This is a genomic window from Nocardiopsis sp. iso_238, from assembly GCF_056173325.1.
The window spans coordinates 1,486,805-1,948,177 of sequence record NZ_CM149668.1 but is presented as its reverse complement, the minus strand read 5'-3'; the positions used below and the strand labels follow the sequence as shown (position 1 = coordinate 1,948,177).

The following is a 461,373-nucleotide window of genomic DNA, read 5'->3' as shown; positions in this document are numbered from 1 at the left end:
CCGCATGGCGGTGGTCTTCGCCCAGCTGCGCACGCCGGACGCCGACGGCGGCCTGGTCGAACACGGCGTGCACGCGGTGATGGTGCCCATCCGGGACGACGAGGGAGCGCCGCTGCCCGGCGTGACCGTCGAGGACTGCGGACCCAAGGCAGGGCTGAACGGGGTCGACAACGGCCGCCTGTGGTTCGACGGTGTGCGGGTGCCCCGCACCAACCTGCTCAACCGCTACGGCGACGTGGCCGCCGACGGCACCTACTCCAGTCCCATCGAGAACCCCAACCGCCGGTTCTTCACCATGCTGGGCACCCTGATCCGGGGCCGCATCAGCGTGGCCGGGGGCGCGGGCACCGCCACCAAGGCCTCGCTGGCCATCGCGGTCCGCTACGCCGACACCCGTCGCCAGTTCACCCGCCCCGCCACGGACACCCGGCCGGAGCGGGAGGTGCGCATCCTCGACTACCTCGCCCACCAGCGCAAGCTCCTGCCCGCGCTGGCCCGCACCTACGGCCTGCACTTCGCCCAGGAGGAGCTGGTCACGCGCCTGCACGAGCTGTCCAGGTCCAGTGAGCGCGACGAGCACGCCCAGCGGGAGCTGGAGTCGCGCGCGGCGGGGCTCAAGGCGGTCGCCACGTGGCACGCCACCGAGACCATCCAGACCTGCCGCGAGGCGTGCGGCGGCTCCGGGTACCTCGCGGAGAACCGCATCCCGCAGCTCAAGGCGGACTCGGACATCTTCACCACGTTCGAGGGCGACAACACCGTCCTGTTGCAGCAGCTCACCAAGGCCCTGCTCACGAACTTCAAGGACTCCTTCGGCGACCTCGACCAGCTGGGTCTGGCCCGGTTCATGGCGGGGAAGGTGTTCGAGACCGTCATCGAGCGCACCGCCGCGATCCCGCTCATCGACCGGCTGGTCGCCGCGTCGCCGGGCCGGGACGAGGCGGGCCTGTACAACCGGGGCTGGCATCTGGAGCTGATGGAGGACCGCGAGAAGCACATCATCGAGGGCCTGGCGGGGCGGCTGCGGCGCTCCAAGAAGGACGGCAGCGACGCCTTCGACGTGTTCAACCAGGCCCAGGACCACGTGCTCGCGGCCGGTCGGGCGCACATGGACCGGGTGGTGCTGGAGGCGTTCGTGGCGGGCATCGACCGCTGCGGCGACCAGTCCACCGCCAAGCTGCTCAACCGCCTCTGCGACCTGTACGTGCTGTCGGTGATCGAGGAGGACCGCGCCTGGTTCCTGGAGCACGAACGCCTCTCGACCGCGCGGACCAAGGCGGTCACGGCCGCGGTGAACGACCTCTGTCGGGGGCTGCGCCCCTACGCCGTGCAGCTGGTGGACGCCTTCGGGCTGCGTGACGAGTGGCTGGGCGCGCCGATCGCCCTGGGCGCCGAGCACCGGCGCCAGGACGAGCAGCTGGCCGCCGACCAGCGGGCCTGACCAGGTCCGCCACGCCCTCACCCCGTAGGCTGGTCCGCGTTGACCACAGTCGGGGTGAGGGGTAGGGATGTCGGCCATCCGCTTGCTGGTGCTCGGGGCGGTCCGGCTCCACGGGCGGGCGCACGGCTACCAGGTCCGCAACGACCTGGAGTCCTGGGGCGCCCACGAGTGGTCCAACGCCAAACCGGGGTCGGTCTACCACGCGCTCAAGCAGATGGCCCGGCAGGGCCTGCTGGTGGCGCACGAGGTGGCGCCCTCCACCGCGGGGGGCCCGCCCCGGGTCGAGTACGAGGTCACCGGACGCGGCACCGAGGAGTACCTCTCGCTGCTGCGCGCCGCGCTGTCGGCGCACGACACCGGGCCGGACGTGCTCTCCGCCGGTCTCGGCTTCGCCGTGGACCTGCCCCGGAGCGAGGTACTCGCCCTGCTGCGGCGCCGGTTGGCGGGGCTGGAGGGGTGGCGCTCCGAGGTGGTCCGCCACTACGACCCCGTGCGGGGCCCGGAGCCGGTGGGGCACATCGGGGAGATCATGGACCTGTGGGTGCACACCTCGGACTCCCAGGCCGCCTGGACCCGCGGCCTGGTCTCCCGGATCGAGGGCGGCGCGTACACCTTCGCGGACGAGGAGGGCACGCCCTTCGAGGGCGTCCTGGCCCCCGACACCGGGAGCTGAGCCCCGCGCTCAGGCGCCGGGGCCCTCGCCGTCACGCCACTCCTCCAGGCGGATCGCGTGGTCCAGTTCCCGCTCGACCCGCTGACGCTCCTCCTCGGTGAGCTCCACCGCCTCCAGCTCGGTCCGCCAGACCCGGGCCTGTTCCGGGTCGTCCAGGGCCAGGGACAGCTCGACCAGGGTGGCGTGCGCCAGGGCCCGGTCCAGCGCGGAGGAGGTCTCCGCGTGCCTGCGCAGGGCCGACTTGAGGTGCCGGTACGCCGCGAGGTCGTCGTTCTTGAACTCCCGGAAGTTGCGCGCCTGGTCGAGGGCCCTGGCGATGCCCTCCAGCTCCGGAGAGCCCCCGTAGTCCAGGCCCTCGGGCTCGTCGCGCTGGATGAAGATGAGGCTGTTCCCGGACGGGTCCATCAGGGTGAAGCGGCTGGCTCCGGGCCGGAAGCGGGTGACGCGGGGCAGGCCCCGGGAGAGGACCCTGCCGTGGGCCGCGCGCATGGCGGCGGTGATGGCCTCGTGATAGGGCGCCACGGCGTCGACCATCACCAGCGCGCCGCCGGTGTGCTCCTGGGCGGGGTCGAGCCCCTTGGGCGCGCCACTGTAGTGGAGCTCGAAGCCGCTCCAGGAGAACGCCAGGTAGACGTAGGGCCTGAACTGCTTCCAGGTGACCTCGAAGCCGAGCGACTCGAAGAAGTCGAGCGTGGCCCGGGGGTCGTGGGTGTGCAGCCCCGGCACGGTGGTCTCGTTGGGACGCATCGTCTCTGTCATGCCCCCAGACTACTAGTCAAAGTTGACTAGACGCCCGTGGAATCCTCCCACCCCTTCCCCGGGCGCCGCGACTGGACTAACATGAACCACTCTCATGTTAGGTGGGTCACACCGTGCGCACACCCCCGGCGCCGCCTCCCCCGGCCCTCGCCGAACCCACACGTGACGTCCGCGCCCTGTGGGTGGCCGGGATCAGCCTCGCCAACCTCGGCATGTGGATGGCCTTCTTCGGCCCCCTCCAGGTCCTGCTCCCCGAGCAGATCGGCCGGATCAGCCCCGCCGACAAGGAGACCGTCCTGGCCTGGGTCACCGGTGTCGGAGCGACCATGGCCATGGTCGCCACCCCGCTGGCCGGAGCCCTGTCCGACCGCACCACCGGCCCCCTCGGCCGACGTCGGCCCTGGGTCCTGGCCGGGGCCCTGCTCGGCGCGGCCGGACTGGTCGTCCTCGGCACCCAGGAGAGCGTCGTGGGCGTCCTGCTGGGCTGGTCGTTCGTGCAGACCGCCCTGTCCTGCCTGAACGCCACGCTGCTCGCCGCCGTCCCGGACCACGTCCCCCGCAGCCAGCGCGGCGCGGTCTCGGGCTGGATCGGCGTCCCGCAGTCGGCCGGCGTCGTGGCGGCGGTCGTGCTGGTCACCGTGGTCGTCACCGAGGTGGCCCCCGGGTACACGCTCATCGGCGTCCTCACCCTCGCGTGCGCCCTGCCCTTCGCGCTCCTGTCCCCCGACCCTCCCCTCCCCCGGGAGCACCGACCGCCCTGGCGCGACCTCGCCCGGAGCCTGTGGGTGTCGCCCCGGAGGCACCCGGACTTCGCCTGGGCCTTCCTCACCCGGTTCCTCATCGGCACCGGCAACGCGATGTTCGTCCTCTACCTGCTCTACTTCCTGCGCGACGCCGTCGGGTACGAGGACCTGTTCCCCGGCTCCTCCGCCTCGGACGGGCTGCTCACGCTGATCCTCGTCTACACGGCGGCGGTCGTGGCCACCACCGTGGTCGCGGGAGCGGTCTCCGACCGGATCGGGAGACGGCGCGGCATGGTCGCCCTCGCCGGGGTGATGATGGGTCTGCCCGCCTTCGGGCTGGCGTTCACGCCCACCTGGACGGCGGTGGTGGTCTGCGCCGTGGTCCTGGGAGTGGGGTTCGGTGTCTTCCTGTCCGTGGACGGCGCGCTGGTCACCGAGGTGCTCCCGGCCGCCGAGGGGCGCGCCAAGGACCTGGGCATCGTCAACGTCGCCAGCACGGGACCGCAGGTGATCGCCCCCGCCCTGGCCGGTCCGATCGTCGTCCACCTGGGCGGCTACCCGGTGCTCTACACGATCTGCGGGCTCGTCTCCCTGCTGGGCGCGGCGACCGTCTGGGGGATCAGGGGCGTGCGCTGAATCCGCGACCTCCCGCCTCTGGCGCCACCGCCCCACCAGGGGTGACCATGGGGGCATGGACGAGAGCAAGACCTGGGACTGGCTGGTCAGGGAGCTCACCGAGGGCACGGAGACGACCGTCCAGCCCGGCGGGCTCGGCGCACCGGTCACCTACCGCGCCGCCAGCCGGGCCGAGGTCCTGCCCGGGGAGCGCGGGATCCGGATCACCTGCTTCCAGGGCCGCGAACTGGAGGAGCCGATGCTCCTGCACCTGGACCCGCCCACCCTGGCCGCACGGCTGCGGGACCTGGTCGAGGACGCGGTGGCGGCGTTCGGCACCCGGCGCGACGAGGGACTGGCCGAGGCCTTCGCCCTGCTCATGCTCCACCTCCAGGAGACGGTGGACACCGCCCGGCCCGGTGAGGTCCACCTGGTACCGGCCCGGGGCGGCTTCGACTCCCTGCGCGAACCGCCGGTCAGTCGCTGACGGCGTCCAGGGTGCCGCTGTCGGCGCGGGTGTGCGAGGGGGTCTCCTCACCGCGCTGGCGCGCCGGTTCCCACCACCACCAGTGCGTCTCCGGCACCCAGGCGGGGACCTCCTCGACGGTCGCGGGGCTGGCGTCGGCCGCCACCGCCTCCAGTGCGTCGTCGATACGCGGGAGCGCGTCGAGGTCGATGGGCCGCAGGAAGCTCTCCAGCGGCACGAACGCGTCACCGAGGATCTGGATCATGGAGCGGCGCCAGCAGGCCGGACGGTACCCCTCGTGCCGACCGTTCTCGGCGGCGGTCTGGCTGCGCACCACGTACAGGCTGAGCCGGATCGGGTTGTTTCCGCTCACGAGGAGCTCGGAGAGGGCGGCGTTGAAGCCCTGCCCGGCCGGGGAGCCGCGTTCGGCCTCGGTCGTGGCCTGGTAGAGGTCGAAGAGCCGCGCGAACGCGGTGTCCATGAGGGCGTCGCGGTCCCTGCCGCGCGCGGCGCTCTCCGTGAACGCGTCCACCGCCCGTCTGGCCAGGCCGGGAAGGTCCCTGCCCGCATCCGCACCCACCGGTCCACCGCCCTGTCCGCAGAACTGTTGTGAGGAACTGTCGGGGTCGGTCCCCCGACCAACGACTTCGATCATAATCGCCCGCCACGCCGGGCGGCTAGGCGGTCACCCGACGAACCTACCGCCCCGCCTCCAGGGCCCGGTCGAGCATGGCGGCCCACTGGCGGACGACACGGCGCCGACGGGGGCCGTCGTCGGTGAGGAGGTTGGCCAGACCCAGCCCCCGGGCGAGGTCCAGGGTGGCCTGGACCGCCTCCCGGGTCCCGGGCACGGACTCGTCGGCGCCCAGCAGCTCCACGACCGCGCGGTGCACCTGCCGCCCCACCTGCTCCTCCAGCGGGATGACGCGTGCGCGCAGCGCGGGGTCGCTGGCGGCCCCGGCCCACAGTTGGAGGGCGGCGTTGAAGCCGTTGCCGCTGAAGGCGTCCACCACCATCTGGACGACGGCCTCGGTGCGGCCCGGACCCTCCGGGACCGCCTCGACGCGGCGGCGCAGTTCGGCACCGCGACCGTCCACCATGTGCCGCAGCGCGGCGAGCAGCAGGTCCTCGCGGGTGGGGAAGTGGTGCTGGGCGGCGCCCCGGGACACCCCCGCGCGGTGCGCGACGGCGCCCACGGTGGCCCCGGCCACGCCGCGTTCGGCCAGGCACTCCACGGCCGCGCCGAGCAGCCGGGCCCGCGTGGCCCGGCTGCGTTCCTGTCTCGGCTCCCGATCGGATGCCGTACCCACCGCGCGCCCCTTCTCTCCGTGTCAGTACGACTTGGGCAGCCCGAGGGACTGCTGGGCCACGTAGTTGAGGACCATCTCCCGGCTCACCGGGGCGATCCGCGCCAGCCTGGCGGCGGCGATCGCCGACCCCAGGCCGTACCCGCTGGCCAGACCGTTGCCGCCGAGGGTCTGCACGGCCTGGTCCACCGACCGTACGCACGCCTCGGCGGCGGCGTACTTGGCCATGTTGGCGGCCTCACCGGCACCCGCGTCGTCGCCGGAATCGTAGCGGAGCGCCGCGTGCTGGGTCATCAGGCGGGCCTGCTCCATCTCGATCTTCACCTGCGCCAGCGGGTGGGCCAGGCCCTGGTGGGTGCCGATGGGACGGTCGCGCCACACGGTCCGCTCCTTGGCGTAGGCGACGGCCTTGTCGAGGGCGTGGCGGGCGCTCCCCGTGGCCAGGGAGGCGGCCATGATGCGTTCGGGGTTGAGCCCGGCGAAGAGCTGGAGGAGCCCGGCCTCGGGGTCGCCGACCAGGGCGTCGGCGGGCAGTCGAACGTCGTCCAGGAAGAGCTGGAACTGGTGGTCGGGGCTGACCAGGTCCATCTCGATGCGCTGGGCCGTGAACCCGGGGGTTCCGGTGGGGACGACGAACAGGGCGGCCGAGAGGCGTCCGGTGTCCTCGTCCTGGACGCGCCCGACCACGAGGACGGCGTCGGCGACGTCCACCCCGGAGATGAAGGTCTTCTGACCGTTGAGCACCCAGCCGTCACCGTCGCGGCGCGCGGTGGTGGTGATGCGGTGCGAGTTGGATCCGGCGTCGGGTTCGGTGATGGCGAAGGCCATGATGGACGCGCCGCTGGCCAGCCCGGGCAGCCAGCGGTCGCGCTGTTCGGGGGTGCCGAAGCGGGACAGGACGGTGCCGCAGATCGCTGGGGAGACCACCATCATCAGGGTGGGGCAGCCCGCCGCGCTGAACTCCTCCAGGACGGCGGCGAGGTCACCGATGCCGCCGCCCCCGCCCCCGTGCTCCTCGGGGATGTTCACGCCCAGGTAGCCGAGCCCGCCCGCCTCCTTCCACAGTTCGGTGAGGTAGGCGCCCTCCCTGGCCCTGGCCCGGTAGTACTCGGACCCGTACTTGGCGGCGAGGTCCGAGACGGCGGCCCGGAGCTCGACGCGTTCGGGCGGTTCGTTGAAGGTCATGGCACCAGTCACTGATCAGGCCCTTCGTTGTCGGTGTGGTCGAGGACGGCCAGTGGGGCCCCGGCCGGGACCCGGTCCCCCGCGCCGACGGGCAGTTCCCGCACGGTCCCGGCGGCGGGGGCGGTGACGCGGTGCTCCATCTTCATCGCCTCCATACGCAGCAGGGTCTGCCCCTCCCGGACCCGGTCCCCCACCGTGACGTCCACGGCGGTGACGGTGCCGGGCAGGGGCGCGGGCAGCGCGCCGGGGTCGACGGTGGGTTCGGGTTCGGGGAGCGGGTCGACGGGGGTGAGGGTGACCGCGCCCAGGGCGGACTCGACGTACACGTCCGTGCGGCCGGGGCGGGGTCCGTACACGTCGAAGGCGCGCCGCAGCCCGTCCACCTCCAGCACCACGTGCGCGGCCGTGGCCGAGAGCACCCGGACCCCCTCCCGTTCGGGCAGGTGGGCGCCGCGCACCGAGCGGAAGGAGGAGGTGGTCCCGCGTCCGTCGGGTGTGGTGTGGCGCCGCAGGTGCGGAGCCGAGGGCAGGTTGCGCCACCCGGCCGGGACGCCCGGCGGCAGGACGCCGCTCCCCCGGGTGGCCTCGACCGAGGCCAGGGACGCGGCGAGCGCGGCCAGATCCTCGGTGTCGGGGTCAGCGAGGGGGCGGGCGAGCTCGATCAGGCGGTCGCCGGTCAGTAGGCCGGTGTGGAGCCGTTCGGGCCGCCGCTCGGCCTCCGTGAGGTCCGGGTGGCGCAGGGCGCGGACGAGCAGGTCCCGGTTGGTTCCCACCCCGTGCACGCGTGCTTGGGCGAGGGCGGCGGACAGGCGGCGCAGGGCGTCGCGGCGGTCGCGGCCGTAGGCGATGACCTTGGCGAGCATGGGGTCGAAGTCGGTGCCGACGGTGTCACCCGCCTCCACCCCGTGGTCGAGGCGCACCCCGGGTGTGGTGAGCGGCGCGAAGGAGACGTCGGCGGCGGGGACGTCGAAGGCGTGCAGCGTGCCGGTGCGGGGCCGCCAGCCGTCGCGGGGGTCCTCGGCGTACAGGCGGGCCTCCACGGCGTGGCCGCGCGGAGCGGGCGGCCCGGTGTCGGGCAGCGGCTCGCCCTCCGCGATCCGCAGCTGCCACTCCACCAGGTCGAGCCCGGTGACGCACTCGGTGACGGGGTGCTCCACCTGGAGGCGGGTGTTCATCTCCAGGAAGACTGGTTCCCCCAGGCCCCCGTCCGCCACCGGGACCAGGAACTCGGCCGTTCCGGCCCCCGTGTAGCCGATGGCGGCGGCGAGGTCGCGGGCGGCCCGGTGCAGTCGCTGGCGGGTCTCCTCCGGCAGCCCGGGCGCGGGCGCCTCCTCCAGGACCTTCTGGTGGCGGCGCTGCGCCGAGCAGTCGCGCTCGCCCAGCGCCCAGACCGTGCCGTGGCGGTCCGCGAGGATCTGCACCTCCACGTGGCGGCCGCGTTCCACGTAGGGCTCGCAGAATACCGTGGGGTCACCGAAGGCGGAGGCGGCCTCGGAGCGGGCGGTCTCGGCCTCGACCGCGAGGGAGTCGAGGTCGCGGACCACGCGCATGCCGCGTCCGCCGCCCCCGGACACCGCCTTGACCAGGACGGGGAGGTGTTCGGCGCGGACGTCGGCGGGGTCGAGGGCGTCCGCGACCGGTACCCCGGCGTCACGGGCCACCTTCTTGGCGAGGGTCTTGGAGCCCATCTGCTCGACCGCCTCGGCGGAGGGCCCGACCCAGGTCAGCCCGGCGTCGACGACGGCGCGCGTGAAGGCGGCGTTCTCGGAGAGGAAGCCGTAACCGGGGTGGACGGCGTCGGCCCCGGCGGAGCGGGCGGCGGCCACGAGTGCGTCGGGGTCGAGATAGGCGTCGACGGGGCCGCGCCCCTCGGGGACGGGCAGGCGCACGGCGGTGTCGGCCTCCCGCACGTGCGCGGCGTCCTCCTCGCCGGGGGCGTGCACGGCGACGGTGGCCACGCCGAGGGTCCGGCAGGTGCGGATGATCCGGCGGGCGATCTCGCCCCGGTTGGCGATGAGCAGGGTGCTGATGGGACGGGTGGGGGTCATGGTCCTTCCCCTTCTCACATTCGGAAGACACCGAAGCGGTCGGTGCCGCGTACCGGTGCGTTGCTGGCGAAGGACAGGCACAGCCCGAGGACGGTGCGGGTGTCGCGGGGGTCGATGACGCCGTCGTCGTAGACCCGGCCGGACAGGAAGGTCGGCAGGGACTCGGCCTCGATCTGGTGCTCGATCAGCTCCCGCATGGCGGCGTCCTGGTCGTCGTCGTAGGGCTGCCCCTTCTTGGCGGCGGAGGCGCGCGAGACGATCGAGACGACCTCCGCCAGCTGTTTGGGCCCCATGACGGCGGAGCGCGCGCTGGGCCAGGAGAAGAGGAAGCGGGGGTCGTAGGCGCGCCCGCACATGCCGTAGTGGCCGGCGCCGTAGGAGGCGCCGATGAGCACGGAGAAGTGCGGGACGGTGCTGTTGGAGACGGCGTTGATCATCATCGAGCCGTGCTTGATGATCCCGCCCTGCTCGTACTCCGCGCCGACCATGTAGCCGGTGGTGTTGTGCAGGAACACCAGCGGGGTGTGGGAGCGGTTGGCGAGCTGGATGAACTGGGTGGCCTTCTGCGCCTCGGCGCTGAACAGCACGCCGTTGTCGTTGGCCAGGAGGCCGACCGGGTACCCGTGCAGGGTGGCCCAGCCGGTGACCAGGCCCGGCCCGTAGGACGGTTTGAACTCGTCGAACTCCGAGCCGTCCACCACGCGCGCGATGACCTCGCGCGGGTCCACCGGGACCTTGAGGTCGGGCGGCATGATCCCCAGGAGCTCCTCGGCGGGCAGGAGGGGTTCGCGGACCTCCCTGGCGGGGGCGGGTCCGGTCTTGGTGTGGTTGAGGCGGGCCACGATGCGGCGGCCGAGACGGATCGCGTCGTGCTCGTCCTCGGCCAGGTGGTCGGCGAGGCCGGAGACCTCGGCGTGCATGCGCGCGCCGCCCAGCGACTCGTCGTCGCTCTCCTCACCGGTGGCCGCCTTGACCAGGGGCGGGCCGCCGAGGAAGACCTTGGAGCGGTCCCGGACCATGACCACGTGGTCGCTCATGCCGGGAACGTAGGCGCCGCCCGCGGTGGAGTTGCCGAAGACCAGGGCGATGGTGGGGATCCCGGCGGCGGACAGCTGGGTGAGGTGGCGGAAGGTGCCGCCGCCGGGGATGAAGATCTCCTTCTGCGTGGGCAGGTCCGCGCCGCCCGACTCCACGAGGCTGATCATGGGCATCCGGTTGCGTTCCGCGATCTCCCCGGCGCGCTGGGACTTGCGCAGGGTCCAGGGGTTGCTGGAGCCGCCGCGCACGGTGGGGTCGTTGGCGACGACCACGCACTCGACGCCCGAGACGACTCCCACCCCGGTGACCACGCTGGCGCCCACGTGGAAGTCGCTCCCCCAGGCGGCCAGCGGGGACAGTTCGAGGAAGGGGCTGCCCTCGTCGAGGAGGAGTTCGATCCGTTCCCGGGCCAGCAGCCCGCCTCGGGCCCGGTGTCGCTCCACGTAGCGTTCACCGCCTCCGGCCAGGGCCTTGGCGTGTTCGGTGTCGAGCTCGGCCAGCTTGGCGAGCATGGTGTCTCTGGCCTCGGCGTAGGCCGGGCTCCGGGTGTCGAGTCCGGAGGTCAGGACGCTCAAGGGCCCTCCTCGGGTCGCGGGGTCTCGGGCAACGGGATCTCGGGGAGCAGGGACTCGGGGACGGGGAGGCGGCGGGCGCGCAGCCACTCACCGAGCCCCTTGGCCTGGGGATCCAGCCCTTCGCGGCGGGCGGAGCCGGTCGCGAGGATCCCCTCGATCCAGAAGTTGGCGGCCCGCAGTCCGGGCAGCAGGTGGCGGGTGACCCGGAGGTCGGCGGTCTCGGGGAGGAGCTCGCGCAGGGTGTCGGCGGTGAGGGTGTGGGCCAGCCAGCGCCAGCCCTCGTCCGAGGTGGCCCACACGCCCACGTTGGCGTCGGCGCCCTTGTCACCGCTGCGCGCGCCCAGCACCAGGCCCAGGGGGACGAGTCGGGTCGGTCCGTCGGGCGGGGGCGCGGGGAGCGGGGGTTCGGGGACCTCCGTGAGCGCCCTGGTGTGCCCGGGGTGCGGAACGTGCTCGCGTTCCCCGTCCGGGGTGATGACGGTGTGCTCGACCTCGGCGGCGGGGACCAGCGCGTGGGTGACGGTGACCCCGTCGGGGCGGGCGTCGCGGGGCGGCGCGGTCATGTGGAACCCGGCGTAGCTGGCGAGGGCCAGCTCCACGGCGGCGGCGCCGAAGCGGCGTCCGATGACGGCGGGGTCGTGGTCCCGGGCGACCACGCGCAGCCGGGCGGTGGCGTCGTCCTGGGTGTCCCCGTGGGGGTCGCGGGCCGGGACGAACTCGAACCGGAGGTCGGCGGGCCCCCGTCGGGCCAGGGCGGCGCGCAGCTGGCGTTCGGCCCGGGCCGCCTTGTCCCGGGCGTCCAGGCCGGTGACGAGGAACTCGACCTCGTTGCGGAAGCCGCTGATCCCGGTGAGGCCGACCTTGAGGTCGGGCGGCGGGGCCTCCCCGGTGACCCCGCTGATCCGTACCCGGTCCTCGGCCTCCTGGTCGAGCCGGACGGTGTCCAGGCGGGTGGTGACGTCGGGGCCGGGGTAGCGGGCGCCCCGGATCTCGTAGACGAGCTGCGCGGTGACGGTGCCCACGGTGACCGCGCCGCCGGAACCGGGGTGCTTGGTGATCACCGAGGTGCCGTCGGCGGAGACCTCCGCGATCGGGAACCCGGGGTGGTCCAGGTCGCGTCCGGCGAGCTCGCCCGGCAGGGCGTAGTTCCCGCCGGTGGCCTGGGCGCCGCACTCGATGACGTGCCCGGCGGCGGTCGCCCCGGCGAGGGCGTCGACGTCGTCCCGGGTCCAGCCGAAGTGGGAGATGGCGGGGCCCACGGTCAGGGAGGCGTCGGTGACGCGACCGGTGACGACGATGTCGGCCCCCGCGTCCAGGCACCGGGCGATCCCGAAGGCGCCCAGGTAGGCGTTGGCGGTGAGGGGGGTGCCGAGGTGGAGTTCCTCGGCCCGGTACAGCAGGTCGTCCCCGGTGACGCAGGCGATCCGGGGCTCGAAGCCGAGGCTGTCCGCGAGTTCGGTGAGGCGGTCGGCCAGGCCCCGGGGGTTGAGGCCGCCCGCGTTGGTGACCACGCGGACCCGGCGTTCCATGACGGTGGCCAGGCACTCGCGCATCTGCCGCAGGAAGGTGCGGGCGTAGCCCCGGCTCGGGTCGGCCAGCTGGTCGCGGCCGAGGATGGCCATCGTGAGTTCGGCCAGGTAGTCACCGGTGAGCACGTCGACGGGGCCTTCGGTGAGCATCTCGTGGACGGCGGCGAGGCGGTCACCGTAGAAGCCCGAGGCGTTCCCGATCCACAGAGAGGGGGCTGCTGTAGCGGTCATGGGAACGAGGGTGACACCGGACACAGAAAAGAACAAGCACCCGTGATTGTTTTTCCCCTGAAGGGCACTCCCGGGCGAAATGGCCGGAACCGGCCGCAGTCAACCGGTTGCGGCGCCACGTATCGGGGCGGACGCGGGGTATTTTGGCGCGCGTGAGTACCTCCTCAGAAGACACCGCGTCCCCCGCATCCCCCGACGAGACCTCGGAGTCCACCGAGACGCCCGAGCCCGGCCCCACCCCCGAGGCCCCCGCGTCCTCGGTGTCCTCACCCGCCTCCGAGGCGTTCCTCGAAGGCAAGCCCGCCCCGCGCCGCGCCCCCCTGTTCGGCCCCGGGACCCTCAGCGTGACCGGCCTCCTCCTGCTGGCCACCACCCTGCTGTCCACCCAACTGATCGGGATCTTCAACACGCAGACCCTGATCGGCGCGGAGGGCTCCCTCAGCCCGGCGGTCCAGGGCGAACTCACCGGCGCCGGACTGTTCTCCGCGCTGGCCGTCCTGTGCTCGGCCGCCGCCCTGTTCCGCTCGGGCCCCGAGACCAGCCCGTGGGTCCGCGGCCTCTCAGCCGCCACCGTGCTGGTGGGGCTCCTGTTCGTCGTGCTGACCGTGCTGTCGTACGTGCTGCTGAGCGCCCCGACCCCCGGCGCCTGACCGGAAATTGGCGGTATCCCTGGCCTGAGCAGGTGATTCTTAGGTCCCGCTTATCCGGATACGCGGGTACGTTGGCCGCGTGAGTACCGCACCGGAAGACAACAAGCCCGAGAACACCACGAGCACCGGCGGGGGCTCGCCGCAGCCGAAGTTCGAGCCGGGATACCCCGCCGAGGCCCCCGGCACGGCGGAGGCCGCCGACACCGACACCGCGGAGGGCGGACCCACCGAGGAGGAGGTCGGCCACGACCACGAGTTCGAGGTCACCGAGACCGAGCCCCGCCCCGGCGGCGCCTTCTCCAGCGAGACCCTGAGCATCGTGGGCCTGGCCCTGCTCGCCGTCACCATCTTCTCCGGCCAGCTGCTGGAGCTCCTCACCAGCATGATCATGCTCGGCGGCCAGCCCATCGAGGGCGGTCAGATCCGCTCGATCGAGGCCCAGCTGTGGATGGGCGGCGCGGTGGCACTGCTCACCGTGCTCGCCTCCACCCTGGCCCTGGCCCTGCTCAACCGGGGAACCAGCCTGTGGGCGCGCTGGTCCGCCACGGCGACGACGGTGGTCGGTTTCCTGTTCGTCCTCGTCGCCGCCGCCGCGTTCCTGCTGGTGCCGGACGCCGCCCCGCAGCAGATGATGCCGACCATGCCGAACTAGGGCGTCAGGAGACCCGGTCGATGACCAGTGGGTTCGGCTTCCGCTCGGCCGCGCCGCCGATGTCGAGGGCGCCCTCCAGCGCCTGGGCGGCGCGGTCGAAGCGTTCGGGCTCGTCCGCGTGCAGGGTGAACAGCGGTTCGCCCGCCGTGACCTCCTCGCCCGGCTTGGCGTGCAGGGTGACCCCCGCGCCGAAGGAGACCGCGTCCTCCTTGCGGGCCCGGCCCGCTCCCAGACGCCACGCGGCCAGACCCACCTGGTAGGCGTCCAACCGCGTGACCACACCGCTGGCCGGAGCCAGGACGGTGCGGCGCTCGGCCGCCACGGGCAGCGGCGCGTCCGGGTCGCCGCCCTGGGCGCGCACCAGCGCCTTCCAGGACTCCAGCGCGCTGCCGTCGCGCAGCGCCTCGGCGGGGTCCTTCACCCCGTCCTCCCCGGGCGTCAGCCCCGCCGCGACGAGCATCTCGCGGGCCAGCGCCACGGTGAGCTCCACGACGTCGGCGGGGCCGCCGCCGGAGAGCACCTCCACCGACTCCGCGACCTCCAGGGCGTTGCCGACCTGGCGGCCCAGGGGCGTGGCCATGTCGGTGAGCAGGGCGACCGTGCGGACACCGTGGTCGTTGCCGATGTCCACCATGGTGCGGGCCAGTTCGCGGGCGGAGTCGGCGTCCTTCATGAACGCCCCCGAACCCACCTTGACGTCCAGCACCAGCGCGGCGGTGCCCTCGGCGAGCTTCTTGCTCATGATGGAGGCGGCGATCAGCGGGATGGACTCCACGGTGCCGGTGACGTCGCGCAGGGCGTACAGCCTGCGGTCGGCGGGTGCCAGTCCGCTCCCGGCCGCGCAGATCACACCGCCGGTGTCGGTGATGACCCTCCGCATCTCCTCGGTGGAGAGCGACGCCCGCCACCCGGGGATGGACTCCAGCTTGTCGAGGGTGCCGCCGGTGTGCCCGAGCCCGCGCCCGGACAGCTGCGGCACGGCCGCTCCGCAGGCCGCCACGGTGGGGGTGAGCGGGAGGGTGATCTTGTCGCCCACGCCTCCGGTGGAGTGCTTGTCCGTGGTGGGCCGGGCCAGGTCGGTGAAGTCCAGCCGGTCGCCGGAGGAGAGCATCGCCTCGGTCCAGCGGCTCACCTCCGCGCGGTCCATGCCGCGCAGGAAGATCGCCATCGCCAGCGCCGCCATCTGCTCCTCGGCCACCTCGCCACGGGTGTAGGCCCCGATCACCCAGTCGATCTGCTCCGGGGAGAGGCGTCCCCCGTCTCGCTTGGCGCGGATGATCTCGATGACGTCCATGTCATGTTCCTTCCGTCGTGAAGAGGTGGTGCGAAAAGACGACTCCCCGGCCGCCGTGGGTCGGCGGCCGGGGAGACGACCGGTGTTCCTCCGCCCGTCAGGCGAGGTTGTGCGGTCCGAAGGCCTGGGGCAGCACGCGTTCCATGGGCAGGATGCCCTCGGGCGTGTCCACCAGCAGGTCCGGCCCGCCGTGTTCGTAGAGGAGCTGGCGGCAGCGCCCGCACGGCATCAGGGTCCGGCCCTGGCCGTCCACACAGGCGAAGGCGGTCAGCCGACCGCCGCCGGAGGCGTGCAGGGCGCTGACGAGTCCGCACTCGGCGCACAGGCCCACACCGTAGGAGGCGTTCTCCACGTTGCAGCCGCTCACCACCCGGCCGTCGTCGACCAGTGCCGCCGCGCCCACCGGGTAGTTCGAGTAGGGCGCGTAGGCGTGCCCCATGGCCTCCCGGGCGGCCTCCCGGAGGGCCTCCCAGTCCACGTCCTGTGCGGTCATGACCTGCTCGCCCTCCACTGTTTTCCGATCCCGGCGGGTGCGCGCAGCCGTTGCGAGGCCAGCGAGAGCACCAGCAGCGTGGCGATGTGCGGGCTGTAGGTCGCCAGCTCACGCGGCAGCGAGTCGGTGCTGAAGTACCAGAAGAGCAGGACGATCGCGGCGAGGAAACCCGCCACGGCGATGCCCTTGCGGTCCTTGCGCACCTGCCACACGGCCACCACGAGCAGGACCACGGCCAGGAGCAGCAGCAGCGCGTGGATGGCCGCGCCGCCGCCGCGCAGCTGGAGCGCGTCCGTGTAGCCGAACAGGGTCGCGCCCATGGCCAGGCCGCCCGGGCGCCAGTTGCCGAAGATCATCGCGGCCAGACCGATGTAGCCCCGGCCGCCGGTCTGCCCCTCCTGGTAGATCTGGGAGGCGACGATCGCCAGGAACACGCCGCCCATACCGGCCAGACCACCGGAGATGATCACGGCCACGTACTTGAGCGTGTACACGGGCACACCGAGGGACTCGGCGGCGTCGGGGTTCTCACCGACCGAGCGCAGCCGCAGGCCGAAGGTGGTCTTCCACAGCACCAGGTAGCTGATCGGGACCAGCAGGATGGCGATGAGGGTCAGCGCCGACATCCGGGTGGTGAGGCCGATGACCAGCGCGGCCAGGTCGCTGACCAGGAAGATGCCGCTCTGGGCCACCGGGGCGAGCGCCTCCGGTAGCCACGGCAGGTTCAGGGTCGGGAACGACGGGGCCGACGGGGACTGGGCCGCGCCGGCGCCGGGGATGTCGGAGTAGACCAGGATCGACAGGTAGCGCATGGCGCCCAGGGCGAGGATGTTGATCGCCACACCGGACACGATGTGGTCCACCGCGAAGGTCACGGTGGCCACCGCGTGGACCAGGCCGCCGAGCATGCCGCCCAGGGTCCCGGCCAGCAGGCCGATCCAGGGGTCGTTGAAGCTCCACGCGAAGTAGGCGCCGAACCACGTCCCGAAGATCATCATGCCTTCGAGGCCGATGTTGATGATGCCCGCGCGCTCGGCCCACAGACCGCCGAGGGCGGCCAGACCGATCGGGACCGCGAAGGTCAGCGTGGTGCGGACGGTGCCCGCGTCGGTCAGCATGTCCTGGCCGGTGATGACCCGCAGGCCCGCCAGGGACACGAAGACCGCCATCAGCAGGGTGAGGCCGCGCCAGCGCGACCACCCCCGGGGCCGGGACGCCTTGGTCACCGGCTCCATCACGTTGAGTTCCTGGCTCACTGTGCCTCCCCGCCGCGCTTGTCGTCGGTGCCGTCGGTGACGGGACCGTCGGAGGCGCCGCCGTCGGACACGGCCGCGGGCTCCGGGGTGGACTCGGTCGTACGGCCGAGCTGCCTGCCGATCTGCTGCTGCTGGTAGCGGCGGCCCCAGCGGTGCACGACCTCGTAGACCACGACGACCGTGAGGACGATGGTGGCCTGCGCGATGACGGCGATCTCCTGGGGGATGCCGTCGAAGGGCAGGATGCCCGCCGCCTGGGTGAGGAAGGCCCAGAACAGGGAGGCGAAGACGATGCCCACGGGGTGGTTGCGGCCCAGCAGCGCGATCGCGATGCCGATGAAGCCGATCCCCGTCGGGAAGTCGAGGGCGTAGTAGTGGGAGTTGCCCAGCAGCTGCGGCAGACCCACCAGACCGGCGACCATGCCCGAGAAGAGCATGGACAGGAAGACCATCTTCTTCACGTTCACGCCGCTGGCCTCGGCCGCCGACTGCGACTGGCCGGTGGCCCGCAGCTCGAAGCCGAACCGCGTGCGGTTGAGCATGATCCAGTACCCGATGCCCACCGCGACGGACAGCAGGATCAGACCGTAGATCTCCCGGTCCGACCCGAGGAAGGTCGCCGGGATGCCGGGGACCCAGCCGGACTCGGGGATGGGCGGGGTGCCGATGTTGTTGGTGCTGATCTCGACCGCGAGGCGGCCCTCGCTCAGCAGGTAGGCGGTGATGCCGGTGGCGATCGCGTTGAGCATGATCGTGGAGATCACCTCGGACACGCCGCGGGCCACCTTGAGGTAGCCGGCGATGCCCGCCCACACGCCGCCGACCACCACGGCGGTGAGGATGACGACGAACTGGCTGAGCACCGGCGGCAGCACCAGGTAGCCGCCGACGGCGGCGGCCAACAGCGCGGCGAGCCGGTACTGGCCGTCCACGCCGATGTTGAACAGCTTCATCTTGAAGCCGATCGCCACGGCCACGGCGGCCAGGTAGTAGGTGGTGCTGTCGTTGATGATCTGCACCAGGCTGTTGGGCCGGGTGCCGTACTCCAGCATCCGCTCGAAGGTGGGCAGCGGCGCGATGCCGCTGAAGTACAGGACGGCGGCGGTGACGCCGATCGCGATCACGCCCGCCGTCAGGACGGCGGCGAAGGACAGCGCCATCATCGCGGAGAGGCGGTGGAAGAGCGCGAACGCGAGCAACGAGCCGACCACCGCGCCCAGCGCGGCGGCCACGGGCTCGATCAGCGAGAGGTCGAGCATCCACGCGGCGACCAGGCCGCCCACGACCGACAGCACCAGGGCCATCGGGACGACGAGGATCTTGTGGAGGGGCGTGCCCTCCTCCTTGGTGCCGTCGGAGCCCGCCCGTCCCCGGTCGGGGGTCATCGGGGCCAGGGCGGCCACGAGACCGAAGGCGAGGACGACGCCGACGATGAGCGCGGCCCACCACAGCAGGAACAGGTCCAGGACGACGGTGGCCAGTCCGCCCAGGACGACCGCGAGGAGGATCACGATCGGTGCCGCGACGGTACGGCGTCCGGTGTCACTCATGCGCCGCCCTCGCTCTCGTTACGGTGGGCGCCCTCAGCACCGCTGTCACCTTCTGTGTGCGCGTCGGCGCCGCCCAGTCCGGCGCCGGTCATGGCGGAGCCGAGCTGTTCGGGCGTGACGCTGGTCGGGTCCGCCTCCGCGACCAGGCGGCCGCGCAGGATGACGTGGAGTGTGTCGGACATGCCGATGAGCTCGTCGAGGTCCGCGGAGATCAGCAGCACGGCCAGCCCGGCGGCGCGGGCCTCGCGCAGCTGCTCCCAGATGGCCGACTGCGCACCCACGTCCACGCCCCGGGTGGGGTGGGCGGCGACCAGGAAGCGCGGGTTCCCGCTCATCTCCCGGCCGATGATGAACTTCTGCTGGTTGCCCCCGGACAGCGCGTCCGCGATGACGTCGATGTTGGGGGTGCGCACGTCGTACTCGGAGACGATGCGCTCGGAGTCGGCGCGGGCGCCGGGCCGGTTGATCCAGGCGCCGTTGACGCTGGGCTCCCGGGTCTGGTGGCCGAGGACGCGGTTCTCCCAGAGCGGGGACTCCAGCAGGATGCCGTGCCGGTGGCGGTCCTCGGGGATGTAGCCCACCCCGGCCTCGCGGATGCGCAGCGTGGACCAGTGGGTGATGTCGTTCTCTTCGAGGGTGATGGTGCCGGAGGTGGCCCGGCGCATCCCCATGATGGCCTCGATGAGCTCGGACTGGCCGTTGCCCTCGACCCCGGCGATGCCGACGATCTCGCCCTCGCGGATGTCGAGGGTGACGTCGTCGACGACGGGGCGGCCCTCGGACGAGAGCATGGTGACCCCGGCCAGGGAGAGCACGACCTTGTCGGTGACGGTGGACTCGCGCAGCTCGGGCACGGGCAGTTCGCCGCCGACCATGAGGGTGGCCAGCTCGCGGGCCGTGGTCGTGCGCGGGTCGGCGGTGGCCACCGTGGTGCCGCGGCGGATGACGGTGATGTCGTCCGCGACCGACAGGACCTCGTCGAGCTTGTGCGAGATGAAGATGACCGTGAGGCCCTCGCGCTTGAGCACGCGCAGGTTGTCGAACAGCTCGTCGACCTCCTGCGGCACCAGCACGGCGGTGGGCTCGTCCAGGATGATCGTCTGGGCGCCCCGGTAGAGCACCTTGAGGATCTCCACGCGCTGGCGGTCACCGACGCCCAGGTCCTCCATGAGGCGGTCGGGGTCGACGCCGAGCCCGTACTGGGCGGACAGCTCCTGGATGCGGGCCCGCGCCTTCCGGCCGATGCCGTGCCTGCGCTCGGCGCCCAGGACCACGTTCTCCAGGACGGTGAGGTTGTCGGCCAGCATGAAGTGCTGGTGGACCATGCCGATGCCGTGCCTGATGGCGTCGGAGGGCGAGTGGAAGCGCACCTCCTGGCCACGGATGTGGATGGTGCCCTCGTCCGGCCGGTGCATGCCGTACAGGGTCTTCATCAGCGTGGACTTGCCCGCCCCGTTCTCGCCGACGATGGCGTGCACGGTACCGGGAGCCACGGTGATGTCGATGTCGTGGTTGGCCACGACGCCGGGAAAACGTTTGGTGATCCCGCGCAGCTCAACGGCGGCGGGTTCGTTCGACCCGCCGCCCGATGGCGTGCTGCTCATCAGACTCCTCTGTGGGAATGTGCGGCGGGGCGCGGACGGGCCTGGGATCGGCCACGGCCGGGACGCCTTCGTCGCGGTGCGGCTACCGGGCGGAGCCGAAGGGGTGTGGCCCCTCCGGCTCCGTGTTCGTTCGGGTCACGGAGCGGGCCCGGTGCCCGCTCCGTGGAGTGTCCCAGGGCCGTTACGGCTGGCTGGGAACCTCGATCTCACCGTCGATGATCTGCTGCTTGAGCTCGTCGAGCTCGTCCTTGATGGGCTCGATGGCCTCTTCGTTGGTCAGCGTGTAGTCCACGCCGCCCTCGCTGAGGTCGAAGCGCTTGATCCCGGCCTCGACCTCGCCCTCGGAGGCGGTGCGGATGAGCTCGAAGACCGAGAGGTCGACCTGCTTGATGGCGGAGGTCAGGACGTACGGCTTCTGCTCCTCCTCGGCGTTCTCGTACTGGTCGCTGTCGACGCCGATGAAGGTGAAGTCGTTGTCGACGGCGGACTGGAGGATGCCGTTGCCCGAGGCTCCGGCGGCGTGGTAGATGACGTCCGCGCCGCGGTCGTACTGGGCCTGGGCGGCCTCACGGCCCTGGGCGGGGTCGTTGAACCCGGCGAAGTCCGGCGGCTGGCTGAGGTAGTTGATCTCCACCTCGATGTCCTCGTTGACGTGCTGGACGCCCGCGACGTAGCCCGCCTCGAACTTGCGGATCAGCGGGGTCTCGACACCGCCGACGAAGCCGACGTGGTCCTCTTCGGTGGTCAGCGCGGCGGCCGCACCGGCGAGGAAGGAGGCCTGCTCCTCGGCGAAGACGAGGCTGGTGACGTTGTCGATGCCCTCGATCTCGGAGTCGACGATCGCGAAGTCGACCTCGGGGTACTGGGGGGCCACGGCCTGGACGGAGGCGTCGTAGGCGAAGCCCACGGCGATGATGACGTCGTAGCCCTCCTCCGCCATGGTCGCCAGGCGCTCCTCCTTGGCGGACTCGGCCTCGCCGTCGGCGGGCTCGAAGTCGTTGGTCTCCACGCCGAGCTCCTCGGCAGCCTGCTCCAGGCCCCGGTAGGCGGAGTCGTTGAAGGAGCGGTCACCGCGACCGCCGACGTCGTAGGCCAGGCCGACCTTGAGGTCGGAGGAGACCTCTCCGTCGCCGCCGCCGTCGCCGCTGGCACCGTCGTCGGCCGCGTTGTCGCACGCGGTGAGTGCGAGCACGCCCGCGGCGGCGACCGCCGCGAACTTGGCTGCGTTGCTGCGCTTCACTAGAAAGTCTCCCCTTCGCCCTCTCAGCGGACCGCATTCCGCGCGGGACCGACCTGAGTTCTGCAGCCGGACGATATCCGCTGGCCGAATGTACATCTAACCAACGGACGGAGTTGTTATGAAGGCGAGAGCAGAGTGAAACGGGTCCTTACCGGGAAGTTACCAAGAGCACACCGGATCGGGGCAACCAGCGGCCTAATCTCCGTTTTTGACCTCCCGTTCCCCCGAGGAATCCGGCGGTGCGACCGCGCGTGTCGTGACCTTCACCTGTGGTCACACCGCCCCGTCCGGGCCCCGTGCGACCCCAGCCGGTCTAGACCGGACTGACCCACTGGCGCACGGCGGACTCAGTCCTCCAGGAACCCCACCGCCGCCTGCTTGAAGACCCGCGAGGAGACGGCGTTGGCGTGGTCGCGCCCGGGGATCTCCGCGAACGATCCGCCGCAACGCTCCGCGAGCCCGGCGGCGCCCTCCGCGACGGTGTCCCGGGCCCCGGAGACCAGCAGCATCGGGACCCCGACGGGACGGGGTTCCTCCTGGAAGGGGCGGGCGGCCTGGCCCCGGACACAGGCGGCGAGCGCCTCGGCGTCGTTGCCCGGAAGCGCGGCGACGGTCCGGTACACGTGGTCGAAGGGGGTGTCCCCCGCACCCGGGTCGGCGGTGTCCACGCCCGCCAGCGCGTCGCCCGGACCGAACCCGCCCAGCACCGCCCGCCGCACCCGCTCGGGCGCGCTGAGCGCGAGCTCCCAGGCGAGCCTGGAGCCCATGGAGTAGCCGACGACGTCGACGCGTTCCAGGCCCAGGTCGTCGAGCAGACCGAGGAGGTCGTTGACGAAGTGTTCGGGCAGGTAGAGCCCGCTGTCGGTGGGCTTGTCGCTGGCCCCGTGGCCGCGCAGGTCCGGGCCGATCACCCGTCGGCCCGCGGCGTCGAGCGCGCGCGGCCATCCGGCGGCGCCCCAATTCATCTCGAAGTTGGTGCCGAAACCGTGCAGCAGAAGCACCGGGAGGTGGTCGCCGGGGGTCTGCGGGAGCAAATCCGCATAACGCATTGTCACGTCTCCGACGAGATTCGCGTTCATGAATCTTTTCCGTTCTCGATCCGGGGTGGGATTTGTTGGAGGCGAACGGGGGCCCATTCAGATGTTCCTATAAACAGAATGATCGGAATGATCGGTCTGTTCGTGTCGACATCCGAACGGGCCCCCGCCGGAACGGCCTCAGTTCGTCGGCGGCCTGAGCCGGACCCGGCGCTGCGGTTTGGCGTCCTCCGAGGGAACCCGTCCCACGATCCCGGCCTGCGGCGCCTTTTCCTCGACCTCCACCGCGAAGGTCACCAGGGCCTCCCCGACCGGGACCACCTGTTCCTCCTCCGCGTGCAGTTCCACCACGCGCCCGGCCTTGGGCGAGGGGATGACCACGGCGGACTTGGTGGTCTCCACCTCGACCAGCGGGTCGTTGCGGCCGATCGTGTCCCCGACCGCGACCTGCCACTCCAGGACGGTCGCCTCGACCAGGCCCTCGCCCAGGTCGGGGAGGGTGAAGGTGATGTTCTCTTCTGCCATGGGGGCTAGTACTCCAGGGTTCGCTGGACCGCGAGCAGGACGCGGTCGATCGTCGGCAGGTACTGGGCCTCCAGCGGCCCGGCCGGGTAGGGCACGTCGAATCCGGTGACGCGCTGGACCGGGGCCGCCAGTTCACGGAAGCAGTTCTCGGTGACGAGCGCGGCCACCTCCGCACCGAGCCCGGCGGTGAGCGGGGCCTCGTGGACGACCACGGCGCGCTTGGTGCGGGCCACCGAGGCGGCCAGACCGGCGGCGTCGATCGGCTTGAGCCAGCGCAGGTCGAGGACCTCCAGGTCCACTCCGTCCTCGGCGGCGAGCTCGGCCACCTGGAGGCAGCGGTGCACCATAGCGCCCCAGGCGATGAGGGTGGCGTGGCTTCCCGGGCGCACGATCCGGCTGGTGCCGATGGGGTCGGTGGGCTCGCTCAGCCGGACCGGGCGGCGGTCCCAGTAGCGGGCCTTGGGCTCCATGAACACGACCGGGTCGTCGGAGCGCACGGACTGGAGCAGCAGGCTGTAGGCCTCGGCGGGGTCGGAGGGGGCCACGACCTTCAGCCCGGGGGTGTGCGCGAAGAGCGCCTCCAGGCTCTCGCCGTGGTGCTCGGGGGCCTGGATGCCGCCGAAGGACGGCAGGCGCAGGGTGATCGGCATGGGGGCGGCGCCACGGGTGCGGTAGTTCATGCGCGCCACCTGGTTGACGATCTGGTCGACGGCCGGATACGCGAAGCCGTCGAACTGGAGCTCGGGGACCGGCCGCCAGCCGTTCATCGCCAGGCCGACCGCCATGCCCATGATGGCCGACTCCGCCAGCGGAGTGTCGAAGACGCGCTGGTCACCGAACTCCTTCTGGAGGCCGTCCGTGACTCGGAAGACGCCGCCGAGGGCTCCGACGTCCTCACCGAAGACGAGGACCTCCGGGTCCTCCTCCAGCAGGACGCGCAGGGCCCGGTTGATGGCCTGTTGCATGGACAGCTCGACCGTCCGGGCCTCGACCGGCGTGTCGGCCTGTTCGATCAGCTCGGTCACAGCTCGACCTCTTCCTGCCAGGTGCGGTGCTGCCGGGCCAGCTCCTCGGTGGTCTCCCGGAAGACGTGCGTGAACAGCTCGGAACCGTCGGGCTCGGGGGCCTCCGCGACCCCGTCGCGGATCTCCTCGGCGCGTGTGGCGGCCTCGGCGTCCACGGTGGCGAGGTGGGCCCCGTCGGCGTGTCCGGCCTCGATCATCGCGGCGCGCAGCAGGTCGAGGGGGTCGCGTCCGCGCCAGCGCTCGGCCTCCGCCTGGTCCCGGTAGCGGCCGGGGTCGTCGGAGGTGGAGTGGGGTTCGACGCGGTAGGTGAGCGCCTCGATGACCGTGGGGCCGCCGCCCGTGCGGGCGCGCTCGACCGCTTCGGCGGTGGCGGAGTACACGGCGCCGACGTCGTTGCCGTCGACGAGGACACCGGCCATGCCGTAGCCCTCGGCGCGCGCCGCGACGGAGCCGCCCGCGACCTGGCGTTCGTTGGGCACCGACAGGGCCCACTGGTTGTTCTGGCAGAGGAAGACGACGGGGGCGGTGAACACGCCCGCGAAGTTCATGGACTCGTGCACGTCGCCCTCGGAGCTGGCGCCGTCGCCGAAGTAGGCCATGGCGACGCCGTCGCCGCCCCGGAGCCGTTCACCGACCGCCCAACCCACGGCGTGCGGGACGGGACCGCCGACCACCGCGTTGACGGCGCCGAAGCGGGACTCCATGACGTCGTGGAGGCCGCCGTGCCACAGGGCGCGGTGGGTGGCCATGTAACCGACCATCTCGACCCCGTAGGCGAGGGCGGAGGCCATCTCGCGGTAGGTGGGGAAGACGAAGTCGCGGGTGGGGTCCAGCGCGCTGGCGCTGCCCACCTGCGCGGCCTCCTGTCCCCGGACGGAGACGTAGGCGGGGAAGACGCCCTGGCGCTGGAGCGCGATCGCCTCGGTGTCCAGGTCACGCGCCGTACGCATGGCGCGGTACAGCTCGCGGGTGAGTTCGGGTCGCAGGTGCTCCACGGTGATGGCGCCCTGGCCCGTGGGCTCTGGGGTTGGCATGTCGAGCGGCTCCCAACGTGGCCCCGCTCGCGTGGTGGCGCGACCCGGGCTCGGGGTGGTCACGGTCTGCCTTTGATTCTCCGGACAACTGGACAGTTTCGCTAGATACGACCGTACAGTCGATACGATCGCGAACGTGGGACCATGTTTCGTTCGTAGATGTCCAGGATTCACCCCCTCGAACAGGGGAAAACGACACGCAGTGCCAAACATCACGAATCACCATCAACACCACCATCCTCCCGGCCCAGCCGAGGGACTCCCGGAAGCCGCGCACAGGAGTCGTCGTATGCCCGGACAGTCACGACAAATATGCGGAGAATGGGTGCCAAGACAAGATTTTCTGGCGGATTATGGCGGTTCGGGTGTAGTTACTGCTCAGTCAGGGAAACCCCCGACCTACTCCGTGCGTCAACCATGAGTACAGTCGGAACTTCTCCGCCACTCCCCCGTTTGGCGGATCCCACCAGAGGTCCGTGCGCACGAATCCCCCGAAACCCCCCACCCCGACCCGAGCACCACGGAACGCGCGTCCGTCATCTCTCCGACCGGCTTTTCCCAGCTTCCTGTCAATGACGACAGCACGGAGCAGAGCCCTGCGACAAGAGCACACGAGGAGCACGCACATGGCCATGGGCGAACAGCACAGGAACGGCCGGCGGCCGGACACGACCGACCAGACCATTCTGAGCGCGCTCGCCAAGGACGCCCGGACCGGCATCACCGAGATCGCCGCGCTGGCCAACGTCTCCCGAGCCACGGCATACAACCGGATCAAGCGCCTCACCGACGAAGGGGTCATCCGCGGCTACTCCGTGGTGACCGACCACTCCAAGATGGGGCTCGGTGTCACCGCGCTGGTGCTCATCTCCGGCAGCCAGCCCGACTGGCGGGCCAACCGGGAGATCCTCTCGTCCTACCCAGAGATCGAGTACTGCTGGTACGTGGTGGGGTCGGCGGACATCGTGCTGCTGGTCCGCGTCGCCAACACCAACCAGCTGCGCGACCTGATCCTGAGCCGCCTCCAGTCCCTCCCCGGTGTGACGTCCACCCAGACGCTCACCGTCATCGACGAGGTCGTACACCGACCGGTCGTGGAGCCTTCCGAGGGGGGCGAGTGACCCCGCCCCTCCCCCGGATCATCCCCTGACCACCACGGCGACCGCGGCCATCAGCTCGGACAGCAGTTCCGAGCCGCGCGCGCGGCTGGCAGCGACGTCGCCGTCGACCCCCGACACCACCTCGGCGTAGGCCTTCAGTTTGGGTTCGGTGCCCGAGGGACGCAGCGTCACCCGCCCCCGCGTCCCGCCGAGCTCGAAGCGCACGGCGTCCGTCGGCGGCAGACCCTCGTGCCCGTCGGCGAAGTCCACGACCCCCGACACCCTCAGGGGGCCGAACGCGGCGGGCGGTTCGGCGCGCAACCGCCGCATCGCCGCGGTGATCTCCGAGAGGTCCCGTACCCGGACCGACAGCTGGTCGCTCAGGTGCAGGCCGTACCTCCGGGCCTGGTCGTCGAGGAGGTCCACCAGCGTGCGGCCCCGGCTCTTCGCCTCGGCCGCCAGCGCCAGCGCCACGAGCGCCGCGCTCACCCCGTCCTTGTCGGCCACCGGTCGGCCGTCGTCCCCGCCCACGCAGTAGCCCAGCGCCTCCTCGTAGGAGAACACCCTGCGCTGGCCGGGCGCGCCCGCGCGCGCCAGCCACTTGAACCCGGTCAGCGTCTCCTCGTAGTGCACGCCCCGGTCCCGGGCGATCGCGCCGAGCAGGCTGGAGGAGACGATCGAGGTGGCCACCACCCGGTCGGCCCCGACGGTGTGGTCGAGCACGTACTCGGAGAGCAGACCGCCCACCTCGTTCCCCGTGAGGAGGCCGTAGCCGGGGACCGCCAGGGCCAGCCGGTCGGCGTCGGGGTCGTTGGCCACCACCAGGTCCGCCCCGTGGGCCTCCCCCGCCGCCAGGGCCAGGTCCATCGCGCCCGGTTCCTCCGGGTTGGGGAAGGCGACCGTCGGGAAGTCGGGATCCGGCTCGAACTGCTCGGAGACCACCACGGGCGGGGCGAACCCGGCCCTGCCCACCGCCTCCACCAGTACCCGGCCGCCCACACCGTGCAGGGGCGTGTAGACCACCGAGAGCTCCCGGGGGCCGTCCGGGACCAGCGCGGTCACCGCGTCCAGGTACTCCGACACGGCGTCGTCGCCCAGCACCTCCCAGTCCTCGCCCAACGGCAGCGCGCCGACCGGCCCGACCGCGTCGATGGCGGCGGAGATCTCGGTGTCCACCGGGGAGACGATCTGGCTGCCCGCGTCGTCACCGGACCCGCCCACGTACACCTTGTACCCGTTGTCCTGCGGCGGGTTGTGGCTGGCGGTCACCACGATCCCGGCGTCCGCGCCCAGCCGCCGCAGCGTGTACGCCAGCACGGGCGTGGGCAGCGGGCCGGGCAGCAGGGTCACCCTGTGCCCGGCCCCGGTGAGGACCGCGGCGCTGTCCCGCGCGAAGTCGGCCGACCGGTGCCGTGCGTCGTGACCGATCACCACGTGTCCGGGCGCCGCCCCGAGCCAGGCCGCGATCCCCGCGGCCGCGCGCATGACCACCACGCGGTTCATCCGGTTGGGCCCGGCCCCCAGCGCACCGCGCAGCCCGGCCGTGCCGAACTCCAGCCGCGCCGCGAACCGGTCGGTGAGGTCGGCCAGGGCCTCCCCGTCACCGACCTCGACCCGGGCCAGCAGCGCGCCCAGTTCCCCCCGTGTCTCGGGGTCGGGGTCCTGGTCGAGCCAGTCCCTGGCCTGGACGAGGAGGGCGGAGTCGGTCATGGGGATCTCCTGTCTGGGTGGTGGGGCAACCGGCTGGGGCACGGGCCGAGAGGCGTTCTAGAACCTCTTGACGATGTCCGCGAGCAGGCGGCCCACGGTGGCGGCGGAGTCGCGTCCGGTGGCGAGGACGTCCTCGTGGTCGAGGTTGGCCCCCTCCAGCCCGGCCGCGATGTTGGTGACCAGGGACATCCCCAGTACGCGGGCCCCGGCCTCGCGGGCGGCGATGGCCTCCAGGACCGTGGACATGCCGACCAGGTCGGCTCCCATGGCGCGGAGCATGCGGATCTCGGCGGGGGTCTCGAAGTGCGGGCCGGGCATGGCCGCGTACACGCCCTCGGGCAGGTCGGGGTCGACCTCGCGGGCGACGGCGCGCAGCTCGGCGGTGTAGGTCTCCGTGAGGTCCACGAAGGTCGCGCCGGTCAGCGGGGAGCGCGCGGTCATGTTCAGGTGGTCCGCGATGAGCACCGGCGAACCCACGGCGTAGTCGGGGTTGATGCCGCCCGCCGCGTTGGTGAGCACGATGGTCGTGGCACCCGCCGCGACGGCGGTGCGGACGTTGTGCACGACCGCGTCCGTGCCGTGGCCCTCGTACAGGTGGGTGCGGCCGAGGAAGGCGAGGGTGTTGCGGTCGCCGTCCACGATGCTGCGGAGCGTCCCGCTGTGGCCCTCCACCGCCGGGGGAAGGAAGCCGGGCAGTTCGGAGGTGGCGAACTCGTGCTTGGAGTCACCGAGCAGGTCGGCGGCGGGCGCCCACCCGGACCCCATCACCAGGGCCACGTCGTAGCTGTCCACACCGGTGCGCGAACGCAGCTCGGTTGCGGCCTCCTCGGCGGCGGCCTGGGGTGTGCGAGTCACTGGGGTTTCTCCGTTCGTCGGTACCGCTGGTGCGGTTCGGGGTGGGTTCCGGTCTCCAGGGGTCGCGACATCACTTCCTGGGGGCCCGCGCCTCCGGGGACGACCGTGCCGGTGAAGTCGAAGCCCGAGGCCTTGTAGACGCGCTGCGCCGTCTGGTTGGCCTGGTTCACGCAGAGCACGATCTCCTCCGCGTGCGGCGCGACCTCGCGGGCGAGCGCGTCGAGCAGGGGCGCGGAGCACGAGGCCCGGCCGACGCCCCGGCCCTGCCATTGTGGCGTGACGTAGTAGGCGCGCAGCAGCACCGCGCGTTCCGGCGCGTCGACCAGCGCCGACTGCAGGATCCGGTCCAGGACCCCGAACCCGGCGCAGGCGTCCCGGGCCCGGTCGGGGCCGGTGATCGGCCCCTCCAGGGCGACGATCGCGTACGGGAAGCGTTCGGGGTCGCCGTCCGCGTCCGGCAGGGTCCGCGCGGGCAGCCCGGTGAAGCGCAGCTGCTCGGGTGGCAGGTCGTGCCCGAGCGCGGCCTCCCGGAGCAGGGCGGCCTCGGCCGTTCCCGTGTCCAGCCGCACCAGGCGGATCTGGGAGGCGTCCCAGCGCCCCGCCGCCCTCCTGCGCGAACCCCGCCAGCGCGTCATCGGTGTTCCGGCAGCTGCGGCACGGGGTGGGAGCCGGTCTCCACCGGTCGGGTGAACACGCTCTGCATGCCGTGTTCCCCGGCGTCGTGGCGGCGGCCGTTGGGGACGAACCCGGCCGAGCGGTAGGTGCGCTCGCCCATGTCGTTGCCGTCGTTGACGCACAGCGCGATCCGGGTGGCCCCGGGCGCGATCGCCGCCACCAGGAGGTCGAGCAGCGGCGCGGAGCAGGCGGCGCGGCCGATCCCCTTGCCCTGGTGTTCGAGGGGGACGTAGAAGGCGCGCAGCTGCACGGCGTGCTCCGGGTCGTCGACGAGGTCGCGGAGCTGGCCGACCCGGTCGATGACGCCGAAGCCGACGCAGGCGTCCAGGACGGCGCTCCGGTCGGTCAGGGGTCCGTCGTTGAGGACGATCGCGAACGGGTGCCGCGCGGGGTCGTCGTCGGCGCGGGGCAGGGTGTGCACCGCCTCGTCGATGAACCGGCGCTGTTCGGGGGCGACCCGTTGGCGGGGCAGGACCTCGCGCAGCAGGGCCACCTCGGGGGTGGTGCGGTCCAGGCGCACCAGGCGCAGCCCGGGGACGCGCACCGGTTCGGGCGTGTGCGACTCGCTGGTTCGGGGTTCGGCCTGCTCGGGGGTGTTCGCTGACACCGTTCCTCCACTCGGCTGTCGGACCGTGCCCGCCCCCGGAAGGTGGGGGCGGGCCGGACCGTCAGTCTTACACCCCGACCGGATGCCAGACCGTCTTGGTCTCCAGGAAAGGGGTCAGCCGGGAGGTCCCGGGGTCGGCGCCGAGCCAGGCGTCCTCCCCGCCGTCGGCCTCCGGGCCGGGGCGCAGCACCCGGGTGAGGGTGGTCGCCGCCGACCTCTCGAACTCCACGGCGTGTTCCCCCGCCCCGGCGAGGTCCAGGGCGTTGACGTCGGCGTGCGCGGCCAGGTGCGGGCCGATCTCGCCCGCGGCGCCGGTGAGCAGGTTGACCACTCCGCCGGGCAGGTCGGAGGTGGCCAGCACCTCGGCCAGCTCGACGGCGGCCAGCGGCGCGGCCTCGGAGGTGACCACCACGGCGGTGTTGCCGGTGGCGATCACCGGGGCGACCACCGAGATCAGGCCGAGCAGCGGGGCGTCCTGGGGCGCGAACACCGCGACCACGCCGGTGGGTTCGGGCGCGGAGTGGTTGTAGAAGGGGCCGGAGACGGGGTTGGCCCCGCCGAGCACCTGGGCGAACTTGTCGGTCCAGCCCGCGTAGTAGACCCAGCGGTCCACGGCGGCGGACACGGTGCGGTCCGCCTGGTCCGGGGTCACTCCCCCGGCCTCCACGAGGCGTGCCGCGAACTGTTCACGGCGCCCCTCCAGGACCTCCGCGACCCGGTACAGGATCTGGCCCCGGTTGTAGGCGGTGCGCCCGGACCAGCCGCCGAAGGCCTTGCGGGCCGCGACGACGGCGTCGCGCGCGTCCTTGCGGGAGGCCTTGGCGGCGTTGGCGAGGTGGGTGCCGTCGGCTGAGGTCACGGGGTAACTCCTGCCGGACTCCGAGCGGGGGAAGGCCCCGCCCACGTAGAGCTTGTAGGTCTTGCGGACCGCGAGCCGCGCCGGGACGGGGGTCTCCGCCTCGGTGCCCCTGCTCTTCTTCTTGCTGCCGCGCCGCTCAGCCAAGGTAGGCCTCCAAACCGTGGCGGCCGCCCTCGCGGCCGTATCCCGACTCCTTGTAGCCGCCGAAGGGGCTGGTCGGGTCGAACTTGTTGAACGTGTTGGACCAGATCACACCGGCGCGCAGGCGCTCGGCGGTCCAGAGCATGCGCGAGCCCTTCTCGGTCCACACTCCGGCGGACAGGCCGTAGGGGGTGTTGTTGGCCTTGGCCACGGCCTCCTCCGGGGTGCGGAAGGTCAGGACCGACAGCACCGGGCCGAAGATCTCCTCGCGGGCCACCCGGTGCGCCTGGGTGACGCCGGTGAGCACCGTGGGAGCGAACCAGTAACCGCGCTCGGGCAGGTCGCAGGCGGGGGACCAGCGCTCGACGTTCTCCTCGTCGGCGGTGGCGGTGAGCTCGCGGACCCGCTCCAGCTGGGCGGCGGAGTTGACGGCCCCGATGTCGGTGTTCTTGTCCAGGGGGTCGCCCAGCCGCAGCTTGGCGATCCGCTCCTTGAGCCGGGGCAGGAACTCCTCGGCGACGGACTCCTGGAGGAGCAGGCGCGAACCCGCGCAGCACACGTGGCCCTGGTTGAAGAAGATGCCGGTGACCACGCCCTCGACGGCCTGGTCGATGGCCGCGTCGTCGTAGACGATGTTGGCGCCCTTGCCGCCCAGTTCCAGGGTGACGCGCTTGTCGGTCCCGGCCACGGCGCGGGCGATCTGGCGGCCGACCTCGGTGGACCCGGTGAAGGCGACCTTGTCGGTGCCCGGGTGCTCGACCAAGGCCCGGCCGGTGTCACCGGCGCCGGTCAGGATGTTGACCACGCCGGGCGGCAGGTCCGCCTCCTGGCAGATCTCCGCGAAGACCAGCGCGCTGAGCGGCGTGGTCTCGGCGGGCTTGAGCACCACGGTGTTACCGGTGGCCAGGGCCGGGGCGACCTTCCACGCGAGCATGAGCAGCGGGAAGTTCCACGGGATGACCTGGGCGGCCACGCCGAGGGGCCGGGGGTCGGGGCCCAGACCGGCGTGGGCGAGCTTGTCGGCCCAGCCCGCGTAGTAGAAGAAGTGCGCGGCGACCAGCGGCAGGTCGACGTCGCGGGTCTCCTTGACGGGCTTGCCGTTGTCCATCGTCTCCAGGACGGCCAGTTCGCGCGAGCGCTCCTGGATGATCCGGGCGATGCGGAACAGGTACTTGCCGCGTTCGGCGCCGCTCATGCGGCCCCACACGGTGTCGTGGGCGCGGCGGGCGGCGGCGACGGCGCGGTCGACGTCGGCCTCCCCGGCCACGGCCACCCGGGCGAGCTCCTCCTCGTCGGCCGGGTTGAGCGTGGTGAGGTACTCACCGCTCAGGGCCGGGGTGAACTCGCCGTCGACGAACAGGTCGTAGGTCTCGCGCAGGCTGACGACGGAGCGGGACTCCGGTGCGGGCGCGTACTCGAAGATCACGGCTCAGTCCTGCGTGTAGTAGTCGGGGCCCGGGTAGGTGCCGGTGGCCAGCCTGGTGCGCTGCATGAGCAGGTCGTTCAGGAGGCTGGAGGCGCCGATGCGGAACAGGTCGGGGGTCAGCCACTCCGGCCCGGCGGTCTCGTTGACCAGGACCAGGTTGCGGAGGGCGTCCTTGGTGGTGCGGATGCCGCCCGCGGGCTTGACGCCGACACGGCGGCCGGTGGCGGCGTGGTGGTCGCGCACGGCCTCCAGCATGACCAGGGTGACCGGGAGGGTGGCGGCCGGTGACACCTTGCCGGTGGAGGTCTTGACGAAGTCCCCTCCCGCGCGCATGGCCAGGTGGGAGGCCCGGCGGACGTTGTCGTAGGTGACCAGCTCGCCGGTCTCCAGGATGACCTTCAGGTGGGCGTCGCCGCAGGCCTCCTTGACCGCGACGATCTCCTCGTGCACCTTCAGGTAGTCGCCGGAGAGGAAGGCCCCGCGGTCGATGACCATGTCGATCTCGCTGGCGCCGTCCGCGACCGCGCGCCGGGTGTCGGCCAGTTTGACGTCCATGGGGGCGCGTCCGGCGGGGAAGGCGGTGGCGACGGAGGCCACGCCGATCCCGGTGCCGCGCAGCGCCTCCACGGCGACGGCGACCATGTCGGGGTAGACGCAGACCGCGCCCACGTGCGGCACGGTGCGGTCGGTCGGGTCGGGGAGTGCGGCCTTGGCGCACAGGGCCCGGACCTTGCCGGGTGTGTCGGCGCCCTCCAGGGTGGTCAGGTCGACCATGGAGACGGCCAGGTCGATGGCCTGGGCCTTGGCGGTGGTCTTGATCGACCGGGTGGACAGGTCCTGGGCGCGGGCTCGGGCGCCGACCTCGTCGACCCCCGGGAGGCCGTGCAGGTAGGCCCGGAGCGCTCGGTTGGTCATCGCCTCGGGCACGGATGCGGTGTGGGGCACGGGCACCTACAGCTCGTCGGTTCAGGTGGGGCCGTCCGCTGCTGCCTGCGCGAACGGCGTGTCCTCTCGACGCGGGGTGGGTGTCCCCCGCCGTCAGGCAGTCACCATAACCCTGGGCCGGTCCGGCGTCAGTCCCCGGCGGGTGCGCGCCCCGAAGGTTGGAGAAGACTCCAAGGGAACACGGTCTTCGAGCTCGTCCATTCCTCCAATCCTGGGCGGGGAAAGCCCGAAAAACGAGGTTTCGGCCGGGCGGGACGGAGCACCCGGACCAGCTGCGGTCTAGACCGGACCACTCCCCTGGGTGGGGCGCGAACGACCCGATCCGGGGCGCGCTCGGAGGGCCCGGCCCGGGTCCTCGCCTAGTCTGGAGGCATGGCGGAGTTCCGGATCAGCAGTGACGACAGGCAGGTCGACCTGCGCAGAATGGCCACGGCGCTGGCCGAGTCGCAGGGGTGGGCGCGCGAGGACGTGAGCATCTGGGACAACCGCCGGGGCGAGGTGATCGTGACCATCGACGACTCCCTGCTGCGCAAGCCCGAGGCCGACCCCCTGCACCGGCCCCGGCACACCCCGCACGCGGTGCACGACGCCTGTGAGCTGCTGCGCCGTGAGGACGCCTCCCTGCGCGGCGTGGACTTCGCCGCCCTCAGGAACGAGAGCGCCCGGTTCTTCTCGGCCGGGTGGACCCTGGCCGACCTCCAGCACGCCCTGGCCCACCGTCCCGACGGGGTCGAGTGGGAGAGCGGCCCGGACTTCCGGGGCGCCCCCTGGTTCGCGCACCGGCTGTCGGCGTGGAAGACCCCGGACGGTGACATCCGGCCCTCGCAGTCGCAGGAGTCGGCGCAGCTGCGGGTGATCAGCCGAGCCGGGCTGCCCATGGACATCGGCCTGCCCGAGGACACCGAGCTGTCGGCGCGCCCCGTGGCGAGCCCGGCGGTGGCGCGTTCGGCCGCCGACGACGCCCGCCGCCTGATCCGGCAGAACACGCGCACCACCACCGACACCCTGGCGCACCAGGACCGAACCTCCGCGCACATCACCAGGCCCGAGGACCGGACCTGAGCGGGGGCGCCGCTCCGCGCCCCACGTCTCAGCCCCCGCCGGGCCCCCGCCCCCCGAGGTCGCCCCGGTCGGACCGGCCGCCCTCCACGAAGCCGACCGCGGCGTCCGCGAAGGAGCCGAGACCGGTCTCCAGCGGCCCGCGGCCCACGGACCAGCGCCACAGGCTCGCGAAGACCAGCGAGCCGAGGACGAACAGTTCCAGGTACCAGGGGCCGCCGGCGGAGTCCTCCGGGTGCAGGGCCACGATGACCGCGAGGACCAGGATGTGCCCCGAGTAGACGGTCAGGGGCATCCGGCCCACCGAGGTCAGCGGGTACAGCAGGCGGGGCAGGAGCTCCGCGAGCACCATGCACACGACCAGCACGACCAGGGCCTGACCCACCGCTTCGAGGATCTCGAAGGTGGTCCCGGTGTGCGGGGTGTTCACCGCCAGCCACCACCAGGAGTCGGTGGGCACCTGGCCGCTGATGCTGTGGGCGTGGTCGGTCGTGGCGTACCGCAGGTCCTCCGCGTACGCGGGGTCCAGTGAGCTCAGCGGCCGACCTTCGAGGAAGGGGTTCTCCGCCACCGTCAGCCGGTCCAGGCCACCCAACGGGTACAGCAGGAACCAGGAGCCCAGGTAGCCCGAGGCCGCCGCGACGGCGCCGCCGACCGCCATCCGGACCCGCACCACGGAGGAGGTGAGGTCGGTGCGGCCCACCGCCATGCCCGCGATCACGAACACCATGAAGGTGATCGCCGGGTAGTAGCCGGTCAGGAGGAACTCGGTGAACGAGCTGACCGCACTGGTACGGATCCCTCCCGGGAAGTACTCCTGGCGGAGCAGGAAGGACACGACCGGCCCCAGCAGCGCCAGGGTGCCCGCCGCCGCCCACAGCAGGGTCGCGCGCGCCCGCAGCAGCGGCAGGGCCAGCACGAAGAACCCGGCGTAGTAGGTGAGGATGATCGCCACCGGCACGGCGAAGGCGTCCAGGACGAACCCGAGCAGCCCGATCAGCAGGGCGCGGGCCAGGATGCGGACGACCGCCCGGCGCAGGGAGTCGCCCTCGACGGGTCTGGTGCGCCCGGTCATGAGGGCCAGCGAGACCCCGGCGAGGAAGGCGAAGAGCGCGGAGGAGTTGCCGCGCACGAGGCTGTGCAGCTCCCACCCCTGTTCCTCCGGCAGCAGGCCGAAGGAGACGACCCCGAGGTGGACGGCGAACATCCCGAAGACCGCGAGCGCCCGCGCGGCGTCGATGCCGTCGATGCGGCGCCGGTCCGGGGAGGGCGTGCTGGCGGACGGGAAGCGGTCGGATCGGTTCTGTGGCACGTTGTCAGGCTACGCCCGGCTCTGTCCGGCGGCGAGCGAAGGCCACTCCTGGCCACGGGCCCGGTCCGGGCCCGGGGACGTGTTCCTCCGGGCCCGGACCTGGGCGGCGCCGACTGCGCCCACGGGGTTCAGTCGCCGACCAGCTCACTGAAGTGGTCCAGCGCCTCCGGGTTGGCCAACGAGTCGCGGCTGGCCACCTTCGCGGGGTCCTCGCCCATGAGGATGCGCTTGACCGGGACCTCCAGCACCTTGCCGGACAGGGTGCGCGGCACCGACGCGATCACGCGGACCCGGTCGGGCACGTGCCGGGGCGAGCAGTCCGTGCGGATGCGGCGGGCGATCTCCTTGGGCAGGTCGCCCTCCAGGTCCGCGCCCTCGCGCAGCACCGTGAACAGTTCGATGCGGGAGGATCCGTCCTGGTGGGGGACGTCCACGACCAGGGCGTCCACCACGTCGTCCAGGGCCAGGACGGCGCGGTAGATCTCGCTGGTGCCCATCCGGACGCCGCCCCGGTTGATGGTGGAGTCCGAGCGGCCGTAGATGACCGCGGTGCCCCGGTCGGTGATCTCGATCCAGTCCCCGTGCCGCCAGATGCCCGGGTAGACGGAGAAGTAGCTGTCCCTGAGCCGTTCGCCGTCGGTGTCGCCCCACAGGAACACGGGCATGGACGGGGCGGGCTCGGTGACCACGAGTTCACCGACCTCACCGATCAGTTCGTTGCCGTCCGGGTCCCAGGAGGCCACGGCCATGCCCAGCCCGCGCGACTGGATCTCGCCCTCGTACACGGGCAGGGTGGGGGTCCCGCCCACCAGGCAGCTGCAGACGTCGGTGCCGCCACTGGTGGAGAAGAGCCACAGGTCGTCACCGAACTCGTCGTACACCCAGGTGAACGCCTCGGGGCTGAGCGGGGAGCCGGTGGAGCCGATCGCCTTGAGGGCGGACAGGTCGCGGCCCCGCGTGGGGTGCACGCCCTCCTTCATGCAGGAGGAGAGGTAGCCCGCGCTGGTGCCGAAGACCGTGACCCCGGCCTCGGCGGCCAGGTCCCACAGGGAGCCCAGGTCGGGAGGGGGCGGCGTGCCGGTCCCGGCCCGGCCGCCCCCGGGATCCGCCGGAGGCCGACCGTGGGCCGGACTGCCGTCGTACAGGACGATGGAGGCCCTGGTCAGCAGCACGCTGACCAGGAAGTTCCACATCATCCAGCCGGTGGTGGTGAACCAGAGGACGCGGTCGTGCTCCTGGGCGTCCAGGTGCAGGTTCAGGTTCTTGAGCTGTTCGAGGAGGATGCCGCCGTGCCCCTGGACGATCGCCTTGGGCAGACCGGTGGTCCCCGAGGAGTACAGCACCCACAGGGGGTGGTCGAACGGGACCGGAGTGAAGGTGAGTTCGGCGCCCGCGCCGCTCTCGGTGAGCCGGTCCCACGGCAGCGTGCCGTCGAGGGTGGCCCCGGGGCTCAGGTAGTCGAGGAGGACGGCGTGCTCCACCGTGGGGAGCGCGGCGCGCAGCTCCTCCACGACCGGGCGCCGGTCGAAGTCCTTGCCCGCGTACCGGTAGCCGTCGACGGCGAGCAGGACCTTGGGTTCGATCTGGGCGAAGCGGTCGATCACGCTGCGCACGCCGAAGTCGGGCGAACAGGAGGACCAGATCGCGCCGAGGGAGGCCACGGCGTAGAACGCGGCGGCGGTCTCGGGCAGGTTGGGCAGGTAGGCGGCGACCCGGTCGCCCTCCCCCACCCCAAGCTCACGGAGTCCGGCGGCGATCGCGGCGGTGCGTTCGCGCAGCTCGCCCCAGGTCCAGGTGTCCAGCGCGCGGAGCTCGGTGGCGTGCCGGACGGCGGTCTCGCCGGGGTCGCGGCCCTCGAAGACGTGCTCGGCGTAGTTGAGCGTGGCGCCGGGGAACCACCGGGCGCCCGGCATGGTGCGCTCGGCCAGGACCCGCTCGTACGGGGTGGCGGAGTGGACCCCGAAGTACTCCCAGACCGACGCCCAGAACCCGTCGACGTCGGTGACCGACCACCGCCACAGGGCGTCGTAGTCGAAGTCCGAGGCGGCGGTGGAGCCGCCGTCACCGAAGGCCTTGACCCCCTGCTCGCGCTCGGCCCACCGGGCGAACGCGACGATGTTGGAGGACTCGATCCGGTCCTCACCGGGCTCCCAGAGCACACGGGGCACGCTGCTCTCCGTCATTGCAGGCCTTCCCAATCGCGTCGCTGTGTGTTGCTGTGAGACACATCTAACAGCACACCATCATCGGCGTCACGGGGCGGCCCGGCCTAACGGGGGGCCGGGGCGGCGGGGAAGTCCGCAGGTCACCGACGGGTCGTCCGGGTGTGGTCCGCCCACCCCCGGAGCGGGTTCACCGGGTGGGCGGGCCACATCGACCGTGTCCGGGGGCGGGGGTCAGCCGAGCTGGCGGACGGCGGCGACCGCGTCCGTCGGGGTGTCCACGACGAACGCCCCGGTGGCTTCCAGGCGCTCACGCGCCATCAGTCCGCTGGCGACCAGGACGGGCTGGGCCCCGGCCTCACGGGCGGCACGGGCGTCGTCGTCGATGTCCCCGATGAGCACGACGCGCGCCGGGTCCAGGCCCTGCTGCTCCAGGTGGTGGACGAGGTGTTCGGCCTTGGAGTCGTGCTCGGTGTCGAACCTGCGTCCGTCGACCCGCGTGAAGTGGGCGTTCAGACCGCGTTCGGTGATGAGCGGCACCAGGTGCTCGTGGGTGGCCATGGACAGCAGGGACTGGGTCCGGCCGGTCCCGGCCCACTGGTGGAGGACGTCGGGGACGCCCGCGGCCAGCTCACAGGTGTGCAGGTACTCCAGGTAGCTGCTGTCGTAGGTCTTCTCGACGCGCTCCCACTCGCTCGCGGAGAGGCTCCGGCCGAGGAGTTCCTCGTAGCAGGGGATGAGGGGGCGGCGGAAGACGGTACGCCAGTGGTCCAGCTCGACCGGCTCACGGCCGAACTGGGCGCACACCGCGTTCACGGCGGCGAGGTTGGCGTGGTTGTCGTCCAGGAGGGTGCCGTTCCAGTCCCAGACGATGTGGTGGGTGTTCGGTTTCGCGGTAGTCATCTCAGCCATTGGGAGCACTGTACGACGCCGCGCCCCGTTCCCGGTATGCGTTCTCCGCCACCTCGCCGCCGTCCGCCCTGGCCGGGGCGGGTGTCAGCGCTGTGGCGGGCCGCCGTATCCGGTCCACTGCTGGGGGCCGGGGCGGGGGCCCGGCGGGAGCCCCGGGGGAGGGCCGGGCCGGGGGCCGGGATAGGGACCGTAGGGGCCGGGCTGGGCCCCCGGATGCGGTCCCGGGTAGGGGCCGGGGTGCGGTCCGGGATAGGGGCCGGGGTGGGAACCGGGAGGGGGACCCGCCCCCGGGCCACCGCGTCGGGCCTCGCGCTCGGCCCTGCGGTCCGCCCGCACACGGCGCCCCTTGCGTACGGCCCAGACCCCGAGCAGGAGCATCAGGGGGAACACGACGATGATGAGCACGGGCAGCAGGATCGCCAGCACCGCGGCGAGGAAGCTGGTGACGTCCTCCAGCACGGAGACGACCGGGGCGCCGATGCCGAACGTGAGGGTGTTGACCACCAGACGGGACAGCGCCTTGGCCACGTGGAAGAACAGCGCGACGAGGACGCCGACGATCACCGCCCCCCAGCCGACGCCGCCCGCGACCGTCGACATGCCCGAGGCCTCACCGGAGATCTCGGTGATCTCGGAGAGCTGTACCGCCGAGGCCCCGGCACCGAAGGTGATCCCGCCCGAGGTGGGGCGGACCGCCGTCTGGAGCATGTCGTTGATGCTGTCGAGGGCGGGCACCTTGTCGGCCACGAACTCGACGACGAGCAGCACTCCGAGGATGACCAGGGTGACGGGGTGCGCCAGCCAGGCCCAGGCGGGGGTGAGCGGGATGAAATCGGTGTAGCGGGCCAGTAAGCCGAGGACCAGGAGGGGGACGTAGGCGTTCAGACCCGCCGCGGAGGCGAGGCCGAGGCCGGTCAGTGAAGCGAACATGGGGGCGTTCCTTCGAGCGTGCCGGGCAGGGAGGAGGCCGGGCCGGCACGGGGTCCGGCTCCGATCACTTGTACAGACGCGCTCGGGGGGTGGTTGGTTTTCGTTCAGGCCCGACTACTGTCGGTAGTTCTCGACCTCGGAGACCGGGCGGACACGGGCCTCGTCCGGGTCTTGGCCGTGCTCGCTGCGGGCCCGGCGCTGGCGGAGGAGGTCCCAGCACTGGTCGAGTGCCTCCTCGACTTCCTTCATCCGGCGGCGCTCCTGCGGTTCGAGCCCTCCCTGCGCGGACCGGAGCGTGTGCTCCTCGTCCATCAGGCCCCGGATGGTGGTCATGATGTCCTGCTCGGCGCTCTCGCTCATACCGTCATGGTCAGCGCGGCCCGGGACCGGGGCAAGGGCCCCGGTCCCGGATTGCCCAGGTCAGACCGAACGTTTACGCGAGGCCACGAAGGCGGCGACCGCGGCGCCGATCGCGGCCAGGCCACCGATGGGGAGCGCCGCGACGCTGGCACCGGTCACCGGCAGCGTGGGCCGGTCGTAGGAGGGCGGCTCCGGGTCGTAGCCGGGGTAGCCGGGATGGGTGGGCGACTCGCTCGGGCTCGGCGTCTCCGTCGGAGACGGGGTCGGGGACCCGGTCGGGCTGGGTGTGGGTGTGGGCGACGGTGACTCCGTCGGGGACGGGGACGGCGTCGGGCGAGGCGACTCGGTCGGACCCGGCGTGGGCGACGGCGTGGGGCTCGGGCTGGGCGACCCGGTCGGACTCGGCGTGGGGCTCGGGCTGGGCGACTCCGTGGGGCTCGGTGTGGGAGACGGCGTCGGGCTGGGAGTCGGCGTGGGCGACGGCGTCGGTGAGGGGCTCGGGCTCGGGGACCCGGTGGGTGACGGCGTGGGACTGGGCGTGGGGCTGGGGCTCGGGCTGGGCGACCCGGTGGGCGACGGTGTGGGGCTCGGCGACTCCGTCGGACTCGGCGTCGGGCTGGGCGTCGGGCTGGGCGACTCGGTCGGACTCGGCGTGGGACTGGGACTGGGACTGGGGCTCGGGGACTCGGTGGGAGTGGGGGTCGGAGTCGGCGTGGGCGTCGGGGACGGGGGCGCGGTCTCGTTGCAGTCGGTCCGGACGTCACCCAGAGTCATGTCGAAGAGCATCACCGGGTCGCCCACCGGGTTGCCGTCGGCGTCCTGCCCCTGGACGACCGCCGTGTAGTCGGTGCGGGCGTGTCCGACGTAGGGGTCCTCGATCTCGTACACGTGCGTGATGGTGACGGTGACGTGTGCGTTGGTGATCCCGTCCCCGTAGGAGCCGGGGAAGTCGAGTTCGGTCACTGCGGTGCCGGAGGCGTTGGGCGCGGGGGCGTTGACGAGACGTCCCAGGAACATGGGCGCGGTGGTCGAGTCCTGGATGATGATCCCGGCGGGCGGCGCGCACTGCACACGGTTGTTCCAGGTGGAGACGGTGAAGATGCGGTGGTTGCCGTTGGGCTGGAGCGGACCCTGGTTGACCAGCGAGGCCGCTCCGCCCGCGGTCGGCGGGGGGACGTCCAGGTTGGTGAAGGCCCCGTTGGTGTTCGCCAGGGCCGACTCGGGGTCGCTCTGCACGTTCACGGACGCCGTGCCGGTGGCGGAGGTCAGGTTGTCGGAGATGTTGGAGCCGGGGCCGGTGCTGATGTCCCACTGCTGGCTGCCGTTGCCGCTCACCTCCAGCTCGTTGAGGGTCCCGGAGACCGCTCCGCCGCCGTAGACACCGGGGTCCAGGGTGAGCCGCCCCCAGACGGAGGACGCGTAGGGTGTGGCTGGCTGGGCGGCCGCGTCACGGGCGCTGAAGGTCGCTCCGGCGGCGACGACCCCTGAGGCGAGCAGGACCGAGGCGACCATGGCCACACCGGTCCGCCGTAGGGATGAGGCACGTACCGCCGCAATCTGTGCAACCACCGATGACTCCGAAACTCTTTGAGGTCAATTAATTACTCAACGTGATGATAGAGCGCGGCGCCAGGCCACCCCGGCAGGCGGGTTTCCCACTCGCGGCAAGGTCCCGTCAACCAGGGCAAAACCGTGCCGGGCCCGCCAACGGCGGGGCGACCGACCCCGGCCGTCTGGGAAACTTCTCGTACGGCCTGGTTGGTGACAAATGGTTCGCCGGTCGACGGCCGGACGGGCGGAATAGACCGCGAAGCTCCCCGCTTGAATACCTTGAGGGGGTATTGTTATGGCAGCTGAGCAGGAACAACACGGAGACGGTGGCATGGCGGCGAACCACGGTTACAGCAACGACAAGCAGAGCCACATCAACCGGCTCCGCCGTATCGAGGGTCAGATCCGGGGTCTCCAGCGGATGGTCGAGGACGACCAGTACTGCATCGACATCCTCACCCAGACCTCCGCCGTCAACAAGGCGCTGCGCTCCTTCGCCCTGTCCATGCTGGACGAGCACCTGAAGCACTGCGTGGCGCACGCCGTGGCCAACGGCGGCGACGAGGCCGAGGAGAAGGTCCGCGAGGCCTCCGACGCGATCGCCCGCCTGGTCCGTTCCTGACCGGCGGCCCCACCGCGACCGGACCCGGCCCACCGGCCGCCCGCGCGCCGCACCAGGGCTAACGTACCGGTATGTCCCCCGAACATCCCCCTGAACACCCTCCCGGTCGAACCCTCGGGGGAGGTTCCGCCGACCCCCGGGCCACTGAGGAGAACGGGCACGCCCGCGCGCTGGAACGCCGTCTGGCGCTGCCGGTCCTGTTCTGCGCGGTGGTCTCCGTCCCGGCGGTCTTCCTCGGCATGTGGGGCGAGGGCCGGTGGGCCGAGTTCGGGAACCGGCTCAACTGGCTGGCCGGGCTGGTCCTGTGGGCGGAGTGGATCCTGCTCATCGCGCTGGCCGAGAACCGACTCGGCTGGTTGCGCACCCACAGGTGGAGCACGTTCGTGGCGGCGGTGACGCTGCCCGCCGTGGTCTTCGCGCTCGGGCCGGCCCAGGTCCTGCGCCTGGTGCGCACCGCCGGAACCCTGCGCCTGCTCCGTGTCACCCGGATCATCGAGGCCGGCGGCGTCCTGCGCCGCCGGATGGGACTGACCGGGACGCGCGGAACGGTGGTGGCCGCGGCCACCACCGCCCTGTCCGCCGTGTTCGTCGCCGCGGTCCTGGCCGATCCGACCTCGACCAGCCGCCGGTACGCGGAGTCACTGCTGTCCGACGCGGGCCCCTGGCCGATCGCCCTGGCGGTCGTTGTCCTCGCGGGCGCCACCGCGCTCGTGGTCGTCCGCCGCCGACGCGGGACCCGCCTCCCCTCCCCCGCCGACGGCGGCGGCCGGAGCGGCGCCGATCAGTCCTCGCCGTAGCGCTCCCGCTCGTTGTCGAGCAGGCGGGCGCCCTCGGAACGCGAGGAGCCCTCGTCCAGGTAGTCGACGGCCTCGTTGGCCACGAACGACGACGGGCGTCCGTCGTCCGCGAACCCCATCCGGGACACCTCGCTGCCGAGGAAGGCGCGGATGCCCCAGTTGGCGACGATCCGGGCCCGCGCGGTCCCGGACGGGACCGAGGCCACGTGGTAGCCGCGCGTGGCTGCCAGGGCGGGCAGACCGCTCAGGTCGAACTGCATGATCCTGGCCAGCGCGTCGCGTCCGCTCAGGTCCACGACCAGCCCCATGTCCCGGTGGCGGAACTCCTTCAGCGGCCTGCCGAGCACCGAGTTGACCACGTTCTCGGCGACCGTGGTGGCCTGCCTGCTGGCGTACTGGGCGGTGGGCGGGCAGTAGGCGCTGTCGGTGTGCGAGAGGTTGGGCACCGCGGCGGCGTCACCGATCGCGAACACGTCGGGCAGCCCGGGCACCGCCAGGTCGGTTCCGACCTCCAGCCGCCCGGCCTGGGTCGGTTTGCCGAGGGTCTCCATCAGCGGGCTGGGCGTGATCCCCGCCGTCCAGATGAGGGTGCGGCACGGCAGGGCGCGGCCGTCGGTGAGCACCACCTTGTCGGCGGTCACCTCCCGGACGCTGACCTTCATCTTGACCTCGATGCCGAGGCCTCGGAGCAGGTCGACGGCCTTGCGGCCGAGCCGGTCCCCGAGCTGGGGCAGGACCTTCGGCGCGATGTCGACAAGGTGCCAGCGGATGACCGAGCGGAGCTCGGGGTAGCGCTGGGCCGCCTCCTGGCAGAGCCGCATGAGCGACGCCGCGGTCTCCACACCGGTGTAGCCGCCGCCGACCACGACGAACCGGCAGCGCTCCTCCCGTTCGACCGGGTCGCGTGAGTCGTTGGCCAGTTCCAGCTGGGAGAGGACGTGGTCGCGCAGCAGCACCGCCTCGGCCAGGGTCTTCGCGCCGTAGGCGTGCTCGGTCAGGCCGGGGATGTCGAACTCCCTGGTCATGGAGCCCGGGGCGAGGACGAGCCGGTCGTAGCGGCAGGGCGCGAGTTCGCCGGTGGGCCGCCGCACGACCACCGTGCGGTCACGGGTGTCCACCCCGACGGCGTGGCCGGGGACGAGCCGGGTCTGCTTGGTGAGCCGGTGCACCGACATGACGACCGACTGCGGGGTGAGCAGCCCCGAGGCCACCTGTGGCAGCAGCGGACTGTAGAGCATGTAGTCGTGCGGAGCCACGAGGGCGATGTCCGCCGCTCCCGTGGGGATGCGTCGTTCCAGGTGACGGATGGTGTGGAAACCACCGAAACCCGATCCGACCACCACGATTCGAGGCCGAGACATAGGTACACCGCTCCTTCTTCGGGTCGGGGGCGGGACGCCTGCGCGTCTGTGGGCCGTCGATCGCGGGCGTACCCACTTCACCGCTGCCGAATGTACGGGGACGGTGATCGATTGCCCTCGCTCCCACACGAGTCGTTCCGGGGTCTTTGTCCGCCATTGGCACTTCCCCGGAAAGGCATACGCGGACTTCACGGGGGCAAGACCCACCTTTGGCGTTCTGACCCTGAGACTAGGTGACTATGTGTGGTCGTGCACTTACGGAACGTGCTGACCCGTGTCGCAGAGAGGGGCAAGGAACGCGTATGCGTGCCTTCACCAGGATCACCACCGCAGCGGTACTGGCCGGGGGACTGACCGTCGTCGGCGTCGGAGCGGCCCAGGCCGACCCGAAGGACGAGGTCGCCCAGCCCGCGGGGGAGGTCGCCCAGCCCGTGGAGGAGGTCGCTCAGCCGGCCGAGGAGGCCGCCCAGCCCGCTGGCGAGGCCGCCCAGCCCGTGGAGGAGGCCGCCGGTTCCGCCGACAGCCTCTCCCCTGCGGCGGAGGCGCTGCTCGCGGACCCCGCGGTCCAGGAGCTCCTGGCCGACGAGGAGGCCGTCGCGCTGCTCAGCGACGCCGACTCCCTGAAGACGATCCAGGCGCTCATGGAGCTGGAGGACCCGGCGGCCGCCCTGCAGGCGCTGGAGCTCCCGGCCGCGACCGACAACCTTCCCGTCAGCGCGGAGGAGGCCCCGGTCGCCACCGACGAGGTCACCGGCCAGCTCCCGGCGGAGGCCCCGGGCACCGCTGACGTCACCCAGCCGGTGGAGGACGCCGTGGGCGGCGTCGCCCTCCCGTAGGGACGGACGCGGCGCGAAGGGGGCGGGTGGTCGTGGCCACCCGCCCCCTTCGCCGTACGCCCCGGCGGTCAGCCGCCGTTGACCCCCTCGGCCACACGGGCACCGATCCCGGGGTCGATGTCCCTCCAGTACTTCAGGGCGCGCTGGAGGACGGCCTCGTCGTTGACCGCGCTCACGTGGCCGACGATGTTGGAGACCAGACGGTCCCGGGCGGCGTCGTCCATGACGTCGCGGATCAGTGCGCGCGGCTGGGAGACGTCGTCGTCCTCGCGCAGCCGGTAGGCCTCCCGGACCATCTCGGAGGCCTCCACCTTCCACCCGGCCTCCTCCACTCCCTGCTGGCGCTCCGCGTCGGGCCCGCCGTAGGAGTTCGGGTGGTAGACCTGCCCGGTGTCGGGGGCGTAGTGGCGCATCGCCCCGTCCTTGCCGTAGGAGCGCACCGGCGCGTGCGGCCGGTTGGGCGGGAGCTCGTCGTAGTTGACCCCGATCCGGTAGCGGTGGGTGTCGGGGTAGGAGAACATGCGGCCCAGCAGCATCTTGTCCGGGGAGGCGCCGGTGCCGGGCACCATGTTGGACGGCTCGAAGGCGGCCTGCTCGATGTGGATGAAGTGGTTGTCCGGGTTGCGGTCCAGGGTCATCCGCCCGACCTCGATCAGCGGGTAGTCGCCCTTGGGCCACACCTTGGTGAGGTCGAAGGGGTTGTACCGGTAGTCCGCCGCCTCGTCGATCGGCATGATCTGCATGCTCAGCGTCCACGAGGGGTGGTCACCGCGCTCGATCGCCTCGAACAGGTCGCGGCGGTGGTGGTCGGCGTCCTCACCCGCCATGCGGTCCGACTCCTCCTGCGTGAGGAAGTCGTTGCCCTGGTCGGTGCGGAAGTGGTACTTGACCCAGAAGCGCTGCCCCTTGGCGTTGATCCACTGGTAGGTGTGCGAGCTGAACCCGTCCATGTTGCGCCAGGTCCGCGGGACGCCCCGGTCGCCCATGAGCCAGGTGACCTGGTGCGAGGTCTCCGGGGACAGCGACCAGAAGTCCCACTGCATGGTGTTGTCGCGCAGGCCGGTGCGCGGGTCGCGCTTCTGGGACCGGATGAAGTCCTGGAACTTCTGGGGGTCGCGGACGAAGAAGACCGGCGTGTTGTTGCCGACCATGTCGAAGTTGCCCTCGCGGGTGTAGAACTTCAACGCGAACCCGCGCGGGTCGCGCCAGGTGTCCGGGCTGCCCATCTCCCCGGCCACCGTGGAGAAGCGGGCGAGCATCGGGGTCCGGCGACCGGGCTGGAAGAGGTCGGCGCAGGTGTACTGGCTGACGTCGTTGGTCACCTGGAAGGTGCCGTAGGCACCGCTGCCCTTGGCGTGCACGACCCGCTCCGGCACCCGCTCGCGGTTGAAGTGCGCCATCTTCTCGACAAGGTAGGCGTCGTGGAGGACGATGGGGCCGTCACTGCCCACACTCAGTGAGTGCTCGTCGCTGGGCGCGGGGATTCCCGCGTTGGTTGTGGTGCGCTCGGACTCCGGTCGCTTGTCGACCATGAACGATCTCCCCTTGTGGAAGTAGACGCGCGCGTCCCGGATGTCGGGTCCGGGAGACTCGTGCGCGGGTCTACCCGAGGGCAGGTCAAGACATGTGCCGCGGAGACTCAACTCACCCTTGGGGCGGGGTCCTCGGCGAGCAGCGCGGCGGAGCCCATCCGCAGGAGCAGCGCGGACATCGCGCCCCGGGAGAGCGGGCCCCGGCTGTGCGGGGTCGAGTTGAGCAGCCCGAACGCGGCGTGCACCGAGGCCCGCAGGTCGGCGCGCGGGGACGCGGGGCGCAGCTCGGAGAGGACGGCCACCCACTCCTCCACGTAGCCCCTCTGGAGACGGCGGACCCGGCGGCGGTCGTCGTCGGTGAGGTTGACCAGCTCGCGGTCGTGCACGGTGATGAGGTCCGGCTCCCCCAGGGAGAACTCGATGTGGCCGCGCAGCAGGGCCTCCAGGGCCTCCTCGGGGCCGTCCGCCCCGGTGACGAGTTCGCGCCCGCGCCGGGCGAGGCGCTCGCTGATGTCCACGAGGACCTCCCCGAGCAGCGCCTCCTTGCCCGGGAAGTGCCGGTAGAGCGCGGGCCCGGTGGTGCCGACGGCGCGCCCGAGGTCGTCGATGGTCACGCCCCGGTAGCCGTGCGCGGCGAAGAGCCGGGCCGCCGCGCCCAGGATCGCCGTTCTCCGCTCGCCCGTGGGCCGCTGCCCCTGGGTTCCCGTCGCCATCCGACCACCTCTCGCCGCCCGTCCGCGTGGCCCGTTCCACCCGGACCCTGGACACCCATGTTAGTAGTTACTAACATCACTCCTGTTAGTGAGCATTAACATCCCTCCACGAGAGGACACCATGAGCAGGGCACCTGTGCTCGGTTCGGCGGTCGACACCGCCGGTCCCGCGTTCGCCGCCAACGACGCCGCGAACCGCGCGCTCGCGCTGGAGCTGCGGGGGCGGATCGCGACCGCGGCCCTCGGCGGCCCCGAGAAGACCAGGGCGCGCCACGTCGAGCGCGGCAAACTCCTCCCCCGCGACCGCGTCGACCTCCTCCTGGACCCCGGCTCCCCGTTCCTGGAGATCGCCCCGCTGGCCGCCTACGGCCTCTACGGCAGGGACGGCCAGGACGCCCCCGGGGCCGGGATGATCGCCGGGATCGGCCGCGTGGCCGGGCGCGCCACCGTGGTGGTGGCCAACGACGCCACCGTCAAGGGCGGCAGCTACTACCCGATGACGGTCAAGAAGCACCTGCGCGCCCAGGAGGTGGCGCTGCACAACCGCCTCCCCTGCGTGTACCTGGCCGACTCCGGCGGGGCCTTCCTGCCCATGCAGGACGACGTCTTCCCCGACCGCGAGCACTTCGGCCGCATCTTCTACAACCAGGCCACCATGTCCCGGGCGGGCATCCCGCAGATCGCGGCGGTGCTGGGCTCGTGCACGGCGGGCGGCGCCTACGTCCCGGCGATGAGCGACGAGGCGGTGATCGTCCGCGAGCAGGGCACGATCTTCCTCGGCGGCCCACCCCTGGTGAAGGCGGCCACGGGCGAGGTCGTCACCGCCGAGGAGCTGGGCGGCGGCGACCTGCACTCGCGGGTCTCCGGGGTCACCGACCACCTCGCGGACGACGACGCCGACGCCCTCACCAAGGTGCGGCGGATCGTCGACACCCTCGGCCCGCTGGACCCCCCGGCCTGGGAGACGCGCGCCCCGCGCCCGCCCGCGCTCGACCCCGGCGAGCTCTACGGGGTGGTCCCCGCCGACACCCGCACCCCCTACGACGTGCGCGAGGTCATCGGCCGCGTCGTGGACGGCAGCGAGTTCACCGAGTTCAAGTCCGAGTACGGCACCACCCTGGTCACCGGGTTCGCGCACGTCAACGGCCACCCCGTGGGGATCGTCGCCAACAACGGCATCCTGTTCGCGGAGTCCGCCCTCAAGGGCGCGCACTTCATCGAGCTGTGCGACCGCCGCTCCATCCCACTGGTCTTCCTCCAGAACATCTCCGGGTTCATGGTCGGCCGCGACTACGAGGCGGGGGGCATCGCCAAGCACGGCGCGAAGATGGTCACCGCCGTGGCCTGCGCCCGCGTCCCCAAGTTCACCGTGGTCATCGGCGGGTCCTTCGGCGCGGGCAACTACTCGATGTGCGGCCGCGCCTACTCGCCCCGCTTCCTGTGGATGTGGCCCAACGCCCGCATCTCGGTGATGGGCGGGGAACAGGCCGCCTCGGTGCTGTCCACCGTGCGCCGCGACCAGATGGCGGCGCGCGGCGAGGAGTGGTCGGCCGAGGACGAGGAGGCCTTCAAGGCGCCCGTCCGCGACCAGTACGAGGAGCAGGGCAGCCCGTACTACTCCACCGCCCGCCTGTGGGACGACGGGGTCATCGACCCCGCCGACACCCGCGACGTGCTCGCCATGGCCCTGTCCGCCGCCCGCCACGCGCCCCTGGAGCCGGTCGGCTACGGCGTCTTCCGGATGTGAGGAACCCTTGACCACCACACCACACACCACCGCGCCGGGCGGGGGCGCCGCGCGCGTCCTGGTCGCCAACCGGGGCGAGATCGCGCTGCGCGTCATCCGCACCCTGCGCCGCATGGGCGTCAGCCCGGCCGCCGTGTACACCGACGCCGACACCGGGGCGCCGCACACCCTCGCCGCCGACGTGGCGCTGCGGGTGGACCACTACCTCGACGCCGACGGGATCGTCGCCCTGGCGCTGGAGTGCGGGGCCACCGGGGTGCACCCCGGGTACGGGTTCCTGTCCGAGAACGCCGGGTTCGCCCGCGCCTGCGTGGACGCCGGGCTGGTCTTCGTGGGCCCGCCCGCCTCCGCGATCGAGGCCATGGGAGACAAGATCCGCGCCAAGGACACCGTGGCCGCCGCGGGTGTGCCGGTACTCGGCGGGTTCACCGAGAAGCCCGGCCAGCCCATGGACGACGGCGACCTGCTGCGCGCCGCCGAGGAGACCGGCTACCCGCTGCTGATCAAGCCCTCCGCCGGGGGCGGCGGCAAGGGCATGCGGGAGGTGCGCTCCGCCGACACCCTGGTCGCGGACGCCGCGGCCGCCCGCCGTGAGGCAACGGCCTCCTTCAGAGACGCGACCCTGCTCGTGGAGAAGCTGGTCCAGCGGCCGCGCCACATCGAGGTGCAGGTCCTGGCCGACGGCCACGGCAACGTCCTGCACCTGGGTGAGCGCGAGTGCAGCCTCCAGCGCCGCCACCAGAAGGTGGTGGAGGAGGCCCCCTCCCCGCTGCTCACCGACGAGCAGCGCTCCGCCATGGGCGAGGCCGCCGTGGCGGCCGCCCGTTCCTGCGGGTACGTGGGCGCGGGCACGGTGGAGTTCATCGCGGAGACCGGCCCCGACGGGGAGCTGTCCTACTCCTTCCTGGAGATGAACACGCGCCTCCAGGTGGAGCACCCGGTCACCGAGGAGGTCGTGGCCGTGCGCGGCGAACGCGGCGTCGACCTGGTGGAGCTCCAGATGCGCGTGGCCTACGGGGAGGCGCTGCCCTTCACCCAGGAGGACGTCTCCTGGGTCGGGCACGCCGTCGAGGCCCGCGTCTACGCCGAGGACGCCGACCGGGGCTTCCTGCCCTCGGGCGGGCCGATCCTCCTCCTGGAGGAGCCCTCCGGCCCCCACGTGCGCGTGGACTCGGGGATCGCCCAGGGCGGGGCGGTGACCTCGGACTTCGACCCCATGCTGGCCAAGGTCATCACCTGGGGCGCGGACCGGGGCGAGGCGCTGCGGCGGATGGACGCGGCCCTGGCCGCCCACACGCTCCTCGGTTGCGTGACCAACACCGCCTACCTGCGGCGGCTGTTGCGCCACCCCCGCGTCGCCGCCGGTGACCTGAGCACCGACCTCATCGCCACCGACCCCCCGGAGAGCGCCCCCGACCGGCTCCCCGCCGTGTACACGGCGGCCGCCCTGGACCACCAGCTGGACCTGGAGGGCCCGCCGGGCCCCGACCGGTTCGCCGTGCCGGACGGCTGGCGGATGGGCGGCCCGGCCTGGACGCCGTGGCGTCTGCGCGCGCCCGGGCACGACGCCACCGTGGTGCGGGTCCGGCGCGACGGCGCCGCCGGGCACTACCTGGTCCAGCTCGGGGACGGGTCCCCCGTCGCGCTGCGCGCCCACCGCTCGGCGGACGGGACCCGGCTCACCGTCACCGACTCCACCGGGACCGTCACCTACGCCCGCGCCGACGACCCGGGCACCGACCACCGCTGGCTGGGGGTCGGCGGCGCCGCGTGGAGCCTGCACGAGGAGCCCGTGGCCGCCGCCCTGCGCGAGGACGACGCCGCCGCCGACGGGACGGTGCGCAGCCCCATGCCGGGCACGGTGCTCGACGTCCCGGTCGCGGTGGGCCAGGAGGTCACCGCCGGGACCACCCTCGCCGTGGTCGAGGCGATGAAGATGGAGCACTCCGTGCCCTCACCCGTAGACGGGACCGTCGCCTCCGTGGCGGTCCGTCCCGGGGTGTCGGTGCCCATGGACGCCGTCCTGGTCACCGTCGAACCCCTCTCCGCGTCGGCCGAGGACCCGGCCGACGCTCCGACCACCCCCGAGGAGCAGCGATGAACCGCCACGAACTCTCGACCGAGCACGCCGACCTCCGGGCCGCCGTGGAGACCTTCGCCCAGACCGAGGTCGCACCGGTGATCGGTGACTTCTACGAGCGGGGCGCCTTCCCGTACGACATCGTCGCCAAGATGGGCCAGATGGGCCTGTTCGGGCTGCCGTTCCCCGAGGAGCACGGCGGCATGGGCGGTGACTACTTCGCCCTGTGCCTGGCTCTGGAGGAGCTGGCCCGGGTGGACTCCTCCGTGGCCATCACCCTGGAGGCCGGGGTGTCGCTGGGCGCGATGCCGATCCACCGCTTCGGCACCGAGGAGCAGAAGAAGACCTACCTGCCCAGGCTCACCTCGGGCGAGGCCCTGGGCGCCTTCGGACTGACCGAACCGGACGGCGGCTCCGACGCCGGGGCGACCAGGACCACGGCCCGTCTGGAGGACGGCGAGTGGGTGATCAACGGGACCAAGTCGTTCATCACCAACTCGGGTACGGACATCACGGCCCTGGTCACGGTGACCGCCGTGACCGGCAGGCGCGAGGACGGGCGGCCGGAGATCTCGTCGATCCTCGTGCCCAGCGGCACCCCCGGTTTCTCCGTGGGCCAGAAGTACTCGAAGGTCGGCTGGAACGCCTCGGACACCAACGAGCTGGTCTTCGAGGACTGCCGGGTGCCCGAGGCCAACCTGGTCGGTGAGCGCGGCCGGGGCTACGCCCAGTTCCTGCGCATCCTGGACGAGGGCCGTATCGCCATCGCGGCGCTCTCGGTGGGCCTGGCGCAGGGCTGTGTGGACGAGAGCGTGCGCTACGCCCACCAGCGGCAGGCCTTCGGCAACAGCATCGGCCGGTACCAGGCGATCCAGTTCAAGATCGCGGAGATGGAGGCCCGCGCGTACGGCGCCCGCCTGGCCTACTACGACGCGGCCTCACGGATGCTCGCCGGTGAGCCCTTCAAGAAGGAGGCGGCCATCGCGAAGCTGATCGCCTCGAACGCGGCGATGGACAACGCCCGCGACGCCACGCAGGTCTTCGGCGGCTACGGCTTCATGAACGACTACGCCGTGGGCCGTTTCTACCGGGACGCCAAGATCCTGGAGATCGGTGAGGGCACCAGCGAGGTGCAGAAGATGCTCATCGCCCGCGAACTCGGCCTGCCCGCGTAGCCGCCCCGATCCGCGGCCCCGGGGACAACGGCGTCCCCGGGGCCGTGTTCCCGTGTCCCGGGGCCGAACCTTTCGAGGTTCCGGCGCGTCAACCGTGCTGGAGCCCCTTCGTGTGTGACCACCCCGTCACTGGGAGAATGGGGCCCGCCATCGGACCCCCTACCCCCGAGGTTTCGACACCGTGCCACCCCCTCCCTCCGTCGGCTCCCTGTCCTCCGGGCCGCCCCAGCTGACCCCGACCGACGGTCCCGGGCGAACCGGCGCTCCCGGGCGGGAGGAGCGGGATGGGTAGGCCCGGGGACGCGGCCGTGCGGCCCCTGAGCGCCCACGACCCCGGGCGGCTGGGCCCGCACCGCCTGGTGGGACGGTTGGGCTCCGGGGGGATGGGCACCGTCTACCTGGCACGTCCCCTCTTCGGCTCCCCCGTCGCGGTCAAGGCCGTGCACCCCGAACTGGCGGACGAACCCGAGTTCCGGTCCCGGTTCGCCAGGGAGGTCGACACCCTGAGCCGGGTCCGCAGCCCGTTCGTCCCCGCCTTCGCGGGCGCCGATCCACGGGCCGAGGTCCCCTGGCTGGCCACCGCGTACGTGGACGGGCCCACACTCAGGGAGCAGGTGGAGCGGCGCGGCCCCCTGCGCGGAGGCACCCTGACCGGGCTCGCCGCCGGGATGGCCTCCGCCCTGGCCGACATCCACGCCGCCGGGGTCGTCCACCGCGACCTCAAACCGAGCAACGTCATCCTCTCCCCCGACGGTCCGAGGGTCCTGGACTTCGGTATCGCCCGCACCCTGGACGGCACCGCCCACCCCGGGTTCGCCGGCGTGATGGGCACCCCGGGCTGGATCGCCCCCGAACGCCTCCGGGGCGCGCCCGCCACGACCGCCTCGGACGTGTTCGCCTGGGGACAGCTGACCGCCTACGCGGCGACCGGACGCAACCCCTTCGGGCCCGGGAGCCCCGAGGCCGTCGTGCGGCGGGTGATGCGCGGTGAGGCCGACCTGGACGGCGTGCCCCCGGAACTGCTGCCGCTGGTGCACGCGTCCGTGAGCCCCCTGCCGGGGTACCGGCCGACACCGCACGAGATCCTGGGTGTCCTGGGCGACGGCCGCGGGGTACCGGACGCCGGGGGCGTGGCCACCCGCATCATGCGCGACGAGTGGTCCTCCCCCGGCCCCGTGGTCGCCGGGGCGCCGCGACACCGCCGAGTCCTGCGTCGGGGGGCGGCCGTCCTGGCGGTGGCCGCGCTCGTCACCGCGGGGGCGGTCGTGGGCGCGCGGCACGGCGGAGCGCAGCCCGACCGGATCGGGATGGCCGGGGCGGGCGGCGCCGGGGACGCGACGCCCGGGATCGGTGGCTGGCCCCCTCCCGAGGCGACCGACGCGGCGACCAACGCCGGAAGCCGCAGCGCGGTGGAGCCCCGGAGCGGAGCCCCGGGCGAGGACGACGACCGGGCCGGGTTCACCCTGGACGCACCCGGCGACGGTGGTACCACGGTCCTGGTCTCGCCTCCCGAGCGTTCCCCGTCCGGCACCCTGGTCTTCCAGGGCGCGTTCGTCGTCGGCCCGGAGGACGGGGAGGCGCACGGGTTCTCCGAGGAGCAGTTCAGCGTCCTCACCGAGGACGGGGAGTACTCCCCCGGCCGCTTCCCCACCGAGGGGGCCGACGACACCGGTGTCCGCTTCTCCGTGGCGTTCGAGGACGCCCCGGACACCGGTCTCCTCGTCGTCCGCGGGCACGGTTACGTCAGGGACGTGGCCGGAGCTCCGCCGGTCGGGGTCTGCTACAGCGTGACGGACGCGGAGTTCTCCGTCGACTACTCACGGTGCACGTGAGTTCCACGGCGGGCCGTCCCCCGAACGCGGTTGTCCCGGGGGCCCGCTGGCCGGTTCCGGACAGGCCCCCGACCGCGCCGCCGCGCGGGGTCGCGGGTCCGTCCGAGGTCGAGGCGCACACTCAGGGCCTGCGGAGCCGCACCCCGACACCCGCCCCGGCAGCGGTTCCGCGCGTTCGGGAACAGTTCACCGCCCTGGCCCCGGGGTCCCGCCGCCGGCGGCGCCGGGAGGGCGGGGAAGCGATGGTCACGGAGCGTGCGCGGACCCGAGCAGACGGGAGTACCGGCCCAAGGGGTGACAAGGGCCCTCCATCGGCACAGAATGGAGCCACACGGCCGGTGCGGGCCCCTTGAACCTCGGGCTCGCGGAGACCCGGCCCGCCACGGCGGGCCCGCCACGGGTCCCCCGGCCCCTCATCTTTTCCCCACCGGAGGAGACACCGGATGGAAGGCGCACTGTCCCTGATCGCCCTGGTCGCCGTCGTGGTGTCGGCCGGGGCCATCACGGTGGCCGCGCACTTTCGCAAGGAACGTGTCACCGAGCTCCAGGGGTGGGCCCGCGAGCACGGCTGGCACTACACCGAGCACCACCCGCGCCCCCTGGAGGAGGCGACCCTCCCGGCCGCCCTGCACGGCCGCGACCCGCGCGTGCGGCACGTGCTCACCGGACGGCGCGGCACCCACCTGGTCACCATGTTCGAGCTCACCCACGCCGAGCCGAACGCGCGGCGAGGCGCGGGGAGCCCCCGGCGCACCCACCGTGTCGTGGCCGTGCACACTCCGGGCCCGGGCGCGGACCTGGAGATCCGGCGGCGCGACCTGGCCCGCACCGTGTCCCTCGACGCCAGCGGCGGGCCGGAGGAGGTCCGCCGGGCGTTCGCGGAGGCCTTCCACACCGTCGGCTCCGACGACCGCTTCAGGGAGGCGGTCCTGGACCACGACACCGTCTCCTGGCTGCTCTCGGACTGCCGGTCCCGCTCCTTCCCGGTGCGCTTCACCGGCGGCCACGCCCTCACCTGGGCGACCCTGCGCCTGGACCCCGACCGCGCCCTCGCCGCGGCGGACTACCTGATCGAACTGGTCAGCGGAGTCCCCGCCCGGGCCTGGGCACACGACACCGCCGGTTCCTGATCGGTGCCGCCGGTCACCGCCGTGACCGTGTGCGCCGCCCCCGAGAGTGCGTCGCTGTCGGAAGGGGCCGATAAAATCCGGCGTACCCCAACGCACAAGGAGCAGTACCCCATGAGCGACCCCAACGCCACGCACCGCATCTCGCGCGCGGACCTGTTCCGTGACGACGAGGAGGAGGCCACTCCGGACCCCAACGCCACCGCGAAGATCTCCCGTGAGGACCTCTTCAAGGACGAGCAGAAGGACTCGAAGAGCCCGCGTGAGCGCGGCTGACCGGTCCCGCCCCGCCACGACGGAGCGCCCGCCCCCACACGGGGGACGGGCGCCCCTCTCGTCCTCGGGGGCGCGCACGCCCCGCGAAACGGCCCCTACGGGCGGCGCTCGCGGACGGCGGCGACGATCTCGGCCACCGCCTCGTCCACGGGCACACCGTTGTTCTGGGAACCGTCGCGGTAGCGGAAGGAGACCGCTTCCTTGCTGATGTCCTCGTCACCGGCCAGCAGCATGAAGGGGACCTTCTGCTTCTGGGCGTTGCGGATCTTCTTCTGCATCCGGTCGTCGCTGGCGTCGACCTCGACCCGGATCCCCTCCGCGCGCAGCTTGGCGGCGACCTCCTGGAGGTAGGGGACGTGCTCGTCCGCGATGGGGATGCCCACCGCCTGCACCGGGGCCAGCCAGGCCGGGAACGCTCCGGCGTAGTGCTCCAGCAGGACGGCGAAGAACCGCTCGATGGAGCCGAACAGGGCGCGGTGGATCATCACCGGACGCTGACGGGAGCCGTCGGCGGCGGTGTACTCCAGGTCGAAGCGCTCGGGCAGGTTGAAGTCCAGCTGGATGGTGGACATCTGCCAGGTGCGGCCGATGGCGTCCCTGGCCTGCACGGAGATCTTCGGGCCGTAGAAGGCGGCGCCGCCCGGGTCCAGGACCAGTTCGAGCCCCTGCTTCTCGGCGGCCTGGCGCAGGGTGTCGGTGGCCTCCTCCCAGCTGGCGTCGTCACCGACGTACTTCTCCGGGTCCTTGGTGGACAGCTCCAGGTAGAAGTCCTCCAGGCCGTAGTCACGCAGGAGCTCCAGCACGAAGGTGAGCAGCGAGTCGAGCTCGTCGGCCATCTGCTCGCGGGTGCAGTAGATGTGCGCGTCGTCCTGGGTGAAGCCCCGGGCGCGGGTCAGGCCGTGCACCACGCCGGACTTCTCGTACCGGTACACGGTGCCGAACTCGAACATGCGCAGCGGCAGCTCACGGTAGGAGCGCCCGCGCGCGTCGAAGATCAGGTTGTGCATCGGGCAGTTCATCGGCTTCAGGTAGTAGTCCTGACCGCCGTCGAGCTGCATGGGGGGGTACATGCCCTCCGCGTACCAGTCCAGGTGCCCCGACTTCTCGAACAGGGCGCTCTTGGTGGCGTGCGGCGAGTAGACGAACTCGTACCCGCTCTCCTCGTGGCGCTTGCGCGAGTAGTCCTCCATCACCCGGCGGATGATGCCGCCCCGGGGGTGGAAGACGGCCAGGCCGGAGCCGATCTCGTCCGGGATGGAGAAGAGGTCGAGCTCGGAGCCGAGCTTGCGGTGGTCGCGCTTCTCGGCCTCCTCCAGGAAGGCCAGGTACTCCTTGAGCCGGTCCTTGGTCTCCCAGGCGGTGCCGTAGACGCGCTGGAGCTGCGGGTTGGTCTCCTTGCCGCGCCAGTAGGCGGCGGCGGTGCGCATCAGCTTGAAGGCCGGGATCACCTTGGTGGTGGGGATGTGCGGCCCGCGGCACAGGTCCTTCCAGCACAGCTCGCCGGTGCGCGGGTGGACGTTGTCGTAGATGGTGAGCTCACCGGCGCCGACCTCGGCGGAGGCGCCCTCGGCGGCCTCGGCGGCGCCGCCCTTGAGGCCGATCAGCTCCAGCTTGTAGGGCTCGGTGGCCAGCTCGGCGCGGGCGTCGTCGTCGGAGACGGCGCGACGGTCGAAGCGCTGCCCCTGCTTGATGATCTGCTGCATCTTCTTCTCGATGCTCTTGAGATCGGCGGGGGTGAAGGGCTCGGCTACGTCGAAGTCGTAGTAGAAGCCGTTCTCGACGGGCGGGCCGATGCCCAGCTTGGCCTCGGGGAAGAGCTCCTGGACGGCCTGGGCGAGGACGTGCGCGGTGGAGTGGCGCAGGATCGCCCGCCCCTCCTCGGAGTCGATGGCGATCGGCTCGACGGCGTCGCCGTCGGAGAGCTCCCAGGCCAGGTCGCGGGGCTCCCCGTTGACCAGGGCGGCGATCACGGTCCTGCCGTCCGCCTCCAGCGCCTGGCCCGCGGTGGTCGTGGCCGCCACCGCACGCGGGGTTCCGGCGAGGGTGATGTGCAGCTCAGACGCGGCGGACACGGTGACTCCTAGGGATTTACGTCGATGTCGTGGACGCGAACCGGCCCGCGTGGGTACGGGGCCAGGTGTTTCGCACCCCCGATGCTATCGGCTCCGGGATGGGGGTGCTTCTGGTTGTCCACAGGCGGGCCGGGCCGATCCGTCGGGGCCGCCGGAACGAACACCACAGGGCGGAACAGTCGCGATTCGGTCGTGGAATTCGGCCGCCCCAACGGTCGCGGGCGAAGAGGTGACACGACCGCCGACCCGCGCTCTGACGAGGACGAACCCACGCACATCGGAAGGTTCTGTCATGGATCATCACGTTTTCAGGGGTTTCCCCACAGGCGTCGGAGGAACCATTGATCCGACCCGCGAGATCGGTGACAATCAGCAGACATCCGATCACGACGACCCAGTCCGACCCGAAAGCACCAGTCGCATCGACCGAATACTGTGAGCGCATGTCACCGAGCCCACCGAGCGGGCCACCGGCCCCGGAGACATCCCCCACTCGCCATGCCCGAGTACGACGGTGGAGGCGTCTGCGCGCACGGCTCCGCCTGTTCCGCAGACGCATGCACACCCACCCGGCCCTGCACCTGCCGTGGCGCCTCCTGGTCGGGACCGTGGGCACCGTCGTCATCCTGGCCGGGGTCGCCATGCTGGTCGTCCCCGGGCCCGGGATCGCCTCGATCCTCCTCGGACTCCTGATCCTCAGCACCGAGTTCCGCTGGGCGCACCGGCTGCTGAGGCCCGCGCGCGTGTGGGCCCGCCGGGGTGAGAAGTGGGCGCTGAGGACCAAGGAGCAGCTCCTCGAGCGCCACCGCGAGCGCAGGGCGGCCAGGGCCGCGCGCCGTGGGCGCGCCGCTCCCCCGGACTGACCCGAATGGGTGCGGACCTTTCCGGGACCGCACCACCTCCGAAACCCGTACGGGGACGCATACGCGCACGTTGCCCGAGCTTGACCCGACCAAAACAAAAAAAGAGGGGCCCGGTTCGTGCGATACGAACCGGGTCCCTCTGCACTGTGGGCGATACTGGACTCGAACCAGTGACCTCATCGGTGTGAACGATGCGCTCTAGCCAACTGAGCTAATCGCCCCTGTGTGCTGCCCTGTCGGGCCTCGTCGGCCTGACAAGAAAAACTCTAGCGCATCTCCGGGAGTGTTCGACGCACGCAAACCCGCCCAGCGGGCACAAAGTCGCGTGATCGAGGTCACATATGCTGGTCAACGGGTTCCCACGAGGCTCCCCCATCAGCCATGATCCCCGCAACGAGTAGGAGTTCCCGCCCCCGTGGCCCCTCCCGTCACGACCGCGGATCGACCTCCGCGTGACACGGGCCACTCATCATGGGGAAATCTTTGGTTTCCCCTGGTCATTACAGTGACGAAGGATCGTGGTGCCGCCAGGCGGCGCGCTGGCCCCGCTGGGCGGGCAGCGAGATCTCCGGTCCCACCGACCAAGAAAGTTTCCGTACTCACGTCATAGTCCGCGGACAGCCGCGTAGGAGCGAGTGAGGCGGCAACCGGCCCGCGCCCCAGGACTCTGGGCCGGACGAGAAAAGGTTTGGCGAACATGAACAGTAGCGACACCACTGCCACCGCCGAGCTGGGCCTGCGACTCGTGGTCCCGGAGCGCACCGCGGTTCCCCTGGTCGCGCGACTCGACTACAGCGCTGACGACCCGTACGCGATCCGCGTCGCGTTCCACACCGGCGAGGACAACCCCGTCGAGTGGATCTTCGCGCGCGAGCTCCTCACCGTGGGCATCGTCCGCCCCGTGGGTGAGGGCGACGTCCGCGTGTGGCCCTCCAAGGACGAGAGCGGCGACCGCTCGGTCAGCATCGCGCTGTCCTCGCCCTTCGGCCAGGCCGAGTTCGACACCCAGGTCTCACCGCTGGCGGAGTTCCTCCACCGCACCTACGAGATCGTCCCGGCGGGCCAGGAGGGCCAGTTCGTGGACCTCGACGAGGAGATCCAGCAGCACCTCCACTCCTAGGGCACGCCCGGGAGGATTCGGAACGAAGGGAGGACGGCGCCGGGGCGCCGTCCTCCTTCTCATGCCGTCACGGGTCGATGTCGGCCGCGGAGCGCTCCGCGAACACGGCCATCGCCTTCCTGGTGACCGGGCCCGGCTCCGCCGACACCCGCCGCCCGTCGATGTCGAGGATCGCCTGGACGTCACGTCCGGTGGAGGTCAGGAAGGCCTCGGTGATCTCGGGGAGCCGCTCCATGGGGACGTCCTCCTCGTCACCGCCGAACCACTCCAGGACCAGTTCGCGGGTGATGCCCGCCAGCGGACCGGCCGACAGCGGCGGGGTGACCAGCCTGTCGTCGAGCACCACGAAGACGTTGCTGCCGGTGCCCTCGCAGAGGTTGCCCGCGATGTTGCGGAAGACCGCCTCGCTCGCACCCCGTTCCCGCGCGTACGCGAGCGCGCGCACGTTGTCCGCGTAGGACGTGGTCTTCAGCCCGGCGAGAGCACCGAACTCGTTGCGCGGCCAGGGGGCCAGGGCCACCTTCGTCGAGGGGGCGATCCCGGGGAAGGGACCCAGCGCCACGATGGCGGTCTGTTCACCCTCGCCCCGGTCCGACCCCAGCGGCCCGGCCCCGTCCGTGACGGTGATGCGCACCCGCGCGTCGGTCATCTCGGGGTTGGCGGCCACCGCCTGGGCGACGCCGTCGGCGATCAGCTCCAGGTCCGGCTCGTCCATGCCCAGCCCCTGAGCGGAGCGGGCGAGCCGCTTCAGGTGACGGGTGAGCGCGAACGGCCTTCCGTTCTGCGCGCGCACCGTCTCGAAGACGCCGTCCCCGACGGTGATCCCGTGGTCGGCCACGGGGATCCGCGCGTCCTTCTCCTCCAGCACGGCGCCACGACCGTGACCGGCGCCCGCGATCCACACCCTCATACCAACCCCCACGTTCTCTGGGCCCCTGGTCGGGCCGGTGACACCCCGAATCCTGCCACTTCCGGGCCCCGTCCCGCCGGGGTGACGCCCTACCCGCCAGGGGGAGGCCTGGCAAGGCCTCTGTCCGGCACCGGCCGCCGGTCCGGTGGTTCAACGGGTTTTCACACGGTGTCCACGCAGGTCAGAGCCTCCGATCGCGGGCGGTGGACCACCCGGAAACGATGGCTTGTGCCGGACAGATAAGTTACGAATGACTATCATCTGGGCAACGCTTATGCGGGACCGGTGGCAGCGTCCTCCCCTGCCGGTACACGCGTGCCCCTCGCCCACGACCGCACCAGACACAGCGAAGAGAGACATGACCCCACCGAGCACCGCCCGCGGCGAACTCAGCTGGCTGCTGGACGACCTCCTCACCCGCGCCTCGGGCACCCAACACGCCATCGTCCTGTCCACGGACGGGCTCCTCATGGCCACCTCCAGCGGGCTCGACCGGCCCGCCGCCGAGCACCTCTCGGCGATCGCGTCCGGGCTGCACAGCCTCGCGGGGGGAGCCAGCAAGCAGTTCTCCGCCGGGAACATCCGTCAGAGCATCATCGAGATGGACCGGGCCTTCCTCTTCGTGGCCGCCGCGGGCGAGGGCGCCTGCATGGCCCTGATGTCGGACGCCGACAGCGACGTGGGCCTCATCGCCTACGAGATGAACAAGGTGATCGAGCGGGTCGGCCAGTACCTGTCCGCCCCTCCGCGACCCGACATGCCGTCCTCCCCCGCACACGTGGAGAAGTAGCTCCTGCCGCCGAGGCGGGCCGGTCCGGCCTGCCACGGCAGGGCGCGGAAGCCCCTGGGGGAACCGATTTCGCACTTCCCCGAATCTTCCGCTAGAGTTCTTAACGCAGCGAGGGACGCGGCACCGGGAAGCCCCGGAGGCCCGCCGACACACTCGCCGCGCGGACGTGGCTCAGCTGGTAGAGCATCACCTTGCCAAGGTGAGGGTCGCGGGTTCGAATCCCGTCGTCCGCTCGAGACGATTCGCCTTGCGCCTCCCCAGGTGGCACAATCGGATCGGGTTCGGGGCAACACCCCGGGCACACGCGGACGTGGCTCAGCTGGTAGAGCATCACCTTGCCAAGGTGAGGGTCGCGGGTTCGAATCCCGTCGTCCGCTCGGAGTAAGGCACGCATGGGTGCCACGCGGCTCCCCCGTGCTTGCAAGCCGGAGTGGCCGAGTGGTTGAGGCAAGGGACTGCAAATCCCTGCACACGGGTTCGATTCCCGTCTCCGGCTCCACGCGCACCACATTTCCATAAGGGCGATTAGCTCAGTTGGCTAGAGCACTACCTCGACACGGTAGGGGTCACAGGTTCGAGTCCTGTATCGCCCACAAGTAGCACCGCAGGTCAGAGAGTTATCTGACTGTAGCGGCGAAGATGATTATCCCACATTGGGAGATATCTGGGAGATCATCTTCGAAGCGGGTTCCTCCGGGAGCCCGCTTTCGCTGTTTCCACGGTAGTGCTCTTCGAGGATCGACGCCATAGAGAACAGCCGATCCCGTTCCCCGCAAGTGAGAGCGTCCTTGAGAATAGGAATTACTAGCCTATGAGTAAGGTTCTTCTACGAAGCGGAACGACTGATTCTCATATCCCGTTGGGTCTGTAGAGAAGTAGGAACAACGCGGCAAGCCCCGGCTCACAAGAAGCGAATGCTCCTACCCAGCCCAGTGGCTGATCGGGGCCGCCCCAGTAGGGGGAAGCGGTGGGTGACCTCGGCGGCCCCCAATCCGGTTCCGCACCCTGAAGAAGTCGCGGGCGACCCCGGAACCACTGAGAATGTAGTAGATTTCCGAGGCCGCATGACTGTGCTTGTGCAACGAGCCTCGAGGGCAGAGGCGGCACGTCCCCGCAGTCAGTTCGTTGGTTGGGGTCCCGTCGCCGATCAGGGTCGTGAACTCAAGCGTCCCGCGCTCGTCTGACCATCGCTCAGTCGTTCCCTCCGTGCCGCGACGTACTACAGGTCAAATGGACATAGGGGGACTCCCTGATCGATTCCGGGTACATGACGGTGGCGGTGGAGCGCCACCCGGTCGAGAAGGTGCTGTCGCTGTTCTATCACCGCCACCGGGCCGAGCCCCGCGTCAGTCTGGAGGACTTCGCGGCACAGAGCGCCGCGGGATGGCCACCGACGGCGCGGATGATCCGGTCGGCGAACTCCTCTTGGCCGGGGCGGCTTCCCATGACAGGCTGAGCATCGCCTGCGCGACCGGCTCGCCACAGAAGGGCCTTTCTACTCGGGCAAGCACTGCCACCACGGATTGAACGTCCAGGTGGTGGATGCTCCGGTACCAGGGGAAGCGGTGGTGGATGTGGCGGTCTCCGGTCCCGTTCCGCACTGGGGAGAAGTCGGGGCCTGAGAAGGTCGTCCGCGTCCTGGCCTTGGCGGGAACTCCGGCCATCGGGGTGCTGGCCTACGTGCCGATGGGGTTGTGAGGTGCCGGGGTCTGGCCCGCAAGCGCTGGGCTGTTCTGGCTTCTGACGAGGCGTAGCACCTGAAAACCAAGCGGGGTTCCGATCTTGATGAGGTCGGGGCCCGACATTGTGTGCTCATTTCAGCAGTGAGACCCGATCGGCGAGCGTGCCCGCGTGCGAGTTCCCGCCCAGGTCGTCCACGAGGGCGCGCAGACGGCGGTGTGTGGTGGCGCGCAGCGCCCCGGCAGGGACCGTGTCTAGCACGCTCTCTCCCAGGGTCACCGCGTCCTGGGAGTGCCGCTGGGCCGCCTGGGTGCGGGCGTGCACGGTCACTGCGGCGGCCCAACCCGGAGACCCGGAGTGTTTGAGGGCGGCCGAGGTGTTCGCGTGGCGCGCGGCCTGATCGGGGTCGTGATCGAGTAGGGCTTCGGCCAGGTGCAGCTCGAACTCGGCCCGGTCGAAACCGAACCGGCCGGGCTCGTCCTCGGCACGATCCATGTCGCGTCGGGCCTGTGCGATGTGGGCGATCAGAGAGTCGGTGTCGCCCAGCGCCGCCAGCGGGCGCAGGCGACACCACGCGGTGATCTGTGCGGATCGCAGCGGGGTGTGCGCGTGATGGGCGGCCCGCTCAGCCAGCTCAAGGGCCTCCACCGGTCGGTGATTGGCCATGGTGACCATGGACTGTGCGCCCAGCGTCCAGCCGCTCAGATGGGGATCGCCCACCTGCTCTCCGATGCGGGTTGCAGTGCCCAGGTGGATAAGCGCGCCCGCGGAGTCGTGGGTGTGATGGGCGAGGTTGCCCAGCAGGGCGGACATCCACCCCAGCACCCGGCGGTTGTCGGGGCCGGAGTAGCCCATCAGCAGGGAGCGGCAGCGCGCTACCTCAGCGGCCAGTACCCGAGGTGGGAAGTCGCTGTACCTCTGGGTGTAGAACTCCAGGGCCCGCTCGGCGAGATCTCCCCCTGTGTCGGCGCCGTGCAGGTCGATGCTGTCGGCGACGGCGGTGAGCTCTGGGTACTCGGGGGGCATGTGGGGCTCCTGTCGCGGCTGCGGTATGGGGTGACCGTACCAACCGTGGCTGCCTGCGGGCAGGGGAACACCCAGCCGTGTCGGAGGCACGCCGTACACGCGGGCCAAGGCGTAGACGTACTCCGGGCCGGGGCGGGCCTGTCCGTGTTCCCACCGGCACAGCATGGCGGTGGTCAGGCCTGGGGGTGCCAGGCCGTCGGAGCGGTAGACCTCGCCGATGGCTTCGACGACGTGGCGTCGGGACCAGCCGTAGGCGAGCCGCCAAGCTTCCAGCGGCGTGATGGGCAGGGTGCGAGTGATCTGGTCGGTGATGGCAGGGACCGGGGCGCCGTGGCGCTGTTGGTCGGCTCGGATACGGGAGGCCTCGCGGGCGAGCTGGGCGCGGATGGAGCGGCTGACCTTCACGTCGCTCTCCTGGGGGTCGGGCCAAGGACCATACCCGCGCCAGGAACGTCACAAGATTGCCTTCGGGGTCAATGTGTGCTCACCACGGCCGCATTGATCCTCTCCGGAGGGGCGGCGTTTGCTCGGATCACAGCCCGGCACCACCCCGCCGGGAGAAACGGAAGAGGTGACCGATGACCGTCATCGTGGACACGCCAAGCCCCACCACCATCCGTGACCCACACTCCTTCGTCAGCCCTGAGGTGTGGGAGCGTCAGATCCTTCTGCTCACCCGTGACCACCCCTGGGACATCGTGATGGCCGAACGCTGTTTCGGTCAGGCCGTGGCGTATCTGATCACCGCCATGGAGAAGTGGGGGCAGCGCCTGGAGATCGGGTGCGGCCCGCTCGTGGACATCGCGGTGCACGGCTTCATCCTGGACACGGTGAACTACCGCGACTTCTGCGCCGTCCACTTCGACGGCCGGTTCTTGGAGCACGTGCCCGAGATCGCGTTCAAGTACGACGGGTCCGTGGAGCGCACCGCCCGCATCATCGAGGCCAACGGGTTCGCCGTGGACTGGCCCTTGTGGGACCGGGACGCAGCCAAGTGCACGCCCTGTCACCCGGGGAGCAGCTGCCACTGACTCTGGCATCCGTCCAGCATGAGGAGGCCGGCACCATCACGGTGTCGGCCGCTTCGTCTGTTCCTCTGCCGCCACCCCCGTGACGTGGCTACCGTGGGTCGCATCCGCGCTTCCGACCCACGAGGACCACTCATGGCCAACGAGACCTCCACGGTGCCCGAGTACTGGGACCGCTACGCCAGCGGCGTTACCGCCGAAGCCGACTTGGACTCCGCGTTCGGGTGGACCCAGTGGGACGGGCACGGTCCGGGCCCTGAGCTGCTCGGGGATGCGGGCTCGGCGCTGGAGCTGGGGTGTGGCCGCGGGGTCGAGGTCGCCGCTCTGGCTCGGGGAGGGGTTAAGGCGGAGGGGGTCGACGTCTCACCCGTTCAGGTGGAACAGGCGCGCGAGCGGTGGGAGCCCTTCGGGGCCCGCTTCCACCAGGGCGACGTCATCGAGTTTCTGGGAGCGGCCGAGCAGCGCTGGGAGGCGATCTACTCGGTGTGGGGAGCGGTGTGGTTCACGGACCCGCACGTTCTCTTGCCGCTGGTGCGGGAACGGCTTGAGTCAGGTGGGCGGTTGGTGTTCTCCCACGCTGAACCGGTTCCTGGTTCGTCGGGGCCGCAGGGGATGTACGGGGGCGGGTTCCGGGGGCGGCGGGTGTGGTTGCACCAGTGGGCTGCCACGCCGGAGAAGTGGGAGGGGATGTTGCGCTCAGCGGGGTTCGATCGCCCGCGGGTGTGGGTCGAGGCTTCTCCGGAGGCCGACCATGTGGGCACACTCATCGGGGTAGCGCATCGGAGCTAGCTCTGGCCTGTGGGGTGCTCACTGCCGAGGCGGGGTGGGAGTCGAACTCGATTCCGAGTCGGTTACCCGCCGGGTGGGTTCTCAAAGCGTGGTGGCTGATCCTGGCCAACTTTGACGGCGGTCGGTGCGGGAGGGGCTACGGTGCGGCCTGGGATCCCACAGCCCCGGCTCGCTACAGAGCAGGGCGGCTCGGCTCGATCCCAGGAGACGCGTTGACCATCACCGAACCCTCCCCCGCTCCCGCGACCGGCAAGAACGCTCGGATGCAGGAGTCGTTCCCGCGACGGTGGCCGCAGGAGCAGTGGCTGAAAGCGATGGCCGACGCAGCCCACAACTGGGCGAACCAGGCCAGCCGCAACAGCGGGTGAGCCAGTTTCAGCCAACCCGGTGCGGGAAAAATATCGGCGGGCTACTCCGTGGTGGGCTTCTGGTCCGATGGACCTTCGCCTCCCGAACTCAGGCGAGCCCGCGGAGACTGCTCCTGTCCGTCTCTCACCAGGCTTCACGCAAGCGGATGAAGGTGGCCTCGCCGGTCAGGGCCGATCCGCAACGGAGGATGCTCTTCTGTGGATGCGATCGAGGAGGCGGTTCGGTGGTTCGAGAGCTACCTGTGCCGCTCCCACGAAGGTGTGGGGCGCCCTGGAGCTGTGTGCCCGTTCATGACCCCTGCCCTGCGTGCGAACTGCGTGCGAACACGGGTGCTCGAAGACTGCGCGGACCGTGAGGGGCTCCTCCAGGCCGTCGACACCATGGCGCACGCCCTGTACAGCGGGAACTGGCCCAGCTCCAACCACACTCTGCACGCGGTCGTTGGACTGCTGCCCAACCTCGCGCCCTCCGACCACGAGTTGCTCGACCACATCCAAGACGAGCTCAAGACGTCATTGGCAGAGCAGGGATTGATGCTCGGCCAGTTCCACCACAACTGTGACCAGGGCGCGGTACGCAACCCCATCTTCCCCGTCTCCCGGTCCCCGATACCCATGCTCGCCCTGCGCCACATGGCTCTGCACGACATCCTCTTCCTTCACCAGGACCCTCGTCAGTTCGACGCCTACGACCAACGATTCGGGAGCTACTACCAGCCCGGGCGCACGGTGGACCCCCTCTTCTCGCAGCTGTACGACAAGGCGCGCCCCTAGCCAGCTGCGGCTCCCGGGTCAGGTCCCCACGGCTCTCAATCTCCGGGCGAGGTCGCGGGCGCAGGGCCGCTCCCCCGGAGAGGCCGTCAGGACCGGTCTCAGGACCTGCTGCAACCCCGGCCAGGGGGTCCGCGTCGTGAGCGGGACGCGGCCGGTAGCGATCCGAGCGCGGAGCTGGTCGGAGGTCATGTGCTCAGGCGCGATTCCCGCCGCCTGATAGTCCAGGGGCCACTCGCCAGTGACGCAGGTCCACAGGGTGGCGGCCAGGGTGTAGACGTCCGCCGCCATCCCTTCGGCCAGTGGCAGGTCCCCTACGCCGCGCTCGGCCGTCTCCGGTGGCGCGAGGTGGTCGATGCCCACGCCCGTGGTGGGAGGGGGCCGCGTGCCCTCACACCAGCTCCATGCCAGGTCGATGAGTCGAACCCCCTGGGCGGTGTGGATGCCGTGCTCCGGTTGCAGATCGGCGTGGACCCAGCCGCGTTCATGGAAGGCGGTCGCGAGCGCCTCGCACAGTTCCACCGCCGCCTGCAGCCCTTCCGACTTCCCGGACCTGTTCTGGCGCACGGATGCGAAGGCCTCCCAGGTCGATGGGCCCTCACACCACCGTGTCACCAGCCAGGCGCTGCCCCTTCCCCGACCGGATGCGATCAGGTGGTCAGGCTCCGCCAGGGCCCGCAACGCGGCACTCTCCCTGGACACCGCCGCCGATCCTTCTCCAGTGCCGATCTTGACCGCGGCCCTGCCTCGGGGGCCACTCGCCCGCCACACGACGGCCCCTCGGCGCCGGGTCACCTCCTCCAGGTCAAAGCCGGACCCACAGACGTTCTCGGCCACCGTCACAACATCGGCATGCTCATCTGGGAGTGGTCCCATTCGTGATCGCTCCTTAGGTCCGGACCGTTCACCTGTCCTCCAGGTGTCGAACACGGGAACGCCGGACTGGCCCCGCGTCCGCGAAGTATGTATCCGTCCACACGGATGTCCGAAACCGCCTGCGGACGAGCTCTCAGGGCTGGCACAGCGCGTCGATTCGTGAGGCTTTCGAGCGCAATGCGCTCCCAGGAGTCCCATTCTCGCTGCTCAGCGTGTTTCTGGAGAAAGGGGTGGGGGATGTCGGAGCCCATAAAAATCATGACCAGCTCCAAGGAGACCGATGCGCCGCATCATCGCCGCTTTCGCACTGACCGCCGCCGCCCTGGCGACAGCCGCTGCTCCGGCGGCGGCCCAGAACGGGAGCGTGACTCGTGCCCAGTGCGAAGCGGGGGGAGGCTATGTCGCGCCCTTGCAGATCCCCTCGGTCTTCATCGGAACCTGTGTGGCAGGCTCCCAAGCCGGTATGCCTGTGGCCATGGACGGCTTCAACTAGCCGTTCCGGGTGGCTGCCAGAGTTCGCATCCGCTCCGGCGGGCCCGGGCCCGCCGGAGCAGTTCCTGTCCAGACGGACGACACCACCTACGATAGCCACCCTAAGTGTTGTCATGATTACTTTATGTTCTGGTCGTGGAGGGGTGGATCGAGAGCACAACCCGCCCCTCTCCAAACTGTCGACGCTTTCCAAGGAGACCGATGCGCCGCATCATCGCCGCTTTCGCCCTGACCGTCGCTGCCCTGGGGATCACGGCCGCACCTGCCGCCGCCGACTCCTGCGATGACCTCACGCCGGGCACGCCCCCCTGGTACGCGTGCGTCATCCGGTAGTCCCGACACAGCCCCCGCCTGCCTCTCAGTGAAGGCAGGCGGGGGCGTCGAGCCGAAAGCACCCGAGATCCTCATGTAGCCGTGGACCGCCGGGGGCTTCTTCAGGCGCCTATACCAGAGGCTCTGGCCGCGAACAGTCCACGGTTCCCGGCGAAGGGTGGGTTCAGGCGTCACCGGCTGCCGAGGATCTGGCGCAGGGCGCTCGAACCCACTCTTCCGATGCCGGGTTTTCGGTGGAGACCACCGCGAATGTCCTCGATGAACTGATCGGCCTCGTGACTGTGGCCGGCATCTTCGCCTTCCTTGGTCATGTCCGCGTCCGTTTGCTCCTCACACGTGTCCGACCCCCCAGTCGCAGTCGCCCTCGTCCCCGTCCCGGTCGTCCACGTGTCCGTCTGCGTGAAAGTCACAGGTAGCCTCCGATCCCGGTGGGCAGGAGTCTTGAACTCCAACGCTGTCGTCCCCGTCCCGGGGGCCCCTCGACCTCAGCGGGCCCTTCTTCGTCGCCCGCACCCCCTGAGCCACTGTCATCGGCAGGCGATCCTGTCTCCTTGACGCGCAGCTCCTGCGTGCCGGAGATGACCGTGGAGCCCTCGGCGCAGGCCACCCGCCCCAACACGGTAGACGCCTACACCTGGTCGCGCTGGAGACGCCGGGGAAGCGCGCCTGCCGCCCTTATACCGGGTGGAAGTTAGTGAACAACTCAGCAGACTAGAAGTCAGTCATAAGCCACCCCCTTCAGAAAATGACAAAAAAATCGGACTAACCAATTTCGGACACCCAGCTAAGAGTTATCGGATCCAATGGGAATTTTTGACCAGATGAAAGCGGTCGAGTACAGTCAGCGTCGTCGAATGAAGCAAGACCCAAGCTTCTTCGATTGAACCTTCGCATACACGAATCCAATCTGGACAAATTGCACATTTGGCCATAACGAAGATATTGAGCAGTATGGTTGTTGCGCCGAATCTGAACTCTCTTTAGCTTGAGTGCGGTTTCAACGACTTCGAGGATGTGCAACATGGACATCTCTAGCTTCAATCCCGCCGAGGGGGAAAACGGCACAGCTGTTCGGTTGTCGCTGACTGGAATGTCAGATGACGCCAACACGGACAACACCGCCGTCCAGCTGAGCGGTAGTTCCACGTCGAATTCAGTGACGTCGCCGTCGAACCTGGAGGCAACGGTGCTATCGACGTCACCATTGCCGATAACTCCCAGAGCGGTGATTTCACCGTGGTCATCCATAGCTCCACAGGCCTTGTTCCCGCTCATAGCACGAGTGAGTTCACCGTCTCGGCCCAGCCGGGCAAGCCGGAGATCACTGGGATGACCTCCCGTTCCCTCACGGCGGGGCAACCGCTCACCCTCATGGGCCACGGGCTGGATCAGATCCAGTCGGTATACATCGGAACGGTCAACATCACGAACATCCAGCATTCAGGCACCGAGACGATCCGCCTCACCGTCTCGCAGATGGTGCAGCCCGGCCAGTCGCAGAAGTAGGCGCGTCAACTGCCCGACGTTGCTCACTGTTCTTCCATCTACCGTCACCGCGAAAGGTACCCCGGCATGAACGAAGACCTCCAGGACATCCAGGATGCATGGGCATCTTTGAAGCCGTGGCTGAAGAACGAACTCTCCGGCCAAGCCACGGGGCAGTCCGTGGGTAACACGACCCATGACCCGGGCCAGACCTCGACCTGCGCGCTCATGGGTTCGGGCTGGCTCTGTGACGGCGACGCGTCGATGAGCCTGCACGATCTCAAGATCACCGCTTTGGAAGGCATCGAGTATTCGGACGCGGGCAAGAACCCCTTCCCCGCGGACGCTTACCATCTTCCGTTCACCTACAGCAAGATCCAGATCGAGGGCAGGTACACCTTCAATCAACCCTGCGCCTATTACGACATGGGTAAATTGATCACTTCTGGACCCTACGACGACAAGGGCAGCGTGACCCAAACCATTACCGATGGCGAACTCCACTGGGAAGTCAAGTACTCGTCAACCGAAGACCTGTCCATTATTAGCGCAAGGTCCGACAAAGCCCCGGACATTGACATCAAACCAGACTCCGGGGGAATGCCCGAGTGGCTGACCGATGTCTTGAATTTTCTCTCCGGGGACGCTGAAGTGAGCCGTATGCGCAGTTCGATGGAGGACCTCTTCACTACGGCGGAGTTCAGCAAGACCATGGTCAATCTACTCAACGACGAGTTGAAGAAACTCACCTAATTCTGACGGTGTAACCAGCAGGAGTTCCCTCGATCAGATCCGGAATGAGCGTCTGGTCGTGGGATTCCGCCTCTCGGTGGAATGGCGACCGCAACTGCCAGCCAAATCGCTACGGCTCCCCCGTTGTTCATCAGACCCAACGATCACAATCTACGACTGTGAGCGGGAAGAACAGCTCCTTGGAGGGCGGTGGCTGTCGCCCATACTCGTGCAGCCGCTCCAAGCCCCTCCCGAGGCAGTCAGTTGTTCCCACTTCGCGTCCAGGAGAACCTGATGGCCGTCAATCAGCAACAGCTCCCCAACCCCTTGCAGCTGGGACAGACCCTGTACGAGGTACTCGACGCCAGCGTCGTCGCCACCCCGCACAAGGCGACCGCGGCCCGCTACCAGCGAGCGGTCTTCACCTCGACCGGCGGCTCCGCGGCCGAATCCCTCGACATCGCAGCCCAGGACCAGATCCGCGACGTCAAAGCAGACCTGGACATGACCACCGGGACGCGGAACGTCTACGTGCTCACCGGGGACTCTCTCCAGGTCCTGGGTAGCGACGCCGGCACGGCCACGTCGAAGTCTTGGCCCTTGGCCTCCGACGCCGCCCTGCGCGTCATCGGACTGGACCCCACCTGGACCGACAAGCCCCACGTTCAGCTCCTGGGATCCGACAGCCAGGGCATCTTCCTGCGCTCGCTCGACTGCACCTCGGGAGAACTCGCTCCACCCCTTCGGTTGAGCGGCCCGGAGGGGACCCCGGTCGACGCTCTACTGGTGCGCCGTCAACTGGACGTGCACGTGGTCCTGTGCACGGTGAACAGCGGTCAGGTCAGTCTCTACGACCTCGGCCCCACGGTGCTCGGACCAACCCCGACCGCGCCGTCCTCGGTCTCGGCGCTGACGCTCGGAACCGCTCCCAGCGCCGACGTCGTCTCGCTGTCAGCGGCATCTTTGAGCGCGCTCTCGACGGACCAGCACGTGGCGGTGGCCTTCCCCGACACAGACCAGGCCCTGCACATCGAAGTCGCCGGATGGGACCAGTCCACTCTGACGACCGTGTCCAGTGCGACCCCCGATCTCGGCTTCGCCACCCCGGAGACCGATCCGCACTTTCGCATCACCGCAGGCGACGTCATCGCTACCGGGACCGACCAGCTCGTGGTCGGTTACACCGCCGAGTACAAGGGGAGCAGGGGGTGTGCCGCGTTGTTGCTGTTCGAGCTCGACACACCGACCGACGGCGCACCCAGCCTGAAGCAGCTCAGCGAGTACGCCGTCGCCAACACCGATGGCGACGGTAATCCGCAACCCCTGTCCACCATCGACCTGCATTTGGCTGCCGGCCTGTTCGGTGAGGTCCTGCCCTCGGACCGCACGGACGTCTCCGCAGGGACATCAGAGGGCGTACTCGGGGTCTTGGTCACCGGGGCCGCCTCCACCGCGGGACAGCTGTTCCGCGGCGAGGCCTCCCTCGTGGGAGGGCTGGTGCCCGTGGACCCGAACAACAAAACGTTTCCCCCATTGGGCGATAAGCCCGGCACCTTGCAGAACTCGGCAGTCCTGATGACCATCAGCGCGCACGCGACCGGTTTCTTCTGTGTCCCCAGTGATGTCACCGGTAACAGCGTCATCCTCGGTCCACCCACCCTCAGCCAGACGTCCGGAAAGGGTCAGCTCCTCGCGGTGATTCAGGCCCCCCCGTTCGAGGCCGCCGTAGCCGAGACCAAACCACAGCTGACCTTCGGTGAGAGTTCCGAGACGATCACTGGGTGCTCCGTCTCCTCCAGTAAAACGTGGACGTTCACTGACGACACCGGTGGCTCCATCGGAGTGGGTCCGCTGTCGCTGCAACGCAACGTCAGCAGCTCCTACGGCTCCAGCTTCGACAAGGTCAAGGAAAGTTCCACCACCACACTGGTCCACGCGATGTCACAGATCACCTTGAACGACCTCATGGTGCTGTACTCCATGGAGTACGACGTGTGGACCTACCCGGTCTACCGCAAGGCTCGCCAGAGCGGGCCGGACGGCACCATGGCGGTCATCTTCCCAACGACGCCCAACCCGGTCCAGACAATCACTCCGGCCAGCACAGCGGACCTGGGGTACGTACCCCGGTCTCAGAGCGGTGTTCTGCTGAGCTATGTCGATGTGCCGCGTGAGGGTTACGACCAGGACCGACTGCTGTTCGACCTGAACAGCGTTCCGGTCACCGACGACTCAGGTAGCACAGTCACCTACGACCAGACCGAGATGACCGGCAAAACCACCAACAAGTCATTCACAGTCCATAACTCGACCACGGACAGTGAACACTTCTCTTACAGCACCAGCCTGTTGAGCTACATCCCTCTCAATTTCGGACTCGACCTCAGCCAGGGGCAGAGCTACTCCAAGAGTGACGTGCACACCACCAGCCTGGCGCACACCACCAGCCTGAGTCTCTCCGTTTCCACGGGGAGCGTGAACGATATCGGCCACACCTACCAGGTGACGCCCTACATCTACTATCACAAGACCATGGGGTGCCTCATGGTCAGCTATGACGTCACCATGGACGGCAAGGGCTGGGCGGACTACTACAAGGTTCCGCAGGTCCTCCTGCAGCCCCTGGAACCGAACGCCCAGGACCCCGTGCTCGCGGCGTTCAGCCGCTCGCTGTCCTTCACCAGCCGTACCGACGGCACCGTCGAGGTCAGCGCGGAGATCTTCAACAACGGGCTGAGCGAAGTCCAGAACGTCGTCTGCGAGTTCTACAAAGGTGTACCCAAGACAGAGGGCGGAAAGCTCACACCTACCGGGACAATGCTTGACAGCAAGACGCTGGGGACTCTGCCAGGAGCTAAACGCGACACCGCGATCTCAAACTTGGATCTAGAGGACAACGACGAGGTCACAGTCAAGGTGTATGTTGACGCGCTACCTACGAGTGAGAAGGTGTATTGGGGGATTTACCCGCCTTCCGCCTATAGGGGCTGGAAAACGCAGTACGCAGCTTTGACGCCCTAGGAACGCGACTCTTCGCAGGAGCTCCAGCCTTCGCCATCGGGCTTGTCTCTAAGAAGTCGGCCTGGTGGACAGCCCGGGCCCGCAGCTCCACGAGCGGCTGGTACTCGCATGGACCTTGACCGCCTGACCAGGACAGTAAAGTTTTGGCCCGGCGCGAACGCGACCACCTGACCACCACCGACTCACCGGCCCATCTGGCCGCTACCACCGGGCCATGGCCACGCGCAGGAGATGGTGGACCATCTGATCGAGCACATCGACGCGTGTGCCCCCACCACCGCGGTGGGGGCACACACCGGGGAAATGCTGAACGACGTGCTCGACTAGGAGCTCAGACTCACGTCCGCGCCGGAGACCTCAACCAGTCCTCGACGAAGGACGGGTAGGAGGTGGCCACCGAGCCCCATCCGGAGATCGTGGTCTGCCCGCTGGTGCGGGCCACGGCGGCGACGGCGGCCGCCATCGCGATCCGGTGGTCACCGGCGCTGTCCACCAGAGCAGGAACGAACTCTTTGTCGCCCCGGCCGTGGATGACCATGCCGTCAGGGCGCTCCTCGGCCCGCGCACCGAACGCCTGGAGCATTGCCACCGTCGATGTCACCCGGTCCGATTCCTTGACACGCAGCTCCCCGGCACCGGAGATGACCGAGATGCCCTCGGCCCCGGCCGCCGCGACGGCCAGCACGGGGATCTCGTCCACGATCCCCGGCACGTCCGCGCCGGTGATCTCCTTCCGAGGCATGACCGCGGCCGCGTGACCGCTGTACCGTTGGCGGGTGGCGACGCGATCCTCGCGGGACCGCCAACCGGAGCCGGATTCGCCGTTGAGGGCTTCCTCGGGCCGGGAGGCACGACCAGGGCGGCCATCAAGGGCATCGGCCGCCCGCACGGTACGTGGCGGGCGATGAGGTACCGGCGTGAGAAGAGGCGGATTTTCCATGAGCTCCAGAGGACGGACCCCACCACCCCGAGGACACAGCCGGGAGGCGCTGGTCGCCAGCGCGTCTGAGCTCTTCGCCCGCAAGCCCTACAACGACGTCTACATCAGCGACATCGCCAAGGAGGCGGGGGTCGCGCACGGACTCCTCTCGTACCACTTCAAGGGAAAACGCGGCCTGTACCTCGCGGTACTGGAGAAGGTGCTGGACGACATCGTGGAACTGCACCAACCACGCGCTGACGAGAAGACACGGGAACAGCGCGTTCGAGGACTGTACCGGCGGCAGATCGAGTACCGGCGCGACCACTTCCACACCGTGCTCGCCATGATGCGGGCGGGCGCCAATGATCCTGAGGTAGAAGCGTTGTACGAGCGCGGCCGCCGTGCCGCGTCCGATTTCACCCGTGACGTCCTGAGCCTGGAAGGCGAACCGCCGCCCCTGCTGCGCGTCGCGGTTCAGGGACTGGCCGGGCTGCTGGACGAGGCGACGCTCAACTGGCTCACCCATGGCTGCGACCTCGAGGTCGCGGAACTCGAACAGCTCGTCTACACCGCCACGGTGGCCGTACTGAGGTCCGTGCAGACGGTCTCCCCGGGCATCGCTCCCATCGTCGAGGAACTCAGCGTCACCGCCTGAGGACGTGCCGTTCGCGCGATGAGGAGCGAGAGACAGGCGTCGGGACGTGATCCAGTGCACAGGATCCTCCCGGCGCCGATATTGACTTGAATTCAAGTCAAGCTCAGTATGGGGGTGGCACCACCACTCGTCCCCGAGAGCGCCCCCTTCTCTCCCCCCACCACCGACCTCGCCGCACCGACGCCGCGCGGCATCCCCCGAGTCGGATTCGTTCCGCGACAACTCCAAGGTGCGGCCCGCGACGACCCACCCCCGCAGGACCATGGCGACCGCTGGTGGTCTGGAGGGTTCCGAAGCGCGGCGCCTCAGAGCCGACGACGACTGACTATGGAGTGGACTCATGACGCACCCCCCTCAGAACTCCGCCATCCCCGGCCGTGTGGTCAACCTGGACCAGGCACGTGAGAGGCACGGCGACCGGGCCGACCGCATGCTGCGACTCCTCGCGGTGGGCGACCCGCTGGCGGACGCCGTCATCCTCGAACTCGACGCGCTCGGCAAAGAGGGACGCGAGACGCTCAACGCCGGTCTCGCCGACGGTCTGGCGAGCCTGACCGAGTGCCCGCCCGCCATCACCGCGCTGCTGCGGCAACTGGAAACCCTGCCTGCCTGCCTGGTTGGACCCCGACATACTCCCGCGCGGCGACGTCTCCGCGCTGTCGATCCCGGGGCTGTGGTTCAAACTGTCGGCGATCACCTCCGCCCTGGTACACACCTACTCCTCCCCCGCCATCGCCAAGCTGCTGACCCAGACCGGGAGACTGACTTCGATGGCTCCCCGGCGGCTGGTCGAGACCAGCATGTGGGCGGGACAGGCCACCATGCCCGGCGGGCTCCTGCGCGGCGCGCCCGGATACCAGGCCACCGCGCAGGTCCGGCTGCTGCACGCGCGGATGCGGTCCGGCGCCCTCAAGCGCGGGTGGGACACGGCCGAGTGGGCCCTTCCGATCAACCAGGTGGACGTCGCCCGCACGTGGCTGGACTTCACCCTGTCGAGCTTCGGCGCCATGGCCGCGCTCGGCATCGAGCTGACCGTGACCGAGCAGAACACCCTCTACCAGTACTGGCACTACATCGGGTACCTGTTGGGACTCGATGACGAGAGCTTCTACCTGGACGTCACCGACCACGACAGCGCCCGGGAACTGGCGCACCTTCTCGACCTGACCATCGGCGCGCCGGACGAGAACTCGCGTGCCCTGACCGCCGCCATGATCGAGGCCCAGGTAGGAGCCCTGGCCGCCGCACCCAGGCCCCTCATGTCGCGCGCCGAGCTGACCGACCTCGTCCACGGGATCCTCCGGCGCACCTTCGGCGACGAACTCGCCGAACAGCTCGGCATCCCCGAGTCGGCGGCGTCCCCGTTCCTCTCGTTGACCGTGCTGGCCAACGAGAACGCACGGCGCTGGCAGACCTTCAGCGCCGAGGCCAACGCGCGGGCCATCGACGAGAACATCGCGGCCCAGGTGGCGGCCGTCGAGTCGGCGGGCGGGTCCGACGGGCCCACCTACCAGCGGCACGCACGGACCGGTACGACCTAGGTCGTGTTTTTTGGATCATTCCGCGCTCGCGACCACCAGGCTGCCTCTCGCTGCGCCGATGAAGCTCGGACAGCCAAACCCGGGCGGGCCCCCGCTGTGCGACACTGCGGAGCTTGCGTAGCAGCGCACAGTAGGGGCAGCTTCGCTCCACGGCTTGCGAGAGATTGCCTGGACGGCCGCTCGCATCGATGGCGGCTCCGCCGCCACCGGCGAAAGCATCCACAAAAACACGACCTAGTCCCACCGCGTTCGGTGCGTCCTACGCATGGCGGGACACCGCGTCGAGGTGGGCACCGCGTGTCCTCCATCCGTTGTGAACCGTCCCCACGAAGGAGGGATCGACATGAACCACACCGCCGCCCGAATCGGAGCGGTCCTCTATGTGATCTGGGGGGTCGTGCACATCGCCGCGGCCTACGAGATACTCCGGCTCGGCCAGTCCCTGGACCCGGGCATGGTGCAGGCACGCGTCTACCAGGACTCCTGGAACATCCTGATGGGCGCTCTCGCCTCCGTCGCCGTCGGGGCGGCCATGAACTGGCGCAACTCCTGGACCGGTTACTGGATCAACCTCGTTCTGGTGTCCCTGCTCGATGTCGCCTACATCACCTTCGTCGTCGTACCCGGTCACACCCCGCCGTGGCCCGGCCTGGTTGGCCCCGTCCTCTGGGTGCTCGCCGTGATCGCGTCCACCGTGGGTATCGTCAGCGCCCGTCGCGGGGCCTCGGCAGCTTCGACAGGCCCAGCGGATCACTAGACGGTGCGCGGAGGACGCTCGGGGCCGGTTCCCCACCCGCGCGAGTCCCGGTCCCGCGGCGGCCGTTTTCCGCGTCGGATTTGTTCGACCAGGGCGCTCCTTCTTTCGCGCGCACGACCGGCGTGACGGTCGGCGGGGTTCTCCGCCTGGCCGCTCGCCATTGCCAGCCCCGCCCACACAACCCGCCGTTTATTCGAGAACCACCTCTTCTGTCCCCGTGTCGAGAGAACCCGAATCCGGGGACGTGGAGTCCGCCCTGCACAGCCCGGTCCCGGACTCCCGTGCCCCGACCCGCTGTTTCGGTCCGCACACGTCGACCTCCGAGGCACACGGTCGGACGCCGGACTTTATTCGGATTGTCCACTTCCTGTATATTCCGCACTTCTGCCGAAAGCACCAAAACCGACCAGATCGCTGTATCGCATTGACAAAGGAGGCAATGAATCATGATGCTTGACAAGAAAGGACTCTGAACGGATATACCAACGCCCGGCCGGACGGCGCCGGGCACCCTCGTCCGATTCCTCCGCGGTCCTTCCCAGTCAACCGAAAGCAGGAATGCCGTGGCAGACACCGGTGACGGTGCGAGGTCCGACCATGTGGGCGAACCGGTGCTGATCGCGGCCGCGGTGGCCGACCTGGCGTTCACCGGTGTCGGCGCGGCTCTGGGGAGAGCGAGGGCGTTTCTGGGCCGGTCGGACCTGCTGGAGCTGGCACAGGACGGCCGGGAGGAACTGAGGGAGCGGGGCCGGCTGGCGTTGCGACGGTACGCCCCCGCGTCCGAGTCCCACCTGGAGCTGCTTGCCCGGCGGGCCGCGTCCCGGCCCGGGCAGGGCGATGTCTGAGGCCGAGGAGCAGTCCCTGCTCCGCGACCGGGTGGACGCCGCGTTGCGGGAGTTCACCCGGCAGGAGACGGAACGGCTCCTCGCCATCGACGCCGACCTGTCGCCGGTGGCCGAGCAGTTGGCCGTGGCGGTCGGCGGCGGCAAGCGTCTGCGCGCCGCGTTCTGTTACTGGGGTTGGCGCGCGGCCGGGCAGCCGGACAGCGATGCCCTGGTCAGGGCCGCCACGGCGATGGAGCTGGTGCACGCCGCGGCCGTCGTCCACGACGACCTCATCGACGAGAGCCGGATGCGGCACGGCGTGCCGAGCGCCCATGTGGCGCTGCGCGCCGCGTTCGCCGGTCGGGCGCGGCCCCATGCCGGGGGACGCGCCCTGGCCCTGCTGACCGGGGACCTGCTCATGTCGTGGGCCGCCCAACTGTTCCTCGACTGCGGCCTGCCCGGGGCCTATCTGTCCCGCGCACGCGTCCTGTGGGCGGTCATGGCCAGGGAGCTGATCGCCGGGGAGTGCCTGGAGATCCTCCGCACCGGCTCCCCGCCCGACACCGGAAGATCGCTCCAGGTGATCCGTTACAAGACCGCCAAGTACACGGTCGAGCACCCCCTGCGCATCGGCGGCGCGCTGGCAGGAGCACCGGGCACCCTGATGGAGGCCTTCACCTCCTACGGGCTCCCCCTGGGTGAGGCGTTCCAGCTGCGCGACGACCTGCTGGGACTCTTCGGAGACCCGGAGATCACGGGCAAGTCGAACCTGGACGACGTCCGGGGCAACCGGCCGACCGTCCTGCTCGCCGAGACCTGGTCGGCGGCCACCGGGGCCGAACGCCGGGAGCTGCGCGGCCTGCTCGGCCGACGGGGCCTGGACGGCGAGGGCCTGTCGAGGGTGCGGGCGATCACGCGACGTACCGGGGCCCTCGACCGCGTCGAGGAGATGATCGTCCAGCGCGTCCGGACCGCGACCGCCGTGCTCACCCGAGCGGACCTGCCGGACGAGGCCGCCGCAGCCCTGTCCCACATGGTGGCCTCGGTCGCGTCCCGCCGTTTCTGACCCGAAGGAATGCCATGACCCACACACCACGGAACACGGACGCGCTACGGCTCCTGGGGGACGAACTCGCGGACGCGACGGTGAGGGAACTGTTCGAACGCGGGGAGGTCGGAAAGTTCAACACCCTGATGCGCCACTTCTCCACCGCCGGGCAGGACCTGCCCGACGGACTCCCGGACGTCGCCCGTGAGTACCTGCGCGCCACCTCCGCGCCGCCGACCTGGGTCGACTGGGGTGAGATGGAGAAGGCACGGTCGTTCTTCCTGGACAACAACGTGCACATCTCCACCGCACTGGCCTTCTCCGCGATGCCCGCCTGCTACGTCATCCCACACGTGGCCAGGCTGCTCAGTGCCACCCACGCCCTGGAGTACCCCTCGCGGCGCATGGCCGAGACCGGGCAGTTCGCCGTCTACCTGATGCGGCCCGACGCCTTCGAGGCGGGGAGCCGGTTCGTCCCCGCGGTCCAGAAGGTGCGGCTGCTGCACGCCTCCATCCGCTACCACATGAGCCGTGAGGGCCGTTGGGACGTGGCCGCGCTCGGCACCCCGATCTGTCAGGAGGACATGATCGGCGGCCAGATGATGTTCTCCCTCCAGGTGCTGGACGCGCTACACCGCCTCGGCATCCACATGTCGGTCGACGGTGCGGAGTCCTACTTCTACGTCTGGCGCGTCGTCGGTGAGATGCTCGGCATCAGTCCCGACCACGCCCCGGCGGACCTGGAGGAGGCCCGGAGGTTCTCCGACCTGTACATGACCAGGTACATGGGCCCCTCCGAAGAGGGGGCACGGCTGACCCGCCAACTCATCGACCTCTATGAGGAGGTCGTCCCGGGGACCCTCCTCGACCCGGTGGTCGCCGCCCTCATCCGCTACCTCATCGGTGACACCTGCGCCGACTGGCTCCAGGTTCCGCGCACCGGTTGGGACACCGCCGTCAGGCTCTCTCCCGCGCTGCTCGGCGTCCTCGAGCGCATCGAGGACCGCTCTCCGCTGGGCGAGTGGGCCCTGGACCGGCTCGGCCACCTCACCACCCGGTTCGAACTGAGCTCCCTCACCCGTGGCCGGGTCATGCAGTACGCCATCCCCGAGCAGCTCAGGGACGAGTACGGTGTCGCCTCCCGGACCAGGCGGGCGGACCGCTGGGTCCCGCCGTCCCCGACACCGTGGACGGGTTCGGCCCGGCGCTGAACGCGGCGTGGAGGCTCAGGGGGCGGTCGGACCGTCGGCGTGGTCTGTGACGACGCCCCTCGGTGCGGGCTCGGGCGGAGGCGGGTTCCCTTGGGAGCCCGCCTCCGTCGTTTCCGGGGTGGCCGTCGGGTCCTCCAGATGACCGACGGGTGGCCCCGCGGGCCCCACGTGGTCCCGCCGCCGACGTCCGGTCCGATCCTGGCCCGCGTCTCCCCTCCGGAGCAGCCGGGCGGGTGGAGCGGACCGAGCGTGACAGGCGGCCCGGCTCTCCGGTCCACCCCGTGTTCCGCTGAACGACCTCCGAGCGGGTCGCGCCGGTCCCGACGCGGGTCAGGGCCAGGGCTCGTCTCACGCGCGGGTCAGCCTCAGGGCGACCCGTCCACGACCTCCTCTCCGGCGTCCTCGACGGGTCGCCCTCCTGAGGGTTCGGCGGGTTCGGGGGCGGGGCGCGGGGTCACCAGCAGGGAGCCGAGCACCGCGACCGCGGTGTTCACGGCCAGACCGACGACCCCCGCGTGCACGCCGTACAGCGTGGGAACGCCCGCCAGCGCCATGCCGCCGGAGATCAGCGCACCGACGACCATGCCGTGCAGGACGGGACCGGCCGCCATTCGCTTCCAGTACAGACCGACGATGAACGCCGGGGCGATCTGGATCAGCAGCTCGAACTTGAGCACGAAGATGTTGACCAGGAGCGTGGGCGGGTTCCAGGCCAGCACCAGCAGACCGCTGAGCGCGACGACACCCCCGAGCTTGCCCGCCAGCAGGACGGTCTTCTCGGCCGCGCCCGGAGCGAGGTGCTCCCGCACGATGTCCTTGGAGATGATGGAGGAGAAGGAGAGCAGGACCGAGTCGGCCGTGGACACGATCGCCGCGACCACGCCCCCGAACAACAGGATCATCAGTACGTAGAAGAATGGGTTGATCCCGGCGACGTCGTTGGCGATCATGCCGACGATCTGCTCGGACTCGGCGTCCGAGAGCCCCGGGTAGAGCCGGATGGCGATGATGCCGACCACGAAGACGAGCGCCGTGGTGATGAGGGGCATCCAGGCCATCCGGGCCAGCGAGCCCCGCAGGGTCGCCGCGCTCTCCGCCGCGTAGACGCGCTGGATCGCGTGCGGGTAGACGGCGGCCCCGATACCGACGAGCAGGAGCATCGACAGCCAGCTCACCGATCCCTCTCGCGTCGGGGTCGCCGCCTTGTCGGGTTCGGCCGTCACGACGTGGGCGAACGCCTCACCCAACCCACCACCGACCAGGTAGAGCCCTCCCGCGACCAGAACCAGCACCCCCAGCAGCAGGGCGCCTCCCTGCATCACGTCGGTGAAGGCCACCGCGCGCATCCCGCCGAGCCAGGAGTAGGCCAGCATGACGATCACGAAGGCGAGCATGGCCACCTGGTAGGGCACCGTGCCGCCGGTGAGACCGGCGATGCCGTGCCCCATGGCCACGAGCTGTTCCAGCAGGAAGTTGCCCAGGGCCCACAGCATGAGCAGGGCGGCGACGAGGCTCACCGCGGGTGAGCCGAACCGGTGGCGCAGCCAGTCGGTGGGGGTGATGAACCCGTGCTCGCGCGCGACGCGGTGCAGGCGCGGGGCGAAGAGCAGGTAGCCCGCGATGACGACGGTCATGAACATGACCGACTGCCACCACGCGAACCCCGTCCGGTAGGCGGACGGCGCGTAGCCGATGATGTTGTTTCCGCTGTACTGCGTGGCGTACAGGGTGAAGAAGAGCACGAGGACGCCGAGGTTGCGTCCCGCGAGGTAGTAACTCTGCATGTCGTCGCGCACGCCCCTGCGGCCGCGACTGACCCAGAACCCGATGGCGAGCATCATGGCCGCGTAGGCACTCAGGACGATGATGCCGGGAGCCCCGGCGAAGGTCAGCTGGTCCATGTCGTCCCCCTCACTCCTCGTCCCGGCTTCCCCACTGGGTCCTACACACCCAGCTGAGGTAGCCGCACAGGACGACCGAGCCGACCACTGAGACGAGCATCCACAGGGGCACGCCCAGGACGAGCGGATGGACCGTCCCGGGCGGCCAGTACCAGGGGACCGACACGAGGACGATGGCGCCGAGAACGATCCAGATCCACGGCTTGCGGACCGGTTCCCGATCGTGGGGGGACGAGGGGTTCACTCTGCTCCTTCGGTGGTCGTTGACCTGTGCGGTTCCCCCCTACGCGGATCTGATGCACGATCGGCCCCGTGTTGCCCCGTGTTCGGCGTGCCGCGCCAGCGTTCGTCTTCGCCTGCGGGCGTCCCCCGTCTCCCGTTCCGTGACGGACGTTGCGTCCGTGTGTCGGAAAGCGGAGACGTTTCCGCAACGCGCTCTCCCCTTGACTCCGACAGGTGCGGCCGACCGGCCCCACACCGTCTGGAGTCAGGGAGTCACCCCTTGCGCAAGTCCATGGGCCGTCAGGCGGCCATCTGTCTCGCGGGCGTCGCGGCGATCGGCGCCGTCCTCACCGCGGCGTCACCGGCGGCGGCGATCGTCGGCGGAACCCCCGTCGCGGACGGGCAGCTGCCCTTCGTCGCGAAGATCGAACTGCGGGAGCCGGACGGGACCTGGTCACACGTGTGCGGCGGTTCGTTGGTCGACAGCCGGGTCGTCGCCACGGCCTCGCACTGCCTGCCCGTCGACCCCCAGGACGAGATCCGGCTCGTCCTGGGCCGGACCGACGCGAACACCACCACGGGGACGGTGGTGAACGACGACCGCTTCTCCGCCTACCTCCACCCCTCCTTCACCGGACAGACCAACACCGACCTCGGCCTCGTCGTGCTCGACGAGGAGCTCCGGTACGACACCGCGGCCCTCCCCCGTCCGAACACACGACCGCTGCCCGGGGAACACCTCCAGGCCGCGGGCTGGGGAAGCACCGACGCCCAGTCCCCGGTCAAGTCGAGCCGGCTGCTCGGCGTGACGCTCCCGGTCACCGAATTCGACACGGAGGGAGGCATCTGGGACGAGGAGTTCCTCTGCGCGGGCACTCGGGAGAAGCGGGTCACGCACGGGGACAGCGGGGGGCCGCTGTACTCCGTGAGCGGCTCGGGCGAGGCCGTGGTGCACGGACTCGTGACCGGGGAGACGAGCACCTGCTACGGGCTCTTCACCAACCTGGCCGATCCGACCGTCTGGGAGCCGTTCCGGGAGCCGCTCGCCTCCCACGGCCTCTCCCACGTCCTGCCGTCGGCCGAGCCCGCTGGCGGCGAGGGCTGACGGAACTCTGATGCCACGGAGGCCCGTACCGGGACGGTGCGGGCCTCCCCGTGTCCGCAGCCGGACCCGGAGCCCGTCACCATCGCCTCCGTGCGAAAGCACGTCACTGCGGCCTGGTCGAGGATGGGAGGTGCTGTGGGGGTGTGGACGTGGGCTCGTGTCGCTTCACCCGACCTCCCGCTCCAGGATTCGGGTCGCCGTGACCGTCCCGTCCTCGGCCGACACCAGCCGCCCCAGGTCCTCGGCGCGTGCGGCGATTCCCGGTTCGGTGAGCGCGTCGGACAGCGCGGCGGCCAGGGCCTCCTCGGTCAGCCGTCCGCCGTTCACCGGGGCGGGGGCCGCCCCGGATTCGTGGACGCGGTCGGCCCAGAACGGCTGGTCACCCCAGAAGGGGCACACGACCTGGGGGCGCCCCGCGGCGGCCGCGGCCCCCGTCGTCCCGGCCCCCGCGTGGTGGACGACCACCGAACAGCGCGGGAACAGGCGTTCGTGCGGTGCGCGGTCGATGACCAGGAGGTCGTCTCCGCTCGGGACCGCGTCGATACCGCCTCCCCCGACGGCCACGACCGCCCTCGTTCCCACGCGTCGCACGGCCGCCGCGACCAGGCGTCCCGTCGCGGCGGGATCGGCGGTGGGCAGGCTGCTGAACCCGACGAACACCGGAGGGTCACCGGCGGTCAGGAACGCCTCCAGCTCCGCCGACGCCTCCCACTCCCGGTCCGACGGAAGGGTCCAGAAGCCGGTGGTCCGCACCCACGCGGGGTAGCGGGCCCGCGCGGGCAGCAGGTTCCGGCTGAAAGCGTGGAGGACGGTGGCGTGGGTGCCGTCGGGCCGCCGTAGCGGGTCGTGGCGGCCGGGCCTGGCCGGGAGCCCCAGGCTCGCGCGGAGCCGGTCCGCGAGTCGGCGCTGGCCGCGCAGCGCCAGGGCGGTCATCCGGTAGCTCACCGGGATCAGGGCGTCGGGCACCCACCGGGGCCAGGGAACCCCGGGCGCGGGGAAGGCCCGGGTGGGCACCCAGGAGGGTTGCAGGGCCACGGGGACCGAGGGCACCCCCAGGTGTTCGGCGATGTGGGCTCCCGGCATGCCGGGGACGTGCACGACGACGTCGGCGCCCAGGTCGGCGGTCGCGGCCATGTCGGCGTACACCTGTCGCATGCGCGGCGTGATCTCGCGCAGCAGCGCCACCGTCTGGGCCGCGCCACGCGGGCCGCGCAGCCCCGTCTCCATCACCCCCTTCATCTCCGGATCGTCCATGAGGGCGTTGGGCCCGTCGTCCACCGGGTGGTAGGGCACGCCGTGCTCGGCGGCGAGCCAGGCGTAGGACCTCGGGCCCGCGACGGTGGCGGAGTGCCCGGCGGCGTTCAGGCCGAGGGCCAGGGCGAGGAAGGGTTGGACGTCCCCACGGGTGCCGTGGGTGAGCAGGAGGGCACGCACGTCTACCCCTTCCGGGCGGCCAGGCCGCGCGCGACGATGTCCACGAGCAGGTCCAGGGTCTGCGCGTAGGAGTCCGGGGCCGCCAGCCGTCGGGCGTTCACGGGCAGCAGCATGACGACCTGGAGTACCCCGATGACGGCGGGTGCGGGGGCCGCGATCAGGTCACCGCTGTCCAGGCGGTCGGTGACGAAGGCGTTGAGGGCGTTCACCGGGTTGTCGGGGGACCCCGTCAGGCGTTCGGGGTCGGCCCTGCGGGAGACCGCGTCCATCTCCTCGGGGTGCGTGACGAGCCAGCGGGTCGGGACTCGGACGTCCCCTACCGCCGCGAAGGCCCGCATCGCCCGGGAACGACCAACTCGCGGTCGGTTCAGATGCGCGCGCCGATGGCGGCGGCCCCCCGTGACAGCTCGGGCAACCAGGTGAGCAGCTTCTCCGCGCTGGTGACGTCGGTCGTCGTCACCAGGTTGATCGCCCCGGCGAGTTCCTTGTCGGCGTCGTACACCGGCACGCTCAGACTCAGCGCGCCCAGTTCCCGCTCGGACTCCGCGAGGTAGTAGCCGTCCTCACGCACTCCCCGGACGTCCGCCATCAGGTCCCGCTCCCCCTGGACCCGCCCTGAGGCCAGGGAGATCTCCGGGAAGCGGCGCACGTAGTCCTCGATCTCCTCGTCCCGCCAGGCGGCGAGCAGCACCTTCCCGCCGCCGACGTCGAGCGGCACCCGACGCCCGATCGGGAACTGGTAGCGGAGGGGGTCCGCTCCGCTGACGCGTGCGATGAGGATCCGCTCGTCCCCCGAGCGGACGTACACGGAGGAGGTCAGCCGCGTGGTCGCGGAGAGCTCGGTGAGCACCGGCGTCGCGATCGTGCTCACGCGGTCGTTGACCACGAAGCCGTGCGCCAGCCCCAACACCACCGGCCCGAGTGCGTACCCCAGGCGGCCCTGCTGGACGTAGCCGCGCCGCACGAGCTGGTTCACCGTCCGCTGGGTGGTGGCCAGGTGCAGGTCGGCCTCCCGGGCGATGTCGCTCAGCCTCAGCGGACCGCGCGCGCGTTCCAGGCATTCGAGCACGTCCAGCGCACGGTCGAGCGTGCGCCCCTGGTTCCCGCCTCCGGCGCCCATGCTCGCCTCGCCACTCCCTCGCTCGCGTTCCCTCGGAAAACTTTCCTCGCCCCCGGTCGGTGACCTCGGGGCCCGCCGGACACGGCGATCCAGCTCGCCGTTGCTCCCTCCAAGGTAGCGGAGAGGTTTCCGGCAGGTTGACACCGGAGAGAGCCGCAGGTCACACTCGCTATCAATCAACAAGAGAAACTATCACTCAATGATAGCTGGTGGAATGATGAAGGTAGCCGTCCTGGGACTGGGCGAAGCCGGCGCGATCTTCGCGGAGGCCTTCGCCGCCGCCGGTTGGCAGGCCGTCGGCTTCGATCCCGCGAGCACGGTACGGACGCCCGAGGGCGTCGACCGCGCCTCCTCGACCGCGGAGGCGGTGGCCGGAGCGGACGTCGTCCTGAGCCTGGCGACGGCCGCCCACGCGGTCTCCGTCGCCCGCGAAGCCGTGTCCGCGCTGCGAACCGACGCCGTCTACATCGACCTCAACGCGGCCTCGCCGCAGGTCAAGACGGATGTGGCTCGTACCATCGATGGCGCGGCCCGCGTGGTCGACGGGGCCCTCATCGGTTCCGTCGTCAAGTTCGGGCCGAAGGTCAACATCCTCCTCGCGGGACCCGCCGCCGAGGAGGCCGCCCGGGCGCTGGGAGCCGTGGGTTCGGACGCCGAGCCGATCGGCGGGACCGTGGGCGCAGCGTCGGGGCGCAAGCTGCTGCGCAGCGTGTTCATGAAGGGGCTGGGGGCACTGATCACCGAGGCCCTGGACGCCGGAACCGCGGCGGGCGAGGAGGAGTGGATGCGTGAGCAGGTGGCCGCCGCCCTCAGCGACGGACCCGCCGCGGTTCAGCGGCTGGACCACGGGACACGGCTGCACGCCGTGCGGCGCTCCCAGGAACTGGACGCCAGCATCGCCCTGTTGAACGAACTCCGGGTGGAGGCCCCCGTGAGCACGGGCGCGGCCGACCGTCACCGGTACCTGGCGCGCGTGACCGAACAGCCCGACGAAGGGCTGATCGACGCCTACGCGACGATCCCCACCGCCGCCATCGGGGACGCGCGGGACCGGCTCGGCTTCCTGTCCTCCAGGATCAGGCCCGTCTGGGCCGGGGCGCGGCTGTCGGGGCGCGCTCTGACGGTGCAGACGCGGCCCGGTGACAACCGCGCGCTGCACCAGGCGCTGACCGTCGCGCGCCCCGGCGACGTGCTGGTCGTGGACGGAGGGGGCGACGACTCCCGAGCGCTGTTGGGAGAGCTCATCGCCGAACGCGCCATCAACAGGGGAGTGCGCGGGATGGTGATCGACGGCGCGGTCCGGGACGCCGACGAACTGCGCGAACTCGGCTTCCCCGTCTGGTCAGCCGGGATCTCCCCGGCGGGCCCCTACAAGGACGGACCCGGCCACGTCGGTCGCACCATCGCGGTGGGCGGCGCGGTCTGTTCCCCAGGAGACATCGTGGTGGCCGACGGGGACGGCGTGTTCGTCGTGCCCCGCCTGGAGGCCGAGCGGACGCTCGGCGCCGCCCGGCTCGTCCTCTCCGACGAGGCCGAGCGCCGTGAGGCCATCCGGAGGGAACGCGCGTGAGGTCCCCCTCCCCCACCCGGTCGCTCCCCCGGAGTGACACCCCGCCCGTCCGCGGGCACCAGAGCTCCCCTCCACCGAAAGTCGACCCATGCCGATCGCGCTACTAGCCCTCGCGGCGTTCATCGCCGTGATCATCGTGTGGAACGTCGTGTTCAAGCGGAACATGGGCGAGGCCATGCTGCTCGGACTCGTCGTCACCGCCCTGTTCGCCGGAACGCGGGCACCGGCGTACCTCCTGGGAGGGCTGGCCGACGCCCTCACCCACGACGTGCTCTACGCGGCCCTGGCCTTCGTGTTCATGGCCTACCTCATCGACACCACGGGGCTGATCCAGAAGATCCTGGCCATCCTCAACTCCGCGTTCGGGCGCGTTCGCGGCGGTCCCGCGTTCATCGACACGGCCGGTTCGGCGGTCTTCGGGGCGCTGTCCGGGTCCAACTCCGCGAACACCGCCTCCAGCGGATCCTTCACCGGGCCCTGGATGGTGCGCACCGGCTGGACCCCCACCCGGGCGGCCACCGTGCTCGCCGGAAACGGCGGAATGGGCGCGGCCCTGCCGCCCAGTGCCTCGATGGTCATCATGATCGGCTTCGCCGGGGGGATGGTCACCACCGGACAGGTGTACCTGGGTCTCCTGATCGCCGGTCTGTACCAGATCCTGTTGCGCATCGGTCTGGTCACGTACTTCGTCCGCCGTGACGGGGTCCCCAAGGTGGACGAGCACGACCTGGTGCCGATGCGCACGTCGCTGCGTCAGGGTGCCGGTGCGCTGACGATCTTCCTCGGCGCGCTCATCCCGATCGCCGTCACCGTGGGTCCCCTGGCCACCTACCTGACCGAGTCCACACCGCTGGGCGACGCGGTCGGCGACATCTCACTGCTGACCTGGATCCCCATCCTCATCATCGGCTTCTCGCTCCTCGCCGGACGGGACCGTCTCCCACGGACGGTGCGCGACTGGTCCCGTCTGCTGGACGGCGCCCTGCCGAAGTTCGCGACCATCGGGGCCCTGCTGTTCTTCGCGATCGCCGCGAGCGAGATCCTGGGGCGGCTGGGTCTCGCGGAGGACGTCAACGTCATCCTGGAGTCCCTGCCCGTCGGTTCCACGGTGATGGTGGTGGTCGTCGGATTGGTGGTCACCCTGGTCGCCGGTCCGCTCTCGTCCACGGCCACCCTGACGGCGGTCGGTCAGATCTCCTTGCTCGCGCTGGTCGGGGTGGGGGTCGACCCGCTCCTCGCGATCATCGCGATCCTGGTGTTCGCCTCCACCGAGGGGGCCTCCCCTCCCGCCTCCGGCTCGATCTTCGTCGCCGCGGGCCTGACCGGGGCACGGCCGGAGAGCACCTTCCTGCCGCTCATCGTCTACTACATGATCCCGATCTTCCTGATCGGCTGTCTGATCGGTTGGGGCGTCCTTCCGATCCCGGGGGTATGACCGTGCTCGCTCTCAAGTCCCGAACCTTCGGCGTGGTCCGCGCGCTGTTCAAGATCGGTCTCGTCTGCTGCCTGGCGCTCGGAGCGCTCCTGGTCCTGGGACAGATGGCCGGAGTCCTGCTCCAGCGTCCGGACTGGGTGACCGGCGCCTCCGACCTGCTGTTCGTCCCGAGCGTCGGCGCGGCGGCGGCCTTCGGTGTCCTCGGCTTCATCGGCAACTACCTCACGCCGGAGGGGCCGGAGCCCGAGGAAGACTGAGGTCGCGGAACGGCGGGGTGGGGGCGCACCGTCCCCCACCCCGCCGTCGCGACGTCCCGCTCACGCGCCGCGTACTCCGCCGACCCGCTTCCGGAACTCCCCTCAGCCCGTGAGCGCGGTGTCCGGGTCGGTGATGCCGAGCCGTTCCGCCAGCTCGTCGGCGCCGACACCGAACGTCTCCCGGATCCGTACTCCCTGGGCACCGACCTCGAAGACGCCGTGGTCCGTGTAGACGCGACCGACACAGCCGACCCCGGTGAGCGGATACGTGCAGAGCGGTACGAGTTTCGGCTGGGCGGAGCGGGTGAACAGGGGCATCATCACGTGGACCTCCCTGGCGCCGATGGCGAGGTCCATGGCACCGCCGACCGCCGGGACGGCGTCGGGTTCACCCGTGTGCCAGTTGGCGAGGTCGCCCTGGAACCCCACCTGGTAGGCGCCGAGGACACAGACGTCCAGGTGTCCGCCGCGCATCATGGCGAAGGAGTCGGCCTGGTGGAAGTACGCCGATCCGGGAAGCTCGGTCACCGGGACCTTGCCGGCGTTGGTCAGGTCGGGGTCGACGGCGTCGCCCTCGGCCCTCGGCCCCATGTTGAGCATGCCGTTCTCGGTGTGCAGCACCACCCCCGAGCCGGTCGGCAGGTGGTCGGCGATCCGGGTGGGCTGCCCGATCCCGAGGTTGACGAAGGCTCCGGACGGGATGTCGGCGGCGATGACGGCGGCCAGCTCGTCCATCGACAGGCGGTGGTCGGCCCTCATCGGCGCTCCGGTGGAGGGATCGTTCGCGTGGGTCATCGTGCCCCCTGGACGGTGTGGCGACGGGACTCCACCTGGACGATCCGGTCGACGTAGATGGACGGGGTGACCACGGCCTCGGGGTCGAGTGCTCCCGCCTCGACGATCTGGTCGACCTGGACGACGGTCGTCGTCGCCGCCGTGGCCATGACCGGCCCGAAGTTGCGTGCGGTCCGGCGATAGGTGAGGTTGCCCAGCGTGTCCGCCCTGTGCGCGCCGATCAGGGCGTAGTCGCCCTTGATCGGGTACTCCAACAGGTATCTGCGACCGTCGATCTCACGTTCCTCCCTGCCCTCGGCCAGAGGCGTACCGATCGCCGTCGGGCAGTAGAAGGCGCCGATGCCCGCCCCGGCCGCGCGCATCCGCTCGGCGAGGTTGCCCTGCGGCACCAGTTCGAGTTCGATCCTTCCCGACCGGTAGAGACGGTCGAAGACCCAGGAGTCGGCCTGCCGGGGGAAGGAACAGACGACCCTGCGCACCCGCCCGGCCGCGAGCAGCGCGGCGAGCCCGACCTCGCCGTTACCGGCGTTGTTGGACACGATCGTGAGGTCCTTGGCTCCCTGGCGGATGAGCGCCTCGATCAGGTCGAACGGCATACCCGCCAGTCCGAAGCCGCCGACGAGGACGGTGGCCCCGTCCTCGACCCCGGCCACGGCGGCGTCGGCGCTCTCGGCGACCTCCGCGCGGCTCATCGGACCCGCTCCGTGTCGGCGCAGTTCTCCAGGACGACGGCCAGCCCCTGGCCGACCCCGACGCACAACGCGGCGACGCCGTAGCGCTCTCCCGAGTCCCGCAGCACCTTGGCCAGGGTGGCGAGGAGGCGGCCGCCGGAGGCGCCCAGCGGATGTCCGATCGCGATGGCCCCGCCCTTCTGGTTGACGATGGCGGGATCGATCCCCCAGGCGTCGAGGCAGGCGAGCGCCTGCACGGCGAAGGCCTCGTTGAGCTCGACCGCGCCCACCTGGTCCCAGCCGATCCCGGCTCGGGCCAGGGCACGGTTGGCGGCCTCGACCGGTGCGAAGCCGAAGGCCTGCGGCTCCAGCGCCATCACCCCCCGGCCAGCGACGCGGGCGATCGGGGCGGCCCCGATCGTGTCGGCGGCCCTCTCACTGCCCAGGAGCACCGCGGACGCGCCGTCGTTGAGGGGACTGGCGTTCCCCGCGGTGATGGTGCCGCCCTGCTCGGGTGAACGGAACACGGTCCTGAGCGTGGCCAGCACGTCGGGTGTGGACGCGGCTCGGATGCCTTCGTCGCGAACCAGGTCGGTCTCTCCCACCGGTGTCACCAGGTCGTCGTAGAAGCCTGACTCCCAGGCCCGGTGGGCGAGTTCGTGGGAGCGTGCGGCGAACCGGTCCTGACGCTCTCGGGAGATCCTGTAGCGCTCCTGGAGTTGTTCGTTGGCCTCACCGAGGCCCACCGTCCACTCCTTCGGCATGCGCGGGTTGACCAGACGCCAACCGAGCGTGGTCGACACGGCGGTGATGTCACCGACCGGGAACGGTCTCGCTGATTTGGGCAGCACCCACGGCGCCCGCGTCATCGACTCCACTCCACCGGTCAGTACGACCTCGGCATCGCCGGACTCGATCGTCCGGCTGGCCGCCATCGCCGCGTCCAGGCCGGACCCGCAGAGTCTGTTGACGGTGGTGCCCGGGACGCTGACCGGCAGTCCGGCGAGCAGCGCCGCCATGCGGCCGACGTTGCGGTTCTCCTCTCCGGCTCCGTTGGCGTTGCCCCACACCACGTCGTCGATCGCGGACCGGTCGAGCTCGGGCACCTTGGCGAGCGTCGAGGTGATCGCGGCCGCGGCCAGGTCGTCGGGGCGGACCCCGGCCAGCGCGCCGTTGAGGCGACCGAACGGCGTCCGTGTCGCGGCGTACAGGAATGAACTCATGGCACTGACGCTAGGTCCTGAGCGCGATATCCTGAAGTACTCATATCCCAGGCTATTAATATGGATCAGATATGGATCTGCGTCATCTCAGGTACTTCGTCGCGGTGGCGGAGGAACTCCACTTCGGTCGGGCCGCCGATCGGCTGCACATGGCCCAGCCGCCGCTCTCCCAACAGATCCGCCAGCTCGAAGCGGAACTCGGTGTCAAACTGCTGCACCGCACGACGCGTCGCGTCGAGCTCACCGAGTCCGGTCGCGTCTACCTGGATCTGGCGCGCGGGATCCTCGCCGACGTCGACCAGGCCACCCACCACGCCCGCCTCGTCGCCTCCGGCTCTGTGGGCCGCCTCGCGCTCGGATGTGTGGGATCAGCGACGTACAGCCTCCTGCCGACTCTCTCCCGTCGGCTTTCGGTCGAACTCCCGGGGGTCGAGTTCTCCTTCCGCGGTGACATGCTGGGCCCCGACCAGGTCGAGGCTCTGCGCAAGGGCACGATCGACGTCGCGTTGTTGCGCCCCCCGGTGGCCGACCGCTCCATCGTCGTGCACACACTGCGTCGGGACCGGCTGGTCGTCGCCCTGCCGGTGAACCACCGCCTGGCCCGGCGCGGGCGGCTGCGTTCCGAGGACCTCGCCGGTGAGGATCTGATCGTGCACTCCGCCGACCGCCGGTCGGTGATGTACGACATCGTCCTGGGCCTTCTGCGCGACGTGGGCGTCGAGCCGCGCATCCGCCACGAGGTCGGCGAGACCTCGACTCTGGTCACCCTGGTGGCCGGGGGTCTGGGTGTGGCGGTCGTGCCCGAACCCGTCACGGCGCTGGAACTCCACGGCGTCGCCTACCGGCCACTCACCGGGGCCGACGCGCACGTGGAACTCGCCGTCGCACACCGCGCCGACCGTTCCGAGCCCCACCTGGCACGCACCGTGGAGATCATCCGGGCGACGGTCTGAGGGGTCCGCGGACCGCTCCCACCGGAGGGACGCCGCCCACGCGGGCACGGAGACACACGGGCCCACCGGCGCGTGGACACGGGGCCTCGCGGCCCCGGTGGAAGGCCGCCGGACGACCGCGACACGGTGCCCGGACGCCGCGACCACGACTCTCCTGGTCAGGCCCTCCCCGACGCGCACGGTCGGCTCCCCGCTGGCTCCACGGGGCCCTCAGGGCCTGTTCCGCAAGGGCTGCGTGGTGCCAGCGGTTCCTCGGGGTGCCCGTGAGCACGGTACGATGTGGTCGCCATGTGAACAACCGGAACACATCACGTCAAGGGGCGCCGGAGTGGACATCCAAGCAGTAGACCGGGTGGGAATGATCCTCGCACTGTTCGGTCCGCATCGTGAATCGGTGACTTCCACCGAAGCCGCCGACCTCATCGGACTCAATCGCACGACGACCTACCGCTATCTGACGTCCCTGGTCAACGCCAACGTGCTCGCCCTCCGCGACGACCGCACCTATGTTCCGGGGCCAGCGCTCGTGCAACTCGGCGCCTTCGCTCTCGGCCGACGCGACATCCTGCGCCTCGCCGTGGACCCGATGCAGACCCTGGCCCGCGACACCGAGATCACGGCGGTCCTGTCCCTCTGGGGCTCCTCGTCACCGGTCGTGGCGCACGTCGAGGAACCCCCGCGCCGCGAGATCGTCGTCTCCGTCCGGGTGGGTATGCAGCTGTCGACCGCCGCCGCGCAGACCGGCATCTTCCACACCTTCATGGCCGACTCCCCGAGCGTGGTGCGGGCCTCGCGGCAGCTCCCGAACGGGGAACGTGAACGGATCGAGCGTCTGGTGCGCGAGACGTCCGAGCGCGGGTACGCCGCTCAGGTCAGCACCCGGGGCATCGCCGTGCTCGCCACTCCCGTGTGGGACGAGCACGGCCTCGCGGCGTCACTCGCGCTCCTGAGCACCCGCGACGTGCTCGACGTCCACGCCGAGAGTGACGAACTCGCGGCACTCCGGAGTGCCGCGACCACGATCTCCCGGTCGCTCGGCGCGGACGACTGAACCGGTCAGCCGCGCTCCGCCAACGGTTCCCCCTGCCCCGGGCCCCTCAACGGCGTGCCACCGAGTCGTTCGACGTTCCCGAGCCGTCCGTAGGTCGGACCGGCCAGGCGTGAGGCCGGATCAATCATCGTGGTGTCGATCTTGAGGCCGTCCAACGCCGACGAGAGCACATGGAACCGCACGACCTCCCCCACCGTGAACTGCGCACCGGCCCGACCGAACTCCACCACACGCGCGAGCCGACACTCCAGACTCACCCGAGCGGTGGCCAACCGGGGCACGCTCACCACGTCGCTCGGCTCGGTCCCGAGACCGAGGATCTCGGCTTCGTCGACGCCGGGGGGATGTACCTCCCCCGACTCGTGGACCTCCCTCCAGTGCTCCCATCCGGGGATGTTCACGACGTACTCTCCCCGCTCGGCGATATTGCGAGCCGTGTCCTTGAACCCGCCCTCACGGCGACCGATGTTGATCCCGACCATGGGCGGATCGTTGGACACCATCGTGAAGGCGCTGAACGGCGCCAGGTTCGCCCTTCCGTCGCGACTCACGGAGGTCACCCACGCGATGGGGCGGGGAACGACGCAGCCCGTGAGCAGCCGGTAGTTCTCCTGGGCGCTCAACCCCGAGGGGTCGATCACGGTCATGTCATCAGGCATGGTCGGCGGCCTCCTGACGAACGGCGGCGCGGTCGAAATCGTTGATGTCCTGGATCAACGAGTCGTCGTACAGGTCGGCGGGGTCCACCGGCTGGGTGAGCTCGCCCGCGTCGAGCAGGAAGTCCACGTTGGCCTGGAGCGCCTCCGGATCCATCGCCCCGTACGGGTCGTCCTCAGCACCGAGGTTGGCCAGTCGCGCTTCGAGGACGGAGACCGACGCGGCCACGGCGACGTCGTCGTCGAGGCCCGAGGGGCGCGCCTCGGGGTGTGCGTCGAAGAGCAGTTCGACGGCGGCTTCGGGGTTCGCCTCGCTGAAGACCACGCCCTTGGCGATCGCGCGTCCGAGCTTGACGTACAGCTCGCGGTCCTCCTCCAGGTCACCGGTCCGGGCCGCGAGTCCGCCGCTCGTGAGCATGTCGGTCCCCGGGACCTCGATCTCGCGCAGCTCGATCCCCTGGTTCTCCAGCACCTGGAACGACGTGTCCAGCAGGGCCAGCGCGTCGACCTGGCCGTTCTCCACGGCGGTGGCCTGCTGGCCTCCCGTCCCGATCGCGACGAACGTCACGGAGTCCTCCGCTACACCCGCCTCACGCAGACCGACCTGGGCCTGCGTGACCGAGGCGCTCGCGAGGCTGATCGCGCCCACCGTCTTGCCCTCCAGGTCCTCGATCGACGTGATGTCGCTGTCCGCGGGGACTCTCAGGCCGTAGATGTTGTCCTTGTAGTAGGACATGAAGTAGGTCAGGTCGAGGTTCTTGCCGGGCTCACGGCCCAGGATCACCGGTTCGGGGCTGACGGCCCCGGTCGCCACCTGTCCGGTCGCGATCTGCTGGACCTGGGTCGTCGCGGAGTCGGCCAGGATGATCTCGACGTCCAGGCCCTCGTCCTCGAAGTAGCCCATCTCCTGGGACACCGCGATCGAGGCGATCCCCGCGTTCCAGGTCGGGGTCGCGAGCGTCATGGAGACCTGTTGGTCGCCGCCGTCGCCGCCCGACCCGCCACAGGCCGCGAGCAGGGAGGTGAACATCAGTACGGCGCCGCCTTGCAGCACCTTGCGGGACACACGTGTCATGGGCATGAGTCGTCCTTCGGTTCGAGGGGGTCAGTTTCCAACGGAGCGGGCGCGGTTCTCTTCGGACCAGAAGGCGAGTCGCCGCCCGCCGAGGACGACCGCGTAGTGCAGTACGAGACCGATGGTCGAGAGCACGACCAGAGCCGCGAACATGGTGGCCACGTCCAGCGAGGTGTTGCTGGCGATGATCAGGTAGCCGAGTCCGGCCTGTGAACCCACGAACTCCGCGACGATGGCGCCGATGACCGAGAGCACGACCGCCACGTCCAGGCCGGCGATGATGCTGGGGATGGCCGTCGGCAGGCGCAGCCGCGTGAGGACCTGCAGACGCGTCGCTCCGAAGGAACGCATCATGTTCACCTGGTCGCTGCTGGTGGAGTTGAAGCCGAGCGTGGCGTTGACGAGGATCGGGAAGAACGCGATGAGCGCCGTCGTGAGGATCTTCGACTCCATGCCGAAGCCGAACCAGACGAGGAACAACGGCGCGAGGGCCACCTTCGGCACGGTCTGCAGCACGACGACGATCGGCAGGACGATCTTCTCGGCCAGTCGCGAGGAGCTCACCCACACCGCGACGAGCAGTCCGGAGACGACGGCGATACCGAAGCCGTAGATGATCTCCTGCAACGTGACCCAGGTGTGGCGCAGGAACGGCCCGTCGGTGAAGCCCTCGACGAGCGCCTCCACGATCCGGGTGGGCGCGGGGAAGAGGATCACCGAGATGTCGAAGGTGCGGACCACCACTTCCCACACGGTGAGCAGGATGAGCACCGTGGCGCTCGACAGCAACCAGCCCGGAAGGTCGGAGAGCCTGCGACGTGTCTCGGTGTCCCCCGCCTCGCGACGCACTGTCAGGGTCTGCCCGGCCGAGGAGGAGTCGGATGCGGTCATGGGGTGGTCACCACTTCGGCTGTGTCAAGAACGGTTCTGATGCGACGCGTGTAGTCACCGAACTCGGCGGTGCTCACGACGTCGAGGGTGCGCGGACGCGGTAGGTCGATGTCGATGACCGCGCCGACGCGACCGGGGCGCGGGGTCATCACGACGACGCGGTCGGAGAGGAGCACCGCCTCGGAGATGCTGTGGGTGATGAAGACGACCGTCTTGCGGTCCCGCTCCCAGATCTCCAGCAGGTCCATGGTCAGCTGGTCGCGGGTCATCGCGTCCAGCGCTCCGAACGGTTCGTCCATCAGCAGGATCCGCGGGTCGTGCAGGAGGGCCCGGGCGATCCCGACACGCTGTTGCATCCCACCCGACAGCTGGTAGGGGTGGCTGGTGGCGAAGTCGGACAGTCCGAGCATCTCCAGGAGCTCGTGCGCCCGGCCTTCGTCGTGCCTCCGCCGGGAACGCCCCTGGAGGGTCGAGGGGACGAGCACGTTGTCCAGGACCGTGTTCCAGGGCAGCAGCAGCGGCTGCTGGAACACCATCCCGGTCATCGCTGACTCGTTGCGCGCTTCGGCCCGGTACCTGATGCTGCCCTCGGTCAGCGGCTCCAGGCCCATGATGAGTTTGAGCAGAGTGCTCTTGCCGCATCCGCTCGGTCCGACGATGGATACGAACTCTCCGTCGGCGATGTCGAGGTGGAAGTCCTCGACCGCGACCGTTCCACCGCGATAGTGCTTGCTGACGTGGACGAAGTTCATGACTGGCTCACGCATGGAGCGACGCCTTTCCCGTGTGGTCCTCGGTTGCCCGCATGCGCCTGACGGCGTTCACGGCGGCTTCCGCGAGCAGTGTCGTGTCGGCGGCGCCGACGAAGAAGTCCAACTCCAGTTCACGGGCGCGTGCGGCGCCGTCCGGTCCTCCCGCCGCGCCCGCGGCGATCCCGTGTCTGCGAGCCGCGGTGACGACGGTGAGATCGGCGTCAGCGACGGTGCGTCCGGCGTCGAGCGCGAGGTCCGCGGCCCCGAGGAGGAGTCCGGTGATCCCGTCGACCGCGGCGATGTCCTCGACGGAATCCAGCGCGGCGAGCGACTCGATCTGCGCGATGACCTCGACCGGCCGGGACAGGTAGTCGGCTCGCGGGCCCTGCCCCCACACTCCGGCACGCGACGTCGCACCGGAGCCGCGCCGCCCCTCAGGAGCGAACCGCGTCGCGGACACGACCTCGGCGGCGGCCTCGGGACCGTCGACGTGGGGAACGACGATCCCGTCGGCGCCAGCGTCGAGCACCCGTTGCACGAAGGACGGCCCCAGGTCGGGAACCCGCACGAGCGCCCGCATGCCGTGCGCCTGGCCGACGGCGATGTGCCGGGCGATCGCCGACGTGTCCAGCATCGTGTGTTCGGCGTCGACGACGATCACGTCGACACCGGCGCGGGCGAGGATGGCCGTGGACTCCCAGGTGTCGAGCTTGACCCAGGCGGCCCACCGCGTGCCCTCGGACCTGTTCTCGCTGCTCATCGGAGTGCCTCCGGCCACGGGTAGTCATCGGCGTTGAGAACCCAGCCCGGACGGCGCGAGAAGTCCTCGCGCGGCCCGGCGAAGATGTCGACCATGCGGTTCTCGCCGGATCCGACCGCTTCGCTGGTGTGAACCAGCGGAGGCGGGATGATGGTCAACGACGGCCCACCGATCTCACGGTGGTGGTCGGGGCGCCACGCCGTGCGGTCGTTTCCCCACGCACGCCGGATGTGATGGACGTACTCGCCAGCGTCGACGAAGCTCAACTGCTCGAAGTCGTCGTGGGTGTGGGGGGACAGGGCGCGTGGGTCCCGCGGCCCGACACGCGGGTAGAGCAGGTTCACCATGGCGTGACGGCCACGGAGGATGCGACCCAGGCGTCCCTCCTGCGGGGCGATGTCCTCGATGGCGTCGTAGACGCGGATCTCGGCGTCGCCCGACGGTGCGGGCCAGGGATCGGCGCGGACGCTGAGTCCGAGGCCGTCGGCGTAGGACTCGCCGTTGAGCGCCTGATCCAGCACGTCCGATGTGGCCACCGTGTGCAGACGCAGCAGCCGCAGCGCCCCCTCGACCTCGTACCGCCAGGGGCCCGGCTGGACCGTGATGACGCTCGTCGGTTCGACGGTGACCGTCTCCCGCGAGGTGCGCACCGTGAGGCGGCCCGGGGAGGGCAGGACCACCAGCATCGTCTCGTCGGCGTCCGCACGATCGACGGTGTCTCCGTCGGCGTGTTCGGCGTAGACGACGGCGGCGTTGGCGGCTCGTACCGTCCACAGGCGCCCGCCCCGTCCCGTGGCCCCGGTGGGGGCGAGCTCGCCGAAGTCGAAGAACTGCGGTTCGTGCGCGGCGTCGGCGTCGGGCCCGCTCGAAGCGGCCAGTTGGCTGCGCGGGTCACTCGCGAGGTATGCCATCTGTCAGCGCCTCTCGACCGGAGCGGGCCGTTCGTCTTCCAGACCGAGCAGGAAGGCGGCGTTGTGCGAGGTGACCTGGCGGAGCTCCTCGACGGACAGGCCGCGTTCGAGCAGGGCCTCACCGACGCGCATGAAGGCGTCGACGGGCATGGGGCGCCCTCGTTGTCCGAGGTCCGAGGAGAGCACCGTGTGGTCGGGGCCGATGGCCCGGATCCACTCGACCAGCAGTCCCGGGTCCCACTTGCGGTAGCCCTGGGGGTCGTACATGCCCACCTCGTGCTCGATGTAGCCGCCGAGGTCGGCCAGCTGGCGGCATCGCTCGACGTCGGCGTCGACGATGAAGTTCGGGTGGCTGAGGATCATGCGTCGTACCCCGCGCTCAGCCGCGGCGGCGAAGAGCTGGGCCGACTGGGCCGGTTCCAGATGGCCCGCCGAGAGGAGCACGTCCGCCTCCGCCACCAGGTCGAGGACCTCGTGGGCCGCGTCGAGGAGACGGCCCTCGGCGTCGACCACGTCGACGACCCGGTTGGGGATGTCGTAGTCGGACTCGGGGAAGCCGTGGTGCTCGTTCTCGCAGTGGCAACGGCTGGAGAAGGTGGGGAACCAGACCGCGCGGCCCCCCATCTGGAGCGACATCGCGACCGCGTACGGGTTGAGCCCACCCACCTGGGCGTTGAGGGCGATTCCGCCGAAGATCGGCGTCGCGACGTCGTCCAGTTCGCGGTGCATCGCGAGCAGGTCCATGACGGTGTTGTGGTGGTGCGACTTCACCAGGATTCCGCGCATGTTGAGGCGCTCTCCGTCGCGGGCCGCCTCCACGTGATCGAACTCCCGCGAGAAGGGGTTCGGTCCCGAGTGGCAATGCAGATCGACGGCTCCGTCGAGTGCCTCCGCGAGGGGCGGGAGGGACGTGAGAGTCATAGAGCACACCTCTGAGATCAGGGTCACATGTTCGTATTGAATCATCTATGTTCATATTGCGACTGTCAAGTGTGGGTGTGAGTTCGCCCCGAGACGGCTCGCGCGGCCCGCGCCCTCGCCGGGCTCGGAGACGTTCTCGCAGCGTGCGGCCACTGCCTTGGCCGGACGACACCTCGTGTGGCGATGTCGACGCCGCGTAACCGAACCTCCCGGCTGCCCCCGTACCTCGTGGATGCGCGTACGGATTCCGCTCCCGCCCGCCAAGGCGTGTGGGGACGGCGGAACGGCGGGACACGGCGCGCTCCGGCCTCCGAACCGCCTCGACACGGTGGGGTCACGGGGAACAGCGAGGGACGTGTGAGGACGTCCGTGGGGCCCGGGCCGCGACCAGGTGGACCAACGCGTCCAACGGCGGTGTGGCACGATCGTTCGGGCCGGTCAGGCCCGCGAGGCCGCCACCGGTGTCGAACACGGACCAGCCCCCGGAGCGAGGGAGTCGGCGGACCACGGCGGCCACCGCCGGGACGGACGTGCCGTGGCGGTCGCTGACGCCCGGACCGGGTGTCCGTGGTGGCCGACCACCCCTACCGTCCTCCCGAGGAAGCGGATCCGCTGGCCGACCGGCACCGACCCGGTGGTCGCCCCCCACCGCTCCCGGCGGCGGAGGAGTCCGCCCCGAACCGCTCGACGACCGGGCCGCGTCCCGGGGCACGCCCGGATCACGGCGGCCCACACGATCGTGCGGTGCGTCGCCCGCCCGCCGTCCTACTGCGGCCGTCCGGTCGTCCTCAGGCGGGCTGCCCGACGACCGCCTGGCGGTAGCGGTCCACCACGGCGTGGGCGATGGCCGGGGCGGGGCACAGGGGGTCCGCCACCGCGTCGGCACCCGCGTGTGCCAGCCGGTCGTGGAACAGGCCCGGGGCCAGGAGCCAGCTGGCCACGACCACCCGACCGTGCCCGCGTTCGCGCAGTCGGGCGACCCGTTCGGCGACGGTGGGGCGGCCGGTGGCGATGAAGGCGACCTCCACCGGGGTACCCAGACGCCGGGAGAGGTCGGCGGCGGCCCGTCGAAGTTCGGCACCGGCGTGGGGGTCGGAGGTCCCGGCGCAGGCCAGCACCACGGCGTCGCCGGTCCGGTACCCGGCGTCGGCCAGACGGCGCACCGCGGTGTCCAGGACCGCCGGATGGCCGCCCAGCGCTGGGGCGACGACGGCGTCCGCGCGACCGCCCTCGGCCAGCTGGTGCGGGATGTCGGTGCGCACGTGGTAGCCCGACGCGAGGAAGGCGGGCACGACCACCAGCGGGCCGGGGGTTCGGGCCGCGACCTGGCCGACGGTGGGTGTGCGCACGTCGGCGAAGGCCAACCGGGCGGGCTGGCGTACCAGTTCGGCCACGCTCAGGGCCAGGGACCGGGCGACGGCGGTGCCGTGCGGGTCGCGGGTGCCGTGGACGGCCAAGATCAGGCTTCTGGGGCTCATCGCGTGGCGGGCGTGCCCGCCCGTCCTTCCTGTCGGGCGGATCAGGCGGTGCACTCCGGGGTGTCCAGGGCCAGGCGGTAGCCGCGCTTGACCACGGTCTGGATGATCCGGGGGTCGCCCAGGGCCGTGCGCAGCCGGGCGACGGCCGTCTCCACCGCGTGGGCGTCGGCGTCCTCGCCCAGGCAGGTGAGCAGGTGGGACCGGTCCAGGACCCGGCCGGGGTGGCGGGCCAGGGCACGCAGCAGCCGCATCAGGGTGGGCGAGAGTGTGTGGACGGCGCCGTCGACGAGGACGGCGTGGCCGCGCAGACGCAGGCGGTGTCCGGCCACCTCCAGCGTGGGGAAGCGGGCGGGCAGTTCCTCCGCGAGTCTGCGGACCTGGGAGCCGATCCGGGCCCGGTCCGGCCAGACCGTGGGGATGTCGTGGGCCATGAGCGGGCGGGCGGTGACCGGCCCCACGCACATGGCCAGGACGTCGCCGCGCAGCGCGCGCACGAGCCCGCCCCGCTGCCCGGTGGTGTGAGCACGGGCCAGCAGTCCGGCGGCGGCGGGCGCACTGGTGAAGGTGACCGCGTCCACTCCCCCGCCGGAGACGGCCTCGATGAGCCGGTCCAGCGCGTCGGTGTCCTCGGGTTGGGTCCAGCGGTAGACGGGCACCTCGACCACGTCGGCTCCGGCCATGCGCAGCGCGGCGGTGAAGTCCGGCAGGGGCTCGCCGTGCAGCTGGACGGCCACGCGCAGGCCCTGGACGCCCTGGCCGAGCAGGTGGTCCAGGACCTCGGCGGACGACTCCGAGGGCGGTGACCACTCCTCGGTGAGTCCGGCCGCGCGGATGGCGCCCCGGGCCTTGGGGCCCCGGGCCAACAGGCGGGAGGCCCGCATACCGTCCAGGAGTCCTTCGGCGGTCCCCCACGTCTCGCACGCCTCCACCCAGCCGCGGAAGCCGATGCCGGTGGTGGCCACCACGACGTCGGCGGGACGGCGGGCCAGTTCGTCGGAGACCGAGGCCAGGCGCTGGTCGTCGCTGAGCGGCACGATGCGCAGGGCGGGCGCGGCCACGACCCGGGCCCCCTTGCGGCGCAGCAGGGCGCTCATCTCGTCGGCGCGGCGCGCGGCGGTCACCGCCACGGTGAACCCGGCCAGCGGCGCGGTGGTGGCGGGTTCCCGTCCCGGAGGCGTGGTGGCGGGGGCGGTGTTCACGGTGTCTCCCCCTGGGTGGCGATCTGCACGGTGCCGCCCCGCTGGCGCACGGGCCAGGTGGTCAGGCGCGTGTCGCCGTCCAGCCCGGTCCCGGTGCGCAGGGAGTACACCTCCTTGAGCATGGGCGAGGTGACGGTGGGTTCCCCGCTCCGGTCGCCGACGATGCCCCGTGCGATGACGGCGGCGCCGGTGCGGGGATCGACGTTGTCCACCGCGTACAGGTGGTGGTCCCGGGTGCGAAAGAGTGCGGCCTGCCGTCCGTCGGGGAGCAGCACGGCAACGCCGTCCTCGACGCGCAGCAGGTGCGCCGGGCAGACGTCGGTCCAGGTCGTGGCCGGGGCGGTGGTGACGGTCATCTGGTGGCCTCCTGGGGTCGGCGGGCGGGCATGCCCAGGTTCACGGACGCGGAGTCGGGTACCCGCTGGTCGCGGGCGGTGGTGAAGCTGATGGTGGGGTCGGGCGTGTGGGGGGCGTTGGCGAAGGAGACGAACCGGGAGAGCTTGTCCGGATCTGCCAGGACGGCGGCCCACTCGTCGGTGTAGGTGGCCACGTGACGGTCCATGGCCTCCTCCAGTTCGGCGGCGACGCCCAGGGAGTCGTGGACCACGACGTCGCGCAGGTGGTCCAGGCCGCCTTCGAGGGACTCGATCCAGGGCGCGGTGCGCTGGAGGCGGTCGGCGGTGCGCACGTAGAACATCAGGAACCGGTCGATGTAGCGGATGAGGGTGGGCTCGTCCAGGTCACCGGCCAGGAGTTCGGCGTGGCGGGGCGTGAACCCGCCGTTGCCGCCCACGTACAGGTTCCAGCCCTGGTCGGTGGCGATCACCCCGAAGTCCTTGCTCCGGGCCTCGGCGCACTCCCGGGCGCATCCGGAGACGGCGGACTTGAGCTTGTGGGGCGAGCGCAGGCCCCGGTAGCGCTCCTCCAGGCGGATGGCCAGGCCCACCGAGTCCTGGACCCCGTACCGGCACCAGGTGGTGCCCACACACGACTTGACCGTGCGCAGGGCCTTGCCGTAGGCGTGTCCGGACTCGAACCCCGCTTCCACCAGGCGCGCCCAGATGGCGGGCAGCTGTTCCAGCCGGGCGCCGAACAGGTCGATGCGCTGGCCGCCGGTGATCTTGGTGTAGAGGTCGAAGTCGCGTGCCACCTCACCGATGACGATCAGTTTGGCGGGGGTGATCTCGCCGCCGGGGACGCGGGGCACGACCGAGTAGGTGCCGTTGCGCTGGATGTTGGCCAGGTGGCGGTCGTTGGTGTCCTGGAGGGTGGCCTGTTCGCCCTCCAGGATGTGCCCGTTGCCCAGCGAGGCGAGGATGGAGGCGACGGCGGGCTTGCAGATGTCGCAGCCGTGCCCGGTGCCGTGGGCGGCGATCAGGGCGGAGAAGGTGGTGACTCCGGTGGCGCGGACGATCTCGACGAGTTCGGCGCGCGACTGGGAGAAGTGTTCGCACAGGGCCTTGGACTGCTCGATGCCGGACTGGGCGAGGATCCGCTTGAGCATGGGCACGCACGAGCCGCAGCTGGTGCCCGCCCTGGTGCAGGCCTTCAGGGCGGGGACGTCGTGGTGGCCGCTGCCGATGGCCTCGGTGAGGTCGCCCTTGGTGACGGCGTTGCACGAGCAGATCTGCGCACTGTCGGGCAGCGACTCGGCACCCAGGCTGGCGGTGCCCTCGGGGGTGATCAGGGTGAGCGGGTCACCGGGCAGCGGGGAACCGACGAGGGGGCGCAGAGTGGCGTAGGCCGAGGCGTCACCGACCAGGGCACCGCCGAGCAGGGTGGTGGCGTCGTCGGAGACCACAAGCCTGGCGTAACGGCCGCCCGCGGCGTCGTTGACCACGACGTCCAGGGCGCCGGGTGTGCGGCCGTGCGCGTCGCCGAAGCTGGCCACGTCCACCCCGAGGAGTTTGAGCTTGGTGGAGGTGTCGGCGCCGGTGAAGGTGGCCGAGCCGCCCAGGAGGCGGTCCGCGACGACCTCGGCCATCGCGTTGCCGGGGGCGATGAGTCCGTAGACGGTGCCGTCGTGGTTGGCGGCCTCACCGACGGCGTGGACCCGGGGGTCGCTGGTGGTGCAGGTGTCGTCGATGACGATGCCGCCGCGTTCGCCCACCCGGAGTCCGGCGGCGCGGGCGAGGTCGTCCCGGGGCCGGATGCCGACGGAGAACACGACCAGGTCGGCGTCCAGGTGGGTGCCGCCGTCCAGGGTCAGACGGGCGGCGCGGCCGTCCGGCGAGGGTTCGACACCGGTCGAGGCGGTGCCGGTGTGAACGCGCACGCCCAGGTCGGCCACGAGCGTGCGCAGCAGGGAGGCGGCCCCCTGGTCGAGCTGGGCGGGCATCAGGTGGGGGGCGAGTTCGACCACGTGGGCCTCCAACCCCAGCAGGCGCAGGGCGTTGGCGGCCTCCAACCCCAGCAGGCCGCCGCCGACCACCACGCCGGTGCGGGCGCCCCGCGCGGAGGCGGTGATGGCGTCCAGGTCCTCGATGGTGCGGTAGACGTGGCAGCCCGGGAGGTCGTGGCCGGGGATGGGCGGCACGAACGGGGTGGAGCCGGTGGCCAGGACCAGGCGGTCGTAGTGCAGTTCGCGTCCGCTGGCGGTGGTCACGGTGCGGCGGACCCGGTCGACGGCGGTGGCGCGTTCGTCGACGTGCACGTCGACGGCGGGGCCGGACAGGTCGCCCAGGGACAGGTCCCGGGCGCTGGCTCCGTCGAAGTAGGAGGACAGGGCGACCCGGTCGTAGGCCGTGCGGGGTTCCTCCCCCACGACGGTGACGTGCCAGCGGTGGTCGGTGTCGCGGTCCCGGAGGGCCTCGACGAGCCGGTGACCGACCATGCCGTTGCCGATGACGACGAGCTCTTCCATGGTGTGCGCGACTCCTCCTGCTGCGGGGGCGGACTACCCTCAGGCAACCCTCCGGGTGTTTCCCTCGCGTCAGCCGACCGTGTCGCGGTTGTTTCGTTGTGCTGCCACCGCAGGTGGGGGATGTGTGATGCGCGGGCCCCGGGGCCCGACGCCGCGGACGGGTCCCGGGTCACCCCACCGGGGCGGCCCGCATCCCCGAGAGCAGGGCTCCCACGTCGCGCACGCACCCGCCGCAGCCGGTGGTGGCACGGGTGCGTTCGGCGACGGCCTCACGGGTGCGGGCCCCGTCCAGCCACGCCTTCTCGATGTCGGCGCGGCTGACCGCGTTGCACCGGCACACGGGCGCCTCGGCCGCGTCCGGGGCTTCGGGTACCGCGGTGGGCAGCCCTTGGAGGAGGGCGAGGCGGTCAGAGGGCACCGGGGCGCCGGTGTCGTAGAGCTGGGACAGGGTGGCGGCCGCCTCGGGGAAGCCCAGCAGCACCGCGCCCACCACCCGCTCTTGACGCACCGAGAGCTTGGCGTAACGGCCGCCGTAGGGGTCGCTGATGGTCACCGTCTCCAGGCCCGGGGCGTCCTCGTCCTCGTGGACCCGCCCGAACGCGGTCAGTTCGATGCCCTCGGCCTTGAGGCGGGTCAACGGCCGGGCCCCGACGTAGGTGGCGTGCGGCGCGGTCCCGGTCAGGCGCGCGGCCAGGACGCCCGCCTGTTCCCAGCCGGGCTGGACGAGTCCGGCACCGCCGCCGGGGTGCTGGGCGCAGTCGCCGACGGCGTGCACGCGGGGGTCGGAGGTGGCCAGCCGGTCGTCGACGACGACACCGTGGTCGACCGCGATCCCGGCCCGGGTGGCCAGTTCGGTGTTGGCGCGCACCCCGGCGGCGACCACCAGGGCGTCGCCGGGCAGGACGGTGCCGTCGTCCAGTTCCAGACCGGTACCGGGGATCCAGAGGGCGGCCGACCGTCGCGCGTGCACCGCCACGCCCAGGGCGGCGTAGCTGTCGGCCAGGACGCGCGCGGCCCCCTGGTCGATCTGACGGCACATGATCCAGGGGGCGGACTCCACGACCGACACCCGTGTCCCCCGGCCGACCAGGCCGCGCGCGGCCTCCAGGCCCAGGACACCGCCGCCCAGGACCACCACGGGTGCGCCGGGCCGGGTCAGGGCGAGGAGGCGCTGGCAGTCCTCCAGGTCGCGCAGGGTGTGCACCCCCTCCCCCGGGCCCTCGTCCGGGGCGCGTACGCCGGGGACCGGTGGGAGCGCGGCGCGCGCACCGGTGGCCAGGACGAGTTCGTCGTAGGGCAGGTGGGAGCCGTCGTCCAGGTCGAGGATCCGCCGCCGGGTGTCCAGGGCGGTGGCGGCCACGCCCGTGCGCACGGTGACCCCGGGGCCGCCGGGGGCGGGCAGCCGGATCTGTTCGGGGCCGTAGTCCCCGGCGAGCACTCCCGAGAGGAGGACGCGGTTGTAGGCGGGGTGCCGTTCGGCGCCGACCACGGTCACGCGCACGTGTTCCCCGGCCGGGTCCAGCCGGGCCGTCTCCTCCGCGAAGCGGGCGCCGACCATGCCGTTACCGACGACCACGATCCGGCGCGGGGTGAGCCCCTGAACGGTGTTCAACTGGTGCCTCCTGGCGTGGGTGCGCTGACCGGGCCGGGGGTCTCCCGGTTTCCCCGGCCGGGCGGGTCGGGTTCCAGGCGTACGGCGCTGACCTTGAACTCGGGCATCCGGCTGACGGGGTCCAGCGCCGGGTGGGTGAGGTTGTTGGCGGACTGCTCACCGGCGAAGTGGAAGGGCAGGAACACCGTGTCCAGACGGGCGGTGGGTTCCAGGCGCACCCGGGCGCGGGTGCGGCCCCGGCGGGAGGTGACGCGGGCCCAGTCCCCGGCGGCGAGCCCGGCGCGCGCGGCCGTGTCGGGGTGCACCTCCACGTACGCCTCGCGTTCGGCGCCGTCGAGTTCGGCCACACGGCGGGTCTGGGCTCCGGACTGGTAGTGGCCCATCAGCCTGCCGGTGGTGGCCACCAGGGGGTACTCGGGGTCGGTGGTCTCGGCGGGGGGCCGGTGGGCGACCGGGACGAGGCGGGCGCGCCCGTCGGGGTGGGCGAAGGAGTCCAGGAACGGGCGGGGCGTGGACCCGGTGGGGGTCCGGACCGGCCAGTACAGCGCCTGACCGTCGGCCAGGCGTTGGGGGGTGACTCCGGAGTAGTCGGCCGGGCCTCCGGCGGAGGCGCGGCCCAGCTCGGCCAGGACGGTGTCGGGGTCGGTGGGGAAACGCCCGGCGGGTTGCCCGAGCCGCACGGCCAGGGCGGAGAGGACCTCCAGGTCGGTCCACACCCCCTCGGGCGGGGCGGTGGCCCGGGCGCGGCGCAGCACGCGGCCCTCCAGGTTGGTCATGGTGCCGCCCTCCTCGGCCCACTGGGCCACGGGCAGGACCACGTCGGCCGCGGCGGCGGTCTCCGAGAGCACGAAGTCGGCCGCCACCAGCAGGTCCAGGGAGTTCAGGCGGTCGCGTACGCGGGCGGTGTGCGGTGCCGAGACCACGGGGTTGGAGCCGAACAGCAGGAGGGCGCGCGGCCCGTCGGGGGTGCCCAGTGCGTCGAGGAGTTCGAAGGCCGAGCGGCCCGGACCGGGCAGGGTGCCGGGGTCCACGCCCCACACCCGGGCCACGTGTTCGCGTGCGTCCGGGTCGTCGATGCGCCGGTATCCGGGCAGCTGGTCGGCCTTCTGGCCGTGCTCGCGTCCGCCCTGGCCGTTGCCCTGGCCGGTGATGCACCCGTACCCCGAGCCGTGGCGGCCGGGCAGGCCCAGGGCCAGGGCCAGGTTGATCCAGGCCGAGACCGTGTCGGTGCCCTTGGCGTGCTGTTCGGTGCCGCGTCCGGTGAGGACGTAGGCCGAGCGGTTCCGGGCGGCCCGGCCCAGCAGGTCGGCGGCGGCGCGGATGCTCGCGGCGGGGACTCCGGTGACCTGCTCGGTGCGTTCGGGCCACCAGGCGGCGGCGTGCTCCCAGGCGGCGTCGAAGCCGGTGGTGCGCTCGGCGACGAACGGCTCGTCGCACCAGCCCCGCACGCGTGCCGCGTGCAGCAGTCCGAGGGCCAGGGCGAGGTCGGTGCCGGGCCGGGGGGCCAGGTGCAGGCCGCCCCGGTCGAGTGCGACCCGTGCGGTGGCCGTCCGGCGCGGGTCGACGACGATGAGGGCGGGCGCGGACAGGTGCCCCATCATCGGCGGCATGGTCTCGGCCGGGTTGGCCCCGGCCAGCAGGACCGCCTCCGCCTCGGCCACGTCCGTCAGGGGGAAGGGCATGCCCCGGTCCAGACCGAAGGCACGCGTGCCCGCGGCGGCGGCCGAGGACATGCAGAAGCGGCCGTTGTAGTCGATCTGGGAGCTGGCCAGGGCCAGGCGGGCGAACTTGCCCAGGGCGTAGGACTTCTCGTTGGTCAGGCCGCCACCGCCGAAGACCGCGACGGCGTCGGGGCCGGACTCGGCGCGCAGGGACAGCAGGCGTTCCGCCACGTGGTCCAGGGCGGTGTCCCAGTCGGTCTCGACCAGGTCGGAGCTGCGGTTCGCACGTATCAGGGGACGGGTGAGCCGGTCGGGCACGGTGAGGAGCTCGGCGGAGGTCCACCCCTTGCGGCACAGTCCGCCCCGGTTGGTGGGGAAGGGAGCGGGCCTGACGGTCAGGCGCCCGTCCGGCCCGGGCTCCAGGTTCATGGCGCACTGGAGTGCGCAGTAGGGGCAGTGGGTGGTGGTCATCGGGCCGCGACCGCGACGGGCTCGTCGGCGGGGGCGGTGTGTACGGGACGCCGCAGGTACACGGCCCAGGTGACCACGGCGCAGAGCAGGTAGAAGGCACCGAAGGCGACGAAGGCGGGCGCGGTGGAGCCGGTCGCGGCGAACGACTCGCGGAAGCCGACGTTGATGCCCACGCCGCCCAGCGCGCCGACCGCGCCGATCAGTCCGAGCATGGAGGAGGCCACGCGCTTGGTGCGGGCCAGGGCCTGTTCGCGGGGTTCCCCGGCGGCGATGGCGTCCTCGGCCCGGGCCGCGTAGATGGAGGGGATCATCTTGTAGGTGGAGCCGTTGCCCAGGCCGGTGAGGACGAACATCACCGCGAACGCGCCGATGAAGAGGGCCAGCTGGCTGGCCTGGACGGCGAGGACGAGCACGGCGGCGCAGGCGGCCATGGCGGTGAACACCCACAGGGTGACGCGGGCCCCGCCCAGGGAGTCGGCCAGCCTGCCGCCGACGGGCCGGATGAGCGAGCCCAGGACCGGACCCAGGACGGCGATCCCGGCGGCCTGCACGGGCTCCAGGCCGAACTGGGCCTGGAGCAGCAGGCCGAAGGCGAAGCCGGTGCCGATGAAGGAGCCGAAGGTGCCCACGTACAGCAGCGACATGATCCAGAAGTGGTGGTCGCGGACGGCCGAGAGCTGCGCGGCCGCGTCGGCGCGCACGTGGACGAGGTTGTTCATCGACCGGTACGCCCACCAGGCCGACAGCAGGATCAGCGGCGCGTAGAAGAGCGGGACCAGGTACCCGGCGGAGGTGGTGAACAGGGCGATGACGGCCAGCCCGACCAGCTGGACGGTGGCGACGCCGATGTTGCCGCCGCCCGCGTTCAGGCCCAGGGCCCACCCCTTCTCCCGTTCGGGGAAGTAGGAGTTGATGTTGGCCATGGAGGAGGAGAAGTTGCCGCCGCCCAGGCCCGCGGTGGCGGCCAGGACCAGCAGTAGCCAGAAGGGGGTGTCGGGGTCGCGGACCAGGAAGAACGCGGCGACGGTCGGCACGATGAGCGCCAGGGTGGCGACGACGGTCCAGTTGCGTCCGCCGAAGACGGGCACGGCCAGGGTGTAGGGCACGCGCAGGACGGCTCCGACCAGGGTGACCACGGACAGCAGCAGGAACTTCTGCTCGGGGGTGGTGGAGAAGCCGTGCTCGGGGGTCATGAACAGCACGAGCACGGACCAGATGCTCCAGACCGAGAAGCCGATGTGTTCGGAGGCGATGGAGGCCCACAGGTTGCGGCGGGCCACCCGGCGTCCCCCGTCGTTCCAGAACGCCTCGTCCTCGGGATCCCAGCGGGAGATCCAGCTCCTGCCTGTGCGTGGCGCGCGTGGGCCTGTTCCGGTCACGGCTGGTGCCTTCCTGCTTGACGGCGGTCGACGGAACCGAAGGTAGGAAGGCCGCGTTGCGGGGAGGTGTCCAGCCGTAAACCACGCGAAACAGTCGGCTCACCCGAAGGGCGCGGCCGTGGTGAGAACACCTGTCGGCGCTGGTGGAAGGTAGTGGTCCGAACACGCGACAGCAAGGGACATCGCACCCTTTGTGGGCGGAATCACCCCGGGGGGCAGGGTGAACGGCGGGCGGCGCGCTCGCGAACGCCCCTCCTTCGCTCCCACGCCCCGCCCCTCGGTCCCCCTCAGGACCGGCGTCGCCGCCCCGGCCCCGCTCAGGCCTGCTCCGGAACCAGCCTCATCGTGGTCGAGCGGGCGTCCGCGCCCGTGATCTGGTTGACCGGTGCCGAGTCCGCCCCGTACTTGGCCCGGTAGGCGGCGTCGATCCGGTCGTCCAGGGAGTCGTCGGCGTCCTCGAAGCCGACGTCGGCCTCGACCCCGCCGGCGCTGACGTGCCCGGCAAGGTGGTCGCGGGTGCCCCGGTACCAGGAGGACCCGGGCCCGTTGACGGACCGGACGTAGAGCTCGTCGCCCTCACGCACCACCCAGATGATCCGGGAGCGCCGCAGCTCCCCGGCGTCGCCCCGGGAGGTGATCCGCAGTTCCCCGGCGCGGCCGATCCTGTCGAGCTGGTCCTCGGTCCACCCGCTCATGCGTGTCCTCCCCCGCTCGCGTCACACCACGTCCACCCCACCCTTTCCAGGGGCTCCCCGCCGGACACGGACCTTGACCCAACCTGTGCGGAGCGGCGGCCGATTCTTGGGATCCGGGACGGGACGGGGTGTGGCGCCCGTGCGGGTGCTGGTGCCGGTACGCGAAAGGCGCCGCCGGGAGTCCCGGCGGCGCCTTTCCTTCGGCGTCAGTCCACGCCCGCGGCCTCCAGCGTGCGGGCGTCGGGGGCCTTGGTGAGCAGGCTCGCGACCACCAGGGCCAGCACGGCGGCGGGCAGCGCCACGATCACGCCGTTGAACCCGCCCGGGGCCCCGGCCAGCTCCCAGCCGATGGTGACGACGGTGCCCGTGATCAGGGCGGCCACGGCACCGGCCGTGGTGGCGCGCCTCCAGAACAGGACCGCCAGCACGGCGGGGGTGATCGCCGCGCCGTAGATCGTGTACGAGTACATCTGGAGGTCGAGGACGGTCGGGAAGTACAGGCCCAGGGCGACCGCGATCAGGGCGATGCCGACGACGGAGAGGCGCTGCACGACCAGGGTGCCCCGCTCGCCGACCTTGCTCCCGCCGAACCTGGCGAACAGGTCGAAGGCGATGTTGGAGGCGCCGGAGAGCATGAACGACGAGCCCGTGGTCACGACGAACGCGACGGCGCCGGCCAGCAGCAGCCCGCCGATGAGCGTGGGCAGGTGGCCGTCGGTGGCCAGGCGCAGAACGGACTCGTCGCCGTTGATCCCGGGCATGAGCACGGACGCCGAGGTGGCCAGGATGATCACGGGGACGAACACGAAGAAGCTGGCGATGAGCATGCCCAGCGTGGAGTTGCGGGCGGAGCGCTCGTCCTGGGCGGCGGCCAGCCGCTGGTAGAGGTTCTGGTCGGCCAGCAGGAGCAGGAAAAGCGGCAGGAAGTAGCCGAGCAGCTGGAGCGGGCTGAGGCCGCCGTTCGGGGTGCGGGAGGCCTCGGGCAGCCCCTCCCAGTACACCGGCAGGCCGCCGACCGCGACCAGGATCAGCGGTACCGCCACGATCAGCGCGCCGAAGACGAGGATCGCGGAGACGAAGTCCGTGTAGGCGACGGAGAAGAGGCCACCGGTGACGGTCAGGATCGTCACGACGGCGGCGACGACCAGCGCGCCCTGGGTCGTGGTGAGCGGGGTGATCAGGGAGAGGACGTAGCCGCCGCCGACGAACTGCGAGGCGACCAGGCCGACGTAGGCGATGGTGGTGACCACCGCCGCGACGGTGCGCACCCCGCTGCCGAAGCGGGCCTCCAGCAGTTCGGGCACGGTGTGCCGGGCCGCCCTGCGGATGCGGCGCGCGGCCAGCAGCAGGACCAGGATGCCCAGGGGCGTACCGGCGAAGAAGATCATGCCGGCCATGGGGCCGTAGTTGTAGGCGAAGTTCGCGCCACCGATGATCGTGCCCGATCCGACCCAGGTCACGACGAGGGTCGCGACCATGACGGGTGTGGACAGGCTCCGTCCGGCGAAGAGGAAGTCCTCTCCGGTGCGGAGCTTGGAGGACCGGGAGAAGTACAGGCCGATCCCGACCATCACCAGCAGATAGGCGGTGATGAGGACCAGGTGGGTCGTTTGCATGAGCTGCCTCAGGAGGGGACACGATGGGGTGGTGAACAGCGGGTGAAGCCCGATGTAACCAGCAACGATGTCAACTATGCAATGCTTGTTGCATGTGGTGTGACTCAGATCACCTAGAACAGCTCGGCTCGCCGCCAGAGCTCCTCGGCCCGCCTGACCGACTCCAGCGCCGCGTCACCCCCGACCCTGGCCAGTTCCGCCAGCACCGCGTGCACGACCGCCATCGCCGCCGTCAGGGACGGGAACATGCCCACCCCCTCGCTCGGCACGGCGACGACGTGGTCGGCCAGCGCGCCCAGGGGCGAGTCCCGCCGGTCGGTGATCAGGGCGATCGCCACGGACTCCTCGGCCGCGATCTCCACCGCTCGGCGCAGCCCGACCGGGAGCATCCACAGGTCGCAGACCACCAGCAGGTCGCCCTCCCCCATCCGGGCCAGCGAGTTGGCCAGGGCGGTCCCCCCGGAGTCGTGGAGGCGCACGTCGTAGCCCATGATCCCGGCGGCGTGGGAGAGCTGCACGCCGGGAGCGGCGAAGGTGCCCGAGCCCAGGACCAGGGTCCTTCGCGCCCCGTGGATGGCGGCGGCCACGGCCCGCACCCGGTCGGGTTCGAGGGTCTGCTCCAGCAGTCCCAGGCTCTCCCGGTCCGAGCGCACCGCCGCGCGCACCGGGTCGGTGTCGGAGCCCGCGTGCTCGGCCAACACCTCCCCCGCGCTGAGCGAGGCCAGGTAGCGCGAGCGCAGCTCGACGCGGAGGGCGGGCCAGCCGGTGAAGCCCAGCTGCTGCGCCGCCCGGACCACGGTGGCGACGTTGACCTCGGCCCTGGCGGCCACCTCGGCCGTGGTCGCGTAGGAGGCGAACCGGGGCTCGTCCCGCAGGACGTGCAGCACCCTCTCGCTGGCCCTGCCCAGGCGCCCCCGCGCGAGCGTCTCCTCGATCCAGTCCGCCATCGGTCCTCCTCCGTTCGAGCGGTCCGGACCACCCGGGTCGCGCCAACCCCAGCGATACCACCCCCGCTCGACGACCGAGGCCCCATGCAACGTATATTGCATTTCGTCGCTGCGGATCGCCCCGCAACAGAGACCGTGCACCCGACCCCTGGAGGTTCCCCGTGTCCGACGGCCCCCGGCCCACCGCCTACACGAACACAGCCCTGCTTGACCCGGAGACCGGCACCCGCACCCCCGGGTCCTGGCTGCTCGTCGAGGACGGCCTCGTCGCGGCGCGCGGCACGGGCGAGGTACCGGTCTCCGTGACCGACCGCGCGGAGACGGTCGACCTCGGCGGGGCCACCCTCATGCCCGGCCTCATCGACGCCCATGTGCACGTCACCGCCCTCAGCGCGGACCTCGGAGCGGTCGGTGACCACTCCCCCTCCTACGTCGCGGCCTTCGCCGCCAGGTCCCTGTCCGACATGCTCGGCCGCGGCTTCACCACGGTGCGCGACGTGGGCGGCGCCGACTGGGGTCTGGCCGAGGCCGTGGAGGACGGGCTCGTGGACGGCCCCCGTCTGGTGTTCGGCGGCAAGGCGCTCTCCCAGACGGGAGGGCACGGCGACTTCCGGCCGCGCGGCCGACACGGCACGGACCAGCACGGATGCTGCCCCGGCGCGGGCCTGGTCTGCGACGGCCCCGTCGAGTTCCGCAAGGCCGCGCGCGAACAGCTCCGCACCGGCGCGCACCACGTCAAGGTGATGCTCTCGGGCGGGGTCGCCTCCCCCACCGACCGGATCGACTCCACCCAGTCCTCGGAGGACGAGCTGCGGGCGGTCGTCGAGGAGGCCGAGGCCGCCAACCGGTACGTCACCGGGCACGCCTACACCGCGAGGGCGGTCAACCGCGGCCTGCGCCTGGGTGTGCGCTGCATCGAGCACGGCAACCTCATCGACCAGAGCAGTGTCGAACTGTTCGTGGAGCACGGGGCGTTCCTGGTGCCGACCCTGGTCACCTACCGCGAGCTCTCGCGCCAGGGCGCGCGCAACGGGCTGCCCGCCGAGAGCCAGGCCAAGGTGGACACGGTGCTGCACAAGGGGCTGGAGGCCCTGCGGATGGCACACGAGGGCGGTGTCCGCCTGGTGTTCGGCACCGACCTGCTCGGCGGCATGCAGTCGCGCCAGAGCGCCGAGTTCGCCATCCGCGGCGAGGTCCAGCCCGCGGCCGACGTGGTGCGTTCGGCCACCAGCGAGGCGGCGGCGCTGCTCGGTCTGGAGGGCGAGGTCGGCACGCTGCGCACGGGGGCCCGGGCCGACCTGATCGTCGTCGACGGCGACCCGCTCTCCGACCTCTCCCTGCTGGCCGAGCCCGAGCGGGGCGTGCGCACGGTGCTGCGCGGCGGTGTGACGCGACGCACCCGCGCCTAGCGGAGCGGGCCACGCACCCCGGTTCCACCACCGGCACGGCCCCGGAGGCGGGCACCCCCGTTCGCCTCCGGGGCCTTGGCGTGCACCGCCTCGGCCCCGGGCACGGTCCCTCCGCCGACGCCGTACGGCACCCCGGCCACGCGGCGTGCCGCCGGTCCCCCTCCCTCCCCGAACGCCCGACGCACAGGGCCTGGCGCCGTCCGACCGCTCCGACGACCGGCCCGCCCCGACCCCTCCCGGTGCGTCCGGCACGCCCGCCCGCGAGGTCGGTACGTGGGGCGGCACCGGGGTGCGCGCTCCACTCGGGCGTGGACGCGTACGGGCCGCCCGCCCCGCTCCCCGCCCGCGCGTCGGCCCGACCCCGGCGCCCCACCGGGGTGGCGCCCCCGCTCCCACATGCGAGTACGCTCTTCCGGAGGCCCTTTCCAGCTCTTCGGCCCCGTGGGGCTCGACCGCTCTCACACCGACCCCCGAAGGTCGGTGGGCGAAGGTCGGACCACGAGCGGTGCCCGGTCCGTACTCCGGTCCGGAGCTGAGCGAGGGCCTCCTGAGTCAGTGCGCAGCCGTGCTGTCGACCTCGCCGGGCGCCGACTCGGTCAGGGGCCGTCCCAGCGGTGGCCGCCACCGACACCCGCGTCGCGGACTCCTTCCGCGGCGCTGTTCTCGTTCTCCCGGATTCCGTCCCGCTCGCCTCGACACCGACCGTCCCGCTGTTCCGTTCGGTGCGAGGGGCGCCTGTCGCCATGCGCGCTCCGGGACGGAGCTCCGGGTCCCGATCTTCCACCGACGAACAGGCGGTTCAGTCCCGTGCCACGCTCAACCGACCCCAGAACGGTCGTGCTCCACTGCCCACCGCCGTGCGACGCCCCACCCCGCGTGTCCCCCGTGACCGCGGCGCGGATCGATCGAAAGGTGTCGACACATGAATGACGCTCCGGCCGGGCGAAGAACCGTCGGGGTGGTCTTCTGGGCCTCCCTCGCGATCTCCGCCCTGTTCGTGGTCTGGGGCGTGGCCGCCCCGGAACACCAGATGTCCACGATGAACACCGCCCTCAACGGGATCACCTCCAGCTTCGGCTGGGTGTACCTGCTGCTCCCCCTCCTCCTGATCGCACTGCTGGTCTGGCTGGCCTTCAGCCGTTACGGACGCGTCCGCCTGGGCGCCGACGACGACCGCCCCGAGTTCGCCACGCACACCTGGATCGCCATGATCCTCTGCGCGGTGATGGGCATCGGTCTGGTCTCCTACGGCATCGCCGAGCCGATCTCGCACTTCGCGACTCCCCCGCACGACCTGGCCGAGCCGGGAACCCCCGGGGCCGCCGTCCTCGCGCTCCAGTACTCCTTCTACGACTGGGGCCTGCACGCCTGGGCGATCTTCGCGGTCTTCGGCCTCGCGCTCGGGTACTCGATGTACCGCAAGCAGCGTCCCGGCCTGGTCAGCGCGCTGTTCCGGCCGCTGCTGGGGCGGCACGCCGACGGCCCCGCAGGCAAGGCCATCGACGTCTTCACGGTGTTCGCGACCCTGTTCGGCACCACCACCTCGCTCGGTCTGGGCGCGCTCCAGATCGACAACGGCCTGAACCGCATCCTGGGCACGCCCACCGGTGCCACCACCCAGGTCGTCATCGTGGTCGTGGTCACGGTGCTGTTCAGCCTCTCGGCGGCCTCCGGGGTCAAGCGGGGCATCCGCTACACCAGCGAGGTCAACCTGTCGGTGGCCTCGGTGCTCTTCGTCTTCGTGCTGTTCCTGGGCCCGACGGCCTTCCTGGTCTCCCTCTTCCTGGAGTCCCTGGGCCAGTACGGCGGCGAGTTCCTGCTGATGAGCCTGCGCGGCCCGGCCTTCGGTGACACCGAGTGGCTCCAGATGTGGACCTACTTCATGATGGCCTGGTGGGTGTCCTGGGGCGCCTTCGTCGGTGTGTTCCTGGCCCGCATCTCGCGCGGCCGCACCATCCGCCAGTTCATCCTGGTCGTCCTCGGGATGCCCAGCCTGGCCTTCTTCGCCTGGTTCTCCGTGTTCGGCGGCTCGGCCATCGACCTGGACCTGAACCACGGCACGGACATCGCCGGGGCCACCGCGGCGGACCTGAACAGCGCCTTCTTCGTCACCCTGGCGGAGTTCCCGCTGCCCATGGTGACGTCGACGCTGGTGGTGATCCTGGCGGTGCTCTTCTTCGTCTCCGGGGCCGACGCCAACACGTACGTGCTGGGCATGCTCACCACACACGGGTCCATCCAGCCCCGCACGCCGATCCTGCTGCTGTGGGGCGCGGTGACCGGCGCCCTGGCGATCATCCTGCTGCTCTCGGGGGGCCTCAACGCCCTCCAACAGACGGTGATCGTGGCCTCGGCGCCCTTCCTCGTGGTCATCGTGGGCGTGGTGGTCAGCTTCCTGCGTGACCTGCGCACCGAACCCGACACCGCCGCCTGTGGGCACCACGAGCACACCGTGGCCCGGGCGGAGGAGCCGTCCCTGACGGAGTGACGGCGCGGCACGTCCGACCCCTCCTCGCCCCCGGGCGGCTCACCGCGAGCCCCGCCCGGGGGCGAGGGCGTCCCGGGCCGGGGACCCTCCGCCCTCAGACCTCCCCGGCGCCGTTCTCCTCAGCGCCCTGGAAGCGGTAGCCGAGGCCGGGTTCGGTGAGGAAGTAACGGGGGCGGGGCGGTTCGGGTTCGAGCTTCTGACGGATCTTGGTCATGAAGACCCGCAGGTAGTTGGTCTCTCGACCGTAGTTGGGTCCCCACACCTGCTTGAGGAGTTCCTGATGGGTGACCAGGCGCCCCCGGTTGCGCACCAGCACCTCGACGATGTGCCACTGTCGGGGGGTGAGCTGGACCTGTGAGCCGCCCTTGGTGACCCGTTGCGCCGCGAGGTCCACGGTGAAGTCCGCCGTCGTGACCACCGCCTGTTCGGGCGGTTCCACGTCACGGCGCATCGCCGCCCGTACCCGCGCGAACAACTCGTCCATGCCGAAGGGCTTGACGACGTAGTCGTCGGCCCCCAGGTCGAGCGCCTCGACCTTCATGGGCTCGGTGTCCCGGCCCGACAGCACGAGGATGGGGACGCCCGACCACCCGCGCAGGCCCTGGATCACCTCCAGGCCGCTCATCCCGGGCAGGCCGAGGTCGAGCAGGACGAGGTCGGGGCGGTGCTGGGCGACCAGGTTCAGGGCCTGCTCACCCGTGCGGGCGAAGTGTGCCGCGTACCCGCGGGCCCGCAGGTTGAGCTCCAGGGTCTTCAGCAGCATCGGATCGTCGTCGACCACCAGGACCGACGGCGAGGTGTGACGGGACTCTTTCATGCCGGACCGTTCTGTGCCGTTGGAGCTTGCCGCCGCGGGTCCACGATTCCGAGGACGGCGGGGAGGGTGCGGCCAGAGCAGAATCCCACAGCCGCACCCCGTACGAAGGACCGCGGTCAGGAGGAGGCCTCCTCCAGCGCGATGTTCAGGGTGAGGACGTTGACCCCCGGTTCACCCAGGACCCCGAGAGCGCGCGGGGTCGTGTGCCGGGCGACCAGTGCCTCCAGGTCCGCGCCGTCCAGTCCCCTGGCCTCGGCCACCCGCGCCGACTGGAGCGTGGCGTTGGCGACGGAGATGTGCGGGTCCAACCCCGACGCCGAGGCCGTCACGGCGTCGACCGGGACGGAGGCTCCGTCGTCCAACCCGTTGAGGGCGCGGTAGGCGTTCGCACGGTCCTCGACGCCGTCCAGCAGCCCCTCGTCGAGGGGGCCGAGGTTGGCGCCGCCGCTGTCGGAGCCGTCGTACGCGACGTCCGAGGGACGGGGGTGGAAGAACCGGTCGTCCTCGAACCCCTGGGCGAGCTGACTCGATCCCACGGTCCGGCCGTCGGCCTCGACCAGTGAACCGTTCGCCTGGTGGGGGAAGACCGCCTGCGCGACCCCCGTGACGACGAGCGGATAGACACCGCCCAGGGCGAGGGTGAACAGCGCGATCATCACCGTGGCGGTGAGGAGCTGGCGGATCATTTCAGAGCACTCCCAGAGCCGAGACGGCCATGTCGATGGCCTTGATGCCGACGAACGGTGTGATGAGCCCGCCGAGCCCGTAGACGAGGATGTTGTGCCGCAGCGTGGCCGAGGCCGAGCGCGCGCGGAACCGGACCCCCCTCAGGGCCAGCGGGACGAGGGCGATGATGATCAGGGCGTTGAAGATCACCGCCGAGAGGACGGCCGACCGCGCCGACTCCAGGCCCATGACGTTGAGGGCGGCGAGTCCTGGCACCGACGCCGCGAACATCGCCGGCAGGATCGCGAAGTACTTGGCCACGTCGTTGGCGATGGAGAAGGTGGTCAGGGCGCCTCTCGTGATGAGGAGCTGCTTCCCGACGCGCACGATGTCGATGAGCTTGGTGGGGTCGGAGTCGAGGTCGACCATGTTCCCCGCCTCCCGCGCGGCCTGGGTACCGGTGTTCATCGCCACGCCCACGTCGGCCTGGGCCAGCGCGGGGGCGTCGTTGGTGCCGTCTCCGGTCATCGCCACGAGGGCCCCGGCCAGCTGCTCCTGGCGAATCAGTTCGAGCTTGCGTTCGGGGGTGGCCTCGGCGAGGTGGTCGTCCACCCCGGCCTCGGCGGCGATGACCGCGGCCGTGCGACGGTTGTCTCCGGTGACCATGACCGTCCGGATGCCCATCGCGCGCAGCTCGGCGAAGCGCTCCCGCATCCCGGGCTTCACCGTGTCCTTGAGGTGGACCAGCCCGAGGGCACGCGCGGGTCGCCCTCGTTCAGAGACCTCCGCCACCGCCAGGGGGGTACCTCCGTGGTCCGCGATCCGCGCGGCCAGGTCCTGGTACTCCTGGGTGACCTCCCCACCGTGTTCCCGGACCCACCGGGCCACGGCGTCGGTGGCCCCCTTCCGCACCTGGCGTCCGTCCTCGTCGACACCGCTCATCCGGCTCTGCGCGGTGAACGGCACCGCCGTTCCCCGAGGCGCGCCGCGTCCGCGCAGGGACCGTTCCGAGGCCACCGCGAAGTCGACGATCGAACGGCCTTCGGGGGTTCCGTCCGCCAGGCTCGACCGGTGCGCCGCCTCGGCCAGGTCGGCCGCGGACACACCCGGCAGCGGGAGGAACTCGGCTGCCTGCCGGTTTCCCAGGGTGATGGTGCCGGTCTTGTCGAGCAGCAGTGTCGTGACGTCCCCCGAAGCCTCCACGGCCCTGCCCGACGTGGCCAGCACGTTGCGGCGGACCAGCCGGTCCATGCCCGCGATGCCGATCGCCGAGAGGAGCGCTCCGATGGTGGTGGGGATCAGGCAGACGAGCAGCGCGATCAGGATGATCGTGTCCTGCCGGGCCCCTGAGAGGATCGCCATCGGCTGGAGGGTGACCACGACGATGAGGAAGACGAGGGTGAGTCCGGAGAGCAGGATGTTGAGCGCGATCTCGTTGGGGGTCCTGCGACGCTCGGCGCCCTCCACGAGAGCGATCATCCGATCCATGAAGGTCTCGCCCGGACGACTGGTCACGCGGACGACGATCCGGTCGGAGAGGACGGTCGTCCCGCCGGTGACGGCGGACCGGTCGCCGCCCGACTCCCGGATCACCGGTGCCGACTCGCCGGTGATGGCCGACTCGTCGACACTCGCGATGCCCTCCACCACCTCGCCGTCACCGGGGATGACCTCACCGGCCCCGACGACGCATTCGTCACCGATGTCGAGGTCGGTGCCCGCGACCGTGACCGTGGTCCCGTCGGGGCGCCGGACCCTCGCGGTCGTCCCGCTCCGGGTGGAGCGCAGGGCCTCGGCCTGCGCCTTGCCGCGCCCTTCGGCCAGGGCCTCGGCGAAGTTGGCGAACAGGACGGTCGCCCACAGGAACAGGGTGACCAGGGTCGCGAAGACGGCCTCCCCTCCGCCCTGCCCGCCCAGCGAGGTGAACAGGACCACCGTGGACAGGACGCTGCCCACGGAGACGACGAGGATGACCGGGTTGCGGACCAGCTGACGCGGGTCGAGTTTGCGTAGGGAGTCGATGAGGGCCCGGCGAAGGATCGGGCCGCTGATGAGGGCGCCGCGCCGTTCGGCGGGGGTGCGCGGCTTCGCCCCGCTGGCCGTGACCGGTGGGGTCTCGGTGCCGCCGGTTCCCGTTGTCTCTGGGTTCATGGGTGCGCTCACAGGGTGAATTGTTCGGCGATCGGGCCGAGGGAGAGTGCGGGCAGGAAGGTCAGGCCGGCCACGATGAGCACCACGGCGACGGTCAGGCCGGCGAAGAGCGGCGTGTGCGTGGGCAGGGTGCCGACCGTGGCGGGGACCGCTCGTTTACGCGCCATGGAGCCGGCGAGGGCCAGGACCGGGAGGATGAGCAGGAAGCGGCCGACCAGCATGGCGAGGCCCATCGTGATCGTGAACCACCAGGTCGAGGAGTCCAGCCCGGCGAAGGCCGACCCGTTGTTGTTGGCGGTCGAGGCGTAGCCGTAGAGGATCTCCGAGAGCCCGTGGGGGCCGCCGTTGTTGAGCGAGGCCAGGGCCGTGTCGTTGACAGAGGTGGCCGCGGCGAATCCGAGCAGGACCACGGGCATGGCCAGGACGTGGAGCATGACCAGGGTGATCTCCTTCGAGGAGATCTTCTTCCCCAGGTACTCGGGGGTGCGTCCGATCATCAGTCCGGAGATGAAGACGGTGAGGATCACCATGACGAGCAGGCCGTTGAGTCCGACTCCCACGCCTCCGGGACTGAGTTCGCCGAACATCATGTGCAGCATGGCGGCACCGCCGCCCGTCGGGGTGAAGCTGTCGTGCATGGCGTTGACGGAGCCGTTGGAGGTACCCGTCGTGGAGGCCGCCCACAGGCCGGAGGCGGCGGGGCCGAAACGGCTCTCCTTGCCCTCCATGTACCCGCCGGGTTGGTCCGAGCTGATGGCCTGGTCCACGCCCAGGGAGTCCAGCCGGGGGTTGCCCGCGCCCTCGGCCCCCATGATCACGAGGCTCATCGTCGCCCAGACGGTGAACATGACTCCGAACACGGCCAGACCCTGGCGCCGGTCGCGGACCATGTGCCCGAAGGCGAAGGCCATGGAGAAGGGGATGACGAGGATCGCCCAGGTCTGGACGAAGTTGCTGAGCGCGGTGGTGTTCTCGAACGGGTGGGCGGAGTTCGCGTCGAAGAAGCCGCCGCCGTTGGTGCCCAGCTGCTTGACGGCGACCTGGCTCGCGGCGGGACCGCCGGGAACCGACTGCGTCGTCCCCTCCAGCGTGCTGACGACCGTCAGTCCGTTGAGGTTCTGGATCACGCCCTGGCTGACCAGGACGAGGGCCAGTACGAAGGACAGGGGGAGGAGGACGCGGGTCACCCCTCGGACCAGGTCGACCCAGAAGTTGCCGACGGTGCGCGCGCCACGTCGCGCGAGGCCCCGGATCAGGGCGGCCATCACCGCCATCCCGGCGGAGGCGGAGACGAAGTTCTGGACCGTGAGCCCCGCCATCTGGGACAGGTGGCTCATGGTCGCCTCGCCCGCGTAGGCCTGCCAGTTCGTGTTGGTCACGAAGCTGACGGCGGCGTTGAAGGCCACGTTGGGTTCCAGGCCGGGCAGCCCCACGGGGTTGAGGGGGAGCATCCCCTGCGCTCTCAGCAGTGCGTACAGCACGAGGAACCCGACCGCGCTGAACGCCAGCAGCGAGTAGGCGTACCGGGTCCAGTGCTGCTCCTTCTCCGGATCGACCCGGCAGACCCGGTAGAGGGCGCGTTCGATCGGGAGGAGGAACCGGTCCCCGGGCGCGGGGACTCCCTCGCCGTATCCGTAGACCCTGGCCACGTAGCGGCCGAGCAGCGGGGCCGTGACGGCCAGTACCGCGATCAGCAGGGCGAACTGTGCCCACGCGGTCACGCTCATCAGAACCTCTCAGGGAAAAGCAGAGTGGCCAGCAGGTAGAGGGCCAGGGGAAGGGACACCGCCAGGGCGACGGCTTCGTGCCAGAGCATCGGTTCACCGACTTCCGGTCTCGGGGCGGTGACCGGCGGTCTCGCCGGAATCGTGGAACCCCGATGGGGAGAGGGGATCCGCGCCGTCGGGATCGGGACCCAGCAGGCGTTCGCACCCGCGCGCGTAGACGGCGCAGAGTCCGATGGACCCCGCCCCCAGCAGAACCAACAGCAGGTCGGACATGACTCCACTTCCTTGTAGTCGCTCCAGGTGTACCGCGAAGCGGCACAGACGACTGTGCGTCCACGCCGAGGTGAAGTACGTCCCGGTAACGCACCGTTAGCGCCAAGAGGAGGTGAATTAGCGGTCGCTTAGCGCGGGTCGTCGGAACGGCCGCGTGCGACCGGCGAAGATGGAGACGAGGGGGTGCGATGGTCGCGCGTGGGGGTCTGAGGGTCTATCTGGGAGCCGCACCCGGGGTCGGGAAGACGTACCGGATGCTCGACGAGGCGCACCGTCGACGCGACAGGGGCGCGGACGTCGTCATCGGCCTCGTCGAGTGCCACGGGCGGGTGATGACGGAGGCCATGGTCGACGACCTGGAGGTGGTTCCTCGGCGACGGATCGTCCACCGGGGACGCGAGTTCGAGGAGATGGACCTCGAAGCGGTGCTCGAACGGGCACCGGAGGTGGTGCTGGTCGACGAGCTCGCCCACACGAACGTGACCGGCAGCCGCAACGACAGGCGTTGGCAGGACATCGAGGAGTTGCTGGACGCGGGGATCACCGTGCTGTCCACACTCAACATCCAGCACCTGGAGTCGTTGAACGACGTCGTCCAGCGGATCACCGGGGTGCGTCAGGGGGAGACCGTCCCGGACGCCTGGGTCCGCGCGGCCGAACAGATCGAGCTCGTCGACATGACCCCCGAGGCGCTGCGGCAGCGGCTGTCCCACGGCGACGTGTACCGACCCGAGAGGATCGACAGGTCGCTGAGCAACTACTTCCGCAGCGGGAACCTGTCCGCGCTCCGGGAACTGGCGCTGTTGTGGCTCGCCGGGCGCGTCGACGCGGATCTCGAACGCTACCGGAGCGTCCACGGCGTCACCGAGCCCTGGGAGACCCGGGAGCGGGTCGTGGTCGCCCTGACCGGCGGGGCCGAGGGGGAGACCCTGATCCGACGCGCCTCCCGGATCGCGGAGCGCGGTCGCGGTGCCGATCTGTTGGCGGTGCACGTGGCCCGCAGCGATGGGCTCACCGGTGCGGACCCGGCGCTCCTCGCTCGCCAGAGGGTGCTCGTGGAGGATCTGGGCGGTACGTTCCACCATGTGCTCGGGGAGGACGTGCCCGAGGCGCTGATCGCCTTCGCCCGCGGGGTCAACGCGACCCAGCTGGTCCTGGGCACCAGTCGACGCGGCAGGGTCGCGCGCATGTTCAGCCCCGGGATCGGTGCCACGACCACGGAGCTCTCCGGGGCGATCGACGTCCACCTGGTCACCCACGAACAGGCCGGGATGCGGGTCCGGCCCCACCGGGAGGGCAACGTCCCGCTCCGACGCAGGATCGCCGCCTACGCGGCCACCCTGATCTCCCTCGCCCTGATCAGCGTCGCCAGCACCTGGCTGGGGAGTGAGGAGTACCTGGCCAGCGGCATCGTGCTGGTGTTCGCCGCGGTGACCGTGACGGCGCTGATCGGCGGACTGTGGCCGGCTCTGCTGGCTTCCGTCGGCGGCTTCGCCGCGCTCAACTTCTTCTACACCGAGCCGTATCTCAACCTCTCCGTCACCCATCCGCTGAGTCTCCTGGCGCTGACCGGGTTCGTGGTCGTCGCCGTGTCGGTCAGCATGGTGGTCGACCAGGCGGCGCGTCGTACCAGGGAGGCGGCCCAGGCCAACGCCGAGGCCCATACCCTGGCCGTCGTCGCGGGCAACGTGCTCCGGGGCTCCCACCCGCTCAACGCGCTGATGGAACGTCTCGTCGAGACGTTCTCGCTGACCTCCGTCGCCCTGCTGCGCAGGAGGGCGGGGGCGTCGACCCGCCCCGACCAGCGGCACGACCCTGGTGGTTGGGAGGTGGTCGCGTACCAGGGGGACGACCACCCGCTCGCGCCGCTTCCCGACGACACGGAGGTACGGGTGGACTCCGATCAGGTGCTCGTCCTCCGCGGACGCGAGCCCCGTGCCGCCGACCGCAGGATCATCGAGGCCTTCGCCGCGCAGACGGCCGCCGTCCTCCAGTACGAGCTGCTCGAACGGGAGGCCGCCACCGCCCGGCCCCTGGCCGAGGCCGACCGGATGCGGACCGCCCTCCTGTCCGCCGTGAGCCACGACCTGAGGGCACCGCTGGCCACCGCGAAGGCCTCGGTGACCAGCCTGCGGAGCCGGGAGGTCCACTTCGACGAGGAGGACCGGGACGGGCTGCTCGCCATGGCCGACGAGTCCCTGGACCAGCTGACCGGCCTGGTCACGGACCTGTTGGACATGAGTCGCCTCCAGGCGGGGGTGCTGGGTGTGACGATCCGCCCGTCGCACCTGCGCGAGCTGGTGTTCTCCGCCCTCGCCCAGGTCGGTGACGAGGGACGAGGGGTCGCGGTCACGGTCCCGGACGACCTCCCGGAGGCGGCGGCGGACCACGGACTCGTGACCCGGGTCCTGGTCAACGTCATCGACAACGCGCTGCGGTTCAGCCCGCCGGACCGGGCCCCCTCGGTGGTCGGGGAGCACACGGGTGACCACCTGGAGATCCGGGTCATCGACCACGGTCCGGGAGTTCCGGAGCAGGAGCGGGAGCGGATGTTCGCCCCCTTCCAGCGTCTCGGTGACACGGACAACGAGAGCGGGCTCGGTCTGGGTCTGGCCCTCTCCCAGGGGCTGGCCGAGTCCATGGGAGGTTCCCTGGTCGCGGACTCCACCCCCGGCGGCGGGCTGACGATGCGTCTGTCGCTGCCGGTCTGGCGTCCCTGACCCGGGCGGCTGGACGCCGGGGGACGGCTCCTGTTCACTGTGATCGCCGTGGGGAAACCTCCTCGCACGCCGCGGCGACGTCCCGTCCCCTCCCCACCCCACTGGGAGACCCCCACATGACCCCCTCCCCCTCACCCGAACGCTCCGCCAGGTCCGTCGGAAGGCCCCGGCTCGACCGCCGCACCCTCAGAACCGACTTGCGCCACCTGCTCTTCGACGCGACCGCCGCCCTGGCCGTGACCTTCGTGATGTTCGTGGTCCTCTACCTGCGCGTCGAGGGCGGCACCTCGATGACCCTGGAGGTGATGCCCTTCCTCGCGGACGCCCAGCGGTACTGGCTGTACTGGGCCTGCCAGGCCTTCGGCTGGTCCGCCCTGCTGTGGGCCTGGATCACCGTGATGCTCGGCCTGCTGCGCGCCACCAGCCCGCTGCCCTCGTCCCCCGTGAACCACTCCCGGCTGGAGCGCTGGCACCGGGTCACCAGCGTCACCACCATCGGGCTGATGTTCGGCCACGCCCTGGCGTTCTTCCTCGAACTCCTCCGGGAGAACGCCGACGGCCTCGGTGCGTTCCCGCTGCTGTTCTCGGCCTTCGTCGACGTGTTCGTGCCGGGCGGGTACTCCTCGGGGACCGGCCAGGTCGCCATCCTGCTGGGGCTGATCGCCCTCTACCTGGCGATCCCGCTCAGCCTGTCCTTCTACGTGCGGGCCTGGACCGGGTCCCGGCTGTGGCGGGTCCTGCACCGGTTCGTCATCGTGGTCTACGTCCTGAGCGTGTGGCACACCCTGCTGTACGGCACGAACGTGTGGTTCGACGGCGCGTTCCGCACCTTCGTGTGGGCGCTCCAGCTCCCCGTGGCCCTGCTGTTCCTGGCCAGGCTGCTCACCCCGCTGCGCCCGGAGGAGCGCCTCACCCGGTCCGACCTCGCCCGGGGGCCGGTGCTCGCCGGTCTGGCCCGGCTCTGCGGCCGTCTCCTGGCCGCGGTCGGCGTGGTCGCCCTCCTGCTCGTCACGGTGACCGGCCGCGACGGCGGCCGGACCCCGGGGCAGGCTTCCGGGGACATGCTGGTCACCCAGCCGATGGTGTGGGGCGGTCTGGCCGTCCTGCTGACCGTGATGGGCGCGGTCGGGCTGGCGGTCCGTGCCTCCGGCCAGGAGAGCGCCCGACCCCGTAGTTCCTAGTGGGCGTGACGGCGGGGCGGAGGTGCCCTTCTCCGCTCCGCCGTCGTCACCGGCCGCCCCTCCTCACCCCTTCACGGCGCCCCGGGTGATGCCGTTGACGAAGCTGCGCTGGAAGGCCAGGTAGACGACCACGATGGGCGCGATCACGATCAGGCTGGCCGCCGAGAGCAGGGGGATGTCGGTCCCGTACTGGCCGACGAACAGCCCCAGACCGGTGGGCGCGGTGCGCAGGGCCGGGGTCTGCATCATCACGAGGATGAGCAGGAACTGGTTCCACGACCACATGAACACCAGCACCGACAGGGTGGTGATGGCCGGCCAGGAGATCGGGAGCAGCACCCGGGCGAGCACGACGCTGTCACGGGCGCCGTCCACCCGTGCGGCCTCCACCAGCTCCTTGGGGACCCCCGCGAAGTGCGACTGCATCCAGTACACGCCGAACGGCAGGAACAGGGCGACCTCGGCGAGGACCACCCCCGTGTAGGTGTTGGTCAGGCCCACCTCGCGCAGGTTGAGGTACAGGGCGATGACCAGCAGCTCCACCGGAAGCGTGAGGCCCAGGACGAAGCCGAGGGAGAGCACCCGGCCGCCCCACACCCCGAGGATCGAGAGCGCGTACCCGGCCAGGGTCGCGAAGCAGACCGTCAGCGGCACGACGCACGCGGCGATGACGAAGCCGGACCTGGTCAGCTGGTCGAAGCGTCCGGCCTCCCAGGCCAGCCGGAAGTTCTCCCACGACCACTGCTCCGGAACGCCCAGCCCGCCGACCGCGCTCCCGGTGGGGTGGAGGGCGGCCAGGACGATCCCGAGGAAGGGGAACAGCACCAGCACGGCGATCAGCGCCAGTACGCCGTGGCGCAGGACCGAGACGGGGACGTGTCGACGCATCACTTCTCCCTCGCGAGCAGTCGGATGACGCTGACCAGGGCGACGACCAGCAGGGTCAGGACCACGGCGAGCGCGCTGGCGGCGCCGATGTCGCCCTCGTTGAAGGCGAGGCGGTAGACCAGCAGCGCCGGGACGTTGGTCTGTCCGGCGGGGCCGCCGTTGGTGGTGACGTACACCAGGTCGAAGCTGGCCAGCGCGGCGATGGTGGTGATGACGCCCGCGATGCTGATCTCCTTGCGGAGCCCGGGCAGCGTGACGTGGAGGAACCGGCGCAGCCGTCCGGCCCCGTCGAGGGCGGCGGCCTCGTGCAGCGCCGGGTCGATCTTCTGGGCGCCGCTCATGAACAGGACCATGCACAGGCCGCTCATGCACCAGGTGCCGATCAGGCCGAGCGCGATCAGCGCGAAGTGGTAGTCGGCCAGCCAGGAGCGGGTCAGCCCGCCCAGGCCCACCGCGCCCAGGAACTCGTTGACGGCGCCGTCGCCGCTGTAGAGCCAGCGCCAGGTGGTGCCCACCGCCACGAGCGGCAGCACCTGGGGCAGGAAGTAGACCGTCCGGTAGAAGGTGGTGCCCCGGCCGCCCCGGGCGGTCAGCAGCCCCGTCATCAACAGGCCGACCGCGATGGGGACGAAGGAGAAGAAGACGATGAGCACGAGCCCGTTGCCGATCGCCCCGGCCAGGAGCGGGTCCGCGACGACCCGCGTGTAGTTCTCCAGCCCGGCCCAGGTCGGCGGCTGGACACCGTCCCAGTCCAGGAAGGAGAAGGAGAAGGTGCTCAGCGCCGGGTAGATCGCGAAGGCGCCGTAGACGGCCAGGGCGGGCAGCAGGTAGAGCCAGCCCTTGAGCCCGGCCCGGACCCGCCTCCACCGACGCGGGCGCCCGCCCCCGGCGCCGTGGGTCGGCGCGGGGGCGGGCGTGGTGTGCGGGTGCGCTGGAGCGCTGTCACTCATGGTGGTTTTCCCATTCGGCCTGCAAGGAGGCGAGGAACTCCTCCGGGGTGGCGCTCCCCGAGATGAGCCCCTGGATCCCGGGGGTGAGCTGGTCGATCATGCCGGGTGTGGCGTAGTCGGGGAAGGGGACGATCCCCTCGTTGTCCGCGACCGTGGAGAAGCCGAAGTTGACCTCGTTCAGCAGCCCGTAGCTCTCGCTCGGCGCCTGGGTGTCCACGGGCATGAAGCCGGTGGCCAGCTGGATCTCGGCCGCCTCCACGCTGCTGAGGTAGTTGAGGAAGGCGGCGGCCACGTCCGGGTGCTCGGTGTGGGAGGACACGGCGTAGGCGACGCTGGCGCCGGAGGCGACCGGCGCCTGGTCCACGGCGGTACCGGGCATGAGCAGGAAGCCGACGTCGTCGCCCATCTCCGCCTCCAGCTCGAAGGCGGCCCAGTTGCCGGTCACGAGGAACATGCTGTCGCCGTCGACGAACTCGGCGCGCGCGTCGTTGTCCGAGGTGGCGTTGGCGCTCTCGGTGATGTACCCGGCCTCGACCCAGCGGTGGAAGGTCTCCGTGGCCTCGGCCGCCGCCTCGGTCTCGATCGTGGAGCCCTCGGCCCCGTACACCCAGTCCTTGTACTCGTTGTGGTCTCCGAGCCCGTTGAGCAGGGCGTTCCAGATCTGGAAGCCGCCCACTTCGAGGCCGCCCACGCTCATGGGGGCGACGTCGGCCTGGTCAGCGAGTTCGAGGGCCGCCTCGAAGTCCTCCAGGGTGGCGGGCGGTTCGGGGACCCCGGCCTCCTCCATGACCTCGGTGTTGTAGAAGACGCCCAGGACGGAGAGGGCTCCGGGGGCGGCGTAGAGGCTGCCGGTGGCGAACTCGGAGGCCTCGTCGTTGGACTGGAGGGGTTCCAGGCTCGCCTCGGGGAAGGACTCGTCCCAGCCGTAGGCCTCGGCGTAGGGGTCGAGGTTGAGGATGTGGCCGCCCGGGATGAGCGACCGCATGGCCCCGGGGTTGTACTGGGCGATGTCGGGGGCGTCGTCCGACGTCATCGACAGGCTGATGGTCTTCACGTAGTCCGTGAACTGGGTCTGCTGAAGCTCGATGTTCACGTTGGGGTACATGGCCGTGAAGCCCTCGACCAGTTCGTGGGTGGGAGGGTCGTCCGCGAAGGCCAGGGTCAGGGTGGCCTCCGCGTCGCTGATGTCGGTGGAGACGTCGTCGGGCGTGTTGTCCTGGGCGGAACCGCCGGAGAGGGCGGCGCAGGCCGTGAGCGTGAGTACGGCCGCCGCGCCCGCCAGCGAGAACGCGGCGGGACGCAGAACCTTTTCCTTGGGGGGCATCCTGAATCTCCGTTGATCCTTTTTGGTGGGGGGGTGCCGAACCTCCTGGGGAAACCGGCTCCCCAGGCCCCGGAACGGCGGGCGATAACAGGGAACTCCGGCGGGGAATTCGCAGGTCGGACGGGACTGACCGCCCTCACCCACCCCGACGCCGGAACGTGAAGCCTTGTACCCCAAGGCTTGTCCGGCCTCAGATCAGTTATGTACTGTACGTAACTGAATTCTCACGACGCAACTTGGATAACCTATATGTCCGCTATAGCAACAAATCCTCCAATTTGGGATTCAGTGGTGACCGGGTTGGTCACCAGGATTCTCGGCCCCGTTCATCCGAATGTCCACTTTCGGTCGCTCGACGCGCGGGAGAGGTCCTTCGAGTTCAGCGCCGACGCGGGCGCCCTCACCATCGCCGCCACCGACGCGCTGGCCGCCTCCGTCGGGCTGCACACCTACCTGCGGACCGTCTGCGCGGTGGCGGTCGGCTGGGACACCCCCCGGCCCCTGCCCGTCGCGGAGTTCCCCGACGCCCCGCCCACCCGGGGCGCCGCCGAGACCGAGCACCTCTACTACCTGAACTTCTGCACGCAGGGGTACACCTCCGCCTACTGGGGCTGGGAGGACTGGGAGCGTGAGACCGACTGGATGGCGCTGCACGGCGTCACCATGCCGCTCACCCTCCTCGGCCACGAGGCCGTGCTGCGCGACGCCTACACCGGGCTCGGGCTGGACGAGCCCACGGTCCTGCGGTTCCTCGGCGGCCCCGGCTACCTGCCCTGGCAGTACATGGGCAACCTGGACGGCTTCCCGGACCCGATGCCCTCCTCGTGGGTCGACGCCCACCTGGACCTGGCCCGGAGGGTCCTCGAACGCCAGCGTTCCTTCGGCATGGCCCCGGCGCTCCCCGGCTTCACCGGCCACGTGCCCCCCGAGCTCGCCCCGGGCCGGACCCGCACCCGTGACTGGCAGGGCTTCCGGACCCACGTCCTGGACCCCGCCGACCCCCTGTACGCCCGGGTGGCGGAGGAGGTCGCACGCACCCAGGCCCGCCTGCTGGGCACCGACCACCTGTACGCCCTCGACCCCTTCATCGAGATGGTCCCCGTGGACGCCGACCCCGCCTTCCCCGGCGCGGTGGCCCGGGCCACCCTGGACGGCCTGACCGCGGCCGACCCTGAGGCGGTGTGGGTGCTCCAGGCCTGGCCGTTCTCCTACCAGCGGGACTTCTGGTCCGACGCCCGGGTGAACGCCTTCCTGGACGCGATCCCCGACGAGCGGGTGCTGGTCCTGGACCTCTGGGCGGAGGAGGACCCGCAGTGGTCCCGGCTGGACTCGTTCGGCTCCAAGGCCTGGATCTGGTGCGCACTGCTCAACTTCGGCGGCCGGACCGACCCCATCGGAGACCTCCGGGGCGCCGTGGACGGGATCAACGCGGCCAAGGCCGCCGGGAACCGTCCCGTCGGCATCGGGCTGGCCATGGAGGCCACCCGGAACAACCCCGCCTTCTTCCAGCTCGTGGCCGACCAGGCGTGGACCCGGACGGAGGACGTGGACCGGGACTGGCTGCCCGGGTTCGTCCGGGGACGCTACGGCGCGGACGCCGACCCGTCCCTCCTCACCGCCTGGCGGGCGCTGAACACCACCGTCTACGGGGCCGCGGACCTGCGGATCTTCCCCGAACAGTTCAACGGGGTGCTGACCGCGCGGCCCGGCTACGCGGACCTCGGCTCCCCCGACCGCGTCCGCGCGGAGGCCGCCGGTCTGGTCTGGTACGACTGGGCGGACCTCGTCGGGGCCTGGGAAGCTCTGGTGGGGGCGGCCGAGCGGAACCCCGGGCTCGCGGACGGCCCCCTCGGCGGCGACCTGGCCGACGTGGCCATGGCCGTCCTGTCCAGGGTCTGCGACCACCGGTACGCGGAGCTGGTGGAGGCGGCCGCCGGGCGCGGTGAGGTCCCCGAGGAGGGGGTGGAGCGGTTCCTGCGCGTGTTCGACGACCTCGACGCGCTCCTGGCCACCCGTCCCGAGTACCGGTACGCGACCTGGGAGGCCCGGGCGGAGGCCTGGGCCACCGACGACACCGAGCTGCGGGTCCTGCGGGACAACGCCCGGCGCATCCTCACCGTGTGGACCACGACCGGGGACACCGTGCTCGACGACTACGCAGCCCGGCTGTGGTCCGGGCTGGTCGGCGGCTACCACCGGCCCCGCTGGGAGGCCTGGGCCCGGGGTCTGCCCCGCGCCCTCTCCGACCGGTCGGCGGCGTCGGCGGAGCTCGACCGCCAGCTGACCGCGATCGCGGAGCGCTTCCTGGCCGAGGGGGCTCCGCGGACGCGGGTCCCGTCGGAGGGGATCGTGGGCCGCTCCCGTCTGCTCCTGGACCGTTACGGTTCCTCCACGAGTGGAGGACACTGACTGACCTCCACCTCTGCGAGGGTTCCCCTGCCACGAGAGGAAGCAGGGGAACGGACCATGCCCACCAACAACGCGACCGTGCTGGACGACCGGGCGCTCAACCGCGCCGCCCTGGCCCGGCAGGCGCTGCTCGAACCGACCGGGAGGTCGGCGCTGGAGACCGTCTCTCACCTGGGCGGACTCCAGGCGCAGGAACCGCAGGAGCCGTTCGTCGGGCTCTGGACCCGGATGCGGTCGTTCGAGGCCGCGACGCTGTCCGACCTGTTGGCCGACCGACACGTGGTGCGGGTCCACCTCATGCGGCGCACCGTGCACCTGGTCACCGCCGAGGACGCCCTCGCCTGGCGGTCCCGGTTCGGCGCCATGCTGCGCCAGAAGGTCATGGGGGTCTACCGGGACGACCTGCGCGGGGTGGACCTCGACGAACTGGCGGAGGCGGGCCTGGCGGTGATGTCCGACGGTCAGCCCCGCACGATGACCGAACTGGTCGCGGCGCTCTCCCACCGCTGGCCGGAGCCGGGGCGGCGGCCACTGGGCGAGATGCTGGTCTCGGCCCTGCTGCCGGTGGTGCAGGCCCCGCCGCGCGGCCTGTGGCGGACCCGGGGCGGGGTGCGCAACGTCCTGCTGTCCTCGTGGCTCGGCCGGGAGGTCGACCCGCTCCCCTCGGACGGCTCCGACCCGGCCGGTCGTGCCCTGGTCCGCCGCTACCTCGCCGCCTACGGCCCGGCGACCTCCACCGACCTGCGCTCCTGGTGCGGGCTGTCCGGGCTGCCCGCGGCGGTGGCCGCCGTGCGCGGCGAACTGGTGTCCTTCCGCGACGAACGCGGCCGGGAGCTGCTGGACCTGCCCGACGCGCCGCGACCGGACCCGGGCACCGCCGCCCCGGTGCGGTTCCTGCCCGCCTTCGACAACGCCGTCCTCGGCTACCACTACCGGAACCGGATCATCGACGACGAGCACCGCGGCCTGTCGGTCGCCGGTGAACGCGTGGTGCTGGTGGACGGCCGCGTCTCCGCGACCTGGCGCACCGGGGACGGTACCGTGACGGTCACCCCGCTCCGCTCCCTGTCCCGGGACGACCGGGAGGAGGTCGCGGAGCAGGGGCGGCGGCTGGCCCTGTTCCTGTCCGACCGGGACAGCGACCGCGTCCGCGTCGAGGGTCCGTGAGCCCGCGCCCACGGGCTGGCGCCGCCGCCCGCGACCGATCCGGGGCGTCCGGCGGCCCCTCCTACCCCACCCTCAGCCGCCCTCGGTGAACCTCAGCCGGTACAGCGCGGAGACGGAGGTCGCGATGTCCCGGCACTGGGTGAAGTGCGGCTGGGAGTCCGGGTGCTGGATCGCCTTGTTGAAGTCCTCCTCGCTGGCCCACTGCGCGTAGTTGCACACCTTGGTGCCGTCGAGGCTGGCGTGCACGTTGGCCGAGACGAACCCGGGGAAGTGGCGCATGACGTCCTCCGTCGCCTCGTGCAGGAGTTCCACCAGCCTCTCCTGGTCGCGGGGGTCGACTGTGAAGGTGTTGACGAGCGCGACGAGGTCGCGGTCGGTACCGATGACGGCCATGGTGAGCTCCTTGTGTCGTCTTCGCCGTGGCCCGCGCTCTCCACCCCTTCCCGGATCACGTCCGGGCACGGCCCGTGACGACGGGGGAACCGTCCGGGGTCGTCCAGGGGCGCACCGAGCTCCGTCCGGGAATCGCGGCGCCGGTCGTCGGGGGTTGAGGGCGGGCCCGGACAGAATACGACGCCGCTGGTCAGGCGGCACGCAACGTCGCTGGGCGCGTCGGCACGACCGCGTACCCGGTGCCGGTGGACATCGGGGGACTTGCTCCGTCCTGTCCTCCTGTGTGCCCCGCCGACGCGTCTCGCCCGCGCGTCACCCGCCCCGGCCGGACCCGCTCGCGGGCGATCCCGGCCGGGGCGGCGGGCCCTGTGTCAGCCCTGCTCGCCGTTGGCGGCGAGCCTGCGCAGGGTCTGCTCCGAGGCGGTCGTCATCTCGTTCGGGACACCGAGGGAGTCGAGGAAGTCGGCGGTGGCCCGCACCTCCTCGCTGCGCCGGGAGGCGTGCTTGACGGTCCCGCTGAGAAAGCGGTCGACCAGCTCCGCACCCCCCGTGAGCTGAGCGGCCACCTGCTCGCGCACCCACTCCTCCGCCCCGGCGGCCCTGCCCGCCACGACGGCCTCGCACACCACCGAGGCGAGGGGCTTCATCAGGGAGCTGCGCAGGAGCTTGCGCGCCGTGGCCTCGCCCGGCTCCCCGGGCAGGGCCTCCACGTCGGCGCCCAGGGGCTCGCACACCCGCGCGACCTCGGGGGCGCCCGGACCGCTGGCGATGAGGTCGGTGGCGGCTCCCCCGATGGTCATCGGGCCGAGGATGGCCACGTCCGCGAACCGGGCCCCGGTGGTGTGGACCCTCGCGCTGAGCGACCTCATGACGTCGGGGGTGGCGGAGGTGAAGTCGGCGTAGACAGTGTCCGGGGTGAGCGCCCCGAGGACGCTGTCCGCGACGGCCGGGGCGACGGAGGCGGAGGTGAGCACCAGCACCATGTCCGCTCCGGCCACGGCCTCGTGGGCGGACTCCGCGCGCCGGACCCCCTCGGGGGTGTCCGTGGGGCCGGGGTCGAAGCCGGTGACCTCATGGCCCGCCCCGGTGAGCGCGGTGGCGTAGATGTTTCCGGCCTCACCCAGACCGATGACTGTGACGCGCATGGTGACCTTTCGTCGTGTGGGAGCCGACGACGGTCCGGTGCGGCGCACGGGTGCGCCCGCTCCGTCCGGTCGCCGCTCCGCCGTGGTCCGGCGGGCGGCGTTCCCGGTACGGGTCAGGCGCTGGGCCGGATCACGAGAGGGAGTGCCGCCCGCTGAGGGCGGAGGCTGCTCTGCGGAGTTCGGGGACGGCCTGACGCAGGCGGTCCTGGGAGGTGTGTTCGGAGGGTCCGGAGACGGAGAGGGCGGCGAGCGCCTCCCCGGTCGGGCCGGTGACGGCGACGGCCGCCGCGGCGACGGCGACGTCGCGCTCACCGATGGTCAGGCTGTGGCCGTCCCTGTCGACGTCCTCCAGTTCACGGCGCACGCGCTCGGGGTCGAGCAGTTCCCCTGAGGCGTTCGTGCACCCTTCCGACATCGCCACCACGGCGTCCCGCTCGTCCTTGGGCAGGTGGGCCGCGATGACCTTGCCGGACCCCACGAAGAGGGGGAACCAGCGGCCGATCGGAACCTGGTAGTGCAGTTGGGGGCTGCCGTCGACCCGCGCCGCGAGCACGCGCTCGAAACCGCTGCGCACGTACAGGGAGGAGGTCAGCCCGGTGACCGAGGTCAGGCTCTGCATGACGGGACGGGCCTGCTGGGTGAGCTGGTCGTTGACCAGGAACCCGTGGGCCATGCGCAGCACGGCCACACCCAGGCGGTAGGTCTGGTTCTCCGCGACCACGAGGCCCCGGCGCTGGAGTACCGCCAGCGACCGGAGCACGGTCGCCGGGTGCAGGTCCACCAGGCGGCACAGGTCCACCAGCCGCAACGGGGTGTCGCTGCGCTCCAGGGCCTCCAGGACGTCAAGGGCACGCTCCACACTGCGCACCGTGGGCTGGCCCGACGACTCTGCGGCCACTGCGGAACCCCTCAGACTATGGAGCTGGATGTCCCGCAAATGCTACAGGGAGGCGATCCTCGCCCGCGCCTCCTCCTCGCTGGCGCGCTTGCCCTCGGCTGCGGCGACGATCTCCTCCAGACGGTGCCTGGGGATGACGGTGACTCCGTCGTCGTCGCCCACGATCACGTCACCGGGGTTGACCACCACGCGACCCACGGAGACCGGGACCTGGAGCAGGCCGGGGCCGTTGCGGTAGGGACCGGCCGGGGTGACGGCGCGCGCCCAGGTGGGGAAGCCGATGGCGCCGAGGTCGTCGGCGTCGCGGATGGCGCCGTCCACGACGAACCCGGCGAGGCCCCGGGCCTTGGCGCGCCTGCCCATGAGGTCACCGAGCAGGGCCCGGTGCGTGGCCGCCTGGCCGTCGATCACGAGGACGTCGCCGGGCGCCGCGGTGTCGATCGCCTCGTGGATGAGCTTGTTGTCGCCTCCGGCGGTCATCACGGTGAAGGCCGGTCCCACGACCTTCGCGCCCTTCCAGACGGACGAGATGGCGGCCTCGGCCACGTACAGGCGGTCGAGCACGTCACCGACGTTGGCCGCGGGCAGCGAGCCCAGGCGCCGGTACAGGTCTTCGGGAAGGGGCGTGGTCTGTCCCGTCATGGGATTCCTTTCGAGGGCACGAGCCGCCGAGTTCGCTCAGCGACACGACCAACATTTCACCTAGCGAAGTTACTTGTCAATGCATGAAATCGTGACAGCCTTTCGCGCTCAACCGATGACCCTCGGTCACCTTCGGGGGCGGGGTGCGACCCGACCGAGCCGGGCCGCACCCCGCCTCGGAAGGAGGGACCGGGAGGGTCAGGCCGGGGTCTCCTGCTCGTCGTTCTGGAGGTAGGAGGCCAGGAACGCGATGACACCGAAGGTGGAGGCGAGGGTGACCGCGGGGACCAGCAGGTACTCCGACGCCGCGCTGACGAGCGCGGGCTGGGACAGGACGGTGCCCAGCAGCTGCCCCAGGACCAGGAGGATCGCGACGAGGAAGAACCCGGCGAACGTCACCACGAAGAGGATCCGCAGGATGCTCAGTGCGATGTGGCGCGCCGACTGCTTGCGTTCGGACATCAGGTGCCCCTTTCTGTTCGGGCGGACGGCGCCGTGCCGCCCGCCCCGGGCCGCGGTGGATCAGACGACGAAGACGGGCAGGATCCCCCAGCCCACGAAGCAGGCCAGGAGGATGATGGGCACGAGGTAGAACAGGATCAGCGGCACGAAGGTCCTCTCCGCCTTGACCTGCACGATCCCCGAGGCGATGAAGATCGGCGCGGAGGGCGGGGAGGAACCCTCGGTGGAGGCGGCCACCAGCGGCACGACCAGCGCGATCACCGGGTCCACGCCCACGGCGACGAGGCTGAGGAAGGACACCTGGCCCACGGCGGTGAGAGCGGCGGTCGAGGTCAGGGGGATGGACACGATCGCGACCAGGAAGACGGTCAGCGCGACCATCAGGAAGGGCCCGGCGTTGAAGTAGCCCAGCACCTGCTCGACGTCCTCGGCCAGGCCGAGGTCCGCGAGCACACCGCTGGCGGCCATGGCGAAGATCAGCAGCGCGCCGATGGTGCCCAGGCGCGGCATCGCGGCGAGCACGAAGTCGTACCACTGGCGGGCGCTCCCGGGCAGTTCGCGGCGGCCGACGATGGCGGCGATGAGGATGATCAGGATCGGGATCCAGGTGATCAGCGAGATGTCACCCAGTGAGTCCCCGAGCCGGTCCGGCGCTCCGAGGTAGTCCGAGAGCGGACCGGTGGTCACCGCGATCGGGATGAGGGCCCCGAGGTAGATGAGGGTGGCGGGCCATCCGGTGCGCCACACCCGGCCGAGCGGCAGGCGGGCCTCGTCCTCGGCGGCCCGCACGCCGTCCACCCGGACGAAGACGAAGGCCACCACGAGGCGGTGCAGGACCTGGTAGAGGCCCGTGACCAGCAGGGCGAGGTAGATGTCCCCGGTCGAGACGGCGGCGCCCGCGAAGCCGAGCATGATCACCATGGAGGAGCTGGGAGGCAGGGCGGCGCCCATGCCGCCGTTGCCCGCGAGGACCGTGGCCGCGCGTGCCCGACTGAAGCCGTTGCGGACCATCCAGGGGCCGGTGACCGAGCCGGTGGAGGCGACGTTGCCCGAGTTGGAACCCGAGAGCGCCCCCATCACACCGGAGGCGACGACGTCCACGTAGGCGGGGCCGCCGCGCAGGCGCCCCAGGACCGCGTTGAGGATGTCGAGGATCTTGTTGATGAGGCCGGTGCGCTCGATCATGTACGCCATGAACACGAAGGCCAGCGCGGCGTAGATGACCTCGTTCGAGGTGGTGTTCACCAGGCCGGAGACCATCGCCCCGAAGAAGTCCCTGCCCGCGAACAGGCAGGTGGCGATGAAGCCGAGGAACATGGCCTCGCCCATGTTCCTCTTGAAGACGGCGCTCCAGACGATGATGACCGCGATGAAGGCGGCCAGGGCCAAGAGTGCAGAGGGCATGGGAGGCTCCCGGGCTCGGTGATGTGGGGACGGCGTCGCGGAGTACGCCGGCGGTGGCGCGGGCCGTTCGGTGGAGTCGAACGGCCGGCCCGGTGGGGAGGTCGTCCTCGCCCACGTGGTCGACACTTTTCACCTGGACGAAACAACGTTTCAAACAGTGAAGTGTAAGTTCGCTCTGTGAAGTGTGTCCCAGGTTACGTCGGACGTCAACCGTTCGCCTGGAATGTTCTGACCTGCGACGCAGCCGTCACACCGCGCGCACGGCCACGGGCGCGCCCAGGGCACACGTGGCGAGCGTCCCGCGGCGGTCCGACCGTCGACGCGGGGCGTTCGGGGGCCGGAGGCGGGGCGGGGAACCGTGCTCCCGCCTCCGGAGGAGGGGGCCGGGGGTCAGTCCGACCCGCGTCCGGCGATGCTCTCGGCCAGGGCCAGGGTGCGCAGCGCCGAGGCCACCACCGGGGCGTCGATGAAGCGACCGTCGGCCAGGGCGATCGCGCCGCCGCCGCGGACCGACTCGGCGGACGCGCCCTCGGCCGCCTCCGCGATCTGGCGGGCGCGGGACACCTCCTCCTCGGAGGGGGTGAAGGCGCGTCGGATCACCGGGACCTGACGGGGGTGGATCGCGGACCGGCCGAAGAGTCCGGTGTCCCGCCCGCGCAGGCAGGAGCGGTACAGGCCCTCGGTGTCCCGCACGTCGATGTAGGCCGCCATGCCCGGTGCCGCCAGCCCGGCGGCGGCCGAGGCGACGACGATGCGGGTCCGCAGCCAGGAGAAGGCCTCGTCCCCTCGGAGACCGAGCTCGGCGGTCAGGTCCGCCTCGCCCAGGGCCAACGAGCGCACGGCGGGGTGCGCCGCGATCTCCGAGGCGTTCTCCACACCTCGCGCGGACTCCAGGAGGCAGTCCACGGGGACGCCCTCACCGACGGCGTCGACGACGAGGTCGACGTCCCGCGCCGACTCGATCTTGGGCACCCGCACCCCGTCCGCTCCCCCGGCCGCCACGGCGGCGGCGTCGAGCGCGGCCCAGTCGCTGTGCGGCGCGTTGATCCGGACGTGCACACGCACCCCGTCGTCGACGGCTGCCGCCGAGCGCTCCTCCAGGAAGGCCCGCACGTTGTGCCGGGCCGCCTCCTTCGCCCGGGGCAGGACCGCGTCCTCCAGGTCCAGGATGACCGCGTCCGCCCCGGAGGCGACCGCCTTGGCGAAGCGCTCGGGCCGGTCGCCGGGCACGTAGAGCCATGTGACCAGGGGTGCCTGGACGGTGCTCATCAGATGACCCCCGCTTCACGCAGCCCGGACCGGGCCTCCTCGGAGTAGCCGAGCTCCGCCAGCACCTCGTCGGTGTGCCGGCCCTTGGGCGGGCCCACCCACCGGATCTCGCCGGGGCTCTCGGACATACGGAAGGGCACGTTCTGGATCGCCACGCTCCCGAGCTCGTCGTCCGGGACGTGCACGATCGTCTCCAGGGCCCGGTACTGCGGGTCGGTGGCGATGTCGGACGCGTCGTAGATGGGCGCGATGGCGGCCTGGGCGCGGTCGAACTCCTCGATCACCTCGTCCGCGTCGCGCGCGGCGATCCAGGAGCCCACGGCCTCGTCGAGTTCGTCGGCGTGCTCGTAGCGGGTGCGGCCGGACGCGAACCAGGGCTCGTCCACCAGGTCCTCCCGGCCGACCAGGCGCATCACGCGTTCCGCGATGGACTGGGCGCTGGTCGAGATCGCCAGCCAGCGGCCGTCCCGGGTGCGGTAGGTGTTGCGGGGGGCGTTGCTGGTGGACCGGTTGCCGGTGCGCTCCGGGATCGCCCCGGTCGCGTGGTAGGCCGTGAGCTGGGGTCCGAGGACCGTGAGGATCGGCTCGATGATGGCGAGGTCGATCACCTGGCCCCTGCCGGTCTCCTCCCGGTTGTGCACGGCGACCATGACGGCGTAGGCCACGGCCAGCGCCGCGATCCCGTCGGCCAGGGCCAGGGGCGGGAGCGTGGGCGGACCGTCCGGCTGCCCGGTCATCGAGGCGAAGCCGCTCATGGCCTCCGCGAGGGTCCCGAAGCCGGGGCGGTGGGCCATCGGCCCCTTCTGCCCGAACCCGGTGACGCGGGCGATGATGAGCCGGGGGTTGCGTTCGAGGAGCTTCTCGGGGGAGAGGTTCCAGCGTTCGAGGGTGCCGGGTCGGAAGTTCTCGATGAGGACGTCGGCCTCGTCCAGCAGACGGAGCGCGACCTCCTGCCCCTCGGGCTGGGAGAGGTCGAGCGTGGTCGTGCGCTTGTTGCGGGCCAGCATCTTCCACCAGAGCCCGACCCCGTCCTTGGTGGGCCCGTGGCCCCGGGCGGGGTCGCCGCGACGGGGGTGCTCGACCTTCACGACGTCGGCCCCGAAGTCGCCCAGGTAGGTGGCGGCCATCGGACCGGCGAAGAGCGTGGCCGCGTCGACGACCTTCAGGTTGCTCAGTGATCTCATAGCGAACAACTTATAAGATATATGAACAGGCGCAAGGGGGTCCCCCGGGGAATCCCACACCCCGAGAGCCCGCCAACCCCGACGGGCCACCGGTACCGGACCTCTAAGCTTGGTTCCATGAACATCGTGTCGACGGGGAGGTCCGCTCTTGTCCGCCTCTGGTAGCGGGGAGACAGCGGGGCTCCCGCGTACCGGGCGTCCCCCGACGAGCAAGGCCGAGTACGTACACGAGACGCTGCGACACGAGATCGTGAACGGGGTCCATCCCCCCGGCGCCTCCGTCAACCAGGACGAGGTCGCCACCCGCCTCGGGGTCTCCATCACCCCCGTGCGCGAGGCACTGCGCCGCCTGGAGAGCGACGGCCTGGTGACCTACCGCGCGCACCACGGGGCGACCGTCTCCGGGCTGGGCGTCGAGGCGGCCGAGGAACTCCGGCTCCTGCGCGCGTCGGTGGAGGGACTGAGCGCGCGACTGGCGGCCCAGCGGATCACCGCCGCCCAGCTGGCCGGGCTCACGGAGGTCCACGACCGTATGGTCGCCGGACGGGACTCGGCCGACTCGCAGGAACTGGCCCGGGACAGCCGTCTCTTCCACCAGATGGTCGCTGACGTGGGAGGCCCCGCCTTCCTGAGCGGACACGTCCGCTCGCTCCGGCGCAACAACCCCATCCTGGAGACCGTCTCGCGCTGGAAGGACCCGGCCAAGGTCGCCCTGTACCTGGACGCGCACGGGCGGATGCTGGAGGCCTTCGCGCAGGGGGACGGGGCCGAGGCCGAGCGCCTGATGGCCGAGCACATCCTGGCCTCCCCCGGGGAGGACGGGACCGACTAGGGCGCGCCCCTGGGCCGCTCGCACCGGCGGCAGCGTGACGTCACCCTCGTCGTGCGTGCCCAACGCCAACGGCACCGTGTCGTCACGGACGTCGATGCCCGGGTGGCGCCCGACCGGTTCAGCGACCTCGCGCGGCCGAGAGGTCCCTCACGTGAGACCCGTGCACACGGATCGACACCGCCCTGCCCACGGGCGTTCCGGGCTGGTACACACCGGCACCCTCCGACCCTGACTTGTGAATTCCTGTGCTGATGACGCATCATGTCTTCGTGATCGCACATGTAAACGTTTCCATGCGGGTCGCCGGCCCCGGTGGCCACACCCCGGAACACGGCAGGGGCGGTGGTCCGGGGTGGTGAGCATCAAGGACGTCGCCGCCACGTCGGGGCTGTCCGTGGCCACCGTCTCCCGTGCGCTGAACGGGCACCCGTCCGTCAGCGACGGCGCACGTCAGAAGGTCCTCGCCGCGGTCGACGCCCTGGGCTACCGGCCCAACGTCGTGGCGCGCTCCCTGCGCACCGACCGGACCGGCACCATCGGCCTGGTCATCAGCGACGTCCTCAACCCCTACTTCACCGAGCTCGCCCGAGCCGTGGAGGAGGAGGCCCGCGCCCTGGGGTTCAGCGTCATCATCGGCAATGCCGACGAACGCGCGGACCTGGAGGACCACCACGTCCGCAACCTGCTGGAACGCCGCATCGACGGCCTGTTGGTCTCCCCCGCCGACGGCCACTCCCCCAGCACCCTCGAAGCCGCCGCCGGGCCCACCCCCGTGGTCTTCGTGGACCGCTGGATCGCCGGGGCCGACGCCCCCGTGGTGCGCGCGGACGGCCGGGACGCCATCCGTGACCTGGTCGACCACCTGCACGCCCTGGGCCGCCGCAGGATCGCCGTCATCACCGGCCCCGCCGCCACGACCACCGGCCGCGAACGGCTCGACGCCTTCCGCGCGGCCCTGGCCGGTCACGGCCTCCCCCTCCCGGAGGCCTACGTGGGCCGGGGCGACTTCCAGGCCGAGAGCGGCCGCGTGGCCACCGAACGCTTCCTGGACCTGCCCGAACCGCCGGACGTCGTCTTCGCCACCGACAACCTCATGGCGCTGGGTGCCCTCGACGCGATCTCCGCGCGGGGCCTGCGCGTGCCCGACGACATCGGGCTGGCCGCCTTCGACGACATCCCGTGGTTCTCCCACACCGACCCGCCGATCACCACGATCGCCCAGCCCACCGCCGAACTCGGGCGGGTCGCGGTCCGGGCCCTGGCCGCGCTCATCGCGGGCGAACCGGCCACCTCGACCGTCCTCCCCGCCCACCTGGTCGTCCGCCGCTCCTGCGGCGAGCCCGCCACGCCACTCCAGACAGGAGGAGCCGCACGTGAGTAGCCCGCACGAACTGCTGCGCATCGAGGGCGTACGCAAGGCCTTTCCGGGGGTGGTGGCCCTCGACGACGTCGGCTTCGACCTCCGCCGAGGCGAGGTCCACGCCCTCCTCGGTGAGAACGGGGCCGGGAAGAGCACCCTCATCAAGGTGCTCTCCGGAGCCCACCGGCCCGACCGGGGGCGCGTCCTCGTGGACGGCGCGGAGGTCGTCATCCGCGACGCCCAGGACGCCGCGCGCCTGGGTATCGCCACCATCTACCAGGAGTTCAACCTGGTCCCCGACGTGACGGTGGCCGAGAACATCTTCCTGGGCCGCCAGCCCCGCAGGTTCGGGCTCATCGACCACGGGCGGATGGAGGCCGAGGCGGCGCTGCTGCTGGACCGGGTCGGAGTGAACGTGTCCCCCCGCGCCAAGGTGCGCGGCCTGGGCATCGCGCAGCTCCAGATGGTGGAGATCGCCAAGGCGCTGAGCCTGGACGCCCGCGTGCTGATCATGGACGAGCCCACGGCCGTGCTCACCACCGGGGAGATCGAGCGGCTCTTCGAGATCGCCGGGCGCCTGCGCGACGAGGGCGTGGGGATCGTCTTCATCACCCACCACCTGGAGGAGATCGGCGCGCTCGCCGACCGCGTGACGGTCCTGCGCGACGGCCGTTCGGTGGCGCACGTGGGCGCCGACACCCCCGAGGACGAGCTCGTCCGCCTGATGGTGGGGCGCAGCATCGACGAACAGTACCCACGCGAGCGCCCCGAACCCGGTGAGCCGCTGCTGAGGGTGCGCGGTCTGACGCGGAACGGCCACTTCCAGGACGTGGACCTCGACGTGCACGCGGGCGAGGTGGTCGGCCTCGCCGGGCTGGTCGGTGCGGGCCGCACCGAGGTCGCGCGCTCGGTGTTCGGCGCCGACCCCTACGACGGCGGCGAGGTCGAGGTGCTCGGCCGGGCCCTGCCCGGCGGGGACGTCAACGCCGCCATGCGGGCCGGGCTCGGTCTGGTCCCCGAGGACCGCAAGGGCCAGGGCCTGGTCCTGGACGCCTCCGTGGAGGAGAACCTCGGCCTGGTCACCCTCGGCCCGACCAGCCGGGTCGGGTTCGTGGACCGCTCCGGCCAGCGGGCGTCCGCCCGGCGGATCGCCGGTGAGCTCGGGGTCCGCATGTCCGGCATCGACCAGCACGTACGCACCCTCTCCGGCGGCAACCAGCAGAAGGTCGTCATCGGCAAGTGGCTGCTGGCCGACTCCAAGGTGCTCATCCTCGACGAGCCCACGCGCGGTGTGGACGCGGGCGCCAAGGTCGAGATCTACCGCCTGGTCAACGAGCTCACCGCCTCCGGGCACGCGGTGCTGATGATCTCCAGTGACCTCCCCGAGGTCCTGGGGATGAGTGACCGCGTCCTCGTCATGGCCCAGGGCCGCATCACCGGGGAGCTGGCCGCCGAGGACGCCACGCAGGACGCCGTGATGTCCCTGGCGCTGGCCGCCACCCCCCGAACCGACACGGAAGAGAACGGAGTGGAGGGCCCCCATGGCCACTGACACAGACAAGAGCGGCGGCGTCTGGCCCGCCGTGCGGCGTTTCCTGCTGGAGAACGGCGCGCTGACCGCCCTGGCCCTCCTGGTCGTGGTCATGTCGCTGCTGTCCGGCGACTTCCTCACCGCGCAGAACCTGCTCAACGTGGGTGTGCAGGCGGCCGTGATCGCGGTCCTGGCCTTCGGCGTGACCTTCGTGATCATCGCGGGCGGGATCGACCTGTCCGTGGGTTCGGTCGCGGCGCTGTCCGCGACGGTGCTGGCGTTCCTGGCCACGGTCGAGGGGGTGCCGGTCTGGTTGGCGCTGCCGCTGGCCGCCGCCACGGGTACCGCCTGCGGCCTGGTCAACGGCGCGTTGATCGCCTACGGCAAGCTTCCGCCGTTCATCGCCACGCTGGCGATGCTCTCCGTGGGACGCGGTCTGTCCCTGGTGATCTCCGAGGGCAGCCCCATCGCCCTGCCGGACTCCGTGGCCGCCCTGGGCGGTTCGATCGGCGGCTGGTTCCCCGTTCCGGTACTGATCATGGTCGTGATGGGCCTGGTCACCGCCGTCATCCTGCGCCGTACCTTCACCGGGCGCGCGATGTACGCGATCGGCGGCAACGAGGAGGCGGCGCGCCTGTCCGGTATCCGGGTCAAGCGCCAGAAGCTGGGCATCTACGCGCTGTCCGGCCTGTTCGCCGCGGTGGCCGGTGTCATCCTGGCCTCCCGTCTGGCCTCCGCGCAGCCCCAGGCCGCGCAGGGGTACGAGCTGGACGCCATCGCCGCAGTGGTCATCGGCGGCGCGAGCCTGGCCGGTGGCGTGGGTACGGCCTTCGGCACGCTGATCGGTGCGCTCATCCTCGCGGTGCTGCGCAACGGCCTGAACCTCCTGTCGGTCTCCGCGTTCTGGCAGCAGGTCGTCATCGGTGTGGTCATCGCCCTGGCGGTCCTGTTCGACACGCTGCGCCGCCGTTCCGGTGGTGGGGGCGGCGGCACCGGGGGCGGAGCTTCGGTGAGCAGGGGCCGACGCGGGTTCCAGCTGGCGATCGCGGCCGCGGTCACCGCCGTGGTGGTGGGCGCGCTGTCCTTCCTCGTCCCCAACTCCTCCTCCGACGGCCCTCGCGTGGGCATGTCGGTGTCCACGCTCAACAACCCGTTCTTCATCCAGATGCGGGACGGTGCCCAGGCCGAGGCCGACGAGGCCGGAGTGAACCTGGTGGTCACCGACGCCCAGGACGACGCCTCCCAGCAGGCGGACCAGATCCAGAACTTCGTCAGCACCGGTGTGGACGCGATGGTCGTCAACCCGGTGGACTCCGACGCCGCCGGTCCCCCGGTGGGGGGCGCCAACAACGCCGACATCCCCGTGATCGCCGCCGACCGTGGTGTCACGGACGCCGAGGTGGCCACCCTGGTGGCCTCCGACAACGTCGAGGGAGGGCGTTTGGCGGCCCGGACCATGGCCGAGGCGCTCGGTGAGGAGGGCCGGATCGTGGTCCTCCAGGGGACCCCGGGCACGTCCGCCAGCCGCGAGCGCGGCGCCGGTTTCGAGGAGGGCATCGCGGAGTTCCCGGACATCGAGGTGGTGGCCCAGCAGCCCGCCGACTTCGACCGCTCCAAGGGGCTCGACGTGATGACCAACATGCTGCAGGGCAACGGGGATATCGACGGCGTGTTCGCGGAGAACGACGAGATGGCCCTGGGTGCGGCGGCCGCGCTGTCCTCGCGCGGCGAGGAGGCCGTGGTCATCGGCTTCGACGGCACCCCCGAGGGTCTGGAGGCGGTGGCTGACGGTGTTCTGCACGCCTCCGTCGCCCAGCAGCCCGCCGAGCTCGGCCGGACGGCGGTGCGCAACGCCATCGCCGCCGCCAACGGTGAGGCCCTGGAGGAGACCGTGATGGTCCCCGTCGAGGTCGTCACCGAGGAGAACGTCGAGGACTTCTCCTGACCTGGTGGGCCGTGTGACGGCATGAGGGAGGGCCCGGGGCGTGCGCGCCCCGGGCCCTCCGTCGTCGCTGACGAAGCCGTGCCGTCACGAGCGCCGTCGCCGGAGCATGATCATGGAACCGCCTCTGAGCTCCGATGCCGGAGAACAGCCATCGGCTGGCCTGGTCGGACACCGCGCATGCGACGGGCCCGCTGATTCAGGGACCTGTTGTGGTCTCGATGGCCGGGGCGATCCTCCCGCGTAGCTGCTCGGCTCTGGGATCGGCCAGGTCCGACAGGGCTTCCAGCTCTGTTGGGACGGGCAGCACGGCCCGGATCTCAGCCGAGGCGGGAGATCTGGGCGGGAGCGGTCGCGCCGCTACGAGCGGGCGGAACCGAGGAAGGCGGACCACTCGACGGCAGGGAAGGGAAAGTGGCCCTTGGAGGGGTTCTTCGAGTCCCGGACAGCGGCGCCGCTCGGCAGGTCAGCCACCTCGACACAGTTCTGCCCCTGCCCACTGTGACTGCTCTTTCGGAAGTCGGGGACGTGGGCGACCTCTACACAGTCTCCGTTGACACCGCTATAGCTGCTCTTACGCCACACCATCTCATCGATCACTGAGCTCACTCTTCTAGGTCTTGAAGCAGGCCATTGATGAAGTTCAGAGACTGCGCTGGAGTCAGAGCGCAACTCTGGGTACTTCCGAACATGTCATTGAACAGCCGGACTTCGTGTTCCTCTTCCAAGTACATGCTAGTAACCGGGGTCTCCAGGTAGGCGATGCTGGAATCTCGGGGATCGAGGAAGTCCATGATCACGTAACTGCCCTCGGTGGAGGGGTGAGCTCCTGCCGTGAACGGCAGCACGTAGATGCTGACGTTGTGGCGTGATGCCATGTGACTGAGGTGGCGCAGCTGCTCACGCATGACCTCTACGGCACCGACCATCCGGCGCAGAGCAGCCTCGTCAATGAGAGCCATCAGCTTAGGTGGGTCCACTCGGTGAAGAACGCCTTGACGCGTCACACGAGCCGCCACACGTTGAGCGATCTCATCGTCATCCCTGACCTCATTAGCGCGGAAGACCGCGTCGGCGTACTGAGGCGTTTGAAGAAGGCCGGGGATCACCTGAGCTTGGTAGGTCCGCACTGCACAGGCCTCGGCTTCGAAGTCGGCCAGCATCTGAGGCATGAGGTTCTTGTAGTGGGCCCACCACCCCTTCTTTCCTGCCAGTTTTGACAGCTCATGCAGGGTTGCGCGGGTGACTTCGTCAACTTGGTACAGCTCCAAGAGCTTGTTCAACGTCGGCGCGGGGACTGCCCTGGATTCAGCTTGCTCGATCTTGCTCAGGTTCGATTTGCCCATCCCCGCTTGCTTGGCAGCCTCGAAGAGCGTGAGCCCCGACTCTGCGCGGAGGCGGCGAAGTTCAGAGGAAAGGCGACGGCGGCGAATGCTGGGGCTGTAGGGAGCGACCATAGCTTCACTGTAGCGGATTTCTCGGCCACATCGCGGAGTTCACTTGACTTTAGTGGAGTCCACTCGCATCATGAGATGTGTAGCCAGTGACCGGAGTCTCACACACAGTGGCAGGACCTCGGGTGCTCAGGCTACGTCGTGCCCCTTTCCCTCCGTGGGGAAAACGTGAAGGTCATCGGCCTTGCGGGCACTCCCTCGACCCACTCACTGCTTCCGCCTGCGTAAGGAGTCTGTTCGTCATGCCCGTACTCGCCCCCGTACCCCCGATGGCCCAGGTGACCATCGCCCTCCACGAGCTGGTGCCCCACGCCTACCGGCACTACTTCAACGGCCGCCCGGACCGCCCCCACTACAGGACCCGCCGCTACGACTTCGGCGCCTCTCCCCTCTTCCTCCCACTGGTGAGGGCCTTCCTGAACACCTGCGCCGCCGAGCAGAGCCCCGACTACCGCTACCTCTTCACCCTCATCGGCTCCGAACTCGCGGCAAACGCCCTCAAGCACTCCCGCTCCGGACTGCCCGGACGCTCCTACCGGCTCCTGTGCGAACGCCACCGCGACGGACTCCGCGTCATCTGCCGCGACGACGGGGTCACCACCGACCGCAGGATCGACTACAGGGAACGCCACCACCTCACCGCGAACCCCGGCGGACTGGACCCCACCAGCGACTCCGGACGCGGACTGGCCATGATCAACGCCCTGGCCACCGACTGGGGCGACAACGGCCGACCCGGCCACCGCGAAGTCTGGGGCTTCCTCGCCTACGACCTGCGAGACAGCCTCTGGCCCCACCTGACCCACTAACCACAGCCCTCAACAGCAACGCACGAAAAAAGGGCCCAGGAAAGCGCGCCAACGCTTCCCGGGCCCCCAACACAACCCCGAATTCCACACTGCGACATGTAAGAAAGCAGGATCAGTGACGCATCCTATCCCCGCACCCCGACCCTCCAGCGACGCTCTCCGCCCAATCCCGCTCACCGGCCCGGCCTGCGCCTCCTGTGCCCACCGCTCCTGCCGCGACCGCCGTGCCGAGCACCTGCCCCGCCTCGGCGGGCACCTGGCCGAGTACCGCACCGAACACGACCTCGCCGCCACTCTCCAGGCCCGCAACCCGCACCTGATCATCTGGTACGGAGAGCGCACCGGCTCCTACTGGATCGCCAGCCCCACCGGCCTCACCGAGGTCCCCGACGCCCACAGCCTCACCCGTCTCCTGCCCCCACTCATCGAACTCTGGTAGCCGCGTCGCCTCCGCGCCCGGTTCAGGGCGCGGAGGCGACCAGGTGGGATTCCTCGTCCAGCCAGACCCGTTGGTACTCGGACGACACCGTGAGACCGAACCGGTGGTGCTCGGGGCGGCCCTCCCGCAGCCACCACCGGTAGGCGGACTCCAGCTCGGTGAACAGCTCGCGCGAACCGTGCTGGCGGACCTCGTAGCCGGTCCCCCGCTGGTCCGGGTCAATGAGCCAGGACGCCCAAGAGGCGGTGTCGGGGTCGACCAGATGAACTGTGAACCGGTGGCCGTCGGACTCACCGAACTCGACCCGGTTCAGCACGGAGGGCATACGCAGCCCGATGGCGAAGCTCGCGCCGAAGTCGTTGAGCGGCTCGTAGGGGTACAGCTCCGTCCGGGTGGTCGTGAACTCCTGCGCCTCGGGCCGGACGTAGGTCTCGACCACTCTCCTCGGCACGCGCTGGTCACGCACCCACATGAACGCCACGTCACCCCCGAACCGCCCCCGCGCCGTACCGTCCGGGCCGACCCGGAGTTCGGCCAGCACCCCGTTGTGGAAGGCGTTGCCCCAAGGGGTGAGGATTCGCCCGTCCGGCTGAGTCTGGGCAACCCAGTGGTAGGGCACCCGCTGGACGGCGGCGGTGCTGATCACCCGGTCGTAGGGGGCGCGCGCGGGCCAGCCCTGCATGCCGTCGCCGGTGACCACCAGGGGTGTGAACCCGGCTGACATCAGCCGAACCCGCGCGGTCTCGGCCAGCTCGGCGTCCACCTCGATACTCGTCACCTCGTCGTCACCGAGCAGGTGCGAGAGGAGGGCCGCGTTGTACCCGGTGCCGGTCCCGACCTCCAGCACCCGCATCCCGGGGAAGACGTCCAGGCGGCGGAGCATCTCCGCGACGATCGTGGGCTGGGAGGCGGAGCTGGTCGGATACCCGGGGCCACCCTCGGCACCGTCGTCCCTCTGGGTGACGATCGGAATGTCGGCATAGGCCAGCTCGAACCACCGGGACTCGTCCCGGGCGCGGTCCACGATCACCCCGTCCGGGCCCGTGATCCGGTCCGGGAGGAACCGGTGCCGCTCGACCCCCTCGAACGCAGGACGCAAGTGCGCGGGCAGGTCGCCCACCCGCACGATGCGGGCGACCAACTTTTCGTGTTCGGAAAGCACTACACGGCCCCCGATGGCGAAGGGACCCGAGCTCGGACGAGCCACCCGTCCTGAACCTCCTCCAGCACCGGGTTCAAGGACTCCGCGCACGGCCTGCCCGCCCGCCGCCACTGCTCCACCCAACGCGCCACCTCCGACGCCGAACCGCTGTCCCCCACGGTGAGCAGACGACCATCACCCAGCAGCGCGGCCGCACCGGAGACGGTGCCGTGCCCCGGGGCCCAACCGCGTGTGCCCAGACCGAACATGCTCAGCCCCTCAGGTCCGCTCGCGTACAGATAGGTGCGGAAATCCTCGCACGACTCCTCCGAGCTGAGTAGCCTCTCCCCCACACGAGAATCGGCAGCCAGCCTCTCCACCAACCCGTGCGCCGTCCGGTCGACGTCAGGGGAGATCCACGTGCCACTGACCCACCACGGGTGACCGTCCTCGTCAGTGGTCTGAGCCTGAACACCGTTGGGCGGCACCAGCCACTGGGTGAGTTCCTCGGGGTGCATCTCCACGTATCCGCCGGGCCACAGGTGGTCCGCTTCCAGGCCTCCTCCCGAAGTACGTCGGGCTCGGACGGTGGCGTTGGACCGGGGAAGCGGGGCGAGAGTGATCGGCACGACCAGGACCGCCCCCGGCGCACACTGGTCGGCCCAGGCACGGTGCAGCAGGTCGCTACTGGCCCAGGCCACCAACCGGTCGTAGGGAGCCAGGTCGGCGACCCCCTCGGCACCGTCTCCGGTGACGACGCGGACGTTGTCCACCCCTCGGCGCCGATGCAGATCCTCCGCCCGTGCGACCAGATCGGCCACGACGTCCACAGAGACCACCAGACCACTGTCGGTGACGAGTTCACCCAGCAACGCCCCGGAGAAGCCCGACCCGGTCCCGATCTCCAACACCCGCATGCCTGGCCGCACGTCCAGACGCTCCAGCATCGCGGTGATGGCCTCGACCGAACTGCTCTGCCTGATGAGGCCCCCGTCTTCGTCCCGGGTGTAGTACTCCTCCGAAACGGACGTCAGAGCGTCCTGGATACGGCTGCCGGTCACGGTTCTCCTCGTGGTTGTCGTTACAAGGGTGGTGAAGAAGGCGGAGGCTCAGGTGCGGATCAGCACCATGTAGGGATGATCCGCGAACCCCGGCTCCAAAACGGGGCATCCTTGAACCTCCACCCAGGAATGCGCTGAGTAGGGCATCAGGCGACCTCCGATGCACCAGTCCACGCGTCGGCGCAGCAGTAGGCAGGTCAGAGTCGCGGCCAGCGCACTTTCGAGGCAGGCGAACCGACCAGGAAGAAACCGGCCTGCGGCGCGCGCAGCCTCGACCGCTGTTCCAGCCTCGGCCCGAGTAGCCACCCGGACCGTGTATTGGCTACCGAAGGCGACGACTCGCAAACTCACCGAGATCGGCAGCCTGATCAGGACCATTGCACTCACACAGCCGATCGCGCCCGCGATCCGATAGGTGGCGGGAAGACTCATCCGGTTCTGTGCAGGAACCGCCATAGGAGAGGAACTCATCGGGTCGCCTCCGCGGGCACGGCCAACCCCAAGCGCACCAAGGTGCCAGAGAGAGCGAGAGCGTCTGCTCTGAGCCGCTCCACTTCCGCATCCCAACGAGCAGCGAGTACAGCCGCCGCCTCACCTGGCGTCTCACCTTGCCGAAGGCGTTCCCACAAGGCGGCCGCCGTTGGGTTGAGGCCGTAGAGACGGCTTTGTCCGGAGTGCAGGAGTACCGCACCGTCGCCGTTCGTTGCCGTGTGCACTTCACTTTTCGGGCACAGACGAGTCATGGCATCGCTCCGATCAGTTGCAGTGAGCTCTCCCGTGCCGGGTGCAGGGGAGCTCTCCGATTCCGCAGCCACAACTCAACGGCCAGGACCCGTTGGAGCGCGGCCATCGGGGCACGGTTGCCAACCACAGCGAGTTCCAGAGCACTCAGAACTGGTTCGGGTCGGACGACACCCAGGCCGAACAGCTGTCCCTCGTGCAGCAGCTTGCGTAGCGCGGCGGCGTTATGACGCAGCCCGTGGTATTCACACGATCCGTAGTCACCCTTCGTGCGGCGATCCAACAGTTCCGCCGGGACCAACCCCGTCATGGCCGCGTTCAGGAGGGGTTTCGTGCTCAGAGCAGTGGCTCGTTCACTTGCGGGAACGCTCAGGCAGGCGGCGACGACACTGTTGTCGAAAAAGGGCGCTCGCACCCGCACGTCCATGTGTTGGGCCAGGGCGATGAAGGACCTGGAGGCCTCGGCGTGCCGCTGGATCATCCGCATCGAGTGTGCGTCGACCCCGTCCTGGTCCGGACCCATGATGGTCGATGCCTGTTGCATGCGCTCGGTCAGGTGAGCAAGGGAAGCGTCGGTGGCCCAAGAGAGGCTCGCGTCCACGGGAAGCCAGGTGATACCCGCTTCTAGCTCACCGCTCGGCATACGTGGCGGTGTCGTCGCGCGGTGGGGGTCGAGCTGACGGGCGAGTACGGTCATGGCCTGTCCGAACCCGCTCCGCGCGGTGCTCAGGCCCGCTCGAAGAACACGATGGACCGGCCGTTGGCGTAGCCGCGCCAACGCATAGGCCTCCGTGAAGAAGCGTCGACCCTGGCGTGGCTGGACAAGTTCGCTCAGGTAGGTAAGAGGCGCCCCCAGGACCGCGTCGCCGCCGTCACCCACCAGATGCACACCGTCCCGCTCCGCTAGGGACAAGCGGGTACGGGTGCGTTTCCAGATAAGGGGATCGAGGGAAGGCGTGTCGGTGGCCGGGGCGTCGGCGAGGCCGGTGAAGGGAAGCTCTCCGGGACCACCCTCGACGAGCCTCCACTTCAGCCCGGGGGTGCGTTGGGCGACTCGCTCGGCGTGAAAAAGATCGTCACCGTTGCAGGCGAAGCGGTCCGTGTAGGTGAGTGCGTGTGCCTGGGTTTGGGAGGCACGTGCGGCCAGGACAGTGAGGGTGGAAGAGTCCAGACCTCCGCTCAGATCAAAGCTGACCCGAGTCTCCGGAGCGCATTGGTGTTCGACCGCCCGGAGCAGGGCCGAACGCAGACGAACGGCTCCCTCCTCCATTGTGGCTTCGGGACGCGGACGGGTGCGCTGGCTCAGGACGGCCCGGCCCTCACGCACATACAGCATCTGTTGGGGGCCGACCGGGAGAACCCCTTGGACGGCGCACGTGCCCAGGAGATCAGAGAGGTCGGGGACGAACAGAAACGCGGAAAGCCCTTCCGGGCTAGGTTCCGGGGACCGAACGAGCTCGGGAGAAGCGGGAGAGGAGGCGAAACGGACCCCCTCTGCGTCCTGTCGGTACCAGAGTCGGTGAATTCCGGACAGGTCTCCGGCCCAGACGAGATCGGACCCTTCCGTAACAACCACGGAGTAGGAGCCCTCCAACGCCGCGAGCCGGTCGGCGGCGGCAGCCACGTCTGGCGCATCCGACAGGGACCGCTCGACGTGGGTCCCAGATGAGAAGCACTCTCCCAGGAACACAGCTCGGCGGCGGCCCTGCCGAAAGACACGGGGTCGCGCTTGTCGCCAGGGGCCGAAGAGGTGAAGTTCGTGTTGTGCTCCGAAGGCGGCGTGTACCGCGCGAGTGGTCGCCGCGACCTTGGAGAGACCTGAGTAATGGGGTTGGGGAGACACCGTTGCTCCTTGTGAAAGCGGGTACGGCCGCGCGGCCGTACCCGGGGGGGTCACCAGTAGCGAGAGGTGTTCAGGTCGGCGGTGTCCCGGGAACCGTCTCCCAGAACGACCTCTCGGACCGTGCCCAGGTCCGTGATGGTGGGCGGCTCGTAGGGGACTTCGGACATGAGCTGTTCGACAACGTCGTACTCGGCCATCGGGTTCTCCTCGTAGGCGAGAGTGTCGGTCGGCCCATCTGGCCGACCGGGTGAGCTATTCCAGTAGTACAGGAATAACCATGGGATCGACAAGCAGTTCGCGAACTCTGTGATCCCAGGGGGTGACGCAGGGAAGTATTCCTGTCATGATGGAATCATCTTGGCCCCCTGGAGGACCCATGAAGCTGACCTGGATCGCCAGTGAGTGCGGCAATCGCCGCACCTGCCCAACCGTCTACGCCACCGACCGCGGCACACTCGTCGTGCAGGGCTACACCCTTGCTGACAAGGACATCACCGAGATCAACATCCCCGATGGCGAGAGCGTCGTGGAGATTCCTCTCGCTCTGCTCCGGGAGGCGGCTCGTGCTCACGGAAGCTGAGATGGAGAAGTTCTTCGATGACCACCTGACCAAGTCAGCTTTCCGACTGGAGACGCTGGACCACTATGAGGTCGACTCGGACGGAGACGACTTCGCCCGCTTCAAGGTTGGAGAGCCGGAGCCCGACTGGCAACGCAAGAATCAGTGGCTGGACGTACTGCGAGCGGAGAAGGAAGCCGGGATCCTGGAACACCGGGTGCGTGTGCTCAGGACTCCACTCAACGACTACATCCGCTACGAATGTGAGTGGGGGTACGTGCCCAACAGTGAGGCGGGGGAGGAAATCCACGTGCTCGATCTGACCGAACGTGATCTCCCCACCGTCGTGGTCGACCACGACTTCTGGCTGATCGACGACAAGTACCCACTGCGCATGCACTACAGCGAGACCGGCGAGTTTGTCGGGGCCAACCTGGTCGATAACGTGGAGCACTACCAGAAGGCCAGGGACGCCGCGTTGGCCGCAGCCGAACCATTCGAGCGGTGGTGGGCACGTCATCCCGAAGAGTGGAGAGCAAACCGGACCGCATGACTGGCTCCCCTAGAGCTTCGGCCGATCGCGGGCCACAAGCCCGCGATCGGCTCGCTCGTGCCCTGAGAGAGGCCCGTGGACATGCAGGGCTGAGCGGAGTACGAGCTGGTCAGGCTGCGGGCATGTCGCAGTCCAAGATCTCCAAGATCGAACGTTCGCTGCTGTTGCCCTCTGTGGACGACGTGGTCGAACTCTGCCGGGTCTACGAAATCCCCGAAACCGAGCGCGCCAAGCTGCTGCCTTTGGCCGCATCCCTGCGTGAGGAGGCCTCGGCACGGGTGATCATGGCCCGGGGCGTGTCCCAGTTCCAGAACAGGGTGACTCAGCTGGAAGCTGCCGCCGCCTTGGTGCGCTCATATGAGCCCGCGCTGGTACTGGGAGCGTTGCAGACCAGTGAGTACACACGCCGCATCTTTGATGACCCCCGAGACAAGGTTTCGAGAGATGAAGCCGAGGCTGCCATCGAGGCCCGGCAGGAACGGCACCGCGCTCTCGGGGCAAGCTCGACCCGGTATGTGTTGATCATGCCGGAAGGAGCTTTGCGCTGGCATGTGGGATCTGCGTCGATCATGGCGGAGCAGATCGAACAGATCGCCACCATCGCGGCTCGGGGTGGAAATACCGAGGTTGGCATCATCCCTTGGACTAAACCTGTACATGTCTTCCCTGGCCACGCCTTTGACGTGTACGACGAAGACGCTGTCGTTGTGGCTACCGAGACCGCCACAGCGACCCTCAACGGTGCCGCTGACATCGCGACCTACGTCGAACTCTTCGGTGAGCTGGAGAAACTGGCCTGCTTCGGAGATGAGGCGGTCGACCACCTTGAGCGCATCGCGCAGGAGTACCGGCAGCTCACCCAGAAGTGAGACCCCGGGGTCATGTGGTGGCTCATACGCCCCTCGGCCCGGGTGTACTGCTCCTACTCACCAGCGCGCGACACAGTCGGCCCTGACCGCTTCCTGGACTCGGGAGCGTACTCACTGTGGGGAATGGCGTGGTGCCAGGCGATGTCACGCCACTGGCAGTGCTGGGCGACAGTTGCTGGATCATCGATGACCTCGTACCAGTGAGGGGCATCGTCCTCGTCGAAGTGCAGGACGCAGACCCATCGGCTGTCGAAGAGCCAGAAGTCGCGCTGGGGCAGTAGTTCGACCGCCGGGTGATGCCGGGGAAGCCAGCGGATATCCTCTCCGGCCTCCTCGTTGAACTGGGCCGCGGCGTGCTCCCAACGGATGTAGTCACTCAGTGGTTCGCTGATCACGCGGACCCGCTGCCAGAGCTTCCCTGCCTCGCGGGCCTCGCGAACGTTGCGGTGCCAGGTCGAAGTTCGCGCGTGCTTCTCTTCGAGGGACGTGTCACCGGTACGCAACCAGTAATCGAACTCTTCCTGTTCGCTGGAGACGTTGTATCGATCCCGGGTCTCCAGCTTCCAGGTGGCGTGCTCGAAGTCGAGGAACTGCTGCGTGAATTCCTCCCTGGTCAGGATCACATCAAACCTTCCGACGATTCGCGGACACTCACGGCAGCTCCATGGTTGACGACGGAGGGCTTCATGACTACTGCCTTCCCCACATCAACCAGATCGCTCCACAACCCGTGGAACGCGTTACCAGCGTTACCCATCAGGGGTTGGCGGCCCTGACCCGCTTGGCGACGTCAGCGAGCCAGGAGTCCTCGGCACGCTGGTGGTCATGGGACGACAGGTACCCCTGGTACGTGTCGAAGTAGCCGTCGATGCGGGACGCCACCTCGCGCCAGTCCTCCCTCGCGTTGCCCACGGTCCCGTGCATCGGGAAGAGCTTCGCGTGCGCGTGGTCGACCCCGTAGCCCTCGTACATGATTCCGGTGCGCGCCACGTCGGGGAAGGCCGCGTCCAGGCAGCGAGCGACCTCGCGTGCGGCCAGGCGCAGGGCCGCGTACTCCTGCGGTTCCAGATCCACCACGTAGCTGGTGCGGTGGGCCTTGGGGATCACCACCGAGAAGCCTTCGGTGTTGGGGAAGATCGATAGGAATGCCAGGTGTGTCTCGTCCTCCCAGATCCGGTGTGCAGGTGCTTCACCCGCCACGATCTTGCAGAACACACACTCGGGGGCAGTTGGCGTGGAGTTCAACGTGCTCCTTGGGGTTGAGGTGCGGATGGTCCACGGTGTTCGAGGAACCTACGGGCGCCACAGTCTTCTCGCAACAGCTTTCACCAAGCGAATGCCCGATATAAGAGACTTTGGGACATCTGAATCCATCACTTCTTGCATCCCGGAGTAGTACACCGCTTGCAATAGCCAATCGGGTGCAGATACATTGACCCCGTCGAAGCGGTGACACTCCCTTCATCCTGGGCACCCCGTAGCCCTAAGGTGGGAAAAAGGTTCTCCCGAACCTCCGCGAGCCAGGCCCGTTTTCCGCAGGATTTACTCACCTGCCTCTGCACGCTCAACGGGGGAGCATTGAGGGAGACGTGTGTCTAAGTCCAATGCGCAACGTGCTGCCCGCGCACACTCGAAGGCCAGCGGAGCCCCCTACGCAAGCTGTAGGAGGTGGGCCGAACAGGGATTCCTCTCTAACCGGAAACCCCTCTCAGTTGAGCCGCCTCACCTTCACGCAGAAGTTGCGAAGCTCTGTTCCAAGGCCACCGGTACACCTCTGCACGACTGTCTGACGTGGGCCGGACAAGGCTTCATCTCGATACAACAGCCAGTACCTGACGGAGGTTCCGAGCGCCAACGGAGCCTCGAAGCCTTCATCGTGAACGTTCTCGCCAACGGCCTCCAGGACTCACAGCTGGACAGCGTGGCTCTCGGAATCGTGAGGGTCGACCCCCATCCAGCACAACCGGTGCTACATCTCCATCCCGAGATGGCCAACACTGTCGTACGAGAACTACTCCCCCGGTACGACTTTGAATACGGCGGCATCCTCGGCGTTCCAGGTCTACGACCAGCCGCGGACCGTGGCGACGAGCTACTACTCCACCAACTGGGCGGTGGAGCTTCCGTCCTCCTCAGGAACACCGACACCCGGTGGCGTCAAAAATTTCCCAAGGACACCGCCCAGTGCTATGCGACATGGAGAAGCCATCCGGACCAGACTCACCGCCATGAGAATTCAAGAAATGAATTCTGGTGGTCACTGAACTCCAGGAAAGGCCAACCATGGCGCAGCCATCGAGATTGGCTTTTGAGCCGCCTTCTCCGACGCCCTGCTCTGCTCAACATCATTGAACGTGAACACCATTGGGTCAACACCTATACGCACGGCTATCTCGACGTCGTATTCGAGTGGTGCTGCGGAACCCGCACGGAGACAGTAATTGAAGACCTGTTCCGGAGTGGAATCATCTCACCCACGCTCGATCTAGGCCGCGGCTGGGGTCTCAACCCGGATTCCATCAAGTTGGGAGAGGCTTGGGCGGACTTCCGCTGTCTGGGACGGTGTCAATCGCCTCACCCCTACGCGGACAAGATCACAGCTGAGATCCGTGCGAGGCACTCCCGGTGACGGCCGTTCTTTGTACTGCGATCGCCACCGGCGTGCCCGCACTGGCACTGCTCCTACGGGAGATGATCCTGCTGCGTCACACCGCCCGGCTGCTTGACGGCTGCGAACCCCGACAGCGTTTCCAGGCCGCCCGGCTTCTCCTCATGAGTCGAATCCATGCTCCCCCCGACCCGGTCAGGCGGTGGGGTGGGGAACGGCCGGAACCCGCAGGGGGCCGTTGATCAGCAGGGACGGGATCGGGGTCCGGGCCCGTCCCTCCTCGGTGAGCACGAGCCCCGGCAGGGCCCCGAACAGCTCCTCCAACGCCACCCTGGCCTCCATCCGGCCCAGGTGGGCGCCCACGCAGTAGTGCGCCCCGTGGCCGAAGGACAGGTGCTCCTTGGTCTCCCGGTCAGGGTCGAAGACCTCCGGGCGGTCCGGGTTCAGGGCCGGGTCCCGTCCTGGGGCGCCGAAGGCCACCAGGATCGGCTCCCCCTTACGGATGAGCACCCCTTCGACGTCGATGTCCTCGACCGCGTAGCGCAGCGGCACGTACTTGGCGGGCGGGTCGAGGCGCAACGACTCCTCCACCACCTCCTCGGCCGCCAGCGAACCCGCGACCAGGCGGTCGCGGTACTCGGGGTGCGCGAGTAGCGAGTGCACCGAGTTGGCGATGAGGTTGACCGTCGTCTCGTACCCGGCGCCGATCATGAGGAGGAGCGTGCCGACGAGGTCGGCGTGCGGCAGCGGCTCACCGTCGCTCGGAAAGATCAGGTCACCGGTGAGGTCCTCGGCGGGGTGGGCGCGCTTGTGCTCCGCGAGCAACTCCAGGCAGGTCAGCAGCTCCATCTGCTGGGCCACGACCACCTCCGGCTCGACGGTGGTGTCGACCACCGCGTCCATCACCGTGCCGAGCCGTTCCCGCAGGTCCTCGGGGACCCCGAAGAGCTCGCAGATCACCCACATGGTGAGCGGGCGGGCCAGGGTCGCCCGCAGGTCCACCTCCTGGCCGGGTTCGACCGAGGCGATGTCCGCGACCAGGACGCGGGCCCGTTCGCGGACGGTGTCCTCCATCCGGCGGATGCGCCCGGGAGTGAAGGCGGGGGTGACCTTGCGGCGCAGCCTCCGGTGTTCCTCCCCGTAGCGGTTGATGAAGCTCTCCAGGAACACCAGGGCCGCCAGTGGCCAGTCGTGTCCGACCTGGTCGTGGTCGGGCCAGTGCGCGCGGAAGTCCCGGGAGACCCTCGGGTCGCCCAGCAGTTCCCGGAGGAGGTCGTGTCGGGTGATCGCCCAGGCGACCAGGTTCCCGGGGAGCTCCACACGGACGGCGGGCTCACGTTGACGCAGTTCGGCGACCTCCTCGTGGAAGGCGGTGCCATCGGGGCGCAGACGGTACGGACAGCCGGAGTCGGGGGGTGCGATGACGGCCTCCTGCGGGCAAGGGGCGGCCCGGCCGCCGGGTGCGGCCGGTCTCACCCCTTGGTTCTACGTCGCCGGGGGAGTTCTGACAACGGTCGCCGGCTCCCAGGCCCGGTCCACCACGCGCACCAGCCCCCGGTCGGTGATCTTCACGCTCGGGGAGACCGCGAGGGTGAGGGTCGACAGGCTCATGAAGGCGTTGCGGTTCTCCCACCCCCAGGCGGCCAGCTCGGCGCGGAGCAGGCGGGAGGCCTCGGCCACCTCGTCGGCGGGCCGCTCCGACATGACCCCGCCGATGGGCAGGGGCAGGCCGGCGCCCGGCCCGTCCTCGCGGACCAGCCGCATGCCGCCGCCCCAGGTCACCACGTCGGCGGCGGCGGTGAGCAGGGCGTCCTCGGTGGTGGCCACGACGGTGAGGTTGTGGCTGTCGTGGGCGTAGGTGGTGGCGAACGCACCCGCCCCGAGGTTCTGACCGACGACCGGGGCGAAGGCCACCCCGCCGTTCCCGGTGTGGCGCTCGAAGACCGCCACCACGGCGGTACGGCCCTGCCAGTCCACCACCCCGTCGCGGACCGGGAGCACCACCTCGTCCGGTTCGGTGTAGGTGTCCACGCCGTTCACCCGCATGGCGCGGAAGGCGTGGTCGCCGTCGGGCAGGTCCACCCGCCAGCGCGCGGTCCCGGTGTCGGGGGCGGCGATCCGGACGGTGGCACCGAACCGGTGGTCGGGCGCCGGACCGGGGCCCTCGACGGGGGCGCCGTCGCGGCCCACCACCCGGCCGCCCGCGACGGTCACGACGGGGGTGAGTTCGGTGAGCGAACGCAGCAGCACCAGGTCGGCGCGCTTGCCGGGGGTGACGGTCCCCCGGTCGTCCAGACCCAGCCTGCGGGCGGGCTGGAGGGTGAGCGCCCGCAGCACCGCGATCGGGGGCAGTCCGCGTTCCAGAGCCACCGAACCCACCCGGTCCAGGTGGCCGGTGGTCACGATCGCGTCCACCACGATGTCGTCGGTGACCAGGCAGAAGTCGGGCAGGTGCGGCAGGTCGAGGAGCGCCCGCACCACCTCCGGAGTCAGGCACTTCTCCTGGAGCATGAGGAGCATACCCAGGCGGGCCTTCTCCACGGCGACCTCGGCGGTGTTCTTGCAGTGGTCGGAGTCGATCCCGGCCCACAGGTACTCGCCCAGTTCCGCGCCGGAGAGGTTGGGGCAGTGCCCGTCCAGGCGCACGCCCCGGCGCCGGGCCGCGTCGATGATGGCGTGCATGCGGGGGTCGCCGTTGACCACCGCCCGGTAGTCCATGACCTCACCGAGGGTGGTGACGCCCTCCCACTCCAGCATCTCCGCGATGTCGGTGTCGTCGAGCCGCGCTCCGGCCGTCTCGAACCCGTCGAGCGCTGGCACGCACGAGGGCACCGCCCAGCGCATGGACTGCGCGGTGTCCCGGCCCTGCTCGATCATCCAGGCCTGCCCGTCGCGTCCGGCGACGTTGACGATCTCGTGGGCGTCCGCGAGCACGGTCGTGGTGCCGCGCGCCAGCGTGACCCGGGCGAACTCGGCCGGTGCCAGCAGCGAGCTCTCGATGTGCATGTGCGCGTCCACGTAGCCGGGCGCGACGACGAGCCCCGTGGCGTCGAGGGTCCGGTCGGCCTCCACCGGGGTCCCCGGGGGCAGCACCGCGCGGACGCGGTCACCGGTCACGGCGACGTCGGCCCGCCACACCTGGCCGGTGTGCACGGAGACGACCTCCCCGCCTCGGATGAGCAGGTCGGCGCTGAGCTGGGCGTGGGACATCGGTGTCGGGTTCCCTTCGGGTGGGCGTGTGCCTGGTTCAGGAGGCGGAGTGCGTGCCTGGTTCGGGCGGGTGCGGGTGCCGGGTCAGGCGGGGTGCGTGTGGCGGGCGATGCCCTCGGTGAGGAGGGCGGAGAACGCGTCGGCGTCGACGGTACGTCCCACGCGCACGTGGCGTGTCCGGTCGGGTGTGCGCACGTCCGCGACGAGGGCTCCCCGGGTGAGTTCGCCGGAGCACTCCACGGACGCGCTGCCCTCCTCCCAGCCGATCAGGTCGGGGTGGCTGACCGCCGCGACGGCCAGGGCGTCGTGCACGGGGACCGCGGGGACGCCGAACCGTTCCAGGTAGCGCACGGCGTAGGCGCGCAGGAGGTCCCCGGCGATCCCGGCGGTGCCGGGCAGGGTCGCCAGGTACTCGGCCTCGGTGAGCGGGTACAGCGCGGTGCGGGTGACGTCCAGGCCCACGATCCTCACCGGCAGGCCGGACTCCAGCACGTAGCGGGCGGCCTCGGGGTCGGCGTGGAAGTTGAACTCCGCCGCCGGGGTGACGTTGCCCTGGGCGAAGGCGGCCCCGCCCATGACGACGATCTCCCGGAACGCCGGTCCGGCCTCGGGGTGGCGGGCGAGCATCGCGGCGACGTTGGACAGCGGTCCGATCGCCACGAGGGTCAGTTCGCCCGGGGACTCCAGGGCGCGTTCGGCCAGCCAGTCCACGGCGTGACCCGGGGTCAGGGGCCGGGGCGGGGAGTCGGGCACCAGCCCGCCCAGTCCCCCGGCGCCGTGCATGGGTTCGTCCCGGATCCGGGAGGTGCGGGCGATCGGCCCGGCCAGCCCGGAGACCAGCGGGAGTTCGACGGGCGCCCCGGCCAGGTCCAGCACGTGGGCGGCGTTGCGGTTCACGTCGGTGAGCGAGACGTTGCCCGCGACCGTGGTCACCCCGCGCACGTCCAGGAGCGGTGAGGCCAGGGCGAGCAGCAGGGCGACGGCGTCGTCGACGCCGGGGTCGCAGTCGATCACGACGGGTGTGGGCACGGGTCCTCCTCCGTCGACGGGGTTCACCTGGCCACCTCCTCGGTGAAGCGGTCGAGCCAGGCCGACCGCTCGTTCGCCAGCAGTGCGAGGTCGCCCTGGTGGTAGCCGCTGGCGACGGGGTCCGTGGCCGCCTCCTGGGAGACCTCCTCCATGAGCGGGGTGGGTTCGGCCCCCAGCGCGACGGGTTTGTCGTAGAGGGCCTCGGCCATCCCCTCCTGGATCTCGGGCCGCAGCAGGAAGTCGGTGAAGGCCAGCGCCCCGGCCGGGTTCGGGGCTCCCTCCACCACCTGCACGGTGTTGGCGGTCATCACCCTTCCCTCGTCGGGGACGGCGAAGCCCACGGGCTGGTCGGCCTCCACCGACCCCATGGCGAAGTTGTCCAGTCCGGGCGCCATGGCGATCTCGCCGCGTTCCAGCAGGCTGGTGAGCTCGGTGGAGCCGGTGTAGAACTGGAGCGCGTCGGGGCCGATCCCGGCCAGCGCCTCGAACCCGGCGTCGGCGTCGGAGGGGCCGGATCCGAAGTGCTCCCCCGCGGCGAGGACGAACATCGGGCCCGCCGACACGGAGATGTCGGGCAGCGCGTAGCCGCCCTCGGGCTTCTCCCAGAGGTCGTCCCAGGACTCGGGCGCCTCGTCCACCATGTCGGTCCGGTACATCAGGCCCAGGAGCTGGAAGGTGTAGGCGGGGCCGTAGCCGTCGGGGTCCACGGCCCAGGGCTGGATGGCGTCGAGGTTGGGCACGTCCTCGTTGCTGACCGGGGCGAACAGCCCCATGTCCTTGCCGATCTGGGCGTAGTAGTCGGAGATCAGCACGACGTCGGTGTCGGGCCGCTCGGAGTTGATCCGCAGCTTGGTGAGGCGCCCGGCGTTGTTCCCGGTGTCCAGGACCACCCGGATGCCGGTCTCGGCCTCGAAGGGTTCGGCGACGACCTGCGTGAACTCCTCGGTGGCGAACGCGAAGGTGCTGACCACGAGGGTGTCGGGGTCGTCCTCGCGGACGGGTGCGCAGGAGGCGGTCACCGTGGCCAGGGCCAGCGCCCCGGCGAGGGTCGCGGTGAGGCGCGCGGGACGGTTCATCCGGTCACCTCGCTGGCGGGCAGCTCCACCAGGTGGCGGTGGGGCAGGACGATGCGGACGGGGTCGCCGGGGCGCAGGTCGTCGCCGGGGTGCAGGACCCGCAGGGCCGCCCCCGGGCCCTCGGCCCCGTTGATGACCGCCTCGACCAGGCAGTTGCTGCCCTGGAAGGTGACCTCACCGACGGTGCCGTCCAGTCCGGTCTCCCCGGAGTCCTCGCGGGCGTCGCCGGAGAGCAGCCGCACGTGTTCGGGGCGGACGGTGACCGGTCCGTGCCCGGGCACCTCCGGGAAGTTGTCGTAGCCCAGGAACTCGGCCACGAAGCGGTTGGCGGGACGGGGGAAGACGTCCCGGGGCGACCCCTGCTGCTCCAGGCGCCCGTTGTTGAGGATGACCATCGTGTCGGAGAGCTCCAGCGCCTCGTCCTGGTCGTGGGTGACCAGGACGGCGGTCAGACCGGTCTCGCGCTGGACCCGCAGGAGCTCGCGCCGCATCTGCACGCGGAGCTGGGCGTCGAGGTTGGACAGTGGTTCGTCCAGCAGCAGCACCGAGGGACGGATGGCCACGGCGCGCGCCAGGGCCACGCGCTGCTGCTGACCGCCGGAGAGCTCGGCGGGCTTGCGGTCGGCCAGGTGGGCGAGGCCGACCAGGTCGAGCGCCTCCTCCGCGCGCCGCTTCGCCTCGGCGGAGGCGACCTTGCGGGTGCGCAGCCCGTAGCCGACGTTGTCGCGGAGCGTCATGTGCGGGAACAGCGCGTAGGACTGGAAGACCATGCCGATGTTGCGCTTCTCCGGCGGGGTGCGGGTGGCGTCCACGCCCTCCAGCAGGACCCGCCCGGAGGTGGGCTGGAGGAACCCGGCGATCATCCGCAGGGTGGTGGTCTTGCCGCAGCCGCTGGGGCCCAGCAGGGTGGTGAACTCCCCCGGGCGCACGGTCAGGTCCAGGTCGGCGACGGCGGTGGTGCCGCCCTTTCCGCCCCGCGCCCCGAAGAGGTGGCTGACGCGGTCGAGTTCGACGACGGGTGTCATCTGTGTGTCTCCTTCTTCCCGGAGGGCGGGCTTCCCGGTCATCGACCGAAGACCTTCGTGAAACCGACCAGGCGTTCGGTGGTGAGGGCGACGGCGACGCTGAGCGCCAGGAGCAGCACGCTGACCGCCGCGACCACCGGGTCGAACGAGGACTGGACGTAGTTGAGCATCTCCACCGGCAGGGTGGCCACGCCCGGGCCGGTGAGCAGGAGGGACAGCGGAACGTTGTTGAGGGAGGTGATGAAGGCGAGGATGGTGGCCGAGAGGATGCCCGGCGCCATCACCGGCAGGGTCACCGTGAGGAAGGTGCGGACCGGGCCCGCGCCCAGCCCGCGCGCGGCCTCCTCCAGGCGTGCGTCGGCCAGCGCCAGCGAGGCCCCGACCACCCGCACGGTGTACGGGAGCAGCAGGACGGTGTGGCCGATGATCAGCGCGCCGAGCGCGGTCACCCGCATGCCCACCATGAGCTGCTGGAACAGGGCCAGGCCCAGGACCAGCTCGGGGACCACGATGGGGGCGAAGAACAGGTTCTCCATGATCCGGCGGCCGCGCGGGTTGCCCCGGTGCAGCGCCAGGGTCGCGGGGACGCCCAGGGCCAGCGCGATCACGGTCGAGACCGCGGCGACGACCATGCTGGTGCCGAAGGAGTCGATGAAGGGGCCGTAGTCCAGCGCGGCGGAGAACCAGCGCAGGGACAGGCCCTCCGGCGGGAACGCGAGGGTGCTTCCGGCGGTGAAGGCGACCCCGACCAGGATCACCACGGGGCCGAGCATCAGCACGAAGGCGGCCGCCGCGAGCAGGGAGAGGAACGGACGTCGCAGGATCATGAGGTGGTGCTCCCGATCTTGCCGAGCCGACCGGACAGCGCGCCGACCACCAGCACCAGGGCGGTCATCACCAGGGCGATGGCGCTGGCGGAGGGCCAGTCGAGGCTGACGTTGACCCGGCTGTAGAGCAGGGTGGACAGGAGCCGCTCGCGTGGGCCGCCGAGCAGCTGGGGCGTGGTGAAGGCGGTGACCGCGCCCGCGAAGACCAGGGTGCACCCGACCAGCGCGCCGGGCAGGGCGAGGGGGAAGACGACGTCGCGGAAGGCTCGGCCGGGGGAGGCGCCCAGGCCGCGGGCGGCCTCCTCCAGGCGGTGGTCCTGCTGGGAGAGGCTGGAGTAGGCGGACAGGATCATCAGGGGCAGGAACAGCTGGACCAGGCCGAGCACGATCGCGGTCTCGGTGTAGAGCAGCTGGACCCGGCCCAGGCCCAGGGCCTCGCTGATCTTGCTGATCAGGCCGTTGCCGCCGAGGACCACGATCCAGCCGTAGGTCCGCACGACGGTGTTGAGCAGGAGCGGGAAGATCGCCAGGGCCAGGAGTCGGCCGGGCCAGGGGCCGGGTGCCCGCGAGATGAGGTAGGCCACCGGGAAGCCCATGAGCAGGCAGAGGGCGGTGGTCAGGACCGCGACGCGGACGGTGCGCGCGATCACCGGGAGAAGGTAGGGGTCGCTGAGGAGGCTCCCGGTCTCCCGCGCGACCGTGGCGGGGTCACCGTCCGGCGGCCAGGCGAGGGTGGCCACGACGGGATAGCAGAAGGCGAAGAGCATCACGGCCAGCCCGGGGACGAGCAGGACCGTGACGGGCGGGCGTGGGAGGAGACGGCGGCGCGAAGCGACTCGGGCGGCCTCTGCGGTGGGTGACGGGCGGGACAATTCCACTCTCCCGGTCGCTGGCGGCGGTTGTTCGGTGTTTGTTGCGTGTCTCATCTGCGATGACACCTGCAAGCGCTTCTGCAAGCGCTTGCAACACCGTAACCTTCAGGTGGGCACCCAGCCAACCCCACGGTCGCGATTGTGACCGGGGGCACTGTGACCTGCGAGGAGTGGGAATGGCGAGCTTGGACGACGTGGCCAGGGAGGCCGGCGTCTCGGCGTCCACCGTGTCGCGGGCGATGTCGCGGCCGTCGATGGTCGCCGCGTCCACCCTGGTACGGGTGCGCGACGCGGCCGAGCGCCTGGGGTTCCGCGCCAACCCGGCCGCCCGGGCGCTGACCACCGGGCGCAGCGGGTTCTTCGCCATGCTCGTCCCCGACCTCGACAACCCCTTCTACTCCACCACCGCCACGGCCGCCCAGGACCTGGCGGCCGAGAGCGGCCGCCGGGTGATCATCGCCGTCACCGGCGGCGACCCCGCCCGCGAGGCGGAGGCGCTCCACGAACTGGAGGACCGGGTGGACGGGTTCGCCGTGCAGTCCCCGGTGAGTTCGGCCGCCGATCTGAAGGAGGCACACGCGCGCAAGCCGGTGGTGGCGATCAACCGTCGCGTGCCGGGGCTGGCCTCGTTCACCGTCGACACCCCCGGCGGCCTGGGCGAGGTCTACGACCGCCTGGTGGAACTGGGACACCGCGAGGTCGCCTACCTCGCGGGACCGCCGAGTTCGTGGATGGACCGGCACCGGCGCGCGGAGCTGGTCGAGCACGCGGCCCGCTCCGGCCTGCGGGTACGGGTCCACGGCCCGGTGCGCCCGGCGTTCGCCGAGGGGGTGGCCGCCGCGCGCGGGATCGTCGACTCCGGCTGCACGGCCGTGCTGGTCTACAACAGCCTGCTCCTGCTGGGAGTGATGTTCGAGTTCGGCCGCCTCGGCGTGCGGGTTCCGGAGGACATCAGCGTCGCAGCGGCCGACGACATCGCCCTGGCCGACCTGCCGGGGCCGCCGATCACCGCCGTGCGCACCCCCGCCGACGAGCTGGGCCGCGCGGCGGTGACCGCGCTGACCGCGATGGTGGACGGGGACCGCGACGACCGGCCGAGGGGACGGCGGTTGCCGACCACCGTCCTGATCACCGACTCTCTGGCGCCGCCCCGTACGGCGTGACCGTTCCGACCCCACCGACCAGGCCGAAACCCGGGGCCGCACCGATCCCTCCCCCGCCCCTTTGCGGAGGATTACCGACATTCCTCCCCCGGAATGGCCTCTTGCCCGAATGAGTTGGGGGGATTCGCTTGCCCTTTCGATTTCCCGTGCCGCACTCTGTTGGATACCCCGAACCGGGGTGGCGGCCTCGAAGGCACCGCTTCCACCAGCAATGATGCCCTGACGGCCGAAAACGGGAAAGGGTCGGGAACTCCTCCCCCGACCGGCGCCGCCTCGATGCTCCGACGCGAAAGGCATTCCATGGGAACCAGCAGATCCCTCTCCAGACCCGCCGACCGCACCGCCCCCTCCTGAGAACGCCCCGGCTCCCGCGACCTCGCGCCAGGCCGGGAGCCGGGGTCGGGCGGCGGCGATAGGGTTGCGTTGCCGCGCACCCCCCTGGGGTGCCAGGGGTCGGTGGGCACCGCCGGGCTACGCGACCCCGCCGTCTCCCCCGCCCGAGAGGAAGTGTCGTGCCGAGGCCGTTGCTCGCGGACGAGATCGCCCAGTCGCTCCTGGACCGCATCGTCGACGGTGACCTGCCCTCCGGTGGCAGGCTGCCCTCGGAGAACGAGCTGGGCCAGGAGTTCGACGTCAGCCGCCTGACCGTGCGCGAGGCGATCCGGACCCTCCAGGCCCAGAACGTGGTCGAGGTGGCGCGGGGGCGCGGCACGCTGGTACGCCCCGTGGACGAGTGGACCGGGCTGGAGGCGGTACTGCGCGCCACGGTGCGCGGGGGCGACGACCTCACCGCCTCGCTCCAGCTCATCCAGGTGCGTCGGATGATCGAGACCGGCGCCGCCGCGCTGGCCGCCGAGCACCGGGACGAGGCCGACCTCGCCGCACTGGAGGAGGCCCTCCAGGGGATGCGCGACGCCCACGCGCGGGGTGACCTCGCGGGGTTCGTGGAGCACGACATCCGCTTCCACGACGTGATCCTGTCCGCGACCGGGAACGTGTTCGTGGCCGTGCTGTTCGAGCCGCTGTCGCGGGTGATGCGCGAGAAACGCCGACAGACCTCGTCCATTCCGGCCATCCAGACCCACGCGATCGACGAGCACGGCAGGGTGCTGGAGGCGATCCGTTCCGGGGACCCCGAGACCGCCCGGCTGGCGATGGAGGGCCACATGGCGCAGACCTCCCGCGATCTGCGCGAGCACGTCTTCGGCCTGACCGACTGACCAGCACCGGCGCACACACCGGCCACTCCACCCCCGAACGGCCTCGCCCACCGGCCCTCACTGACGATCAGCCCGAGCCCGGACCGTCCGCGCTCGGGCTTCTTGCCGCCCTCACCTGGTAATTCCTGTGACATCACGCTTGACGACCACGCCGTTTAACATAAGATGTCTGATGTCTTACAAGGGAGTTTCCATGGTCGATCCCCACGAAGTCCTCACCTCCGCCGGGGCACCGAGCCCCGTCTCCGCGTCCGCCGTGGCGCGGGAGGCCACCGCCGCCGGTTCCGTCATCGTCGTCCTCGACGACGACCCGACCGGCACGCAGTCAGTGCACGGTCTGCCCGTGCTCACCCGCTGGTCCGTCGACGACCTGCGATGGGCGTTCGCGCAGGACACGCTCGCCGTCTACGTCCTCACCAACACCCGCAGCCTGGACCCGGCCGAGGCCGGGGCCCGCAACGCCGAGGTGGTGCGCAACGCCCGCGCCGCCGCCGGGGACCGACCGCTGGTCTTCGCCAGCCGGGGAGACTCCACCCTGCGCGGCCACTACCCGCTCGAACCCCGGGTCATCGACACCACCCTCCAGGAGCTGGGCGACCCCGGCGTCGACGGCGTCGTCATCGTCCCGGCCTTCCCCGACGCCGGACGCGTCACCGTCGGCGGCGTCCACTACACGCGCTCGGGCACGGAGTTCACCCCCGTCGCGGAGACCGAGTTCGCCCGCGACGCCACCTTCGGCTACCGCAGCTCCGACCTCCGGGCCTGGGTCGAGGAGAAGACCGGGGGCGCCGTACCCGCCGGCGAGGTCACCGTCATCGACCTCGCCCTGCTGCGCGGAGGGGACACCGACGCCGTCACCGCCCGTCTCCTGGACCAGCGCGACGCCGCTCCCGTGGTGGTGGACGCCGAGTCGGAGGAGGACCTGCGCGTCCTCTCCCTGGCCCTCATCGCCGCCGAACGCCGGGGCCGCAGGTTCGTCTACCGGGTCGGCCCGCCGTTCGTGCGCGCCCGCATCGGCCTGGAGGCCCGGGCACCCCTGGGCGAGGACGAGATCCGGACCGGCGCGGACGCCCCCGGCGGACTCGTGGTGGTCGGTTCCCACGTCGCGCTCACCACCCGCCAGCTCGCCGTCCTGGTGGACCGGCACCCCGGTGCCCGCGTGATCGAACTCGACGTGGACGACGTCCTCGACCCGTCCGCCCGCGAGGCCGCCGTGGCCCGCACCGTCGACGCGATCGTCGGGGGCCTGGCCGACCACGACGTCATCCTGCACACCTCGCGGCTGCTGCGCCAGAGCGACGACCCCGCCGCCAGCCTGGCCATCGCCCGGGAGGTCTCGGCCGCCCTCGTTCGCTGCGTGTCCGACACCCTCGCCCGCCGCGCGCCTCGCTTCGTGGTCGCCAAGGGCGGGATCACCTCCAGCGACGTCGCCTCGCTCGGGCTGGGCATCCACCGCGCCCTGGTGCGCGGCCCGATGCTGCCCGGCCTGGTCTCCCTGTGGGAGCCGGTCGGCGGTCCGGCCACCGGCATCCCCTACGTCGTCTTCGCCGGGAACGTCGGCGCCGACGACTCGCTCTCCGAGGTCGTCGACCGCCTCAGCGCCCTGTCCACCCGCACCGGAGACGGCACCCCCGTCACCGAAGCCACGAACACCGGAGTCCGACCATGACCACCAGCCCCGTTTCGAGCGTCGCCGTCATCGGCCTCGGCGCCATGGGCCTGCCGATGGCCGCCCGCCTGGCCGGGACGATGACCGTCCACGGCTGTGACATCGCCGCCGCCCGCCGCGACCTGGCCGCCGAGGCCGGAGTGGTGCCCTTCGAGCGCGCCGCCGACGCCGTCGCCGGGGTCGGCTCCGTGGTGCTGGTGGTGCGCGACGGCGCCCAGCTGCGCGACGTGCTCTTCGGTGAACACGGCATCGTCGAGGCCCTGACCCCCGGCACCGTCCTGGTCCTGACCAGTACCGTCGGGGTGGACACGGTCACCGCGACCGCCGAGGAACTGGCCCCGCGCGGCCTGCTCCTGGTGGACGCCCCGCTCAGCGGGGGTCCGGTCCGCGCCGGGGAGGGCGACCTCCTGATCGTGGTCGGTGCCACCCCCGAGGCGCGGGAGGCCGCCGACCCGGTGCTGCGGCGCCTGGCCTCGACCCTGAGCGTGATCGGTGACCGTCCCGGCGACGGCCAGGCGTTCAAGACCGTCAACCAGCTGCTGTGCGGCGTGCACATCGCGGCGGCCGCCGAGGCACTGGCCCTGGCCCGATCGCTGGGCCTCGACCCCGGGACCACCCTGGAGACGCTGGGCGCCGGCGCGGCCGGTTCGTTCATGCTGGGCAACCGCGGGCCCCGCATGCTCCAGGCCTACGAGGAGGAGGGCGCCGAGGTGCTCAGCCGACTCGACATCTTCGTCAAGGACATGGGCATCGTGACCTCCGCGAGCCGCTCCGTCGGACTGGCGACACCGTTGGCGGCCACCGCCGAGCAGCTGTACCTGCTGGGGCAGGGCCAGGGGCTGGGCTCCGCCGACGACTCCGCCGTGATCCGTGTCGTCGCACCCGAACCCACCGACAAGGAGTAGCGACCCATGGGCGCCCTCACCCTTCTGGGCATCGCGGCGGGCGGCATCGCGCTGCTGCTGGTGCTGATCATCCGTTTCAAGGTCCACGCGTTCGTGGCCTTGCTCCTGGTGAGCATCCTCGTCGGTCTTGTCTCGGGCATGCCCCTGGTCACCGTCCCAGCCACCGCCGACGCACCCGAACAGCTCGGCGTCATCGCCACGATCACCGCCGGTATGGGCGGGACCCTGGGTTCGGTGGCGCTGCTGGTGGCCCTGGGCGCGATGCTCGGCCGCATGATCGAGGTGTCCGGCGGCGCCGAGAGCCTGGCCGGGCGCTTCACCGGCTGGCTGGGGCCCAAGCGGGTCGCCGCCGCCCTCACCGGGGCCGCGCTGGTCCTCGCCGTCCCCGTCTTCTTCGACGTCGGCTTCATCATCCTCGTGCCGATCATCTACGGGTTCGCGAAGGCGGCCGGGGTCGACCCGGTCAGGTTCGGTCTGCCGGTGGCCGGGATCATGCTGGCGGTGCACGTCTCCGTGCCGCCCCACCCGGGCATCGTCGGCGGGGCCGCGCTGCTTGAGGGCGACATCGGTTGGATCCTGATCCTCGGCCTGATCGTCTGCGCGCCGCTGGCCGTGATCGCGCACCACGTGTCCAAGCGGCTCACCCGCCGTGGGATCCCCATGCTGGCGGCGACCCGTGCTCAGTTCGAGGCGTTCGGCGGCGGAGCCGACGGCGACGCGGGGCGGGCCGGTTCCGGCGGCTCCGGTGCCAACGGATCCACCGGGACCCTCAGCCTGACCGAGACCCCGCCCAGCGTGTGGACCGTCCTCGGTCTGATCCTCACGCCGCTGGCCCTGATCATGGTCGGCACGACCTCGGCGGCGGTCCTTCCCGAGGACCACCCGCTGCTGCCCGTGCTGTCGTTCGTGGGCGCCCCGGTCTTCGCGCTGCTGGTGGCCCTGGTGCTCGCGTACTTCCTGCTGGGGGTGCGGCGCGGGTGGTCGACCTCCCACATCGGTGAGGTCATGGAGGCCGCGCTGCCGCCGGTGGCCGTGGTCGTCCTGGTCACCGGGGCGGGCGGGGCGTTCGCCCGCGTGCTCACCGAGAGCGGGGTGGGCGAGGCCCTCGCCGACACCCTCGCCGGGACCGGCCTGCCGATCCTGCTGCTCGGGTTCGTCCTCTCGCTGGCGCTGCGCGTCTCGCAGGGGTCCGCGACGGTCGCGATCCTCACCTCCTCGGGGCTGCTCGCGGACATGACGCTGACCGGCGACTACTCCTCGATCCAGGTGGCGCTGATCGCGCTGGCCATCGCCTTCGGGGCGCTCGGGCTGTCGCACGTCAACGACTCCGGGTTCTGGGTGGTGACCCGCTACCTCGGGCTGTCGGTCTCCGACGGCCTGCGGACGTGGACCGTCCTGACCACGGTGCTGGGCGTGTCGGGCTTCCTGCTCGTCAGCCTGCTGTGGCTGGTCCTCAGCTGACCCTGGCGACACACCCCGGACGGGGCGGACCCGGTCCGCCCCGTCCTTCTACTGTGTTCCCATGCGCATCGATCTTTCCGGCACCACCGCACTGGTCACCGGTTCGACCCAGGGGATCGGGATGGCCGTCGCGGCCGTGCTCGCGGACGCGGGCGCCCGGGTCGCGGTGAACGGACGCCGCCCGGAGCGGGTGGCGGAGGCGATCGACACCCTGACCGGTCGGGCCCCGGACCGGGACCTGGTCCCCGCCCCCGGCGACGTCACCACCGAGCAGGGCGCGGACGCGGTGCTCTCCGCCGTTCCCGAGGTGGACATCCTGGTCAACAGCCTGGGGGTGTTCGGAAGTGCCCCGGCGCTGGAGATCAGCGACGAGGAGTGGCGGCGCTACTTCGAGACCAACGTGCTCTCCGCCGTACGGCTGATCCGCGCCACCCTGCCGGGGATGACGGAGCGCGGCTGGGGACGTGTGCTCAGCATCGCCAGCGACTCGGCGCTCGCGATCCCTGCGGAGATGATCCACTACGGGGCCTCGAAGACCGCGCTGCTCGCCGTCACCCGGGGCTTCGCCAAGCAGGCGGCGGGCACCGGGGTGACCGTCAACTCGGTGATCGCCGGGCCCACCCACACCCGCGGGGTGGAGGACTTCGTGTACGAGCTGGTCGACCGTGACCTGCCCTGGGATGAGGCCCAGCGCGAGTTCATGGTCCGGCACCGTCCGATGTCGCTGCTCCAGCGGTTGATCGAGCCCGAGGAGATCGCCAACATGGTGGCCTACCTGAGCTCCCCGCTGGCCTCCGCGACGACCGGCGCCGCCGTCCGGGTGGACGGCGGCTACGTCGACTCGATCGTTCCCTGAGCAGGCCCGGAACCCCGCCCGGCTCACTCCCTCCGGTTCACTCCCCCGTGAAGACGGGCCCGGTGCGGTTGAGGGAGGCGGTGACCCCGATCTCGTTGTCCTTGGTGTCGAACAGCCTGGTCTGTTCGATGATCTCCCGCTCCAGGGCGGAGGGCAGTGCGGCGAGCAGGTCCGCGCGGAGGGTGGCCTTCATCGAGCGCACCGCGAGCGGAGCGGACCGGGCGATGCGGCGGGCCTGGCTCACCGCCTCCTCGCGCAGGTGCTCCTCGTCCACGAGGACGTCGGCCAGACCGATGGCGTGCGCCTCGGTACCGGTGATCCGGCGGGCGGTGTAGAACATGTCGGCGGCCTTCTGCTGGCCCACGATCCGTGGCAGGGAGACGCTCAGGCCGAACCCCTGGTGCAGCCCCAGCAGGCCGAAGTTGGCGTGGAACCGGGAGGAGGCGGCGGCCACCCGGAAGTCGGCGGCGCAGGCCAGACCGAGCCCGCCGCCCACCGCCGCTCCCTGAACGGCGGCGATCACGGGGATCGACAGCGAGTACAGGCGCAGCCCCTGGCCGTAGATGGCGCTGAGCGTCCGCACCGGGGAGTCCCCGACCCCGCCGGAGGCGAAGTCCACCCCGGCGCAGAAGTTCCGGCCCTCCGAGCAGACCACGAGGGCCCGGCAGTCACCGGCCGCCAGCTCCTCGGCGGCGTCCGCGAGCGCCGTGAGGACGTCGAGGTCGAAGTGGTTGTTCGGCGGGCGGTGGATCTCCAGGACACCGACGTGACCGTCGACGCGTACGGACAGCTCCTCGCTCATGGAGTGCCTTCCAGGTAGTGCGGGTCCCGGGCTGCGGGCCCGTTGGTCGGGGCGACCGGCGACGAGGGTATCGGGCGCGGCCGGGACCGGCGGCCACCGGGCGCGCGTTGTTCACCGTCCGCGCGGCCTCCAGTGACTAGCGTGACGACATGAGCAACGAGATCGACCCGACCACGCCGCCCAGCGGCACCGGCTGCCAGGAGTGCCTCACCGGGAACGGCTGGTGGGTGCACCTGCGCCGGTGCGCGGCCTGCGGGCACGTGGGCTGCTGCGACAGTTCCCCGGCCCAGCACGGCAGCCGCCACTTCGAGGCCACCGGCCACCCGATCGTCCAGAGCTTCGAGCCCGGCGAGGAGTGGTTCTACGACTTCCGCACCCAGCAGACGGGCGAGGGGCCGGAGCTGGCCGCGCCGACCTCGCACCCCCTGAACCAGCCGGTTCCCGCCCCGGCCGAGCGGGTGCCGTCCAACTGGCAGCGGCTCCTCAACTAGCCGACCACCACCGGCGCCCCGTCCACGACGGGGACGCCGGACCGACCCCTGGCGTTGATCTCGTGTCCGCACAAGCTCATCCAGTCATGAACGTGGTCTCAAGGGGGCCCGACTGGATCGACCGGCGGGTCGAGGGCGTGCGGCATGGGCGTGGACGCGCTCCTTGACCGACGGGACGACGAGCGCGAGGCCGCGCTGGCCCGGTTCGCCGCGCGGCGCCCCGGGACCTGCCCGCCCCGCGCCGCCGGGTGGTGCGGGTCGACGGCGGCGCGGGGACCGTGGAGGTGCTGGCACGGGCCTGACCGGACGCGGTCGTCCGGGTCCGGTCACCCGGTCGCGGACGGCCCGTCCCCGGCGTCCCGGCCCGGGGCCCGGTCGGCCCGGCGCCGTTCGAGGATGGCCAGGGTGCTCGCTCCCCAGCGCAGGTTCTCCTGCTCATGGGAGCGGCCCCGCTGGAGGGTGAGGTAGGGACCGACCCGCTCGGCCTCGCGCAGGTACCGTTCCTCGTCGAGGCCGTCGAGCATGCGGGCCGCGATGCGGTCGTAGCGTTCGAGCTTGGCGCGGCTGAGCTCCATGCGGTCCTCGACGGCGCTGATCACCGCGTCCACGTCGGTCTCGTCCACGGCCTGGAGCCGGACGAGCAGGTCGTCGCGGATGGCGGTGGGCCGGGCGGGCCGTCGGCTGAAGGAGCGCAGCGTCTCGCGCCCGGCCTCGGTGACGGTGAACAGGCGTTTGTCGGGTCTGCGGTCCTGCCGGACGACGCGGGCGCTGAGCAGGCCCTCGCCCTCCAGGCGTTCGAGTTCGCGGTAGAGCTGCTGCGGGGTCGTCGACCAGAAGTTCGCGACCCCGGCGTCGAACCGTTTGGCCAGGTCGTAGCCGGAGGCCTCACCCTCCAGCAGCGCCGCCAGAACCGCCTCTCCCAGTGCCATCCAGACAAATTAGCACCCTGACCCCCAAAACGACGTGGAGGCGGCGGCGCGGTCGGGCCGTCCGCCGCCGCACGCCCCCGCGCGCCCACGGTCACCCCCTTCCCGGACAGCCGAATCGCCCCTCTTCGGATGTGTTTCGGACACCCGAGAAGCGGACCTCTCTCCCTTTTCGCCCGGAAATCGCATCACGACGGGGACAGGGGTGGATCGTGCCGGAACGCGTACCTACTGTGAGGGTTCCTCCGGACCTCCGCACCACCGTAGGGAGACCGACCACGTGACCAGCGCACCCAGCATCCCCGACCTCCTCTCGCCCGAGTTCTCCGACGACCCCTACGCCGCCTACTCCCTGCTGCGTGAACACGAGCCCCTGCTGTGGCACGCACCCACCTCCAGCTACGTCCTCTCCCGGTACGCGGACGTACGACGGGTCTTCCAGGACCGTGAGGGGGCCTTCTCCACGGACAACTACGGCTGGCAGCTGGAACCGGTGCACGGAAGGACCATCCTCCAACTGGACGGGCGCGACCACGCGACCAGACGGGCACTGGTCGCCCCCGCCTTCCGGGGCCGCGAACTCCGGGAGCGCTTCCTCCCGGTGATCGAGCGCAACAGCCGCGCCCTCGTCGACGCCTTCCGGGACGAGGGCCGGGTCGACCTGGTCTCCCAGTACGCCACCCGGTTCCCGATCAACGTCATCGTGGACATGCTCGGCCTGGACCAGAGCCACCACGACCGCTTCCACGACTGGTACACCGCGATCATCGCCTTCCTCGGCAACCTCACCCAGGACCCCGGGGTCACCGAGAACGGGCTCCGTACGAGGGACGAGTTCGCGGAGTACCTGCTCCCGATCATCGCCGAACGCCGGGAACGGCCCGGTGAGGACCTGCTCTCCCGGCTCTGCCAGGCCGAGGTCGACGGCACCCGGATGACCGACGAGGAGGTCAAGGCCTTCTGCAGTCTCCTGCTCGCGGCGGGCGGGGAGACCACGGACAAGGCGCTGTCCGGCCTGTTCGCCAACCTGGTCACCCACCCGGACCAGCTGGCGGCGGTCCGCGAGGACCGGTCGCTGGTCCCCCGCGCCTTCGTGGAGTCGCTGCGCCTCACCCCGCCGGTGCAGATGATCATGCGCCAGGCCAGCCGTGACGTGGAGGTCGGCGGCGGGACGGTGCCCGCCGGGGCCACCGTCACCTGCCTGATCGGCGCGGCCAACCGGGACCCCGACCAGTTCGCGGACCCGGACCGCTTCGACGTCTCCCGGCCGGAGCTCTCCGAGGCCACGTCCTTCTCCGCCGCCGCCGAACACCTGGCCTTCGCGCTCGGCCGCCACTTCTGCGTGGGCGCGCTGCTGGCCGAGGCGGAGGTGCGGGTGGCCGTCAACGACCTGCTCGACGCCATGCCGGACGCACGCCTGGCCGGGGGCGCCACCCTGGTGGAGGAGGGCCTGTTCACCCGGGGCCTGCGCGAACTGCCCCTGGAGTTCTCCCCCGTTCCCAGGCCCACCGGCGCCCGCTGACCCCCGGCGCGTGCCCGGTGGGCGGACGGACGTCCGGGGCGAGTGGCTAACCCGCGCGGCGTCGGCCCCGACCGGCGATGGGGCTGTACCGGGCGGGGAGTTCGTAGAGTCCGCGCATCCACACGGACGGCCGCCACCGCAACTGGTCCGGCGGCACCCCCATCCGCACGTCCGGCAGCCGGTCCAGAAGGGTCTCCACGGCGGTGCGGGCGATCACCTCCGCCACCTCGGGCGCGGGGAACGGGCAACCGTGCTCCCCGTGCCCGAACGACATCTGCGCCCGGTTGCTGCCGAAGATCCCCAGGTCCCCGGTGTTGAGCCGGGGGTCCGCGTTGGCGGCGGCCATGCCGAGCACCAGCAGGTCGCCGCGCTTGATCCGGCGACCACCCAGTTCACAGGCCTGCACCGCCCACCGGCCGATGAAGTTCTGCGTGGGGGTGTTCTTCCACAGCACCTCGTTGAGCGCCTCACCGGAGCTGCTGCGCCCGCCCTGGAGGGTGAGGGAGAAGTGGTCGTCCAGCAGCATCAGCCGCAGGGTGTTGCCGATCCAGTTGCCGGTGGGCGCCTGCGCCGCCGACATGATCACCAGGAGGTCGATCACCACCTCGTCGTCGGTCAGCCCCGCCGGGTGGAGCAGCAGCCGCGAGGGGATGTCGTCGCGCGGGTGGGACCTGCGCTCGCCGACGATCCGCCGCATCCGCTCCTGTACCCGATGGTGGGCCTGACCCGCGTCGGCGGTGACGTCGAGGGAGACGAGGATGTCCCGCACCAGCTCAGGGACCTCCTGCTGCGGCAGCCCGTACAGCCGGGCGATCACCCCCGCCGGAATGTGGTGCGCGTACTGGCTGACGAGGTCGGCCTCACCGTCCCCGGCGAAGTGGTCGATCAGGCCGTCCGAGACCTGCTCGCACAGGGTGCGCAGGTCGGCGCGGTCCGTGGCGTCCAGGGCGTCACCGATCGCCCCCGCGCGCCGCTGGTGTTCGGCCCCCTCCGCGAACATCACCGAGGGGGTCCACATCACGTACGGCATCAGTGGCCAGGCGTCGTCGATGTGGTCCCACATGTTCCAGCGGCGGCAGTCGCGGGCGAACCACTCGGGCCGGTCGGAGACGTGGTGCAGTTCCCGGTAGCCGAGGACGAACCACGCGGGGATGTCGCCGTCGAGGAGGATGGGTGCGACCGGGCCGTAGTGGCGGCGCATCTCCTCGTAGAGCGCCACCGGGTCGCAGGCGATGTCGGGCCCGTAGAAGCGCATGGCGTACTCGTGCTCGGGCGACAGGGGCGCGGGCCCTCGGGCGGCCGGGGGCACGACCGCCCCCGGGGCTCCCACGTTGTTGTTCACGATGACCTCTCCGGTGCGGACAAGGGCGGGCGGTGCCGGGACAGATGGCGGACGAGGGTGACCAGGACGTCGCGGCTGGACTCGCGGCGGCGGGCGTCACACTCCAGCAGGGGGACGTCGTTGGACAGGTCCAGGGCGTTGCGCACGTCGTGCAGGTTCGGTCCCGGCCCGAACCGGTTGACCGCCACGACGAACGGGGTGTGGTGGTGTTCGAGCCGGTCGATGGCGTACCAGGAGTCCTCCACCCGGGCGGTGTCGACGAGGACGACCGCGCCGAGGCTGCCGGTGAAGATCTGTTCCCAGAGGAACCAGAAGCGCTTCTGCCCGGGGGCGCCGAAGAGGTAGAGGACCCGGGTGGCGTCGATGGTGATCCGGCCGAAGTCGAAGGCGGCGGTGGTGGTGCGCTTGTCGCGGACCGCGCTGAGGTCGTCGACCCCGTCGCTGGCCTGCGTCATGACCTCCTCGGTGCTCAGCGGGCGCATCTCGCTGACCGAGCCGACCAGGGTCGTCTTCCCCACGCCGAACCCGCCGACGATGACGATCTTCAGCGCCTGGCTCGCGGTGCTGGCCAGCGGGGGGCGTTCCGGGGCGGTCGCGGGGGTCGCGGGGGTCGCGCCCACCGACGTCAGCGGCGTGGTGGCCGTCCGTCCGTGGGCGTCAGAGTCGTTGGAGGGCAAGGAGCACCTGCTTCAGGGTCTCGGGGTCGTGCCGGGGTCCACCGCGCGAGGGGAGGGACCGTACGGGTACGGGGTGCCGAGCGGCCACCGCGCCGGTGTCCAGCAGGTCGGTGAGCAGCACCTTCACGACGCTCACCGGAGCCCTGAGCTCCGCCGAGAGCTCCACCACGGCGGTGGGCCGGGCGCACAGCCGGAGGATGCTGGCGTGCTCGGACTGCATGTCGGGCGCGGGGCCGGACTCGGCCACCACGAGGGTGACGGCGTCCATGGCCGGGTCGTCGGCGTCACCGCGCCCCGAGGTGACCGTGTAGAAGCGGTCCGGTGACTCGGCACCGGAGGGGGCGCCCTGGGCGGGGGCACTGCGGCGGGGGGCGGTGTTCATCGGGACGGGTCCACCTCGTGGGGCCTGCGCCGGGGACCGGCCGTGAGGTGCCCGCCGATCCGGTCGACGAGCTGGTTCATGTGGCGGGCGACCACCCCCACCTTCGCCTCGAACCCGGCGATGACGGCCAGGTGGGCGCCCTCGCCCGCGCCGATGATGAGCAGGAGCCCGCCGCCGTACTCCAGCATGGCCTGGCCCGATCCGGTGCCGTCCCCGAACTCGGCGGAGGCGCTCAGGGACAGGCTCTGGACACCGGCCGAGATGGCGGCGAGCTGGTCGGCGCGGTCCACGTCCAGTTCCCGGGTGTGGCACATCCGGAGCCCGTCCCTGGAGAGCACCAGGACGTGGCGGATGCCCGGTGTCCGGTGCCGCAGGTCCTCCAACAGCCAGTCGAGGCTGGCGTCCGTCGTCGTCATGGGGGTCGCGGGGCGGTCGTCCCTGTGCCGCGGCGCCGGGCACCCCTCCCTCCGTTCCTCTTCGTTCGGTGTGTCGTGGTATTGGGCGGGGGCCGTGCTCATCGGCCGTCCTCCCAGAGGGTGCCCGGGCCGTTCTCCTGATCGTCGTCCTCGTCGTCACGGAAGGCGGCCAGCCGGGTGGGCAGCTCCCTGCGTGTCTCGGGGTCGAAGTCCCGGCGCCTGGAGGGGAAGAGCTGTTCGGGGTTCTCGCGGACCGCCTGGGCCAGGGTCAGGCCCCGGAACCGCTGCGGCATGTCGAAGACCGGCTCGGGACCGGTGTCCCCGCCGGATCCGGAGGCGGGCCCGGTTCCCCGGTCGGTCCCGGTGAAGGGCTCGTCGACGGCGTCGGAGAGGGGGTCGACACGGGGCGCCGCGCGGCGGGCGGTGATCCGTCGGGCCAGCGGCGGACGGGCCGGGGTCGGCTCGGTCGCGGTCCGGGGCTCGGAGGCCGCCACCGGAATTCCGGACGCCGGGGTACCGTCCGCCGGGGTACCGGGCACCCGGGTTCCGGCCCCGGGGGCGCCGGGTGTCGGGATCCCGGTCACCGGGGTGTCCCCGGCCAGGACGTCGGCCCCCGGGCCACCCGAAGCGGGGACACCGACGGCGGGAGCGTCACCGGCCGCGGGCCGGTGCGCCGGGGGCTCGGGCGTCCGGTCGAGCGGAGTCGAGTGGGCGTCGCGGACGACCGAACCGGGCGTTCCGTTCACCGGGGCCGGGGCCGCGAGGTCGGGCCGCCGCGCGAGGTCGGCCTCCCTGGCCAGTTCCGCCTCCCGCGCGAGCTCCTCCTCCCTCTCCTTCTGGAGTCGGGGCGGCAGCGGCATCTCGTACGCGGTGACGAGGTTGGGCGGGATGAGCACGACCACTCCGGTGCCGCCGCGCGCGGAGGGCCGGAAGCTCACCTGGAGGTCGTACTTGTCCGCCAGGGCGCCCACCACGGCCAGCCCCATGCGCAGGCCCGGGAGGGTGGCCAGGGTGCGGGGTTCGTCGATGTAGTTCTCGGCCGCCCGGCGCTCCCGCTGGCGCAGGCCCCGGCCGCTGTCCTCGACGGTGATGGTGACCCCGCTGTCCTCCTCCTGCGCGTAGACGTTGACGTCGGTGCCGTTCGCGGAGAAGTTGGCGGCGTTGTCCATGAGCTCCGCGAGCACCTGGATGACCCCCTCCGCCGCGTAGCCGACCACCGCCGACCGGTGCGTGTAGTGCAGGCGGACCCGGCGGTAGGCCGTGATGCGGCCCTGGGCCCCGCGCAGGATGCTCTCCATGCCGATGGGACGGTTCCAGCGGCGCCCGGAGCGGCCCCGGGCGAGGGTCACGAACGCGTCCGCGAGGCGGCCGGTGCGGGAGACGTTGTGGTCGACCAGCAGGAGGTCGTTGAACACGTCCGAGCGGTCTCCGTAGCGGAACTCCAGGTCTCGGAGCTGGGCGAGCAGGGTGGTGAGGTGGGCCTGGACGCGCCCGCCGATGTTGGCCGCCGAGATCAGCGCGGTGGCGCTGCGGCGTTCGGAGACCACGAGTTCCTCGATCAGGCGGGTGCGCAGGTGGGCCACGGCCGGGTGGACCTCCCGGAGCTCCTGGGCGAGGACCTCCTCCGCGATGGTGCGGTCCTCGCGGACGCGGTGCACGATGAACGGCAGGGTGGCGTCCGCGAGGTCGGTGACCTCGTTCTCGATCGCCGTGCGCGCGGTGCGGGCCTCGGTGGCGCGGCGCTCGGCGTCGGTGAGCTGGGTGGTGAGGGCGTGGGCGAGGCGGTCGACCGTGGGGTGCGTGGGCCGGGGTTGGTCGGCGAGCACCCGTTGCAGGGGCCTGCCCTCACGGGCGGCGTGGGTGAGGGCGGGCAGGAGGGCGTCGACGACCCATCCCGCCTCCTGCTCCAGGGTGCGCGCGCCCGAACTGACCCTGGTGCCGTGCGCGCGGGCGACGCGCGCCACGGCGGCGTGGTAGACGGCGGTGGCCACGGCGGCGCACAGCAGCAGCGCGGCCAGGCCGCCGACGAGGGCGATCACCGGTCGGGCCGGTTCGGGACTCTCGATCACCGTCCAGGACCATGCCGGGGCGGTCAGGGCGGAGGCGGCCAGGAGAGCGACGAGTGCCTGTTGGCCGGGGCGCGGGAGAGGGCGTTTCCGGTCGGACAGGTGTACTGCCATGAATGGGTTCCTCGCGGCTTTCCGTGCGGGTGGCGGATTCGTTGCCGTCGCACCCGCCCGTGTCACGTGCAGTGGATTTCACCCCGGATGACCCGGAGCGGCGGATGGATTTCACGTTAGTCCACCCCCGCTGGGCGCGGGGAGTTTTCCACAAGCGGGGCCCTCTGACAGCCCGAAGGCCCAGAAAGGACCTGTTGGACAATTCCGCCTTGATGGACATTTCCGCATTACCGCGTTCGCACGGAAAGCGAGACTCGAACCCTTTGTTCCTTCCCGTCTCGGAAAGGGTGGAGAGGGGCGAAGGTTCCCGTGCGCCACCGTTCGTCCCGTGGGGAACGCGCCGCCGAGAGGCCTCGGCCGGGGCTGGGGACCGGATCTCTCAGAAGGCCAGGAGGAGGACCAGGGCGACGGTCAGGCCCACAGTGAACGCGGCGCCGGTCCAGCGCCCGCGCCCACCGCCCTCCGCCGCGCTCCACGGCAGGGCGTGCCAGCGCGCCGCGCCCGCTCCCAGGGCGGTCGCGGCCAGGGCCGCGTTGACCCACCACAGGACCGCCGGGAGGTGCAGCCACCCCACCGCGAGCAGGATGTACGCGGTCAACAGGACCACGCCCGCGGACCGCCGGACCACGCCTCCGCGGTCGGGAAAGGCGCGCTCACCCTCCGCGCCGCGCGCGGACCGCACCATCTCCCAGGTGAGCGAGGCGGCGAACAGGGTCAGCACCACCCACACGACGAGGGCGACCAGGGTGTCGTTCACTCCTCCTCCAACAACAGGTCGAGGGCGACCGAGTCCACGCCCGCGGGGCCGTCCGCCAGCACGACCACGGCGCGCCCGCCCTCGCGGTCCAGGGCGACCATGGCCGCGAACCCACCGGTCATGCCGTTGTGCCAGGTCACCTCGGTGCCGTCGTGGTCGGTGACGAACCAGCCCAGGCCGACCCCGTCTCCCTGACCGTCGTCCCAGCGGGGTTCCAGGGCACCGGCACCCGGCGCCTCCCCCTCCAACAGGGCGCGGGCCAGGAGTCCCATGTCTCCGCCGGTGGAGTGCACGCCGCCCATGGGGGCCCAGGCGGCGTTGGCCGAGGGGGCGAAGGGTCGCCCGTTGGTGCCGTGCCCGACGGCCGCCTCGGCGGGCACGTCGTCGGGAGAGGCGGGGACGACCGTGCGCCCCATCCCGAGCGGGTCGAGGAGGCGTTGTCGGAGAAGGGTCTCGTAGTCGGTTCCGGAGGACGCCGCGAGGGCCTGGCCGAGCAGCGCGGCGCCGAGGTTGGAGTAGGCGAACCGGCCCGGGTCCGTGAGGTCGGCCCTGGCGGCGCTCCCGACCAGGGCGTCGACGTCACCGGTGTAGGGATCGCGGTTGCGGAGGTTGTCCAGGAACATGGTGGCCGAGGTCAGCACTCCCGGAGGGTTCCTGGGGAGTCCCGAGCGGTGCGAGGAGAGCTCGCTGAGGGTGACCGACGCGGCGGGCGCCCCGCCCAGGTCCAGCAGTGTGCCGAGTTCGGTGTCCGGGTCCACCTCACCGCGCTCGATCGCGTCGGCCAGCAGCAGCCCGGTCAGGGACTTGGAGACGGAGCCGATCTCGTAGAGGGTCGTCCCGTCCGCGCCGAAGTAGGCCTCCCGGACCCGGCCGTCGTCGACCTCCACGACGGCCGCCGTCGCTCGGGGGGCGTCCTCCAGCAGGGGGCGGGCGCGCTCGGCCAGGGCGGCGTCGCCGGTGGTCTCCGGGGAGAGCGACGGGGGCGCGGGCCGCACGGCGAACCCGACGGCCAGGACGGCGACGGCCACGGCCGCCGCGGTCACCCTGGCCCGTGTACTGCTCCGCACCCGAGCTCCCCTCCTTCCTTCGTTCCGTTCGTCAGCCGCGCGAGGCGGTGAGGACCACCATCAGCGGGACCAGCCGCTCCGGCGGGATGGCGTAGTGGCCGCGTTTGCGGGTGACCAGCCAGCCCGCCGCGACCAGCAGGTTCACGTGGTGGTAGATCTGGCCGCTGGTCCCGAACTCCGCGCGCTCCTTCAGCCCGGCGACGGTGGAGGCGCCGGAGTGGACCGCGTGCAGGATGCTGAGCCGGACGGGGTGGCCGAGAGCGTCCAGGTTCCCGGCCAGCGCGGACCAGTCGAGGTTCTCGATGTCCTCGACGGAGCTCCCGTACTGCCACTGGACGGGTTCCGGTGCGCCCTCGACGGGGACGACGCCCGCGAAGACGATCGCTCCGTCGTCTCCGCCGCGTTCCTTGAGGGCCTCCAGGACGAAGAAGTGCTCGGCGTAGTTGGTCCCGGCGGCTGCGGTGTCCGCGCGACCGGGCCGCTCCAGCTCGGCTACCCGGGCCTCCAGGGCCGCGAGACGCTCCTCCGTGCTGGCGTGGGGGGCGTGGTCTGGGGTGGGTTCTGGCACGCGCCCACGCTACACGATTCTACGTTGTTACGTAAAAACGAATCAGAGTGCGGCGCTCCGACGCGGGTGACGCCCCGGCTTTGCCCGATCCGGAGGAACCGGTTCCGTGCCCCTTACGCGCCGTGGTCGATGATGAAGGGGCGGAGCTGGTATCCGCCTGCTCGTGACACCAGCGAGGTCGCCCCCGTCAGACTCCTGGGCGACCGGCAGAGGAGCACCCATGCGGACACAGGCCAACGGTTGGCAGTTCTTCGTCGCCACACTGCTCATCGTGACCGGGGTCATCAACGTGATCCAGGGCCTCGCGGCGATGTTCACCCCGGAGTTCTTCGTCGCCACCGAGACCCAGATGCTCATCATGGAGTACGGCGCCTGGGGTGTCCTGCTCGGCCTCTGGGGCGCGGTGCTCGTCGTCGCCGGTCTCGCGGTCCTGTCCGGCAGCACCTGGGCGCGGGCCTTCTCCATCGTCCTGGCCGCCCTGAACGCCGTCGCCCAGCTGGCCTTCCTGATCGCGATGCCGCTGTGGTCGGTGGTGGTCATCGCCATCGACATCCTGGTGATCTACGGTCTGACCGCCGGCTGGCCCATCGCGGTCAGCGACGAGGAGTCCGAACGTTCCCGGGACGCCAGCTACCGGGCCGGGTACCGCGCCGCCCACGAACGCCCGCACGCCGCGCCCCGACCGACCTCGTCGCCGGAACAGGGCCGTCAGCAGTCGACCGGCTGATCCGCCGCGCCTTCCGCAGCCCCCGCCCCGCAGGTTCGGGGCGGGGGCGCGTCGTGTCACCGGGCCGCGGCGCGCACGGCGTCCGCGATCCGGTCCCGGGTCGTCGTGAAGTCCCGATGCTCGCCCGGTTCCTCGGCCCAGGGCAGGTCCGACACCTCGTCGAGCACGATCCGCCCCGGCCGCGCGCCCAGCACGGATCCGTCGATAAGGGTGGGGAAGTACCGGCCCAGGGGTCCGCACGTAGCCCGGGAAGCCCTGTGGACAACCGAGTTCCCGCACCCCCGGAACCTAGGATGGAAGGCATGCACACCCCCCACCCGCGTGTCCGTGTGTCCGCCTCCGTGATGTCCCATCCCTCCCGGACCGAGTCCGCGAGGGGGGTCGCCCAGCACACCGGCCTCGCGCTCACCGGGCTGGCCCCGGACCCCGAACCGGACGGCCCGCCCACCGCGCTGCGCAGCGCCCGGGTCGCCTTCGGCGCCGCCGCGCGGTACGACACCACCCACCACCTGGTCCTCCAGGACGACGTTCGGCTGGCCGAGGGCTTCGCGAGAACCGTGGAACACACCCTGGGCGCCCACCCGGGAGCCGCGGTGTCGTTCTTCGTCGAGTGGGGGTCGCGCACGGCGACCCTGGCCCGCTGGGCGGTGTTCACCGGGGCCGGGACCGTTCCGGTGGTCAACCCCTACGTGCCCACGGTGGCGTTGGCGCTGCCCTCCGCGCTCTCCGTCGAACTGGCCCGGTTCCTGGCGGACGAGGGCGTGGACGGGGAGCCCGACGACCGGGAGGTGCTCCGCTTCGTCCGGCGCACCGGGACGCGAGCGCTGGTCGCGGTGCCCACCCCGGTGGAACACGAGGAACTGCCCAGCCTGGTCGGGAACTCCGGGCACGGGGCGCGCCGTTCGGTGTGCTTCGCCGCCGAGCCCGTGGCGGCCCCCGTCGCCTCGGTCCTGGAACCGCCGCGCACGCTCCCCCACCTGAACTGGACCAACGGGGAGACCTCCCTCATCGACCTCGACCACGACGTCCCGGAGTCCCACGTGCCGCTGTCCCGTGCCCTGACCTCCTGGGGCGCCGACGAGGGACGGACGGCGGCCGCGCTGGCCGCCAGCGCCGGAACGGGCCCGTGGACGCGGCTGGTTCCGGAGCCGCACCTGGGCTCGGTCTGGCGCACGGCGGTGGCCAACGGCGCCGTGCTGGAGGGCCGCTGGCCCGGGGTGGTCGGCGGGCTGCGCGACAGACGCGCGGAGACGGCGGTGGAGGGCTCGCTGGCCACGCTGGTCCCGGGAGCCCTTCGCGCCCTGGTCGACGTCGCCGCCCTGGCGGAACACCGGTCAGCGGTGGTCGACCTGACCCTGGACGCCCTGGAGTTCGGTGCCGAGTACTGCCCCGCGCCGAAGGAGGCCCTGTGACCGTACGCATCTCCTGCGCGGTGATGACCCACCCCCGCCGCGCCGACGCCGCCCGCGCACTCGCCCGGAGCCTGCCCGAACTCTCCCCCACCGTGGTCGTGGACCCAGTACCCGAGGGGGCGCCCTCCACCCTGCGGACCTCACTCGCGGCCTGGTCCGCCCTGCCGGACGGGGCCACCCACCACCTGGTCCTCCAGGACGACGCAGAACCCCGGCCGGGGCTGTACGAGGCCTTGTCCACCCTGGTCAGCGCACACCCGGACCAACCGCTCAGCCTGTTCTGCGAATGGGGGTCCGCCACCGCGACCTCGGCCCGCTGGGCGGCCCTGGGCGGCTACGGACTGGCGGAGTGCGTGGACCAGTACGTGCCCACGGTCGGGTTCCTGCTGCCCGCCCCGGTGGCCCGTGAGCTGGTGGCCACCGTCGACCCGCGGGGGCGGGAGGAGGAGCCCGACGACGAGGCGCTGGCCCGGTTCCTGGAGCGCACCGGGCGCACGGCCCTGGTCACCGTGCCCAACCTGGTGGAACACGACGGCGACCTCAGTCTGGTCGGCAACGGCCACCGGATGGGCGTACGCCGGTCGGTCCTGCTCCGGGAGGAAACGGATCCCGCGCCCGACACACGGGTGCTCCGCTCCCCCGCGCTGGTGCCCTTCGTGAGCTGGCGCAGGGCCCGGGCGTCGGTCGTCCACTGGGACACCGACCGGCGAAGACACCTGGGCCACCGGGGGCACGTACGCGCGGCCCTGGCCGAACGGGGCCTGCCCCACGCCGGCCTGGTCCGTGAGTTGGACACCTGGCTGACCACGGAGCCGGGGCGGCGGCTGGAGGGCGGGCTCGGGTTCGGCCTACCGCACGAACTGTGGCTGGCCGCGACCGCCACGGCCGTGTGGGCCCCGCTCACCGGGCGGGAGCTGGCCGGGCCCTCCGATCGCGCCAGGCGGGCACTGGCCACCCTGGCCCTTGGAGGTCTGCGCACGGTGGTTCCCCAGGTGCTCACGGACGAGGCGGCACGCGCGGACCTGTCCGCGCTGGTTCTGGCCGCCTTCGCCTACGGCGTCCGTTCACGGGCCACCTGAGGGAGCTCCCCGCCGGGCGCGTGGCCCGGCGGGGAACGGAGAACACTCCCTAGCGCTCCTTGGGGTGCAGCTGGCTGGTGACCGCGAGCCGGTTGTAGAGGTTGATCATGGCGATGGCGGACATCAGCGCGGCGAGCTCGGTCTCGTCGAAGAACTCGGCGGCCGACTCGTAGGCCTCGTCGGACACCCCGGTGCCGCCGAGTTCGGTCATCTCGTCGGTGAGGGCGAGGGCGGCGCGCTCGCGCTCGGTGAACCGCTCACCGGCCTCGTACCAGGTGGAGACCAGGAAGAGCCGCTGCTGGGACTCGCCCTCCTTGAGCGCCTTCTGGGTATGAAGGTCCACGCAGAAGGCGCAGCCGTTGAGGACGGAGGCCCGGAGCTTGATCAGTTCGAGCAGCTTGACGTCCAGGTGGCCCGCGATGACCAGGTCGATCTCGTCGAGCTTCTTGTAGACCTCCGGCAGCTTCTTCGCCCACACCACGCGCTTTTCGGACATGAGAACCGTCCCCTCGTCATCGGACACGCTGTCAAGCCAGATGCTACGACCCCGTCCCTCCGGACAGGGCCCAACCCCCTGAGGAGTCCTCCCCGCGCATGTCAGCACGCACCGATCGGACCCGCGTTCCCGAACCCCCCTCCACCCCGGCGGACCTGCCCCAGCGCCCGGGGCCGATCGCCCGGCGGATCGCGGGCAAGGCCCTGCCGCTCTACCTGTCCATGCTGTCCACCCTCGTCGGGAGCGCGGTCACCGCCGCGGTGCTGGGCAACACAGGCACCGTGGAGCTGGCCGCGTACGCGCTGGTGATCGCCGTGTTCAACCCGATGATCATGGTCGTGCACGGCACCCTGCGGGGCTCCATGCCCTTCTTCACGGAGAACGAGGGCTCCCCCCGGGCGTTGGCTCCGGTGCTCCGTGACAGCCTGTGGCTCAGCCTTTTCCTGGGGATCGTGGGCGGGCTGCTGATCCTCGCCGTTCCCCTGGGCGCGCGCCTGGTCGGGGTGGCCGAGCCCACCGTGGCGGTACTCGGGTTCTACCCGCTGCTCATGGCCGGGTACGTGGTCCTGGCGGCGGTCAAGAACGCGACCACCGTGCTGCTGGTCGGGTTGGGGCACACCCGAGCGGTGCTGGCGCTGTCCCTGATCGCCGTGGCCGTCTCGTTGGTGGCGACCCCGGCCCTGGTGCTCGGGCTGGGCCCCTTCCCGGCTCTGGGACTGTTCGGCGCGGGGGCGTCCATGCTCGTGATGAACGTGGTGACCGTGGGCCTGAACTTCGCGGTGGTCAGGCGCGGGACGATCCTGCGCGGGCACCGGATCGGGTTCGGCGCCCCCCGGTGGGCGGGGATCGGCCGGATGGCGAAGGTCGGACTGCCGACGGGTTCGACGCTGCTGATCAAGTCGGGATCGCTGAGTGTCCTGGCCGTGGTGGTCGCCCGGATCGGCCCCGAGGAGGCCGCCGTCCACCAGGTCGCCGTGGTGCTCGTGGGGATGGCCTTCATCTCCTTCGTCGGCGTGGGCCAGGCCACCGTCCCGTTCACCGTGCGGGCGGCCGGGGCCCGGGACCGGGCCCTGGTGGTGCGCACGGTCCTGTCGAGCTACCTGGTCTCGCTCCCGGTGATGCTGGTCAGCGGGGCGCTGCTGTGGTGGGCGGCGGGTCCTCTGGTGTGGCTGTTCACCGACGACCCCGGGGTGCACGCCGGGGTGGTCGCCCTCGTCCCTCTGCTGTGCCTCGTGGGCACCTTCGACGCCCTCCAGTCGGCGCCCAACTCGGGGTTGTTGGGGCTCAAGGACACCCGGCCCGCCATGTACGCGTTCGCCCTCGGCTACGGAACGCTCGTGGTGGCCTCGGTGCCCCTGGTGGAGCACGGTGGCCTGACCGCGCTGTGGGGCGCGAACGCGGGGGCCACCGCGTTCCTGGTGGTGGCACAGTGGTTCTCGTTCCTGCGGATGTCGCGCCGCGTCGTGCGGGAGCCGGAAGCCCCCGCCTGAGGCTCAGGCGGTACCGGTCCACTCGGTGAGGGCCGTACGCACCTGTTCGGCGGAGGGGCGTTCGGCGCTCCAGGCGGCGTAGCCGTCGGGGCGGACGAGGAGCGCGTCCGCCCCCTCCGGCAGGTCGCCCCTGACCCGCAGGACCAGCACGCGGTCGGCCCAGGGCTTGGCGGCCTCGGCCGAGGCCCCCACCCGGGTGGTGTCCACCAGGGTGAACCGGGTGGGATCCACCAGCTCGTACAACCGTGTGGTCTCCCCCTCGTGGACCAGTGGAAGGTCGTCAACGCGTCGGCCCACGGAGGCGGAGTCGTCCACCCGCTCCGGCCGGTCGTAGCGCACGCTCAGGCCGGAGACCAGTCGGCGCATCGCCGTGGACACCCGGCGGACCCGGACCAGACGGGGGACCAGATGGGGCCGGATCGCGCGGACCAGGCCGGGAGCCACCGCCATGCGCTGCATGAAGTCGGTGACGCGCAGGGTCTGGCGGCCCACCGGATGGCGTTCGTCCTCGTAGGTGTCGAGCAGCCAGCTGGGTGCCCACCCCCGCTCCTGGGCGACCAGCTTCCAGGCCAGGTTGGCGGCGTCCTGGATGCCGGTGTTCATCCCCATGGCGCCCATCGGGGAGTGCACGTGCGCGGCGTCCCCGGCAAGCAGGACCCGGCCCACGCGGTAGTGGTCCGCCTGACGGCGTTCGCTGAGGAAGCGGGTGGACCAGCTCACCTCGGCGACGCTGACCTCTCCGTCGGTGATCCGTCCCAGGGAGTCGTTGAGCTCCTCCTTGCTGACGGGCTGGTCGAGGGGCACGTCCTCGTGGCTCCGGTCCCAGACGATGGCCCGGTACCAGCCGTCCCCGTAGGGAGGCAGCAGCGCGAGGCCGTCGGCGGCCACGTAGGGGCTGATCGCGCGGGGCAGATCCTGGTCCGGGCGGACGTCGGCCAGCATGATGTGCGTGTCGTAGCTGCGCCCGCTGAACCCCACCCCGATCAGGGAGCGGACCGCACTGTGCGCCCCGTCGGTACCCACGACGTAGGAGGCGCGTTCGGTGGACGGGCCCTCCTGGGAGCGGACGGTGAGGGTGACCCCGTCCTCGTCCTGGTCGAGCCCGACGACCTCCGCACCCCTCCTGATCCGGACCCCCAGGCGTTCGGCGCGGCGTTGGAGAAGGGTCTCGGTCCGGGCCTGGGCGACGGTGAGCACGTACTTGAACCGGCTCTCGGGGTGGTGCAGGTCCAGGACGACCTCCCGACCGCCCATGGTGACGCGGACCTGGGACACCGGGAAGCCCTGCTCGACGATCTCGTCAGCGATCCCGCGCATGTCGAAGAGTTCGAGGGTGCGCGCGTGCAGAGCGAAGGCGCGGGTCAGGTTGGACTCCTCGGCGCGCTTCTCCAGAACGGTGACGTCCGTCCCGGCCTCCGCGAGGTCCCCCGCGAGCATGAGGCCGGTGGGCCCGGCCCCGACGACGATGACGCTCATGCCGCTTCTCCTTACGGCGATTCAACGGTACTCTCAATACCGGAACTCCTAGTACCGATACTACGAGTACCTGAACCACAGTCAAGAGTCCGGGAGAGGAAATGCGCAAGGGACGAGGTGGCCGTCGCCCCGACCCGGCCGTGGACGAGGCCATCCGGCGGGCCACGGTGGAACTGCTTCCGGAGCGCGGGTTCGACCTGACCTTCGACGAGGTCGCCCAGCACGCCGGGGTGGGGCGCACCAGCGTGTTCCGCCGCTACTCCACCAAGCAGGAACTGATCCTGGCCGCCGCCGAGCAGATCACCATCGACCGGATCGAGGTCCCCGACACCGGTTCGCTCCTCGGTGACCTCACCCTCGCCGTGCGCGCCGTCCACCGGGTGTTCGAGGAGCCCGCCACCCAGGCCCTGGCCCGGCACGCCCTCGTGGCCGCGCTGCGGGAGCAGGCGGGAGCGGTCATCATCCGCACCCTGCTCGACCGGCGTCTGGATCTGGTCACCGCGCTGCTTGAGCGCGCCGTGGAACGCGGAGAACTCCCCGGAACCGGCCGGGCCCGACTGGTGGCGGACCTGCTCTCCGGGATGCTCATGGCCCGCCTGGCCACCGGTCAGCCTCTCCCCGGTGAGCACGAGTGCGACGCGCTCGCCGCCGCCATGGCCACCGCCGCCACGACCTGACCCCCAACCCGTCCGCACCATGATCTCGACCGAACCCGCTACGGTCTCCGGCCCCAGGCATCACGGGGCGGCACCAGGGGCAGGGCACGACCAGTCCGGTCAGTAACGGGCTCGGACCCCACCACCCGGCCAACCCCCGGCCCCTCAGTCCTCCCGGTCGCGGGCGTCGTGGGTGAGCAGCGCCAGCTGAATCCGGCCGGACAGGTCCAGCTTGGTCAACGCGCTGGACACGTGCGCCTTGACCGTGCCCATGGACATGTGGAGCCGGTCCGCGATCTCCGTGTTGGACAGCCCCTCGGTCACGGCCTCGGCCACGTCCCGCTCCCGTTCGGTGAGCAGGGCCAGCCTGGCCCGGGCGCGGTCGCGGTGTGTGGGCGCCTCGGAACGCTCCACCGGGTCGGCTCCGGCCACCCGGTCCATCAGCGCGCGGGCCACGCTCGGGGACAACACCGGCTCCCCCAGGGCGGCGCGGCGCACCGCCTCGACGATCCGCGCCGGATCGGTGTGCTTGAGCAGGTATCCGGCAGCTCCCGCGCGCAGGGCCCGCACCACGGTGGCGTCGGCGTCGAAGGTGGTGAGCACCAGTACCTGCGGCCCGGGAACCGGTCCCGCCCCTCCTGCCGAGCCCGATCTCAGCCGCGCGGTGGCGGCGATTCCGTCGACCTCCGGCATACGCACGTCCATGAGGACCACGTCCGGGCGGTGCTCGGCCACGGCGGCCGCCACCTGGGAGCCGTCCTCGGCCTCCCCCACGACCTCGATGTCGCCCCCTCCGGAGAGCATCAGGCGCAGACCGGCGCGTACCAGGGCGTCATCGTCCACGAGCAGGACCCGGACCGGAGTGTTCACGGCCTCCACTATGGCACCTTTCGGCTGTGTTCCTCGGCGGACTCAGCGGGCTGCTCCACCTGCCAGGGCAGCACGGCGGTCAGTTGGAACCGGCCCCGGGAGGGACCGTGTCTCAGGTGTCCCCCGTCCAGGTGTACGCGTTCAGCCAGGCCCACCAGCCCCGCCCCGGCTCCGGGGATCTCGCTGGCGGCCCTGCCGATCGGCAGCACGTTGCTGACCACGATCACCAGCTCGCGTCCGGGAGAGCCGGTCACCGTGACCGACACCTTCGCGCCCGGCGCGTGCTTCCGGGTGTTGGTCAGCCCCTCCTGCACCACCCGGTAGGCGGTGCGTCGCACCTGGTCACGCGGCTCGGCCCCCTCGGGCAGGTCAGAGGTGTAGGTGACCTTCTCCCCCGCGTCGACCGCCTCCGTCACCAGACGGGTCACGTCGGCGAGCCGGGGCTGGCGGGGCTCCTCTTCCTCCCCGGACAGGTCACCCGTGCGCAGCACGGTGAGGATCTCGCTGAGTTCGTCCAGCACCCGGTGCGCGTTGTCGCGGATCACCCGGACCGCCGCACCCACCTCCGAGGCCCTGAGCGGCGCGGCCTCCCCGGTCTCGGCCCGTTCGGTGCGGTAGGCCAGCGCCCCGGCGTGCACGGACAGCAGGGACATGCGGTGGGCGACCACGTCGTGCATCTCGCGGGCGATCCGGCGACGTTCGTCCACCCGGGCGGCGGCCAACCGTTCCTCCCTCAGTTCGCGTTCGCGGCGCACGTCCTCCCGCAACCGCTCGACCAGTCGCCTGCGGGAGCGGATGGCCGCACCCCACGCCACGTAGGCGCTCATCAACACCAGGATGACGATCGCGGTGACGACGGAGTCGCCGGTGGTGTCGGGGACCAGCGCGACCCAGGGCAGGCCGAGGACCACGGCCAGGAAGGCCCCCAGCACCGCCTGTGGCAGGGGGCGGTAGACGGCCAGCCCGATGATGGACACCGTCAGCGCGCCGATCACCGAGGTGGAGAACGAGGCGAGCAGGACGACGACCATCGCCACGGCCAACGGGTGGTCGCGACGCCACCAGAGGGCGGCGCAGGCCGGCGGGAGGCAGGCCAGGTCCAGCCAGAGGACCCAGGAGGGCACCCGGTCGGTCGGATGCAGGTCCGTGGCGTAGGAGGCGTAGCCCATCAACCCGAAGGCGCCCGCGGACACCACGAGGAGGATGTCCACCACGAGGTCGCGGCGGCTGCGGCGACTCGGCTCCATGTACCCCTCCCCCCTTTCGTGTCCTGACCGGCCTCCAGACTAGAACGGCGCGCCCGTCCGGCGCCTCGATCACCAGGCCAGTTACCAGCTGCTCGTGCTGGTCACCCGGCCAGCGGTTCTGTCCGGTCGGCCGATGCGTTCCGGGCGGTGTTCCCGGAGTATGGGCACCATGACTAGCCCTGACGTACCAGCACTCGAGCTGGACGGACTCACCAAGACCTTCAACGGGAACCGCGCCGCCGACCACGTGAGCCTGGCCGTGCCGCGCGGCGCCACGTTGGGTCTGGTCGGCCCCAACGGCGCGGGCAAGACCACCTCGTTGTCGATGGCGGTGGGACTGCTGCGCCCGGACTCCGGCACCGCCCGGGTCCTCGGGCTGGACGTGTGGCGGGACCCGATCGGGGCCAAGAGCCGTCTGGGCGTGCTCCCGGACGGTCTCTCCCTGCCGGAACGGCTCACCGGGGGCGAACTCCTCGACTACTGGGGGCGGCTGCGCGGTCTGGCCCGCGACGTCACCCGGACCCGTGCCGGGGAGCTGCTCCAGGTCCTCGAACTGGACGGCGCGGAACGCGACGGCGTGCTGGTCGCTGAGTTCTCCACCGGTATGCGTAAGAAGATCGGTCTGGCCACGGCGCTGCTGCACGCCCCGGACGTGCTGGTCCTGGACGAGCCGTACGAGGCGGTGGACCCGGTGTCGGCGCGGGTGCTGACGGCGATCCTGCGCCGGTTCACCGACGGTGGCGGCACCGTGGTGATCTCCAGCCACGTGATGGCCCTGGTGGAGCAGCTCACCGACCGGGTGGCGATCATCGCGGAGGGGCGGGTGCTGGCGGACGGCACGCTCGGTGAGGTCCGGGGCGTGGACGCGACCCTGGAGGACACCTTCGTCCGACTGGTCGGGGCCCGTGAGGTCGGGGAGGGGGATCTGGCGTGGTTGAACTCCTGATTCGCCTCAAGATCACCCTGGGGCGGCACAGCACCGTCGGCACGAGGTTCTTCTCCCTGGCGATGATCACCCTGGGGGTCGCGCTGACCTGGTACCTGGCGGTGGCGGCCACCTCCGACCAGGTCCGGTCGGGCCTGCTCATGCTGGCCCTCGCGGTCTGGGCCTGCGGATGGCTGCTGGGTCCCACGATCACCAACGGGGTGGGGGTGCTGCGGGCGCAGTACTTCACCCTGCTTCCGCTGGACCGGGACCGGGTGGGTGCCGGGCTGCTGGTGACGGCCTTCGTCGGCGCGGGCCCGCTGCTCACCCTGGTGGCCACGGCGACGGTCGCCTGGCACGCGTGGGCCTCGGATCCGGCCACGCTGTTCCTGGGACTGCTCGGCATGCTGGCGCTGCTGGTGCTCATGGTGTCGCTGTCGCGTCTGGTGTTCCGGGCGTTGGGCGCGGCCATGCACAGCCGGATCGGGATGGAGATCGCCTCCCTGCAGTGGGGCCTGATCCTGGCCGGACTCTTCTTCGGGTGGCTGGTGGTCCAGCCGGCGTTCTCGGCCGTGTCGAGCCTGTCCCGGGAGGGGCTCCAGGGCACGGTCCTGACCGTGCTGTCCGTGGTGCCGACCTCCTGGCCGGTGCTGGCGGTGGACGCGGCCGCCACGGGTTCGTGGGGCGCGGCCTTCGGCTGGTTGGGCGGGCTCGGCGCACTGACCCTGGTGACGGTGCTGGTCACCGTGCGCCTGCTGGCTCCGAGCGTGGCCCCCCGCGGAGTGCGGAGACGGTCGCGGCCGCTGGGCTCGCGGGTACTGCTCGGCGGTCGTTCGTTCCTGCCGGACACCCCTCTGGGCGCGGTGGTCGGCAAGGAGCTGCGTCAGTGGTGGCGGGACCCGTGGCGCGGCCTGGAACTGCGCGCCGCCCTGTGGACGGGCCTCATCATCGGGGTGATCGGGCTGATCGGCCACCTACCGCAGGTCGCCCCCTTCGCGGGGGTGGTGGCACTGTTGGTCATCGGTATGGGCGGCGCCAACCTGTACGGGCACGACGGCACCGCCCTGTGGCTGACCGTGGTCGGCCAGGGACGCGACACCCTCCGCGCCGACGTGCGGGGAAGACAGATCGCGTTCGCCCTGCTCGCGGGCCCGTCATCGGCGGCGCTGAGCGTGGCGGCCGTGGTCGCCTCCGGTGCGTACTGGGCCGTTCCTTACGTGGTGTCGAGCCTGCTGGTGTTCCTGGGGGTGACCGCCGGGCTGACCATCCTGTTGTCGGTGGTGGCCGTCACCCCGGGAGTGGACCCCCACCTGCGGGTGGACGCCAACGATGCCGGTGACAACCAGATCCAGGTGTGGATCACTCTGGTCGCCCTACCGTTGTTGTCGGCTCCCACGTTCGGGGCCCTCGTGTGGGCCGGTGTCCAGGGCGTGCCCTGGCTGGCCGTTCCGGTGGCCCTGGCCAACGGGGTACTGCTCGCCTGGCTGCTGGGCCGAACCGCCCACCGGCGTCTGGAGAAGCGGCTGCCGGAGACCTTCACCCGCATCCGCTACGGCAAGGCCGTGGCCGCAGAGTCCACGCCCCGTTCCGGCGGGGGGCTGCTGGACCAACTGGAGCGCGGCGCGCTGTCCACCAACGTGGACACCAAGCCCACCGGCTCCTGAGGGCCGGGGATTCACGAGACACCCACGGAAGAGCGGCGCCGGTGGTGGCCCGGGGCCACCACCGGCGCACCCCCGTCCAGGGCCCTGCCCACCGCTCGCGCCCATCCGGGTTTGCGCGCCCTCCCCCGTATCCACCGCCAGAGTTCCTCCCACGTCCACCGCACCGCCTGCCACACCCCGCACCACCTCCTGGATAGACCTTGCACCTTCGATCCTCCGGGAGCCCGCGACGCGCCACAAGCCCCGAGTCCGTGCCTGTGGACAACCGTCGTCATCGCCCTCCCTCCGGGGCGTTCCCACGCCCCAACCGGAACTCGGGGAACACCGGCCACCTTTCCCGAGCGTGCGAAACCCGCCTTCTGGTCCGTGAACAACCTGTGGCCCCGGGCCACCCACCACCCTCGGTTCACCGGAGCCCGGTCACCTCCCCTTCAGCAGGCCGCGAAGGCCGCGCCCCCGCCCGCCTTCGGCACGCTCAGGGCACCGCGCGTGAGATTTGACCTGGTGCGCGCTCCAGGTCCTAGCGTGAGCCGCATGACCACGCAACAGAGCAGGATCGGCTCCGGATTCGGCATGCGCAGCACCGCGACCGACGTCCTCGACGGCATCGACCTCACCGGACACGTCGCCCTGGTGACCGGCGGCTACTCGGGCATCGGCCTGGAGACCACACGGGCCCTCGCCGCGGCGGGCGCCCGTGTGGTCGTCCCGGCCCGCAGGCCCGAGTCCGCCAAGGAGGCGCTGGCCGGGATTCCCGGTGCCGAGACCGCCGCACTGGACCTGGCCCACCTGGACGGCGTGCGGAACTTCGCCGACTCCTTCCCCTACGACCGGATCGACCTGGTGATCAACAGCGCCGGGATCATGGCCAGCCCCCACGCCGTGGTCGGACCCGGCTGGGAGGCCCAGTTCGCCGTCAACCACCTGGGACACTTCGCCCTGGTCAACCGCCTGTGGCCCCGGCTCAGCGACGGTGCCCGGGTGGTCTCGGTCTCCTCCGGCGCACACCACGCCTCCGGTATCCGGTGGCAGGACCCGTGGTTCGCGGAGGGCTACGACCGCTGGCAGGCCTACGGACAGTCCAAGACCGCCAACGTCCTCTTCGCCGTGCACCTGGACCGACTCGCTCGTGAGCACGGAGTGCGGTCCTTCTCCCTGCATCCGGGAGCGATCCTCACCCCGCTCCAGCGGCACCTCACCACCCGGGAGAAGGTCGACCAGGGGTGGATCGACGAGCAGGGCGACATCATCGACCCCACCTTCAAGACACCCGAGCAGGGTGCCGCCACCCAGGTGTGGGCGGCCACCTCCCCGCAGCTCGCGGACCTGGGCGGGCTGTACTGCGAGAACTGCGACGTCGCCGAACTCCCGGAATCGGCCGACCCCGCACAGGGCGAGGGCGGAGTGGCCGAGCACGCCCGCGACCCGGAGCAGGCCGAGCGGCTGTGGGCGTGGTCGGCCGAGCTCACCGGCGTCAACGCCTTCGCGCGGACCTGAGCCCGGGTGGGCGCACCCTCCCCTGACGCCGGTGGACGTGACCAGCCCACCGGCGTCAACGCCTCCACCAAGGCCCGAGCGCACGCGCTCCCGAGGGCCGGTGAGCGCGTCCGCCGAGCTCAGCGGGGTGAACGCCCTCGACCGCACCTGATTCCATCCGAGCCCGTTCGTTCCGGCTCCCCTGCCGGGCCCGGGCCCGTACTCTCCGAGGCCCGCACCCGTCCGAACGCATCGCGGGGCGCTCCGTCCGACGGGGCGCCCCGCGCGCGGCGTCGGCCACCCCGGCGCCTGTGCCAGAGTTGTTCCCGGGAGGACCAGCAGGAGGTACAGATGGCTCGGAAGGCCGACCCCGCAAGGCGACGCGAGGTCCTGGACGCCGTGATCGAACAGCTCGCGGACACCGGCATCAGCGGTTTCACGCTGCGCGGACTCGCCCAGGGGCTGGGGCAGAGCACCCGCGTGCTCACCCACCACTTCACCGACCGCGAGGACCTGCTCTCGGCGGTCCTCGCCCGGTTGGACGAGCGCCAGCACCGGTCGCTGCTGGCCACCAAGGGGTGGGAGGACGCGGCCGTCCCGGTCTCCGACATCGTCCGCGACTCCTGGCAGCGCAACCTCGGCCCGGAACTCCCCATGACCCGGCTCATCCGGGAGATCGAGGGGCTGGCCTCCGCCGGGCGCTTACCGGCGTCCAGTGCCGGGTTCCTGCGCGGGCGCGCGGAGTTCGTCGCCTCCTGCCTGACCCTGCGCGGCGCGCCGCCGGACCGAGCCCTCAGTCTCGCCACCCTGCTCAACGCGTCCTTCGGCGGGCTGGAGGCCGACTACCTGTCCACCGGCGACCTGGGGCGCGCCGAGGCGGGGCTGGACCTGCTGTGCGAGTGGATCGACTCCACCGCGCCATCCCCCTGATCGTCCTCGGCAATCACTCGCCGGACCGCACACGGACCCTCTCGTAGACCGGGGCCAGGCCGTCGAGGAAGGCGGTCAACGCCAGTTCGAAGCTGTCCTCGTCGATCTCCGCCGCGACCTCGGCCAGCCGGTGGGCCTGGGACAGGTTCGGGTAGCGGTCCTGGTACACCCACACGTCGTCGTCGAATCCGCCCGCGAAGGAGTGCGTCGCCGCGCCCACCACCAGGTACTTGGTGGAGGCGCCGATCATCGTCGCGTAGCGGGGCGGCCAGCCCGCGCCCACGAGCCCGCCGTGCACGGCGTCGGCCCGGCGCAGCGCCTCCTCACGGCGGCCGGGTCCGGCGGCGATCACCGGGAGCAGATTGGGGTGCTGGGCGAGGGCCGCCCGGTAGGAACGGGCCCACACGGCCAGGCCCTCACGCCAGTCGCCGCCGCCGAAGGCCGACACGTCGATGTGCGTGGTGGCCTCCTCCGCGACCTCGCTGAGGAGCTCCTCCTTGGTCCGGTAGTGGCTGTACAGCGAGGCGGCCTGCACGGCGAGCTCCTGGGCGAGCTTGCGCATGGACAGCTGCTCCAGCCCGTCCCGGTCGATGAGCGTGAGCGCGGCCTGCCGGATGGCCGGTCTGCTCAGGATCGGTGTCTTGGGTCTGGCCACGGCGGGGCTCCCCTTCCGCGCTGCTCTCTTCCGCGCCGGGCCGTCCGGCGTCAGCGCTGATCATCGCACGGTGGCGCCCCGCCTCCCGTCGAACACGACCGGTACCGCCACGTCCCCCGTCCTTCGTCCGACCCCTTGCGCCCGTTGACGAGCGCGACGTACCCTCAAATAACCGAACAGCGTTAGGTTATCTGGGAGCAGCCGTGATTGATTTCTCACTGAGCGAAGAACAGCGCGCCATCCAGAGCTGGGTGCGGACCTTCGTCGAGCGGGAGCTCATGCCGCTGGAGAACGACGTGCTGCGCCGAGAACGCGAGGGCCACCCGCCCGGGCTGAACCACGAGGAGAGAACCCGGCTGCGCGCACTCGCCCGCAGGTCCGACTTCTGGGGCGTGTCCACTCCCGAGGAGTACGGCGGCATGGGTCTGGACGCCGTCACCGAGGCCCTCATCGAGACCGAACTCGGCCGGACCTTCCTCACCTTCAAGTTCGGCGGCGAGGCCGACAACATCCTCTTCCACGCCAACGAGGAGCAGAAGCGCACCTACCTGGTCCCCACGATCGAGGGTGAGCGCAGGTCCTGCTTCGCCATCACCGAACCCGGAGCGGGCTCCGACGCCAAGGCCATCCGCACACGGGCCGTCCGCGACGGCGACGAGTGGGTGATCAACGGCGAGAAGACCTTCATCACCGGCGGCGAGGAGGCCGACTTCGCCCTGGTCTTCGCGGTCACCGACCCCGAGAGGGGCGCCGACGGCGGTGTGACCTGCTTCCTCGTGGACCGCGACATGGGCTGGACCTCCGAGCCCATCGACACCATGGGCGAGCGCCGCCCCGCCTCCCTGGTCTTCCAGGACGTGCGCGTCCCCCACGAGAACGTCCTCGGTGAGGAGGGCAGGGGCTTCTCCCTCGCCATGAAGTGGATCGGCCGGGGCCGCTACCTGCTGCCCGCCCGCGCCCTGGGCGGCTGCGAACGTCTGCTCGACATGGGTATCGAGTACGCCAGGACACGGGAGACCTTCGGCGCGCCCATCGCGGACCGGCAGGCCATCCAGTGGATGATCGCCGACTCCCAGACCGAGATCGAGGCGCTGCGGCTGCTGGTGCTGCACGCCGCCTGGCAGGTCGCGCGGGGCCTGGACTCACGGCACGCGCAGTCGATCGCCAAGCTGTTCGGCGGCGTGAAGGCCAACGAGATCGTCGACCGCGTCATGCAGATCCACGGCGGCATGGGCTACACCCGGGAGCTGCCGGTCGAGCGCTTCTACCGCGACCTGCGGCTGCTGCGCATCTTCGAGGGAACCGACGAGATCCAGCGCCGCACCATCGCCCGCGACCTGCTCAAGGGCCACGTGAAGGTGGGGGCGACCCTCAGGTAGGGACGGGAACACGAAGGGGCCCGTGCCGCGCGTGGGAGCGCGGCACGGGCCCCGGTTCGCCCGCCCCCGCCCGGCTTCGGTGAACCCTGGCAGCCGGAGGAACGGAGCGCACTGTCCTAGTTGACGTCGACCAGGTCGACGACGAACACCAGGGTCTCCCCCGGCTTGATGAGGGCACCGGCGCCGCGGTCGCCGTAGGCCAGGTTCGGCGGGATGACCAGCTGACGGCGGCCGCCGACGCGCATGCCCAGGACACCCTGGTCCCAGCCGGAGATGACCTGACGGGCGCCCAGCTTGAAGCGCAGGGGCTCGCCGCGGTTCCAGCTGGCGTCGAACTCCTCGCCGGTGGAGTGCGAGACACCGACGTACTGCACGCTGACGGTGCTGCCGTGCCCGGCCTGGTCGCCCTCGCCGACGGTGAGGTCGGTGATCTGGAGGTCCGCGGGCGGCGGGCCGTCGATGAAGTCGATCTCGGGACGCTCAAGCGCCATGGTGTGGGTCCCCTCGTTGAAGACGTGAACAGAGAGGCCCAGGCTATCGGTGGTGACCGATGGCCCGGACAGAGTGCGCAAAAGGGCCGGAAGTCGGGGTCCACGATCCGGGAATCCGGGGACTCGGGGTACCGGCCTCCACGACGGGACCGTCCCAGGGCGGAAGGCCCGGAGTGCCCGGCGGTCGGGCCCGGGGTCCGGGTCCCGGAGGCCCGAGGACAGAGGGGGGACTGGAGGCCCGGGGTTCAGGAACCCGTCGCGGCCCGGTCGGATGCGCTGCGGAGCACACAGAACTCGTTGCCCTCGGGGTCAGCGAGGACCACCCAGCCGGAGCCGTCCGCGTTGCGGTGGTCACCGACGAACGCGGCGCCGATCCCCAGCAGCCGCTCCACCTCCTGTTCCCGGGAGGTCTCCGGGCGCAGGCACAGGTGCAGGCGGTTCTTGACCGTCTTCGCGTCGGGTACCTGGTTGAAGTGCAGCACCGGCCCCTCCGCCAACATCACCTGGGTCTCCGGCTCACCCGGCCGGTCCTCCGGATGCAGGGGGCGCCCGGTCACCCCGCTCCAGAACCGGGCCAGCTCGTAGGCGTCCGCACAGTCGATCGCGATGTTCAGCACCGAGGAAGTCATGGACGCCAGCATGGTCGGCCACCGCCCGGCGCGCCAGCGGATTTCGGCTCCGCGTCGGGAGGCCCGAGGTCACACCCGCGCGCGCCCGTGCTCCCCGACGGTGGCGGCGACGACGTGGCCGTGGCCCTCCACCTTGATCGGCCCGCTGTCGGCCTGGACGAACACGGACTCCCCCCGGCCGAGGGTGACCCCCTCACCGACCTCGGCGACCAGGTCCACGGTCCCGTGCAGGGCCAGGACCACCGTGGGCCCGTCGCCCGGCAGGTGGGCGGTGATCCGGCCCGGGCCGATCTCGTGGAGCGCGAACTCCGGGGCCGCCGGGCGGAACTCCCGACGGCCGTCCAGGAAGCCCGGCTGGGCGTACGGGATGGGCAGGACCGAGAAGTCCACCACGTCGAGCAGTTCGGGGGCGTCCACGTGCTTGGCGGTCAGCCCGGCCCGGAGCACGTTGTCGGAGCTGGCCATCACCTCCACCGCGGTGCCCTGGAGGTAGGCGTGCATGTTGCCCGCCGGGAGGAAGAGGGCCTGGCCGGGCCAGAGCGTGACCCTGTTGAGCAGTAGCGCCGCGACCGCGCCCGGGTCCCCGGGGTAGCGGGTGGCCAGGTCGGTGACGATCTCCGTGTGGGGGCCGCGTCCGCCGCCACCCGACCACTCCCGGACGAACTCCTCGATCATCCGGCTCCGGTCCGGGGTGGGGAGGGTCAGCAGACGGGTGAGGGCCGCACGGAGCGCCGCGTGGGTGTCGCCGTCGGACAGGTCCTCGCGAAGGGCGGTGGCCAGGTCGTTGTCGAGCCCGATGAGGTCGGCCACGGTGGCGGCGGGTTCACGGAACCCGCACAGGGCCTCGAACGGCTCCAGAGCGAGGAGGAGCTCCGGTTTGTGGTGGGGGTCGCGGTAGTTGCGGTGGGGGGCGTCGAGCGGGATCCCCGCGCGCTCCTCGGCCTCGAACCCGGAGCGGGCCCGTGCGGCGTCGGGGTGGACCTGGAGTGAGAGCGGGGCCTCGGCCGCGAGGAACTTCAGAAGGTAGGGGAGGCGGGCGCCGAAGCGTTCGGCGGTGTGGTGGCCCAGCACGCGCCGCGGGTCCTCGGAGATGAGTTCGGGGAGGGGTCTGTCGCCGTCGTCGCAGTGCGCGGTGCTGGGGGCGCCGTGGTGGGCGCCCAGCCAGAGCTCGGCCTGGGGGGTGCCGTCGGGGTCGGTGCCCAGCAGACGAGGAATGGCAGCGCGTGCTCCCCAGGCGTACGGTCGTACCCGGTTGGTGAGCCTGTGCATCCGCTCCCCGCTTTCCCGTCGGCGTGTTCTCACCCCGTGGACGCTCCGGTGAGGTGTGAACAGTCTTGCCAAGAGAAGCCTCCCGGTCGACACGGCACGCCCCACATCTCGCGGTAGTGCACACTTCACCTCGCCAGTTGGGCAGGCACCCGTGGACCCGGCGCCCGGTGACGGCAACGAAGTTACTGGGAAGTAAACCACGTTCGAGGACACGTGAACAGCACCACACTGTCACCTTCCAGAGACAACTGACGGTGCCCTCCAGGGTGACTCATGATGCCATCCGCGTGACGAAGAGGCCCGCTCCGAAGGGGCCCGTCACCGCACGGATCCTCGGGATTCCGGTGGTCCTCACCACCCTGACTGGCCTGGACACCATGACCCCGGAAACCGACCGGGCACCCGGGAAAAACCGGATGCCCTCCGAGGCCCCTGACCAGTAGGGTGCCCCGACCCGGGGACCACCAAGCACCAAGGAGCCAGCCCCATGCGACTGCGTCGAGGCGGCACGGACGACACCGACGAAATCCTGCGGCTCTTCGACGAGGCCGTCGTCTGGCTCACCGAGCGCGGATCCGCCGGTCAGTGGGGCACCCGACCCTGGTCGCAGATCCCCGAGAGGGTCGAGATGGTGCGCGGGCTCGCCTCGGACGGCCTCTGGTTCGCCGAGATCGACGGGGCCACGGCGGGCGCCCTGGTCATCAGCGAGTCCGCCCTCGACTACGCGCCGCCCGCGGACGAACGGGAGGTCTACGTGCGCCTGCTCCTGACCGACCGACGGTACGCGGGCCGCGACGTCGGCGGCCGGCTCCTCGACCACGCCCGGGACCAGGCCCGCGAACGCGGGATCTCCCTGGTCCGGGTGGACTGCTGGTCGGGCGGTGACGGCGCACTCATCCGCTACTACGAACGCCAGGGGTTCACGCCGACCGTGCGCGTGCCGGTCGGGGACAGGGAGGTCCAGGTGTTCGAGGACCGCCTCCGACCCCACGACGGACGGAAGGCGGGCCTCAGCGGTCCCTGAGCACCCGGTCCGAGGCCTCGGTCAAACGGTCGACGACCTGCTGGGTCAGCTCCGGGTCGGGGCTCCCCAGCCCGGCGATCGAGGACATGTACATGCCGTCCCCGGTGAGGCGGATGGTCTCGGCCAGCACGGGGTCCGTGAGCTCGGCGTGCAGAAGCTCACCCCAGCGGGTGAAGAGCTCCTTCACGAGGACGCCCGCCTCCGGGGGGATGTCCTCCTTGCTGCGCAGGGCCGCGATGACCGCCCAGTACAGCTCGCCCTCCACAGCGGTCTGCGGCAGCGACGTGCGCAGGAAGTAGCGGACCACGCCCTCCTCGCTCTCGACCGCCTCACGGAACTCCTCCTCCGCCAGCGCGCGGACGCGCTCCATGAGGCCGACCATCATGGCCGACTTGGAGGGGAAGTGGTAGAGCAGCCCGCCCTTGGACACCTCGGCGGCGCGTGCAACCGCTTCCAGGGTCACCGAGGAATAACCTTCGGCGATCAGGATGTCTTGTAAGGCGTCGAGGATGCGATCCCGCGTGTTCGATGTACTCACGATTGACACTGTACCGGCTGGACGGTACTGTACCGGCTGGACGGTTGAAGAGTCCCGGATCGTGCCCGCACCACCGTGCCGCACCCCGGTCGACCAGACTTCCCGTCCACAGCCCGGTCAGCACCGACTCCCCACCGGGCCCGCGCCCTCACTCCGAAGGGCGCGCAACCCACAAGCGATGACGAGGGAAAGATGAGTTCCGCCGAGGCCGGAAACGGCGCCACCCACACGCACGGGGGCACCGGGTCCCCACCCGCACTCGCGGGCCCGCGCGAGTGGGCCGCACTCGCCGTCCTGGTTTTGCCCGTGGTGCTGATCTCGGTCGACATGACCGTGCTCGGCTTCGCGGTACCCGCCCTGAGCGAGGCGCTGCGCCCCAGCTCCGGACAGCTGCTGTGGATCATCGACATCTACGGCTTCATCCTGGCCGGACTGCTGATCACCATGGGTTCGCTCGGTGACCGGATCGGGCGGCGACGCCTGCTCATGATCGGTTCCGCGGCCTTCGGCGCCGCGTCCCTGCTGGCCGCCTTCGCGCCCAACGCCGAGACGCTGATCGTCGCCCGCGCCCTGCTCGGCGTCGCGGGTGCCTCACTGATGCCCTCGACGCTGTCGCTGCTGCGCAACATCTTCCTGGACCCGCGTCAGCGCCTGCTCGCCATCGCGATCTGGGCGTCGGGCTTCTCCGGCGGCGCCGCGCTCGGCCCGATCCTGGGCGGCTGGCTCCTGGAGCACTTCTTCTGGGGTTCGGTCTTCCTGATCAACCTGCCCGTGATGGCGCTGATCCTGATCCTGGTGCCCCTGCTGGTCCGTGAGTCCCGCAACCCGGACTCCGGACGCATCGACCTGCTGAGCGTCGTGCTGTCGCTGGGCGCCATGCTGCCCATCGTGTTCGGCATCAAGAAGATGGCGACCGGCGGCCTCGACGTCCTGCCGATCCTCTCGCTGGCGTTCGGTCTGACCCTGGGCTACCTGTTCGTGCGCCGACAGCGCACGCTCAAGGACCCGCTGATCGACGTGCACCTGTTCCGTTCGCGCGTGTTCAGCGTGGCGGTGGTCACCAACCTGATGATCGTGTTCTCGCTGGTGGGGTCGTTGTTCTTCCTCACGCAGTACCTCCAGCTGGTGCTCGGGATCTCACCGATGCGCGCCGGAATCGTGCTGGTGCCGGGGCTGCTGCTGTCGATCATCGCCGGTCTGGTCGCGGCCCGGGTGGCCCGCCACCTGAGCCTGTCCACCGTGATCGGGGTGTCCCTGCTGGTGACGGCGGCCGGGTTCGGCGCGCTGGTGTTCACCCCGGCGGACGACGTCACCCGTGGTGTGACGCTCGTGGTCACGGCCTTCGTGCTGATCTCGCTGGGCACCGGCTTCGCGGAGACGCTCACCAACGGCGCGATCATGTCGGCCGCCCCGCCCAAGCGGGCGGGCGCCGCGTCCGCGATCTCCGAGACCGCCTACGAGATGGGCGGTGCGCTCGGCGTCGCGGTGCTGGGCAGTGTGCTGACCGCGTTCTACCGCGGCCACCTCACCGAGGTGGACGGGGTGCCCGAGTCCGCGACCGAGGCCGCCCGGGAGACCCTGGGCGGTGCCGCCAACACCGCCTCCGACCTGGGCGGGACCGCCGGTGACGCGCTGATGGACTCGGCCCGGCTGGCGTTCACCGACGGCATGCACCTGACCTCGGCCATCGCCGTGGTGATCGTGCTCGCCGCCGCGGCCCAGGCCTGGTTCCTGCTGCGCGGACACGGCAACCCGGCCGTGGACGCCCCGGACCACGAGACGGACCGGCGGGAGGCCTCCGAGGCCACCGCTCACGGCGAGTCCGACCGGGCCGGCGAGGTCGTCGAGGCCAACGAGTCCGCGAAGTAGCCTCCGTCACGCGAGATCCGGCCCCCGAGGGAGTTCCCTCGGGGGCCGACCCGTGTCTCGGGTCGCGGGCGGGCCCGCCCGGAGGACCTCCAGCCGCCGGGGGTCAGGGCAGGCGCAGGAGCTCCACCTCACCGCCCGACCACCCCGGCGGCACCACCGCGTAGGCGTCGGCCAGGGCGGCGCCGCGCAGACTGCCCGGCCGGTCGTGGCCCACCGGTTCCGCGCGCCCCTCCCCCACACGCACCGCGACCAGGCGCGTGTCGTCGGGCCGGGAGCGCACGTCCCCGCCCAGAGCCGTCCTCGCCAGACCGCCGGTCGGCTCGGGGCGTCCGGACATCGCGCTCAGCAGCGGGACCAGCAGGGTGAGCGACGCCACGAGCGCGGCGTTCGGGTTGCCGGGCAGGCCCACGAACACGGTGCCGTCCCGGTGGGCGAGCAGTTGCGGGTGCCCGGGGCGGCAGGCCACCCCGTCCACGACCACCTCCGCGTCCAGCTCCCGGAGCACCCCGCGCAGATGGTCGGCGGGTCCCTTCGAGGAGGATCCGCAGACCACGACCACGTCGGTCCCGGCCGTGGTCAACGCCTCACCCAGGTCCCCGAAGCCGTCCCCCAGCATCCGGACCCGGTCCAGGTGCGCCCCGGCCCAGGTGAGGACTCCGGGCAGCAACGGGCCGATCGCGTCACGCACCACCCCATCGCCCGGCAGGCCGTTCGTTGCGAGCTCGTCCCCGGTGACCAGCACGGACACCGTGGGCAGACGCACACCGAGACCGTCGTGGCCCAGGCTCGCCGCCAACCCCAGCACCGCCGGGGTCACCTCGGTGCCCGCCTCCAGCACCCGCTCCCCCGGCGCGGTCTCCTCACCCGACCACCGCACGTGCCGCCCGGGCAGGGCCTCGCCGTGCACCCGGCCGTCCACCACCTCGGCGTGCTCGTACGGCAGGACCGACTCGGTGCCCTTCGGCGCACGGGCACCGGTGGCGATCTCCACGGCCTCTCCCCGACCCAGGGCGAGCCCCGCCACAGGGGCGCCGGCCAGCTGTGAGCCCACCAGCAGCCAGGGGCCCTCCCCCGCCACCGCGAACCCGTCCATCGCCGACGCGTCGAAGGCGGGCAGGCCCACCAGCGCCCGCAGGTCGTCAGCGAGCACACCGCCCAGCGCCCGCCCCAGAGGGAGTTCACGAGCGGGCGTGCGCGACCGCGCCCCGAGCTCGCGGGCCCGCTCACGCGCCCGCGCCCAGGGCACGGCACCTCCGTGCCCTCCGCACGCCGCGCCGTCCGCCACGGGGATGTCCATGCCGCTCCGTTCACTCCGCTGCCCGGTGTGCCCCGGATCCGCCCGAAGCACCTGACGCGGACGCTACCCGCCCCGCGCACCCTCCCAGGGGAGCGCCGCACGACCCCGCCGAGCTCTGATTTGCCGTCTGTCGAATCTCCGGTAAAGTCTGTACCAGCAGCAAGGCGGGGCCAACGGAAACGGGGGCCGGGCCGGGCAGCACGCGGACGTGGCTCAGCTGGTAGAGCATCACCTTGCCAAGGTGAGGGTCGCGGGTTCGAATCCCGTCGTCCGCTCGGAGGAGACGCGGGGCGAGAGATCGCCTCACGTGTACTCGGTGGAGTGGCCGAGAGGCGAGGCAGCGGCCTGCAAAGCCGTCTACACGGGTTCAAATCCCGTCTCCACCTCCCAGTCTCACTGGGGCGATTAGCTCAGTTGGCTAGAGCACTACCTCGACACGGTAGGGGTCACAGGTTCGAGTCCTGTATCGCCCACATCACGCGAAAGCGGGTTCCCACGGGAACCCGCTTTCATCGTTTCCACGGTGGTGCGACCGCTCCCGGCGGGTGGAGCGCCCACCCTTCGCCTCCACCGACTCCCGGTTCACCCCCAGCACACGCCGCTCCCTCTCCGGTGTGACCTTTTCCAGAACGCACTTCCCCCCGGTCCGACCTGGCCGAAGGTGCCCGCTCGGGGAGCGCCCCTGTGCTCGCGCTCTTGACACATGGCTTGGTTGTAAAGCTATGGTTTACACGTGCAAGAGCAATTGACTGGTGCGCTGCGGGCTCTGAAGGCGCGCATGGACGCGTTCCTCGCGTCTCGTGTCCTGACCAAGGACGACGACTGGGCCGACTCGATCGCGCGTGCCGTGGGCATGCAGGCAGCCGCCGACGACGTCGTGCGCGCCGTCGTGCAGCAGGCACGCCAGAACGGCGCCACCTGGCAGGTCATCGGTGACGCGCTCGGCGTGAGCAGGCAGGCGGCGTTCCAGCGCTACGGCAAACCGATCGATCCCAGAACCGGAGAACCCATGAACACCACGCCACTCCCCGGCGTCGCCGAACTGGCGGCCTCGGTGATCGCGAACCTCGCCGCCGGGCAATGGGCACGCGTCACCGAGCGGTTGGATCCGACCATGCGCGACGGCCTGTCGGAGGACGCGCTCGCGGCCGCGTGGGCGCAGATCATCGGCCTCTCAGGGGCCTTCGAGGGACGCGGGGAGCCCGAGGTCAGCCGGGCCGGCGACGTGACGATCACGAACACGCCGCTCGCGTTCGAGGCGGGCGACTACACGGCGCGGATCGCCTTCCGCGACGACCGGACCATCGCCGGTCTGCACATCCTCGAAGGGCAGAAGTCGTGACCATCAGACCTGCGGACACCTCGCCCACGGAACGGGGCGGACCCTGTGTGAACAGCCGCGACCTGCGATCCATCGGCGTGTTCACCGCCCTGGCGTTCGCGCTCGCCTGGCTCCTCGTGCTCCCGCTCTGGTTCGGTGACGGACTCGCCAGCCCCTGGTTCACCCTCGTCGCCACCGCCACGATGACGACCCCCGCGATCGCCGCCCTCGTCGTCGTGTTCTTCGTGGAAAGGCCACGGCAGAAGGCCTGGACGCTCGGGCTGTGGCCGCTGAAACCGGCCCGGAGGGTGCTCGGCTACGGGGCGCTGGGGATCTTCGTGTCCATCGCGCTGGTCCTCGTGGCGCTGCCGATCGGCGCGCTGCTCGGGGTCTATCCGGCCGACTTCGCGAACTTCTCCGCGTTCCAGCAGGTCCTGGACGAGCAGGCGGAGGGGGTCGAGATCCCGATTCCGATCAGCGCCCTCATCGTCGTCCAGCTCGCGGTACTCCCCCTGGCGGCGTTCATCAACCTCATCCCGGCGCTGGGCGAGGAGCTCGGGTGGCGAGGATGGCTGCTCCCGAAGCTGATGCCGTTGGGAACGCTCCCGGCCCTGCTGGTCTCGGGCGTGATCTGGGGCCTGTGGCACGCCCCGCTCATCCTCCTCGGGTACAACTACCCCGACGCGCCGGGCTGGCTCGGCCTGACCGCGATGGTCGGCATGTGCGTTCTGGTCGGTGCGGTCTTCGGCTGGCTGCGGCTCCGGTCGGGGTCCGTGTGGCCCGCCGCCCTGGCGCACGCCGCGTTCAACGGTGCGGGCGCGTCCTACCTCCTCTTCGCGCGGGCGGGCGAGCACGTCGACACCACGCAGGCGACGGTCCTCGGCTGGAGCGGGTGGATCGTCCCGCTCGTGCTCGTCGTGGTCCTCGTCGCCACGGGACAGTTCGCTCCCGAGAAGCGGCCCTCCCGACCGGCATGACGACCGGGCACCTCCGGGGGGCGAACCCCACCAGTGTGCGCCCAGAGTGGCGATTTTCGCAACTTGGCCGACGTTGCCAGTTCGATATACAGGCGTCGCGCTGGGCGGCCCTCGACGCGAGAAGTGCTTGGTGGCAGGCACTCTGGCAATCCCGACGACCGGCGATGACCGCACCGGAGGGCTCTGATGCGATTCCGACTGGTTGATTAGTCAGGCGCAACACAGTAGCTACTGGATGGCCCGTGTCCTCGAACCCGGAGGTGACCCGAGTCATCCGTTGGAACATCGACAACACAGTCTTCTGGCCCGCGCTGATCATGGTCGTCGGCTTCAGCGCACCGTTCGTGATCGCGCCGACGACGGGTGAACGCCTGCTCGGCGACGTCCTCTCCTGGCTCCAGTCCGACCTGGGCTGGGTGTACATGTGGTTCGTCGCCGGGCTCGCGGTACTGCTCGTCTGGCTCGTCTTCAGCCGGTACGGCCGCATCAGGATGGGCGGCCCCGACGACCGGCCCGAGTTCTCCACCCCCACCTGGCTCGCGATGATCTTCACCGCCGCGATCGGCGGCGGCCTCATGTACTGGGGCATCATCGAGTGGGCCCACTACCACTCCGCTCCCCCGTTCCAGCTGGAACCGCACGGAACCGAGGCCGCCGAGTGGTCGGCCACCTACCCCCTCTTCCACTGGGGCCCCACGGCCTGGGCGGTCTTCTGCGTTCCGACCCTCGCCCTCGCCTACGCCTACCACGTGCGCAGGATCCGTCGGCTGCGGCTCAGTGAGGCCTGCCGCGGCGTGCTCGGGGACCGCGTCGACCGCTGGCCCGGCCGCGTCATCGACGTCCTCTTCATCCTCGGGATGATCGGGGCCGCGGGGACCTCGCTGGCCCTGGCCGTGCCCACCATCGCGGAGGGCGCCTCCCGCATGTTCGGAGTCGATCCGGGCGCCACCCTCAACACCCTCGTCATCGGCATGTGGACCCTGCTGTTCGCGGGCAGCGTCGCCCTGGGGCTGCACCGAGGCCTGAAGCGCCTCGCCAACCTCAACCTCTACCTGGCCGCCGCCCTGGGTGTCCTGGTCCTCGCGGTGGGGCCGACGGTCTTCGTCATCGACACCCTCACCAACAGCGTCGGGCTGCTCGCCCAGAACATCGTCCGGATGAGCACCTACACCGACCCCGTCGGCGGATCGGGCTTCCAGGAGATCTGGACCGTCTTCTACTGGGGCTGGTGGATCTCCTACGGACCGTTCGTCGGCATGTTCTGCGCCAAGATCTCCAAGGGCCGCACCGTCAGGCAGATCATCATCGGCATGTGCGGCTTCGGAAGCCTGGGCTGCTGGCTCTCGTTCGCGCTGCTCGGCAACTCCAGCATGGCCTTCGACCTGAGGGGGGAGGCACCCATCGTCGACACGCTGGAGTCCGAGGGCGCGGTCCCGGCCATCTTCGCCACACTGGAGGCCTTCCCGCTCAGCTGGATCATCACCCCGCTGTTCCTCCTGCTGTTGCTGGTCTTCCTGGCCACCACGCTGGACTCCGCCTCCTACATCATGGGCGCGGCGACCTCCCGTGACCTGCCGAACGACGTGGAGCCCTCGCGGTTCAACCGCGTGCTCTGGGCCCTCGTCCTCGCCGCCGTGTCGGTCTCGGTGATGTCCGCCGGAGGCACGGACGCGTTGCAGACCCTGTCGGTCGTGACCGCCTTCCCGCTAATCCTGGTCCTGAGCCTGGTGGCCGTGTCCCTCGTGCGCTGGCTCCGCGAGCACGACCACCGGGTCGCGCGGAGGGACTCAGACCGCCCGCCGGGCCCTCGGGAGACCGTTCCACAGCCCCAACGGGCGGGCGGCGGCCAGCATGGCCGCGCACAGCGCCAGGCAGCCCAGGCCGAGCCAGAGGTTCCCGTACTCGACGGCGATCAGGGGGAACGACGCCGTGATCAGTCCGCCGCCGATGAAGGGGCTGACGAAGGGGGAGCGCAGCGCGAAGGCGCGGTAGGCGTTGGACCTCATCTGCGGATCCGCCGCCCTGAGCAGCATCAGGCCGATCGCGACGACACCCGTCTGGGCCCCGAACTGGGCGATGGAGTTCTCGGCCCAGTCATCGCGGAAGATCCGGGGACCCACGTAGAAGTAGATGAGGACGCTCACACCGGCCATGGAGAGCATGACGACGGTCAGCGGGATCCAGTTCGCGAGCATGATCGGAACGGCCAGTGAGGCGACGGCCGCGACGACCAGGAGGTCCAGCGCGACCCCGGCGATGGCGTTGAGGGTCGGCTTGTCGACGAGTACACGGAGCCGGGTCCGGCCGATGACCAGCTGGACGAGGAGACCGCCGATCATCGCCAGGGGAAAGAGCGGCACCCCGGAGACGGCCTGGTCGACGAGGTACTTGAGCGCGTATCCGATCAGGATCGCGACGGCGATGAGTGAGCCGTGGAAGGCGAGGTTGCTCAGGGCCGAGGCGTGGAGCCGTCCGCTGGTCGTCTGGTTCGGATCGGCGTCCTCCAGGATGTCGGTCCGGTCGACCTGGCGCGCGGCCGCCTCGTAGGAGAGGTGGCCGCGCCTGGCGGCGATGTTGAGCAGCACGGTTCCCATGACGACGCCGTACACGAGCCCGACCGTGGCCGCGAAGAGGGCCAGGGAGGTGCCGTCGGGCCAGCCCAGGGCGGTCCACGTCTCGTCCATGCCCGCGGCGGTCCCGTGCCCTCCCGACCATGACGCCTCGAAGATGGTCGAGAAGAGCTGGTTCGTCCCGAACAACGGCCCCAGGAGGGCGAAGACGAGGAGCGCGGGGACAGCGACCTGGACGAGGGTACTGAAGTACGACATCCAGATCTGGGCGCCCGCCTCCCTGGCCGCCTCCTTGAAGGGCGGGAGCCGCTGCCCCAGGAGCATCGGGGCGAACACGACCGCGATGAGCACACCGGCCATGGACGACCAGGTCGTCGACATTCCGGCGGGGACGATGTCCAGGAAGTGCTGTCCGCAGACGAGGCCGAGGAAGCCGCCGATCAGGGCCGCGGGCAGGAACAGCCTCCTGGCCAGGGGGACGAACGCCCGGACGAGCAGGCCCAGGATGAGGAAGACTCCCAGGCTGGCCCCCGAGAGGAGGAGTGAGTTGAGCGCGTTGGAGTCGAACTCGATGAGCTCCGGCATGGGAACCGTCCTTTAGGGGATGCGGCTGAGGGAGAAGGGGGCCAGGGCCGGGGGCACGGTCCCGTGGAGGAGGAGGTGCGCGATGTCCCGGGAGGCGGCGGGGAGCAGGGCCCAGCCGTGCCCCGTCCACCCCGTGGCCAGGTAGAAGCCCTCGGCACCCGGGACCGCGTCGACGAAGGGGATCTGGTCGACCGTCGCGGTCTCGGGGCTCGCCACGTGCACGGAGACCCGCGTCAGCTCGCCGGCGGCGGGGAGGAGGGCCTCCAGTTGGGCGATGTTCCCCCGCACGTTCGCCTCCACCGGCTCGGCCCTGCCGGTGTCGGGATCGAACCGTCCCCGCCAGCCGCCGCTGAGCTGGATCAGACCGCCGTCCAGGGACTTGACGGAGATGAGGCGGCTGTCGTGGCCCACCAGGAGCGGCAGGGTCACGGCGTGTTCGGGCCTCAGGAGGACGACCTGCGGGTAGACGGTCCACGCGGGGACGACGTGGCCGAAGTTCTCCCGCACCAGCTGTGGGACCGAGGCGTTCGCGGCCAGGAGGACGGCCCGCTCGGCCTCGAAGGTCCGGCCGTCCTCGGTGACCACGTGGGCGCGCCGACCCGGCTGCCTGGAACGCAGCGCGACCACCCTGGTGTCCTCGTGGATGACGGCGCCCGACCTCCTGGCGGCGTCGGCGTAGGCGAGGGTGGTCCGGTACTGGGCGGCGACCCCGTCCCCGGGTACGTGGAGTGCCGCGCGCACGTTCCCGGTGAGGCCGGGGATCACCTCCCGCACCCTGTCGCCGTCCCACACTTCGGTGGGGATCCCGAACCGTGTCTGCGTGTGCGCGTGGGCCTCGGCGGCGACGGCTCCGCCCTTGCCGCCCACCACCTCCTCCTCGATGAGGGAGAGCGACCCGGTCCGCACGTATCCGGTCTCGGCGCCGAGTTCGTCGGCCAGCCGGGGCCAGAGCCGGTGTGCCTCGCGCAGGAGCGGTAGTTCCCTGAGGTCGCGGCGGTTGCCGCGCACCCCCCGTTTTCCGGGGCCGCCGGACGCTCCGCCGCCGACCCCGGCAGCCTCCAGCACCACGACCGAACGCCCTTGTGAGGCGAGGTGGTAGGCCACGGCACAGCCGTAGGCGCCACCTCCGACGATGACGTACTCCGCGATCATTCGTCCGCCTTTCGTCGCTGTTCACACGATGTGATGCAGCACACTGTAGGAGAACCTACATAAGGCGTCAAGATGTAGGAAAATCTTCATTGATGGTTCGCGTGGGCTCGCCGAACCGCTCACGGACATCAACTGAACTGGGATGACGTTCCCAACCGCCCCGGGCGAAGCCGCGTGCGTCCGTCGCTCGGTCCGGTGACACGAGAGCGGCGTCCCCGTGGGAGGCGCCGGGGAGGGTCCCGCCACGGGTCCGCGAGACGGCGAGGGGCCGACGGCCCGTGGTTGGCTAGCATTTCCGTGCGCCGTGCACCGGCTCCGCCCCGCGCACGCCCCGGTTCGGTACCTCATCGAACCGTGAGACCGAGAGGACGCAGTGGCCTCAATGGAAGACCGCTCCGCTCAGGACCGGGACGACCTGACCCGCAGCGAACGCAACGTGGTCGCGTTGGCCGAACAGGACCCGCTCCGCTTCGCGACGAGTACCGCCGTCGAGATCGCGGACATGGCGGGCACGAGTGAGGCGACGGTGACGCGGGCGGCGCACAAGCTGGGCTTCGCGGGGGTCAAGGAGTTCAAGCAGGCGTGCGCCGGTCAGGTGGGTGCGGGTCAGACCCTGGGGGCCACGATCCGGGCCCGGCTGGAGTCCCTGGAGGGTCACGGCGAGGAGGTCTCCGCCCACGGCACCGCGCGCGCCGTCCTGGCCGCGTCCGCGCACGTCCTGCTGGAGTTCAGCGAGTCGTTCCCGAAGGCCGAGTTCGAGGAGACGGTCGACCTGGTCGAGTCGTCGGGGCGCACCGTCGTCTACGGGCTGGGCACCGGGTCCCACGTCGCCGAGTACCTCGGTCTCGGCCTCCGGAGGATCGGTCTGAGGGCCCACGCCGTGTCCGGCAGCGGTCACACGCTCGCGGACGAGGTCCACTCCCTGGAGAGCGAGGACGTGCTGATCGTCGTCGCGCCACGGGTGCTGTTCAACGACATCGACAACCTGATCGCGGAGGCCGCGCCCAGGGTGGCGCGGATCGTGCTCGTCTCGCAGGCGCCCCCGTCGCCCCGCTCCCCCGCCGGGGTGCTGTACCTGCCCCTCCCGAGCACGGCGGGATCTCCGGCGTCGGAGATCACCGCCGCCTGCGCGGTGTCGGACTCCCTCGTCTCGGAGCTCGCCCGTCGCCACCCGTCCACGGCCATCCGGGCCCGGGACGCGTTGCAGCGACTGCGCGACAGGCTCTCCCCGGCCCGGACCACGTGAGGGAGTCCGGTGGACGCGGTCATCCCCCGTTGGACTGGCGGATCCCCTCACCGAGCGCCTCGAAGGTGTAGACGAAGCCGCCGTCCTCGCCGCTGACCGTCATGTAGCCGTCCGTCGTTCCCGGGGCGATGGCCAGGTTGGTGGCGGTGTCCAGTCCTTCCGCGTCCTCGGCGGGGACGCTCACCGTCGCCAGGTGTTCGCCCGTGGAGCTGTGGACGAAGATGCTCGGCTGCCCGTGGACGCCCTGGTAGACGTTGCCCTCCGCGTCGACGGCGTTGGAGTCGATCTGGCTCGTGCCGCCGTCGAAGTGGATACCCGTGTGCGCCGTCTCCACCTCGGTCCGGTCCTCGTTGAGCGCGAGGTGGTCGACGCGGTTCGCGGCGTACTGGCTGACCCACAGCCCGGAGAAGTCCTCGCTGAAGGAGATGCCGTTCGGCGCCGGGAGCTCGTCGGCCAGGACCGTGGCCTCGGCCGTGTCCCGGTCGATCCTGACGACCCTGCCCTGGGGGTCCCAGACGGGATCCGCGTGCCCCGTGGTGTCGCTGACGAACAGGTTCCCGTCCTCGTCGAACGCGAGGTCGTCGGGGAGCATCGGCTTCCCCTCGACCTCGCCGGAGAAGAACGTGACCGGGTCCCCGCCGTCGGGGGTGACACTGTCGATCTTCCCGCCGACGAGGTCGGTCAGGTACAACCGCTCGTCGTGGGGGCTGAACTGCGCGGAGGTGTACACGCTGGCCTCGTCGGTGAGGACGGCCGACACCTCCGACGTCTCGGTGTCCACCCTCAGGACCTTGGGTTCTCCGGCCGGAGCGGTGACGTCGACGACGAGGAGACCGCCGTCCGGGGCGAAGGTGGGCCCCTCCAGCAGGGTCATCCCGGTCTCCTCGTGGACCGAGGTCACCTGGACCAGCAGGGACGCGGTGCGCTCCTTCTCCGGGGCGGCCTCCGTTCCGCAGGCCGAGGTCGCGGCGACCAGGAGGACGGCCGTCAGCGGTCCGGTCGCGACGGCGAACGGGTTCCTTCGTCGGTTCGGTTCCATGTCTTCCGCCCGCATCGTGGGTTTCGTCGCGCTGGTCGTGGTCACGGTGCCCCCGCATCCCCGCGGTCGTGGACCAGGACCTCGTGGACACGGCTCCGCCGCCAGTCCTGGAGCAGCCGGTGGAAGGCGACCGGCCCGGGACCGTAGGACTGTCCTCCGGAGTGACCGGCGCCCTCCCGGTTGTAGTAGCCGGGGGTGCACTCGCGCTGGAAGTCGACATTGTCGAGCACGTTCTCGCGGATGACGCGCCTCCAGTCGTCCACCGCGTCGGGGCACGGCTCGACCACGCGGGCACCGGCCCGGCGGCCCTCCGCGATGACCGAGGCGATGTGTCCGGCCTGTTCCAGCAGGATGTGCGCGAAGTTCACGGACGTGGCGTTCTGCAGGGGGCCCAGGTGGAAGAGGTTGGGGAAGCCGTCGCTGTAGAAGCCGTGCAGCGTCCTCGGGCCGCGGCTCCAGGAGTCGAGCAGCGCCCGCCCGCCACGGCCCCTGACCGGGAGGGTCCCGGAGACCACCCCCGAGACGCCGACGTCGAATCCGGTCGCGAAGACGACGCAGTCGACCGGGTACTCGACGTCGCCCACGACGACGGCCTCCTCGGTCATGCGGGTGATGCCGCCGTGGTCCGCGGTGTCGACGAGCGTGACGTTGGACCGGTTGAAGGTCTGGAGGTAGTGGTCACTGAAGCAGGGCCGTTTGCACATGTACCGGTACCAGGGTTTGAGCAGCTCCGCCGTGGCCGGGTCGTCCACGACCCGGTCCACCCGCGCCCGGATCTGGTTCATCTTGTGGGCGTCGGCCAGCTCCTCGACCCGCTCGCGCTCCTCCGGACTCACGCTGGTGTCGAGCGCCCCGGTGGTCAGCTTCCGTTGCAGGCGCGCCGTCGAGGTCCAGCCGTCCCGGGTCAGGTCCGTCTCGACCGGCTCACCGGAGACGAGGGCGAGGAAGTTCTCCATGCGCTCGCGCTGCCAGCCCGGTTCCAGGGAGGCGGCCCACTCCGGGTCGGTGGGTCGGTTGTCGCGGACGTCCACGGAGGAGGGCGTCCGCTGGAACACGTACAGGTGTTGCGCGTCGCGTCCCAGGTGCGGGATCACCTGCACTCCGGTCGCTCCCGTACCGACGACCGCGACGCGCTTGTCGGAGAGCCCGGTGAGACCGCCGTCCTGGTCGCCGCCGGTGTAGTCGTAGTCCCACCGGCTGGTGTGGAAGGTGTGGCCGCGGAAGGACTCGACGCCCGGGATGCCGGGGAGCTTCGGCTGGGTGAGGGTCCCGGAGGAGGTGATGACGAACCGGGCGCGCATCCGGTCCCCCCGGTCCGTCTCGACCACCCATTCCTCGGCCCGGTCGTCCCAGGTGAGAGCGGTGCCCCTGGTCTGGAACACGGCGTCGCGGTAGAGGTCGAAGGTCTCGGCCACGGCGACGGCGTGCCGCCGGATCTCCTCTCCCGGGGCATAGCGCCACCGGGGCACGTGGCCGACCTCCTCCAGCAGGGGCATGTAGGAGTAGGACTCGATGTCGCAGTGGATGCCCGGGTAGCGGTTCCAGTACCAGGTACCGCCGAAGTCACCGGCCTCGTCCATCATCCGGATCGACTCGAACCCCGCCTGCCGCAGTCGCGCTCCGGTCACGAGACCGCCGAAACCGCCACCGATCACCAGCACCTCGACGGCGTCGGTGAGTGGCGCGCGTTCGGTGCGGGCCGTGTAGGGGTCCTTCGCGTAGTAGCCGAAGTCCCCTGCGGCGGACCGGTACTGGGACGCGCCGTCGGGCCGGACGCGGCGTTCCCGTTCCCTGGCGTAACGGGCCCGTAGGCCCTGGATGTCGGGCTCCGCCGCGTCGATCGCCGTTCGCGTGTCTGGTGCTGTGCCCATGGGGCTTCCCAACTTCCTCGCCGGTGTACTGAAGGGGGCGCGAGCGCCGAACCGGCGGGGGCGACCGGAACGGGGGACGGGACCCGTGCCGGTCAGGGCGCGCGGGTCCGCTCGGGAGGCGGCGCGCCTCCGCGAAAAAAGGTTAGCATCAGGCTAAGTATTCGCGTCAACCCCGTTCCCGACGGGCGAAGCTATCCTGATCGCATGGGACCAGACGCCACGGAGCAGGGAGAACGCACACGTGTCGTGCACGAGATCAGGACCCTGACCGCGACCATGGAACAGGCCTCGCTCCCCGCACAGGTCCAGCACCTGCTCGCGATGGACCTGACGATCCAGCAGCTCAAGGTCCTCATGGTCCTGGTCACGACGCGGGAAGGGGCGACCGTCCGGGGTCTGGCCGAGTCCTTCGGGGTGTCGATGGCCACCATGTCGGGCCTGGTCGACCGGCTCGCGTCCCAGGGCATGGCCACGCGCACGGAGGATCCGCACGACCACCGCGTCCGCCGCGTCCACGCCACCGGCGAGGGCTCCGCACTCGCCCGCCAGCTGGTGATGGAGCGCCCGGAGTTCCACGACAGCGTGCTCATGGGCCTGAGCATCGAGGACCTCCACGCACTCGCGCAGGGGATACGCGCCGTGAGCGACCGCTACGCCGAACTCGTCGGAGGGTCCGGCCCCACCTCGGAGGATCCGGCCCGCGGAGTCGACACCGCCCCCTGACGCCCGCAGGCCGGGCTCCCCACCCGTCTCCGCGAGCCCTAGAGTGGCCGCACAGCAGGGTTTGCGACCCTTCCAGACGGTGGACACGAGGGCGGTGGGACACGCGTGGTCCGTGAATACGGCGGCGACCACATCGACCTGCGCGATCTGGAGGTGCACGGCGACCTCATCGGCAAGGTGGAACACCACCATCACCACCCCCGCGCCCCGGATCCCCCGGACACGTCCCCCCTCGGCACAGCCCTCGACGACCTCACCCCCGCCGACGCGCACACCTTCGAGGTGCACGAGGTCGCCGACCCCACCGGTGGCAACGGCCTGCCACCGTTGCCGCCCTACCTGTACCGCTCCGACGTCGACGACCCGCTGCGTGCCGCCGTACGCGAGGCGGGGCACACCAGCGGCCTGGTGTTGCTGGTGGGCGGCTCGTCCGTGGGCAAGACCCGCGCCTGCTGGGAGGCGGTCCACGCCGAACTGCCCGGCCACTGGCGGTTGTGGCACCCGCTCTCCCCCACCCGTCCCGAGGCTCTGAAGAAGGCCCTGCGCACGAACCGGATCGCGCCCCACACCGTGGTGTGGCTCAACGAGGCGCAGCTGTACCTGCGTGATCCACAGGTGGTGGAGGCGCTCCAAGGCCTGCTCTCCGACGCTTCCCAGGGACCCGTCCTGGTCCTGGGCTCGCTCTGGCCGGAGTACTGGCGTGACCTTCTCGACGAGCGCTCCGCCACCCGGGAGAACCGCCTGCTGCTGGACCGAGCGCGGGACGTCACCGTCCCGGACTCCTTCACCCCTGCGGAACTGCGCGCCAACAGCGAGCTCTCCCGGACCGACGCCCGGCTGCTCTGGGCGTTGACGGAGGGCGACCGGGGACAGGTCACGCAGGCGTTGTCCGGCGCCCTGGACCTCGTCCGCCGCTACCGGCACGGCACCCCCGCCGAACGGGCGGTGTTGGAGGCGGCCATGGACGCCGCGCGCCTCCAGGAGTTCAGTCACGCCCTGCCCTCGGAACTGCTCTCGGACGCCGCCCCGGGGTACCTCTCCCCCGCCGAACGAGCGGCCCTGCCCGACCGGTGGTTCACCACCACGATCGACTCCCTGACCCGGCGAGGGCCGGGGACCCCCGGGCCGCTGATCCCGGTGGAGAGCGGCAGGCGGTCCCGATACGCCCTCCCCGACTACCTGGAGGAGTACGGCCGTGAGCGACGACGCCACCTGTGCCCACCGGACGGGTTCTGGGAGGCGCTGAGCGGGTCCGCTGGAAAGCACGTCGCCAGGCTGCCTCCGTTCGCCCAGGCGGCCGAGGACCGGTTGCTCCTGCAACACGCGGACGCGATCCTGCGAAGGGACACCTTCAAACTGATCGTCGCGGGGCGGGCCGAGGTGATCGAGCGCCGGGCTCGGCTGCGTACCCGAACCGGTGACCACGCCACCGCCGAGCGACTGGCCACCGACGCCGCGCTGTCGGGTCGGCCCGAGGCCCTGCTGGAGTTGGTCGACGCCGTGGGCCGTCCGGAGTTCACGTGCGCCGCCTTCTCGCTCCTCCGGCGCACCGAGGGCACGGATCGGTGCGTCGACGAGGCCGTCCTCAGGATTCACGGATCCACACCGGAGAACAGGGACACCCTGGTGCGCGCCGTCGAGGAGAGCACGGGAACCGACGGCCTCCGCGCCATGATCGCTCTGCTCCGACCGCTGCGCGACCGTGCGGGGATCCGACTCTGCGAGGAACGGATCGGCTCGCGGGACGGCGAGACGTCCGAGGCGGAGCAGACCAGATGGGAGTCCGACTGGGACCGTCGGGTCGACCAGGCCGTCGCGGACGCCCGGGCAGGCGACGAGGGTCCTCTGCTCGCACTGTTGACGGACGACGCGCACCCGCTGCACTCGGTGATCCGAGCAGAGATCGCCCGTCGTTGTGTGTCCGCAGGGGTCCACCGGCCGGTCCTGGAGTTCCTGGTGCCACGCAGGGGGCCCTCCAGTCCGCGCACCTTCGACGGGTGGCCCCAACACCCCGAACTTCTGGAGGCCCTGGCCGATGTGACCGATCCGGAGTGCCTGAGCACCGTCGCGAGCATCGCCTTGTCAGCCGAGGCCTGGGAGACCGGTGGCCGCTTCCTCGAACTGGCCGTGGGCGCGGATGCCACACGGTTGGATGTGGCCGTCAGCATGAGAGAGCTGGCGCTCTCGGGCCGCACACACGAGGTCGCGAGGCTGTTGGAGGGCATCGACGATCGCTGGGCACGGGAACTGTCCTTGCGGCTCCACCTGCGCCACGGGGATCACGCGGGGGCCGAGCGCCTGGCCTTCCCGGACCCGGTCCCGGATGACGACGTTTACGAGACCGAGTCGCTTCAGCGCCTTCTCATCCGGTGTCTGAGGATGAGGGGCGAAGTCACCGCCGCCGAGGACATGGCACGTCGATCGGTCGAACTGGGCTGGTATGCGCTGGCCGCGTCCGCCCTGGCGGAACTGCTCACCGCACGGGGACACCGCGCCGAGGCGGTCGCCCTGCTGGCCGCCGAGCGGTTCCGTGAGGACCTGGACGAGATCGTCGGCTGCCTGCTGACCGAACCGGAGGCGGCCAAGGCGGCGGAACGTATGCGCCGCCCCGAAGCCTCAGGATGGAACGGTCCTCTGCTGTCCCTCCTGGCCTGGGCCGCGCGGGCCGCCGGTGATCACGGGCGGGCCCGGGAGCTGTGGCCCCGGGAAGGCGTACTGGTCGACGAGGATCTCCTGCGCTATCTGGACAGTTTCGTCCTGAAAACCCCTCATGCCGAGGGACGTGAGATCCGAGCCTCCCGGAGGGAGACCCGGGCTCTGGTGCGCCATCTCCGGCACGGCAATCCGCTCACCCTGGCGCGGGACCTGGCGTCGCGGATCGACACCGTCCCCGGGCTCACCCGGGCGGAGAGGTGGACGGCCGATCGGCCCCAGCAAGAAGCGCTGATGGCCTGGATCCGACCGCGATCCCGTTACGAAGGACACCGACATCTGGGGGTTCTCCTGGGCTGGATCTCCCATCTGTACCGGAACAACGGCGACCGGGCCGGCGCGGACGAACTGGAGGGGCTGGCTCTGCGTGTCGGCGGTTCGGCGGCGGTGCCCGCCCTGGTCCGGGGCCATCTTGCCGGGGAGGACCACGCCCGTGTCCGCACCCTCCTGGTGTTCCTCGGCCAGGAGATCACCGACACCGACGATGCCTACAGACGTTCCGAACCCGCGCCCGGTGAGGAGGAGTCACTTCGCCATGCCCAACTGCGCGCCTACCACCTGGACTCCGAGAGCGACGCCGGGCGCACCCTGTTCCACCTGGTGCACGCCGATGCTCTGCACCTCGCTGGCGACTTCATCGAGCGGGTGTCCCCGACCTCGAAACGCTTCGGGGACACCAGGTTCCTCGACGAGCAGATCTCCCCTGTGGAGCTCCTGATGGACTCCGCACGACCCGACCTGGCCCTCGCCGCAGCCCACTGGCTGCGCGACCAGGGGTGCCACATCGACCTGTCCTCCGTGTCCCAGGACCTGGAGCTGGAGGGCGACTGGGACAACGCCGCACTCTTCGACGCTCTGTCGCGAAGCCTCAGCCGGGACCCCGGCCTTCGGGCCCGTGCCCGGGAGGAGGCCGGGGCGGACCCGACACCGGACGCCTCAGTACCGGCGGCAGCTCTGGGGATTCGGGTGCGGCGGGCCGAGGAACGGGGGGACCACACGAGAGCCGAACGGCTGGCCCGGATCGCGACCGCCGCCGGTCACGGCTCCGTACTCGAGGATCTGGCCCGGCGCCGGGTGTCCCGTGGAGTCGATCGCTCCTGGCACACAGTCCTCAGACGCGGCCTGACTCCGGACGGGGAACCCGCCCCGGCTTGGTGCGAGGCCACGCGCGCTCGAGGGGACCTGCGTCCCATGATCGTCGACCGGCCGCCCATGGACTTCGTGACGTCCGACCGCTCCGATGGGCGCATCAAGGTCTCCCGTGTCCACGCGCCGTACGTGAGCCCGCAGAACTACCTGCTCCTCCCCTTCGTGCTCCTGTTGTTCACACCCGCGCAGTCGGGGGCGGCGGTCCTGGGCGCGATCGCGTTGTCCTTCGCTGTCGCCCTGGGACTTCTGCCGTGGCTGACCGGGGACGCACGTCGCCGGTGGCCGCTGCGCCCGCCCCGCCTGGCCTCGCTCGCAGCGAGGGCCGCGCTCTGGGGGCCGGCCCTGGTCGGTCTGCACGCGCTCGCCGTCGCGGAACGCCGATCTCCCGCCCGTGCGGTGGTGACCGTGCTGACCGCGCCCCTGTCGCTGGTCACGGCCTCCGGTTTCGCCGTGTTCTCCCCCTGGCTCGGTCCGTTGGGCGGCGCCGCCCTGAGCCTGTGCCTGGTGTACGCGTTCCTGGCCTGGGCCTACCGGAGCCGCCGCAGGGGACACCTTCGCTACCTGGCCGCCCTGCGCTCCGAGGACTGACACGGCCGGATTTTGGGCCGTGTTTCCTCTCCGGAGGCTCCGGGATCCTTGGAGGAGACCGGGTGTAGACGCGGGTCCGCTTCGCGGGCGACTCCATGTTCCGGCCGTACATCCCCCGTTGGAACCCCGTTGTCCCCGTGCTGGTCGTCCGGGTGCCGCACCGGTTCCGGCGATGATTACCCGTCCGCGCGGCAGGGCACGGCGTAGGCCAGGGGCGCATCTCCGCCCCTGGTCGCGAGACGCACCAGTACGCCTTGGACCACCGAAAGGAAGAGACGCCGGAAGGGAGAAGTCTGCCGTGACACTCGTAGACGCCCACATCCAGGATCGCTACCCCACCCGTGTGGACCCCGACCAGGGGAAGGGGTGGATCGAACGCCACGAACCGACCGTGTGGCCCGGGGTGACGGAGGGGCCCGCCACCACCGCCGAACTCGTCGCGCACGCCCGCGACGGTTTCCACATCCAGCGGGACCTGCTGTCCCCGCCGGAGGTCGCCGCAGCCCTGGACGAGCTCCGGGCGATGGTCGAGGATCCCGTGATCCGCGCCGACGAGCGCACCATCACGGAGCCCGCCTCCGACGAGGTGCGGTCCGTCTTCGACGCGCACCTGCTGAGTGACCGGATCGCCCGGCTCATCAGGGAGCCGCGCGTCCTGGACCACGCGCGCCAGATCCTCGGCTCGGACGTCTACGTCCACCAGAGCCGGGTGAACTTCATGCCGGGGTTCCGGGGCAACGGGTTCTACTGGCACTCGGACTTCGAGACCTGGCACGCCGAGGACGGTATGGAGGGCATGGCGGCGGTCAGCCTGTCCATCGGACTGACCGACAACCATCCGTTCAACGGCGGGCTGATGCTCATGCCGGGGGCACACCGCACGTTCGTGCCCTGCCTGGGACGCACTCCGGAGGACAACTACCAGTCCTCACTGAAGGCCCAGAAGGTCGGGGTCCCGCAGGAGGAGGACATCGCCGCGCTCGCCCGCGAGCACGGGATCGAGCAGTTCACCGGCCCGAGCGGGTCGGCCCTGTGGTTCGACTGCAACAGCATGCACGGCTCCGGCAACAACATCACGCCGTACCCGCGCTCGAACATCTTCGTGGTGTTCAACAGCGTGGACAACGCGCTGGTCGAGCCGTTCTCCGCGCGGGGACGCCGGCCCGGCTTCGTGGCCTCGCGCGACTTCACCACACTGCGCTCCTGATCCCCCGTGAGTGGCGCCTTGACCGGTACCGGTTCGCCGCGCATGATGCTGCGCCATGAGCCATGACCCGACCGCTGCCGTCGTCGTCCGTGACCTGCGTGTCCGGCGCGGCGGCGGCGTCGTGTTCGACGGACTCGGCCTGGAGGTGGCCCGGGGCGTGATCACCGGCCTGATGGGCCCCTCCGGATGCGGCAAGACCACCCTGATGCGCGCGATCGTCGGAACGCAGCGCGTCCAGGGGGGCAGCGTCACGGTGCTCGGCCAGGAGGCGGGGAGCGCGGGCCTGCGCCACCGCGTCGCCTACGACACCCAGGCGGCGTCGGTGTACTCCGACCTCACCGTCGAACAGAACCTGCGCTACTTCGCGAGACTGATCGGCGCCTCCCGGAGGGACGTGGGGCGCGTCCTCGACCAGGTGAACCTCCGCGACCGGGCCGGTCAGCGCGTGGACACGCTCAGCGGCGGCCAGGCCAGCCGGGTCTCGCTCGCGGTCGCGATCCTCGGCCGCCCCGAACTCGTCGTCCTCGACGAACCCACGGTCGGCCTCGACCCGCTGCTGCGCGAGGAACTGTGGGCGGTGTTCCGCTCGCTCGTCGCGGAGGGGGCGACGCTCGTGGTCTCCAGCCACGTGATGGACGAGGCCCTGCGCTGCGACCGGCTGCTGCTGATGCGCGACGGGCGCGTCATGGCCGACACCACGCCCGCCCGGCTGCTCTCCGAGACCGGGGCGGACGACCCCGACCGCGCCTTCCTGGCCCTCATCGAGAGGGAGGCCGGATGAACCCCGCGCGCACCTTCGCCACGAGCGGCCGCGTCCTGCGCCAGCTCGGCCACGACCCGAGGTCGATCGTCCTGCTGCTCGTGGCCCCGAGCCTGCTCGTCGGCCTCTTCGCCTGGCTCTTCACCGACACGTCGGTCTTCGACGACATCGGCCCGGCGATCCTGGCCCTCTTCCCGTTCGTGGTGATGTTCCTGATCACGAGTGTCACCACCCTGAGGGAACGCCGGTCCGGGACCCTGGAACGCCTCCTGTCGACACCGATCGGCCGGTTCGACCTCATCTTCGGCTACGCGTTCGCGTTCGGGCTGACCGCGATCGTCCAGGCCTTCGTCACCGTGCTGTTCGCCGTGTACGTGTGCGGGCTCGACGTCGAGGGGCCGCTCTGGTCGCTGGGCCTGGTCGCGGTCGTCGACGCGCTGCTGGGGACCGCGCTCGGCCTCCTCGCCAGCGCGTTCGCGCGCACCGAGTTCCAGGCGGTGCAGTTCATGCCCCTGCTGGTGTTCCCACAGATCATCCTGGGCGGGCTCTTCATGCCGCGCGACCGGATGCCCGACGTGCTCCACGCGATCTCGGACTGGCTGCCGCTGAGCCACGCGATCGACGCGGTGAACGCGGTGGCGGCCGGAGACGGGACCTGGGACGTGTACCGGCCGCTGCTGATCGTGTCCGCCTTCACCGTAGGCGCGGTCCTACTGGCCTCGCTCACCCTCCGCCGCCGCACCCCCTAGGACCGAGCGCACCTCCCGAGGGGCGCGCCGGTGGCGAACTCAAGCGAATCACACGAAACACGAACAACAATTCACGCGAACGCGAATGAGAAAGTGCACATGCATCATCTCGCGATCATTTCCCTTTCCAACCAGGGCACCAGAGAGAAGAGGCTGGAGTCTTTCTTGACGCACACTAATATGCGATCCTCGGGAAGGGGGTTCCACGCGGTGAGGATTCAGTTGTGCGGCTACAGCTTCTGGGCAACGTTCATCTGTACTTCAACGACAGGCTGGTCGACCTTGGTTCCGGCCGTGAGCGGGAGCTCCTGACCTATCTCGCGCTCGCTGGCCGAACTCCGTTGCCAGCCTCGGAGTTGGCGGGCAGACTCTGGGTCACACCTCCTCCCACATATCGAAGCACCCTGCACACCTACATCACTCGGCTTCGGCGGCGCCTGGACACGGCAGGCATAGAACGAACCGTGTTGTCACATGGAGACAGCGGCTACCGGATCAGGTTCGAGCCAGAGAACATCGATTGGGCAAGGCAGGGAAGCCTTCGGGAACGCGCGCACGCACACCGCCGCAGCGGACAGCACGCGCAAGCCCGTGCTCTGCTACGAGAAGCGCTGGAGCTACGCAGGGACACCCCGCTCGCAGGGCTCCCGGGCCAGTGGGCGACACGGATGCGCCAGACGATGGAGCAGGCTCACCAGGAGATCCTCGCCGAGTGGGCCGAACTGGCGCTCGACTCCGGAGAAACCTCCGAGGCGCTGGACGTCCTGGACAGGGCGCTTATGCTCTACCCCACCAACGAAGCGCTGCACAGATTCGTCCTGCGTTCGCTCAGGTCCGCGGGCCGACCCGCAGACGCTTTGGTGGTATACCAACGGTTCAAGAACCGGCTCAGTGAGGAATTGGGAGTCGATCCCTCCAAAGATACACAGCGGGAGCTCGAAGAGATCCTGCACGCAACGAAACCTTTCCCCCAACCCAGGAACAGGGGTAAACAGAAGGAATTCGACACACCCCCGCCTCTTGACAACCTGGACAGGGACCAGAAACTCTTCCGTGGTCGCGAACCCGAGCTGGCTCTTCTGACCTCACGGTTACGCGACCGGGGATCGACCTCTCCGAACGTGTGGGCCGTCAGCGGCATGGCCGGGGTCGGCAAGAGCTCTCTGGCGATGCGCGTCGCTCACCACGTCAAGAAGGACTTCCCCCAGGCCCGTCTGACCATGGACCTGCGTGGGAATCACGGGCACCTCGCTCCGCTGACCCCTTCGGAAGCACTCACCGAACTGCTTCGGCTGCTCCGGATCCCAGCGCAGCGTATCCCCGAATCCCTTGCCGAGCAGGTGGCGCTGTGGCGTGAACACACGCGGTCGATGCGTCTGCTCCTCATCCTGGATGACGCGGCCAGCGCAGAGCAGGTCGTTCCACTGCTCCCCGCGGGAGAGCAGTGCGCGGTACTGATCACCAGCCGCTTTCAACTCACCGGGATCAACGAAGCCGAGCACCTGCCCCTGGGCCTTCCTTCCCTGGTCGAATCCGCCGAGATGTTTGCCGCGGCAAGCGGACGTCCGGGCCTGCTGTCAGCGGAAGACTCTCTTCTCCAGGACGTGATCACACGCTGTGGCCGACTACCACTTGCGATGCGCCTGACCGCGACCATGCTCCGTCTCCAGCCCTCCTGGACAACGAGATCGCTCCTGGAACGCCTGTCTGTGGGCGGCGGAGGCTTGGACGCGTTCCGTGTGGGCCAGCTGGATCTCGGTCGTGTGTTCGACCTCGCGCTCCGATCGGTGAGCACGAAGGCACGACAAGCGTTCTCCCATCTCGGCCTGCACCCCACACGCATCATGAGTGGACCCATCGCGACAGCTCTCATCAGTGTCGACGAGTCAGCCGCCCGGGAGTCGCTGGCCGAGCTCGTGAGCGCGTGCCTGATCGAGGAACATCAGCCCGACCGGTTTCGAATGCACACCCTCGTGAAGGACCACGCTTCCAGCACCGTCAGGAGAGAGCTCTCCCCTGGCAGGGTTCGGGCCGCACTGGATCGCATGTACGAGTCCTACCTCACTCGGTCCGAAGCCGCTGACTCGGCTCTGCACCCCTATAGCCCCGGTCTGGGAAACCAGAATCCCCAGCCTCGTGACGCAGGATGGAACAGGAATCGCGCGGAAGCGTGGTTCCGAACTGAGTTGCCGAACCTGATTGCCTTGATCCACTCACTCCCTGACCAGGGACACGAACCCTCGGTGAGTGAACTCGCACACGCGATCGCCGAGTATCTGGATGTCAACGGCCCGTGGCATACGGCGTCAGCTGTCCATGAACGCGCACTGGCCTGGTCTCGGGACCATCAGGGCTCAGTGGAAATAGCTCGATCCCACTTCGACCTCGGTCGTTCTCTCCTGCGGGCGGGCAACATCCAGGGATCACTCCGAAACTTCCACGCCGCACAGGAACGATGGACCCGGATCGACGACCGCTTGGGAGAAGCTTGGGCACATGCCCTGCTTGGGTTGGTCGACTATGTTTCGGGACATTACAACCAGAGCCTGATCAAGCTTGAGAGCGCCCTGGAAACCTTCGAGGCCTCAAGGAACATTCAGGGGATCGTGTTCGCGCTCCGCCACCGGGGCCTGTGCCACTTCTCCGCCAGTTCCTTCCATGAGGCAGTTGCTGACCTGAGCGATGTGTTACGAGTACTGGAACGGTCACCAGATCCCCAGATCATTTCCGACGTACAACTGAACCTCGCTGGAGCGCTCCAGCAACTGGGCTTTCACCGGGAGGCATGGGAGCTGTGCGAGACGGTTCTTGAATCCGCACGAATAAGGTCAGATGATCGCCGATGTGCATTCGCCTGGACCAACTTGGGCGAGCTATCCCTGCATCGACAGCAGGCCGAGAAGGCGGTCGAGTGCCTGTCGGAGGCCCTGTCCTGTCTCGACCGGTTTCATGATCCATGGTCGAAACCTACCGCTCTGTGCAACATGGGAGCAGCCCACCTTCTACTAGACCAGAAGGAGGAAGCACGACGATTCTTCGAGAACAGCCTCGCTCTTCGCGGGTTCTCTCAGCCAACCACGATCTTCGACGCCCTTCATGGCTTGGCCGAGATCGAGCATGAGTACGGTCGTCAGAGCGCCGAAATCGACTACCTGGAGCAGGCGACCGTAGTGGCGGCTCAGCACGGCCTACGCAAGGAACGAGCCCATGCCCTGCATGTTCTCGGTCAGCGCCTCGTAAGCCTCCACCACACAGCCGAGGGGAAGGAGCACCTCACCGCAGCGCTCGCACTGTACGAGGATATGGGCGCCCCCGAGGCCCCGTTGGTTCGATCACTCTTGGAGGCACTTGTCTGACTTTGGGTGACTAAGCTCTGGTCCGAACCATTGGTCGGTCTCTGTAGGATCATCATCAGAGCGACAGAGTCGCTGCAAGCTGGCCGCGTTGCGGCACCCCTAGCACTGGATCGGGGCGCCGTGGGCATGCCCACGGCGCCCCTTTTCATTGCTCCGACCGACCGGACTCCAGTCTTCCTCTCCCAGGCGCTGGAGCACAGCAAGGATTGCAATGAAGTTCAACACTCTACACATGCGCACCGCCGTTGCGGTGGCCGCTGTGGCTGCTTGGGCCGTAATCTGGTCCGCCCCCGTGACGTCAGGGAGTGGAACCATCTAGCTGCGCATGTGTCAGAATCTCTCGCCCGCCGCTTTCAGCGGCGGGCTTTTTTCATGCTCGATACCTCGTATTCGCTGGCCTCAGTTGTACCGTCCAGGTATCTGCACGAGCATCTCCCTTGCGCTGCAGGGGACAGTGGCCTATCGGGGATTGCCCAGGTATCCCACCAGCAGGACACTGGATTATCAGTAGAACGGAACCCTGATCACGGACCCATCCCCCACTGTCAACGGAGTAACGTGGACCACTTCCGTCAGACCAGTCATCCGCACCCCCACACGAGCAACCGGATCCACGGCGAGGTCAAAGGAACCGCCCTCCAGATCGGATCGGTCCATGGCGGCATCCACCTGGAAGGCTCTCCTCATCGGACAGAAGCACGGCAGCTCCCCTCCCCTCCCCCGGACTTCGTCCGACGGACCTCCCTGGAGGCGCGCATCGCGGCGGCGGTGGCGCGAGCGCATACCGACAGGCGCAACGCACTTGTCGTGATCACCGGTCAGGCCGGCGTGGGCAAGTCGGCCCTGGCCACACGTTTCCTGCACGACCACCCAGAGCTGGCCGGGGACGGCCACTTCTTCGTCGACCTCCGGGGGTTCTCCCCTGGACAGCCGACCGACCCCAACCAGGCGTTGGAGGGTCTACTCCACTCCCTGGGCATGGACCCCAAGTCGGTACCGACCGAGATCGGGGTTCGGGCCGCCTGGTGGCGGTCGGCTACGGCGGAGTCACGCGTGGCCCTCCTGCTGGACGACGCTTTCACGGCCGCTCAGGCCCGAGTCCTCCTTCCCGGTGGGACCGGGAACACGGTGGTGGTGACCTCCCGCGTGAACCTCATGGGACTGCGAATGGACGGAGGCACGATCGTGCGGGTTTCCCCGTTGGACACCGACGAAGGGGTCGAACTCCTGAGCAGGAGGAGCGGTGAACCAGTCCCGGATGACGAGGACCAGGCGGCGATGCGTGACATCGCGCGGATGTGTGGAGGTCTGCCCGTGGCCCTGTGCGCCGTGGCCATATCCGAGGGCAACGACCGCTGGAGCTCCTGGGCACGGGTCGCGCGGGACCTGAAGGAGACCCAGGAACGCCTGGAAAGGTTGAACTCGATCGGAGAACGGGTTGGCGTCGAGGTGTCGCTTCGAGGGGCTTTCGATCTCTCCTACGAATCCCTGACCACCAGAGAGGCACGCACCTACCATCGGCTCGCCTGGCACCCCGGCCCCGAGATCACCACGCTGGTCGCCTCCTGCGTCACGGATGACAGCCGTGCCGTGTGTGAGGAAGTGCTGCGAGATCTGGCACAACAGCACCTCCTGATCGAGCACGGCCCGGGCCGGTACCGCTTCCACGACCTCCTGCGCCTCCATGCCAGGGAGAAGGCTTCCGAACACGAGAACGACGTGGCGAAGGAACAAGCGGTCACAAGGCTCGTGCGGACCTTCGCCGGGCTCTCCGTCGCGGCCGACGCGGTGCTGCGGCCCTACGCCGGTTCCCGTGCATCAGAGGCCACACCCACGTTCACCGATACCGCGCAGGCCACCCAATGGCTGCGCACGGAGAAGGACAACCTGGTCGACCTGATCGAGCTGGCACGACACGACCACCCCCAGGACGCCTTGCGGTTGACCGAAGGACTGTGGCCGCTCTTCCTCCACCACGGCCAGGCTCTCACCTGGTTGCGATCCGGGGAGGCAGCCATCCTGGCCGCGCGGGGGTTGGGCGACCGCACCGCACTCGGTCGGTTGCTCAACAAACGAGCCCTGGTCCACAGCCACTTGGGGAACGTCGACGAAGCGATGGTGGATCTGGAAGCCGCAGAGAAGATCTGGTCGCGCAAACGGGAGTGGAAGCGAGTGGCGCAGACACGTCAGCGGCGCGGCATCCTGGCCTTCCAGAACCAGGACTTCCAGGCTTCCGTCGACTACCTCCAGGACGCGCTGGAGGCGGACGAGATCGCTGGCGGTGAGCACAACATGGCCATCACCCTGTTCATGCTCGGCCGCGCTCACCTGGCCACCCGGGCTCCCGAGAAGGCGTTCGGGTACTTGGAGCGATCCCTGCCGCTTCTGTCGGGTGACCCCTACAACCAGGCCCGTGTTCGGATCGCTCTCGGGTCCGTTCTCGTGGCCCTGTCCCAACCTGATCGAGCCCACGGTGAGGCCGAGATCGCTCTGGAGGGGATGATCGCGCACGGATCGGTGTCCGGCCAGGGAAAGGCCTGGGAGGTCTTGGGGGAGATCAACGAGTACCGGGGCGGGGTCACCGCTGCGAGAGCCGCCTACGAGAACGCCCTGGAGTTGCTGTCGGAGGGAGACCCAGCCCGTCGCAGGGTCCAGAGGAGGCTGGACGGGCTGGGATAGTTCACCAGCGGCCCACGGACAGGTGGACCGGGTGTGTGCGTGACAGGTCGCTCAGCTCGTCGGAGTCCAGACGTCCGGTGTTGGGGAAGAGCTCCCCGACGAACCAGCTCGCGTGGAGAACGGCGTCGTGCAGGGCCTGTGCCGGGTTGCCGGCGGCCAACCATCCGTGCAGGAAGGAGGCGAAGAGGGTGTCGCCCGCACCGACGGTGTTGGCCAGGGGCCGAGGGAGCGGAGTGCGGGCGCTGATCAGCATCCCGTCCCTGGTCCCCACCATCGCGCCTTCGGATCCGAGACCCACTCCGGCGATCGCACAGCCGGGGTAGGTCTCGAAGACCTCCCTGATCCACTCCCCGGGTGGGCAGGGCAGGCGCTCGTGTGAGCAGAAAAGGATGTCGGCGCTGTGCAGCCACGCCCGCTGTCCGGGCTGGTGGATGTCGGCGATGCGGTGCACGTCGACCGCGATCGGCACTCCCGCACTGTGCGCGTGGGCGATGAGGGGACGCGAGAAGCCAACGTTGGTCAACACCGCGAGGTCCGCGTCCTGGACCACGTCACGGAACACCTGGGTCGGGTAGAGCGCGTCGTTGAGTCGGTCCAGGTAGGTGGAGGTGAGTTGGTGGCCCTCTTCGCTGACGAGACATATCGACAGGGGCGAGGAGGGGGTGTCCACACATCCGGGGCCGTAGAGACCCTCCTCTTCCAGTCCCGCCCGGATGGCCCGGCCGGGAACATCCTGGCCGACCAGGGTGCACAGGTCCACCCGATCGCCGAGACGGCGCAGGGTGACAGCGAGATTGGCGCCGACTCCACTGACTCCGGCGGTCATCTTCTGGGTCTCCACGCGCCGCCGCGGCTCAGTGAGATCGATGGTGCCCAGTGTCGCGGCCGTGCACAGGTTGGCGACTCCGGCGACGACGATACGGCGTTCGGTGCTCACAGGGACCTCCCCGGAATGTCGAGGAACAACGAGCGCAGGGGTCGTATGGCCACAGGTTCGTCGGGTTCGGGGATGTCCAACAGTTCGTAGAGCATCGCCCGGGTTCGCCGGGCGAAGCCACCAGGGTGGGAGCTGACCTCCTGGGAGAGTGACCTCAGGGCTTCCTGTTCTCCCTGCGTGAGCTCGCGCAGAAGATGGTCAAGGATCGGGAGGGTCTCCCTGGCGCGGGGCAGGGAGCGAAATGCTCGGCCCATGGGTGAGCCCGGGTCGACGTCCCCCGCCCCGCGCGAGTCCAGGAGAACGGGTCGCGAGAGGAGCGTCGCGTACAGGGAGGTCGAACCGTGATCGCCGAGCACCGCGTCAGCGGCGGCCAGGACACTGGTCCACTCGGCGGTTGCTGGGACGACGATCAGTCCTGCATCGACCCAGGCCCGCAACCAGGAGTGCACCTGCCAGGTGCCGTGAGCCGCCCAGACGTTGGGATGAATCAGTAGTGCCACGCGGCACTGGTTCCCACGGGACTGGTCCATGATCCGCCGCAGGGCCTCGCGTCCGGATCCCAACAGGGAGGAAGGGCCCCAGGTGGAGGTGGCCACCACTAGCCTTTCCGTGGGGCCTACCCCGAGTTCGCTTCGGCAACGATCGCGCTGGCGCAACGACTCCAGGAGCCGGTCGACGGCGGCGTCGCCGACCACGCGTGCGCTGCCCACCGCTTCCGGACACACCCGGCTGAGACGTGTCCCCTCATGGGTGTGGGCCAGAGCCAGGCGAGCCGCGACCAGCTGTCCGTCTCGGACCAAACCCTCACGGGCCAGCCCGTAGGGCTGTCGGCTCAGCACCTGGCGCCCGTAGACGGGGACGGGGGTGAGCTTGTTGAACCCCACCCCGTGCGCGAAAAGCACGATCGGGGCGAGCACACGGTCCAACTCACGGCTGACACTGGTGGCCAACGCCAGGTCGAAGCGAGTGCGGATCGCCTGTTGCCAAGGCACCACCACCGCCTCAATGGCGCCCAGCCATTCCTGGACACCCGCGCCGAACACGGCGTGCGGGGCGATGGTGAACACCACCTGCACACGGTGGTCGGCGGCCAATACGGCGATGGGGTCCATGAGCCGCTGCGCGTCAGCGACCGTGTGTGCGATGGCCAGGACCCTCTGGCAGTCCGGCCAGGTCGTCCAGCGTTCCGGTTCCACCCCGACCGGCGTGTGTATCCACTCCTGCACTCTGTGCCTCCCTGAGTCCCGCCCACCGGATGTGGGCGGCTACTGGGAGAGTGCGTGACCTGCTTGGACAGAGGGCTGGACACCCGGTTGGACACGGACTGGACAAGCACCTGAACGCGCTGGTGAAGGTCGCGTCCGGGTGGGATCGGCCGTGAACCACGGCCGATCCCGTTCAGTGCGAGCCCCGGGCTAGAGGGCCGGGGTGGTCTCCACGACCGCGTCGGGGCACGTGTCCGCGACGGACGTCAGCGCGGCGAGCTCCGCCTCGTCGACCGACAGGCTCCAGCGGGTCTTCACGGTGGTCCACTCGGTGACGTACCGGCAGTGCGCCTCCTCCGCCGGGGGCATCCACTCGGCGGGGTCCCGGTCGGCCTTGGACCGGTTGGAGGCCGCGCTCACGGCCACGAGCGCCACCGGCTCGTCCAGGTCGTTGGCGAAGTCCCGGCGCTGGTTCGTGCTCCACTCGGACGCCCCGGAGTCCCACGCCTCGGCCAGCGGGACCATGTGGTCGATGTCCAGGGAGCGGGCCTCGGTGATGGTGCGGCCGTCGTAGTAGGAGTGCCACTCGCCCCCGGTCAGTCTGCAGCGGTCCCCGACCTCCGGCGCGGTCTCGGCCTCCTCGATGAGGACCTCCGCGCGGGTGTGGCATCCGTTGCCGTCGGCGTCGACCCAGTGCGGGAAGAGGCTTCGGTCGTAGCCGGAACGGGACTCGTCCGCGACGGTGAGGGCGGAGATCGCGTCGGCCAGGGGCGTGGGCGCGGCGTACGCGGGGCTGGGGGCCAGGAGAGCGGCGGTGAGTGGGATGGCGGCGAGGGCTGCCAGGTGCGGGCGCATACGAAGGCCTTCCAGGTTGTTCACAGAACGTGTAGGTCCTGTGCCTGGGGGTCACGAGTCAAACCCGCGACCGCTCGATACGCCCGAGACCGGCGGGACGGGTCGTGACCAGTACGGACAAGCCCGGCCTTGCGGGTGTGGTTCCGGTCGGCCCTCCCGACCCTGGGACTCCGGACCGTAACGGGCTCCCCGAGGGCGGTCCGGTACGGGGCCGAACGGTAGGGTCCGGCACAGGCACGGGGTGCCCCGGACACACGGGGCTGAGATCACACCCGTCGAACCTGCTCTGGATCGTGCTAGCGAAGGGATCGCCTCATGACTGGTTTCTGTGCTCTCGTGTGGGAGGAGACGGCGTCGACACGGGACGCCATCGACGCCCTCCCGTTCGTCCAGGGGATCGGGGACGGCACCCTGAGCCGGGAACGGTTCGACTACTACATGGTCCAGGACGCCCTGTACCTGCGCGGATACGCGCGTGCCCTGGCCACGGCGGCCGCCAGGGCGGACACCAGCGAGGAGATCGCGTTCTTCGCCAAGGCGGCGCACGGCGCGATCGCGGTGGAGAGCTCCCTGCACGAGGGCACCGTGGGCAGTGTCGCGGAGGACGTCCAGCCGTCCCCGACCTGTACCGCCTACACCTCGTACGTGCTTTCGCTGGCGCACACCCAGGGCTATCCCGAACTCGTGGCCGGGGTCCTGCCGTGCTTCTGGGTCTACACCGACGTCGGTGAACGGCTCATGGCCAAGGCCGGGGACCTCAGTGACCACCCCTACGGCGACTGGATCGCCACCTACGGGGACGAGGAGTTCGCCCGGTCCACCGAGCAGGTGAAGGCGATCGCGGACCGGCTCGCCGCCGGTGCGGGCGAGGCGACGGTCTCCCGGATGCGTGAGGCGTTCCGGAGGGCCACCACCTACGAGTGGATGTTCTGGGACGCGGCCTGGCGCCAGGAGGCCTGGCGGCGCTGAGGCTCAGCGCTCCGGGACCGGGGTGAGGCGGAAGACGGGGATGACCCGGTCGGTCCGCCGCTGGTAGAGGGCGAAGTTGGGCCAGACCCCGCACAGACGTGCCCAGGCCCGGTCCCGGGGCGCCCCGGTGAGTTCCTCGGCCCGGACGGTCACCCCCCGCCCCGCCCCGCCGATCTCGGCCGTGCGCGCGGCCCTCAGGTTGAGCGCCCACGCGGGGGTGGAGTCGGCACCGAAGGCCGATCCGGCCACCAGGTGGTCCGTGCCGTCGGGGACGCACAGCAGGGGTGTGCGACGCGGTTGGCCGCTCTTACGGCCCCTGACGGTGAGCACGGTGTTGGGCAGCCCGGCGAGGTCGAGCAGACCGAGGCGCCCTCGGCTGAGGCGGTACAGGTTCCGGTCCAGCCAGGTGATCTGGGGCAGGAGTCGCGGTGTCCACGCGAGGGCCCCGATCCGTACGGCCAGGGGTGTGAGCAGGCCCATGTGCGCATCGTAGCCGTGCTGGGGGCGGCCCGCACTCCACGGTGACCCGCGGCGACACGCCTCACGGACTGGGATCCGCGCTGGGCGGGTGGAAGACTCCAGGCAGAGCCGTGACGTGCGCGGACGCTGCCGGAGGGGGCTGTCGATGGTGGAGGACGGGCTGGTCGCGCCGAAGGTGGTGGTGGGGATCGACGGGTCGCCCACCGCCTCGTGGGCCCTGCTCTGGGCGGCCGCGGAGGCCGACCGGCGCGGGTGGCCGCTGCACGTGGTGTACGCCCTGGCGATGCCGTTGGTGACCTCCCTCTACGCGGGGACCACCCGCTTCCCGCCCCCCGAGGAGGTCTCCGACCACGGCCGCCGGATCCTGGCCGAGGCCGGAGCCCACGTGCGCGGGCGCCACCCAGGGGTTCCCGTGGAGGAGGTCCTGGCGTTGGAGGAGCCGGGCGCCGCTCTGGCGCGGCGGACGGGCCCGGACGACCTCGCGGTGGTGGGTTCGCGCGGACTGGGCGCGGCGCGGTCGGTGCTGGACGCCTCGGTGAGCGTCCGGCTGGCGTCCCGGGCGGAGTGCCCCGTGGTCGTGGTGCCCGGGACCGGGGCGGAGAATCCCGCGGTCCCGCCGCGCCGGATCGTGGTGGGGGTGGACGGGTCCGACGACTCCCGGCGCGCGCTGGCCTTCGCTCTGCGGGAGGCCTCGCTGGTGGAGGGCGGTTCGGTGGTGGCGGTGCACAGCTGGCAGGTCCCGTTGCCGCTCGACTCCCGTTTCCTGGACGAGGGCGAGTGGTACCCGCCGGACGAACTGTTGGACCGGAGGGCGCAGGAGTTGGTGTCGGAGATGCTGGCCCGGGTCGTGGACGACGGGACCGAGGGGGTGGCCGTCTCCGTGGTGCGTGGCGGGCGGGAGGCCTCCGAGGCCATCGTGGAGGCGGGTACGGCGGCGGACCTGATCGTCGTGGGCTCCCGTGGACGGGGCAGCGTGCGCGGCCTGCTCCTGGGCTCCGTGAGCCAGGGCGTGCTGCACGCGGCGACCGTCCCGGTCGCGGTCCTGCCGAGGCGCCCCCGTCCCCGCTGACCCGGTACGGAGCACTCGCCGGTCAGTGTGAACCCGCTCCCAACTGGTGTGACGCCCCCCGGGCCCGGGAACTACTCCGGGCCCGGAGTAGTTCCCTCCAGTGAAGGAACGCACCGACACCCGGACCACACCCCCTGGGGTGACCACCATGGGACCTCGGCACGAACGCCCCGGCTCGGCCGGGCACGGTCGGCGGCGCACCGCCGTTCCCTCGCCCCTCCCCCGTCACCCGAGGAACCCGATGCCCCAGCTCCACCCCGACCTGGCCCCTGCCCGCTTCCTGCCCACACCGACGTTCGGCCCCCGCACGGCGCGTCTGGCGCAGCGGCTCACCGAACGCATGCGGCCGGTCCGGACTCCGTCCGATCTTCTCGTCGAGGAGCACACGGTGCCGGGGCCCGAGGGCGCGCCGCCGCTCAGCCTCCGGGTCTACCGGCCCCGGTCCCTGGAGGGCCCCTCCCCCGCGCTGCTGTGGAGCCATGGCGGCGGGTACCTGTTCGGCAGCCCGGTCCAGGACGAGAGGGGCAGCGTCGAGTTCGCCCGCGAACTGGGCGCCACCGTGGTGGCGCTCCGCTACCGCAAGGCCCCCCAGCACACCGCCCCGGCGCCGGTCGAGGACGCCCACGCGGCGCTCTCCTGGATGGCGGATCGGGCCGGACCGCTGGGGATCGACCCCGACCGCGTGGCGATCGGCGGCGCCAGCGCGGGTGGTGGCATCACGGCGGCCCTGGCCCAGATGTGCCTGGACCGGGGCGGACCCCGACCGCTGTTCCAGCTGCTCGTCTACCCGATGCTCGACGACCGCACCGCGCTCCGCACCGACCTGGACGAACGCGGCGTGCGCATGTGGTCCGCGGCCAGCAACCGGTACGCCTGGCGGTCGTACCTCGGCGCCGAACCCGGAGGTGCGGAGCTCTCGCCCTACGCGGCCCCGGCACGCCGTGAGGACCTGTCCGGTCTGCCCCCGGCCTGGATCGGGGTGGGCACCCTGGACCTGTTCCACGACGAGGACCTCGCCTACGCCGAGCGCCTGCGCGCGACCGGAGTCCCCTGCGCGACCACCGTGGTCCCGGGGGCCTTTCACGGGTTCGACACGTACCTTCCCCACGCGGAGGTGGTCCGGGAGTTCCGCCGCGAGCAGGTCGCGGTGCTGCGGGCGGCGTTCGGGTGAACACCTCCCCGTTCCCTCGCGAAATGGTCCCAATACATCATTGAATGACGGCGAGACAGGGGACGTTGAGTGAATTCTCCTGGCCGATCCCGGTCAGGAGAATTCCTCGTTTCACCCCTGTGCGCACGTGTGCCTTCCGTGTTTTTCATTAACTGGCAAGTAACCACGCCGAACACGAAGGACGGCCATGACGCCTATCCCCCACTCCGGTATGGACAGACGCGCGCTCCTGAGGACGGCGGCCCTGACTTCGGGGGCCGCGGTCCTCGGCGGTTCCCTCGGTGCCCTGGGCGCCGGCGGCGCCTCCGCCGAGACCACCGACCTCGCAGCCCAGGCGGCGCCCGAGCTGTACTGGCGCGGCGCCTGGAACGCTCGTCCGCCGAGCAGCCCCATCCAGGTCCTGGCCAACCCGCCGCAGTACATCGTGGTGCACCACACCGCGACGGCCAACAGCACGAACTACACGCTCGACCACGCGCTGAACCTGTCCAAGTCGATCCAGAACTACCACATGGACAGCAACGGCTGGATCGACACCGGTCAGCAGCTCACCATCAGCCGCGGCGGCCACCTCATGGAGGGCCGCGACCGCACGCCCGAGTCGATCGCCGCCCGTCAGCACGTGGTCGGCACGCACGTGGCCAACAACAACAGCACGTGCATCGGCATCGAGAACGAGGGCACCTACATGACCCAGGGCCCGACCCAGGCCCTGACGAACACGCTGGTCGACACCCTGGCCTGGCTGTGCGGGGCGTACGGCCTCAACCCGGGCAGCGCGATCCGGGGGCACCGGGACTTCAACGCCACCGCCTGCCCCGGCGACGTGCTGTACTCCATGCTTCCCGAGCTGCGCAACAGGGTCGCCCAGACCATGCTGGCCCAGGGCATCCCGATCGCGGCCGAGCCCGCGGCCACCGAGGACGGCCCGACCTTCCCGCCGGTCCCCGACGACGAGCCGGACCACGAGTTCTACCACGGCCCGCTCCGGGGCCCGGACGACTTCTCACGCTGACGTCCACGTAGAGGACATCTCCCCGTTCGGTGTCGCTCTCGCCCTCCCACGGCGCCCGTCCGCCCCGGTCACCCGGGGTTGGCGGGCGCCGCCCCGTGTCCGGCTCCAGGCATGTCGATGAACACGGAGGGTAGTCAACTCAATACACTTTGCCGTGATCCCCGCGTGGCCGACCGTCCCCGACGGGGCCGCGCTGGCACCCACGACCTGAGGAGCACGGCATGCGGGCCACGAAGGTAGCCGACTGGGACGACCTTGAACCGCTCCGGCCCGCCCACGCACGGGTCTCCAACGTGGACCTGGCCGTGCTCCGCCTGCCCGGGTCCTCCGTGTCCGCCGACACCCCCACCCCCGGGTCCACCGCCTCCGGGGACGAGGTCCGGGTCCTGTTCGGCCGCTGCCAGCACCGGGGCGCGCTCATGTCCGACGCGACCGTGGAGGACGGGACCCGGCTCGTCTGCGGGGTCCACGGCTCCGCCTACGACGCGCGCAGCGGCGTCAACCTCTACTACGAGGGCGAGGACCTGGAGAGGTTCGAGGCCTGGGTGGAGGACGGCGGGGTCTGGGTCGACGAGGACGAGATCCGCGCCTGGGAACGGGACCACCCGCAGAACTTCGACCGCTCCGCCTACCAGGGCTCCTACGCCGACTTCGCGGGGACCCCGGACGAACCCTTCAACGACCGCATCCACCAGCTGGCCGAGGACGGGCTCACCCGGGTGGGCCACCACGGCGAGGTGGCGGCGATGGGCGTGCCCCGGGGCGAGCTGCCCTCCTGGGACGACCTCCAGATCGTCACCGCCGAACTCCACACGCCTCCCCTGCTCGACGACCACCCGGTGGCCACCAGCGTGGTGATCGGCCCGAACGCCCGCCGCCCGCTGGTCCTGGACATCCCGCTCCTGGTCTCGGACATGAGCTTCGGCGCGCTCTCCGCCGAGGCCAAGACCGCGCTGTCCCGGGGCGCCGAACTGGCGGGCACCGGCATCTGTTCGGGCGAGGGCGGGATGCTCCCCGAGGAGCAGGAGGCCAACGGCCGCTACTTCTACGAGCTCGCGTCGGCCCGGTTCGGCTACTCGATGGACAAGGTGGCCCGCTGCCAGGCCTTCCACTTCAAGGGCGGTCAGGCGGCCAAGACCGGGACCGGCGGTCACCTGCCGGGCAGCAAGGTGAGCGGGCGGATCGCCGAGGTGCGCGACCTCCCCGAGGGCGTTCCGGCGATCTCCCCGGCCCGCTTCCCCGACCTCGTCTCCGTCGCGGACTTCCGCAGGGTGGCCGCCGAGGTGCGGGAGGCCACCGGGGGCATCCCGGTCGGCTTCAAGCTGTCCGCCCAGCACATCGAACGCGACCTGGACGCGGCGCTCCAGATCGGGGTGGACTACGTGATCCTGGACGGTCGGGGCGGCGGCACCGGCGCCGCTCCCCTGCTGTTCCGGAACAACATCTCCGTGCCGACCATCCCCGCGCTGGCCCGCGCCCGGCGCCACCTGGACCGACTGGGCCGCCGCGACGTCACCCTGATCATCACCGGGGGCCTGCGGGTACCCGCCGACTTCGTCAAGGCGCTGGCCCTGGGCGCGGACGCCGTCGCGGTCGCCAACTCCGCCATGCAGGCCATCGGCTGCCTGGGCATGCGCGCCTGTCACACCAACAACTGCCCCGTGGGCATCGCCACCCAGCGGCCGCACCTGCGCGCACGCCTGCCCGTGGCGGAGGCCGCCGAGCGGCTCAACCGGTTCCTGCGCTCCTCGGTGGAGCTCATGCAGGTGATGGCCCGGGCCTGCGGTCACGACCACCTGGGCGGGTTCGAGCCCGACGACCTGGTGGCGTGGAAGCGCGATCTGGCCGACCTGTCCGGGGTGACCTACGGCGGTGTCTCCGTCTGAGCACGCCCCCGGGCAGGAATCCGGCGGCGCCGGGTTTCCGACCCGGCACAAAAGGAACAGTTCCGTGCCCTCACGGATTTCGTCGAGGGTGAGACCCGGCCCTACAAATGCGCACCCAGGAAGTCGTCGATACTCTGCCGCGCGACCTGACTGGAGAATCCACCCCAGTTCAGGTCGAACATGTGCTCGGTCCACGGCAGTTCCACATGGTGGTGGGGAACGCCCACCGAAGTGAGGCGCTCGGCCATTCGACTGTTGTCCTCGGTGCCGATGAAGAAGTCGTGGCCCGCGGTGATCAGCAGGGTGGGGGGACCGTCCGCGTCCACCTGACGAACGGGGGACATCGCCTCGTACTCCCGCGCGTGTTCCTCCGGAGGGCCGCCGACCATGCGTTCACTCGACTCCAGGAGCTCGTCCCCCACCGGTGACCGCCGCTGGCGCCAGGGCACCGGCGGAGCGTCAGCGGTGCCGTCCGTCACTGAGTACCAGGCGACGACCGCGGCCGCCTCCGGAACCTCGGTGTCACAACTGGGCTCGGGACCATCCGCGTGCGCGGCCAGGAGGACCAGGAGTCCGCCTGCCGACTGGCCGTTGAGCGCGATGCGGTCGGGGTCGCCGCCGTACCGGGCGGCGTTCTCGTACACCCACCCCAGGGCGCAGCGTACGTCGGCCAGCGAGGCCGACCAGTCGCCGTCCGGGAAGAACCGGTAGTCCACGTCGAACACCACCCGCTGCCCTCCGCCGTCCGCGAGCCAGGTGTCCCAGCGGGGCAGCAGACTCTGCGGCAGGTCCGCCGCGCCTCCGTGCACGTTGACCACCACCGGCAGGCGGGTGTCCTCGGGGACCCCGCCCTCCGGCTGCCAGACGTCGAGCTCCAGCGGTTCTCCCGCCGGGGCGGCGTACTCGACCGTGACCGGTTCGCGGTCGGCCGTCGTGGCGAACCCGGCGGCGTACTGGAGCGGGTCCAGCCGCACGCCCTCGGCACGGGCCGTCCGCCAGACGGAAACCGAGGGGACCAGTGCCAGGACCAGAAGGAGCACGTTCGCCAGCGCGAGCACGAGCGCCCCCCGGGCACCACCTGAACGCAGGGCCGCCAGGGCGAGTGCCGTTCCGCACAGGGACACCAGCGCGAACACCGCCGAGAACTCCAGCACGACCAGAGCGGTCTGCCACATCGCCAGGGTCGGGGGTGGCAGGAGGACCACCCCCGTCCCCGCAAGGGTCGTCAGGCACAGCGCGGTCGAGCCGGCGAGGAGGATCCGCGAGCGAGCGGAGGCGTTCTTGAGCATGTTCACACAACCTTAATACGTCCGTATCGATACGAACGTATCACTTCAGTGCAGTCAGCTCCAGACCCCCGACAGCCCTTGAACCCTGAAACCGAAGGTCCCGAAGTACGCAGACCATGCGAAACGCCCCAGCGAAGAATGAACCTACCCACGGGTAACCCCCACCGGCACCGAACTCGGCGCCGCTCGTTAGGGTTCCCGTGGCCCTGCCTGGGCACCGCTTCCCTGGAGTGGCGCCCCTGCGCGGCCACCGGCAGCACCCGGAGTACCGGCAACACCGGCGACGGCGCCGGCCCGTGCCGGTACCGCGTCACGGAGTCCAGGAGGCATCCGGCATGTTCGAGAAGATACTGGTGGCCAACCGAGGTGAGATCGCCATCCGCGCCCTGCGCGCGGGGCACGAACTGGGAGCCCGCACCGTCGCGGTCTTCCCCCACGAGGACCGCCACTCGCTGCACCGGCTCAAGGCCGACGAGGCCTACCAGATCGGTGAGCCCGGGCACCCCGTCCGCGCCTACCTGTCCGTGGACGAGATCGTCCGCGCGGCACTCGAGGCGGGCGCCGACGCCGTCTACCCCGGCTACGGGTTCCTGTCCGAGAACCCCGCCCTGGCCCGCGCCTGCGCCGAGGCGGGCATCACCTTCGTCGGCCCGCCCGCCGAGGTCCTGGAACTGACCGGGAACAAGGCGACCGCCATCGCGGCCGCCAAGCGGGCGGGCATCCCCGTCCTGGACTCCACCGCGCCCTCCACCGACGTGGAGGGCCTGGTCGCCGCCGCCGAGGAGATCGGGTTCCCGGTCTTCGTCAAGGCCGTGGCCGGGGGCGGCGGCCGGGGCATGCGCCGGGTGGACGCGCCCGGCGCCCTGCGGGAGTCCATCGAGGCGGCCATGCGCGAGGCGGAGACCGCCTTCGGTGACCCCACGGTGTTCCTGGAGCGCGCCGTGGTGGACCCGCGCCACATCGAGGTGCAGATCCTCTCCGACGGCGAGGAGGTGATCCACCTCTACGAACGCGACTGCTCCGTGCAGCGCCGCCACCAGAAGGTCGTGGAGCTGGCCCCCGCCCCCAACCTGGACCCGGACCTGCGCGAGCGCATGTGCCGGGACGCGGTACTGCTCGCCCGGGAGCTGGGCTACCGCAACGCGGGCACCGTCGAGTTCCTGGTGGGCAGGGACGGCCGCCACGTGTTCATCGAGCTCAACCCGCGCATCCAGGTCGAGCACACGGTGACCGAGGAGGTCACCGACGTGGACCTCGTGCAGTCGCAGATCCGGATCGCCTCCGGTGAGACCCTCGCCGACCTGGGCCTGTCCCAGGACGCGATCGTCCTGCACGGCGCCGCGCTCCAGTGCCGCATCACCACCGAGGACCCGGCCAACGGGTTCCGGCCGGACACCGGGACGATCAGCGCCTACCGCTCCCCCGGCGGCTCGGGCATCCGCCTGGACGGCGGCACCGCCGCGGCGGGTTCGGAGGTCAGCGCGTACTTCGACTCGCTGCTGGTCAAGCTCACCTGCCGGGGCCGCGACTTCGCCACCGCCGTGAGCCGCGCCCAGCGCGCGGTGGCCGAGTTCCGGATCCGCGGCATCTCCACCAACATCCCCTTCCTCCAGGCGGTCCTGGAGGACGAGGACTTCCGACAGGGCCGGGTGACCACCTCGTTCATCGAGGAGCGCCCCCAGCTGTTGACCGCGCGTCCCTCCGCCGACCGGGGCACCCGCCTGCTCACCTACCTGGCCGACGTGACGGTGAACAAGCCGCACGGCGAACGCCCCCACCTGATCGACCCGGCCGCCAAGCTCCCCGCCGTCCCCGAGGGCGCCCCGCCCGCCGGGTCCCGGCAGCGCCTGCTCGACCTCGGACCCGAGGGTTTCGCCCGCTGGCTGCGCGAGTCCGAGACCCTGGGGGTCACCGACACGACCTTCCGCGACGCCCACCAGTCGCTGCTCGCCACCCGGGTGCGCACCCAGGACCTCCTGGCGGCCGCGCCCGCCGTGGCGCACACCCTGCCCGAGCTGCTGTCCCTGGAGTGCTGGGGAGGCGCCACCTACGACGTGGCGCTGCGCTTCCTGGCCGAGGACCCGTGGGAACGGCTGGCGGCACTGCGCGAGGCCGTGCCCAACGTGGCCCTCCAGATGCTGCTGCGCGGACGCAACACCGTCGGGTACACCCCCTACCCCACCGAGGTCACGAACGCGTTCGTGCGGGAGGCCGCCGCGACCGGCGTGGACGTCTTCCGGATCTTCGACGCCCTGAACGACGTCGAGCAGATGCGCCCGGCCATCGACGCGGTCCGCGAGACCGGCACCGGGGTCGCGGAGGTCGCGCTCTGCTACACCGCCGACCTCTCCGACCCGGCCGAGAAGCTGTACACGCTGGACTACTACCTGAGGCTGGCCGAGCGGATCGTGGAGTCCGGCGCCCACGTGCTCGCCGTCAAGGACATGGCCGGGCTGCTGCGCGCCCCGGCCGCCTCCCGGCTGGTGAGCGCGTTGCGCAGCGAGTTCGACCTGCCGGTCCACGTGCACACGCACGACACGGCCGGGGGCCAGCTCGCCACGTACCTGGCGGCGGTGAACGCGGGCGCGGACGCGGTGGACGGCGCGGTGGCGTCCATGTCGGGCACGACCTCGCAGCCCTCCCTGTCCGCGATCGTGGCCGCCTTCGACCACTCGGACACCCCCACCGGGCTCTCCCTGGACGCGGTGAACGAACTGGAGCCGTACTGGGAGTCGGTACGCAGGGTGTACGCGCCGTTCGAGGCCGCCCTGACCTCACCGACCGGCCGCGTGTACCACCACGAGATCCCCGGCGGCCAGCTGTCCAACCTGCGCACCCAGGCGGTCGCTCTGGGACTGGGCGACCGGTTCGAGGACATCGAGGCCGTGTACGCCGCCGCCGACCGCATGCTGGGCCGTCTGGTGAAGGTGACCCCCTCCTCCAAGGTGGTGGGGGACCTGGCCCTGCACCTGGTGGGCGCGGGCGTGTCACCCGAGGAGTTCGAGCAGGACCCGGACCGGTTCGACGTGCCCGACTCAGTGGTGGGCTTCCTCCGGGGTGAGCTGGGGGTTCCCCCGGGCGAGTGGCCCGAGCCGTTCCGCACCAAGGCGCTGCGCGGCCGTGGTGAGGCCCGCCCCACCACGCCGCTCAGCGAGGTGGACCGCGCCGGACTGGCGGAGGAGCCCCGCGCCACCCTGAACCGGCTGCTGTTCGCCGGGCCCACGAAGGAGTTCGAGGCGCACCGCGCCGCCTACGGCGACACCAGTGTGCTCGACAGCCGGGACTTCTTCTACGGTCTGCGCGAGGGCGAGGAGCACGTGGTGGACCTGGAGCCGGGCGTGCGTCTGCTCATCGGGCTCCAGGCGGTGAGCGAGGCCGACGAGCGCGGCATGCGCACCGTCATGACCACCCTCAACGACCAGCTGCGACCACTGCACGTGCGGGACCGGTCGCTGGCCTCGGACGCGCCCGAGGCGGAGAAGGCCGACCGCGACGACCCCGCGCAGGTCGCGGCGCCCTTCGCCGGGGTCGTCACCCCGACCGTCGCGGTGGGCGACGAGGTCGCGGCCGGGGACACGGTCGCGACCATCGAGGCCATGAAGATGGAGGCCTCCATCACCACCCCGTGTGCCGGGGTGGTCGCGCGGGTGGCCGTCGAGGGCGTCCAGCGTGTGGAGGGCGGCGACCTGATCGTCCACCTCCGGTGAGACTCCGGGTGGCCGTCCCGACGGCGGCCACCCGCCGTCCCGCACGCGGAAACGCCCGCGCGGCGGGGGTTTCCGGGGGTCGGGGTGCACCGGACCGGAGGGACCGGCCAGACTGGGCCGTTCCACTCCCCACCGGATCGGAACCCCATGAACACCCCCTCGGCCCCCGACGGCATCGACGTCTCCGCCCCGCACTCCGCGCGGGTGTGGAACTACTGGCTCGGCGGGAAGGACAACTACCCCGTCGACCGCGAGCTCGGTGACCAGATCCTCGGCATCCACCCCGGGATCGCCGTCGACGCCCGCGCGGGCCGGGCCTTCCTGGTCCGCACCGTCACCCATCTGGCCCGTGAGGAGGGCGTCCGCCAGTTCCTGGACGTCGGCACCGGGCTGCCCACCCACCAGAACACCCACGAGATCGCGCAGGCCGCCGCCCCGGACGCGCGGATCGTCTACGTGGACAACGACCCCATGGTGCTCACCCACGCCCGGGCGCTGTTGCAGGGCACCGAGGAGGGCGCCACCGCGTTCGTCGACCACGACCTGCGCGACACCGAGCGGGTCCTGGAACGCGCCGGTGCGCTGCTCGACCTGGACCAGCCGGTCGGGCTGTCGGTCATCGGCACGCTCGGACACCTCGCCACCATGGAGGAGGCGGCGGGGGTCGTCCGCTCGTACCTGGACGCGCTGCCCTCAGGAAGCTTCCTGGTGGTGGCGGACGCGGTCCTGCCCGACCAGGGCAGCGCCGCCGACGCCCTGGACGAGTGGAACAAGGAAGCCGCGCTGGCCTACCGGGGCCACACCGTGGCGGAGTTCACGTCCTACTTCGACGGTCTGGAGCTGCTCACCCCCGGGGTCGGCCCAGCCCCGCTGTGGCGCCCGGAGCCGGTGGAGGTGGGCCGCGCCCCCGACACCGACATGTACGGCGCCGTCGCGCGCAAACCCTGACCGCCCGCGATCCGGGGCGGTCTTCTGTGGGGGTTTCATACGATGTAGACCGAATCGATCACGCGGGGCGGCCCGCGACGAAAGGAACCCCGGTGGTTGACGTACCCGAACGCGCCCTGGTCGTGATGGCCCACCCCGACGACGCCGACTTCTCCTGTGCGGGGACCGTGGCGGTGTGGACCCGGGCCGGAGCCGAGGTGGTCTACCTGATGGTCACCGACGGCGAGGCCGGTGGCGACGAGCTCACCCTGGAGAGCGCGGAGATCGCCGCCATGCGCCGCGAGGAGCAGCGCAGGGCGGCGGCCGAGGTCGGGGTCAAGGACGTGCGCTTCCTCGGCTACCCCGACGGGAGGGTGCAGGCCACCCTGGACCTGCGCCGGGACATCGCGCGGGTGATCCGTCAGGTCCGCCCCGACCGCATGGTCATCCCCAACCCCGAACGCGACTGGGACAGCGTCGCCGCCAGCCACCCGGACCACATGGCCACCGGCGTGGCCGCGTTCGACGCCGTCTTCCCCGACTCCCGCAACCCGCACGCGCACCGCGAGCTCCTCCACGAGGAGGCCCTGGCCCCGTGGACCGTCCCGGAGGTGTGGGTGACCGGCGGCCCCGCGCCGCACACCTACTCGGACATCACCGACGTCTTCGAGCGCAAGGTGGCCGCGCTGGCCGCGCACGAGAGCCAGATCGGCGACATCGACGAGCTGGAGCCCATGCTGCGCCAGTGGATGGGGGCCAACGCCACGGAGGGCGGGCTGCCCGAGGGGCGCCTGGCCGAGGTCTTCCGGACCGTCCGGACCGTCTGAGGCGTCCGCCGGGGCCGGGGCCACCGGCCCCGCCCCCGGCGGCCGAGGCGCCGGGTAACCACGACCTATCCTCGAAGGGTGACGAACACGTTCCACCCCAGCGGGGCGGCCGAGGCCGCCCGCCGTGTACGCGACGTCCTCGGCGCGGGGCCGGTGGTCGTACTGACCGGCGCGGGGATCTCGACCGACTCGGGCATCCCCGACTACCGGGGCCCGGACTCACCGCCGCGCAGACCCATGACCTACCAGGAGTTCGTCGGGGACGCGGCCTTCCGGCGCCACTACTGGGCCCGCAACCACGTCGGCTGGCGCCACGTGGCGGGGACCTCCCCCAACGACGGACACCGCGCCCTGGCCGAGCTCGAACGCGCCGGAATCGTGTCCGGGGTGATCACGCAGAACGTGGACACCCTGCACGACGCGGCGGGCAGCCGGAACGTCATCGACCTGCACGGCCGCTACGACCGCGTGGTCTGCCTGGACTGTCGCACCGTGACGGGCCGCGCGGAGCTGGCCGTACGCCTCACCGCACTCAACCCGGGCTTCGCGGAGGAGGTGGCCGACGTCGAGGTGGCCCCGGACGCCGACGCCGTGCTGGCCTCCACCGCCCACTTCCGGGTGGCCGACTGCTCCGACTGCGGCGGGGTCCTCAAGCCGGACATCGTGTACTTCGGTGAGAACGTGCCCCGGCCACGGGTGGAGGAGGCCTACGCGATGGTCGACCGGGCCGCAGGACTGCTGGTCGTGGGCTCGTCGCTCACGGTCTTCTCCGGCCGCCGGTTCGTGAAGCGCGCCGTGGGGCAGGACCAACCAGTGGTCATCCTCAACCGGGGTGCCACGCGCGGTGACGACGCCGCGACCCTGACCGTGGGGTTGGGCTGCTCGGAGGTCCTGCGCGCGCTGGCGGACGACCACGCCGCACGTGAGGGTTCTCCGTGACGCCGCCCCCACCCGACGTCCCGTCAATGTGTACCAACCGGACGGTACAGTAACCCCGAGGGGCGACCCGAGCGCCCTCCACCGGCTCCTCCGGGCGGGGAGAACCACCATCCGAGCGCACACGGAGGTCCACGTGCCGATCAGCAACAGGAACATCCTCGTCTCCGGGGGCGGCGTGGCCGGAAGCGCGCTGGCCACCTGGTTGGCCCGGCGGGGTTTCCGACCCACGGTCGTCGACGTCGCCCCGGGGCCGCGCGCGGAGGCCTGCGCCGCCGAGGTCTCACGCCAGGGGATGGCCCTCCTGGACCGGATGGGCGCGGGCGAGCGGGTCCGCGCGCTCGGCTCCCCCGTCACCGAGGTCCGCACCCATGTCAGCGGACGCCGGGAACCCACCTGCGTTCCCGGGGACCCCGGGAACCTCGTCGTCCGACACGAGGACCTGGTCGGCGCCCTGCGGGAGGACGAGGGCCGGGTCGAGTACCTGCCCGGCGACGGCGTCACCGCGCTGAAGCAGGACGCGGACGGCGTCGACGTCACCTTCGCGCACGCCCCCGCCCGCAGGTTCGACCTGGTCGTGGGCGCGGACGGCCCGTACTCGCCCGTGCGGGGGCTCGCCTTCCCCGGCCCGGACGAGAAGCGCCTGCGCTACCTCGGCGCCAACACGGCGACCTTCGAGACCGACAACGTCCTCGGCACCGGCAACGCCACGGCCTGGCACGTGTGGCCGCACCGGGGCTGTCTGGTCACGGCCCTGCCCGGCGGCGACCGGGCCTCGGTGGCGCTGGTGGTGCGCGAACGCTTCCCGATCGACGCGGACTCCCTGGACCAGGAGGCCAGGCGACGGTGGGTGGAGGAGGCCTTCGGTCGGGACGGCTGGGAGATGCCCCGGCTGCTGCGGGCCGCGCGCGAGACCGACCTGCGCGTGGCGCCGTCCACCCAGGTGCGCATGGACGTGTGGGAGCACGGCCGCGTGGTGCTGGTGGGTGACGCCGCGTGCTCCCCCGACCAGCTGAGCGGGCAGGGGCCGACCATCGCGCTGATGGGCGCCCTGGCCCTGGCGGGCGAACTGGTGTTCACGGAGGGCGACCACGGTCGGGCCTTCTTCTCCTACGAGGCGGCACTGCGCCACTCCGTCCGGGAGGCCCAGACCGTGGCCCCGTACGTGGTGGACAGCGTGGCCCCGGAGGCGGGGCGCTACGAGACGTGGATCCGGGAGCGGGCCGAACTGGCCCTGGCCCGGGGCACCAGACTGATGGGGCGCCTCGGCATCCGACCGCCCGTGGACGCCGTGGGCGGGGAGTTCGCCCTGGAGCGGTACGCCGCGATACTCGAAGGCTGAGGTTCCGGGGCCCGCCCCACAGCGGGCCCCCGTTCCGGGGTGACGCACGGGTGCGCTACGATAATGATTATCGTTTCCATCCCAGGGAGGCCCCCATGACCGTGGCGACACCCCTGCGCGTGGTCGTGGTCTCCGGGTTGCACCGGCTGGCCCGCCGCGGCACCGTGGACGACCTCATCACCGCCGTCCCCGGCGCCGTGGCCCTCCACCACGACCTGGACGGGATCTCCGAGGGCGTCGTCCTCCGGGTCACCCGCAGCAGGTGGGGCGTCCTGGACCGCGCACGGGTCGACCTCGACCACCCGTGCGCCACCTGCGCCCTGCGCGAGGACCTCCTCCCCGTCCTCCTGGAGCTGGCCGAGAGCGGCGAGCACAGCCTCTGCGTCGTGGAGACCTGGGACGCGGTCGAACCCGCTCCGCGGCCGAGGCCATCGCCGCCCGCGAGGAACTGCGTCTGGCCGCCGTGGTCACCGCCGTCGACGCCGAGCGCCTGCTCCCGGACCTGTCCTGTGTCGACGACCTCTCCGACCGCTCCCTGACCGTCGTCCCCGAGGACCGGCGGACCGTCGCCGAGGTCCTCTCCCGCCAGGTCGAGTACCCCACGGTGGTCGCCCTCCACGGGGACCGCCACCGGCACGAGGCCCGCGCGCTCGTCGAGCACCTGAACCCGGCGACCCTCGTGGTCCCGCCCGGAGGCGGCCTGATCGCCCTCACCGAGGGGCGCTTCCGCCCCGAGGTCGCCGCCAACCGGCTCAACCCGGCGTGGGCCCAGTACCGGGACCTCACCGACGCGAGGGTCAGCACCGTGGTGTGGACCCGCAGACGCCCCCTGCACCCGGTCCGCCTGCACGAGGCCCTGGAGCGGATCGTCTCCACCGGGCTCCGTGGACGCGGCCGGATCTGGCTGGCCAGCAGGCCCGACACCCTGCTGTCCTGGGAGACCTACAACGACACCCTCGTGCTGGAGAGCGCGGGTCCCTGGTTGGCCGCCCTGCCCGGCGCCGCCCTCGACCTGGTCTCCGACACCCATCGCGCCTCGGCCTCCCTGGACTGGGACCCGGTGGTGGGCGACCGCCGCCAGCACCTGGCCGTCACCGGCGTGGACCTCGACGCCGGGCGGCTCACGGAACTCCTCGACTCCTGCCTGCTCACCGACGAGGAGGCGGGCGGCCCCCTCACCGTGGACCCCTTCGCCGACGCGCTCTGACCGGCCGGGGCCCTCCGACGCCCCCGACGGACCCCATTGGAGGCGGACCCGTGCCGGTCGCGTCCGCCGCCTGACACCCACCGGCACCGAGAACGGGGCCGACCGTACGTGATCCGGTCGGCCCGAAGGGTTCCCGGGGTTCTCCCTTCCCCGGGAGCCCCCACCCCCGCCCCGGGAACCCGCCCCCGCGCGTGGCCCGGCCGGGAGCCGCACCGAGTCCCCGCTCACTCCCTGGGCGGCGCCGTGCTGTCGCGCTGGACCAGGCGAGTGGCCAGTTCCATCCGCGTGGTCTCGGGCTCACCCCCGTTGACCAGGTCGAACAGCATGCGCGTGGCCATCTGCGCCATGTCGCGCAACGGCTGCCGGACGGTGGTCAGCGGCGGGGTCGCCCACCTGGCTTCGGGGAGATCGTCGAACCCCACCACCGAGACGTCGTCCGGCACCCTCAGGCCGCGTTTGTACAGGACCTCGTAGGCACCCCGGGCCATCTGGTCCGAACCCGCGAAGATCGCCGTCGGCGGCTCGGGCAGGTCGAGCAGGACCTCCGTGAGGTCCTTGCCGGTCCCGGCGAGGAAGTCGCCGTGGGTGACGTAGCCGTCGGGCACGGGGAGACCCGCGTCGCGCATGGCGCTGCGGTACCCGTCCACGCGGGCCCGGCTGCACATCACGTCCGGTGGGCCGGCGAGCATGGCGACGCGCCGGTGACCGAGACCGATGAGGTGCTCGGTCGCGGTCAGACCGCCGTCCCAGTTGGCGGCGCCCACCGCCGGGGTCTCCCGCGCGGGGTCTCCGACGGGGTCGACGAGGACCACGGGGATCCCCAGCGCGTCCAGCTGGTCCTGCTGCTGGGGGGAGAGCTCGGACAGCACCAGTACCACTCCGTCGGAGCGCCGGTCCTGGATGTTGTCGAGCCACCTGCGGCCGGGCCTGCTGCGCTTGCGGTCGTGCACGGCGGAGACCACGACCCCGAACCCCGCGTCGTGCGCGACCTCCTCGACCCCGGTGAGGATCTCCATGGCCCAGGGGCTGCCCAGGTCCAGGAAGACGAGGTCGATCAGACCGACCGGTCGGCGCTTGCGGTGACGCCGTTGCTGGTAGCGGTGCTGCTCCAGCAACCGCTCGACCTGGCGGCGGGTCTCGGCCGCCACGTCGAGATGGCCGTTGATCACCTTGGAGACCGTCGAGACGGAGACCCCCGCCTCACCAGCGATCTCGGCCAGCGTGGGGCGACTCTTCGCCATGTGCCTCCTCGTCGTCGAAGACCGGGTTCCGGTGGTTCGCTGCGCTGGATTCTATCCCGAAAGTTTTCGGAGTCGAACACCGCAACCTCCTCGCAATCCGAACTCCCCTTGACGGAGACACAGGGACAACTTAGCGTCAGCCTTCCCGAAAGCTATCGGAAACCTTTCGCAGACTTTCGGACCCCCCGGAACAACGGAAGAACGGTGTACACGCCATGAGTCGCACCCACCGGACACGTGTGATCGGCAGTACCTCCCTGGCCCTCTCCCTCCTCCTCGCCACCGGCTGCGGCACCTCGGGCCCGGGCGGCGCCGACTCCGTGCAGGTCTGGGCCCTGGAGGACGCGGCGGTCAACGAGATCGTCGAACAGGGCATCGAGGCGCACAACGCGTCCCATGACGTGCCCGCCGAACTCGTCACCTTCGTCAACGACGCCTACAAGCAGCGCCTCCAGGTGGCGCTCGGCTCCCCCAACGCGCCCGACGTGTTCTTCAACTGGGGCGGCGGCAACCTCGCCCAGTACGCCGACCAGGGCCAGGTCCTCGACCTCACCCCGACCCTGGACGACAACCCCGAGTTCCGCGACGCCTTCCTTCCCAGCGTCCTGGACGTGGCCGCCATCGACGGCTCCTACTACGGCGTGCCCCTCCTCGGCGTGCAACCCGTCGTCATGTACTACAACAAGCCCGTCCTGGCTGCGTCCGGGCTCCAGCCCCCGCGGACCCTCGCCGAACTCCACGAGGCGATCGACGTCCTCCGGGCCGACGGCGTCACCCCGATCGTCCTCCCCGGGGCCCAGGGCTGGACCCAGCTGATGTGGTTCTCCTACCTCGTGGACCGGATCGGCGGCCCCGACGTGTTCCAGGCCGTCGCGGACCAGGAGGAGGGCGCCTGGCGGCACCCCGCCGTCCTGGAGGCCATGGAGACCTGCCAGGACCTGGTCGACCGGGGGGCCTTCGGCAACAACTTCACCTCCATCGACTACGACAACGGCAGCGCCTCCACCCTCCTGGCCACCGGTGAGTCCGCGATGTTCCTGATGGGCAGCTGGGACCTCGCCCAGCAGATGGACAACAACCCCGAGTTCGTCGAGAACGACGACCTCGGCTTCACCTCCTTCCCCACCGTGGAGGGCGGAGCGGGAGACCCCGACGCGATCGTCGGCAACCCCAGCAACTACTTCTCCGTGAACAGCGACAGCCAGCACGCGGAAGCGGCGACCGACTTCCTCGTCGAGACCCTGGCCTCCGAGGAGTACGTGGCCGAACTCATCAAGGAGGGCCAGGTCCCCGCCGTCGAGGGCATCGAGGACCAGCTCCAGGAGAGCGACCACGCCGAGTTCGCCACCTTCACCCACGAACTGGTCTCGGGGGCGCCCACCTTCACCCAGTCGTGGGACCAGGCCCTGGCCCCCGCGGCGGCCGAGGCCATGCTGACCAACCTCCAACTGCTCTTCATCGGCGACATCACCCCTGAGGAGTTCGCCGAGGACATGGAGCAGCGGTGAGGAACTCCGCCACGGAGCGGCCCGGGTTCCTCTGGGTCACACCGGCACTGCTGTTCTTCGGCCTGTTCGGCCTGGCCCCCGTGGCCGTCGTGGGCTACCTCAGCCTCACCTCGTGGGACGGAATCGGCACCCCGCAGTGGGTGGGCCTGGCCAACTGGTCGGCGCTCCCGGGCGACGGCCAGGTCCGCGGCGGACTCACGATCACCCTGACCCTGACCGTCCTGTGCTGGGCGACCCAGACCCCGCTGGCCCTGGCCTTCGGGGTGTGGGCGGCCGGTCCCCAACGCGTCCGGGCGGTGGTGAGCGCGGTCTTCTTCCTGCCGCTGCTGTTGTCCACCGCGGCCATCGCCCTGGTCTGGAAGGCCCTGCTCGACCCGAGCTTCGGCATCCCCTCCCAGGTCAGGGAGTGGTTCGCGCTGAGCCACAGCAACGTGCTCGGAGATCCCGCACTGGCGCTGTACGCGATCGTGCTCATCCTGCTGTGGCAGTTCCTGCCGTTCCACATGCTCCTGTACCAGGCGGCCGCACGACAGGTGCCGCGATCGCTCCACGAGGCGGCCGAACTGGACGGGGCCTCCGGCCTCCAGCGCTTCTGGCGCATCACCGTGCCGCAGCTACGGCACACGATCATCGCGTCGTCGGTGCTGATGCTCGTCGGCTCCATGACCTACTTCGAGACGGTCCTGCTACTGACCGCCGGAGGGCCGGGCAACGCCACCCGCATCCTGCCGCTGCACATGTACAACCAGGGCTTCGTCTCCTTCCAGATGGGCTACGCCAGCGCCATCGCCGTGCTGCTGGTGGTCCTGGGGACCGGACTCTCCCTGGCGGTGGTGCGGGTGACCGGCTACTCCCGGATGACCAGCCAGAGGGAGGGGATGTGACATGGCGTCCCGAACCGGCGCCCGACCGGCGTACGCCTCAGGGATCGGCGCCGCCCTGTGGCTGCTCGTCGTGTGCGTGCCCCTGTACTACCTCGTCGCCACGAGCCTGCGCGGACCGGGCGACTACCTGTCGCGGGGCCCGCTGTCCCTGCCCGAGTCACTCACCCTGGACAACTACCGCAACGCCTTCGAGGTCGGGTTCCTCGGCTTCCTGGCCAACAGCCTGATCGTGGCGTCCGGGGCGATCCTCCTGGTCCTGGTGGTGGCGGTACCCGCCGCGTTCGCGATCGTGCGCGGACGCAGCCGCGCCGTCCGGATCAGTTTCACCCTGTTCCTCCTGGGGCTGGCGGTCCCGGCCCAGGCGGTGATGATCCCGATCTACCTGATCATCACCCGGCTGCACCTGTACGACAGCCTGCCCGCGATCATCCTGCCGACCGCCGCGTTCACCCTGCCGATCTCCATCGTCGTGCTCACCAGCTCGCTGCGGGACGTGCCCGGCGAACTGTACGAGGCGATGGCGCTGGACGGCGCCGCGACCTGGCAGGTGTTCCTCCGCCTGGTCCTGCCGCTGTCACGGCCGGGCGTGGTGACGGTGGCGATCTTCGTCGGCCTCAACGCCTGGAACAACTTCATCTTCCCGCTGGTGCTCACCCAGAGCGAGTCCAACCGGGTCCTTCCCCTGGGGCTCTGGGCGTTCCAGACCCAGTACGGCACCGACGTTCCCGGCCTGATGGCCGCCGTGGTGCTCTCCACCATCCCGATCCTGGCCCTGTACCTGTTCGGCCGGAGACACCTGCTGGGCGGGCTCGCCGCCGGATTCGGCAAGTAGAGGACCACCCCCACCCCGAAAGGCCGTGATGACGACCGCGACCATCACCAACCCGGTCCTGCCCGGGTTCCACCCCGACCCGTCGATCCTGCGGGTCGGCGAGGACTACTACCTGGCGACCTCGACCTTCGAGTGGAGCCCGGGGGTGCTGCTGCACCACTCCCGGGACCTGGTCCACTGGCGCCCCCTCGGCGGCATCCTCGACCACGACCGCCTCCTCGACCTCACCGGCCACCGCGACGGAGCGGGCGTGTGGGCGCCCTGCCTGTCCCACAAGGACGGGGTGTTCCACCTGATCTTCACTGACGTGGAGAACTACGCCGAGGGCTTCTGGGACACGCCCAACTACGTGACCACCTCTCCCACGCCCGACGGCCCGTGGAGCGACCCCGCGCCGATCCACTCGATGGGTTTCGACCCGTCCCTGTTCCACGACGAGGACGGCCGGAGCTGGGTGGTCACCAGCCTCATGGACTGGCGGCCCGGACACCACGCCTTCGCGGGGATCGTGCTCCAGGAACTGGACACCGAGTGGATGCGGCTCCTGGGCGAACCGCAGGTGGTCTTCGAGGGCACCTCGGCCAGGGTGACCGAGGCCCCGCACCTGTACCGGGAGAACGGGTGGTACTACCTGGTGACCGCCGAGGGAGGGACGCAGTGGGACCACCAGGTGACGGTCGCGCGGTCCAGGGAGATCACCGGCCCCTACGAGGCGGACCCGGCCGGGCCCATGCTCTCCTCCCGGGAGCACCCGTCACTGACCCTGCAGAAGGCCGGGCACGGAAGCCTGGTCAGCACCCCGTCCGGCAAGTGGTTCCTGGCGCACCTGGCGTCCCGCCCGCTCACCGAACGCGGCCGTTGCGTGCGCGGGCGTGAGACGGCCCTGCAACGCGTGGACTGGGTGGAGGGCTGGCCCCGGGTCCGGGACGGGGTGCCCCACGAGGAGGTCGAGGGGCCCGACCTGGAACCGCACCCGTGGCCGGAGGCGCCCGCGAGGGACGACTTCGACGCCCCGGTGCTGCGCCCGGAGTGGAGCACGCTGCGGCGCCACGTGGACGAGGAGTGGGTCTCGCTGACCGAGCGCCCAGGCCACCTGCGCGTACAGGGCGGGCAGTCCCCCTCCGGCACCCGCAGCCCGAGCCTGGTGGCGCGACGGGTGCAGCACGAGCGGTGCGTGATGGAGACGGTGATGGAGTTCTCCACCGACACCTTCCAGCGGATGGCCGGGCTGACCGCGTACTACAACATGCGGCAGTGGCACTATCTGCGCGTCGGCTTCGACGAGCAGGAGGGGCTGTTCGCCGGTGTGCTCAGCTCGGACCGGGGCCGGGTACGCGAGTCCGGTGACCGGGTCGACGTGCGGGGCTGGGAGCGCTTTCACCTGCGCGCCGTGATCGACGGAGCCGAACTGCGGTTCGCCCTCTCCCCCGACGGCCGGAGCTGGACGCCCGTCGGCGGGGTACTGGACGCCAGCATCCTGTCCGACGACTACGCCGCCGAGCGTGCGGCCGACGGTGAGACCGCCACCATCTGGGGCTTCACGGGCGCCTTCCTCGGCCTGTGGGTCCACGACCTGACCGGCACGGGCTGCCACGCCGACTTCGACCACGCCACCTACCAGGGATCCTGAGCATCGGGCGGGGAGTGCCGACGGGCACTCCCCGCACCTGCTCAGAGCCGGTCGAGCGCGTCGAGCTGCGCGGGGTTCAGGCGCAGACTCCGCAGCTCGTCGAGCAGACGCGCGAGTCTGCCCTGTGGAACCCGTACACCCGCGAGTGACGACAGATGTGGGCGCAGCGCGTCGGCGACGTGCCTCCGTGCCGTTGCGTCGGCGTCGGGAGCGAGTTCGACGAGAGCGTTGATCGCGGCGAAGAACGAGGGGGCGTCCTTCAGTCCGCCGATCGCGGCGAGGCCCTCCTCCACCACCGAGGTGTCCCCACCGGACAGGTGCACGACGAGGGTGGCGATGTCGGAATCGAGCCTGGCGGCCTCCGTTGACAGGCCCGACGCCCGGTGCACGGCGGCCAGGGCGCCGACCACCCCGTCAGCGGCCTCGGGCTCCCGCCACTGCTCGCGCAGGGATCGCACGAGATCCCGTTGGGTCCGCAGGCGTGCGATCCGGGTCTCGATGTCCGCCTCCACCCGGTCGAGGACGCCGTCAGCCGACGACTCCTCGTCCAGCGCCTCCCCGACGTCGGTGAGGCCGACGCCCGCCTCGACCAGGTGCCGGATCCGCAGCAACCGGACCAGGTCGTCGGCGGTGTACCGCCGGTACCCGTTCACCGTCCTCGGCGGCTCGGGCAACAGGCCGATCTGGTGGTAGTGGCGCACCGTCCGCACGGTCACCCCGGCCAGGTCCGCCAGTTCGCGTGAGCGCATCTTCTCGGCCTCCTTGACTACGACGCTACGTCATAGTTTGGAATGGGCCGCATGAACAACCGAAGCGCACCCTCGTACGTCCAGTCCCTGCGGTCCAGGCCGCAGGTCTGGCGCACCCTCCTGGCCGTCACCACCGGCCTGGGAGCCCTGCTCGCCGTGCTCTTCGTCGCGGCCGTCCCGGCCGGGATCGCCCTGGACCGCCTCCTCGGGATGGAGCCCTTCGACCCCGAGGACCCCACCATCACCGTCGGGTTCTGGCTGGCGGGAAACCTGCTGCTCGCGGCGTTGATCCCCGTCTGCGGTCTGGCCCAGTGGGCGATCTACCGGGAACGCCCCGGGTGGCTGTCGTCGGTCGCGGGCCGCTTCCGGTGGCGGGTGATGGCCCGCGCCGCAGCGGTGGTGGTCCCGATCTGGATCGTCTACACCGTCGTGCTGCACCTGATCATGCCGTTCGGATCCCTCCAGCCGACGGCGGCGACCATCACGCTCGCCCTCGTGGCGATCGTGGTCGTCCCCCTCCAGTCGGCCGGTGAGGAGTACCTGTTCCGGGGGCTGCTCTTCCGCGCGGTCGGCGCGCGCTTCCGACGTCCGGGCGTCTCCCTCGCGGTCGCCACACTGGTCACCGCACTGGCGTTCGGCGCGATCCACGGTTCCCTGGACGCCTGGGCGCTGAGCTACTACGTCGTCGCCGGGGTGTGTCTGGCCCTGATGACCCAGCGCACCGGGGGTCTCGAAGCAGCGGTGCTGGTCCATGCCGTCAGCAACACCGTGCTGATGGTGTCTGTGATTCTGGCTGACCGCCTCGACGACGTGTCAGTGGTGACCGGCCCGGTCCTCGTGGTGCCGATGATCGTGATGGGTTTGGCCACGCTCGGCCTCTGGAAGCTGTCCCCGGGAAGAGAGCCCGCCACAGCTCTCCTGCCGTAGACCAGCCCTGAACAGCGGAGAGCAGTGCCGCTGTTGCTCCTACCAGGCACGCACGCAGGGCCACGAGCAGACTTGAGCACCCGATTAGCACAGACCGGCGCCAGGCCCATCCCCGCCTGCGCGGGGAGCAGACGCTCGGCAGTTTCAGGCCCGCGCTGCACCGGGGTCCATCCCCGCGTGCGCGGGGAGCAGAGGTCCGCCGCACCCCCGACGGGCGCGTCGAGATGAGGGGGACGGGTCCATCCCCGCGTGCGCGGGGAGCAGTCGGAGGGCTCCGCGTGCCACGCGGCGATCGCGGGACCATCCCCGCGTGCGCGGGGAGCAGATCGGTTTCCTGCCACGGTCGGCGCGCTGTTCGGGACCATCCCCGCGTGCGCGGGGAGCAGTCTCGTTGACCTGCGGCTCTGTGGCGCGAACCCATCGGAATCTGCAAGTTGTCGAGAAACGGACTCCGGCGACAAACACCCCAGAGGATCCCTGAGTTCACTCTCGGCGTTGGCATCGCCACCACTCTCCCGCATGGCACCGACCTTCAGACTAACCACCGAGCGCCAGGCTGACGCCCAGGGTGAGCATTACGACCGCGATGATCCCGTCCAGCACCCGCCAGGCGCCGGGGCGGGCGAAGACCGGACGGAGCAGCCGCGCGCCGAAGCCCAGGGCGAAGAACCAGATGAAGCTTCCGGCCACCGCACCGGCCGCCCACCACCAGCGGGCCTCTCCGGTCTGGTGGTTGGCGACCGACCCGAGGAAGACCACCGTGTCCAGGTACACGTGCGGGTTGAGCCAGGTGAGTGCCAAGGCGGTGAGCACCGCGGCCCTGAGCCCGGTGGACCGGGTGGCCAGGGTCATCGTGCCCCGCCCTGATTCGGGGGCGGGGGCGCTCGCCGCCGGGACCAGGACCTCGGCCCGCCCCGGCCGCAGCGCCCGGTGGGCCGCGAACAGGCCGTACACCACGAGGAAGCCCGCACCGAGGAGGCGGACGACCACCATCGCGGTGGGCAGCGCCTCGACCAGGCCGCCGATGCCCGCGACACCGGCGAGGATGAGCCCCGCGTCGGAGACCGCGCAGACCAGCACCACCGCCAGCACGGCGGAGGGCCTGCCGTCGATGCCGAGGCGGAGCAGGTACGCGTTCTGGGCGCCGATGGCCACGATGAGCGCCAGACCGGTGCCCATGCCCATCAGTGCGGGAAGAAGAGTCTCGTTCACCTGGAAAGCGTCCACCAGAAGACCCCGTGTAGTAAAGCTAAACTTTCTCAGATCTCCTTAGACTTCCTTATGACCGCACGTCAGGAGCGTACGATGCCCTTCCAGTTCGACCATCTGCGCACACTCACCGCCCTGGTGGAGGAGGGCACCTTCGAGGCCGCCGCCCGACGTCTGCACGTCACCTCCTCGGCGGTGTCGCAGCGGGTCCGGGCCATGGAACAGGCCGCGGGCCAGGTTCTGGTCCGGCGCACCAACCCGGTCCTGCCGACCGAGGCGGGCGACGCGGTGCTGCGCCACGCCCGTCAGGTGCTCCTCCTGGAACAGGAGGTGCGCTCGGAGCTCCGGGCCGTCGGCCACGAGCGGGGCCACGCACGGGTGCCGCTGGCCGTGAACGCCGACAGCCTGTCCACGTGGTTCCTGGAGGCGCTCCCGCCAGGGCTGGCCGTCTTCGAGCTTCACCGGGAGGACGAGGAGCACACCACCGGCCTGCTGAGGTCGGGGGCGGTCATGGCGGCGGTGACCTCCACTCCGGAGGCGGTCCAGGGATGCTCCGTGGAACCGCTCGGCAGCCTGCGGTACCAGGCCGTGTGCGCCCCGGAGTTCGCGGAGCGGTTCGGCGCCACCGACCCCGGGCGCCTCCCGGACGCGCCGATGGTGAACTTCGACCGCAAGGACGACCTCCAGGACTGCTTCCTGCGCGACCTCACCGGTGGGGGTTCGCGGGGGCCGACCCACTACGTCCCGGCCTCGGAGGACTTCGCCCGCGCCGTCCTGCTGGGCTGGGGCTGGGGCGTGATCCCCGAGCAGCAGTGCGCCGAGGGCCTGGAGTCCGGGACTCTGGTGCCGTTGGCACCGGACCACCCGGTGGAGGTCCGCCTGTACTGGCAGCGCTGGAACCTGCGGTCACCGCTTCTTGACGAGGTCACCCGGCACGTGCGGGCCGGGGCCGCCGCACGCCTGCGTCCGGTCTGACCTCAGGGCTTTCCCACGGTGCTCTCCCGGGGGACGAGGGCGAAGCCCGGCTGCACGCGCCTGGGCGGGATCGCCCCCTCCGTTTCGGAGAGGCGTTCCAGGAGCGCGTCCGTGGCGGCCCGGGCGATCGCCCTCTTGTGCGGGGCGACGGTGGTCAGGGTGGTGGTGCAGTACCGACCGTCCTCGATGTCGTCGAAGCCCACCACCGCCACGTCCTCGGGGATGCGCAGGCCGCGTTCGGTGAGGGTGCGCATGGCACCTATGGCCACGAGGTCGTTGTAGCAGAACACCGCGTCCGGGCGGACCCCCGAGTCCAGGAGGCGGGCCATCGCCTGGGCGCCGTCCTCGCGGGCGTAGCCGTCGGTGACCGCGACGAACTCGTCGCCGGTGGGCCGCCCGTGCTCCGTCATCACCTCGCGCCACCCCTGGAGCCGCAGGTGCGCGGTCTGGCGGGCGCGTCCGTGCCGGGCCCCGAGGAAGGCGATCCGCTGTCGGCCGATCTCCACCAGGTGGGAGGCCGCGGTGCGGGCGGCGGCGACGTTGTCGATGGCGACGTGGTCGTGGGGGGCGTCGTACTCGCGCTCCCCGAGCAGCACCAGGGGCGCGTCGCTCTCGCGGGCGAGCAGGTCCTCGTTCTCCAGTTCGATGGGGCTGAGGATGAGCCCGTCGATCACCCGGGCCCGCAGACCCTGGGCGAAGAGCACCTCCTGGTCCCGGCGCCCCCCGGTGTGGTCGAGCAGCACGATGTAGTCGAGCCCGCCCGCGTACTCGATGACGGCGTCCGCGAGTTCGGCGAAGTAGGGGTTGCCGAGCTCGGGCAGGGCGAGGGCGATCATCCCGGTCCTGCCCTTGCGCAGGTGGCGGGCGGTGAGGTTGGGGCGGTATCCGAGCTCGTCGATGACCCGCTGGACGCGCTGGCGGGTCTCGGGGGTGACGTGCCGGTAGCCGTTGACGACGTTCGACACGGTCTTGACCGACACCCCCGCCCGTAGCGCGACGTCCTTCAGGCTGATGCCCACTCGCTTCCCCTTCCGGGCCGCTGTACCCAGGGCCGTTGAGTTTTACATCGTTATACAACACGGGTGCGGTCTCTGCCCAGCGATGCTGACGGGCCCGTTTCCCCTACGTGGCGGAGCCCGCGTGTTCCCCGGATGTCCAGCGGGTTTCCCTTCAGGGTCTGGACAGGACTCGTTGATCGTGCTGTCATCTTGGCTAAGTCAGGTTTCCCACGTTGTAAAAGCGGGGGTGGCGCTGCCTCGTGCAGGTCCTCCCGCACCACTCGACACGGAGAACCCCCATGAGACGTCAACCCCCCGCGTCCCCGACTCCCGCACCGCCCCGCCGGACCGTCCGCGCGGCCGCCCCCGTTCTGGCCGCGTTCCTGACCGCCTCGGCGCTGACCGCGCTCCCGGCCGCCGCCTCGGCCGAACCCCGCCTGGAGACCCCCTGGACCTCGGAGGTCTCCCCGGACAACGCCCTGCCCGAGTACCCGCGCCCGCAGATGGTGCGCGAGGACTGGGAGAACCTCAACGGCCTCTGGCAGTGGGCCCCCGCCGAAGAGGGCGAGGACCCGCCGTTCGGCACCGATCTGGACGGGGAGATCCTGGTCCCCTACCCGGTGGAGTCCGCCCTGTCCGGCGTCGAGGAGCACCACGACCGCCTCTGGTACCGCCGCACCGTGGAGGTGCCGGACTCCTGGGACGGCGACCGCGTCCTGCTCAACTTCGGCGCCGTGGACTGGGACTCCGAGGTGTGGGTGAACGGCACCTCCGTCGGCTCCCACAAGGGCGGCTTCGACAAGTTCTCCTTCGACGTCACCGACGCCCTCCAGGACGGGGAGAACGAGATCGTCGTGGGGGTCCACGACCCCAGCGACGAGGGTGAGCAGCCCGTCGGCAAGCAACGGCTGGAGCCCGGCGGCATCTGGTACACCACCTTCACCGGGATCTGGCAGACCGTGTGGATGGAACCGGTCTCCGAGGCCCACGTCACCCGCCTGGACATCACCCCGGACGTACCCGGTGAACAGGTGGAGGTGGTGGTGAACGCCACCGGCGCCGAGGGCGCCACGGCCACCGTCACCGTCCTGGACGACGAGGGCACCGAGGTGGGCTCGGCGAGCGGCGACCCGAACTCCGCGATCACCGTGCCGGTCCCGGACGCACGCCTGTGGAGCCCGGACGACCCCTACCTGTACGACGTGGACGTCACCCTCACCTCCGACGACGGCGACGAGGTCCACGACGAGGTCGCGGGCTACACCGGGATGCGCTCCATCGAGACCGGGGAGGTGGACGGGGTCCTGCGCCCGCTCCTGAACGGCGAGTACGTGTTCCAGGTGGGCACGCTCGACCAGGGCTACTGGCCGGACGGCGTCTCCACCGCGCCCACCGACGAGGCCCTGCGCTTCGACATCGAGTCGCACAAGGAACTGGGCTTCAACACCATCCGCAAGCACGTGAAGGTGGAGCCGGACCGCTGGTACTACTGGGCCGACCGGCTCGGCGTGATGGTCATGCAGGACATGCCCTCGATGTCGGGCGACCCGAGCCAGGCGGGGCGCGACCAGTTCGAGACCGAGCTGCACGCCCTGGTGGACGAGCACCGCAGCTTCCCGTCCATCGTCAACTGGATCGTGTTCAACGAGGGCTGGGGCCAGTACGACGGCGACGCCCGCCTCACCGACGAGGTCAGGGCGTCCGACCCCTCGCGCCTGGTCACCGGGGCCTCCGGCTGGCACGACACCGGCAACGGCGACATCGTCGACTCCCACATCTACGTCGGTCCGGGGGATCCCGCACCGGCGGAGGACGACCGGATCTCGGTGCTGGGCGAGTTCGGCGGCTACAACCTGCCGGTGGAGGGCCACGAGTGGAGCCCGGGCGACGGCTTCGGCTACGAGGACATCAGCGACGGCCACTCCCTGGCCACCCGGTACGTCGGCCTGATGGCGGGCGTGCAGCGGCTGGAGCGCACCCACGGCCTGTCGGCGGCGATCTACACCGAGATCACCGACGTGGAGACCGAGCTCAACGGCTTCTGGACCTACGACCGCCGGGTGCTCAAGGTCGACCCGGAGATCGTCGCCGGGGCGCACGAGCAGCTGCTGGCCGGGGAGCCGGTCGGCGGCGTCGCGGACGTGCCCTTTGAGGAGAACCTGTCCCTGCGGGTCACCACACCCGGCCACGAGGACCGCTACCTGGCCCACGAGGGCGGGCTCGGCGTCACCGCCCCGGTGGGCGACGACAGCTCCGAGGCCGACAGGACCGCCGCCACCTGGCGGTTCGTGCCCGGCCTGGCCGACGACCAGTGCCTGTCACTGGAGTCGGCGGACCACCCGGGCGAGTACCTGCGGCACGCGGAGTCGCGGGTGAGCCGGGAGCCCGCCGACGGTTCCGGGCTCTTCGACCAGGACGCCACCTGGTGCGCGGTGCCCGGGCTGAGCGGCGAGGGGATCTCGCTGCGCTCCTACAACTTCCCGGACCGGTACCTGCGCCACTACGACTCCGAACTCTGGCTGTCCGGGGCGGGCACCGTCGGCGAGGACCGCGACACCGCCGAGCACTACGACCACGACACCTCGTGGTCGGTGGAGTCTCCCTGGGCTCCCTGACCGGACCCGCGTGACCCGACCCGCGTGACCCGACCCCCACCTCCACGGGGCGCCCCTGACCCGGCGCCCCGCTCCCGCACCCCCTCCGCCGACTCCCCCAGTCGGCTTCCCCTCTATCCGGGCGGAGACCCGACATGAACGAACACCACACCCACCACACCGGCGCGGGAGCGCTCCCCCGACCCCGTCGGGCCCTGCTGGCCACCGCCGCCGTGGGCGCGGCGCTGGCCCTGGCGGCCACCGGCTGTGCCCGGGGCGAGGACGACGCCACCGCCGGGAACGCCGCCGCCGGGGACACCGAGGGCCAGGCCCAGGTCCTGGACGAGGCGGCCAGCGGGGGCGAGACCTGTGGCGCCGAGGAGCACGGGATCGAGCCCTTCGACCTCACCGACAAGAAGGTCGGCTTCTCCCAGTCCGAGGCCGAGTCCAACCCCTTCCGCATCACCGAGACGCAGTCCATCAAGGACGAGGCCGCCGCCCGGGGGATCGACCTGATCACCTCCAACGCCCAGTCCGACTTCTCCCAGCAGATCAGCGACGTCCAGGACCTCATGTCGCAGGGCGCGGAGGTGCTGATCATCGCCCCGCTCAACTCCGACGGCTGGAAGCCCGTCCTGGACCAGGCGCGCGCCGACGCCGTCCCGATCATCACCGTCGACCGGCCCATCAACGGCACCGCCTGCGAGGACTACGTGACCTTCATCGGGTCCGACTTCGTGGAGCAGGGCCGCCGCGCCGCCGACCAGATGATCGACGCGCTGGGCGGCGAGGGCGAGGTGGCCATCCTGTTGGGCGCGCCCGGCAACAACGTGACCACCGACCGCACGAGCGGCTTCCTGGAGCGGATCGAGGCCGAGGCCCCCGGGATCGAGATCGTCTTCCAGCAGTCCGGCGACTTCACCCGCGAGGGCGGCCAGTCGGTGACCGAGCAGCTCGTCCAGTCGCAGCCGGACATCTCCGGGATCTACGCGCAGAACGACGAGATGGGCATCGGCGCGGTCACCGCGCTCAACGGCGCGGGAAAGGCGCCGGGGGACGTCCGGATCGTGACGGTGGACGGCACCCAGGCGGCGGTGGAGTACATCGTCGACGGGTGGATCTCGGCGGTCGTGGAGTCGAACCCGCGCTTCGGCCCGCTGGCCTTCGAGGCGGCCTCGGCCTTCGGCGCCGGTGAGGACGTCGGCACGCAGCTGATCATCACCGACCGCGAGTACGACGCGGAGAACGCCGAGGAGGAGCTTCCCCATGCCTACTAGGTCCGGCGGGGCGCCCGGGCGCGCGGAGGGGGTGGGACGGTGACCGTTCCGGTCCTGGAGACCCGCGGGCTGACCAAGCGGTTCCCGGGCGTCCTGGCGTTGGACGGGGTGGACTTCGAGCTGCTTCCGGGCGAGGCGCACGCGCTGGTCGGAGAGAACGGCGCGGGCAAGTCCACCCTGATCAAGGTGCTGACCGGGGTGTACCGGCCCGACCAGGGCGAGCTGCGCCACCACGGGGAGCCCGCCCGGTTCGCCACGCCCCTGCACGCGCAGCGGGAGGGGATCGCCACCATCTACCAGGAGGTCGACCTCCTGCCGCTGCTGAGCGTGGCGCGCAACCTGTACCTGGGGCGTGAGCCGAAGCGGTTCGGGCTGATCGACTTCGCCCGGATGCACCGCGACGCCGCCCGGACGCTCGGGGACTACGGCGTGGACGTGGACGTGCGCCGTCCGCTGGGGACCCTGTCCATGGGCGCCCGGCAGATGGTGGCGCTGGCGCGGGCGGTGTCGGCGCGGGCCCGCGTGGTGGTCATGGACGAGCCGACGTCGTCGCTGGAGCCGCGCGAGGTCGAGACGCTCTTCGGGGTGATCGAACGGCTGCGTGAGGAGGGCGTGGCGGTGGTCTACGTGAGCCACCGCCTCGACGAGCTGTACCGGGTGTGCGACCGGGTGACCGTGCTGCGGGACGGGCGTCTGGTGCACCTGGGCGCGATGGCCGGCCTGGAACGGCTGCGGCTGGTGTCGCTGATGTTGGGGCGGGACATGGAGCGGGTGGAGCGCGAGGGCGCCACCACGTTCTCCGGGGGCCGCGAGGCGTGGTCGGGGACGCCCGCGCTGGAGGCCGAGGGGTTGGGTGCCCGGCACCAGCTGCACGACGTGTCGCTGACCGTGCGCCCGGGCGAGGTCGTGGGGCTCGGCGGCCTGCTGGGCTCGGGCCGCACCGAGACCGTGAAGGCGATCGCGGGCGCGCTTCCGCTGGACGAGGGCCGTGTCTCGGTGGTGGGTGTCCCGCTGCGGACGGGGTCCACGGCGGCCGCGATCCGGGCCGGGGTGAGTCTGCTGCCGGAGGACCGCAAGCACGAGGGCGTCGTTCCCGGCCTGTCCATCCGGGAGAACATCGCGCTCGCCGCCATGCCGGGGCTGAGCCGGTTCGGGCTGGTGTCCGAGCGGGCGATCGACCGGGTGGTGGAGCGGTTCATGCGGCGCCTGCGGATCAAGGCGGTGGGGCCGCACCAGAAGGTGGAGGAGCTGTCCGGCGGCAACCAGCAGAAGGTGCTGCTGGCCCGGTGGCTGGCGCTCGAACCGAGGGTGCTGCTGCTCGACGAGCCCACGCGCGGGATCGACGTGGGCGCCAAGGCGGAGGTGCAGCGGTTGGTGGACGAACTGGCCGAGGAGGGCCTGGGGGTGCTGCTCGTGTCCTCGGACCTGGAGGAGCTGGTGGAGGGCGCCGACCGGGTGGTGGTGCTCAGGGACGGCGCCGTGGTGGGCGAGCTGGTCGGTGACGAGGTCACCGAGGGCGCCCTGCTGTCCGCGATCGCCCGGGGCGGTGGGGAGCGGTGAACGACTCCCTGCTCGGGCGACCCCGCGTGGACCGTGAACGGGTCCTGCTGTGGATGCGGGACTACGGCGTGTACGTGGGCGTGGCGCTGGTCGTGCTGTTCAACGTGGCGTTCACGCCGCACTTCCTGTCCTTCGAGAACTTCCGCACGCAGGCCGTGCAGGTCGCCCCGGTGCTGATCGTGGCCCTGGGCATGGCGCTGGTGATCGCGACCGGCGGCATCGACCTCAGTGTGGGTTCGGTGATGGCGCTGTCCGCCGCGATGATCTCGCTGTACCTGGGGTACGGGCCGCTCGTGGCCGTGCTGGTGGCGGTGGGCGTGGGCGCGCTCGCCGGGGCGGCCAACGGTGTGCTGGTGGCCTTCGCCGGTGTCCAGGCGATCATCGTGACCCTCGCGATGATGATCGGCGGGCGGGGGCTGGCCCTCGTGCTGCTGCCGCAGTTGGACGGTGTTCGCAACCCGGACCTGCGGGAACTGGGTTCGGGGTCGTTCCTCGCCGTCCCCTACGTGGTGTGGATCGCCGCACTGCTGGTGGCGGCGGTGGCGTTCCTGGTGCGCCGGAGCGTGTTCGGCCGACGGCTGGTGGCGGTGGGCGGCAACCGGCGGGCGGCGAAGCTGTCCGGGCTTCCGGTGCGGCGGGTGCTGCTCGGCGTGTACGCGCTGAGCGGCGCCCTGGCGGCGGTGGCCGGGGTCCTGGTGACCGCCCGGTTGCAGGCCGCCGACCCGAACTCGGTGGGCGTGCTGATCGAACTGTCGGCGATCACCGCCGTGGTGGTCGGCGGCACCCCGTTGACCGGCGGGCGGGTGCGGATCGCCGGGACGGTGGCGGGGGCGGTGCTGATGCAGCTGCTGGTGGCCACGCTCATCAAGCACGACCTGCCGCCGTCGTGGACGCAGATGGCGCAGACGGCCGTGATCATCGGGGCCGTCTACCTGGCAAGGGATCGGGGGAGGACATGAGGACCACCGTGGACGGGGCGGGGCCGCGCGTGGGCGTCCGGGAGGCGGCCCGGGGCGGTGTCCCCTGGCGTGAGCTGGCCGCGCGGCACGGCGCCCTGGTGGTGCTGTTGCTGGTGGTGGCGGTGGCCGGGGCGAGCCTGGACGGTTTCCTGGCCCTGGGCAACCTGAACCGGATCGCCGTGAGCGCGTCGTTCCTGGCGGTCATCGCACTGGGGATGACGTTCGTGATCATCACCGGCGGGATCGACCTGTCGGTGGGCACGGTGTTCGCGCTCGGCGGGGTGCTGGCCGCGTGGGCCTCACGGTACGGGGAGCTGGCGCTGATGGCGGTGCCGCTGGCGGTGTGCGGTCTGATCGGGCTGCTCAACGGGGTGCTGATCGCGCGGGCGCGGCTGGCCCCGTTCATCACCACCCTCGCGACCATGCTGGGCGCGTGGGGGCTGATGCTGTCGGTGTCCGACGAGGGCAACACCACCTACCTGGTGCCGGACGGGCTGGCCCTGTCGGCGCTGGTGCACGGGAAGCTGTTCGGGGTGCTCGGGTACCCGTTCCTGCTGGTGGTGGCGGTGTTCATGGTGGGCGGCCTGGTGCTGCGCCGCACCACGGTCGGCCAGCACGTGTACGCGGTGGGCGGGAACGAGCGGACCGCCGCGCTGATGGGCGTGCCGGTGGCGCGGACCCGGATCGCGGTGTACACGTTCTCGGGCCTGTGCGCGGGCACGGCGGGGGCGCTGAACGCGGTGTGGCTGGGCTCGGGCGTGACGATCTTCGGGATCGGCACGGAACTCCAGGCGATCTCGGCGGTGGTGATCGGCGGGACCCTGCTGACCGGCGGTTACGGGTTCGTCGGCAGCACCCTGGTGGGGGTCCTGCTGCTGGGCGTCATCCAGAACGTCATCAACGCCGTCGGTTCCCTGACCTCGGCGTTCCAGGAGGTGGTCAGCGGCCTGTTCCTGATCACCGTGGTGCTGGTGCAGCGGCGCCTCAGCCGGGGCCGCGATCCCGGCTGAGCGGTCGGCGCGCGCGTGGCGTCCGCCGTTCCGCGCCCTGGGACGGCGGACACTACGCGGGGGTCCTGGGGCCGCTCTGGTCGTCGAGCAGACGCAGGTCCCGTACGGTGACCACGCCGAAGTGGAGCGCCTTGTCGATGAGGACCTGGGACCGCCATCCCTGACCCTGGCCGCCGCCCTCCAGCTCGACCTTGAACTTGTCCTTGAGGAGGTAGTTCACCTGGGCGTTCACGGCCGCGGTGCCGATCCCCAGGCGCTGCGCCACCTGGTTCTGGGTCGGGACCGGCGGGGAGAGGCCGCGCAGCCGGGGTTCGCAGAAGGCGACCAGGACGCGGTAGTAGGTGTGCCACCGGTCCATCCGGAAGCTGTTGGCCTCGGTGCGTTCGCTGGTGGTGTCCGCCCACCCGTCCTCGTCGGAGGCGCCCCTGGGGGAGAGGACGGCGCTGCACGCCGCCGGGGCCATCACCAGGAAGCTGTGCTCGCCCGTCGCTCCTGGGATGCGCACCCGGGAGGTCTCGAAGGGCACCACCATGCCGTGGGTGTTCGGCTGGACCTGGACGTACCCGGCCGACCGCTCGGTGTTCTCCACGATGTAGGACTTGTTGGGGCTGAGGTTGCTGATCCTCCAGTGGTCCCCGTGTGAGGTGATGTCCCCGGCGTGCCGGTGCACCGCCCGGTCCCCGGCTCCGAGCCTCATGTCCACGTCGCGGTCGCGGCCGCCGCGCCCGAAGGTCCGGGTCTCCCCCGGGCTCAGGTGGTGGGTGTCCATGGGAGTGTCGCTCTCGTAGTCCTGTTGGACCGTGACGACCAGGTCGAAGTCGTCGACCGGGAACAGGTGCACGCTCATCTCGCCGTCTCCAGGGGGTCAGAGGAGAAGCCCCCGGGGGTCGGGGCCCGCCCCCGCAGGATACTGCGCGGGCCCCGACGGGCGCGGAGGGCGCGGGTCCGCGACCTCCGCCCCGCGCCGCCGTAGGTTGGTGGCGGCACCGCCGGGATCACCGAGCTCACCGAGGAGTATCCATGGGTCTGAACGCGACACCGGTCGACCTGGGCAGGTACGGCGTCTGGCTGCGCCACCAGGACCTCGACGAGGACGTCGCCGCCGAGATCGAGCGCCTGGGGTTCGGCGCCGTGTGGCTCGGCGGTTCCACCCCGGCCGATCTGGAACCGGCGGCCACGGCTCTGGCCGCGACGTCGCGGCTGGCGGTGGCCACGGGGATCGTGAACATCTGGGCGGCCCCGGCGGAGGAGGTCGCGGACGCCTTCGCGCGCCTGGAGTCCGCCTACCCGGGACGGTTCCTGTTGGGGATCGGGGCCGGCCACCGGGAGCTCAACGGGCCCGAGGCGGTCCGGCCTCTCCAGGGGATGGAGGACTACCTGGACGTGCTCGACCGCGAGGGCGTCCCCGCCGACCGGAGGGTGCTGGCGGCGCTGGGCCCGCGGATGCTCGCGCTGAGCGCCGAGCGGGCGGCGGGCGCCCACCCCTACCTGGTCACCCCGGCCTACACCCGGTTCGCCCGGGGCGTGCTCGGGGACGGGCCCCTCCTCGCCACCGAGCACAAGCTGGTGCTGGGCGCCGACCGCGCGCGGACGCGGGAGGAGGCCCGCCGGGGGATGTCGTTCTACCTCGGCATGCGCAACTACGCGGCCAACCTGGAGCGGCTGGGGTACACCGTGCTGGACCTCGCCGACGAGGGCAGTGACCTCCTGATCGACGACCTGGTCGCGCAGGGCGACGCGGACCGGGTGGCGGCGGCGCTGCGGGCGCACCTGGACGCCGGGGCCGACCACGTGGTGGCGCAGGCGATCCCCGGCGAGTCCGGCCTGCTCGGCTCCCTCTCCCGGCTGGCCCCGGCGCTGGCCTCCTGACCCGTTCCGGGCCGGGTCGCGCGGCGGTACCCGGCCCGGTCGGGGCGCCCTCGGCTCAGTCCCGGTAGAGGGCGGCCACCTCCTCCGCGTAGCGCTCCTCGACCACACGGCGGCGGAGCTTGAGCGAGGGGGTGAGCTCACCGGTGCCCGGCCCCCACTCCCCCGCCAGCAGCCGGTACCGCTTGACCTGCTCGGGACGGCTGAGCCGGGCGTTGGCGGCCGCCACCGCGCGCTTGATCTCCGCCAGTACCTCGGGGTGCTCGACCAGCCCCGCGCCCTCGGCGTCCAGCCCGCGTTCGCCCGCCCACAGCGGCGTCATCTCCGCGTCGAGGACGAGCAGCGCCACCAGGTAGGGGCGGGCGTCGCCGTGCACAAGGGCCTGGCCGACCAACGGGTGCTCCTTGAGGGTGTTCTCCACCAGGACGGGCGGGATGTTCTTGCCGCCCGAGGTCACGATGATCTCCTTCTTGCGGTCGGTGATCCACAGGAAGCCGTCCTCGTCGACCCGGCCCACGTCGCCGGTGGCGAACCAGCCCTCCTCGTCCGTGGCGGGGCTGACCGTCCCGTCCGGTTGGAGGTAGCCCTCGAAGACCGAGCGCCCACGCAGGTGCACCTCTCCGTCGTCGGCCAGCCGTACCTCGATGCCCCCGATCGGGCGGCCCACGGAGCCGAGCCGGTTGCGCCCGTCCTCCGGGGTGTTGAGCGTGGCCACGCCCACGGACTCGGTGAGCCCCCACACGTCCATGACGGCCACTCCCAGGGACGCCCAGAAGCGCAGCACGTCCACCGGCATGGGCGCTGAGGCGCTGGAGGCCAGGAGCACCCGGTCCAGGCCCAGCCGTGCGAGCAACGGGGTGAGCACGGCGGCGTGGACCTCCCGGTAGCGCTCCTCCAGTTCGGCGGGGACCTCCTCGCCGCGTTCCCTGTGGCGGTGGTAGTCGCCGGCCACCTCCCGGGCCGTCCCGACGACGGCGGCGATCTCCTCGGGCAGGGCGGCGAGGGAGGCGCGGACGCCGGTGGCCAGCTTCTCCCACACGCGCGGCACCCCCACGAAGTGCGGGGGCCGGATCTCGGGCAGGGCACCGGCGAGAGCGGCGGGGTCGGCGCACATCCAGACGTGTGAGACGCGGAAGAGCGGCAGGTAGAGGCTGAGCAGCCGTTCCGCGATGTGGGCGAGCGGGAGGTAGCAGACGTGGCTGGGGTGCTCCGGCAGGTCCACGGCGGCGTCGAGGGCGGTCGCCTGTGCGATGACCTGCCGGTGGGTGATGGCGGCCCCCTTGGGGTCCCCGGTGGTGCCGGAGGTGTAGACGACGGTGACCAGGTGGTCGGGGGTGAGGTCCCGCCAGCGGTCGGAGGCGCCGGAGGGCACGGTGTCGGTCAGTCCGTCGTAGGGGGTGTGGCCGCGTCCGGGATCGGGCCGGTCCAGCACCACGAGGGTTTCGAGCGCGGTGCCGGGGTCGTCGAGGAGCTTCTCCCAGTGGGCTGCGACGTCGGGGTCCTCCACCACGGCGAGGCGGGCACGGCTGTGGCGGCAGACGTAGCCGATCTGTTCGGGGGCGGCGGTGGAGTAGACGGTGGTGGGGACCGCCCCGGCGTGGACCAGGGCGAGGTCGGAGAGCCAGTGCTCGGGCCGGTTGCCCATCATGAGCAGGACGTGGTCGCCGGACCGGACGCCGAGGGCGGCGTACCCCTCGGCCAGGGCGGCGACGGCCTCGCGCGCCTGTTCCCAGGTGAGGGTGGTCCAGGCGGTGGCGCCGGGTTCGCGCCAGGACAGGGCGGGGCGTTCGGGGTGCTCGCGTGCGTTGCGCAGGAGGAGTTCGGGGAGGGTGCGGTTCGTGGGATCGTCCGCGGTGCCGGGGGCGGAGGTCATGTGTGCTCCTGGGGCAGCTTCCTCGTATATGTGATCCAGAACACACGAGAGCCTAGCAGTCCGCCTATCCCCGGAAAGGGCGGCGAAGAGGCGCTTTCCCCTGATAGGGCCGGCCCGAAACGGGTGCGGCGGGCCATCCCGGACCACCCCCCGCTCGACCTCCCCCGGGAGCCGAATGCTACTGATAAGTAATATTCATCGGGGTAACCACTGGTAACACCCAGAGCCCCGCCCCCGTGTCCCCGCGTGACCCCCAAGGAGCCACTCCGTGCCCGACTTCTCCCTCCAGCTTCCCGAAGAGATCAGCGACGTCCGGGACTGGGCCCACGGGTTCGCCGCCGACGTCATCCGCCCCGCCGCCGCCGAGTGGGACGAGCGGGAGGAGACCCCCTGGCCGATCATCCAGGAGGCCGCCAAGATCGGCCTGTACTCGCTGGACTTCTTCGCCACCCAGGCCTTCGAGGAGAGCGGCCTCGGCATGGCCGTCACCATCGAGGAGCTGTTCTGGGGCGACTCCGGGATCGGCCTGGCCATCATGGGCACCGGCCTGGCCGCCGCCTCCCTGAGCAAGACCGGCACGCCCGAGCAGATCGGTGAGTGGGCGCCGCAGATGTTCGGTACCCCCGACGACGTCAGGGTCGCCGCGTTCTGTGCTTCCGAACCCGACGCCGGTTCCGACGTCTCCGCCATCCGCACCCGCGCGGTCTACGACCAGGCCAAGGACGAGTGGGTGATCAACGGCGTCAAGACCTGGGCCACCAACGGCGGTATCGCCCACGTCCACGTGGTGATCGCCTCGGTCGAGCCCGAGCTGGGCTCGCGCGGGCAGGCCTCGTTCATCATCCCGCCGAACACCCCCGGCCTGTCCCAGGGCCAGAAGTTCGCCAAGCACGGCATCCGCGCCTCACACACCGCCGAGGTCGTCCTGGACGACGTGCGCGTCCCCGGCTCCTGCCTGATCGGCGGCAAGGAGAAACTGGACGAGCGGATCGCCCGCGCAAAGGAGGGCAGGCGCTCCAAGGGCCAGGCCGCCATGAAGACCTTCGAGGCGACCCGTCCGACCGTGGGCGCGATGGCCGTGGGCTGCGCCCGCGCCGCGTACGAGTACGCCCGGGACTACTCCGTCCAGCGCGAGCAGTTCGGCAGGCCGATCGGGGACAACCAGGGCGTGGCCTTCCTCCTGGCCGACATGGCCACCCGGATCGACGCCGCCCGGTTGCTGGTATGGCGAGCCGCCTGGATGGCGCGCAACGGCAAGGACTTCACCAACGCCGAGGGCTCCATGAGCAAGCTCTACGCCTCCGAGACCGCCACCTACGTCACCCAGAACTCCCTGCGCATCCTCGGCGGCAACGGCTACACCCGGGACTACCCCGTGGAACGCTGGCACCGCGACGCCTCCATCTTCACCATCTTCGAGGGCGCCAGCGAGATCCAGAAACTCATCATCGGCCGCACCGTCACCGGCCTGCCGATCCGCTGACGCGAGGGTGAACCCGCTGGTGAGCGGGGAGGATGGGGACGAGGAGGTGAGGCCGGTGTTCGCATGGCCCGCACTCGGAGTCCTGGTCGGCATCGCCGTACCCGTCGCCGTCATCTTCCTGGTGCTGGGGATCTTCAGGATCGTCCAGCGCCAGGCGGAGAAGGCCGTCCGCTCTCCCGACTACTGGAAGCAGGTCCCCGACGGGACCGATCCGACCGATGGGGACCGGTCCGAGGAGGTCGGGGAACGGGACGGATCCCGGGACCGACCCGGCGACGACCGGTAGGCCCGGGGCCCGCCCCGGCGGCGGCCTACTCCTTGGAGGCGGTGGCGCCCCACCAGATGTTGACGTCGGAGTCGACCGCCCAGCGGTCGATGTCACGCAGCTCCTCCTGGGAGAACTCCGTGTTCTCCACCGCCCGGAGGTTCTGCTCCAACTGCTCCACGCTGGAGGCGCCGACCAACGCGGTGGTGACCGTGCGCGGCCCCTGGTCCCGCAGGACCCAGGAGATGGCCATCTGGGCGAGGGTCTGACCGCGCTCGGCGGCGATCTGGTTGAGCGCCCGGGCCCGACCGAGCACCTCCTCGGTCAGCATGTTCTCCCGCCAGCTGGGCCGCCCCACCCCCGCCCGGGAGTCCGAGGGCACCTCACCGCCGAGGTAGCGGGACGTGAGCAGCCCCTGTGCCAGCGGCGAGAAGGCGACCACACCCATGCCCTCGTCCGACGCGGCCTCCAACAGACCGTCCTCGACCCAGCGGTTGAGCATCGAGTACGAGGGCTGGTGCACGATCAGCGGCGTGCCGAGGTCGCGCATGATCGCCGCGGCCCGACGGGTGAGCGACGGACCGTAGGAGGAGATCCCCGCGTACAGGGCCCGCCCGGACACCACCGCGTGGTGGAGGGCCAGCATGGTCTCCTCCAGCGGGGTGTCCGGGTCCGGCCGGTGGCTGTAGAAGACGTCGACGTAGTCGAGGCCCATCCGGGCGAGGGAGCGGTCCAGCGACGACAGGAGGTACTTGCGTGAACCGCCCCGCTGGTGCGGACCCGGCCCCATCACCCACCCGGCCTTGGTGGTGATCACCAGTTCGTCGCGGTAGGGGCCGAGGTCCTTCGCCAGGGCGCGGCCGAGGTTGGTCTCCGCGCTGCCCGGCGGCGGGCCGTAGTTGTTGGCCAGGTCGAAGTGGAAGACGCCGAGGTCGAAGGCGCGGCGCAGGATGCGGCGCTGCCCCTCCAGGTCCCGGTCGTCACCGAAGTTCTGCCACAGTCCCAACGACAGCCTGGGCAGGTTCAGCCCGCTCCTGCCGCAGGTCCGGTACTCCAGAGAGTCGTACCGGTCGTCGTCCGCCACGTACGTGCCCAAACTTCCGCTCCCCTTCCACCTGGTTCCAGCCACCGTCGAACAGCGTCGACGCTACTCGTCGATCGTCAGCTCGCCCATCCGGTCCCAGCCCTCGCCGTCGACCACGCGGCTGACGATCAGCGGGGTCTCCTTCAGCAGCGGCTTCATCGAGGCCAGCCCGGCGCGGAAGTGGTCACTGTTGACGTGGGCCTCGGCGGCACCGTCCTTGAACGCCTCGACGAGCACGAACTCGTCGTCGCGCTCGACGCTGCGGGACCACTCGAACCACAGGTTGCCCGGCTCGGCGCGGGTGGCCGCGGTGAAGTCGGCGACCGCGTCGAGGAAGCCGTCGACGGCCTCCGGTTTGGTCCGGAACTTGACGACGATCAGGATCATCCCGCATCTCCTTCGATGTGTGCCACGGGGCGCGCGGTCGTACCGCGCCCCTTGGTCGACCACTCTCCCAGAGCGCGGAGGGTCGGGGCCGCGACGGCCCGGGCACCGGAGGTGTTCGTCCCCTCACCCGGGTCCGTGGCCGACACCGCACGCGGGGAGCGGCCGTCGGTGCTCAGGCGCCGCCGAGGGTGGTGCCGGGCAGGCGGGTGGCGCGCCACTCGTCGTTGGAGACCTCGCGCACCTCCAGGGAGCCGAGGGTCTCCTCGGGGTGGACCATCTCGACGTTGGCGACCAGGGTCTCCCCGTTCAGGTCGGTGCTCACGGTGATCTCACCGACCTCGATCTCCTCGGCTCCGGGCAACCCGGCGACGTAGTCGGGGAAGGCCGCCACGCAGTCCTGGCCGTCGTCACCCTGGCCGACGATCGCCGCCTGGGCGCTCTCGTCCGCGAAGGTGCAGGCCAGCTCGCCGTCCCCGGCGACCAACGCGGCCACGAACCCCTCGGCCACGGTGCGGGCGGCGTCGGTGGCCTCGGCGGTGTCCTCCTCGCTGGGTTCGGTGGTGCCCTGGCCGTCCTCCTGGGCCGCCTCCTCGGCGGTCTCCTCGGCGGGGGCCTCGTCCCCTCCCGAGCAGGCGGTCAGCGCGAGGAACAGGGGCACGGCAGCACACAGCAGGGAGCGTCGCATGGGGGGGTCGCCTTCCGTGGACGGGCGGGGAGGACCGACGGCGGACTTCGGGGGAAGGTCGGCGCCGTCGACGCTTCCGGGACGCACCATTGTTACCGCATTCACCTGTTTGATGACCACGTGTGCGCGCACCCGGTTCACGCGCGCTCCCCTGACCAGGCGAAGCACGGACGTGGGTGCGGGTTCGGCTTGACCCCGCGCCGGGCAGCCCGTTCCGGCACGGCGAACGAGCGCGCTCACTCCGGGGAGCCGACCGGAAGGGGTCCCATGACCAACCCCGACGACGACCGCGCGATCCAGCGCGGGCTGGAGGGGCTGAGCCCCTTCGAGCTCAGGGACCACCTGATGGACCTGGCCGGGGAGTCCTCGCACAAGAGCGCCCACGCCATGCTCAACGCCGGGCGCGGGAACCCGAACTGGACCGCGGCCCCGCCCCGTGAGGCGTTCTTCCTGCTGGGCCGGTTCGCGATGCTGGAGTGCCGCCGCACCTGGAACGAGTGGCCCGCCGTCGCGGGGATGCCCGCGGCCGAGGGAGTCGGGGAACGCCTCCTGCTGTTCCTCGACCAGAACGCGGGCGAGCCCGGCGCGGACCTGCTCCGCCGCGTCCTCGACCGGGTCGAGGACCACCGCCGCGACGAGGTCCTGCACGAACTGGTCGACGGCGTCATCGGTGACGACTACCCGGTGCCCGGCCGCGTGCTGCCGTTCGTGGCGGAGTCGGTGCACGAGTACCTGGTCCGGGCGATGGGCGACCGCGCCCCGGAGACCCCCTACGACCTGTTCGCGGTCGAGGGCGGCACCGCCGCCATGTGCTACGTCTTCGACTCCCTCCAGGCCAACCGGGTCCTGCGGCGGGGCGACCGGATCGCGCTGATGACGCCGATCTTCGCGCCCTACCTGGAGATCCCCCGCCTGGACCGCTACGGCTTCGACGTGGTGGAGGTCGCCGCCTCACGCGGCACCGAGGGCGACTTCCACACCTGGGACTACGACGACGCCGAGCTGGACAGGCTGGCCGACCCGTCGGTGCGGCTGCTGTGCGTGGTCAACCCGAGCAACCCGCCCTCGGAGGCACTGTCCGAGCGCTCGCTGGAGCGTGTCCGCGACATCGTGGAGCGCCGCAACCGCGACCTGGTGATCGTCACGGACGACGTGTACGGCACGTTCGTGCGCGGCTTCACCTCGTTGTTGGAGGTGTGCCCGCGCAACACCCTCGGCGTGTACTCGTTCTCGAAGTACTTCGGGGCGACCGGGTGGCGGCTGGGGGTGATCGCCCTCCAACCGGACAACGTCGTGGACGACCTGATCGCCCGCCTGGACGGCGAGGACGCCGAGGCCGTGCAGCGGCGCTACTCCCCGCTGTCGCTGGACGTGCCGGGGATGCGGTTCGTCGACCGCATGGTGGCCGACAGCCGGTCGGTGGCGCTGAACCACACCGCCGGGCTGTCCACTCCCCAGCAGGTGCAGATGGCGCTGTTCGCCCTCTTCGCGCTCACCCACGCCGACGAGGAGTACCGCGCACCGGTCATGAGCGTCCTGGGGCGACGGCTCGCGGCGCTGGCCGAGGGGTTGGGGGCACCCCTGCCCGAGGACCCCCGGCGCGCGGGCTACTACGTCGAACTCGACCTGCTGGCCTGGGCCGAACGCCACTGGGGAGGCGAGTTCGCCGCGTGGATCCGCGCGAACCACGAACCGGTGGACCCGGTCCTGCGTCTGGCCCGGGAGGACGGCGTGGTGCTGCTCAACGGCGGCGGGTTCGACGGGCCGGAGTGGTCGGTGCGGATCAGCCTGGCCAACCTCGACCACGAGGCCTACGAACGGATCGGCCGCGTGCTCAGGGAGATCGGTGAGGAGTACCACCGGAGCTACACGGAGGCCACCGGTCGTACGTGAGGCCCCGGGTGGCGGCGGCACGTTCCCCCGGAACCGGGGCTTGTCCCCGGGGGCGACCTCTGGTGATATGGGAGAGGGTGACCGGCATCACGGTATCCACTGGCGCACAGAGCACGCGCGGGCGTGCCACCGACGGTTCGGCGCACGCTCCGGCGAGCGCGGTGCCGGTCCGGCGCGTGCGCCCGTGCCGGAGGTGACATGACGTACCGACTACGGGACGGCGCCCGCGGCGCTCTCGTCGCGGACCTTCCCCCCGCCCTGGGAAGCAGGCTCCGCCCCCTGGTGCCGCACCTGACGGAGGAGGCCGTGGAGGCCGTCCGGCGCCGGGCCGAGGCCCATTCCCAGACGTTGGAACCCGCGCACGTGGAGTCGGTCCGGACGGTGATCGCCGCCGCCGCGCACGCCTTCCTGGACCGGATCGAGGACGGATCGGGGTCCGTGCGCCACGCGGGCACGGAGGACGGCCCCGACTCCGAGGGCCCCGGGGCGATCGGGCGGACGTTCCGCGCGTTCGGTGCCGGGGAGGCCCGGCAGGGGCGCACCCTGGAGTGCCTGCACACCGGGATGCGCACGTCTGCTGCGGTGGCGTGGCGCCGCCTGGCGGGGGCCGACTCGATCGACCGGGACCAGATGGCCGCCCTGGGCGAGGCGCTCTTCGCGTTCCAGGAGGAGATCTCCACGGCCGCCGCCGAGGGCCACGCCCAGGTGCGGGGCGCGGGTGTGGAGGCGCTGCGGCGGCGCCGGTCCCGGCTGCTGGACGTGCTGCTGGCCGAGTCCGGGACGGAGCCGGAGGCGAGGGCGGTGGCGACCCTGGCGCGGGCGGCGCGGTGGCGGGTGCCCGAGCGGGTGGCCGTGGCACTGCTGCACCAGGAGGGATCGACCGGCACGCCGACACCGCCGTCGGACGTGCTGGTGGACCTGGACCGGCTGGAGCCGTGCGCGCTGGTGCCCGACCCCGAGGGCCCGGGCAGGCTGAGGTCGTTGGAGCGTTCCCTACGCGGGTACCGCGCGGTGCTGGGTCCGACCGTGCCCCTGGACGAGGCCCCGGCGTCGCTGGCACGCGCGCGTGAGCTGGCCGAGCTGGCACGGGCCGGGGTGGTGTCCGGGCGAGGGGTGCTGCGGTGGAGCGACCACCTGCCGGAGCTGCTGCTCTCACGGGACACGGCGCTGGTGGCGGAGCTGGCCCGGACGCGGTTGGCGCCGCTCGCCGGGATGCGGGAACCGCAGCGGGAGCGTATGGCCGACACCCTGCTGGCGTGGTTGGAGTCGGGGTTCAACGCCAACGAGGCGGCGGAGCGGCTGCGTATCCACCCGCAGACCGTGCGGTACCGGATGCGGCAGCTGGAGGAGCTGTTCGGCGCCCGGCTCCGCGAGCCCGGCGCGCGCTTCGAGTTGGAACTGGTGCTGCGGGCCCGCAGGCTGCTGGGGCCCCTGGAGTGAGGGCATACCGAACAGTCGGGATGTTCCCCGCGCGATAGGGCGCGGGGAACATCCCGGAGCTCAGCCCCGGGGAGCCAGGGCCCGTACCACCTCGGCCGGGTCCGTGCCGGGCGGGCCGATCGGGGCGATCACCGGGGTGTCCACCCCCGCCTCGGCGTAGGCGCCGATCCGCTCACGGCAGTACGCGGCCGGTCCGTGCACGACGAGGTCGTCCACCACCGAGTCCGGGATCGCCGCGAGCGCCCCCTTGCGGTCCCCCTCCTCCCACGCCCGCCACATGGGACCGAGCTCGTCGCGGCCCAGCCACTCGTGGAAGGCCCGGTAGACGGGCACGTTCAGGTACGCCGAGATCGCCCAGCGGCCGATCCCCCGCGCGGTCTCGGGGTCCGTGTCGGGCACGGCGAAGATCCGCGCCACTATTTCCTTGTCGTCGCCGAACTCGCGCACGATCGGGGCGACGGTGCGCACGTCCTCGGCGGACAGCCAGTTGAGGATGGCGCCGTCGGCCTCGCGGCCCGCCAGGCGCAGCATGCCCGGGCGCAGGGCGGCGACCAGGACGGGCGGGGCCTGCTCGGGAACGGCGCCGAGCGTGAACCCCTGGACGGAGAAGGTGTCGTAGTCCGCCCTGACCTTCCGGCCGGTCATCGCCTCGCGTAGGAAGCGCACGGTGTCGCGGACCCTCTTGTAGGGCTCCTCGAAGGGCAGGGAGTTCCAACGCTCCACGATCACGTTCGAGGAAGTGCCCACCCCCAGGACGAACCGGCCGGGTGCGGCGGCGGCCATCGTGGCGGCGCTCATCGCGAGGGTGGCGGGGCCCCGTGTGTAGGCGGGCACGATCGCGGTGCCCAGCCGCAGCCTCGGCGCCCACACGCTGGCCAGCGCCAGCGGGGTGAACGCGTCGGTGCCGTTGGCCTCGGACGACCACGCGTCGGTGTAGCCGAGGTCGGGGAGGGCCTCGAAGAGCGGGCGCTGGTCGGCCAGGGGGACGCCCTCGAAGGGAACGGTGATGCCCCAGCGGTCGGTCATGTCGGCTCCATGGGTCGGTGTGCGAACCGAACCGGATTCGGCCCGGTGTGGCACGACCGTACCCCCGCGGGCCTCCGCGCAGAAGACCGCGCCCGTGCCCGCCGAGGCGTATGTTCGGAACAGGGCCCGCCAGCGGCGGGCCGGAACGGACGACACCGAGAACAAAGGAGGCCATCCCCGTGGCCAAGCCACCCTCTCCCTACGACTTCCTGCCCGTCGTCGACGCGTTCACCGTCACCAGCGACGACGTCAAGGACGGCCAGGGCCTGCCCCGGGCGCAGGTCAGCGGGATCATGGGTGCCGGGGGCGTGGACGTCTCCCCGCACCTGTCCTGGAGCGGGTTCCCCGAGGGGACCCGGAGCTTCGCCGTCACCTGCTTCGACCCGGACGCGCCCACCGCGAGCGGGTTCTGGCACTGGGCGGTCTGCGACATCCCCGCCGACGTGACCGAGTTGGCGACGGACGCGGGCAACGGTTCCGGTCTGCCGGAACAGGCCGTGACCCTGCGCAACGACGCCGGGAGCCACCGCTACATCGGTGCCGCCCCGCCCGCCGGGCACGGTCCCCACCGGTACATGTTCGCGGTGCACGCCGTGGACGTCCCGACCCTGGGCATCGACGCCGCCGCGAGCCCGGCGTTCCTCGGGTTCAACCTGTTCTCGCACGCGATCGGCCGCGCGGTCATCACGCCCACGTACGAGCAGGACTAGGTCGTGTTTTTTGGATCATTCCTCCCGCCCGTCGCCCGCCACCACCCTCAACGGACGCCTTCGGCGCTGTGTCCTCGCGTTACCACCAGGCTGCCTCTCGCTGCGCCGATGAAGCTCGGACAGCCAAACCCGGGCGGGCCCCCGCTGTGCGACACTGCGGAGCTTGCGTAGCAGCGCACAGTAGGGGCGACGGCCGCTCGCATCGGTGGCGGCTCCGCCGCCACCGGCGAAAGCATCCAAAAAACACTCCCTAGGGAACCCCCGTCGCCGGAGGGCGGGTGACGCACCGAGCGCGTCACCCGCCCTCTGCCCTTCCTCCCGGGGCCAGTGAGTACACGCGCGAGCGACCCGTTCGGTTGTCCTGGCAACCGCATCCGGCCATTCCCGGGCCCCGGGGGCACTCCCGCGTCTAGGCTCGATCCATCCCCCGGCCCACTCGAATCTCGCTCGGAAGGGTTCAGCCGGTGCCACAGCAGACTTCGAGGAAACCGACCGTCGTGGTGACGACGGCGGGCTCCGCCCCCACACCCGGTACCATCCTTCACCTGCGTGAGAACGGTTTCCGGGTGGTGGCCACCGACGTGGACCCGGCCGCGCCCGGCCTGTACCTGGCCGACCGGGGCCGCCTGGTCCCGCCGGGGGACAGCGAGGCCTTCCTCCCCCGGATGAGGGCCCTGTGCGCCGAGGAGGCGGCCGCCGCCGTGGTTCCGCTGGTGGACGAGGAGCTGGTCCGGGCGGCCGACCTCGCCGAGGACGGCGTCGCCGTCCTGCTGCCCCGCCCGGGGTTCGTCACCACCTGCCTGGACAAGTACGCCCTCATGCGCCGACTGGAGGACGCCGGGATCGGGGTCCCCCGCACCTGGCTCGCCTCAGAGTGGCCGACCGGCGCCGCCGACCGCTCCCCGGGCGGGCTGATCGTCAAGCCCCGCCGCGGTCGCGGCAGTCGGGGCGTGCGGGTGGTCGAGTCGGCCCGCGACCTGGGCCGCGTGGTCGCGGAGAGCGAATACGCGGCCGACGAGCTGATCGTGCAGGAACGCGTCACCGGCCCCGAGTACACCGTGTCCGTCGTGGTGTGGCGGGACGGCGACGTCCAGGCGGTGGTGCCCAAGGAGGTCCTGCTCAAGCAGGGCGTCACCAGGTACGCGGTCACCCGGCGGCACCCGGAGGTCGTCCGTGCCTGCCACGCCGTCCAGAGCGCACTGCGCGCGGACGGGCCCTTCAACGTGCAGCTGTGCCTGGACGAGCGGGGACGGCCCCGGATCTTCGAGATCAACCCCCGCTTCTCCTCCACCGCGGCTCTCACCGTGGCCGCCGGGGTCGACGAGATCACCGGCCTGCTCCGACAGGCCGTGTGCGGCGGCCCCCGGCTCACCGACGAGTGGCGGGAGGGGGTCACGATGGTGCGGCGCTGGACCGACGAGTTCATGTCCGAGGAGCGGTTCGCCTCCCACGGGATCTCCCCGGTCGAGGGGTTCGCCCCGCCCGGAGCGGCGCCCTCGGGTGAGCGGCCCGCCACGGTCCCGGTGCGGGTCCGATGAGCGGACGGCGGGAGCTGTCGGAGGCGCTGGCGACCGCGGTCACGGAGGTCGGCGGGCTGCTGCGCGCCTGGCGTTCGGACCCGGCCGCGCGGGACGGCGTGTGGGAGGGGAGCCAGTTCAAGGCCCAGGCGGACGCCAGGGCGCACCGGGCGCTCTCCCTGCGGCTCAACGTGATCGACGCCGGTATCCCGGTGGTGAGTGAGGAGGACCCGGGGTCGCTCACCCGGGACCGCCCGCCCCGGTACTGGCTGATCGACCCCATCGACGGGACGGCCAGCTACGTCCACGGGTTCGACGGCTACGTGACCCAGGCGGCTCTGGTCGTCGGGGGGCGCCCCGAGGTGGCGGCGGTCTTCGCCCCCGAGCGGGGGACCCTCTACACGGCCGTGCGCGGGCGGGGCGCCCGGCGCGACGGGAGACCGCTGCCCCCGCAGCCGCCCGCTCCTCCCGGCCGGGGCGTGCTCACCGACAACACCCCGGAGCCCTCCGGGGTGGCCCGGCGCGTGTACGACCGTTTCGGCTACGGCGGGTACCTGGAGAGCGGAAGCATCGCGCTGAAGCTCTGTCGGATCGCCGAGGGCGACGCCCAGCTGTTCGTCAAGGACGTCCCGGTGCGCGACTGGGACGTGGCCGCGCCGGGTCTGGTGCTGGCCGAGACGGGGGGTCTGCTGACCCGTCTGGACGGCTCCGGGTTCACCTATCGGGGGTCCTTCGAGCACACCGGCCTGGTGGGCGCGGCGGATCCGTCCACGTGCCGCGAAGTGTCCCGTTGGCTAGCGCTCTGACCTGCGATGAAACCACCCCGCCGGAGGTGGTTCGCAAACTGCTGGAACTGGGGTCCATGATCCCTTTCGCCCGCCGGACACGGCGCGTATCGTGTGGAAACCAACGCGCCTTTGGGGGTGGGAAGTGGAGGCCCAACGTCTGCCGCTGAACCAGATGCGCGCCTCGGACACCGAGCGGGACCTGACGGTCGACCGCCTCGCGGTGGCGTTCTCCGAGGGCCGTCTGGACCACGAGGAGTACGAGCGCCGCGTGGGTGCCGCCCTGAGCTCGGTCCTGGTCGGTGAGCTGCGCTCCCTGACCGCCGACCTCCCCGAACCCGAGATCCCGGTGCCGCCGCCGAGAGTCCACCGCGAGCGTCGCCCCGACCCCGAACCGGCCGGTGGGCTGGTGCCCTGGGAGGAGTGGGGCGAGGAGTGGCGCTGGTGGCTGGGCGTGGCCGGAGCACTGACCGGGGTCTGGGGCGTGGCCAGCCTGCTCGGCGGCGAGCTGGTTCCGTACTGGCCCCTGGTACCCCTGGGCATCTGGGCCGCGGTCCTGCTGGCCTCCGCCATATGGCCCAGCGAGGAGACCCCTCCCTGACCCGGCGGTCGCCACCGTCGTCTACGGAGTTGCGGCCGGGTCTCTACCTCGCCCGGATGCAGCCGCGGCGCGGTCTCGGCCCCACCGTGTCCAGGCTGCGCGCGGTCACGACCCCACCCGGATCCACCGGCCAGGCACTGTCACAGCCACGTTCGTGACCGAGTCCAGGCTGCGCGCGATGACGACCTCGGCACGGCACGGCCACCGTCTGGTTCGTGACCGGAACCGGGATACCCGGTGGCGAGCTCGCCCGTGTCCAGGCTGCGCGCGGTGGCGACCTCGGCCCGGCACGGTCACCACCTGGTTCGTGACCGGAACCACGGCGGGGGCGTCCGCCCGAACATGCCAGGGCAGTCCCACCGGCGTCGGGTTGTCCACAGGCACGAGTGGCGCGACTGGTGCTGGCTCCGGCCGTGGGGCGATACTCGACATATCGGGGGAGCATCGCCTCCGCCCGCACGGTGCTGCCCGGGGCGGGATCAGCCCACGGCGTGCAGCCAGCGCACCGGGGCGCCGTCACCGGCGTAGCGGAAGGGTTCGAGCTCCTCGTCCCAGGAGCGCCCGGTGAGTCGGTCGAGTTCGGCGGCGAGGTCGGTGCCCTCTCTCGCCGCGGTGGCCATGGCGGCGCGCAGCCTGCCCTCGGGAACGAGCACCTCACCCGCGGCGCTGGTGACGGCGGTGAACACGCCGAGGCTGGGCGTGTAGCTGTAGCGCATGCCGTCGCAGCCGGGCGACCCCTCTTCGGTCACCTCGAAACGCAGGCGCTGCCATTCGTTGAGCGCGGAGGCCACGGCGGCCGAGGTCCCCGGCTTCCCCTGCCAGTTGAGCTCGGCGCGGTGATGGCCGGGGGCCGCCGGTTGCGCGACCCAGTCGAGTTTGACGGGTACTCCAACGACACCCGCGACCGCCCACTCGACATGTGGGCACAGCGCCGCGGGTGCGGAGTGGACGTACAAGACGCCACGTGCGGACACCGAACCTCCTGATACGAACGAGTGCGCTTCCCCGACGCCCTCGTACTACGAGAAGGTTGCATACCCGCCTGAATGCCTTTTGCCCCATTGTGCCCCAATGGCACCCTGAGAACCATCTCGCACGCTGGTATTTTCCAGCGTTCCCACCGCACCCGGGACACCCAGTGATTAGCGTGTGGCCCAGGCGGCGACAGGGAGTCCGATCATAGTGGGGGCGGATGTGCCAGACCAGACTCAAGAGGGCATCCAGTCTCCGGAAACCCTCGACAGAAACGCCCATCAGCACTGTTCAGGGTATGTTTCTACCACTTCTTTGCCGGTTCCGGCCACAACCGGCCCCGTCCCGGCGCCGTCTCCCGATCCGGTCGAGCCCAGCGACGCCGAACTCGTGCTGGGCGCCTGCCACGGGAGGGCGGACGCGTGGGAGGCGATCGTGGACCGCCACCTCGCCATGGTGAACGCCATCGCGCGCTCGTACCGGCTCCCGCAGCAGGACCGCGAGGACGCCGTCCAGACGGTGTGGCTCCGCCTCAACCAGCACCTGACCCGCCTCCACTCCCCGCACCGACTCGCCGCCTGGCTGCGACGGGCCACGCACACGGCCTGCGACCGCCAGCGGCGGCACCGGCAGCGCTTCGTTCCCACCGATCCAGTCGACATGGACGGGTACGCCCACGACCAGGACGACCCCGAACGCCGGTACCTGCACGAGGAACGGCACGCCGCGCTCCACCGGGCCGTCGACGGCCTCACCGACCCGGTAGACCGCCGGGTCGCACGCCTCTATCTCGACGACTCCCCCGACGCCGGACCGATCTCCCACCGGACCACCCCGAACCAGCGGCGGCACCTGATCCGTCAGCTCCGCCGCACCCTTCGAGCGAACGCAGATCCGAGCGAAAGGCGTGCGTGAACCGTGCGGAACGACCCAGACCCACGTCAGGACCGAGCCGGTCGGGCCGCCGCGCTGGCCGCCTTCGACCGCTCCTTCGACGGGGCCAGGATGGCCAGAACCGTCAGTGACACGGTCCCCTCCCCGGAGCAACCGCTCCAGCGCGACGAGGAGGGAACCACCCCGAGCGTGTTGACCTTCGACCTGGACGGTGTCCACCTGGACCTCCAGGTACGCGAACGCGGTGGGCAACGTGTCCTGTCCGGCCTGGTCAGGGGCGAGTTCGACCACGTGGACGTGCACCTCCGGCGCCCCGGCTCCACACTCCTCCTGTTCGTCCGGATGGACGGCCGCTTCGACACCGCCGTGCCCCCGGGGCCGGTGTGTCTGGTCGTGGAGTGCCCCAACCGCCCCCTGACGGTCACGGACTGGTTCACCGTCTGAGCCGGGGGCGCCGGACGACGAGGGGAGAGGGAATCGGCCACGGCCCGAACCCCGTTTGGTCCGTGTGCCAACTCGCCGTCACGTGTCCGGCTTCGCCCGGGTTCGTCATACTCCGCGATCGCCCGGTTATCCACAGGTTGACGCGGGCCACTCCCGCCCGGCCGGGCGCGCTGCTATCACTGGAGTTGACCGGCCCCCTGGTGAAAGAAGGCTGTCGGACGTGCTCCCCCGCGCAACGCCCGCCCGCTCGACCACAAGCCCTCCCCCGGACGACGACCCACCGTTCCTGGCCACCGGACGCGCACTGCTGGCGCAGGTCACGCAGGGCGTGAGGTTGGCTCAGGCCGGACGCTGCGACCAGACCCTGGTCCTCCTCAACGACTCCCGAAGGCGCCTGCGCGGCCACCCCGTCTCGGAACTCGACCCGGTGCTCCCCGGGCTCCTCACCGATCTCGGCCTGGCCCAGACCCTCTGCGGACACTTCGGTCCGGCCGAGGACCACCTCAACGAGGCGCTCTCCCTGGCCGAGGCGCGCCGCCTCCCCCTGCTCGGGCTGGTGGCCCGGCACAACCTCGGCTGCCTCGACCTCTACCGGGGCGACACCGACACCGCCATCACCACCTTCCACGACCTCGCGCACCAGATGCCCGACGACCGCCAGGGCCCGCTGCGGGTGGACCTGGCCGAGGCGCTGCTCTCGGTCGGCCTGGTGGAGGAGGCCGGGCGCACCCTGGCCGAGGCCACCTGGCACGCGGACGAGGACAGCACCGCGCGCGTGCTGGTGGAGGCCAAGCTCCGCCTCATGGAGGGCGACCACCCCGGCGCGCTCCACCTCACCCGGCGGATCCGCGCGGGCCTGGGCCCGGGTTCGCTCTGGACCGGCCTGGCCCGTCGGCTGGAGCGCGTGGCCGACGGTGCCGCGCGGTGCCGTGTGCCGGCCCGCCGGGCCAGGGACCTCCTGGAACTCCGTGTGCCCGCCGTGGCGCCACCCCTCGACCGGAAGCCCGCGGAGTGCGGAGGCGGCCGCGGGACCGGCCACCGGAACGCGTGGGACGTCGCCGGAAGGCGTGGTCTGCTCACGGACGCGCGTCGGGCGCTGGACCGTCTCTCCGAGCGCGGCGCCACCGCGCCCGGGTCCTGGCTCGGAACCGCTGACCGCGACCCCCACGTGCTCCGGGCCGGACTGGAGACCTCCCTGCTCGCCGGGGATCCCGCGACCGCCCTGGAGTGGGCCGAGCTGGGCCGCACCTGGGCCGAGGGCCTGACACCGACCCCGGAGACCGCCTCCGCGCCCAGGATGGCGGACCCGACCGGCCACTACCGCCTGGCCCTGGGACGCGGCGCCGGTCCCGAGGCCCACCACCACGCGCGGCGCTGGGAGTCCGCGCACTGGCGGGCGCCTCGGACTCGGCAGGCCTCAAGCGAACACCGGCTCCCGGTACTGGAGTCGCTGTTGGAGCGCCTGGAGGGCCGGGCGTTCGTCCACTTCACGGTGGCCGGATCCGAGGCCGTCGCCCTGGTCGCGGTGGCCGGACGCGTGCACGCGCGCGGTCTCGGGCCGCTGGTGCGGATCCGTCGGGCGCTCGGCAGGTTCGTCCACGAGCGGACCGTGCGGACGCATCCACCCGGTCGCTCCGATCCCGACCGTCCGGTGCCGGGCACGGCGGCGCTGGTCTCGTCGACTCTGCTCGGCCCGCTCCTGCCCCTGGTCGGGGACCGTTCCCTGGTGGTGACGGCCGCACCGTACGCGGGCGACCTGCCCTGGGGACAGCTCCCGGGCCTGCGCGGGCGGCCGGTGCGCCTGGTGCCCACGGCGAGGTCCTGGGCGGAACGACCGACCGTCCGGCCCCGCCGGGACAGGGTCCTGCTGGTGTGCGGACCGGAGCCGCGCAGAGCACGGCTGGAGGTGGCCGCCCTCGCCAGGGCCCATCCGGGCGCGCGGGTCCTGGTCCACGCGGGCCGGGACCGGATCCTCGACGCACTGGCCCGATGCGACCTCGCCCACCTGGCCGGGCACGGGAGCGTCGGCGACCGCACGCCCATGCTCGACCGGTTCGACCTGCGTGACGGGCCACTGCTGGCCTGCGACCTGACGGCGCTCCCCTCCGCTCCGGCGCTGGCGGTCCTGTCCAGCTGCTGGGGCGGGCACGGCTTCGGCGGCGCACCGGGGCGGCCGGGCGGGTTCGTGGGTGCCCTGCTGGCCCGGGGCACCCGCACGGTGGTGGCCAGTCCGGTGCCGGTGGACGACGCGCGGACCGAGGCGGCCATGCGTTCGTTCCACCGGGCGCTCGCGGACGGCGCCGAGGCGGCCGAGGCCGTGGCGGAGCACCTCGGCCACCTCGGCTTCTGCTGTTACGGGACCTGAGTGTCCGGGGCGCGGCGGTCCGTGTCACCGCCGCGCCCCCTCAGGTTCCTACCAACCGCGCTCGCGCCACTCCGCGAGGTGCGGACGCTCGGCGCCCAGGGTGGTGTCGCCGCCGTGCCCGGGGTACACCCAGGTGTCGTCGGCCAGCGCTCCGAAGAGCCGCTCCGACACGTCACCGAACAGCGTCTGGAAGTCCTTGTCGGACCAGGTCTTGCCGACCCCGCCCGGGAAGAGGCTGTCACCGGTGAACAGGTGGGTGTGGCCTTCGGGGTCGTCGTAGCGCAGGGCGATCGACCCGGGCGTGTGGCCGCGCAGGTGGATGACCGTGAGTGCGCTGTCCCCGACCGGGACCGTGCCGCCGTGGGCGACCGGCTCGTCCACCGACACCGGCAGTTCGTCGGCGTCGTCGGGGTGGGCGACCGTACGGGCGCCGGTCTGGCCGACGACCTCGGCCAGGGCCTGCCAGTGGTCCTGGTGGCGGTGGGTGGTGACCACGCGGGTCAGCCCGTCCTCACCGATCAGCTCCAGGATTCGGTCGGGTTCGGCCGCCGCGTCGATGAGGACCGCCTCGCCCGTGCTCCGGCAGCGGAGGAGGTAGGCGTTGTTGTCCATCGGGCCCACGGCCAGCTTGGTGATCGTCAGATGCGGTAGTTGGCGCAGGTCGGCGGGGCCGCCGACCTTGGTATCTCCGGAGTAGCTCACCCGACCATTGTGGCCTGTCGCGGAGAGCGTAGGAACCCGGGTGGGACACCCGGTGATTCGGGTGTCCCACCTCCGGGGCCGAGCGGCGGCGGGACGGCGTCAGCGGGCCCAGCGTGGCGGGCGCTTCTCGAAGAAGGAGGCGCGGCCCTCCGCCGCGTCCTCCCCGGCGAAGAACTCGGCGGAGAGCTCGCCCATGCGGGTGAACACCTCGGTGCGGCGGTCCGGGGCGGCCTGGGCCCCGCCGCCGAGTTCGCCCAGGAGTTCCTTGGTGCGGGACAGCGCGCTCGGGGCCGAGCCGCGCAGCCCCTGGAGGACGGCGTCCAACGCCTGGTCCATGTCGCGGTCGGGAACGGCCTGGGTGATGAGCCCGGCCCTGGCCGCGTCGGACGCGTCGAAGAGCTCCCCGGTGAGGAAGTAGCGGCTGAGCTGGCGCGAGTGCATGCGCGCCGAGACCGGGACGGAGATGATCGCCGGGACCACACCGATCCGCACCTCGGTGAAGGCGAAGGTGGCGCTCTTGGGGGCGAGGGCGATGTCGGCGGCGGCGACCAGGCCGATACCGCCCGCGCGGGCGGCGCCGTTGAGGGCGGCGATCACCGGCTTGGGACCGCCCATGATCTGCTCGAAGATCTCGGGGAGCTCCGGTGCGGGTTCGACCGGGGCCCCTTGGAGGGCCGCGCCGACCTCCTTGAGGTCCGCGCCCGCGCAGAAGACCGGGCCGCTGCCGGTGAGGACGACGCCCCGGACGTCGTCGTCGGCCATGGCGGCGGAGAGCGCCGCGGAGAGCTGGGAGCGCAGCCGCGCGGAGAGGGCGTTGCGGTTGCGCGGGGAGTCGAGGGTGATGGTGGCGATGGCCCGGTCGACGTCCGACCGTACGAGGGGGGCGTCGTCCGAGGGGTTCGGGGGCGTCGGGTGCTGCGTCATCGCGGGCTGACCTCTCTCCGTTGAACGCGCGCGGAGGCCACGGCGTCACTGGCGGCGGTACGCGCGGCGGTCCCGGGCCACGCCCACCGACGACGAGTCTGCCGGGTCCGTGTTACGGGCGAGCGCGCTGGTGTTACGTGCACCACACGCTAGCGCTCACGCCCGCCGGGGCTCCCACCCGCCCCACGGAACCACCGACGAGGCGCCCCCACAGTGAGGGGGCGGACAGCGGACCCGGCTGGGAGAGCGGGGGACCCGCCGTGCGGAACCCGGTTCATGGGAGCACCGGCTGGCTGGTTCGTGGATGGGGACGGGGTTCGCCCACCGGGTCCCGGCCGCACCGGACCGACCGACACCGGATCCCGGAGGGATGTCGGCGGCGGGCTTGGGCTGGCCGTTGACCACCCTGCGCCCAACCGGAAGACGTCCACGCCCACGGCGTGGATGGTGGTGGCCAGGTCGCCTATGGCCAGCGGCTGCGCCCCCTTCAACGGACACGGCGTGGAACCCGTGTTCCGGCGCCTCGACGCGGACGGGGCCGGGGCGCCCCTCCGAGGAGGTCGCCCCGGCCCCGCCGGGTGTGCTTCGGGCGTGTTCGCCGTGTCAGCGCCGCGTGGTCGCGGCGGACAGCGCGTCCGCGAAGTGCAGCATGGTGGTGACCGCCTCCGCGCCGTCGGCCGCCTCGCTCACCCTCAGGGTGAGCGGCTCCGCAGTGAGGGCACCCGTGTATCCGTGGTCGAGCTCGCAGCTCTCGTCCGCGCAGGAGGCCGGTTCGAGGTCGATGTGCGCGACCGCGCCCCAGTTCACCGAGAGGTTCACGCTGAGCACCAGCTCGCTGGGCAGGCTGCCCGGCGTGTACTGGGCGGGGTTGGGAACCACCCGGGTCAGCGCCACCGACTGGATGTTGCCCAGCTGGATGCTGTCGGTCGTGGTGGAGGCGTGCGAGGTACCGCCGGGTTCGGTGGGCGGGTGCTCGTCGGTGTGACAGACGACGAGGCGGGTGGCGGTCAGCAGCATGACGGTGATGTGCCGACGCATCTCCATGGCCGGGTCGAAGGTCGCCTCATGGTGCACGATGAACGCCTCGGCGTCCTCCTCGCCCAGGGTGGTCGCGACGGCGTCGATCACCAGAGCGGGGTAGTAGCCGCTCCGCTCGATCTCCAGGCGCCAATCCGTGGACACGGCACGTGTTTTCCTCATACCTCTATCCTGCCCCCTTCCGGCGACACTTCGCGACCGTCCGCCGAAACGTGAGACCCATTCCCTGATCAGAACGTCACCCCGCGCAGACGGCGCGGTCCCACGTCGGGGCGCACCTCGGGGGCCTCGCGCAGCCACATGCGGGCGCCCAGGACGTGCGCTCCGGTGGCGTTGACCAGAACCGGGTCCAGGTCCACGTAGCCGATCTCGGGGAAGGCCTCCACGAGCCGGGACACCCGGATCAGCAGTTCCTCCAGGGCCTCCACGTTGGGCTGTTCGGCCAGCGAGGTGGCCCCTGCGGGCAGCCCGAACAGCAGCGGGGCGGCCCGCACCGCGTGGATGAGGTCGGCCGCGTCCATGTCGGTCAACGGCGCCAGGCGGAAGGCGCGGTCGTCGAGCAGCTCGGCGGTGACGTCCGCCAGCCCGAAGGAGACCACCGAGCCGAAGGACTGGTTGTCGCCCGCGCGCACCACCGTGGGCACGCCGGGCGCCGCCATGCGCTGGACCACCAGCTCCGCCTCGCCACCGAAGCGGTCCTCCAGGGACAGGTAGGCGCTCCGAACGTCCTCGGGGGTGCGCAGGTCGGCGCGGACGAACGTGCCTCCCGCGCGTACCCGCAGGTCGGGGGCGTCGGCCTTGACCACCGCGGGGTAGCCGAGCTCACCGGCGGCGACCACGGCCTCCTCGGCGGAGGTCACCTTGATGTCCGGGTAGGCGGCGATGCCGTAGCAGGCCAGGAGGTCGCGGGCGTCCTCGGAGGAGATCGCCGTCTCCTCGTCGTAACGGCGCTCGCCACCGAACCAGGCGACGTCCTCGTCGGTCGGCCCGGCCTTCTTGAGCGCGCGGCCGATGGTCGCGCGGGCCCGGGCACGGTCGATGTCGGGCAGCTCGGGGTGGCGTCCGGGCTTGCGGTTGCGCCACTGGGCGTACCGGGTGGCGTGGGCGACGGCGCGGACGGCGTCCTCGGGAGAGGGGTAGGAGGGCACCGATCCGTGCAGGGTCTGCCCCTGGTCACCGACGTGCCGCAGCTCCTCGGGGAGGCCCTGGCGCGCGAGGTAGGTGGTGACGATGGGCTTGTCCGAGTCCAGCGAGCGGGCCCGCAGCACGCGGGCGACGTCGTCACCGATGGGGTGCAGGGCCGGGACGAAGACCACCACGATCGAGTGCACGTCCTCGGCGGCCTGAGCGGCCCGGATCGCGGTGTCGAAGTCGTCGGCGGTGGCCTGCGGACCCAGGTTGACCGGGTCGTGCGGCTTGAGCCCCTGACGGACCGCGGCGTCCTTGACCAGCAGCTCCAGGGAGTCGGAGTTGCCGATAATGCCCACGCGCGGCCCCTCGGGCAGCGGCTGGTAGGCGAACACCTGGGCGGCGTCGAACATCTGCGTGATGTCGTCCACGCGCACGACGCCCGCCTGCTGGAACAGGGAGGTGACGGCGTAGTCGGGCAGGGCCAGGCCACCGGCGGCGTGCCCGGTGGGGGTGGTCCGCGCGGAACCACCGCTGCGTACGGCGACGACCGGCTTCTGCTTGGCCAGGCGCCGGGCCAGGCGGGTGAACTTGCGCGGGTTGCCCAGGGACTCCAGGTACTGGAGGACCACCTTGGTGGCGGGATCCTCCTGCCAGTACTGCATGAGGTCGTTGCCGGACACGTCCGCGCGGTTGCCCGCCGAGACGAAGGTGGACAGGCCCATGCCGCGTTCGGCCACCCGCTGGAGGATGGCACGGCCCAGGGCACCGGACTGGGAGAAGAAGCCGATGGGTCCCTGCGGCGGCAGGTCCGGGGAGAGGGTGGCGTTGAGCGAGACCGTGGGGTCGCTGTTGGCGATGCCCAGGCAGTTCGGGCCGACCACGCGCATTCCTGCGGCGCGGGCGGTGCGCACGAGTTCGTCCTGACGGGCACGCCCCTCGGGGCCGACCTCACCGAACCCGGAGCTCACCACGATCAGCCCGTGCACGCCCTTCTCGGCGCACTGTTCGACCACGTCGACGACGGTGTCGGCGCGCACGGCCACCACGGCGAGGTCGATCTGGTCGGGGATGTCCAGGACGGACGGGTAGGCGCGCACGCCCACGACGGCCTTGGCCTCGGGGTGGACGGGGTAGACGGGGCCCTGGAACTCGCCGCCGAGCAGGTTGCGCAGTGCGGTCTGGCCGATGGTGTGCGCCGTGCGGCTCGCGCCGATGACGGCGACGGACTCGGGGAAGAGCAGGCGGGCGATGGAGCGCGATTCGGCGCGCTGTTCGCGGGCCCGCATGACCTCCGTGGAGTCGTCCGTGGGCTGGAGGTCGAGGGTGAGGCGGATGACGCCCTCGTCGAAGGTCTGCTGCGCGGTGTACCCGGCCTCGCGGAAGACGTTGATCATGCGTCGGTTCTCGGGCAGGACGTCCGCGATGAAGCGGCGCACCCCGCGTTCGCGGGCGGCGGCCCCGATGTGCTCCAGGAGCACCGAGGCCAGGCCCCGTCCCTGGTGCCCGTCCTCCACGACGAAGGCCACCTCGGCCTCCTCGGGGGCGACCTTGTCGTACCGCACCACGGAGACCATGGAGTCGGAGATGGTGGCGACCAGGGCCACGCGGTCCTCGTAGTCGACCGTCGTGAAGCGTTTCACGTCCCGGTCGGAGAGCTTGGGGTAGGGCGCGAAGAACCGGTAGTAGATCGTCTCCGGTGAGAGCCGGGAGTGGAACTCGCGCAGCAGGTCGGCGTCGTCAGGGGTGATGGGGCGCAGGTGCGCGGTGCCTCCGTCGGTCAGGACGACGTCGGCTTCCCAGTGGTTCGGGTAGGACTGCACGACAGCGAGACTAGACGACAATCGGTCGAATTCGGGGAAAGTCCATGCGGGGTCACCGAAATCGACCCCTCAGACAGGCCCCCGACGGGCCTCCGACGGGAGCCGGGTACCCTCCCGTACTCGCGGTGACGGGTGCGTGTGTCGTGGACGTTCCCGGGTTCCGGTTCCTCGACGCGGCCGGGGTCCGCGCCCTCGGAGTGTGCCCGACCCCCTTCCGGAGACGGACGGGCGTCCGAGATCACGCCGAGTGCGGATAGTCTTCCTGGGTGGGTCGAAAACCCCTGTGCGCAGGGCCTCACGACCCGCGGCGGCCCCTGCGTGACCGCGTGTCCCGGGCGCTGTCAGTTCGTTACCCGACACTGATCGTTAAGCTGTTAACGTCGTGCGGGCACAGATTCTCAAACCCTCGGTGGTGGCTGGCGAAATGACTCGAGTGGTCGTGATCGGTGATCTGATGACCGATGCCGTCGCGCGCGCGTTCCACCCGTTGGCCCGCGGCAGCGACACTCCGGCGTCGGTGATCATGTACGGCGGCGGTTCCGGGGCGAACATCGCCTCGTGGCTCGCGGTCGAGGGCACCGATACCACGTTCGTCGGTCGTCGCGGCTCGGACATCACCGGGCGCACCCGCGAGATGGAGCTCATGGGCTACGGCCTGGACTCCCGCATGGTGATGGACCCCGAGCGCTCCACCGGCACCTGCGTGGTGATGATCACCCACCGGGGCGACCGGACGATGCTGAGCGACCCCGGCGCCAACGCCCGTCTCCAGCCCGAGGACCTGCCCCGCGACGTGTTCGGCCCCGACGGCCACCTGCACGTGTCCGGGTACACGCTGATCAACTCCGACTCCCGCCGCGCGGCCCGGGTGGCCCTGCGCATGGCCCGGGAGAGCGGGATGTCCATCTCCGTGGACGGCGGCTCGCACGCTCCGCTGGAGCGCGCGGGGGCGGAGAACTTCCTCGACTGGACGCAGGGCGCGCGCCTGTTGTTCGTCAACGTCGACCAGGCCCGGGTGCTCACCGGCCGGGACGACGCCGAGGCCGCCGCGAAGGTGCTCACCGCCTGGTTCCCCAACGTCGTGATCAAGCTCGGCGAGGAGGGTGGGCTGTGGGCCTCCAAGACCCGCGAGGACTGTGTGAGGGCCCCGGCCGAGCCGGTGGACCCCTCCCCCGGTTCCGTCGGCGCCGGTGACGCGTTCATCGCCGGTTTCCTCCCCGCGTGGCTGACCGGGCGGCACCCCAAAGAGGCGCTGGGCCGGGCCAGCAGGCTGGCCGCCCGCGCGCTGCACCAGCCGGGCGCCCGCCCGGATCTGGGTGAGGGCGAGCCGGTGCGCCGTGGCGCGCCCCGAGGCCAGCGTCTCCGCTAGACCGTCGGTTTTCCGAGACCCCGCACCCCAGGGTGACGGGGTCTCGTCATGCCCGCCCCGGGGGCCCGGCGGCCCGCCAGGAAGACCGGTGGGCGCCCCGAGGGCCTGCCTCGGCCGCACCGTGTACCCCGCTCTGGCGGACCGTCCAGCACCCGGGCGGGCGGACCGCCGGACTCTGCTGCCCCGTGAGCGTGGATCCCCGAGGGCGGGGCGGGTGCCCGGCTGGGACACCCGCACCCGGGCCTCCGGGTCACCCGCCCGTGGTGGACAGGGTCAGCGGCAGCACCTCCGGGGCGCCCGCCTTGCGCAGCAGGGCGGCTCCCACGGTCAGGCTCCACCCCGTGTCGGCCTGGTCGTCCACCAGCAGGATCGGGCCCGGGGTGTCTCTCTGAAGGTCCTCCACCCGCTCGGCCAGCGCGGGATCCACCACCAGCGCGTTGTACACCTGCTCCAGGCGCATCGCGCTGTTGTGGCGGCGGGGCCCCGGGCCCGTGGGGGTCCGGTAGGACAGGGAGCCGAGCGGCGTGAGACGGCCGAGTTCGGAGATCCGGGCGGCGAGGTCCCCCACCAGGGTCGGGCGGGAGAGCGAGGGCATCGCGACCACCCCGACCGGGCGGTTCTCCCATCCCCAGGCGGCGAGCACACGCACCACTCCCTGGAGGACACGCTCGTCCACGGGGGTGTCCGGGGCGTCCTCGGCGAAGATACGGCGCAGCTCGGTACCCCAGCCGATGTCGGTGAGACGGCCCAGGGCACGCCCCTCCCCCGCCCGCAGGTTCTCCGGGATCTTGCCGGACAGGCCCACCCCGAGCGTGTTCATGCCGGAGGGCCACTGGCGACGCGGCGCGAGGGGCGTGCCGGGCCGGTCCAGGTGGTCGGCGGCGGCCTGACGGCGGCCGGTGTCGACGTCGGTGGTCCAGTACTGGCCGGTGCACACGTCGCAGCGGCCACAGGGTTCGGCGGCGGGGTCGTCGAGCTGTCGGCGGAGGAACTCCATCCGGCAGGTGTCGGTGGAGACGTAGTCGAGCATGGCGCGCTGTTCGCGTTCCCTGGCCGCGCTGACGGCGGCGTAGCGCTCGGCGTCGTAGGTCCAGGGCTCACCGGTGGCGGTCCAGCCGCCGCGCACCCGGCGCACCGCCCCGTCCACGTCCAGCACCTTGAGCATCTGCTCCAGGCGGGTGCGACGCAGGTCCACCCGGGTCTCCAGGTTGGCGGTGGACAGGGGCTTGTCGGACTCCGCCAGGGCCTGGAGGGTCTGGCGAACGGTGTCCTCCGGGGGGAAGGACAGCCCCGCGAAGTACTCCCAGATCCGGACGTCCTCGCGGCCGGGCAGGAGCACCACCTCGGCCCGTTCCACACCGCGTCCCGCACGGCCGACCTGCTGGTAGTAGGAGATCGGTGACTGCGGGGCGCCCAGGTGCACGACGAAACCCAGGTCGGGCTTGTCGAAGCCCATCCCCAGCGCGCTGGTGGCCACGAGCGCCTTCACCCGGTTCCCGAGGAGGGCGTCCTCGGCCAGCCTGCGCTCGTCGGGGTCGGTCTGCCCGGTGTAGGGCAGCACCTCCAGGCCCTGTTCGGTGAGGAAGCGGGCGGTCTCGGCGGCGGCGCTGACGGTGAGCGTGTAGACGATGCCCGATCCGGGGATCTTGGGCAGGTGTTCGGCCAGCCAGCTGAGCCGCGCGGTGGGGTCGGGCAGTTCGGCCACGCCCAGGCTCAGGCTCTCGCGCTCCAGGCTGCCGCGCAGGACCAGGGTGTCGGCCCGGTCGGCCCCGGCCTGGAGCTGTTCGGCCACGTCATGGGTGACGCGTTCGTTGGCGGTGGCGGTGGTGGCCAGGACCGGGACCCCGTCGGGCAGGTCGTGCAGGAGGGACCGGATGCGCCGGTAGTCGGGCCGGAAGTCGTGGCCCCAGTCGGAGACGCAGTGCGCCTCGTCGATGACGACCAGGCCCGCCCCTGCGGCGAGTTCGGGCAGGACGCGGTCCCGGAACTCGGGGTTGTTGAGCCGTTCGGGGCTGACCAGCAGCACGTCCACCAGGCCCTGGGAGACCTCAGCGTAGGTGGACTCCCAGGCGGTGGTGTTGGAGCTGTTGATGGTGCGGGCGCGGATGCCCGCGCGCTCGGCGGCGGCGATCTGGTTGCGCATCAGCGCGAGCAGCGGGGAGACGATGACTGTGGGGCCCGCGCCCTCGGCCCGGCGCAGGGCGGTGGCCACGAAGTACACCGCCGACTTGCCCCAGCCGGTGCGCTGGACGACCAGTGCCCTGCGGTGCTCGGCGACCAGGGCGTGGATGGCGGTCCACTGGTCCTCGCGCAGGCGGGCGGACTCGCCGGCGAGGGCGCGCAGGTGCCCCTCGGCGCGTTCGCGCAGGGCGCCGTCGGCGGCGGCGGCGGAGAGGGCTGGCTCGGTGGTGGTCGGCGCGTCGGGGACCGGGACGTCAGGCTGGGTGGGAGTGGCCATGACTCCTTGGTACCAGAGGCCGTGGGGGTGGACGCGGTTATCCACAGGTGACGCTCTCCCGGGGCGCCCCCGAGCACGGGTCGGCGCGTCGGCCCCGTGTGCAAGCTCTCAGCGGATCCGCCCCACCGGGCTCCTCGGCGCCGTGCGTACGGCCCGCGGCCGCCCGGGCGTACCGAGGCTCGCGCCAGGTGCGCGGTGCCTTGGCCGTACGGCCCGCGGCCGCCCCGGCGTACCGCCGCCCCTCCGCCGAAACCCGGGAGGACGGTGGTAACAGAATGGGAACTTTCCCGTTATGTGGCATTGCGCTCACCGAGTGTCACCTGAACACTCGACGCCAGGGCTCGGGCCCTCACGATTGGGAGCGCTCCCGAATCCGGCGGCTCCCTTGAGAGAAGCACGAAAGGCAGACGATGGCGCAACCACGAGGCCGCCCCACCAGCGGCTTCCTCCCCCGTTTCCCCCGACACGCGCACCCGCGGCCCCGGACCTCCCTCGGTCTGCTCGCCGCCGCCTCCGCCCTCGTGGTCGGCGGCGCGACCCTCGCGGTCACCGGCGCCACCTCCGCCACCCCGGTCTCCGCCGAGGGCGCGGCCGAGGTCCCGGTCGGCTCCGGCAGCTACACCAGCACCCGCCCCGAGGGCGCCTCGGGCCCCTCCGACCTCAACGGCAGTCCCGTCTCGCCCAAGGTCACCGACGACCACACCGGTCCGGCCCCCACCAACGAGTGGTGGTCCTCGCTGATCTTCCAGCGCTACCCCGACAACCCCCACGGCGAGAACCTCTTCGCCCACCCCCTGAGCTACAACCCCCACGAGGGCGGCCTCGACATGGGCTACCCCGACTCCCACCAGATGGTCGGTGACGACCTCAAGTACGAGTACACGGCCGTCTCCGACCTCACCCTGGGTGCCGCCGGACTCGACTCCCCCGACACCCGCACCGCCGACAGCGGCGACTGGACGGTCACCGCCCACTGGGAGGGCGGCGGGGCCCAGCTCCGGGTCACCATCGGTCAGGGCCTCCCCTTCGCCTACGCCGAGACCGAGGGCGCCGGGGCCGAGGTGACCTTCTCCGGCACCCCCGAGATCTGGCACGAGGACGGCTCCACCGTCGGCGCCACCGTGAACGGCAGGCACTACGCCCTGTTCGCGCCCTCCGACGCGCCCTGGTCCGTCTCCGGTGACACCCTCACCGCCGACACCGGCGACGACGGGTACTACTCGGTGGCCGTCCTGCCCTCACCCGAGGACCTGGACGCCTTCGCCCCCTACGCCCACTCCTTCGTCACCGGCTCGGTCGTGGAGTACGACTACGACGAGGCGGCGTCCTCCCTCACCAGCACCTACCGACTGGAGACCGAGGCCAGGGAGGGCGAGGAGACCGGAACCCTCACCGCCCTGTACCCCCACCAGTGGGCCAACGTCACAGGCGACCTCACCGACCTCGCCTACGCCTCCCCCCGAGGCGAGATGAAGGTCTCCGAGGGCGCCTCCTTCACCACCGAACTCACCACGCAGGGCATCATGCCCAGCCTGCCCACCGTCGACGGTGCCGACCACGACCGGCTGGCCGCCCTGATCGACGACGTCCTCGCGGAGGAGGAGCTCTTCCCCGAGCCCGGCGACACCTACTGGGACGGCAAGGCCATGGGCCGCCTCGCGCAGCTCATCCCCATCGCGGACTCCATCGGCCACACCGAGGCCCGGGACGAACTCCTCTCCCTGGTCCAGGGGCGCCTGGAGGACTGGCTCACCGCCGGGGGCACCCGTCAGTTCCACTACGACGAGGAGTGGGGCACGATGCTCGGCTACCCCGACAGCTTCGGGGCCGCCACCGAACTCAACGACCACGACTTCCACTACGGCTACTTCGTCTCGGCCGCCGCCGTTGTCGCCCGCTACGACCGCGACTGGGCCAGCGAGGACGCCTGGGGAGGCATGATCCGCCTGCTCATCCAGGACGTGGCCGGAACCGACGGGGACATGTTCCCCCGCCTGCGCTCCTTCTCCCCCTACGCCGGGCACGGCTGGGCCTCCGGCCACGCCGGGTTCGCCGCCGGCAACAACCAGGAGTCCTCCTCCGAAGGCATGCACTTCGCCGCCGCCACCGCCCACTTCGGCGCGCTGACCGGCGACGAGGAACTGCGCGACCTCGGTGTCTACCTGCACACCACCCAGGCCTCCACCATCGCCCGCTACTGGCAGAACGCCGGCGGGGACACCTTCCCCGAGGACTACCCCGAGGACGTCGTGGGCATGGTCTGGGGCGACGGCGGCGACTACCGCATCTGGTGGGACGGCGGCCACGAGGAGCACTACGGCATCAACTACCTGCCCATCACCGCTGGCTCCCTCTACCTCGGGTACGACCCCGAGCACGCCGGGGTGATCTACGAGTCACTCGTGGACAAGCTCGGCGGGGAGCCGGAGATCTGGCGGGACATCCACTGGGCGCACCGCGCGCTCTCCGACGGTGACGACGCCCTGCGGATGTTCGAGGAGCAGTGGCAGACCTACGAACCCGAGGCGGGCGGCTCCAAGCCGCACACCTACCAGTGGGTCTCCACCCTCGCGGAGTTCGGCACCGTGGACGTGTCCGTGACCGCCGACACCGCCCACTACGCCGTGTTCGACAAGGGCGGGACCAGCACGTACACCGCCTTCAACCCGGGTACGGACCCGCTCACCGTCACCTTCTCCGACGGCACCTCGCTGGAGGTCCCCGCCGGGGAGACCGCCGTGACCACCGGCTGACGGCCCCTCCCGCCCCTCCTCCGCACGCCCTCCCGTGACCGGGTGTGCGGAGGAGGGCGCGCCCGCGACACGCGAGTCGTGTTCTCCGTCCCCGGGTCCTCCCGGGGACGGAAAACCGTGTCGAAGACGGTGCGAAACCCCCCAGTCGCGCGACTCACACACGCCCAACCACGCGCCCCCGTACGTTTCAGTCCCTGGCACAGGCCAGAATTACGGACATGGCCCGTACTACTTCCCGTCCCCCCGAGGATCTCGCCGAGAAGATCATCGACATCGACGTCTCCGAGGAGATGCGCGGCAGCTTCCTGGAGTACGCGTACTCGGTGATCTACCAACGTGCTCTGCCCGACGCGCGTGACGGCATGAAACCGGTCCAACGGCGCATCCTGTACCAGATGAACGAGATGGGCCTCCGGCCCGACCGCGGCCACGTCAAGTGCGCCCGCGTGGTCGGGGAGGTGATGGGTCGGCTGCACCCCCACGGCGACTCCGCCATCTACGACGCCCTGGTCCGACTGAGCCAGTCCTTCGCCATGCGCGTGCCGCTGGTCGACGGCCACGGCAACTTCGGCTCCCTGGGCGGCGACGACGCCCCGGCCGCCATGCGGTACACGGAGGCCCGGCTGGACAGCGCCGCCGAGCTCCTGGTGTCCTCCATCGAGGAGGACGTCGTCGACTTCAAGCCCAACTACGACGGTCAGGAGACCGAACCCGAGGTCCTTCCGGCGGCCTTCCCCAACCTCCTGGTCAACGGCGCGTCCGGCATCGCGGTGGGCATGGCCACCAACATGGCCCCGCACAACCTGGGCGAGGTCATCGCGGCCGCCCGCCACCTGATCGCCAACCCCGAGGCCACCCTGGACGAGCTCACCGAGTTCGTCCCCGGCCCCGACCTGCCCACCGGCGGCACCATCGTCGGCCTGGACGGCGTCCGCGACGCCTACCGCAAGGGCCGCGGCACCTTCAAGACCCGCGCCACCGTCGCGATCGAGAAGGTGTCCGCGCGCCGTACCGGCCTGGTCGTCACCGAGCTGCCCTACAGCGTCGGCCCCGAGAAGGTCATCAGCCGGATCAAGGAGCTGGTGCAGTCCAAGAAGCTCCAGGGCATCTCGGACCTGAAGGACCTCACCGACCGCAACCAGGGCCTGCGCCTGGTCATCGAGCTCAAGAACGGGTTCAACCCCGAAGCGGTCCTGGAGGAGCTCTACCGGCTCACGCCGATGGAGGAGACCTTCGGCATCAACAACGTGGCCCTGGTCGACGGCCAGCCCCAGACCCTGGGCCTGCGTGAGCTGCTCGAGGTCTACGTCAACCACCGCCTCGACGTGGTGCGCCGCCGCAGCGAGCACCGCCGCAAGAAGCGCCAGGAGCGGCTGCACCTGGTCGCCGGCCTGCTCGTCGCCCTGCTCGACATCGACCGGGTCATCGCCCTCATCCGTGAGGCCGACGACACCGCCGCCGCGCGCGAGTCCCTGATGGGCGCCTACGACCTCTCCGAGATCCAGGCGCGCTACATCCTCGACACCCCGCTGCGCCGCCTGACCCGCTTCGACCGGTTGGAGCTGGAGACCGAGCGGGACAAGCTCGACCTGGAGATCGAGGAGCTCACCTCCATCCTGGAGTCGGACAAGAAGCTGCGCCGGGTGGTCTCCAAGGAGCTCAACGACGTCTCCAAGAAGTTCGCGACCCCCCGCCGCACGCAGCTGCGCGAGAGCGACGGGGTGGCCCGCGCCGCCGTCATCCCGCTGGAGATGGCCGACCAGCCCTGCCACGTGCTCCTCGGCGTCGACGGCCACATCGGCCGCACCAAGGGCGCGACCACGCCGCGCGTGTACACGGGCCTGCGCGCCAAGCACGACGCGGTCGAGGTCTCGGTCCCGACCACCTCGCGCTCGGACATCGGGTTCGTCACCGACCTGGGCCGGATGATCAGGGTCCCGGTGGTGGAGCTGCCCGAGCTGCCCGCCGACGGCGACGGAGAACCCGAGCGCCCGCCGCTGGCCGCCGGTCTGGGCGTCGTCGAGTTCGTGCAGCTCGACGAGGGCGAGCGGGTCGTGTCGATCGTGTCCATGAACACCTCCGGGCCCGGCTTCGTCGTGGGTACCGTCGGCGGTGTGGTCAAGCGGGTCGCCCCCGACTTCCCGCCGAACAAGGACGACTTCGAGATCATCTCGCTCAAGGACGACGACCGCGTGATCGGCGTCACCCAGCTGTCCACCGGCGAGGAGGACCTGGTCTTCATCACCTCCGAGGCCCAGCTGCTGCGCTTCTCGGCCTCCACGGCCCGCCCGCAGGGTCGTCAGGCGGGCGGCGTGGCCGGTGTGCGGCTGTCCGAGGAGGCCCGCGTGCTGTGGTTCGGCGCGGTGCCGAGCCCCGAGGACTCGGTCGTGGTGACCGTCTCCGGCGGCGGCGACGCGCTGGAGAGCACCCTGCCCGGGTCCGCCAAGGTCACCCCCTTCGCGGCCTACCCCTCGAAGGGTCGGGCCACCGGCGGGGTGCGCTGCCACCGCTACCTGAAGGGTGAGGACACCCTGACGTTCGCGTGGGTGGGACGCGCCCCGGCCCGGGCGTCACGAGCCGACGGAAAGCCGGTTCGCCTGCCGGACCTGACCGAGCGTCGGGACGGCTCCGGAGAGGCCCTGACCAGTGCCGTCGTCACGGTCGGCAGTGGTCGGACCGACTCCGGAATCGCCCCTCCCGGATCCGGGGCCTGAGTTTCACGTGAGCCGTGCGCACGGGTGTGCTTATCTGTGTGCACGGCAGTCCATGCACCCATACGACACAGGGAGTCACTACAAGTGAGCGACAGCACCAACGTCACCCCTCCCCCCGGGGCCTTCGACGACGTGTTCGGCGCCAACGCCGACTACGCCGCCGACTTCTCTCTCACCGGTCTCAAACCGCTGGCCGCCCGGGGGCTGGCCCTCGTCACGTGCATGGACTCCAGGATCGAGCCGCTGACCATGCTCGGCCTCAAGCCCGGCGACGCGAAGATCCTGCGTAACGCGGGCGCCCGTGTCACCGACGACACCCTGCGTACGCTGGTGCTGGCCGTGTACCTGCTGGGCGTGGACCGCGTGCTGATCCTGCCGCACACCAAGTGCAAGATGGCGTCCGTGGAGAACGACGACGTCGTCCACGACCTCATCCTGAACGACTACGGGGTGGACACGCGCAGCCTGGAGTTCAAGACCGACAACGACCAGCTCGGCGCGCTCCAGCACGACCTTGAGCGCATCCGCCATCACCCGCTGCTGCCCAAGGGCCTGCCGGTGGCCGGTGCGATCTACGACGTGGACAACGGCAGGGTGACCCCGGTCGACCTCTAGTCCCGTGAGCACGCGACCGCCCCCGGCCGTACGGCCGGGGGCGGTCGCGTGTCGTTCCCCGGAAGGTGTCACCGGGGTCCGGCACGGGGATCACTCTGGTGGGTGGTGCGCACCACCGCCCCGGGCCCCGCACCCGCCTCGCCCATCCCCGGGAATGCCGCCCACCCCACGGCGGTTGTGACCCGCGTCGGTGGACACCCTCGAGAGGAGCACCGTGGAAGAGAGCACCTACGACACCTACAACCGAGCCCGCATGTTCATGGAGCTGGGCGACCCCATCTACGCCGCCCAGATCCTCGAACCCGTGGTGGAGAACGAGCCGGGCAGCCGCTCGATGTTGGAGCTGCTGGGTCGCGCCTACTTCCACTCCGCTCAGCTCAACAGGGCCGAGGCGGCCTTCCGCAGCCTGATCGAGCTGGACCCGGTGGACAACTGGGCGCACATCGCCCTGGCGCGCACGCTGGAGAGGCAGAGCCGCCACGAGGAGGCGGCCACCTACCGCCGGATGTACGCGGTGATGTCGGGCGGTTCCCTGGACTGACGGCTGGACCTCTTCGGGCCTCCGCTTCAGTGTTTTCCTTGCATCTCCGCTTCGCTTCGGCCCGGGGTTCGGCGCCTTTGCAGAGGGATTCTTCATCCTCGTCTACGCCTGGCTCGTTCCTCGCTGGCGGCTTGACTCCTCTTGCACCGTGCTGGCTGAAACCCAGACTCTCCGGCGCCGAACCCGAAGCGAAGCGGAGGCCCAAAGGGGTACAGGTACCCTCCTCACCATGGCTCCCATTCCAGACCCTGAACTGCCCTGGGTCGACCGGTGTTCCGACAGCGCCCGCTCGTGGGCGGACGAGGCGGTCCGCAGAGTGATCGCCGACGACACGCGTTCGGCCGACACCCATCTGCACGTGTTCCCCCTGCCCCCGGAGTGGGGCATCGACCTGTACCTGAAGGACGAGTCGGTGCACCCCACCGGCAGCCTCAAGCACAGGTTGGCGCGGTCGCTGTTCCTGTACGGGCTGGCCAACGGGTGGATCACCGAGGGCACCACGATCGTGGAGGCCAGTTCGGGTTCGACGGCGGTGTCGGAGGCCTACTTCGCGCAGTTGGTCGGCCTGGACTTCATCACGGTGGTCCCGAGGAGGACCAGTCCGGAGAAGATCGCGCTCATCGAGCGCTACGGCGGCCGGTGCCACTTCGTGGACAACCCGCCGGACATGTACGGCGAGGCCGAGCGCCTGGCCGCCGAGTCGGGCGGCCACTACATGGACCAGTTCACGTACGCGGAGCGGGCCACGGACTGGCGGGGCAACAACAACATCGCGGAGTCGATCTTCGAGCAGCTCGCCATGGAGCGCCACCCCGATCCGGACTGGATCGTGGTGGGCGCGGGCACGGGCGGCACCTCCGCGACCATCGGCCGCTACCTGCGCTACCGGCGCCTGCACACCCGCCTGGCCGTGGTGGACCCGGAGAACTCGGCGTTCTTCCCCGGCTGGGTGACCGGCGCCGCCGACTACTCGACCGGCATGCCCTCCCGGATCGAGGGCATCGGCCGCCCCCGGATGGAGCCGAGCTTCGTTCCGTCGGTGATCGACCTGATGATGCCGGTGCCCGACGCCGCGAGCATCGCCGCGATGCGCCACCTGAACGACGTCACCGGCCGGTGCGCGGGCGGATCGACCGGCACCAACCTGTGGGGCGTGTGGCACCTGGTCGCCAGGATGCTCCGTGAGGGCCGCAAGGGCAGTGTGGTCACCCTGATCTGCGACGGCGGCGAACGGTACCAGCACAGCTACTACAACGACGCCTGGGTGTCGGAACGGGGCCTGGACCCCGGTCCGTACCGGGCGGCGATCGACCGTTTCCTCTCCGACGGCGTCTGGGAGCCTCCGAAGGCCCCCTGAGCGGGAACGCGAAGGGGCCCGCACCGGCCGGTGCGGGCCCCTTCGCGTGCGCGGGACGGTCAGGCGTCGATGCGCTCCAGGTCCAGCTCCTGGGCGCCCTCCTGGATGAACTTGCGGCGCGGCGCCACCTCGTTGCCCATGAGCAGGTTGAACACGGACGCGGCCTCCTCCGCCTGCTCCACCCGGATGCGGCGCAGGGTCCGGTAGCGGGGGTCCATGGTGGTCTCGGCCAGCTGGTCGGCGTCCATCTCACCCAGGCCCTTGTACCGCTGCACCGGCTCCTTCCAGGAGATCTTGCGCTTCTCCAGGTCCAGCAGGGTGCGCTGGAGCTCGGCGTCCGAGTAGGTGTAGACGTACCGGTCCTCGGGCTTGGCCCCGCGCTTGCGCCGCACGTTGGTCAGCTCGATGCGGTGCAGCGGCGGCACGGCCGCGAACACGCGCCCGGCCTCCAGCATCGGCCGCATGTACCGGTAGATGAGGGTGAGCAGCAGGCACCGGATGTGCGCGCCGTCCACGTCCGCGTCGGCCATGAGGATGACCCGGCCGTAGCGGGCCGCGTCGAGGTCGAAGGTACGACCCGACCCGGCCCCGATGACCTGGAGGATCGCCGCGCACTCGGCGTTCTTGAGCATGTCCGCGACCGAGGACTTCTGCACGTTGAGGATCTTGCCCCGGATGGGCAGCAGCGCCTGGAACTCGGAGTCGCGGGCGAGCTTGGCGGTACCCAGCGCGGAGTCACCCTCGACGATGAACAGCTCGCTGTGCTCCAGCCCTTCGCTGCGGCAGTCCACCAGCTTCGCGGGGAGCGCGGAGCTCTCCAGGGCGTTCTTGCGGCGCTGGGTCTCGCGCTGCTGACGGGCGGCCAGCCGGGCCTTGGCGGCGCCGACGACCTTCTCCATGACCGTGCGGGCCCTGGCCTTCTCCGCCTTCTTGGTGGAGGTGAGGAACTCGCGCAGCTCCTTGCCGACCACCTGGGAGACGATCCGGGAGGCCGCCGAGGTACCGAGGATCTCCTTGGTCTGCCCCTCGAACTGCGGCTCGGGCAGGCGCACCGTGACGACGGCGGTCAGGCCCTCCTGGGTGTCGTCCTTGGTGACCGGGTCGTCGCTGTTCCTGAGGAGCTTGGTGGCGCGCAGCTGGTCGTTGATCACCCGGACCAGGGCGCGCTCGAAGCCGTTGATGTGGGTCCCGCCCTTGGGCGTGGAGATCACGTTGACGAAGGAACGCACGGTGGTGTCGTAGCCGGTGCCCCAGCGCAGGGCGACGTCCACGTCCAGGCGGCGCTCGACGTCGGCGGGCACCATGTGGCCGGACTCGTCCAGGACCGGGACGGTCTCGGTGAAGTTGCCGGAGCCCTGGATGCGCAGGACGTCGCTGACCGGGTCGTCGGGGGCCAGGAAGGTGCAGAACTCGCTGATCCCGCCGTCGAAGCGGAACTCCTCGGTGTAGGGGGCCTCCCCCTCGGCGCGTTCGTCGCGCACCGCGATGGTCAGCCCGGGGACGAGGAAGGCGGTCTGGCGGGCCCGGTCGAGCAGGTTCTCCCGGGTGATCTCGGCGTCCTTGAGGAAGATCTGCATGTCCGGCCAGAACCGGATGCGGGTGCCGGTGATCTTCTTGGCGACCTTGCGGACCTGCTCCAGGCCGGACACCGGGGTGAACTCGGCGTCGGGGCCGGCACCGGCGAACCGTCCGGCGATGCCCCGGCGGAAGCTCAGGGCGTGGGTGTGGCCCTGGCGGTCGATCTCCACGTCCACACGGGCCGAGAGGGCGTTCACGACGGAGGCGCCGACACCGTGCAGGCCGCCGGAGGCGGTGTAGGAGCCCGAGCCGAACTTGCCGCCGGCGTGGAGCTTGGTCATGACCAGTTCCACACCGGAGAGCCCGGACTTGGGCTCGTCGTCCACGGGGATTCCGCGCCCGTCGTCGCTGACCGCGACGGAGCCGTCGCTGTGCAGCGTCACGTCGATGCGCCCGCAGAAGCCGCCCAGCGCCTCGTCGACGGAGTTGTCGATGATCTCCCACATGCAGTGGGTCAGGCCCCGGCTGTCGGTGGACCCGATGTACATGCCCGGACGCTTGCGCACCGCTTCGAGGCCCTCCAGGACCGACAGGTGCCGAGCGGAGTAATCCTCGGGATCGTGGACGGCTGCGGTCAAGGCGGTCACTCGGACATCTCCTGCGTCTTGAGGGCCATCGTGGCTGTGCGGTGCGTGCCCTTTGTACCGCGCCGCACCGACTGTTGAGGGGGCCAGGCTACGGCGAGCCGGGGACTTTGCCGTGGCACGGCCGTGTGTGGGCGGGGTCGTGTCCCCCGGGTGCGGGTCTCCGGCGTCGACGCCGGGTCCGCCGTGACGGGCTCCACGCACCCGTGTGCGGGTCGGAGCGGACCGACATGGGGGTCGGACGGGCCTGCCCGCGCGAGACTACCACCTCTGGTGGATGCGACCTGGATACTCCCGTTTTCCGGGGATAGCCGGGCCTTCCCCAGGGGTACAACAACTACGAGGATGCGTGTCCGACGAATTTGCCCCATTGGGCACCAGACGGACACGAACCGGGCGGATTCCGCTGTCGGCGTACACGGGACCCGGTTGGGAACGTCTGGGTCGGGTTAGATGTTGTCAGAGGTGACTAACGCCGAGTATTGAGGATGGCGAAGTGACTGGAACCCTTGCCCCCACTCAGCCGCTGACGGCTGCTGACCGCTGCGACCGCTGTGGTGCACAGGCGTACGTCCGGGTGCTGCTGAACTCCGGCGGCGAACTCCTGTTCTGCGCGCACCACATGCGCAAGCACGACGACTCGCTCCGCAAGATCGCCTCGGACATCCAGGACGAGACGGACAAGCTCACCAAGAGCGAAAAGAACGCGGAAGAGCGTTAGCCACGACGACCACGAAACGTCGACGGCGGTCCCCGGATTCCGGGGGCCGCCGTCCTCGTTCCGGGGTGTGCCCGGGACGGTGCTCCGGCGGGGCCGGAGCGGTGCCTCAGTCGCTCAGGACCCGGTTGTGGTAACCGGAGACCTCCTCGAACCCCGCACCCCGGTACAGGCGCAGCGCGGCCTCGTTCCCGGCCACCACGCACAGGTAGGCCCGACGGGCGCCCCCGTCGTGGGCCCAGGCGAGGAGGTCGCCGAGGATCGCCCCCGCCACACCGCGCCCGCGGGCGGCGCGGGCGGTGACCATCGAGCAGATCGCCACCGACTCCCCGTCCAGCACCGCGCAGCCCCGGCCGTCCCCGTCCTCGTGGACCCCGTAGCCCGTGGTCACCTGCCCGAGGATGCGCACCACACCCTCGGCCCACTCCGGTGACACACCCGTCTCCGCGAAGAGCTCCGTCCAGCGCGGCGTCGGGGCGTCCGAGACCCGGGTCCGCCCGGGGGCATCGGGACGCCCGGAGAGCTCCCTGGCCAGTACCAGCGTGGGCTCCACCCGCTCGTAGCCGTGCTCCGCCAGACGGGCGTCCACCGCCTCCTCCCCCGGCCACACCTGCACGCAGGGGCGCAGCCCGTGCTCGCGGTAGAACCGGGTGACCTCCGCGACATCGGCCCCGGGGTCCTCCACCAGGGCGCAGTTGGCCCGCTTGGTGAACCCCTCCGCGAGGCCGAACCGCCAGCCCGCGCGCGACTCGGTCCGGAAGGCGGGCCAGTCCCTGGACACCCGTTCCGCCCACGTGTGCATGTTCGCCCCTCACTGTCCCCGGTGTCGGAAGCGGCACATCCTATCCGGCCGTACACGCCCTACCATGGGCACGGTCCCACCTCACCCCTGACCTGGAGAGTCCATGTTCATCCTGCTCCCGCCCTCCGAGGGCAAGGCCACCTCCGGCGAGGGCCCCGCGCTGGACCCGGGTGCGCTCACCCTGCCGGAGCTGACCGAGAGCCGGGAGCGGGTCGTGACCGCGCTGACCGAACTCTGCTCGGGCCCCGAGGACGCCGCGCGCGAGGTCCTGGGCCTGTCGGTCTCCCAGACCGACGCCCTCAAGCGCAACCTGGACCTGACCACGGCGCCCACCCTGCGCGCCGCCGACCTGTACACGGGCGTGCTCTACGACCGCCTCGGGCTTCCCGGCCTGCTCACCGAGCACGGGGACCGGGTCCGGGACCGGGTCCTGGTGTTCTCCGGGCTGTGGGGCGTGGTGGGCCCCGCCGACCGGCTGCCGCCCTACCGCCTGTCCATGGGGGTCAGGCTGCCGCCGCTGGGTGCCCTCGGGACGTACTGGCGCGGGGCCATGACCGGCCCGCTCGGCGAGCTCACGCGGGACCGTCTGCTGGTGGACTGCCGGTCGTCGGCCTACGCGACGGCGTTCCGGCCGACCGGCGCCGCCGCCGAGCGGACCGTCGCGGTGCGGGTGCTGCGCGAGCGCGAGGTCGGGGGCGTGACCAAGCGGTCCGTGGTCAGCCACATGGCCAAGGCCACCCGGGGTGACATCGCCCGCGTACTGGTCAGTGAGGACGTCCGGGCGGAGAGCCCGGAGGAGCTGGTCGCGGCGCTGCGCGACCTCGGGCACACCGTGGAACTGCCGCCCGCCGCGAAGCCGGGCACGGCGCGCACGATGGACGTCGTCGTCCGCGACTGATCCGCGCCCCGGATCCACCGCAGGTCAAACAGGACGAACAGCGCGGATAACTGGACCAGACCACCTTTATGCCGCACCTACAGCACGTGGGGCAGCATGGTGCGCATCGGATGGAGATCGGACTCCGTGCGGGGACAGTGAGTGCCTGATGGCATGCGAGGGACACGCGGGCGTCGCCACACCCGTGAGCATGACAGGGGGCACGAACACCAGGCGCGCCCTCCCGATTCATCTCGGGAGGGCGCGCCTGTTCTGCTTCTCAGCCTGAAGCGTGGGTCTGCTCCTGGACCGGCTGACTAGTCCAGGTAGTCGCGGAGCACCTGGGAGCGCGACGGGTGACGGAGCTTCGACATCGTCTTGCTCTCGATCTGCCGGATGCGCTCACGGGTGACCCCGTAGACCTTGCCGATCTCGTCTAAAGTCTTCGGCTGACCGTCGGTGAGCCCGAAGCGCATGGAGACCACGCCGGCCTCGCGCTCGGACAGGGTGTCGAGCACCGAGTGCAGCTGCTCCTGGAGCAGGGTGAAGCTGACCGCCTCGCCCGGCTGGATCGCCTCGGAGTCCTCGATGAGGTCACCGAACTCGCTGTCGCCGTCCTCGCCCAGCGGGGTGTGCAGGGAGATCGGCTCGCGGCCGTACTTCTGCACCTCGACGACCTTCTCCGGGGTCATGTCGAGTTCCTTGGCCAGCTCCTCCGGGGTGGGCTCGCGGCCCAGGTCCTGGAGCATCTGGCGCTGGACGCGGGCCAGCTTGTTGATGACCTCGACCATGTGCACCGGGATACGGATGGTGCGGGCCTGGTCGGCCATCGCGCGGGTGATCGCCTGGCGGATCCACCACGTGGCGTACGTGGAGAACTTGAAGCCCTTGGTGTAGTCGAACTTCTCGACGGCGCGGATCAGGCCGAGGTTGCCCTCCTGGATCAGGTCCAGGAACAGCATGCCGCGACCGGTGTAGCGCTTGGCCAGGGAGACGACCAGACGGAGGTTGGCCTCCAGCAGGTGCTTCTTGGCGCGGCCGCCGTCCTCGGAGATCCACTCCAGCTCGTCGCGGAGCTCGAAGGTGAGGACGTCGTTCTCCTCGGAGAGCTTCTCCTCCGCGAACAGCCCGGCCTCGATGCGCTTGGCGAGCTCGACCTCCTGCTCCGCGTTGAGGAGCGGGACCTTGCCGATCTGCTTCAGGTAGTCCTTGACCGGGTCCGCGGTGGCACCGGCCGCGACCACCTGGGCGGCGGGGGCGTCGTCGTCATCGTCGTACAGGACGAAGGAGTCGTCGTCCTTGCTCGGCTTGACGGGAGCGCCGACGGTCTCGGGCTTGGCCGGCTTGGTCTCCTTCTCGGGCTCGGCCGTGTCCTCGACCAGCTCCAGCTCGGCGCCGGTGTGCTCGAGGTCGTCGTCCAGGCCCTCCTCGGCGAAGTCACCGGAGTCGGAGGCCAGTTCGAGGTCCTTCTTCGTGGACTTCTTGGTCGCCGTCGCCTTCTTGGCCGGGGCCTTGGCGGCGGGCTTCTTCGCGGCCGTGGTCTTCTTGGGGGTGGCCGCCTTCTTCGCGGTCGCCGCCTTCTTGGCCGGGGCCTTCTTCGCGGAGGAGCCCTCGGAGGAGTCGACGACGGCGGTGACCGTCTCCGGCTGGTCCTGGGCGGCCGCCGCACGGGCGGGCTTGGCGGCCCGGCTCGTGGTGGTGGTCGAGCGGGTTGTGGTGGTGCTGGACCGAGGAGCCGCCGGCTTGCGCCGTGTGGTCTTGCGCCGCGAGGAGGCCGACTCGGGGACGAGTACGGTCACGCCCTCCTTGGCGAGGCTGCGGAGCACGGACTGCGCCTGCGACATCGGGATTTCGGCCTCTTCGAAGGCACGGCGCACGTCCTCGGGCTCAAGAAAGCCCTGGGACCGCCCACGCTCGATCAGCTGCTGAATGACGGGCTCTTGCAGTGACTCGGACTGCTTCGAGCGAGTCGAACTGGCAGATGACACAAACACCTCTCGAACGGACGTGTGGCGAGAATTGATCGGACCCGGTGGTCCGGATTGGCCGGGACCGGGCACTGCACCCTCTCCCACCTGCGGCCTGGGATCGTCCCCACTGGGCGGGGAAGCCGTGGTCACCTCCGCTTCGCGGGGCGCGGCGGCTTCTTCACTGTAGGCAAAGCAATGGACTTGTTCGTACGGTCTACCGCTCCGACACGGAATCGATCACCGGAAGCTGAACGGCGAGCAGAGTGACATCATCGTCCTGCTCATACCCATCGAGCATGCTCTCAACAAGGTACTCCAGCATCTGCTGTGGATCGCCCACCACCTCGGGACGGGCCCTCGACGCGACCCTGACGAGCTCGTCCAGACCGGCGTCGACGGAACGTCTGCGGTTCTCAACCAGTCCATCGGAGTAGAGGGCGACAGTGTTACCGGGTTGCACGAAGAATTTGTGATGCCCCCTCGGAGAGCTGACGCCGAGCGGTGTGTCGGGCTCGGTGTCGAGCAGTGAGGGCCCGGCGTTCCCGGCGACCACGAGCGGCGGGAGGTGTCCCGCGTTGCTGAGGTCGAGCTGTCCGGTGACCGGGTCCAGGACGAAGTAGACCAGGGTTGTCACCTGATCCATTCCCTCTGTGGCCGTGAACATGCGGTCGAGACCGGTCAACACGTCGGCCGGTTCGGGCATGGAGAAGGCCAGGGCACGCAAAGCGTTACGAATCCGGCTCATTCCCGCGGCGGCCTGGATCCCCTTGCCCATGACGTCACCGAGGACCCCGGCGACGCGTCCGTCGGAGAGCGGGAAGGCGTCGTACCAGTCGCCGCCCACCTGCACGTGCTGCGAGCCCGACCGGTAGTAGGCGGCCAGGCGCACACCGGGCACCTCGGGGAGCTCCTCGGGCAGGAGGCTGCGCTGGAGCTCCTCGGCGGTGCCGTGCTCGCGTTCGTAGACGATGGCCCGGCCGATGGCCAGGGCGCACTGCCCCGCGAGCGCCTCCAGGAAGACGCGCTCCTCGTCGGTGACGTCCCTCTGGGCCCTGAACGAGAAGCGCAGGGCGCCGATGGGGCGTCCGGCGGCCATCATGGGCAGCGCCACCCAGGCGCGCTCCCTGGTGCGTTCCAGCAGGTCCTCGACCTCGGGGGCGTGCTCCATCATCTCGCGCAGGTCGGCGGGGCCGGCGGCCAGGCGGGGAGCCCGCGCGGCCACGGCTCGGGCCGCGACGTCCGGGTAGTCCAGGGCGAAGCCGCGTTCGGGCAGGCCCACGCAGCCGTCGGCGGAGAGTATCCGCAGGCGCAGCCGGTCGCGGTCGAACAGGGCGACGGAGGTGTGGTCGGCGCCCACTCCGGAGCGGCCGATCTCGGACATGGCCTGGACGACCTCGTCGGCGGTGAGCGCCTCGGCCAGGTCGGAGGTGGCCTTCTGGAGGCGGGCGGTACGCATGGCCGCCTCGCTGAGCTGCTGGTTGAGGCGCTGACGGAGTTCGTCGGCCTCGCGCTCGTTGGTGATGTCCACCAGGGTGCCGACCCACTCGGCGGTCTCGGCACCGTCCATGACCGGGTTGGCCCTCGCCCGGTAGTGGACGTGGCCTCCCGCGCGGGTGCGCACGCGGAACATGGTGTCGAAGGGGGTGACGTCGAGGACGGCGTCGTCCCAGGCGCGTTCGACGCCGGGGCGGTCGTCGGGGTGCACGGCGTCCAGCCAGCCCCGGCCGAGGTAGGCGTCCAGGTCCTGGCCGGTGATGGCCCGCCACTGGGGGCAGTCCTCACGGACCTCGCCGCCGGACCCGGCCGACCAGACGATCTGGTTGCCCGCCTGGAGCAGGGCGCGCAGGCGCTGTTCCTCGCGGTGGGCGGCCCCGTCCTCGTGGTCGTGGGCGGCGATGAGGGCGATGTGCCGGGCACCGTCGGCCGGGTCGTTGACCGGGAACCAGGTGAGGTCCCAGGTCTGGCCGGAGGCGGTCCGGTGGCGTCCGCGCACGGAGCGCCCGGTGTCGCGGACCTTGGCCAGGGAGGCGCGGTGGGCGGTGGCCCCGGCGGGGTCACCGGCCTGTTCCACGGCCTCGTCGGGGGTGCGTCCCAGGCAGCGGTCGGGGGTGCTGCCGAGGACGGAGGCCATGCGGGTGTTGATCGAGACGAAGACGTCGTCGGGGCCCAGGAGCGCGAAGCCGATGGGGGCGTCGGTGAGGAGGGACTTCACCGCGTCCGGTAGTTCCGCCGCGCTGATTCTGGGAGGGGGAATGGACGTCTCGGCGCTCAACTGCTCGACACCTCCGGAACCGTCGGATTCCCCAGCCGGGTTTCGATGGGGGGTTTAGCTGGACCGCGTGGTCCCCTGTGCACCGTGCCCGCCACCCGCTCGCGGTGGCACTCTGGCGCGGGGTGCGCGGCGCCGATTCCGGTCGGGGGGCTCCGCGGCTCCCAGGAGTCACGCTCCATGACTCCTCTCGGCCGCTGTCACGGCTCAAGCATAAGACACACCCGCTGACGCGCAACGGCCGCCGGTGAGGGGGAGCCGCCGTGGACACGGAAGGTAAATGTTAGGCCACGGTGTCACCCCGGCACAGCCGACCGGGGGTCCTGCGGGCGTGTTTTCCCATAATTCACGATGGATGGTGAGGAGTCGCGGTTTGCGGAGAACCCAGCGAAACGGGAACGTTATATGTCCGAATAGTCCATTTATCCGCTATGACCTGCGGCGACGGAGGCCGCAGGGTAAACGGCAGCTCCCCCAGGTTTTATCAACAGCGTGCCGCGACGGGGGTTGACTGTCCGCTCAGAACAAGTGGAATAGGTGGAGGTCACCGTCCAGGCCACCATCAGCTAGGGGTTGAGCGAGAATGCTCCAGACCTTCCCGGTCCAGGATCTCAGACAGATCTCGGCACGGCTTCACGACGAGTTCAGCGGGCTGTCGCCCCGCTGCGTGGAGCGCTGTGTCAGCGACACCTGGCACTGCGCCGAACACCTGGGCATCACGGTCACACCGCACCTCGTCGAGCGGGTCGCCCGTGAGCACCTGGAGGCCATGGTGAACTCGGTGCCGCCCTCCACGGTCCGCAAGACCGTCCGCCGCCCGGGAACCACCCTGCTCACCGGCCACCGCGCGGTACCCGAACCGCGCTGACGCCGGTGGCACGACAGCCGGGCACGAACCCCATGGGAACCGCGCCCGGCTGTCGCGCCGCCCGCACACGGGAGCCCGCCGCGGGCCGTACGGTGCCGCGGCCCGCCACGTCCCCGCGACCGGCCCCTCCCGGACCGGTTGTCCACAAGCGGGAGCGGACCCGCTTCCCGCTGGCATACGCTTCAGTTCGTGCCATCCCCTTCACCCTCACCCACAGGCCCCGACGTCCCCGCCGCCGCCTTCGAGGAGATGCTGCGCGCGGCCAGAGCCCTGCTCGCCATGCGGCACCCGCTCGACGCGGAGCTCGCCTTCAGCGCGCTCCTGGGCTCCTGGTGGGGTGAACGGCTGCCCGGGGTGGACGTGGAGCGGCTGCTCGGCGAGGGGCTGATCACGCACGCCACCGCCTCCGGCAAACCGGCCGGGCTGGGCGTGCTGGCCGCGATCACCGCGCTGGGCACCTCGCCCTCCCAGCGGGAACTGGCCGAGCAGGGGATGATCGCCCTGCGCGAGCGCGGGCTCCAGGCACCGGCCTGGGCCGCCCAGCTGGGCGCGGTCTCCCCCGTGGCCGCCTACGTCAACGGCGACCGGTTCGGTGACACCGACGACGTCGTGTGCGTGTTCAGCCGGGACGCGCCCGACAGTGACGGCGCGATGCCGCCCGAGCACGCGCTCATCCTGGTCCTGGACCACAACAGCGGCGGGCTGCTCCGGGACGCCTGGGTCACCACCAAGGTGGAGCTGCTGCTGGAGCAGTGCCGCGAGCGGGCCGAGAACGACGACCTGGCCCGGTTCGAGCGGTTGGAGCTGAGCGAGGCGCGGTCCCTGCTCTCCCGAGCGCTGGAGCGCACGGAACGGGTGGTCACGGGTGCGGTGGCGGACCCCTCGACCGGACCGACCGTGGAACCGGTCGGGATCTCCGCCGCCGACCTCACCGGTGGGTCGTTGGCCTCGCACTTCGCGTTAGCCGTGTCCCGGGTGCAGCGGCTCCCCCTGCCTCCCGAGGGGGTCGCGGCCTCGCCGGTCCCCGTCTGGCGGCGCGACCGGCGCGCGGTGCTGGCCGCGCGCTTCCTCGCCTCGGACCAGGCGGCGGAGCTGTCGGACTCCTACGCGGCGAGCCGGTGCGCGGACCACATCATCGCGCACGGCTGTGACGTGGACTCGGGCCGACCGCTGCGCGTGAGCCCCCGCAAGGTGGAGTCGTTCCTGCTCCACTGGCTGCCCGGCCGGGTGGTGCTGCTGCCCGAGGAGCAGGAGGCCATGCCGCACGTCCTCGCCGCCTGGGTGCGCTGGGCCGGTGCCCGCTCCCAGCTCCCGGAGGTCGCCGTGGGCGCCACGCTGGACGCGGTGTGGGAGACCATCTCGGCCTTCGCCGCGACCTACCGGGACCCGGCCCGGCCCCTGGGACTGCGCCAGGAGGCGGTCCGGCGGCTGCTCCCCGACGGCGACTTCGCGTCCCTGGCCCGACGGATGTTCGCGTTCCCCCTGTTGGCCAGCGAGATCGTCACCGGCGCCCCGGAGGAGTTCGCCCCGGACACCTCCAGGGGCCGCAGGGCCCTGCTGAGACTGGACCACTACGGCGAGTACGAGGCCGCCACCCCGCACAGCGGGCGCCACCACTCCACCGGGCAGGACCGCTGGTACCGCCCGGTCACCGGCCTGGACCCCAAGCGGGAACGCGAGCTGGACCGGCACGAACGCCTGGCCAAGAGACTCTGGGACGGCCGTCCCGCCAACCTGTGGGCGGCGGCCCGCCGCATGCTCGACCGGGGCCAGGACCGCGCGACGGTGCTGGCCACCCTCACGGAGGAGCTGTTCAGCGCCACCAGTGAGAGCGACCTCCGCCGGAGACTCGACGCGCTGTAGGGCGACCGGCCCACCGGGGTGTCCACGCACCCGGGGCCGGGGCTGGTGAGGTCCCTGGCCCGGCGCCACACCACTCGAAGCGGCGGTGTCGAAACGTCCGCCCGGGAGGCCCACGGCGACCTGCCTCACGTGCCTGCTCGGCGGCCCCAGGCGAGCCCCGGTGTCGCCGACCCGCTGGAGAGTGACCGGTGGAACCTGGTCGGGGCGGGCACCTGCCATCGGCCCGTGTTCTCTCGGCCGGAAACCGACACGCGTCCTCCTCCACGAACCTCCCCCGCTTCTGGCCCGTCCCAACCACTGCCGTTGGGACAATGGCCTCCCCCCGATGAACTGGAGAGCGAGCAGAGTGGACCCCCTGGACCCCAGTGACCCGAAACGGATCGGCCGGTACCGACTCACCCACCGCCTGGGCGAAGGTGGGATGGGCCGTGTGTACCTGGGCCGAACGGTCTCCGGCAGGAAGGTGGTCGTCAAGACCATCCGGGCCGAACACGTCCGCAACCCGGAGTTCCGTGCCCGTTTCACCCGCGAGGTCGAGATGGCCCGTCGCGTGGGCGGCTTCCACACCGCGCAGGTGGTGGAGGCCGACACCGCGGCGGCGGAACCCTGGATCACCAGCGACTACATTCAGGGGCCTTCGCTGGCAAGGCTGATCACCTCCTACGGGCCACTCGACGTGAGCTCGTTGAAGGTCCTGGCCGCAGGGTTGGCCGAAGGCCTTCAGGCGATCCACGCCGACAAGCTGACCCACCGTGACCTCAAGCCCGCCAACATCCTGGTGGCACAGGACGGGCCGAGGATCATCGACTTCGGCATCGCCCGTCCTGACGAGGACACCCGGATCACCCACACCGGAGCGATCCTGGGGACCCCCTCCTACATGGCGCCGGAGCAGGTGAAGGCGAAGGACCCCCAGGTGAGCCCAGCTGTCGACATCTTCGCTCTGGGCACGGTTCTGTGCTTCGCCGCCACTGGTTCCAACCCCTTCCAAGGCGACACCGCCCTGGCGAGCGTCGGACTCCTGCTCACCAAACGCCCTGAGGTGCCGGAGAGCGTGCCCGAACCCCTGCGCACCATCATCACCCAGTGCTGGCAACGCGATCCTGGGAAGCGAATCACTGCCGAAAGGCTTCTGTCCCTGCTCGATCGTGCCGAACCAGACCACACCTGGCCGCCGCGGAGGAGCAGCACAGGCATGAGTGTTCCTCATCCCGCCTCCAAGGTGTGGTCATTGCCCCTGGGGCCTGAAGGACTGAGGGAATGGTCAACTTCCCAGTTGCTCGCGCGTGCGGAGGAACTGGGCGACGAGACTGAGGTACTGCTTGAGCAGAGTCGTGCGGAGGCGGCCACGAAGGTGGCGGCTGAGGAGGTGGCACTTCGGCGTGCACTCACCACGCGGCACCCCGCGATCCACACTCCGGGTCTCGCGCAAGCACTGGGAAGGCAGGCCGGAGCTCTCTCGCAGTCGGGCCGGACGAAGGAAGCCATCGATGTCAGGGCGAAGGCCGTCAGGCTCCTTCGAGCTCTGCCCGGCTTCGACCCTGACGTCCACGCACCCGAGCTCGTCAAGCTCCTGGACGACTACTCCATCGACCTGTACGCGGCAGACCAGCGCGAGGAATCCGTGGAGGTGCTGGCTCAGGCCACAGAGCTGCTCCGCACCCTGGTCCGCCGACATCCCATCATCTACATGCCCAAACTGGCCGGGTTCCTGCACGGTCTCTCCGATGAGCTGGACGAGCTCGGCCGACATGAGGAAGCCGTGAACGCCGTCGCCGAAGCGGTCTCCCTTCGCAGGGAGCTGACACTCAACGATCCAAAGCGCCATGTGGACGGCTTCGTATCCGTTGTCAGGCAGGAGGCCATCCTGCAGGAACGACACAACCTGGGGCGGACTGTCAGACGAGCATCCGGGTCCTGAGGGCCTCCAGGGTCCCCTCGGAGAGCTTCAGGCCGTCGGCCACGTAGGCGTCGAAGGAGCCGTACACCTCGTCGACGTGGGCGAAGGCGGTGTCCAGGTAGGAGGCGCGGACACGGGTCATGGGCTCCACGTCCTCCCACGGGAGCTGGCTGTCCTTGGACAGCTGGCGCATCCAGTGGTCGGTGTTGGCCTGGCGTTCGTTGCTGACCAGGAAGTCCTCGGTGACCGCCGTGCGGTCGACCCCCAGGAGGGTGAGCAGCAGCGCCGCGCCCCAGCCGGTGCGGTCCTTGCCCGCGCTGCAGTGGAAGACGAGGGCCGTCGGCCCCTTGGCGGCGCGTTCGACCAGGTCGCGGTAGCCGTCCAGGGCCTCGGTGTCGAAGACGAGGGCGCGGTAGACCTCCAGCATGAACCGCTCCGCCGCTCCGTCACCGAACATGGCCCTGGCCCGGTCGGGGTCCGCGAGGAGGTCGACGAAGTTGGCGCCCGCGGCCTCCGCGTTCTGGACGCCCACGGCGGCGTACTCGGCGCCCTCCGGGACGACGTCGGGCAGGCGGTCGCGCTCGTGGTGGGTGCGCAGGTCGATCAGCTGGCGGATGCCGAACCCCTGGTACACGGGGAGGTCGTGGTCCGCGATGGTGTGCAGGGCGTCGGAACGGTAGAGGAGACCGCCGCGCACGGTACGGCCTTCCCTCGTGCGGTGGCCGCCGAGGTCACGGAAGTTGGGGGCACTGGAGAGGAGGAAACCGTCATTCGTCACGACGCAGACGATACCCACCGCCCCGGTGCCCCGTCACCCCGCGATTCCGATCGGGCGGGCGCTCAGCCCTCGGTCCCGCGCATGGCCTCGATCTCCGCGCCCGCCTCCTTGACGTCCTTCGCGGTGTCCACACCGCGCCAGAAACCGTCGATCCGGTAGGCCGTCAGCTTCCCCTCCTTGGCCAGGTCGGGGAAGGTCGAGGACTCGTGGTCACCCCTGGTCGGCAGCAGCGGCGTCAGGCCCGGCTCGAACAGGTAGACGCCCGCGTTGATCCACACCGGCAGCAGCGGGCTCTGGGTGAAACCCTCGATCCGGTCGTCGCCGTCGACGTCGACGATGCCCCACGTGGTGCGGAACTGGGCCAGGGCCAGGGTCCCGAGGCCGCCCCTGGCACGGTGGCGCCGGGTGAGTTCGTCCAGCGGGAACCAGGTGAGCACGTCGCCGTTGAGGGCGAAGTACGGGGCCCCGGGGTCGCGGAGCCCGGTCGCGGCGTAGCGCAGGGCGCCGCCCCGGCCCAGCGGCTCGTCCTCGACCAGCAGGGTGATCTCGGGGCCGTCCGGCCGGTTCTCCAGGTGCTCGCGCAGGACCTCGGCCTTGTAGCCGCACGAGACGACGACCTGCTCGACTCCGTGCGAGGCCAGCCACTCCAGCTGGTAGTCGATGATGGGCCGTCCGGCCACCTCCACCATCGCCTTGGGGCGGGTGTCGGTGTAGGGCCGCAGCCGGGTGGCCTGTCCTCCAGCGAGGATCAGCGCCTGCCTGACGGGGGACTCGGAGGATGTGGGTGCAGCGGTCATGTACTGGACAGTAGCAGGGCGGGGTCCGGGATTCCCTAGCTCTGCTGGGTCGCGTCGGAGTAGGCCCTGCGTACGTCCTCGCTGGTGACCACGGTCAGCTCGGCGGCGGTGGCCGACTCCCCCACCTCCTGGGAGACCCGCAGGTCACGGTGGGAGCAGGCCCGTTCGTAGAGGGACCGCGCGAAGCGTCCGTTGCCCAGTTCGTCGATCCACCCGGTCTCGCAGACGTGGGTGAAGATGCTGTGCAGGTCCTCGCGGGCCGTGTCGTCGAAGGCGTCCCCGGTGCGCGCGGCCACCGTGTCCGCGATCTCGGACAGCTCGTCCGGGCTGTAGGACGGGAACCGGACCCGCACGTTGAACCGGGAGGACAGCCCGGCGTTGGAGGCCAGGAACCGGTCCATCTCGTCCGTGTAGCCCGCCAACACCACCGCCAGCCGGTCGCGGTCGTCCTCGGCCCGCTTGAGCAGGGTCTGGATGGCCTCGGCACCGAAGGCGTCGCCGCCGCTGTACCCCGGGTTGACCAGGGAGTAGGCCTCGTCGATGAACAGCACCCCGCCCAGGGCGCGGTCCACCAGGCGGTTGGTCTTGACCGCGGTCGCGCCCAGGTGCTCACCGACGAGGTCGGCGCGCTGGGCCTCCACCACCTCGGAGCGGCCCAGCATGCCCAGGGCGGAGAAGACCCGGCCGAGCACGCGCGCGACCGTGGTCTTGCCGGTGCCGGGCGGGCCGGTGAAGACGAAGTGCCGCATGGGCGGCTGGTGGGGCAGTCCCTGCTCCTCGCGCAGGCGGGCCACGCGCAGCTGGGCGACCAGAGAGCGCACCTGCTCCTTGACCGGTTCCAGGCCGATCATCCCGTCGAGTTCGGCCATCGCCTCCTCCAGGCCGGGGGACTCCCCGAACCCCGGAAGACGCGAGGTCAGCTCGGAGTAGGCGGACTCGACGTCCGCCGCGTGCACGGTGACCAGGGCGTCGGCGGTGGGGCGGGGGGCGGGTTCGTCGCCGCTGGCCCCGGAGGTGACGACACGGACGTCCCGGGCCTGGGAGGCCTTCTCCACCATGGAGCGGGCGAAGCGGCCGTTGCCGAGCTCGTCGACGGCCTCGCGCTGCACGGTCTGGTCGAACCGCCGCCGCAGCGTGCGGGCGGCGTCGGGGTCGAGGAGGTCGCCGCGCTGGGCCACGAGGGTCTCCGCGATGCGGAACAGTTCGGCGGAGGAGTAGCTGGGGAAGCTGATGCGGGTGGAGAACCTGGACGCCAGGCCGGGGTTGGTGGCCAGGAAGGCGTCCATCTCCTTCTCGTACCCGGCCAGGATGACGACCAGCTGGTCGCGGTCGTCCTCGGCCCGCTTGAGCAGCGTCTGGACGGCCTCGTTGCCGAACCGGTCGGCCTGGCCGTCGCCCTCGTTGACCAGGGAGTAGGCCTCGTCGACGAACAGCACCCCGCCCAGGGCGCTGTCGATGAGCTCGTTGGTCTTGATGGCGGTGGCACCGAGGTACTCGCCCACGAGGTCGGCGCGCTGGGCCTCGACCACCCGGGAGGTGGGCAGGAGGCCGAAGGAGTGGAAGATCGTGGCGAGGGTGCGGGCGACGCTGGTCTTGCCGGTGCCGGGCGGCCCGGAGAAGACCAGGTGGCGCAGGGGGCGTTCCACGGACAGTCCGGCGTCGGCGCGCAGCCGGGCGGCCTCGATGGAGGCGGCGATCCCCCGGACCTGCTGTTTCACGGGGTCGAGGCCGATCATGCCCTCCAGCTCGGCCAGCGCCACGTCCACGGGGACGGGCTCCTCCTCCCCGTCGGCGGCGGCCGCGCCACGGCGCGGGGCGTCGGAGCCCCGGCCGCGCAGGCCCTGGGCGCCCGCCTGGCCGTCGGGACCGCCGGGGGTGCCGTTCCGGCCCGGCTTCCCGGAGGTGTTCCCCCGGGGTGCCTGGGTGTCCCGTGGCCCCGGCCCGGATCTGGAGGTGCTGTTCCTCCGCTTCTCGTCGTTCTCCCGGCTCTCCTTGGCCACCTGTCCGGAGGCGACCAGCCGCCAGAGCAGGCAGGCTCCCGCGGCGACGTAGAGGGCGGCGATCCCCGCTCCGGCGGGGAAGGGTTCGACGATCATGCCGAACAGGGCCACGGAGAACCCGGCGACCAGCCCGGCGGTGAGCGAGAGCAGGGCGGTGTGCCAGGCGGGGAACTCCCGGGCGCGACCCGCCGCGAGGACCACCAGGAGGGGCAGCGGCAGGACCAGCAGGGTGACGGGCTCGCCGGTGAGGGGGATCTGGAACAGCGGCATGGCGATGGCCAGCCAGACCACCGAGACCACGACGGTGAGGAGGGCGTCGAGGGAGCGCATCAGGGCCGAGAACGCCACCAGCGCCAGCAGCGTGCCGAGCAGGACGTTGAGCACGGGCAGGCTCAGGACGAAGGCCACGACGGCGGCCACCGTGAGCACGACCAGGGCCGCCACCAGGCGGCGCCCGAGCGGAACCCGGTGGTAGGCGGCGCGTAGGCGGTCCAGTCCCGAGGCGCGGTCCGGCTGCGCGGCGGCGGTGGAGAGCGTCTCGCGCGTCATCCGTAGCCCCTTCCTGCGTGGGGGTCGCGTGGTCGGCCCGGGGTGGGCCGGGGTCGGAGGGGGCCGACACCCGCGATCCGGCCGTGGGCCAGGTCGTCTTCCTCTGGGCCCGTGCTCGGCGGGCACGGTCCAGGAACAGCCTTGCCCCAAGTGGGGCCGGATGTCCAGTGCGGGGCGGCGTGTCGCGGGCCGCCCCGGCACGGATCAGAGCAGCGGGATCTGGCCGCCGAGAGCGGGGCGCACCCGGCGCAGGTGGCTCCATCGGGGCAGGTCGTCGAGGTAGGACCAGCTCATGCGGTGCTGGGGGGTGGGGCCGTGCTCGGCCAGGGTCGTGCGGTGCGTGGGCGAGGGGTACCCCGCCGCCCTCTCGAATCCGTAGCCGGGGTGCTCCTCGGCCAGCTCGGCCATGAAGGCGTCGCGGCGCACCTTGGCCAGGATCGCGGCGGCGGCCACGCTCACGCAGGTGAGGTCGCCCTTGACCTGGGTGCGCACGCGCCAGGGCCGACCGATGAAGTCGTGGCGCCCGTCCAGGATCACGGCGTCGGGGCGGGGTTCCAGCGCGTCGAGGGCCCGGCGGGCGGCCCGGTGCAGGGCCTCGGTCATGCCGACCTCGTCGATCTCGGTCGCCTCGGACCAGCCGAAGGCGTGGTCGGCCACCCAGGGTTCGATCTGCGCGGCGAGCTCGCGGCGCCGTTTGGGGGTCAGGCGTTTGGAGTCGGTGAGACCGGCGGGGGGCTCGCCCTCTCCGGGGATCGCGGCGCAGACCAGGAGGGGCCCGGCCCAGGCGCCTCGGCCCACCTCGTCCACACCGGCCACCACCCGCGCGCCGGAGGCGCGGAGTTCGTCCTCGACCTCGGAGGTCGGAGCGGGCGGCGGATCGCTCTTCGGGGAGGGGCTGTTCTTCGGGGGAGTCGTCGTCGGCACGCCACAACCCTAGGGCGGTCCGGTGACCTTCCGGGCCGGTTCGACGACGACCGGGGTGATCGGCCGGGACCCGGGCGGCGCCCTCCAGCCGGTCCGCCCGGTCTCGCGGTGGCCGATCCGGCGGGTTTTGCGCGACTCACCGAGCGTCACACCCAGTCATGAGGTGTGACGTTCGGTAGTTTCCGCTTGTTGGAACCGCCGTGCCGGGCCGCCGGGAGGAATGGACATGCAGCACACCAGGCCGAGAACACGGCCCGTACCCCCACCGCGCCTCCCGGCCCGCGCCGCCCCGAAGCGCCGGTCCGCGCCGCCGTTCCTGCACGGCCGCCTCTACGACGTCATCGCCGCGGCCACCCGGGTGGGGGTGGGCTGGGTGTTCGCGGAGTACGGGCTGGCCCTGCGCGGCCGGGTGGACCTGGTCGCGGACCGGCTGTCCGACTCCGGGATGCCCGCGGCCGGGCTCGTCGCCCCGGTCGTCCCGGCGCTGCTGGTCGCGCTCGCCGTGTCCTTCGCCGTGGGTCTGCTCACATGGCTGACCGGCCCGCTCCTGGCCCTGTCGGCCGTGGTCGGAACACTGACCACGACGGCCGCCGACCCGTCCCCGTTCGGCTCCTGGGGGGCGACCGCGCTGGTCACGGCCGTGTGCGTCCTGATGGCTGTCGGCGGGGGACGGTGGTCGTGGGACTACCTGGTCCTCTCACCCCGCCTTCGTGGGTCCCGGCCCGTCCGGCTCCGGGCCCGCTCCATGGCCCGGGGGAAAGCTCCCGCCATTTCGCCCCGTCGCCCCGAACACGCCCCGCCTCTGCTCTATCCTGTGGAGCAGGCCGCACCGCGTCGGCCGAATCGACTGTGACGCGGCCCGTTCGCGCCCCTCGGCCGCCCATCGGGCCCGCGTCGCCGTGACCCGGATTCGATGGAAGGAACGCCATGTCCGCCTCAGCTTCCGGCCCGAACCCTGACGGGTCCGTGGCCAAGCTGATCGAGATCGCCGAGAAGCCGACGCCGGGCCAGCGACTGATCAGCTGGGCCTCCCGTCCGCCCGGCCGCCTCTACATCCCCGCGTGCGCGGTGATCGGACTCGTCCTGCTCTTCGAGGACAGCATGCCCGCCGGGCACCTGCCCACGTTCGTGGTCGGCCTCGGCGGCGGCCTGCTCCTGGCCGGGATGGGCGCGCTCCGCCTGGGAATCGCGCTGGCGGTGGCCCGTCCGATGATCCGGCACTACTGGCTGCGGTGGATCTCCGCCCCGCTCATCGCGTTCGTGGCCCTGGGCCTGGCCGTCGCGGACGTGCCCCTCCAGACCCGCGTGCAGGCCTCCTCCGAACAGCTCCTCGAACTGCGCGACGCGGTGGCCGACCCCACGACCATCCCCCGCAACGGGGAGTGGACCGGCCTGTACGCCCTGCGCAGCGTGTCGGTGACCGGCGACGTCACCCACTACGAGGTGGAGAAGGCCGGGCTCCTCCAGCCCGCCGGGCTGGCGTACAGCACCGAGGAGATCCCGGTGGGGGTCTTCGTGCCAGGCCAGGGATCACGGATCTACGAGCACGTCTCCGGCGACTGGTACGTCTGGGTGGACCACTAGAGCGGAGCGGACCCCCTCTTTACTCGGCGCTGTCCCGCTCCAACCTGGCTCTCACCCTCGACGTGTAGACATGGGTGCGTCCCCCGGGAGACACCCTCACGGGTCTCCCCCACGGCAGTCTCGCTACCCGAGAAGAGGAACCATGCGCGAGTTCGCGCTCACCCTTCACCTGCGTCTGCACGACTCCCTCACCGCGCTGCGCCGCGCCCACGCCGTCGGCGACGACGACCTGGCCGTCGCCCAGGCCGGTGAGGTCGAGGACCTGGTGGAGATCGCCGCACGGCACGGGATCGACATCGCCGGGTACTCGGCCCTGACCACGGCGAGCTGAGCCCGCACTCCCCCGGTACACACGCGAGGGCCCCGCCACCCCCTGGACTCCAGGTGGGTGACGGGGCCCCTCACGTTCCGCCGTCGCGTACGGTCGGCCAGCGGGGATCAGCGCTTCCCGCGACCGCCTCCGTACCCCTCACCGCGCTCGAACTGCTGACGCATCGCGGTGTCCTGCTGGCTCTGGTACTCCTCGGCCATCTGCTGCTGGCGTCCGGCGGCGGCCGCCACCGAACCCTGCACGCCGTCGAAGACGTCCTGCGCGGACGGGGCGCCCAGAGAACGGGAGGAACCGCCCCCGTTGTTGAGCACCTGGGGCAGCAGCTGGGCGGTGAGCAGCGTGGACAGCGCCGAGCCGTCACCGGAGCCGCCCTCCGTCTGGACCACGACCGGGCGCGGTGCCCGCTCGGCCAGCGCGGCGCCCACGTCCAGGCGGCGGCGGGCCAGCTCGTACTCCAGCACCGCCCGGTTGTCGCGGTAGGCGGTGGCCAGCCGGTGCTGCGCCTTGGCCTCGTTCTCGGCGGCGACCAGGTCGGCCCGGCCGCGCGTCTCGATCTCGTACCGCACCCGCTGGGCCTCGGTCTCCTGCTCCTCCAGCATCTGCGCCACGTCCTTGCGCGCCTTGTTGAGGGAGGCGTTGACCTCGACGATCTTGGCGTCGCGGGTCTTCTTGGAGCGCTCGATGTCCATGAGCAGGGTGTCGATGCGGCGCTTGCGCGTGAGCTCCCACTCCTGCTCGTAGGCGACCAGTTCCTTGGCGACCCGCTCCCGGGTGGCCAGGTGCTGCTGGTACTGGCTGGGCAGCTGCACGTCCGGAATGTTGCAGCCGGTGATGGTCACGCCGTACTTGTGCAGCTGGGCGTTGAGCAGGCTGCGCATGTCCTCGACGTTGGAGCCGCGCAGGTCGTAGGCGGACTCGGTGTTGACCATGCGGCTGCGCTGGCGGATGGCGTCCTGCACCGCGCTCGACAGCACCAGGTCGAAGTTGCTCGCGCCGATCGAGGTGACGAACCGGTACGGCTCCTCGATCCGGAACTTCAGGAAGAACTCGATCGACTTCAGCGGCACGTTCTCCCGGGTGGGGCAGGCCAGCACCGGGGCCGTGTAGGGGATCTCCGTGCGGGTGTCCACCACGAAGTCCACGCGCGACCACGGGTGCCACAGGTAGTGGCGGCCCGGGCCGATGCTCTTGGCGAACGCGCCGTACTTGGTGAGGATGCCGGTGGTGCCCTCCTCGATCTCCACGATCGCGCCGCGCCACCACCACAGACCGGCGGCGAGCACGCTGAGGATGCCGACGAACAGGGTGGGCACGGCCAGAGTGCCGTAGGCGAGGCCGGCCACGGCGCCGCCGAAGGCGACGTGCAGCGACATCATCAGGGCGGAGCAGATCGCGAACAGGCCGAACCAGACCAGGATGGTCCAGCGCAGGCCGCGGTTGTCGCGCGGTATGACCACGGGGACGATGGCGCCCTGGTCACCGCCGCGCAGCAGACCCGCGAGGTCGCTCCACGAGGCCAGGGACTCCTTGATGTTGGAGCCGCCGCCCGGGTTGAAGGGCTCACTCATCTACTGACCTCCCGGGTGCTGACCCTCGGAACCGCCCTGCGACCACGGGGGCAGCGGCGGGTCCTGCGGGTTCTGGAACGGTGCCGCGGAGGGCTCGGGCCCGTCGGCGGCGGACTCGGAGATGCGCTCGTCGATGGCGCCGTCGCTCACCGACTGGCGGATCTCCTCCACCAGGTCCTCTCCGGGGTCCTCGGCCGAGGGGCGGCGGCGCTCGTCCGCCTCGTCCTCGACGATGGCGCTGATCTCCTGCTGGCGCTCGGTGATGCGGGCGTTGATGGCGCCCAGACGCTCACGGATCGCGGCCATGTCCTCGTCGGAGAACAGGGCGGCGTCGGTCTGCCCGATGATCTCCTGGGCGATCCGCAGGTAGTCGACGCTGGCGCCGTCACCGGAACCGATCCGCAGCACCTGCGGGAGGCTGTCCGCGACCGACTCCAGCTTGTCCAGGAGGTTCTCCCGGAAGCGGTAGTTGAGGATCTCGGGGGCCTCGGCGGCGCTGACCGCGCGGATGTCCAGGGCCTGGGCCTGAAGGAGCGCGGCGTTGGCGTTGGCCTCGGACTCGGCCTCCACGAAGCGCTGCCGGGCCGTGGCGCGGGCCCGGTTGGTCTCGCGCTCCAGGGCGGTGTCCATCTGCGCCTGGTACTGGGCGATGTCGGCCTGGATCGCGGAGAGCGTCTCGTTGAGGGTGGCGAGCTCCTTGTTCAGGTCACCCTCGTTCTGCTCCTTGCGCAGCTGGAGCTCGTACTCGAAGGTGTAGGCGTCCTTGGCCACCCGGACCATCTCGGGCGCCGCCAGGTCCATCCGGTACTCCTGGCTGGAGGGCTCGGCGTGGGTGATGTTGGCGCTCGTCAGAACCACGATTCCGCCGAACTGGCGGTTGAGGGCGTCCAGCAGGGCCTGGGTGCTCTCCCCGACCATGTCGTAGATCGCCGAGGCCTCCTGCTCGTAGATGAGGCTGCGGGTGGTCTCACTGATGGCGTTGTTGAGCTTCTCCTGGAAGCCGGGGACGCCACCCAGGGTGTAGACGAAGTCGGTGGCGTTCTCGATCTTGAACTGCACGAACAGGTCGACCGAGGCCTGGACGCCGCTCTTGGTGGGTGCCGAGCGGATCGGGGCGTTGAACGGGTACTCGCGTGTGGTGTTGACGATGTAGGAGACGCGCTTCCAGGGGTTGAACAGGGTGACCCTGCCCGGCTGGTAGAGGTTCTCCATCTTGCCGAAGCGGGTCACGATGGCCTGGCAGCCCTCGGGAACCATGACCATGCCCTGGCGCCACCACATGAAGCCGGTGACGGCCGCGGTGATGATCCAGTAGTGGACGCCGAAGAAGGGGTTGAGCAGGGGGTTGGCACCGGTGACCGCGGCCGTGGCGGCGGCGGTCGAGAACCCGATGACACCGATGACGACCAGGGCGATCGCGGGGAGCATCGTGACGAAGGTGCGTCCCCGGGGGATCACCATCGGGCAGATGACGTGGACGGGACCGCCCTGGCCGCGCTCGTAGTAGCTGCGGTTGAGGGCCTCGCCCGCGTTGCTGAGCGAGGTGGTCTTCTGCTCGATCCGGGTGTCGACGGAGGCGCCCTGCTCACGTGCCGCGACGAAGTCCCGGGGATCGAGGCCGCCCTCCGAACTCTGACCGGACCGCTGACCGGTCACCTGGCCCGCGGCCTGTTGGACTGCGTCGGTCACGGCCTGACGCGGGTCGCCCCCCTGGGCGACCGCGCCAGCCGCGCCGCGCACCGTTTGCGCGAACGACATAGGCATGCACTTCCTTGTGGCGGAACGTCGGGAACTATCGGCTTCGACGTCGCGTACCGCGATCTGGTTCCAGGTCGGAGCGGGTTCATCGCGGGACAAACCGGTAGTGGTCAGCCCCTAGCTTGGCACGACGGCCAGCCGAAACCCATGGGTCGTGTCCCGAGCGTGACGCGGTGTCAGCCGCACGGTGACCCTCGCGCGCCGCATGGCGCACCTCCGTGGGCTGGGACTAGCCTCGTCATGACCGAAACACCCGGAACGGGGAGCCCTCCATGCCCGCAGTACCCAGTGCCGTCCTGACCACCGCCGGGCTGATCGGCGGCTACTCCGTGGCGCGCGCCACCGGAAACCGGCCCCTCGGCGGCGCGGTCCTGGCCGGGTTCGGCGCCGCGGCCTTCGAGACCACGCGCCGCAGCTCCGGCCTGGGCACCGCCATCGCGCTGACCGGCGTGTACGTGGCCGCCTTCGGCCTCTCGCACCCGCTGGCCAGGAAGGTCGGTTCGTGGCCCGCCGTCCTGGGGGTGACCGCGGCGACCGCCGCCGTCGCCGTGGCCTCCGGCGACCGTTCGGAGGCCTAGCGGCCGTGGATGTAGGCCTCCAGCTGGGCGCGGTCGTCCTCCAGCACCCGGAGGCGGCTCTTGACCAGGTCACCGATACTGACGATCCCGGCCAGCCGTCCCTGCGAGGTCACCGGGACGTGCCGGAACCGGCGCACGGTCATGCGTTCGCTGACCTCCTCGACGGTGTCCTCGGGGGTGCAGGTGACCACGTCGGCGGTCATGATGTCGGAGACGGGGGCGGACAGGACCTCGGGGCCCCGGCGCTCCAGGTGACGGACGACGTCGCGCTCGGAGACGATCCCGACGAGGGTTTCGCCCTCCGCGACGACGACGGCACCGATGTTGTGCCGGGCGAGTTCGGTGAGCAGCCGGGCGACGGTCTCCTCGGGGGCGACGCTCACCACCTCCGGGCCCTTCGCCCGCAGGATCGCGGCTATCAGCATGGGAACCACCTTCCGCCGGGGTTCCAAGGGTTACCCGCTCGCCTCCCCCGCCAACCACAGGTGTGGACCACGCCCCGGGACCGGCGTCCCGGGGCGGTGCGCCCGGTTCAGCTGCAGCCGCTGGTGGCGCCGCAGCCCTCGCAGGCGTAGCAGCTGCCGGACGGGCGCATCCTGGTCCCGCAGGTGGTGCACAGGGGCGCGTCGGCCATGAACCCCTCCGAGAAGTTCTCGCTGGGGTGGCCCTCCCGCGCGGCCGGTGCCTCGGTCGGGGCCGCCGACTGCGCGTACGACTCCACCTGGACGGCCGCCTGGACCGGGTCCTCGCCGTGGACCCGGGCCTCACGCTCCGAGGCGGAGAGCACTCCCAGGGCGGCCCGCTCCTCGTGGGGCAGGTGGTCCAGGGCGAGGCGGCGGAAGATGTAGTCCACCACCGACTGCGCCATACGGATGTCCGGATCGTCCGTCATGCCCGCCGGGTCGAACCGCATGTTGGTGAACTTCTCGACGTAGGTCTCCAGCGGAACCCCGTACTGGAGGGCGATGGAGACCGCGATGGAGAAGGCGTCCATCACCCCGGCCAGGGTGGAACCCTGCTTGCCGAGCTTGAGGAACACCTCCCCGAGCCCGCTGTCGGGGTAGGAGCCCGCGGTGATGTAGCCCTCGGCGCCGCCCACCGAGAACGAGGTGGTCTCGCTCGGCCGCTTCTTGGGCAGGCGCCGCCGCACGGGCTTCGGCGCCTCCACGGTCTCCCCGGCCGCCCCCGAGGTGGACAGGGGCTGACCCACCTTGCAGTTGTCCCGGTAGACGGCCAGGGCCTTGAGCCCCAGGCGCCAGCCCTCGTAGTAGATCTCCTCGAAGTCGGTGACCGTCGCCGCCTCCGGCACGTTCACCGTCTTGGAGATCGCCCCCGACAGGAACGGCTGGGTGGCCGCCATCATGCGCACGTGCCCCATGGGCTGGATGTACCGGCGCCCCATGGCGCAGTCGAACACCTCGTAGTGTTCCCGACGCAGCCCGGGGGCGTCCACCACGTGCCCGTGCTCGGCCACGTGGTCGACGATCGGCTCGATCTGCTCGTCCTGGTACCCCAGGTTCCGCAGCGCCCGGGGGATCGCCTGGTTGACGATCCGCATGGACCCGCCGCCGACCAGTTTCTTGTACTTGACCAGCGAGAAGTCCGGCTCGATCCCGGTCGTGTCGCAGTCCATCATGAACCCGATGGTCCCGGTGGGGGCCAGGAGGCTGGCCTGGGCGTTGCGCCAGCCGTGGCGTCCACCGGTCTCCAGGCAGCGGACCCACTCCTGGGTGGCGGCCGCGTGGACGGGCTCCTCCAGGGTCCCGACGGTGCGCAGGTCGTCGTTGGCGGCCGAGTGCTTGCGCATCACGCGTTCGTGCGCCTTCTCGTTGCGCGCGTATCCCTCGTAGGGTCCGACCACACCGGCCAGTTCGGCGCTGCGGCGGTAGGCGGCGGCGGTCATCAGCGAGGTGATCGAGGCGGCCACGGCCCGCCCGCCCTCGGAGTCGTAGGCGTGGCCGGTGGCCATGAGCAGGGCGCCCAGGTTGGCGTAGCCGATCCCCAGCTGCCGGTAGGCGCGGGTGGTCTCACCGATCCGCTCCGTGGGGAAGTCCGCGAAGGTGATGGAGACGTCCATCGCCGTGATCACCAGTTCGACGAGGCTGGTGAACCCCTCGACGTCGAACGTGTCGTCCTCGCGCAGGAACTTGAGCAGGTTGACCGAGGCCAGGTTGCAGGACGAGTCGTCCAGACTGAGGTACTCACTGCAGTTGGCGACGACCGTGCCGCCCACGACGTAGGAGTGGTTACGGGGCTCGGTGAGGTTGTAGGTCGTCTCGAACCCCTGGGACTCGCGGGAGACCAGCCGTGCGGTGGTGCGGGTCCGGTACGTCGTTCGATGGTCCAGGGCCGCACCCAGTTTCTCGCGCTTGCTCTCGATCGAGAAGTTGACGAGCGCCGAGTACTCCGTGAGGAACGAGGACGAGACACGGAGGTCGAAGAACGGACCGTCGCTCCCGTAGGAGACGCTGGTCCCGTCCTTGCGTGTGTAGGTGAAGGTGTCACGCCTCCCCTCGCTGGTCCGGTACACGCGGCTGGCGATCCCGAACGGGGCCAGAAGCTCCTGGACCTCGCGCACGAGCCGCTCTGATCGACTCCCCAGACCGACGTGGCGTGTTCCCTTCTTCCTCTGGTCCACCACGCATCCGTCCGCGTCGAACAGCCCTTGGAGGAACTCGAGGACGGTCTCCTCCGAAGCCTCGAACATCGCGGGTGGCACGGACTTGTCCGCCGCTCGGGCCCCGAGCCCGAGCGCGCGAACGAAGGCGACCATCGCCCTGCGTGTGACCCTGAGCTGCTGGGTGCCGTTGGGCTGGAGGCTGGGCTTGCTCCGGTGCCCGGTGATCCGCTCGATCAGATCCAGGTGTCGGGGCAGGACCTCGGCCTGTTCCTCGGCTGTCCCGTAGACGGTCACCACCTTGTTGTCGTCGATCGAACCATCCCCGACCAACCATCCGAGGTAGTGGGCCAGGTCGGGATCCTCGTCCCACTTCTCCGGGAGGACGACACCGCGCACGCCGGTGGTCCGCGCCGCCTGCCGGGCCGCCTCCAGTGCCTCAGCCGGAACGTTCTGCTCGGGGTTGCTCCTCGGGGCGTACTGGAAGGAACGGACGACCTCGTCCTCCTTCTCCAGGTCCTCCGCGTGCACCCAACCTCGGTTGCCGGTCCACACCCGGTGGTTGGGGGTGCAGCGCAGGACGGACCCGTCGCTGAATCGCAGTTCGAGGATCTCGTTGACTCCGGTGACCATGTACCGCGTGGGCACGGTGGCCACCACCGTGTCCCTCGCGTCCGTGTCCGCGGTGACGTCGTTGGTGTACACCGCGAAGGTCTCCCCCTCCGCGGCGCGGCGGACCAGGTCACCGATGGGGATGTGACCGCGGTCGGTCAGGACTCTCTGGTCCGCGGGGAAGCACGGGTTGCTCGCGCTGATGCGGCCGCTCTCGGGGTTGGTGTGCCAGTCCTGGATGGTGCCGTCGTACTGGATGCCCGGGTCGGCGCACTCCCACGCGGCGCGGGCCATCCGGTGGAAGAGCTCCTTCGCGTCGACCGTGGCGACGACGTCACCCGTGGTGCGGGAGGTCAGGCCGAACTCGGAACCGGTCTCCACGGCGCGCATGAACGCGTCGGACACGCGGACGGAGTTGTTGGCGTTCTGGTACTGGACGCTGAACATGTCGTCGCCGCCCAGGTCCACGTCGAAGCCCGCGTCGCGCAGGGCGCGGATCTTGTGCTCCTCACGGGACTTGGCCTCGACGAACTCCTCGATGTCGGGGTGGTCCACGTCGAGCACCACCATCTTGGCGGCCCGGCGGGTGGCACCGCCGGACTTGATGGTCCCGGCGGAGGCGTCCGCGCCCCGCATGAAGGAGACCGGGCCCGAGGCCGAGCCCCCGGAGGACAGCAGCTCCTTGCTGGAGCGGATGCGCGACAGGTTCACCCCCGCGCCGGAGCCGCCCTTGAAGATCAGCCCCTCCTCCTTGTACCAGTCCAGGATCGACTCCATCGTGTCGTCCACGGACAGGATGAAGCACGCGGAGACCTGGGCCTTCGAGGAGGTGCCGACGTTGAACCAGACCGGCGAGTTGAAGCTGAACAGCTGGTGGGCCAGGGCGTACTTGAGTTCGTGGTCGAAGACCTCGGCGTCCTGGTCGGAGGCGAAGTAGCCGTGCTCGCGGCCGGTGCTCGTGTAGACGCCGACGACGCGGTCGATGAGCTGCTTGAGGCTCCACTCGCGCTCCGGCGTGCCCACGGCACCGCGGAAGTACCTGCTCGCCACGATCTGGGTGGCGTTCACCGACCAGGAGGAGGGGAACTCGACGCCGCGCTGCTCGAAGTTGACGGTGCCGTCGCGCCAGTTGGTCATGACGACGTCGCGGAGTTCCCATTCGAGGGTGTCGTAGGGATGGACGCCCTCGGTGGTGTTGACCCGGGCGAAGCTCAGGCCCTTGCCCCCGCGCTGGGCCGTACCGCTCGTCTTTCGCGCCATGGCAGTGTCTCCCCCGAAGGTCATGCGCGGACCCGGCGGTGACCGCGCGGACGTTCATGTGTGTTCGGGGTGGTGCGGAGTACGGTGTCCGCCGTGCTTCCGCCCACCTCGCGGTGGCGTACCGGGTCCTACCCGGTGGTGTCGACCGCGGGCTCCGTCTGGCCCTCGCGGTCCTCCCGCAGGCTGGCGATCTCGGCCTCGAAGTCGGCGAGGCTCTCGAACCCGCGGTAGACGCTGGCGAAGTGCAGGTAGGCGACCTCGTCCAGGTCGCGCATGGGGCCCAGGATGGCCAGGCCGATCTCGTGGGCGGGCACCTCGGCCACGCCGCGGCCCCGGATCTCCTCCTCGACCTGCTGGCCGAGCTTGGCGAGGGCGTCCTCGGAGACGGGACGGCCCTGGCAGGCGCGGCGCACTCCGGCGATGATCTTGGTGCGGCTGAAGGGTTCGGTGACCCCGGACCGCTTGGCGACCATCAGCAGGACGGTCTCCTGCGTGGTGAAGCGGCGTTCACAGACGGGGCAGGTCCGGCGGCGCCGGATGGCCGCGCCGTCGTCGGTGGACCTGCTGTCGATCACCCTGGTGTCCGGATGACGGCAGAACGGACAGTGCATCCCGGTTCACCTGGCTTTCCTGTACCCGACCAACAACCCTAGGAGTCTACTTAACCACAACTTATTGACTACGGCCCCCGTGTCAACACCAGATGTTGTGGTCGAACCTAGGCGCTGGGGCGGACGCCCGCAACCCTGCCCACGGCGTGTCCCCAATCCGGGAACCGGGGCGGCCGAGGAACGGGGTTCGAGGAGGTGGAAACGGGGGGTGCGGCCGAGGGAGCCGAATCCCAGGATAAGGGGGCGCGGACGCGCGGCCCGACGCCCGCCACACCGAACCGCCGACCGAATTCCACTCCCTCCCGAGGCCACGGAGTGGCGGCGGGGCACGGCGAGACGAACCCCATACCGGATCGCGCATTCCACGGACAACGGCCGCGGCGCGCGTGTACACACATAAGTGCGACCACCGGAAATCGGCTCCCGAAAACACAAAGGGAAATCCCTCCGCGATCCCGTCCACAGGCTCTCGAACGCTTGTTTGATATCACCGTGTGCAACGACTAAAGTTGACCTTGATTTCACACCGGCTTCGCCGTCCGGTCCGCGTGGCCGGTGACCGGCCACACACGCAGGCCCTGACCGAACCGAACACCGAGGAGGCCCGGCCGTGCCGGAGGAGAACCCCGGAGCCGTCGGCTCCGGACCCACCACCGTTCTTTCGCCCGTCGGCGATCCGGGCGCGTCCGTGCCCGACACCCCCAAACTCACCGCACGCCAGCAGAGTGTCCTCAACTGCATCCAGAGGTACGTCCGGGAACGGGGTTACCCGCCGTCCATCCGGGAGATCGGTGACACGGTCGGCCTGTCCAGCCCCTCCAGCGTGGCGCACCAGCTGAAGGTGCTCCAGCGCAAGGGGTACCTGCACCGGGACCAGAACCGGCCGCGCGCCGTGGAGCTGCGCACCCCCGGCCGGGAGGCCTCCCAGACCCTCACCCAGGAGGAGCTCACCGCCGACTCCACCCGGGCCGCCTCGGTCCCGCTGGTCGGCCGGATCGCGGCCGGTGGCCCGATCCTCGCCGAGGAGGCCGTGGAGGACGTCCTGGCACTGCCGCGCCAGCTGGTCGGTGAGGGCCGTCTGTTCATGCTCACCGTGGTGGGCGACTCCATGATCGACGCCGCGATCACCGACGGCGACCTGGTGGTGGTCCGTCAGCAGCAGACCGCCGAGAACGGTGACATCGTCGCGGCGATGCTGGACGACGAGGCGACCGTCAAGGTGCTGCGCCGCGAGCCGGACGGCCACGTGTGGCTGATGCCGCGCAACGACGCCTACGAGCCGATCCAGGGCGACGAGGCCACCATCCTCGGCAAGGTCGTCACGGTCATGCGCAGGGTCTGAGCGCGGATCCCCGAGCCGGGGGCGGTGGGCGGGCCGATACGCTGAGGGCGTGTCGACACCTGTCTCCGCCCCCGTGTCCCCTGCCCCGACCCGCACCCTCCTGGCCGCGATCCTGGCCGCCGGGACCCTGCTGGTCTCCGCCTGCGCGCCCAGCGACGGCGACGGGCCCGCCCTGCCCGGCTCCCCCGGGCAGGAGCGCGAGGTCTCCTTCGAGGGCGGCGGCTTCACGGTGCCCGGCACCTTCACCGCCCCCGCGAACGACGGGGGCACCGTCCCCGGGGTGCTCATCATCTCCGGTAGCGGCCCCACCGACCGGGACGGCAACGGCTACGGACGCCCCGAGGCCAACACCAACCTGAACCTCGCCCGCGTGCTGACCGGAGCCGGTGCGGCGTCCCTGCGCTACGACAAGTTCGGCAGCGCCGACCCTGCCGACCTGACCGAGGCCGAGGAGGAGGCCCTCGACCGACCGGTCGACCCCCTGGTCTTCGAGCAGCAGATGGCCGCCGCCTACGCGGAGCTGGTCGCCCAGCCCGAGGTGGACCCCGAACGCACCGTCATCCTCGGTCACAGCGAGGGCGCCCTGTACGCCCTGCGCGCCCATGAGGTCCTCGACGCCGAACCGGCGCTGGTGCTGGCCGCTCCTCCCGGCACCCGGATGCTCGACCTCATCGACCGCCAGGTGTCCGAGCAGGTCCGCACCGCCGAGGCCCAGGGCGGTGTCGGTGAGGTGACCGCCGCGAAGATGCTCTCCGACCTGCGGGCGGGGCGGGCCGCGGTGCGCTCGGGATCGGAGATGCCCGAGACCGACGCCACCGGGCTGTTCGACGAGAACGGCGCCGACTACCTCGCCTGGATCGACTCCTTCGACCCGGTCGAGCTGGCCGAGGAGCTGCCCGGGGACACCCCGGTGCTGGTCCTGTGGGGCGACCGGGACGCCCAGGTCAACGAGGAGGAGATCGACCGGCTCATGACCGGTCTGGACGGCGCCGAGCGGGTCGACCTGGCCGGGGTCGACCACATCCTGCGCGAGTACGACGACACCCCGGGGGCCGCGGCCCTCGACGCGGACCGCGCGTTCTCCCCCGACGTCACCCCTGCGCTGGAGCGGTTCCTCGACGGCCTCTGGTAGCGGAGCCCGCCTACGGTCCCCCGGGGAACGGCCACCGCCCGCCCCGGCGAGTCACCGGGACGGGCCCCCGGCCAGCGACCCGACCGACTCAGTCGATCGTCCTGACCACGCGGGCGGGGACCCCCGCGACCAGGGTGCGGGCGGGTACGTCACGGGTGACCACGGCCCCTGCGGCGACCACCGAGCCGTGACCGACGGTCACTCCCTCCATGATCAGGGCGGACGCCCCGATCCAGACGTCGTCCTCGATGACGATCGGGGCGTTGGAGATGTACTCGCGGCGCTCGGCGAGGGGCAGCGGGTGCCCTCCGGTGATGAGGCTGACCTTCGGGGCGATCATGACGCGGTCCCCGATGCGGATCCCGCCCCTGTCCATGAACGTGCATCCCTGGTTGACGAAGACGTTCTCCCCGAACGTCGTGTTCAGCCCGTACTCGGTGAAGAAGGGCGGATAGACGGTCACCGAGTCCGGCAGCGGGCCACCGAACACAACCGAGAGTAGTTCCGCTCGGCCTTCGCCGTCGCTGAAGGGCAGCATGTTGAGGCGGGAGGTCGCGTCGGTCACCTCCGCGACGCGCTCCGCGAAGCGCGCGAACTCGGGTGTCCGGACGTACAGGACCTGGTCTGATGGAGTGGGCATACGGCGATCCCAGCACCCGGAGCGGGCACGGTCAAACAACTCACGACCGCCCTGACACAACCGATGGTTGTGAACGTAGGCTGAAGCCGTGGATGTCGAAGCGCTGCGCACGTTCGTGTCCGTCGCGGAGGTCGGCCAGTTCCAGGCGGCGGCGGGCGAGCTCGGGATCAGCCAGCAGGCGGTCTCCAAACGGATCGCGTCCCTGGAGGGGCGCCTCGGGGTCTCGCTGTTGGTCCGAACTCCCCGGGGGTCCCGGCTGAGCCTGGACGGGCAGGTCCTCCTGCCGCACGCCAGGAAGGTCCTGGCCGCCGTCGCGCAGGCCGAGCGGGCCGTCCGCCCCGGTGTCCGGCCCCTGCGCGTCGACGTCCTCAACCGGCGCATCGCTCCGGCCCAGGCCGTCTACCGGTTCTACCGGTCCCGCCCCGGGATGAGCCTGGACACGGTCACCCTGGGCGACGAGAACGCGGCCCAGGCCACGCGGGCCGTGCTCGATGGCACCGTCGACGCGTCCTTCCGTGCCCTGTCGGCGGACCGGGTTCCGGCCGGGATCAGCGCCGAACGGCTCCTGGACGCGCCTCTGGAGCTTCTGGTCGGGCCCGGCCACCCGTTGGCGAACGCGGCCCGGGCCCGGCCCTCGGACCTGGTCGGCCACCGTGTCTGGATCCCCGGGATCAGCCCGGGTACGGAGTGGGCGGAGTTCTACCGGTCCCTGTCCGAGGCCTTCGGTCTGAGCATCGACGCGCTCGGCCCCCACTTCGGTGACGAGGCCCTGATGGACGCGCTGGCCGAATCGGACTCGCTGGCCACCCTCGTGGGCGGCGGGGACCGGTACCTGTGGCCCCGGGGCCACGACCTGCGACGCGTCCCGTTGCACGGGCCGACCCCGGTCTACCCGCACATGCTGCTCTTCCGGACCGGGGACCGGCACCCGGTGCTGACCGCGTTACGCGACCACCTGCGCATCTCCGGGCCGCGGACCCCTGACGACGCGTGGTTGCCGGACTGGGTGGACCGCTGACCACGCGCCGCGACGGCGCGCACAGCCGGGCGGCCGTGTTCCTGGAGCATTCAGCGTTCGCGTCGCCAGGCTGCCTCGCGCATCGCTGGACGGCTCCGCCGTCACCGGCGAGAGCGCCCGCGGAACACGTCCTAGTCGGCCTCGGGGTCGGGCAGCTGCTCGACGACGGCGCGGGCGAGGAGTTCGGCGTCCTCGGCCGCGTCCGCGCCCTCCACGGACCCGACCGCGTCGTAGTCGGTGGCGGCGGTGTAGCAGGACTCCACGTACAGGTTGGAGACCCGCACGCCCACGCAGCCCACCTGGAACGCGCCCTCCTCGACCCAGGTGAGGGCCTCGTCCCCCAGGCCGTCCACCGGCTGGGCGTCGTTCGCGCCCGCCGTGGAGCGCAGGGTGTCGGCGGCGGTCTCCGGACCGCCCTCGACCGGGGCGGCGACCAGGACGAGGGTGGCGGCGGAGGGCACGGACTCGCCCGCCCCCTCGGGGGTGGCCCAGCGACACTGCCACCCCGTCCCGAAGGCGTCCTGCACGGTGCCGACGGTCTCCTCGATCTCGCTCTCGTACCCGGGCACGAGCTCCTCGAGGGCCTCGGTCTCACCGATCCCGCACTCGGGCGCGGCCTCGAACGCGCCCTGTTCCACGCCGTTGCCCAGCAGGTACCAGGCGAGCCAGCCGGCGAGGGCGAGCACGGCCACGATCAGGACGACGAGCAGGGTCACGGCCAGGCCCCGGCTCTGCGGCGGTGCGGCACCGGGGTCCTCGGGCTGGCCGAAGGGCTGGGGTCCGGGATACGGGCCGGTCACAGGGCCTCCCCCAGCTGACCGGCGAAGGCCACGACGGTCTCCTCCGCGCGGTCGAAGGACACGGGGTCGTCGGCGTCCACCGCGCTGTAGGAGACGCGGACCAGCAGGTTGTCACTGTGGAAGGCGAGTTCGGCGGTGCCGGGGACCTGGCCGCGCCAGACCTCGGCCTCGGTTCCGGACCCCAGGACCACGGTGTCGCCGCGTGGCGGGACCAGGGCGGCCTGGGCCAGGGCGGCGGACTCGTCTCCGGTCACGGTCGGCTCGGCGGAGGCGTCGGTGAAGCGCGCGGACAGGTCCACCCGCAGGACCCCCTGCTCGTCGCCGCCGAGCCCGGTCGTGGTCCACACGCACGCGGTGCCGTCCCCGCCCGCCAGGGGCCCGCCGCCGTCCGACTCCAGGACCGCCCCGGGGAGCGCCTGGGCGATCGCGTCCTCGGGAACCACGCCGCACGGGGGAGCCGCGGCGTACGCGTCACCGCCCCTGGGTTGGTCGGGGTCGCCCCCGGCCAGCCAGAGACCGCCACCGACGGCGGCGGCGGAGACCGCCACCGTGCCCGCCACCACGATCGCCGCCCGCACCCACGGTCGGGGTCCAGCACCCGTCACAGAGCCCACCCGGACACCGCCTCCCCATCAGTCGTCACGCCCAAGGTAGGGGGCGGTGGTCGCCACCGCGACCACCGCCCCGCGCGACGGATCACCCGACGACGATGTTCACCAGCTTGGGCGCGCGGACGATCACCTTGCGCACGGTCTTGTCACCGATGAAGCTCTGGGCCTTCTCCGAGGCCAGGGCCAGGCGCTCCAGCTCGGCGGGGTCGATGTCCGGGGACACCGAGAGCTTGTCGCGGACCTTGCTCTGTACCTGCACCACGCAGACGACGGACTCCTGGACCAGCAGAGCGGGGTCGGCCTCGGGCCAGTTGCCGACGGCCACCGAGCCGCTGCGGCCCAGCTTCTCCCAGCCCTCCTCCGCGATGTAGGGCGCGAACAGGGACAGGGCGACGGCCACGAACTCGGCGGCCTCGCGCACGGCCGGGTCAGCGGCGCCGGGGCCGGAGTCGATCGCCTTGCGGGCGGCCGACACCAGCTCCATGCAACGGGCGATGGCGACGTTGAAGCGCTTGTCCTCGACCAGCGCGGTGATCTGCTCGATGGAACGGTGCGTGAAGCGGCGCAGCTCGGTGTCGCCTGCGGCCGGGTCGACCCCGGGGGCACTGGCCGCACCGGCCTCGCTCATCACGCGGTAGGCGCGGTTGAGGAACTTCTGCGCGGCGACCACGGACACGTCCGCCCAGTCCACGTCCTCCTCGGGCGGGGAGGCGAAGAGCATGGTCAGCCGGACCGCGTCCACACCGTAGGCGTCGATCTCCTTGCCCAGGTCCACCCCGTTGCCCAGCGACTTCGACATCGCCCGGCCCTCGTTGATGACCTGGCCCTGGTTGGTGAGGCGGCGGAAGGGCTCGGTGAAGCCGAGCATGCCCATGTCGTACAGGACCTTGGTGAAGAAGCGCGCGTACATCAGGTGCAGCGTCGCGTGCTCCTTGCCGCCGATGTAGTGGTCGACGGGACCCCACTTGTTCACCTCGTCGGTGTCGAAGGGGGCCGTGTCCAGGTGCGAGGAGACGTAGCGCAGGAAGTACCAGGACGAGTCCACGAAGGTGTCCATGGTGTCGGTGTCGCGCTCGGCCGGACCACCGCAGGACGGGCAGTCCACGTGCAGCCACTCCTTGGCGGCGGCCAGCGGGGAGATGCCCTTGGGGGCCAGCTCGGCGCCCTGGAGGTCGGGGAGCGTGACCGGGAGCTGCTCGTCGGGGACGGCGACCTCACCGCACGAGGGGCAGTGGACGATCGGGATCGGGGTGCCCCAGTAGCGCTGGCGGGACAGCAGCCAGTCGCGCAGGCGGTAGTTGACCGTGGCGTCGCCGGTGCCGCGCTCGCGCAGGATGCCGATGATGCGCTCGATGGCCTCGGTCTTGGCCAGGCCGTCCAGCGGGCCGGAGTCGCGCAGGACGCCCTCGCCCGCGGTGGCCACGCCGGTCTCGGCGGGGTCGGCCTCGCCGGTCTCGACCACGACCCGCACGGGCAGGTCGAACGCGAGGGCGAAGTCGAGGTCCCGCTGGTCGTGCGCGGGCACCGCCATGATGGCGCCGTGGCCGTACCCGGCCAGCACGTAGTCGGCGGCCCAGACGGGCATGCGCTCGCCGTTGACCGGGTTGACCGCGTAGCGGCCCAGGAACACGCCGGTCTTGGGGCGCTCGGTGGTCTGGCGCTCGATGTCGGAGAGCTTGGAGACGTCCGCGCGGTAGGCCTCGAAGGCCTCGCGCCGCTCGGGCGCGCACAGGTCCTCGGCCAGGTCGGCGTCGGCCGCCACCACGAAGAAGGTGGCGCCGTACAGGGTGTCCGGGCGGGTCGTGTAGACGGTGACCGGCTCGTCGCGGCCCTCGATCTCGAAGTGCACGTCGGCGCCGGTGGAGCGGCCGATCCAGTTGCGCTGCATGGCCAGGATCTCGTCCGGCCAGCGGCCGTTGTCCAGCTGGTCCATGTCGTCCAGCAGGCGCTGGGCGTAGTCCGTGATCTTGAAGTACCACTGGTTGAGGGCGCGGCGCTCGACGTCGGCGCCGCAGCGCTCGCACCTGCCCTGCACGACCTGCTCGTTGGCGAGCACGGTCTGGTCCTGCGGGCACCAGTTGACCAGGCCGTCCTTGCGGTAGGCCAGTCCCCGCTCGAAGAAGCGGGTGAACAGCCACTGGTTCCACTTGTAGTACTCGGGGTCGCTGGTGTGCAGGCGGTGCGACCAGTCCAGGGCCAGGCCGTAGCGGCGCATCGAGGAGGCCTGCGTCTCGATGTTGGCGTACGTCCACTTGTAGGGGTGGTCGTTGTTCTTGATGGCCGCGTTCTCGGCGGGCAGGCCGAAGGAGTCCCAGCCGACCGGGTGCAGGACGTTGTCGCCGCGCTGGAAGCGGTAGCGGCCGATCACGTCACCGATGGCGTACGCCTCCGCGTGGCCCATGTGCAGGTCACCGGAGGGGTAGGAGAACATGTCGACGATGTAGGACCGGGGACGGGTGTCGCCCGGGTCCGTGTTGGCCTCGAACGGAAGCTCGGCGGCCCAGCGCGCCTGCCACTTGTCCTGGAGGGCGCGGGCGTCGTAGGTGTCGCCCGTCGTCTGGTCGCCGTCTACCGCTGTCATCGCTGAGTGTTCCTTAGCCGGTTCTGGGTGTGTTGCCTTCAGGTTAGCGGCTGCGGTACCCGGCCGAAGACCGGATTTCCACCGTCCGGGACGCCCCCCGAGCCAGGGCCTCCTCACAGAGGGTGACCAGCGCACCGGTGGTCTTTCGGACCCTCTGCCCCTCCACACCGACCGTCCGGTTTGTTACTCTGCCGTCAAAGTGGCGCAGAACACGCGATTCAGGTCACACCTGTCTCTCGTCTCACCGGTCCGGATTCACTTGTCTGCGGAGGCCCCCATGTTCAACCTGTCTGTTCTCCTTGAGGACGGCGCCCGTTCCGCGCCCGAGAAGGAGTGCCTGGTCTTCGGCGACACCCGGCTCAACTACGCGGTCACCGACATGATCGCCAACCAGGTGGCGAACCTGCTGGTCTCCAGGGGCATCCGTCCGGGCGACCGGGTGGCGCTGGCCAGCCCCAATCTTCCGTACTTCCCGTTCGTGTACTTCGGCGCGCTCAAGGCGGGGGCCGTGGTCGTCCCGCTGAACGTCCTCCTCACCCCGCGTGAGATCGCCTACCACCTGAAGGACTCGGGGGCCAGAGCGCTCCTCGCCTTCACCGGGACCCCCGACCTCCCGCTGGGACAGCGCTCCTTCGAGGCGTTCAACCAGGTGGACGGCTGCGAGATCTTCGTGGACATGCCCGCGGTCGCCGGGGCCACCGAGTCCACCATCGAGGGCGCGGAGACGATCTGGGCGGCGCTGGCCGGGCAGCCGGGCACCTTCGAGACCGTGCAGTCCGGGGCCGACGACACCGCCGTCATCATCTACACGAGCGGCACCACCGGAAAGCCCAAGGGCGCCGAGCTGAGCCACCAGAACCTGATGATGAACGCGGTGGTCGCCTCGGGCCTGGTCAACGCGCACCCCGACGGCCGCGACGTGTCCCTGACCGTCCTCCCCCTGTTCCACATCTTCGGCCAGACCGTGATGCTGAACGCGTCGCTGTACCGCCACGGCACCATGGTCCTCATGCCGCGCTTCGACGGGGACCAGGCGCTGGAGCTCATGCAGAAGGAGGGCGTCACCGGGTTCGCCGGAGTGCCCACCATGTACTGGGGACTGCTCAACGCCGCGCGGAACGCCGAGCCCGGCAGGTACGACCTGGAGGGCATCGCCGCCAACATGGTCGACGCCGTCTCCGGTGGTTCGGCCCTGCCCGGCCAACTGGCCGAGGACTTCACCAAACTCTTCGGCGTGGGCATCAAGGAGGGCTACGGCCTGTCCGAGACCTCCCCCGTGGCCTCGTTCAACAACCCCGCCACCGGAGCCAAGACCGGGTCCATCGGCCGCCCGGTCTGGGGTGTGGAGATGAAGCTGATCGACCCCGAGTGGAACGAGGTCGTCCGGGAGGGCGACCGGGAGCCGGTCGGGGAGATCGCGGTCCGGGGGCACCTGGTGATGAAGGGGTACCACGAGCGTCCCGAGGTGAACGCCGAGGTGATCAGGGACGGGTGGTTCCGCACCGGCGACATCGCCCGCCGCGACGAGGACGGCTTCTACTTCATCATCGACCGCTCCAAGGACATGATCATCCGGGGCGGCTTCAACGTGTACCCGCGCGAGGTCGAGGAGGTGCTGATGACCCACCCGGCGATCAGCCTGGCCGCCGTGGTGGGCGTGCCGCACGAGAGCCACGGCGAGGAGGTCAAGGCGTTCGTGATCCTCCAGGAAGGGGCCGAGGCCTCCGTCGACGACGTGATCGCCTTCTCCCGCGAGCGACTGGCCGCGTACAAGTACCCGCGCCAGGTCGAGTTCCGCGCTGAGCTGCCGATGACCTCCACCGGCAAGATCCTCAAGCGCGAACTGCGCGACGCCGGGTGAGCGTCGGGGTGGGGGCGCGGGTGTCCGCGCCCCCACCCCCCGCGCGTCCGGGCAGTACGGGGGTGGTTCCGCCGCCTTCCGGTGGCGGCTACCCCTTGACGGCCCCCTGGACCAGGCCGGAGACCATCCAGCGCTGGACGAGGATGAAGAACACCATCACCGGGATGGTGATGATCGTCGAGGCCGCCATCACGTGCCCCCAGTCGTTGGCGTACTGGCCGAAGAACTGGCGCAGGCCCACGGCGACCGTGTAGTTCGTGCTCTGCGTCATGAAGGTGAACGCCAGCACGAACTCGTTCCAGGCGACGATGAACGAGAAGATCGCCGTGGCCACCAGGCCCGGGGCCACCAGCGGGAACAGCACCTTCCAGAACATCTGCGGCCAGGTCGCGCCGTCGATGTAGGCGGCCTCCTCCACCTCCTTGGGGACGGCCGCCACGAAGCCGCGCATCATCCAGACCGCCAGGGGCAGCGACAGCGCCACGTAGACGATGCTCAGCCCGATCACCGTGTTGAGCATCTGGAGGTCGCGCACCTGGATGAACAGCGGGATGACCAGCGCCTCCAGGGGCACCATCTGCACGATCAGGATCATCACCAGCACGGCGGTGCGGAACCGGAAGCGGAAACGCGCCACCGCCACGGCCGCCAGCATCGACAGCACGCACGCGAAGGCCACGGTGATCCCCGCGACGGTCAGCGAGTTGCGCAGGTACCGGCCGAAGTTGGCCTCGGTCATGACGTACACGAAGTTGTCGAGCGTGAACGAGGTGGGCAGCAGTGCCCCGGTCCCGGAGGTCGTGCTGTCCGAGAACGCGCTCATCAGCATGAAGTACACCGGGAACAGCGTGAAGAACAGGAGCACGCTCACCCCGGCGGCCTTGCCGACCGTGCGCCAGACCCGCAGCGCGCCGCCCCGGCGCCGGGAGGCCCGGACCCGTTCCTCCCACGCTCCGGAGGACGTGTCGGCGGTGTGCGTGTCCAAGGGGCCTCCTCGTCCGGGCGGGGTTGGCGTCATCTCAGCTCCTCTTCCCGGAACAGCGCGCGCAGGTAGACGACCGTGATCCCCAGCAGGAGCAGCGTGAGCAGGGCCGCGATGGCCGAGCCCATGCCGAAGTCGTTCTGCCCGAAGGACCGGACGTAGGCCCACACGCCCAGGTTGAGCATCTGGGAGCCGCCGACGTCACCGCCGGGCATCAGGTAGATCTGCGCGAACACCTTGAAGTCCCAGATGGTCGAGAGCACCGTGACCACGGCGAACACCGGACGCAGCGTCGGGAACGTGACGTGCCAGAAGCGCTTCCACGCCCCGGCTCCGTCGATCCGGGCCGCCTCGTGCAGTTCCTTCGGCACAGTGAGCAGTCCGGCCAGGACCGTGACGGCCACGAACGGGAACCCGCTGTGCACGATGTTGAGCGTCACGATCGCGTAGAACCAGAAGCGGTCGGCGAACCAGTTGTAGCCGGACGGTTCGATCAGGCCCAGGGACTTCAGGGCCTGCGCCACGACCCCCTGGTCCACGTCGAAGATCCAGATCCACACGTAGGTGCCGCTGACGGCGGGCATCGCCCAGGCCACCATCACGCAGGAGACCACGATGACCCGCGTGACGGGTTTCAGGTTGGCCAGCAGCAGGGCGACGAGCGTGCCCAGCACGACGGTAGCGACCACCGCGACGACGGCGAACACGACCGTGTTGACCAGGACGACGCGCCACAGGTACGGGTCGGTGAGCAGGCTGACGTAGTTTTCCAGCCCGACGAAGTCCGACTCCCCCGAGACCAGGTTGCGCAGCTTGAAGTCCCGGAAGGACAGCCACACGATCCGGCCGATGGGGAACAGCAGCAGTACGCCGATGACCCCGAGCGGGGGCACCAGCAGGGCCCAGGGCAGGAGGGCGCGCCGCCCCCTCATACCCAGGAGCGGCGCGCGTCGGCCGCCCTTGGGCGGCCGGACCGGTGTGGCGGGTGGCAACTAGTTTCCCTCGTTGAGGATGGTCTCGATGGACTCGGCGGCGCGGTCGGTGGCCTCCTCGACGGTCGCTTCACCGTTGAGGATGTCCTGCTGCATGCCGACGATGATCCCCTCGGCCTCCACCTGGGACCAGGCGGGGACGGCCGGGGTGCTCTTGCCCGCTTCCAGGAGCTGGACGGCGAACGGTTCGACCAGCGGGTCACCGGACTCGGCGTAGGCCTCGATCTCCGCGACACCGGCCGGGAAGAAGCCGCTCTCCTCGCCCCAGCGGTCGAAGTACTCGCCCTGGGTGAGGAGGTCGACGTACTCCCAGCCGGCCTCCTCGTTGCCGGTGCCCTCGAACACCGACAGCAGCGAGCCGCCGGCGAAGGAGTCCATGTACCCCTCGTCCTGGCCGGGCAGCACGAACGCGCCGAGCTTGCCCTCCAGGTCGGGGTTGGACTCGATGATGGCCTTGGGGTTGGAGCTGTTGGAGATGGCCATGACGGCCTCCTCGTCGGCGAGGGACTCCATGACGTTGATCTCGTTCCAGTTGACCGCGCCCGTGGTGGACAGGTCGTCCTCCAGGGAGAGGTTGGTGAAGAACTCGACCCCCGCGCGACCCTCCGGGGAGTTGATGGTGGAGGTCCACGTGCCGTCGGACTCCTGGACCGCGACCTCGCCGCCGCCGCCCCACACCCACGGCATGACCGAGTACTGGGCCTGGCCGGGCACCGGGAAGCCGATCATGCCGTCCTCGGCCTCGGCGAGCTCCGTGGCGGTCTCGCGCAGCTCCTCCCAGTTGGCCGGCTCCTCGTGGCCGTGCTCCTCGAAGATGTCCTTGCGGTAGATGACCGAGCGGATCGACGCGTACCAGGGCACCCCGTACGCGGCGTCGTCGATGACGCCCATGGAGTACATCTCCTGCTGGAACCTGGAGGGGTCGTCGACGTACCCGGAGAGGTCGTGCAGGGCCCCGGCGTCCGCGAACTCCGGGGTGAAGGTGGTGCCCAGCTCGACGACGTCGGGAACGGTACCGCCCGCGATGGCCGTGGAGATCTTGTTCTGGGCGTCGGCCCAGGGCACGAACTCGACCTCGACGTCGATGCCCGTCTGCTCGGTGTAGGTCTCGTTGACCGCGTCGAAGAAGGCGCTGGCGTCCGGGTTGGTCCCCTCCATGATCCAGACCTGGAGGGAGTCGGTGTTCCCGCCGCCGTCACCGCCTCCGCAGGCCGTCGCCGCAAGCACCAGGCTCAGTGCGGCTGCGGGAAGGGTGACGTACTCGTGTACTCGTCTGCGGGCCATCGGCTCGCCTCCCGTTCCTTTTCGAGGGTCCCCTGAGGGTTGGTAGGAAACCTACGTAAAGAAGGACGACTTGTGAAGTAAACCACTGCGACTTGTGTCTGACCTGTTAGGCAGGCGGTTCCAGTCGGCGTTTCCGATCGGACGGGTGGTCACCGTCAGTCGCTCAGACCGGTCACCTGGCGCAGGGTCGAGACGAGTTCGGCGCGCTTGTAGACGGCGAGCCCGACGGCCGCGCAGAAGGCGGCGAGCATGTGCGCGAACACCATGCGGTCGCCCTGGGCGAGGCGCTCGGCCGTCTCCTCCTCACCGATCGAGTGGGCCTCCCACGCGGTGGACACGGCGAACTCCAGCTCCGGCGGGAGCATCTCCGCCACGGTGCGCGCCACGGCCTCGCGTGAGTCGGCGGGCTTCCACACCACACCGGTCTCCTGGACGCGGCGGCCGAGGAAGGCCGCGATCACCCGGAGCTCGGACATGACGTCCTCGACGTCGTCCGCCGCCCGGGGGATGACCCGGTCCAGTTCCTCGCGGTTGTGGTCCGCGTAGGCGCTGATCAGCGCGATCGCGGTCTCCCTGACGTGCTCCGGCAGGTCGTGTTCGGGTGTCGGGTCGCCCTGGGGCGCGTTGTCGTCGGAGGACACGGGGTGGGTCCCTTCACGGCTGCTGGATCTGACGGCTCCATGATGCCGCGTCGGCGCCGTTCCATGGCGCAGGCGGGGGCCGGGGACGGGGGTGTCCGCGCAACGCGAACACCCCCGTCCGGGACGGCCCATGGAGCGGCGGTCCCTCCGGGCGGTCGTGGCGGGCCGCCGTGGCGCGGTCAGAAGTCCGGCCGCAGGGGCATGAGCGCGTCGGTGCCGTCCAGCTTGACCCCCAGCATCTGATGGAGCTGCACGACGTCCCGCTCGAAGCCCAGGACGCACCCGGCCATGTAGAGGCGCCACACGCGGGCGGTGCCCTCCCCCACCTCGGCGACGGCCCGGTCCCAGTCGCGCTCCAGGTTGGCGCCCCAGTGGCGCAGCGTCAGCGCGTAGTGCTCGCGCAGGTTCTCCTGGTGGCGGATCTCGAAACCGGCGTCGTTCATGGCGGTCTGGATCTGCGCGGGGCCCTCCAGCTCGCCGTCGGGAAAGACGTACCTGTTGATGACGCCCTTGGTGTTCATGGGCTTGAGGTTGTTGCTGGGACGGGTGATGCAGTGGTTGAGCAGCCGACCGCCGGGCACCAGTTTGGCGTTGAGCGAGGCGAAGTAGGGGTCCAGGTTCCGGGCCCCGATGTGCTCGGTCAGCCCGATCGAGCTGATCCGGTCGAAGCTGCCGTCCGGGACGTCCCGGTAGTCCATGTGCCGGATCTCGGCCAGCCCGGTCAGGCCCTCCTGCGCGATCCTCTTCGCGCCCCACTCGGCCTGTTCCTTGGACAGGGTCACGCCGACCGCCCTGACCCCGTGCTCGCGCGCGGCGTGGCGCACCATGCCGCCCCAGCCGCAGCCGACGTCCAGCAGGCGCATCCCCTTCTCCAGACCCAGTTTGCGCGAGATCAGGTCGTACTTGCGGAACTGCGCGCTCTCCAGGGCCCCGTCGAACTCGCCCACCCGGTCCAGGGCGCCGTCCTCCTCGTCGAAGACCGCGCAGGTGTAGGTCATCGACGGCCCGAGGACCATCTCGTAGAAATCGTTGGAGACGTCGTAGTGGTGGTGGATGACCTCGGCGTCGCGCTGCTTGGAGTGCCGCATCCCCCGCCCGAGCAGGGTGCCCTTCCGCATCTCCTGGGGCGGCGGCGCCACCCTGTTCACGAACTTCACCCAGCCCACCGAGCCCACGATGGCGAGGAGGTCCCGGGCGGTCACGTTGACGCCCTCCGCGAAGGTGAAGTCCGCCATGTGTCTCAGCGCGGTGTACATGTCGCCCTCCAGCTCCAGGTGGCCGGAGACGTAGGCGCGCGTCAGCCCCACCGCGTTGGGCGACTGGGCCAGGTAGTTGACGGCCACCGGGGTCCGCACGTTCACCGTGACCTCGCTGTCGGGGTCCCCCGCCGAGCTGCCGTCGTAGGCGGTGAACCGGATGGGCGCGTCGGGTCCGACGACACGCTCGAAGATCTCTGCAAGCCGCATGCTCATGTCCTTCTTCCCTCCCGTACGCGGCCCCTGCCCACAGGTCGCCGCCCGGTGGTCCTGTCAACTGCTCGGCGGTGGGTTCAGCGGTTGCGTACGCACTTGGCGTACAGGTCCAGGAGCCGACCCCGGGGGTCGTAGGTCTCCTTGAGGTCCCCGTAGTCGGTGCCGTTGTAGAGGGCCCAGAAGTCGTCCTCCGAGTAGAAGGAGTCCGAGTACAGGGACTTGTGGCCGCCCAGCCGGGTGACCTCCTCCTCGACCCTGCGGTTGTGGTGGGCGCGGCGCTGGCCGGGCCGGGTGTCGACCAGCCCCCAGAACCCGAAGTTCACGTACAGGCGGTCGTTCTCCAGGGGGTAGAGCGGCCAGACGTGCTCGCCCTCCGAGAGCCCGGCGCGGCGGGGTTCACGCAGCCGGAGCGGGCACATCCACATGGGGGTCATGCCGATCTCCGCGTGGTAGAAGTCCAGGAACTCCGCGCCGCGCTCCACCCCCACCTCGATGTCCTGGATCAGGGGCTCCTGCTGCGGGCGGCCCCGGTAGTGGTTCAGGAGCCGGGAGAAGTCGGTGCGCCGGTCCCAGGCCACGAGCCTGCGGTAGACGTCGGAGCGCTTGAGGGAGCGCGGCCAGAGCGGGCGCACGAACCGGTTCTGGGTGCCGAAGGCGCGGGAGCACCAGAACCAGTCGGTGTCCCAGCGCCAGATGTAGTCGTGCACGGTGAGGTAGTCGCCGGGGCCGGTGGATCCGCTCTCCGGGTCGGCGTAGCGCGCGATGGAGCGGTAGTAGACGTCGTTGCCGGTGTAGTCGCTGGTCCAGGGCGCGTGGTCGGTGAACCGGGCCAGCGTCAGATACAGCTCGTCGGGGCCGAACACCACCCCGTCCACGAAGTCCACGGGCCGACCCTCGTGGGAGGCGTCGGCGCAGATCTCGGCGAGGGCGTCCATCGCCGTCGAGGAGTCGTGGAACCTCAGGTGGCGCAGGTGCACGTAGGGGGAGACGGGGTCGAGCTCCACGCGCAGGCGCAGGGCGTACCCGAGCGTGCCGTAGGAGTTGGGGAAGCCGTGGAACAGGTCGCTGTGCTCGTTGTCCCGGGTCGCGGTGACGACGTCGCCGGAGCCGGTGAGGATCTCCATCTCCTGGACCGCCTCGTGCGGGAGGCCGTTGTGGAAGGAGGAGGACTCGATGCCCAGCCCGGTGACCGCCCCGCCCAGCGTGATGGTGCGCAGCTGCGGCACGACCGTGGGCATGAGCCCGTGCGGGAGGGTGGCCGCCACCAGTTCCTCGTAGGTGGTCATGCCGCCGACGTCGGCGAGGCGCTCGACGGGGTCGATGGCGATGACACCGGAGAAGGCCGACACGTCCAGGGCCGGGGCGGAGGACCGCTCGCGGAACCGGAACAGGTTGGAGGTCGGTTTGGCCAGCCGCACGGGGGCTCCCTCGGGGAGGGACCGGTAGTCGTGCCGAAGCCGTTCGACCGCCGCGACGTGATCCGCGAGCCCCGTGACCGCCGACGGCCCCCGTGGGGACCGGGGGCCGGAACTGGATGTCGTACCGGGCTGTTTCGGAGTCATACCGGGGTTCCCCTGACTGTTGACGACGCACAGCTTGGGTCGGCCAGGACCGGTGGTGGCGTGCCGCGGCAGGCCGATCCCCTCAGTTCTACCTATCGGTATCGGCCCACGGCCACCCCATTTCGGTACGTGTCTTACCCACTCTCGGGCGGCGAAGGGTACTGGCGGCGGCGCGGAGGCCGGGGGACGCGGGAGGGACCGGAGGCGACGACGCCGCTGTCACCTGGGGTGATGTGAGTGTTACCGGACGGTCCGCATAGGATGCGGTTCCGTGCGCATCGCTCTCGTTGACTCCGGTATCGGCATGCTGTCCACGGCCTCGGCCCTGCACGCGGCACGGCCCGACGCCGACCTGTACCTGTCCATGGACCCGGACCACATGCCGTGGGGTCCCCGTACCCCGGAACAGGTGATCGACCGGGCCCTGGCCGGGGCCCGCGCCGCCCTGGACGCGGCGGGTTCCCTGGACGCCGTGGTGGTGCCGTGCAACACGGCGTCGGTGCACGGCCTGAACCGGTTGCGCACCGAACTGGAACCGGACGTCCCGGTGATCGGGACCGTCCCGGCCATCAAGCCCGCGGCCGCCGCGGGAACCCCGATCGCGGTGTGGTCCACCGAGGCCACCACCCGCAGCGAGTACCAGCAGCGGCTCGTGGTGACCTTCGCCCGGGACGTGGCGGTGACCCCGGTCGCCTGCCTGGGCCTGGCCGAGGCGGTGGAGTCCGCCGACCCCGCGCGGATCGGCGCGGCCGTGGCGTACGCCGCCTCCCTCACCCCGCCGGAGGTCCGTGGCGTGGTGCTGGGCTGCACGCACTACGACCTGGTGGACGAGGAGATCTCCCGGGCCCTCTCCGGCAGGGCGGAGCTGTTCACCGCGGCCCGGGCGGTGGCCGCCCAGACCCTGCGCAGGGTGGAAGCGGCCGAGGGGAGCGGTCAGGAGACCGCGACCGCTCCGACCACCGACCGGCCGGGCCGGGTCACCGTCCTGGCCAGCGGCCGCCCGGCCGAACTCCCCCCGGCGGCCCTGACCTACCCGGCGGGCCGCTCACTCCTGCCCCGCTGACCTCCGCGCCGACTGCGGCGGGGGCCCTTCAGCCTCCGGCCCCGAACCGCACGGCCCCGGCGGCCTCCCGCGTCTCCCGCACGGGCGGGTGGTCCGGAACCGGCGGGGCCTCCACCACCTGGGGCCGCGCCACGACCGGCTGGGCGTCGTCCGTCGGCGGACGGCCCTGCGCCAGCTGCGGCTCCCGCACCACCGGACCCTCCGGGACCGGCCTCGGGTCACCCGTCCGGGGGCGGTCCGGAACCGGCTGGGGCTCCACCCGCGACGCGTGTTCGCGTACGAGCGCACCGGCCGCCAGCGTGCGGACGAGGTCGCGCACCCCCGCGGTGTCGTTGTCGTGCAGCAGCGTCTCCAGCAGCGACAGGGCGGCGCGCTGGTCACCCGGCTGTTCGCGGACGTGCCGCCACTGGGGTTCGGTGGCGACGTCGGAGAGCATCAGGGTGCGTCCCACCTGCCCGAGCGCGCTCAGCAGGGCGGAGTCGTGCGGTCGCTCCATGAGCGCCACGTTCACCTGCTCGGCCTGCTGCTCGGGGTTGACCTCCTCGGCCTTCTGCGCCCGGAGGAAGTCGAGGATGCCGCCGGAGGGAGCCAGCGGCTGGACCGCCTCCAGCCCCCGCACCATGGACCGCACCTCGACCAGGTCGCCGGTGATCTCCTCGGCGGCGCCGAGTTCCCGGATGAGCCGCTCGGCCCGCTGCGCGGAGCACTCGGCCACCCACCGCGCCCCCCGGCCGCTGGCCAGCCGGGACGCGGACAGGGCGAGTTCGGCGCCCCGCCGGGGCGCCCCCACCCGCTCGAAGTAGCGGGACCACGTGGTCACCCGCACGCCCAGCCGCCAGTCGTTGCGGACACTCCCCTGGCAGACCAGGTTCTCCACCGACTCCACCCACGCCGAACGCAGCTTCGGGTAGGTCTCGGCCTCCTCCACGGTGGGCAGGAGGCCGATCGCCTGGCGGGCGTCGCAGAGTCCCAGGCGGGCCAACCAGGACAGCAGACGGGCGCGCTCGAAGCGGATCATCCGCAGCAGGGCGGCGCGGCGCGGGTTGACGGCGGAACCGTCGCCGCCCCTGCCACCCAGGTCGAGCTCGGCCTCCATCCGGTCCAGCGCGTCCAGGGCGTCGGTGTGCTTGTCCTGGTGACGCAGAGCCCTGACCAGGGCGAAGACACCCTCCGCGCCGAGCACGGCGGGGCCGGTGGCGGTGTGGTCGTAGCGACGCAGCTCCGCCTCGGCGCGGTCGGCCTGCCCCTCGTCGATGAGCAGGTGGACGCGGGCCAGGGTGAAGGCGGGCCAGGCAGGGGTGCCCTCCCAGCCGGACAGGCGCCGGGCGGAGAGGAGTTCGCGGCGCTGGTCGGTGGTGCCCCTGGCGTCGATGTTGGCGTGGCAGCGGACCAGTGTCTCCAGGGCGGAGACCGCCAGCGGACCGTACTGGGTCGGCGCGGGTTCGTCCTCGACCACGGCCCTGGCCTGTTCCAGGGCGCGGCGCCCCTCCCCGAGGGACCCCACGCGCACCGCGAGCGGCCAGTGCGCCAGGAAGAACAGGGTCGGCGGGCCGAACACCCCCGGCACCGAGGCCGGAACCGCCGTGGGCGCGGGGTTGTCGGACTTCGCGGCCTCGGCGACGAGACGGCGGGCGGTCCGCATGGCCGACCTGGCCAGCGCCTCCACCTTGACCGCGTCGCCCGCTTCGCTGAGTACGGGCAGCTCCGTGACGGCTTCCGCCAGTTCATCCTGTCCGGCGGCGCGGAGTTGACGTCCGGTCTCCCCCACCCATGTCCACATCGTCATGGTGTCTCCCCCCAGTGGCATGTGCGAACAGAACGTAGCAGCGTGGTGACAGGGCTGTCTGGAGAACGCGTGAACCCGGTGTGGGGCGGGCACTCCGGCCCCTCCTGTGGCGGATCACGGCGGATAGACTCGGAGGTGTCCAGCGAGCGGCTGGTACTGAGCGGCACGAGGGAGACATGAGCGTCGATGGGATGGCGAGACCGGTTCGGACTCCGTAAGGCCAACCGCAAGGGCAAGGCCCGTTTCGACCGCGCCGCCGAGGATTCGGACATCAAGGCGCTGATCGACTTCGCCAAGAGCCGGGTGGGGGTCGAGTTCTTCGTCGAGCCCGAAACCTTCGCCACACGGGCCACGGCGGTCGCCGTCGCCACGGACGGGGAGTGGATCCGCCGACGCTGCGGCTCCCCGGACGTGATCCGCAAGGTGGCGAGCGACCTGGCCAAGCCCGCGTACGACGTGCAGATCGTGGGTTATCCGCAGCGGATGCGCGACTGGACCGAGCGGAACAAGCGGGGCCTGTCCATGGACGAGTGAACCCTCCGACCGGCGCGGGCGGAGCATACCGCCCCGGGGTGAGACCGGCCACGTCCACACCCCCTCTGAGCACGTCCGAAACCCGTCACCCGGTCATTTTGGGCATTGATGACGAGTCCTTGCCTCGACTTCCTTGCCGAACGGGTTCCCTAACGGCCTCCATCCGTCGCATACTCGCCTGGGAGGGGGGACTCTGATGAAGCAGGATCTCACTGCCTTGTGTTGCGAATGCGGCATGGTTCGCGAGGTGAGCGACCACCAGAGTGTCGGTGAGGCGCAGTCCGCCTACGGACTGGCCCGCTGCGTGGTCTGGCGCAAGTGCCGCCCGTGCGGCTACCGCACCTACCACGCCTACCTGCGTGGCGACGAGGACCGTGACGAGCTGGAGGACGCCCTGCGGCTCGACGGAGCCCTGGCGGCGGAGGCCCTCGACGAGGAGGTCGAGCAGCTGCGGCTGTGCGGGGTCGAGATCGGCCACGCCCCCGTGCCGGCGATCTGGGACGGCCAGTCCGTGGGCATGGTGACCCAACGGCTCACCGACCACGCCTACTCGATCGTGCTCGACCCCGAGGCCTCGGTGGTGTCCCGGCTCAAACTCATCGACATGATGTGGAACGAGCTGCTGGTGGGCGAACACGACGACCGCTGGCAGATCCAGGAGCCGGAGGACGACTCCCCCGGGTACGCGATCCGTCTCTTCGGCTACCGCACACGGGGCTGACCCGGCGAGACGCCGGAACGACACGGCAGCGTACGGGCGCTGGGCCACAGGACACGGCTCGATCCCGATACGACGGCAACGGCCGGGCCCCCGAGGGGCGCCCGGCCGCCGTCATGTCACGGACGCGCTCAGGCGGCGGACTCGTCCCGCGCGGCCCCGGCCTTCTCGGCCAGGCGACGCAGTGCCGATCGTGCGACCTCGGGGTCGGCCGTCCCCCAGTAGGGCGGCAGGGAGGCCCGGAGGAACCCCCCGTACCCGGCGGTGGCCAGGCGCGGGTCCAGGACGGCGATCACCCCCCGGTCGTCGGTGGAGCGCAGCAGGCGCCCCGTCCCCTGGGCGAGCAGCAGCGCCGCGTGGGTGGCCGACACCGAGAGGAAGCCGTTGCCCCCGTGCGCGGAGACGGCCCTCTGGCGGGCGGAGGCCAGCGGGTCGTCGGGGCGCGGGAAGGGGATGCGGTCCACGATCACCAGCTGGAGCGAGGGGCCGGGCACGTCCACGCCCTGCCACAGGGACAGGGTCCCGAACAGGCAGGACCGCTCCTCCTCGGAGAAACGGCGGACCAGCTGCCCGGTGGAGTCCTCGCCCTGGCACAGGATGGGCTGGTCCAGGCGCTCGCGCAGCTCCTCGGCGGCCTGCTGGGCGGCGCGCATCGAGGAGAACAGGCCCAGGGCCCGGCCGTCGGAGGCCTCGATGAGCTCGGCGATCTCGTCGAGGTAGGCGTCGGAGAGCCCGTCGCGGCCGGGTTTGGGCAGGTGGCGGGCGACGTAGAGGATGCCGCTACGGCCGTGGTCGAAGGGCGACCCGACGTCGAGGCCGCGCCAGCGCGGTTCCCCGGCCGCGCGGTGCGGACCGTCCTCGTCGGTGTCCTTCCCGGCCTCGCCCGCCGGGTCCGCGGGTTCGTCCGGGGTCTCCTCCACCGCGCCGACGCCGCGGGCGGCGCGTTCGGCGGCCTCCTGGGCGACCTCGCGACCGAGCCCCCACTGCCGGGCCAGGGCGGTGAAGTCGCCGCCCAGGGTGAGCGTGGCGGAGGTGAGCACCACGGTGCGGTCACCGAAGAGCTTCTCCCGGAGCAGGCCGCCCACCCCGAGCGGGGCGACGTTGAGTGTGGGCGGGCGCGCGGGGACCTTGGTGAGCCAGACGATCTCGGTGCGGTCGCGGAGCGGCGGCTCGAAGGACTCCAGGACCCGCTCGGCCGCCTCACGGACCTCGGCGAGTGCGGCCAGGGCCAGGCGCCGGTCGGAGGCAGTGTCCGGGTCGAGTTCGCCCGGGGAGGGCCCGATCGCGGCGATGCACGCGGCGGAGGCGTCCCGGGCCGCCGCCACGGCCCCGGCGAGGCCCTCGTCGATGTGGTCGAGACGCCCCTCGGGCACCTCGGTGAACATCAGCGCCAGTCCGTCCGCGCACTCGCTGAGGCGTTCGCTGATCCCGGGTTCGACCAGGCGGGCGGCGCGTTTGGCGGCGGTGGTGACGGTGCGCTCGGTGAGGCTTCCCGTGGCCACGGAGGTGGCCCGGTCCACCAGCTCGTGCGCCTCGTCGATCATGATCGTGTTGTGCTCGGGCAGGATGTGGTAGCCCTGCGACATGTCGATGGAGAGCATGGCGTGGTTGGTGACCACCACGTCCACCCCGGTGGTGGCCTCGCGGGCGAACTCCGCGAAGCACTCCTGGCCGAAGGAGCAGACCCGGGCGCCCATGCACTCGTTCCCGCCCACGGACACCTGGCGCCAGGCCAGGTCGCTCACGCCGGGCACGAGCTCGTCGCGGTCTCCGGTGAGGGTCTCCTCGGCCCACTCGTGCACGCGGGCGACCTGGCGGCCCAGGGAGGAGAGCTGGCGGGCGTCGAAGAGCTCGCTGCCCTCGGCCTCCTCCTCCGAGGCGGTCTGCATGCGGTTGCGGCACAGGTAGTTGCGCCGCCCCTTGAGCACGGCGAACGTGGGCTCGCGGGGGAGCAGCGGGGTCAGGGCGGCGGCCAGGCGCGGCAGGTCGCGGTCGATCAGCTGGTTCTGGAGCGCGATGGTGGCGGTGGAGACGACCACGGGGGTCCGGGTCGCCATCGCGTGTCTGATCGCGGGCACCAGGTACGCCAGGGACTTACCGGTGCCGGTACCGGCCTGGACCACCAGGTGTTCGCGTTCTTCGACCGCCGAGGCGACGGCGTCGGCCATGGTCTGCTGACCCTCTCGGCTGCTGCCGCCCAGGGCCTTGACGGCCGCGCCGAGCAGGGTGGGTACGTCGGGGAGATCTGCCACGGATCGACAGTACCCGCCGGTGACGACAGGTTCGGCGCCGTCCACAGGCACGGTTCGCGGCCCGGCCCGGGGCCGGGCCGCGGGCGCCCGTGCTTCAGACCAGGGACCGGACCAGTTCCTCCAGCTGGTCCATGGACTGCCCGGCTCCGGTCTCCATTCCGGAGGCGAGCATGCCGTCCCGGTCCTCCACGCTCTGGAAGACGGCGGTGGAGGTGTACCTCGTACCTCCGTCGACCTCCTCCAGGCGGTGGGTCTCCATCAGGACGTGCCCGGGCATGCCCTCGAACTCGAAGGTCTGGGTGTAGCTCTCGGGCGCGCTCACGTCGTGGATGACGCCGTGGAAGCCGTACTCCCGCCCGTCGGTGTCGCGCTCGACGATCCGCCAGTTGCCCTGGGAGCGGAAGTCGAACCGGTCGACGACCGTCTCGGTCTCGCTGAGCCCCCACCACTTCGGCAGCAGCGCGGGGTCGGTCATGGCACGGAAGACGACGTCACGCGGGGCGTCGAAGGTGCGGGTCATCACGATGTCCTGACGGCCCGGTTCGGCGACGATGCTGAGGTCACTCATGGCTCTGCTCTCCTCCGGTGCTGCGCTGCATCCTGCGAAGTTCCTCGTCCAGGCGGGCGAAGCGCCCCTCCCAGTGGCCCCGGTAGCGGTCCACCCACTCGTTGACCTGCTCCAACGGCGCTGGCTCCAAACGACAGGGGCGCCACTGGGCGTCGCGGCCCCGGGTGATGAGCCCGGCCCGTTCCAGGACCTTCAGGTGCCGGGAGACCGCCTGGAGGCTGATGTCGAACGGCTCCGCCAGGGTGTTGACCGTGGCCTCGCCCTCCGCGAGCCGGGCGAGGATCGCCCGACGGGTCGGGTCCGCCAGGGCGGCGAACGTCAGACTGAGCGGATCGTTCACCATCTGCCTATTCAACCTTTCCGTTAATCAACCAACTTGTTGATTACGCGCCCGGGCGCCGCCCCTCGTCAAGGACGTGCCGCCCGGTCGCTAGCGTTCGATCCCGAGCCTCGCCGCGGTTCCGCCCGGGACCGGGTAGACCCGCTCCGGAGGCAGCAGGCGCCGGGCCCTGGCCACCTGGCCCGAACGCACCGCCTCGGAGATCCTGCGCGTCCGGTCGGTGATGTCGGTCAGCCCCACGACCCACTCCTCGGCGAAGCTGGCGATGAGCCCCCGGCCCACGCCCACCTGAATGCTGTAGTGGTTGAGCGCCGCACCGCGAAGCGAACGCTCCGGGTCCCACTGGACGTGTACGGCCGCTCCGGCGACCACGTCCGGCGCCGAGGTGGTCAGCGCGGCCGCCGCCAGCGCCTCCTCCCATCCTTCACGGGTGATCCGCACCGCCAGCACGCGCTCCTGGCCCGACTTGCGGGCCCAGTTGCTGCGGTGCATCAGCCACAGGAACGACGGTTTGATCCACGTCATCCGTTTGAGGGAGAACGGCGGAACGAACCGACCGGCCCGCAGTGCGGGGTCAGCAACCGCGGAGGAGTAGGCCTGGTAGACCACGATCGTCCGGTCGTCGAAGTCGGCGCGCACCTGGCGTTGGGGCTGCATGCGGGCCAGCCTTCCAAGCGTCTCGTGCCCACCGCAATCGAATTTCCTCAGGACCGGCGGACGCCCCTGGGGTCGCTGACGGTGGCGTCGACTCCGGCGTCGGCCAGCTCGGAGAGTTCGGCGGCGAGCAGCGACCGGGCCGCGTCGCTCAGCCCCGACACCCGCTCCAGGGCCACGCTCACCGACGTCACCCGCGCGTCGTCGATGGCCTCCTCCAACCGGGACACGATCTGTTCGGCGGCGAGGAAGTCGATCTCGCCCCGCAGCCGCACGTCGAGCCGATTCCCGTCCCTGGTCACACTGTGCATCGGAGACGGGGGTTCCGAGGGCGTCTGGAGCATGTGCAGGTCGTAGTCGTCGGAGAGCCGTTCCAGCGCCGCCACCCCGCGCACGCTGTTGCCCGCGTCGTCCAGCGGCGGACTGAACACACCCACCCCGAACGCGCCCGGAGCGGCTGCGAGGATGCCGCCGCTCACCCCGCTCTTCGCGGGGATGCCGACCCGCAGCCCCCACTCCCCCGCGCGGTCGTACATGCCGCAGCTGGACATGATCGAGAGGGTGTGCCGCGCGGTGCGCTGGGAGACCACCCGCTCCTCGGTCACCGGGTTGACCCCGCCGACCGCGAGGGTCGCGGCCATGACCGCCAGGTCGCGCACGGTCACACTGAGGGAGCACTGGCGGAAGTAGTCCTGGACCGCGTCCTCGACCCGGCCCACCAGCACACCTCCGGCCAGGCTCAGGTACCCGAGGGCGCGGTTGCGGTGTCCGGTCTCGGCCTCAGAGCGGTACACGTCCTCGTCCACGACCAGCTCCCGCCCGGCGAAGGACGACAGGACCGACCGGACGCGCTCGAAGCGCCGCTCCGGGTCCGCGCTCTCCACCAGGGAGGTGGTCACGATGGCGCCCGCGTTGATCATCGGGTTCTCGGGGCGGCCGTGCTCGTCCAGGCTGATCGCGTTGAAGGGCTCCCCGCTGGGTTCGGCGCCGACGTGTTCGTGCACCACGTCCAGTCCGAGCTGCTCCACGGCGATCGCGTACACGAAGGGCTTGGAGATCGACTGAATCGTGAAGGGGAGCTCGGACTCACCGACGTAGTAGGAGCGGCCGTGCGCGCTGATCGCGGCGATCCCGAACAGGTCCGGGTCGACGTTCGCGAGTTCGGGGATGTAGTCCGCCACCCGGCCCCCGGTGAGCCCGGCGACCTCCTCGCGGATCTTGTCCAGCACCTGGATGACGGGGCTGGTCTCGTCGGCGGGGTCGTGGTCCATCCGCCCAGTCTAGGAAGGCGGAGACACGCGACGGCCCCGGCCACGCGGGCCCGGGTCAGTCCGTCTCGCGAGCCCCGAGGAGCGGCCCCGGAAACGGCGGGAGGAACGGCGACGGCGTGCGCACCGGGACGGGGGTGGCCGGGTTCTCGCGAGCCCCGGCGTGCGCGCACCGGAGGCTGGGGGTCACCTCGGAGTGACGACGGGACGACCCGGCGGTCGCGTGCGATCGGGGTCGTCTCGGAGGCCGGGGCTCGGGCGATCGTCCCCCGGAAAGCAGGAAGGCCCGCCGGGAGGTTGCGCGGCAACCACCCAGCGGGCCCTACTCGTGGAGCTATGGGGATTCGAACCCCAGACCTCCTCCATGCCATGGAGGCGCGCTACCAACTGCGCCATAGCCCCGTGTGCCTTGCGGCGACGCTTCGATTCTAACGGATGTCGGGCGGTGCCGGGAACATCATTCGTGTCAGGCGTCCCACACCGCCCGGGGTTCGGCTCCGGTTCGAGTTCACCCGGCCTTCAGCCGGGGTCCCCCCATGTTGGACGTACGCGTTTCCGGGGTACCGGATGGTGGCTTGAGTCCGAAATCCCCCGAACGAGAGGCTTCCCCCGGATGCGTGTCCGTTTCCTGATCCCGACGGTGCTCACCGCACTCCTGTTGGCGCTGGGGGCCCACCCCGTGTCCGCCGCACCGCAGGGCACCCTGAGCCTGACCGAGGGCGGGGAGTTCACCTTCGCCTACACCACCCCCGAGCCGCACGCCGCCAACTGGATCGGGCTGTACCGCTCCTCAGGCGGCGGCCCCGTGGACGAGGAGTACGTGGCTCCCTCCCTCGTCTGGGCGTACGCGCCCGAGGCCGAAGGGACCGTGCGGCTGTCCGCCGACTCCCTGGAGCCGGGTTCCTACACCGCCTTCTTCCTGGCACGCGACGGCTACCAGTGGCTGGCCGAGCCGGTCGAAGTGCGACTGTCGGCCGAGGGCCCGGTCTCCTTCCCGGTCGGGGAGACCACCCTGCACAACGCCCGCCAGGGCCAGGCCTACGAGGCGGGCCTCGGCGGCCTGGTCTCGGGCGGCGGCGGGTCGATCGGGTTCACGAAGGTGAGCGGCGACGCCTGGATCGAGGTCTCCGGCGACGGAACGCTCACGGGCACCCCGCGCACCTCGGCCGACCGGGAGACCCCGGCGGGCGTCTCCCGCCCCGACCGCTCCTCGGCCCGCGTGACCGTGGAGGCCACCGGTGAGGACGGCTCCGCCGCGCGCCTGGACGTCACCATCCCCGTGCGCCGCCACGACCAGCCGCTCGTCGACGAGTTGGGCGTGATGAGCCTCAACACCTGGCACGGTGGGACGCAGGTCAACGGCTACCACGAGAAGCAGCTGCGGTTCCTGCTGGAGAGCGGCGCCGACGTCGTCGGACTCCAGGAGACGCAGGGCACGCACGCGACCCGGTTGGCCGAGGCCCTGGGCTGGTACCACTGGCAGGGTTCGGGCAGTCTCGGGGTGATCAGCCGGTACCCGATCGCGGAGGAGTACGGCGAGGTCAACGCCTCCGGCGGGGTGCGGATCACGCTCGACGGCGAGGAGTCGCAGGTCAACCTGTGGAACGTGCACCTGGGGTACACCCCCTACGGCCCCTACGACTTCTGCTTCGACGGCATGGACGTGGACCGGGTCCTGGAGCGCGAGGCGGAGTCCGGGCGTACCCCGCAGATCACCGACACCCTCGCCGCGATGTCCGGGCAGGTGGACGCCGCCGACGAGGTCCCGGTGCTGCTGGTGGGTGACTTCAACGCGCCCTCGCACCTGGACTGGACGGAGGACCTGAGGGAGAAGAACTGCGGGTACGCGGACGTGCCCTGGCCGACCTCGGTGCTCCCGACCGAGGCCGGGTTCACCGACTCCTACCGGGTGGCCAACCCCGACCCCGTGAGCACGCCGGGCCTCACCTGGTCGCCGCTGTACCCGTTCAACGAGGGGTCCACGGGCCGCGAGGAGCCGCAGGACCGGATCGACTTCGTGTACCACGCGGGCGACCTCACGGTCCGGGACTCGCGCGACCTGGTCGTCGGGGACCCGGCCCCGGTGCCGGAGCACGCCGACAACGAGTGGACCACCGACCACGCCGCGGTGCTGACCTTCTACTCGCTCCCCTCGTAGGCTCGCCGGTCCCGTCAATCGGTCGCGGCCGGGAGTGAGGCGCTCGGCTGGGTTCGCCCGGCCGGGCGCCCCTCCGGTCCGTCGCTCCGCTCGCGGCCGGTGCGCGTGTCCGCCGACCCACGGTCCGGCGGGTCGCCTTCGTCCGGCCAGTGCCGACGGCACTCCGCTCGTTCCGGGGCTTGGTGCGGCCCAGGGTCATCGCACGCGTCCGAACCCCGATGTCGTCTCCCACTCCATCGGGGTCGGGCCGAGGCGACTGCCAGCACCCGTCTCCCAGGGTGGTCCCCGGTCCCGGCAGGGCCGTGCCCCAGGCTGGATCCCCGCTCGCGCGTGCGACACCTCGACGGGATCCGGTTCGCCCGCCCGAAAGCCGCCTCTCGTACCCTGGGAGTGCCGGTTCACCACCTCCCGGGAAGGGGCCTCCGTGTCCTCCGCAGAGAACCCGCACGTCGCCGCTCTGCTCCGTTGGGAGGAGCACGGTGCGTTGTGGCGGGTGGTGGCACGCACCGGTGCCACGGTGACCGTCTCGATGCTCACCTGTGACGGCGGCACCGAGGTGGACCGCATCACCTCGGGTGATCCAGCCCTCCTCTCGTTCCTCGGTCAGCGCAGCAGCTCAGAGGAACCGGTCAGCCCCTCTCCTCAGCGATGGACCTGATCCCCTCCAGCCTGCGGTCCCAGGCGGCGGCGATGCCGCGCAGGTTCCGCCCGACCTCGTCCAGGCGGGCGCCCTCCACCTCGTGAACGATCGAGCGGCCACTGCGTCTGGTGCGCACCAGCCCCACCGTGCGCAGGACCTCCAGATGCTTCACGATCGCCTGTCGCGACACGGGCAGCTCCCGGGCCAGCTCCGACGCGGAGGCGGGCTCCCTCCCGAGCCGGACCAGGATGCTCCACCGGGTGTCGTCCCCCAGCGCGGCGAAGACGGGGGGCAGTGTGGTGTCCACGGCCTCATCTCCCCCGCGTGGCGGAGAGGCGTTCCGCGAGGGTGGTGAACCCGCCGCTCCAGCCTTCGAGTTCCACCGCCGCGTTGCCCGCCGCGTCACCGAAGCGCCCGGCCAGGGCGTCGAACCCGACCTGGGTGACGGTGAGCAGACTCCCCGCCCCCGAGGCCCTGACCTCGAAGGTCACCAGGGTGCTGTCGTCCGTGCCGGGGTCGGTCCCGGGCTCCATGGCGATCCGGTAGGCGAACCGGCGCGGCGCCTCCACCTCGACGATCCGGCCCCGGAACGTTCCGTGCTCGGCCCAACGCAGCTCCATCGGCGCGCCCTCGCGGGCCTCGAAGTCGGCTCCGTCGAAGGCGTACCAGGCCGCGAAGTGCTCCGGCGTGGTGACCGCCTCCCAGACCCGCTCCGGGGTGGCGTCCACGTGCACGGTGCGCTCGACGGTCACCGGATCGAGCAGGCCACGAGCGGCGGCGAGCTCGATCTCCCAGCCCTCGATCTGTCCGGCGACGTGGGCACGCAGCTCGGCCTCGGCCATACCCAGCGCCTCGAACCCGCTCTCCGCGACGGTGAGGGTCACCCCGCCCGGTCGTTCCCGCACCCAGATCTCCACCTGGGTGGACTGTTTCTCGTCCACCCTGCCGAGCCAGCTGAACACGACGTGGTGCGGCGGGTCGAGCTTCTCCGTGCGCACCAGGAACTCACCGTGTGTGGGGTCGTGCACCAGGTGCAGGCCGTCCTCGACCTCGTCGATCCGGTGGTCGACCACCCGACCGTCGTTGATGAACCACCCCGGCCGCGAAACGAGGTCCCAGACCCGTTCCGCACTGGCGTCGATGTCGATCCGCCGTTCGATCCTGTCCATACCAGCCTCCTTTGTGCAACTCCAGAGTTGCACACGGATCAACCGCTGCGCAACCCCCGGGTTGCACAGGATTGGTTCGTCGAACCCCCGACTAGAATCCGGCTACGGCCTACGTTCGGAGCCCTCCATGACTCCCCTCCTGTGGTCCGGAGCCGTCGGCTCCTGGCTGTTCGTCGCCGTCCTCCTGCTGGACGGTCTCACGCGCCCCGGATTCCACCCGGTCAGACACCCCGTGAGCGCGCTCGCGCTCGGTCCGCGCGGGTGGATCCAGACGACCAACTTCGTCCTCTGCGGACTGCTGGTCACGGCCGGGGCGCTCGCCCTGCCCGACACCACCGGTAGTACCGTCCTGGCCGTCGGCGTGGGAGCGCTCGGCCTGGGCCTGGTGGCCTCGGGGGTGTTCACCATGGACCCGATGCGGGGCTACCCGCCCGGCACCCCCGACACCACCCCGAAGAAGTACTCCACCCGGCACGGGCTGCACGACTGGGCGGGCACGGTCGTGTTCCTGCTGCTGCCGGGGGTCCCGTTCATCGCGGTGTTCGGGCTCGACGACCCGGTCTGGAAGGTGGCGTCGGGGATCACCGCGGCAGTGTCAGCGGTTGCCGCCGGCGCCTTCGGCCGCCTGTGGGAGGAGGACGCGCCGCGAACCGGCCTCGTCCAACGAACGGCGATCACCGTCAGCCTGGTCTGGCTCGGCTGCCTGTTCGCCCGGGCGGCTACCTGAAGTCCGCCGCGTGGTCGCGCGCCCACTGCCGGAAGGTGCGTGCGGGCCGCCCGAGGGCGTCCATCGAGGTCGGCACCGCCTCCGGTTGCGGGACCTCCAGGTCCCCGGGGTCCGACTCGCCACCGGAGTAGTCCTCGAAGCCCAACAGGAAGTCCGCGTTGTCGGCCGCGAATCCGCCCTGGGCCAGGTAGTCCTTCCTCGCCGTGTGGGCGTCGACCACCTCGAAGCGCACCGGTTCCCCGATCGCCTCCGCGATCGCGGCCACCTGTTCCCGGCGACTCACCAGATCCGGGCCGTTCAGGGTGTACGCCCGTCCGGCGTGCCCCTCCCCCGTCAGTGCGGCCACCGCGACGTCCGCGATGTCCCGTTCGTGCACCGGGTACCAGGCCTCCTCCGGCAACGGGTCCCTGACCGTCCGCCGGCGCCTGATCGAAGGCCCCCACAGCCAGAGTTTGTTCAAGGCGAACTCCCCCGGGCGGACGTGGGTCCACTCCATTCCCGAGGCCTCCACCGCCCTCTCCACCGGAAGGTGGTAGTCGGTGTCGAACCCGTGGGTGACGGCACCGGAGGAAAGGGTCACCACTCTGGTGACACCCGCCGCACGCGCCATTTCCACCACACGCCCAGCCGTGCCCGGAACGGGAAAGAGATAGACCCGGTCGACCCCCTCGAAGACCCCTTCCAGGCTCTCCGGGCGGGCGAGATCACCGACCACACCCTCGACGCCGTCGGGCAGGTCGTCACGGACCCGCCGCGAGAGCGCCCGGACCTCGACTCCCCTGAGCCCCTCCACCACCAGTCGGCCGACATTACCGCTCGCACCGGTCACGAGAATTCTCATTCACACACCTCCGCTTCAACCGTATCCTTGAACCAGTTGTAGAGGGTTGAGTCGATACCCAAAAGGCCAAAGGGCGACAACCCTCAAACAGAGAAGGAACCCAGGGAGAAAGGGGGAACTGATCGGGCCACTTTCGGAACGCGACGGGAGCGAGGATCCGGGGCACGGGAGACGCCGGTACGGCGGGAGGAAAGAAGAGAGGGAATCAGTCGCGGAACGGCACCGCCGCGCGCGAGCCGAACGGAGGGCCGAACCCCCGTGCCAGCCGTGGACGGGACGTGACGGTGGGCGTGTCCACCCCGAGCGGGGTGGCGAGGTACGCGGGCCCCGGCGAGCGCGCACCGGGGGGTGGGGGTCACCCCGGTGCAACGACGGGACGACCCGGCGACCGCGTGCGATCGGGGTCGTCTCGGAGGCCGGGGCTCGGGCGATCGTCCCCCGGAAAGCAGGAAGGCCCGCCGGGAGGTTGCGCGGCAACCACCCAGCGGGCCCTACTCGTGGAGCTATGGGGATTCGAACCCCAGACCTCCTCCATGCCATGGAGGCGCGCTACCAACTGCGCCATAGCCCCTGGTAGGCCGGACGGTTTCCCCGTTCGGCACGCCTCAACTCTACAGGAAGTCAAGGGTGGGTCGAACCAGGTTCAAACCCGGGGTGGACGCCGGGGGCTCCGGGGCGCGGGGCCTGGTCTCGGACGGGCCGAATACTCTGGTGAGGTGGCCGAATCAAAGCTTGAAATCCAGATGCTCCATGACCGCCTCCTGGTGAAGACGGTCCCGGACAAGAGTGAGCGGCGCAGCAGCGCGGGTCTGGTCATTCCGGACACGGTGAAGTTGGCGACCCGGCTGGCCTGGGGTGAGGTGCGCGGTGCCGGGACCGGTGCCCGTCACGTGAAGACGGGTGACCGCGTGCTCTTCGATCCCGAGGAACAGGGCGAGGTCGAGTTGAACGGTGAGCGCTACGTGATCCTGCGGGAGCGCGACGTCCACGCGATCGCGAACGAGGCACCGGATCGGGGCACCGGCCTCTACCTGTGACGCCCCCGGCGACCGGGCCCCGCAGGCCCGGTCAGTCCCTTCTCTCCCGCGAGACGGCCTTGACGAGCGACAGCACGCACATGTTGTGGGCCTCGAAGGCGGGGACCCTCGCGGAGTTCACGTAGAGCCAGCCCCCGTAGAGCGTGGACCACAGGAGCTGCTGCGCCCACAGCGGCGTGATCCGGGGGTCGATGGTGCCGTCCTCGTGCCCGCGCTCGACGACCTCGTAGAAGGCGAGGTCGCTGGGCCCGCACTCCTCCTCTTCCTGCTCCTGTGACGGGTCGTCTCCGCCGAAGGAGAGCATGGAGATCTTCTGGAGCGCGAAGTACTCGGACACGAGGCGGGAGAAGGCCTCGATGGCGGTGCCCTCCGTGGGGCGGGCGCGTTCCGTGGCCTCGTTGGCCAGTTCGCTGGCGTGGTCGCCCAGAGCGGCGACGAGGTCGGCCCGCTCGGGGAAGTAGCGCTGGAGCGTGCTCCGGGCCACCCCGGCGCGCGTGGCCACGTGGGACAGCGGCGCGGCGCGGTTCTCACCCAGTACGTCGACGGCGGCGTCGAGGATCGCGCGGCGGGTGCGGGCGCGGGTCCTGGTCTCTTCCTCGGAGGGATCGCTCTTCACCATGCCCTCATAGTAGGGGCGTCGGTAATCTGTTGACAATAATCGGTCACCTATGACCTAATTTCATCCATGACTGCTCACCCACCGGTAGAACCAGCCCCACCCGACCCCGCGGACAGACCCGCGCCGGAGCCCCGCTTCGCCCAGCTGCGGGTGCTCTGGTCCTTCGTCCGACCCCACCGGAACAAGCTCCTCCTCGGCCTGGTCCTCGCCCTGTTCGGCTCGGCGCTGGAACTGGCCAACCCGATGGTGGTCAAGCTCGTGCTGGACACCATCTCCGACTCGGGCAGTCTCGCCATGCCCATCGCGATCCTGCTGAGCCTGTTCGGCGTCGGCCTGGTGACGGGCCTGTGGCACTGGATCGTGCTCGGCACCGTCGCGGAGAAGGTCGTCCTGGAGGCGCGCACCTCCCTCGTGCGCCGCTACTTCCGGGCCGCCCTGTTCCCGATGTCCAAGCGCCCCTCCGGCGAGCTCGTCACCAGGGCCACCTCGGACACCGTCCTCCTCAAGGAGGCCGCCTCCAGCAGCATCATCAGCCTGGTCAACGGCAGCGTCCTCATGGTGGGCACCCTGATCATGATGGGCGTCCTCGACCTGGTCCTGCTGAGCGTCACCGTCGTCGCGGTGGTCGTCGTCACGGTCCTCTTCCTCACCCTCATGCCCGCCATCGCCAGGGCCCAGGAGAAGGCGCAGAACTCCCTCGGCCTCATGGGCGGGGTGCTCGACGGCTCCCTGCGCGCGATCCGCACGGTGAAGGTGAGCAGGGCCGAGGAACGCCTGGGCTCGCAGATCCTCGAACACGCGGAGGACGCGACCCGGCACGGCATCCGTTCGGTCCGGCGCGAGGCCGTGGCCTGGACCATCGCCTTCGGCGGCGTCCAGCTGGCGATCATCGCCATCCTCGGCGTGGGCGCGACGCGGGTGGCCTCCGGGGAGATCGCGGTCTCCACGCTGGTCGCGTTCCTGCTCTACGCCTTCACCCTGATGAACCCGGTCATGGAGCTCTCCCAGAGCGTGACCACCCTCCAGTCGGGCATCGCCGCCGCCAAGCGCATCCGTGAGGTGGAGGCCATCCCGCTCGAACCCACCGCCGAGGCCCCCTCCGGGACCGCTCCGGCCGCCAGCAACGGTCACGGGAGTCCGCTGCTGGAGCTGCGCGGTGTCACCGCCCGTTACGCGCCCGGAGCCGCCACCGCGCTGGAGCGGATCGACATGACCGTCCCCAGGCGCGGGCACACCGCGATCGTCGGCCCCTCCGGGGCGGGCAAGACCACGGTCCTGTCCCTGCTCCTGCGGTTCCTGGAGCCGGAGGAGGGCCTGATCACGGTTGACGGCAGGCCCTACCAGGAGCTGTCCCCGCAGCAGGTGCGCGGTCACTTCGCCTACGTCGAGCAGGACACCCCGGTGGTGCCCGGCACCATCCGCGAGAACCTGCTGTTCACCAACCCGGAGGCGTCGGAGGAGGACATCCGACGGGTCCTGGACGAGGTGCTGCTGACCGACATGGTCGCCGCCCTGGAGGAGGGGCTGGACACCTCGTTGGACGCCAGCTCGATCTCCGGTGGCCAGCGCCAGCGCATCGCCCTGGCCCGGGCCCTGCTCGGGTCCCCGGACGTGCTGCTCCTCGACGAGGCCACCTCGCAGGTGGACGCGATCACCGAGGCCGCCATCACCCGCAGCGTGCGCGGACACGCCGACCGCGCGGCCGTGGTGACCATCGCGCACCGGCTGTCCACGGTGATCCACGCCGACCGCATCCTGCTGCTGGAGGACGGGCGTATTCGTGCGCAGGGCACCCACGCGCAGCTGTTGGAGGAGGACGAGCTGTACCGGGACCTGGTCTCCGCGCTGCACATCGCCGAGGTCGAGGACCGCGACGAGGAGGTGGCCTCGGCCTGATCCCCGTGGGAGACCGGCCCCCGTTCCGTCGGGGCGGTCTCCCGGTACGGGCCCGGAGGCGTTGACTTCCCCGCCCCTCGACCTAGAATGACCAAATAGACGATTCTGGTCATTAAGGATGGAAGATGGCCCGACCCAGTGTGGACACCGGGGTCATCCTCGACGCCGCCGCCGCTGCCATGGCGGAACACGGATCGAGACGCACCACCATGGACGAGGTCTCGCACCGGGCCGGAGTGGCCAAGGGCGTCCTCTACCTGCGCTTCGACAGCAAGGAGGCGCTGACCAGAGCCGTCGTCGGCCACGAGATGGGGCTGGCCCTGGCGACCACCCGGGCGGAGGTCGCCGCCGACCCGCGTGGAGGCCTCCTCTCACGCCTCTTCGTGCACTCCCTGACCGCTTTGCACACACGACCCTTCCTACGGGCGCTGTACAAGGGGGAGATCGGCCCCGTCCGGCGTCCGAGTGACCAGGATTCCCCGTACCGTGCGCGGTTGCCGATGGGCGCGGACTTCGTCCGACGGATGCGGGAGGCCGGAATGGTCCGGTCCGACCTGGACCCCGAGTCGCTGGCCACGAACCTGGCCGTCTGGAACGTCGGCCTCGCCCGTACCGCCCCCCACGATGACCTGGACGGCCTCATCCTGGGCATGGGCGAGCTGGTCGCGCGCGCGGCGGATACGGGGACCACCGACACCACGCCCGGCAAGGAGTGCTTCGCGCGCCTCGCCGACGACCTCGAGGCCCTCTGGAGCCGCTCATGACCTTCCTCCCCCCTGACTCACGCGCCGAGTACCTCGACCTCGACGGGGGCAGAGTGCGCGTCCTCCACGGCGGATCGGCTGACGACCCACCGCTTCTGCTGGTGCACGGTGGCAGCAACGACAACGCCACCATCTCCTGGTATCGGATGTTCGAGGAGTTCGGGCCCGACCACCGTGTGATCGCACCGGATCTGCCCGGGTTCGGCGGCACCGCGGGGATCGAGCCCCTGGGCGGCCCCGCGGCGCTGGCCGACTTCCTCGCCCGGCTCCTGCGCGAGCTGGGGGTGGAGGAGGCAGTGGTCGTGGGCGTGTCGATGGGCGGCGACGTGGCCCTGAACCTGGCCCGGCGCCACCCGGACCGGGTCCGGTCGCTCATCCTGATCGGCCCGGGTGGGCTGGGGGACCGTGTCGGGAACCGGTTCACGCACCGGGCCGCGTGGTGGGCCGCGCGGATTCCCGACCCGATCCTGCTCCGGCTCTCGGCCCTGGCCAACCGGTTCGTCGGGCTGGCACTGCGCGCGGTCGTCCACGACGTGTCGACGATGCCGCCCGAAGTCGTGGCCGAGTTTCGCCGCGAGGGACGCAAACCCGGCGCCGCGCTGGGATACATCCGCTACAACCAGGCCAACCTCGGACCGCACGGGATGCGCAACGATCTGCTGCCCGTGGTCGGGGAGATCAGCGCGCCCACACTCTTCGTCCACGGGGAGAAGGACCCGATCGTGCCGCTCAGGGGTTCTCGGCGAGCCGCCGAACTGATGCCGAACGCCCGACTCGTCACGGTGCCGGACTGCGGGCACTGGGCCCAGCTGGAGGCACACGACCGGTTCGTGGAGGAGGCGCGGGCCTTCCTGGAGACCGTCGACGACTGAGAGCCCCCCAGGGGCTCCGGGGAGACCTGCGCGGGGGTCGGTGGGTGTCCCCGAGAAACGATCGGAGCCCCCACGGAAAACGGCGGGACGGCCCCGCCGAGCGCGTTCACACTCCGCAGGGCGCCGTCCCGGAGATCAGGGGGCTCGGGCGATCGTCCCCCGGAAAACAGGAAGGCCCGCCGGGAGGTTGCGCGGCAACCACCCAGCGGGCCCTACTCGTGGAGCTATGGGGATTCGAACCCCAGACCTCCTCCATGCCATGGAGGCGCGCTACCAACTGCGCCATAGCCCCGTGCGGGAGTCGTGGGGGCGGGTGCCCCTCCGACTCCCTGAACCTTAGCGGAAGATGCCCGGTTCGTCGAAACGGATCACGCGTCGTCGCTGAGCACCACGGGCTCGGGGAGACTGGCGGCGTTGTGCTCCATGAGGCGCCAGGTGTCCCCCCGGGTCTGGAGCACGGACCAGCAGGCGTTGCTGAGCGGGCCGAGGACCTCGCGCTGTTCGTCGGGGATGCCGAGCATGCGGGTGATGCCGATCCTCAGCGCCGCCCCGTGGCTGACGATGACCAGGAGCCCACCGGGCGGGGTCCTGTCGATGCCCCGGTGGATGGCCGCGAGCATGCGGTCGCCCACGTCGGAGATGTGCTCCCCGTCGGGGATGTCCATGCGGGGGTGCTCCACCGGCCAGCGCGCGGCCAGTTCGGAGGAGGTCTGCCCCTCCCAGGAGCCGCCGAAGCGTTCGCGCAGCCCCTTGTCGTACTCCACGGGAAGCCCCGAGGAGCGGGAGAGGTACCCGGCGGTGTCCGCCGCGCGCCTGAGGTCGGAGGCGACGATGGCGTCGGGCGTCAGCGTGGCGAGCAGCCGACCGGCCCGCTCGGCCTGTGCGTGGCCGACCGGGTCGAGGTCGATGTCGGTCTGTCCCTGAAAGCGTTTCTCGACGTTCCAGGCGGTGCGTCCGTGCCGCCAGAACAGCACACGAGGGGCGTCACTCACGTGGTGTGTCTCTCTAGTTCGGCGACCGGCGGCCGCGGAGGTTACGGCTCGTCCAGAGGGGTGCGCTCGGCGCCCCGGGCGCCCTCGGGGAGTTCGATCTCCGGGCAGTCCTTCCAGAGGCGTTCGAGGCCGTAGTAGCCGCGCTCCTCCTCGTGCTGGACGTGGACGACGATGTCGGCGTAGTCCAGGAGGACCCAGCGGCCGTCGCGCTCGCCCTCACGGCGGACGGGCTTGGCGCCGGACTGGATGCGGAGCTGGTCCTCGATCTCGTCGACGATGGCGCGGACCTGGCGGTCGTTGGGCGCCGAGCACAGGACGAAGGCCTCGGTGATGACGAGCTGTTCGCTGACGTCGTAGGCGATGATCTCCTGTGCGAGCTTGTCGGAGGCGGCCTCTGCGGCGACCTTGACGAGTTCCAGGGCCCTGTCGGTGGCTGTCACGTTGTGCCTGCTGCCTTACTTGTTCGGGGTGCGGGTCCGCGTGGCGCGGTCAGGACTCCAGGTAGAGCCCGGTCTTGTTGATGTAGCGGACGATGCCGTCGGGCACGAGGTACCAGATGGGTTCGCCCTTGCGTACGCGTTCGCGGCACTCGGTGGAGGAGATGGCGAGCGCGGGGACCTCCACCAGGGAGACCTTGCCCTCGGGCAGGCCGGTGTCGCTGAGGTGGTGTCCGGGCCGGTTACAGCCTACGAAATGCGCGAGGTCGAAGAGTTCGTCGACGTTGTGCCAGCTCAGAATGGCGCCCAGCGCGTCGGCCCCGGTGATGAAGAAGAGCTCCACGTCGGGGCCGTAGACGGCGCGCATCTGGCGGAGCGTGTCGAGGGTGTAGGTGGGGCCGGAGCGGTCGATCTCGACGCGGTCGACCCTGAACTGGGGGTTCTCGGCGGTCGCGATGACCGTCATGAGGTAGCGGTCCTCGGAGGGCGTGACCTTGTCGAGGTCCTTCTGCCAGGGTTGCCCGGTCGGCACGAAGACCACCTCGTCGAGCCCGAAGAGGTGGGCGACCTCACTCGCGGCGACGAGGTGGCCGTGGTGGATGGGGTCGAAGGTGCCGCCCATGATGCCGACCCGGGTCGGCGCGGAGCCGTCCCGTCTCACAGGTGGGCTCCCTCCCTGGGAGCCGCCGGTGGCCTGGTGTGTCACTGTGCGCTCCGTTCGCTGCCGTCTTGCCGGTTTCGGCCAACCGAGATTAGCCGACCCCGACGGGTCGCGGGCGTGATGCTCCCGGCAACACCAGAAACAAGGGGCGGGTCGCCCTGCTTCCCGCGGGGTTCGTGAAACACTCGCGAATCACGTCATATCTCGATGGCTCCGAACCGTGGCCAACGGGCATCGTGCCGCATAGCATGCCGTTATGGCCAACTCACCAGACCGCGCACGCGTCCGGCTCACAGACATCTCCCCTCGTGCCTACGAGCACCCCGCCGACCGCGGCGCCCTGGTCGCGCTGCGTTCGCTGTCGGGCTTCGACACCCTCGTCAAGTCCCTGTTCGGGCGGATCAACGAGCGCTCGCTCCGCCTGATGTTCCTCTCCAGCGCGGTGCGGGTCAGCCCCACCCAGTTCCCGGAGCTGCACGACTACCTCCGCGACGCTGCCTACGTCCTCGACCTGGACGAGGTTCCCGAGCTCTACGTGAAGATGGACCCCCAGCCCAACGCGATGGCTATCGGCCGCAAGAAGCCGTTCATCGTCATGACGACCGGTCTGTTCGACCTGTTCAACGCCGAGGAGAAGCGGTTCGTCATCGGCCACGAGGTCGGTCACGTGCTGAGCGGGCACTCCGTGTACCGCACCATCCTCCTGCTGCTGGTGTGGCTGTCCACCAAGATCATGTGGATTCCGCTGGGCGCCATCGCGATCCAGGCGATCCTGGCGGGCCTGCGGGAGTGGCAGCGCAAGTCCGAGCTCTCCAGCGACCGCGCCGGGCTGCTGACCTGTCAGAACCCCGAGGCCGCCAAGAGCGCCCTGATGAAGCTGGCCGGCGGCTCGAACCTGTCCCAGATGAACCCCGACGCGTTCATGGAGCAGGCCCGCGAGTACGAGGGCGGCGGGGACGCCGTGGACAGCGTCCTCAAGCTGATGACCACCATCCCGCAGAGCCACCCGTTCGCGGTGGTCCGGGTGGCCGAGCTCCACCGGTGGACCGAGAGCGGCGAGTACCAGCGGATCCTGGACGGCCAGTACCCGCGCCGCGCCAGCGACAGGGACGCCAGCGTCTCCGAGGAGGCGAGCAGCGCGGCCAACTCCTACCGGGAGGGCTGGAGCCGTTCCTCCGACCCGCTGGTGAAGACCATCCGTGACGTGGCCGGTGGCGCCGGTCGCGCCGGGGGCCAGATCTTCGACACGGTGGCCGACCGCTGGCGGGGCGGCCAGAGCGGCGGCGCCGAGGGCGACGGCAGCAGGAACTAGCCCGCCGGTTCGGGGGCGGTGCCCGGCCTGGCCGGGCACCGCCCCCGTCGTGTGTCAGCCCCAGCCGTGCGCGAGCGCGTCGCGCACCTCGCGCCAGGCGGCGCGTTCGGGGTCGATGGCGGCGAAGTGGTCGATGCCCGGGACCTCCCGGTAGTCGACGGTGTCCCCGGCGGCGCGGGCCGCGGCCACGTAGTCGCGGCTGTGCTCGACCGGCACGCGCTGGTCGGCGTCGCCGTGGACGACCAGCTGCGGCAGTCCGAACGGCAGCCGGTGCAGGGGCGAGGACTCGGCGTAGAGCGCGGGCGCGGGGTCGGGGCCGAGGAAGGGTGCGACCGCGCCCTCCCCCAGTGCGGCCTCGGCGCAGCGGCGCAGGTCGGTGACGGGCGCGATGGGGACCACCGAGGTCACCGGCGAGTCGACGGCCGTCATCAGGGCGAGGTGTCCCCCGGCGGAGTGGCCGATCGACACCACCCTGGAGGTGTCCAGCCCCGGCTCGTGTTCGGCGGTGGCGGCGAGGAGGTCGAGGGCGCGGGCGACGTCGTCGCGGGTCTGCGGCCAGCCGCCGCCGTCCGCGCCGGTGCGCCGGTACTCGACGTTCCACACCGCCCACCCGGAGGCGGCGAGGTCGCGGGCGATCGGATCCATCAGGCGGGCGTCGTGCAGGTCGCGCCACCAGCCACCGTGCAGGAGCACGGCCACGGGGGCGGGGGCCTCGGCGCCCTCGGGGTCCCAGCGGTGGACGATCTGGCTGGGGTGCTCACCGTAGGGCGTCGTCACCGTGGTCCTCCTTGGTTCGTGGCCGGACCCGTTCCGGGGTGTCCGGGCGCCACCGCCGGTGCCGGGTGGCCGGTGTCTCGGAGGAACGTAGCAGGTCCAGCCGGGGGCGCGGTCCGTCGGTCCGGCCGGTGGGCGGTCTGCGGCTGCCCGCCCTGAAGGGGGTGGGCCAGGTCGCCCCCGGGCCGGTGTAGCCCTGTTCGGCGGCGGCGTGCAGGGTCCACTGGGGGTCGTACAGGTGGGGGCGGGCCAGGGCGCACAGGTCGGCCCGGCCCGCGAGGATCGTGGAGTTGACGTCGTCGTGGGAGGAGAGGGCGCCGACCGCGATGACGGGCACGCCGAGTTCGCGGCGGATGCGTTCGGCGAAGGGCACCTGGTAGCTGCGTCCGAAGGCGGGCCGTTCGTCCGGGGTGACCTGGCCCGTGGAGACGTCGATGGCGTCGGCTCCCGCCCCGGCCAGGGCCCGGGCGATGCGCACGGCGTCGTCGGCGGTGGTGCCGTCCTCGACCCAGTCGGTGGCGGAGATCCGGACGGTGAGGGCCTTGTGGTCGGGCCACTCGGCACGGACCGCGGCCAGGACCTCCAGGGGGTAGCGGAGCCGTGCGGTGAGGTCGCCCCCGTAGTGGTCGGTGCGGTGGTTGGTGACCGGGGACAGGAAGGAGGAGAGCAGGTAGCCGTGGGCGCAGTGGAGTTCGAGGAGGTCGAACCCGGCGCGGTCGGCGGAGCGGGCGGCGGAGGCGAAGTCGTCGCGGATCGCGGCCATCGCGGCGGGGCCGAGCTCTTCGGGGACCTGGTTGACCCCGTCCCGGTAGGGCAGCGGTGAGGGGGCGACCAGGGGCCAGTTCCCGGTGGGCAGGGGCTGGTCGATGCCCTCCCACATGAGGCGGGTGGAGCCCTTGCGTCCGGCGTGGCCGAGCTGCACGCCGATCCGGGCCGTGCTGTGGGTGTGCACGAACTCGGTGACGCGGCCCCAGGCGGCCTCGTGCTCGGGTGTGTAGAGGCCCGCGCAGCCGGGGGTGATGCGGGCGTCGGCGGACACGCACACCATCTCGGTCATGACCAGCCCGGCCCCGCCCAGGGCCTTGCCGCCCAGGTGGACGAGGTGGAAGTCGCCGGGGAGGCCGTCCGTGGCGGAGTACATGTCCATGGCCGAGACCACCACCCGGTTGTCCAGTTCCACGGGTCCCAGCCGGAAGGGATGGAACATGGGCGGGCGCGGTTCGGGTTCGGGTCCGGCGGGGACGGACTCCCCTGGTTCCGCGCCGCGCTCCGGGGCGTGCCCCGACGCGACCTCGCGGGCGAACCAACCGTCCACGCGGGCGACGAACTCGGGGTCGCGCAGGCGCAGGTTGTCGTAGGTGACGCGGCGGCTGCGGGTGAGCAGGTCGAAGGCGAACTGGAGCGGTTCCGCGTCGACGTGCCGGGCGATGTCCTCGAACCACTCCAGGCTGGCCTGGGCGGCGCGCTGGGTGCTGGCCACGACGGGGCGGCGTTCGTCCTCGTAGGCGCCGAGCGCGGCGTCGACGCTGGGCTGTTCGCTCAGGCAGGCGGCGAGGGCGAGCGCGTCCTCCATGGCCAGTTTGGTGCCGGAGCCGATGGAGAAGTGCGCGCTGTGCGCTGCGTCGCCGAGGAGGACGGTGTTGCCGTGGCGCCAGGTGCGGTTGCGCACGGTGGTGAACCGCTGCCAGCGGGAGTTGTTGGGCCGGAGGCGGTGCCCCCGCAGCACTCCGGCGAAGAGGTCCTCGCAGCGGGTGATCGCCGCGAGGTCGCTCTCCCCCGGGGCTAGGTCGCGGTCGACGAACCCGGCCCGGCGCCACACGTCCTCGCCCATCTCGACGATGAAGGTGCTGGAGTCGGTGGAGTACGGGTAGCAGTGCAGCTGCACGACCCCGTGAGGGGTCTCCAGGACGTGGAAGTTAAAGGCGTCGAAGACCAGGTCGGTGCCGAGCCACATGAACCGGTTGCGGTGCGGTTGGAGTTCGGTGCCGAAGGCCGTGGCGTGGGCGGACCGGGTGTGGCTGTTGATCCCGTCGGCGGCGACGACGAGGTCGTGGGTGGCGGCCAGCTCGGCGGCGGGCGGGGCCTCGGTCCGGCCGAGGACCCGCACCCCGAGCTCGGCGCAGCGGGCGCGCAGGATCCGGAGGAGTCGGCGGCGGCCGATGGCGGCGAAGCCGTGCCCCCCGGAGGTGGTGACGGTGCCGCGGTGGTGGACGTCGATGTCGTCCCAGCGGGCGAACTCGGAGGCCATCGCCTCGTAGACGGCCGGGTCGGCGTGTTCGATGCCGCCCAGGGTCTCGTCGGAGAGCACCACCCCGAACCCGAAGGTGTCGTCGAGGGCGTTGCGTTCGTAGACGGTGATGTCGTGGGTGTGGTCCAGCTGTCGGGCCAGGGCCGCGAAGTAGAGTCCGGCCGGTCCCGCCCCGATACACGCGATGCGCATCGTGTGCCTTCCTGTTCGTCGCGGATCCGTGTGTGCCCGGCGGGGTGGGAACGCCCCCCGCGCGCGCCTGGACGACGCTCTCCCGGACCCCGGCGCCTCACTCGTCGGCGCCCTCCCGGAGCCGGAAGCGTTGGAGCTTGCCGGTGGCGGTACGGGGCAGCGCGGCGCGGAAGACGATGGCGCGCGGGGCCTTGTAGGGGGCGATGCGCGCGCGTACGTGTTCCCTGAGCCGGTCGGCCAGGGCGGTGTCGGGGGTGATCCCCTCGCGCGGGACCACGTGGGCGTGGACCACCAGGCCCCGGTCCGGGTCCCGGGCGCCGACCACCGCCGCCTCCTCGACGTCGGGCGAGGTGAGCAGGGCCTCCTCCACCTCGGCCGGGGCGATGTTGTACCCGGCGGAGACGATCATGTCGTCGCTGCGCGCCCGGTACCAGAAGTAGCCGTCCTCGTCGCGGACGTAGGTGTCCCCCGTGTGGTTCCAGCCGTGGCGGACGTACTCGCGCTGGCGGTCGTCCGCCAGGTAGCGGCAGCCGACCGGGCCCCGGACCGCCAGGTGCCCGGGTTCCCCGTCGGGGACGGGCCGCCCCTGGTCGTCGAGGATCCGGGCCTCGAACCCGGGGACGGGGCGCCCGGTGGAGCCGGGGCGCATGTGCTCGTCCGTGGCGGAGACGAAGATGTGCAGCATCTCCGTCGCGCCGATGCCGTCGAGCATCCGGATGCCGGTGGCGTCGTACCAGGCCCGCCACGTCGCGGCGGGCAGGTGCTCTCCGGCGGAGACGCAGCGGCGCAGCGAGGACAGGTCACGGTCACCGGTCCGGGCGAGCATGGCCCGGTAGGCGGTGGGGGCGGTGAACACGATCGTGGCGCCGCGTTCGCTGACGGCGTCCAGCAGCGCCTCGGGGCGGGGGCGTTCGAGGAGGACTGTGGCCGCCCCGGCGCGCAGCGGGAAGACCAGGAGTCCGCCGAGGCCGAAGGTGAAGGCGAAGGGCGGGCTGCCGACGAAGAGGTCGTCCGGCCGGGGTCTGAGGATCCGGGCCGAGTAGGTGTCCGCGATGGCGAGGACGTCCCGGTGGAAGTGGACGCAGCCCTTGGGGTCGCCGGTGGTGCCGGAGGTGTAGGCGATCATGCAGGCGTCGTCGGCGGCGGTGGGCACCGGGGCGAAGTCCGCGGGCGCCCCGCTGGCCCGGTGCCCGGTGATCCGTGCGGTGAGGTCGTCGGGTCCGTCACCGCCGTAGGCCAGGACGTCCGGGGCCCGGTCCCCGAAGCCCGCCGCGGCCTCGGTGAGGTCGTCGAGGAACCGGGCGTCGCAGACCGCGTGGGAGACCTCGGCGGAGCGGAGGATGGTGGTGAGCTCCCCGGCGCGCAGGACCGGCAGGACGGTGACGACCACTCCCCCGGCCCTGAGGACCGCCAGCCAGCATGCGGCCAGCCAGGGGGAGTTGGGCCCGCGCAGCAGCACCCGCTGCCCCGGGCGCAGACCGCGTTCGTCCACCAGCACGTGGGCGATCCGGTCCACCCGTTCCCGGAGCTGACCGTAGGTGAGGCTCTCGTGGTCACCGACCAGGCAGCGGCGGTCCGCGCCGAAGCGGGCGATGGTGCCGTCGAGCAGTTCCTCCGCGCAGTTGAGCCGGTCGGGGTGGTCCAGCGGCCGGATCAGCGGCCACTCCTCGGGCGGGGGCAGGTGGTCCCGGGTGAAGGTGTCCTCGTGTGCCGTGGGTGAGAGCGCCACGGCCGCGTGCGTCCCGGTCGGGGACGGGTCGTCGGTGCGGTCCGGCCGGTCGGCCGGGTTCTGGTTCGACATGCTGGACCTCCGAGGTGCGGGGGACTTCAGCCGGACGCTGCTACATGTGGCGGGCGATGATCTGGCGCTGGACCTCCGACGCGCCCTCGTAGATCCGTGGGGCGCGCACCTCCCGGTAGAGGTGTTCGAGCAGGTGTCCCCGGCGCAGGGCGCGGGCGCCGTGCAGCTGCACGGCGGCGTCCACCACGTACTGGGCGGTCTCGGTGGCGAAGAGCTTGGCCATCGCGGCCCTGAGGGTGACGTCCGGACCGCCGGAGTCGTACTCGGCGGCGGCCGCGTAGACGAGGAGCCGGGCGGCCTCGGTCCGGGTGGCCATCTCCGCGAGGGTGTGCGCGACGGTCTGGAGGGCGTCCAGCGGTCCGCCGAAGGCGCTCCGGTGGGCCGTGTGCTCCCGTGCGGCGGCGAGGGCGGCGTCGGCCATGCCGACGGCGAAGGCCCCGACACTGGGGCGGAACAGGTCGAGGGTGCGCATGGCCACCGCGAACCCCTGGTCGGGCAGGCCCACGACGTCCTCGGGGCCCACCTCGACCCCGTCGAACACCAGGTGGCCCAGAGCGTGCGGGGAGAGCATCTCCAGCGGGGAGCCGGACAGCCCGGGGCGGTCGGCCGGTACGCAGAAGGCGGTGATCCCTCGGGAGCGGGTGCCGGGGGTGGTGCGGGCGAACACGGTGTAGAAGTCGGCGTCGGGCGCGTTGGAGATCCACGTCTTCTCGCCGTGCAGTCGCCAGCCCGTGCCCGAGGGGTCGGCCCGGAGCGCGAGCGCGGCGGCGTCGGAGCCCGCGTCGGGTTCGGAGAGGGCGAAGGCCGCGACGGCCCGCCCCGAGGCCGCCTCGGGGACCCAGCGTCGGCGTTGGTCGTCGGAACCCGACTGGAGGAGCGGATACGTGCCCAGCCCCTGGAGGGCGAGGGCGGTCTCGGCGTGGGTGTCGGCACGGGCCAGGTGCTCACGCAGCAGGCACAGGCGGGTGGCGGGCGCCTCCCTGAGGGGGCCCTCGTCCGCCGTGCCGGGGAAGAGCGCCGGGAGCAGGCCCGACTCCCCGAGGCGGAGGAGCAGGGGGCGGTCCACCCGGCCAGGGGGCCCGGAGGGGGCCGTGTCCGCCGTGGACGGCGCGGTGGCGAAGTCGGCGGCGCGCTCCCTGACGCGGTGCGCGAACTCGTGGTCGGTGTGGTCGCAGGGGAGCTCCATGGGTGACCTCGGCTCTCGTCAGTACGTGATCCACCCCACATCGCAAATGTACAATAACCGTGACGATCGTCAAGAGACCTATATGGAGTCATTTCGACAGTGCACAGAACCACCGGCGACGACGGGGACGACCCGAAGACCACGGGCGGCGGCCGCTATCGTGTCCGCGTGACGTCCAACACCGACCGGGCAGCCGGGACCGCCGATCCCCCGCCGGACACCTCCGTCGCGTCCACGACGGACACCGAGCGGCGGCGGCCGAGGTCCCTGATCGTCTCCTTCTTCGGCTCCTACGCCCGTGACGTGGGCGGGTGGATCGGGGTGTCCGACCTCATCGCCCTGATGTCCGGGCTCGACGTGGACGGCCCTGCCGTCCGCTCGGCCGTGTCCCGGCTCAAGCGGCGCGGACTCCTGACCCCGGAACGCCTCGGCGGGGTGGCCGGGTACCGCCTCTCCGACCAGGGACGACGCATCCTCGCGGAGGGCGACCAGCGAATCTTCGGCCACCGGGTCGCCCGCGTCCAGGACGGCTGGGTGCTCGTGGTGTTCTCGGTGCCCGAGTCCGAGCGGAACCGCCGCCACGCCCTGCGCGCCCAGCTCACCCGGCTCGGCTTCGGCACCACCGCCGCCGGGGTGTGGATCGCTCCCGCCCACCTGACGGAGCAGGCCCGCGCCGCGCTCCGGGACCTCGGCCTGGAGGAGCACGCGGAGCTGTTTCACGCCTCCTACCTGGACTTCCGTGATCTCACCGGGTCTGTAGCGCGCTGGTGGGACCTACCGGCGCTCCAGGCGATGTACGAGGGTTTCCTCGACGAGCACGAACCGGTCGCGGCGGCCTGGCGCCGTCGGGGTACCTGCGCCCTCCGCACCCCCGAGGCCCACGCGGCGGCCTTCGCCGACCACCTGCGGGCGGTGGACGCCTGGCGGCGGATGCCGTACCTCGATCCGGGTCTGCCGCCGGAACTGCTCCCCGACCGCTGGGCGGGCAGCCGTGCGGCGCGGGTCTTCTTCGAACTGCACGCCCTGCTGCGCGGACCTGGGCTGGAGCACGTCCGCGCCGCCGCCACCCTCGACCCCGGCCCCTCGTAGCGGGGCCGACCGGCTCACCGCTCCGGCGTCACCGGGCGGCGGGGCCGGGGATCACGGCGACGCCGACCAGCTCGACCAGCGCTCCGAGTTCGAAGAGCTCGACCACCCCCAGCAGCGCCATCGCCGGGTAGTGGCGGCCCAGGTGGGCACGGTAGGCGCGGCCGATGTCCCGGGCGGCGGCCCGGTACCCCGGGACGTCGGTGGTGTAGATGGTCAGGCTCACGAGGTGTTCCGGGGCTCCCCCGCTGGCGCGGAGGGCGGTGACCACGTTGCCGAGGGCGACCCCGAACTGGTCCGGCAGGGCCCGCGCCGCCAGCGCGCCGTCCGGCCCCGAGGCGATCTGCCCGGCCAGGTGGACGGTGCGCCCGGGGGCGGGCACCACCGCGTGCGAGAAGCCGGGGGTGGGCCCGAGTTCGGGCGGGTTGACCAGCGTGTGCGGGCTCCGGGGCGGACTCTCGGGTTCCACTCGCTCCCCCTCCACTAGCGCCCCTTCCACTCGGGTTCACGGCGGCCCGTGAAGGCCGCGTGGAACTCGGCGTAGTCGGCGCTCTTCATCAGGAGCGCCTGGGTCACGGCCTCCAGCTCGATCGCGCCGGACAGGCCCATGTCCAGCTCGCGGGAGAGCAGCGCCTTGGTCTGCGCGTAGCCGAAGGCGGGCCCCTCGGAGAGCCGGGTGGCCAGGCGGGTGACCGCCCCGTCCAGCGCGTCGTCCTCGACCAGCTCGCTGACCAGCCCGTAGCGGTCGGCCTCCGCGGAGTCGAGGGTGTCCCCGAGCATGAGGATCTTCGTGGCGTTGCCCAGGCCCACCATGCGCGGGAGCAGGTAGGCGGCGCCCATGTCGGCGCCGGACAGACCCACCTTGGTGAACAGGAAGGCGAAGCGGGCCGAGCGGGCGACCACACGGAAGTCGGCGGCCAGGGCCAGGACCGCGCCCGCGCCGGCCGCGATCCCGTGGACCCCCGCGACCACGGGGACGGGGCACTCGCGCATGGCCCGGACGACCTCGCCGGTCATCCGGGTGAAGGCGAGCAGGTCGTCGGGGTCCATCTCCAGGGTCCGGCCGATGATCTCGTCGACGTCCCCGCCCGAGCAGAACCCCCGGCCGCCGCCGCGCAGCACGAGGACGCGGGTGTCCCCCCGGTGCGGGAGCTCGGTGAGCAGGTCGCGCAGGTCGGCGTAGGCGTCGAAGGTCAGGGCGTTGAGCCGGTCCGGCCGGTCGAGGGTCACGGTGGCCACCCCGCCCTCCCGGTGGAGGTCGAAGTTCCGCCAGTGCTCGGTCAGGGGCGCGGACGCCCGGAAGGGGCTCATCGGTGGGTTCCTCCGCCGTCGATGGTCAGTGACTGGCCGTTGACCGCTCCGGCCAAGGGGCTCGCGAGGTAGGTGACGGCGGCGGCCACCTCGTCGGGTTCGATGAGTCGGCCCAGGGGGCCGGAGGTGGCCAGGGCCTGCTCGGCCTGGTCGAGTCCGCGTCCCGTGCGCTCGGCGATGCGGGCCACGGAGCGCTCGGTCATGGGGGTGCGGACGAAGGAGGGGCACACGGCGTTGCTGGTGACGCCGGTGCCGACGACCTCGGCGGCCACCGCCCGTGCCAGGCCGAGCATCGCGTGCTTGGAGGCGGTGTAGGCGGCGGTGTACCGGGAGCCGGTGTGCGCGGCGGTGGAGGCGATGAAGACGATCCGCCCCTGGTCGCGCGCGAGCATGCCCGGCAGGAGCGCCCGGGTGAGCAGGAAGGCGGAGGTGGTGTTGGTGCGCAGGTGGGTGTCCCAGAGGTCGAGGTTGGTGCCTCGCAGGGGCGCGCTCCGCGCCGTGCCCGCATTGTTGACCAGGACGGACACCTCTCCGAGGTCGTCCGCCAGGGACTCCACCGCCTGTTCGTCGGTGATGTCGCAGATCCGGGTGGTGACGTTGAGGCCGTGTGCGCGGGCCCGGCGCTCCAGGGCGGCGAGCCGTCCGGAGTCCCGCCCGAGGGCGACCACCTCGTCCCCCTCACTCGCCAGGGCGAACACGATGGCCCGCCCGATCCCGCCGGAGCCACCGGAGACCACGACACGCCGTTCGGAGTCAGCCATGCCCGGAATGTATCACCGGGCCATGACCATCGTCACTGCTACGACATAACAGGGGTGATTGTGGGACAGATGGGGTTGAAGGGGAGGCGTGGGCGCGTTGGCCCCGCACGAGAACAGCGCCGACGGCACGGGGCCGTCGGCGCTGCGGGAGGCGAGGGGCGGGGGTGCCGCCCCCTGCCGGGGCGTGTCCCCGCCCCGCCGCGGAGAGCGGCGGGGCGGGGCGATGCGGACCAGCCCGTGGGACCGGCCCGGACCGGGGAGCGGAACCGGGCCGGAGCGGCCGGACCGGACTAGAAGGCGGGACCGGCCTCCAGGGCGTCCGCGATGGTCTGGGCGCGCAGCTCCTCGACCGTCTCCTCCAGGTCGGCCTCGTGCGCCTCGAACTCGGCGGTCACCTCGGCGGCCAGCGCACGCAGCGCGACCTCCTGGGTGACGATGCCGCCGCGCACGCGGTTGTTGTCACCGACCTGCGCGGTCGGGCTGTTGTCGGAGGTGGTCAGGTCGCCGCCCACGATGTTGTTGTCGACGTACACGCCACCGGAGACGCCGGTGACCGACAGGTCGCCGTCGATGTAGTTGAGCGAGCTGGCGAAGCCCTCGTCCGCTCCGGCACCGACGGACACCGGGCCGTTGCCGCCGCTGTACGTGGCGTCACCGATGACCTCGCTGTCAGCGAGGATGCCACCGGAGGCGGCGTCGGTGACGGAGAGGTCCCCGCGCACCACGCTGTCGAAGATGTCCACGTACTCCACGCCCTCGGCGGTCACGCCGCCCAGACGGGAGTCGGTGACGTAGACCTCTCCGACGCTGGCGTCGACGGAGGAGGCGGAGGAACCGACCACGAAGACGAAGCCGTCGTTGTCGGCGCCCTCTGCGGGCGCGGCGCTCAGACCGGCGACCGAGGTGCCCTCCTCCAGGTAGGTCCCGTAGGAGCCCGTGTTGACGACGTCTCCGGCGACCTCGGTGCCGGAGGCGTCGAAGTAGCCACCCTTGGAGACGGTCACGCCGCCGTCGATCTGACCACCGATGACGTGCAGGTTGGCGTCGCCCTCGACGGTGACCTTGCCCTGGATGACGGTGCCGTCAAGGAAGCAGCTCGCACCGGCCGGGACCTTGAGATCAGTGGGCAGGGTGACCGCGCCACCGTGACCCGAGCAGAGAGTGATCAGGTCCGCCTGGGCGGGGGCTGCCATGAGGGTGACGCCGCCGATGGCCAGGGCCGCGGTGGCGGTGGACGCAGCGATCTTGCTCCCGAACTTCATGCGGGGGAATTCCTTTCGTCGTGACCGGTGGGGTCCGACGCTCCTGATGAGGGTGCGGGAAGAGCGCCTGGGGACACCACAGTGAAAGTACCGACCCCACAGCGCTTTGGGAATACTTGCAGGAGAAGATTCGCTTCTGTCCAGGTTTCGGGAAGAAGAACATACCTGGTGACGTGTGTTACTCCAGGGGCGGCGGATAGCGCCTGGTATGCCCGCTTGTGGCCGGAGGCAAGGGACGGGAATGGCCGCCCGGACGTCCGGGCGGCCATTCCTGGTCGCGTCGACGGGCCCCCGGCTACCTCAGGTGACCGTCCCCGGTGACCACGTACTTGGTCGAGGTCATTTCGGTGAGCCCCATCGGGCCCCTGGCATGCAGTTTCTGGGTGGAAATGCCGATCTCCGCGCCGAAGCCGAACTCGCCGCCGTCCGTGAAGCGCGTGGACGCGTTCACCATCACCGCCGCCGAGTCCACCCGGGCCACGAAGTACCGGGAGGTGCTGAGCGAGTCGGTGACGATCGCCTCGGTGTGCCGGGTGGAGTACCGCCTGATGTGCGCGATCGCGGCGTCCACGTCCGGGACCACCCGGACGGAAAGGTCCATGGACAGGTACTCGGTCGCCCAGTCCTCCTCGGTGGCCTCGACCACCGTGGCTCCGGTCGGACGCGCGGCCGCGACGGCGAGGACGCGTTCGTCGCCGTGCACGGTCACCCCGGCCTCGGCCAGGGACGAGAGCACGCGGGGCAGGAACTCCGCCGCCACAGCCTCGTGCACCAGCAGTGTCTCGGCGGAGTTGCACACCGAGCAGCGCTGGGCCTTGGCGTTGGTGGCGATGGCCACCGCCTTGTCGAGGTCGGCGTCGGCGTCCACGTACACGTGGCACAGGCCCTCACCGGTCTCGATGACGGGGACGGTGGAGTCGCGGACCACGGCCTGGATGAGCGAGCCGCCGCCGCGCGGGATGAGCACGTCCACGAGCCCCCGGGCCCGCATGAGCGCGGTGGAGGACTCCCGGGTGCGGCCGGGCACCATCTGGACGGCGTCGACCGGGACCCCGGTGCCCTCCAGGGCGTCGCGCAGCACCGCCACGATGGCGGTGTTGGAGTCGTAGGCGGAGGAGGAGCCGCGCAGCAGGGCCGCGTTGCCGCTCTTGAGGCACAGGGCGGCGGCGTCCGCGGTGACGTTGGGGCGCCCCTCGTAGATGATGCCGACCACCCCGAGCGGGACCCGGATCTGCCGCATGTCGAGACCGTTGGGCAGCACACCGCCGCGCACGGACTCACCGACCGGGTCCGGCAGCTCGACGATCTCGCGCACCGCGTCCGCGATGGCCTCGATCCGCGCCGGGGTCAGGGTGAGCCGGTCGATCATGGCCGGGCTGGTGCCGTCCCGGCGCGCCCGCTCGACGTCCGCAGCGTTGGCGGCGGTGATCTCGTCCGCCCGCTTGACCAGGGCGTCGGCGATGGCCAGCAGGGCACGGTCCTTCACCGACCGGCTGAGCGGGGCGAGCTCGGCCGCCGCGTCCTGGGCACGTTCGGCTACCGCGTGGACCACGCGCTCGATGTCACTCATGGCAGTCATCCTTGTCGGGGCTTCCTTGCTCGGGAGGCCGCCCGGGCCGGTGGACCCACCCCTTCGTAGGGCACCGGACCAGGGGGATCTCCCTCAGCGTATAGCGCCGCGCCCCCGGGCACACGGAGTTATCCACAGGGTGAGACGGCGGCGCGGCCCGCGACCGTCAGGTCCAGCCGTAGCGCTCCCGCAGGACCGCCGCGACCTTCCAGAACAGACTCTCGTCCATGACGGCGGCCTCACGGCGGATGGCCGCCTCGTCGAACTCGAAGAGGCGGTCCACACGCACGAAGGAGTCGCGGCCCTCCCTGTCCCAGGCGCCCGCGCCGATGGGCAGCCAGTCCTGGCGCTCGTGCTCGTCGGGGACCTGGGTGGAGAGCATGAGTCCGTGCAGACGCCGTCCCCGGCGCCCCACCACGAGCAGGGGGCGGTCCTTGCCCTGGGTGGCGTCCTCCTCGTAGGGGACCCAGGTCCAGACGATCTCGCCCGCGTCGGCGAGGCCGTCCCTCTCCGGTGAGTAGACGAGTCTGGTCGCGTTGCGCCCGGTGGGGACCTCGCGGACCGCGCCCTCCTGGGGGTGGGTCTCCGTGCCCTGTTGGAGGCCGCCCCGCTGCGGGGCGCCGTCGTTCCGTCGGGGGCCGTCGCCGTGCGACGGGTTTCCGTGCTGTGTCGTGTGTTGGCTCACGCACCGCATCCTAGGACGCGTGCCGCCTCGGCGCACAGCGCGCCGGGGGCGGCCGTCCGGTGGATCAGTCCAGGTCCAGCAGGGCCCGCAGGGCCCGGACGCAGTGGTCGGCCTCGGCGGTCGGGCCGGTGGAGCGTTCGTCGGCGGGGGCAGCGGACCAGCGCAGGGCGCGGGCCTCCAGGTAGGCGATCCACGCGTCGGTGACCGGGGCCGCCGTCTCGGGGGCGTCCAGCAGGGCGCGCACGCGGGCACCCATGGCCTCGCGCAGACCCTCCACGCGGTCACCCTCCAGGGTCACCGCTCCCCCGCCGAACACCAGCGCCGCGTACGACGCCCGGCGCCGGTCCACCTGCTCGAAGTAGCGCTCCGCGAACTGCGCCACGGCGTCCCAGCCCTCGCGGTCCTCGTCGGGAGCGGTGTTGCGGACCACCCGCCGTCCGGCGGCGGCCACCACGGCGTCGTGGAAGGCGGTCTTGTTCGGGAAGTAGTGGAAGAGCAGCCCCCGGGAGATGCCCGCCTCCCGGGCGACCTCGTCCACCGCCAGCTCCTGGATCGGGCGTTCCACCAACATCCGCAGGCCGATCCCGACCAGCTGGCGCCGACGCTCGTCCTGGGTCATCCGCGTCCGTCGCGGGGCTGCCTCGTTCACCTGTTGAGCATTGCTCAACAAGGTCGTAGTGTCAACGACATGGACTTCGCACCCTCCCCCCGCGTCGGCGCGCCCGAACCCACGAAGCACGGAGCCCGTCGATGACCGCCCCCGGACGAGACACCCCGCCCACCGGCTCGGGCCGACGGGTCCTGGTCACCGGCGGCGCCTCCGGCCTCGGCGCCGCCCTGGTCGCCGCGTTCGCGGCGCGCGGGGACCGGGTGATCGCCACCGACCTCGCCGGGCACGCGCCCGACTCCCTTCCGGACGGGGTCGGCTACCTGCGCCTGGACGTGACCTCCGACGAGGACTGGGCGGCCGCCCTCGCCCACGTCGAGGGCGGGTGGAACGGGCTGGACGTGCTGGTCAACAACGCCGGGATCGCCGCGGGCGGGCGGATCGACGTCCTCACCGTCGAGGACTGGCGCCGGATCACCGAGATCAACCTGTTCGGCGTGGTCCGGGGCTGCCGCGTGTTCACCCCGCTGTTCAAGCGACAGGGCTCGGGACACCTCGTCAACATCGCTTCCATGGCCGGACTCGTGCACCCGCCGGTGATGAGCTCCTACAACGCGGTCAAGGCGGCGGTCGTCGCGCTCAGCGAGACCCTCCAGCACGAGCTCGCCCCCTACGGCGTCGCCACCTCGGTGGCGTGCCCGTCGTTCTTCCGCACCAACCTGGCCTCCTCCCTCAGCGGCAGCGATCCCGAGGTGGAGGCCTCCGCCACCAGGCTGATCAACGGGTCGCGCCTGTCCGCCGACGAGGTCGCCGCCCGGGTGCTCCGCGGAGTGGAACGGCGGAGGCCGGTCATCCTCACCGACCGGGACGGACGGACGGCGGTGCTCGCCAAACGCTGGCTGCGCCCCCTCTACGACCGCGCGATGCGCCGGGTGGCGGAGGGCGTTCACCGCCGCGTCGAACCCGCCGCCCCCGCGGCCGACCACCCCACGGAGCACGCGTGAGCAAGGGAACCGTCCTCATCACCGGGGCCTCGGCCGGGCTGGGAGCCGAGATGGCCCGCCAGTTCGCCGCCCTCGGCTACGACCTCGGACTGTGCGCCCGCCGTACCGAGCCGATGGCCGCCCTCCGGGACGAGATCGCGCGGGCCCACCCCGGCCGCCGCGTGGTGCTCCGGGCCCTGGACGTCACCGACGACGACGCGGTCCACCGGGTCTTCGGGGAGGTCGCCGCCGAGTTCGGCACGCTGGACCGGGTCATCGTCAACGCCGGGCTGGGCAAGGGCGCGGCACTCGGCACCGGCCGCCACGAGGCCAACCGCCAGACCGCCATGACCAACTTCGTGGGCGCCCTCGCCCAGGCGGACGCCGCCATGGAGATCTTCCGGGCCCAGGAGGGCGGCCACCTCGTGATGGTCTCCTCCATGTCGGCCCTGCGCGGCATGCGCCGGGCCATGACCGTCTACGCCGCCACCAAGGCCGGGGTGGCCGCCATCGCGGAGGGACTGCGCTCGGAGGGCGTCCCCGGTCTGGACGTGTCGGTGGTCTACCCCGGCTACATCCGCTCGGAGATGAACGAGCACGTCACCCAGCGGACCCGGTTCATGGTCGACACCGAGGTGGGCGTGCGTGCCATGGTCGCGGCCATCGAGAGGCGCAGGGTGCGGGCGTACGTCCCCGCCTGGCCCTGGGCGCCCCTCGGCTTCCTGATGAGGCGGCTGCCGCTGTCCGTGGTCAGGAGGCTGACGTGAGTGGGGGCGCCGCCCCGGAGGCGCCGCCGGGCCGGGGCCGCCTCACAGCTCCCGGACCGTCCTCATGATCCGCTCGCGCGCGTCACCGCCCTCGGGGACCGGGACCAGGGGGTGGATGTGGAAGGCACCCTCCTCCACGAAGAGCTCGGCCACTCCCCCGGCCTCGGTCACCCTCGCGTGCAGGCGCCGCGTGTCCGGCAGGAGCAGGTCGCGGGTGCCGATGTACAGGTCCATCGGCGGCAGCCCCGCCACCGGCCCGTACAGCGGGCTGAGCCGGGGTTCGGCCAGGTCGTCGCCGCCCGCCCACTCGGCGGCGGCCTCCAGCAGGCCCACCGGGGCCAGCCAGGGGTCCGACCCCTCCACCTCCGCGATCTCCGGGTTGGACATCGTCAGGTCCGTCCACGGTGAGATCAGCACGAGCCGCGCGGGCGACCGCAGCTCCTCCTCGGCCAGGGTCTGGGTGAGGGCCAGCGCGAGCCCGCCCCCGGCGGAGTCACCCGCGATCAGCGTGCGCTCGGGCGCGGTGTCCTCCACCAGTTCCCGGTACACGGCCGTGACGAACGGGAAGGCCTCGCGGTACGTGTGGTCGGGGGCCAGGCCGTAGATCGGCACCTCCACCCGGCAGCCCGCGTCGGCCATCCGCGAGACCAGCACCCAGTGCCAGGCGGCGATCTCGCTGACGTAGGTGCCCCCGTGCAGGTACAGCACGGCCTTCTCGGGTCCGGTGACCGTGCGGGGGCGCACCGTGTGGACGCCGAAGCCGCCGACCTCCCGGCGGGTGATCCAGTGCCGGGCCGCCAGCCAGTGCGGCGGGTCAGCGTGCTCCTTGGGCTCCCGCAGCCACTCCCGGGTGTCCTCCACCGACTCCAGGGTCGGTTTGCGCAGGACACGGAGGGCCAGCGCGGCCAGGTGCGTCGTCAGGCTGGACACGGGTACCGACCTCCTCGGGTCGTCCTGTCATGGAGCCCTCCACGCGCGGACGACGGCGCCGGACGGCCCTGGTGTCAGAGCACCACGAGGTCGTCGCGGTGCACGAGCTCGCGCTCGTAGGAGGGGCCCATCTCCCGGGCCAGCCACCGGGTGGAGCGGCCCATCAGGTCGGGGACCTCGGTGGCGTCGTAGTTGACCAGCCCCCGAGCGACCACGGTGCCCTGCTCGTCGCGCAGGTCCACGGGGTCACCGGCGCTGAAGTCCCCCTGGACCCGGATCACCCCGGCGGGCAGCAGCGACGCCTTCTCCCGCACCACCGCGTTGACCGCTCCGGGGTCCAGGACCAGGCTGCCCCGGCCCGCCGTGGCGTGCGCCAGCCACAGCTGGCGCGCGGAGGGGCGGCGCCCGTCGGCCGCCGCGAAGAAGGTGCCCACCCGCTCGCCGGACAGGGCGGCGCGGGCGTTGGCGGCCGAGGTCAGCAGCGTGGGAACCCCCGCCTCGGTGGCGATGCGCGCGGAGTCCACCTTGGTGACCATCCCGCCGGTACCCACGCCCCGTCGGCCCGAGCTCCCGATGTCGATCCCGTCCAGGTCGGCCCGGCCGCGCACCAGGTGCACGACCGAGGTCCCCGCGTCGGCCGGGTTGCCGTCGTAGAGCGCGTCCACGTCGGAGAGCAGCACGAGGGCGTCGGCCCGCATCAGGTGTGCCACCAGCGCGGCGAGGCGGTCGTTGTCACCGAACCGGATCTCGTGCGTGGCCACGGTGTCGTTCTCGTTGACGATGGGCAGGGCCCCGATGTCCAGGAGGCGGCGCAGGGTGCGCTGGGCGTTGCGGTGCTGCACCCGCCGCATCATGTCCTCCACCGTGAGCAGGACCTGGGCGGCGGTCAGCCCGTGCCCGGCCAGTTCGGCGGCGTAGGAGGCCACGAGGAGCCCCTGTCCCACGCTGGCCGCGGCCTGCTGCGAGGCCAGGTCGTGCGGGCGGCGGGCCATGCCCAGCGGCGTCATCCCGGCCGCCACCGCGCCGGACGAGACCAGGATCACCTCCTGGCCGCGGGCCCTGCGGTCCGCCAGGACCTCGACCAGGTCCCGGATCCGGCCGGAGTCGATCAGCCCGTCCGGGGTGGTCAGTGAGGAGGACCCCACCTTGACCACGACCCGGCGGGCCCCGGCGACCGCAGTCCGCCCGGCCGACTCCAGGGTGTCGGCGTCACTCCGACCGGTCCGCTGACCGGTGTCCTGCTGGGTGTCTGCGCTGTGCACCACGAGGGGCTTTCCGTCCGTGGCACGGCGCCCTGCCCGAGCGCCGTGCTCGTACCTTGTCTGGGTCAGGCTGGTGTGGAGCGGCGGTCCCCGCGCGGGTCAGCCCAGCCGGGCGTCGGATCCGCGCGGGCCGGACGGGACGGCCTCGGCGTCCATGGAGTTGTCCCAGTCGAAGACCACGGCGTCCTCGTCCGTGCCGATCTGCACCTCGGCGCCCTGGGTGGCCCCGGCCTTGGCCAGCGCCTCCTCGATGCCGAGGCGGTTGAGGCGCTCGGCCAGGTAGCCGACGGCCTCGTCGTTGGAGAAGTCGGTCTGGCGCACCCACCGGGCGGGCTTGTCGCCGCGCACCTGGAAGGAGTTGTTCCCGAGCGGCACGACGTCGAAGGGGACGTCCCCGATCATCTTCGGGCGCAGCACGATGCGGGTGGGCTCCTCCACCGGCGCGGCCTGGCGGGCCGCAGTGACCTGCTCGGCCAGGGCGAAGGAGAGCTCGCGCAGGCCCTCACGGGAGGCCGCGGAGACCTCCATCACCTTGTAGCCGCGCTCCTCCAGCATGGGGGTGACCATGTCGGCGAGGTCGCGGGCCTCGGGCACGTCCACCTTGTTCAGGGCGACGATGCGCGGACGGTCGGACAGGTCCACCCCGGCCTGCTCGCCGTAGGCGGAGAGCTCCGCCTCCAGGGCGTCGAGGTCGCTGACCGGGTCGCGGCCCGGCTCGTAGGTGGCGCAGTCCAGGACGTGCAGCAGCGTGGAGCAGCGCTCGATGTGGCGCAGGAACTCCAGGCCCAGGCCCTTGCCCGCGCTCGCGCCGGGGATCAGGCCGGGCACGTCCGCGATGACGTACTGGGTGGTGCCCGCCTCCACCACTCCCAGGTTCGGGATGAGGGTGGTGAACGGGTAGTCCGCGATCTTGGGCCGGGCCGCCGACATCGCGGCGATCAGCGAGGACTTGCCGGCGCTGGGGAAGCCCACCAGGCCGACGTCCGCGATGGTCTTCATCTCCAGGCGCACGTCGAAGGCCTCGCCCTCCTCGCCCTTGAGGGCGAAGCCGGGGGCCTTGCGCTTCTTGGAGGCCAGCGCGGCGTTGCCCAGGCCGCCGTTGCCGCCCTGGGCCAGGACCAGGCGGGTGCCGTGGCCGACCAGGTCGGCGATGACCTCGCCGTCGGCCTTGGTGACCACGGTGCCGTCGGGGACGGTCAGGACCAGGTCCTGCCCCTTGGCCCCGGCGCGGTGGCCGCCCTGGCCGGGGGTGCCGTTCTGGGCGTTGCGGTGCGGGCGGCGCTGGTAGTCCAGCAGCGTCGCGGTCTGGGCGTCGACCTCCAGGACGATGTCGCCGCCCTGGCCGCCGTTGCCGCCGTCCGGGCCGCCCAGCGGCTTGAACTTCTCACGGTGCACGGAGGCACAGCCATGCCCGCCGTTCCCGGCCTTGACGTGCAAGACCGCCTCGTCGACGAAGTCAGGCATAGCTCTCCCCGTTACTCATGCGGCCCCCACCACCTGGCGGGGACCGGTACTCCTCACGCGTCACCAGTGACAACGCGAGAGGCGGGCCAGTGTTCCCTGGCCCGCCCCCGAAGAACCGCTGTTGCCGGCGCAGCCTACTCGGCGGCGACCGGAACGATGTTGACGGCCTTGCGACCGCGGAAGTTGGCGAACTTGACCTCGCCATCGACCAGCGCGAACAGCGTGTCGTCGCCGCCACGGCCAACGTTGGCACCGGGGTGGAACTTGGTGCCGCGCTGACGGATCAGGATCTCACCGGCCGAGACGGACTGACCGCCGAAGCGCTTCACGCCGAGGCGCTTGGCGTTCGAGTCACGACCGTTACGGCTGGACGAAGCGCCCTTCTTATGTGCCATTTCTCCAGGCCTCCTACTTCGCCGCGATGCCGGTGACGCGCACCTGGGTGTGCTTCTGGCGGTGACCCTGGCGCTTCTTGTAACCGGTCTTGTTCTTGTACTTCAGGATGTTGATCTTGGGGCCCTTGGTCTCGCCGAGGACCTCGGCGGTGACCGTGTAGCCGCTCAGCTTGTCGGCCTCGCTGATGACGTTGTCACCGTCGACCACAAGGATGGGCTGCCACGTGAGGGTGGCGCCGGTCTCGTCGGAGACCCTGTCGATGTTCAGGACGTCATCGACAGACACCTTCTCCTGTCGGCCGCCCGCTCGCACGATCGCGTACACCGGGTAACTCTCTTCCTGCTCGCTCAACGAATAATGCGCTCACTCATGACCGTGATGCCACGATCCACGAATCGCCTGTAGCGGGGCGCGGGGATCTGAGGGAAACAAACCCCTTGGTGGAGAGCACTGCGGTCTCGGGGCGCGCGAACATTTGGGGCGCGCCGACGCACCGTCCATCAGATTACCACCGACCCGACACAGGCCCGCACACGTACCCCTGGTCCGGACCCGTTCGAAACCGGGTCCGGACCAGGCTGCTGTCCCGCCTCGACCGCTGGTCAGCCGGCGTCGACCGCGGTGGACTCACTGGTCTGTGAGGTCACCGCCGCCTTGGTCCGCCGGGTACGGCGGCGCTTGGGCCGCTCGGTGGCGCCGTCGGCGTCACCGTCAGAGGTGGCGGGTGTCTCGGTGGCGTCGGTGTCCGAGACCTGCTCGGCACCGCTCGCCCGCGTCTGCTCACCCTCGCCGCTGTCGGCCTGGGCCGCCTTGCGGGTGCTGGTGCGCCGACGGGTCTTCTTGGCGGGGGCCTCCTCGGCCGCGGGGGCCTCCGAGGGCTCCTCAGCCGGCTTGTCCTCCGGAGCGGACCCCTCGGCCGCCTCCACGGGCTCGGCGGCCTTCTTCGCGCGGGAGGAGCGCTTACGCGTCTTCTTCGCGGGAGCGGCCTCCTCGGCGGCGGGGGCCTCGGCCTCCGCCGGAGCGGACTCGGCCTCGCCGGACGGGGCGGCCTCGGCCTGGTCGGCGTCGGCGGCCACCGGCTCCGCGGCCTTGCGGCCGCGCTTCCTGGTGGTCTTCTCCGCCTTCGCGGCCCTGGCGGGCTTCTCCTCCTGCTCGACGGCCTGGTCGGCGTTCTCCTCGCCGCCAGCCGGACGGTCGTCGCCGTCCTGCTGGTCCGCCTTGCCGGAGGTGTCCCTGTCACCCGAGGACGCCTTGTCCCCGGACGACTCGGTGTCGCCCTTGCCCTTCTTCTTCTTGCGTCCGCCGGTGCCGCCACCGCCGCCGCCCTTGTTCTCCACCGGGTCGCTGGAGAGCAGGAGGCCGCGGCCGTTGCAGTGGTCGCAGGTGTGCGAGAAGGCTTCGAGCAGGCCCTGGCCGACCCTCTTACGGGTCATCTGGACCAGCCCGAGCGAGGTGACCTCGGCCACCTGGTGCTTGGTCCGGTCCCGGGACAGGCACTCCAGCATCCGACGCAGCACCAGGTCGCGGTTGGACTCCAGCACCATGTCGATGAAGTCGATGACGATGATGCCGCCGATGTCACGAAGGCGGAGCTGGCGGACGATCTCCTCGGCCGCCTCCAGGTTGTTCTTGGTGACCGTCTCCTCGAGGTTGCCGCCCTGACCGGTGAACTTGCCGGTGTTGACGTCGACCACGGTCATGGCCTCGGTGCGGTCGATGATGAGCGAACCGCCGCTGGGCAGCCAGACCTTGCGCTCCAGGGCCTTGTTGATCTGCTCGTCGATCCGGTACGCGGAGAAGACGTCGCGGTCCTCGCCCCAGTGCGACAGCCGCTCGGAGAGGTTGGGCGCCACGTAGTCCACGTACTCGTGGACGGTGGTCCAGGCCTCGTCACCGGAGACGACCAGGCTGGAGAAGTCCTCGTTGAAGACGTCGCGCACCACGCGCACCGTCAGGTCCGGCTCGCTGTTGAGCAGGGACGGCGCGTTGGCCGACTTGGACTTGCGCTTGATCGAGTCCCACTGCTTGGCCAGACGCGTGATGTCGCGCTCCAGCTCCTCCTCGCTGGCGCCCTCGGCGGCCGTGCGCACGATCACGCCGGCGCCGGAGGGCATCACCTTCTTGAGGATGGTCTTGAGGCGCGCGCGCTCCTTGTCGGGGAGCTTGCGGCTGATGCCGGTCATCGAACCGCCGGGCACGTACACGAGGTAGCGGCCGGGCAGACTGATCTGGCTGGTCAGGCGGGCGCCCTTGTGGCCGACCGGGTCCTTGGTGACCTGCACCAGGACCGACTGGCCGGACTTGAGCACCGACTCGATGCGCTTGGGCTGGCCGTCCAGGCCGAACGAGTCCCAGTTGACCTCGCCCGCGTACAGCACGGCGTTGCGGCCCTTGCCGATGTCGACGAAGGCGGCCTCCATCGACGGCAGGACGTTCTGCACCCGGCCCAGGTACACGTTGCCCACGTAGGAGCGGTGGGTGGCGCGGTCCACGTAGTGCTCGACCAGGATGTCGTCCTCGAGGACGGCGATCTGGGTGCGGTCACCGGTCCGGCGCACGACCAGGTCGCGCTTGACCGCCTCGCGGCGGGCCAGGAACTCGGACTCGGTCACGATGGGCGCGCGGCGGCGGCCCTGCTCGCGCCCCTCGCGGCGGCGCTGCTTCTTGGCCTCCAGCCGGGTGGAGCCCCGGACCGCCTGGACCTCGTTCTCGATGGGCCGTTCCTGGCGCGGCTCGCGCACCTTGACCACGGTGTTCGGCGGGTCGTCGTTGGTGGAGTCGCCACCGGAGCCCGAACGCCGACGACGGCGGCGACGGCGACGGCTGCTGCCGCGCTCGCCGTCGGCGGAGTCGTCACCGGACTCGTCCTCGGAGTCGTCCTCCTCGGCGGCGGCACGGTCGTCCCCGCGCTGGTCCCTGCCGTCGTCCTCGGACGGGCCGGAGTCGCCCTGGGCGTCGTCGTTGTCCGCGTCCTCGCCACCGCGCGAGCGGCCGCGGCCACGGCCGCCACGACGGCGACGGCGACGGCTGGGGCGCTCGTCCGAGCCCGTCTCCTCGGCGGGTGCCTCGGTGGACTCGTCCTCGGTGTCGTCCTCGTCCGCGTCGGCGTCGTCCTCGACGACCGGCGCGGCCTTGGGCCTGGTCTGTACGGGCGCGCTGGCGACCGGGGGCTGGAAGAGCATGCCGCCGGGCGGCTGGAAGACGGCGCCGCCGGTCTCGGCGGGTGCCTCCTCGGTCTCCTCGGGCTCCTCGACGGCCTCCGGGGCGGTGGCCTCGACGGTCCTGGTGGAACGGGTGCGGGTCCGACCGCGCGTACGGCCGCGACCCGTCTCCTTCTCCTTGGTCTCCTTGGCGTCGCCCTCGGGCTCGGCGGGGCGTTCGGCCTCGGCCGTCTCGACGGCCTCCGGGGCGGGCGCGCTCGCCTTCGCGGCGGCGGCGCGGCCCCGGCTCCGTCGCTGCGGAGCGGCGGGGGCGTCGTCGGGGCGGCCCGCGGCGCGCACGGTGCGCTTACGGGAGCTCGCGGTGGACACGGAGGTGTTGACCGTGCCGACCTCACCGGTACCGGCCAGCTTGGTGACCGGCGCGGTGGGCGCGGAGAAGACGTCGTCCGGCTCGGGGGGTGGTCCTGCCGCGCGGCGAGCGCCCTTGGCGGGCGCGGGTGTGGTCACCCGCACCGCGCCGTCCCCCGCAGGGGGCGCCGCCGCCGTGTTCTCGGTTGTTTCAGTTGTACCCGCGGCGCCTTCGGCACCGTTGTTGGGCTCGTTCTCGAGCATCCGGGCGGTCTCCCGTCAAAGCGCTCGGGCGCACCGCGACCTCATCGGTCGGTGGCGCGGCTCACGAGAGCTGTCGTCGCTGTGTCAGCGCCGACGACACTGGTGTGCCGTCGGGGCAAAGTCCTGTGGTTTCGCCCATGTTTCCCCGCCTTGGGGCCCTTCATGACGAAGGTCCCGTCATGGGCGATGACGTCCGTGGTGAGCGGGTGCGTCGATCGTTCTTCTGGTCGTGCGCGGCCCCGGTGCGCCCAGTCACGGGAACTACGGGTCGGTCCGCGTCGAACGGATCAGCGATCACACCTGTCGCCTCGTCCAGTGGCCCCTGCGCCAGCCTGGTCATCGTCGGTGATGACGGCGGCGCGAGGTCGGCCAGTTGGCGGAGGCCGGTCAGCACGTCGTCTGGTCGTACAGCAGGTGTCGTGTGCCGTATGACCATTCGAAGTATGGCATATGTCGCGTGTCGGTCCCGTGGGACGCGCCCGAGGGATCGGTGACACACGTCGATATCGAGGACGGCCGGGCGGGTGTCGAAGCGGCGTCGGCCCTTCTTCGTCATCCGTTCCACCTCCACGCTCTCGGCGGCCAGGTAGGTGGCCACCGCCCTGGCGGCGTCGTCGGGGTCGACGTCCGCCATCTCCACGCGCCACTGGGAGGCCTCAAGCCGGTCGGCCAGGCCCGGAGTGCGGGCCTCGACGACCTCGAGCACGTCGATCCCGTCGGGCATCGCCGCGTCGATCGCGGTCCTGACCTGTTCGGGTCGGCGTGCCTCGGCCAGGGTCAGCTCAAGATACTCCGCCTCGCTGGCGACCCCGGTGGGGGCCGCGCCGGTGTAGGAGACCTTGGGGTGTGGTGAGAAGCCAGCGGAGAAGGCCACGGGAACCGAGGCCCTGCGCAGGGCTCTCTCCAGTGCCCGGGCGATGTCGCGGTGGCTCGCGAAGCGCATGCGTCCGCGTTTCGCGTAGCGGACGCGCAGCCTTTGGCCGGGGTTGGCGGTGGAGGGTGAGGTGGTGCCCTCGTGTGCGGGGGGCAGCTCAACTCCTTTCCTCAGTGCCCCCTGGGTTCCGGGCCGCCTGTGGCGGCCCTCAGGGGCTGTTCCTCGTCCTGTTCAGCGTACGGTGCGCCGAAGTGCACACGCGCCAAGCGGGACACGCATACCGGTACCTCCCCCGACGGCCCCCGATCGAAAAGTCCCGACCGGGTCCGAGCGGGTGTTGAACCGGCGTTCACCACGAGAACACAGGGGTCCGGAAAAAAAATCCAAAGAAATCCCGCAACCATGGCAACCCCCGGTATCCCCCGCGAGTCTTACTTCACGTACGGCCCGGCGCGAGCGGGGCGCCGGGCCGTACACCTTCCTCCCCGGACACTCCCCCGGTGCCAGTGGCACACGACGGGGTCGAGGACACGGCAGAGAGCGCCCGGCGCGCGAATCCTACTCCCTTTCCCCCCATCGCACACGGATTGCCCCGGTTCCCGGGAGCCGTCCCGGTGCACACCCGACCTCTCCCGCCCCTCTGGGGGCCGGTCCCACCCCCGGCCGGACCGGCCCCCCTCCGCACTCAGACCACGGTCAGCGGCAGCATGGGGCGGCCCCCGGCGTCGTCGTTGATCTGGATCTCGGTGCCCATGGTGGGGCACACCCCGCAGTCGTAGCAGGGGTTCCAGCGGCAGTCGTCGATCTCCAGGGACTCCTCGCCGTGCAGCGAGTCCTGCCAGTCCTGCCAGAGCCACGAGCGGTCCAGCCCGGCGTCCAGGTGGTCCCAGGGCAGGACCTCGTCCTCGTCGCGCTCGCGGGTGGTGAACCAGTCCACGTCCACCCCGGTCCCGGCCAGCCCGGACTCGGCCGCCCTCATCCAGCGGTCGTAGGAGAAGTGCTCGCTCCAGCCGTCGAACCTGCCGCCCGCGAGCCAGGCCTCCTCGACGATCCGGCCGACCCGGCGGTCGCCCCTGGACAGCAGTCCCTCCATGATCGACGGGCGCCCCTCGTGGTAGCGCAGCCCGATGGACTTCCCGTATTTACGGTCCCCTCGCAGGCGGTCCCGCAGCTTGCGCAGCCGGGCGTCCACCTCCTCGTGGGAGGTCTGGGCCGCCCACTGGAACGGGGTCTGCGGCTTGGGGACGAACCCGCCGATGGAGACCGTGCAGCGGATGTCCCTGCGCCCGGTCACCTCGCGGCCGGTCCGGATGACCTCGGTGGCGAGGTCCGCGATGGCCAGGACGTCCTCGTCCTCCTCGGTGGGCAGCCCGCACATGAAGTACAGCTTCACCTGGCGCCACCCGGCCGCGTAGGCGGCGGTGACGGTGCGGATGAGGTCCTCCTCCGTGACCATCTTGTTGATCACCCGGCGCATGCGTTCGCTGCCGCCCTCGGGGGCGAAGGTCAGCCCCGAGCGTCGGCCGTTGCGGGTGAGCTCGTTGGCGAGGTCGATGTTGAAGGCGTCCACGCGGGTGGAGGGCAGCGACAGACCGGTGTTGGTGCCCTCGTAGTGGTCCGCCAGGTTCTTCGCGATGTCACCGATCTCACTGTGGTCCGCGCTGGAGAGCGAGAGCAGGCCGACCTCCTGGAAACCGGAGGCCCGCACACCCTCCTCCACCATCTTCTGGACGGTCTCCTTGTTGCGCTCGCGCACCGGCCGGGTGATCATCCCGGCCTGGCAGAACCGGCAGCCGCGCGTGCATCCCCGGAAGATCTCCACGCTGTACCGCTCGTGCACGGACTCCGCGGTGGGGACGATGGGCCGCTTCGGGTACGGCCACCGGTCCAGGTCCATCACGGTGTGCTTCTGCACGGTGTCCGGGACGCCGGGGCGGTTGGCCGCGTACCCGGCGATCCGTCCGTCGTCGCGGTACGCCACGTCGTAGAAGCGCGGCACGTACACCCCGCCGGTGGCGGCCAGCCTCAGCAGGAGGCCGTCGCGCCCGCCGGGCGCGCCCTCCTCCTTGAACTCGCGGATGATCTCGGTGATGGCGAGGGTGATCTCCTCGCCGTCCCCGAGCACCACGGCGTCCAGGAAGTCGGCGATGGGCTCGGGGTTGAACGCGGAGTGGCCCCCGGCCAGGACGACCGGGTCCTCCTCCGTGCGGTCGGCGGAACGGCGCGGGATCCCGGCCAGGTCCAGCGCCGTGAGCATGTTGGTGTAGCCCATCTCGCTGGCGAAGCTCAGGCCGAGCACGTCGAAGGCGCGGATCGGCCGGTGCGAGTCCACGGTGAAGTGGGGGACGCCGTGCTCACGCATCAGCCGTTCCATGTCCGGCCAGACCGCGTAGGCGCGCTCGGCCAGCACGCCCTCGCGTTCGTTGAGGACCTCGTAGAGGATCTGCACGCCCTGGTTGGGCACGCCCACCTCGTAGGCGTCCGGGTACATCAGCGCCCAGCGCACCCGCGCGGAGTCCCAGGGCTTGACCACGGAGTTGAGCTCACCGCCCACGTACTGGATCGGCTTGCCCACCTGAGGGAGCAGGACTTCGAGGCGCGGGAAGAGGCTTTCGACGGACATGGTGTGGGCCTTCGATCGGCGGACATCGTGTCTGGCTGGATCACACCAGGTTAGCCGTCCGGAGGCCCCCGGACCGGTCGTCCACAGGCCCGGTCCGGGGCGCGTCGCGGATCAGAACTCGAAGCCGCGGTCCCGGGAGTTGACACCGAGTACCAGGCCCAGGGCGAGCATGTTGGCGAGGATCGCCGTACCGCCGTAGGACACGAACGGCAGCGGCAGCCCGGTCACCGGCAGGATGCCCAGGCCCATCCCGATGTTGATGAAGGCCTGGAAGCCGAACCAGGAGGCCACCCCCACGCACAGCAGGCGCGGATAGGGCTGGTCGCAGCCCCGCGCGATGCGCAGGATCCGCCAGATCACCACGGCGAACAGCACGATGATCGCCCCGGAGCCGAGGAACCCCAGCTCCTCCCCCGCCACCGTGAAGATGAAGTCGGTGTGCTGCTCGGGGACGAACCGGCCGTGGGTCTGCTCCCCCTGGAACAGCCCGGTACCGTCGAAGCCCCCCGACCCCACGGCGATCAGCGCCTGCGCGGAGTTGTAGCCCGCGCCCTGCGGGTCGGCCGCCGGGTCCATCAGGGTCGCGATCCGGTCCACCTGGTAGGGCTCCAACAGCTCGAACCACCACACGGCCAGCACCGCCAGCGCGCCGCAGGAGAGCATGCCCGCCACCCAGGTGACCGGAGCCCCGGACAGGGTGAGCATCCCGAGGAAGATCGCGCACAGGACCAGGCTGGTCCCCAGGTCGGGCTGGAGCATGACGAGACCGAGCGGGACCGCCATCACCAGCAGGCAGAACAGCACGTCCCTGGTCATCGGCCGGGTCTCGCCGTCCCGGGGCTCACCGAGCAGGGTGGCCAGGACCAGGATCAGACCGACCTTGGCCAGCTCACTGGGCTGGAATTGGAAGCCGCCGATCACGATCCAGCCGCGCGAACCGTTGATCACCGCGCCCAGCGGTGTGAGCACCAGGACGAGGGAGACCACGGTGAACCCGTAGACGATCGGCGCGTAGGCGCGGACCGTCCGGTAGTCCACCGCCGCGACGACCAGGCACACCGCCACGGCCACCGCGAGGTGGAGCAGGTGGCGGACGAGGTGGTCCACGGACTCCAGGGGGTCGCCCCCGTCGCCCGGCAGCGTGGCCGACCACACCAGCAGCGATCCGAGTCCGGCGAGCACCAGTACGGCGCCGATCAGCATCCAGTCGAGGCGCCGCGCCCCGCCCGCCGCCGAGCTGAGGGTCCGCCCCAGGTCGCCCTGGCGCCGGGGCGGACCGCCCATGTTCGTGATCATCAGGGCTCCAGCGTCTCGATGGAACCGTCCGGGCGGACGACCGGCAGTTCGGTGTGCGGCTTGCCGCCCGGCAGCAGCGGCTTGCCCTCCTTCACGTCCTCGGTGTCACCGGCGGACGAGAAGCCGTACAGACCCTCGTAGATCTCGCGGGCGATGGGCGCGGCGGTCTCGCCACCGGTACCGCCCTGGGAGACCAGGACGACGATCGCGTACTGCGGATCGTCCACCGGCGCGTAGGAGGCGAACCAGGACGACACCTGGCGGCCCTGCGCGTCGGCGCTGCCGGTCTTGCCCGCGACGGCGACCTTGTCCTGCGGGAAGTCGGAGAAGGCGCCGCCACCCGTACCGGACGTGGTCACCTCGGCCAGGGCCTCCTGGAGGTACTTGATGGTCTCGTCGCTGACCGGCACCTCGTTCTTGACCGTCGGTTCGATCTCCTCGATCTTCGACCCGTCGGCGGCGACCATGGCCTTGGCCACGCGCGGCTCGTACAGGGTTCCGCCGTTGGCGATGGACGCGTAGGCGCTGGCCAGCTGGAGCGGGCTGACGAGGACGTCGCCCTGGCCGATCGAGAAGTTGATCGCCTCGCTGGCCCGCCACTCGAAGCCCTCCACGCAGTGTTCGTGGGCGAGCTGCTTGAGGTAGGCGGCCTGCGACGGGTCGTTCTCCGCGATGTCCGGGTAGCCGGACTCGGCCCGCTCGCAGTTGACCTCCCGGGTCTCCTCCCAGAAGGTGCGCTTCCACTCGCGGTCCGGGACGCGGCCACCGGTCTCGTACGGCAGGTCCACACCGGTGGGCGAGCCGAACCCGTAGCCGCGCGCCATGTCGGCCATGGCCTCCTCGGGGTCGCCGTCCGGATGGAGCCCGCCGTCCTTCGACCACATCTGGTATCCGAAGTTGTAGAACACGGTGTTGCAGGAGGCGATGATCGCCTGCTTCAGGGTGATGCTGCCCTGACCCGCGCCCGCGTAGTTCTCGTAGTTCTGACCGGCGAGGTTGACCGAGCCGGGGCAGGCGTAGGTGCTGCGCAGCGAGTACCCGTTCTCGACGGCGGCCGACAGCGACGACACCTTGAAGGTGGAGCCGGGCGGGTACGTGCCCTGGACGGCGCGGGAGAGCAGGGGCTCCCCGGCCTCCTCGCTGAGCATGGCGTCGAAGGTCTCCTGGTCGATGCCGCCGTCCCAGATGGCGGGGTCGTAGGTGGGCAGGCTGGCCATGGCCACGACCCCGCCGTTGGTGACGTCGAGGACGACGGCGGCGCCGGAGTCGGCCTTGTACTTGGGCCGGGCGCCCTCCATCCCCCGGGCCAGGGCCTCCTCGGCGACCTTCTGGACGTTCATGTCCATGTGGGTGACCAGGTGCATGCCCGCCTCGGGGAGGCGCTCGGAGATCACGTCCATGATCTCGCCGTGGTTGTTCACGCCCAGGGTGCGCAGCCCCGCGCTGCCGCGCAGCTCCTTGTCGTAGACGGCCTCCAGGCCGTCACGGCCCACCATGTCGATTCCGGTGAACTGGGTGCGCAGCTCCTCGCGGGCCTCCAGCTCCTCCTGGGTGACGGGCTGGAGGTAGCCGAGCATCTGTCCCGCGTGGTCGCCGTAGGGGTACTCGCGCACGGCCTGGGCCTGAGCGGTGATCCCGGGGAAGTCGTCGGCGCGCTCCATGATCTGGAGCGCGACCGGCCCCTCCACGTCCTCGGCGAGGGTGACGGGCTGGTAGGGCGACCCGGGCCAGCAGGGACGCTGGACCTCGGGGCCGCACAGACGCATGCGCTGCTGGAGCTCCTCCAGGGGGACGTCCAGGACGCCGGAGAGGTCGCTGAGGACCTTCTCCCCGCCGTCCTTCATCCCCTGGAGCTCGTGGTAGTCGGCCGAGACCAGGAGTTCGGTCTTGTTGTTGACCACGACACGGCCGCTGGAGTCGAGGATCTGCCCCCGGGTGGCGGGGACGACCAGCTCCTGGTGGTGGTTGGAGACGGCCAGCTCACGGTAGTGGTCGGCCATGGGCACCTGGAGGTACCAGAGCCGGGCGACCAGGACCGCGAACAGGGCCAGGACCAGGAACTGTGCCAGGAAGAGTCCGAACCAGCCGAGTCTGCGGCCGGGCACTGACGGGTTGGTGGGCGGCTTGCGCACCGGGTCACCACCCTCCCAGAGAGGTCGGCCCCTGGATGGTGGCGAAGTCGCTCTCCGCGAGCGAGGTGCGTATCCACAGGATCGGCAGGGTGACCACGGCCGCGAACAGGGTGGTCAGCAGGGCGCCGACACCGACCTGGACGCCGACCGCCCCGAGGGTGACGTTGGCGTCACCCATCAGGAAGCCGATCGCCGCGTAGCTCAGGCCCACCCCCACCGCCGTGACGGCGGTGATGCCCAGCGCGGTCCACGCGGAGACCGTGTTGCCCACCGCGCCGCCCAGGCCGGTGTTGGCGCGCAGCAGCGAGACGAGGTAGGCGGCCAGGCACAGCACCAGGGCGTAGCGGCCCATCGGGTGTTCGGCCGGGGGCAGGACGTCCATGGCCAGCCCGGCCGCGAACCCGCATCCGGCGGCGGCGGCCGGGTTGGTGGTCAGCGCCACGGCGACCACGGCGGCGAGGACGAGGTCCGGGCCCCACTCGAAGGGCAGCCGGTTGACGATGGCGGCCTGGGCGAGCACCGCGACGGTCACCATGAGCAGGGTCGCTGCGGCCCTCATTGGTCCCCCTTGGGATCGGGTTTGGGCGGGAGCACGGAGTCACGCGGGTCCTCGGCGGGACCGGAGACGACCACGCCCACCATGTCCAGGGACGCGAAGTCCACGGCCGGGGTGATGCGGGCGATCCGGCTCAGCGCCCCCGGCGCCACGTGGACCTCGTCGACGGTGCCGATGGGCACCCCCGGGACGAACGGCGCGCCGTCGTGCGAGCCGAGCGTGACCACGCGGTCCCCCTCGTCGATGGGGGCCTCCATGTCGAACAGCTCCAGGGTGAGATCGGCCTCGGGGCCGCCCGGGACGCTGCCGCCGCTGATCGCGCCGATCTTGCGGGTCTGTTCGAGCCGCGCGCCGACCGTGGAGTTGACGTCGGTGGCGAGCTTGACGGTGGCGAGCCGGGGCCCGGCCTCGATCACACGCCCGACCAGTCCGGCGCCGCTGACCACCGTCATGTCGGGGCGGATCCCGGAGTCGGTGCCCGCGTCGATGGTGACGGTGTGCGCGTAGCCCTGCGCGGTGGTGCGGGTGACCGCCTGGGCCGGGACGATCTCGTAGCCGCCCAGACCGGACAGGTGCAGGAGCTCGTCGAGCTGGTCCGAACGGCCGTCGTCGAGCCGGGCCGCCTGGAGGTCCGACTCCAGTTCGGCGTTGGCGGCCTCCAGCTCGGTGATCCGGGCGGCCGCCTTCGGTCCCTGGCTGACGCCCTCGTAGAGCGTGGCGGCGGGGCCGGCGATGAGGCCCACCCCGGCGGCGGCCGGCGCGAAGACCAGTTCGCCGCCGCCCCGGGCGACCGAGGTGACGGGGTTGCTCCCGGACCGCGCGTCCAGCACCATCAGGGCCACGGCCGCCACGACGAGCACGGCGAGGAACAGCCGGGACCGCGTGGAGTCGCGGAGCATGTCAGCGCCGCCGTTCCGGTACGAGGACCTGGTGGAGGCGTTCGTAGTTCTCCACGCAGGTGCCCGAGCCCACCGCGACGGAGTCGAGCGCGTTGTCGGCCACGTGGATGGGCATGCCGGTCTCGTGCAGGAGGCGGTCGTCGAGGCCGCGCAGCAGGGCGCCGCCGCCGGTGACCGCCACGCCCCGGTCCATGATGTCGCCGGACAGCTCGGGCGGGCACTTGTCGAGGCTGGTGCGGACCGCGTCGATGATCGCGGTGACCGGTTCCTCGATGGCCTGGCGCACGTCGGACTCGGACAGGACGATGGTCTTGGGCAGGCCGCTGATGAGGTCGCGTCCCCGGACCTCGGCGTGCAGCTCCTCCGCGCCCGTGGGGTAGGCGGAGCCGATGGCCAGTTTGAGCTCCTCGGCGGTGCGCTCCCCGATCATCAGGGAGTACTCCTTCTTGATGAAGGTCATGATCGCCTGGTCGAGTTCGTCGCCGCCCACCCGGATGGACTGGGAGGTGACGATGCCGCCCATGGAGATGACGGCGACCTCGGTGGTGCCGCCGCCGATGTCGACGACCATGTTGCCGGTGGGCTCGTGGACCGGGAGCCCGGCGCCGATCGCCGCCGCCATGGGCTCCTCGATGATGTACACGCGGCGCGCCCCGGCCTGGTAGCCCGCCTCCTTGACCGCGCGGTGCTCGACCGAGGTGATGCCGCTCGGGACCGCGACGATGATGCGGGGCTTGGCGAAGTGGCGGCGGCGGTGGATCTTCTGGATGAAGTACCGCAGCATGCGCTCGGTGACCTCGAAGTCGGCGATGACGCCGTCCTTGAGCGGGCGGATGGCGGTGATGTTGGTCGGCGTGCGGCCGATCATCTGCTTGGCCTCGATACCGACCGCCACGATCTTGCCGGTCGAGGTGTTGAGCGCGACCACCGACGGCTCGTTCAGGACGATGCCGCGTCCGCGTACGTACACGAGTGTGTTGGCGGTACCAAGGTCTACGGCCATGTCCCGGCCGAGAAATGCAAGGTTGTTGGGCATGTAACGTCCTCAGAGGCGCCGTGTCGGGCGGGGACGTGCGTCACGACCATACGTGGTCGTTCCGGCACGTTAGGTATCCAGTCCCCCGCATCGTAACGGTCAGCACTTAGTCCGTTACGCAAACACACCGAATTGTTGCCTCGTCACCGGACAAGGGTGAGAAAAGAGAGGTGCCCCGGGGCGCGTACGCACCCCAGGGCACCAAGACTAGGCCTCGCGGGCCGGATTCCCCTACAGGTCGGGGAAGAACAGCTTGATCTCGCGCTCCGCCGAGTAGGTGGAGTCCGAGCCGTGGACGATGTTCTTCTGCACCTCGAGGGCGAAGTCACCGCGGATGGTCCCGGGCGTGGCGGTCACCGGGTCGGTGGCGCCGGCGAGGGCACGGAAGGCCTCGATGGCGCGCTCGCCCTCGACCACCATGGCGACCAGCGGACCACCGGTGATGAACTCGACCAGCGAGTCGAAGAACGGACGCGAGGCGTGCTCCTCGTAGTGCGTCTTGGCGGTGTCCGCGTCGAGCGTGCGCAGCTCCATCGCGACCAGGTTAAGGCCCTTGCGCTCGATGCGCGAGATGACCTCACCGACGATGTTGCGGCGGACACCGTCGGGCTTGATGAGAACGAGAGTGCGCTCCACGTGCGTTTCAACTCCTCACTGGGGACCCCCGCGCGGCACGCGGGGGCCTGGGCCCGCGGTGGCGAGCGCACGCGGTGGGGTGAACGGGTGTGTGACCGGGGCTCGGGGACGAGACAGGGGGACGGCGGGGCCGTTCGTCTGCCCGGACGTGCGTCACACTATCGCGTTTGCCCATGGAGCGCGGTGGGAGAGCCCGAACGGAACCTAGGCCCCGCCGACCCCCGCGCCCTCCTCCTGCTCGGCCCGCTCCTCGTGGGCGGCGCGGATCACGTCGACCCTGCGGCCCATGATCACGCCGACGACCCACAGGGACACGAAGACGATCGCGACCAGGGGCGCACCGGTGACCATGAAGGAGCTGAACAGGAAACCGGCCTGGAGCACCCACGACGCGTAGTGCGCCCAGGTGTGCTTCTGGAGCCCGGACAGCAGCAGCGCGGCCAGGGCCATGCCGCCCCAGAGACCGCCCGCCACGGCGGGGTCGGCGCCCTCCAGGTTGATGGCGATGGGGATCGCCAGGCCGATCACGATGGCCTCGAACACGAGGACTACGGCGCAGAGTGTGCGCACGGCGTTCTCCCTTCGTCTGGTTACTGGTCGCCGGAACCGCGCAGCAGGTGGACGGCGTCACCCGAGGTGACCACCGATCCGGTGACCAGCACACCGGTTCCGCCGAACTCGCCGCCCGACTCGGCCAGGCCCACGGCCTGGTCGATGGCGTCGTCGAGCCGTGCGGCCAGGTGCACGCGGTCCTCACCGAAGACCTGCCGGGCGATGTCGGCCAGCTGTGCGGGGTCGAGGGACCGGGGCGAGGAGTTGCGGGTGACCACGATCTCGTCGAGCAGCGGTTCCAAGGGCTCCAGGACGCCCTCGACGTCCTTGTCGGCCATGATGGCGACCACGCCGACCAGCCTGGAGAAGGAGAACGCCTCCTCCACGGCCGCCGCCGTGGCGATCATCCCGGCCGGGTTGTGCGCGGCGTCCGCGATGACGGTCGGGCTGGTGCGCACGACCTCCATACGGCCCGGGGAGTCGATCCCGGCCAGGGCCTCCCCGACGATCACGGGGTCGAGTCCGGCCGCGTCCTCGGAGGCGGAGAAGGCCTCGACGGCCGCGATGGCGACCGCCGCGTTGCTGGCCTGGTGTTCCCCGAAGAGCGGCACGAAGAGGTTGTCGTAGGTGCCCGTGAGGCCCTTGACGGCGACCTGCTGGCCGCCGACGGCCACCTCGCGGGAGGTCACCCCGAACTCCAGTCCCTCCCTGGCCACCGTGGACCCGACCTCGGCGGCGTGCCGGAGCAGGACCTCGGCTGCGGGCACCGGCTGCTGCGCCATGACGGTGACCGACCCCGGCTTGATGATCCCGGCCTTCTCCTCGGCGATGCCGTCGAGGGTGTCGGGCAGGTAGTCCGTGTGGTCGATGCCGATCGGCGTGACCACGGCCACGTCCCCGTCGACGACGTTGGTCGCGTCCCAGCTGCCGCCCATGCCGACCTCCACCACGGCGACGTCCACGGGGGCGTCGGCGAACACGGCGTAGGCCATCACGGTGAGGATCTCGAAGAACGACAGCCGGACGTCGTGCATCGAGTCGGCCATCTCCAGGAACGGCCGGATGTCGTCGTAGGCCTCGACGAACTGCTCCTGGGAGATCGGCTCCCCGTCCACGACGATGCGCTCGCGCACCGTCCGCAGGTGGGGGCTGGTGTAGCGGCCCACCCGCAGGCCCCGGCCGCGCACCAGCGCGTCGATCATCCGGGCGGTGGACGTCTTGCCGTTGGTCCCGGTGACGTGGACGACCCGGAAGTTGCGGTGCGGGTCACCCAACAGGTCCAGGACGGCGCGGACACGGTCCAGGGTGGGGTCGATGTCGGATTCGGGCGCGCGGGAGAGAATCTCCGCGGTGACCTCGGCGTAGCGCTCATGGGCGCCCGCGCCACTCACGGCGTCTCGGTGGTCGGGGTGTACACCCGCGCCAGTGTACGCGGCCCCACCTGGGCTCGGATGCGGGGTCGGGCGTTCGGGGACCATACTTGGGGGCATGCCCAGCCCTGACCCGATCGTCGAACCGTTCTTCTCCGAGTGGGCGGGACGCCGCCCAGGACAGGCGCGCGGCCTGGACCGCGCGTCCGCGCTCCTCTCCACGCTGGACCTGTCTCCGGTTCCCGTGCTCGGGGTGGTGGGGTCCAAGGGCAAGGGCAGCACGGCCACCTACGCGGCGGCGACGCTGTCCGCCGCCGGGCTGCGGACCGTCCTGGTGACGGGCCCGAGCTTCCGGGGCTACCGCGAACGGGTCCGGGTGGACGGCGTGTCCGTGACCGACGACGAACTCCGCGACCTCGGCCGCACCGTGGAGGACGCCCGGCGGACCCTGCCCGACCACGAGGGGTATCTGGCGCCGAGCGGACTGTTCCTGGTGGCCGGGCTGCTGCGCGCCCAGGCGGTCGGCGCCGACGTCTGCGTCCTGGAGGCGGGGATGGGAGGGCACCGCGACGAACTCCGCCTGCTGGGCCCGGAGGTGGTGGCGCTGGGCATGATCTTCGCGGAGCACGTGGGGGTCCTCGGTGACACCGTGGCGGAGATCGCGCGTGAGAAGACCCTCGTGGTCCACCCGGAACGCACCAGGGCCCTGGTGACGCTGCCCCAGGGCCCCGAGGCGGCCCCCGCCGTGACCCGGACCCTCACCGAGGTGACCCGGGGACGGCTCTCCCCCGAGGTCGTGGACCCGACCACCGTGACCGAACCGCCCGCGCACCTGCGCCCCCGGGGCCTGTCCGCGGCCAACGGCGTGCTGGGCACCGCCGCCGCCACCCGCATGCTCGACCTGCTGGACACGCCGCCCGCTCCCCCCGCCCGTCTCCACGAGGTGCTGGGGACCGTGAACCTGCCCGCGCGGCTTTCGAGGCACACCGTGCCCGGCTCGACCACCGAGGTCGTGGTGGACTCCGCCATCGACCGCGTCGGCGTGACCGCCGCGCTGTCGCACGCCCGCGACCTGTGGGGCGGCGTGGACCACGTCCTGCTGTGCCTGCCCGACCACAAGGACGTGTCCGGAGCGGTCGACGCCCTCCGGGGCGTCCGGGTGACCGCCGTGCGCCTGCCCGAGGAGCACCTGCGCTTCGAGCACGCCCTCCCCGCCCACTGGAACCGCGTCCGCGCCGAGGACCTCTCCCCCACCTCGGTCACCGCCCTGGGCCGACGCGTCCTGGCCCTGGGCACGGTCTACTTCACCGGCCGCGTGCTGGAGGTCCTGGACGCCCCCACCGACCGCCTCTTCGACCCGCGTCCCGCATAACCCCCCATCACGGCAGCATCGTCCTTGGTCACCCCTGGTCGTCCCATGCCGTGATTCGTCACGCGCTTCGGACCCTCAACTCCGAGGAGCCGTATGCCCACACGAGAGCACGAGATCCCCCTGCGGCTCGTGCAGAACCAACCCGCGCTGGCGCCTGTACTGGTGCGGGCCCTGGGTTTCGAGATCCCCCGCCACACCGAGGTGGTCAACACCAACACGGCCCTGACCAACTGCGATCCCAGGGAGCTCAACGCCGACGGCGCGGTCCTCCTTCGTGACGGGCCTCGGAACGTCATGGCGGTGGTGGTCGAGCGCCAGAACGGCCGTGACAAGGAGAAACGCCTGACCTGGCCCGCCTATCTGGTCAACCTCCACACACGACTGGAGTGCCCGACGCTGCTGGTGGTGCTGTGTCCCACGGACTCCCTGGCGAGCTGGTGCGCCGCCCCGATCCGCACCGGGCACCCCGGATTCGACCTCGCCCCGCTGACCATCGGTCCGAGCAGGATGCCGGTGATCGCGCGTGACGAACAGGCTCGTGAGCTTCCGGAGCTGGCCGTCCTGTCCGCCCACGCGCACGGGAACTCGGATCCGCGCACCCTGCGTGCCGTGGTGGAGGCCCTGGATTCCACCCCCGAGCGAAATCGGGCGTTCTACTATGACTATGTGCTGTCCGGCCTCAACGAGGCCGCTCGGGAGGAGCTGGAGGGCTTGATGGCTGTGGAGACCTACGAGTGGCAGAGCGACTTCGCCCGCAAGTACGTCGGCATCGGCCGCGAAGAGGGACGCGAAGAGGGACGCGAGGAGGGGCGGGAAGAGGGGCGCGAGGAAGGCCGGGCCGCCCAGGCGGCACGCAGCGTCATCTCCGTCTTGGAGGCACGCGGATTCACCGTCTCGGACGAGGTACGCAGGCGCATCGGGACCTGCACCGACCTGACGACCCTGGAAGAGTGGGTCCCCCTGACCGTCACAGTGGACCGGCCGGAGGACCTCTTCGACTGACCTGGGCCGGGGGGTAGGTGCTCGCTCGGCCGCGCGCAGGCGCGGGTCAAGGAATGGAGGGCTTGATGGCTGTGGAGACCTATGAGTGGCAGAGCGACTTCGCCCGCAAGTACGTCGGCATCGGCCGCGAGGAAGGACGCGAGGAGGGCCGGGCCGCCCAGGCGGCACGCAGCGTCGTCTCCGTCTTGGAGGCACGCGGATTCACCGTCTCCGACGACGTACGGAAACGAGTCAATGACTGCACCGACCTGACGACCCTGCGGAAGTGGGTCCCCGCAGCCGTCACAGTGGACCGGCCGGAGGACCTCTTCGACTGAGGCGGGGCCGGGGAACCTGCCCCCGGCCCCGCACACGATCACCGCCCATCTACCTGCCGGGGCGGAAGACCGGCTGGGTCTGCGGGTTGAACTCCTCATAGGTGACGCGCTCCGCCGCGCGCAGGCGCGGGTCGGTGAGCTTGAGGACGTCCAGGCCACGGTCGATGTCGGACGAGTACACGTAGCCGTTGTAGTAGTACGTCGACCACGTGTCGTTGTTCTGGACGTCGGGGTCGATCCGGTCGTCGGCGTCGAAGTAGCCGATCTCGCGCGGGTTGGTCGGGTCGTTGAAGTCGATCACCGAGATGCCGCCCTGGTACCAGGACTGCACGAAGTAGTCCTGTCCGGGGACCGGGATGAGCGAGCCGTTGTGCGCCACGCACACCTGGTCGCCCTGGTGGCGGTCGATCTTGAAGTAGCTCGCGAACTCCAGCGAGGAGTCGGCGCCCTCACCGTCGAGCGTGTAGATGGCGTTCGCGCCGCGCTCGGGACCGATCTCCTCGGTGCACGTGGGCGCTCCCCCGCCGCCGAGCTCGTCGGTGAACAGCACCGTCCGGGCGTCGTTGGTGAAGGTCGCGGAGTGCCAGAACGCGAAGTTCTCGTCCTGGACCACCTCGGTGACCACCGGGGCGGCCGGGTCCGAGATGTCCATCAGGATGCCGTCACCCATGCAGGCGCCGGCGGCGATGTCCTTGGACGGGAAGACCGTGATGTCGTGGCAGCCGGTGGTCGTGCGGTGGCCGCCGTCCGGGAACAGCACCGGCTCGTTGACCAGGGACGCCTCCCCAGGTGCGTCGAGCGGCACCTCGATGACGCCGATCTTGTCGTGCGGCGGCTGGCAGTTCGGGAAGCTGGCCGAGGGCGAGTACGAGGACACGTACACGAACTCGCGCTCCTCGTCCCCGGGCACGAGGGTGAGGGTGTGCGACCCGCAGTCGGTGCGGACCGCGGAGACGTACTGCGGGTTGGCCTTGTCCGAGATGTCGAAGATCCGGACGCCCTCGAACCCGTCGGGGTCGGTGACCGGCACGGAGGGGGCGCCGCACTCGTCGTTGGCCCGGGGGTAGTCCACGGCGAAGTACAGCAGGTCACCGCTGACCGCCACGTCGCCCTGACCGCCGGGGCACAGGACCTCGGAGACGATCGTCGGGTCCTCGGGCTCGGAGATGTCGTAGATGACGAAGCCGTCGTAGTTGCCGCCGATGGCGTAGTCGCCGGTGAAGGCCAGGTCCGAGTTGGTGTTGCTGATCGCGTCGGGCTTGGGGACGTTCGCGACGTGCTCGACGTTGTCGCTGGAGATCTGGTCCGAGGGCGGGGTGTCGGCGTACGCGGACGCCGGGCCGAGGAGCCCGGCGAACAGCGTCGCGGCCGCTGCCGTCGCTAGTGCGGCGACACGGCGCGTGGAGGAGCGCATGGGTCGGCCTTTCCTGGTGGGGGTTCGGGGGTGGGTGACAGCACGCGGGGGTGCCGCGCGTGGCTCGCGCGGCACCCCGGTGCGTCGTGGCCGGTTACCGCCCGGGGCGGTAGACCGGCTGGGTCTGCGGGTTGAACTCCTCGTAGGTCACCCGCTCGGCCGCGCGCAGACGCGGGTCGGTGAGCTTGAGGACGTCCAGGCCGCGGCGCATGTCCGAGGAGTAGACGTGGCCGTTGTAGTAGTACGCGGACCAGGTGCTGCCGTTCTCGATGTCGGGGTCGATCCGGTCGTCGGGGTCGAAGTAGCCGATCTCGCGGGGGTTGCTGAGGTCGTTGAAGTCGATGATCGAGATGCCGCCCTGGTACCAGGACTGCACGAAGTAGTTCTTCCCCGGAACGGGGATGAGCGACCCGTTGTGCGCGACACAGGACTGCTGGTCGCCCTGGTGGCGGTCGATCTTGAAGTAGCTCGCGAACTCCAGGCTGTGCCCGCCGTCAGCGGTCTCGTCCAGGGCGTAGATCGCGTTGGCGCCCCGCTCGGGACCGATCTCCTCGGTGCAGGTGGCCGCGCCGCCGCCGCCGAGCTCGTCGGTGAACAGGACGGCCTCGGCGTTGTTGGTGAAGGTCGCGGAGTGCCAGAACGCGAAGTTCTCGTCCTGGACCACCTCGGTCACGACCGGGTCAGCCGGGTCGGAGATGTCCATGATGATGCCGTCACCCATGCAGGCGCCGGCGGCGAGGTCCTTGGACGGGTAGACCGTGATGTCGTGGCAGCCCTCGGTGGGTCGGAGCAGACCGGGCTGGTCGTGGTTGCCGCCGTCCGGGAACAGCACCGGCTCGTTGACGATCGCGGCCGACCCCGGGTCGTCCAGCGGGACCTCGATGACGGCGATCTTGTCGTGCGGCGGCTGGCAGTTCGGGAACGTGGACGAGGGCGCGTAGGACGAGACGTAGACCAGCTCGGTCGAGGGGTCCGCGCCGGGTACGAGGGTCAGGGTGTGCGAACCGCAGTCGGTGCGCACGGCCGAGACGTACTGCGGGTTGGCCTTGTCCGAGATGTCGAAGATCCGGACGCCCTCGAACCCGTTCGGGTCGGTGACCGGCACCGAGGGGGCGCCGCACTCGTCGTTCGCTCGGGGGTAGTCCACCGCGAAGTACAGGAGGTCACCGCTGACGGAGACGTCGCCCTGGCCGCCGGGGCACAGCACCTCGGAGACGATCTTCGGGTCGGCGGGGTCCGCGACGTCGTAGATCACGAAGCCGTCGTAGTTGCCACCGATGACGTAGTCGCCGGTGAAGGCCAGGTCCGAGTTGGTGTTGCTGACCGCCTCCGGCTTGGGGACGTTGGCCAGGTGCTCGACGTTGTCACTGGTGACGCTGTCGGAGGGCGGGGTGTCGGCGTACGCCGCCGCCGGGCCGAGGAGCCCGGCGAACAGGGTCGCCGCCGCGGTCAGCGCGACGGCCGTCGCGCCGCGCAGGCCGCGACCGGCCCGTGACGGGGGAGCTGCGGGCATGGTTTCTCCAGATCGGTTGGGGGGACGGGGGGCTGAGGGGGCGGGACGCGGCGGGGCCGTGGCCGTCGGGCCACGGCCCCGTTCTCTCCCGTTTGCCCTGACTCCCCAGGAGGAGCCACCGGGAGAGGTCGTGGCGCGCGTCAGCGGCCCGGTCGGTAGCTCGGCTGCGACTGCGGGTTGAACTCGTCGTAGGTGACGCGCGCGGCGGAGCGCAGGCGCGGGTCGTCGAGTCGGATCACGTCAAGGCCTCGGGTGATGTCGGAGGAGTAGACGTAGCCGTTGTAGTAGTACGCGGACCACGAGCCGCCCAGGACGAGGGTGTCCTCGTCGATCGGGGCCCGGTCGAAGTAGCCGATCTCGCGGGGGGCGGTCGGGTCGTTGAAGTCGATCACCGAGACGCCGCCCTGGTACCACGACTGCACGAAGAAGTCCTGGCCCGGGACCGGGATCAGCGATCCGTTGTGCGCCACGCAGTTCTCGGTGTCGCTCTGGGTGCGCGGGATCTTGTAGTAGCTCTCGAAGTCGAGCTCCGGAGCCCCGTCCTCGCCGCCGACGGTGTAGATGGCGTTGGCGCCGCGTTCCACCCCGTAGTCCTCGGTGCAGATGGCTCCGCCACCGCCGCCGAGCTCGTCGGTGAAGATCACGGTGCCCGCGTCGTTGGTGAAGGTCGCGGAGTGCCAGAAGGCGAAGTTGTCGTCCTGGACGACGTCGGTGACCACCGGGTGGGCGGGGTCGGAGATGTCCATCAGGATGCCGTCGCCCATGCAGGCCCCGGCGGCGAGGTCGAGCTCCGGGTACGCGGTGATGTCGTGGCAGCCGGTGGTGCTGCGGTTGCCGCCGTCCGGGAACAGCACCGGCTCGTTGACCAGCGCGGCCTCGGAGGGGTTGTCCACGGGGATCTCGATCACCGAGATCTTGTCGTGCGGCGGCTGGCAGTTGGGGAAGTTGGCCGAGGGCGAGTACGAGGACACGTACACGTAGTCGTGCTCGCCGTCCTTGCCGGGCACCAGGGTGTTGGTGTGCGAGCCGCAGTCGGTGGCCACGGCGGCGACGTAGGCGGGGTTGGCCTTGTCCGAGATGTCGAAGACGCGGATGCCCTCGAAGCCGTTCGGGTCCGTGGTGGGGACGGAGGGGGCGCCGCACTCGTCGTTGGCGCGGGGGTAGTCCACGGAGAAGTACAGGAGGTCGCCGCTGACGGAGACGTCGCCCTGACCGCCGGGGCACAGCACCTCGGAGACGACCGTCGGGGACTCCGGTTCGGAGATGTCGTAGACGACGAAACCGTTGTAGTTGCCGCCGATCGCGTAGTCACCGGTGAAGGCCAGGTCGGTGTTGTAGTCACCCATGGCCTCGGACTTCGGGACGTTGGTCACGTGAGTGACGTTCGCGCTGGTCTCGGCGTCGCTCTCGAAGGGGATCTGGTCCGCCGATGCGGCGGCGGGGCCGAGGAGGCCCAAGGTCAGGGCGGTGGCACCGGCCAGAGCGAGACCCGTGGAGCCGCGACGGAACCGCGGGCGTCCTGGGCGTGGGGGGACGGGGGACGACGCCATGCGTACTCCTGATTCCTAATGGAGCGAAACAGGAAGAACGTACACAGTTCAACATCAATATGTATAGAGGGAAACAAAAGAAACATGGTTGTTTACACCGTGTCGAGCCGACCCGATCCCCCTACGCACCGTGTCCAGACCGGGCCGGTTCCGGGTGCGGCGGCCACCGCCGCCGCACCCGGTCCGTCATCCGTTCGGGAGCTCCGGCTGCGACTGCGGGTTGAACTCGTCCAGCACCGCGGACTCCGCCCCCGCGAACCGGGGGTCGGTGAGCCTGAGGACGTCCAGACCCCGCTCCATGTCGGACGAGTAGACGTGCCCGTTGTAGTAGTACGCGGACCAGGACCCGGCCGTACGCAGCTGCCCGGGGTCGAGCGGGCCCCGGTCGAAGTGGCCCACCTCGACGGGCTGGTCGGGGTCGGTGAGGTCGATGACCGACACTCCGCCCTGGTACCAGGACTGCACGAAGTAGTCCTCACCCGGGACCGGGATCAGCGAACCGTTGTGCGCCACACAGTTCTCGGTATCGGTCTGATGGCGGGGCAATTTGTAGTAACTCCGAAATTCCAGTTCAGGGCTCTCCCCCGACGTGTCCAACGAGTGCACGGCGTTGGCCCCGCGCTCCGGACCGATCCTCTCGTTGCAGGTCGCGGCGGAACCCGAGCCGAGTTCGTCGGTGAAGACCACGTTCCGCGCGTCGTTGGTGAAGGTCGCGGAGTGCCAGAAGGCGAAGTTCTCGTCCTGGACGCGCTCCACCACCTCCGGCCGGAGCGGGTCCGTGATGTCCAGCAGCAGGCCGTCGCCCAGGCAGGCCGCGGCCGCCAGGCCCCGTGCCGGGTAGGCGGTGATGTCGTGGCAGCCCGTGGTGGTGCTGTGACCCCCGTCCGGGAACAACACCGGCTCGTTGACCAGCGCGGCCTTCTCCGGGGCCTCGTGCGGTACCTCGATGACGCCGATCTTGTCGTGCGGCGGCTGGCAGTTCGGGAAGGCCTCCGAGGGCGAGTACGAGGACACGTACACCACGTCGCTGCGCCCGTCCGCGCCCGGTACCAGGGTGTTGGTGTGCGAACCGCAGTCGGTGGCCACGGCCGCCACGTACTGCGGGTTCGCCTTGTCCGAGATGTCGAAGATCCGCAGCCCCTCGAAGCCGTCCGCGTCGGTGGCCGGGACGGACGGGGCCCCGCACTCGTCGTTGGCCCGGGGGTAGTCCACCGAGAAGTACAGCAGGTCGCCGCTGACGGAGACGTCGCCCTGGCCGCCGGGACACACCACCTCGGAGACGATGGCGGGCGACTCCGGTTCGGAGATGTCGTAGACGACGAAACCGTTGTAGTTGCCGCCGATCGCGTAGTCACCGGTGAAGGCGAGGTCCGAGTTGGGCGTCCCGTTCAGCGCCTCGGGTTTGGGCACGTTGGCCAGGTGCTCCACTCCCCCGCCGGTGGTCACGCCGTCGTCCGCGCTGGCGCCCGGAACCGTGAGACCGGCCGCCGCGACCACGGCGAGCGCGACCGCCCCGTGACGCCGTCCCGTTGCCGAAGCCATACGACCCACCCCCGAAACCACCCAAAGAAGTCATTCGACTACAATGGGTTGTACTCCCCTCTGCGTGTACAAGCCAGACGAAACGCCGCGAACGGGCACCTCGGGGAGCCTCGCGAAAGGGACACGGCCCCGACGACACAGCCCCGACACTGGACAAAACACCCTTCGAGTGAGTAGAAAACCCGCAGGACGTCGGGTCAGCCGACGCCGATGGGCAACCGGCCCACCGACCCCCACCCCTGGAGGAGACCTCGTGCGTCGCCTGGCACTCGCAGCCGGAACCGCCCTCGTGCTGCTCGGAGTCTCGGCCTGTTCCGGTGACGAGGCGCAACAGTCCGCCAACGTCATCGCCCCCGGCGCACCCGGCGAGGCCTCGACGCCCGCCACCGCCGACCAGATCGCCGCCCTGGCCGAGGAACAGGGACACAACGAAGCCGACGTCACCTACCTGGTGAAGATGATCGAGCACCACCGCCAGGCCCTGGAGATGACCGACCTGGTCGCGGACCGCTACGAGCGCGACGGCATCGAGCGCATCGCGGACCGCATCGCAGCCGCCCAGGGCCCCGAGATCACCGCCATGGAGAGCTGGCTGGAGGTGAACGTCTTCGGCCCCGCCCGGGAGAACCCGGCCCACCAGAACTTCTGCGGCCTGGAGGGCGACGGCACCCACCACTCCAGCGACGACGACGTGGTCGCCTGCGATCTCCAGGTCGACCACGACGACATGGAGGGCATGGTCTCCGACGAGGACATGGGCCGCCTGGCCGACGCCGACGGCGACGCGTTCGACCAGCTCTTCGTGGAACTCATGACCGCCCACCACGAGGGCGCGGTCACCATGGCGGAGGAGGCCATGGCCGAGGGCAGGGACCAGGAGGTCCTGCGGATGGCCAACGACCTCATCGCCGAGCAGAACACCGAGATCGCCCGCATGGAGGGGGTCCTCGAAGGCGGGGAGTGACCGTGCGGCGCCGGACGGCGTCCGGTGCCGCCGGGACACGAGAAGGGGCGCCCTCCCCGTGGGGAAGGCGCCCCTGAGCTCTCAGCGGCCCTGTCGCGCGGCCTCAGCCGCTCAAACGAGCGGCCGGGCCGCCGGTCAGGCCGACTTCTCCTGGCGGCCGTCCTCGTCCGCCTCCAGCTGGGCGCGCGGCACGATCGTCGGGTTCACGTGCTGCTCCACCGACTCGCGGGTGATGATCACCTGGCCGACGTCCTCCCGGCTGGGCACCTCGTACATCACCGAGAGCAGGACCTCCTCGATGATGGCGCGCAGACCACGGGCACCGGTCCCCCGGATGATGCCCTGCTCCGCGATGGCCTCCAGGGCGTCCTGGGTGAACTCCAGCTCGACGTTGTCCAGCTCGAACAGCCGCTGGTACTGCTTCACCAGGGCGTTGCGGGGCTCGGTGAGGATCTGGATCAGCGCGACCTTGTCCAGGTTGTGCACGCTGGTGATCACCGGCAGACGGCCGATGAACTCCGGGATCATCCCGAACTTGAGCAGGTCCTCCGGCATGACCTCACCGAACAGCGCGGTCCCGGCCATCTCGCTCTTGGGCCGCAGCACGGCGTTGAAGCCCATGCCCTGCTGCCCGGTGCGGGACTCGATGATCTTCTCCAGCCCCGCGAAGGCGCCACCGCAGATGAACAGCACGTTGGTGGTGTCGATCTGGATGAACTCCTGGTGCGGGTGCTTGCGGCCGCCCTGCGGGGGCACGCTCGCGGTGGTCCCCTCCAGGATCTTCAGCAGCGCCTGCTGGACGCCCTCACCGGAGACGTCGCGCGTGATCGACGGGTTCTCGCTCTTGCGGGCGACCTTGTCGACCTCGTCGATGTAGATGATGCCGGTCTCGGCCTTCTTGACGTCGTAGTCAGCGGCCTGGATCAGCTTCAGCAGGATGTTCTCGACGTCCTCGCCCACGTAGCCCGCCTCGGTGAGGGCGGTCGCGTCCGCGATGGCGAAGGGGACGTTGAGGATCTTGGCCAGGGTCTGCGCCAGCAGGGTCTTGCCCGAACCGGTCGGCCCCAGCAGGAGGATGTTCGACTTGGCGATCTCGACGTCCTCGTCACCGGGACGGTCGGTCTCCGAGCGCACTCTCTTGTAGTGGTTGTACACCGCTACGGAGAGGGCCTTCTTCGCCTGCTCCTGACCGATCACGTACGAGTCCAGGAAGTCGAAGATCTCCCGGGGCTTGGGAAGCGAGTCCCACGTGAGCTCGGTGGCGTCGGCGAGTTCCTCTTCGATGATCTCGTTGCACAGATCGATGCACTCATCGCAGATGTAGACGCCGGGGCCAGCGATGAGCTTCTTCACCTGCTTCTGGCTCTTACCGCAGAATGAGCACTTCAGCAGGTCCCCGCCGTCGCCGATGCGTGCCACCCAGCCACTCCTCAAAACTAAGGCCGCCCCGTTCCGGGCGTACTCGGCGCCGAACGGACGGAAGGACTCGACTCCCGTGTTCGTTCGCGACCGGCCAGCCACGAACGGGGCGATCTGTGCGTCGCTCTCCGCCAGACTAAGCGAAAAACCGGACCGGCTTCACCACCGGGCTGTCCCAGGCGGGTCAGAAACCGGACCGGTGAGTACTTCGTGGCGCCGGATTCCCCCCGCCGGGGCGGAGCTCGCTCTCGCGAGACGCCCCGGCCGGGGAGGAACGGCCGCCGTTGTCCCCGTTACTTCAGGGAGGCCTTGCGGTAGGGCAGGACGAAGTCGATGAGACCGTACTCCACGGCCTCCTCGGCGGTGAGGATCTTGTCCCGCTCGATGTCCTTCGAGACCTGCTCGTGGGAGCGACCCGTGTGCTTGGCCAGAGTGGTCTCCAGCTGCGTACGGATACGGGTGATCTCGTTGGCCTGGATCTCGATGTCGCTGGCCTGACCGTGCATACCCTCGGTCGCGGGCTGGTGGATCATCATCCGGGCGTTGGGCAGGGCACCACGCTTGCCCTTGGTGCCGCCCGCCAGCAGGATCGCGGCGGCCGACGCGGCCTGTCCGATGCACACCGTCTGGATGTCGGGGCGCACGAACTGCATGGTGTCGTAGATCGCCATGAGGGAGGTGAAGGAACCGCCCGGCGAGTTGATGTACATCTGGATGTCCCGCTCGGAGTCGAGCTGCTCAAGGGTGATGAGCTGGGCCATCAGATCGTTGGCCGAAGTGTCGTCGATCTGGACGCCGACGAAGATGATCCGCTCTTCGAAGAGCTTGTTGTACGGATTCATCTCCTTGACGCCGTACGACGTACGCTCCACGTAGGACGGCAGGACGTAGCGGCTCTGGGGAGCCATCGAGGCCGCGCCGCCGATGAGACTGGGGTTGAACTCGGTCATTTCACGCCTTCCACGCACTGCGCCGATTCATGGACTGGGCCAGGTCAGCTCAGGACTGTCAGCTGGTCACGTCGAGCGTGCCCTCGAGCACCTCGTCGATGAAGCCGTACTCCTTGGCCTCCTGAGCCGTGAACCAGCGGTCCCGGTCGGCGTCCTTCTCGATCTGTTCGACCGACTGCCCGGTGTGCTCGGAGATCTTCTGGATGAACATCTTCTTCACGTAGAGCAGCTGGTCAGCCAGGATCCGGATGTCGGAGGCGGTGCCCCCGATGCCACCGGATGGCTGGTGCATCATGACGCGGGTGTGCGGCAGCGCGTAACGCTTGCCGGGCGCACCGGCGCACAGGAGCATCTGGCCCATCGACGCGGCCATACCGATACCCACGGTGCGCACGTCGTTGGGGATGTACTGCATGACGTCGTAGATCGCCATACCCGCCGTCACGGAACCACCCGGCGAGTTGATGTACATCGTGATGTCCCGCTGGCGGTCCTCCGCGGACAGCAGCAGGAGCTCACCGACGAGGCGGTTGGCGATGTCATCGTCGACCTGCTGGCCGAGGAACACGATTCGCTGGCGCAACAGGCGCTGAGGCGTCTGCTCAATAAAAGGGGAAAGCTGCTGATCCGACGTACGAGCGTCGAATCGCTGGGACTCATCAAAGGTCGGCGGCACTCTCGTCACCTGCTCCGGAATCGAAACGGTTGCGATACAGCGACACTAACGCCGACAGACGCCAGGCTCGTCCGGATACCGTCCCTGTTCGCTTTGAGCGCAGGGTGGGGCCGGTCGGGAACACACCCTTTCTCCTGACAGCGAACAACGTGCCGGGAGCGGAAGGGAAAGGGCCCCGGCCGTCCCGAAACGGGTCGGCCAGGGCCCCATGAGAGCCATGGTGCCTCGCGGCGCCGTGAAGCCTCGGACTACTTGGAGTCGGCCTTGTCGGCGTCCTCGTCGGCCTCGGCCTTCTCCTCGGCCTGGTCGGCCTCGGAGACCTCGGCGGAGGCAGCGGCGGCGGCCTTGACGGCCTCGGCCAGGGCCTGGTCGTCGGTGGCCTCGACGATCTCCTGCTCGACGACGTTGCCGTCCTCGTCGGTCACCTTGGCACCGGCCAGGACGACGTCCATGGCCTTGCCGCGGACGACCTCGGTGAAGGCGACGCGGATCTGGTTCGACTCGACCAGGTGCTGGGCCAGCTGGTCCGGGCTGACGCCCATGCGCTGGGCCTGCTCGAACACGTACTGGCTGAGCTCACCCTGGTCGGCGCTGAGGTCCTCCTGGAGGGCCAGCTGGTCGAGGATGAAACCGGCCTTGACCGCCGAGTTGGCGCCGGTCTTCAGCTCCTCCTCGAACTCCTCCTCGGTCTTCTCCTGCGACTCGAGGTAGGCCTCCTTGGTCAGACCGCTCTGGGCGAGCTGCTGCTCAAGGCTCTGGCGACGGCGGGTGATCTCCTCGTCGACGACCGCGTCGGGCAGCGGGATCTCGACGGACTCGATCAGCTTCTCCAGCGCCTTGTCACGGGCGGCGGACAGCTGCTGCATGCGACGGACGTCGGCCATGCGCTTGCGCACGTCGTCACGCAGCTCGTCGATGGTGTCGAACTCGGAGGCCAGCTGGGCGAACTCGTCGTCCAGCTCGGGCAGCTCCTTCACCTTCACCGAGTGCACGGTGACGGTGACGTCCGCCTCCTTGCCCTCGTGCTCACCACCGACGAGGGTGGTCTTGAAGGTGGCCTCGCCACCGGACTCCATGCCGCGCAGGGTCTCGTCGAGGCCCTCCAGCATGGTGTTGGTGCCGACCTCGTAGGAGTAGCCGCTGACGGCGACGTCCTCGAGCTTCTCACCGTCGATGGCGGCGACCAGGTCGATGGAGAGGTGGTCACCGTCCTCGACGGGACGGTCGGCGCCAACGAGGGTGGAGAAGCGCTCGCGCAGGGTGCCGATCTGCTCGTCGACCTGCTCGTCGGTGACGGTCGCGTTGTCGACGGTCACCTCGATGCCCTTGTAGTCCTTCACCTCGAACTTGGGTCGGATGTCGACCTCGGCGGTGAAGGCGAGCTCGTCGTTGTCCTCCAGCTTGGTGACCTCCACGTCGGGCTGGCCGAGCGCGAAGATCTCCTCCTTCTGGATGGCTTCGTTGTAGAGCTCCGGAACGGCGTGGTTGACCGCTTCGCTGATCACCGCGCCACGGCCGACGTAGCGGTCGATCAGACGCGCCGGTGCCTTGCCCGGGCGGAAGCCCTTGATCCGAACCTGCTTGGCGAGCGACTTGTAGGTCACGTCGAAAGCGTGCTCGAGCTCCTCGAAGGGCACCTCGATGGTCAGCTTGACCCGGGTCGGGCTGAGCTCCTCGACATCGGTCTTCACGGGGCGGTACTCCTAGGTTTGCCGGCTGGTGTCCGCGTCGGCCCGCAGGCGCACCACACGAACGGCGAATGCACGCGCGCACCCCCGGTCGGTGATGACCACGTTCCTCGGGGTGCCCTGCGACGGGCTGGGACTTACAGTTTCCTGCTGATCGCACCAAGTCTAGGGCAGACAGACAGGGGGCCACGGCGCACGGCCCGTAGGCCGAACCGCCGTGGACGGTTTCGTCGGGGTGGCGGGATTCGAACCCGCGGCCTCATGCTCCCAAAGCATGCGCGCTAACCAAGCTGCGCTACACCCCGTCACCCGGCGCGGACACACCTCACCGAAAACGGGTGTGCGACCAACGCCCCAGAGACTGTACTCTTGTCTCCGTCGGCTCCACGAGTCTAGAGGAAACTCAGGGGCTCCGATGCCACGCGGGCGTAGTTCAATGGTAGAACCCCAGCCTTCCAAGCTGGTCATGCGAGTTCGATTCTCGTCGCCCGCTCCACTCGAAGCGAGCTGTGTGCCTGTCGGCACCAGCTCGTTTCGCCGTTCCACCCGGGGGACGACCCCCGAAACCCCCGCCCCACCCGAAGCGAGCTGCGTGCCCGTCGGCACCAGCTCGTTTCGCCGTTCCACCCGGGGGACGACCCCCGAAACCCCCGCCCCACCCGAAGCGAGCCGTGCGCGCGAAGCACACAGCTCGCTTCTTCGTTTCCGGGAAGGGGCCCCTCAGGGGAGGTCCTGGACGCCCTCCCCCGGAACGATCCGCTCGGCCACGGTGACGCGGAAGTGGAAGTCGCTCGTGGCGCCGTCCACGTTCACCAGGTACTCGTCGGTCGAGATCCGGTAGGCCTGACGGCCCCGCTCCGACCACGGATGGCCCGGGGAGTGCGCCGAGGTCAGGCGCAGCGCCTCCGCCCGGGCCTCCTCCCGCGTCCCGAAGGCCGGGTCGCGACGACCGTCGAACGACGAGGGGACCAGGCCCCAGCGCTGGCGTTCACCGCTCCCCCGGATCTCCTCGATCAGCACCGTCCACGACATGGACACCTCTTCCTCTCGCCTGCGGTTCCGGTGATGGGACTCACCTCCGACCGCGGGAGTTCCCGGTGACGTAACGCACACCGACAGAACTCGGTTCGGTTTCACCGGTCCACGAGGCGGAATACCTGGCTCGAACGGGTACGTTGACCTTTCGGGCGGACCCGTCGGCGCGACCTGGAACGGGCGCCACTCGGGTTCGGTGGAACGGGGGCCAGATGACGGACACGGACGGCACGGGCGAGCAGGCGACGCCGCTCCGCCTGCTGTGGTTCCAACGACCGGAGCCGCTGGAGCGACCGGTCGTGGTGACCGGGGTCTTCGACGTCCTGCACGTCGGGCACGTGCGCTTCCTCCAGTCCATCGCCGCACGCGGCCTGCCCCTCGTGGTGGGGATCGAGTCCGACGAGCGCGTGCGCGCCTGGAAGGGTCCGGGAAGACCGGTCAACCCCGACGCGGAACGGTCCGAGACCATCGCCGCCCTGGGCTGTGTGGCCGGGTCCTTCGTGATCGAGGGCCCGCCCTCGGTCGCGGACTGGGCGGCCTACGCCGAACTGCTGCGCCCCCTCTCCCCCGCCGCCCTGGCCTTCACCGCCGGGGACCGCTACACGCAGGCCAAGATCCGGGGCGCCGACGCCCTGGGGGCACAGACCTGGGAACTGCCGTTCACCCCCGGCCGTTCGACGACCGCCGCGCTCGGCCGCCTCGCCTCGTCCCTCTGACGACCCCGCATTCCCGCGAACTCCCTCGGCGATCCCACACCGGACCTGGGAAGCAGCGCCCTCCCTCGGGCGTTGAGGCTTGGATGGCGAAGTGGTGAACGGAAACGAGGCTGCCGATGATGTCAGGGAGGCCCTCCTACAGGGCGCTGGTCAACGACGGAAGCGCGCGGGGGCAGGAACTGCCCCCGGGGCTCACCAGGCGCGTGATGTCCTACGCGACACCGCACTGGCGGCAGATCCTGCTCTTCCTCGCGGTGACCGCCGTGGGCGCGGCCGTGGTCGTGGCCAACCCGCTGCTGCTGCGGGCCATCATCGACCAGGGCATCCTCCCGGGGAACACGTCCGTGGTCGTCTGGCTGGCGGTCGCGGCGGCGGTGCTGGCGCTCGTGGAGGGCGTCATCACCCTGACCGGCCGGTGGCTGTCCTCCAGGATCGGTGAGGGCGTCATCTACCTGCTGCGCACCCAGGTGTTCTCCCACGTGCAGCGGATGCCGATCTCCTTCTTCACACGGACCCAGACCGGGTCGCTGATCAGTCGGCTGAACACGGACGTGGTCGGCGCCCAGCGCGCCATCACCTCGGTGCTCCAGTCGGTGGTCTCCAACCTGATCAGCGTCGTGGCGGTGCTCATCACGATGCTGGCGCTCTCCTGGCAGGTGACCCTGCTGGCGCTGGTCCTGGTACCGCTGTTCATCGTCCCCGCGAAGCTCCTTGGCCGCAGGCTCGCGAACATCTCCCGTGACGCGATGGACAACAACGCCTCGATGAGCTCGCTGATGACCGAGCGCTTCAACGTGGGCGGGGCCATGCTGGTCAAGCTCTACGGCCGCCCCGACGAGGAGTCCCGCGCCTTCTCCGACCGGGCGGCGCGCGTCCGGGACCTCGGGGTGCGCCAGTCGGTGATCGGCGGTCTGCTGTTCACCATGCTGGCCACCATCACGGCGCTGGCCATGGCGATGGTCTACGGCGTGGGCGGCGTGCTCGCGGTGGACGGTTCGTTCGAGGTGGGCACCCTGGTGGCGCTGACCACCCTGCTGGCCAGGCTCTACGGGCCGATCACCACGCTGTCCAACGTGCACGTGGAGATCATGACGGCCCTGGTCTCCTTCGACCGGGTCTTCGAGGTGCTGGACCTGGAGCCGCAGATCAAGGAGAGCCCGGACGCGGAGCCGCTGCCCGCGGGACCGCTGAGCGTGGAGTTCGACCGGGTGTCCTTCCGCTACCCGGGCGCCTCGGAGACCTCGGTGGCGTCCCTGGAGCTGACCCCGCAGGCCGAGGCGGCCGACGACACCCAGGTGCTGAGCGAGATCTCCTTCCGCGCCGAGCCCGGACAGATGGTGGCCCTGGTGGGACCGTCCGGGGCGGGCAAGTCCACCCTGACGCACCTGGTCTCGCGGCTGTACGACCCGAGGGAGGGAGCGGTGCGGATCGGGGGCCTCGACCTCCGGGAGACCACCGGTGACTCCCTCAGGGAGGCCGTGGGGGTGGTGACGCAGGACGCGCAGCTCTTCCACGACACCGTGGGTGCCAACCTGCGCTACGCGCGGCCGGAGGCGACCGACGCGGAACTGGAGGAGGCGCTGCGGATGGCGCGGCTGGGCGCGCTCCTGGACCAGCTGCCCAACGGGCTCGACACGATGGTCGGGGACCGGGGGTACCGCCTCTCCGGCGGGGAGAAGCAGCGCCTGGCGATCGCGCGGCTGCTGTTGAAGGCACCGTCCGTGGTGGTCCTGGACGAGGCCACCGCCCACCTGGACTCCGAGTCGGAGGCGGCGGTGCAGGAAGCGTTGGCGGTGGCCCTGGAGGGCCGCACCTCGCTGGTGATCGCACACCGGCTGGCCACGGTCCGGGAGGCGGACCAGATCCTGGTGCTGGAGGACGGCCGCGTCCTGGAGCGCGGGACGCACGAGGAGCTGCTGGAGGCGGGAGGGCTGTACACGGCGCTGTACCGCACCCAGTTCGCGTCCCAGTCGGGCTAGGGGACGGGGGGGCGGCTCCGCCGGGAGGACGGCGGAGCCGCCCCCTCACGCCTTCCCGGCCTTCTCCTTCTTCTTTTTTTCGGCCTTCTTCGCCCGCTTCTTGTCCTTCTTGTCCTTCTTGCTTTTCTTGTCCTTCTTGGCGGACCCGGGCCCGGACTCCCTGGACTTCTTCCGCTTCTTCGACTTCTTCGGCTTCTTGGCGTCCTTGGAGGTCACGTGCTCCTCCAGCGCGGCGGGAAGCGGAGCGATGCCGGGGCCGCCGTCGAAGATCCAGTCGTCGAGCTCCTCCAGGAGGCGGTCCTCGGTCATCCGCCCCAGCCAGACGGGGCGCCCGCCGGCGGCGCGGCCCTCACGCGAGGGCTGGACCACGACGACGTTGGCCTGGAAACAGATGCCGAGGCACTTGCTGGTGCGAACCGGGACACGGCGGGCCGCGTGGTCGTCAATGGCGCTGAGGCGGGCGAGCTGCGCCTTGTGGTCGACCCCGGGCACCTTCTTGCGCGTGCCGCAGCAGCAGCCCCGGCAGACCGTGAGCTTGCAGGGCGCACCGTCGATCGCGCTCACCACACCCCCTCGTTAGGCTTGCCTTACCTCAGTTCAGGATATTCCGCCGCGACACCGACCTGACCGGCGCAGACGTGGTCGGGTCCGGTCACCTCCACCGGCCGCCAGGTCTCCGGGAGCCCCTCGAACCCCGGGTCGCCCACCTTCCAGCCGCGTCCCCAGACCATGGGCAGCCCGGCGGCGAAGAGCGGGTGCGCCAGGTCCATCAGCTGTATCCGCACCTGCGGTTCGGTGCAGGCCCCCGAACTCCCGCACGCGGCGATCGGCTGGCCGGGCACCACCCTCTCCCCCGGCGCCACTGTGACGGAACCCTTCCGCAGGTGGCCGAGGAGCACGTGGGCGCCGCCGACGTCGATGACCACGTGGTTGCCGATCAGACCCGAGGGTCCGCGCAGCTCGCGCAGGGTGTTCTCGACGACGGTGCCCAGCAGCCACGGCCAGGAGTTGCGGCTGCGGTGGTCCCGCTGGCGATCGTGCACCCGGACCACGGTGCCCTCCGCCGGCGCGTACACGGCGGCCCCGAAGGCCGGGAAGTCCTCCGGAGGGCGGCTGAGCGGGCGCCAGCCGATGTCGGGGCGGGTGCCGTCCTCGACGACCAGCCCGAGCGCGTGGGTCTGCCCGTAGGCGTGCGTGCCCTGGCTCGGGACGGCGTCCACGGGGCTGGTCAGCGGCATCCAACGGCCGCGCACCGGCGGGGCCAGCACACGCGGCGCGCACATCGGGGTGCCCAGCCGCAGGTGCACGGCGAGGGCCACCACCAGCAGCGTCCCGCCGACCCACCAGGACAGGCCGAGGTAACCGGCCAGGAGCGCGGCCATCGCCGCCCACATCAGGGGCATGCGGAGCCGGGCGAGCACGACGGGCAGGGGGCGCGGAGCGGAGGAGGCCATGCCCCATTGTGGGCCTGCCGCGTCCGCCCCGCGCCCCGGGTCGGAGCCCCCGCGCCTACTCCTGACCCTTGTCCTTCTTGTTCTCCTGCGCGCGCTTGCGCAGGTAGTCGGTGGCGGCCCCGGCTCCCTTGTCGATCTTGTCGTCGTGGCTGCCGCCGGTCGCCTTCTTCGCGGCGTCGGCCACCTTCCCGACGACACCCTCGGCCTTGTCGGCGTGGTCGTTGACCGCCTTCTTGAGCCGGTCGAACGTACCTCCGGTATCGGACATGGAATCCCCCTAGAAGCGTCCTGCCTGGTGGTGCGATACCCGATTCACGCGGACTTCAAGCGGAACGCCCGCACCGTGTCACAGTCCCAGCACCATACGCGCCACCGAGAAGTAGATGAGCAGCCCGGTGGCGTCCACGAGGGTGGCGACCATCGGGGAGGAGACCACGGCGGGGTCCACCCCGACCTTGCGGGCGAGCAGGGGCATCGCGGAACCGATGATCGCCGCCCAGGTGCAGATGGCGATCACCGAGAGGGCGACCACCACCGCGACGTCGAACCCGACCAGGAGCGACCCGATGGCCAGGGCTATCCCCGCGAGCATGACACCCAGGAGCAGTCCGACCCGGCTCTCCTTCCAGATCACCGCCGGGAGGTCGCGCACCCGCACCTCACCGACCGCGAGGGCGCGCACGATCGCCGTCGCCGACTGGGCGCCCACGTTCCCGCCCGTGCCGATGAGCATCGGCACGAACATCGCCAGGGCCGTGACCTCCTCCAGGGTGGCCTCGTAGACCTGCATGACGTTGACGGTCAGGGTCGCGGCGACGATGAGCAGCATCAGCCACACCGAGCGGGCACCGACCAGGCGCAGCACCCCGACGGACACGTAGTGGTCGTCGATGGGGCTGGCGCCGGACTGGCGGGCCATGTCCTCGGAGTCGGCCGCCTCGATGACCTCCAGGGCGTCGTCGAAGGTGAACAGGCCGACGAAGCGGTCCTCGGAGTCCACCACCGGGAGGGAGACCAGGTTGGCCTCCTGGATGAGTCGGGCGGCGTCCTCGACCGGTTCGCTGACGCCCACCCGGGGCGCCAGGACGTCCACCAGGTCCTTGAGGAGGCGGTCGTCGTCGCTGACGACGAGGTCGCTCAGGGTGATGGTGCCGACCAGTCGGCGGCCGTCGCTGACCACTGGCAGGGTGTAGATGGTCTCGGCGTCGGCTCCTTTGGCGCGCACCACCTCCAGGGCGCGGCCCACGGTGAGGTCCCGGTGCAGGATGACCGTCTCCGGTGTCATGTACCGGCCGACGGAGTCCTCGGGGTAGCCCAGGAGCGCGGCGGTCATCTTGCGTTCGGCGGGGCTCAGCCCGGCCAGGGCCCGGGTGGCGATCTTGGCCGGGGCCTCCCCGATGAGGCGGGCCCGGTCGTCCGGGTCCATCTCCTCCAGGATGTCGTGGAAGTCCGTGCCGCGCAGGCCGAGGAGGATGGCCTGCTGTTGGCCCGGGTCCAGCTCCTCGAAGACCTCCAGCTCGCGGTCCTTGTCCAGGAGGCGGAAGGGGATGATCGCCTCGCCGCTGGACATGCGGGCGAGTTCGTCCGCGATCTCGTGGGGCCTGTGTTCGGCCAACCAGAGCCTGATCCCGGTCAGGTCGTTGTTCTCGACCAGATCTGTGAGTTCTTCAGCGCGCTCGCCGTCCATGCGAAGCACCCCCTTGCGTCTCCATCGCCCGGCGGGCACGCCCGCGGGGCCGCGAAAATCCGGTGAGTCCGGGTCCTGGGGACCCGGTCCGGCCCCTCGTCACTGGTGTGGTGGTCCGTGCGGGCGTCGGCGCCCAGGGGGCGGAGAGGGCGGGCACGGTGGTCCGTGAACGGGTACGAAGACCTCGTACCGGGGTCGGGGAACATGTCGACCCTACCGTCAGGAACGGCTCGTGCGACTCATCCCCTGCCGGTGGCGGAGCGGGTCCGGGTCAGGTGCGCCAGAGGACCACGAGGGCGCAGTCGTCGTTCTTGTCCTTGCTGAGGGTGTCCACGACCTCGCCCGCGCCGGTGGCGAAACCCTGGGTGACCAGCGTGTCGGCGGCTCCGAGGAGGCGGTCGATGCCCGCGTCGAGGTCCTCTCCGGGGGTCTCGATGAGGCCGTCGGTGCACAGCATGATGGCGTCGCCGGGACGGAGCTTGCCCGGGACTGAGGTGTAGGTCATCTCGGGGATGACGCCCAGGACCACGCCCTTGGCCTCCGTCGTGCTCCACACGCCGCCGCCGCTGTCGAAGTGCAGGGCGGGCGGGTGCCCGGCGGAGGTGACCTGGTACTCGCCGGTCTCGGTGTCCACGCTGAGGTGGACGGCGGTCACGAACCCCTCGCCACCGCTGTTGCGCATGAGGTAGTCGTTGCAGTGCGCGAGGAAGTCGCCCGCGGGGACGGCGCCGATGAGTCCGCTGAACGCGCCCGAGAGCATGAGGGCGCGGGTCCCGGCGTCCACGCCCTTGCCGGAGACGTCGACGACGGCGATGTCGAGCCGGTGCTCGCGGCGGATGGAGACGACGAAGTCACCGCCGAACGAGGAGCCGCCCGCCTGGCGCAGGACGGCGGTGCGCCCCCAGCCGGAGGGGACCTGCGGGAGCTTGCCCTGGTCACGCAGGCGGTCGCGCAGGTCCAGCAGCATCATCTCGCCGCTGAGACCCTGGACGCCCAGGCGTTCGCGCACGCCGGAGAGCAGGTAGGACAGGACCGCGGTGACGCCGATGGTGACCACCAGGCCGGGTCCGACCTGGCCGAAGTCGAGCATGAAGGCCACGAACAGCAGGACGGCGACGACGACCCCGAGCAGGAAGGCGAGGCTCTTGCGCTTGAGCAGCAGCCCGCCGGCCAGGACGGTGAGGATGGTGGAGCTGGGCGGGAACCAGCCGGTGGGGCCCCACACGGCGCCCACGCCGATGCCCACGGCGATGGCGACCAGGGTGATGAGGACGAGGCGATAGCGGAAGAGCACCTTGCGCCGGAGCACCGCGACGATGCGCTGCACGGTGGATCGCAGCAGTCGGGTGGTCCTGGCGGTCGGTGTGGGGTTCATTGATCCTCTAGGCTCGGCACGCCCGCTCACCGCGGGGGTCACTCCTGGTCGTGGTACGGCACACCGGTGCGTTCACGGTCGCGTCGGAGGCCGGGTCTGGGGTCGGCGGAGGGGGCGCTGTGTGGGGGCACGGCCCGGTTCGCGGAGGCTGGTTCCGCCGAGGGGCGGGCACCGATGGACGCGGACAACACGGTGTCTCGGACTACGATGGCCCGCCGCTGTGCACGAACTGTAGCGCTTGGGGTGCTGGCCTGGCACGTACTACCAGCGGCGATCCGCCCCATAACCCCGGGTTTGGGTTCCGCCTAAACCCGTGTACGCGGGGTCGGACTCACGCACCCGTAGGGGAACTTCCCGGTGATTTCGGGAACTCACCCCTCTCCTGGACACGACACGCGGCCGGGTGTGTCCGAGCGCGGTCGCGCGCCTCACGAAGAACCCGCACCGGACGGCGCGGGGCACTCCTGGGCAAGGATCCCACAACGACCCCGGCGAGGACAGGCCACCGGTCCCGAACCGGACACGGACCCCGCAACCCCCGACACGCGTCCGCCCCCGCGTGCCGGGCACGCGGGGGCGGACGATCGGTCCCCGAGGGGGGCGGGACCACGGACGGGTTACGGAAGCGGGGGCAGCTCGCCGGTGTGCTCGTAGTCGCTCAGCATGGCGATGCGGCGGGTGTGCCGCTCCTCGTCGCTGTACGGCGTGGCGAGGAAGAGCTCCACGAACCGGGTCGCCTCCTCCAGGGAGTGCATCCGACCGCCGATACCGAGCACGTTGGCGTCGTTGTGCTCCCGCGCCAGCTTGGCGGTGTCCTCACTCCAGGCCAGGGCGGCGCGGACGCCGGTGACCTTGTTGGCCGCGATCTGCTCCCCGTTGCCGGAGCCGCCGATCACGATGCCCAGGGACCCCGGGTCCTTGGCGACGCCCTCGGCGGCGCGCAGGACGAAGGGGGGGTAGTCGTCCACGGCGTCGTAGACGGCCGGACCGGCGTCGACGACCTCGTGGCCGTTCTCCTTCAACCAGGAGACGAGGTGTTCTTTGAGCTCGAAGCCCGCATGATCTGATCCAAGGTAAACACGCACGTCACCAGTGTGACACCTCCCGGGAACGAACGACGCCGCGCCCCCTCCCGGTCGGTGGGACCGGCGGGGCGCGGCGCGCGTCGTGTGGGTCGCGGGGGATCAGGCCCCGGCGGCGGCCGCCGCCACGCTCAGACCGAGGGCGGCGAAGCCGGCCATCGACAGGATCGCGATCAGGTTGTACACGAGGATCGACTTGAGGTCCTTACCGAGAGGACCTGCCTTGGAGACCGCGGGCTTGTTGCTCAACTCACACCTCGATTGGGTTCGACCAGGGGATGACCAGTCGGAATCTTTCCACACCGCACAACGCGCGCGTCACCGGGTCCGATTCCGCCGGGGTGGGTCCGGGAGCGGTGAGTCCGACCACAGGGGCTACCTCTGCACGGCCTTGACCTCGCAGAACTCCACCAGGCCGGGCAGGCCCCACTCGCGTCCGTTGCCGGAGCGCTTGTACCCGCCGAAGGGGGCCCGCGGGTTCAGGGCCCCGCCGTTGAGCTCCACCTGGCCCGCCCGCAGGCGGCGGGCGACGGCCAGCCCCTCGTCGGGGTCGTCGGCCCACACGGCGGCGTTGAGGCCGTAGACGGTGTCGTTGGCGATCTCCACCGCCTCCTCCACCGTGTCGTAGGGGATGAGGGCGAGCACCGGGCCGAAGATCTCCTCCTGGGCGATGCGCATGTCGTTGCGCACGTCCGCGAAGACGGTCGGGCGGACGTAGTAGCCGGTGCCGTGCCCCTCGACGGGTTCGGAGCCCCCGACGACCAGGCGGGCGCCCTCCCGCACACCGAGGTCCACGTAGGAGCGGACCCTGTCCCTCTGCGCGGCGGAGACCAGCGGCCCCAGGCGGGTGTCCTCGTCGGTGGGGTCGCCCGGCACGTACTTGGCGGTGGAGGCGGCGGCCAGCTCCACGGCCTCCTCGTAGGAGTCGCGGTGCACGAGCATGCGGGTGAGGGCGTTGCAGCTCTGCCCGGTGTTGCGCATGACGTCGGCGACGCCGCGCCTGACCGCCTTGGCCAGGTCGGCCCCGGGCAGGATGACGTTGGGCGACTTCCCGCCCAGTTCCAGGGCGACCCGCTTGACCGTCTCGGCCGCGACCTGGGACACCCGGGTCCCGGCCCGGGTGGAGCCGGTGAAGGAGACCATGTCCACCCGGGGGTGGGCGGCGATCGCCTCGCCCACCACCGGCCCGGTGCCGGAGACGAGGTTGAACACGCCCGCGGGCAGCCCGGCCTCGTGCAGGACCTCCGTGAGCCAGTAGGCGCTGAGCGGCGCGACCTCACTGGGCTTGAGGACCACGGTGTTGCCCGCGAGGAGCGCGGGGACCACCTTCAGGACGACCTGGTGCAGCGGGTAGTTCCACGGGGTGATGGCGCCGACCACGCCGACCGGCTCGTGCACCACCAGGGAGTTGCCGACCTCCTCGCCGCCGAAGTAGCGCTCGCCGTGCTCCTCGACCAGGTCGATGTAGGTGCGGAACATGCGCGCGGGCAGCCCGGCCTGCACCTTGGTGGCGAAGGTCGCGGGCGCGCCCATGTCGGTGGTCAGCAGCCGGGCGGCGTCGTCGAGCCGGGCGTCGAACAGCTCCAGCGCGCGGGCCAGGTGGGTGACGCGCTGGCCCGGGGTGAGCGCGGACCACGCGGGGAGGGCGGACGCGGCGGCCTCGACCGCGGCGTCGACGTCGGCGGCGGCACCCGCCGGAACGGTGTCGATGACCTGCTCGGTCGCCGGGTTGACCACGTCAAGGGCCTCGTCGGAGGCGGAGTCGCGCCAGGCGCCGTCGATGTAGAGGGATCGCATGGCCCCACTGTCCCAGAACGGGATTCGGGTTGGCCAGAGCGGAGGGGCCCCTGGGACGACGTCGGGGCGGGCACCCGTGGTTCCACGGATACCCGCCCCGGCGGCGGCGCCGGAGGGACGTGCCCGGTTCGGCGCCGGAGGGCCAGCCCAGTCCGGAGGTCAGCCCCAGTGCGGGGGACGGTCGGCGATCAGCCGCGCCGTGGAGTCCTCGTCGCTGTCGCCCCACCCCTCCGAGCGTTCGTCGCTCGTGGTGTCGGGCAGAAGGTCGAGGTCGTCGAGGAAGGTGGCGCGGCGGTCGTCGTCAGGCCCTGGCATGGGTGCTCCCGGAGAGGTGTCAGTCGAAGATGGGCGAGCGCGTGCGGGTGCGCTTGAGCTCGAAGAACCCGTCGGTCCCGGCGACCAGGCGCACACCGTCCCACAGCTTCCCGGCGGCCTCGCCGCGCGGGATCGGGGAGACGACCGGGCCGAAGAAGGCCACGTCCTCCACCTGGATGACGGGCGTGCCGACGTCCTCTCCCACCAGCTTCATCGCCTCGCCGTGCGAGGCGCGCAGGGCCTCATCGTACGCGGTGGAGTCGGCGGCGTCGGCCAGGTCCTCGGGCAGCCCGGCGTCGGCCAGGGCCGCCCGGACGGTGTCCGTGTCCTTCGCCTCGTCGCGGTCGTGGTACCGGGTGCCGAGCGCGGTGTAGAGGGCGCCCAGCACCTCGGGGCCGAAGCGCTGTTCGGCGGCGACGCACACGCGCACCGCGCCCCAGGCGTGGTCGAGGAAGTACCGGTAGTCCTCGGGAAGGTCACGGCCCTCGTTGAGCACGCTCAGGCTCATCACGTGCCAGCGCACGGTCACGGGGCGGACCTTCTCCACCTCCAGCAGCCAGCGGGAGGTGATCCAGGCCCACGGGCAGGCCGGGTCGAACCACATGTCCGCGTACACGTTCTCCCGCTCGCCTGCCTGTGTGGGGGTCTCGGTCATCGCTGCTCCTCGACTGGGGCCTCTGGGCGCCTGTGGGCCGGGCCAGGGGGAAGGTCGGTCTCCGCCGGCGGGCCCGAGAGGTCGGGTCCGCCATGGAGCGTCAACCACGGTGATCGGTTGCGCATTCCACCCCCCTGCGTGGCAGGATCGATCCGACTACAACGACCTCAGGCCCGACGGCGCCCACCCCAGTCGGCGGGCTCGACGCGGTCGACAACCGATTCCGGCCGACGACGATGACGGCCGTGAAGGGAGCGTGGCGTGGCAGGGAACCTGACACGGGACGAGGCCAAGGAGCGGGCCCGCATTCTCGGCGTGGACTCCTACGCCGTGGAGCTGGACCTGACCACCGGTGCGGAGACCTTCCGGTCCACCACCGTGGTGCGCTTCTCCAGTACGGAGCCGGGTGCCCGGACCTTCGTCGACCTCGCCGCGCCGAGAGTCCACAGCGCCGTGCTGAACGGGCGCGAACTGGACGTGGCCGAGCTGTTCGACGGAGAACGGCTCACCCTGCCGGACCTGGCCGCCGCGAACGAACTCACGGTGGTCGCGGACGCCGCCTACATGCGCACCGGTGAGGGCCTGCACCGGTTCGTGGACCCGGTGGACGACTCCGTCTACCTGTACAGCCAGTTCGAGACGGCCGACGCGCACCGCATGTTCACGTGCTTCGACCAGCCCGACCTCAAGTCCACGTTCGAGCTGACCGTGTTCGCGCCGCCGTCGTGGGAGGTCGTCTCCAACAGCGCCCCCGACGTGGAGCGCGAGGCGGCGGGCGAGGAGCGGGTGCGCTGGCACTTCCCCGCCACCGAGGTGATGTCCACCTACATCACCGCGCTGATCGCCGGTCCGTACCACGTGGTCCGCGACGAGCACGACGGCATCCCGCTGGGCCTGTACTGCCGCGCCTCGCTCGCGGAGCACCTGGACTCCGACGCGCTGTTCGAGGTCACCAAGCAGGGCTTCGACTTCTTCCACGGCCTGTTCGACCTGCGCTACCCGTTCGGCAAGTACGACCAGCTGTTCGTGCCCGAGTTCAACGCGGGCGCCATGGAGAACGCGGGGGCGGTGACGTTCCTGGAGGACTACGTCTTCCGCTCGCGCGTGACCGACGCCCGCTACGAGCGCCGCGCCGAGACGATCCTGCACGAGATGGCGCACATGTGGTTCGGTGACCTCGTCACCATGCGCTGGTGGGACGACCTGTGGCTGAACGAGTCGTTCGCCACCTACGCGAGCGTGTACTGCCAGGTCAACGCCACCCAGTGGTCCGACGCCTGGACGACCTTCGCCAACGTGGAGAAGGCCTGGGCACTGCGCCAGGACCAGCTGCCGTCCACGCACCCCATCGCCGCCGACATGGTCGACATCCAGGCGGTCGAGGTCAACTTCGACGGCATCACCTACGCCAAGGGCGCCTCGGTCCTCAAACAGCTGGCCGCCTACGTGGGCGTGGACGCGTTCTTCGCGGGCGTGCGCGCCTACTTCAAGGAGAACGCGTTCGGCAACACCGAGCTGAGCGACCTCCTCAAGCACCTGGAGGCCGCCTCCGGCCGCGACCTGTCCGCCTGGTCGAAGGAGTGGCTGGAGACCACGGGCGTCAACACCATGCGTCCGGAGTTCGAGGTGGACGCGAACGGCGACTTCACGTCGTTCGCGATCCTCCAGGAGGCCGCCTCCGAGCACCCCACGCTGCGCTCGCACCGCCTGGCCGTGGGCCTGTACGACCGCACCGACGAGGGCATCGTGCGCCGCGAGCGCGTGGAGCTGGACGTCAGCGGTGCCCGTACCGAGGTCCCCGAGCTGGTCGGCAAGGCCCAGCCGGACCTGGTGCTCATCAACGACGACGACCTCACCTTCACCAAGATCCGCCTGGACGAGCGCTCCCTGCGCACGCTGGTGGAGGGCGCCGGTGAGATCCGCGAGTCGCTGCCCCGTGCGCTGGCCTTCAGCGCCGCCTGGGACATGACCCGCGACGGCGAGATGGCCGCGCGGGACTACGTGGCCCTGGTGGCCTCCGGGATCAGCGGCGTCAACGACGTCACGGTCGCCCAGACCCTGCTCCGCCAGGCCTCGGGCGCGCTCTTCAACTACGCCGACCCGGCCTGGCGCCCGTTCGGGTTCGAGCTGCTGGCCGACCGGCTGAGCGAGCTGCTGTCGTCCGCCGCGCCCGGCGGCGACCTCCAGCTGGCCTACGTCAACGCCCTGGCCGACGCCGCCGTGACCGACGCCCACCTCTCCCTGTTGCGGGGGCTGCTGGACGGCGCGATCACCGTGGACGGCCTGGAGGTCGACACCGACCTGCGCTGGACCCTGCTGCGCCGCCTGGTCGCCGCGGGCAAGGCTGGTGAGGCGGAGATCGCCGCCGAGCTGGAGACCGACCCGACCGCCACCGGTCAGCGCAACGCCGCCGGTGCCCGGGCCGCGATCCCCACGGCCGAGGCCAAGGAGACCGCCTGGGAGCGGATCGTGGGCGGGGACCTGGCCAACGCCGAGTTCCGCGCCACCCTGCTGGGCTTCACCGAGCCGCGCCAGGCGGAGCTGTTCCGCCCCTACCTGGAGCGGTACTTCGAGCAGCTCGCCCCGGCCTGGGAGAAGTGGACCGGTGAGTTCGCGCAGACCTTCGCCGAGGTGGTCTACCCGAGCCAGCTGGTGGAGGAGGCGACCCTGGAGCGCACCGACGCCTACATCGCGGAGAACTCCCCGGCCCCGGCGCTGTACCGTCTGCTGATCGAGGGGCGGGCCGGGGTGGAGCGTGCCCTGCGCGCCCGCGCCAAGGACATCGCCGCCGGTCAGAACGGCTGACGAGCACGGCGTACGCGACCGTGTGACGGCCCCCGGGGGAACTCCTTCCCTGGGGGCCGTCCCGCGTCCCGCGTCCCGCGGCGGACTGTTCCCGGCGACCGCCCCCGGTCTACAGGCCCCGGCCCTGGTGGCCGAGGGGGCCCAGCGTGCGGCGGACGCGGGCGACCATCCTGGGGTCGGCCAGCAGCTCGTCGACCAGGACCGGCTCACCCTCGCCGCTGGTGAGGGGGATCCGCCAGTTCGGGTACTCCGTGCTCGTGCCGGGCTGGTTCTGCATGCGCCGCTCCCCCACCACGTCGGTGAGGGCCACCCCCAGCATCCGGGCCGGGGTCGCCGCCAGGTAGGCGTGCATCGCGGCGACCACGGAGGCCGGGTCGCCCACCGGGTCGGCGTCCTCCTCCAACAGCCCCAGGTACACCAGCAGCGCGCACCACTGGGCCACGCGGGCCTCGGAGGCGGCGCGTTCCTCGGCCACGGGCCGGTCGAGCAGGCCGAGCCGGTCGCGCAGTTCCACGTGCTCGGCGGACAGGTACGAGGAGACCGGCGGCAGGTCGTGCGTGGCCACGGTGGCCAGGCAGTCCCGGCGCCACTGGTCGGGGGTGAGCGGTTCGCCGTCCCGGTCGTTCTCGAACCACAGCACGGAGGTGCCGAGGATCCCCCGGTCGGAGAGATGGTCGCGGACCCAGGGCTCGACCGTTCCCAGGTCCTCGCCGACGATCACCGCGTCGGCGCGCCTGGCCTCCAGTACCAGCGTGCCCACCATGCCCTCGTGGTCGAAGCGCAGATAGGTGCCCTGGTCGGCGGAGGCGCCCTCGGGCACGCACCACAGCCGGAACAGGCCCATGACGTGGTCCATCCGCAGGCCGCCCGCGTGCCGCAGCCCCTGGGAGAGGATCTGCCGGAAGGGCCCGTAGCCCAGCTGGGCCAGGCGGGTCGGGTTCCAGGGCGGCTGTCCCCAGTCCTGCCCGCGCCGGTTGAACTCGTCCGGCGGGGCGCCCACGTGCAGGCCGTGGACGAGGGCGTCGCCGTACATCCACGCGTCCGCCCCGCCGCCCTGCACGCCGATGGCGAGGTCGTGCACGATCCCCACGTCCATGCCGCTGTCGAGGGCGCTGCCCTGCGCCTGGGCGAGCTGTTCGTCCAGGATCCACTGGAGCCAGCGGTGGAACTCCACGCGCGGCCACAGTTCCAGGGCCTTCCGACCCACCGCGAGCGAGCCGACGTCGCGCAGGTCCGAGGGCCAGGTCCGGAAGTCGGAGCCGTACTCCTCGGCCAGCGCCGACCACGTCGCGAACTCGACCAGGGGCTGGCCCTCGCGCTCCAGGTAGTGGCGGAGCGACTCCTCCCGCCCCGGTGCGCGCGCCACCTGGAAGAGGATCTCCAACGCGGTGCGCTTGGCCTCCCAGACGCCGTCGCGGTCGAGGAGGTCGGCGGTGCGGCCGCGTTCGCGCAGCGGCCGCGCCAGGCGCTGGATCCCCTCGCGTTGCGCGGGGTCCAGACGCGCGTACTCGGGCACGTCCTCCACGCGCACGTACAGGGGGCTGGCGTAGCGGCGGCTGACCGGCAGGTAGGGCGAGGGTTCGAGCGGTGTACGGGGTTCGGTGGCGTGCACCGGGTTGATCAGGGTGAAGTCGGCGCCGAGGTCCCGGGCGCTCCACTCGGCGAGTTCGGAGAGGTCACGCAGGTCGCCCGTGCCCCAGGAGGCCCGGGAGCGCACGCTGTAGATCTGCGCCATCAGCCCCCACAGGCGGGGGTTGTCGCGCAGCGCGGTCGACTCGATCCGGTCGGGGACCACCAGGAGGGGGGCGTCGTGCTCGGTCCCGTGGTCGGTCACCCTCAGGGTGTGCATGCCCAGGGGCAGACCGGGATCGAACGGCAGCAGGGCGCCGTCCGAGGTCTCCACGGAGCTGCGGGCGCCCTCGGGCAGCACCAGGTCCGGCGCCTTGCCCTCGCGCACCACCACGGCGGGTGGCAGCAACCCGCGCCCCGGCCCCGCGTCGGGGTCGTTCGGGTCCACCCCCAGGGCGGTCAGGACATGGCGGATCGTGTCCGGACTGACGGGCACCTTCCTGCCCCGCCAGTCCTCGTATGCGGTCGCGACCCCGTGGCGCTCGGCCACCCGGCTCAGCTGAACGTCCCTCACAGACACCGATCATGCCCCACGGCGGCGCGCGTACACCGGAGGACGGCCCGGCGTGGGAGCAGAACATGCCTCGCTTCGCCGTTCCCGGGCCCCGGCTCGACCTCCCCTTTCCCCCGGCTTTCCCCTGGCCCCCGTCCGCACCACCGTCCGGGCGGTCAAATCCCTTGGCGGAGTGCCCGGTGGGAGCTGCATAATCGAACACGTGCTCGCCAACTACCGACGGCTCTTCGCCGTGCCCCACGTCCTGTCCCTGTTGACCTGGTCCCTCGCGGCCCGGTTCTACACACCGGGGCTGATGATCGCGGTGACCTTCCTGGTCCAGGGCTGGACCGGTTCCTACACCCTCGCCGGCCTGGTGGCGGGCGCGTTCACCCTGGGCATGGCGATGGTGGGGCCGTTGCGCGGGCGGATGGCCGACCGCGGCAACAGTGACCGTCTGGTGCTGGTGTGCGGTGTGGTGTTCACCGTCGGTCTGGTCACCCTGGCGCTCCTGCCCGCCTCGCTGTGGTGGGTCTCCATCCCCCTGGCCCTGGGCACCGGCGTGTTCGGCACCCCGGCCAACCAGATCGTGCGGGCGCTGTGGCCCCGGCTGACCACGGGTTCGGAGCGGCAGGCGATCTACGCGGCCGAGGCCACCACCCAGGAACTGGTCTTCGTCTTCTCCCCCATCCTCACCGCCGGTGTGGTGGCGCTGGCCGGACCGCGCTGGGCGCTGTTGCTCCTGGGAGTTCTGGGGCTGATGGGCGCGGTGGGGTTCGCCCTGGCCCTGCGCCGCGCGGGGGTGACCGGTCCGGCCGAACCGGACCCCGCCGACGCCGTCCCGCAGGAAGCGGACGGCGGGGCCGACCGCCGCCCCTCCGCGCTCGCGGGCCGCAGCCTGCTCTTCTACCCCGCGCTCTGCCTGCTGTTCGTGATGTGCGGGATGATCGTCTCCGGCGTGGTCGGCATGGACCTGGTGATCGTGGCCTGGGCCAACGAGCTGGAGGCGCCCCACTACGTGATGGTGCTGGCCTCGGTCTGGGCGCTGGGCTCCCTGGTGGGCGGCGCCGTGGCGGGCGCGCTCAGGGGAACGCCGAGGCTGCCGCTGCGGGCCTTCGGTGCGGCGCTGGGGATCGCGGTGCTCATCCCCTTCCTGCCGCCGGTGAGCCACCTCCCGACCCCGCTGCTGATCACCCCGCTGCTCTTCGTCTCGGGTCTGGCCCTGGCGCCGACCCTGGCCGCCGTGATGGGCCGTCTGGGCGACGCCGCCCCCGCCCACCGCAGGGCGGAGGCGTTCGGCTGGATGGCCACGGCCATGAGCGTCGGCGCGGCGGTGGCGGGGCCGCTGACCGGTGCGCTGGTGGACACCAACGGGATCGCCGGGGGCGCGCTGGGCGCGGCCGTGCTGGTGCTGGTGGCCGCGGTCCTCAGCCTGTTCCTGGGCCGGCTGTCGGGGTCCACCGATCCTGGGGCGGACCGACGGGACACCGCCGAACGGGCACCGGTCAGTCCGTCCGGCCCCCGGGAACCCGGTGCGCCCACGGACGGGCCCGCTCCAGCTGGGCCGACAGGGACAGCAGGGTCCCCTCCCCGCCGATCCGCCCCGTGAGCATGGAGCCGATCGGCAGACCGCTCGACGACCAGTGCAGCGGGACGCTCACCGAGGGCTGCCCGGTCACGTTGTAGAGCGAGGTGAAGGGCGTGAACTCGGTCATGAGCCGGAACTCCTCCTCGGGCCCGCCCGAGGTGAAGTGCCCGATCGGCACCGGGGGGCGGGCCAGGGTGGGGCTGAGGACGGCGTCGAAGCGGGCCGTGGCCGTGAGCATCGCGCGGGTGCCGCGCTGGAGGCGTGCGACGGCCCCCACGTGCTCGGGGACGGTGGTCCGGCGGGCGCGTTCACGGAGCCACCGGTAGATCGGGGAGAGCTCGTCCTCGCGGGCCGGGTCGACGGGCGTGGCCGAGGCGATGGCCGCCCACAGGTACGTGAAGTCGTCCGCGAAGGCTCCCCCGAAGGCGGTCTCCCCGGGGTTGTCGATCTCCTCGACCTCGTGGCCCAGGTCCAGGAGCAGCCGCGTGGTCTCCTCGTGGGCGGCGAGCACGTCGGGGTGCACGGGGATGCCCGTGGACCCGGTGTCGGCGTAGCGGGCGATGCGCAGCCGCCCGGGTTCACGCCGGGCGTGGGCGGCGAAGGTCTCGCCGGGTTCCGGGGGCGGTGCGGTGAACTGGTCACCGGGGAGGTTGACCGCCATGACGTCCAACATCAGGGCCGCGTCCAGGACCGAGCGGGTGATCGGCCCGGCCGTGGACAGCCCGTTGAGGTCGGCGCGGTCCGGCCCGGGTGAGATCCGGCCCCGGGTGGGCTTGAGCCCGAACAGGCCGCAGACGCTGGCGGGGATGCGGATGGACCCGCCGCCATCGCTGGCGTGGGCCACGGGTGCGAGCCCGGCGGCCACCGCCGCGGCGGCGCCCCCGCTGGAGCCGCCCGGAGAGAGGGCGGTGTCCCAGGGGTTGCGGGTGGGCGGGGCGACGGCGTTCTCGGTGTGGCAGGTCGCGCCGAACTCGGGGGTGTTGGTCTTGCCAAGGAAGACCGCTCCCGCGTCGCGCAGCTGGGCGACCACCGCGGAGTCGGTGGGGGCCACGAGGCCGGGGAGCACGCGTGAGCCGAAGGTGACACGAACACCGGCGAGGGTGTCGAGGTCCTTGACGGGCAGCGGGACGCCGAGGAGCGGGGGCAGGTCGTCCGGCGTGTCGTCCATCGCGCGCTTCTGCGCGTTCCGGGCCTGTTCCAGGGCCAATTCTTCAGTGACCGTAATATAGGCGCCGTATCGGTCGTCCAACCTCCGAATTCGCTGGAGGTAGTGCTCAGCGATCTCAACAGGCGACAGTTCACGACTGCGGACCAACGCGGCGAGTCGGTGCGCGGGAAGTTCATGAATTCTGGTCATGCCACCCGAGGTTAACCGGGTAGGGCAACGGGCACCACGCCGAAGGACGGTACTTCTCCAGAGAGGTGGCGAAACGTCAATCCTTCCCCGTTCCGACGCCCCGGACACGCTTGGGCGCCAGAACACCGGGGAAGAAAAGTGTGAGAAGTCATGCGCTAGGACTCGGATATGGATGGAACTAACCTGTCCGTCGTGGAATCGGCAACCAGAGTGAACGGTCGTAGCTCGTCCTCCGAAGGGTCGGAGCCCGAACGACCCGAGACCCTCTTCTTCCCCAACCAACGCAAGGAAGGCGGCGCGGCCAGCACCAAGGCCCTCTACGGGGCCCTGAGGTCGAACGACGCCGTCCGCCGCTGGATCCTCCGGAGCGTTCCGGCCGGGGCCGTGGCGGGTGCCTTCGGCATGCTCACCGGGGACTGGAGGGTCGGCGTCACCTTCGGCCTCCTCGTCCTGGTGTCGGTGATGGTCTGGAGCGCCCGGCGCGAGTCGGAGATCCCCCGCTGGCGCAAGCCCTCGGCCGCCCAGCGCCGCACCGAGGCACAGCTCAAACTCATGAAGCAGCTCGGCTACCGCGTCCTGCACGCGCGCGCCGTCCCCGGCGGCAACGGCCAGATCGACCACTTCATCGTGGGTCGGCGCGGCGCGTTCGCCATCGACTCGGAGGCCTGGGACAAGCGCCTCCCGCTGCGCAACAAGCTGGAGAAGCTCTACCACGGGCGGTTCAGCAAGAACGAACGGATCGACGAGGCCCTGGAGGAGGCCAAGCGCGCGGAGGAGCTCATCAGCAAGGAGCTCGGCCGCGACATCTCGGTGCGCGCCTCCCTGGCCATCTACGGTCCGGGCATGCCCTGGGACAGCCACCGGCTGCGGGGCGTGGACATCATCACCGGAACCAAGGTCCGCAAGTGGCTGCGCAGCGGACGCGACCGTCTGAGCGAGACCGAGATCGAGGAGATCTATCAGGCCGCGAAAAAGGCCCTGCCGCCCCGTTACTGACCCCGTCCCCCCTCGTCCGCCCCGGGCCCGGAACCAGCCACACCGTCGTGGCCTCCGGGCCTCTCGTCCGTCCGGGCCCCGCCGACCGCCCGGCGCGAACGCGCCGAACCGGGGCCTCGACCTCGGCCCATCTCACCATCCGGAACGCGTGTCTCTTCCGGCGAGACCGAAGCTGTCCCCGAGGGGGACTACCATCGTGGGGAAACACCCGTAACGATGGGAGTCCACCCCATGCCAGCCCTACGCTCACGCACGGTCACCCACGGCAGGAACATGGCAGGTGCCCGCGCCCTCATGCGCGCCACCGGCGTGGAGCGCGAGGACTTCGGCAAGCCCATCGTGGCCGTGGCCAACAGCTTCACCGAGTTCGTGCCCGGCCACGTGCACCTGCGCGAGGTCGCCGAGGTCGTCGCGAACGCGATCCGCCAGGCGGGCGGCGTGCCCCGCGAGTTCAACTCCATCGCCGTCGACGACGGCATCGCGATGGGCCACGGCGGCATGCTCTACTCGCTGCCCAGCCGCGAGCTGATCGCCGACTCCCTCGAGTACATGGTCAACGCGCACTGCGCCGACGCCCTCGTCTGCGTCTCCAACTGCGACAAGATCACCCCGGGCATGCTGCTCGCCGCGATGCGGCTGAACATCCCCACCGTGTTCGTCTCCGGTGGCCCCATGGAGGCCGGGAAGGTCACGGTGGTCGACGGCACCGCCACCACGGTCCGCAAGCTCGACCTGATCAACCCCATGATCGCGGCGGCGGACGAGAGCGTCTCCCAGGCCGAGCTGGACGAGATGGAGGAGAACGCCTGCCCCACCTGCGGTTCCTGCTCGGGCATGTTCACCGCCAACTCGATGAACTGCCTCACCGAGGCCATGGGGCTGGCCCTGCCCGGCAACGGCACGGTCCTGGCCACACACACCGCGCGCAGGGCCCTCTACGAGGACGCCGGGCGCCTGGTCGTGGAGGCCGCCCACCGCTACTACCGCGACGACGACTCCTCGGTGCTGCCGCTCTCCATCGCCACCCCCGCCGCCTTCGCCAACGCCATGGCGCTGGACGTGGCCATGGGCGGCTCCACCAACACGATCCTGCACCTGCTGGCCACCGCCACCGAGGCCGGTGTGGACTTCGGGCTGCCCGAGATCGACGCGATCTCCCGCCGCGTCCCCTGCCTGTGCAAGGTCGCGCCGAACACCGAGAAGTACCACATCGAGGACGTCCACCGGGCGGGCGGCATCCCCGGCATCCTGGGCGAGCTGGCCCGGGGCGGCCTGCTCGACACGTCGCTGCCCACCGTGCACGGCAAGACCGTGGGCGAGTTCCTCGCCGAGTGGGACATCGCCTCGGAGACGGTGCTGCCCGAGGCCGTGGAGCTCTTCCACGCGGCCCCCGGCGGCGTGCGCACGACGAAGGCCTACTCGCAGAGCGTCCGCTGGGACACCCTGGACGCCGACCGCGAGAAGGGCTGCATCCGCGCGGTGGAGCACGCCTACACCAAGGACGGCGGACTGGCCGTGCTGTTCGGCAACCTCGCCCCCGACGGCGCGATCGTCAAGACCGCCGGCGTGGAGGAGGAGCTGTGGACCTTCTCCGGGCCCGCGAAGGTGTTCGAGTCGCAGGACGACGCCGTGGACGGCATCCTCAACAAGCAGATCGAGCCCGGTGACGTGGTCGTCATCCGCTACGAGGGCCCCAAGGGCGGCCCCGGGATGCAGGAGATGCTGTACCCGACCAGCTTCCTCAAGGGCCGCGGCCTGGGCAAGGCCTGCGCGCTCATCACCGACGGCCGCTTCTCCGGCGGCACCTCGGGGCTGTCCATCGGCCACGCCTCCCCCGAGGCGGCGGCGGGCGGCGACATCGCCCTGGTCGAGGACGGCGACACCATCAGCATCGACATCCCGAACCGCGGCCTCGTGCTGGAGGTCCCCGAGGACGAGCTGAACGCCCGACGGGAGCGCCTGCTCAAGGAGCTGGGCAGGTTCCAGCCGCGCGACCGCCAGCGTCCGGTGACCGCCGCGCTGCGCGCCTACGCGGCGATGGCCACCTCGGCCTCCACCGGCGCGGCGCGCGACGTCACCCAGATCGAGAGGTAGGGCCCCGGCCTCAGCCGCAGCAGCCGCCCCCGCAGCACCCTCCGCCACCGGAGGGCGCGGGGGCGGCGGCGCGTCCGCCCACCGCGACGGTGGACAGCAGGCGCACGGTGTCGTCGTGACCCTGGGGGCAGTCGGCCGGAGCGTCGGAGTCGGCCATGGGGCGGGAGAGCTCGAAGGTGTCGCCGCACTCGCGGCAGCGGAAGTCGTATCGGGGCATGCCCCAAGGATAGGCGGGGGCGGGGGTCCGTCTCCAGCCCCCGGCCGACACCGTGCACGGGGGCGCCCCCGGTGGGCCGACGAGGGGTCGGCCTCCCGGGGGCGTCGTCCGGGCCGGGTGGGACGCCCGGTTCCGACCCTTGCTGCCGCCTAGGCGGCCAGGTGTGCCATGTACGGTTCCCACTGGGGGTCGCCGTGCAGGTCACCGTTGATCAACCGCCAGTGGGGGCCCTTGGGCACCTTGGGGGTGATGTGCAGTTCCCAGCCGATCTCGTCCAGGAACTTGTCCGCCTTCCGGTGGTTGCACGGCTTGCACGCCGCCACCACGTTCTCCCACACGTGCGCGCCACCGCGGCTGCGCGGGATGACGTGGTCGATCGTCTCCGCCTTCTTCCCGCAGTAACCGCAGGTGTGCCGGTCCCGCCGCATGAGCGCCACCCGGGTGAGGGGCACCCTCCGGCTGTAGGGGACGCTGATGTAGCGCCGAAGCCTGATCACCGACGGTACGTCGTAGGAGCGCGTCGCCGAGTGCAGCACCGCCCCCGCACCGTCGTCGTGGACGACCTCCGCCTTCTCGCGCAGGACGAGCAGGATCGCTCTGCGCAACGGAAGCGTCGTCAGTGGTTCAAAACTGGCGTTGAGCAGCAGCACGTGGCGGCGGGCGGTGCCTGGACCACCCTCCCGGCTGCGTCGGGCGCTCATCGCGTCGCCCCGGCGGCCGCGTGCGACCGCCATGTCTCTTCCCCGGCCAGCCGATCAGCCAGCCAGGTGACCTCCCTGTGCACCGACCCGAGGATCGGTGTCTCCGTACGCCTTGCCACACGGACCTCCCGGTGGTTCCCGCCGAGTTGCGTCCCGCATTCAGTTTGCTTGGTCGGACCGCTCCGGCGCCACCCCAATTTACGGCGGGCCGCCCGGAAAAGGCCCGTTGTCGCTTTCTGGAACCCATTGTGCGTCCGGGGAACCCGGATTCATCCTCCCGCCGCGCCGAACACACACAGTGAGATAACGGTGGATAGGGTGCGAAGTATGCGCGAACTCCGCTATCCCCCGGCCACACGGCTGGACATCAACGAGACCCTCCACGGACACTCCGTCCGCGACCCCTACCGGTGGCTGGAGGAGGCCGACTCCACGGACACCAAGGCGTGGTCCGACGCCCAGGACGACCTGTACGAGAAGCTGTCGAGCGACTACGTGACCCGCGACTGGTTCGCCGGGCAGGTGCGCTCGCTCATGGGCGCCGGACACGTGGGCACCCCGCTCTGGCGCGGTGAGCGGCGCTTCGTCACCCGGCGTGCGCCCGGGCAGGAGCACGCGGTCCTCCACGTGTGTGACGGCGACGGGCCCGAACGCGTCCTGATCGATCCCGGCGCCCTGGATCCCTCCGGTCTGACCACCCTCGACGCCTGGCGCCCCTCCCCCGACGGCCGCCTGCTCGCCTACCAGCTCTCCGAGGGCGGCAACGAGGAGTCGTCGCTGCGCGTCATCGACGTGGACTCCGGCGAGCTGGTCGACGGCCCCCTCGACCGCACGCGCTACAGCCCGGTGGCCTGGCTGCCGGACGCCTCGGCCTTCTACTACGTGCGCCGCCTCCCCCCGGAGGAGGTGCCCGAGGACGAGACCTCCTACCACCGCCGCGTGTACCTGCACCGGCTGGGTACCTCCGGCGACCAGGACGCCCTGGTCTTCGGCCAGGACCGGGACAAGACCGAGTACTTCGGCGTGGACGTGAGCCACGACGGCCGCTGGCTGGTCCTCACCTCCGTCCGGGGCACCTCGTCCGCGACCAACGCCTGGATCGCGGACCTGGAGGAGGGCCCGCTGGAGAGCCCCCGCCTGGTCACCGTCCAGGAGGGCGTCGACTCCGACCTGCACCCCAGGATGGGCCGGGACGGCCGCCTGTACCTGTTCACCGACCGTGAGGCCCCGCGCGGGCGCCTGTGCGTCGCTGACCCGGCCGCCCCCGGGTACGAGAACTGGACCACGCTGATCCCCGAGGACCCGGAGGCGGTCCTGGAGGGCCACTCCCTCCTGGGCTGGGACGGGAACGGCACCTCCGAGCTCCTGGCCGTGTGGAGCCGCCACGCGATCAGCGAGGTCACCCGGCACGACCCGGAGACCGGTGAACGGCTCGGCGCCCTGCCCATGCCCGGCCTGGGCAGCCTCGCCGGGCTCACCACCAGGCCCGAGGGCGGGCACGAGGCGTGGTTCGGCTACACGGACAACACCCACCCCTCGTCCGTGTACCACTACGACGCGCGGACCGGGCGGGTGGAGCTGTGGGCCGACTTCCCGGGTGAGATCGACCTGCCCGAGGTCCGGACCGAACAGGTCGCGTTCACGTCCAGGGACGGCACCACCGTCCGCATGCTGGTGGTCTCCCCCGCCGCGCCCGCGGACGGCCCCCGGCCGACCATCCTCTACGGGTACGGCGGCTTCCAGATCTCCCTCACCCCGGGCTACTCCGCCGCGATCCTGGCGTGGGTGCGCGCCGGGGGCGTGTACGCCGTCGCCAACCTGCGCGGCGGCCTGGAGGAGGGCGAGGAGTGGCACCGGGGCGGCATGCTCGCCAACAAGCAGAACGTGTTCGACGACTGCGCCGCCGCCGCCGAGCACCTGATCAGCAGCGGGACCACCACCCCGGAACGTCTGGCGGTGATGGGCGGCAGCAACGGCGGCCTGCTGGTGGGCTCGATGGTCACCCAGCGCCCGGACCTGTTCGCGGCCGCCGTGTGCTCGGCTCCGCTGCTCGACATGGTGCGCTACGAGAAATTCGGGCTGGGCCAGCTGTGGAACGTGGAGTTCGGCAGCGCGGAGGACCCCGAGCAGCTCGGTTGGCTGCTCGGCTACTCCCCGTACCACAACGTGCGTGAGGGGACCCGGTACCCGGCCACCCTGTTCACGGTGTTCGACAACGACACCCGCGTGGACCCGATGCACGCCCGCAAGCTGTGCGCGGAGATGCAGCGGGCCACCTCGGCACCGGTGGAGGAGAGGCCCGTCCTCGTGCGCCGTGAGGCGGAGGTCGGGCACAGCTCCCGGTCGGTGAGCCGGAGCACGGCGCTCACCGCCGACCAGCTCGCCTTCCTCGCGCACCACCTGGGCCTCTCGACGCCCTGATCCCGCGGCTCTCCTCCGGGTCGCACGCCCGGAGGAGAGCAAGGACACAGGACGGGAACCCTCCCGCGCCTGGGCCCGCCCCGGTGGTCTTTGGGACAATCCTCGGAGGCCGGGGCGGGTCCCGCACCACGTGGTGCGGGGCGCGCCCACCCCGCGGAGAGGATGCAGCGTGACACAGACCGAGGTCGAGAACACCGCGACCACCGGGCCCCAGCGGTACGTTCACCTGGCCCAGGTGCGCTACGCCGACCTCGACCCGCAGCAGCACGTCAACAACGTGCGGATGCTGACCTACCTGGAGGACGCCCGCGTCGGCTTCCTCCACTTCGGGGTCGGGAACGACCCCGAGGCGTTCGGCGCGACGGTCGTGGCCCGGCAGGAGGCCGACTACGTCGCCCCGCTGCTGCCCCGCGTCGAACCGGTGCGCGTGGAGCTCTGGGTGACCGAGGTACGCAACGCCAGCTTCACCATGGACTACGAGATCCTCGACGACGACCGCGTCTACCTGCGCGCCAGGACGGTCCTGGTCGGCTTCGACGTGGCGACGCAGAGCGCCCGGCGCCTCAACGACGCCGAGCGCTCGCTCCTGCACAGGTTCTCCTGAGGGGGCGGGTCACCGCTTCAGGGAGATGGTGACGGCCTCGCCGTCGTCATCGTCGCCCGCGCCCCCCGAGTCGCGCCGCACCTTCCCGTCGCCGCCCACCCGCAGTGAGGTCGGCTTGGTCACCGCCGGGGGCGTGGCGTCCTCGGCGACGTTGACCATGCTGTGCGCCGCCATCACCATGTACTCCCAGAGCTGGCGCTCCAGGGCCTCGGGCAGGTCGAGGGAGTCCACGGCGTCACGCATGTGCCTGAGCCACAGGTCGCGCTCGGCCGCTCCGATCCGGAACGGCACGTGGCGCATGCGCAGGCGCGGGTGGCCGCGCTGCTCGTTGTAGGTGCGGGGGCCGCCCCAGTACTGGATGAGGAACAGGCGCAGCCGCTCCTCGGCGGGGCCGAGGTCCTCCTCGGGGTACATGGGCCGCAGCACGGGGTCGTCGGCGACGCCCTCGTAGAAACGGCGGACCAGGCGGGTGAAGGTCTCCTCACCGCCCACGGCCTCGTAGAACGTCATTCGCACGGGCTCTTCGCCCGCGCCCTGGTGGTCATCACGCGCGGAAGTCATCGACCCCAGGGTATGCCACGCCCGCGCCCCCTCCCGGGGGCCGTCCCCGAGGGGAACAATCGGAAGGCCCCGCCGCCCGGAGGTCTCCGGTCGGCGGGGCCTGTCGACGGGCTCGCGACTAGTCGCGGGTGAGCTTGCGGTGCGTGACCGCGTGCGGGCGCGCGGCCTCCGGGCCGAGGCGCTCGACCTTGTTCTTCTCGTAGGACTCGAAGTTGCCCTCGAACCAGAACCAGGAGGAGCCGCCCTCCCAGGCCAGGATGTGGGTGGCGACGCGGTCCAGGAACCAGCGGTCGTGGGAGGTGATCACGGCGCAGCCCGGGAAGTCCAGGATGGCGTTCTCCAGCGAGCCGAGGGTCTCGACGTCCAGGTCGTTGGTGGGCTCGTCCAGGAGCAGCAGGTTGCCGCCCTGCTTGAGGGTGAGCGCCAGGTTCACCCGGTTGCGCTCACCACCGGAGAGCACACCGGCGGACTTCTGCTGGTCCGAGCCCTTGAAGCCGAAGGCGGCGACGTAGGCGCGGCTGGGGATCTCGACCTTGCCGACCTCGATGAAGGTCTCGCCGTCGGAGATGGTCTCCCAGACGTTCTTGCTGTCGTCGATCCGGCCCCGGTACTGGTCGACGTAGGAGATCTCGACCGTCTCACCGACGGTGATCTTGCCCTCGTCGGGGGTCTCCTCACCGACGATCATCTTGAAGAGGGTCGTCTTGCCGACACCGTTCGGACCGATGATGCCGACGATGCCGTTGGGCGGCAGCGAGAAGCTGAGGTCCTCGATGAGCACCCGGTCCTCGAAGCCCTTGGTGAGGTTCTTGACCTCGACCACGGTGTTGCCCAGACGCGGACCCGGCGGGATCTGGATCTCCTCGAAGTCCAGCTTCCGGGTCTTGTCGGCCTCGGCGGCCATCTCCTCGTAGCGGGCCAGACGGGACTTGCTCTTGGTCTGGCGGGCCTTGGCGTTGGAGCGGACCCACTCCAGCTCGTCCTTGAGGCGCTTGGCCTTCTTGACGTCCTTCTGCCCCTCGACCTTCAGGCGGGCCTGCTTGGTCTCCAGGTAGGTGCTGTAGTTGCCCTCGTAGGGGTAGAACTGGCCGCGGTCCAGCTCCAGGATCCAGGTGGCGACGTGGTCCAGGAAGTACCTGTCGTGTGTGATCGCGATGACGGTGCCCGCGTACTTGGACAGGTGCTGCTCCAACCAGTTCACGCTCTCGGCGTCCAGGTGGTTGGTGGGCTCGTCCAGCAGCAGGAGGTCGGGGGCCTCCAGCAGCAGCTTGCACAGCGCCACGCGGCGCTTCTCGCCACCGGACAGCTGGGTGACGGAGGCGTCCCCGGGCGGGCAGCGCAGCGCGTCCATGGCCTGCGCCAGCTGGCTGTCCAGGTCCCAGGCGTTGCGGTGGTCGAGCTGCTCCTGGAGCTTGCCCATCTCCTCGAGCAGGTCGTCGGAGTAGTCCGTCGCCATCTGCTCGGCGATCTCGTTGAAGCGGTTCAGCATCGCCTTGGTCTCGGCGACACCGTCCTCGACGTTCTCCAGGACCGTCTTGCTCTCGTCGAGCCGCGGTTCCTGGGCGAGCAGACCCACGGTGAACCCGGGCATGAGCCGCGCCTCACCGTTGGACGGCTGCTCGATGCCGGCCAGGATGTTCAGCAGCGTCGACTTACCCGCACCGTTCGGGCCAACGACACCGATCTTGGCTCCGGGCAGGAACGACCCCGAAACGTTGTCAAGGACGACCTTGTCGCCGTGCGCCTTGCGCACGTTTTGCATGGTGTAGATGTACTCCGGCATGCCTCCAAGCCTAGGGCGTCCCGGCCGGTGCCCCCGCCATCAAGGGGGATCGGGACGGGCCTCCTTGACCCCGGACCGCGCCCGAGGACCACCGCTCCGGAGACCATCGCCCACGTCAGTGGCGCGGCCCGCCAGCACCACCGCGCGTGATGGACCGGCCACAAGGAGAAGCGTGAGAGCCCGACATCCGCGCAGCCCTCACCGGAGCTGCCCGCCCCGCACCCGCAAGGGAACGAACCGGGCGCCCTCGTGAACCGCCCGCGTCAGCCTCGTCGTCACCACCTCCGGCGGTGACCTCACCGAGGGCACCTGACTCCTCCGGCGGGTTCTACCCCTTCGACACGAAGGATCCGAACCGGGCCCGTCCTCCGCGAACCCCTCTCCCCGCGACCTCGTGCGACCCGCTCACCACCCAGGAGCACATGCCCACGTGCTCGACGCGGGAACTGCCCCTTCGACACGAAGGACCAGAACCGGGCCCGCGAGCCCCTCTCCCCGCGACCTCGTGCGACCCGCTCACCACCCGGGAGCGCCTGCCCAGGTGCTCGGCGCCGGATCTCTCCGGCTCCTCGGCAGCGTCCCCGTCCTGGGTACGGGAGGCCAGGAACCCCCGCCACCGTTCGGCGGGCAGGCCAGTCTCCAGGGCGCGGGCCATGAGCACCGCCATCGCGTACCCGGGCTCCGCCTCCAGGGCCGCGTCCACGGCCGCGCGGGCCAGGTCGAGGTCGTCGTGCTGCCAGGCAGCCACGGCCAGCAGGGCGGCCGGGGCCGCTCGGTGGCGCTCCGGGACGTGGCGGACCACCCGGGACCAGAGCCGCACGTGGACCGCCGCGGTGTCCGGTGTGATGCGGGTCCACACCGCGTCCCGCACCGGGACGCGGGTGAGGTGGACGCCCAGCCGGGCGAGGGCCTCCGGGGCGGTGACGCGGTGCCGTGCCTCCTCGCGCAGGGTCTCCAGCACCGCGGCGGTGTGCCGTTCCACCTGGTCGGCGCCGCTCAGGCGCGCCTCCTCCGAGGCGGCCGCCTCGGCCACCTCGGACCTCACTGATTCCTGCACGGGCTCCAGCAGGAACCCGACCCGCGCGGAGGGGTCCCGGCCGACCGGCACCAGCCCGCGCACCACCGCCCCGGCCGGAACCGGGGACGCGTTCGGGTCGAAGCGCCTCCCCTCGGCGGGGCAGCAGTCGGGGTCACGGCAGAGGTAGGACCAGTAGCGGTCACCGGTCACGCGCAGCGCCTCCAGGACGGGGAGTCCCCGGGCACGGGCCTCGCGCAGGAGCGCGCGCACGTGGGGAGTGATCCGCGCCGAGTGACCGAAACCGGCCACCAGCAGGGCGCCGCCGCCCTCGCCCAGGGCGGCGTCCACCGCCGCCCGGCCGCTGCGGTCCGGGGTGAGTACGTGGTCCAGGTGGTCGAGTCCGCCGTACAGGACCCCGAGGACGCTCTCCTCCCTGAGCACCAGGGCGACCACCGCGTCGTCCAGGGGTTGGTGCACCAGGTAGGGCAGGGCGGCGAGCAGGTCCGTGGGGGTACGCAGGCGCAGGGGCGCGGAGGTGGGGTCGTGGGGGCCGGAGGTGGGATCGTGCTGTTCACCGGGCATGGTTCCACGTTCGGTCACCGGGGGTGACGGCGCAACCGGTCGGCGCGGACCTGTGGACAACCGGTCAGGTGGGCTCGCCCGGGCTGTTGGCGGAGTCCGTGACCTGCCCCTCCCGAGGGCCGGGGATCTGCCCGGTCACCTCGGGGCGTCCGGCGGGCAGGCACACGCGGTCGCGACCGGTCTCCTTCGCCCGGTAGAGCGCGAGGTCGGCCGCGGTCAGCAGTTCGACGAGGTCGTTGCCGTGGTCACCGGAGACGGCCACCCCGATGGAGATGGTGATGGAGACCTGGACGTCGTCCACGGCGATCTCCATCCGCCCGACCTGCGAGCGGAGCCGTTCGGCCGCCTGCCAGGCCTCGGTGGTGTCGGCTCCGGGCAGGAGGACCACGAACTCCTCGCCGCCGAACCGGCCGAGCAGGTCCGACTGGCGCAGCTGTTGGGCGATGGTGGTCGCCACACCCAGCAGGACCTGGTCACCGAAGAGGTGGCCGTAGCTGTCGTTCACCCGCTTGAAGTGGTCGATGTCCACGATGAGCACCGCCGCCCGGCCGCGCGTGGAGCGGGCCCGGATGATCTCGGCCGCCGCCTCCTGCTCCCAGGTCGGGGCGTTGAGCAGACCGGTCTTCGGGTCGGTCCGCGCGGCGGTCTGGAGCTGCTGGTAGACCAGGCTGCGCTGGAGCAACAGGACCGGCGGAACCGCGATGACCAGGAGGAACATCGACAGCTGCGCGAGGATGGCGACGGTGACGCCGACACATAACTCGGCGGAGTCCACCAGGAAGGCCTCCCGGTCCCACATGGTCCGCACGCTGTCCGACCCACCGCTGAGCCTGGTG

At 71.1% G+C, this 461,373-nt stretch carries 398 protein-coding genes, 13 tRNA genes, 2 pseudogenes and 1 riboswitch (2 of these 414 only partly in view); of the genes and pseudogenes, 174 read left to right on the top strand and 239 right to left on the bottom strand.

What is annotated here, in order from left to right; translation table 11 throughout:
• Nucleotides 1-1,441, top strand: the 3' portion of a protein-coding gene (locus tag AC0VYL_RS08705; RefSeq protein WP_475482836.1) for an acyl-CoA dehydrogenase family protein. Its footprint begins 551 nt before the window's first position; only the last 1,441 of its 1,992 coding nucleotides appear in the window; the start codon falls outside the window, past its left edge; it ends in the stop codon at nt 1,439-1,441.
• A 67-nt stretch (nt 1,442-1,508) separates the two neighbouring features.
• On the top strand, nt 1,509-2,114 hold the full coding sequence (locus tag AC0VYL_RS08700) for a PadR family transcriptional regulator (protein ID WP_475461026.1): 606 nt from the start codon (nt 1,509-1,511) through the stop codon (nt 2,112-2,114).
• Between the two features lie 9 nt (nt 2,115-2,123).
• Here AC0VYL_RS08700 and AC0VYL_RS08695 read toward each other — a convergent pair whose 3' ends face one another.
• The gene (locus AC0VYL_RS08695; RefSeq protein ID WP_475461023.1) at nt 2,124-2,873 is read right to left on the bottom strand and encodes a VOC family protein; all 750 of its coding nucleotides are present in this window, start codon (nt 2,871-2,873) and stop codon (nt 2,124-2,126) included.
• A gap of 113 nt (nt 2,874-2,986) precedes the next feature.
• Here AC0VYL_RS08695 and AC0VYL_RS08690 point away from each other — a divergent pair, with 113 nt between their 5' ends.
• Both AC0VYL_RS08690 and AC0VYL_RS08685 read left to right on the top strand, forming a co-directional pair.
• A complete protein-coding gene (locus AC0VYL_RS08690) occupies nt 2,987-4,252 on the top strand; it encodes an MFS transporter (protein WP_475482835.1) in 1,266 nt (421 codons plus the stop codon).
• A 55-nt stretch (nt 4,253-4,307) separates the two neighbouring features.
• Complete coding sequence (locus AC0VYL_RS08685) at nt 4,308-4,718, top strand: hypothetical protein (protein WP_475461017.1); 411 nt, start codon at nt 4,308-4,310, stop codon at nt 4,716-4,718.
• Here AC0VYL_RS08685 and AC0VYL_RS08680 read toward each other — a convergent pair.
• The 6 genes from AC0VYL_RS08680 to AC0VYL_RS08655 all read right to left on the bottom strand — a co-directional run bounded on the left by AC0VYL_RS08680 (nt 4,708) and on the right by AC0VYL_RS08655 (nt 12,610).
• The gene (locus AC0VYL_RS08680; protein WP_475461015.1) at nt 4,708-5,229 is read right to left on the bottom strand and encodes a hypothetical protein; all 522 of its coding nucleotides are present in this window, start codon (nt 5,227-5,229) and stop codon (nt 4,708-4,710) included. The genes AC0VYL_RS08685 and AC0VYL_RS08680 overlap by 11 nt on opposite strands.
• A 166-nt stretch (nt 5,230-5,395) precedes the next feature.
• Nucleotides 5,396-6,007, bottom strand: coding sequence for a TetR/AcrR family transcriptional regulator (locus tag AC0VYL_RS08675; RefSeq protein ID WP_475461012.1), 612 nt, complete (start codon nt 6,005-6,007; stop codon nt 5,396-5,398).
• Nucleotides 6,008-6,028: 21 nt separating this feature from the next.
• A complete protein-coding gene (locus tag AC0VYL_RS08670; protein ID WP_475482834.1) occupies nt 6,029-7,189 on the bottom strand; it encodes an acyl-CoA dehydrogenase family protein in 1,161 nt (386 codons plus the stop codon).
• A gap of 8 nt (nt 7,190-7,197) precedes the next feature.
• Entirely contained in the window at nt 7,198-9,237 is a 2,040-nt protein-coding gene (locus tag AC0VYL_RS08665) for an acetyl/propionyl/methylcrotonyl-CoA carboxylase subunit alpha (protein ID WP_475482833.1), read from the bottom strand.
• Nucleotides 9,238-9,251: 14 nt separating this feature from the next.
• The gene (locus tag AC0VYL_RS08660; RefSeq protein WP_475482832.1) at nt 9,252-10,850 is read right to left on the bottom strand and encodes an acyl-CoA carboxylase subunit beta; all 1,599 of its coding nucleotides are present in this window, start codon (nt 10,848-10,850) and stop codon (nt 9,252-9,254) included.
• Complete coding sequence (locus tag AC0VYL_RS08655; RefSeq protein ID WP_475482831.1) at nt 10,847-12,610, bottom strand: acyclic terpene utilization AtuA family protein; 1,764 nt, start codon at nt 12,608-12,610, stop codon at nt 10,847-10,849. The genes AC0VYL_RS08660 and AC0VYL_RS08655 overlap by 4 nt, the downstream gene beginning before the upstream one ends.
• Before the next feature lie 152 nt (nt 12,611-12,762).
• Between AC0VYL_RS08655 and AC0VYL_RS08650 the strand changes: the two genes are divergently transcribed.
• Nucleotides 12,763-13,260, top strand: a complete 498-nt coding sequence (locus tag AC0VYL_RS08650; RefSeq protein WP_475482830.1) for a hypothetical protein — start codon at nt 12,763-12,765, stop codon at nt 13,258-13,260.
• 79 nt (nt 13,261-13,339) lie between these two features.
• Nucleotides 13,340-13,912: a hypothetical protein gene (locus AC0VYL_RS08645; RefSeq protein ID WP_475460996.1), complete on the top strand. Its 573-nt coding sequence runs from the start codon at nt 13,340-13,342 to the stop codon at nt 13,910-13,912.
• A gap of 4 nt (nt 13,913-13,916) precedes the next feature.
• On the opposite strand, the gene AC0VYL_RS08640 is transcribed toward AC0VYL_RS08645, so the two are convergent.
• The 10 genes from AC0VYL_RS08640 to AC0VYL_RS08595 form a co-directional block, all read right to left on the bottom strand.
• The gene (locus AC0VYL_RS08640; protein WP_475482829.1) at nt 13,917-15,206 is read right to left on the bottom strand and encodes a thymidine phosphorylase; all 1,290 of its coding nucleotides are present in this window, start codon (nt 15,204-15,206) and stop codon (nt 13,917-13,919) included.
• A gap of 97 nt (nt 15,207-15,303) precedes the next feature.
• Complete coding sequence (locus AC0VYL_RS08635) at nt 15,304-15,717, bottom strand: cytidine deaminase (protein WP_475460990.1); 414 nt, start codon at nt 15,715-15,717, stop codon at nt 15,304-15,306.
• Complete coding sequence (locus AC0VYL_RS08630; RefSeq protein ID WP_475460988.1) at nt 15,696-16,955, bottom strand: ABC transporter permease; 1,260 nt, start codon at nt 16,953-16,955, stop codon at nt 15,696-15,698. The genes AC0VYL_RS08635 and AC0VYL_RS08630 overlap by 22 nt, the downstream gene beginning before the upstream one ends.
• On the bottom strand, nt 16,952-18,505 hold the full coding sequence (locus tag AC0VYL_RS08625; protein WP_475482828.1) for an ABC transporter permease: 1,554 nt from the start codon (nt 18,503-18,505) through the stop codon (nt 16,952-16,954). The genes AC0VYL_RS08630 and AC0VYL_RS08625 overlap by 4 nt, the downstream gene beginning before the upstream one ends.
• Complete coding sequence (locus tag AC0VYL_RS08620; RefSeq protein WP_475482827.1) at nt 18,502-20,109, bottom strand: ABC transporter ATP-binding protein; 1,608 nt, start codon at nt 20,107-20,109, stop codon at nt 18,502-18,504. Before AC0VYL_RS08620 ends, AC0VYL_RS08625 begins: the two co-directional genes overlap by 4 nt.
• Before the next feature lie 181 nt (nt 20,110-20,290).
• On the bottom strand, nt 20,291-21,349 hold the full coding sequence (locus AC0VYL_RS08615; protein WP_475460980.1) for a BMP family lipoprotein: 1,059 nt from the start codon (nt 21,347-21,349) through the stop codon (nt 20,291-20,293).
• Between the two features lie 347 nt (nt 21,350-21,696).
• Nucleotides 21,697-22,428: an alpha/beta fold hydrolase gene (locus AC0VYL_RS08610; protein ID WP_475482826.1), complete on the bottom strand. Its 732-nt coding sequence runs from the start codon at nt 22,426-22,428 to the stop codon at nt 21,697-21,699.
• A 138-nt stretch (nt 22,429-22,566) separates the two neighbouring features.
• A complete protein-coding gene (locus AC0VYL_RS08605) occupies nt 22,567-22,911 on the bottom strand; it encodes a biotin/lipoyl-containing protein (RefSeq protein WP_475460975.1) in 345 nt (114 codons plus the stop codon).
• Nucleotides 22,912-22,916: 5 nt separating this feature from the next.
• A complete protein-coding gene (locus tag AC0VYL_RS08600) occupies nt 22,917-23,936 on the bottom strand; it encodes an alpha-ketoacid dehydrogenase subunit beta (RefSeq protein ID WP_475460972.1) in 1,020 nt (339 codons plus the stop codon).
• Nucleotides 23,933-24,970: a thiamine pyrophosphate-dependent dehydrogenase E1 component subunit alpha gene (locus AC0VYL_RS08595; protein WP_475482825.1), complete on the bottom strand. Its 1,038-nt coding sequence runs from the start codon at nt 24,968-24,970 to the stop codon at nt 23,933-23,935. The genes AC0VYL_RS08600 and AC0VYL_RS08595 overlap by 4 nt, the downstream gene beginning before the upstream one ends.
• Nucleotides 24,971-25,596: 626 nt before the next feature.
• Here AC0VYL_RS08595 and AC0VYL_RS08590 point away from each other — a divergent pair.
• Nucleotides 25,597-26,091: an Lrp/AsnC family transcriptional regulator gene (locus tag AC0VYL_RS08590; RefSeq protein ID WP_475460969.1), complete on the top strand. Its 495-nt coding sequence runs from the start codon at nt 25,597-25,599 to the stop codon at nt 26,089-26,091.
• 18 nt (nt 26,092-26,109) lie between these two features.
• On the opposite strand, the gene AC0VYL_RS08585 is transcribed toward AC0VYL_RS08590, so the two are convergent.
• From AC0VYL_RS08585 to deoC, 7 genes are all read right to left on the bottom strand, one after another.
• The gene (locus AC0VYL_RS08585; RefSeq protein ID WP_475482824.1) at nt 26,110-27,780 is read right to left on the bottom strand and encodes a phospho-sugar mutase; all 1,671 of its coding nucleotides are present in this window, start codon (nt 27,778-27,780) and stop codon (nt 26,110-26,112) included.
• A 57-nt stretch (nt 27,781-27,837) separates the two neighbouring features.
• Nucleotides 27,838-28,635, bottom strand: coding sequence for a purine-nucleoside phosphorylase (locus AC0VYL_RS08580; protein ID WP_475460965.1), 798 nt, complete (start codon nt 28,633-28,635; stop codon nt 27,838-27,840).
• A complete protein-coding gene (locus AC0VYL_RS08575; RefSeq protein WP_475460963.1) occupies nt 28,632-29,270 on the bottom strand; it encodes a GNAT family N-acetyltransferase in 639 nt (212 codons plus the stop codon). The genes AC0VYL_RS08580 and AC0VYL_RS08575 overlap by 4 nt, the downstream gene beginning before the upstream one ends.
• Nucleotides 29,267-29,917 (bottom strand): GNAT family N-acetyltransferase, encoded by a 651-nt coding sequence (locus AC0VYL_RS08570; RefSeq protein WP_475460960.1) that lies wholly within the window; start codon nt 29,915-29,917, stop codon nt 29,267-29,269. The genes AC0VYL_RS08575 and AC0VYL_RS08570 overlap by 4 nt, the downstream gene beginning before the upstream one ends.
• Nucleotides 29,918-29,984: 67 nt before the next feature.
• A complete protein-coding gene (locus AC0VYL_RS08565; protein WP_475482823.1) occupies nt 29,985-30,920 on the bottom strand; it encodes an aldehyde dehydrogenase family protein in 936 nt (311 codons plus the stop codon).
• Complete coding sequence (locus tag AC0VYL_RS08560; protein ID WP_475460956.1) at nt 30,913-32,343, bottom strand: aldehyde dehydrogenase family protein; 1,431 nt, start codon at nt 32,341-32,343, stop codon at nt 30,913-30,915. The genes AC0VYL_RS08565 and AC0VYL_RS08560 overlap by 8 nt, the downstream gene beginning before the upstream one ends.
• A gap of 3 nt (nt 32,344-32,346) precedes the next feature.
• A complete protein-coding gene (gene deoC / locus AC0VYL_RS08555; protein WP_475482822.1) occupies nt 32,347-33,294 on the bottom strand; it encodes a deoxyribose-phosphate aldolase in 948 nt (315 codons plus the stop codon).
• Between the two features lie 366 nt (nt 33,295-33,660).
• Here deoC and AC0VYL_RS08550 point away from each other — a divergent pair, with 366 nt between their 5' ends.
• Nucleotides 33,661-34,350: a hypothetical protein gene (locus tag AC0VYL_RS08550; protein WP_475482821.1), complete on the top strand. Its 690-nt coding sequence runs from the start codon at nt 33,661-33,663 to the stop codon at nt 34,348-34,350.
• A gap of 28 nt (nt 34,351-34,378) precedes the next feature.
• Here the strand turns inward: AC0VYL_RS08550 and AC0VYL_RS08545 are convergent, their stop codons facing one another.
• The 6 genes and pseudogenes from AC0VYL_RS08545 to AC0VYL_RS08520 form a co-directional block, all read right to left on the bottom strand.
• Entirely contained in the window at nt 34,379-35,659 is a 1,281-nt protein-coding gene (locus tag AC0VYL_RS08545) for a heparan-alpha-glucosaminide N-acetyltransferase domain-containing protein (RefSeq protein WP_475482820.1), read from the bottom strand.
• Between the two features lie 128 nt (nt 35,660-35,787).
• Nucleotides 35,788-37,842 carry an acetoacetate--CoA ligase gene (locus AC0VYL_RS08540; protein WP_475482819.1) on the bottom strand — a complete coding sequence of 685 codons (2,055 nt, stop codon included), beginning with the start codon at nt 37,840-37,842 and terminating at the stop codon, nt 35,788-35,790.
• 213 nt (nt 37,843-38,055) lie between these two features.
• Complete coding sequence (locus AC0VYL_RS08535; RefSeq protein WP_475482818.1) at nt 38,056-38,733, bottom strand: HAD family hydrolase; 678 nt, start codon at nt 38,731-38,733, stop codon at nt 38,056-38,058.
• A 255-nt stretch (nt 38,734-38,988) separates the two neighbouring features.
• Nucleotides 38,989-39,663, bottom strand: a pseudogene (locus AC0VYL_RS08530) (DUF4126 domain-containing protein); the annotation flags it as partial.
• Nucleotides 39,664-39,777: 114 nt separating this feature from the next.
• Nucleotides 39,778-40,023: a DUF2630 family protein gene (locus AC0VYL_RS08525; protein ID WP_475460943.1), complete on the bottom strand. Its 246-nt coding sequence runs from the start codon at nt 40,021-40,023 to the stop codon at nt 39,778-39,780.
• 60 nt (nt 40,024-40,083) lie between these two features.
• Nucleotides 40,084-41,592, bottom strand: a complete 1,509-nt coding sequence (locus AC0VYL_RS08520) for a hypothetical protein (RefSeq protein WP_475482817.1) — start codon at nt 41,590-41,592, stop codon at nt 40,084-40,086.
• A 313-nt stretch (nt 41,593-41,905) separates the two neighbouring features.
• Here AC0VYL_RS08520 and AC0VYL_RS08515 point away from each other — a divergent pair, with 313 nt between their 5' ends.
• Together AC0VYL_RS08515 and AC0VYL_RS08510 are read left to right on the top strand one after the other, a co-directional pair.
• Nucleotides 41,906-42,196: a metal-sensitive transcriptional regulator gene (locus tag AC0VYL_RS08515; protein ID WP_475460939.1), complete on the top strand. Its 291-nt coding sequence runs from the start codon at nt 41,906-41,908 to the stop codon at nt 42,194-42,196.
• 71 nt (nt 42,197-42,267) lie between these two features.
• Entirely contained in the window at nt 42,268-42,993 is a 726-nt protein-coding gene (locus tag AC0VYL_RS08510; RefSeq protein ID WP_475482816.1) for a metal-sensitive transcriptional repressor family protein, read from the top strand.
• Here the strand turns inward: AC0VYL_RS08510 and AC0VYL_RS08505 are convergent.
• Nucleotides 42,978-44,354 carry an NAD(P)/FAD-dependent oxidoreductase gene (locus AC0VYL_RS08505; protein ID WP_475460936.1) on the bottom strand — a complete coding sequence of 459 codons (1,377 nt, stop codon included), beginning with the start codon at nt 44,352-44,354 and terminating at the stop codon, nt 42,978-42,980. The genes AC0VYL_RS08510 and AC0VYL_RS08505 overlap by 16 nt on opposite strands.
• Before the next feature lie 302 nt (nt 44,355-44,656).
• On the opposite strand from AC0VYL_RS08505, the gene AC0VYL_RS08500 reads away from it, so the two are divergent.
• A complete protein-coding gene (locus AC0VYL_RS08500) occupies nt 44,657-45,190 on the top strand; it encodes a hypothetical protein (protein ID WP_475482815.1) in 534 nt (177 codons plus the stop codon).
• Nucleotides 45,191-45,258: 68 nt separating this feature from the next.
• On the opposite strand, the gene AC0VYL_RS08495 is transcribed toward AC0VYL_RS08500, so the two are convergent.
• Nucleotides 45,259-46,722: a catalase gene (locus tag AC0VYL_RS08495; RefSeq protein ID WP_475482814.1), complete on the bottom strand. Its 1,464-nt coding sequence runs from the start codon at nt 46,720-46,722 to the stop codon at nt 45,259-45,261.
• A 107-nt stretch (nt 46,723-46,829) separates the two neighbouring features.
• Nucleotides 46,830-47,435, bottom strand: coding sequence for an SACE_7040 family transcriptional regulator (locus AC0VYL_RS08490; RefSeq protein ID WP_475460930.1), 606 nt, complete (start codon nt 47,433-47,435; stop codon nt 46,830-46,832).
• 136 nt (nt 47,436-47,571) lie between these two features.
• Here AC0VYL_RS08490 and AC0VYL_RS08485 point away from each other — a divergent pair, with 136 nt between their 5' ends.
• The 6 genes from AC0VYL_RS08485 (at nt 47,572) to AC0VYL_RS08460 (ending at nt 55,672) form a co-directional block, all read left to right on the top strand.
• On the top strand, nt 47,572-49,182 hold the full coding sequence (locus tag AC0VYL_RS08485; RefSeq protein WP_475462979.1) for a carboxyl transferase domain-containing protein: 1,611 nt from the start codon (nt 47,572-47,574) through the stop codon (nt 49,180-49,182).
• A 7-nt stretch (nt 49,183-49,189) separates the two neighbouring features.
• Nucleotides 49,190-51,283: an acetyl/propionyl/methylcrotonyl-CoA carboxylase subunit alpha gene (locus tag AC0VYL_RS08480; protein ID WP_475482813.1), complete on the top strand. Its 2,094-nt coding sequence runs from the start codon at nt 49,190-49,192 to the stop codon at nt 51,281-51,283.
• Nucleotides 51,280-52,437: an acyl-CoA dehydrogenase family protein gene (locus AC0VYL_RS08475; RefSeq protein ID WP_110048150.1), complete on the top strand. Its 1,158-nt coding sequence runs from the start codon at nt 51,280-51,282 to the stop codon at nt 52,435-52,437. Before AC0VYL_RS08480 ends, AC0VYL_RS08475 begins: the two co-directional genes overlap by 4 nt.
• 284 nt (nt 52,438-52,721) lie before the next feature.
• A complete protein-coding gene (locus AC0VYL_RS08470; protein ID WP_475482812.1) occupies nt 52,722-54,269 on the top strand; it encodes a serine/threonine-protein kinase in 1,548 nt (515 codons plus the stop codon).
• Nucleotides 54,270-54,712: 443 nt separating this feature from the next.
• Entirely contained in the window at nt 54,713-55,399 is a 687-nt protein-coding gene (locus AC0VYL_RS08465) for a hypothetical protein (protein ID WP_475482811.1), read from the top strand.
• Between the two features lie 111 nt (nt 55,400-55,510).
• Complete coding sequence (locus AC0VYL_RS08460; protein WP_475460920.1) at nt 55,511-55,672, top strand: hypothetical protein; 162 nt, start codon at nt 55,511-55,513, stop codon at nt 55,670-55,672.
• A gap of 95 nt (nt 55,673-55,767) precedes the next feature.
• Here AC0VYL_RS08460 and thrS read toward each other — a convergent pair whose 3' ends face one another.
• Nucleotides 55,768-57,744 carry a threonine--tRNA ligase gene (thrS, locus tag AC0VYL_RS08455; RefSeq protein ID WP_475482810.1) on the bottom strand — a complete coding sequence of 659 codons (1,977 nt, stop codon included), beginning with the start codon at nt 57,742-57,744 and terminating at the stop codon, nt 55,768-55,770.
• 557 nt (nt 57,745-58,301) lie between these two features.
• Here thrS and AC0VYL_RS08450 point away from each other — a divergent pair.
• Entirely contained in the window at nt 58,302-58,607 is a 306-nt protein-coding gene (locus AC0VYL_RS08450; protein WP_475460916.1) for a PGPGW domain-containing protein, read from the top strand.
• 147 nt (nt 58,608-58,754) lie between these two features.
• Here the strand turns inward: AC0VYL_RS08450 and AC0VYL_RS08445 are convergent.
• Nucleotides 58,755-58,828 (bottom strand) — tRNA-Val (locus AC0VYL_RS08445).
• A gap of 476 nt (nt 58,829-59,304) precedes the next feature.
• On the opposite strand from AC0VYL_RS08445, the gene AC0VYL_RS08440 reads away from it, so the two are divergent.
• Nucleotides 59,305-59,727, top strand: coding sequence for an SsgA family sporulation/cell division regulator (locus AC0VYL_RS08440; protein WP_017546787.1), 423 nt, complete (start codon nt 59,305-59,307; stop codon nt 59,725-59,727).
• Between the two features lie 67 nt (nt 59,728-59,794).
• Here the strand turns inward: AC0VYL_RS08440 and AC0VYL_RS08435 are convergent, their stop codons facing one another.
• Nucleotides 59,795-60,637, bottom strand: coding sequence for an aminotransferase class IV (locus AC0VYL_RS08435; protein ID WP_475482809.1), 843 nt, complete (start codon nt 60,635-60,637; stop codon nt 59,795-59,797).
• Between the two features lie 358 nt (nt 60,638-60,995).
• Between AC0VYL_RS08435 and AC0VYL_RS08430 the strand changes: the two genes are divergently transcribed.
• The 5 genes from AC0VYL_RS08430 (at nt 60,996) to AC0VYL_RS08410 (ending at nt 62,020) form a co-directional block, all read left to right on the top strand.
• Nucleotides 60,996-61,427, top strand: a complete 432-nt coding sequence (locus AC0VYL_RS08430) for a roadblock/LC7 domain-containing protein (protein WP_049567257.1) — start codon at nt 60,996-60,998, stop codon at nt 61,425-61,427.
• Between the two features lie 160 nt (nt 61,428-61,587).
• Nucleotides 61,588-61,660: transfer RNA gene (locus tag AC0VYL_RS08425), tRNA-Gly, on the top strand.
• Nucleotides 61,661-61,731: 71 nt separating this feature from the next.
• A tRNA-Gly gene (locus AC0VYL_RS08420) sits at nt 61,732-61,804 on the top strand.
• Nucleotides 61,805-61,851: 47 nt separating this feature from the next.
• A tRNA-Cys gene (locus AC0VYL_RS08415) sits at nt 61,852-61,926 on the top strand.
• Nucleotides 61,927-61,946: 20 nt separating this feature from the next.
• Nucleotides 61,947-62,020: transfer RNA gene (locus AC0VYL_RS08410), tRNA-Val, on the top strand.
• Between the two features lie 1,219 nt (nt 62,021-63,239).
• Here the strand turns inward: AC0VYL_RS08410 and AC0VYL_RS08405 are convergent.
• Nucleotides 63,240-64,538 (bottom strand): helix-turn-helix domain-containing protein, encoded by a 1,299-nt coding sequence (locus AC0VYL_RS08405; RefSeq protein WP_475482808.1) that lies wholly within the window; start codon nt 64,536-64,538, stop codon nt 63,240-63,242.
• 173 nt (nt 64,539-64,711) lie between these two features.
• On the opposite strand from AC0VYL_RS08405, the gene AC0VYL_RS08400 reads away from it, so the two are divergent.
• The 4 genes from AC0VYL_RS08400 to AC0VYL_RS08385 all read left to right on the top strand — a co-directional run bounded on the left by AC0VYL_RS08400 (nt 64,712) and on the right by AC0VYL_RS08385 (nt 67,092).
• On the top strand, nt 64,712-65,164 hold the full coding sequence (locus AC0VYL_RS08400; protein ID WP_475482807.1) for a glycine-rich domain-containing protein: 453 nt from the start codon (nt 64,712-64,714) through the stop codon (nt 65,162-65,164).
• A 132-nt stretch (nt 65,165-65,296) separates the two neighbouring features.
• Complete coding sequence (locus AC0VYL_RS08395) at nt 65,297-65,950, top strand: class I SAM-dependent DNA methyltransferase (RefSeq protein WP_475482806.1); 654 nt, start codon at nt 65,297-65,299, stop codon at nt 65,948-65,950.
• 212 nt (nt 65,951-66,162) lie between these two features.
• Nucleotides 66,163-66,318: a hypothetical protein gene (locus AC0VYL_RS08390; protein WP_475482805.1), complete on the top strand. Its 156-nt coding sequence runs from the start codon at nt 66,163-66,165 to the stop codon at nt 66,316-66,318.
• A gap of 198 nt (nt 66,319-66,516) precedes the next feature.
• The gene (locus tag AC0VYL_RS08385) at nt 66,517-67,092 is read left to right on the top strand and encodes a DUF6875 domain-containing protein (RefSeq protein WP_475482804.1); all 576 of its coding nucleotides are present in this window, start codon (nt 66,517-66,519) and stop codon (nt 67,090-67,092) included.
• A gap of 18 nt (nt 67,093-67,110) precedes the next feature.
• Here AC0VYL_RS08385 and AC0VYL_RS08380 read toward each other — a convergent pair whose 3' ends face one another.
• Nucleotides 67,111-67,656 carry a protein kinase family protein gene (locus AC0VYL_RS08380; protein WP_475482803.1) on the bottom strand — a complete coding sequence of 182 codons (546 nt, stop codon included), beginning with the start codon at nt 67,654-67,656 and terminating at the stop codon, nt 67,111-67,113.
• Between the two features lie 589 nt (nt 67,657-68,245).
• Here AC0VYL_RS08380 and AC0VYL_RS08375 point away from each other — a divergent pair.
• On the top strand, nt 68,246-68,458 hold the full coding sequence (locus AC0VYL_RS08375) for a hypothetical protein (RefSeq protein WP_475482802.1): 213 nt from the start codon (nt 68,246-68,248) through the stop codon (nt 68,456-68,458).
• 200 nt (nt 68,459-68,658) lie between these two features.
• Entirely contained in the window at nt 68,659-68,790 is a 132-nt protein-coding gene (locus AC0VYL_RS08370; RefSeq protein WP_475482801.1) for a hypothetical protein, read from the top strand.
• 170 nt (nt 68,791-68,960) lie between these two features.
• On the opposite strand, the gene AC0VYL_RS08365 is transcribed toward AC0VYL_RS08370, so the two are convergent.
• Both AC0VYL_RS08365 and AC0VYL_RS08360 read right to left on the bottom strand, forming a co-directional pair.
• Nucleotides 68,961-69,101 (bottom strand): hypothetical protein, encoded by a 141-nt coding sequence (locus AC0VYL_RS08365; protein ID WP_475482800.1) that lies wholly within the window; start codon nt 69,099-69,101, stop codon nt 68,961-68,963.
• A 451-nt stretch (nt 69,102-69,552) separates the two neighbouring features.
• Nucleotides 69,553-70,065 (bottom strand): hypothetical protein, encoded by a 513-nt coding sequence (locus AC0VYL_RS08360; protein WP_475482799.1) that lies wholly within the window; start codon nt 70,063-70,065, stop codon nt 69,553-69,555.
• 54 nt (nt 70,066-70,119) lie between these two features.
• Between AC0VYL_RS08360 and AC0VYL_RS08355 the strand changes: the two genes are divergently transcribed.
• From AC0VYL_RS08355 to AC0VYL_RS08345, 3 genes are all read left to right on the top strand, one after another.
• Nucleotides 70,120-70,296 (top strand): IPT/TIG domain-containing protein, encoded by a 177-nt coding sequence (locus AC0VYL_RS08355; protein ID WP_475482798.1) that lies wholly within the window; start codon nt 70,120-70,122, stop codon nt 70,294-70,296.
• A 66-nt stretch (nt 70,297-70,362) separates the two neighbouring features.
• Nucleotides 70,363-71,028, top strand: a complete 666-nt coding sequence (locus AC0VYL_RS08350; protein ID WP_475482797.1) for a hypothetical protein — start codon at nt 70,363-70,365, stop codon at nt 71,026-71,028.
• A 273-nt stretch (nt 71,029-71,301) separates the two neighbouring features.
• The gene (locus AC0VYL_RS08345) at nt 71,302-74,028 is read left to right on the top strand and encodes a hypothetical protein (RefSeq protein WP_475482796.1); all 2,727 of its coding nucleotides are present in this window, start codon (nt 71,302-71,304) and stop codon (nt 74,026-74,028) included.
• A 337-nt stretch (nt 74,029-74,365) separates the two neighbouring features.
• On the opposite strand, the gene AC0VYL_RS08340 is transcribed toward AC0VYL_RS08345, so the two are convergent.
• Complete coding sequence (locus AC0VYL_RS08340) at nt 74,366-74,770, bottom strand: hypothetical protein (RefSeq protein WP_475482795.1); 405 nt, start codon at nt 74,768-74,770, stop codon at nt 74,366-74,368.
• Between the two features lie 196 nt (nt 74,771-74,966).
• Here AC0VYL_RS08340 and AC0VYL_RS08335 point away from each other — a divergent pair, with 196 nt between their 5' ends.
• The 6 genes from AC0VYL_RS08335 (at nt 74,967) to AC0VYL_RS08310 (ending at nt 80,986) form a co-directional block, all read left to right on the top strand.
• Nucleotides 74,967-75,605: a TetR/AcrR family transcriptional regulator gene (locus AC0VYL_RS08335; RefSeq protein WP_475482794.1), complete on the top strand. Its 639-nt coding sequence runs from the start codon at nt 74,967-74,969 to the stop codon at nt 75,603-75,605.
• A gap of 617 nt (nt 75,606-76,222) precedes the next feature.
• Complete coding sequence (locus tag AC0VYL_RS08330; RefSeq protein ID WP_475482793.1) at nt 76,223-77,146, top strand: oxygenase MpaB family protein; 924 nt, start codon at nt 76,223-76,225, stop codon at nt 77,144-77,146.
• 343 nt (nt 77,147-77,489) lie between these two features.
• Complete coding sequence (locus AC0VYL_RS08325; protein ID WP_475482792.1) at nt 77,490-77,903, top strand: hypothetical protein; 414 nt, start codon at nt 77,490-77,492, stop codon at nt 77,901-77,903.
• Between the two features lie 563 nt (nt 77,904-78,466).
• Entirely contained in the window at nt 78,467-78,748 is a 282-nt protein-coding gene (locus tag AC0VYL_RS08320) for a hypothetical protein (RefSeq protein WP_475460907.1), read from the top strand.
• Complete coding sequence (locus tag AC0VYL_RS08315) at nt 78,741-79,793, top strand: polyprenyl synthetase family protein (protein ID WP_475482791.1); 1,053 nt, start codon at nt 78,741-78,743, stop codon at nt 79,791-79,793. Before AC0VYL_RS08320 ends, AC0VYL_RS08315 begins: the two co-directional genes overlap by 8 nt.
• A 14-nt stretch (nt 79,794-79,807) precedes the next feature.
• The gene (locus AC0VYL_RS08310; protein WP_475482790.1) at nt 79,808-80,986 is read left to right on the top strand and encodes an oxygenase MpaB family protein; all 1,179 of its coding nucleotides are present in this window, start codon (nt 79,808-79,810) and stop codon (nt 80,984-80,986) included.
• 365 nt (nt 80,987-81,351) lie between these two features.
• Here the strand turns inward: AC0VYL_RS08310 and AC0VYL_RS08305 are convergent, their stop codons facing one another.
• Together AC0VYL_RS08305 and AC0VYL_RS08300 are read right to left on the bottom strand one after the other, a co-directional pair.
• Nucleotides 81,352-82,887 (bottom strand): sodium:solute symporter family protein, encoded by a 1,536-nt coding sequence (locus AC0VYL_RS08305; protein WP_475482789.1) that lies wholly within the window; start codon nt 82,885-82,887, stop codon nt 81,352-81,354.
• A 10-nt stretch (nt 82,888-82,897) separates the two neighbouring features.
• Nucleotides 82,898-83,131: a hypothetical protein gene (locus AC0VYL_RS08300; RefSeq protein WP_475460899.1), complete on the bottom strand. Its 234-nt coding sequence runs from the start codon at nt 83,129-83,131 to the stop codon at nt 82,898-82,900.
• Between the two features lie 258 nt (nt 83,132-83,389).
• On the opposite strand from AC0VYL_RS08300, the gene AC0VYL_RS08295 reads away from it, so the two are divergent.
• Nucleotides 83,390-84,214, top strand: coding sequence for a S1 family peptidase (locus AC0VYL_RS08295; RefSeq protein ID WP_475482788.1), 825 nt, complete (start codon nt 83,390-83,392; stop codon nt 84,212-84,214).
• Nucleotides 84,215-84,379: 165 nt separating this feature from the next.
• Here AC0VYL_RS08295 and AC0VYL_RS08290 read toward each other — a convergent pair whose 3' ends face one another.
• The 3 genes from AC0VYL_RS08290 to AC0VYL_RS08280 are packed head-to-tail and all read right to left on the bottom strand — an operon-like array spanning nt 84,380 to nt 86,768.
• Nucleotides 84,380-85,648 (bottom strand): glycosyltransferase, encoded by a 1,269-nt coding sequence (locus tag AC0VYL_RS08290; protein ID WP_475482787.1) that lies wholly within the window; start codon nt 85,646-85,648, stop codon nt 84,380-84,382.
• Between the two features lie 2 nt (nt 85,649-85,650).
• On the bottom strand, nt 85,651-85,986 hold the full coding sequence (locus AC0VYL_RS08285; RefSeq protein ID WP_475482786.1) for a hypothetical protein: 336 nt from the start codon (nt 85,984-85,986) through the stop codon (nt 85,651-85,653).
• A 29-nt stretch (nt 85,987-86,015) separates the two neighbouring features.
• Nucleotides 86,016-86,768, bottom strand: a complete 753-nt coding sequence (locus tag AC0VYL_RS08280) for an IclR family transcriptional regulator (protein ID WP_475482785.1) — start codon at nt 86,766-86,768, stop codon at nt 86,016-86,018.
• Between the two features lie 214 nt (nt 86,769-86,982).
• On the opposite strand from AC0VYL_RS08280, the gene AC0VYL_RS08275 reads away from it, so the two are divergent.
• From AC0VYL_RS08275 to AC0VYL_RS08265, 3 genes are all read left to right on the top strand, one after another.
• Complete coding sequence (locus AC0VYL_RS08275) at nt 86,983-88,338, top strand: RraA family protein (RefSeq protein ID WP_475482784.1); 1,356 nt, start codon at nt 86,983-86,985, stop codon at nt 88,336-88,338.
• Nucleotides 88,339-88,426: 88 nt separating this feature from the next.
• The gene (locus AC0VYL_RS08270; protein WP_475482783.1) at nt 88,427-89,773 is read left to right on the top strand and encodes a TRAP transporter large permease subunit; all 1,347 of its coding nucleotides are present in this window, start codon (nt 88,427-88,429) and stop codon (nt 89,771-89,773) included.
• The gene (locus tag AC0VYL_RS08265) at nt 89,770-90,030 is read left to right on the top strand and encodes a hypothetical protein (RefSeq protein ID WP_475460886.1); all 261 of its coding nucleotides are present in this window, start codon (nt 89,770-89,772) and stop codon (nt 90,028-90,030) included. Before AC0VYL_RS08270 ends, AC0VYL_RS08265 begins: the two co-directional genes overlap by 4 nt.
• Nucleotides 90,031-90,132: 102 nt before the next feature.
• Here the strand turns inward: AC0VYL_RS08265 and AC0VYL_RS08260 are convergent, their stop codons facing one another.
• The 3 genes from AC0VYL_RS08260 to AC0VYL_RS08250 are packed head-to-tail and all read right to left on the bottom strand — an operon-like array spanning nt 90,133 to nt 92,719.
• Nucleotides 90,133-90,825, bottom strand: a complete 693-nt coding sequence (locus AC0VYL_RS08260; RefSeq protein WP_475482782.1) for a CoA-transferase — start codon at nt 90,823-90,825, stop codon at nt 90,133-90,135.
• A complete protein-coding gene (locus tag AC0VYL_RS08255) occupies nt 90,822-91,517 on the bottom strand; it encodes a 3-oxoacid CoA-transferase subunit A (protein WP_475482781.1) in 696 nt (231 codons plus the stop codon). The genes AC0VYL_RS08260 and AC0VYL_RS08255 overlap by 4 nt, the downstream gene beginning before the upstream one ends.
• Nucleotides 91,514-92,719, bottom strand: a complete 1,206-nt coding sequence (locus AC0VYL_RS08250; protein ID WP_475482780.1) for a thiolase family protein — start codon at nt 92,717-92,719, stop codon at nt 91,514-91,516. The genes AC0VYL_RS08255 and AC0VYL_RS08250 overlap by 4 nt, the downstream gene beginning before the upstream one ends.
• Nucleotides 92,720-92,790: 71 nt before the next feature.
• Here AC0VYL_RS08250 and AC0VYL_RS08245 point away from each other — a divergent pair, with 71 nt between their 5' ends.
• The gene (locus AC0VYL_RS08245) at nt 92,791-93,672 is read left to right on the top strand and encodes a LysR substrate-binding domain-containing protein (protein ID WP_475482779.1); all 882 of its coding nucleotides are present in this window, start codon (nt 92,791-92,793) and stop codon (nt 93,670-93,672) included.
• Nucleotides 93,673-93,949: 277 nt separating this feature from the next.
• On the top strand, nt 93,950-94,723 hold the full coding sequence (locus tag AC0VYL_RS08240) for an IclR family transcriptional regulator (protein WP_475482778.1): 774 nt from the start codon (nt 93,950-93,952) through the stop codon (nt 94,721-94,723).
• 5 nt (nt 94,724-94,728) lie between these two features.
• Here AC0VYL_RS08240 and AC0VYL_RS08235 read toward each other — a convergent pair whose 3' ends face one another.
• From AC0VYL_RS08235 to AC0VYL_RS08155, 17 genes are all read right to left on the bottom strand, one after another.
• Nucleotides 94,729-95,382 (bottom strand): flavin reductase family protein, encoded by a 654-nt coding sequence (locus tag AC0VYL_RS08235; protein WP_475482777.1) that lies wholly within the window; start codon nt 95,380-95,382, stop codon nt 94,729-94,731.
• Nucleotides 95,375-96,460, bottom strand: coding sequence for an ABC transporter substrate-binding protein (locus tag AC0VYL_RS08230; protein ID WP_475482776.1), 1,086 nt, complete (start codon nt 96,458-96,460; stop codon nt 95,375-95,377). Before AC0VYL_RS08230 ends, AC0VYL_RS08235 begins: the two co-directional genes overlap by 8 nt.
• A 24-nt stretch (nt 96,461-96,484) precedes the next feature.
• Nucleotides 96,485-97,345, bottom strand: coding sequence for an ABC transporter permease (locus AC0VYL_RS08225; protein ID WP_475460871.1), 861 nt, complete (start codon nt 97,343-97,345; stop codon nt 96,485-96,487).
• Entirely contained in the window at nt 97,342-98,112 is a 771-nt protein-coding gene (locus tag AC0VYL_RS08220; RefSeq protein ID WP_475482775.1) for an ABC transporter ATP-binding protein, read from the bottom strand. The genes AC0VYL_RS08225 and AC0VYL_RS08220 overlap by 4 nt, the downstream gene beginning before the upstream one ends.
• Nucleotides 98,105-98,857 (bottom strand): HpcH/HpaI aldolase family protein, encoded by a 753-nt coding sequence (locus tag AC0VYL_RS08215; protein WP_475482774.1) that lies wholly within the window; start codon nt 98,855-98,857, stop codon nt 98,105-98,107. The genes AC0VYL_RS08220 and AC0VYL_RS08215 overlap by 8 nt, the downstream gene beginning before the upstream one ends.
• Complete coding sequence (locus AC0VYL_RS08210) at nt 98,854-99,768, bottom strand: cupin domain-containing protein (RefSeq protein ID WP_475482773.1); 915 nt, start codon at nt 99,766-99,768, stop codon at nt 98,854-98,856. The genes AC0VYL_RS08215 and AC0VYL_RS08210 overlap by 4 nt, the downstream gene beginning before the upstream one ends.
• Nucleotides 99,769-99,771: 3 nt before the next feature.
• Nucleotides 99,772-100,689, bottom strand: a complete 918-nt coding sequence (locus tag AC0VYL_RS08205; RefSeq protein ID WP_475460864.1) for a DUF6282 family protein — start codon at nt 100,687-100,689, stop codon at nt 99,772-99,774.
• A gap of 788 nt (nt 100,690-101,477) precedes the next feature.
• Nucleotides 101,478-102,167 carry a sirohydrochlorin chelatase gene (locus tag AC0VYL_RS08200; RefSeq protein WP_475460862.1) on the bottom strand — a complete coding sequence of 230 codons (690 nt, stop codon included), beginning with the start codon at nt 102,165-102,167 and terminating at the stop codon, nt 101,478-101,480.
• Nucleotides 102,168-102,208: 41 nt separating this feature from the next.
• Entirely contained in the window at nt 102,209-103,366 is a 1,158-nt protein-coding gene (locus tag AC0VYL_RS08195; RefSeq protein WP_475460859.1) for a uroporphyrinogen-III synthase, read from the bottom strand.
• Nucleotides 103,363-103,722, bottom strand: a complete 360-nt coding sequence (nirD, locus tag AC0VYL_RS08190; RefSeq protein ID WP_475460857.1) for a nitrite reductase small subunit NirD — start codon at nt 103,720-103,722, stop codon at nt 103,363-103,365. Before nirD ends, AC0VYL_RS08195 begins: the two co-directional genes overlap by 4 nt.
• Nucleotides 103,719-106,229 (bottom strand): nitrite reductase large subunit NirB, encoded by a 2,511-nt coding sequence (gene nirB, locus AC0VYL_RS08185; RefSeq protein WP_475482772.1) that lies wholly within the window; start codon nt 106,227-106,229, stop codon nt 103,719-103,721. Before nirB ends, nirD begins: the two co-directional genes overlap by 4 nt.
• A 169-nt stretch (nt 106,230-106,398) precedes the next feature.
• Entirely contained in the window at nt 106,399-107,841 is a 1,443-nt protein-coding gene (locus AC0VYL_RS08180; protein WP_475482771.1) for an FAD-dependent oxidoreductase, read from the bottom strand.
• Nucleotides 107,838-109,973 carry a molybdopterin oxidoreductase family protein gene (locus tag AC0VYL_RS08175; protein WP_475482770.1) on the bottom strand — a complete coding sequence of 712 codons (2,136 nt, stop codon included), beginning with the start codon at nt 109,971-109,973 and terminating at the stop codon, nt 107,838-107,840. The genes AC0VYL_RS08180 and AC0VYL_RS08175 overlap by 4 nt, the downstream gene beginning before the upstream one ends.
• Complete coding sequence (locus tag AC0VYL_RS08170) at nt 109,970-111,352, bottom strand: MFS transporter (RefSeq protein ID WP_475482769.1); 1,383 nt, start codon at nt 111,350-111,352, stop codon at nt 109,970-109,972. The genes AC0VYL_RS08175 and AC0VYL_RS08170 overlap by 4 nt, the downstream gene beginning before the upstream one ends.
• A gap of 317 nt (nt 111,353-111,669) precedes the next feature.
• Entirely contained in the window at nt 111,670-112,047 is a 378-nt protein-coding gene (locus tag AC0VYL_RS08165; protein WP_475460847.1) for a DUF2255 family protein, read from the bottom strand.
• 206 nt (nt 112,048-112,253) lie between these two features.
• Nucleotides 112,254-113,663 (bottom strand): sodium:solute symporter family protein, encoded by a 1,410-nt coding sequence (locus AC0VYL_RS08160; RefSeq protein ID WP_475460845.1) that lies wholly within the window; start codon nt 113,661-113,663, stop codon nt 112,254-112,256.
• 113 nt (nt 113,664-113,776) lie between these two features.
• Nucleotides 113,777-114,610, bottom strand: a complete 834-nt coding sequence (locus AC0VYL_RS08155; protein WP_475460843.1) for a MurR/RpiR family transcriptional regulator — start codon at nt 114,608-114,610, stop codon at nt 113,777-113,779.
• Nucleotides 114,611-114,771: 161 nt separating this feature from the next.
• On the opposite strand from AC0VYL_RS08155, the gene AC0VYL_RS08150 reads away from it, so the two are divergent.
• Nucleotides 114,772-116,019, top strand: coding sequence for a metal-dependent hydrolase family protein (locus tag AC0VYL_RS08150; protein WP_475482768.1), 1,248 nt, complete (start codon nt 114,772-114,774; stop codon nt 116,017-116,019).
• A 922-nt stretch (nt 116,020-116,941) separates the two neighbouring features.
• The gene (locus AC0VYL_RS08145) at nt 116,942-118,507 is read left to right on the top strand and encodes a BCCT family transporter (RefSeq protein WP_475460839.1); all 1,566 of its coding nucleotides are present in this window, start codon (nt 116,942-116,944) and stop codon (nt 118,505-118,507) included.
• A 94-nt stretch (nt 118,508-118,601) separates the two neighbouring features.
• Here AC0VYL_RS08145 and AC0VYL_RS08140 read toward each other — a convergent pair whose 3' ends face one another.
• From AC0VYL_RS08140 to AC0VYL_RS08115, 6 genes are all read right to left on the bottom strand, one after another.
• Complete coding sequence (locus AC0VYL_RS08140; protein WP_475460837.1) at nt 118,602-119,324, bottom strand: response regulator; 723 nt, start codon at nt 119,322-119,324, stop codon at nt 118,602-118,604.
• A 116-nt stretch (nt 119,325-119,440) separates the two neighbouring features.
• Complete coding sequence (kdpC, locus tag AC0VYL_RS08135; RefSeq protein ID WP_475460835.1) at nt 119,441-120,010, bottom strand: K(+)-transporting ATPase subunit C; 570 nt, start codon at nt 120,008-120,010, stop codon at nt 119,441-119,443.
• Nucleotide 120,011: 1 nt separating this feature from the next.
• The gene (gene kdpB / locus AC0VYL_RS08130; protein ID WP_475482767.1) at nt 120,012-122,141 is read right to left on the bottom strand and encodes a potassium-transporting ATPase subunit KdpB; all 2,130 of its coding nucleotides are present in this window, start codon (nt 122,139-122,141) and stop codon (nt 120,012-120,014) included.
• Nucleotides 122,142-122,149: 8 nt separating this feature from the next.
• Nucleotides 122,150-123,868 carry a potassium-transporting ATPase subunit KdpA gene (gene kdpA, locus AC0VYL_RS08125; protein ID WP_475482766.1) on the bottom strand — a complete coding sequence of 573 codons (1,719 nt, stop codon included), beginning with the start codon at nt 123,866-123,868 and terminating at the stop codon, nt 122,150-122,152.
• Complete coding sequence (locus tag AC0VYL_RS08120) at nt 123,868-123,957, bottom strand: potassium-transporting ATPase subunit F (protein ID WP_475460829.1); 90 nt, start codon at nt 123,955-123,957, stop codon at nt 123,868-123,870. Before AC0VYL_RS08120 ends, kdpA begins: the two co-directional genes overlap by 1 nt.
• A gap of 4 nt (nt 123,958-123,961) precedes the next feature.
• Nucleotides 123,962-124,141, bottom strand: a complete 180-nt coding sequence (locus tag AC0VYL_RS08115; RefSeq protein ID WP_475482765.1) for a potassium transporter Trk — start codon at nt 124,139-124,141, stop codon at nt 123,962-123,964.
• Nucleotides 124,142-124,329: 188 nt separating this feature from the next.
• Here AC0VYL_RS08115 and AC0VYL_RS08110 point away from each other — a divergent pair, with 188 nt between their 5' ends.
• Nucleotides 124,330-126,861, top strand: coding sequence for an ATP-binding protein (locus tag AC0VYL_RS08110; RefSeq protein ID WP_475482764.1), 2,532 nt, complete (start codon nt 124,330-124,332; stop codon nt 126,859-126,861).
• A gap of 116 nt (nt 126,862-126,977) precedes the next feature.
• Nucleotides 126,978-128,042 (top strand): ferric reductase-like transmembrane domain-containing protein, encoded by a 1,065-nt coding sequence (locus tag AC0VYL_RS08105; RefSeq protein ID WP_475460823.1) that lies wholly within the window; start codon nt 126,978-126,980, stop codon nt 128,040-128,042.
• A 63-nt stretch (nt 128,043-128,105) separates the two neighbouring features.
• Here AC0VYL_RS08105 and AC0VYL_RS08100 read toward each other — a convergent pair whose 3' ends face one another.
• Genes AC0VYL_RS08100 through AC0VYL_RS08090 form a run of 3 tightly spaced genes read right to left on the bottom strand, consistent with a single transcriptional unit; the run spans nt 128,106 to nt 131,204 of the window.
• Complete coding sequence (locus AC0VYL_RS08100; protein ID WP_475482763.1) at nt 128,106-128,930, bottom strand: carbohydrate ABC transporter permease; 825 nt, start codon at nt 128,928-128,930, stop codon at nt 128,106-128,108.
• On the bottom strand, nt 128,930-129,880 hold the full coding sequence (locus AC0VYL_RS08095) for a carbohydrate ABC transporter permease (protein WP_475482762.1): 951 nt from the start codon (nt 129,878-129,880) through the stop codon (nt 128,930-128,932). Before AC0VYL_RS08095 ends, AC0VYL_RS08100 begins: the two co-directional genes overlap by 1 nt.
• Entirely contained in the window at nt 129,873-131,204 is a 1,332-nt protein-coding gene (locus tag AC0VYL_RS08090) for an ABC transporter substrate-binding protein (protein ID WP_475460816.1), read from the bottom strand. Before AC0VYL_RS08090 ends, AC0VYL_RS08095 begins: the two co-directional genes overlap by 8 nt.
• Before the next feature lie 249 nt (nt 131,205-131,453).
• Between AC0VYL_RS08090 and AC0VYL_RS08085 the strand changes: the two genes are divergently transcribed.
• A complete protein-coding gene (locus AC0VYL_RS08085; RefSeq protein WP_475482761.1) occupies nt 131,454-133,613 on the top strand; it encodes an alpha-N-acetylglucosaminidase in 2,160 nt (719 codons plus the stop codon).
• Between the two features lie 57 nt (nt 133,614-133,670).
• On the top strand, nt 133,671-134,780 hold the full coding sequence (locus AC0VYL_RS08080; RefSeq protein ID WP_475482760.1) for a winged helix DNA-binding domain-containing protein: 1,110 nt from the start codon (nt 133,671-133,673) through the stop codon (nt 134,778-134,780).
• A 72-nt stretch (nt 134,781-134,852) separates the two neighbouring features.
• Here AC0VYL_RS08080 and AC0VYL_RS08075 read toward each other — a convergent pair whose 3' ends face one another.
• From AC0VYL_RS08075 to AC0VYL_RS08040, 8 genes are all read right to left on the bottom strand, one after another.
• Entirely contained in the window at nt 134,853-135,173 is a 321-nt protein-coding gene (locus tag AC0VYL_RS08075) for an antibiotic biosynthesis monooxygenase family protein (RefSeq protein ID WP_475460811.1), read from the bottom strand.
• A gap of 371 nt (nt 135,174-135,544) precedes the next feature.
• On the bottom strand, nt 135,545-136,318 hold the full coding sequence (locus AC0VYL_RS08070) for an NAD(P)-dependent oxidoreductase (RefSeq protein WP_475482759.1): 774 nt from the start codon (nt 136,316-136,318) through the stop codon (nt 135,545-135,547).
• A gap of 130 nt (nt 136,319-136,448) precedes the next feature.
• Nucleotides 136,449-137,177: an IclR family transcriptional regulator gene (locus tag AC0VYL_RS08065; protein ID WP_475482758.1), complete on the bottom strand. Its 729-nt coding sequence runs from the start codon at nt 137,175-137,177 to the stop codon at nt 136,449-136,451.
• An 81-nt stretch (nt 137,178-137,258) separates the two neighbouring features.
• Complete coding sequence (locus tag AC0VYL_RS08060) at nt 137,259-137,858, bottom strand: RraA family protein (protein ID WP_475460805.1); 600 nt, start codon at nt 137,856-137,858, stop codon at nt 137,259-137,261.
• 198 nt (nt 137,859-138,056) lie between these two features.
• Nucleotides 138,057-138,320: a hypothetical protein gene (locus AC0VYL_RS08055; RefSeq protein WP_475482757.1), complete on the bottom strand. Its 264-nt coding sequence runs from the start codon at nt 138,318-138,320 to the stop codon at nt 138,057-138,059.
• A gap of 60 nt (nt 138,321-138,380) precedes the next feature.
• Entirely contained in the window at nt 138,381-139,724 is a 1,344-nt protein-coding gene (locus AC0VYL_RS08050) for a TRAP transporter large permease subunit (protein WP_475482756.1), read from the bottom strand.
• Between the two features lie 390 nt (nt 139,725-140,114).
• Nucleotides 140,115-140,993 (bottom strand): HpcH/HpaI aldolase/citrate lyase family protein, encoded by an 879-nt coding sequence (locus AC0VYL_RS08045; RefSeq protein WP_475482755.1) that lies wholly within the window; start codon nt 140,991-140,993, stop codon nt 140,115-140,117.
• On the bottom strand, nt 140,993-142,177 hold the full coding sequence (locus AC0VYL_RS08040; RefSeq protein ID WP_475460796.1) for a CaiB/BaiF CoA transferase family protein: 1,185 nt from the start codon (nt 142,175-142,177) through the stop codon (nt 140,993-140,995). The genes AC0VYL_RS08045 and AC0VYL_RS08040 overlap by 1 nt, the downstream gene beginning before the upstream one ends.
• Nucleotides 142,178-142,325: 148 nt before the next feature.
• On the opposite strand from AC0VYL_RS08040, the gene AC0VYL_RS08035 reads away from it, so the two are divergent.
• From AC0VYL_RS08035 to AC0VYL_RS08020, 4 genes are all read left to right on the top strand, one after another.
• Nucleotides 142,326-143,009: a GntR family transcriptional regulator gene (locus tag AC0VYL_RS08035; protein ID WP_475482754.1), complete on the top strand. Its 684-nt coding sequence runs from the start codon at nt 142,326-142,328 to the stop codon at nt 143,007-143,009.
• Nucleotides 143,010-143,361: 352 nt separating this feature from the next.
• Nucleotides 143,362-144,390 carry a LacI family DNA-binding transcriptional regulator gene (locus AC0VYL_RS08030; RefSeq protein ID WP_475460788.1) on the top strand — a complete coding sequence of 343 codons (1,029 nt, stop codon included), beginning with the start codon at nt 143,362-143,364 and terminating at the stop codon, nt 144,388-144,390.
• Nucleotides 144,383-145,921: a sugar ABC transporter ATP-binding protein gene (locus tag AC0VYL_RS08025; protein ID WP_475460786.1), complete on the top strand. Its 1,539-nt coding sequence runs from the start codon at nt 144,383-144,385 to the stop codon at nt 145,919-145,921. Before AC0VYL_RS08030 ends, AC0VYL_RS08025 begins: the two co-directional genes overlap by 8 nt.
• Nucleotides 145,911-147,845, top strand: a complete 1,935-nt coding sequence (locus tag AC0VYL_RS08020) for an ABC transporter permease/substrate-binding protein (protein ID WP_475460784.1) — start codon at nt 145,911-145,913, stop codon at nt 147,843-147,845. The genes AC0VYL_RS08025 and AC0VYL_RS08020 overlap by 11 nt, the downstream gene beginning before the upstream one ends.
• A 357-nt stretch (nt 147,846-148,202) precedes the next feature.
• On the opposite strand, the gene AC0VYL_RS08015 is transcribed toward AC0VYL_RS08020, so the two are convergent.
• Together AC0VYL_RS08015 and AC0VYL_RS08010 are read right to left on the bottom strand one after the other, a co-directional pair.
• The gene (locus AC0VYL_RS08015) at nt 148,203-148,430 is read right to left on the bottom strand and encodes a DUF397 domain-containing protein (RefSeq protein ID WP_475483490.1); all 228 of its coding nucleotides are present in this window, start codon (nt 148,428-148,430) and stop codon (nt 148,203-148,205) included.
• 17 nt (nt 148,431-148,447) lie between these two features.
• A complete protein-coding gene (locus AC0VYL_RS08010) occupies nt 148,448-149,299 on the bottom strand; it encodes a helix-turn-helix domain-containing protein (RefSeq protein WP_475482753.1) in 852 nt (283 codons plus the stop codon).
• A gap of 239 nt (nt 149,300-149,538) precedes the next feature.
• On the opposite strand from AC0VYL_RS08010, the gene AC0VYL_RS08005 reads away from it, so the two are divergent.
• Both AC0VYL_RS08005 and AC0VYL_RS08000 read left to right on the top strand, forming a co-directional pair.
• On the top strand, nt 149,539-150,105 hold the full coding sequence (locus AC0VYL_RS08005; RefSeq protein ID WP_475482752.1) for an ATP-binding protein: 567 nt from the start codon (nt 149,539-149,541) through the stop codon (nt 150,103-150,105).
• A 115-nt stretch (nt 150,106-150,220) separates the two neighbouring features.
• Nucleotides 150,221-150,544: a hypothetical protein gene (locus tag AC0VYL_RS08000; RefSeq protein WP_475460776.1), complete on the top strand. Its 324-nt coding sequence runs from the start codon at nt 150,221-150,223 to the stop codon at nt 150,542-150,544.
• Between the two features lie 22 nt (nt 150,545-150,566).
• On the opposite strand, the gene AC0VYL_RS07995 is transcribed toward AC0VYL_RS08000, so the two are convergent.
• The 6 genes from AC0VYL_RS07995 to AC0VYL_RS07970 form a co-directional block, all read right to left on the bottom strand.
• Nucleotides 150,567-151,706, bottom strand: coding sequence for a methyltransferase domain-containing protein (locus AC0VYL_RS07995; protein WP_475482751.1), 1,140 nt, complete (start codon nt 151,704-151,706; stop codon nt 150,567-150,569).
• The gene (locus tag AC0VYL_RS07990; RefSeq protein ID WP_475482750.1) at nt 151,706-152,746 is read right to left on the bottom strand and encodes a protein-L-isoaspartate O-methyltransferase family protein; all 1,041 of its coding nucleotides are present in this window, start codon (nt 152,744-152,746) and stop codon (nt 151,706-151,708) included. The genes AC0VYL_RS07995 and AC0VYL_RS07990 overlap by 1 nt, the downstream gene beginning before the upstream one ends.
• Before the next feature lie 48 nt (nt 152,747-152,794).
• The gene (locus tag AC0VYL_RS07985; RefSeq protein WP_475482749.1) at nt 152,795-153,217 is read right to left on the bottom strand and encodes a lasso peptide biosynthesis B2 protein; all 423 of its coding nucleotides are present in this window, start codon (nt 153,215-153,217) and stop codon (nt 152,795-152,797) included.
• Entirely contained in the window at nt 153,214-153,489 is a 276-nt protein-coding gene (locus AC0VYL_RS07980; protein ID WP_475482748.1) for a PqqD family protein, read from the bottom strand. The genes AC0VYL_RS07985 and AC0VYL_RS07980 overlap by 4 nt, the downstream gene beginning before the upstream one ends.
• Nucleotides 153,486-155,111: an asparagine synthase-related protein gene (locus tag AC0VYL_RS07975; protein ID WP_475482747.1), complete on the bottom strand. Its 1,626-nt coding sequence runs from the start codon at nt 155,109-155,111 to the stop codon at nt 153,486-153,488. Before AC0VYL_RS07975 ends, AC0VYL_RS07980 begins: the two co-directional genes overlap by 4 nt.
• Before the next feature lie 269 nt (nt 155,112-155,380).
• On the bottom strand, nt 155,381-155,527 hold the full coding sequence (locus AC0VYL_RS07970) for a lasso RiPP family leader peptide-containing protein (protein ID WP_475482746.1): 147 nt from the start codon (nt 155,525-155,527) through the stop codon (nt 155,381-155,383).
• A 179-nt stretch (nt 155,528-155,706) separates the two neighbouring features.
• Here AC0VYL_RS07970 and AC0VYL_RS07965 point away from each other — a divergent pair, with 179 nt between their 5' ends.
• From AC0VYL_RS07965 to AC0VYL_RS07955, 3 genes are read left to right on the top strand one after another with little or no spacing between them, the layout of a single operon-like run.
• Entirely contained in the window at nt 155,707-155,910 is a 204-nt protein-coding gene (locus AC0VYL_RS07965) for a hypothetical protein (protein WP_475482745.1), read from the top strand.
• A complete protein-coding gene (locus AC0VYL_RS07960; RefSeq protein WP_475482744.1) occupies nt 155,894-156,442 on the top strand; it encodes a DUF6879 family protein in 549 nt (182 codons plus the stop codon). Before AC0VYL_RS07965 ends, AC0VYL_RS07960 begins: the two co-directional genes overlap by 17 nt.
• Nucleotides 156,439-157,311, top strand: coding sequence for a helix-turn-helix domain-containing protein (locus AC0VYL_RS07955; protein ID WP_475482743.1), 873 nt, complete (start codon nt 156,439-156,441; stop codon nt 157,309-157,311). Before AC0VYL_RS07960 ends, AC0VYL_RS07955 begins: the two co-directional genes overlap by 4 nt.
• Nucleotides 157,312-157,364: 53 nt before the next feature.
• Here AC0VYL_RS07955 and AC0VYL_RS07950 read toward each other — a convergent pair whose 3' ends face one another.
• The 9 genes from AC0VYL_RS07950 to AC0VYL_RS07910 form a co-directional block, all read right to left on the bottom strand.
• Nucleotides 157,365-157,934 (bottom strand): DUF6879 family protein, encoded by a 570-nt coding sequence (locus tag AC0VYL_RS07950; RefSeq protein WP_475482742.1) that lies wholly within the window; start codon nt 157,932-157,934, stop codon nt 157,365-157,367.
• A gap of 133 nt (nt 157,935-158,067) precedes the next feature.
• A complete protein-coding gene (locus tag AC0VYL_RS07945) occupies nt 158,068-158,556 on the bottom strand; it encodes an HIT family protein (RefSeq protein WP_475482741.1) in 489 nt (162 codons plus the stop codon).
• Nucleotides 158,557-160,114: 1,558 nt separating this feature from the next.
• Nucleotides 160,115-161,395: a cytochrome P450 family protein gene (locus tag AC0VYL_RS07940; protein ID WP_475482740.1), complete on the bottom strand. Its 1,281-nt coding sequence runs from the start codon at nt 161,393-161,395 to the stop codon at nt 160,115-160,117.
• Between the two features lie 9 nt (nt 161,396-161,404).
• Entirely contained in the window at nt 161,405-163,129 is a 1,725-nt protein-coding gene (locus AC0VYL_RS07935; RefSeq protein ID WP_475460760.1) for an adenine deaminase C-terminal domain-containing protein, read from the bottom strand.
• Nucleotides 163,130-163,213: 84 nt separating this feature from the next.
• Nucleotides 163,214-164,158 (bottom strand): nucleoside hydrolase, encoded by a 945-nt coding sequence (locus tag AC0VYL_RS07930; RefSeq protein WP_475482739.1) that lies wholly within the window; start codon nt 164,156-164,158, stop codon nt 163,214-163,216.
• A gap of 23 nt (nt 164,159-164,181) precedes the next feature.
• The gene (locus AC0VYL_RS07925) at nt 164,182-165,234 is read right to left on the bottom strand and encodes an ABC transporter substrate-binding protein (RefSeq protein WP_475482738.1); all 1,053 of its coding nucleotides are present in this window, start codon (nt 165,232-165,234) and stop codon (nt 164,182-164,184) included.
• Nucleotides 165,231-166,259 (bottom strand): ABC transporter ATP-binding protein, encoded by a 1,029-nt coding sequence (locus tag AC0VYL_RS07920; protein WP_475482737.1) that lies wholly within the window; start codon nt 166,257-166,259, stop codon nt 165,231-165,233. The genes AC0VYL_RS07925 and AC0VYL_RS07920 overlap by 4 nt, the downstream gene beginning before the upstream one ends.
• 38 nt (nt 166,260-166,297) lie before the next feature.
• Nucleotides 166,298-167,086 (bottom strand): ABC transporter permease, encoded by a 789-nt coding sequence (locus AC0VYL_RS07915; RefSeq protein WP_475460753.1) that lies wholly within the window; start codon nt 167,084-167,086, stop codon nt 166,298-166,300.
• A complete protein-coding gene (locus AC0VYL_RS07910) occupies nt 167,083-167,964 on the bottom strand; it encodes an ABC transporter permease (protein WP_475460751.1) in 882 nt (293 codons plus the stop codon). The genes AC0VYL_RS07915 and AC0VYL_RS07910 overlap by 4 nt, the downstream gene beginning before the upstream one ends.
• 170 nt (nt 167,965-168,134) lie before the next feature.
• Between AC0VYL_RS07910 and AC0VYL_RS07905 the strand changes: the two genes are divergently transcribed.
• From AC0VYL_RS07905 to AC0VYL_RS07880, 6 genes are all read left to right on the top strand, one after another.
• A complete protein-coding gene (locus AC0VYL_RS07905) occupies nt 168,135-169,121 on the top strand; it encodes a LacI family DNA-binding transcriptional regulator (protein WP_475460749.1) in 987 nt (328 codons plus the stop codon).
• Nucleotides 169,122-169,633: 512 nt separating this feature from the next.
• A complete protein-coding gene (locus tag AC0VYL_RS07900; RefSeq protein WP_475482736.1) occupies nt 169,634-170,341 on the top strand; it encodes a FadR/GntR family transcriptional regulator in 708 nt (235 codons plus the stop codon).
• Between the two features lie 193 nt (nt 170,342-170,534).
• Entirely contained in the window at nt 170,535-172,010 is a 1,476-nt protein-coding gene (locus AC0VYL_RS07895; protein WP_475460745.1) for a four-carbon acid sugar kinase family protein, read from the top strand.
• Nucleotides 172,007-172,915, top strand: coding sequence for an NAD(P)-dependent oxidoreductase (locus tag AC0VYL_RS07890; RefSeq protein ID WP_475460743.1), 909 nt, complete (start codon nt 172,007-172,009; stop codon nt 172,913-172,915). Before AC0VYL_RS07895 ends, AC0VYL_RS07890 begins: the two co-directional genes overlap by 4 nt.
• 6 nt (nt 172,916-172,921) lie before the next feature.
• Nucleotides 172,922-174,376 carry a GntP family transporter gene (locus AC0VYL_RS07885; protein WP_475482735.1) on the top strand — a complete coding sequence of 485 codons (1,455 nt, stop codon included), beginning with the start codon at nt 172,922-172,924 and terminating at the stop codon, nt 174,374-174,376.
• 61 nt (nt 174,377-174,437) lie between these two features.
• Nucleotides 174,438-175,232: an SDR family NAD(P)-dependent oxidoreductase gene (locus AC0VYL_RS07880; protein WP_475460741.1), complete on the top strand. Its 795-nt coding sequence runs from the start codon at nt 174,438-174,440 to the stop codon at nt 175,230-175,232.
• Nucleotides 175,233-175,269: 37 nt separating this feature from the next.
• On the opposite strand, the gene AC0VYL_RS07875 is transcribed toward AC0VYL_RS07880, so the two are convergent.
• Nucleotides 175,270-176,034 (bottom strand): enoyl-CoA hydratase/isomerase family protein, encoded by a 765-nt coding sequence (locus AC0VYL_RS07875; protein WP_475482734.1) that lies wholly within the window; start codon nt 176,032-176,034, stop codon nt 175,270-175,272.
• A 149-nt stretch (nt 176,035-176,183) separates the two neighbouring features.
• Here AC0VYL_RS07875 and AC0VYL_RS07870 point away from each other — a divergent pair, with 149 nt between their 5' ends.
• Nucleotides 176,184-176,525: a UBP-type zinc finger domain-containing protein gene (locus tag AC0VYL_RS07870; protein ID WP_475460739.1), complete on the top strand. Its 342-nt coding sequence runs from the start codon at nt 176,184-176,186 to the stop codon at nt 176,523-176,525.
• A gap of 326 nt (nt 176,526-176,851) precedes the next feature.
• Here AC0VYL_RS07870 and AC0VYL_RS07865 read toward each other — a convergent pair whose 3' ends face one another.
• The gene (locus AC0VYL_RS07865; protein WP_475482733.1) at nt 176,852-177,454 is read right to left on the bottom strand and encodes a PadR family transcriptional regulator; all 603 of its coding nucleotides are present in this window, start codon (nt 177,452-177,454) and stop codon (nt 176,852-176,854) included.
• Nucleotides 177,455-177,731: 277 nt separating this feature from the next.
• Here AC0VYL_RS07865 and AC0VYL_RS07860 point away from each other — a divergent pair, with 277 nt between their 5' ends.
• Nucleotides 177,732-178,973: a cytochrome P450 gene (locus AC0VYL_RS07860; RefSeq protein ID WP_475460737.1), complete on the top strand. Its 1,242-nt coding sequence runs from the start codon at nt 177,732-177,734 to the stop codon at nt 178,971-178,973.
• A 46-nt stretch (nt 178,974-179,019) separates the two neighbouring features.
• Here AC0VYL_RS07860 and AC0VYL_RS07855 read toward each other — a convergent pair whose 3' ends face one another.
• The 8 genes from AC0VYL_RS07855 to AC0VYL_RS07820 all read right to left on the bottom strand — a co-directional run bounded on the left by AC0VYL_RS07855 (nt 179,020) and on the right by AC0VYL_RS07820 (nt 186,362).
• The gene (locus tag AC0VYL_RS07855) at nt 179,020-180,315 is read right to left on the bottom strand and encodes a cytochrome P450 (RefSeq protein ID WP_475482732.1); all 1,296 of its coding nucleotides are present in this window, start codon (nt 180,313-180,315) and stop codon (nt 179,020-179,022) included.
• Entirely contained in the window at nt 180,312-180,935 is a 624-nt protein-coding gene (locus tag AC0VYL_RS07850; RefSeq protein ID WP_475483489.1) for a GTP-binding protein, read from the bottom strand. Before AC0VYL_RS07850 ends, AC0VYL_RS07855 begins: the two co-directional genes overlap by 4 nt.
• Before the next feature lie 37 nt (nt 180,936-180,972).
• A complete protein-coding gene (locus tag AC0VYL_RS07845) occupies nt 180,973-181,374 on the bottom strand; it encodes a DUF742 domain-containing protein (protein ID WP_475460735.1) in 402 nt (133 codons plus the stop codon).
• Entirely contained in the window at nt 181,371-181,790 is a 420-nt protein-coding gene (locus AC0VYL_RS07840; RefSeq protein ID WP_475460734.1) for a roadblock/LC7 domain-containing protein, read from the bottom strand. Before AC0VYL_RS07840 ends, AC0VYL_RS07845 begins: the two co-directional genes overlap by 4 nt.
• A 98-nt stretch (nt 181,791-181,888) precedes the next feature.
• Nucleotides 181,889-183,970, bottom strand: coding sequence for a sensor histidine kinase (locus AC0VYL_RS07835; RefSeq protein ID WP_475482731.1), 2,082 nt, complete (start codon nt 183,968-183,970; stop codon nt 181,889-181,891).
• A 379-nt stretch (nt 183,971-184,349) separates the two neighbouring features.
• Nucleotides 184,350-184,727: a hypothetical protein gene (locus tag AC0VYL_RS07830; protein ID WP_475482730.1), complete on the bottom strand. Its 378-nt coding sequence runs from the start codon at nt 184,725-184,727 to the stop codon at nt 184,350-184,352.
• A complete protein-coding gene (locus AC0VYL_RS07825; RefSeq protein WP_475482729.1) occupies nt 184,724-185,794 on the bottom strand; it encodes a serine hydrolase domain-containing protein in 1,071 nt (356 codons plus the stop codon). The genes AC0VYL_RS07830 and AC0VYL_RS07825 overlap by 4 nt, the downstream gene beginning before the upstream one ends.
• 31 nt (nt 185,795-185,825) lie before the next feature.
• On the bottom strand, nt 185,826-186,362 hold the full coding sequence (locus AC0VYL_RS07820) for an ArsR/SmtB family transcription factor (protein WP_475460730.1): 537 nt from the start codon (nt 186,360-186,362) through the stop codon (nt 185,826-185,828).
• Between the two features lie 220 nt (nt 186,363-186,582).
• On the opposite strand from AC0VYL_RS07820, the gene AC0VYL_RS07815 reads away from it, so the two are divergent.
• Nucleotides 186,583-187,089: a DUF7144 family membrane protein gene (locus tag AC0VYL_RS07815; RefSeq protein WP_475482728.1), complete on the top strand. Its 507-nt coding sequence runs from the start codon at nt 186,583-186,585 to the stop codon at nt 187,087-187,089.
• Nucleotides 187,090-187,145: 56 nt separating this feature from the next.
• Here AC0VYL_RS07815 and AC0VYL_RS07810 read toward each other — a convergent pair whose 3' ends face one another.
• Nucleotides 187,146-187,283: a hypothetical protein gene (locus tag AC0VYL_RS07810; RefSeq protein ID WP_475482727.1), complete on the bottom strand. Its 138-nt coding sequence runs from the start codon at nt 187,281-187,283 to the stop codon at nt 187,146-187,148.
• A 108-nt stretch (nt 187,284-187,391) separates the two neighbouring features.
• On the opposite strand from AC0VYL_RS07810, the gene AC0VYL_RS07805 reads away from it, so the two are divergent.
• Complete coding sequence (locus tag AC0VYL_RS07805; protein WP_475482726.1) at nt 187,392-188,501, top strand: hypothetical protein; 1,110 nt, start codon at nt 187,392-187,394, stop codon at nt 188,499-188,501.
• Nucleotides 188,498-189,580 (top strand): hypothetical protein, encoded by a 1,083-nt coding sequence (locus tag AC0VYL_RS07800; protein ID WP_475482725.1) that lies wholly within the window; start codon nt 188,498-188,500, stop codon nt 189,578-189,580. Before AC0VYL_RS07805 ends, AC0VYL_RS07800 begins: the two co-directional genes overlap by 4 nt.
• Nucleotides 189,581-189,629: 49 nt before the next feature.
• On the opposite strand, the gene AC0VYL_RS07795 is transcribed toward AC0VYL_RS07800, so the two are convergent.
• Nucleotides 189,630-190,076: a carboxymuconolactone decarboxylase family protein gene (locus AC0VYL_RS07795; RefSeq protein WP_475460725.1), complete on the bottom strand. Its 447-nt coding sequence runs from the start codon at nt 190,074-190,076 to the stop codon at nt 189,630-189,632.
• A gap of 98 nt (nt 190,077-190,174) precedes the next feature.
• On the opposite strand from AC0VYL_RS07795, the gene AC0VYL_RS07790 reads away from it, so the two are divergent.
• The gene (locus AC0VYL_RS07790) at nt 190,175-191,566 is read left to right on the top strand and encodes an MATE family efflux transporter (RefSeq protein WP_475482724.1); all 1,392 of its coding nucleotides are present in this window, start codon (nt 190,175-190,177) and stop codon (nt 191,564-191,566) included.
• A 3-nt stretch (nt 191,567-191,569) separates the two neighbouring features.
• Here the strand turns inward: AC0VYL_RS07790 and AC0VYL_RS07785 are convergent, their stop codons facing one another.
• Nucleotides 191,570-193,042, bottom strand: coding sequence for an FAD-dependent monooxygenase (locus AC0VYL_RS07785; RefSeq protein WP_475482723.1), 1,473 nt, complete (start codon nt 193,040-193,042; stop codon nt 191,570-191,572).
• A gap of 101 nt (nt 193,043-193,143) precedes the next feature.
• On the opposite strand from AC0VYL_RS07785, the gene AC0VYL_RS07780 reads away from it, so the two are divergent.
• On the top strand, nt 193,144-193,719 hold the full coding sequence (locus tag AC0VYL_RS07780; RefSeq protein WP_475482722.1) for a TetR/AcrR family transcriptional regulator: 576 nt from the start codon (nt 193,144-193,146) through the stop codon (nt 193,717-193,719).
• 144 nt (nt 193,720-193,863) lie between these two features.
• On the opposite strand, the gene AC0VYL_RS07775 is transcribed toward AC0VYL_RS07780, so the two are convergent.
• Both AC0VYL_RS07775 and AC0VYL_RS07770 read right to left on the bottom strand, forming a co-directional pair.
• The gene (locus AC0VYL_RS07775) at nt 193,864-194,577 is read right to left on the bottom strand and encodes a response regulator (protein WP_475460721.1); all 714 of its coding nucleotides are present in this window, start codon (nt 194,575-194,577) and stop codon (nt 193,864-193,866) included.
• On the bottom strand, nt 194,577-195,815 hold the full coding sequence (locus AC0VYL_RS07770) for a sensor histidine kinase (protein WP_475482721.1): 1,239 nt from the start codon (nt 195,813-195,815) through the stop codon (nt 194,577-194,579). The genes AC0VYL_RS07775 and AC0VYL_RS07770 overlap by 1 nt, the downstream gene beginning before the upstream one ends.
• Before the next feature lie 169 nt (nt 195,816-195,984).
• On the opposite strand from AC0VYL_RS07770, the gene AC0VYL_RS07765 reads away from it, so the two are divergent.
• The 4 genes from AC0VYL_RS07765 to AC0VYL_RS07750 all read left to right on the top strand — a co-directional run bounded on the left by AC0VYL_RS07765 (nt 195,985) and on the right by AC0VYL_RS07750 (nt 200,810).
• Nucleotides 195,985-196,761 (top strand): ABC transporter ATP-binding protein, encoded by a 777-nt coding sequence (locus tag AC0VYL_RS07765; RefSeq protein WP_475460719.1) that lies wholly within the window; start codon nt 195,985-195,987, stop codon nt 196,759-196,761.
• Nucleotides 196,746-198,404, top strand: a complete 1,659-nt coding sequence (locus AC0VYL_RS07760) for a hypothetical protein (protein ID WP_475482720.1) — start codon at nt 196,746-196,748, stop codon at nt 198,402-198,404. Before AC0VYL_RS07765 ends, AC0VYL_RS07760 begins: the two co-directional genes overlap by 16 nt.
• 534 nt (nt 198,405-198,938) lie before the next feature.
• On the top strand, nt 198,939-199,901 hold the full coding sequence (locus AC0VYL_RS07755) for an SDR family NAD(P)-dependent oxidoreductase (RefSeq protein ID WP_475482719.1): 963 nt from the start codon (nt 198,939-198,941) through the stop codon (nt 199,899-199,901).
• 330 nt (nt 199,902-200,231) lie between these two features.
• Nucleotides 200,232-200,810, top strand: coding sequence for a TetR/AcrR family transcriptional regulator (locus tag AC0VYL_RS07750; RefSeq protein WP_475482718.1), 579 nt, complete (start codon nt 200,232-200,234; stop codon nt 200,808-200,810).
• Nucleotides 200,811-200,823: 13 nt separating this feature from the next.
• On the opposite strand, the gene AC0VYL_RS07745 is transcribed toward AC0VYL_RS07750, so the two are convergent.
• Entirely contained in the window at nt 200,824-201,465 is a 642-nt protein-coding gene (locus tag AC0VYL_RS07745) for a TetR/AcrR family transcriptional regulator (RefSeq protein WP_475482717.1), read from the bottom strand.
• Between the two features lie 203 nt (nt 201,466-201,668).
• On the opposite strand from AC0VYL_RS07745, the gene AC0VYL_RS07740 reads away from it, so the two are divergent.
• Nucleotides 201,669-202,844 carry an acyl-CoA dehydrogenase family protein gene (locus AC0VYL_RS07740; protein WP_475460714.1) on the top strand — a complete coding sequence of 392 codons (1,176 nt, stop codon included), beginning with the start codon at nt 201,669-201,671 and terminating at the stop codon, nt 202,842-202,844.
• Nucleotides 202,845-202,960: 116 nt separating this feature from the next.
• Here AC0VYL_RS07740 and AC0VYL_RS07735 read toward each other — a convergent pair whose 3' ends face one another.
• From AC0VYL_RS07735 to manA, 3 genes are all read right to left on the bottom strand, one after another.
• Nucleotides 202,961-203,335, bottom strand: coding sequence for an FKBP-type peptidyl-prolyl cis-trans isomerase (locus AC0VYL_RS07735; protein WP_475460713.1), 375 nt, complete (start codon nt 203,333-203,335; stop codon nt 202,961-202,963).
• 245 nt (nt 203,336-203,580) lie between these two features.
• A complete protein-coding gene (locus AC0VYL_RS07730; protein WP_026129412.1) occupies nt 203,581-203,964 on the bottom strand; it encodes a VOC family protein in 384 nt (127 codons plus the stop codon).
• 69 nt (nt 203,965-204,033) lie between these two features.
• A complete protein-coding gene (gene manA, locus AC0VYL_RS07725) occupies nt 204,034-205,233 on the bottom strand; it encodes a mannose-6-phosphate isomerase, class I (RefSeq protein WP_475482716.1) in 1,200 nt (399 codons plus the stop codon).
• A gap of 487 nt (nt 205,234-205,720) precedes the next feature.
• On the opposite strand from manA, the gene AC0VYL_RS07720 reads away from it, so the two are divergent.
• On the top strand, nt 205,721-206,257 hold the full coding sequence (locus tag AC0VYL_RS07720) for a GNAT family N-acetyltransferase (protein WP_475482715.1): 537 nt from the start codon (nt 205,721-205,723) through the stop codon (nt 206,255-206,257).
• On the opposite strand, the gene AC0VYL_RS07715 is transcribed toward AC0VYL_RS07720, so the two are convergent.
• Nucleotides 206,244-206,795 carry a TetR/AcrR family transcriptional regulator gene (locus AC0VYL_RS07715; protein ID WP_475482714.1) on the bottom strand — a complete coding sequence of 184 codons (552 nt, stop codon included), beginning with the start codon at nt 206,793-206,795 and terminating at the stop codon, nt 206,244-206,246. The two genes, AC0VYL_RS07720 and AC0VYL_RS07715, sit on opposite strands and share 14 nt — an antisense overlap.
• A gap of 192 nt (nt 206,796-206,987) precedes the next feature.
• On the opposite strand from AC0VYL_RS07715, the gene AC0VYL_RS07710 reads away from it, so the two are divergent.
• Nucleotides 206,988-208,664, top strand: coding sequence for an MFS transporter (locus AC0VYL_RS07710; RefSeq protein ID WP_475482713.1), 1,677 nt, complete (start codon nt 206,988-206,990; stop codon nt 208,662-208,664).
• 103 nt (nt 208,665-208,767) lie between these two features.
• Here the strand turns inward: AC0VYL_RS07710 and AC0VYL_RS07705 are convergent, their stop codons facing one another.
• Entirely contained in the window at nt 208,768-209,961 is a 1,194-nt protein-coding gene (locus tag AC0VYL_RS07705; RefSeq protein WP_475482712.1) for a molybdopterin molybdotransferase MoeA, read from the bottom strand.
• Between the two features lie 202 nt (nt 209,962-210,163).
• Here AC0VYL_RS07705 and AC0VYL_RS07700 point away from each other — a divergent pair.
• The 6 genes from AC0VYL_RS07700 to AC0VYL_RS07675 all read left to right on the top strand — a co-directional run bounded on the left by AC0VYL_RS07700 (nt 210,164) and on the right by AC0VYL_RS07675 (nt 214,472).
• A tRNA-Gly gene (locus tag AC0VYL_RS07700) sits at nt 210,164-210,236 on the top strand.
• Between the two features lie 40 nt (nt 210,237-210,276).
• Nucleotides 210,277-210,347 (top strand) — tRNA-Cys (locus AC0VYL_RS07695).
• Nucleotides 210,348-210,360: 13 nt separating this feature from the next.
• A tRNA-Val gene (locus AC0VYL_RS07690) sits at nt 210,361-210,434 on the top strand.
• Nucleotides 210,435-210,739: 305 nt separating this feature from the next.
• Complete coding sequence (locus AC0VYL_RS07685) at nt 210,740-211,303, top strand: DUF3887 domain-containing protein (protein ID WP_475462977.1); 564 nt, start codon at nt 210,740-210,742, stop codon at nt 211,301-211,303.
• 47 nt (nt 211,304-211,350) lie between these two features.
• The gene (locus AC0VYL_RS07680; protein ID WP_475483488.1) at nt 211,351-212,259 is read left to right on the top strand and encodes a lysostaphin resistance A-like protein; all 909 of its coding nucleotides are present in this window, start codon (nt 211,351-211,353) and stop codon (nt 212,257-212,259) included.
• Between the two features lie 242 nt (nt 212,260-212,501).
• Nucleotides 212,502-214,472 (top strand): BCCT family transporter, encoded by a 1,971-nt coding sequence (locus AC0VYL_RS07675; protein ID WP_475482711.1) that lies wholly within the window; start codon nt 212,502-212,504, stop codon nt 214,470-214,472.
• Nucleotides 214,473-215,426: 954 nt separating this feature from the next.
• Here AC0VYL_RS07675 and AC0VYL_RS07670 read toward each other — a convergent pair.
• Complete coding sequence (locus tag AC0VYL_RS07670) at nt 215,427-216,566, bottom strand: NAD(P)/FAD-dependent oxidoreductase (protein WP_475482710.1); 1,140 nt, start codon at nt 216,564-216,566, stop codon at nt 215,427-215,429.
• Nucleotides 216,567-216,948: 382 nt separating this feature from the next.
• Here AC0VYL_RS07670 and AC0VYL_RS07665 point away from each other — a divergent pair, with 382 nt between their 5' ends.
• Nucleotides 216,949-217,812: a MurR/RpiR family transcriptional regulator gene (locus AC0VYL_RS07665; RefSeq protein ID WP_475462975.1), complete on the top strand. Its 864-nt coding sequence runs from the start codon at nt 216,949-216,951 to the stop codon at nt 217,810-217,812.
• 19 nt (nt 217,813-217,831) lie between these two features.
• On the opposite strand, the gene AC0VYL_RS07660 is transcribed toward AC0VYL_RS07665, so the two are convergent.
• Together AC0VYL_RS07660 and AC0VYL_RS07655 are read right to left on the bottom strand one after the other, a co-directional pair.
• A complete protein-coding gene (locus tag AC0VYL_RS07660) occupies nt 217,832-218,851 on the bottom strand; it encodes an SMP-30/gluconolactonase/LRE family protein (RefSeq protein WP_475460704.1) in 1,020 nt (339 codons plus the stop codon).
• A 41-nt stretch (nt 218,852-218,892) separates the two neighbouring features.
• A complete protein-coding gene (locus tag AC0VYL_RS07655; protein WP_475482709.1) occupies nt 218,893-220,722 on the bottom strand; it encodes a flavin-containing monooxygenase in 1,830 nt (609 codons plus the stop codon).
• A 204-nt stretch (nt 220,723-220,926) separates the two neighbouring features.
• Here AC0VYL_RS07655 and AC0VYL_RS07650 point away from each other — a divergent pair, with 204 nt between their 5' ends.
• The 7 genes from AC0VYL_RS07650 (at nt 220,927) to AC0VYL_RS07620 (ending at nt 234,645) form a co-directional block, all read left to right on the top strand.
• Nucleotides 220,927-221,445: a MarR family winged helix-turn-helix transcriptional regulator gene (locus AC0VYL_RS07650; protein ID WP_475460702.1), complete on the top strand. Its 519-nt coding sequence runs from the start codon at nt 220,927-220,929 to the stop codon at nt 221,443-221,445.
• A 105-nt stretch (nt 221,446-221,550) separates the two neighbouring features.
• Nucleotides 221,551-225,894 (top strand): hypothetical protein, encoded by a 4,344-nt coding sequence (locus tag AC0VYL_RS07645; protein WP_475482708.1) that lies wholly within the window; start codon nt 221,551-221,553, stop codon nt 225,892-225,894.
• Between the two features lie 298 nt (nt 225,895-226,192).
• Complete coding sequence (thpD, locus tag AC0VYL_RS07640; RefSeq protein WP_475460701.1) at nt 226,193-227,101, top strand: ectoine hydroxylase; 909 nt, start codon at nt 226,193-226,195, stop codon at nt 227,099-227,101.
• A gap of 55 nt (nt 227,102-227,156) precedes the next feature.
• Entirely contained in the window at nt 227,157-227,882 is a 726-nt protein-coding gene (locus AC0VYL_RS07635; RefSeq protein WP_475482707.1) for an ABC transporter ATP-binding protein, read from the top strand.
• Nucleotides 227,879-228,610 carry an ABC transporter permease gene (locus AC0VYL_RS07630; protein WP_475482706.1) on the top strand — a complete coding sequence of 244 codons (732 nt, stop codon included), beginning with the start codon at nt 227,879-227,881 and terminating at the stop codon, nt 228,608-228,610. Before AC0VYL_RS07635 ends, AC0VYL_RS07630 begins: the two co-directional genes overlap by 4 nt.
• 224 nt (nt 228,611-228,834) lie before the next feature.
• Nucleotides 228,835-231,966, top strand: coding sequence for an AfsR/SARP family transcriptional regulator (locus AC0VYL_RS07625; RefSeq protein WP_475482705.1), 3,132 nt, complete (start codon nt 228,835-228,837; stop codon nt 231,964-231,966).
• A gap of 558 nt (nt 231,967-232,524) precedes the next feature.
• A complete protein-coding gene (locus AC0VYL_RS07620; protein WP_475482704.1) occupies nt 232,525-234,645 on the top strand; it encodes an ATP-binding protein in 2,121 nt (706 codons plus the stop codon).
• Nucleotide 234,646: 1 nt separating this feature from the next.
• Here AC0VYL_RS07620 and AC0VYL_RS07615 read toward each other — a convergent pair whose 3' ends face one another.
• The 3 genes from AC0VYL_RS07615 to AC0VYL_RS07605 all read right to left on the bottom strand — a co-directional run bounded on the left by AC0VYL_RS07615 (nt 234,647) and on the right by AC0VYL_RS07605 (nt 237,642).
• Nucleotides 234,647-235,582 (bottom strand): carbohydrate kinase family protein, encoded by a 936-nt coding sequence (locus AC0VYL_RS07615; RefSeq protein WP_475482703.1) that lies wholly within the window; start codon nt 235,580-235,582, stop codon nt 234,647-234,649.
• A complete protein-coding gene (locus tag AC0VYL_RS07610) occupies nt 235,579-236,808 on the bottom strand; it encodes a hypothetical protein (protein WP_475482702.1) in 1,230 nt (409 codons plus the stop codon). Before AC0VYL_RS07610 ends, AC0VYL_RS07615 begins: the two co-directional genes overlap by 4 nt.
• A 189-nt stretch (nt 236,809-236,997) precedes the next feature.
• Nucleotides 236,998-237,642 carry an HNH endonuclease family protein gene (locus tag AC0VYL_RS07605; RefSeq protein ID WP_475460688.1) on the bottom strand — a complete coding sequence of 215 codons (645 nt, stop codon included), beginning with the start codon at nt 237,640-237,642 and terminating at the stop codon, nt 236,998-237,000.
• 227 nt (nt 237,643-237,869) lie between these two features.
• Nucleotides 237,870-237,968, top strand: a riboswitch (TPP riboswitch).
• On the opposite strand from AC0VYL_RS07605, the gene tenA reads away from it, so the two are divergent.
• On the top strand, nt 237,958-238,611 hold the full coding sequence (tenA, locus tag AC0VYL_RS07600) for a thiaminase II (RefSeq protein ID WP_475482701.1): 654 nt from the start codon (nt 237,958-237,960) through the stop codon (nt 238,609-238,611). Its footprint overlaps the riboswitch before it by 11 nt.
• A 3-nt stretch (nt 238,612-238,614) precedes the next feature.
• On the opposite strand, the gene AC0VYL_RS07595 is transcribed toward tenA, so the two are convergent.
• Entirely contained in the window at nt 238,615-239,091 is a 477-nt protein-coding gene (locus AC0VYL_RS07595; protein ID WP_475460684.1) for a nitroreductase/quinone reductase family protein, read from the bottom strand.
• Nucleotides 239,092-239,236: 145 nt separating this feature from the next.
• Here AC0VYL_RS07595 and AC0VYL_RS07590 point away from each other — a divergent pair, with 145 nt between their 5' ends.
• From AC0VYL_RS07590 to AC0VYL_RS07575, 4 genes are all read left to right on the top strand, one after another.
• A complete protein-coding gene (locus AC0VYL_RS07590) occupies nt 239,237-240,160 on the top strand; it encodes a universal stress protein (RefSeq protein ID WP_475462974.1) in 924 nt (307 codons plus the stop codon).
• Nucleotides 240,161-240,401: 241 nt separating this feature from the next.
• Nucleotides 240,402-241,331: an alpha/beta hydrolase gene (locus AC0VYL_RS07585; protein WP_475482700.1), complete on the top strand. Its 930-nt coding sequence runs from the start codon at nt 240,402-240,404 to the stop codon at nt 241,329-241,331.
• Nucleotides 241,332-241,518: 187 nt separating this feature from the next.
• Complete coding sequence (locus AC0VYL_RS07580) at nt 241,519-242,346, top strand: peptidoglycan recognition protein family protein (RefSeq protein WP_475460680.1); 828 nt, start codon at nt 241,519-241,521, stop codon at nt 242,344-242,346.
• Nucleotides 242,347-242,567: 221 nt separating this feature from the next.
• Nucleotides 242,568-244,232, top strand: a complete 1,665-nt coding sequence (locus AC0VYL_RS07575; RefSeq protein WP_475460678.1) for a glutamate synthase-related protein — start codon at nt 242,568-242,570, stop codon at nt 244,230-244,232.
• Between the two features lie 101 nt (nt 244,233-244,333).
• On the opposite strand, the gene AC0VYL_RS07570 is transcribed toward AC0VYL_RS07575, so the two are convergent.
• A complete protein-coding gene (locus AC0VYL_RS07570) occupies nt 244,334-245,521 on the bottom strand; it encodes an alpha/beta hydrolase (RefSeq protein WP_475483487.1) in 1,188 nt (395 codons plus the stop codon).
• Nucleotides 245,522-245,856: 335 nt separating this feature from the next.
• On the opposite strand from AC0VYL_RS07570, the gene AC0VYL_RS07565 reads away from it, so the two are divergent.
• The 6 genes and pseudogenes from AC0VYL_RS07565 to AC0VYL_RS07540 all read left to right on the top strand — a co-directional run bounded on the left by AC0VYL_RS07565 (nt 245,857) and on the right by AC0VYL_RS07540 (nt 254,467).
• Nucleotides 245,857-249,228, top strand: a complete 3,372-nt coding sequence (locus AC0VYL_RS07565) for a pyruvate carboxylase (protein WP_475482699.1) — start codon at nt 245,857-245,859, stop codon at nt 249,226-249,228.
• Nucleotides 249,229-249,375: 147 nt separating this feature from the next.
• On the top strand, nt 249,376-250,176 hold the full coding sequence (locus AC0VYL_RS07560; protein ID WP_475482698.1) for an SAM-dependent methyltransferase: 801 nt from the start codon (nt 249,376-249,378) through the stop codon (nt 250,174-250,176).
• Nucleotides 250,177-250,268: 92 nt separating this feature from the next.
• Nucleotides 250,269-250,982, top strand: coding sequence for a PIG-L deacetylase family protein (locus AC0VYL_RS07555; protein WP_475460672.1), 714 nt, complete (start codon nt 250,269-250,271; stop codon nt 250,980-250,982).
• Between the two features lie 78 nt (nt 250,983-251,060).
• Complete coding sequence (locus AC0VYL_RS07550; RefSeq protein ID WP_475482697.1) at nt 251,061-251,921, top strand: NAD-dependent protein deacetylase; 861 nt, start codon at nt 251,061-251,063, stop codon at nt 251,919-251,921.
• Nucleotides 251,922-252,054: 133 nt separating this feature from the next.
• The gene (locus AC0VYL_RS07545) at nt 252,055-253,260 is read left to right on the top strand and encodes an FAD-dependent monooxygenase (protein WP_475482696.1); all 1,206 of its coding nucleotides are present in this window, start codon (nt 252,055-252,057) and stop codon (nt 253,258-253,260) included.
• Nucleotides 253,261-253,355: 95 nt separating this feature from the next.
• Nucleotides 253,356-254,467, top strand: a pseudogene (locus AC0VYL_RS07540) (GTP-binding protein).
• 224 nt (nt 254,468-254,691) lie between these two features.
• On the opposite strand, the gene AC0VYL_RS07535 reads toward AC0VYL_RS07540, so the two are convergent.
• Nucleotides 254,692-255,708: a LacI family DNA-binding transcriptional regulator gene (locus AC0VYL_RS07535; RefSeq protein WP_475460665.1), complete on the bottom strand. Its 1,017-nt coding sequence runs from the start codon at nt 255,706-255,708 to the stop codon at nt 254,692-254,694.
• 215 nt (nt 255,709-255,923) lie between these two features.
• Here AC0VYL_RS07535 and AC0VYL_RS07530 point away from each other — a divergent pair, with 215 nt between their 5' ends.
• From AC0VYL_RS07530 to AC0VYL_RS07515, 4 genes are read left to right on the top strand one after another with little or no spacing between them, the layout of a single operon-like run.
• Nucleotides 255,924-257,216, top strand: coding sequence for an ABC transporter substrate-binding protein (locus tag AC0VYL_RS07530; RefSeq protein WP_475482695.1), 1,293 nt, complete (start codon nt 255,924-255,926; stop codon nt 257,214-257,216).
• Nucleotides 257,213-258,100: a carbohydrate ABC transporter permease gene (locus tag AC0VYL_RS07525; RefSeq protein ID WP_475482694.1), complete on the top strand. Its 888-nt coding sequence runs from the start codon at nt 257,213-257,215 to the stop codon at nt 258,098-258,100. The genes AC0VYL_RS07530 and AC0VYL_RS07525 overlap by 4 nt, the downstream gene beginning before the upstream one ends.
• Nucleotide 258,101: 1 nt before the next feature.
• Entirely contained in the window at nt 258,102-258,932 is an 831-nt protein-coding gene (locus tag AC0VYL_RS07520; RefSeq protein WP_475482693.1) for a carbohydrate ABC transporter permease, read from the top strand.
• 28 nt (nt 258,933-258,960) lie between these two features.
• On the top strand, nt 258,961-260,562 hold the full coding sequence (locus tag AC0VYL_RS07515) for a glycoside hydrolase family 43 protein (protein ID WP_475482692.1): 1,602 nt from the start codon (nt 258,961-258,963) through the stop codon (nt 260,560-260,562).
• Between the two features lie 41 nt (nt 260,563-260,603).
• On the opposite strand, the gene AC0VYL_RS07510 is transcribed toward AC0VYL_RS07515, so the two are convergent.
• The gene (locus tag AC0VYL_RS07510) at nt 260,604-261,311 is read right to left on the bottom strand and encodes a MerR family transcriptional regulator (RefSeq protein ID WP_475482691.1); all 708 of its coding nucleotides are present in this window, start codon (nt 261,309-261,311) and stop codon (nt 260,604-260,606) included.
• A gap of 51 nt (nt 261,312-261,362) precedes the next feature.
• Here AC0VYL_RS07510 and AC0VYL_RS07505 point away from each other — a divergent pair, with 51 nt between their 5' ends.
• Entirely contained in the window at nt 261,363-262,238 is an 876-nt protein-coding gene (locus tag AC0VYL_RS07505) for a lysostaphin resistance A-like protein (RefSeq protein ID WP_475482690.1), read from the top strand.
• A 537-nt stretch (nt 262,239-262,775) separates the two neighbouring features.
• Here AC0VYL_RS07505 and AC0VYL_RS07500 read toward each other — a convergent pair.
• Nucleotides 262,776-263,450 (bottom strand): LysE/ArgO family amino acid transporter, encoded by a 675-nt coding sequence (locus AC0VYL_RS07500; protein WP_475482689.1) that lies wholly within the window; start codon nt 263,448-263,450, stop codon nt 262,776-262,778.
• Nucleotides 263,451-263,543: 93 nt separating this feature from the next.
• Here AC0VYL_RS07500 and AC0VYL_RS07495 point away from each other — a divergent pair, with 93 nt between their 5' ends.
• A complete protein-coding gene (locus AC0VYL_RS07495) occupies nt 263,544-264,422 on the top strand; it encodes a LysR family transcriptional regulator ArgP (RefSeq protein ID WP_475483486.1) in 879 nt (292 codons plus the stop codon).
• Between the two features lie 2 nt (nt 264,423-264,424).
• On the opposite strand, the gene AC0VYL_RS07490 is transcribed toward AC0VYL_RS07495, so the two are convergent.
• Nucleotides 264,425-265,471 (bottom strand): LacI family DNA-binding transcriptional regulator, encoded by a 1,047-nt coding sequence (locus tag AC0VYL_RS07490; protein ID WP_475483485.1) that lies wholly within the window; start codon nt 265,469-265,471, stop codon nt 264,425-264,427.
• A gap of 248 nt (nt 265,472-265,719) precedes the next feature.
• Here AC0VYL_RS07490 and AC0VYL_RS07485 point away from each other — a divergent pair, with 248 nt between their 5' ends.
• The 5 genes from AC0VYL_RS07485 to AC0VYL_RS07465 all read left to right on the top strand — a co-directional run bounded on the left by AC0VYL_RS07485 (nt 265,720) and on the right by AC0VYL_RS07465 (nt 272,820).
• Nucleotides 265,720-268,035, top strand: a complete 2,316-nt coding sequence (locus tag AC0VYL_RS07485; protein WP_475482688.1) for an AbfB domain-containing protein — start codon at nt 265,720-265,722, stop codon at nt 268,033-268,035.
• A gap of 134 nt (nt 268,036-268,169) precedes the next feature.
• On the top strand, nt 268,170-269,291 hold the full coding sequence (locus AC0VYL_RS07480) for an ABC transporter substrate-binding protein (protein WP_475482687.1): 1,122 nt from the start codon (nt 268,170-268,172) through the stop codon (nt 269,289-269,291).
• Nucleotides 269,292-269,330: 39 nt separating this feature from the next.
• Nucleotides 269,331-270,851 carry a sugar ABC transporter ATP-binding protein gene (locus AC0VYL_RS07475; protein WP_475482686.1) on the top strand — a complete coding sequence of 507 codons (1,521 nt, stop codon included), beginning with the start codon at nt 269,331-269,333 and terminating at the stop codon, nt 270,849-270,851.
• The gene (locus tag AC0VYL_RS07470) at nt 270,848-271,810 is read left to right on the top strand and encodes an ABC transporter permease (protein WP_475482685.1); all 963 of its coding nucleotides are present in this window, start codon (nt 270,848-270,850) and stop codon (nt 271,808-271,810) included. The genes AC0VYL_RS07475 and AC0VYL_RS07470 overlap by 4 nt, the downstream gene beginning before the upstream one ends.
• A complete protein-coding gene (locus AC0VYL_RS07465; RefSeq protein ID WP_475482684.1) occupies nt 271,807-272,820 on the top strand; it encodes an ABC transporter permease in 1,014 nt (337 codons plus the stop codon). Before AC0VYL_RS07470 ends, AC0VYL_RS07465 begins: the two co-directional genes overlap by 4 nt.
• A gap of 52 nt (nt 272,821-272,872) precedes the next feature.
• Here the strand turns inward: AC0VYL_RS07465 and AC0VYL_RS07460 are convergent, their stop codons facing one another.
• Complete coding sequence (locus AC0VYL_RS07460) at nt 272,873-273,667, bottom strand: winged helix-turn-helix domain-containing protein (RefSeq protein ID WP_475460639.1); 795 nt, start codon at nt 273,665-273,667, stop codon at nt 272,873-272,875.
• Nucleotides 273,668-273,840: 173 nt separating this feature from the next.
• On the opposite strand from AC0VYL_RS07460, the gene AC0VYL_RS07455 reads away from it, so the two are divergent.
• Nucleotides 273,841-274,689, top strand: a complete 849-nt coding sequence (locus tag AC0VYL_RS07455) for a TIGR03620 family F420-dependent LLM class oxidoreductase (protein ID WP_475460637.1) — start codon at nt 273,841-273,843, stop codon at nt 274,687-274,689.
• 55 nt (nt 274,690-274,744) lie between these two features.
• Here the strand turns inward: AC0VYL_RS07455 and AC0VYL_RS07450 are convergent, their stop codons facing one another.
• Entirely contained in the window at nt 274,745-276,559 is a 1,815-nt protein-coding gene (locus AC0VYL_RS07450) for an AMP-dependent synthetase/ligase (RefSeq protein WP_475482683.1), read from the bottom strand.
• Nucleotides 276,560-276,827: 268 nt separating this feature from the next.
• Between AC0VYL_RS07450 and AC0VYL_RS07445 the strand changes: the two genes are divergently transcribed.
• Both AC0VYL_RS07445 and AC0VYL_RS07440 read left to right on the top strand, forming a co-directional pair.
• Complete coding sequence (locus AC0VYL_RS07445) at nt 276,828-278,042, top strand: acyl-CoA dehydrogenase family protein (RefSeq protein WP_475482682.1); 1,215 nt, start codon at nt 276,828-276,830, stop codon at nt 278,040-278,042.
• A 55-nt stretch (nt 278,043-278,097) separates the two neighbouring features.
• Nucleotides 278,098-278,328 carry a hypothetical protein gene (locus tag AC0VYL_RS07440; protein ID WP_475482681.1) on the top strand — a complete coding sequence of 77 codons (231 nt, stop codon included), beginning with the start codon at nt 278,098-278,100 and terminating at the stop codon, nt 278,326-278,328.
• 25 nt (nt 278,329-278,353) lie between these two features.
• On the opposite strand, the gene AC0VYL_RS07435 is transcribed toward AC0VYL_RS07440, so the two are convergent.
• The 3 genes from AC0VYL_RS07435 to AC0VYL_RS07425 all read right to left on the bottom strand — a co-directional run bounded on the left by AC0VYL_RS07435 (nt 278,354) and on the right by AC0VYL_RS07425 (nt 280,463).
• Nucleotides 278,354-279,403, bottom strand: a complete 1,050-nt coding sequence (locus AC0VYL_RS07435; protein ID WP_475482680.1) for an aldo/keto reductase — start codon at nt 279,401-279,403, stop codon at nt 278,354-278,356.
• Between the two features lie 51 nt (nt 279,404-279,454).
• Nucleotides 279,455-279,778, bottom strand: coding sequence for a putative quinol monooxygenase (locus AC0VYL_RS07430; protein ID WP_017545306.1), 324 nt, complete (start codon nt 279,776-279,778; stop codon nt 279,455-279,457).
• Nucleotides 279,779-279,950: 172 nt separating this feature from the next.
• The gene (locus AC0VYL_RS07425) at nt 279,951-280,463 is read right to left on the bottom strand and encodes a lumazine-binding domain protein (protein WP_475482679.1); all 513 of its coding nucleotides are present in this window, start codon (nt 280,461-280,463) and stop codon (nt 279,951-279,953) included.
• Nucleotides 280,464-280,730: 267 nt separating this feature from the next.
• Between AC0VYL_RS07425 and AC0VYL_RS07420 the strand changes: the two genes are divergently transcribed.
• Nucleotides 280,731-282,356 carry a bifunctional aspartate transaminase/aspartate 4-decarboxylase gene (locus AC0VYL_RS07420; protein WP_475482678.1) on the top strand — a complete coding sequence of 542 codons (1,626 nt, stop codon included), beginning with the start codon at nt 280,731-280,733 and terminating at the stop codon, nt 282,354-282,356.
• Between the two features lie 198 nt (nt 282,357-282,554).
• A complete protein-coding gene (locus tag AC0VYL_RS07415) occupies nt 282,555-283,796 on the top strand; it encodes a PucR family transcriptional regulator (RefSeq protein WP_475460623.1) in 1,242 nt (413 codons plus the stop codon).
• A gap of 60 nt (nt 283,797-283,856) precedes the next feature.
• On the opposite strand, the gene AC0VYL_RS07410 is transcribed toward AC0VYL_RS07415, so the two are convergent.
• Entirely contained in the window at nt 283,857-284,822 is a 966-nt protein-coding gene (locus AC0VYL_RS07410; RefSeq protein WP_475482677.1) for an LLM class F420-dependent oxidoreductase, read from the bottom strand.
• 179 nt (nt 284,823-285,001) lie between these two features.
• Between AC0VYL_RS07410 and AC0VYL_RS07405 the strand changes: the two genes are divergently transcribed.
• From AC0VYL_RS07405 to AC0VYL_RS07390, 4 genes are all read left to right on the top strand, one after another.
• Nucleotides 285,002-285,532, top strand: coding sequence for a YbhB/YbcL family Raf kinase inhibitor-like protein (locus AC0VYL_RS07405; RefSeq protein ID WP_475460619.1), 531 nt, complete (start codon nt 285,002-285,004; stop codon nt 285,530-285,532).
• Between the two features lie 497 nt (nt 285,533-286,029).
• On the top strand, nt 286,030-287,070 hold the full coding sequence (locus tag AC0VYL_RS07400) for an ATP-grasp domain-containing protein (RefSeq protein ID WP_475483484.1): 1,041 nt from the start codon (nt 286,030-286,032) through the stop codon (nt 287,068-287,070).
• A complete protein-coding gene (locus tag AC0VYL_RS07395; RefSeq protein ID WP_475482676.1) occupies nt 287,067-287,855 on the top strand; it encodes an inositol monophosphatase family protein in 789 nt (262 codons plus the stop codon). Before AC0VYL_RS07400 ends, AC0VYL_RS07395 begins: the two co-directional genes overlap by 4 nt.
• A 124-nt stretch (nt 287,856-287,979) precedes the next feature.
• Nucleotides 287,980-288,435 (top strand): DUF1707 SHOCT-like domain-containing protein, encoded by a 456-nt coding sequence (locus AC0VYL_RS07390; protein ID WP_475460615.1) that lies wholly within the window; start codon nt 287,980-287,982, stop codon nt 288,433-288,435.
• 479 nt (nt 288,436-288,914) lie between these two features.
• On the opposite strand, the gene AC0VYL_RS07385 is transcribed toward AC0VYL_RS07390, so the two are convergent.
• On the bottom strand, nt 288,915-289,409 hold the full coding sequence (locus AC0VYL_RS07385; RefSeq protein WP_475460613.1) for a DUF3145 domain-containing protein: 495 nt from the start codon (nt 289,407-289,409) through the stop codon (nt 288,915-288,917).
• Between the two features lie 313 nt (nt 289,410-289,722).
• Here AC0VYL_RS07385 and AC0VYL_RS07380 point away from each other — a divergent pair, with 313 nt between their 5' ends.
• From AC0VYL_RS07380 to AC0VYL_RS07370, 3 genes are all read left to right on the top strand, one after another.
• Nucleotides 289,723-290,322, top strand: a complete 600-nt coding sequence (locus AC0VYL_RS07380) for an RNA polymerase sigma factor (protein WP_475460611.1) — start codon at nt 289,723-289,725, stop codon at nt 290,320-290,322.
• Nucleotides 290,323-290,325: 3 nt separating this feature from the next.
• Complete coding sequence (locus AC0VYL_RS07375; protein WP_475482675.1) at nt 290,326-290,745, top strand: carboxypeptidase regulatory-like domain-containing protein; 420 nt, start codon at nt 290,326-290,328, stop codon at nt 290,743-290,745.
• A 220-nt stretch (nt 290,746-290,965) separates the two neighbouring features.
• Nucleotides 290,966-293,110, top strand: coding sequence for a CHAT domain-containing protein (locus tag AC0VYL_RS07370; RefSeq protein WP_475482674.1), 2,145 nt, complete (start codon nt 290,966-290,968; stop codon nt 293,108-293,110).
• 48 nt (nt 293,111-293,158) lie between these two features.
• On the opposite strand, the gene AC0VYL_RS07365 is transcribed toward AC0VYL_RS07370, so the two are convergent.
• The 4 genes from AC0VYL_RS07365 to AC0VYL_RS07350 form a co-directional block, all read right to left on the bottom strand.
• Nucleotides 293,159-293,812 carry an MBL fold metallo-hydrolase gene (locus AC0VYL_RS07365; RefSeq protein ID WP_475460605.1) on the bottom strand — a complete coding sequence of 218 codons (654 nt, stop codon included), beginning with the start codon at nt 293,810-293,812 and terminating at the stop codon, nt 293,159-293,161.
• Between the two features lie 99 nt (nt 293,813-293,911).
• Nucleotides 293,912-294,736 (bottom strand): enoyl-CoA hydratase-related protein, encoded by an 825-nt coding sequence (locus tag AC0VYL_RS07360; protein WP_475482673.1) that lies wholly within the window; start codon nt 294,734-294,736, stop codon nt 293,912-293,914.
• 603 nt (nt 294,737-295,339) lie between these two features.
• Nucleotides 295,340-295,918 carry a DUF5998 family protein gene (locus AC0VYL_RS07355; RefSeq protein WP_378735365.1) on the bottom strand — a complete coding sequence of 193 codons (579 nt, stop codon included), beginning with the start codon at nt 295,916-295,918 and terminating at the stop codon, nt 295,340-295,342.
• A gap of 86 nt (nt 295,919-296,004) precedes the next feature.
• Nucleotides 296,005-298,725, bottom strand: coding sequence for a bifunctional acetate--CoA ligase family protein/GNAT family N-acetyltransferase (locus tag AC0VYL_RS07350; protein WP_475460602.1), 2,721 nt, complete (start codon nt 298,723-298,725; stop codon nt 296,005-296,007).
• 433 nt (nt 298,726-299,158) lie between these two features.
• On the opposite strand from AC0VYL_RS07350, the gene AC0VYL_RS07345 reads away from it, so the two are divergent.
• Nucleotides 299,159-300,094 carry a carbohydrate kinase family protein gene (locus tag AC0VYL_RS07345; RefSeq protein ID WP_475462969.1) on the top strand — a complete coding sequence of 312 codons (936 nt, stop codon included), beginning with the start codon at nt 299,159-299,161 and terminating at the stop codon, nt 300,092-300,094.
• A 250-nt stretch (nt 300,095-300,344) separates the two neighbouring features.
• On the opposite strand, the gene AC0VYL_RS07340 is transcribed toward AC0VYL_RS07345, so the two are convergent.
• Entirely contained in the window at nt 300,345-302,552 is a 2,208-nt protein-coding gene (locus AC0VYL_RS07340) for a RecQ family ATP-dependent DNA helicase (RefSeq protein WP_475482672.1), read from the bottom strand.
• A gap of 410 nt (nt 302,553-302,962) precedes the next feature.
• Here AC0VYL_RS07340 and AC0VYL_RS07335 point away from each other — a divergent pair, with 410 nt between their 5' ends.
• The 5 genes from AC0VYL_RS07335 to cds1 all read left to right on the top strand — a co-directional run bounded on the left by AC0VYL_RS07335 (nt 302,963) and on the right by cds1 (nt 310,532).
• Nucleotides 302,963-305,305, top strand: a complete 2,343-nt coding sequence (locus tag AC0VYL_RS07335) for a glycosyl hydrolase (RefSeq protein WP_475482671.1) — start codon at nt 302,963-302,965, stop codon at nt 305,303-305,305.
• 218 nt (nt 305,306-305,523) lie between these two features.
• The gene (locus AC0VYL_RS07330) at nt 305,524-308,019 is read left to right on the top strand and encodes a DNA gyrase/topoisomerase IV subunit A (RefSeq protein ID WP_475460596.1); all 2,496 of its coding nucleotides are present in this window, start codon (nt 305,524-305,526) and stop codon (nt 308,017-308,019) included.
• 84 nt (nt 308,020-308,103) lie between these two features.
• Nucleotides 308,104-308,634, top strand: a complete 531-nt coding sequence (locus AC0VYL_RS07325) for a beta-class carbonic anhydrase (protein WP_475460594.1) — start codon at nt 308,104-308,106, stop codon at nt 308,632-308,634.
• Nucleotides 308,635-308,848: 214 nt separating this feature from the next.
• Nucleotides 308,849-309,175, top strand: a complete 327-nt coding sequence (locus AC0VYL_RS07320) for a tetratricopeptide repeat protein (RefSeq protein WP_475460592.1) — start codon at nt 308,849-308,851, stop codon at nt 309,173-309,175.
• Between the two features lie 229 nt (nt 309,176-309,404).
• The gene (gene cds1 / locus AC0VYL_RS07315; protein ID WP_475460590.1) at nt 309,405-310,532 is read left to right on the top strand and encodes an L-cysteine desulfhydrase Cds1; all 1,128 of its coding nucleotides are present in this window, start codon (nt 309,405-309,407) and stop codon (nt 310,530-310,532) included.
• A 59-nt stretch (nt 310,533-310,591) separates the two neighbouring features.
• On the opposite strand, the gene AC0VYL_RS07310 is transcribed toward cds1, so the two are convergent.
• A complete protein-coding gene (locus tag AC0VYL_RS07310) occupies nt 310,592-312,697 on the bottom strand; it encodes a DNA gyrase/topoisomerase IV subunit B (RefSeq protein WP_475482670.1) in 2,106 nt (701 codons plus the stop codon).
• Nucleotides 312,698-313,190: 493 nt separating this feature from the next.
• Between AC0VYL_RS07310 and AC0VYL_RS07305 the strand changes: the two genes are divergently transcribed.
• A complete protein-coding gene (locus tag AC0VYL_RS07305; RefSeq protein ID WP_475460586.1) occupies nt 313,191-313,415 on the top strand; it encodes a DUF7455 domain-containing protein in 225 nt (74 codons plus the stop codon).
• Between the two features lie 106 nt (nt 313,416-313,521).
• On the opposite strand, the gene AC0VYL_RS07300 is transcribed toward AC0VYL_RS07305, so the two are convergent.
• The gene (locus AC0VYL_RS07300; protein WP_475460584.1) at nt 313,522-314,214 is read right to left on the bottom strand and encodes a GNAT family N-acetyltransferase; all 693 of its coding nucleotides are present in this window, start codon (nt 314,212-314,214) and stop codon (nt 313,522-313,524) included.
• Between the two features lie 103 nt (nt 314,215-314,317).
• Between AC0VYL_RS07300 and yaaA the strand changes: the two genes are divergently transcribed.
• A complete protein-coding gene (yaaA, locus tag AC0VYL_RS07295; protein WP_475482669.1) occupies nt 314,318-315,112 on the top strand; it encodes a peroxide stress protein YaaA in 795 nt (264 codons plus the stop codon).
• Nucleotides 315,113-315,408: 296 nt separating this feature from the next.
• Here the strand turns inward: yaaA and AC0VYL_RS07290 are convergent, their stop codons facing one another.
• Nucleotides 315,409-317,079, bottom strand: a complete 1,671-nt coding sequence (locus AC0VYL_RS07290; protein ID WP_475460580.1) for an RNA polymerase sigma factor — start codon at nt 317,077-317,079, stop codon at nt 315,409-315,411.
• A 196-nt stretch (nt 317,080-317,275) separates the two neighbouring features.
• A complete protein-coding gene (locus tag AC0VYL_RS07285; protein WP_475482668.1) occupies nt 317,276-319,333 on the bottom strand; it encodes a SpoIIE family protein phosphatase in 2,058 nt (685 codons plus the stop codon).
• Nucleotides 319,334-319,913: 580 nt separating this feature from the next.
• Between AC0VYL_RS07285 and AC0VYL_RS07280 the strand changes: the two genes are divergently transcribed.
• The 3 genes from AC0VYL_RS07280 to AC0VYL_RS07270 all read left to right on the top strand — a co-directional run bounded on the left by AC0VYL_RS07280 (nt 319,914) and on the right by AC0VYL_RS07270 (nt 323,982).
• Nucleotides 319,914-320,198, top strand: a complete 285-nt coding sequence (locus AC0VYL_RS07280; RefSeq protein ID WP_475460576.1) for a three-helix bundle dimerization domain-containing protein — start codon at nt 319,914-319,916, stop codon at nt 320,196-320,198.
• 249 nt (nt 320,199-320,447) lie between these two features.
• On the top strand, nt 320,448-322,061 hold the full coding sequence (locus AC0VYL_RS07275) for a hypothetical protein (protein ID WP_475462968.1): 1,614 nt from the start codon (nt 320,448-320,450) through the stop codon (nt 322,059-322,061).
• A gap of 346 nt (nt 322,062-322,407) precedes the next feature.
• The gene (locus AC0VYL_RS07270; RefSeq protein WP_475482667.1) at nt 322,408-323,982 is read left to right on the top strand and encodes a serine/threonine-protein kinase; all 1,575 of its coding nucleotides are present in this window, start codon (nt 322,408-322,410) and stop codon (nt 323,980-323,982) included.
• Here the strand turns inward: AC0VYL_RS07270 and AC0VYL_RS07265 are convergent.
• From AC0VYL_RS07265 to AC0VYL_RS07250, 4 genes are all read right to left on the bottom strand, one after another.
• Nucleotides 323,960-324,757, bottom strand: a complete 798-nt coding sequence (locus AC0VYL_RS07265) for a tyrosine-protein phosphatase (protein ID WP_475482666.1) — start codon at nt 324,755-324,757, stop codon at nt 323,960-323,962. The two genes, AC0VYL_RS07270 and AC0VYL_RS07265, sit on opposite strands and share 23 nt — an antisense overlap.
• A gap of 44 nt (nt 324,758-324,801) precedes the next feature.
• Nucleotides 324,802-325,536, bottom strand: a complete 735-nt coding sequence (locus AC0VYL_RS07260; protein ID WP_475482665.1) for a nucleotidyltransferase family protein — start codon at nt 325,534-325,536, stop codon at nt 324,802-324,804.
• A 35-nt stretch (nt 325,537-325,571) separates the two neighbouring features.
• Entirely contained in the window at nt 325,572-328,085 is a 2,514-nt protein-coding gene (locus AC0VYL_RS07255) for an AAA family ATPase (protein ID WP_475482664.1), read from the bottom strand.
• A 204-nt stretch (nt 328,086-328,289) separates the two neighbouring features.
• A complete protein-coding gene (locus AC0VYL_RS07250; RefSeq protein WP_475460568.1) occupies nt 328,290-329,009 on the bottom strand; it encodes a ribonuclease HII in 720 nt (239 codons plus the stop codon).
• A 226-nt stretch (nt 329,010-329,235) separates the two neighbouring features.
• Here AC0VYL_RS07250 and AC0VYL_RS07245 point away from each other — a divergent pair, with 226 nt between their 5' ends.
• The 3 genes from AC0VYL_RS07245 (at nt 329,236) to AC0VYL_RS07235 (ending at nt 330,924) form a co-directional block, all read left to right on the top strand.
• Nucleotides 329,236-329,862 carry a DoxX family protein gene (locus AC0VYL_RS07245; protein WP_475460566.1) on the top strand — a complete coding sequence of 209 codons (627 nt, stop codon included), beginning with the start codon at nt 329,236-329,238 and terminating at the stop codon, nt 329,860-329,862.
• 74 nt (nt 329,863-329,936) lie between these two features.
• Nucleotides 329,937-330,593, top strand: coding sequence for a hypothetical protein (locus tag AC0VYL_RS07240; protein WP_475460564.1), 657 nt, complete (start codon nt 329,937-329,939; stop codon nt 330,591-330,593).
• 142 nt (nt 330,594-330,735) lie between these two features.
• Nucleotides 330,736-330,924: a hypothetical protein gene (locus AC0VYL_RS07235; protein ID WP_475460562.1), complete on the top strand. Its 189-nt coding sequence runs from the start codon at nt 330,736-330,738 to the stop codon at nt 330,922-330,924.
• Between the two features lie 107 nt (nt 330,925-331,031).
• Here the strand turns inward: AC0VYL_RS07235 and AC0VYL_RS07230 are convergent, their stop codons facing one another.
• Entirely contained in the window at nt 331,032-332,492 is a 1,461-nt protein-coding gene (locus tag AC0VYL_RS07230; RefSeq protein ID WP_475460560.1) for an SPFH domain-containing protein, read from the bottom strand.
• Nucleotides 332,493-334,250, bottom strand: a complete 1,758-nt coding sequence (locus AC0VYL_RS07225; RefSeq protein WP_475460558.1) for an SPFH domain-containing protein — start codon at nt 334,248-334,250, stop codon at nt 332,493-332,495. It abuts the gene before it with no gap.
• Nucleotides 334,251-334,522: 272 nt separating this feature from the next.
• On the opposite strand from AC0VYL_RS07225, the gene AC0VYL_RS07220 reads away from it, so the two are divergent.
• The gene (locus AC0VYL_RS07220) at nt 334,523-334,828 is read left to right on the top strand and encodes a hypothetical protein (RefSeq protein WP_475460556.1); all 306 of its coding nucleotides are present in this window, start codon (nt 334,523-334,525) and stop codon (nt 334,826-334,828) included.
• Here AC0VYL_RS07220 and AC0VYL_RS07215 read toward each other — a convergent pair.
• From AC0VYL_RS07215 to nrdR, 3 genes are all read right to left on the bottom strand, one after another.
• The gene (locus tag AC0VYL_RS07215) at nt 334,825-335,253 is read right to left on the bottom strand and encodes a CBS domain-containing protein (protein ID WP_475482663.1); all 429 of its coding nucleotides are present in this window, start codon (nt 335,251-335,253) and stop codon (nt 334,825-334,827) included. The two genes, AC0VYL_RS07220 and AC0VYL_RS07215, sit on opposite strands and share 4 nt — an antisense overlap.
• Before the next feature lie 107 nt (nt 335,254-335,360).
• Complete coding sequence (locus AC0VYL_RS07210; protein WP_475482662.1) at nt 335,361-339,317, bottom strand: vitamin B12-dependent ribonucleotide reductase; 3,957 nt, start codon at nt 339,315-339,317, stop codon at nt 335,361-335,363.
• A gap of 128 nt (nt 339,318-339,445) precedes the next feature.
• Nucleotides 339,446-339,928, bottom strand: a complete 483-nt coding sequence (nrdR, locus tag AC0VYL_RS07205) for a transcriptional regulator NrdR (RefSeq protein ID WP_475460550.1) — start codon at nt 339,926-339,928, stop codon at nt 339,446-339,448.
• Nucleotides 339,929-340,616: 688 nt separating this feature from the next.
• On the opposite strand from nrdR, the gene lexA reads away from it, so the two are divergent.
• On the top strand, nt 340,617-341,270 hold the full coding sequence (gene lexA, locus AC0VYL_RS07200) for a transcriptional repressor LexA (RefSeq protein WP_475462967.1): 654 nt from the start codon (nt 340,617-340,619) through the stop codon (nt 341,268-341,270).
• A 49-nt stretch (nt 341,271-341,319) separates the two neighbouring features.
• Complete coding sequence (locus AC0VYL_RS07195) at nt 341,320-342,402, top strand: alpha/beta hydrolase family protein (protein ID WP_475482661.1); 1,083 nt, start codon at nt 341,320-341,322, stop codon at nt 342,400-342,402.
• An 88-nt stretch (nt 342,403-342,490) separates the two neighbouring features.
• Here AC0VYL_RS07195 and AC0VYL_RS07190 read toward each other — a convergent pair whose 3' ends face one another.
• Nucleotides 342,491-343,042, bottom strand: coding sequence for a sugar O-acetyltransferase (locus AC0VYL_RS07190; RefSeq protein ID WP_475482660.1), 552 nt, complete (start codon nt 343,040-343,042; stop codon nt 342,491-342,493).
• Between the two features lie 88 nt (nt 343,043-343,130).
• Here AC0VYL_RS07190 and AC0VYL_RS07185 point away from each other — a divergent pair, with 88 nt between their 5' ends.
• Complete coding sequence (locus AC0VYL_RS07185; RefSeq protein WP_475482659.1) at nt 343,131-344,060, top strand: LysR family transcriptional regulator; 930 nt, start codon at nt 343,131-343,133, stop codon at nt 344,058-344,060.
• 131 nt (nt 344,061-344,191) lie between these two features.
• On the opposite strand, the gene AC0VYL_RS07180 is transcribed toward AC0VYL_RS07185, so the two are convergent.
• From AC0VYL_RS07180 to leuS, 3 genes are all read right to left on the bottom strand, one after another.
• Complete coding sequence (locus tag AC0VYL_RS07180; protein WP_475460543.1) at nt 344,192-344,860, bottom strand: hypothetical protein; 669 nt, start codon at nt 344,858-344,860, stop codon at nt 344,192-344,194.
• Nucleotides 344,857-345,465: a hypothetical protein gene (locus AC0VYL_RS07175; RefSeq protein WP_475482658.1), complete on the bottom strand. Its 609-nt coding sequence runs from the start codon at nt 345,463-345,465 to the stop codon at nt 344,857-344,859. Before AC0VYL_RS07175 ends, AC0VYL_RS07180 begins: the two co-directional genes overlap by 4 nt.
• Before the next feature lie 91 nt (nt 345,466-345,556).
• Nucleotides 345,557-348,052, bottom strand: a complete 2,496-nt coding sequence (leuS, locus tag AC0VYL_RS07170) for a leucine--tRNA ligase (RefSeq protein WP_475460539.1) — start codon at nt 348,050-348,052, stop codon at nt 345,557-345,559.
• 277 nt (nt 348,053-348,329) lie between these two features.
• On the opposite strand from leuS, the gene AC0VYL_RS07165 reads away from it, so the two are divergent.
• The gene (locus AC0VYL_RS07165) at nt 348,330-349,913 is read left to right on the top strand and encodes a long-chain-fatty-acid--CoA ligase (RefSeq protein WP_475482657.1); all 1,584 of its coding nucleotides are present in this window, start codon (nt 348,330-348,332) and stop codon (nt 349,911-349,913) included.
• Between the two features lie 88 nt (nt 349,914-350,001).
• Here the strand turns inward: AC0VYL_RS07165 and AC0VYL_RS07160 are convergent, their stop codons facing one another.
• From AC0VYL_RS07160 to AC0VYL_RS07135, 6 genes are all read right to left on the bottom strand, one after another.
• Complete coding sequence (locus AC0VYL_RS07160) at nt 350,002-350,898, bottom strand: carbohydrate ABC transporter permease (protein ID WP_475482656.1); 897 nt, start codon at nt 350,896-350,898, stop codon at nt 350,002-350,004.
• A 29-nt stretch (nt 350,899-350,927) separates the two neighbouring features.
• Nucleotides 350,928-351,827: a carbohydrate ABC transporter permease gene (locus tag AC0VYL_RS07155; RefSeq protein ID WP_475483483.1), complete on the bottom strand. Its 900-nt coding sequence runs from the start codon at nt 351,825-351,827 to the stop codon at nt 350,928-350,930.
• Nucleotides 351,828-351,887: 60 nt separating this feature from the next.
• The gene (locus AC0VYL_RS07150) at nt 351,888-353,171 is read right to left on the bottom strand and encodes a sugar ABC transporter substrate-binding protein (RefSeq protein ID WP_475482655.1); all 1,284 of its coding nucleotides are present in this window, start codon (nt 353,169-353,171) and stop codon (nt 351,888-351,890) included.
• 155 nt (nt 353,172-353,326) lie between these two features.
• Nucleotides 353,327-353,812: a hypothetical protein gene (locus AC0VYL_RS07145; RefSeq protein ID WP_475460532.1), complete on the bottom strand. Its 486-nt coding sequence runs from the start codon at nt 353,810-353,812 to the stop codon at nt 353,327-353,329.
• 179 nt (nt 353,813-353,991) lie between these two features.
• A complete protein-coding gene (locus tag AC0VYL_RS07140) occupies nt 353,992-355,278 on the bottom strand; it encodes a class I SAM-dependent methyltransferase (protein ID WP_475482654.1) in 1,287 nt (428 codons plus the stop codon).
• An 83-nt stretch (nt 355,279-355,361) separates the two neighbouring features.
• Nucleotides 355,362-356,846 carry an FAD-binding oxidoreductase gene (locus tag AC0VYL_RS07135; RefSeq protein ID WP_475482653.1) on the bottom strand — a complete coding sequence of 495 codons (1,485 nt, stop codon included), beginning with the start codon at nt 356,844-356,846 and terminating at the stop codon, nt 355,362-355,364.
• Nucleotides 356,847-357,117: 271 nt separating this feature from the next.
• On the opposite strand from AC0VYL_RS07135, the gene AC0VYL_RS07130 reads away from it, so the two are divergent.
• Nucleotides 357,118-357,909, top strand: coding sequence for a glutamate racemase (locus AC0VYL_RS07130; protein WP_475482652.1), 792 nt, complete (start codon nt 357,118-357,120; stop codon nt 357,907-357,909).
• Between the two features lie 28 nt (nt 357,910-357,937).
• Here the strand turns inward: AC0VYL_RS07130 and AC0VYL_RS07125 are convergent, their stop codons facing one another.
• Entirely contained in the window at nt 357,938-359,695 is a 1,758-nt protein-coding gene (locus AC0VYL_RS07125; protein ID WP_475482651.1) for a hypothetical protein, read from the bottom strand.
• Between the two features lie 186 nt (nt 359,696-359,881).
• Here AC0VYL_RS07125 and AC0VYL_RS07120 point away from each other — a divergent pair, with 186 nt between their 5' ends.
• Nucleotides 359,882-360,229, top strand: a complete 348-nt coding sequence (locus AC0VYL_RS07120) for a hypothetical protein (RefSeq protein WP_475460522.1) — start codon at nt 359,882-359,884, stop codon at nt 360,227-360,229.
• Nucleotides 360,230-360,425: 196 nt separating this feature from the next.
• Nucleotides 360,426-360,950, top strand: a complete 525-nt coding sequence (locus AC0VYL_RS07115) for a DUF6315 family protein (protein WP_475460520.1) — start codon at nt 360,426-360,428, stop codon at nt 360,948-360,950.
• A gap of 128 nt (nt 360,951-361,078) precedes the next feature.
• Here AC0VYL_RS07115 and AC0VYL_RS07110 read toward each other — a convergent pair whose 3' ends face one another.
• The 6 genes from AC0VYL_RS07110 to AC0VYL_RS07085 form a co-directional block, all read right to left on the bottom strand.
• Nucleotides 361,079-363,199: an ATP-dependent DNA helicase gene (locus tag AC0VYL_RS07110; protein ID WP_475460518.1), complete on the bottom strand. Its 2,121-nt coding sequence runs from the start codon at nt 363,197-363,199 to the stop codon at nt 361,079-361,081.
• 94 nt (nt 363,200-363,293) lie between these two features.
• Nucleotides 363,294-363,767, bottom strand: coding sequence for an SRPBCC family protein (locus tag AC0VYL_RS07105; protein ID WP_475460516.1), 474 nt, complete (start codon nt 363,765-363,767; stop codon nt 363,294-363,296).
• Nucleotides 363,760-364,110 (bottom strand): ArsR/SmtB family transcription factor, encoded by a 351-nt coding sequence (locus AC0VYL_RS07100; RefSeq protein WP_475482650.1) that lies wholly within the window; start codon nt 364,108-364,110, stop codon nt 363,760-363,762. Before AC0VYL_RS07100 ends, AC0VYL_RS07105 begins: the two co-directional genes overlap by 8 nt.
• Nucleotides 364,111-364,197: 87 nt before the next feature.
• Nucleotides 364,198-364,764, bottom strand: coding sequence for a DUF4291 domain-containing protein (locus tag AC0VYL_RS07095; RefSeq protein WP_475482649.1), 567 nt, complete (start codon nt 364,762-364,764; stop codon nt 364,198-364,200).
• A 47-nt stretch (nt 364,765-364,811) separates the two neighbouring features.
• On the bottom strand, nt 364,812-366,032 hold the full coding sequence (glsA, locus tag AC0VYL_RS07090; protein WP_475482648.1) for a glutaminase A: 1,221 nt from the start codon (nt 366,030-366,032) through the stop codon (nt 364,812-364,814).
• Between the two features lie 326 nt (nt 366,033-366,358).
• Nucleotides 366,359-366,431, bottom strand: a tRNA-Ala gene (locus AC0VYL_RS07085).
• Between the two features lie 211 nt (nt 366,432-366,642).
• Between AC0VYL_RS07085 and AC0VYL_RS07080 the strand changes: the two genes are divergently transcribed.
• A complete protein-coding gene (locus tag AC0VYL_RS07080) occupies nt 366,643-368,187 on the top strand; it encodes an endonuclease/exonuclease/phosphatase family protein (protein ID WP_475482647.1) in 1,545 nt (514 codons plus the stop codon).
• A 424-nt stretch (nt 368,188-368,611) separates the two neighbouring features.
• Nucleotides 368,612-368,845 (top strand): hypothetical protein, encoded by a 234-nt coding sequence (locus AC0VYL_RS07075; protein WP_475460506.1) that lies wholly within the window; start codon nt 368,612-368,614, stop codon nt 368,843-368,845.
• On the opposite strand, the gene AC0VYL_RS07070 is transcribed toward AC0VYL_RS07075, so the two are convergent.
• On the bottom strand, nt 368,817-369,134 hold the full coding sequence (locus AC0VYL_RS07070) for an ArsR/SmtB family transcription factor (RefSeq protein WP_378735075.1): 318 nt from the start codon (nt 369,132-369,134) through the stop codon (nt 368,817-368,819). The genes AC0VYL_RS07075 and AC0VYL_RS07070 overlap by 29 nt on opposite strands.
• A 4-nt stretch (nt 369,135-369,138) precedes the next feature.
• Nucleotides 369,139-369,996 carry an SRPBCC domain-containing protein gene (locus AC0VYL_RS07065; RefSeq protein WP_475482646.1) on the bottom strand — a complete coding sequence of 286 codons (858 nt, stop codon included), beginning with the start codon at nt 369,994-369,996 and terminating at the stop codon, nt 369,139-369,141.
• 127 nt (nt 369,997-370,123) lie between these two features.
• Between AC0VYL_RS07065 and AC0VYL_RS07060 the strand changes: the two genes are divergently transcribed.
• Nucleotides 370,124-370,723 (top strand): DUF998 domain-containing protein, encoded by a 600-nt coding sequence (locus AC0VYL_RS07060; protein WP_475460502.1) that lies wholly within the window; start codon nt 370,124-370,126, stop codon nt 370,721-370,723.
• On the opposite strand, the gene AC0VYL_RS07055 is transcribed toward AC0VYL_RS07060, so the two are convergent.
• Both AC0VYL_RS07055 and AC0VYL_RS07050 read right to left on the bottom strand, forming a co-directional pair.
• A complete protein-coding gene (locus AC0VYL_RS07055; protein ID WP_475482645.1) occupies nt 370,716-371,564 on the bottom strand; it encodes an NAD(P)H-binding protein in 849 nt (282 codons plus the stop codon). The genes AC0VYL_RS07060 and AC0VYL_RS07055 overlap by 8 nt on opposite strands.
• 498 nt (nt 371,565-372,062) lie before the next feature.
• A tRNA-Ala gene (locus tag AC0VYL_RS07050) sits at nt 372,063-372,135 on the bottom strand.
• A 172-nt stretch (nt 372,136-372,307) separates the two neighbouring features.
• Here AC0VYL_RS07050 and AC0VYL_RS07045 point away from each other — a divergent pair.
• Nucleotides 372,308-372,601, top strand: a complete 294-nt coding sequence (locus tag AC0VYL_RS07045; RefSeq protein ID WP_017545236.1) for a GroES family chaperonin — start codon at nt 372,308-372,310, stop codon at nt 372,599-372,601.
• Between the two features lie 31 nt (nt 372,602-372,632).
• On the opposite strand, the gene AC0VYL_RS07040 is transcribed toward AC0VYL_RS07045, so the two are convergent.
• Nucleotides 372,633-373,220: a TetR/AcrR family transcriptional regulator gene (locus AC0VYL_RS07040; RefSeq protein ID WP_475460498.1), complete on the bottom strand. Its 588-nt coding sequence runs from the start codon at nt 373,218-373,220 to the stop codon at nt 372,633-372,635.
• A 150-nt stretch (nt 373,221-373,370) separates the two neighbouring features.
• Between AC0VYL_RS07040 and AC0VYL_RS07035 the strand changes: the two genes are divergently transcribed.
• From AC0VYL_RS07035 to AC0VYL_RS07025, 3 genes are all read left to right on the top strand, one after another.
• Nucleotides 373,371-375,116 carry an ABC transporter ATP-binding protein gene (locus AC0VYL_RS07035; protein WP_475462965.1) on the top strand — a complete coding sequence of 582 codons (1,746 nt, stop codon included), beginning with the start codon at nt 373,371-373,373 and terminating at the stop codon, nt 375,114-375,116.
• 125 nt (nt 375,117-375,241) lie between these two features.
• Complete coding sequence (locus AC0VYL_RS07030; RefSeq protein ID WP_475460496.1) at nt 375,242-375,880, top strand: TetR family transcriptional regulator; 639 nt, start codon at nt 375,242-375,244, stop codon at nt 375,878-375,880.
• The gene (locus AC0VYL_RS07025; RefSeq protein WP_475482644.1) at nt 375,877-376,752 is read left to right on the top strand and encodes an alpha/beta fold hydrolase; all 876 of its coding nucleotides are present in this window, start codon (nt 375,877-375,879) and stop codon (nt 376,750-376,752) included. Before AC0VYL_RS07030 ends, AC0VYL_RS07025 begins: the two co-directional genes overlap by 4 nt.
• Before the next feature lie 219 nt (nt 376,753-376,971).
• Here the strand turns inward: AC0VYL_RS07025 and AC0VYL_RS07020 are convergent.
• The 4 genes from AC0VYL_RS07020 to nadD all read right to left on the bottom strand — a co-directional run bounded on the left by AC0VYL_RS07020 (nt 376,972) and on the right by nadD (nt 378,842).
• Nucleotides 376,972-377,044: transfer RNA gene (locus AC0VYL_RS07020), tRNA-Ala, on the bottom strand.
• Nucleotides 377,045-377,120: 76 nt separating this feature from the next.
• Nucleotides 377,121-377,744, bottom strand: a complete 624-nt coding sequence (locus AC0VYL_RS07015) for a histidine phosphatase family protein (protein WP_475460492.1) — start codon at nt 377,742-377,744, stop codon at nt 377,121-377,123.
• A 41-nt stretch (nt 377,745-377,785) separates the two neighbouring features.
• Nucleotides 377,786-378,184, bottom strand: coding sequence for a ribosome silencing factor (gene rsfS, locus AC0VYL_RS07010; RefSeq protein WP_475460490.1), 399 nt, complete (start codon nt 378,182-378,184; stop codon nt 377,786-377,788).
• 49 nt (nt 378,185-378,233) lie between these two features.
• Nucleotides 378,234-378,842, bottom strand: a complete 609-nt coding sequence (nadD, locus tag AC0VYL_RS07005; protein ID WP_475460488.1) for a nicotinate-nucleotide adenylyltransferase — start codon at nt 378,840-378,842, stop codon at nt 378,234-378,236.
• A 256-nt stretch (nt 378,843-379,098) separates the two neighbouring features.
• On the opposite strand from nadD, the gene AC0VYL_RS07000 reads away from it, so the two are divergent.
• On the top strand, nt 379,099-380,154 hold the full coding sequence (locus tag AC0VYL_RS07000) for a M48 family metallopeptidase (RefSeq protein ID WP_475460486.1): 1,056 nt from the start codon (nt 379,099-379,101) through the stop codon (nt 380,152-380,154).
• 54 nt (nt 380,155-380,208) lie between these two features.
• On the opposite strand, the gene AC0VYL_RS06995 is transcribed toward AC0VYL_RS07000, so the two are convergent.
• From AC0VYL_RS06995 to AC0VYL_RS06980, 4 genes are all read right to left on the bottom strand, one after another.
• A complete protein-coding gene (locus AC0VYL_RS06995; protein WP_475482643.1) occupies nt 380,209-380,931 on the bottom strand; it encodes an alpha/beta hydrolase family protein in 723 nt (240 codons plus the stop codon).
• Nucleotides 380,912-383,368, bottom strand: coding sequence for a bifunctional salicylyl-CoA 5-hydroxylase/oxidoreductase (locus tag AC0VYL_RS06990; RefSeq protein ID WP_475482642.1), 2,457 nt, complete (start codon nt 383,366-383,368; stop codon nt 380,912-380,914). The genes AC0VYL_RS06995 and AC0VYL_RS06990 overlap by 20 nt, the downstream gene beginning before the upstream one ends.
• A 97-nt stretch (nt 383,369-383,465) precedes the next feature.
• Nucleotides 383,466-385,169, bottom strand: coding sequence for a benzoate-CoA ligase family protein (locus AC0VYL_RS06985; RefSeq protein WP_475482641.1), 1,704 nt, complete (start codon nt 385,167-385,169; stop codon nt 383,466-383,468).
• 40 nt (nt 385,170-385,209) lie between these two features.
• Complete coding sequence (locus AC0VYL_RS06980; protein WP_475482640.1) at nt 385,210-386,355, bottom strand: acyl-CoA dehydrogenase family protein; 1,146 nt, start codon at nt 386,353-386,355, stop codon at nt 385,210-385,212.
• Between the two features lie 168 nt (nt 386,356-386,523).
• Between AC0VYL_RS06980 and AC0VYL_RS06975 the strand changes: the two genes are divergently transcribed.
• Nucleotides 386,524-387,444 (top strand): PaaX family transcriptional regulator, encoded by a 921-nt coding sequence (locus AC0VYL_RS06975; protein WP_475483482.1) that lies wholly within the window; start codon nt 386,524-386,526, stop codon nt 387,442-387,444.
• Nucleotides 387,445-387,472: 28 nt separating this feature from the next.
• On the opposite strand, the gene AC0VYL_RS06970 is transcribed toward AC0VYL_RS06975, so the two are convergent.
• From AC0VYL_RS06970 to AC0VYL_RS06940, 7 genes are all read right to left on the bottom strand, one after another.
• Complete coding sequence (locus AC0VYL_RS06970) at nt 387,473-387,910, bottom strand: RidA family protein (RefSeq protein ID WP_475482639.1); 438 nt, start codon at nt 387,908-387,910, stop codon at nt 387,473-387,475.
• 14 nt (nt 387,911-387,924) lie between these two features.
• Complete coding sequence (locus AC0VYL_RS06965; protein ID WP_475460472.1) at nt 387,925-388,752, bottom strand: enoyl-CoA hydratase family protein; 828 nt, start codon at nt 388,750-388,752, stop codon at nt 387,925-387,927.
• Nucleotides 388,749-389,513, bottom strand: coding sequence for an SDR family NAD(P)-dependent oxidoreductase (locus AC0VYL_RS06960; RefSeq protein WP_475460470.1), 765 nt, complete (start codon nt 389,511-389,513; stop codon nt 388,749-388,751). Before AC0VYL_RS06960 ends, AC0VYL_RS06965 begins: the two co-directional genes overlap by 4 nt.
• Before the next feature lie 290 nt (nt 389,514-389,803).
• Nucleotides 389,804-390,775 carry a hypothetical protein gene (locus AC0VYL_RS06955; protein ID WP_475460468.1) on the bottom strand — a complete coding sequence of 324 codons (972 nt, stop codon included), beginning with the start codon at nt 390,773-390,775 and terminating at the stop codon, nt 389,804-389,806.
• Between the two features lie 295 nt (nt 390,776-391,070).
• A complete protein-coding gene (locus AC0VYL_RS06950; protein ID WP_475482638.1) occupies nt 391,071-392,345 on the bottom strand; it encodes a glutamate-5-semialdehyde dehydrogenase in 1,275 nt (424 codons plus the stop codon).
• Between the two features lie 166 nt (nt 392,346-392,511).
• Complete coding sequence (locus tag AC0VYL_RS06945) at nt 392,512-393,039, bottom strand: type II toxin-antitoxin system PemK/MazF family toxin (RefSeq protein ID WP_475460464.1); 528 nt, start codon at nt 393,037-393,039, stop codon at nt 392,512-392,514.
• 55 nt (nt 393,040-393,094) lie between these two features.
• Nucleotides 393,095-393,679, bottom strand: coding sequence for a TetR/AcrR family transcriptional regulator (locus AC0VYL_RS06940; RefSeq protein WP_475482637.1), 585 nt, complete (start codon nt 393,677-393,679; stop codon nt 393,095-393,097).
• Between the two features lie 101 nt (nt 393,680-393,780).
• Here AC0VYL_RS06940 and AC0VYL_RS06935 point away from each other — a divergent pair, with 101 nt between their 5' ends.
• Entirely contained in the window at nt 393,781-394,641 is an 861-nt protein-coding gene (locus tag AC0VYL_RS06935; protein WP_475482636.1) for an SDR family NAD(P)-dependent oxidoreductase, read from the top strand.
• Nucleotides 394,638-395,387, top strand: a complete 750-nt coding sequence (locus AC0VYL_RS06930) for an SDR family oxidoreductase (RefSeq protein WP_475482635.1) — start codon at nt 394,638-394,640, stop codon at nt 395,385-395,387. Before AC0VYL_RS06935 ends, AC0VYL_RS06930 begins: the two co-directional genes overlap by 4 nt.
• 42 nt (nt 395,388-395,429) lie before the next feature.
• On the opposite strand, the gene AC0VYL_RS06925 is transcribed toward AC0VYL_RS06930, so the two are convergent.
• From AC0VYL_RS06925 to AC0VYL_RS06850, 16 genes are all read right to left on the bottom strand, one after another.
• The gene (locus AC0VYL_RS06925) at nt 395,430-396,317 is read right to left on the bottom strand and encodes an alpha/beta hydrolase fold domain-containing protein (RefSeq protein ID WP_475482634.1); all 888 of its coding nucleotides are present in this window, start codon (nt 396,315-396,317) and stop codon (nt 395,430-395,432) included.
• A gap of 74 nt (nt 396,318-396,391) precedes the next feature.
• Nucleotides 396,392-397,579, bottom strand: coding sequence for a glutamate 5-kinase (gene proB, locus AC0VYL_RS06920; protein WP_475462964.1), 1,188 nt, complete (start codon nt 397,577-397,579; stop codon nt 396,392-396,394).
• A gap of 99 nt (nt 397,580-397,678) precedes the next feature.
• On the bottom strand, nt 397,679-399,043 hold the full coding sequence (obgE, locus tag AC0VYL_RS06915) for a GTPase ObgE (protein ID WP_475460455.1): 1,365 nt from the start codon (nt 399,041-399,043) through the stop codon (nt 397,679-397,681).
• A 134-nt stretch (nt 399,044-399,177) separates the two neighbouring features.
• Nucleotides 399,178-399,438, bottom strand: coding sequence for a 50S ribosomal protein L27 (gene rpmA / locus AC0VYL_RS06910; RefSeq protein WP_475460453.1), 261 nt, complete (start codon nt 399,436-399,438; stop codon nt 399,178-399,180).
• Between the two features lie 13 nt (nt 399,439-399,451).
• On the bottom strand, nt 399,452-399,763 hold the full coding sequence (gene rplU / locus AC0VYL_RS06905) for a 50S ribosomal protein L21 (RefSeq protein WP_017545212.1): 312 nt from the start codon (nt 399,761-399,763) through the stop codon (nt 399,452-399,454).
• A gap of 278 nt (nt 399,764-400,041) precedes the next feature.
• Nucleotides 400,042-403,212 (bottom strand): Rne/Rng family ribonuclease, encoded by a 3,171-nt coding sequence (locus AC0VYL_RS06900; protein WP_475482633.1) that lies wholly within the window; start codon nt 403,210-403,212, stop codon nt 400,042-400,044.
• 160 nt (nt 403,213-403,372) lie between these two features.
• Nucleotides 403,373-404,155 carry a TIGR03936 family radical SAM-associated protein gene (locus tag AC0VYL_RS06895; RefSeq protein WP_475460449.1) on the bottom strand — a complete coding sequence of 261 codons (783 nt, stop codon included), beginning with the start codon at nt 404,153-404,155 and terminating at the stop codon, nt 403,373-403,375.
• A 616-nt stretch (nt 404,156-404,771) separates the two neighbouring features.
• Nucleotides 404,772-406,709: a TIGR03960 family B12-binding radical SAM protein gene (locus AC0VYL_RS06890; RefSeq protein ID WP_475482632.1), complete on the bottom strand. Its 1,938-nt coding sequence runs from the start codon at nt 406,707-406,709 to the stop codon at nt 404,772-404,774.
• A gap of 111 nt (nt 406,710-406,820) precedes the next feature.
• On the bottom strand, nt 406,821-408,005 hold the full coding sequence (gene rodA / locus AC0VYL_RS06885; RefSeq protein ID WP_475460446.1) for a rod shape-determining protein RodA: 1,185 nt from the start codon (nt 408,003-408,005) through the stop codon (nt 406,821-406,823).
• Nucleotides 408,005-410,137 (bottom strand): penicillin-binding protein 2, encoded by a 2,133-nt coding sequence (gene mrdA / locus AC0VYL_RS06880; protein WP_475482631.1) that lies wholly within the window; start codon nt 410,135-410,137, stop codon nt 408,005-408,007. The genes rodA and mrdA overlap by 1 nt, the downstream gene beginning before the upstream one ends.
• Before the next feature lie 4 nt (nt 410,138-410,141).
• The gene (gene mreD, locus AC0VYL_RS06875) at nt 410,142-410,696 is read right to left on the bottom strand and encodes a rod shape-determining protein MreD (protein WP_475460442.1); all 555 of its coding nucleotides are present in this window, start codon (nt 410,694-410,696) and stop codon (nt 410,142-410,144) included.
• Entirely contained in the window at nt 410,693-411,592 is a 900-nt protein-coding gene (gene mreC / locus AC0VYL_RS06870; RefSeq protein ID WP_475460440.1) for a rod shape-determining protein MreC, read from the bottom strand. Before mreC ends, mreD begins: the two co-directional genes overlap by 4 nt.
• A gap of 1 nt (nt 411,593) precedes the next feature.
• Nucleotides 411,594-412,628: a rod shape-determining protein gene (locus AC0VYL_RS06865; protein WP_026129377.1), complete on the bottom strand. Its 1,035-nt coding sequence runs from the start codon at nt 412,626-412,628 to the stop codon at nt 411,594-411,596.
• 231 nt (nt 412,629-412,859) lie between these two features.
• A complete protein-coding gene (gene ndk, locus AC0VYL_RS06860) occupies nt 412,860-413,264 on the bottom strand; it encodes a nucleoside-diphosphate kinase (RefSeq protein ID WP_049565932.1) in 405 nt (134 codons plus the stop codon).
• A gap of 204 nt (nt 413,265-413,468) precedes the next feature.
• Complete coding sequence (locus tag AC0VYL_RS06855; protein WP_475482630.1) at nt 413,469-413,834, bottom strand: DUF4233 domain-containing protein; 366 nt, start codon at nt 413,832-413,834, stop codon at nt 413,469-413,471.
• Nucleotides 413,835-413,854: 20 nt separating this feature from the next.
• Entirely contained in the window at nt 413,855-415,207 is a 1,353-nt protein-coding gene (locus AC0VYL_RS06850) for a bifunctional folylpolyglutamate synthase/dihydrofolate synthase (RefSeq protein ID WP_475482629.1), read from the bottom strand.
• Nucleotides 415,208-415,304: 97 nt separating this feature from the next.
• On the opposite strand from AC0VYL_RS06850, the gene AC0VYL_RS06845 reads away from it, so the two are divergent.
• The 3 genes from AC0VYL_RS06845 (at nt 415,305) to AC0VYL_RS06835 (ending at nt 417,877) form a co-directional block, all read left to right on the top strand.
• Nucleotides 415,305-416,558: a folylpolyglutamate synthase/dihydrofolate synthase family protein gene (locus tag AC0VYL_RS06845; protein WP_475482628.1), complete on the top strand. Its 1,254-nt coding sequence runs from the start codon at nt 415,305-415,307 to the stop codon at nt 416,556-416,558.
• 93 nt (nt 416,559-416,651) lie between these two features.
• Nucleotides 416,652-417,560, top strand: coding sequence for a hypothetical protein (locus AC0VYL_RS06840; RefSeq protein WP_475482627.1), 909 nt, complete (start codon nt 416,652-416,654; stop codon nt 417,558-417,560).
• Nucleotides 417,561-417,625: 65 nt separating this feature from the next.
• Nucleotides 417,626-417,877 carry a hypothetical protein gene (locus AC0VYL_RS06835; RefSeq protein ID WP_475482626.1) on the top strand — a complete coding sequence of 84 codons (252 nt, stop codon included), beginning with the start codon at nt 417,626-417,628 and terminating at the stop codon, nt 417,875-417,877.
• A gap of 49 nt (nt 417,878-417,926) precedes the next feature.
• Here the strand turns inward: AC0VYL_RS06835 and AC0VYL_RS06830 are convergent, their stop codons facing one another.
• The 4 genes from AC0VYL_RS06830 to AC0VYL_RS06815 all read right to left on the bottom strand — a co-directional run bounded on the left by AC0VYL_RS06830 (nt 417,927) and on the right by AC0VYL_RS06815 (nt 423,896).
• A complete protein-coding gene (locus AC0VYL_RS06830; RefSeq protein WP_475482625.1) occupies nt 417,927-419,291 on the bottom strand; it encodes an LVIVD repeat-containing protein in 1,365 nt (454 codons plus the stop codon).
• 94 nt (nt 419,292-419,385) lie between these two features.
• Nucleotides 419,386-420,804, bottom strand: coding sequence for an LVIVD repeat-containing protein (locus tag AC0VYL_RS06825; RefSeq protein WP_475482624.1), 1,419 nt, complete (start codon nt 420,802-420,804; stop codon nt 419,386-419,388).
• Between the two features lie 140 nt (nt 420,805-420,944).
• Complete coding sequence (locus tag AC0VYL_RS06820; protein ID WP_475482623.1) at nt 420,945-422,354, bottom strand: LVIVD repeat-containing protein; 1,410 nt, start codon at nt 422,352-422,354, stop codon at nt 420,945-420,947.
• A gap of 186 nt (nt 422,355-422,540) precedes the next feature.
• The gene (locus AC0VYL_RS06815) at nt 422,541-423,896 is read right to left on the bottom strand and encodes an LVIVD repeat-containing protein (RefSeq protein ID WP_475482622.1); all 1,356 of its coding nucleotides are present in this window, start codon (nt 423,894-423,896) and stop codon (nt 422,541-422,543) included.
• A 253-nt stretch (nt 423,897-424,149) separates the two neighbouring features.
• Between AC0VYL_RS06815 and AC0VYL_RS06810 the strand changes: the two genes are divergently transcribed.
• A complete protein-coding gene (locus AC0VYL_RS06810; protein WP_475460422.1) occupies nt 424,150-424,860 on the top strand; it encodes a DUF305 domain-containing protein in 711 nt (236 codons plus the stop codon).
• A gap of 135 nt (nt 424,861-424,995) precedes the next feature.
• Here AC0VYL_RS06810 and clpX read toward each other — a convergent pair whose 3' ends face one another.
• From clpX to AC0VYL_RS06785, 5 genes are all read right to left on the bottom strand, one after another.
• Entirely contained in the window at nt 424,996-426,279 is a 1,284-nt protein-coding gene (clpX, locus tag AC0VYL_RS06805; RefSeq protein ID WP_475460420.1) for an ATP-dependent Clp protease ATP-binding subunit ClpX, read from the bottom strand.
• A gap of 293 nt (nt 426,280-426,572) precedes the next feature.
• Nucleotides 426,573-427,229, bottom strand: coding sequence for an ATP-dependent Clp protease proteolytic subunit (locus AC0VYL_RS06800; RefSeq protein WP_017545193.1), 657 nt, complete (start codon nt 427,227-427,229; stop codon nt 426,573-426,575).
• A 58-nt stretch (nt 427,230-427,287) separates the two neighbouring features.
• Nucleotides 427,288-427,836, bottom strand: a complete 549-nt coding sequence (locus AC0VYL_RS06795) for a ClpP family protease (protein ID WP_082206236.1) — start codon at nt 427,834-427,836, stop codon at nt 427,288-427,290.
• A 317-nt stretch (nt 427,837-428,153) separates the two neighbouring features.
• Nucleotides 428,154-429,596 (bottom strand): trigger factor, encoded by a 1,443-nt coding sequence (gene tig / locus AC0VYL_RS06790; protein ID WP_475460418.1) that lies wholly within the window; start codon nt 429,594-429,596, stop codon nt 428,154-428,156.
• A 227-nt stretch (nt 429,597-429,823) separates the two neighbouring features.
• Nucleotides 429,824-429,898: transfer RNA gene (locus AC0VYL_RS06785), tRNA-Pro, on the bottom strand.
• 117 nt (nt 429,899-430,015) lie between these two features.
• Here AC0VYL_RS06785 and AC0VYL_RS06780 point away from each other — a divergent pair.
• Nucleotides 430,016-430,089: transfer RNA gene (locus AC0VYL_RS06780), tRNA-Gly, on the top strand.
• A gap of 224 nt (nt 430,090-430,313) precedes the next feature.
• Here AC0VYL_RS06780 and AC0VYL_RS06775 read toward each other — a convergent pair.
• Nucleotides 430,314-430,625 carry a hypothetical protein gene (locus AC0VYL_RS06775; protein WP_475482621.1) on the bottom strand — a complete coding sequence of 104 codons (312 nt, stop codon included), beginning with the start codon at nt 430,623-430,625 and terminating at the stop codon, nt 430,314-430,316.
• A gap of 215 nt (nt 430,626-430,840) precedes the next feature.
• Between AC0VYL_RS06775 and AC0VYL_RS06770 the strand changes: the two genes are divergently transcribed.
• Nucleotides 430,841-431,344, top strand: a complete 504-nt coding sequence (locus AC0VYL_RS06770; RefSeq protein WP_017545189.1) for an adenylyltransferase/cytidyltransferase family protein — start codon at nt 430,841-430,843, stop codon at nt 431,342-431,344.
• Nucleotides 431,345-431,460: 116 nt separating this feature from the next.
• Entirely contained in the window at nt 431,461-433,323 is a 1,863-nt protein-coding gene (locus AC0VYL_RS06765; protein WP_475460414.1) for an ABC transporter ATP-binding protein, read from the top strand.
• Between the two features lie 45 nt (nt 433,324-433,368).
• Here AC0VYL_RS06765 and AC0VYL_RS06760 read toward each other — a convergent pair whose 3' ends face one another.
• The 10 genes from AC0VYL_RS06760 to AC0VYL_RS06715 all read right to left on the bottom strand — a co-directional run bounded on the left by AC0VYL_RS06760 (nt 433,369) and on the right by AC0VYL_RS06715 (nt 441,688).
• Nucleotides 433,369-433,890, bottom strand: coding sequence for a (2Fe-2S) ferredoxin domain-containing protein (locus AC0VYL_RS06760; RefSeq protein WP_475482620.1), 522 nt, complete (start codon nt 433,888-433,890; stop codon nt 433,369-433,371).
• A gap of 20 nt (nt 433,891-433,910) precedes the next feature.
• Nucleotides 433,911-434,777, bottom strand: coding sequence for a M23 family metallopeptidase (locus AC0VYL_RS06755; RefSeq protein WP_475482619.1), 867 nt, complete (start codon nt 434,775-434,777; stop codon nt 433,911-433,913).
• Nucleotides 434,778-434,832: 55 nt separating this feature from the next.
• Complete coding sequence (locus AC0VYL_RS06750) at nt 434,833-435,045, bottom strand: antitoxin (RefSeq protein ID WP_475460408.1); 213 nt, start codon at nt 435,043-435,045, stop codon at nt 434,833-434,835.
• A gap of 78 nt (nt 435,046-435,123) precedes the next feature.
• A complete protein-coding gene (mgtE, locus tag AC0VYL_RS06745; protein ID WP_475460406.1) occupies nt 435,124-436,464 on the bottom strand; it encodes a magnesium transporter in 1,341 nt (446 codons plus the stop codon).
• 271 nt (nt 436,465-436,735) lie between these two features.
• Nucleotides 436,736-437,839, bottom strand: a complete 1,104-nt coding sequence (locus tag AC0VYL_RS06740; RefSeq protein WP_475460404.1) for a PP2C family protein-serine/threonine phosphatase — start codon at nt 437,837-437,839, stop codon at nt 436,736-436,738.
• 617 nt (nt 437,840-438,456) lie between these two features.
• On the bottom strand, nt 438,457-438,924 hold the full coding sequence (locus AC0VYL_RS06735) for a ribose-5-phosphate isomerase (RefSeq protein ID WP_378735181.1): 468 nt from the start codon (nt 438,922-438,924) through the stop codon (nt 438,457-438,459).
• A gap of 99 nt (nt 438,925-439,023) precedes the next feature.
• Nucleotides 439,024-439,170 carry a hypothetical protein gene (locus AC0VYL_RS06730; protein ID WP_378735183.1) on the bottom strand — a complete coding sequence of 49 codons (147 nt, stop codon included), beginning with the start codon at nt 439,168-439,170 and terminating at the stop codon, nt 439,024-439,026.
• Between the two features lie 126 nt (nt 439,171-439,296).
• Nucleotides 439,297-440,718, bottom strand: a complete 1,422-nt coding sequence (locus tag AC0VYL_RS06725; RefSeq protein ID WP_475482618.1) for an aldehyde dehydrogenase family protein — start codon at nt 440,716-440,718, stop codon at nt 439,297-439,299.
• Between the two features lie 159 nt (nt 440,719-440,877).
• Nucleotides 440,878-441,033 (bottom strand): hypothetical protein, encoded by a 156-nt coding sequence (locus AC0VYL_RS06720; protein WP_017545179.1) that lies wholly within the window; start codon nt 441,031-441,033, stop codon nt 440,878-440,880.
• A gap of 19 nt (nt 441,034-441,052) precedes the next feature.
• Nucleotides 441,053-441,688, bottom strand: a complete 636-nt coding sequence (locus AC0VYL_RS06715; protein ID WP_475460398.1) for a mycothiol-dependent nitroreductase Rv2466c family protein — start codon at nt 441,686-441,688, stop codon at nt 441,053-441,055.
• 261 nt (nt 441,689-441,949) lie between these two features.
• On the opposite strand from AC0VYL_RS06715, the gene pepN reads away from it, so the two are divergent.
• Nucleotides 441,950-444,493, top strand: coding sequence for an aminopeptidase N (gene pepN / locus AC0VYL_RS06710; protein ID WP_475482617.1), 2,544 nt, complete (start codon nt 441,950-441,952; stop codon nt 444,491-444,493).
• 109 nt (nt 444,494-444,602) lie between these two features.
• Here the strand turns inward: pepN and malQ are convergent, their stop codons facing one another.
• Nucleotides 444,603-446,636, bottom strand: a complete 2,034-nt coding sequence (malQ, locus tag AC0VYL_RS06705) for a 4-alpha-glucanotransferase (RefSeq protein WP_475482616.1) — start codon at nt 446,634-446,636, stop codon at nt 444,603-444,605.
• 202 nt (nt 446,637-446,838) lie between these two features.
• Between malQ and AC0VYL_RS06700 the strand changes: the two genes are divergently transcribed.
• Complete coding sequence (locus tag AC0VYL_RS06700; protein WP_475482615.1) at nt 446,839-448,224, top strand: MFS transporter; 1,386 nt, start codon at nt 446,839-446,841, stop codon at nt 448,222-448,224.
• On the opposite strand, the gene AC0VYL_RS06695 is transcribed toward AC0VYL_RS06700, so the two are convergent.
• Nucleotides 448,121-449,560: an amidase gene (locus tag AC0VYL_RS06695; RefSeq protein WP_475482614.1), complete on the bottom strand. Its 1,440-nt coding sequence runs from the start codon at nt 449,558-449,560 to the stop codon at nt 448,121-448,123. The two genes, AC0VYL_RS06700 and AC0VYL_RS06695, sit on opposite strands and share 104 nt — an antisense overlap.
• Nucleotides 449,561-449,770: 210 nt before the next feature.
• On the opposite strand from AC0VYL_RS06695, the gene AC0VYL_RS06690 reads away from it, so the two are divergent.
• The gene (locus AC0VYL_RS06690) at nt 449,771-450,556 is read left to right on the top strand and encodes a nuclease-related domain-containing protein (protein ID WP_475460389.1); all 786 of its coding nucleotides are present in this window, start codon (nt 449,771-449,773) and stop codon (nt 450,554-450,556) included.
• A 231-nt stretch (nt 450,557-450,787) separates the two neighbouring features.
• Entirely contained in the window at nt 450,788-452,650 is a 1,863-nt protein-coding gene (ilvD, locus tag AC0VYL_RS06685) for a dihydroxy-acid dehydratase (protein WP_475460387.1), read from the top strand.
• A 10-nt stretch (nt 452,651-452,660) separates the two neighbouring features.
• On the opposite strand, the gene AC0VYL_RS06680 is transcribed toward ilvD, so the two are convergent.
• Both AC0VYL_RS06680 and AC0VYL_RS06675 read right to left on the bottom strand, forming a co-directional pair.
• Nucleotides 452,661-452,867: an FmdB family zinc ribbon protein gene (locus AC0VYL_RS06680; protein WP_475460385.1), complete on the bottom strand. Its 207-nt coding sequence runs from the start codon at nt 452,865-452,867 to the stop codon at nt 452,661-452,663.
• A 149-nt stretch (nt 452,868-453,016) separates the two neighbouring features.
• The gene (locus AC0VYL_RS06675) at nt 453,017-453,517 is read right to left on the bottom strand and encodes an HNH endonuclease (RefSeq protein ID WP_378735391.1); all 501 of its coding nucleotides are present in this window, start codon (nt 453,515-453,517) and stop codon (nt 453,017-453,019) included.
• Between the two features lie 378 nt (nt 453,518-453,895).
• Here AC0VYL_RS06675 and AC0VYL_RS06670 point away from each other — a divergent pair, with 378 nt between their 5' ends.
• Complete coding sequence (locus tag AC0VYL_RS06670) at nt 453,896-455,989, top strand: prolyl oligopeptidase family serine peptidase (RefSeq protein WP_475482613.1); 2,094 nt, start codon at nt 453,896-453,898, stop codon at nt 455,987-455,989.
• Between the two features lie 169 nt (nt 455,990-456,158).
• Nucleotides 456,159-456,593: an acyl-CoA thioesterase gene (locus AC0VYL_RS06665; protein WP_475460381.1), complete on the top strand. Its 435-nt coding sequence runs from the start codon at nt 456,159-456,161 to the stop codon at nt 456,591-456,593.
• 9 nt (nt 456,594-456,602) lie between these two features.
• On the opposite strand, the gene AC0VYL_RS06660 is transcribed toward AC0VYL_RS06665, so the two are convergent.
• The 4 genes from AC0VYL_RS06660 to AC0VYL_RS06645 form a co-directional block, all read right to left on the bottom strand.
• The gene (locus tag AC0VYL_RS06660) at nt 456,603-457,103 is read right to left on the bottom strand and encodes a globin (RefSeq protein ID WP_475460379.1); all 501 of its coding nucleotides are present in this window, start codon (nt 457,101-457,103) and stop codon (nt 456,603-456,605) included.
• A gap of 169 nt (nt 457,104-457,272) precedes the next feature.
• The gene (gene ettA, locus AC0VYL_RS06655; RefSeq protein WP_475460377.1) at nt 457,273-458,937 is read right to left on the bottom strand and encodes an energy-dependent translational throttle protein EttA; all 1,665 of its coding nucleotides are present in this window, start codon (nt 458,935-458,937) and stop codon (nt 457,273-457,275) included.
• A 328-nt stretch (nt 458,938-459,265) separates the two neighbouring features.
• Nucleotides 459,266-460,537: a DUF4192 domain-containing protein gene (locus tag AC0VYL_RS06650; protein ID WP_475482612.1), complete on the bottom strand. Its 1,272-nt coding sequence runs from the start codon at nt 460,535-460,537 to the stop codon at nt 459,266-459,268.
• Between the two features lie 64 nt (nt 460,538-460,601).
• Nucleotides 460,602-461,373 carry the 3' portion of a sensor domain-containing diguanylate cyclase gene (locus AC0VYL_RS06645; protein WP_475482611.1) on the bottom strand. The gene runs 584 nt beyond the window's last position, so the window shows 772 of its 1,356 coding nt (coding positions 585-1,356); its start codon lies off the right edge, out of view; its stop codon occupies nt 460,602-460,604.

Coding starts and splice junctions, on each gene's coding strand:
- AC0VYL_RS08700 (WP_475461026.1), top strand. CDS start 1,509: ATGTCGGCCATCCGCTTGCTGGTGCTCGGGGCGGTCCGGCTCCACGGG.
- AC0VYL_RS08695 (WP_475461023.1), bottom strand. CDS start 2,873: ATGACAGAGACGATGCGTCCCAACGAGACCACCGTGCCGGGGCTGCAC.
- AC0VYL_RS08685 (WP_475461017.1), top strand. CDS start 4,308: ATGGACGAGAGCAAGACCTGGGACTGGCTGGTCAGGGAGCTCACCGAG.
- AC0VYL_RS08670 (WP_475482834.1), bottom strand. CDS start 7,189: ATGACCTTCAACGAACCGCCCGAACGCGTCGAGCTCCGGGCCGCCGTC.
- AC0VYL_RS08665 (WP_475482833.1), bottom strand. CDS start 9,237: ATGACCCCCACCCGTCCCATCAGCACCCTGCTCATCGCCAACCGGGGC.
- AC0VYL_RS08655 (WP_475482831.1), bottom strand. CDS start 12,610: ATGACCGCTACAGCAGCCCCCTCTCTGTGGATCGGGAACGCCTCGGGC.
- AC0VYL_RS08640 (WP_475482829.1), bottom strand. CDS start 15,206: ATGGACGTCATCGAGATCATCCGCGCCAAGCGAGACGGGGGACGCCTC.
- AC0VYL_RS08625 (WP_475482828.1), bottom strand. CDS start 18,505: ATGAGTGACACCGGACGCCGTACCGTCGCGGCACCGATCGTGATCCTC.
- AC0VYL_RS08620 (WP_475482827.1), bottom strand. CDS start 20,109: ATGAGCAGCACGCCATCGGGCGGCGGGTCGAACGAACCCGCCGCCGTT.
- AC0VYL_RS08610 (WP_475482826.1), bottom strand. CDS start 22,428: ATGAACGCGAATCTCGTCGGAGACGTGACAATGCGTTATGCGGATTTG.
- AC0VYL_RS08605 (WP_475460975.1), bottom strand. CDS start 22,911: ATGGCAGAAGAGAACATCACCTTCACCCTCCCCGACCTGGGCGAGGGC.
- AC0VYL_RS08595 (WP_475482825.1), bottom strand. CDS start 24,970: ATGCCAACCCCAGAGCCCACGGGCCAGGGCGCCATCACCGTGGAGCAC.
- AC0VYL_RS08590 (WP_475460969.1), top strand. CDS start 25,597: ATGGCCATGGGCGAACAGCACAGGAACGGCCGGCGGCCGGACACGACC.
- AC0VYL_RS08585 (WP_475482824.1), bottom strand. CDS start 27,780: ATGACCGACTCCGCCCTCCTCGTCCAGGCCAGGGACTGGCTCGACCAG.
- AC0VYL_RS08575 (WP_475460963.1), bottom strand. CDS start 29,270: ATGACGCGCTGGCGGGGTTCGCGCAGGAGGGCGGCGGGGCGCTGGGAC.
- AC0VYL_RS08550 (WP_475482821.1), top strand. CDS start 33,661: ATGGCGGAGTTCCGGATCAGCAGTGACGACAGGCAGGTCGACCTGCGC.
- AC0VYL_RS08540 (WP_475482819.1), bottom strand. CDS start 37,842: ATGACGGAGAGCAGCGTGCCCCGTGTGCTCTGGGAGCCCGGTGAGGAC.
- AC0VYL_RS08535 (WP_475482818.1), bottom strand. CDS start 38,733: ATGGCTGAGATGACTACCGCGAAACCGAACACCCACCACATCGTCTGG.
- AC0VYL_RS08525 (WP_475460943.1), bottom strand. CDS start 40,023: ATGAGCGAGAGCGCCGAGCAGGACATCATGACCACCATCCGGGGCCTG.
- AC0VYL_RS08515 (WP_475460939.1), top strand. CDS start 41,906: ATGGCGGCGAACCACGGTTACAGCAACGACAAGCAGAGCCACATCAAC.
- AC0VYL_RS08510 (WP_475482816.1), top strand. CDS start 42,268: ATGTCCCCCGAACATCCCCCTGAACACCCTCCCGGTCGAACCCTCGGG.
- AC0VYL_RS08505 (WP_475460936.1), bottom strand. CDS start 44,354: ATGTCTCGGCCTCGAATCGTGGTGGTCGGATCGGGTTTCGGTGGTTTC.
- AC0VYL_RS08500 (WP_475482815.1), top strand. CDS start 44,657: ATGCGTGCCTTCACCAGGATCACCACCGCAGCGGTACTGGCCGGGGGA.
- AC0VYL_RS08495 (WP_475482814.1), bottom strand. CDS start 46,722: ATGGTCGACAAGCGACCGGAGTCCGAGCGCACCACAACCAACGCGGGA.
- AC0VYL_RS08490 (WP_475460930.1), bottom strand. CDS start 47,435: ATGGCGACGGGAACCCAGGGGCAGCGGCCCACGGGCGAGCGGAGAACG.
- AC0VYL_RS08475 (WP_110048150.1), top strand. CDS start 51,280: ATGAACCGCCACGAACTCTCGACCGAGCACGCCGACCTCCGGGCCGCC.
- AC0VYL_RS08470 (WP_475482812.1), top strand. CDS start 52,722: ATGGGTAGGCCCGGGGACGCGGCCGTGCGGCCCCTGAGCGCCCACGAC.
- AC0VYL_RS08465 (WP_475482811.1), top strand. CDS start 54,713: ATGGAAGGCGCACTGTCCCTGATCGCCCTGGTCGCCGTCGTGGTGTCG.
- AC0VYL_RS08460 (WP_475460920.1), top strand. CDS start 55,511: ATGAGCGACCCCAACGCCACGCACCGCATCTCGCGCGCGGACCTGTTC.
- AC0VYL_RS08450 (WP_475460916.1), top strand. CDS start 58,302: ATGCACACCCACCCGGCCCTGCACCTGCCGTGGCGCCTCCTGGTCGGG.
- AC0VYL_RS08440 (WP_017546787.1), top strand. CDS start 59,305: ATGAACAGTAGCGACACCACTGCCACCGCCGAGCTGGGCCTGCGACTC.
- AC0VYL_RS08435 (WP_475482809.1), bottom strand. CDS start 60,637: ATGAGGGTGTGGATCGCGGGCGCCGGTCACGGTCGTGGCGCCGTGCTG.
- AC0VYL_RS08430 (WP_049567257.1), top strand. CDS start 60,996: ATGACCCCACCGAGCACCGCCCGCGGCGAACTCAGCTGGCTGCTGGAC.
- AC0VYL_RS08400 (WP_475482807.1), top strand. CDS start 64,712: ATGACCGTCATCGTGGACACGCCAAGCCCCACCACCATCCGTGACCCA.
- AC0VYL_RS08395 (WP_475482806.1), top strand. CDS start 65,297: ATGGCCAACGAGACCTCCACGGTGCCCGAGTACTGGGACCGCTACGCC.
- AC0VYL_RS08375 (WP_475482802.1), top strand. CDS start 68,246: ATGCGCCGCATCATCGCCGCTTTCGCACTGACCGCCGCCGCCCTGGCG.
- AC0VYL_RS08370 (WP_475482801.1), top strand. CDS start 68,659: ATGCGCCGCATCATCGCCGCTTTCGCCCTGACCGTCGCTGCCCTGGGG.
- AC0VYL_RS08365 (WP_475482800.1), bottom strand. CDS start 69,101: ATGACCAAGGAAGGCGAAGATGCCGGCCACAGTCACGAGGCCGATCAG.
- AC0VYL_RS08360 (WP_475482799.1), bottom strand. CDS start 70,065: ATGAGCGGGAACAAGGCCTGTGGAGCTATGGATGACCACGGTGAAATC.
- AC0VYL_RS08355 (WP_475482798.1), top strand. CDS start 70,120: ATGACCTCCCGTTCCCTCACGGCGGGGCAACCGCTCACCCTCATGGGC.
- AC0VYL_RS08350 (WP_475482797.1), top strand. CDS start 70,363: ATGAACGAAGACCTCCAGGACATCCAGGATGCATGGGCATCTTTGAAG.
- AC0VYL_RS08345 (WP_475482796.1), top strand. CDS start 71,302: ATGGCCGTCAATCAGCAACAGCTCCCCAACCCCTTGCAGCTGGGACAG.
- AC0VYL_RS08340 (WP_475482795.1), bottom strand. CDS start 74,770: ATGCCTCGGAAGGAGATCACCGGCGCGGACGTGCCGGGGATCGTGGAC.
- AC0VYL_RS08335 (WP_475482794.1), top strand. CDS start 74,967: ATGAGCTCCAGAGGACGGACCCCACCACCCCGAGGACACAGCCGGGAG.
- AC0VYL_RS08325 (WP_475482792.1), top strand. CDS start 77,490: ATGAACCACACCGCCGCCCGAATCGGAGCGGTCCTCTATGTGATCTGG.
- AC0VYL_RS08315 (WP_475482791.1), top strand. CDS start 78,741: ATGTCTGAGGCCGAGGAGCAGTCCCTGCTCCGCGACCGGGTGGACGCC.
- AC0VYL_RS08310 (WP_475482790.1), top strand. CDS start 79,808: ATGACCCACACACCACGGAACACGGACGCGCTACGGCTCCTGGGGGAC.
- AC0VYL_RS08305 (WP_475482789.1), bottom strand. CDS start 82,887: ATGGACCAGCTGACCTTCGCCGGGGCTCCCGGCATCATCGTCCTGAGT.
- AC0VYL_RS08285 (WP_475482786.1), bottom strand. CDS start 85,986: ATGCGGGCCTTCGCGGCGGTAGGGGACGTCCGAGTCCCGACCCGCTGG.
- AC0VYL_RS08280 (WP_475482785.1), bottom strand. CDS start 86,768: ATGGGCGCCGGAGGCGGGAACCAGGGGCGCACGCTCGACCGTGCGCTG.
- AC0VYL_RS08275 (WP_475482784.1), top strand. CDS start 86,983: ATGATGAAGGTAGCCGTCCTGGGACTGGGCGAAGCCGGCGCGATCTTC.
- AC0VYL_RS08270 (WP_475482783.1), top strand. CDS start 88,427: ATGCCGATCGCGCTACTAGCCCTCGCGGCGTTCATCGCCGTGATCATC.
- AC0VYL_RS08265 (WP_475460886.1), top strand. CDS start 89,770: ATGACCGTGCTCGCTCTCAAGTCCCGAACCTTCGGCGTGGTCCGCGCG.
- AC0VYL_RS08260 (WP_475482782.1), bottom strand. CDS start 90,825: ATGACCCACGCGAACGATCCCTCCACCGGAGCGCCGATGAGGGCCGAC.
- AC0VYL_RS08255 (WP_475482781.1), bottom strand. CDS start 91,517: ATGAGCCGCGCGGAGGTCGCCGAGAGCGCCGACGCCGCCGTGGCCGGG.
- AC0VYL_RS08250 (WP_475482780.1), bottom strand. CDS start 92,719: ATGAGTTCATTCCTGTACGCCGCGACACGGACGCCGTTCGGTCGCCTC.
- AC0VYL_RS08245 (WP_475482779.1), top strand. CDS start 92,791: ATGGATCTGCGTCATCTCAGGTACTTCGTCGCGGTGGCGGAGGAACTC.
- AC0VYL_RS08240 (WP_475482778.1), top strand. CDS start 93,950: ATGTGGTCGCCATGTGAACAACCGGAACACATCACGTCAAGGGGCGCC.
- AC0VYL_RS08235 (WP_475482777.1), bottom strand. CDS start 95,382: ATGCCTGATGACATGACCGTGATCGACCCCTCGGGGTTGAGCGCCCAG.
- AC0VYL_RS08230 (WP_475482776.1), bottom strand. CDS start 96,460: ATGCCCATGACACGTGTGTCCCGCAAGGTGCTGCAAGGCGGCGCCGTA.
- AC0VYL_RS08225 (WP_475460871.1), bottom strand. CDS start 97,345: ATGACCGCATCCGACTCCTCCTCGGCCGGGCAGACCCTGACAGTGCGT.
- AC0VYL_RS08220 (WP_475482775.1), bottom strand. CDS start 98,112: ATGCGTGAGCCAGTCATGAACTTCGTCCACGTCAGCAAGCACTATCGC.
- AC0VYL_RS08215 (WP_475482774.1), bottom strand. CDS start 98,857: ATGAGCAGCGAGAACAGGTCCGAGGGCACGCGGTGGGCCGCCTGGGTC.
- AC0VYL_RS08210 (WP_475482773.1), bottom strand. CDS start 99,768: ATGGCATACCTCGCGAGTGACCCGCGCAGCCAACTGGCCGCTTCGAGC.
- AC0VYL_RS08205 (WP_475460864.1), bottom strand. CDS start 100,689: ATGACTCTCACGTCCCTCCCGCCCCTCGCGGAGGCACTCGACGGAGCC.
- AC0VYL_RS08200 (WP_475460862.1), bottom strand. CDS start 102,167: ATGAGCCCCAGAAGCCTGATCTTGGCCGTCCACGGCACCCGCGACCCG.
- nirD (WP_475460857.1), bottom strand. CDS start 103,722: ATGACCGTCACCACCGCCCCGGCCACGACCTGGACCGACGTCTGCCCG.
- nirB (WP_475482772.1), bottom strand. CDS start 106,229: ATGGAAGAGCTCGTCGTCATCGGCAACGGCATGGTCGGTCACCGGCTC.
- AC0VYL_RS08175 (WP_475482770.1), bottom strand. CDS start 109,973: ATGACCACCACCCACTGCCCCTACTGCGCACTCCAGTGCGCCATGAAC.
- AC0VYL_RS08165 (WP_475460847.1), bottom strand. CDS start 112,047: ATGAGCGGGTGGACCGAGGACCAGCTCGACAGGATCGGCCGCGCCGGG.
- AC0VYL_RS08160 (WP_475460845.1), bottom strand. CDS start 113,663: ATGCAAACGACCCACCTGGTCCTCATCACCGCCTATCTGCTGGTGATG.
- AC0VYL_RS08155 (WP_475460843.1), bottom strand. CDS start 114,610: ATGGCGGACTGGATCGAGGAGACGCTCGCGCGGGGGCGCCTGGGCAGG.
- AC0VYL_RS08145 (WP_475460839.1), top strand. CDS start 116,942: ATGAATGACGCTCCGGCCGGGCGAAGAACCGTCGGGGTGGTCTTCTGG.
- AC0VYL_RS08140 (WP_475460837.1), bottom strand. CDS start 119,324: ATGAAAGAGTCCCGTCACACCTCGCCGTCGGTCCTGGTGGTCGACGAC.
- kdpC (WP_475460835.1), bottom strand. CDS start 120,010: ATGATCCGCCAGCTCCTCACCGCCACGGTGATGATCGCGCTGTTCACC.
- kdpB (WP_475482767.1), bottom strand. CDS start 122,141: ATGAACCCAGAGACAACGGGAACCGGCGGCACCGAGACCCCACCGGTC.
- kdpA (WP_475482766.1), bottom strand. CDS start 123,868: ATGAGCGTGACCGCGTGGGCACAGTTCGCCCTGCTGATCGCGGTACTG.
- AC0VYL_RS08120 (WP_475460829.1), bottom strand. CDS start 123,957: ATGCTCTGGCACGAAGCCGTCGCCCTGGCGGTGTCCCTTCCCCTGGCC.
- AC0VYL_RS08115 (WP_475482765.1), bottom strand. CDS start 124,141: ATGTCCGACCTGCTGTTGGTTCTGCTGGGGGCGGGGTCCATCGGACTC.
- AC0VYL_RS08110 (WP_475482764.1), top strand. CDS start 124,330: ATGGTCGCGCGTGGGGGTCTGAGGGTCTATCTGGGAGCCGCACCCGGG.
- AC0VYL_RS08105 (WP_475460823.1), top strand. CDS start 126,978: ATGACCCCCTCCCCCTCACCCGAACGCTCCGCCAGGTCCGTCGGAAGG.
- AC0VYL_RS08100 (WP_475482763.1), bottom strand. CDS start 128,930: ATGCGTCGACACGTCCCCGTCTCGGTCCTGCGCCACGGCGTACTGGCG.
- AC0VYL_RS08095 (WP_475482762.1), bottom strand. CDS start 129,880: ATGAGTGACAGCGCTCCAGCGCACCCGCACACCACGCCCGCCCCCGCG.
- AC0VYL_RS08090 (WP_475460816.1), bottom strand. CDS start 131,204: ATGCCCCCCAAGGAAAAGGTTCTGCGTCCCGCCGCGTTCTCGCTGGCG.
- AC0VYL_RS08085 (WP_475482761.1), top strand. CDS start 131,454: ATGTCCGCTATAGCAACAAATCCTCCAATTTGGGATTCAGTGGTGACC.
- AC0VYL_RS08080 (WP_475482760.1), top strand. CDS start 133,671: ATGCCCACCAACAACGCGACCGTGCTGGACGACCGGGCGCTCAACCGC.
- AC0VYL_RS08075 (WP_475460811.1), bottom strand. CDS start 135,173: ATGGCCGTCATCGGTACCGACCGCGACCTCGTCGCGCTCGTCAACACC.
- AC0VYL_RS08070 (WP_475482759.1), bottom strand. CDS start 136,318: ATGCGCGTCACAGTCATCGGTCTGGGTGAGGCCGGAAACATCTACGCC.
- AC0VYL_RS08060 (WP_475460805.1), bottom strand. CDS start 137,858: ATGACGGGACAGACCACGCCCCTTCCCGAAGACCTGTACCGGCGCCTG.
- AC0VYL_RS08055 (WP_475482757.1), bottom strand. CDS start 138,320: ATGTCCGAACGCAAGCAGTCGGCGCGCCACATCGCACTGAGCATCCTG.
- AC0VYL_RS08050 (WP_475482756.1), bottom strand. CDS start 139,724: ATGCCCTCTGCACTCTTGGCCCTGGCCGCCTTCATCGCGGTCATCATC.
- AC0VYL_RS08045 (WP_475482755.1), bottom strand. CDS start 140,993: ATGAGCACCGTCCAGGCACCCCTGGTCACATGGCTCTACGTGCCCGGC.
- AC0VYL_RS08040 (WP_475460796.1), bottom strand. CDS start 142,177: ATGAGATCACTGAGCAACCTGAAGGTCGTCGACGCGGCCACGCTCTTC.
- AC0VYL_RS08020 (WP_475460784.1), top strand. CDS start 145,911: ATGGCCACTGACACAGACAAGAGCGGCGGCGTCTGGCCCGCCGTGCGG.
- AC0VYL_RS08015 (WP_475483490.1), bottom strand. CDS start 148,430: ATGGTGTGGCGTAAGAGCAGCTATAGCGGTGTCAACGGAGACTGTGTA.
- AC0VYL_RS08010 (WP_475482753.1), bottom strand. CDS start 149,299: ATGGTCGCTCCCTACAGCCCCAGCATTCGCCGCCGTCGCCTTTCCTCT.
- AC0VYL_RS08005 (WP_475482752.1), top strand. CDS start 149,539: ATGCCCGTACTCGCCCCCGTACCCCCGATGGCCCAGGTGACCATCGCC.
- AC0VYL_RS07985 (WP_475482749.1), bottom strand. CDS start 153,217: ATGAGTTCCTCTCCTATGGCGGTTCCTGCACAGAACCGGATGAGTCTT.
- AC0VYL_RS07980 (WP_475482748.1), bottom strand. CDS start 153,489: ATGACTCGTCTGTGCCCGAAAAGTGAAGTGCACACGGCAACGAACGGC.
- AC0VYL_RS07970 (WP_475482746.1), bottom strand. CDS start 155,527: ATGGCCGAGTACGACGTTGTCGAACAGCTCATGTCCGAAGTCCCCTAC.
- AC0VYL_RS07965 (WP_475482745.1), top strand. CDS start 155,707: ATGAAGCTGACCTGGATCGCCAGTGAGTGCGGCAATCGCCGCACCTGC.
- AC0VYL_RS07955 (WP_475482743.1), top strand. CDS start 156,439: ATGACTGGCTCCCCTAGAGCTTCGGCCGATCGCGGGCCACAAGCCCGC.
- AC0VYL_RS07935 (WP_475460760.1), bottom strand. CDS start 163,129: ATGTCCCACGCCCAGCTCAGCGCCGACCTGCTCATCCGAGGCGGGGAG.
- AC0VYL_RS07925 (WP_475482738.1), bottom strand. CDS start 165,234: ATGAACCGTCCCGCGCGCCTCACCGCGACCCTCGCCGGGGCGCTGGCC.
- AC0VYL_RS07920 (WP_475482737.1), bottom strand. CDS start 166,259: ATGACACCCGTCGTCGAACTCGACCGCGTCAGCCACCTCTTCGGGGCG.
- AC0VYL_RS07915 (WP_475460753.1), bottom strand. CDS start 167,086: ATGATCCTGCGACGTCCGTTCCTCTCCCTGCTCGCGGCGGCCGCCTTC.
- AC0VYL_RS07905 (WP_475460749.1), top strand. CDS start 168,135: ATGGCGAGCTTGGACGACGTGGCCAGGGAGGCCGGCGTCTCGGCGTCC.
- AC0VYL_RS07895 (WP_475460745.1), top strand. CDS start 170,535: ATGGTCGATCCCCACGAAGTCCTCACCTCCGCCGGGGCACCGAGCCCC.
- AC0VYL_RS07890 (WP_475460743.1), top strand. CDS start 172,007: ATGACCACCAGCCCCGTTTCGAGCGTCGCCGTCATCGGCCTCGGCGCC.
- AC0VYL_RS07885 (WP_475482735.1), top strand. CDS start 172,922: ATGGGCGCCCTCACCCTTCTGGGCATCGCGGCGGGCGGCATCGCGCTG.
- AC0VYL_RS07880 (WP_475460741.1), top strand. CDS start 174,438: ATGCGCATCGATCTTTCCGGCACCACCGCACTGGTCACCGGTTCGACC.
- AC0VYL_RS07875 (WP_475482734.1), bottom strand. CDS start 176,034: ATGAGCGAGGAGCTGTCCGTACGCGTCGACGGTCACGTCGGTGTCCTG.
- AC0VYL_RS07870 (WP_475460739.1), top strand. CDS start 176,184: ATGAGCAACGAGATCGACCCGACCACGCCGCCCAGCGGCACCGGCTGC.
- AC0VYL_RS07865 (WP_475482733.1), bottom strand. CDS start 177,454: ATGGCACTGGGAGAGGCGGTTCTGGCGGCGCTGCTGGAGGGTGAGGCC.
- AC0VYL_RS07845 (WP_475460735.1), bottom strand. CDS start 181,374: ATGAACACCGCCCCCCGCCGCAGTGCCCCCGCCCAGGGCGCCCCCTCC.
- AC0VYL_RS07840 (WP_475460734.1), bottom strand. CDS start 181,790: ATGACGACGACGGACGCCAGCCTCGACTGGCTGTTGGAGGACCTGCGG.
- AC0VYL_RS07835 (WP_475482731.1), bottom strand. CDS start 183,970: ATGGCAGTACACCTGTCCGACCGGAAACGCCCTCTCCCGCGCCCCGGC.
- AC0VYL_RS07815 (WP_475482728.1), top strand. CDS start 186,583: ATGCGGACACAGGCCAACGGTTGGCAGTTCTTCGTCGCCACACTGCTC.
- AC0VYL_RS07805 (WP_475482726.1), top strand. CDS start 187,392: ATGCACACCCCCCACCCGCGTGTCCGTGTGTCCGCCTCCGTGATGTCC.
- AC0VYL_RS07795 (WP_475460725.1), bottom strand. CDS start 190,076: ATGTCCGAAAAGCGCGTGGTGTGGGCGAAGAAGCTGCCGGAGGTCTAC.
- AC0VYL_RS07790 (WP_475482724.1), top strand. CDS start 190,175: ATGTCAGCACGCACCGATCGGACCCGCGTTCCCGAACCCCCCTCCACC.
- AC0VYL_RS07785 (WP_475482723.1), bottom strand. CDS start 193,042: ATGAGCGTCATCGTCGTCGGGGCCGGGCCCACCGGCCTCATGCTCGCG.
- AC0VYL_RS07780 (WP_475482722.1), top strand. CDS start 193,144: ATGCGCAAGGGACGAGGTGGCCGTCGCCCCGACCCGGCCGTGGACGAG.
- AC0VYL_RS07770 (WP_475482721.1), bottom strand. CDS start 195,815: ATGGAGCCGAGTCGCCGCAGCCGCCGCGACCTCGTGGTGGACATCCTC.
- AC0VYL_RS07765 (WP_475460719.1), top strand. CDS start 195,985: ATGACTAGCCCTGACGTACCAGCACTCGAGCTGGACGGACTCACCAAG.
- AC0VYL_RS07755 (WP_475482719.1), top strand. CDS start 198,939: ATGACCACGCAACAGAGCAGGATCGGCTCCGGATTCGGCATGCGCAGC.
- AC0VYL_RS07750 (WP_475482718.1), top strand. CDS start 200,232: ATGGCTCGGAAGGCCGACCCCGCAAGGCGACGCGAGGTCCTGGACGCC.
- AC0VYL_RS07735 (WP_475460713.1), bottom strand. CDS start 203,335: ATGGCGCTTGAGCGTCCCGAGATCGACTTCATCGACGGCCCGCCGCCC.
- AC0VYL_RS07730 (WP_026129412.1), bottom strand. CDS start 203,964: ATGACTTCCTCGGTGCTGAACATCGCGATCGACTGTGCGGACGCCTAC.
- manA (WP_475482716.1), bottom strand. CDS start 205,233: ATGCACAGGCTCACCAACCGGGTACGACCGTACGCCTGGGGAGCACGC.
- AC0VYL_RS07720 (WP_475482715.1), top strand. CDS start 205,721: ATGCGACTGCGTCGAGGCGGCACGGACGACACCGACGAAATCCTGCGG.
- AC0VYL_RS07710 (WP_475482713.1), top strand. CDS start 206,988: ATGAGTTCCGCCGAGGCCGGAAACGGCGCCACCCACACGCACGGGGGC.
- AC0VYL_RS07705 (WP_475482712.1), bottom strand. CDS start 209,961: ATGGACATCCCCGTGGCGGACGGCGCGGCGTGCGGAGGGCACGGAGGT.
- AC0VYL_RS07685 (WP_475462977.1), top strand. CDS start 210,740: ATGGACGCGTTCCTCGCGTCTCGTGTCCTGACCAAGGACGACGACTGG.
- AC0VYL_RS07670 (WP_475482710.1), bottom strand. CDS start 216,566: ATGATCGCGGAGTACGTCATCGTCGGAGGTGGCGCCTACGGCTGTGCC.
- AC0VYL_RS07665 (WP_475462975.1), top strand. CDS start 216,949: ATGGAAGACCGCTCCGCTCAGGACCGGGACGACCTGACCCGCAGCGAA.
- AC0VYL_RS07660 (WP_475460704.1), bottom strand. CDS start 218,851: ATGGAACCGAACCGACGAAGGAACCCGTTCGCCGTCGCGACCGGACCG.
- AC0VYL_RS07655 (WP_475482709.1), bottom strand. CDS start 220,722: ATGGGCACAGCACCAGACACGCGAACGGCGATCGACGCGGCGGAGCCC.
- AC0VYL_RS07650 (WP_475460702.1), top strand. CDS start 220,927: ATGGGACCAGACGCCACGGAGCAGGGAGAACGCACACGTGTCGTGCAC.
- AC0VYL_RS07635 (WP_475482707.1), top strand. CDS start 227,157: ATGAGCCATGACCCGACCGCTGCCGTCGTCGTCCGTGACCTGCGTGTC.
- AC0VYL_RS07630 (WP_475482706.1), top strand. CDS start 227,879: ATGAACCCCGCGCGCACCTTCGCCACGAGCGGCCGCGTCCTGCGCCAG.
- AC0VYL_RS07605 (WP_475460688.1), bottom strand. CDS start 237,642: ATGCGCCCGCACCTGGCAGCCCTCGCCGCCATCCCACTCACCGCCGCT.
- tenA (WP_475482701.1), top strand. CDS start 237,958: ATGACTGGTTTCTGTGCTCTCGTGTGGGAGGAGACGGCGTCGACACGG.
- AC0VYL_RS07595 (WP_475460684.1), bottom strand. CDS start 239,091: ATGGGCCTGCTCACACCCCTGGCCGTACGGATCGGGGCCCTCGCGTGG.
- AC0VYL_RS07590 (WP_475462974.1), top strand. CDS start 239,237: ATGGTGGAGGACGGGCTGGTCGCGCCGAAGGTGGTGGTGGGGATCGAC.
- AC0VYL_RS07585 (WP_475482700.1), top strand. CDS start 240,402: ATGCCCCAGCTCCACCCCGACCTGGCCCCTGCCCGCTTCCTGCCCACA.
- AC0VYL_RS07580 (WP_475460680.1), top strand. CDS start 241,519: ATGACGCCTATCCCCCACTCCGGTATGGACAGACGCGCGCTCCTGAGG.
- AC0VYL_RS07575 (WP_475460678.1), top strand. CDS start 242,568: ATGCGGGCCACGAAGGTAGCCGACTGGGACGACCTTGAACCGCTCCGG.
- AC0VYL_RS07570 (WP_475483487.1), bottom strand. CDS start 245,521: ATGCTCAAGAACGCCTCCGCTCGCTCGCGGATCCTCCTCGCCGGCTCG.
- AC0VYL_RS07565 (WP_475482699.1), top strand. CDS start 245,857: ATGTTCGAGAAGATACTGGTGGCCAACCGAGGTGAGATCGCCATCCGC.
- AC0VYL_RS07560 (WP_475482698.1), top strand. CDS start 249,376: ATGAACACCCCCTCGGCCCCCGACGGCATCGACGTCTCCGCCCCGCAC.
- AC0VYL_RS07535 (WP_475460665.1), bottom strand. CDS start 255,708: ATGGCGAAGAGTCGCCCCACGCTGGCCGAGATCGCTGGTGAGGCGGGG.
- AC0VYL_RS07530 (WP_475482695.1), top strand. CDS start 255,924: ATGAGTCGCACCCACCGGACACGTGTGATCGGCAGTACCTCCCTGGCC.
- AC0VYL_RS07520 (WP_475482693.1), top strand. CDS start 258,102: ATGGCGTCCCGAACCGGCGCCCGACCGGCGTACGCCTCAGGGATCGGC.
- AC0VYL_RS07515 (WP_475482692.1), top strand. CDS start 258,961: ATGACGACCGCGACCATCACCAACCCGGTCCTGCCCGGGTTCCACCCC.
- AC0VYL_RS07510 (WP_475482691.1), bottom strand. CDS start 261,311: ATGCGCTCACGCGAACTGGCGGACCTGGCCGGGGTGACCGTGCGGACG.
- AC0VYL_RS07505 (WP_475482690.1), top strand. CDS start 261,363: ATGAACAACCGAAGCGCACCCTCGTACGTCCAGTCCCTGCGGTCCAGG.
- AC0VYL_RS07495 (WP_475483486.1), top strand. CDS start 263,544: ATGCCCTTCCAGTTCGACCATCTGCGCACACTCACCGCCCTGGTGGAG.
- AC0VYL_RS07485 (WP_475482688.1), top strand. CDS start 265,720: ATGAGACGTCAACCCCCCGCGTCCCCGACTCCCGCACCGCCCCGCCGG.
- AC0VYL_RS07480 (WP_475482687.1), top strand. CDS start 268,170: ATGAACGAACACCACACCCACCACACCGGCGCGGGAGCGCTCCCCCGA.
- AC0VYL_RS07465 (WP_475482684.1), top strand. CDS start 271,807: ATGAGGACCACCGTGGACGGGGCGGGGCCGCGCGTGGGCGTCCGGGAG.
- AC0VYL_RS07460 (WP_475460639.1), bottom strand. CDS start 273,667: ATGAGCGTGCACCTGTTCCCGGTCGACGACTTCGACCTGGTCGTCACG.
- AC0VYL_RS07455 (WP_475460637.1), top strand. CDS start 273,841: ATGGGTCTGAACGCGACACCGGTCGACCTGGGCAGGTACGGCGTCTGG.
- AC0VYL_RS07450 (WP_475482683.1), bottom strand. CDS start 276,559: ATGACCTCCGCCCCCGGCACCGCGGACGATCCCACGAACCGCACCCTC.
- AC0VYL_RS07430 (WP_017545306.1), bottom strand. CDS start 279,778: ATGATCCTGATCGTCGTCAAGTTCCGGACCAAACCGGAGGCCGTCGAC.
- AC0VYL_RS07425 (WP_475482679.1), bottom strand. CDS start 280,463: ATGCGACGCTCCCTGCTGTGTGCTGCCGTGCCCCTGTTCCTCGCGCTG.
- AC0VYL_RS07420 (WP_475482678.1), top strand. CDS start 280,731: ATGACCAACCCCGACGACGACCGCGCGATCCAGCGCGGGCTGGAGGGG.
- AC0VYL_RS07415 (WP_475460623.1), top strand. CDS start 282,555: ATGACGTACCGACTACGGGACGGCGCCCGCGGCGCTCTCGTCGCGGAC.
- AC0VYL_RS07410 (WP_475482677.1), bottom strand. CDS start 284,822: ATGACCGACCGCTGGGGCATCACCGTTCCCTTCGAGGGCGTCCCCCTG.
- AC0VYL_RS07395 (WP_475482676.1), top strand. CDS start 287,067: ATGAGCGGACGGCGGGAGCTGTCGGAGGCGCTGGCGACCGCGGTCACG.
- AC0VYL_RS07360 (WP_475482673.1), bottom strand. CDS start 294,736: ATGACGCAGCACCCGACGCCCCCGAACCCCTCGGACGACGCCCCCCTC.
- AC0VYL_RS07340 (WP_475482672.1), bottom strand. CDS start 302,552: ATGGCCACTCCCACCCAGCCTGACGTCCCGGTCCCCGACGCGCCGACC.
- AC0VYL_RS07335 (WP_475482671.1), top strand. CDS start 302,963: ATGGCGCAACCACGAGGCCGCCCCACCAGCGGCTTCCTCCCCCGTTTC.
- AC0VYL_RS07330 (WP_475460596.1), top strand. CDS start 305,524: ATGGCCCGTACTACTTCCCGTCCCCCCGAGGATCTCGCCGAGAAGATC.
- cds1 (WP_475460590.1), top strand. CDS start 309,405: ATGGCTCCCATTCCAGACCCTGAACTGCCCTGGGTCGACCGGTGTTCC.
- AC0VYL_RS07300 (WP_475460584.1), bottom strand. CDS start 314,214: ATGCACACGTGGGCGGAACGGGTGTCCAGGGACTGGCCCGCCTTCCGG.
- yaaA (WP_475482669.1), top strand. CDS start 314,318: ATGTTCATCCTGCTCCCGCCCTCCGAGGGCAAGGCCACCTCCGGCGAG.
- AC0VYL_RS07280 (WP_475460576.1), top strand. CDS start 319,914: ATGCTCCAGACCTTCCCGGTCCAGGATCTCAGACAGATCTCGGCACGG.
- AC0VYL_RS07275 (WP_475462968.1), top strand. CDS start 320,448: ATGCTGCGCGCGGCCAGAGCCCTGCTCGCCATGCGGCACCCGCTCGAC.
- AC0VYL_RS07260 (WP_475482665.1), bottom strand. CDS start 325,536: ATGACCGCTGCACCCACATCCTCCGAGTCCCCCGTCAGGCAGGCGCTG.
- AC0VYL_RS07255 (WP_475482664.1), bottom strand. CDS start 328,085: ATGACGCGCGAGACGCTCTCCACCGCCGCCGCGCAGCCGGACCGCGCC.
- AC0VYL_RS07245 (WP_475460566.1), top strand. CDS start 329,236: ATGCAGCACACCAGGCCGAGAACACGGCCCGTACCCCCACCGCGCCTC.
- AC0VYL_RS07240 (WP_475460564.1), top strand. CDS start 329,937: ATGTCCGCCTCAGCTTCCGGCCCGAACCCTGACGGGTCCGTGGCCAAG.
- AC0VYL_RS07235 (WP_475460562.1), top strand. CDS start 330,736: ATGCGCGAGTTCGCGCTCACCCTTCACCTGCGTCTGCACGACTCCCTC.
- AC0VYL_RS07230 (WP_475460560.1), bottom strand. CDS start 332,492: ATGAGTGAGCCCTTCAACCCGGGCGGCGGCTCCAACATCAAGGAGTCC.
- AC0VYL_RS07225 (WP_475460558.1), bottom strand. CDS start 334,250: ATGTCGTTCGCGCAAACGGTGCGCGGCGCGGCTGGCGCGGTCGCCCAG.
- AC0VYL_RS07220 (WP_475460556.1), top strand. CDS start 334,523: ATGCCCGCAGTACCCAGTGCCGTCCTGACCACCGCCGGGCTGATCGGC.
- AC0VYL_RS07215 (WP_475482663.1), bottom strand. CDS start 335,253: ATGCTGATAGCCGCGATCCTGCGGGCGAAGGGCCCGGAGGTGGTGAGC.
- AC0VYL_RS07210 (WP_475482662.1), bottom strand. CDS start 339,317: ATGGCGCGAAAGACGAGCGGTACGGCCCAGCGCGGGGGCAAGGGCCTG.
- nrdR (WP_475460550.1), bottom strand. CDS start 339,928: ATGCACTGTCCGTTCTGCCGTCATCCGGACACCAGGGTGATCGACAGC.
- AC0VYL_RS07190 (WP_475482660.1), bottom strand. CDS start 343,042: ATGCCCACTCCATCAGACCAGGTCCTGTACGTCCGGACACCCGAGTTC.
- leuS (WP_475460539.1), bottom strand. CDS start 348,052: ATGACAGCGGTAGACGGCGACCAGACGACGGGCGACACCTACGACGCC.
- AC0VYL_RS07165 (WP_475482657.1), top strand. CDS start 348,330: ATGTTCAACCTGTCTGTTCTCCTTGAGGACGGCGCCCGTTCCGCGCCC.
- AC0VYL_RS07155 (WP_475483483.1), bottom strand. CDS start 351,827: ATGAGGGGGCGGCGCGCCCTCCTGCCCTGGGCCCTGCTGGTGCCCCCG.
- AC0VYL_RS07150 (WP_475482655.1), bottom strand. CDS start 353,171: ATGGCCCGCAGACGAGTACACGAGTACGTCACCCTTCCCGCAGCCGCA.
- AC0VYL_RS07140 (WP_475482654.1), bottom strand. CDS start 355,278: ATGCGGCTTGCAGAGATCTTCGAGCGTGTCGTCGGACCCGACGCGCCC.
- AC0VYL_RS07135 (WP_475482653.1), bottom strand. CDS start 356,846: ATGACTCCGAAACAGCCCGGTACGACATCCAGTTCCGGCCCCCGGTCC.
- AC0VYL_RS07125 (WP_475482651.1), bottom strand. CDS start 359,695: ATGACGATGTGGACATGGGTGGGGGAGACCGGACGTCAACTCCGCGCC.
- AC0VYL_RS07120 (WP_475460522.1), top strand. CDS start 359,882: ATGGGATGGCGAGACCGGTTCGGACTCCGTAAGGCCAACCGCAAGGGC.
- AC0VYL_RS07115 (WP_475460520.1), top strand. CDS start 360,426: ATGAAGCAGGATCTCACTGCCTTGTGTTGCGAATGCGGCATGGTTCGC.
- AC0VYL_RS07105 (WP_475460516.1), bottom strand. CDS start 363,767: ATGAGTGACCTCAGCATCGTCGCCGAACCGGGCCGTCAGGACATCGTG.
- AC0VYL_RS07100 (WP_475482650.1), bottom strand. CDS start 364,110: ATGGTGAACGATCCGCTCAGTCTGACGTTCGCCGCCCTGGCGGACCCG.
- AC0VYL_RS07095 (WP_475482649.1), bottom strand. CDS start 364,764: ATGCAGCCCCAACGCCAGGTGCGCGCCGACTTCGACGACCGGACGATC.
- glsA (WP_475482648.1), bottom strand. CDS start 366,032: ATGGACCACGACCCCGCCGACGAGACCAGCCCCGTCATCCAGGTGCTG.
- AC0VYL_RS07080 (WP_475482647.1), top strand. CDS start 366,643: ATGCGTGTCCGTTTCCTGATCCCGACGGTGCTCACCGCACTCCTGTTG.
- AC0VYL_RS07065 (WP_475482646.1), bottom strand. CDS start 369,996: ATGGACAGGATCGAACGGCGGATCGACATCGACGCCAGTGCGGAACGG.
- AC0VYL_RS07060 (WP_475460502.1), top strand. CDS start 370,124: ATGACTCCCCTCCTGTGGTCCGGAGCCGTCGGCTCCTGGCTGTTCGTC.
- AC0VYL_RS07055 (WP_475482645.1), bottom strand. CDS start 371,564: ATGAGAATTCTCGTGACCGGTGCGAGCGGTAATGTCGGCCGACTGGTG.
- AC0VYL_RS07045 (WP_017545236.1), top strand. CDS start 372,308: ATGCTCCATGACCGCCTCCTGGTGAAGACGGTCCCGGACAAGAGTGAG.
- AC0VYL_RS07040 (WP_475460498.1), bottom strand. CDS start 373,220: ATGGTGAAGAGCGATCCCTCCGAGGAAGAGACCAGGACCCGCGCCCGC.
- AC0VYL_RS07030 (WP_475460496.1), top strand. CDS start 375,242: ATGGCCCGACCCAGTGTGGACACCGGGGTCATCCTCGACGCCGCCGCC.
- AC0VYL_RS07025 (WP_475482644.1), top strand. CDS start 375,877: ATGACCTTCCTCCCCCCTGACTCACGCGCCGAGTACCTCGACCTCGAC.
- AC0VYL_RS07000 (WP_475460486.1), top strand. CDS start 379,099: ATGGCCAACTCACCAGACCGCGCACGCGTCCGGCTCACAGACATCTCC.
- AC0VYL_RS06990 (WP_475482642.1), bottom strand. CDS start 383,368: ATGCGCATCGCGTGTATCGGGGCGGGACCGGCCGGACTCTACTTCGCG.
- AC0VYL_RS06985 (WP_475482641.1), bottom strand. CDS start 385,169: ATGTCGAACCAGAACCCGGCCGACCGGCCGGACCGCACCGACGACCCG.
- AC0VYL_RS06980 (WP_475482640.1), bottom strand. CDS start 386,355: ATGGAGCTCCCCTGCGACCACACCGACCACGAGTTCGCGCACCGCGTC.
- AC0VYL_RS06965 (WP_475460472.1), bottom strand. CDS start 388,752: ATGAGCCCCTTCCGGGCGTCCGCGCCCCTGACCGAGCACTGGCGGAAC.
- AC0VYL_RS06960 (WP_475460470.1), bottom strand. CDS start 389,513: ATGGCTGACTCCGAACGGCGTGTCGTGGTCTCCGGTGGCTCCGGCGGG.
- AC0VYL_RS06955 (WP_475460468.1), bottom strand. CDS start 390,775: ATGAAGTTCGGGAGCAAGATCGCTGCGTCCACCGCCACCGCGGCCCTG.
- AC0VYL_RS06950 (WP_475482638.1), bottom strand. CDS start 392,345: ATGAGTGACATCGAGCGCGTGGTCCACGCGGTAGCCGAACGTGCCCAG.
- AC0VYL_RS06945 (WP_475460464.1), bottom strand. CDS start 393,039: ATGCGGTGCGTGAGCCAACACACGACACAGCACGGAAACCCGTCGCAC.
- AC0VYL_RS06935 (WP_475482636.1), top strand. CDS start 393,781: ATGACCGCCCCCGGACGAGACACCCCGCCCACCGGCTCGGGCCGACGG.
- obgE (WP_475460455.1), bottom strand. CDS start 399,043: ATGCCTGACTTCGTCGACGAGGCGGTCTTGCACGTCAAGGCCGGGAAC.
- rpmA (WP_475460453.1), bottom strand. CDS start 399,438: ATGGCACATAAGAAGGGCGCTTCGTCCAGCCGTAACGGTCGTGACTCG.
- AC0VYL_RS06900 (WP_475482633.1), bottom strand. CDS start 403,212: ATGCTCGAGAACGAGCCCAACAACGGTGCCGAAGGCGCCGCGGGTACA.
- AC0VYL_RS06895 (WP_475460449.1), bottom strand. CDS start 404,155: ATGCGCTTCGCGAGCCACCGCGACATCGCCCGGGCACTGGAGAGAGCC.
- AC0VYL_RS06890 (WP_475482632.1), bottom strand. CDS start 406,709: ATGTCCGTCGAAAGCCTCTTCCCGCGCCTCGAAGTCCTGCTCCCTCAG.
- rodA (WP_475460446.1), bottom strand. CDS start 408,005: ATGATCACGAACATGGGCGGTCCGCCCCGGCGCCAGGGCGACCTGGGG.
- mreD (WP_475460442.1), bottom strand. CDS start 410,696: ATGAGGGCCGCAGCGACCCTGCTCATGGTGACCGTCGCGGTGCTCGCC.
- mreC (WP_475460440.1), bottom strand. CDS start 411,592: ATGCTCCGCGACTCCACGCGGTCCCGGCTGTTCCTCGCCGTGCTCGTC.
- AC0VYL_RS06865 (WP_026129377.1), bottom strand. CDS start 412,628: ATGCCCAACAACCTTGCATTTCTCGGCCGGGACATGGCCGTAGACCTT.
- AC0VYL_RS06845 (WP_475482628.1), top strand. CDS start 415,305: ATGCCCAGCCCTGACCCGATCGTCGAACCGTTCTTCTCCGAGTGGGCG.
- AC0VYL_RS06840 (WP_475482627.1), top strand. CDS start 416,652: ATGCCCACACGAGAGCACGAGATCCCCCTGCGGCTCGTGCAGAACCAA.
- AC0VYL_RS06835 (WP_475482626.1), top strand. CDS start 417,626: ATGGCTGTGGAGACCTATGAGTGGCAGAGCGACTTCGCCCGCAAGTAC.
- AC0VYL_RS06830 (WP_475482625.1), bottom strand. CDS start 419,291: ATGCGCTCCTCCACGCGCCGTGTCGCCGCACTAGCGACGGCAGCGGCC.
- AC0VYL_RS06825 (WP_475482624.1), bottom strand. CDS start 420,804: ATGCCCGCAGCTCCCCCGTCACGGGCCGGTCGCGGCCTGCGCGGCGCG.
- AC0VYL_RS06820 (WP_475482623.1), bottom strand. CDS start 422,354: ATGGCGTCGTCCCCCGTCCCCCCACGCCCAGGACGCCCGCGGTTCCGT.
- AC0VYL_RS06815 (WP_475482622.1), bottom strand. CDS start 423,896: ATGGCTTCGGCAACGGGACGGCGTCACGGGGCGGTCGCGCTCGCCGTG.
- AC0VYL_RS06800 (WP_017545193.1), bottom strand. CDS start 427,229: ATGACCGAGTTCAACCCCAGTCTCATCGGCGGCGCGGCCTCGATGGCT.
- AC0VYL_RS06775 (WP_475482621.1), bottom strand. CDS start 430,625: ATGTCGTGGACGGTGCTGATCGAGGAGATCCGGGGGAGCGGTGAACGC.
- AC0VYL_RS06770 (WP_017545189.1), top strand. CDS start 430,841: ATGACGGACACGGACGGCACGGGCGAGCAGGCGACGCCGCTCCGCCTG.
- AC0VYL_RS06765 (WP_475460414.1), top strand. CDS start 431,461: ATGATGTCAGGGAGGCCCTCCTACAGGGCGCTGGTCAACGACGGAAGC.
- AC0VYL_RS06755 (WP_475482619.1), bottom strand. CDS start 434,777: ATGGCCTCCTCCGCTCCGCGCCCCCTGCCCGTCGTGCTCGCCCGGCTC.
- AC0VYL_RS06750 (WP_475460408.1), bottom strand. CDS start 435,045: ATGTCCGATACCGGAGGTACGTTCGACCGGCTCAAGAAGGCGGTCAAC.
- mgtE (WP_475460406.1), bottom strand. CDS start 436,464: ATGGACGGCGAGCGCGCTGAAGAACTCACAGATCTGGTCGAGAACAAC.
- AC0VYL_RS06740 (WP_475460404.1), bottom strand. CDS start 437,839: ATGAACCCCACACCGACCGCCAGGACCACCCGACTGCTGCGATCCACC.
- AC0VYL_RS06725 (WP_475482618.1), bottom strand. CDS start 440,718: ATGCGATCCCTCTACATCGACGGCGCCTGGCGCGACTCCGCCTCCGAC.
- AC0VYL_RS06720 (WP_017545179.1), bottom strand. CDS start 441,033: ATGCCAGGGCCTGACGACGACCGCCGCGCCACCTTCCTCGACGACCTC.
- AC0VYL_RS06715 (WP_475460398.1), bottom strand. CDS start 441,688: ATGACCGAGACCCCCACACAGGCAGGCGAGCGGGAGAACGTGTACGCG.
- AC0VYL_RS06695 (WP_475482614.1), bottom strand. CDS start 449,560: ATGACCAGAATTCATGAACTTCCCGCGCACCGACTCGCCGCGTTGGTC.
- ilvD (WP_475460387.1), top strand. CDS start 450,788: ATGCCAGCCCTACGCTCACGCACGGTCACCCACGGCAGGAACATGGCA.
- AC0VYL_RS06680 (WP_475460385.1), bottom strand. CDS start 452,867: ATGCCCCGATACGACTTCCGCTGCCGCGAGTGCGGCGACACCTTCGAG.
- AC0VYL_RS06670 (WP_475482613.1), top strand. CDS start 453,896: ATGCGCGAACTCCGCTATCCCCCGGCCACACGGCTGGACATCAACGAG.
- AC0VYL_RS06660 (WP_475460379.1), bottom strand. CDS start 457,103: ATGACGTTCTACGAGGCCGTGGGCGGTGAGGAGACCTTCACCCGCCTG.
- ettA (WP_475460377.1), bottom strand. CDS start 458,937: ATGCCGGAGTACATCTACACCATGCAAAACGTGCGCAAGGCGCACGGC.
- AC0VYL_RS06650 (WP_475482612.1), bottom strand. CDS start 460,537: ATGCCCGGTGAACAGCACGATCCCACCTCCGGCCCCCACGACCCCACC.